Below are 451,816 nucleotides of genomic sequence, written 5' to 3' on the forward strand. Positions count from 1 at the left end.
ATTCCGATTGAACAGGTGATGGCGGGAGATCTCGTATTGGTGAAACCGGGCGAGAAAATTCCGGTGGACGGGAAAGTAGTGGAAGGCACGTCGGCGGTGGATGAATCCATGCTGACCGGTGAAAGTATTCCTGTTGAGAAAAAAGCGGGCGATGCTGTCATCGGTGCCACCATGAACAAGAATGGACGCTTGACACTTGAAGCGACCAAAGTGGGCAAAGAGACAGCTCTCGCCCAAATTATCAAGGTGGTGGAGGAAGCACAGGGCTCCAAAGCCCCGATTCAGCGGGTGGCGGACGTCATCTCGGGGATTTTCGTTCCCATTGTGGTTGGAATTGCGGTGGTTGCCTTCCTCGTGTGGTTCTTCTGGGTAACACCGGGTAACTTCGCCCATGCGTTAGAGATTGCCATCGCCATACTGGTCATTGCTTGTCCATGTGCGCTGGGTTTGGCTACGCCAACCTCGATTATGGCCGGATCAGGCCGCGCGGCAGAGCTGGGCGTGCTGTTTAAAGGCGGGGAGCATCTGGAATCCACGCATAAAATCGACACGATCATTCTGGACAAAACAGGCACGGTCACCAAGGGTAAACCCGAGTTGACGGATGTTGAAGTGAACGACATTGACGAGGAGCTGTTCCTGCGTCTGGTTGGATCTGCGGAGAAGAGCTCCGAGCATCCGCTGGCTGAAGCGATTGTTGCCGGAATTGAGGCAAGAGGGACACAGCTCCCGGCTGTCGAGCATTTTGAAGCCGTTCCGGGCTATGGCATCCGTGCCAACGTGGAAGGACACGAGGTGCTTGTCGGTACACGTAAGCTGATGGCACAGCATAACGTGGCAATCGACTCGGTTCTGGCCCGAATGTCGGAGCTGGAGACCGAGGGCAAGACGGCTATGCTTACCGCGGTAGATGGCCGATATGCCGGTCTGGTGGCCGTGGCGGATACCATTAAAGAGACGTCCCGGGCAGCCGTAGCCAGACTGAAGCAAATGGGCATTGAAGTGATCATGATTACCGGTGACAACGAACGCACGGCTCAAGCCATTGCGAAGCAGGTGGGCATTGACCATGTTCTTGCTGAAGTGCTGCCGGAAGGTAAAGCGGACGAAGTGAAGAAGCTCCAGCAGCAGGGCAAGAAGGTCGCCATGGTTGGCGACGGCATTAATGATGCGCCGGCACTTGCCGTTGCCGATATCGGCATGGCTATCGGGACAGGTACGGATGTGGCGATGGAAGCCGCGGACGTTACGCTGATGAAGGGTGATCTGAACAGCATTCCGGATGCCATCTATATGAGCCGCAAAACGATGAGCAACATTCGTCAGAACCTGTTCTGGGCGCTCGGTTATAACTCGCTTGGCATTCCGATTGCCGCCATCGGTCTTCTGGCACCTTGGGTGGCCGGGGCCGCCATGGCACTCAGCTCCGTATCGGTTGTGCTGAACGCTCTTCGTCTGCAGCGCATGAAGGTGTAACGGCAACGGATGAAGGATATTCGTAGAGCAAGGAAAAGATACTATGGTGACTTGATGGGAGTGTAGACATTGGCATCGCAAAAGTTTGCCGTAACCCCCGGCTTTGAAGTGGGCGGGACGCTGTTCCGCCCGCAGCAGCTGGCGGTACTGGGCTCCATCGTAGGTGAGGATGCCCGCATAGAGATGACAACCTTTAAGCAGCTGTACGTGGAGATGGATGAAGAGCGGGCGGAGGAGGCGAAGGCGAAGCTGGTGGCCGCAGGCCTTCAAGTTCATCCTGCCGGTTTTGTCTCCAAGAGCCTGATTACCTGTAATTTTTGCCGGGGAGCAGAGGATTCGGGCCTGGATGTTGCAGCTATGCTGGATGAAGTTATATCCGATCATCCGGTACCCAATCCCCTGAAAATCGGGTACGCCGGCTGTGCACTGGGAACGAGCGAGCCCCTGCTTAAAGATATTGCCGTCATCAAGATGAGGGATGCCTTTGATCTCTATGTTGGCGGAGAGCCAAGAGGGTTGAAGGCTGCTCTGGCGAAGCCGCTGCACACGGATTTGAAGGCTGAGCAGCTGGCGCCGATCATCTTGAAGCTGATAACCATTTATCAGGAGAACGGGAAGAAGAAAGAGAAGTTCTCGCGGTTTGTGGACCGCATGACACTCGATTACCTGCAGGAAGCAACGCTTCACGAGCGGATGGATACCGCTGCTGGATAATCGACCGGATCAGAGTAGGCATCACCTTAGGGTGGTGCCTTTTTTGGTGCAGGATGAGGTCAACCAGAAACATAATGCTATGCTGAAAGATAGTGCTGATCAGAGACATAACGCCAAGTCGAAACATAACAGAGAGTAGATAGCCTCCGCAAGAGCCGCCTAACACCTTACGGGATACTCCGAAATGGGGATGGATATACTTTACAAAAGCACCGGGAGGTGCTTTTTTTATCTATCAGAACCTGAATCTGAATCGAAATACAGCAATTGAAATCATGGAAATAACAACCAAAACGGGCATTTTATCGCGGTTGACGAGCTATGTGAAAGGGTATACAATTTAATTGTTAAAAGATTTTAACTATTTAAATTTGTAATATATAACGATGACGGACTTCGTCAGCACCGAGGAGATGAATACTGATACTGGATAAGCGGGAACAACTATCGAACATGATGGCTCGTCAGATGATGACACTTGTGGCGAACTATGCCAAGATCTTGGACAACGATTTGACAGCTCCTCAGTACTTCGTGCTCCAGACCTTGGCTTACGAGGGGCAGCAGACCAGCTCGTATTTTGCCAATGCTTTGAATGTTACACTCTCTGCTGTGACCAATTTAAGCAATAAGCTGGTCAGCAAAGGTTACATTGAGCGAGTGGCTTCAAGCACGGACAGGCGTCAGGTCTATCTTAAGATTACGGAGCAGGGCCGTGAAGTGGAGGCCCGAATGATTGCGAAGTACCGTGAATTGAACGAAGGTTTATGGTCGGATTTCTCGGATCAGGAGATGGATGTGCTGATCGCCTCGTACGAGAAGATGATTGAGCATTTGCAGCTTAAGATCAGTCAATCCAAGGCGGAAGACGGGTCCAATGACTAACAATTTCAGGAGGTATTCCTATGGGAAGATTAGATAATAAAGTAGCGGTGATTACGGGTGCAGCAGGCGGTATGGGTAAAGCTGACGCTCTTTTATTTGCGCAAGAGGGAGCCAAGGTGGCCATCACGGATCTTCAGGAAGACAAGATCAAAGACGTGGTTGCCGAGATTGAAGCGCTTGGCGGCGAAGCCATCGGATTGAAGCACAACGTGGCTTCCGAAGAAGACTGGGTTCGCGTCGTGGACGAGACGATGAAGAAGTTTGGCAAGATCGATATCCTGGTCAACAATGCCGGTATCTCCAATGCTACGCCGTTCATGGATTTGACGGTGGAAGGCTGGGAGAAAACAATGACCATTAATGTGACGAGCATTTTCCTTGGCCAAAAATATGTCATCCCGCACATGATCGAAGCCGGCGGCGGTTCCATCGTCAACATCTCCTCCATTGCCGGTCTGACCGGCGGCAGCGGCGCAGGTCCCTACACGGCGAGTAAAGGCGCTGTACGTATGCTGACCAAAGCTACGGCTGTTGACTACGCGAAGCACAACATCCGCTGCAACTCGATTCACCCCGGATTTATTGAGACTCCAATGACCGTTGATATGTTCAAGGATGAACAGATGACGCAGTGGTTCCAATCCCAGACTCCGCTTCCACGCCTGGGCAAAGCGGAAGACATCGCGCGCGGTGTATTGTTCCTGGCTTCAGACGAATCTTCTTACATCACCGGTGTTGAGCTGCCGATTGACGGCGGATATTACGCGAAGTAAATCACTATAGATTTCAACAGGGGAGTGTTGATACATGTCCGATAACCAAACAATTGCTGTCATCACGGGTGCAGCCAGCGGAATCGGTAGAGCCAGCAGCTTGAAATTGGCAGAGAATGGCGCAACGGTTGTGCTGGTCGATTTCAACAAGGAAGCCGGTGAAGAAACGCTGCGCATGATTAAGGAGCGGGGCGGGGACGGCATTTTCGTGCAAGCCGATGTGACCAAGACCGAGGATGTTCAGAACTATGTGAACAAGGCGGTTGAAAGCTACGGCAGAATTGACTTCTTCTTCAACAATGCAGGGATCGTGCAGAAGTTCTCGATGCTGGACGATATTGACGAGAACGAGTTTGACCGTCAAATGTCCGTGAATGTAAAGGGCTGCTTCCTCGGCATGAAGTATGTCCTGAAAGTGATGAAGGAGCAGGGCAGCGGGCATATTGTCAATACCGCTTCGACAGCGGGTATTCGCAGTGAGCATAGTGCTGCCGCTTATTCGGCAAGCAAGCATGCGGTGATCGGCTTGACGAAGGCCGCAGCACTGGAATACGTCAAGATGGGCATTCGCGTGAACGCGATCTGTCCAGGCGGCGTTCAGACGCCGCTTACCGCAGCGGTGGCCAAGTCCTTCACGGAAGGCGGGTACGTGCCGGAAGAGATTGGCAACATGCGGATGGGCCGTCCGGCTGAGGCGGATGAAATTGCCGACGTGGTAGCTTTCCTGGCTTCCCAGGGCTCCAGTTATATGACAGGATCCCTGGTGACCATTGATGGCGGGCTGACGCTATAAAAAAAGAGAAAGACCAGTTAAGCGCCGGGTTCCGGGCTTAACTGGTCTTTTTGGATAAGGGCTGTTATTTGATGCCGACGGCATCCGCCAGCAGCTCATAAGAGTGCAGACGCGCCTTATGATCATAGATCGCGGCGGCAACAATGATCTCGTCCGCGTTTGTTGTTTGCTGGAACTGCTCCAGCTGCGCACGGACGGTGGCCGGGCTGCCGATCGCGGAGAAGCTGAGCTGGCGCTTCACAATGGCCTGCTCCTGCAGGTTCCACAGATCATCCATGCTGTCTACCGGCGGACTCAGCTGGCCGGTGCGGCCCCGGATGATATTCAGGAACTGCTGGTACGGCGATGTGGCAAGGCGCTGCGCTTCCTCATCCGTGTCCGCACAGATCACGTTCACGCCGATCATGGCGTACGGCTTGCTTAGCTCGGAAGAAGGCCGGAAGCTGCTGCGGTACAAATCCAGCGCAGGCATCAGATAATCCGGGGCGAAATGGCTCGCAAATGAGAATGGAAGCCCCAGCTGTCCTGCCAGCTGGGCACTGAATCCGCTGGAGCCGAGCAGCCAGATCGGAACATGCAAGCCTTCACCGGGAATCGCCCGAATGCGCATGGACGAGCCGGAGGTGGGCTGGAAGTAATTTCGGAGCTCGCCGAGACGGTCAGGGAAATCCTGGCCATCACTGCCGGGTCCGCGGCGGAGTGCCCGGGAGGTTAGCTGATCCGATCCCGGCGCACGGCCAAGACCGAGGTCGATCCGGCCCGGGTAGAGCGACTCCAGTGTACCGAATTGCTCGGCAATGACAAGCGGTGCATGGTTGGGCAGCATAATTCCGCCGGATCCCACGCGAATGGTGTTGGTGCCTCCAGCGACATGCCCAATGACCACGGATGTGGCAGAGCTGGCAATCCCGGGCATGTTGTGATGTTCGGCAAGCCAGTAACGGTTGTAACCCCATTTCTCGGCATGCTGGGCAAGATCAAGCGTATTCCGCAGCGAATGTGCAGCGGTGCTGCCCGCTGTAATCGGTGCGAGATCCAGAATGGATAGAGGGATATCGCGGAGCGCTTTGGGCGCTGTATGATCAAGATGTGGTTCTGTCATATTGGTATGACCTCCTTATGCGTACGTAGTGCACGGTGAGTGAAATTATATAGATAACCGATAATGGTACATTAACAGTTGGAGATGGTATCTCTATATAACCCATATTATATACCTACTTAATCGATATGAAAAATAAGTATGTAATTACTCTTATATAATATATGCTTATTCACCTGATCTAAGTATCGTTTAAAAAGGATTCTGTGGATGCATAATAACGAAAACTCCGGCTGGCGTTTCATCTGCACGACCAATAGCCCAAAAAACAACGCGACCCTGCAGCGGCCGCGTTGTTGAATGTTCAGATAGGGTGGAGCTTGTTGTAATCAGTCTGTCTCGCTTGGCGGCGTAATTCGCTCCATTCCGTTCAGGTAGGGTCTCAGCGCTTGCGGGATCAGAATCGAACCGTCCTCCTGCTGGTGATTCTCCAGCAGCGGGATCAGAATCCGGGGCGACGCCACAGCCGTATTGTTCAGTGTATGGCAGTAACGCAGCTTGCCTTCCGCATCCCGGTAGCGGATGTTCGAACGGCGCGCCTGAAAGTCCAGCAGGTCCGACGACGAGTGGGTCTCTCCATAAGCTGCGCGGCTTGGCATCCAGGTCTCGATGTCGTATTGTTTGTACGTCTTCTGCGACATATCGCCGGTACAGACGGCAACGACCCGGTACGGCAGCTCGAGCATCTGAAGCAGTTCCTCGGCATTCGCCGTGATTTCCTGAAGAAGCTGCTCCGAGGTTTCCTCACTCGCTTCGCAGAGAACCACTTGTTCCACCTTGGCGAACTGATGAACACGGTACAGACCATGGACATCCCGGCCACCCGAGCCAACCTCGCTTCGGAAGCATAGCGATGCAGCAGCCAGACGGATCGGCTGCGTGACGTCAACGATTTCCCCGCTGTAAAACGATACTAAGGGGACTTCCGAGGTGCCAACGAGCCACTTGTCTTCCTCAGCTATGTGAAAGGCCTGATCCTGACCCAGCGGGAAGAAGGCCGTATTCTGCATAGCCTCCGTCCGTACGGTCAATGGTACATCCATGAGGGTAAAGCCTCTGGTTGTCAGCATATCAACCGCAAGCTGCTGAACGGCCCGGTGCAGCATCGCCCCGATGCCGGTCAGGTAATAGCTGCGCGTGCCGGCGGTTTTGACGCCGCGGGGAATATCGATCAATCGGTGCAGCTCACCAAGTGTTACGTGATCCCTGTATTCAAACTCAAACTCGGGTGGCTGGCCTACGCGTTTAACTTCGACATTGTCTTGATCCGAAGCGCCTACAGGCGTATCCGGCGAAACGATATTCGGTACAAGTATGAGCAGCTCGTTGTAAGCAGCGTCAACCTCCCGGTGCAGCCCTTCCTGTATATCCAGCTCTGTATTGATAGCCTTGACCTGCTGCTTCAGAAGCTCTGCCTCTTCACGCTGCCCCTGCTTCATGTGGTTGCTAATATCGAGCGACATCGTATTGCGCTTCTGCCGCAATCCCTCCACGGCAAGCAGCAGGGCTCGCCGCTGTTCATCCAGCTCGACCAGTTCGGCAACCGACAGGGCGATGCCCTTCTGGTCAGCTACACGCTGCAATTGCTCCTGATTTTCTGCACTTTCCCGGACCCATTTCATGTCTAACATGATCACCGCGCTCCTTTTCTGTGGAAAAAATAAAAAAGCGTCCTAGTCCATATGGGACGAGGGACGCTTATGCGCTCGCGGTGCCACCCAAATTGATTGAACAGTAACCTGCCGCGAAAGCACGCCGGTCCTGGTTCAATCCACTTTGATTCCGCGGTAACGGGCGGTGCCGGTTAACTTAGGGGGATGGTTGATCAATTAAGGATCAATTCCCCTTGACGAGAACGCCTCAGAGTTGGAAGCTCTTCATTGGCCTGATGTTCATATTGTTGTTCAGTATACCGCATGAGCCGTCTTTTATACAAGGGGCAGCAGGTTTTTTCTGTTGTTGAATGTTAAACTCGGTATTGAATGAAAGCGATTTAACGTTTAGTCTATTAGTGTAGTGCAAACTAGTATGGCAGTTGGATGAGGAGGCTATGGAGTCTATGAATTACAGACAATTAGGCAATACGGAACTTCACATTAGCGAGATCAGCTTCGGCACATGGGCCATCGGCGGCTCATGGGGGCAAACCAATGATGAGGAAGCTTTGAAGGGACTGGATCGCGCCATTGGGGAAGGCGTGAACTTTTTTGATACAGCCGACGTGTACGGCGATGGACATGCAGAGGATTTACTCGCAATCGCAACCAAAGGCAAAGAAGATTCGGTGCATATTGCCACCAAGTTTTGCCGTGCTGGAGATATTCATGATCTTCAGACCTATTCCGAGGCGTCGATTCGCCGCTATTGTGAGAACAGCTTGAAGCGGCTCAAGCGGGAGCGGATTGACCTCTATCAGGTTCACTGTCCTCCCTTCGAGGTGCTGAAGGACGGACGGGTGTTTGAGACGCTGGACAAGCTGCAGGCTGAAGGAAAAATCCGCCATTACGGTGTAAGTGTGGAGACGGTGGAGGAAGGACTCTACTGCCTTGGGGTTCCCGGGGTGAGGTCCTTGCAGGTCATCTTCAATTTGTTCCGCCAAAAACCCCTGGCAGAGCTCCTTCCGAAGGCAAAAGCGTCCGGTGTGGGCATTCTGGTGCGCCTTCCGCTGGCCAGCGGCCTGTTAACCGGGAAGTTCACGGAGACAACCGTCTTCCATGAAGGGGATCACCGGAATTTCAACGCCAACGGCGAGCAGTTCAATGTGGGCGAGACCTTTGCCGGACTTCGTTTTGAAAAAGGGGTTGAGCTCGCCAGAGAGCTCGCCTGGATCGCTGAGGGCAGAGGCGACATGGCTCGTGCATCCATGCGCTGGATTCTGGATTGCCCTGAAGTCACCGCCGTGATTCCTGGTTTCCGAAACGTCCGCCAAATCGAGGACAATCTCGGAACCCTGGATGTGCCTTCGTTTACGATGGAGGAGAAGGAACGACTGTCCCGATTCTATCGGGAGCAGGTGACGGAGCATATCCGCGGCGCTTACTAAGCACGATTTTCTTGAGGTAGAATAATAGAGAAGCCTCCCGATCATTCGGGGGGCTTTTGCTTGGGATGACGGCCTCCGGGAGAGCAAAACAACGGTTACAGCGCTGCTTTAAAGCGTATCCTATGCTTTATCATGGCAATGATACTATAATATAGGCAAGTATTCGGATTCGGAATGAGTTCATCAGGAGGATTGTCGTTTTGAATGATTTGTTGAAGCGGGAGCATGACATCATCAAGGTTTGTCTGTTAGCAGGCAAAATCATGCTGCAGAGCGGGGCCGAGACTTATCGTGTCGAGGACACGATGATGCGGATCGCCGCGGCTTATGGCGTGGAGAACAGCCACAGTTATATGACCCCGACCGGGATTATTTTCTCGGTGGAGGAGCCTCAGCACATTACCCGGCTGATTCGGATCTCGGATCGGACAACCAATCTGTACAAGATCGATCAAGTCAACAGCGTTTCCCGGAGGGTAAGCATCGGAGAGCTGACGATTGAAGAGGCCCGAACGGCTCTGGAGAAAATCGAGCATGAGCCGGCAATCTATCCAACGTGGCTGCTTATCCTTCTCTCAGCGGTGGCCAGCGGCTGCTTCCTCATCATGTTTCGCGGGATCTGGCCGGACTTCATCCCGGCGGCCATCGCGGGCGGACTCGGCTTCTCCTGCTTTGTATTTATGCACCGGGTCATACCGGTGCGATTTTTTGCCGAGTTCTCGGGAGCGCTATTGATAGGGATTGCATCGGTATGGATGGTCAGATACGGATTCGGTCATCAGCTGGATATGATCATTATCAGCTCCGTGATGCCGCTTGTCCCGGGCCTGCTGATCACCAATGCCATTCGCGACCTCATGGCCGGGCACCTGATCTCCGGTCTGTCCAAAGGGGCGGAGGCCTTTGTCACGTCCTTTGCCATCGGCGCGGGGATTGCATTTACTTTGTCATTCTAAAGGGATGGAGTGGAGGAACAGGATTATGGCAGCCTTTTACATACAGCAGCTCATCACGAGTTTTATTGCTTCGGCCGCATTCGGGATGATGTTCAATGCACCCAAAAAAGCACTACTGCAGTGCGGATTTGCCGGAATGGTGGGCTGGCTGCTCTACATCATGCTGCAGGACATGATGGTTCAGCCGGTGACGGCCACCGTTGTGGCGGCTTTTTGCGTCACGATGATCAGTCATTTTTTTGCGAAAAAGTACAAGACCCCCATTATCGTGTTCAGTGTGTCGGGAATCATTCCGCTCGTCCCGGGCGGTGTCGCCTATAATGCGCTTCGCCATGTGGCGCAGAATCAATTCGATCAAGCCGTTCAGCTGGGGGCCCAGGCGTTCATGATCTCAGGCGCCATTGCGCTCGGTCTGCTGCTCTCTGAGGTCATCAACCAGGTCATCCGGAAATGGTCGATATCCCGGTCCATATCCCGGTAGAAGCAGGTGCAGCGCATTTCAATCCGAACGCAAGGCGCAAGCTCTTGGCAGACGCTGCAGCATCAGGAAGAGGCAGCCTTACCTGTCTTGAGATGAAACCATGAACCAGCCGTATTTACGCGTTGCCGCGGGATACGGTTGTTTTGGTGCTTGCGAAGATAAGGATCTTTTTGCATCTTTATTTACATAAGTTTCATGTTATTCCTTTTTATTGTCCTATCGCTCGCGGTGCTATATAATCTTCTTGCATCCAATGAAACCGTATTCAAATCAAACCTTTGTGTAACTATACTGCATTGCATTGATTGTAAGCGGACTGCAGATGAAGGGACCAATAGTCCATCGGGAAGAGGGTTATCTATGCAGGAGCTGACTCTGCATCTGTTCGAACGGATGGGCATGCTGCTCATCCTGACTTTCATACTGACGAGAATTCCGTTATTCCGCCAGCTGCTGGATCGGAAGGAGATGTCCGGCAAGCGGATGTTCACGTATTCATGCTTGTTTGGACTCTTCGGCATCCTTGGAACGTATGCAGGCGTGGTCGTGGAGAATGGCGAGTCCAGCTCCTCCTTCTGGCTGATGCGGCTGACAGAGAATCAGGCCTTGGCCCATTCCGCTTTGGTTGGCGTGGTCATCGGCGGGCTGATCGGCGGACCGCGCGTCGGAATCGGGGGCGGACTTCTGGCGGGAGCCCATCTGCTGTACATTGGCGGATATACCGGGCTGGCCGGTGTCATCGCGGTGCCGCTGACGGGAGCCTTGGCAGGAGGCGTGGCGCGATTTTTCTCGCAGGAACGGGTCGTCTCCCCCGCCAAAGCCTTATTCGTTGGGATGTTTGCACCGATCCTCCTTATGGGGGTTATCCTGATCTCTGCAACGGAGCCGGACCGGGCGATTGAGCTGGTTAATCTGATCGGTCTTCCAATGGTGCTGACAAACAGCATCTCCATTGCCATCTTTACGACCATGCTGCGGGTTGCGCTCGCCGAGGAGGAGCGGGCAGCGGCCTATGAGACGGAGAAGGCATTCCACATCGCCGAAGCCGCGCTTCCGCATCTGAAGCAGGGGCTGACGTACCGGACGGCGCAGGCCGTGGCAGCGCTGCTGCTGCGGGAGCTGAAGACCACAGCGGTAGCCATAACCGACACAGAGCGATACCTGGCCCATGCCGGGGCCGCCAGCCGTACCATCGATCCGGGAGAAGAGATCCGGTCAAGCCTGACGAAGAACGTCATCTTAACCGGCACACTTCAGATCGTGGATAATGCGGAAGATATTCAGCCCCGCCATCCGTCACTTGGCGCCGCCATCCTGGTTCCGATCATCGAGGGGAGCCAAGTCGTGGGCGTCATTCAGTTCTACTTCAAGCGGCCGCAGGATATCCGCCGTGTGGAGCTGGTTATGGCCCAGGGTCTGGGACAGCTGATCTCCTACCAGCTCGGTGCCACATCCCATGAGAAGATGGGCCATTTAATGAAAGAAGCGGAGCTGAAGCTTCTTCAGGCCCAGATCAACCCCCACTTTTTGTTCAATACGTTAAATGCGATCCATTCGCTGATTCGCACCGATCCGCATCTGGCAAGACATGCCACGATGCAGCTCGGAGCATTCATGCGCCTGAACGTAAAGGTTATGGCTTCACGCAGAACGACCATACGTGAGGAGATGGAGCTGTTGAATGCGTATTTGGATATTATTCAGATCCGGTTCGAGGACCAATTTACGTTTGAGTGCCAGTTGGATCCGGCGCTTGAAGAGCTTCTGATTCCGCCTGCCACGCTGCAAATGCTGGTGGAGAACAGCATCAAGCACGGCTTGCGTGACAAGGCAAGCGGCGGCATCATTCAGCTGACGCTGAGGCAGGTCGATGATATGGCGGTCATTCAATTGAAGGACAACGGGGTCGGTATCTCACCCGAGGTTCTGGATCGTCTCGGTGAACAGCCTGTCATCGGCAGCGAGGGTACCGGAATCGGCATCTACAACATTAATCAGCGTTTAATCAGCATGTTCGGCAAGGAAGCCAGACTGAGGGTGGAGAATCTGGCAGAGGGCGGCTGCGGCATAACTTTCAGCTTCCCCTGCATATCGGAAGGGAGTCGGTACCGTGAAGCGAATTAAAACGATCATTGCGGAGGACGAACGATTGGCAAGGGAGGAGCTGGCTTATCTGCTCGAACAAGAGCCTGATATCGAGCTGCTTCCTCATGCCGTGAACGGCAGAGAGCTGCTGGAGCTCGTTCCGTTGTGGCAGCCGAATGTCGTCTTTCTCGACGTTCATATGCCAGAGCTGGAAGGACTGCAGGCGGCACGAATGCTAAAGGCATCGCCTGCTTCACCCTTGATTGTGTTTACGACGGCTTATGATGAATATGCTGTCGAGGCGTTTGGTCTGGATGCGATTGACTATTTATTGAAGCCATACAGCCATATGCGGTTGAAGGAAACGCTGCAGCGAATCCGTAACCGGCTTCTGGAGGGGCACGCTTCCCCCCGCCCGGAGGACAGCGCCTCCACTCCTCAGCGGGCCTCCAATTCCCAGGCAGACGCAACTGCCCGAAGCATGCGCGGCAAGCTGCTGTTCGATGATGGAGACAAGCATGTGCTGGTTGATCCCGAGGGGATCCTGTACGCGGTGCGCGAGGAACGGGTCATTCGCATTTTGACAACGGAAGGCCAGCGGATCACGAGCAAGAGCACGCTTCAGGAGCTGGAGGAGAGGCTTGAGGGTTATTCATTCTTCCGTCCTCATCGCAGCTATTTGGTTAACGTGAACCGGATTGCAGAGTTATCGCCTTGGCAGAATGGGGCTTACAATATTGTGATGAAGGATGAGCAGCGGACGATGATTCCATTGTCGAGGGAGGCAGCCAAGGATTTGTTCCGTTTGCTAAGAGAAGCATAGCCTACGTGCGCAAGAAGGGTATTGTCCCCTGTTCAGGCGGCATATCCGCCTTTTCACGCTTCATATCGGGCGTTTCGCGCAGGAGCCGTAGTCGGCTGCGGACCTCCCGTATATAATCATTCTAAAGCGCTTTCAAGTGTTGGAGCCGCAATAGAATCTGGATCATTAATGGAGGGAAAGGCAATGGAGGAAAAAAGCTATACCGAAGTATGGCATTCTGAAAAATTCAAAACGCTGCTCTCCCGCAAGAAACGGTTCATTATTCCCATGACCGTCTTTTTTCTTCTGTTTTACTTTGCGCTGCCGATCCTCACTTCGTATACTGAAGTGTTGAATCATCCTGCTATAGGACCGATTACGTGGGCATGGGTGTTTGCCTTCGCGCAATTCATTATGACGTGGGTGCTGTGCATATTATATTCCCGCAAGGCAGCCCAATTCGACCGAATGGTAGACGATATCAAAAAGGATATGGGGGCGTAATCGACTATGGCTATCGCGTTATTTTGCGGGATTGTACTTCTCACGCTGATCATTACCTATTACGCCGCCAAGAAAACAACCAACACCAGCGATTTCTATACGGCTGGCGGAGGACTGAAGGGCTGGCAGAACGGGACGGCCATTGCCGGCGATTATATGTCCGCGGCTTCCTTTCTAGGCATCGCCGGTTCGATTGCTTTGGTTGGATTTGATGGTTTCTTCTACAGCATCGGATTTTTGGTTGCTTATCTGGTTGTACTGTATCTCGTAGCAGAACCGCTTCGGAACCTCGGCAAATATACGGTGGCCGATATGATCGCCGCCCGTTTCTCCGACAAGAAAGTGCGCGGCGTGGCAGCGTTGAACACGATCTCCATCTCCATCTTCTATATGATCGCGCAGCTCGTCGGGGCGGGTGCGCTCATCAAGCTGCTGCTGGGCCTGGACTATGTAACGTCCGTACTGATCGTGGGCGTGTTGATGACGATCTATGTTGTGTTTGGCGGCATGCACGCCACAAGCTGGGTCCAAATATCCAAAGCCGTGCTGCTCATGGCAGGCACGTTCATTATTTCGCTCATTGTATTTGCCAAATTCGATTTCAGCCTGACTCAAATGTTCCATCATATGAAGACGGCCACGCCGCTTCAGGAAGCCTTCCTGAACCCTGGCAACAAATACAAAATCCCGCTGGAGACGCTGTCGCTCAACCTTGCCCTCGTGCTCGGAACAGCAGGACTGCCGCATATTCTGACTCGCTTCTTTACCGTGAAGGACGCCAAGACGGCACGCAGCTCGGTTGTATACGCCACATGGATTATCGGCATTTTCTATGTCATGACGATCTTTCTCGGATTCGGTGCAGCGGCCTTCGTAGGCGCAGCGGATATTACAGCGGTTGACAAAGCAGGCAACATGGCTGCACCGCTGCTGGCTAAAGCCATAGGCGGCGACTTCCTGTTTGCGCTGATCTCGGCGGTTGCGTTCGCGACCATTCTTGCTGTGGTGACGGGGCTTGTGTTGTCCGCCGCATCGGCCTTCGCCCATGATTTCTACGGTCAAATCTTGCGCCGCGGCGAATCTTCGGAGAAGGAACAGCTGAAGATGGCGCGTTACGCATCGATTGGCGTATCCATCGTCTCCATTCTGCTTGCCTTGTTCGCTCAGAAGATGAACGTGGCGTTCCTCGTCTCGCTGGCCTTCGCCGTTGCAGCCAGTGCCAATTTACCGGTTATTCTGTTCACGGTATTCTGGAAAAGATTCAATACGACAGGCGCGATCACAGGCATGCTGACCGGATTGATCAGCACTGTGATTCTCGTGGCCCTGAGCCCGAATATATGGGATCCGGGCGGCAAAGCGATTCTGGTTGGCGATCCGATCTTCCCGATGAGCAACCCGGGCATTATCTCCATTCCGCTTGGCTTCCTGGCAGCTTATGTCGGCACGCTCCTGTCCTCCTCCAAGGATGAGGCCAAATATGCCGAGGTGCTGGTCAAGGCAAATACGGGCGCTTGATTCGATTTGAGCGTGCTTAAGACATTTGTTGAAGAAAAAAGGGCGTATCCTGCTGCTCGTCAGAGCAAAGGATTGTCCTTTTTTTGCCATTTTATCGTAGAATGGGAGAATAACAGCACCTCTGGGGCTGAGCGGAAGGAGGTCATCCAAGTGAACATGTCCGGCATCGTTTTTTTTCTGGCGATTGTGGTTGGCACGTTAATGATTACGTATTATGCCGCCAGGCGAACCACCAACACGAACGATTTCTATGCGGCGGGCAACCGGCTTAGCGGCTTGCAGAATGGACTGGCCATCTCCGGTGACTATATGAGCGCGGCGTCCTTCCTTGGCATTGCGGGTTCCATCGCGGTTTACGGCTTCGACGGTTTCTTCTATTCGATCGGCTTCCTCGCCTCCTATGTCATTGTCCAGTACATCATTGCCGAGCCGCTCCATAATCTGGGCAGGTATACGATGGCGGATGCGGTGGCGGTCCGGTTCGGCGAGAAACGGCTGCGCGGGTTTATCGCTGTCAACAATATGATGATTACCGTGTTCTATATGATTGCCCAGCTGGTTGGGGCCGGATGGCTCATCCATTTGCTATTCGGCCTTGAAACGTCGCTTGCCATCGTGCTGGTTGGCAGCTTAATGACTATCTACGTCACGTTTGGCGGGATGCTTGCGACGTCCTGGGTGCAGATCGTCAAGTCCATACTGCTGGTAAGCAGCACCTTTATCGTGAGCCTGATTGTGTTGGCCCGATTCGATTGGGATCTGCTCGGCTTATTCGCTTCCATGAAGCAGGCAACGCCGCTGCAGGAGCGGTTTCTGATGGCGGGCAATATGTTTGATCAGCCGCTCGATATGCTGTCCTTCAATATGGCGCTTGTGTTAGGGACGGCCGGACTGCCGCATATTATTGCGCGCTTCTACACGGTCAGAGACCCGCTAACGGTGCGCGCTTCGGTAAAGACGGCGACGTTTACGATCGGCATCTTCTACGCAATGACAATCTTTCTAGGCTTTGGAGCCGCCGCTTTTGTTGATTGGTCAGTTTTGTCCGAGCGGGTGGATCTGGCGGCGCCGCTGCTCGCAAGCGCGCTGGGCGGCGAATTCCTGATGGCGTTTGTATCGGCCGTCGCGTTTGCGACTATACTGGCCGTGATCTCCGGGCTTGTGCTGACGGCATCCTCAGCGTTTGCTCATGATGTCTACAGCAGCATCTTCCGCAGCGGGCAGGCGACGGAGGCACAGCAGATGCGAGTGGCCAAGCTTTCGGCCATCGTGGTTGGCATGGCCTCAATTGTGCTCGCGCTTGGCGCGCAGAAGCTGAACGTGGCGTTCCTTGTGTCGTTTGCCTTCGCAGTTGCCGCCTCGGCCAATCTGCCGGTGCTGCTGTTCACGCTATTTTGGCGGAAATTTAATACGTACGGCGCCATGTCGAGCATTGCGGCCGGTTTGATATCTTCCCTGCTGCTCATGGCTATCGGGCCTAATGTAATGGACCCGGAAGCAGGCTGGATTCGGGCAGAAGCGATCTTCCCGCTCAAGCATCCGGGCATCGTGTCGATACCGATCGGATTCGCCGGGGGCATCATCGGCACCGTGCTGTCGGGCAAAGCCAGCTCTACGGGCCAATTCAAGAAGATGCAGGCGATCGCCCATGTCGCTCCGGATGAGATCCGTACGCGTGAGCTTGGCTAAGGCTGACTCCATATGTTTTTTTGAAAACGAGGCTCATCCCATGTCCCATACTTTGTGCATATGCACAATAAAAACCGTTATGGCGTCAATAGGCTTGAATGCGGCATTCCGGTTATACTGAATCCTGTAAGCGCAATCATAGTTTCATAAAGGATGAATACATCATTGTTCACAAGCTATATTGCTTAAGGAGGCATACACAACATGGATGGGACTGTTATACATTGGGGCGGAGCCGTTGTCGGTCTGATTATCGCCATTGTCTTGATTTTTAGAAAAGTAAACCCGGTTTACGCCTTGTTTGGAGGCGCTGTCATTGGCGGTCTGCTGGGCGGAGCCACCATTGATCTGACCGTGCAGTATATTATCGAGGGCACCAACAGTGTCATGGGTGCTGTCGTCCGGGTCTTGGCTGCAGGGGTGCTCGCAGGGATATTGATTGAATCGGGAGCTGCGGAGCGCATTGCCGAGACCATTGTTGCCAAGCTGGGCGAGAAGAAAGCGCTTTTATCCATCGCGCTGGCAACCATGATTATCACCGCGGTAGGGGTATTCATTACCGTTGCGATCATTATCGTAGCTCCCATCGCTTTGTCCGTCGGCAAGAAGATCGGAATTTCCAAAACAGCCTTGCTGCTCGCGCTGGTCGGGGGCGGTAAAGCGGGGAACATCATTTCCCCGAACCCGAATACCATTGCTGTCGCCAAGGGTTTTGACGTCGATCTGGCTCAGGTCATGATCCATGGTTTCCTGCCGGCGGTTGCCGGACTGATTGTCACCATCATCGTGGCGAAGATGCTCACAAACAAAGGGGTTATGGTATCGGATAGCGATCAAGTGGCGGAGGAAGCCGGCAAGAAAGACAAGCCAAGCTTCGGACGTGCGATGGTTGCACCCATCGTGGCCATCGTCTTGCTGGCGCTGAATCCACTGGGAAGCATTCTGGGCATTGAAGCTCTTCAAGCCATCAAGATTGATTCCATGATTATTTTGCCGGTTGCCGGTATCATCGGTTTGATCGCCATGCGACAGACAAAGAGCATCATTGCTTATACCACCTCCGGTTTGAACAAAATGACCGGTACCGCAATCATCCTGATTGGTGCCGGCGCCATTGCCGGCATTATCTCCAAATCCAATCTGAGTGCCGTTGTGGTACAGGGTATCGATGTCATGGGCGTGTCCGGCACATTCCTTGCGCCGCTCGCCGGTATTCTGATGGGAGCCGCTACGGCATCCACATCGACGGCATCCATTGTGGCCGCAGGTTCGTTTGGTGAAGCGATTCTGTCCATGGGGACAGCGCCACTTGCCGCAGCCGTCATGGTACACACGGGGGCAACGGTCATTGACCATCTGCCGCACGGGAACTTCTTCCACGTCACCGCAGAATCGGTGAAGATGAGCATTAAGGAACGGATGAAGCTGATTCCTTACGAGAGCATTGTCGGTCTGACCATGGCCATTGTCGCTACGATATTGTACGGATTTGTATTTTAAAGAGACTACAGCATAGATTTGAAATCAATAAGGATAGGCAGGGGATAAACCATGAAGCAGGATTATGTAATTGTACTCGCGCCCGATTCATTTAAAGAGAGCATGACCGCCAAGGAAGTCTGTGAGGCGATGGAACGCGGCATTCTGAAGGCAAACCCGAATGTGACCTGTATCCATGTGCCGATGGCGGACGGCGGTGAAGGCACGATGCAGTCCCTCGTGGATGCAACGGGCGGCACGGTGCACACCGCGATGGTCACGGGTCCGCTGGGCAATCAGGTGGAGGCGTCTTACGGTGTTTCGGGAGACGGCAGCACCGGCGTGCTGGAGATGGCCAGTGCAAGCGGGATCCACTTGGTGCCCCCGGCTGAGCGGAATCCGCTGGTAACCACGACTTACGGGACGGGTGAGCTGATTAAAGCTTGCCTGGATCATGGCGTGAGCAGGCTGCTGATCGGCATCGGCGGCAGTGCGACGAATGACGGCGGAGCGGGAGTTGTTCAGGCGCTCGGCGGCAAGCTGCTGGATGCGGAAGGGAAGGAGCTTGCTTTTGGCGGCGGGGACTTGGGCCGGCTTGCAAGTTTTGACTTGACCGGCCTGGATTCACGACTGCAGCATGTGGAGGTCGAGGTGGCCTGTGATGTAACCAATCCGCTCTGCGGCGAGACGGGAGCCTCTCATGTGTTCGGACCGCAGAAGGGTGCTACGCCGGATATGATCGAGCAGCTGGACAGCAATCTGCGGAACTACGCCGGGATTATGAAGCAGCAGCTGGGCAAAGATATCGTGGACTACCCAGGGGCTGGAGCGGCAGGCGGCCTTGGCGGGGGACTGATGGTCTTCCTGAACGGGACGCTGAAGAAGGGCATCGATATGGTTGTTGACTATACAGGCCTTGAAGAGAAAGTGCGCCAGGCGGATATGGTGTGGACCGGCGAAGGCGGGATGGACTTCCAGACGCAGTACGGCAAAACCCCGCTGGGCGTGGCGATGGTTGCGAAGAAGCATGGCAAGCCTGTTGTTGCCTTGGCCGGACGGATCGGTGACGGGATCGAGGTGCTGTATGATAAAGGAATGGACGCTATTTTTGGCATTATGCCGGGTGCGGCTACGCTATCGGAAGCACTGGTGAACGGACAGCAGAATGTGGAGAGAACATCGGAGAATATTGTCCGTCTCATGAACTCCTTGAACAAGTAATCATTCATTTCATAGCGAGAGAACAAGGGGAGCTGACCTGAACGGGTCGGCTTCTTTTTCTACCGGCAGGATATGGATTGGAAGCGGGATGTGTAAACTATAGAGAGTGACTCTTGTATTGGGATCTTATACAGGACAGTACATGACAGGCAGGTAAGGAGGGACATAATGCATGAAACTATCACGTCCGCTGGCTGAGAATATCGCCAAAGAAATGATGCGTGTCATTCCTTACAATATTAATGTGATGGATGAGAACGGGGTCATTGTGGGCAGCGGGGACCCAGCACGGATCGGCACGCTGCACATCGGTGCTCAGAAAGCCATTCAGACCGGGAGAATCTATGAGGTCTATGAAGAAGGCGGCGGCATGAAGCCGGGGGTGAACGAGCCTATTGTAGTGAAGGATGAGGTGATCGGCGTGGTCGGCATCACGGGGCATCCCGATGAGGTGAGACCGCTCAGCAATTTGCTGCAGGTGACCGTCGTTCTCCTGATCGAGCAGGAGCGTCAGAACAAGGCCATGTTGAACCAACGCCAAAATCGGGAGAAGTTCTACCATGAGTTATCCTATCGCAAGACACCTTACGATGAACCGTTTCTGGAGCGTGCCGAAGGCTATGGACTGGACCTGACGCGAAAATGCCGGGTGCTGCTCGTGCAGGGCTCTGTGGGAGGCAAAGTATTCCGGGGGCTGCAGCAAGCGTACCCTCAAAGCTGGAATTTGGAGAACGACAAAACCGTATTCTTCATGACAGACGCCATGAAATACCGGAGCCTTCTGGACAAGCTGACCGAGCTGGATGAAGTCCACAGCTTGGGGATTGGGGAGCGGGAGGAGCTGGCTGCCACATCGCTGGAGCAGGCGGTATCCGCTCTGGAGCTGGGCATGAACATCGACCCCCGCCGCAAAGTGAATTTCTACGAGGATTTAAGGTTTCTCATCAGCCTGGCTTATAATTCGGATGACACACAGGCTTCGCTGTATTCGCTTCTGGAGCAGGGCGGAGACAAACTGGACCTCATTGAGACGCTTCAGGTATACATTTCCGAGAATGGGGATCACAACAATACGGTCAAAAGGCTAAATATCCACCGCAATACCCTGCATTACCGGTTAAACCGAATTAAGCAGCTGACAGGCAAAAATCCGCGCCATGTGCTGGACCTGTTCGAATTGTTGTGCAGCTTAATGTGGCGAAAATAAGCAGTGAGGCTGAGCGCGGTCTCGATCTGGAAGGGCTGCCGGTTCTCGCTGACTCTTCCTGCAGAAATATTTCACGGCATATCATCGGCAGGGGCGGTGAAGGGCTGAGAAGAGGTAATGAGAAAGGCGCGCGGCTCTTTTTTGTCTTATGGCAAAAGAGTCCAATGAACAACAGGGCAGCTTCAAAGGCCATTATGACCTTGGAGCTGCCCTGTTGTCTGACTTTATTTAATGCCGAGCCGCATGCGGTAGCTGAGCATCACGGGGAGAGTACGCCCTTGAAAATGCTCCTCGACCAGCGTATGAAACTGTGCAATTTTGTCGTTGATTTCGTTTTGCTTCAGCTTGAATACGGTTTGGATGCCGCCTTGACTGACAGCAAGGCCGGTATAGCGTTCCGCGGTGAACGGCTCCATATGGTGGAATACAATTTCCTTGGAGAAGCGGAACACACCGCTCTCGCGGATGTGCTTCAGATGCTCGTTCTTATTCCCTTTATAGGCCTGCTCCTGAGTATCCACATGGCGGTCAATGATGGTTTCAGCCAGTTCAATCAACTCAAGATAGGTTTGTTCAACTTTCCGGGTGAGGCTTGGCGGCCAGTCGCAGTCATATACAGCGAATATACCGTCCTCGCGCAGCACACGGGATACCTCTTTTAACGTACTGGCAGGGTCCATCCAGTGGAAGGACTGGGAGCAGGTAATGATGTCTGCGGATTGATCCGGCAGTGCCAGCTGATTGGAATAACCGGAGACGAACTTGATATCGGCAGCGTTTCCATGGGGACTGCTGCCTTGCTCTTGCTGCAGCGACTGCCATTTGGCGATAGCTTTGCCCCGCATATCGTCATTCGGCTCGACGCCGATGACTTGGTCCGCGGTATCTCTCCATGCAAACGAGGATAACCCCGTCCCGCAGCCCAAATCGACAACAAGCGAGGGCTTGTGTTCCAAATATCCTGTTAGAAGTGTAACAACCTCCTGAGGAGCTTCCGGGCGATGCTGGTCATAGGTATCCTCAAAGCCGGTGAAACGATCCACATTACTGGCCCGATTGCCTTCGGGAACGAAATCCTTGCTCCACACTTCGGTCATATCCTTGGTCATCGTTATTCATCTCCTTATCCGGGTACATAAGCTGGGCATTGCAATTTGAGCTTGCTTGGCTGTGCGCGAGTCTGGATGAGGACTCCATTGCCGTATCCTGCTGCTTTAATGCCATCATATCACAGCAAGGGAGCTTATCAACAGACGGACTTGACCCAAGCGGTGCCTGTACAGGTACAATAGAGGGACAGGGAGAAGGAAGAGGGATGAATATGAAGAGAACAACATCACCGAAGGGAATCTTCTTCGATGTGGATGATACATTGTATGACCATTTGGCGCCTTTTCGCGAGGCTGTTCAAGAGACGGCCCGTCCAGGCGAGGCATTTCCCTATGAAGCGGCATACCATCGGATGCGATATTACAGTGACCGCTTGTCCGTTGAGCTGGGAGGTGCTGGCACGGCAGCTTACGGGGAAGCCGTCGAGGAGATGCGCAGACGCCGATTTCAATTAGCGCTGGCTGAATTCGGCATCCCACTGTCACTGGAGGAGGCCGAAGTGGTACAGCAAACCTATCTGGATCGGCAGTATACCATCAGAATGTTTGCCGGTGCCCGGGAGCTGCTGAAAAAGTTGGCGGACGCCGGGCATGTGGTCGGCTTGATTACCAATGGACCAGCGGATCACCAGATGAACAAAATAGCGGCTATGCAGCTCGGTGATCTAATCCCGCCGGATCGTTTGTTCGTATCCGGCGCCGTTGGCTGGGACAAACCCGATCCGCGGATATTCCGCCATGTGAATCAGCTGACCGGCACTGCGCCGGAGAGCTCTTATTACATCGGGGATTCATGGCGCAATGATGTGATTGGCGCACTCGCCGCGGGCTGGAATATCATCTGGTTCAATCACCGGAGCGTTGCTCCCGAGTCGGAACATGAGCCGCACCATATTGTCACGAGTTATGGCGAGCTGGAGTTGCTGCTTGATGAGCTGATTGGATAAGGATGAAATGCCGCTTTTAGGCTGCACCGGAGAGTGTTTGATGTTTGGTTAACCCCCCAGACGATGCCCAGGTGGTTGTTTATGATGGAGACCACGAACAAAATGGCCCGAAATGAACCGCGTGTGGATGGAACCTGGGAGATCACTGTGCCTCATGAGGAAGACTGGTTGGCAGAGGATATCGAACAAGCACGGACCGAATACCATGACCAAACCGAGCATGGCTGGTGTTATATGTTTGAAGGGTTGAAGCAGCTGCTGGAGACAGGAAAGATGAATGATCTCGATCCAATGAACAAGGGAGCGTGTTTTATAGATGAAGAGTATAACCCCGTTTCTGATGTTTCAGGGCAATGCGGAAGAAGCCATGAACCATTACATTTCCATAATCGAGGATTCCGAGATCACGAGTATCGACTTGTACGGCCCGAATGAGCTGGGAACCGAGGGAAGTGTCAAACATGCGACCTTTACATTAAAGGGACAGACCTTTATGTGTATTGACAGCAATGTGCAGCATGGTTTCACGTTCACGCCTTCATTCTCCATCTATCTGAGCTGCGAGTCGGAAGCGGAGATCGAGAAGCTGTACGGGGCATTAATCGATGGCGGAAGTGCTATGATGCCGCTGGGCAACTATGGCTTCAGTGAACAATTTGGCTGGATCGCAGACAAGTTTGGCGTGTCATGGCAGCTGGATCTGCCAAACAAAGCATAGTGTCAGGCAGCCGATCTAAACAGGACGGGCCCAAGTGGGGCCGTCTTTTTTTTATGTGCTGGTACTGCAAGATGCCGTGCAGCCGCTGCCGGGTGTCCAGAATCAAGAACTATCTCCTTGTTGTCCTCTGACCTAAATGATCACTTCATGTGGTCATGATCATGACTCTCCATATCCCGCTTATTCCGTATACTGCTTACGGAATTGCAGCGGCGATAGGCCGAAACGCGCGGAGAAGCGGCGGGAAAAATAGGGCGGATATTGAAACCCAACATGCTCTGCAATATGCGACATGGACCACCTTGTGGTCAGCAGCAGCCGCTTTGCCTGATCCAGGCGGTATTGAAGCAGATACTCTGTTGGGGTTACGCCATGCGATTCTTTCATGCAGCGCGTCAAATAATTGTAGTGAAAATGCAGGTCTGCCGATAACCGCGCATTGCTGATGGGTTCGCGATAGTGCATTTTGATATAGGATTCCACTTGTTCCGCCACTTTGCGCACCCGCGACTGTTCCTGGTCGGACCTCGACGGATCAAGCAGCTGCAGCAGCTCAATAAACAAGGTTTGTTCCCGCCAAAATGCGGTAGACCTCGGTTCGGTTGCCAATAGGTGCAGAGACTCGAACTGTTGGTAAACTTGCTCCGGATAGGGTATACGACCTTGTTTGGGCAGCTCAATACTGTGTGAGATTGAATCATGTCCGGTTATACCCGGTGTCAGGGTCTGAAAATGCAGCCAGTAGAAGGACGTTTCTTCTCGGCAATCCTGTACCGCGAAGTGGTAAGCATCGGGGAGCAAGACGACCATATCCCCCGCACACAGTTTCCAGTGCTGCTTCTCTTCGCCCAAGAACAGGCAGCCGCTTTGCACCAGGATGAGATCGAAGACGCCAAGGTTTCTTCGGTTCGGATGCGACTCACCCGGCATATAGTGTGTTTTACCTGATTCAAGGAAGAAGGGCAGCGGCAGGGAAGGGAAGGCAAGAACGCTTCGTTCCGTCACGGATTCACCTCCAAGGGATGTGTGAGATTGTATAAGAAATTAGGTCATTTTTGATATCGTTTTCATCCTATCATAGATCGTAGAATGGGAAGTGTCGAGGCTTTATCCTATCGAAACTCAAAGGAGTGTATTGAAGATGATGACTCTTGCTTCGCGTTCTGCTGCCGTACCTCTTAAGCAAGTGAAACTGGCGGACCCGTTCTGGTCCCGTTACATAGAGCTGGTAAGGGATGTGGTGATTCCGTACCAGTATGAAGCCCTGCATGATCGAATCCCGGGTGTCGAGCCAAGTCATGGCGTCTCCAATTTTCGAATCGCTGCCGGCAGGGACAAGGGCGAGTATGGCGGGATGGTATTTCAGGATAGCGATGTTGCCAAATGGCTGGAGGCTGCGGCGTATTCGCTTGCCATTCACCCGGATCCGAAGCTGGAAGAGCAGGTGGATCAGCTGATTGATCTTGTGGCCGCTGCCCAGCAGCCCGATGGATACCTGAATACGTATTTCACGGTGAAGGAGCCGGAGAAGCGCTGGACCAATCTGACGGATTGCCATGAGCTGTACTGTGCCGGACATATGATGGAAGCCGGGGTAGCGCACTATCTGGCAACAGGGAAGCGGAAACTGCTGGATGTGGTGTGCCGCCTGGCGGATTATATCGATTCCGTTTTTGGACCTGAGGATGGAAAAATCCACGGATTTGACGGGCATCAGGAGATCGAATTGGCGCTTGTCAAACTGTATGAGGTGACCCGGGAGCCGAGATATTTGAGCCTGAGCCAGTATTTCATAGATGTGCGCGGCACGGAGCCTCACTTCTTCCTTCAGGAGTGGGAGCAGAGAGGGCGGAAATCATTCTACTCCTCGGTAGCCAACCCGCCGCACTTGCCTTATCATCAGAGTCATCTGCCCGTAAGGGAACAGAGGGAGGCTGTTGGACATTCGGTCCGGGCCGTGTACATGTACACGGCCATGGCGGACTTAGCGGCCAGAACAAAAGACCCCGCTCTTCTGGAGGCTTGCGAGAACCTGTGGTTTAACATGGTCCATAAACAGATGTACATTACCGGAGGCATCGGTTCAACCCATCACGGAGAGGCGTTCACGACGGATTATGATCTGTCGAACGATACGGTGTATGCCGAGACCTGTGCCTCCATTGGTTTGATCTTTTTTGCCAGGCGCATGCTGGAGCTGGCACCCAAATCGGAGTATGCGGATGTGATGGAGCGCGCGCTGTTCAACACGGTCATTGGCAGTATGGCTCAGGACGGGCGGCATTTCTTCTATGTCAATCCGCTTGAGGTATGGCCTGCGGCCTGTCGCCATAATCCGGGCAAGTTCCATGTGAAGCCGGTTCGGCCGGGCTGGTTCGCCTGCGCTTGCTGTCCGCCGAATGTGGCGAGACTGCTGTCTTCGCTGGGTGAATATGTGTATACGATGAACGAGGATACGCTGTACACCCATCTATACATGGGGGGTGAAGCATCGGTTCAGTTCGGGGATGTGCCTGTGAAGGTCATTCAGAACAGTGTGCTGCCTTGGAATGGGGACGTCACGCTTACTATCCAGCCGGAGAAGGCTGTTGAGTGGACGGTGGCTCTCCGCATGCCGGATTGGTCCCGCGGCAAAGCAGATTTGCGCTTGAATGGGGAAGACGTGAGCATAGAGGATGTTATGAAAGACGGCTATGTCTACATCAAGAGAGTATGGGCGCCGGGAGATACCCTGGAGCTGGAGCTCTCCATGGAGATCCATCAAGTAAGGGCTAATCCGAATATACGGGCTAACGCCGGTAAAGCCGCAATCCAGCGTGGACCGTTGGTATACTGCCTGGAAAGCGTAGATCATGGAGCGCCGATGTCGTCCGTATCGCTAGCTCGCGAGCCTAAGCTGAGCTCACGGTTTGATCCCGATTTTCTCGGAGGGGCGGTTGTCATTGAAGGGGAAGGCTGGCGTGAAGAAACCGGTGACTGGGGCGATGATCTGTATCGAACGTCGCCAACGCCGCTGCGTCCCGCAGCGCTCAAAGCCATTCCGTATTATTTATGGGGCAATCGTGGCGAGAATGAGATGACGGTGTGGGTGCATTTGCAGTAAATGAAGCCAAACAGCAGAAAGTGCTTGCTCAAGGTCGGTTGACCTCGCGCAAGCCCTTTTTTTATTCGAATGTATGCAGCTCCAGATTTATTTCAGCAGCTTCTTGATATCTTCTTCCATCTTCTCCGGGGTATCCGTTGGCGCAAAGCGTTTAACCACCTTGCCGCTGCGGTCCACCAGAAACTTGGTGAAGTTCCATTTGATTGCTTTAATGCCGAGCGCGCCGGGGGCTTCGCTGGTCAGGTGTTTGTAGAGGGGATGAGCTTGCGAGCCGTTTACATCAATCTTGGAGAATAAAGGGAAGGTTACGCCATGATTGAGCTTGCAGGCTTCCTCAATCGCGGAATCCTCCTCCAGCTCCTGATTCATGAATTGGCTGCTGGGGAAGCCAAGCACGGCCAATCCCTGATCGCGGAATGTCTGATGCAACTTCTCCAAACCGTCAAATTGAGGGGCAAAGCCGCATTTGGTTGCCGTGTTTACGATGAGCATCACCTCACCCTTGTAGGGCTCGAGTGTTTGGGACTCGCCGCGTATCGTTTTTACTTCATATTCATAAATGGACATCGCCGTAGAACCTCCTCTGATAGGATGTATATAGAAACAGAGTATATCCTTTTACCATGGATTGCAATTTAATAGAACCGTGATATCAGGTTATACATGCTATAAATATGACAGATCAAGGAGCACAATACATGATGTGGAAAATATAAAGTAAAAATTTGTATTTTTATCTGGACGTATTTAGGAAATATGTGATAGTAGTAGAATAAGTAGTTAAGCAGATGAAGCAAGACAAGAGGGGTACTGCTGAGACTTTTGTTTGGGAGGACAATATGAGATTAAGAACACAAATGCTCAAAACGACGGTGACCAGTCTGCTCGCTTTTATGTTCATCGTCCTGATTGTGCTGGTTCCAAGGGATTTGAATCTGTCGCTGGACGGCTATTTAGTGGTGACCAATTATTCCTTTGATCTGGGCCAGTATGTTACGTACATCCGTGACTATTTTGCAAGCGCTGTTCAGAACGGGACGCTCGGGGGAACGCGGTATATCGGCCAGTCCTCGGAAGCGGCTGCTTTTGAAGCTGTTGGCAAAAGCCTGCTGGTTATTGTATCCGCTTTACTGATAGGATTCGTGTTAGGTATTCTGAAGGGAGTTCTGGACTACAAATTGTCCAAGACCAAATTCAGCGTGCTGGGGCACTGGACGACATGGTTGTTCCAGTCCATTCCGGATTTTTTCCTGATGCTGATCGCCCAATGGGTGCTCATTAAGCATGTTCCGGCTATCCGTTATTTTGCGGTTGACGGCTGGGAGGCTTTCGTGCTGCCTTCGCTGCTTGTCTCAATTTACCCGATATTTTTTATTGCCCGGATCACGTCGGCTTCGCTACTCGCACAGGAAGGCAAACTATACATACTGCTGGCTAAAGCCAAAGGGCTGAGTGACCGGAAGGTCGTCTACAAACATATGCTGCGAAACGGCATCGCAACCATCCTGACCCATCTTTCGGGTCTGCTGGTCTTCATCTTGTCGAACCTGCTCGTGGTGGAATATTACCGCAACTATCCGGGAGCGGCTTGGAGATTGTTTCAGGCGCTGGATTTCAATACGTTCAGCGGCACCGGCGGCAACTATGAGCCGGGTGTCATTATTTATATCGCATTTTCCTTCATGGTGCTGTTCATGATCGTTCAATGGATCAGTCATTCGGCACGCAAGTACTTTGATCCGCGATAAGAAACGAGGTGAGTTATCTTGAAGAATTTCCCTTTATGGATTGGCGGCATTCTGCTTGCTTTCTTTGTCTTTGTTATGCTGGCGGGGCCGTACATGCCCTTCATTGATAAGGATTTGAAGAATGAACCCTCCAGATGGGTCATGAAGGACGGCAAGCAGAAGCTGACCCTTCCGCCTTATAAACCTTCTTCGAAGAACTGGCTTGGATCGGATAAGAGGGGGGTCGATAACTTGAGCAAACTGGTTGTGACCGCCAAGGATACGATTCTGCTGGTGCTCGCGATTACGGCTGCCCGATATGCGATCGGGGTGCCCCTGGGACTGATCGCTCGTAAGAAAAAGGGCTTCACCCACCAGTTTATTACCTTCTGGAACCAGATGTGTTCCTATTTGCCGCCGGTCTTCGCATCCGCGCTGCTGCTTGCGCTTCCGTTCTTTCTCTTCTCCCAGCAGCGGATGGGCTGGGCCATACTGATTCTGGCCAGCGTTGAAGCCGGGCGGGTGGCCATCACGATTCAGCAGCAGGCCCACAAGATGGCAAGCGAGCCTTACATGGAAGCCGGAACCGCGTTAGGTCTTCGCACGAGGACGTTGACGAAGAATTACTATATCCCGGTCATGTTCCCCGAAGTTATCGTCAACTTCTGTTTGGATATGGGGAAGGTGATGCTCCTCCTCGGTCAGCTTGCGATTGTGAACATCTTTCTTGGTCACGAGTGGAAGGAAGTCAACTATTATGTCATGGAATTCGTGGAGACCGGGTACAACTGGGCGACGATTCTGTCCAAGAATCGAGCGGACATCTGGTTAGGAAAGTTCCAATTCGTTGTGTATCCGGCATTTGCCATGATGCTGCTGATCATAACGTTCAACCTGTTAGGCGAAGGCTTGCGCCGTCGTTTTCAGGTTAAGGGCTGATTAGAGCCCGGCCGTTAACGTCAAAAAAACCGGAAGAATGAAGGCTATCGCAAGGCGCTTCCCATGTGGAGGCATACCTGGCGGAGAGCCATTCTTCCGGTTTTTATAGTCTCCTGTATAATGTGTCCGCTGTTTAAGCTTCTACGGGAAGCTCCGGGTGAGCCCAGACGGACACACTCCCGCCGTTAACCGGAAACAGAGCGAACCCGTCCTCACCGATCGTGATCCGGTCCTTCCGGGTGCGAGTCAGATCCACCCATATCTCTCCGGCGCGATGCTCACCAACAAACATTCTCTTCTCCCCGGCATCCCCGTTGGCGATCACCACGGCACAGCCGGAATGCTCGATTTCCTCGATCCCCCGGCGGACCCAGCCAATCGTGTTCGGATGGTCAAAATAATCATCCTGCTCGCCATACGCCCGGTTCACCCTGGCATACAGCAGCGGGTCAATGGCCTCTCTCTTCCCGGGAATGGGCTTCTCGCCGCCGATCCCGTAATAATCTCCGTAGAAGACGGAAGGATAACCGTCCTTGCGCAGCAGAATCAGCGCATAAGCGCTCTGTTTAAACCAGTCCTCCACCCACGATTCCAATGATTCCTGCGGCTGTGAATCATGGTTGTCCACAAACGTAACGGCATTCATGGGGTGCGATGCGACGAGTGTATCGTCGAAGATCTTTCGCAGATCGAAGGAACGGCCGGCTTTGGAAGCAGCTTGGAGTTTGTAGTGGAGGGAAACATCAAACAGATCGATTTTGTAATCCACCGTATCCAGGAAATGCCGGCAGTCCTCAAGCTCGGGATTCCAGAACTCGCCCACGATGTAAAAATCCTCTCCACGTTTTTTCTTCATGGCTGCGGCAAATTCTTTAATGAAATCATGGTTGATGTGTTTGATGGCATCAAGCCGGAACCCGCTGCATTGCAATGTATCCACGAGCCACTGGCCCCAGGCGGTCATTTCCTTGCGTACGTCCGGATGACCGTAATCTATGTTGGCAAACATCAAGTAGTCGTAATTCCCGAATTCATTGTCCACCTTGTCGCTCCAAGATTTATTCTCGCCCACAATTCGGAATATGCCGGAGCGCTTGCTCTTATCATCATAGTCGGTTCCATTAAAGTGATTGAAATTCCATTGGAACGAGGAATACTGATCACCGCGGCCAGGGAAGGTGAATTTGGTCCAGCCCTCGATCTCGAACGGCTTGGATATATCCTTCGTCCGATCCATCTCATCAACCTGAATAACCTGAAACCGCTCGGTTTCATCAGCACCCGCCTTATGGTTCATCACCAGATCCACATAGACGGCAATCCCGTGCTTGTGGCAAGCTGCAATGGCATCGGTTAGTTCCTGCTTGGTCCCGTATTTGGTGCGAACCGTTCCCTTCTGGTCAAACTCCCCCAGATCGTACAGGTCATACACCCCATACCCGTTATCCTCGGCGGAGGATGCTTTGGTCACGGGGGGAATCCAAACCGCATCGATTCCTGCCTTACTCAGCTCCGGTGCTGCGCTTTTGAGTCGGTTCCAGTGCGAGCCATCGGCTGCAACATGCCATTCGAAGAATTGCATAATCGTATGATTTCGTTGCATACTTCCATCTCCTCTACAATGATAGCTCTGTATAAATACTGCGTGCTAAATCTCAAATACCCAAGAAAGCAGGGGAGCTAAACCTTTGTGCCCGATGAGTGGGTCCAATTGCTTTAGTTTTACCCTAAAATGGAAGGAAAAAGACGGGGGTTCTTCATCGACAGAAGAGCAAGAAACGGACATGACACCGGAGGCATTTTCTTCAAATATAAGGTTGCAGCTCTCTTATTCCAATAGTTCCCTCAATTCAGCATCCACACACCTCTTCCGCTTGGTTCATCTGTGCAAAAAAAACCATCCCCTGCGCATGAATATGCGTGAGGATGGTTTTTGGTTCGTACACAATGGCTGCCGATCCCGCTCACTCAAGCCATAGCATAGGTAAGCAGGATCAGCAGCGCAGTGGTGATGGACATGGCCAGCAGCGGCCGCCATGCGCTGCGCAGATCCTTCAAGTGGACATTCAGGCCAAGTCCCACCATCGCCATGGCAAGAAGGAAGGAAGCTGCCTGAGAAATCGTATCCTTGATCGGCAGAGGAATGATCGGTTGTCCGGTCCATTCCCAGCTTCCCAGTATACTCGCTGCAATGAAGCCTAGCAGGAACCAGGGGAACTCCATCTTCGTGTGGCTCTCGATGCGCCCGGTACGTTTCATCCAGAGCATGAGCACGACACTGAGCGGTACGAGCAGAAATACCCGTCCCAGCTTGGCAAGCAAGCTAATGGCCAGCGCGTCCTCACCCGCCGGAGCGGCTGCGAGGGCTACATGGGCAATCTCATGCAGACTTACTCCCGACCACACACCATACTGGGTGTCCGTCAGAGGAAGCAGCGGCTGAACGAGGGTGTAGCCAATGGCAACAATGGTTCCAAGAAAGGCGATAAGGCCCGCTCCAAGCGCCGTGTCCTTCTCCTTGGCCTTCACAATGGGGGACACGGCGGCAATGGCAGCCGCGCCGCAGACACCGGTTCCAATGCCGAGCAGAAGGGACAGGGACATGTCGGCTTTAAGCCATTTGGCAATTAGCAGCGTCAGCCCAATGGCTACAACAACGCTGATCACATCCTTCAGCATCAGGCCCAGGCCTTGCTGGAACACGATGCCGATATTCAGCTTCAGGCCATACAGAATGATGGCCAGACGCAGCAGCCGCTTGGCTGTGAATTGAATGCCGATGCGCAGCCGCTCCGGGTAGCCGCGCAGCTGCCGGTATAAGGCGGCGATCAGAATCGCCCAGGCAAGCTGGCCGAGGTAGCCAAGACCCGGGATGCTTGCTAGTGCGTAGCCCATGAGGGCAATGACAAAGGTGAAGGCAATGCCGCCTGCGGCGGCAGGCAGTGTATCATGTGTCCAACGAACCAGGCGATGGACGGTTGCTTGTGATTTGGAATAGGCTGGTTCAGTCATAAGGTCTAACCTCCGATTCGTTCGGTTGGTCTGAACCCATCGTATCCCATTCGGCTGGATAAGAAAAATAAATCATTATAATAGTCATCATAAGTAATCAGTTATGGTAATATCATCTCATATTGATGAGGGACGCTGGAGAAGCGAAGGAGGTCCAAGATGGATCAAGCACTAGAGGTATTTGTAACGGTCGTGGAGAAGGGGAACTTCACCCGTGCAGCCGAAGAACTGCTCATGACACAACCTGCGGTAAGCCAGTATGTCCAGGCATTGGAGCGGTCTGTTGGCACCAAGCTGCTGGACAGAACCAATAAATACGTCCGCCTCAATAAAGCCGGAGAAATTGTATACCATCACGCGAAGGAGATTCTGGGCCTGTACACGCGCATGAATTCACTTGTGGATGATTTGATGCACCGTGCTGGCGGGAACCTCTCCATTGGCTCCAGCTACACCTTCGGGGAGTATATGCTGCCGCATTTGATCGCATATATGAGAGAGCATTATCCGCTAATTCGCCCTACGATCACGATCGGGAATACGACCGAGGTGGCGGAGATGATTCTGCGCCATGAAGCGGATATCGGTATCGTTGAAGGGGATTATCATGATGAGAAGCTGCATATCGAGGCTTTTGCAGAGGATGAAATGGTGGTGATGGTTCCCCGCGACGGGCGGTATGATCATCTGCAGGAGCTGGCGCTTTCCGAGCTTGCCAATGAGACCTGGATTGTAAGAGAGGCCGGATCAGGCACGCGGGAGGCCACGGAGCGGATGTTTACCCGGTATGGTGTTCACCCTGAACATATCGTGGAGTTCGGAAGTACGCAGTTGATCAAGGAATCCGTAGAGGCAGGTCTCGGCGTTACCCTGCTGTCGCGATGGGTAGTGCGCAAAGAGGTTCAGCTCGGAACCCTGCATATGCTGGCACCCAACGGTAAGCCGGTAGCGCGGCAGTTCTCGTGGATTACGCAGAAGACACCCTATCATACAAAGGCGGTTGAGGTATTTCTGGAGCTGCTGCATCAGCGGCGCGGATTTCCGAAGGAAGTGTGAATATGCGTGAAATGATCGAAGAGAATGGACATCACTGACAAGGGATGTTTTTTTGTTAGGACATGATTACAAATGAGATAAATGGTCAAAAATAAATACTAAAATCCATAGATAAGCTATTCATGATGAATTGATATGAAAATCGGGCGTAAGGAGGGTTAAACGATGAAAACATTTAATACCATTGCTTTGCTGTTATTGATCGTTGGGGGCATTAACTGGCTGCTTGTAGGCCTGTTTCAATACGATTTGGTAGCTGCATTGTTCGGTGGGCAGAGTTCTGCAGGCTCCCGTATCATCTATACGATTGTGGGTCTGTGTGCATTATACTCGATCCGCTTTTTCGGTGATGTTACGAATGATGATAGAGATCCAGCTAGATAAGTCATGTTTCATAACATGTACATATCATAAGTCGGGATTTAATTCGATATTCGCATCTGGTAAAAAAGCTGCTCCGTTTCACGGGGCGGCTTTTTTTTCTGCCTTTATTCCGATATTGTCCATGGCTGCACAATCTCATGTCAGGTGCAAAATCAACATATATTCCTGGTTTTTCCCAGTGTTTATCAGTGTCTATATGGCCTATACTCCAAGTTAAAAACGACATATTTACGGAGCAGGGAAGGAACTCATAGAATAAAACCAAGTCATAACGATGCTTGAAGGAATGATAGCTGAATGATAGATAATATAACACATATTCTATCGGGATTTCTTCTTGCGCAAACAGAGAAAGGTCTGCTTCGCACATATAAACATGAACGAAGCAGACCGGAAGAACGATGGGCACCAACCATACATGAGGAAGGGAGCGAGATAGCTGCAAAGCAGGCAAGCCTTGATTTCGTTTAGGAATGAAATGCTCTGTACATGGCATCCAGCAGACTGTGTGTTGTATCGCAGCTATATTCCCAGAACATGATACCCGCCAGCCCCTGATCCTGAATGTATTTGCATTTATGGGTTAACGATTCCGGATCATCGTATGTAATGAAGCTGCTGCCATCGAACAAATAAGGGGCTTTGGCTTCATCATCCCAGAACCGCTTGAACTGAGGGTTATTGAAATAGTCGGCCGTGAGCTGGGTGTAAGTCGGACCATAGCCACCCGAGGATGGAGCGATCTGGAGATAACCGTTGTTTACATCCGGCACGTCCTTCCATCTTCTGGAGTAGAATGCGGCACCGATCACGATTTTCTCTCGCGGCACGCCCGCTAGGGTGAACATGCGTACGGAAGCATCCGCACTAATTCGAAACAGATCGCCAGTAGAGGTATAGAGGTTGGCATGATGGCCCGTTAATGTATGGAACCCGCCGCGCATGTCGTAGGTCATGAGCTGGATGAAGTCAAGATAAGGGTGGATGTCGCTTATTTCGGTACCCTCAATATAATACTGATCGGCTCCGGCAGCGATGGTGAGCAGATAGCGATGATTCCTCCCCTGTCCGTAGTGATCGAGCGCTTCCCGCAGCTCCTTCAGCAGCACGGTAAAGTTCCCCTTGTCGTTAGGCGATGCAGTCGTTCCGGCTATTGAGTAGCAGGGATATTCCCAGTCCAGGTCGATGCCGTCAAAAGGAAACTCCTGCAGCAGAGCTATCGCTGATTCGCACACGCTTTGTCTTCCCGCTGCCGTGGATGCAGCTTCCGAGAATCCGTCTGAGCCCCAGCCGCCAACGGATAACAGGATCGTGAGCTTGGGATTGATGGATTTCAGGCGCTGGATTTCGTGAACGGTATCCGTGTCAGCATACGTAATCTTGTCTTCTTGGATATGAGCGAAAGCAACGTTTAGATGAGTGAGCCGCTGGGCATCCTCGGCAGTGATCTGGGATAAGACCTTGCGCCCTGCATAACCGGCCAGAATCCAGGATGATGTCTGCATACGTGAATACCTCGTTTCGTGAAGAATATGTGGGTTTTGTCTTTACGGTTTATTTTTCCAACTTACGTTCAGATCTGGCATCTGTCAAGCTCATGCACGATGCTGTAATGACAACTTCAGGTGGGAAAAGGGTCAAATTCTACATGTTTTACTTCTCCGAAATGACAATGGCAAGTTGGGGTCAAAAGCCCAAAACCCCGTGATGACAGCACTTTCCGGGTCTTAAGGTGACAATTGAAAACGACATATTTACGGATGAGCCCGCGGTTCATACACTTGGGATGTAAGCGTTAACAATTTTCCAAAGCGAAGCAGAGCCGCACGATATCGAGGTGTGGTCAGTGGCCTCATTCCTTACATGTAAACAGGAGTGTTATTCGCTTTTCCTGCAAAGACGGCCGGATTTTCATTAGAAAAGGAGGGAGCAACCGATGCAGCCAGATGGGAAGTCCGCCTTGTCGCCAGACCTATCGGTGAACACGATTCCGAATCGCAAGAAAAATACGTTATGGAGGAGGATGATTCGAAACTGGGAGTTGTATCTGTTTATCGCGCCAGCATTTTTGTACTTTGTGATTTTCCATTACGGGCCGATGTACGGCATACAAATCGCATTTAAGAACTTTATCCCTACATTAGGGGTTACGGGCAGTCCGTGGGTTGGATTCGATCATTTCGTACGCTTCTTCAATTCATATTATTTCTGGGATCTGCTGTGGAATACCCTCAGCATCAGCTTGTACGAGCTGGCTATAGGCTTTCCGCTGCCCATTATTCTGGCCTTGGCCTTCAATGAGGTAAGGGATTCCTTCTTCAAGCGCACCGTGCAGACCGTAACGTATGCGCCGCATTTTATTTCCGTTGTGGTCATGTCCGGTATGATTATTACCTTCTTGTCTCCATCGTCAGGGATGATTGTCAATCTGGTGGAGGGCCTTGGATTTCAAGCGCCTCAATTTCTAACAGATCCTGCATGGTTCAAGACCGTGTATGTGCTGTCCGGTGTCTGGCAGAGTACAGGGTGGGGCACCATTATATACCTTGCTGCCCTGTCGGGGGTGGACCCGCAGCTGCATGAAGCCGCTGTGGTGGACGGTGCAAGCCGGTTCAAACGGATTCTTCATATTAACATCCCGGCCATTATTCCTACGATCACCATTTTGTTAATTTTGAACATGGGCAGCATTCTCGGCGTCGGCTTCGAGAAAATCCTGCTGCTGCAAAATCCGCTGAACATGGGCTCGTCCGATGTCATCTCGACATTCGTCTACCGTTCCGGTCTGGTTGATGCGCAGTACAGTTTCTCCACAGCTGTCGGATTGTTCAACTCGGTAGTGAATGCGATTCTGCTGATCGCGGTGAACCAAATTGCACGCCGCACCAGTGAAAACAGTCTGTGGTAGAAGGAGGGGAAAACACATGTCATCCGCGGTTAAGGAAAGCAGAAGCGACAAATTGTTCCTGGTATGCAACTACATCTATCTGACGATAGCGCTCGTCATTGTGCTGTACCCGCTGCTATACATCGTCAGCGCCTCAATCAGTGATCCCAAGTATGTCAGCTCCGGCGAAATGTGGCTTATTCCAAAAGGGATTACGTTTGACGGTTATGCCCGGGTGTTTGAGAACGCCAACATCTGGATCGGTTATAAAAATACGATTATTTATACGGTGGTAGGCACCATTGTCAACCTCATTGTCACCCTGCCGGCAGCGTATGCGCTGAGCCGCTCGGACTTCGTAGGACGGGGCTTCTTCATGGCGTTGTTCCTGGTAACGATGTTCTTCGGCGGAGGGCTCGTCCCGAGCTATCTGCTGGTTAAGGATCTTGGCATGGTGAACAGCATGTGGGCACTCATTCTGCCAGGCGCCGCATCTATCTGGAATATTATCGTATCCCGCACGTTCTTCCAGTCCACCATTCCGAAGGAGCTGCAGGAAGCGGCCCATATCGACGGGTGTACTAACTTCCGGCTGTTCATCCGAATTGTGCTTCCGCTCTCCATGCCTATCATTGCTGTCATGGCACTCTTCTACGGAGTCGGACACTGGAACAGTTACTTTAGCGCCATGATCTATCTGAATGATTCAGCGAAGTACCCGCTGCAGCTCTTCCTGCGCCAGATCCTGGTGCTTCAGGAGATGGCAGCGCAGGGCGGCGGAGCCATTGACGCCTCTTCAGCGACGGCGATGAATACCAAAGCGGAAATCGCTGCGCTGGTCAAATATGCCGTCATTATTGTTGCGACCGTTCCGGTCATTGCGATTTATCCGTTCCTTCAGCGTTACTTTGTGCAGGGTGTTATGATTGGTTCCGTCAAGGGCTGATCTTAAACCATAATCCACACTAAAAAGGGGAGTTGTTGTCATGAAAAAGCTTCGCAAGGCTTCATCGATTGTACTCTGCCTCACCTTATCAGCAGCATTGCTTGCAGCCTGTGGTTCACCCAAAGAAGAGGGAGGTTCCTCGACTTCCGGTACGGCCAGTACCGAAGGGGTCAAAAAAGAGGGATTCCCGATCGTTGACAAACCGCTGACGTTAAAGGTTATGTCCCAGGATGCGGGCGTAGCCGACTGGAACACAATGCCGGTCCTTCAAGAGATGGAGAAATTGTCGGGTATCAAGCTGGAATATCAGTTATCGCCAATCGACAGTTTTGAAACGAAGAAGAATCTGGTGTTCGCAAGCGGCGATTTGCCAGATATGTTCTACGCTGCGGATCTCAAGCCGGCTGAGCAGGTGACTTACGGCAGCCAGGGCATTCTGATCCCGCTGGAGAAATACATTGACGAAGGATATGCCCCGAATATCAAAAAGATTCTCGACGAGCATCCGGATGTCCGCAAATCCTTTACGACGCCTGACGGACATATGTATGCGCTGCCGTTCATCGATACGGCCGCCGTGTGGTACAGAGGTCCGATGTGGTATAACGGCGAGTTCCTGAAGGCGCTTAATGTGGAAGAGCCTAAGACTACGGAGGAATTGTATACGTATCTGAAGCGTGTGAAGGAAGAGGATCCTAACGGCAACGGTCAACCAGATGAAATTCCGCTTACTTCCGTAAAACTCGATGATCTTCGAATGTTTTTCTTCGGCTTCTGGGGAATGTACAACGAAGGAATCTATGCCGATAAAGACGGAAAAGTGCATTATCCTTACCAGGAAGAAGGCTACAAAGGCTATCTGACGTTCATGAACCGCTTGTGGAAGGAAGACCTGCTGGATCATGAGACCTTCTCGCAAACCGGCGATCAGAAAAAAGCAAAAGGCGAAAGCAACAAGCTTGCGCTCTTCAATGACTACCATCCGTACTTTACGCTCGGCGGCGAGCCTAGCACGGATCACCCGCTGATGACACCTGTGAAGAGTGAGATCGCAGACTCTCCTGTATACGGCAAGCACCCGGGTATGTCGGCCCGCGGCACCTTTGCGATTACCAGCAGCAACCCGTCCCCGGAGGCGACGATGCGCTGGATCGATTATCTGTACAGCTATGAAGGTGCGACCCTGTTCAATCAAGGTCCTGAAGGCGTGCTGTGGAAATTCAAAGACAAGGAAAACCGGGTGAAAGAGTGGCTTCCTGTCCCTGGTGGTGGAGACCGTGAGGAATACCGCGGCAAAATCACACCGAACTACGGCATTTTGACTCCGGGCATTAACGATCCGGATGTCGCGAAGGGTCTTCGCACCGAATTTGATGAGTGGATTGACCAGCAGAACCAAGAGAAGCTGGTGCCAATCGGAAAGGCTCCATTCCCTAACGTTTATTTGACAAATGAAGAGCAAAGCGAAGCAACCGCTCTATTGTCTGACCTGGATACGTATGTCAAGCAGATGGAAGCGAAATTCGTGACCGGTCAGGAACCGATGGAGAACTGGGATAAATATATAACGCAGATCAAGAAGATGGGCAGTGACCGTATCGTCGAGCTGTATCAAGGGGCATACGACCGCTGGAACACCGGAAAATAAGAAAATAGATCCAAAATAAAAGCCAACTCATCCCGGTCCCTCCAGGCCGGGGGTTGGCTGTTGTTTTTAACGGGCAAGCCCTCATCATCTTGTTAAGGCCATAATCACAAATCAGATATCGGAGGTACACCATGTCGGAGAATAAGCTGGTAGAGGAAGAAGAGCAAGCGGTAGTAGAGCAGGGCGTACACAATTTCAGCAGTGAGGATAAGTGGGTGAAGCCGGAGGATCCGCTGCTTCTGGAACGCCTGGAGTGGTTCAAGGACCAGAAGCTTGGGCTGATGATGCACTGGGGACCGTATTCCCAGCTGGGTCTCGTTGAATCTTGGGCGCTGAGCGACAAGGATGCGGATTGGTCGCGTGACGGCATCGACTGGGATATCGATGCGGAGGAGCTCAAGCGGCAGTATTTTGACCTGAACAAGACCTTCAATCCGCTTCGCTTTCAGCCTGAGCTGTGGGCTGATCTTGCCGCGGATAACGGCTTCAAATATTTGAACTTTACCACCAAGCACCATGATGGATTCTGCATGTGGGATACGCATACGACCGACTATCGTGTCACGGGTCCGGATTGTCCGTTCCATACGCATAAACACGCCGATATCACCAAGGAGCTGTTCGACGCCTTCCGTGCGAAGGGACTCGGCATCTCTGCATATTTCTCCAAGGCCGACTGGCATACGCCATACTACTGGGCGCCGGGGATGGAGGCAGGCAGCTTCACGTCCAGGGGCCCCAGCTATAACCCGCAGGAATACCCGTGGCTGTGGGAGCAGTTTGTCCAGTTTACGCACGAGCAGATTATGGAGCTGATGACCCGTTACGGCCGCATTGATGTGCTGTGGCTGGATGCAGGCTGGGTGAACGACTACCGGGATCAAAATATCCGATTAGGCGAGGCAGTGGACAAGGCGCGCAAAATTCAGCCTTGGCTCCTCTCGGCAGACCGTACGGTTGGCGGACCTTACGAGAATCTGATTACGCCGGAGCAGACGCTGCCTGAACGCGCTCTTCATGTGCCATGGGAGAGCTGCATCACGATGGGAACCTCCTTCTCCTTCCGCTATGAGGATCGTTATAAATCGGTGCGTCAGCTCATCCATCTGCTAGTCGAGATTGTGGCCAAGGGCGGTAATCTGGCGCTCAATGTGGGCCCGCAGCCGGATGGAAGACTGTCCGAAACGGCGATTTCACGCATGAAGGGTATGGGAGCCTGGCTAAAGGTCTATGGGGAGGCGATTTACGGAACGCGTATTTGCGAGCCGTACTCCTCCGGTGCCGTTCAGTTTACCCAAAATGGCGATACCACCTATGCCATCTACCTGTATCGCAGCGAGCAGGAGTCGGTTCCCGAGGAACTGCATATTCCGTTGCAGTCGCCGTTTGGCCGCATTGATCTGGTAGGGGGTCAGGAGGCATTGGATTACCGCCGCACGGAGAATGGCATTGCCGTCCGTCTTCCGGAACAGGAGCGACAGGGTCTGGCGCCGATCGCGCATGTATTGCGGTTTCGTTAAGGAGCGGGAACAGCAGCATTACGGATTTTTCACATACAAGGACTTCGGAGAGGTGTGAACAGATATGCAGAAATGGTTCCAGGACGCCAAGCTGGGGATATTCATTCACTACGGCATCTATGCCGTGGACGGGGTTTCGGAATCGTGGTCCTTCTACAATGGACGGATTTCGTACGAAGAATACATGAAGCAGCTGAACGGCTTTACGGCATCGAGATTCAATGCGGAGAAGTGGGCGGACTTGATTGAGAAATCCGGTGCCCGATATGCCGTGCTGACAACGAAGCACCATGACGGTGTTGCACTGTGGGATACGCAGTACAGTGACCTCAATGTGGTGAAGCGGACTCCGGCCAATCGGGACATCGTGCGGGAGTATGCGGAAGCGATCAGGGAGAAGGGGATTTACCTGGGTATGTATTTCTCCCTGATCGATTGGTCGCATCCGGATTATCCGAATGTGTTCGAAGGAGGCAGGGTGCCGGAGGATCTCAGCGGCGTCAACCCGCATTCAAGTCCCGTGGACGGCGTTCAGGATCAGGAGAAGTGGAAGAAATTTCTGGAGTTCAACAACAACCAGCTGCGGGAGATTCTGACGAATTACGGAAAGGTGGATCTGCTGTGGTTCGACGGCGACTGGGAACGGAGCGCCGAACAGTGGAATCTGCCGGAGTTCAAGCATTACCTGCAATCCTTTAACTCGGACATTATCATCAACTCCCGTCTTCAAGGCTATGGCGATTATAAGACGCCGGAGCAGGGCATACCGATCACGAGACCGGAGGGGCCATGGGAATTCTGCACCACGATCAACACATCCTGGGGCTATGTGCCAACGGATCATAAATATAAATCGTTACACCAGATCATTCGGATGTTCTGTGACTGCATTTCAATGGGCGGCAATATGCTGCTGGATATCGGTCCGCGCGAAGACGGCACCATCGATAAGAGGCAGGAGGATATTCTGCTTGGGCTGGGAGCATGGATTCGGACCCATGAAGAGGCCGTGTTCGGAACGGGAGAAGGCATCATGTCCCGCTATTATCTGGGAGGCAGCACCGTATCCGAGGACAGAAAGACATTGTACCTGTTTGTGTATGACAATCCGAAAGAGAGAGTGTGCATCAAGGGGCTTTGCAACAAGATCAGGAAGATTACCGTGCTGCATTCAGGGAAAGAGCTTGCTCATGAGATTCACGGGGGCGTGCCCTGGTTCAACATTCCGGGAACGACCTGGATCAGGATGACCCCGGAAGACACGCATGAGCAGGTGACGGTGCTGAAGCTGGAATTGGAGGAGGAGCTGGAGATGTACGGCGGCTCAGGAGCCGTTGTGACTCATAACTAATCATACGGGGAGGGCCAAGCGCCGAGGGGTGCAAGGGTCTCCCTTACGAAGCGGAGAGGGCGACATGAACCAAAGTGGAGTGCCGGAGCCGAGGATTGAGTATGCTCCCAAGCATTATATATGCCAGCGTGCGGGGCAGCCGCTGGTGCTGGACGGCCGCGTGGATAAGGCATTCTGGGCTGCGGCCTATTGGACTGAGGACTTCGTTGATATCGAAGGGGATCTTCGTCCTTTGCCTGGGAAGCAGACACGGGTAAAAATGCTGTGGGATGACAACTATTTCTACTTTGCTGCCGAGCTGATCGAAGATCAGATATGGGCTACCTTGACGGAGCGCGATTCCGTTATTTTCTACGATAATGACTTTGAGATTTTCATCGATCCGGACGGGGACACCCACCAATATTATGAATTCGAGATCAATGCGCTGAACACGGTGTGGGACCTGCTGCTGGTGAAGCCGTATCGGGACGGCGGGCCTCCGGTCAACGGCTGGGATATCAGCGGTCTCAAGACGGCGGTGTCTATCGACGGGGAGCTGAACCGTCCTGACGCCGATAACCGGAAATGGAGTCTGGAAGTGGCGATTCCCTGGACCAGTCTTAAGGAGTGTGCCGAAGGCGGGCGCCCGCCTGCTCCGGGAGAGTTCTGGCGCGTCAACTTCTCGCGGGTGGAATGGCAGGCTGAGGTGCAGGACGGTGAGTACCGCAAGGTGCTAAACCCGGAGACGGGGAAGCCTTATCCGGAGGACAACTGGGTCTGGTCGCCTATGGGCATTATCAATATGCATTATCCGGAGCTGTGGGGATATGTCGTATTCGCGGACGGCGAGGGGCCCCGGTCGTTTACGCTTCCGGATGACGAAAGGATCAAGTGGGAGCTTCGCAGGCTCTACTACCGCGAACGTAATTATTATGAAGCCCAGGGTGAATTTACACAGGATGTGAAGCTGCTCATGGGTGAGGATTCATGGAGCATCGAGCCTGTCATTGAAACGACTCGCAGCCTGTTCCAGATTAGTGCGCCTTCCTCTGATGGAACAGCCCTAATCTGTGTACGGGAAGACGGAAAGTTATGGAGGGAGTGAACGGAGGATGACCAGCCAAACCTTGGTGTTCTCAATGGATTCGCAGATGCTCGAGCGGATCGAGCAAAAATTCCGAGAGAAGGTCGTGTTTGCGGAAGGCCGCAAAGATAAGCTGTTCCATATTTTTGGGCAGGAATTAACGGAAGAAGAGACTTGGGCCTTAAAATATTTGTTTGCCTACATGCCGGTGAACGATTTGGCCGACTATGACGGAGAGTTGTTCCTCAGCCATGTGCGCAGAACGCTGGACACCCGCAAGCGCGTCCCTTGGGGAGACCGCGTGCCGGATCACTTGTTCCTGCATTTTGTGCTTCCCTACCGGGTCAATACGGAGAATATTGAGGATTACCGCGGTATTCTCTACAACGAATTGGCAGAACGGACAGCCAAGTTATCCATGGCAGACGCCATTCTCGAAACCAATTACTGGTGCCACGAGAAGGCAACTTACATCGGCAGCGATCTGCGTACGATATCGCCGCTGACCTTGATCCGCAATGCGCGCGGGCGCTGCGGCGAGGAGTCCACACTGGCGGTGGCCGCTCTTCGAAGCATTGGCATACCTGCGCGTCAGGTCTATACGCCGCGCTGGGCCCATTGCGATAGCAACCATGCCTGGGTGGAGGCATGGGCGGACGGCCAGTGGTATTACATCGGGGCATGCGAACCGGAAGCCCGCCTGAATCAAGGCTGGTTCAGTCCGCCAGCCCGCAGAGCGATGCTGATCAATACACGAATTTTTGCCGATTATCCCGGACCGGAGGATATTACCCTCTATGAAAAGGGATTTACAGAGATTAATTTACTGGAGAACTATGCGCCGGCCCGCACCCTTTACGTGAGCGTGAAGGATCGGCAGGGAGCGCCCGTATCCGGCGCAAGTGTCCGCTTTGAGCTGTACAATATGGCGGAATTTTATCCCATTGCCGAAATCAAGACCGATCAGCAAGGGAAGGCTGCCTTCAAGACAGGTTATGGCGATCTCTTGATTCGTGCGGTCAGCGGCGGCCGGTGGAATGAAACCCTCTTCAAGGGTCAGGACGGCGAGTGTGTTGAGCTTGTGCTGGACTCATCAGAGCAGCCGGCAGGGATTGTGGATTTCGATATGGTCCCTCCCCCGGAAGGAGAGGGGGAAGCGGCGATTGCGTTACCGGAGGAGAAGATCCGGGATCACAATCGCCGTCTTGAGGAAGGGGCTAAGACCCGGAGCGAATATGAGCGTACATTCCCGAGTGAGGAAGAGGCTTTCGCACTGGCTCATAAGACTGAACTGTCTCCGGAGCGGGTGTGGGATATTCTGCGGAAGGCACGGGGCAACAGCCGCGAAGTCGCAGCTTTTCTGGAGGGGCGCTCCAGTGAATACGGCGAGTGGCCGCTGCGGCTGCTGGAGTCGCTGAACGAGAAGGATTTGATCGATACCTGTCGGCAGACGCTGGATGATCATCTGATTGGCGCACTCTCGCAGCGCGGACAATGGGCAGAGGAAACGTTCGCGAAGTACATCCTGTGCCCGCGGGTTTCCTATGAAATGGTGGTTCCTTACCGAAGCTTGTTTCAGAATGCCTATTCAGCGGGCGAGGCGGCGGCATTCAGGGAGGAGCCTTCGAAGCTTGCCCGCCTTCTGGAACAGGGCTATACGCATTATGAGGATCTTCCCAACTTGAAGGGCAAAGGAAATCCGGCAGGGACCTACAGTCTGATGAAGGGGGATCTGCAGTCGCTTGATATTCTGTTTGTGGCTGTATGCCGCAGCTTGGGCATTCCGGCCCGATTGCATCCGAGCGAGCAGAAGCCGCAGTACTTGGTCGACGGAGGCTGGGAAGATGCCGTGTTCAGTCTCGGCTCGCCTCGCATTCAGGAGAGCTCCGGTTGGGGAATGCTGCAGCTCCTCAGAGATTCCGAGGCTCCACAGGATGCGCCGGCCGCATCCTATGCCGAGAACTTCTCGTTGGCCCGCCTGGAAGATGGCGTGTATAAAACGCTGGTTTATCCGTATGGCAGCACCGATGTCTACGATGAGTCATACGAGGTTGAACCGGGAGCCTATCGCTTGACTACAGGCATCCGTCTGAAGGATGGAACCGTAAGCGTGCGCTTCCTTTACTTTACCGTGCGTGCCGGGGACACCACGGAGGTTGTGCTGACTTATCGGGAGACGGTGGTCGATATCCCCGTGCTGGGCAAACTGGCAACAGGCAGTGTACTGACCCGTCTGGATGGATCAGAGGTCGTACTGGAGGATCTTCTGGAATCGGCGGGTTCCATTGCTGCCTGGATTGAACCGGAGCGGGAGCCGACCAAACATCTGATTCGCGAGCTGAGCGAGCTGGCTGAATCGTTCGATCAGCTGGGAATGCCGATCGTGCTGGTGATCGGAGATACGGAATGGAACGTTTCCTTCGACCCTGCCGGTTATCCGAGGCTGCCGGTACGCACGGTTTTTGTGCGGGATTCCAGTTATGCCTCCTTGTCCGGTTTCATTCCGAAGCCCGCGGCTCACGAAGCTGGCTATCCTCATCTGTTCGTGCTGGATAGCCGGGATCAAATCCGTTATACGGCTTCCGGGTACAAGATCGGTACCGGGAAGGAAGCTCTGCAGATTGCAGCGGCGATATCTCAATTTTCGAATGGATCGGAGTGAAGAATATGACGAACTATATTGCTGCAGGTTATGCCGTCGATGCTGTTCTTCCCGACATGGCGCATGAGGATCTGTTGAAGTTAACCCACCTGAACGTCGCCTTCGGCCACGTCAAGCATGATGAGATCACGACCGAGCATTTGAAGAACGGCGAGGTTGTCCGGAACATCAAGCGGGATCACCCGCATCTTACGGTGCTGCTGTCCGTTGGAGGCTGGAGCGCTGGCGGTTTCTCCGAAGCCGCCTCCACCGAGACAGGAAGGAACAGCATGGCCGCATCGGCCGTCCGGGTGCTGGAAGAATACCCTTTTGACGGGATCGATCTGGACTGGGAGTATCCTTGTTACGGTGAAGCCGGCATCGCCTCGAGTCCGGATGACAAACGGAATTTCACCTTGCTTCTCAAGGCGATTCGGGAGGCACTGGATGCCAAGGGATCCGGGGATAGCCGCCATTATCTGCTTACAATCGCGGCAGGTGCAGACCAATACTACCTGGACGGTACAGAGATGGACGAGGTGCAGCGCTACCTCGACTTTGTCCAGTTGATGACCTATGATATGCGCGGCGGTTTTCAGGTTCTGACCGGTCATCATACGAATCTGTACACGCCAACCGGCGATCTGTTCCGAATCAGTACAGATGCGTCTGTGAACCTGTTCGCTCGCGCGGGCGTCCCGAAGGAGAAGATGGTGATCGGTGCCGCATTTTACTCGCGGATCTGGACTGAGGTTCCGGATCGAAACCAGGGACTTCACCAAATGGCTGGCAGCACAGGCGGCTACGGTCCGGCCTTTGCCGAGCTGGACGCGAATTACATCAACAAGAACGGCTACGTTCGATATTGGGACGAGGAAGCCTGTGCGCCGTACCTGTTTAACGGGTCCAGCCTAATTTCTTATGATGATGAAGAATCGATCCGGTGCAAATGCGATTATGTGAAGGAGCAAGGCCTGGCCGGGATCATGTTCTGGGAATACGGCTGCGACCCGACTCGCCGCCTGCTGGATGCAATGCATCAAGGACTTCAAGGCATCCCTGCTGCAAAATAGAAGGGGCTTGGCGTACGACGTAGTTTGGCTGGCTCGAAAAGTGACCGTTAAAATATACGAAAACCTCCCCTTAACTGTACGGTTAAGAGGAGGTTTTTGATTTATTCGGCGAATCGCTTACCCGATGGGATCTTCGTCGCCGTCGTTCGAAGCCGTTACCCGATGCGCTCTTCGTTGCTGTCGTTCGAAGCTGTTATCAGATGCACTTTCCATCGCGGTCGGCCGAACCCGTTACCCATCACCCGATACACTCCTCTTCGTCATCATCCGAGGAATCGGCCGAGCCGTTGGGACTGTGCATCTTGCGGTATTGTCCGGGCGTATAACCCGTCTCTTTCTTGAATTTACGGATGAAGTTTGGTGTATCCAGGTAACCGACACGCGTGATGATATCCTTTAACGGATCGGTGGTATGCAGCAGCAGCCGGATGACCTCATCCATCCGTTTCTGCCAGATATATTGAGTGAAATTCATGCCGATTTTCTCTTTAAAGGAGCGGCTGAAATACGATGAAGAGATGGTAAATTTGGATGAGATCGTGCCCAGGCTGAGGTCGTAATCCGTGAAATTGGCATCGATATAAGCAACGATTTCGTCCATCAACGAGCTTTCTTCCGTCTCGCTCTTCGCCTCGACATGGGCGCAGATTTCGGCGGCCAGGCCTGCCAGTTTCTTCTCCAGATCCTCCAGCGAGTCGTAGGAGGTAACCCTTGGAAGCTGATGAACCACATGATGGATGCCAAGCTCCGAGGCCGTTTTTAGCATCGTATTCAGAATATCGAAGCAGATGCAGCGGAGCAGCGGTACGGACGGCATTTCCGCTTTCAGGTTATTCAGCGCGGTGGATACCATCTGAACCGCCACATCGTAACTGCCCTGTTTCAAGCTCTGAACCAGCTTCAGCAGTACATCCTTGGGAACCCAGAAGGAGGAATCCTGTGTGCCGGAACCGGAAAGGGCGTTGAAGAAGGTGCTGCTGCCCTGTCCGTGCAGCATGGACGACTCCAGAGCGGTCGACGCCTCGATGTAGGACTGATTCAGCTGCTCGGGATAACTGTAGCGGTTGCCTATCCCGATTGCGGGTGCAGCGCCGGTATGCTCTGCCGCCATCGATTGCAGTGCTTCGACGATGGGCTCCATACGGGCATTCAGACTGGCTTCATGCCCGGTTTCGGCATCAAACCCGACAATAAGTGCCAGTTGATCTGGCTGTGGCAGCTCCACACCATAGGCATAAGCGGAAAACTCCGGCAGTTCCACATCGTTCATCAGCTGCATGACAGGTCTCCGCTCAGGGTTATCCCCGATGGGGAAGGCATGCGTTTCCCAGCCCATGGTCACCACAAAATAATGGGACCTGCTGAAGCGGATGCCGAGCTTCTCCGTAAACTCTGAGGGGAATTCTCCGGTATGACCATGCTTCAGCAGCATGAGCAGTATATGATTGCGAGCGTAGGGCTCCTGAAGATCCACGCGCTGGCTGTAATCGTGCAGCGTTTTCTTGATCCATTCCAGCTCGTTGCTGGATGTGGATGGTTCCGGGTTGTTCTTCAGTCGGATGAACTCCATCAGGTCTGATATCGGATGGTATTGTCGCCGGGCCAGCATAATGGCCAGAATGGTGCCCATCACCACCACGAAGGAGAACACCAGAATAATAAAGGTGCGAATATGGACGATCCGGCTGAAAAACTGGTTGCTCGGCATCGCGGTTACATAAGTCCAGCCAGCTTCAGATTTGACGGATACCACCGAATGCGGTTCTTGATTTAGTGAGAGGCTGTGCGTGCCGGGCTCAAGCGCAAACAACGCATTGACTTCCTCTTCGGTAATGGTTTCCCCTTTGTAATTGGCGGCCAGCACCTGCCCGTAATTATCGAAGATATAAGTCATCCCATGGTAGTCGCTGAGAATGGAATCAATCAATCCGGTGAGGTTGGATTCGTGAATCAAGTACATGACGGTTCCGTGGGCGGGCGTGTTGTTAGGTGCAATCGGTACAAGGTAGGCCAGCATGGAATTCTGGATTTTGGTGCCTTGCACGACCTGCTCCGCCGGGCGCATGGTGGGGAATTGCACGTTATTCAGATCGCGGACCATGTCCGCTTCGTTCCAGGTATTGAATTTGTAGCGGCCTGTGAATACATCCAGGTTCTCGAAGCCCTGAGAGGAGTAGATGCTATCATCTCCGCGGAAGAACAGGAATAGTTCATCGATAATGGAACTGTTGGCTTTGTATTTGACCAGGGCTCCAATCGATTCCCGGCTGTAGTAGGGATGGTGGGTCCAATACCGCGTTAACTGCTCGTCATAGGCAATGCGAAAGGCGATGTCCTGCAATTCTTTCATGCGGTCATCAATGACGGTTTTTGCCTGGGTCAGCTGATTGACATTGGTTTGTTCGATCTCTGATCGGAGGGTATTGACGGCATTATGATAAATAATGATGGTTAATATAACAAGAGGTATAAGGAAAATGGAGATATAGGACAGCGTATATTTAAGCAGAAGCTTGGACTTGAAGTGATTCCATTTCATATCTGCAACCCCCCGTATTTTAAACAGCAGCAGCGATAGCGCTCTCATAAAGACAGCGAAGCTATTGCCATAGTGCCAAGCCGCTAGATGTTCCTACTAAAAATACTAGGAGAACTTCTCTAATAAATCAATGGATCAATGCTAAATTTCAGAGGAATCATGCCAAAAGTCTCAGACCAGGTACGGATGCACATGAGCATTCGGATGTACCTTACAGAAGCAGCTAGGGGTGGAATCCGAGGACATCTGTCAGACATATCATTGCCAAAAAAACCGGAGCCGTCCATGGCTCCGGTTGGTCTGTATAAGCTTGATATAGACAGCGATTAAGGTTTTGCGAGAAGCGTTGGTGCAACGCGGTGCTTCGTTGCCTGTTCATAGTCGTAGGCCATTCCGAGCAGATCGGCCTCGCTCCACATTTTGCCGACAAAAGCGATGGCAAACGGGGAGCCGCTCTTATAATATCCTGCAGGTACTGTAACCAGAGGAACCCCCGCAATGTTAATCTCGGGAACGGTGGTATCCGCGATTTTGTCTTCGCTGTGAAGAAGCGGCGTTTCTTTGTACATTTGAGGAAATACGAGTGCGTCCAAGCGATGTTGATCCATTACACCGTTAAAAATATGAAGATACTTTGTTCTGGCCTCTGTGAATTTGGATAAATCGGGAATGGCATCTGGATTTTTCAGGGCTTCCTCGTATTTAGCGAGTGCCGAAGGGGTCTCGCCGGTCTTCTTGATCAGTTCGTGAACTGATTTAATTGCTGCATTTGGCCCTAAACGCTTTAGATACTGTTCCATGTCATACACGATCGATTCAATGCCAATGGAGCCGGCCGATTTGGCGAATTCGGCAAATTCCGTATCGGCAAATGGATCGGTAACCACGATGGCCCCCTGGCTCTCCAGCTCCTTCACGGCACGGTCATACAGCTGCTGCGTTTCCGCTGTCAGTTCCTCGCCGAGCCATCCCGGTCCATAGAGACCGATGCGCTTGTTCTTGAGCGCGAGCGAGTTGAGCTTGGATGTGTAGCCTTTGCGGGGGATGTTGCCGATCGAGGCCACGGTCTTGGCATCTTCGGCCGTGTAGCCGGCAATGACGTCCAGCATCACGGCTGCATCATGGACCGTTCGGGCATGCGGACCGACAACGTCCCTGGTGCTTCCGGCGAGAGGAACAACTCCGGCATTTGGCACCAATCCGAAGGTTGGCTTGATGCCAACCAGCGCTTGGGCCGCCGCCGGATTCTGGATCGATCCGCCGGTTTCCTCCGCAATGCCGAGCACGGCAAAATTGCCCGAGATGGACATGGCTGTGCCGGAACTGCTGGCGCCCGGCACCAGCTTCCGGTCTACGGCATTATAGGTGTCGCCAGCCCAGCTGGAGCTGGCGCGCGTGCCGTCGGAGCTGAATGCCGGGATATTGGTCTTGCCCAATATAATCGCACCGGCTGCTTTCAGCCGGGCAACGACAGGGGCATCCTTCTCCGGAATCAGCTCGATCCCTCCGAGCTCTTTGCTGAGCGGAGCCCAGCCGAAGGTGGACGGAAAGCCGGCGACGTCAACGGCTTCCTTAATGACAATCGGAACACCGGCAAGGGGGCCGAGCTTCTCGCCAGCCGTCCGGCGGCGGTCAATCTCGCGAGCTTCCTGGAGCGCATTGACATTCATCATGGTAAACGCATTGTAATTGGATTCATAGATGTTGATGCGGTCAAGGTATGCCTTCACGATCTCTTCGGTCTTGAACGCTCCTGCGGCGTAACCCTGCTCTAGTTCCTTCAATGTAATTTCCTCATAGGTAAACCGCTCGGCCGCCGCCGCGGTAATGCTGTTCATCACCAATCCAAGCAGAAGTGTCATGGACATCGCGCGTTTGAACAGCTTGGTTTGTTTTCTTAACATCAATGGCTTCCCCCATTCGCAGTTTTTTTTGTATCTCCCGTTCGATCGCACACATGTTATAATTCATAACATATGTTAATGATCCAGACTCTCGCCACTCGTTTTCACCTCCTGTATCTAACATAATAATGACAATAAAGTAGATAATTCCTTTATTACTAAGTAAAGCTAATGCAATTTCTTGAAGGTGTCAATCATTTTAGAGCAAATTCAGTATAAATCATGTAAGATAATCTTACATTTGGTTCATAAAAAAGAACCCGTGAATATGACACCCTATTCGCATAGGCGTCTGTTCACGGGTTATAAAAGGTTCCGTCCTATTTCGGGGGAAACGAACGGTTTTAGGATATGCTGCCTTCCGCTTGCGACAGCAGCTGCTGCTTCCGATAGATGAGTTTGGAGATAGAAACGCTAATTTCGTACAGCAGGAACAGCGGAACGATCACAATCAGGTCGGACATGATATCCGGTGGTGTGATGGTGACAGCTACGATACAGAGCAGGAAGTAGGCCGATTTACGTATTTTGGCCAGACGATGCGGATTCACGATGCCAAGCTTTGTCAGAAATACGACGATCGCGGGCATTTCGAACAGGAACCCGAACGGAACGGTCATATGAATCATGAACGTAAAATACTTTTGCGCCGTGTACATGGTCTGGAATTGTCCCTCGGCCATCCGCTGCATGAACTGGAGCACCATGGGAAAGAGCACAAAGTATCCAAAGCATATGCCTGCAATAAATAACAGGCTGATTACGGGAATGAGCTGCATGGCAGAGCGGTGTGTCCCATCAGGCAATGCCGGCTGCACGAACCGCCATATTTGATAAGCGGCAATCGGAAGTGTAACGGTAACGGCAACCACACCGGCAATGATCATATACACCCACATTACCTCGGAGGGACCAAGCAGAACGAGCTGCTCGTCCATGCCTCGTACCAGCCAATGGTAGATCTTCTCAACATAGATGAAGGCGGCCGTCATCGCTACGAGAAACGCAATCAGCGTGCGGATCAGGCGCTTCCGCATTTCTTCCAGATGCTCGACCGCGCTCTGGTCGTTTGGATCAGCTGTGCTGCTTACTGGCTGCTGCAGTAGTTTGCGTAGCATCGTCTTTCTTCTCATTCTCATCGTCTCCGTTCATCAAGTTGCGGGTTGCGCCCTTGAATTCACTTAGAGTTCGCCCGAAAGCGCGACCGAGCTCGGGAAGTTTGGAGGGACCGAATATAATGAGTGCAATAATCAAAATGAGAACCAGGCCACCGATTCCGATATTTCCAAACGGCATGATGTTAACCCCTTTCTATGCTGGATTATGATTCTAATTTGAATCCGCTAATCGCCACGACGGCACAGCGCGCCATGTTCTCGCCGGAGCGGTGAGGCCATGTGCTGCTTGGCTTGCTGAGGTCCTCCGTATTCTCACCTGGGTGTTGAACGGACAGGAAGAGCGTCTGCTCATCGGGTGTGAAGAAGGGACCGGTAAGCTCCGACTCTACCGGACCAGAAGCAAATTGCAGCGCAGCTCCTTGATCCGGTCCGCTTGTTGGAATGACGAACAGTCCGTTATTCATAAAGGGTTTGTGAACACCTTTGTTCTGGCTGCTGCTGGAGATGTCCGTCACGACCCACAGATCGCCGTTCGAGTCGAAGGCCAGGTTGTCTGGTGAACTGAAGCCGGATTGGCGTCCGCCCGCAGCAAAGATTTCAAAGTCGAATTCCATGGCCGCCAAATCGTTGCCCGCTTCAAAAATGCGCGTGATATGGCCGTGGATATTGCCGTGATTGTCGTTGTTTGTATGGCAGATAAACACCGTGTTATCGAACGGAGAAATTTCGATGTCTTCCGGACGGTCTGTCGGCGTTCCACCAACAAAACGCGCAGCTTCCTGACAGTAAGTCACGACGTCGCCTTGGGACTTGAATTTGGCTTGTGCCTCTTTGTCCTCTGCAATGGCTTTTGTTACAGCTTCCAGAGTGACCGGCTGCCATTTGCCCGACTTCAGGTTGGCAACATACAGGGTTCCCTCTTCCAGAAGTGCGGAGTTGGCGCGGCCTTTGCTTTTGTCATATTTGTTCTTGCTGATAAATTTATAGACACAGGCATCCTTCTTGTCGTCGCCCATATAGACAACGATCCGGCCGTCTGCGGCAAGGCCCATGGCCGTATTTTCATGATTGAATCTGCCGAGAGCGGTGTGTTTTTTCAAGAAGGATTTGTCGAACGGATCGACCTCAACGACCCAACCGTAATGGGTATCCGGCAGCTTCGAGACCGCTGCGGTTTCCTCAAAATTCTCTTCACAAGACAAAACCGTGTTCCACAGCGTTACGCCGCCGGAGCAGTTGGCAAATGTGCCTGTTGCGGTTGTGGCGCCTTTCAAGGCTGGAATGCCTTTGGCAGGGCCGGTAATGTCGAATTTAGTGAAGCCGTTGATGCGGCGGGCATGGGTGGAGGTGGTGTCCATTTTCCATACACCCTTCTCGTCGCGGTATACTTCGATCACTGACATGCCTTGGTAATACAGGTTTTTATGGATTTGATCCGCGGACATTTTACCGTCCTTCACCGGTCCGATCGAGAATATGGTCGAGTACTCGTGATTGTTGACCAGCAGGCCGCGGACATTGGAGCCCTTAATCGGGAAGAAGGCGTTGTAGTCACAGCCGGAGCCGAATTTTTCGCCAGCGGGATTAATCACATCGTCGAAAGCTGCAATGACATCGTATTTAAAATTTTTAGGCAGGACGAGCTGATCTGCTTTGGTTGGCTCGATAGGCTCGAAATAGCCGCTGACCCGATTCGTTTTGAATCCGAACAGATGATTTGCGGTTCCGGACATAGCGGAAGCCTTGCCTTCTAATACGCCCAAGCCAGCGGATGCGGCTGCCAATGCGGTTGCGCCGGTACCCAGATAAGACAGAAACGTTTTGCGGTCCATTGTTTTACTCAAGCTTATCCACCCCTAATATAAATTGCCATCAGGACAAGTGTATAGGGGAAGTGTTAAGAGAGTATCATCCATTATTGGTGCAATTGTAAAAATAAAGTAATCTGAGGGGGTGTTATACCTTAAAGGGGCGGTCAGAACAGGTTGTTAGCGGCGCCCCCGTACATTTCTGGATTTACGGGATTTGGGGATAGTGCCAGGGGGAGTCTTGCGGATCCAGCGGATGAAGGATTGCATGGCAGGATTGAGCTGCAGAGCTGATATCGTAGTTAGCTCCAGATCAATGAGCTGTTTGTTTGTAAAAAGATGATGAATGTGTCTGTGACAAGGGATACACAGCAGGGCCGTAGGAAGGTTAACGCCGCCATATTCCTTGGGTGTCAGATGGTGAATCGTTGTTTCTACACCTGACCTGCCGCAGCATTCACACCGATCTTCCGATGGGTCCACCGGATCTTCACCTCACCTTTAGGTTGCGGGAACCTTGATACTAATGGCATACCCCAGATGGGGGTGCCATTATACCTTTCCGCGGCTCCTGTTGATGGGCCATTCAGTGGCTTGCCCCGAACGGTGCTCTCACAGCGGGCGGGGCGGTGTGGGATGGAGGAGATGAACCGCACGCAACGCAGGCGGTTACATGGAGCCAATTGATTAGCGACCACACGCGGCAAGCAGCTACTAATATCGGTAACTACGTGAGCCGGGTCAACAAGCACTATCATCCCCAAGCATTAGCGACTGCGTGCATGTCACCGCATGAATCCGCCAGCCACATGCAGCGGCATTCCCACCCTTATATCTACTTGTTGTTATATCGCTGCCGCATCTGGTCAGCCATCATCCGGATTTCCTCGGTTGTTGGCATAACGAATCTGGAGGCGACTCCTGTTAAATCTTTGTCCGACTGCCCATTGCGGATAACCTCTCTTACCGCTGTTATAAACTGCTGTACCGCTGCTGCGCCGCTCCCGATATTTGTCAGTTCCTCGAGACTGGCCGTGCTGGTAGTTTCTACGATAGGGTACTGCTTCGGATCTGCTGTTTCCGCTGCAATATCATAGAAAGAACGAACGAGGCGGGCGCGTTCGCAGCCTGAGCCTTGGGCGATGATAAAAGCTTGAATGATAAAAGCTTTTCGCTGCCTGCGCTGGGCTATGCCGCAAAATTTAAGACCTCGAATGCTCAAATCGAATGTCCCCGGGCAGAATGCTCCGGCAATCTCGCCGGTATCGACCCTTTGCCCGGTGCTGTGCAGCGCTTCCCGGATCAGCTCCACCATGATTTCAAAGTCCTGATGAAAATCAGGCGCAGGTCCCTTGGATGCAAACGGAAGAATAAGGGACAGGTTTACGACCCCGGAGTCCAAGGGAACCGCAGCCCCGCCTGAATGACGGACGGCGGTATCATAGCCGAGTGAGCGAAGCAGGGCTTCCCCCTGTGCAGCTTGGGGCAGTCTGCTGTCGCGCACACCCATGACAAAAGCGCGCGGATGCCGCCATATATGGCAGATCGCGGGTCCGCCCTCTCCGGTCAGTCTGCATAGGAGCTCGTCCAGCGCAAAATGGCACAGCACGTCCTGCTGTGTTAAATCATCGGTTCGGTCGAGCAGCAGTATGGGTTGATCTTCAGGTAGTAACAGCGGGATATTCACGCTTTTCTTGCGCCTCCTTTATGAGTCCAGATATAAGTTTATAGATTCATGAATGGATTTGAAGGTAGGGGATTTAAGGAGAATGAAACCTTGTTCTTGTAGAAGAAGTACCTTAGCATAGGGTTTGTCTTCTTCATGCAGATCGAAGGGAATTTTCCTTAAAACAGCATACCATAAAGTCATGGTGGAGCGGCGAGCCATGCTCTTGCCGAGCCAAAGATTTTGCAGCGAGCAAAGGACGTAACACCTGGTGCGTTGTCATCCTGACAGAGTTTGGCGGCATGCTGAGCTTCATTGACAATAGGGGAGGAACTTGCATATAATCCGAGTAAGTTTATTGTCTTTGTTAGAGATTTGGTGGGGAGTTCCTTCACTTCATATATAAAGGAGAACGTCATGGAGATTTATAATAGCATTGTTGATATGATCGGTCAGACGCCAATGGTAAAACTTCAGGGGCTGGCGTCTGCAGAGGCCGCCGATGTTTATGTAAAGCTGGAGAGATTCAATCCTTCGGGAAGCGTGAAGGACCGCGCAGCCTACAATCTAATTCATACCGCGGAGGAGCAGGGCCTGCTCCAGCCGGGCGGCACGATCATAGAGCCGACCAGCGGTAACACGGGCATTGGCCTGGCGATGATTGCGGCAGCTAAGGGCTACCGGGCCATATTGATTATGCCGGATAACATGTCCAAGGAGCGGATTAACATATTAAAGGCATACGGGGCGGAGGTCGTGCTGACGCCGAGCAGCGAGCGTATGCCGGGCTCAATTGCCAAAGCGCTTGAGCTTCGAGAGCGGATTCCGGGAAGTTTCATCCCGCAGCAGTTCGAGAATGCCGCTAACCCGGATATTCACCGGGTGACTACAGCACCGGAAATATTGGAGCAGATGGAAGGGCGGCTGGATGCTTTTGTTGCGACTGCTGGAACGGGCGGTACGGTAACCGGAACCGGAGAGGAGCTGCGAAAGTCTCTGCCGAGCCTGCATATCGCGGTGGTCGAGCCGAAGGGCTCGCCTGTGCTTTCCGGCGGACAACCGGGACCGCACAAGCTGGTTGGCACAAGTCCGGGCTTCGTGCCGAAGATCCTGAACACGAGTGTGTATGATGAGATCATACAGATCGCTGACGAGGATGCGCTGCAAACTGTTCGGGATTTGGCACGCAAGGAAGGAATTCTGGTCGGACCGTCCTCCGGCGCTTCGGTATTCGCAGCCCTTCGCGTGGCAGAACGGCTGGGGGAAGGGAAGCGAGTCGTCTGCATTGCGCCGGATACGGGAGAACGGTATTTGAGTATGGATATTTTCTGAATGATGAACAAGCTGCCCAGGAGCTGCAGAGTACGGAGATGCTCAACCGGTTAGCGGCTGAGTTCGGAACTCCTGAATCGGTGAAACGGAGGCTGGATGGTGACACAAGCTAGGAAGCAATTACGCTCCCAGCATACGGAAGCCGGTAAGCCTTTGTTTCGGGCGGGGTGCATGATTTGACTGCCCTGGTTTGAATCTCTAATGGACCCAGCGGACGTTATTTACCGTAAAAACGCACAATCCCAAATGTAACGGACACCACAGTCGTTATAAAGAGTTTTCCCTGTTCAAACACCTGTGATATTACGAATTAAGGTACCTCAGGTCCGTTGCGATTTTAAAAGGAGCTTTTTTCCTCCAATAGCGTCAACTGTGTCTGTTAGCAGTAGAGGACCTCCGTTAGGAGGTCCTCTTGTGTCTGCCCATTAGCAACTCCCACGCTCTCGAGAGCCGAAGTACTGCCCATCATCAACGGCTACGCTCTCGAGAGCCGAAGTACTGCCTATTAGCAACGGTCATGCTCTCGATATGCCTGCTATTCTGCCCTCACCAACGGCCATGCTCTCGAGAGCCGAAGTACTGCCTATTAGCAACGGTCATGCTCTCGATATGCCTGCTATTCTGCCCTCACCAATGACCATGCTTTCGAGGGGGCCAAAGCTACCGCCACTAACGACCACGTTCTTGAAGGGCCGCCTGCCCTGATGCTTCTCTATGTCACGCACAATTCGAAATCGGTACTTTGCGTTCCGATAGTAAGCATGGTTCCGTTAAGCTATGTCTGCTATGCTGCCTATTTCATCCGCATCTTCTAAGTTCCGTTTTCTAACTTGATCTCTGCGACCGGGTTGTTTCCTCCGGTTGGAGGTGGCCACAGCTCCAGCTGCTGCATGAGCTGTTTATGGTTTTTCACAATGAGCACTTTATCGGGATAGCTCCTAAGCGTGTGCTGGATCCGGTGCCTGCCCTCGCGCTGAAAAGACGCGCTCCATTTGAACATGTTCAGGAGCATGATCCAGACGGGTTTATAGTGCGCCTGTTCCAGTCCAAGCCGCTGTTTGATGAATCTGGTGATGATCCGGTAGGTTCTTGTGGAGTAGGGAGGATTCAGGAAAACGATGAGATCCGCCTGCTGGAAGCTGGGGCTGACCCATTCAAGATGGGCGCCTTCAATGATCCAGCGTTCCGTCTTCACGATGTCCAGCAGCAGCGCATCCCGGTCCGCCTCGCTCCTTCGGATATCGTCAGGGTTGGCTCGCTCCCAGACCACATTGTCGAGCTCGTAATAGGGGATGCCATGCCGGGCGGAGAGCGCCCTGGCAAGCGTCGTTTTGCCGCTGCCGACCGAGCCGATGATATGTATTCGATTCGGAATCATACTGTTCATGGAGATCACCGCATTCAAGAGAATTAGTAGCTAATCCTTTCTGCACCGAGACAGCAATCTCCTGTTTCTAACATTCGAGGGAGTTACCGTACCTCGTGAGAATTACCTTAGCGCATCGAAGAACGCCACGATTTGCTGGGCAACCGATGCGGGTTGTTCAGCCGCAATAAAGTGCCCGCCCGAATTCAGATCCTTCCAGCGGATCACATTCGGAAATATTCGCTCCACGTATTCTCTCGGCGGACGCTCGTTTCGCTGTGCATTTAAGGTGACCGCATGCGGTACAGGCGAGGTTTCTCCCGGTCCCGGCCATCTCGTATGCGTGCCTTCATAATAGTAGCGGTTCGAGGCATTGATGGTCTCGGACACCCAATAGATGGAGACGTTGGAGATGAGCAGCTCTTTGCTGAAATGCTGCAATACGTTGTTATCTTCGGGGGATGTCCAATAATGCCATTTTTCAAGAATGAAAGCGGCCAGTGCCACAGGAGAATCATGCAGGCCGTAGGCTGCCGTTTGCGGTTTTGTACCTAGAATATGGGCGTAGCCGCCTTCTTCACGGTACCATTGCTGCTGATATTGGAGGAACGCCCTCTCCTCATCCGAAAGCGGGGAAGTCGAGTCCACGCAGGGGCTCGGGTTGCCGGGGGATGTGGTGTGATAACCGATGAACCGGTCGGGATGGTCAAGACACATGAGCCCAAGAATGCTGGCTCCGATATCATATCCATGGGCACCGAATCGCTCATAACCGAGCCCCGTCATTAATTTCATAAGCAGTTCTCCTGCCTGTCGGTCCTCAAAGCCTGGACGCAAGGGAATACCCGAGAAGCCGTGACCCGGCAGGGAAGGAATGATGAGGTCGAAGGAAATATCCGCACGACCCCCGATTGGCCCAGGATTCGTAAGGCAAGGGATCAGCTCCAGCATTTCATAGAAGGAGCTGGGCCATCCGTGGGCGATGAGGAGCGGGACGCGGTTGTCACCGCTGCCCTTAATATGTATATAGTGAATGTCTACCCCATCGATTTCAGCGACATAACTCGGATAAGCATGAATGGAGCGACGGAAGGCTTCCCAATCGAACTCATGCCTCCAGTAAGCGATTATATCCTTCATGAAATCAAGCGGGATTCCGTAATTCCAGCGGCCACCCGGGATTTCGTCAGGCCACCGGGTCATATCAAGGCGTTGGTACAGGTCATCAATCGCAGCGGGTTCAATTGGATAAGAAAAGGGTCTGATCTTCATTCACTTCACCTCTTAGGAAGATTGGAGTCTGCTATACTGATAACAACATACTTGCAGTGGATAGATATAAACAGGTAACAGGGAGTTCAACAACACGTGATGACTGTTAAAATAAAATTAATGGTTAGCTAACCGATAAATTCATTTTACTGGTTTGTCATGAAAACATCAATAGGAGGTTTGTTTGTTGTGGGAGCAGAATTGGAGCAGCTGGAAATCATAGCAGACTATATTAATACCCATGATAGACGGATGAGATATGAGGGCGATCCGGGCGTGGAGATTCTTGAAGGCGTAAATGACCTACGATCCTGGCTCTTGGAGTATGGCTTTATTCATGATTTGGACAGCGTAACCGAAGTGGATTTGACGTTGGCTCGTGAACTGCGCAGCAGCTTAAGGGCAGCCATTCCATATAACCCGCATGATCCTAAGGACGACGATTTCCAGACGTTGAATCGTATCGCGGGCCAATTCCGTTTCTTCTATCGTTTCGGTGAAATGTCCGATGTGATGGAGTCCGTGGAGGAACAGGGAAAGGGAGGTTTGGCACGGTTGTTGATTCTGGTGTTCCGACTTCGTGAAAACAATCTGTGGAGCAGATTGAGGGTGTGCACGGCGGCGGATTGCCAGTGGGTATTCGTCGACCGTTCCCGGCCGGGGACGGGCAAATGGTGCTCGATGAAAGCCTGCGGCAATCGCGCGAAGAATAAAACGTACCGGGAACGAGCCAAGTCCATGGGATGAATGCATTACAGGAATTCGTGAAGAATCATAGCCTTACAAAGGCCAATCAAGCGATGTACTTGGTTGGTCTTTTTTTCATGGAATCGAATCACGTAAACAGGAATATGTGATCCCATAACGAAATGGTTGTTACTTAATTATTTTTGTTGCTGCTTATTATTTAGGAAGAATGAAGATTTTTATGAAATGCATGTCGATTAGGCAATTCTCCATTCGTTGTATAAGTATAGAACGGGAATGCAAGGTTCCTATAACAGGAGGGAATATACCATGAGATTTATGATGATTGTAAGGGCAACCGAGGATTCGGAGGCAGGTGTGCTGCCAAGTGCAGAGCAATTGGATGCCATGATGAGGTACAACATGGAGCTGGCCAGAGCCGGTGTGCTGCTTGCTGCGGACGGACTGCATCCAAGCTCCGGTGCCATCCGGATTTCCTATCCGGAGCCTGGAGGCAAGGCGAAGATTACCGACGGGCCTTTTACGGAAGCCAAGGAATTGATTGCGGGTTATACCTTGATTGAAGTGAAGACGAGGGAAGAAGCGATTGAATGGGCCAAGCGCATGCCGGACCCTCACGGCTTCGGTGCAGGCCAGATCGAGCTCCGGCAGGTGTTTGAACCCACGGATCTGACGCAGGATCCACAAGCCCAGGCCAAACAATATGAGATGCGCGAACATATCCAAAGGCAGAATCCCTAATGCCGGCTGCAGATACACATCGTGCGATCGAGGCGATATGGAGAATCGAATCCTCCAAGATTATCGCCTATCTCACGCGAATGGTTCGTGATATCGGTCTCGCCGAGGATCTGGCGCAAGATGCGTTGATCACTGCGCTCGAGCGATGGCCAAAGGAAGGAATACCGGATAATCCTGGCGGATGGCTGATGACCGCCGCGAAGCGAAAAGCACTTGATGTGCTGCGCCGAAATAAAGTGCGCGATCAGAAGTACGCATTATTGGGCCGCGAGCTGGATGTCCGGATGGATTCGGACATGGAGGTACCGGAGCCGGGGGAAGTGAATGACGATCTGCTGCGGCTCATCTTTATGACCTGTCATCCGGTTCTTTCCCCCGAAGCCCGTGTGGCGCTAACACTCCGCCTGCTTGGCGGATTAACGACAGTGGAGATCGCCCATGCTTATCTTGTCCCTGAAGCTACGATAGCGCAGCGCATTGTTCGTGCCAAGCGGACGCTGTCGGCAACGAGGGTCGCGTTTGAAATTCCGCAAGGAACGGAGCTCAAACCGAGATTGTCATCGGTGCTTGAGGTCATTTATCTCATGTTTAATGAAGGCTATGCAGCATCGTCCGGCAGTCAGTGGATTCGCCCGCTGTTGTGTCAGGAAGCGCTTCGGATCGGGCGGGTGCTGGCTGAGATTGCCCCACTGGAGCCCGAGGTGCACGGGTTGGTTGCGTTAATGGAATTTCAATCTTCCCGATTCAAATCCCGCGTCAATACGGGCGGTCAGCCTGTTCTGCTCCTGGACCAGAATCGGGCGTTATGGGATTATCTATTGATCCGCCGAGGCTTTGCCGCTCTCGATCGAATCGAGCAACTGGGAGGCATGACGGGACCTTATGCCCTTCAGGCCGCAATCTCCGCATGTCATGCCGGAGCGGCCAGTGCCGCAGAGACGAATTGGATTCGCATCTCCGCGCTATATGAAGCGTTAGCCCAGGTTTCTCCCTCCCCTATTGTGGAATTAAACCGTGCCGTTGCCCTCTCCATGGCTTTCGGTCCGGAGATTGGGCTTGAGATCGTGGATGCTCTGCAATCCGTGCCTGCCTTGAAGGGATATCACCTGCTCCCGAGCGTAAGGGGAGACCTGCTCTTTAAGCTGGGACGGCTCGAAGAAGCCTGTGCCGAGTTCAAACGGGCAGCATCGCTGACGGACAATCAGAGGGAACGGGAGCTGCTGCTCGATCGAGCGGCGGAATGCTTGACTGGTGAACCTTGAAAATGAGCGCAAAAAAAGATCTGAAATTTTTTTGATAAATATTTAAAAATGTGTCGATTACGCCGAATCCTGTTCGTCATCTATATGTAAAACCATTAAACGAATAGAGAGGAAGACGAACATGCAAGCACAGATGGTACCGTTTATTATTTCCGAGGATGCAAGAGGACAGGCGGATTTTTACATACAGGCGTTGGGAGGAGAAATCGGCATACTGACTACTTTCGGGAGCATGCCGGGCATGCCGGAAGCCCATCAGGATAAGGTCATGCACATGTCGTTGACCCTGGCTGGCGGCAATCGACTCATTCTGACGGATGCTTTTCAGGAGACTCCCAAGGGCTCGAATATGGGGCTGGCTTTAACGTTTAGTCATGAGGAGGACGCCCGCGCCGCCTATCGTAATCTCAGCCAAGGGGGTACAGAGAAGTATCCTTTTGAGCTGCAGCCATGGGGGGCTTATTACGGAGAAGTCATTGATCGATACGGCATGACCTGGCAGATGGTTTTTCAGGGCTGATCATCAACAATGAGAATTGAATGAATAATAGGTTGGACACTATGATACGAAAGGGAGTTAAATCAGATGAATCAAGAAGTGACGGACTACATTGCGGCAGTGAATGATTCTTGGAAGGTTGAGGTCAGTGAGCGGCTTCGGGAACTCGTGCACAGCACAATCCCGGGCGTTGCGGAACGGCTTCAATATAAAAAGCCCCATTTTCTGAAAAATGGGAAATATGCGGCGGTGATCAGCATCTCCAAGACGGCCGTGAGCTTTACGATATTTAATGCGACGGGCCTGGATTGGCCGCAGCCGCTATTCGAAGGTCCGCCTGAGCGGAAAACGATCAAAATCACGGCTGGGCAGCAGGTGGATTATGATGCGTTGGCATCTTTACTGAAGCAGGCATCGGAAGGTTTGTAATCCATATGTAATAGGGGAGACGGTGGTCATGAGATCCCGAAGAACCTGATCAAATAACCGCGATCCGTATGGATCGCGGTAAGTTCATTTTATTTCTTGGTGCTGTGTTGTTTGCCCGGGAGCTTGTCGCTAGGCGTACCTTTGCCGTGATTCTCTTTGTTGTGGCGGGCTTTTTCCGCGTTCTCGTTCATTTTTTTCACAAAATCATGCGTGCTTTCCATGGGATGTCAGCTCCTTTGATTCTGAATGTATGGCATTTTGCCTGATCGTGCTTAATATAACCATTTTGTTGTTATTGTATTTTATAATGTGGTTATAGGAGTTTAAGTCTGCCTCTCTTTGCAGAAGGAGGAATACATATGTTGTTCAAGTACGGATTCATCTCGGTGCTGTTGGCAGCCGCCTGTTTGCTCGTGATCGCGGGCTGCAAAGGCTCAATCCAGGATACAGCTGACGACGAAATCAGCCTGGTATCCGTTCCATCGTTAATCGGTCTGAAATCGGCGGAGGTTGATGCCATCCAGGTTTTTTTTGGGGACGGCACGCGTTTGACCCTGGATAAGGAGGAGGAGCTTGATCAGATCATGCAATGGGTGAATTCGCTTCAAGCCTATAAAATAGAAGGAGCTCGGGGCCCGGGGTTCCTGTATGCCATGGACATGGTGCAGGGGAATCAGAAACTTCGACTTGCCAATGAATTCGAGGTGGAGGGTCAGTGGTACGCGCTCTCAGGGCCGGAACAAGAGTTGCTGAGTCGTTATCTGATCGAGCAAGGGCGGGCGCACAATCCGGAGTTGCTGCCGGGGATCACCATGGAAACGCCAGAGGCATCCGGATACAACTACATGGATTACGCGCAGAGCGTTAAGTGAGAATGCCACGCTTCATGAACAGATCATCCTATTTCTCAAGTCGCTCCATTCCACCCCCCATCATAAAAAAAGATTCAGCCCGGCTAAACGCCCCCTGGCTGAATCTTGGATATGAAGCGGTACTTCGAGCCCGGTGCTATAAAGCGCCAGGGCATTGTTCCATTACTTGGTATGGCTGATCAGCAGCTCATATTTGTTCAAGGATGCGCCCAAAATATTCTCGTTGCGGCCCTGACCATGGGATTGCCGGAATGACTCGCTGGATGTCCAGCGTTTGAATGCTTCCTCATCCTCCCACACCGTGGAGACCTTCAATTCCTCAGCCTCTGCGCCTTCCTTTGCCTCATGCCATAATTCCATCCGCACGAAACCTTCAATCTCCTGCACACCCTTCGCTTCGGCGAATCGCTGCGCAATCTCTTTACCGAAGCCCGGTTTGACCTTAATCGAGTTTGTAACAACCAGCATATGCGTGATTCCTCCTTCGGTTGATGACCGGAAAAATTCCAGAAATGTCTAGCACCTTGCATGTATGTCCATTATACATGAAGGAACCGACTGATTTCATCTCGGGCTTGGGAGGAACCGGCTTCTGCATGCAAAAGAAGCATACGGAACGCTTAAGTAGCCGGAGGGCCATCCCCCGGAAACTCTGCTGCAGGTACGGCTGCAACCGGAGCTGCTTCCTTGGGTTTAGCCCTTCCGCTCCAAGACCAGTAGGTGCCCATGCGGAGCAGTCTCTCCACCGGACCGCTGCGGAACCTTTTTAGCCAGAGCAGGCTGCCCGCTGCCAGCACGCTATAGATCAGAACCGCCAGCAGCGTTCCTTGCAGCACGCCCAGCTTGCCGAACCATCCCAGCCCGAATCCGTAAAAGATCAATACGCATACAACACTCTGCGACAGATAATTGGTCAGCGACATGCGTCCCACCGCTTCAAAAGCCCGAATTACAATGGATTGCTGAGACGAGAACGCGTACAGGGAGGCGAAGAGGTACAGATAACCCAGCGCCAGCAGAGGACCGCCAAGCATGGTGAACACGCCGCTCCAGCTATGGGTTGCGCCGAGCATGACCGCTGCAGTTTTTAATCCAAGCCCGACCGGAACGAGCAGAGCCCATCTAAGATACAGCTTGATTTCCATGGAAGGATGGAGAAAGCGTCCGCGTTTCGCGGCCACCATGCCAAACAGGAACATCGGTGCACTCATCAGCGGAGCAATCAAGATGACCAGCAGCATCAACCAGTCGGGCAGATCGATGGGCATCTCCTCCGTTGATCTGAAATTCAGAATTTCGCTGTAAGTGCCGCTGCCGTAGACTTCAATCGACTGCTTCACATAACTCTCCATGCGCTCCGTTTCACCTGCAACCGGCTCGACGGAGCCGTATCCAAAGAGGGATACCAGTGTGAGCAGGAGAACACCCCAGATCATAATGGTTTTGACCTTTCTTTTCACGAACAGCACAAGGAAGAGACCGATCGCACCGTAAAACAGCAGAATGTCGCCTTCCCATATGAATATCGAATGCAGCAGACCCAGAACGATTAACAGAACCGATCTGCGGAAGAAACTTCGACCGTACTTGAGCCCTTTGTTGATCAGGCTTTCCCTCATTTTGATCATGCTGTAGCCGAACAGAAACGTAAAGATCGGCATAAAGCTGCCCTCGACGAATACTTTCAGCATGTCATGGCTGATCTGATCCAGCGTGGAAGGCTGGAAGTAATGCAGCTCGTCTTTGCCGAACATGCCGTACTGAAAAATAAGCATATTGGCCATCAGAATACCGAGCAAGCTTAATCCGCGAATGGCATCGACCGCCGTTGAACGTTTGTTTGGATTCATGTATGTCACCTCTAACCCCAAGTATAAAACTTGAACATAAATAACGCGGAAACGGCTTCCTAACTTTTTCTTAACACTTCCAGCATTTGTTTAACTCCTGTTAAGGTTGCTGTGCTAGCATAAATAGCGGGTGAGGATAAAATGGATACACGAATTTTAATTGTTGATGATGAACCTTCCATTGTAAAAATGCTGCAGATGGTGCTGCGCAAGGAAGGCTTTAACCGCATATATACAGCTTCAAGCTGCAAGGAAGCCCTGAGCGAGATCGCCGCCCACGGAGCGGATATCGTGCTGCTGGATGTCATGCTGCCCGACGGCACGGGGTTTGATCTTTGTCCGCAAATCCGTTCGTATGGCAGTCCGCACATTCTGTTTCTGACGGCCAAAGCGTCCGATCTGGATGTGCTGACAGGCTTTGCAATGGGCGGGGACGATTATGTCACCAAGCCGTTTAATCCGCTGGAGATTGCCGCAAGGATCAAAGCGCGTCTGCGCCGGGGCGGCTTCGGGATGATGCCATCGGCCGGGCAGCCGATTATTCAGCGTGCATGGGATTTCGGCCGGTTCAGGGTCGATGAATCCGCTGGCGAGCTGACGGTGCTGGGAGAGCCTGTGCCTTGTCCGGCACAGGTCTTTCAGCTGCTGCTTTATTTTTGCAAGCACCCGGGGGTGGTGTTCTCGAAGTCCCAGCTGTATGAAGCCGTATGGGGCATCGATGGCATAGGTGAGGACAACACCGTTATGGTGCATATCCGGCGCATTCGGGAACGAATCGAGGAGGACCCCAGCAACCCGCAGTATTTGCTAACGGTTCGCGGACTCGGTTACAAGCTGGTTAAGGAGAAAGGGCGATGAGACTGCGCAGAAGGCTGGCCTTTCATTTTACATACCAACTGATTGCGTTCTCAGCATTTATGTTCTGCTTTCTCATCGTTCTCTTATTCTTCCTGATCAAGCATATCAGTGATGAAGAGATGAGGCGCAACTTCCCGACCGGCGTCTTGAACAGCATTGTAACGGAGACGGTGACGGAGAACGGGAAGGTTCTGCTGGATGACCATTGGAAGCAGCTGCTCCAGGACAAAGAGATGTGGCTGCAGGTGGTGGATATGAAAGGGAATGTGATTCACGCCACCAATACCGCGCCGGATGTTCCCTCGGAATACTCGGTAAGCAACCTGCTTGAGATCAAGGAGAAGCGGCGTCTTGGGGAGTACACAATGGACTGGCAGATGGATCTGACATACAAGGACCCGCTGCTGTATCTAGCAGGGCGAATTGACGAGAGCTCGGATCATCTTCGCGAGTGGTATGCACGGTATCAAGCGGGCGGCAGGGTGGACCCGGCGTATGCAGCTGAATTAAAGCACGACTTGGCAAGTCTGGGCGGATATCTGCATGTCATTGACCGGGATGGCCAGATTGTGCAAGCGATTGGAAAGGAAAGCGAGTATAAGGCAAGCTACCATCCGCTGGAGATCATTACGATGCAGGAGCAGCCCGGTACTTACTCCACGCATATTGCGGTTTATCGCGACCCGGCTACCGGCAGCACCTGGGTGTACCATACACCGCAGGATGAGACGCTGGAGAAGCAGCCTATTATGAATGAGCTGATTCGTGTGGCGCTGTGGACCTTGCTGTGTGTACTGATCTTGTCGCTGGCAGTAGCGATTTGGCATGGATACCGGTACAGTCGGCCATTGCTGCTGTTTACCGGATGGTTTGAGCGCATGGGGAGCGGAGCTTATGAGGAAGTGCTGACGCCCAAGGACCGGAAGCGCGTATTTCGCAAGAACGGGAAGCTGCGCATGCGCTTCAAGCTGTATAAGGAAGTGATTCACTCCTTCTACAGGATGGCCGAGAAGCTTGCCGAAACCGAACGGGAGCGCGAGCGGCTGGACCGGAATCGGGAAGAATGGATGTCGGGAATATCGCATGATTTGCGTACGCCGCTGTCCTCGATCCAGGGATATGGTTATATGCTGGAGAACGCGCCGCAGGACTGGAGTCAGGAGGAGCTGCGTGAGATGGGAACCGTCATTCGGGAAAAGGGCGATTACATGCTGGAGTTGATCGATGACTTCTCGCTTGTCTTTCGTCTTAAGAGCGAGATCCGGCCGCAGGAACTGGCACGGCTTGATCTGAATGAACTGGTGCGGCGCTGCGTGCTTAAATACGTGAATGATGTAACGCTGGATGCGAATTTTTCCTATATCGGAGGCGAAGAGCCGCTGCTCATTGATGGCAATGCCAAATGGCTGAAGCGGTTGATGGATAACCTGCTTACGAATGCCGTGAAGCACAATCCCGAGGGAGTTCATGTTGAAGTACGGGTAGAGAGACGTCCCGGCGGCGCGGCGATCGTGGTCGCGGATCAAGGCGTAGGGATGGACGAAGAGACTCGCCGCAACCTGTTTGAACGCTACTACCGGGGGACAAACACCGAGGAGAGCATGGATGGCTCAGGGCTTGGAATGAGCATTGCCAAAGCGATTGTCGAAGCACATCGAGGCCGGGTGGGCCTGTGGTCGGAAGTCGGCCGCGGAACAACCATCACTGTTCTATTGCCTGAGGTTTCCGTGCAAGATGGTGCGGATTGCACGGGACATGGTAAGGATGATTGACGTCATCACACGATTTTTTCCATTCCCATTGCAATTTGGTTAGTGTTCACTTATGATATGATTATGAAAAAGAAACCGCATTTCGATAGCAAGAAGAAGGAAATATTGCAGGCGGCCATGAAACTCTTTGCCGAGAAGGGCGTTGACGGGGTATCGGTAAAGGAGATCGGCGCGGCAGCCGGTGTGACGGATGCAGCGATCTATAAGCATTTTACGAATAAGGATGCCGTTGCTGCGGAGGCATTCGAGGAATACTGCGGCAGTTACACACGTTTGGTGGATGATTACGCGTCCCAGACCGGACTGTTCGCAGAGAAATTGTCCGCCTTGGTCACCCGTGTATTGGAGTCTTATGACGAGGATAAATACGGCTTGCTGCTGTTGTCCCAGCATCACGAGCTGTTTACGGAGGTGCTCAAGAGCAGGGGGCGTCAGCCGCTCGATGCATTATGCGATCTGCTCGATCAAGCGGTGTTGCAGCGGGATATTCCGCCGCAGAATATACGCTTAACCGCGGTGTTGATCATCGGTGCATTCAATCAGCTGGCCGTTTCAACGATGCAAGGGGAGCTTGAGGAACCGCTCTCGGCGCTGGCGCCTGAGGTGACGGCACATCTATTGGCTTTGACAGGTTTAGGGAAGGGTCCGGCGTGACCTTTTCTTTTTACCTTAAGGTTAGTGTTTGTTAACCAAATTAACAGGGGGAACGTGTATGAAAAAGATTTTGATTATTCAGGGCAATCCGATTGAGAACAGTTATGGAAGTCATTTGGCCAAGGGATATGCGCAAGGGGCAGCCGAATCAGGGGCAGAGGTGCGTGAGCTGGTGCTTGCAGAGATGGATTTTGATCTGAGCCTGTCCGGCGGCTATAAGGGGAATCAAGCTCTGGAGCCCGATCTGCAAGAAGCGCAGAAGCTCATCGCATGGGCGGATCATCTGGTATTTGTGTACCCGAACTGGTGGGGCGGCATGCCGGCACTGCTGAAGGGGTTTATCGACCGAGTCTTTTTGCCGGGCTTTGCGTTTAAGTACCGCCGGAACTCTCCATTGCCGGAGCAACTGCTCAAAGGGAAAACCGCCCGATTGATTGTCACGATGGATTCGCCCTACGTTTACTATCGCTTCTATCTGGGTCAGCCCGGGCATCAAATGATGAAGCATTCCATTCTGAAGTTCTGCGGCGTGAGCTCGGTTCGTGCCACGAACATCACGCAGCTTCGCAAAATGCCTGAGAGCGCAAAAAAGCAATGGCTTGAGCGCGTACAGAACATGGGGAGGAAACTGGCGTAGAGGCCGTTGCCGCCGATGTGCAGTTCTTTCCAAACACTTGACTTCTCGGGCAAGAAGATTATAATTCATACAACAAATGAAACAAAAGAGAATTGAAGGGTAAACAGGATCAAAATCAAATCTTAATGTATATGCCGGGGAATAGGGCCCAGGCGTTTCTACCAGGTTACCGTAAATGACTTGACTACATGAAGGATGAGAGCCAGAGTCCAGCGCCCGGCTTCGAATGGAATGGAGAGGCGGGCGGTAAGATCACCTTGGAATCCGGGTACCGGCAGGTTTTAACGGATGGGGTGTTGTGCAGACTATTAGCAATGCATTGCTGATGCACCGGGCTTCTCTTCCTCTATGGATATAGTTAGTTCAGGCAACCCGGGCAGATACGCTGTCCGGGTTGTTTTACGTGCTTGCGCGTAGAATTGATTTTGTACTTTTACCGTTTCATCATAAGAAAAACGTCTATTGACGTACTTTCACAGATGACAGACCGCAGTTAGAAGAAGTTTTTATTGCGATATCAGGAAGTCGCAAGCTTTGAAGTTTATACTTTCTGATATCTAAAAAAAGGGGAGCGTGCATTCATCATGAGTTCAAGCAAGAGACAGAAACGATACGAGGTCAGCCGGGAGCTGGGGAAAGTGGCGTTAGGACAGGCACCGGCCGACCTGGTTATCAAGAACGGCACGCTGGTCAATGTGTTTACAGGCGAGCTTCAGGAGCAGGTGGACGTGGCGATGGCATTCGGACGCATCGCTTATATCGGCAGCGCCGATCATACGATTGGGGAAGGGACCCGGGTCATCGAGGCGAATGGCCGTTACATCTCGCCGGGTCTGCTTGACGGCCATATGCATGTGGAGAGCACGATGCTGACCGTGACCGAGTTTGCGAAAGCGGCCATCGTTAGCGGAACCACCGGGATCTATATGGACCCTCATGAGATCGCCAATGTATTCGGTATGGAAGGTGTGCGGTGGATGCACGAGGAAGGACAGCAGCTGCCGCTTAAGGTATTCACCACCATCCCTTCCTGCGTGCCGGCGACGTTTGATCTGGAGGATGCCGGAGCACAGCTCGGCGTGGAAGACATCGAAGAAGGGCTGACCTGGCCTGGAGTTGCCGGGCTTGGCGAAGTCATGAACTTCCCGGGCGTGGTATATGGCGATCCGACGATGAGCGGTGAGATCGAAGCCACGCTGCGTGCCGGCAAGACGGTGACGGGACATTTTCCCGCAGAGGACGACCGGATGCTTCAGGCGTATTTGGCAACCGGGGTAAGCTCCGATCATGAAACGGTGACGAGAGAGCAGGCGCTAGAGAAGGTTCGCCTCGGGATGCACCTGATGATCCGTGAAGGATCGGCTTGGCAGGACGTGAAGGAAGTCATCAAGGTGGTGACGGAAGACAAGGTGCGTACGGACAATATCTCCTTGGTGACGGATGACGTGTATCCGCAGACGCTGCTGAGGCTTGGCCATATGAACCATGTGGTGCGCCGCGCGATCGAAGAGGGTGTGGATCCGGTGACGGCCATCCAGATGGGTACGATCAACGTGGCTCGGTACTTCGGGATGGATCTCGAACTCGGGAGCATCTCGCCAGGTAAAACGGCAGACATTCTGCTGCTTGATGATCTGAACAGCATGGTGCCGTCGATTGTGATCACCGATGGTGAGGTGGTTGCGGAGAACGGCCAAGTTGTGAAGCCATTCCCTGTGTACCAATATCCGGAAAAAGCGTTCCATTCGGTTCGCCTGCAGCGTCCGTTGACAGCGGAGGATTTCCTGCTCCGCAGCAAGTGGGATACCGCACGCTCGGAAGTCAACGTGGTGCGGGTCATCGAGAACAGTGCCCGCACAGCCAAAATGACAGCGGTGCTCCCCGTGCAGCAGGGCATCATTCAGCCTGATCTTAACCAGGACGTGGTTCAGCTTGCGTGCATCGAGCGCCATGGCGCAACCGGACAAATCTCGCTTGGCTTTGCGAGCGGCTTCGGATTGAAATCCGGTGCGGTCGCTTCCACGGTGGCGCACGACAGCCATAATCTGCTGGTGATGGGCACGAGCGCCGAGGATATGGCGCTAGCGGCGAATGAGCTGGCAGCTTGCGGCGGCGGGATGATCGTGGTGCGTGACGGTCAGGTGCTCGCGAAGGTGGCCATGCCCATTGCCGGCTTGCTGGCGGATCGTCCAGTGGAGATCGTAGCGGAAGAAGTTGCTGCACTGGAGGAAGCCTGGAAGGAGCTGGGGTGCTTTATTCATGCGCCGTTCATGACCTTCTCCCTGATCGCGCTGCCGGTGATTCCCGAAATCCGCATTACCAATCGCGGCATCGCGGACGTGACGGAGTTCAAGCTCATGGAGACGGAGATTCGCGCGGTTCAATAAGGTGGCGGTATACATTAAAGCAGGTTGGCCTACATGGCGAACCTGCTTTTTTTGGTGCGTAAATACCGGGCTTGACCTGTGAGGGGATGCGGCAAGTCATGCTCCAATGGATAATCCTCACATAATTCCATTCGCACTTAGTGATTTTCGTCACAAATTTATAACTTTTTGCCCCTAATCCTTCCTAATATTGTGATATTGATCACAATCCTTTCTGCCGCAGTCTGCGAAAATACAAAAAGAATCAAATTTAAAGTGATCACGTGAGCTAAAGGAAGGGGTATCTTTATGGATCCGGTTATGCTGGCGCGAATTCAGTTCGCATCGACAACCATTTTTCACTTTATTTTCGTACCGTTGTCTATCGGATTAGCGTTTTTGATTGCCATCATGGAGACGATGTATGTTGTCAAAGGCCAGGAAGTATACAAGAAAATGGCCAAGTTCTGGGGGAAGCTGTTCCTGATTAATTTTGCGGTCGGGGTAGTGACAGGAATTCTGCAGGAGTTCCAGTTCGGCATGAACTGGTCGGATTATTCGCGATTTGTTGGGGATGTGTTTGGCGCGCCGCTTGCCATCGAGGCCTTGTTGGCCTTTTTCCTCGAGTCAACATTTATCGGGTTATGGATATTCGGCTGGGACCGGTTATCGAAGAAGGTCCATCTGCTCAGCATCTGGCTGGTGTCCTTCGGCACCCTGATGTCGGCCTTCTGGATTCTGGCGGCCAATTCGTTCATGCAGCGTCCCGTTGGGTTCGAGATGAATAATGGACGAGCGGAGATGAATGATTTCCTGGCATTGATCACCAATGGGCAGCTGCTGGTAGAATTCCCGCACACGATCTTTGGGGCACTGGCCACCGGGGCGTTCCTGGTAGCAGGCGTGAGTGCCTACAAGCTGATGAAGAAGCAGGATCTGGATTTCTTCAAAAAATCATTCCACATCGCCATCGTGGTGGGGCTCACCACCTCCATTCTGGTTGCGGTCTTCGGTCACCAGCAGGCGCAGTATCTGGTGGATACGCAGCCGATGAAGATGGCTGCTGCCGAGAGCCTGTGGGAGACGAGTGACGATCCTGCGGCTTGGACGGTCATTGCGTCCATCGATCCGGAGAAGCAGGAGAACAAGATGGAGCTTAAAATTCCGTATTTGCTCAGCTTTCTGTCTTATAGCAAATTCTCCGGCGAAGTGATCGGAATGAAGGAGCTGCAAGCCCAGTACGAGCAGCAATACGGTCCCGGCGATTATATACCTCCGGTGCGGACCACCTTCTGGAGCTTCCGGATTATGGTGGCCGCAGGCAGCGTGATGATTCTACTCGGATTGTACGGAGCTTGGCTGATGCTGCGCAAGAAGGTCGAGCACGCTGGCAGATGGTTCCTGAGATTGATGCTGTTTGGCATTTCATTGCCGTTCATCGCCAACACGTCGGGGTGGATCATGACGGAGATCGGGCGGCAGCCTTGGACGGTATTCGGACTGATCACCACGGAGAATAGTATATCTCCGAACGTAAGTGCAGGCTCCATCCTGTTCTCGCTCATTACGTTTACAGCCATCTATGCGGTGCTTGCTGCCGTTATGGCGTACTTGTTTATTAAAGTCATTAAGAAAGGGCCGTATGCGGCGGAGGAAGAAGACCGCCACGCAAGCGATCCGTTTAATAAGGAGGGCTACCATGCTGTCTCTTAATGAACTGTGGTTTGTGCTCGTTGCCGTGTTGTTTATCGGGTTCTTCTTCTTGGAGGGCTTTGATTTCGGAGTCGGGATGTCCACTCAGCTGCTCGCCAAAAGCGACACCCAGCGCCGGGTGCTGATCAACTCGATCGGCCCGTTCTGGGATGCCAATGAGGTCTGGCTGCTGACAGCGGGCGGCGCGATGTTCGCCGCCTTCCCGAACTGGTATGCCACGCTGTTCAGCGGATTCTATATTCCGCTTGTTTTTCTTCTGTTGGCCTTGATTGGACGGGGAGTGGCCTTTGAATTCCGCGGCAAGGTAGGCGACGTTCGCTGGAAAAGGGTGTGGGACGGTGCAATCTTCATCGGCAGCGTGCTTCCTCCGTTCCTCCTGGGTGTTGTTTTTGCCTGCCTCATTCAGGGGCTTCCGATTAATGAAGAGATGCAGATGTATGCCGGATTCTTCGATGTCGTAAATGCCTATACCGTTGTTGGCGGGCTGACGATGGTGATGCTCTGCTTGCTGCATGGGTTAATGTTTACGACGCTGCGCACCATAGGGGATCTTCAGGAGCGTGCGCGCCGCATGGCCCGGAGATTGCTGCTCCCGGTGGCGGCACTGTTCGTGGCATTCGGGGTCATGACCTATTTCATGACGGATATCTTCGAGAAGCGTGGTGCGGTGTTAAGCGTGCTGCTCGTGCTGGCTCTGCTTGCATTCCTGCTGGGCGGGTATTTCATGAACGTCAAGCGGGACGGCTGGGCTTTCGGAATGACCGGGGCCGTCATTGCTCTGCTGGTTACATCCGTGTTCGTGGGATTGTTCCCTCGCGTAATGGTCAGCTCCATCCATTCGGCGTTTGATCTGACTATCTATAATGCGGCCTCCGGACCGTATTCCTTAAAAATCATGACCATTGTGGCTGTATCGCTGCTGCCATTCGTATTGGGATATCAAATTTGGAGTTACTTCGTTTTCCACAAACGGGTACATGAGAAGGAGCATCTGGAGTACTGATGGGAAAAGATCTGCTGGGATACAAGGGCGCCAAGATCGTATTCTTCCTTGTCGCCGTATGTACCCTGGCACAGAGCATGGCCATCCTCCTGCAAGCCAAATGGCTGGCGGAAGCCATATCCGCCCTGTTCGCGGGAACCACGCTGCAGGAGCAGGGGGAGACCATTGCCTTGTTCCTGCTTGCTTTTCTGGCACGCCACGGCATTTTCACCGTGCAGCAAGGAATTGCACAGCGTTTTGCCGAGGAGACGGGCACGAGCCTGAGGAAGCAGCTTCTGGAGGAGCTGTTTCGGAACGGGCCGTCCTTTGTCCGGTCGGAAGGAACAGGCCATGTGGTTACGCTTGTGCTGGAGGGCATCGGCAAGTTCCGCAAATATGCGGAGCTGACCATACCTCGCATGATGGGGGCGGGCATTACCCCTGCGCTGGTATGGCTGTACGTATTCATGACGGACCGGATCTCGGGCATTATTCTGCTGGTGACCATGCCGATCCTGATCGTGTTTCTCATCCTCGTGGGACTTGCCGCGAGAAAGCAGACCGAGCAGCAGCTGGATTCCTACCAGATGCTGTCCAATCATTTTGTGGATTCGCTGCGGGGTTTGACCACTCTGAAGTTTCTGGGACAGAGCCGCAAGCACAGCGGGAGCATAGGGCAGGTCAGCGAGGGATATAGGGCTGCGACCATGCGGACCTTGCGCGTTGCGTTTCTGTCTTCCTTTGCACTGGATTTCTTCACGATGCTGTCGGTAGCGTCCGTAGCGGTAAACCTGGGCTTGCGTCTCATTAACGGCAGCCTGGAGCTGCTGCCTGCACTCCTCATCCTGATCCTGGCACCGGAGTATTTTCTTCCGGTGCGCATGGTCGGGGCTGACTTTCATGCAACGCTGGATGGCAAGCAGGCAGGGGAAGCGATGCAATCCATCATCCGGGAGGCCCGGAAAGAGCGCTTGGAGGCCCAAACCGGTGCAACATTTAAAATTAAAGATAATATTCCGGTACGTACTGGCTCCACGCCGCGGTTCCAATGGGAGAAGAGCAGCGTACTGGAGCTGTCCGGCATCGGACTGCAGCATGCTGGGGCGGGTCCTGCCTCCTTGGAGGACGTCAGCTTCCGAATATCGGGTCAAGGCCGGATCGGCATCGTCGGAGAGAGCGGGGCGGGTAAATCCACGCTGATCGAACTATTAGGCGGGTTTATGACGCCTACATCCGGTGAGATGAAGCTGAGCGGCGTGAAGCTGGGGCATTCCAGCCGGGACGAGTGGCGAAGTGAGGTCACCTATATGCCGCAGCAGCCGTATTTATTCAGCGCCAGCTTGGAGGACAATGTGCGCTTCTATGCGCCGGACGCTTCAAGGGCTCAGGTTGAAGCGGCTGTTGAAGCGGCCGGCCTGGCCGATCTGGTGAACAACCTGCCTGGCGGTCTGGCCGAGATGATCGGCGGGGGCGGGCGGACTTTAAGCGGCGGTCAGGCACAGCGCGTTGCCCTTGCCCGAGCGCTGCTCGGCGGTCGGCAGGTTCTTCTGCTTGATGAGCCGACGGCACATCTGGATATTGAGACCGAATACGAGCTGAAGGAGACGATGGTATCCCTTTTTCAGGATAAATGGGTATTTCTTGCAACGCACAGGCTGCACTGGATGCGGGATATGGATTACATCATCGTTCTGCATCAGGGACGCATAGCCGAAACAGGAACCCATGACGATCTTATGGCAAGACGGGGCGTATACCATGGATTGATTACATCGCAGATGGAGGGAGTACAATGAAGCAGGAATCGTGGTTTCGGCCTTATGTGACGGCAAACTTCTGGCGTTTTCTGCTGATTGTCGTACTGGGTGTGCTCACCATCCTGTTTGCGGGGATGCTGATGTTCACGTCCGGGTATTTGATCTCCAAATCGGCGCTCCGTCCGGAAAACATCCTGATGGTGTATGTGCCGACGGTAGGGGTTCGCACCTTCGGCATCGGACGCGCGGTTGTCCATTACGTGGAGCGGCTGGTGGGCCATGACTCCATTCTTCGCATCCTGTCCCAAATGCGTCTGCGGCTGTATCGCATCCTGGAGCCGCAAGCCCTCCGCTTATCCTCCCGATACCGCACCGGGGATCTGCTGGGCGTGCTCTCTGATGATATCGAGTATTTGCAGGATGTATACATCCGAACGGTCTTCCCATCCATCGTTGCGCTTGTGTTGTATGCTGGAATCATTCTGGCCGTCGGTCAGTTCGACCCGGCATTCGCCCTGCTGCTTGCGCTGTATGTTGCGGTGCTGATTCTGGTGCTGCCGCTGATATCCCTGCTGCTCACCAAACGGAAGAACCGGGAGATGAAGCAGGCACGGAACAACCTGTACCAGAAGCTGACCGATGCGGTGCTGGGCATCCATGAATGGTATGTCAGCGGCAGACAGACAGAATTCCTGGCGGGTTATGAGGCGGATGAAGCCGAGGTAGACCGGACGGACAGATCGCTGAAGCGATGGTCGCGCCTTCGGGGCTGGATCGGCCAATGCATCGTTGCCGTAACGGTGGTGTCGATGGTGTATTGGTCAGGACGGCAGTACGCGGATGGATCCATGGATGTTACGCTGATTGCGGCTTTTGTGCTGGTTGTGTTCCCGTTAATGGACGCATTCCTGCCCGTATCCGAAGCCGTGGAACGGATTCCGCAGTATGGCCAATCGGTGGCGAGGCTTAAGGGCATCGAAAGCGCCGATGAATCCGATGAGAAGCAGGCACCGCTGCAGCTGCTGAATAACGAAGAGACCGAGGCGGTTATACGCGGCGGTGTTCATGTGAAGGCGGATGGCATCATGTTCAGCTATGATAGGGCAGCCGCTGGCTCATTTGCCTTGGAGCCTGTCGGTGCGGGAGAGGCAGGACACACCTTAACCGAGGTATCGCTGGACATTCCCCCTAGGGCCAAAGTGGCCGTTATCGGCCGTTCAGGTGCCGGGAAGTCCACCCTGCTGCAGCTGATTCAGGGGGTGCTGGCGCCATCGTCGGGAAGTCTTACCCTGGGTGGTGTGGAGGCGGCGCGGTTTGGTGACGAGATCTCTTCCGTTATTGCCGTACTGAATCAGAGCCCGCACTTGTTCGATACGACACTTGCGAACAACATTCGGCTTGGCCGGCCGGAAGCCACGGAGGAAGAGATACGCGATGCTGCTGCCATGGCGCGGCTGGAGCCGCTGGTGGCTTCTCTCCCGGGTGGACTCGACACCCGCATGCAGGAAGCAGGTCAGCGATTCTCTGGCGGTGAACGCCAACGCGTGGCTTTAGCCCGAATCCTGCTGCAGGACACGCCCATTGTTATTCTGGACGAACCTACGGTCGGACTGGATCCCATAACCGAGCGGGAGCTCCTGTCCACCATCTTCTCCAGCCTGCAGAACCGGACATTGATCTGGGTGACCCATCATCTGGTGGGCGTGGAGCAGATGGATGAGATCATATTCATGGAACACGGCCGAATCGCCATGCGTGGCACGCATGATGAACTGATGCGGCACTATCCGCGATATCAACAATTGTACCGGCTGGATTCTCCGGAACTATAGAAGGTCCATGGGAAGAACCGCCCCTTTTTTCACAGGGGCGGTTCTTTTTGTTCCCATCTTATTTTTCTTATAAGTCTGATAAAAGATCGGAATCCCCGTTCCTTCTGGAAAGATGTAACATAGTTGTAGCCGATATAAAGGGTTAATTCTCTATTAGGGGTGTGGCGTATGGTGGATTTAGAGCGGTTAACCAGCGTGTTCTGTCATTTTGCTGAACGGGAATGTCAGGGCTCCAGCGATTTATATGAGTATTTGGCGAGGCATATCGCTGATGATGAAGAGGTGCTGCGGGTGGCCTCGTTTGTTCCGTCAGGTCAGCCGGTACCCAATATGCTGTTCGGGGCTGTTCAATATTTGCTGCTCCAAGGCGAGGGGGCCGAGCTGAGGTCGTATTATCCCGGCCTGGTAGAGCAGCCGCAAGCGATGAATTCGTGTTACCCCCATTTTCGCTCGTTTGTGCTGAAGCACGAAGGGGTACTCATCGAGATTCTGGAGAGCAAGCGGGTTCAGACGAATGAAGTCCGCCGCTGTGCTTACTTGTATCCGGCGTTCTGCTCGATCTACGACAAAGTCCGCAAGCCGCTTGCCTTGGTAGAGCTTGGCTGCAGTGCCGGATTGCAGCTGTTATGGGATCAATACAGCTATTCCTATGGTGATGGAGCGAGTTATGGTCATAACGGCTCAAAGGTTCGCATGACTTCAGAGATCAGGGGGGATCGCCTGCCGCTTCTGCTGCCTTCCAGCCCTCCGGTGGTCTACCGGATGGGGATTGATCTGCATGTGAATGATGTACGGAACGCGGAGGATTTCTTGTGGCTGCGCGCCTTAATCTGGCCGGGCTATCATGATCGGGTGACGATGCTGGAGCAGGCTGTGGAGGTGCTCAAACATCAATCGGGGATACAGTTTCGGGAAGGGGACGGGACCGAGCTGCTGCCTGAAATTGTGAGGGTCATCCCGGAGGAGGCCGTTATCTGCGTATTTCACACGCATGTGGCCAATCAGATTCCGGAGACGTCCAAACGCCGCCTGCTGCAGCATCTGAGCGAGATCGGGAAGACGCGTGATATTGTACATGTCTACAACAATATGTGGGATGGCGATCTCCATGCCGATTATATTCTTGGGGGCGTGCTAAGCGAGTATACGATCGCGCGGACGGATGGGCATGCACGCTGGTTCGAGTGGTTGTTATAAAGCGCATGAATCTATATTTTTTCTTGGGCAAGTCTGTGTCATAATAGGAGAGATGGAATATAAAGCGTTTACGTTATTTCATGGAGCGGAAGACAGCGCGGCTTCAACGACAAGCGGCGGAAGCTTGCCCATGAAGTCTGGTTTCCAGGTTATTTTTGACAAGAGCCATCATGTTATCTTAGAGAACTTGGAAATGAGGGCAAGACGGAGTTCGATCTGCCGATTCGAGAGTGAGGACAGGCAATAAGCTCCCGTTCCATGGATAGCCTAAACTAAAGATGCCAAAGGAGGAAGTTGGGATGGATTACCGTATTGAGAAGGATACCTTAGGTGAGGTTAGAGTGCCTGCGGACAAGCTGTGGGCGGCACAGACGCAGCGCAGCTCCGAGAATTTCCGGATTGGAACCGAAACGATGCCGAAGGAGATTATTTCGGCGTTTGCAATATTGAAGAAAAGCGCGGCGATTGTGAATGGCAAGCTGGGCAAGCTGGATGCGGACAAAGTGGATGCCATTACGACCGCAGCCGATGAGATTGTGGCCGGCAAGTGGGATGCGCATTTCCCGTTGGTCGTTTGGCAGACAGGCAGCGGCACGCAGTCCAATATGAATGTGAACGAGGTCATTGCGAATCGGGCCAACCAGCTGCTGGAGCAAAAGGGCAGCGCCCTGCGTGTTCATCCCAACGATGACGTCAATAAATCCCAAAGCTCCAATGATACCTTCCCGACGGCGATGCATATGGCATCCGTTGTCGCTGTAGAAGAGCATGTACTGCCTGCGCTTCGCCGCTTGAAGAAAACACTTGAGAAGAAAAGCGAGGAGTACAAAGACCTGATCAAAATCGGCCGCACGCATCTTCAGGATGCCACCCCGCTGACGCTTGGACAGGAGATCAGCGGATGGCATCGGATGCTGGAGAAATGTGAATTGATGCTGTCCTCATCCGTAGAACCGATGCGCGAGCTAGCGATTGGCGGCACGGCCGTTGGTACCGGGATTAATGCCCATCCGAAATTCGGAGAAATGACGGCAGCCGAAATCAGCATGCAGATCGGAAAAAGCTACACCTCTGCCAGCAACAAGTTCCATTCGCTGACAAGCCATGATGAGATTGTATTTGCACACGGGGCGCTGAAGGCACTGGCTGCCGATTTGATGAAGATTGCCAACGACGTTCGCTGGCTGGCAAGCGGTCCTCGTTCCGGCATCGGCGAGCTGACCATTCCTGCCAATGAGCCTGGCAGCTCCATTATGCCGGGCAAAGTGAATCCGACCCAGAGTGAAGCACTCACGATGGTGGTCTGCCAAGTGATGGGCAATGATGCAACCATCGGCTTTGCGGCAAGCCAGGGTAATTTTGAGCTGAACGTATTCAAGCCGGTTATCATCTATAACTTCCTGCAGTCCGTACGTCTGCTGGCAGATGCCATGGATTCGTTCGACCAGAACTGTGCGATCGGCATTGAAGCCAACCTGGATGTCATCCGGGGGAACATGGAACGGTCGCTGATGCTGGTGACGGCGCTGAATCCGCATATCGGATATGAGAATGCAGCAGCCATTGCAAAACAAGCGCACAAAGAAGGCACAACGCTCCGTGAAGCGGCTCTGGCCAGCGGACTGTTAAGCGCGGAGGATTTCGACCGGATTGTCCGTCCGGAAGAAATGATTCATCCGAAGGAATAGGCGCCGAGCTTTCGCGAGGCATCTGTTTGACTACGAGCCCATTTCACTGCGGTGAAGTGGGCTTATTGTTTATCCATCGGCCGAAGGCGGTTATAATTAGGGTGTCAGATTTTACAATCATACATAAATCATGGGGATAAAGGATGGATGATAACTTGAGGAAACATCAGTGGTTTGCAGCATTGCTCTCCCTGATCTGCACCGGGCTCGGGATGTTTTATATCGGGACACCGGGCATGATCATCGGCGGGGTGCTGCTTATGGCGCTTCAGGGAGCGGCTCTTTATATTTTTTTCATCACATTAGGTTTCTTGGGCTTGATTATTGGCCCGCTGGTCATTGTCCTTCATATTGTAGGACTCATTATACCCATCGTTTACTTCAACTACCGATCGCCGAAGAAACCGATGTTCGACGAGAAGCGGCGGCGCCAGCTCTCCTCACCTTGGAAAATCATCCTGAGGACGTTAATCGGACTGGCCCTGTTCGCCGGGTCCATATATGGCGGGTACACCTGGGGATCTTCCCCTTTCATGAAGACGGCAGCGGAGAAACGGGTGGTTCAGGAAGCGGCTGAGTCTTATCTGGAACAGAAGTACAGCGAGCCCTTCAAGGTAACGGAAGTAAGTTATACCTGGGCTGTCAGTTCGTATAATCTTAGAGCCCATTCTGAGCAGGCGCCTGATCTGGAGTTTACCCTAAACAGTGATGATGGCAGCCCGCCTACCCTATCGAATGATACTTATCTGAACTTGCTCTGGGGGAAGCAGCTTGAAGAGCAATTGAAGCCACTGCTGGACGAGCTGTATCCAAACCAGGCTTTTGCGCAAGCCTACGTATTCTCGGATTCCGAGACGCTTGAGCGCAATTATAACAGTCTTGGCCAGGAGGCGGATGGGGCAGTTCGTCAGAATGTAAGTTTAATCGTATTTGCGGATCTCACCGCAGCTAATCTTCCAGAGGAGCAGGAGCGTGTGCTGGAGCTGATACGAAAGCTGCCTTCCGTGACCGTAAAGGGGGAAACGGACCTTCAGATCAATTACTATCCTTCGGATTTGAATACGCCCGATACTGCGAAGAAGATAGGGCAGGATTTTGATTATATGAGAGGGTTGCCGAGTACCCATTTTTTCAGAGAGTTCGATATTTCGAAAATGGCGTCTGCGGATGATATCGAGATCAGAGAGATGTAATCAAGATGACGGAGTTCAGCTCTTCTTATGATAAGAAGCCTGGCAGAGTCTATGACTCGGCTTGGCTTCTTTTTTTGATTGTGTGAGTCATCATCGTACCGTTAGTTCCTGGACAGATCAATTACGTGTTCTTTCTTTGTTCGTGAAATGGTCAGTTTCAGGTTGAAGGCCTTGGCCATGTCGCGTACAGGGACGTACAGGGTGTTTTTTGTGAAAACAGGTCCTTCGTATTTGCTCTCATCCAGCCTGCAAGAGTCCGATGCTTCCGGGCACAGCAGCTCCGGTTCATAGATGTTGATGTCATTGACACTCATCTCTTGGGTTGCCTTCCGCACGATCGTATACCCCCGGCTTGCGTTGCCCCATACCGATATGTGGGGAGCGCTTGGAGCCTTCAGATCATATTGATGGAAGTGGTCCAGTTCCGCTTGCAGAGAATAGGAAATCTCGTACCCGAGTGCCTCAGCTAACCCTTGGAGAGGAACATAGGCCTTGCCTTGGCGAATATACACGTCATTCATGAGTGTGCCTGCTACGTTTACGGAATAGCTCGGAGCGGCGGCGGCGTCAACGTCCGCTTGCTCGCTGCTCCAGATGAGCGAAGTTGCTAACAGGACGCTTGTGAGGGCAAATAGAGATATTTTTCTGAATGTCACGGCAGTGATAACCTCCTTGAATACGGGATGAATTCAGGCATTCGGTAAGCTGCCAGTATAGGGCAGCCAGCTCCTACTATAATAGACGCTCCTTCTGGCTGATTGGTTAGCTGTCATATCGGAAAAAAAGGTATGTTTGTAAGGTATGCTTGTTTTATTCTGCGAAGGAGAAGATGAGAGAGGATGCTGTGGTTTGCCGTAGTTGCTAGATTCATTTCAATAGGCACAGATTTATATTTTATGTTATGTAATATAACATATTATTTATGATAGGAAATGTTTGTTTATACTATTTAGAGTATAATGTTATTTTAATTAACATATATATCCTTCTTTCATTATACTATACGAATCTATAAAAAGAGGAAATTGTTTAATAAATGAATGAAAATAAGTGATAATTACCGATATGCATATAATAATGCGCTTACATTATCGAATTCAAAGATTGTTAGGTTAATTTACATGATCTATGATAGTCACTAACTACCTAACAACATCGATAGATTGGAGCGTGCGTCAATGCGTAAAATGACCTCATGGAAATTAAAAGGGAGTGCGGCACTGCTTAGTGCCTCATTGCTGGCCGGATCGTTCATCCTTACTGGTACACCTGCGGAAGCTAGTTCCAGCACGAGCACGAACGCTGGACAAGTGAGCAGCATCCAGAAGAGCAGCTTAACGTCACCTATTACGGTTCAGGAATTCTCCAAACTGCTGAACGCGGTTGCGAAGGGGAATGGACTTGAATTCAAAGGCCTGGACGGAACCGGAACCATCAAGCGCAAAGACGCTGCAGCTGCCATCTATGAATGGATTGAATTGCCGGAGAGCACAAGCGAATATACAGATTTGTCAGAGGCTGAATCCGAGATTGCAGGTGCCTTGCTGAAGGCAGGGATTATGAACGGTTATAGCAGTACGGTATTTGCGCCCAATCAGCCGGTGACGATTTCCGATGCTCATGTGCTGATCGATCGGATCGAAGCCTATTTAACTCCTTTTGACATTACCGAGGCAACGATTGCAGAGATGCAAACGGCGATGGAACAGGGGAAGGTGACTTCCGTCACACTGGTTCAGCTCTATCTGGCAAGAATCCATCGCTACGATGATCAGCTCCATGCCATCCTGACCGTGAACGACAAGGCGGTGGAGGCGGCTAGAAAGCTGGATGAGGAACGCAGAGCGACAGGCCCGCGAGGTCCGCTGCATGGCATCCCGATCATTGTGAAGGATAATTATGATACAGCGGACATGCCGACAACGGCAGGCTGCGTGTGTCTGAAGGACTCCATCCCGGATAACGATTCGGAGCAGGTCGCCCGATTGAAGGCTGCCGGAGCGATTATCATTGCCAAGGCGAATCTGGACGAATTCGCTTTTAATATTACCACGTCCAGTTCACTTGGCGGACAGACGCTAAACCCTTATAATCTGGGGCATTATCCTGGCGGCTCCAGCGGTGGAACCGGGGCGGCGATTGCAGCCAACTTTGCAGCGGCCGGCCTTGGCACGGATACAGGCGGCTCCATTCGGATTCCCTCCTCCTTAAACAGCCTGGTAGGCATCCGGCCTACCATTGGACTGTCCAGCCGTGACGGGATTATACCGCTGGCGTTAACACAGGATGTGGGGGGACCGATGGCCCGGACCGTAGCGGACGCGGCAGCCGTTCTTGAAGCTACCGCAGGTTATGATGCAAAGGATCTGGTGACCACGCAGAGCGTAGGTCGTGTTCCAGACAGTTATTTGAGTTATCTGGACAAGGAAGGTCTTCAAGGTGCGCGGATTGGGGTTGTCACGCAGCTTCTGTCAGGCACGAAGGCCGAGCAGAACGAAGTGAATGATATCACTTTGCAAGCCGTGAAGGATATGGAGAAGTTAGGCGCGACTGCCGTTCATATCGAAATTCCGAATTATGAGGCTATCATGAAATTCCCAAGCCTCAGCGGTTGGGAGTTCAAATTCCAGCTGAATGATTACCTGGAGAGTCTGGGTGAGGATGCACCTTACCATTCCCTGGAGGAGATTATTGCTTCCGGTGAATATCTGGAATCGCATAAGAGCTCCATGGAAGCCAGACAAGCTCGCGAGACCCTGGACGACAACGAGTACCGCAAAATTGTGCTGGACCGTACAAAGCTGACGCAGGAATCGCTGCTGAAGGTGATGGCCGAGCACAATCTGGATGCGCTGGTCTATCCAGCCTCGGCCGAACCGGCTGGCAAACTCGGCGAGGGTCAGAACTCGGGTGTGAACAACAGGCTCAGCCCGTTCTCCGGCTTCCCGGCAATTACAGTTCCAGCGGGCTTTACGGATGGCGGGCTTCCCGTTGGCGTGGAGTTCCTCGGGAAGGCATTTGATGAAGGCACATTGATCAAGCTGGCATACAGTTATGAGCAAGGCACCCTGCATCGCAAATCGCCAGCCCTGACTCCGTAAGGCTGATGGGGCAAATATCATGAGGGAAACGGACGGATCAAGAGGATAAACCTTGATCCGTCCGTTTGTTGTTATGGGCTCCTGGAAGAGGAGTCCTCACATTTTACATACTCAATGTATTCTTAGCTTCACGGTACCCGGACAGCTTGTTTACGAAGAACGTAATCAGGAACGAGCAGAGCATGCTGGCTGCCATGGAGACCAGGAAGCCGACGGTGTTATTCGATGTGATCGGACCAATGAAAGAGGGGACGTATGCGGTGCCACGAACCCCGAATATGCCGACAAGCATGCCGCCAAGTCCAGCGGAAGCAATGGCGCCCGCAAATACAAATTTATTCGAGAACATGAATGGATAGGCAGCTTCAACAAAGGTGCCAAAACCCATATTGATGGCAAATCCGGGAGCGGCTACAGCGGCCTCCCCTTTGTCGCGGGGTGCAATGATGTTGGCCAGCGTAATTCCTGCGGATACCATGACCAAGCCGACCATATCCACCGCGCCGAGGAAGCTGTTGCTCGTGGTTTCCATCTCAAGCAGTACGATCGGCAGAATGGCCGCATGATAAACGCCGCCAATGATTGCAGGCCAGATCAGCAGTCCTGCAATCAATCCGGCAATGGCCGGGCTCCAGGAGACCAGCGTTTCGATCAGCATGCGGATGCCCTCGCCAGCACTCAGCGCAATCGGTGCGATGAGAAAGTAGACCAGCAGACCGGCAATCAGCCCTGAGACGCCGCCTGCAACGATGTTGACCGTCGTAGCCGGGAAACGCCACTCCACACATTGACGGAATATGTAATGGACAATGATGCCTGCGCCAATTCCGCCGATGATACCCCCGATAATGCCGCCTTCAACGGACAGGACACCGGCCACGATCCCGGCGACAATGGAGACCTCGTCCAGCTCGGATACCTGCTTGGCTGCAATAACGGCAACGATGACCGGCAGCGCCTTGATCATCAGATCAAACACCTCGGTCAGTGCCGATAAGCCCGGAATTTTGCTGACCGCGAGGATCAGGGCCATACCAATGAAGCCGGGAAGCGAGGCCATCATAATGCCTCGAATATTGATGCGGCGCCATGGAGATGAGCTTCCGGCTGCCGCGTGGATGCTCGCTGCTGCGTTCCCGATGACCGGCCGATACGGAAGCCGCCAATGCTTGCTGAGGGAAGTAGCAAACGTGACCGCTCGGGTGCGGTTGGTGGTGCCGGTTGTGCCGGAAGCGGCAATGACGTATGCGCCTTTGGTCTGAATAATCGCCATGGACGTTCCTCCCGTACCGGTCACCGGCAGACGGAACTTGGCGGCAGCCTCAATGGCGTGTCGGTTGCTGCCCTCCGGGTCGGCACTCATTACAATGAGACCGTCAATCTCGCCGAGTTCAATCTGCTCGGCAATTTCCCGGTCAAGCCGCTCAGCAGCCTGATTCACTTGCTGAAGGGTGCCTTCAGCGATAATGACCGGCTCGCCTTGACTAGAATTCCAGCCGTAAAGTGCAGCGGGCGTTGAGTCCTTAGCTGCATCCATGGAGACCTGGGCTGCGATGAACTGTAGAGCCCCGCATGACAGACCGGCGCTCTCCATCTGCACCAATATCTCATCCAGTAGCTTGAGCGGGTCCCTGCCGCCCAGATTGTACAGATTGCCGCCACTGCTTCCTATAATAGCTATTTGACGATTCATGTCTTGCTGCCCCCAATACGATAACAGATTGTAATTTCTATATTACAGCAGAGTTATAACTTGTTAAAGTGCTAAAATGTCGGCAAAGCATGCAAAAAGCCGCCGTGCATCACCCCGTAAGGGCTGCATGGCGGCTATGGTTCATGGTTCGCTTACTCGTTATGTTCCGTTGTTGCTGCCACGGCAGATGTTTCTTCAGCCGTATTTTCTTCCGTTTCCTTGACGATTTGCAGCTTCGTATAACGGTGGGTTTTCTTCTCGATGACGGTAAACGTCAGATCACGGTAGCTCCATGTATCGCCTTTGGAGAGCTCGGAGTTGTGTCCGTACAGCCAGCCGCCGATGGTATCCAGGTCATCCGTGCTCAGATCGGTATGCAGCAGATCATTGATCCGATTGATGGACACCTTGCCGTCAGCGATGATGCGGTTCGGCTCAGGCTGGGTCAGCTCGCGTTCCTCATCCTCGTCGAATTCATCGCGGATCTCCCCGACGATCTCCTCCAGAATATCCTCAATGGTGATCATGCCGGACGTACCGCCATACTCGTCGATTAGGATAGCCATATGCGTGCCTTCCTGCTGCATTTTGCGAAGTAATTTCTTGATCGGAATCGCTTCGGATACTGTCATGGCCGGATGAATCAGCTTGGACAGATCGATGCTGGCATTGTCATCAAACTCCAGGAAGAACTGCTTGGTGTTAACTATACCGACGATCTGATCCTTGTCGCCGCGTACAACCGGGAAACGGGTGTACTGCTCACGCTTGATAATCTGCAGGTTCGCTGCAAGCGGCTTGTCAACATACAGGCAGATCATATCGGTACGTGGCACCATGATCTCCTTGGCAAGCATATCATCAAAAGCAAAAATTCGGCTTACATAACCATACTCGGCTTGGTTGATCTTCCCGCTCTCATAACTGTCACTCAGGATCATGCGAAGTTCCTCTTCCGAGTGAGCTTCCTCATGTTCACTGGCCGGATGCATGCCGAACAGACGAACGATTTTGTTGGCGGATCCGTTAAGCAGCCAGATGAACGGGTACATAATGCGGTTGAACCATATAATAGGCGTCGCGCATAAGAACGACACAGCTTCAGCTTTATTGATAGCAATCGTTTTCGGTGCAAGTTCACCGATAACAACGTGGATATAAGTCATAATAACAAAAGCAAGCAGGAATGAGATTAGCGAAGCTACAGCTGACGGGATGGAAAAGTTATCAAACACCGGATGAAGAATCTTCTCGATGGTCGGTTCCCCGAGCCAGCCGAGACCGAGTGCCGTGATGGTAATCCCAAGCTGACACGCAGACAGGTACCCATCCAGATTCGAAGTTACCTTTTTAACGGCAAGAGCGCCTTTACGCCCTTCCATAACCAATTGGTCTACTCGACTGGGACGAAGTCTTATGATAGCAAATTCCGTCATAACGAAAAAAGCGGTAGCTGCAATAAGTACAGCGACTAAAAATAAATTTATGCCTATACTGTCATCCAAACAAAACACATCCTTTTTTTATCTGATCTGAATTAGTTTTTAAATAACCATGGTTTACTATGCATGGCTGTCAACATAATTCGACCTGAATTTCAAAGGTTCCAGCAGCATGTGCTTGAGGATCAGAAACATATCGGTTTCAGTACAGCATGTAACGTTATTCAAGGAAAGCAGAGACACATGGCGCTTATCTTCCAGCTTCAACCGAACAGGCTCCGGCGTTTTGGGGACCGGCGTCGACTCAGGCAGATTGCCTTCGGAAGCTTCCATTCCGTGCGTAGCCGCAGCGGAATCGGTTATGTCCACTAGAGGGACGGGCGTAACGGAAGCGATCAGCAGAAGGCCAAGTGTTGAACATATAATTCTGATTATCCTTCGTATGGGGTCCAAGTCGGATCGTCACTCCTACAATTCGTAATCGAGTTGCTCTAAAAAAATATATGGCTAAAATGTCATCCTATGAATGCGTAATTTGAGTTGTTGTACGTAATTTCACCACGAATGCGGTTTTCAAAACAAGGTATATTGTTAAGATTATAAAATTTATAGTTTTCAGCGAAGCTGAACAAATTCGATGATCGCAAGAAAAAATTCCTCTACACGCGGTCTGTCTACTGAAAGTAAGTCGATAGAGTTTTTCTTATTAATCATAAGAAAAAGTAAGCCACTATGTCAAATGCCAGTTGCTTTCCGTTGTGTAATCCCATAGGGAACAAGGATTGCAGGGTGAGCTGTCTATGAAAAAAAGGACAACTCTCTACGAACCTGGAGAGTTGTCCTGTCATGAAACGAATTATTTATGGAGTGGCAGCTGTCTGACATAGCTGTCGGACAGGTGGAGCAGCTGCAGCGCCCGTTCGAACTCCTCCTGGGAAGCTTGCGTCGACTTCTCATCTGAGCTCGGCAGCGGGTGCTTGGTTCCATCCTCAAAGCCGATTCCCGGGATGTACAGGGTGGTATTGTTGATAAATGTCCCGGAAGGAAGGTAATACCGTTCCGGCAGCAAGTTGTTATCGGTGTTGTTCAGCAAATCCTGACCAAAATGAAGCTGTTGGTCCAACGATACGCCGAGCAGGTTAGAAACCGTTGGCAAGAGGTCGATCTGCCCGCCGACTTGCTCTTTCACTTCCGGTTGAAGGCCTTCGCCATGGATTATGAGCGGAATGTTGATCATATCGCCTGAATTATAGTCTCGGCCATAAATTTCGCGCATCAGCTCTTTATCTTTGTTATCCAGTGAGTAGATCGGCAGTCCAAGGTGATCTCCATAGACAACAACCATGCTGTTATCCCATATCCCGTCCTTCTTCAACTGCTCAATGAATTTGCCGAGCGCGTCATCTGCATAGTTCTGGGAGCGGATATAATCGCCGACAAACGTACCATCATACCGCTCTGGGAGCGTCATCCGGTACTTCTCTTCAGGAATGGTATAAGGATGATGTGCAGACATCGATATGACCTGAGCATAAAACGGCTTTCCTGTATCGTGCATCTTTTTCAGCTCGGCGGCTGTCTTGGAATACAGGGCATCATCCGAGGCGCCGAAGAACAGCTTATCATCCTCACCGAAAAAGGCTTTATCATAATAACGGTTAAAACCGAGCGCTTTATACAGCTCTCCGCGGTTCCAGAACTCCACCACATTGGTATGGAAGGTGGCCGTATCGTAGCCTTCAGCTTGCAGCAATTTCGGCAAGCTAGGGAGGACCCTGTCCGCATAATGCTGCGTTGCCGCCCCCCGCGGCGGGATGTAGAAGGAGGTATTTACAACAAACTCGGCATCGGAGGTATTACCCTGCCCGACATTCTGGAAGAAGTTCGGGAAGTACAGGCTTTCACGAGCCAGCTTGTTCATGTGGGGCGTAATTTCCTTGCCGTCAATCTTCAGATTCATCAAGAACTGCTGGTAAGATTCCATCTGGATGATGATCAGGTTCTTGCCCTGGGCTACACCGGAGAGCAGTGCTTCCTGATCCGATGCTCCAAGTCCCTTCAGTTCATTGATTTTATCCTGCGTGATGGTCTTGGCATCTGCAAGCTCGGTGTTTTCCTGTTGGAAAATCGTGTAGGCTTCGTAATTGAGAATTCCCATCTCCTGCGCCTTTACGATTTCGTTCATGCTTGCGCGGTTAGGCATAATCTGGAACAGGCACAGCATCAGGGAGAACACAAACACGATGGGAACGAATTTGCGTTTCTCTTTTTTGGCATGCCGAATCTTCCACTTCTTCACGCGGTCACTGCGCCACAGCAGTACGAACATGACAATGATATCCGTAAAAATCAGCAAATAATAGGGGTCCATTAAGGAGAACACGCTGTTGCTGACTGCGGTTACCTGGTTGACTTGCTCCAGCGCGTGATACGTCACGATAACGCCGTAGTATTTATAATACATAATAGCTGCAAAGAATATGGCGGTCAGCAGCAGGTTAACGCTCATATAGGCAGCAAGTTTCCGCTTGGAGGCAAACCATTCAATCAAGCTGAACACAAGCCAGATAAAAGGAATTTCTGTAATGAGTGGTTTCCAAGGCATCACATCATCAAAAATGACCATCCAGGCTAAGTAGCTTTTGAGCAGCATAATGACAGAGAAAAATATAAAAGGCTTCGTCATCGTTAACCGAAACCGCGAGGTGGAGAGCACCTGTATCGCCTTCCTTTCAATGCCGCCCAATATTAGGTTCAGGAGCTTTCAGCGGCTATTCGTTTTTTTACCATCGACAGACGTTATTCTTACGGTTCGTTTACATTAGACATGACATTAATTTAACAAAACTTATGAACAGAACTTATTATGACCTCTTCCGCGGAGGTTGTCAAAGAGTTAAAGTAAGTTCCGGAAATGCGCATAACAACACAAAAAAGACAACGAAAAAACCGGTCATCGCCGGTTTAGTCAGAGTCATGCCAATATTAGTGCAGAAATGCCATGATTAGTGGTGCGGTCCCGAGGGTGAAGAGGGCAGCAACAATCATCGAAATGCTGGAGATTGTGCCGGAGAGGGAGCTGAATTCGAATGCTTTGGATGTGCCGGTTCCGTGGGCGCTGGTCCCGAACAGAACGCCTCTTGCGATATCGCCCCGAATCCGGAAAATTCGCATGACGGCCGGTCCGATCATGGAGCCCAGAATGCCGGTCATGATGACAAAGACAGCGGTCATGTTGGGCACCCCCCCGATGACCTCAGATACGTTCATGGCAATGGGCGTTGTAATGGAGCGCGGCACAAGGCTGGTGGCCAGAGAGCTGTTCAGGTGCATCCATTTTGCAAGAAACGCAGAGGATACCATCGCCAGCACCGACCCGGTCAGCACGCTGAGCATAATCTCGGCAGCATGCTTCTTCAGGGTTTGAAAGTTCTTGTACAGCGGAACGGCAAAGGCGATCGTTGCCGGTCCCAGTAGCTTGCTTATCCACTGCGCACCTTCATTGTATGTTTCATAGGATACGCCCGTTTGTGTCAATATCACAACAAGGAGCACCGGTGTAATCAGGAGCGGAGACAAATAGACCTTGGGAAAGCGGCGGTACAGCCTTTTAGCGCCCACATAGATACCGATCGTTAACAGCAGTCCAACGAATGCAGACAGCAGGATGTTCATGGCGTTCTCCGCTCCTTTCGAGTGGAGATGAAGCCGGCTGTCAGCCCCGAACTCACCATCACGATAACGGTGCTGAACAGAACGACAACTAGAATCTGGAGCCCTTCGGCTTCCAGCATCGGGAAATATTTCATGATACCGACTGCAGCAGGGATAAAGAACAGCAGCAATTCGGCGAGCAGCCAATTGGCGCCAAGCTCAATCCACTCCAGACGCAGGATCTTGGTTTCGAGCAGAATAAACACCACGGCAATGCCGAGTATGCTTCCGGGTATCCCCAGATGCAGCCATTCGGCCAGTTTATCCATTCCCATGGAAAGAAGCATGAAACCGGCCACTTGCAGAGTTCCTTTCAATATGTTGATCATGACCGGCCTCCTATGTTTTCAGTATTAATGAAATTTTACAACGATAATTTTCATAGGTAAAATGCATATATCGAATGATAACTATTCCATTTATCTATACATAGAAGAATCAGGAGGGTGGATCGGATGGACATACGGCATCTGGAGTATTTTCTTGAGGTCGCCAGGAATCAGAGCTTCACCAAGGCGGCGGAGAAGCTTTATATTACGCAGCCGACAATCAGCAAGACCATTCGCAACATGGAGGATGAATGGGGCGTCACCTTGTTCTACCGGCAGGGCAAGCGAATCGAGCTGACGGATGCGGGCCATATCATGTACCAGCAGGCACAGCAGATGGTGGATTCCTTCCAGCGCGTATCCGCCGAGCTGGAGGATCTGATGAACCTGAAGCGCGGACATCTCCGAATCGGTCTTCCGCCTATGGTGGGCTCAAGCTTTTTTCCAGAGGTGATCGGGCAGTTCCACCAGGAATACCCAAAGATCACCATTCAGCTTATTGAGGATGGCGCCAAGAAGGTGGAGGCCGATGTGGTGAGCGGCCAGACGGACATCGGGGTTGCCGTGCTGCCGGTTAATGAAGACGTGTTTCACTATTATTCCTTTGTGAAAGAGAAGTTGAATCTGCTTGTACATCCGTCCCATCGGCTTGCAGGCAGAGATCATGTGAACCTGAATGAGCTTGCGGAGGAAGCGTTTGTGTTGTTCCGCGAGGATTTCACGCTCCATGACCGGATCATCCGGGAATGCATAAGCGCAGGCTTCGAGCCTAGAGTGGTCTACGAAAGCTCGCAGTGGGACCTCATCAGCGGCATGGTGGCTGCGAATCTGGGGATAGCCCTGCTGCCGGAAACGATCTGCAAAGAAATCGATTCCTCACGCGTTACAATTCTGCCGCTGGATAACCCGGTGATCCCTTGGCAGCTCGGCATGATCTGGAGGAAGGATCGGTATCTGTCTTTTGCTGTCAGGGAATGGATCAGCTTTACACGCGGGCTGCTGGGAGAACGGGGATAAGTTTGTTTTGAATTGAGCTGCATTTCATACATTTTCACTCCTTGGACATAATATCCATAGTAAGAGAACCAATTACAAGCTATCTATCCAAGGAGGAATGACATTCGTGAGTGGCCAAGAATATGAGGGGAATAATGGGATTAACCAGGAGCGCACAGGTTTTGCACAAAACCGGGGTGAGACGGAGCGGGAGGATACACTGACTAATCGTCAGGGGCATCCGATATCAGACAATCAGAATGTGAGAACGGTTGGAAACCGGGGACCGATGACACTGGAGAATTATCATTTTCTCGAGAAGATTACGCATTTTGACCGGGAACGCATTCCGGAACGCGTTGTGCATGCCAGGGGAGCAGGGGCCCACGGCTACTTTGAAACGTATGGAAAAGTGGGCGATGAGCCCGTCTCAAAGTATACGCGCGCGAAGCTGTTTCAGGTTGAAGGCAAGCGAACTCCGGTATTTGTGCGGTTCTCGACCGTAGTCCACGGCTCCGGCTCGCCTGAAACGTTACGTGACCCACGCGGATTTGCCGTCAAGTTCTATACGGAGGAAGGCAACTGGGATTTGGTGGGCAACAACCTGAAAATATTTTTCATCCGTGATCCGCTCAAATTCCCGGATATGGTGCATGCGTTCAAGCCTGATCCGGTATCCAACGTCCCGGGGCCAGTCGGCATGTTCGACTTCGTATCCCGTTCTCCGGAAGCGACGCATATGATCACGTTTCTGTGGTCCCCTTGGGGTATCCCGGCGAATTACCGCCAAATGCAGGGCTCTGGTGTGAATACATACAAATGGGTCAATGCAGATGGAGTCGGTGTGCTGGTGAAGTATCACTGGGAGCCGCTCAAGCAGGGGATCAAAAACCTGACGCAGGAAGAAGCAAACAAGATTCAGGGCATGAATGACAGCCACGCCACCCAGGATCTATATGAGGCGATTGAGCGCGGAGAATATCCGGAGTGGGAACTGTGCGTTCAGATTATGAGCGACGACGATCATCCGGAGCTGGAATTTGATCCGCTTGATCCGACCAAGCTGTGGCCGGAAGATCAGTTCCCGTTCTTAAAGGTTGGTAAAATGGTGCTGAACCGCAATCCGGAGAACTACTATAACGAGGTGGAGCAAGCGGCCTTCGGAACCGGCGTGCTTGTGGACGGACTCGACTTCTCGGACGACAAGCTGCTGCAGGGCCGTACCTTCTCTTACTCGGATACCCAGCGGCATCGCGTAGGCACAAACTATCTGCAGCTGCCAATCAACGCACCGAAGAAGCGGGTAGCGACCAATCAGCGCGGCGGACAAATGTCTTATTTTGTGGATAAGGCGCCAGGGCAGAGCCCACATGTGGATTATGAGCCTTCCATGACGGACGGCTTGGTGGAAGCCTCGCAGACGGCGAAGCCGCATCAGCCTCACTACGATGCGAATCTCGTGCGCCAGAAGCTTGACCGCACGCTGGACTTTAAGCAGGCTGGCGATACGTACCGAGCGTTCGAGGACTGGGAGCGCAATGAACTGATCAACAATCTGGTGGGTGCGCTAAGTCAATGCGATGTTCGCATTCAAGAGAAAATGGTGGAGCATTTCACGTACGCGGATGAGGATTACGGACGCCGCGTTAGGGAAGGCCTGGAACAGGCGAAGAAGGGCTCGGATGGAGATTCACGTGAACAAGCGGTAGAGGATGCCAGCCGCATGGGGCATGAGGCTGATCCTTATTAATTGTATCGCTTGTGCTTGTACACAGCGTCACTTTGATAACGAGAGAATAGAGAAGCCGCCTGCAACAAAGTTAGCCGCAGGCGGCTTTTTTCCGGTTGTAAAATATTTGCGGGATGTTAAGATGTTGCAAGGAATCACAGCGATCCTTATAGAATCAACATAGAACCATGGGAAGAGGAGGCTTGCGTTATGGCAATACAAGCGGGGATCATCGGATACGGCCTGTCCGGATCGGTGTTTCATGCACCGATCCTGAGAAGCGTGCCGGATTATAAGGTACACACGGTTGTGTCATCGGATCCGGACAAGGTTCACAAGGATTTGCCGGATACGGCTGTTGTCGACAGTGTGGATGAACTCTTGTCGGTTTCGGAGATTGACGTTGTCATCATTACGAGTCCTAATACAACACATTATGAATATTCCCGATTGGCCCTTGAGGCTGGCAAGCACGTGGTTGTAGAGAAACCGTTCACCGTAACCGCTGCCGAAGCGGACGAGCTGATTGAGCTTGCCAAGCAGAAGGGCGTCCTGCTTACGGTATACCATAACCGCCGCTGGGACAATGACTTTCTGACCGTCCGCAACCTGCTGGAAACGGGAGCGCTCGGCAAGCTTTCCATTTATCAATCACAGTTCAGCCGCTACCGTCCTGAGGTGCAATCCGAGCGGTGGAGAGAGCAGGCAGCTCCCGGTTCAGGCATATTATACGATCTGGGCTCGCACCTGATTGATCAGGCGCTGTTCCTGTTTGGTCTGCCGGAGACGTTATGGGCAGATTTAAGAATAGAGCGCAAAGGTTCCAAAGCGCATGATTATTTTCATCTGGTGCTGGGTTACGCAACGTTCCGCGTCATTCTGCACTCCGGCTCACTGGTACGGCAAGCCGGCCCGAAATTCGAGCTGCATGGCGATAAGGGAAGTTTCCTGAAATATGGGATGGACCCTCAAGAAGGCCAGTTGAAGCAGGGCATGCGCCCAGGGGATGCAGGCTGGGGGGAAGACTCACCGGATCAATACGGAGAGCTCGCTACCGAGCTGAGCGGGCTGGCAGTCCAAGGTGAGATTGAGACGCTGCCAGGACGTTATCAGGCATTCTACCAGGGACTTGCTGAAGCCATTCTTAAAGGGGGGGCTTTACCCGTCCAAGCGGAGGAAGCCCGCAACGTGATCCGGATGATCGAGTATGCGCTGCAAAGTCATCAGGAGGGACGTACCATCCAAATTACGTAGCAAAGGATCTCTCTTGTGTCAGGTTAACGTTGGTTTACACATAGTTTGCTCCGATTTGTGGGATATTAGGTGATGCAACCCTGGGCACGTCTTTCATAGGGGCGATTGATCCATATCACTACAAAGAAGGAGAGAGGCGGATATGAAGAAACGTGGAGTCCTTCGGTCGGCGCTTGTGCTTCTGATGAGTTTGGCGATAGTGCTGACCATCTCTGGAGCAGTCTTGGCGGCCGGAAGCGGTCCGTTTCACTTTGGATTTAAGAAAAGCGTCAATGGCCAGCTGCCCTCGATCAATGAGGAAGGCTTTAAGGAGCTTCTGCAAAAATACGATGCCATCTTCATGGGCGATGCCGAGCAGAAGGAGCTTTATCTCACGTTTGATAACGGCTATGAGAATGGTTATACCTCCCGTATCCTGGATACGCTCAAAGAGAAAAAGGTGCCCGCCACCTTCTTCGTGACCGGACATTACGTGAAGACACAGGCGGATCTGCTGAAGCGGATGACGGCGGAAGGCCATATTATCGGCAACCATTCCTGGAATCACCCCGATGTTACCACGATTTCGGCAGAGAAGCTGACTGAGGAGCTGGAGCGGGTGAAGAAGGAGGTCATGAGCATAACCGGCCAGCCGGACATGAAGTATTTGCGTACACCGCGCGGCATATTCGACGAGAAGTCCCTGGCAACCAGCAAACAATTGGGATATACCAATGTCTTCTGGTCGCTGGCGTATATGGACTGGGATGTGAAGTCACAGCGCGGCGCACAGTATGCTTACGACAAGGTGACCGCACAGCTGCACCCGGGTGCAGTCATCCTGCTTCATTCGATCTCCAAGGACAATACAGAGGCGCTGGGGCGAATCATTGATGAAGCGAAGAACCGGGGCTACGAGTTTAAGAGTTTGGATCAGATGCAGAAAAAAGCTCCATAAGTGACCGTTTCGCATAGCGTGCAGATGGTATCCGCGAGGATAACCGTCCGCACGCTTTTTTCTGTATCGATCTGCGCGGATGCTTCGCATTCAGGAACGAATGTTTGGTATAATACGCTTCATAAGAACATGAACGATAGGAGACCATCATGCCTCATACTATCCAAATATCCGTAAGGCCGCTGGTGGAATACGTCTTTCGCAGCGGCAGCATTACCTCGGGCTTTCGCACGGCGACCTCCCTCACCGAGGGTACCCGCGCGCATCAGCAAGTACAGCGCGATTATGGCGAGAACGATCAGAAGGAAGTGCAGCTTGAAGTCGAGATTCCGTACGAGGATCTGCTGTTTGTGGTGGAGGGTCGCTGTGACGGCCTGATTCGGGAGGAAGAACGGATCATGATTGATGAGATCAAGTCGACCTCCGGAGATTTGGGCGAGATTACCGAGCACACCTACCCGGTTCACTGGGCGCAAGCCAAAATGTATGCCTATATGTATGCGAAGTTGCATGAGATGCCAAGGATGGCAGTCAGATTGACCTATTTCCAGGTGCCGAGCGGAGAGCGGAAGCAGTTCGTGCAGGAATGGAGTTTGCCTCAGCTGGAATCCTTTGTGCTTGAGGTCGTGGGGGCATATGCTCCTTATGCGAACCTGTTAAGAGAGCATGCCGAGCGGAGAGATCGGAGCATCCGCGAGCTTAAATTCCCGTTTCCTGCCTACCGGGAGGGACAGCGGAAGCTTGCCGGTGCCGTATATAAAAGCATCGGTGAAGGACGGAGATTGTTCGCCAAAGCGCCGACCGGCATAGGCAAAACCATATCCACGCTGTTTCCTTCGGTTAAAGCGATCGGTGAAGGACTGCTATCGCGGATCTTTTACCTGACAGCCAAAACGATTACCCGAACCACTGCAGAGGAAGCCATGGCGCGCATGGAGCGTCAAGGGCTCTGTATGCACGCAGTCACGCTGACGGCGAAGGACAAGATCTGTTTCAGCGAAGCGGAAGGCTGCAATCAGATGGGCTGTGCGTTCTCGGAGGGCTACTATGACCGGATCAATGACGCCATACTGGATCTGCTCTCGAATGAAACGTTGATCACGAGGCCCGTCATTGAGGATTATGCCCGCAAGCATACGGTCTGTCCGTTTGAGTTCTCGCTGGACGCCGCTTATGCGGCTGATGCCGTCATCTGTGATTACAACTATGTGTTTGACCCGCGTGTATCCTTCAAGCGTATGCCGGAGGAAGTGAAGAAGCGCAGCGTGCTGCTCGTTGATGAGGCGCATAATCTGGTGGACCGCGCGAGAGGGATGTTCTCGGCTGAACTGAATAAATCTGCGTTCTTAGAACTGCAGAGGGCTTATAAAGAGAGCAATCCCACGCTGTACAATACGGCTAAACGGGTCAATAACCGCTTTAAGATTCTGCGCAAGGCCGGTGAAGAGGAAGAGCGGATTGTAGGCTCCCAGCAGCCGGAGATGATGGTCGAACTATTGGAGGACTTTGCCCTCCAGGCGGAAGCCGAACTGATGACAGGCAAAAGCGGGGATGAGGCCGATGCGCTTTTGGAGTGCTATTTTGCCGTACAGGGCTATCTGCGTATCTCCAAGCTGTATGACGACCGGTTTGTCACCTATGCAGAGATGAGTCAGAGCGAGGTGTTTCTCAAGCTGTTTTGTCTGGATCCCTCTTATTTGCTTCAGCAAGCGGCCAAGAATTATCGGTCCAGCGTGTTTTTCTCGGCCACCCTGATGCCGCTCGGCTATTATCGCGATATGCTGGGAGCGGAGGAAGAGGACTACAGCCTCTCGATTCCGTCCCCATTCTCGGCCGAGCAGCTGGATGTGCGAGTTCTGCCATTGTCGACGCGGTTCAAGGATCGGGAGCGGAGCCGTGAGGCCATCGTGCGGATGCTGTGTGCTCTGGTTCAGGAGCAGCCGGTGAATACCTTGATTTTTCTGCCGTCCTACCCCTACATGCAGGATATTCATGAAGACTTCGCCCGAATGAATCCCGGGGCACGCACGCTGCTTCAGGGACACGGGATGAGCGAGGAGGAGCGGGAGGCGTTCCTGAACGCATTTCAGGCGGATGCAGCCGATCCACTGATCGGCTTTGCGGTAATGGGCGGCATTTTCTCGGAGGGTATTGATCTGAAGGGAGAACGGCTCTCCAGTGTTGTAGTGATCGGCGTGGGATTGCCGCAGTTGTCTTTCGAGAATGACATCATCAAGGATTATTTCGACCGTACCGGCAAGAGGGGATACGATTACGCTTACGTGTACCCGGGGATGAACAAAGTGCTGCAGGCCGGAGGACGCCTGATTCGATCAGAGCAAGACAGCGGTACGCTCACACTTGTCGATGACCGTTTTCTGAATCGCCAATACGGGATGCTGCTGCCAGAGGAGTGGAGAAATTTTAGGCGAATCTAAATTTTTCATGGGATGTTGACACCTGGAAATTGGAACTCTATAATACGGATATATTAATTAAGCAGAAGGAGGCTGATGTCAAATGGTTATGATGCATAGTGGATGGGTCGCTTTGACGTTGGTCTCTTTGGACGGGAAATTCTAATGGTAACGAAGAGGTGAGGCTAGAGATCGAGCCCTTACTTCCATACCTGGAACCCGCAGGAGACCGTGTTTGGTATCCTGCGGGTTTTTTGTGTCTATACTCGGGGTTTGGTACTGTCTTCACGGGGTAACCGTAGGGACATGATGCCTTCTTCTGGTGTATATTCAGATCAGCCGCAGATACAAATCTGCGGTTTTTTTGTGTTTTGATATAACAACCAAATTGATAATGATAAGGGGATATAACGAATTTGACTAAACAAGAAATGACACCGTTACACACATATGGATGGAATGAACACTGGAGCTTGATGGCTGAGCAGATGCCGAAGCAGGACAAAGAGCTCGTGCCGGCGCGCGTGACAGCCCAGTTCTCAAAGCAATACCGCATTATAACCCAAGAAGGTGAGCAGACGGCTGTTGTCACAGGGAAGTATGAATACGAAGCGGGCAGCAAAAGCGATTTCCCGGCTGTCGGCGATTGGGTGCTGGTCGAGCCGCTCCAGGGCGAATCGCGGGCCGTCATTCATAAGCTGCTGCCCCGCAAGTCCGCTGTCACGCGCAGGGAAGCAGGCAGCGTGCCGGATGAGCAGGTTATCGCCGCGAACATCGATACCGTGTTTATCATTAATGCGCTGAATAAGGATTTTAATGTCCGCAGAATTGAACGCTATTTAATTGCTGTCTGGGAGAGCGGAGCTGCACCGGTCATCCTGCTCACCAAGGCGGATCTATGTGAATCGCCTGAAACATATGTCTCGCTGGTGGAAGAGGTCGCTCTCGGTGTGCCGGTGTTTGTGGTGAGCTCCTTAAAGGACCAAGGGAAGGAGCAGCTTCAAGATTACTTGGTGCAAGGGAAGACAGTGGCAATAACGGGCACTTCCGGGGCGGGCAAATCCACGTTATTGAACTGGCTGTCCGGTCAGGAGATGCAGCGTGTTCAAGGGATTCGGGAAGAGGATGCAAGGGGACGCCATACCACGACACACCGGGAGCTGTTCGTGCTGCCGGGAGGTGCTATCATGGTGGATACCCCGGGCATGAGGGAGCTGCAGCTGTGGGATTCAGAGGAGGGGTTTGAGACTGCCTTTGCGGACATCTCCACGCTCTCGCAGCAGTGTCGATTCCATGATTGCCGACATGAGACCGAAGCAGGCTGCGCGGTCCGGGAAGCATTGCAGGACGGGACGCTGGATGCAAAGCGTTATGCGAATTACAAGAAAACAGAGCGCGAGCTCGCTCATATCGCCCGTAAAGAAAAGGCAAGCACCCGGCGGCAGAACAAGAGCTCTGGCAAGTCGTTACGCAAGAGCGGCAGAGTGCACCAAGGGGCTTATCAGCAGCTTCTATACGACGAGGAATTATAGTGTTACGGGAAGACCGAAGTCGATTTGACTTCGGTCTTCTCCAGGTATATAGTTAGGTAACCAAATAGATTGGCAAACTATCTATTTAAGGAGAAATGGTCTGTACCATGTCAATTCAAGCTTTAGTGCTGTAGAGAAGAGGTGGCCAATGACACAGGATAAACAACCAGATTCACATAATGGAGATACCGTTGACGAGGAAAGACAGTCACGAGAAGAAAGGTGCATGAAGGGGGGCGTGCGGGAAGACAGCGTAGCCAGCAGGCTCCTGTACAGCATCCGTATGTTTCATAAGCAGGAGTGGGATCAGCACATGATTTCCGGCTATACCCCTGGTGAAATTCGAGTTCTAATGGGGCTCAGACATCATATCGAGCCTGACGGACCCGGTATGAAGGTGTCGGAGATCAGCAGCATGATGAACGTTACGTCACCAACGATCACGCAATTTATCAACGGCTTGGAGAGTAAAGGCTTGGTGGAGCGAGTGATGGATGCACAGGACCGACGTGCGGTTCGCGTACAGCTTACGGAGGCAGGGAACCGTATTGTCCAGCAAACCTACCTGAAAGTCAAAAACAACTTTAACGAGCTGGTTGATTTTCTTGGTGAAGAGGACAGCGTCAAGCTGACGGAGCTGCTGACGAAGATTTACCAATTCCAAGAACATAAGCGCAATTCGAATGAAACAACATCAGACAACGAGTAGGGGTGGGGGATTTGTTAAAGCTGTTTCAATACATGAAACCATACCGGACAGCGGTCATTTTTGTTCTGCTGTTCACATTTTTCCAATGTCTGTCTGATCTTTACTTGCCGACCTTGATGGCTGACATTGTGGATATCGGCATCGTGAAGGGGGACGTTCCTTACATTTGGAGTGTGGGAGGTTTTATGCTCCTGGTTACAGCAGGCGGCATGGTCTGCTCCATTGCGGCAAGTTATTTGGCATCCAAATCGGCAACAGGTTTTGGCCGGATTCTGCGTGGGCGCGTATTCTCCCATGTCGAGAATTTTACGCTGCAGGAATTTGACAAGATCGGAACAGCTTCCCTGATAACCCGTACCACCAACGATATCACACAGGTGCAGCAGGTCACGATCATGATTCTTCGCATGATGGCCATCGCGCCGATGATGTGTATCGGGGGCATCGTGATGGCGGTATCGAGAGATCCGGGACTGACAACGGTGCTTCTGATCGTCCTGCCGATTCTCGCGTTGGCTATTTTCATCATTGCCAAAAAAGGGATTCCGCTCTTCAAGGCCATACAGATCAAGATTGATACACTCAGCCGCGTGCTGCGTGAGAATCTGACCGGAATGCGGGTCATCCGTTCGTTTAACCGCATGGACCATGAGACGGTCCGGTTTAATGATGCCAATGAGGATCTGACAGCCACCTCGATCAAGGTTAACAAAATCATGGGTGCCATGATGCCCGTCATGATGCTTGTCATGAACTTCGCCACGCTGGCGATTGTTTGGTTCGGGGGGCTGCGAATCGATACCGGCCACATGAAGGTCGGTGACCTCATGGCCTTCCTCCAATACGCGATGATGATCATGTTCTCACTGATCATGCTGTCCGTCATGTTTGTCATGATTCCGCGCGCGCAGGCATCGGCAGTCCGGATCAATGAGGTATTGAACATGATACCGGAGATCCACGATCCGAAGCAGCCGCGGAATACCGGCATTCAGACGGGTTCCATTGAATTTCAGGACGTCACCTTCTATTATCCGGGCGCAGAGGAGCCGGCCATATCCGATATCTCCTTCCAGGCAGGCCCGGGTGAGATTACCGCGATTATTGGAGGAACAGGTTCAGGCAAATCAACGCTGATCAGCTTGATTCCGCGTTTCTATGATGTGACCTCCGGGCGGATTCTCGTTAACGGGACGGATATTCGGGACTTGATGCAGGAGGATCTGCGGAACCGGATCGGATTTGTGCCGCAGAAGGCGCTGCTGTTCACCGGTACGATTGCAGAGAATATCCGCTACGGCAAGGAAGACGCAACGGACGAGGAGATTCAGCATGCCGCGAAAGTTGCCCAGGCGGCTGATTTCATCTCTTCAATGGAAGGCGGTTATGATGCCGAGATTTCCCAAGGCGGCAGCAATGTATCCGGAGGCCAGAAGCAGCGGCTCTCCATTGCCAGGGCGCTGGTCCGGAGACCTGAAATCTACGTGTTCGATGACAGTTTCTCTGCGCTGGATTTCAAGACCGATGCGAATCTTCGTGCAGCGCTGAGGGAGGAAACGACCGAGGCTACGGTTCTGATTGTGGCCCAGCGTGTCAGCACCGTCATGGACGCTGACCGAATCATCGTGCTGGAACAGGGACGCATTGCCGGAATGGGCACGCATGGGGAACTTATGGCATCAAGCGATGTGTACCGTGAAATTGTCACCTCACAGCTGTCAGAGGAGGAGATCGCATGAGCGAGAAGAAACGGGGAGGACATCCTCGGGGCCAGGGCGGTCCCTTCGGCGGCGGGCCGCATGGTGCCGGGATGGCAGCCGAGAAAGCCAAGGATTTCAAGGGGACTTTGCGCCGGCTTACACGATACCTTAAGCCCCATACGGGGAAACTGCTGATCGTCTTTACCGCAGCCATCTTGAGTACGATATTCAGCATTGTGAGCCCGAAAATTCTCGGTGATGCAACCACGATCTTGTTCAAAGGATTCATGGCCAAAATGCAGGGCGTACCGGGTGCCGGGATTGATTTTGATGCCATTCGGAATATCATGCTCTGGCTGGCAGGCCTGTATCTGTTAAGCTCGCTGTTTGCTTATATCCAGCAATATGTCATGGCTGGCGTGGCACAGCGGACTGTTTACGATCTGCGCAAGGATGTCTATAACAAGCTCGGACGCCTGCCGCTTAAATATTTTGACGCCCGTACGCATGGGGAGACGCTGAGCCGGGTCACGAACGATATGGACAATATCAGCAGTACGCTTCAGCAGAGTCTTACACAGATGATTACCTCTGTGGTAACACTGGTCGGGGTTATCATCATGATGCTTACAATCAGTCCGCTGCTGACTCTGGTGGTTATATTGACCCTGCCGCTCAGCGTGGTGGTCACCATCATGGTTGCCAAGCGCTCTCAGAAGCATTTCGTGGCACAACAGAAGCATCTGGGCCAACTGAACGGACATGTGGAAGAGATGTATACAGGTCATAAAGTGGTGAAGGCGTTTGGCCGGGAACGACAATCGATGGAGCAATTCGATGAAGTCAACGACAAGCTCTATGATGCCGGATGGAAAGCCCAGTTCATCTCGGGAACGATCATGCCGCTGATGAGTTTTGTTGGCAATATCGGGTATGTGATCGTGAGTGTTGTCGGTGGCGTTCTGGTCACCCGCAGAGCAATCGAGATCGGGGATATCCAGGCGTTCATCCAATATTCACGCCAGTTCACACAGCCGATCACGCAGCTTGCCAATATCGCGAATGTCATTCAATCCACGATTGCATCGGCAGAGCGCGTATTTGAAGTGCTGGACGAGGAAGAAGAAGTGTCTGAGCATACGGCTCCGGCAGCCCTCAAGAAGCCGCTCGGCGATGTGTCCTTCCAGAATGTGAGTTTTGGTTATAAAGCGGATCAGCTTCTGATCGAGGATATGAACGTCGATGTGAAGCACGGACAGACGGTGGCTATTGTCGGTCCAACCGGTGCAGGGAAGACCACGCTTATTAATCTGCTGATGCGGTTCTATGAGCTTAACAAGGGCAAAATTATGATAGACGGAACGGATATTACGTCCCTTCGACGGGGTGAGCTTCGCAGCCTGTTCGGAATGGTGCTTCAGGATACCTGGCTCTTTAACGGGACGATCCGGGAAAATATCGGATACGGCCGCGAGGGGACCACGGAGGAAGAGATCATCAGAGCAGCGGAAGCGGCTCATGCCGACCACTTCATCCGGACGCTGCCGGACGGCTATGACACCGTTCTGAACGAGGAGGCCTCCAACATATCGCAAGGGCAGAAGCAGCTGCTCACGATTGCGCGGGCCATTCTGGCGAATCCGTCGATTCTGATTCTTGACGAAGCGACCAGCAGCGTGGATACCCGGACCGAGCTGTACATTCAGAAGGCGATGAATGAGCTGATGAAGGACCGGACCAGCTTTGTCATTGCGCATCGTCTATCCACGATTCGCGATGCGGACCTTATTCTGGTTATGAACAAGGGCAGCATCATTGAACAGGGAACCCATCAGGAGCTGCTGTTGCAAGAAGGCTTCTATGCGGACCTGTACAACAGTCAGTTCAGCGATCAGCATGAGGCTGGATAACAGAATGCAGGCATAATTGAAGTCCCTGAAGACCCCTTCGATTGCAGAAGGGGTCTTCTTATTCCAGCATGGAGGGCTGATTTAAAGCTGCAGCATGATGGGTCGGAGGTGAACGGGGACCTATTCAAGCTGTACTGATTAATAGGTTCACGACAAAGGGTAATAATAGAAGCAAGACATTCCGGTACGGATATGAGGGGGTCATGGAATGATGTATAGTCGGGCATTGCTAGTGTACAACCAGAACGCAGGCCAGCAGGAAACGCTGCAGCAGCTGGCGGCGGTAATTCCAGTATTGGCGAAGAACGTGAAGGAGCTGGTGTTGTATCAGACCTTTAAGCCTGGCGAGGGGGAGGCATTGTGCAGGGATCAAGGCGGGACATACGATCTCATTCTCATTATGGGCGGGGACGGCTCGGTCCATGAGTGTGTTAATGGCATTGCAACGCTGGATCATCCGCCGCTCGTAGGGATTTTGCCTGTAGGCACTTGCAATGATTTTGCCCGCTCCATGAATCTGCCGGTGGAGCTTGCGCTCGCGGCTGACGAATTAATGAAGGGACATGTTCGGGAATTGGATATCGGCATGGCTCAAGGCCGGGTGTTCACGAATTTTTTCGGAGTGGGCCTCATTACGGACACGTCGGAGAATATCAATCCGGATTTGAAAGGGAAACTGGGCAAATTGAGTTATTTTATCAGCATGCTGCAAACCGTACGTGCTGCTGAACCCTTCTCTTACAGTCTGGAATATGACGGACATACCAGCGAAGGTGAGGCCGTCATGATCTACATTTCGAATGGCCGTTACCTCGGGACTCGTCCGCTTCCCTTTACGCTCGATTCGCTGTGTGATGGTTTACTGGATGTGCTGATTATCCGTGAAGCCGGACTTCCGCTGTTAAAAGAACTGTTAAGCCGCAAGGTCGAAGGGGAGTGGAAGCCGGCCAATGAGAGCATAGAGTATGTGAAGGCCGCTTCGGTCAAGCTGACCACGGCAAAGCCCATGAAGGCCGATACGGATGGTGAGGTCTATATGGAGGCCCCGGCTGACGTGTCTGTCAGGCCCCGCGGCTTAAGGTTTTTGGTCGGGGGAGAGTGAGTCGGCAGGCATATTTGATATTGCATTTTCATATGGTTCTTTTATAATGATGTTTATATCTTTAAAGGGAGCCATGATCATCATTGAATAAGTCCGAACTGAACCGAATTACGCAAGAGCTTCTACGTCGGTCGGGCAGCAGTGTCACCGTGGAGATGGATACGTATTTTCCAGGGGGCCGGTTAATCGGCGGGAAATATGTGATGCATTCACATCGTGTGACGATGTATACCGAGGTCATACGCCAGCAGTGTCTTCAGCTGTTTGGATCACTTGAGTCGTTTAATGCTTATTATGCGGTGGTGTTTGCCCATGAGCTGGGCCATTCGATGGACCTGAAACTCACGGAACTGTGTGACCGGATGGATGGAACGATCGATGAATGGGATCAGAAGCAGATTGCGCTGCAAATCGAGGAAAATGCCTGGAATAATGCGATGCCGTGGATCCAGGATATTGATCCGGCTTTCATTCGTGTCATCGTAGACCGGTCGCTCGAGGCCTACCGGGACGAGCTGGCCCCGGAAATCGCTTAGCTTGGGCCAGCCCATATCCACTGCCTTCCGCAATCACATGTCCAGAGGCACCCGCGAGGGTGTCTTTTTTGATTAGACTGCAGGTGTGATCTAATATCGAATGTGATGCAGAATGAAACCAAAGATGGCAGCCATCACAATGAAAGCGCCTGCTGCAGCGAGGGTCATTAAAAAATCACGGATCAGGCCATGCTGCTGGATGCCGCCTAATTTTTCCTTCGCTTTCCGTTCGGAAACCTCTTCTTTAATGCGATCCAAATATTCAGGGCCAAGCACCATGGCGATTCCTCCTATAACGAATTTATTACGATTATACCAGAAATAGGATAATTTTGGTGTTGATTAGGGAATTAAGGCGGTTTAGAAGCCCGCTATTAAACGAATAACCAATTTAGAGTAAAAAAACGAGGCGGGACCCTTGGTTTCCGCCTCGTTTTATATATGGGTTACAGCATCATGATATTTAACTCTCAGCGTCCAACTGCTTCAATGGCTCTATGGCCGGGCCTTCCAGCACCTTGCCATCATAACGGAATCGGGACCCGTGACATGGACAATCCCAGGAGCGCTCGCCCTCGTTCCATTCCACCTCGCAGCCGAGGTGTGTGCAGGTCGTGTCCACGAGATGCAGATTTCCCTGGTCATCCTTGTAAGCTCCTGCCCGTTGGCCGTTATGACGAACGACGGCACCTTCGCCTATCTTCAGTTCGGTAATGTCGGCATGGGACAGGTCCACTTTGCCAGCCACAAAATCTTTGGCAACCGTCGCATTTTGCACAACAAATGTTTTGATGCTCGGGTCTGCCTTGAATCGGGACGGGTTGAACATGTCGGCATAGCGGTTCGTTTTTCCCAAGATTTGATCACTGATGATATTCGCGGCCAGTGTTCCTGTTGTCATGCCCCACTTGCGGAAGCCTGTCGCAACATAAATCCGGTCATGCTTCGAAGTAATTGGTCCGATGTATGGCAGATTGTCCAGTGTAATCAGATCCTGCGTCGACCAGCGGTAGGGAATGGCGGAAGCCCCCATCAGATTACCGGCAAACAGCTCCAGATTCTCATAATGCTGATGGGTGCAGATGCTGCGTCCCGTGGGATGATTCTCCCCGCCGACAATGACCAGATCCTCACCGTTATAGGAAGCTGAACGCAGGGAGCGCTTTGGCTTATCCACACTCAGGTACATCCCGCCTGGATAGGCCGTCTCAGGTTTAACGGCAATCGCATAGGAGCGTTCCACGTGCAGCCGTGTGAAGAACAATCCCTTCCCGTCATAGAACGGAAAATGGGAGGCGGAAACAGCGTGGTTGCAAGTAATGCGGTGGCCGCCCCGCTTGGTCAGCAGTGTAATCGGTCCTTCGGTTTCAGCCTTTTCATCCATGGTGGTGTTTTCATAGATCCGCCCCCCGAGCATGAGAAACTGTTCGGTCAGGTGCTTTAGATACTGCAGCGGGTGGAATTGGTATTGCCCCGGCATCTTGATAGCTCCCCGTATCGGCATGGGCAGGGGAAGGCTGTCCTGCCATTCTCCCGGAATCCCGAGCTGCTCATAGGCTTTGATTTCGTCCTCCAGCTTCGCGAGATACTTGTCGTCCTCCTGGGCGTAGATATAAGCGTCCTCCAGCTTCAGCCCGAACTTCTCTTCATCCCCGCCAACGATATTCCGTATGAATTCGATCGCTTCCCGGTTTCCTTCGTAATAGAGCCGGGCGTTCTCCTCGCCAAAATGACTCGTCAATTCATGGTAGATCAGCCCATGCTGGGCCGTTACCTTGGCTGTTGTGTATCCCGTCGCTCCGTTCAGTATGCGGCCAGCCTCAATCAATACGACATCCTTGCCGGCCTTGGCCAGCAGGTAGGCGGTTGTAATCCCGGTGATGCCGGCTCCGACAATGGCAACGTCTGCTTCTATATCTTCGGCCAGACGGGGAAAAGTAGGCAGCTCGGTTGTCGCTCTCCACAGCGATTCCGGATATCGCGGCAGCTCTTGATATGATGGATTGGATGGGTTCATTCCGATTCCTCCTCGGCTTCTTTAGGCATTATCCTCAAACTTAAGGCTCCTTGTCTCCATTATTACCACAGAGGGATGATTAGAAACGAAGCCCGAGCTGTGAATGGCGACTTAATCTACCCTTCTCCTGAATTTGCATGAATTTCTGAATACTCGTAATAATTTGGAACATTTGTGCAGAACCTAGAGAAACGACATGATCATCGGAATTCTATGAAAAACGAGGGGAATTATCATGAGCAGCGAGACACATAAGACACATCTAAATGCCTCACACGCTAAACAATGGCTGCAGAAGCAGCTCCATAAGGTCGGGGATATCGAGGAGCGGGAGCTTAAGAATCAGGAGGATCACGCGTTATTGCTTTATTTCAAGAGCATGTGCGATCCCGTTGTGGTGAATGAGGACCTGATTAACCGGTTTTATGAATTGAACTCTCTGAAGATTTACGAAGAATTCATTCGATCCTTCCCTTCAACGATTGAGCCAGCAGAGGAATCGGAGCTCATGCGCAATATGCTTCGGGGCTGCGTCGTGGTATTCATTCAGGATCGGGTGCTCCTGTTTGATGCCGTGTTGATCAATGCAGGCGATATTCAGCCTGCCAGCACGGAGAATGTCATTCAAGGGCCGGATGACTCCTTTACCGAGAATATTGAAGTGAATTTGAATTTAATACGCCATCGTTACCAAACGGCCAATCTGAAATCGGAGTTTATGACGGTAGGGAAAATATCCCAGACCCGGATTATCATCCTCTATGATGTGACCAAAGCCGATGAGTCGGTTTTGGAGGAATTAAGGAAGCGTCTTTCCGAACTCAAATCGGATATTGTCCAGTCTGCATCCGAGATTGAGCGGCATACGATGCACCCTCAGCTAAGACTGTTCCCAACGTTAATGTTGACCGAGCGGCCGGACCGGACGGTCATGAATATTTCCCAGGGAAAAGTAGCCGTCCTTGTTGACTCGACGGGGTACGCAATTCTGCTTCCGGCGATCTTCAACGATTTCTTTACAGCCATGGATGACAAAATCCAGCTGCCCCCTATCGGATGGTTCCTCAAGGGAATCCGGTACATCGCATTGTTTGTGACGGTCCTCATGCCGAGCCTGTATGTGGCTTTTACCTCCTACAATCCCGAAATACTCAAAATGCAGATTACACTGCTCATTGCGGGCAGCCGGGCCACCGTCCCGTATCCCTCCTTCTTCGAAGTAATCTTTATGCTTCTGGCGATGGAGTTTCTGACGGAGGCAAGTGTCCGGCTGCCGAAGGCGATAGGCCAGACCGCCTGCGTGGTCGGTGGACTCATACTGGGTACAGCGGCTACAGAAGCGGGGCTCGTCAGCAATATCATGATTATTTTGGTGGCTGCAGTGGCGGTTACGAACTTTGTTATTCCGATCAACATGATGAGTTCCGGCATCCGCGTGACCAAGTACATATTCATTCTCCTGGCTACCTTTTTCGGGCTGGTAGGCATTGTGCTGGGTGTCGTTGCAACGATTATGTACTTAACCAGCCTGCGGTCGTTCGGCAAGCCTTATCTGAAGATGTTTGCGGTGGAGTGGAGCAATAAGGGGGATCAGCAGAGTGGTTAGAAATAAATATTTTTATTACCTCTTCCTGCTCAATGCGACCATCAACCTGATTAACTATGTGCCCAGGATCCTGATTCAGGACCGATTTGACGGTGCCTTGATATCCATTCTGATAGCGATCCCTATCGGATCCTTGCTGCTATATACTTTCACCAAGCTAATCCAGAAATTTCCTGGCGAAGGACTGCCGGAAATTTTCAATTCCGTGATGCCTGCATGGATATCCGGCGTGCTTCTGGTTCTGTACGGATTAGGGTGGTATTTCTCCAGCGTCATTACGCTGGTCAGTTTTGTGGATATTACCAACCGGTATGTCAGCCCGGATGTGTCGCCCATTATCGTGCTGATTGGGTTTCTGGTTGTCGTGGCACTTAGTGCAAGGCTGGATTCGGAGTCGATCCTGTATGCCCTGGAAATGATCCTTTATATGACCGTTCCGATCATTATGTACATGGCTTGGCGTGTTTTTAGTAATCCCTACTACAGCTGGGATGCGGTCAGGCAGATCATTACGCATCTGTGGGACATACCCAATTACCGGACGGTTGCAGCCGCGACCTACATTTATACCGGATATATCAATATGGTGGTTTTCAATCGGATCTTCCACAAGTTCAGGGTAAAGCATATCTGGTCCATCGTCATCGTAAGTATTCTAACGCTGGCGGTATCCATTTTTGCGCCGATCGGACTGCTTGGAGCAGCGGGAGCAGGGGAGCATGTGTATCCTGCCTTCTCCACCGTAGACTCGCTTCGCATCCGCTACTTCATCATTGAACGGATGATTTACGTGTTCTATGTGGTCTATATGTGCCTTTCCCTCGTCAATTCCATTGTCCACTGGCATGTGGGCAAGGAATTGATTCTGGGCGGATTTCGGCTGAAGTCCGATAAACCGGAGTCCATTCGTAAGAAGCGGAAGGTGGAATGGTGGGTGCTTGCTGCTTTTTGCGTGATCATCCTTGCATCCTCAATGGCCATCAATCAATACTCTTTGAATGATATGGCCATTGTCTTCCTCGATGTTCGGTTTGCGGGAGAATTCCTGTTAATTGCCCTGTTATTCTACGCCGTGTGGAGAAGGAGAAGGAGGAGGAAGCGGGCATGAACATGCTGAAACGTCGGCTGGTCTGGGTGTTGTGCTGCTCGATGCTTACACTTACACTCTCGGGATGTGAGTTTCGGGATATCGACCTTCGCCTCTTTGTGGTATCCATCGGTGTTGACGTGTCGGAGAAAAGTCCCGATCTGTATAACTTCAGCTTCAAGATTTCGATCCCTTCGGGTGACCCGAAAACCGGCGAGGAGAAGTCGCTTCTCATTACCGAGGAATCCGACAGCATCGCGGAGGCGATTCGTCAAGTCAAATCCAAAGTGGACAAAGAGCTCGATTTTGGACATTGCAAAGGCGTAATGTACGGTGAAGCCTATGCCCGCCGGGATATTAGCAAAATTGAGGACTGGACGGTCCGCCGGAGGGACATGCAGCTTCTGATGTATCCGGCGGTTGCGATCCCGACGGCGGAGGAGGTGCTCAGGGCAGAGCCGCCAACCGAACGGATTGCCGGTAACGCTATTTTTCTGGCGCTGAGCGAGGATGGCACGGAGTCCCCTTTTATTACGAGGACCTATTCCTTTGATCTTGCCCGCCGAATGACCGAGGTAGGGGAGGATCCTGTCATGCCTGTCGTTGAGGTAGGCGAGAAGAATGTTCTGAATATCAATAAGGTTGCCCTGATGGATAAGTCCAAGGTTAAGGTAATTCTCACGAAGGATGAGACCCGTCTGTTCAACCTGCTCGATCTTCGGAATCTAAGCACCAACTTTGGCACCCGCGTTGACGGGGAATTGATTGAGGTCAACACGGACAGGACGCGGGCAAGCTATAAGATCGTAACCAGCCCGAAGGGGCAAGAAGCGATCCATTTTCGGGTTCGTATTCAAGCCACGCTGGAGGAGAAGGAGGATATCAAGCTATTGACACCGGAAGAAGTAAAAAAAATCGAGGGGATATACAATAAGGAGCTCTCTAAAGCGATAACCGATGTGCTGGAAAAAATCCGAAAAACAGGCCGGGATCCACTTGGCTTCGGTCTTCGGTACGGGGGTACGCATTGGAATAATAAAACCGAAATGGAGGAATGGGCGGCGATCTATCCTCATATCAAGTTTAATGTTTCCGTAAAATTAAGAATCAAATCTACCGGTTATAAGCAGTAGACAGGGTTACTCTATCCATCGTACAGGAAGATGTTACAATAATGGGGAAGCATCTATCTTGTATAAGGAGGTTTCACATATGGAATTTAGAAGATTGGGCGGAAGCGGGCTGAAGGTCAGCGATATCAGTCTCGGGAGCTGGCTGACGTACGGAGGATATGTGGAACGGGAGAATGCAGTCAAGTCGATTCAGACGGCGTATGGGCTCGGCGTCAACTTTTTTGATACGGCAAATGTGTATGCCCAAGGGGCAGCCGAGGTGGTTGTAGGTGAAACCTTGAGGGCATTCCCAAGGGAATCCTATGTGCTGGCAACAAAAGTATTCGGCAAGATGGGGGACGGACCGAATGATCAGGGCCTTTCCCGCAAACATATTAAGGAGCAGTGTGATGCGAGTCTGAAACGGCTCGGTACCGATTATGTCGATATTTATTATTGCCACCGATACCATGAAGAGACACCGCTTGAAGAAACGCTGCGCGCGCTGGATGACCTCGTTCGGCAAGGCAAGGTGCTCTATGTAGGAGTCAGTATGTGGACAGCTGCCCAAATGGAGGCGGCATTGGCTGTTGCGGACCGATATCTGCTGGACCGCATCGTGGTGAATCAGCCGCTGTATAATATGTTTGAGCGTAAGATTGAGGAGGAGGTCATTCCGCTTGGCGAGAAGAAAGGGATTGGCCAGGTGGTCTATTCTCCCCTTGCGCAGGGACTGTTGACGGGCAAGTATGCCTCGAGGGAAGAAGTGCCGGATAACAGCCGTGCATCCAAGATCGGAGCGGATCGAATCAAAATGAGTGAAGACCGCCTCCAGAAGGTGCAGGCGCTCGGGCGCATAGCTGACGAGCTGGGCATCACCGTCGGCCAATTGGCCCTGGCCTGGATTTTGCGTCAGGACAACGTATCCAGTGCGCTTGTCGGCGCAAGCCGCCCGGAGCAGGTCGAAGAGAACGTGAAGGCTTCCGGCATCAAGCTGTCGCCGGATACGCTGTCTGTCATCGAAGAGGTATTGAAGGCGGATCAAGGCTAAGAGAGGACCAGGTCATTGATTTCTACGGCGGAGCATACGCGGTTGCGCCCGCTGTTCTTGGCGCGGTAAAGCTCATGGTCCGCTTGCTGGAGCAGCTCCTTGGCATCCTTCGACCGGACCGTATCCGGATGAACGGCGGCTCCGATCGACACGGTGATCCGCAGCCTGGTCCCGTCTTCAAGGACGAATACATGGCGTTCTACTGCGGCCCGGATCCGTTCGGCAATCGCAGCCGTTTCGTCGATGGTTGCTTCCGGAACGAGCACCGAGAATTCTTCCCCGCCGTTGCGGGACACTTCGTCAAAAGAACGGGAATGCTCCCTCAGCACTTTGCTGAGCTGCTGCAAAACGACATCTCCGGCCGCGTGGCCGTAGGTGTCGTTTATTTTTTTGAAATGGTCGATGTCCACGACCAGAACGCCCAGCCGTTCGCTGAAATGCTGGGCTTCGAGAAAGCGCTCGGACAACAGCTGCTCAAACTGGCGCAAATTGTGCAGGCTGGTCAGATGATCGGTCTCCGCGTTTTTTTTCATTTGCAGAAACAATTTATTGGAGGTATGGATATACTCGGTCAGCATGTAGATGACAACGGTGGCAAGCACCGATATAATCAGATGCTGCGTAAAGACGGCAAACACTTTTTGGTGGTTCTGAATATTCATCCACATAATAAACAGGAGCACCAGCATGCTGGATACACTCATGATCATCATTTTGGTCAACCGGTCCCAACGCGTGCGAGACAGGGTTCCGCAGATCATGCCGATCAGCAGCATGCCGGCACCCGCAATGGCAGAGGAAGCGGACATGCCGAACAGGATCATCCGTCCGAGTGCAATCAGAACGCCTGCTATCAACGACGGAAGCCAGCCCAAGTAGCTGGCAATCACCACGATAGCCAAATGCCGCAAATCGGCAAAAAACCTGGGATCAATCGGAAAAGAATAGTACATCAGAATGATCCCGTAGATGCCAAAGAGCAATCCGGCATTGATCTTCACGGTAGTGGAGGGAGTCACAACGCCGGCCACATATTTTTTGGACAGCAGTCCGGATAAATATAAAAAGGTTACGAATATACAAAAGTTGGTGAACAGGATATTAGTCATGAGAAGGGATTCATTCCTTTCACGTGCTTGCACCAGCAGTGCAAGGCGATGAGGACATTCATCCCTATTTTATCGGAAAATGGAATTGTATGTCGAATATTAATTGTTTTATTTGTTAATTTCAGGAGCCTGTAGCGGCAGTCGGACTTCGAACATTGTAAGTTCCGTGCTGCTGGTTACCTGAATCGTGCCGTGATGGGCGTCGACGATGGTTTTCACGATGGCTAAACCCAGTCCTGAGCCGCCGGTTTGATCCGTGCGCGATTCGTCGGCCCGGTAGAATCGCTCGAACAGGTGGGGGATGGCATGCTGAGGGATCGGAGGGCCATAATTGATCACCTGCACGATAGCAACCTTCGGTTCCCGGGATACTTTCAAATCCACCCTTCCGGCATCCCGCCCATGCCGCACTGCATTGGACAGCAGGTTCTCGAAGGTACGCATCAGTTTATCCCCGTCCGAGGAGATCATGATTTTCTCCGTAGCGGGCGTGAATACCACCTGCACCTTCTCATGCTGTCCCGTTAATGAAAAATCCACGGCCAATTGCCCGAGCAGCTCCACCAAATTAATATCGACCCGATTGATCGGAGAATAGCCCATGCGGGTGTATTCAAACAAATCGCTGACGAGACCGCCCAGACGCAGCGATTTATCGTAGGCGATATCGGTGTAATAACGGAGTTCGACTTCATCCTTGTAACGATCCTCTTTCACCAGTCGCAAGTACCCGATGATGGAAGTGAGCGGGGTGCGCAGATCATGGGAGACGTTGCTGATGAGCTCGTTCTTGGACTGTACCGCCATGCGTTCTTCTGCCAGTGATAGTTTGAGCTGCTTGGCCATTTGATTGATTTGCTTGGCCATTTGGCCCAGCTCGTCATTCGATCTGATGAGAATTTCCTGGTCCAGTTCTCCCTTTGCCAACCGTTTCGTTCCCTCCATTAGCTGGTTAATTTGACGAATGGTCCCTTGACTAAGGAGCAGTACAATGCAGATAAACAGTACAATGCCAACCATCGTTGCAACAATCGGAAACCCGAAGAAATTCTCCAGGAGACGATCCACACTAAAGAGAGCGGCTACCATTGGTTCCCGCCAATAATCCCGCCCGATCAATCGTATGATCTGCTGAGCGATAAACAACATGATCAGGGTGAGGCCTCCGCTGACCAAGAACAGCATGATGATTTTCCACTGCAGCTTACGCATGGATTTTGTACCCGACGCCCCATACGGTTTGGATCAGCTTGTAACCGAGCTCCTTCTCAAGCTTGTCCCGAAGGTTGCTGATGTGAACCATGACCGTGTTGTTGGATACGTAGTATTTCTCCTTCCAGACCTGCTGAAATATATCCTCGGCGCTGAAGATTCTTCCTGGTTGACGGGCCAGCAAGTACAGGATCTCAAATTCCCTTGCCGTCAGGGAAACCGATCTGCCATTGGCGGTGACTTCATGTGTGGTCCGGTTGATATCGAGTCCGTCAATCTGGATGCGGTCGGTGTGTCCCTGCTGAAGCTCGGTATTGTACTGCGTGGAACGCCGCAGCAGTGTTTTGACACGTGTGGTCAGTTCCAGCGGATTGAAGGGTTTAATCATATAGTCATCGGCGCCCGTCATCAGCCCCAGGATCTTATCCATATCCTCGCTCTTGGCGCTCAGCATCAGGATAGGGATGGACGAGGTTTCCCGAATCCTGCGGCAGGTGTCGATTCCGTTCAGCCTGGGCATCATGACATCCAGGATGACGAGGTCCACCGTGCCTTCGTTCGTTGCCATGGCCAGCAGCGCTTCTTCCCCGTCATGGGCCTGAATAACGCGGTATCCTTCATTCTCCAGATAGATGGAGATCAGCCCGGATATTTCTTTATCATCGTCTACAATCAATACACTTCTCATCGGTATCCTCCATTAAATCACCCATTAAAGTCTAAACTTTCCTAATAAACAGTGTACCCTAAAATAAGCCCGCACAGCTTAGATTTCACTCCGATGCGTCTTTAGGTTGGATATGAGTCAAGGGCCATTTAATTAAAAAGGAGGGATAGGAGATTCGAAAACATGCCTTGACGCTCGAAGCCGTAATTCATCAGCTTCCGGGTTTCCGTGAACCGCTGATCCGTGCTCTCGGTTCCCATCACGACAGAGATCAACCGATTCCCTCCCCGCGCTGCGGTACCGGTAAAACAATAGCCGGCTGAGCTCGTATAACCGGTCTTGAAGCCGTCATTGCCCACATAGCCGTGCGCTTCGCCTGGCAGCATAAGATTGGTGGTATGCAGGGTAAGGTCCTTCTGCGGCAGCGGAAAATCCCGTTGGCTGGTGACTTCAAGCAGATCAGGGTGTTTATTCATGATCCAGCGGGCCAGCATGGCCGAGTCTCTGGCGGTCATGATGGTCTCTCCTTCGGTGGCCGCTTCCGCAAACGAAGCCAGATCGGCAGCAGGCAGCCCCGAAGCATTGGCAAATACGGTACGGTCGGAAAGACCGATTTCCTTCGCCCGGGCATTCATTTCCTTCACAAACTGTGTCTCCGACCCTTTTAGATGTTCGGCAATGGCCACCGCGGCATCATTGGCTGAATGAATAATGAGCGCCTGGAACAATTGTGTCAGGGTGTAAGACTCCCCTTCGACCATGCCAATACCCGAACCCGGCACTCCTGCAGCGTAACGACTGATGGATACCTCCTCGTCCCAAGCATGCTGTCCGGAACGGACAGCATCAAGCACCAGCAGCTCGGTCATCATTTTGGAGATGCTTGCAGGGGGAAGTGGAAGATCGGCATGCTGGGCATAGAGCACCCGGCCCGTCTCGGCATGAATCAGGATGGCTGAGCTGGCTTTAATGGAAGGGGGAATAATTACCCTTGTTATGTACACCGCCATAAGAATAACGACAAACAACAGAAGCAGCAGACTGAGACGGGCGCGTCCATTGCGGCGTTTTGCCCGATTGCTCTGCCGTCTGTTTGTTTCCTGCCGGGGTGGTTCGGATGTGGATGAAGGTTTATAGGGATGCTTGGCAACGGATTCCATGGCTGTATATCGACTCCTTTAACTGGCTGTTATTTGCATTAACATCTATGTTTCTAGTCTATCCATACAAGCTAAAGGAATTTTTAACGGAATCTAAAGAAATCTTAAAGATTACCAGCGGCATTTTCAGCGGCGGATATTGACCTTGAGATGAATAAGATTTATACTTGATCTAAAAATAAATTAAAAGGGTGAATACCTTGAGATCTTTAAATCTGACGACACAACGCCAAGCAGTATACGATGTCCTTCGGGAATCGCATGATCATCCGACAGCTGCGGATATCATGAACCGACTGGTGGAGAAAGGATATAATCTTGCATACGGGACCGTTTATAATTCCCTGCGTTATCTGACGGATAAACAGCTGATCCGGGAGTTGAAGCTTGGGGAGAGCGCAAGCCGATACGATGCCCGTACAGACGAACACCAGCACATTATTTGTGAAGTATGCGGAAAAGTCGACGAAGTCATGACGGAGGTGCCGGAGGATTGGGCGGCTACCGTGGCTGGCGAAACCAGCTATGTGATCCATCATGCTCACGTCGTATTCGGGGGGGTGTGTCCAGAATGCCAAATCAAACGGAAGAAATGATGGAGCCGGGAACGGTCTATCCGTTTCCGGAATGGAAATCCGGCAATCTGTTTGTTCGTCCGACGGCCGCTATGGCGATTGGCGATGCTTGTCCTACAACGCTGCGGGCCGCGTTATTGAGCCGTTCTCCAGGGCGGGTTCATGAAATGTTCATTACGCTGACGGACAACTGCTTTGAGGTGATGATGTTCCGAAAATGGGAACCGCGCCTGCAATCGGCTCTGAATACAGGACTGATCATTGCCGATATGACGGGCTGCCGGAATATGGCGGCATTCAACAAGGAGAAGGAGCTTCTGCTTCCCGAACGATCCTCCATTCCGATTCTGTACCTCGTGGGCGAGGAGCTGATGAGCAATGCAGGCTCAAGCCTGCTCGATGAAGAGCTTATGGTATGGCCTGCCCGCTCCAAGGATACGATGATGTATCAGGTACAGCGGACGATTCGATTGTTCTCACCCGCTGCGGGTTTGCCTGGAGAAGAGGAAGCTGTACGCGGTTTGGTGTACAAGGACTTATCGATTGATCGGGATAAAATGACCATTCACCGCGGAAGCACCCCCATTCACTTGACCAAGACAGAGTATCATTTGCTGATGCTGATGCTGGACAGCGAAGGGGCCGTCTGCACGCGTGAAGATCTGATGTGCAAGATTTGGGATACGGACTTTATGGGCGGCAGCAATGTGGTGGATGTCCATATCAAAAGCTTGCGTAAAAAGCTGAGCGACAATGCGGGAGCCCCGCGCTATATTGCAACAGTTAGAGGAGTGGGATACCGCCTGGCGGATTAATCCCCTCTTTTTTTTGCGTGCCTTCACGGTCTTTTCCAGCGTTCATCTGAACTTCATATAAGGATCATATAACACTCATGCGACAATCATGATCTGCTGGATTCTCCGATGATACAATCATCTCATAAATTTAGATTCAGTCTAAAATCAATTATAGAGATGATGGAGGTTCATACATGGACAGATTAACAACCAACCAAGGGGCTCCTGTAGGAGATAACCAAAATTCGAAAACGGCTGGCCGCCGCGGACCGACGCTGCTTGAGGATTATCATCTGATCGAAAAAATCGCCCATTTCGACCGTGAACGGATTCCGGAGCGTGTCGTTCACGCTCGCGGTGCAGGGGCGCACGGCGTGTTTGTGGTCGAGAATGATATGAAGGCTTATACCAGAGCTGCATTCCTGCAGGAAATTGGTCAGGAAACACCTGTCCTTGTGCGTTTCTCAACGGTTATCCATGGAACAGGATCACCGGAGACCGCTCGTGATCCACGCGGTTTTGCCGTGAAGTTCTACACGGAAGAAGGAAACTACGACATTGTGGGCAATCACCTCCCGGTCTTCTTTATCCGGGACGCCATTAAATTCCCGGATATGGTGCATTCCCTGAAACCTTCGCCCGAGAGCAATATTCAAGAGGCCGGCCGCTACTGGGATTTCATGACGCTGTCACCGGAATCCACGCATATGATGACTTGGCTGTTCTCGGATCATGGTACACCGGCAAATTATCGCGAGCTTGACGGCTTTGGTGTGCATTCCTTCAAGTGGGTCAATGGTGAAGGCAAAGTAACGTACATCAAATATAAGTGGGAATCCGTGCAAGGGGTAAGAACGCTGGATGTGGATCAAGCGGGTGAGGTGCAGGGCAAGGACTTCAATCATGCCACCCGTGATCTGCGCGAACATATCGAAAATGGTGATTTTCCGAAGTGGCGCCTGCAGGTGCAGCTGATGTCCCCCGATGAGATGGACGATTTGTCCTTTGATGCGCTGGATCCTACCAAGACCTGGCCGGAGGATCGCTTCCCATTCATCACCGTAGGTACGATGACACTAAACCGCAACCCGCAGAACTACTTTGCCGAGGTAGAGCAGGCCGCTTTCTCTCCAAGCGCTTTGGTGCCGGGTATTGAGCCATCCGAGGATAAATTGCTGCAAGGCCGCTTGTTCTCTTACCCGGATACGCAGCGTCATCGACTGGGACCGAATTATTTGCAGCTTCCGATCAACTGCCCGTACGCACCTGTGCGTAATCATCAGCGCGACGGCTTCATGAACGTGAAGCAGGATCCGTCACCGGTCAATTATGAGCCGAACAGTTATACAACGGGTCCTGTGGAAGACCCGTCGGTCCGCGAGAGCGAAGCTCCATTGACGGGGAGCGTTGTTCGTCAGCGCATCGAGAAAACGGATGATTTCACGCAAGCCGGTGAATTGTACCGTTCGTTTACGCAGCAGCAGAAGGACCATTTACTTCGCAATCTGATTGACGACCTGAGCCAGGTCAAATCCGATATCCAGCTGCGAGCCGTATGCAACTTCTACCGTGCAGACGCCGAATATGGCGCGAAACTCGCGGCAGGACTCGGCGTGGACCTGAGCGGATTTATCCCGGGCAGTCAGCAGAAGTAAGGCAAGAACAACCGATAGGAGCCTCCATCTTGTTCCCGCTGTGCAGGGTGGAGGCCTTTATATAAACGGTGATCCGAGATCACCAGCCAAGAGGGGTACCCGTGTTACAATGGGTACCCCTCTATTTGCATTCGACTCCCAGCGATCCCTGCTATCGCAGCTTCCGCCTTCGGCGGCCGACTTTTTGGGCCTGATCACTTTCGTGCTGATTCAAAAATGCTAGCCCGTCCAGCGAAACGAGCAACACCACCTTCGAAGGATAGCAAATTGGCATTAATTCAAGGGTATGACTCTGATCTTCTATCTCAAACAGAATACGCAAATCAAATGCGTGTAACCAAGTCTCAATTCCAATATTGGTTGAAGCTCTATGAGATACATGGTGAGACTGCCTTTACTAACGGCTATACAAATTATCCGGCAAGCTTTAAACTGGACGTACTCAATCATATGGCTCAATCAGACGCTTCTCTCATGGATACCGCTGCTTTGTTTAAGCTTCCGGACTTCTCCATGTTGTATTCCTGGCAGAGAAAGATGGAGACAGGCGGTTTAGAAGCCCTTGAGCCAAAAAAGAAGGGGCGTCCATCCATGAAGAAAAACCCCAATTCGTCTACCAAACGATCCGTAGTTGAAGGGTCTGTCGAAGCACTTGAAGAACGTATCAAACAGCTTGAAATGGAAAATGAGTATCTAAAAAAGTTGAATGCCTTAGTTCGAAACAAGGAAAAATCACCAAACAAGACAAAGCACAAGCCGTCTGGCAACTAAGGCATAAATATCCGGTGAAGGCACTCGTACAGGTGGCTGGTGTCCCGCGAAGCACCTATTACAACCTTATAAAGTGTATGAACCAACCAGATCCGAATACCGAGTTGAGGGCTGAAATTCAATCCATTTACGTGGAACATGACGGACGGTACGGATATCGCCGTATTCGTGATGAACTGGCAGTCCGTGGGTGGAAAGTTAACCACAAAAAGGTTCAGAGACTCATGAAGAAAATGGGTCTTACATGCCTGGTTCGCGTGAAAAAGTATAAGTCATATAAAGGGAGCGTCGGCAAGATTGCACCGAATCATCTGGACCGCCAGTTCACGGCTGGGGCGCCAAATGAGAAATGGGTGACGGACATTACGGAATTTAAGTTATTTGGAGAAAAGCTGTATCTATCGCCCATTTTGGACTTATTCAACGGGGAAATTATCACCTATACCCTGGATTCACGACCAACCTATTCTCTGGTATCTCAGATGCTGGATGCAGGACTGAAATGTCTGCCGGAAGAACACCATCTTCTCCTTCATTCTGATCAAGGATGGCATTACCAAATGAAGTCGTATCGGCATGCACTTAAGTCGAGAGGCATTCTCCAAAGCATGTCACGAAAAGGGAATTGTTACGACAATGCCGTCATAGAGAATTTCTTCGGCATTCTCAAGTCGGAGTTTCTGTACTACAAAGAGTTTGAATGTGCGGAACATTTTAAGGAAGAACTAAAAAAATATATGGAATACTACAATACCAAACGGTTAAAGGCAAAATTAAAAATGAGTCCGGTACAGTACCGAACTCATTTTGAGAAAGCTGCCTAATGAAATAACCGTGTCTAACTTTTGGGGGTCACTTCAAAAAGGAGGCTTTTTATTGTGGATCATGGCAGGGAGGCGTATCCTGATCTCTGGTAACTTACCCAAGCGGGGAACCTTTCCCGTCTTTTTTAATTTTTTTCATAACCTTTTCTATTTTTTAGGTGTTTATATTATTGGGAGCGCAATTATCACTAAATTTAGGAGGTATTATATGAAAAAAATTTTGCTCTGTGTTCTAACTCTCGTAAGTATTGTTGGGTTTTCGACAAGTGCCTTTGCTGCTGATGCTGGTGATTCACGGGAAGTGGAAGTTACGAAGCCAGCTTCCGTAGAAGAAGCTAAAGAAATTTCCGAAAAAGTCTATGCAGAGACTCCATTTATCAAAAATGCTAGTCCTGGAAAAGGTTCCCCCACAGAAGATGGCGGTATCAGTATCCAAGCAGATGCTCCTCTTCCTTATTATTTTAATGGTACATTTGACTCGACTCTAAGTTCAGCAAGAACTATCAAAAACGGCAATAGTTCCACCGTCCGAATTACTGTGAACTTTAATTGGGTAACCAGAGATATGCCTAGGATAACTCCTTATGAGGATAGATGGTATGACATCACGCTTTATGAAAACGGGGCACCTAAGGGGACTTACAGATTCTGGCCTGACACTGGATGGAATCACGCTGACTGGACCGGTATTACTCCTGGTGCAACATTGAGTTTTAGAATGACAAAGCCACAGTGGACTTGGAGCGATCCAAAGAGAGGTAATGGAGACATTACCGGCAGTGGAACAGTATTAAATCCATAAAGAAAACCATTCCATTTCATTACAAAAATTGAATTTTGTTACTTAAAAAGCATATAATTGATAGCATCAGGAGGTGAACTAACATGAAAAAGAAAACAATCATTGCTTTAGTAGCAGTATTTTCAGTTGTTGCTATGAGCACTGCAGCATTAGCTGCCACATCAGATTCTATTGGTTCTAGAAACAACCCAGATAAACTTGTTGCTCCTACTCGAGAGGAATCCAAACAGATTTATAAAGATGTGTATGAAAATACGCCATTCATAATTGATTCTAGAACCGGTAAGCATGTTGAAAAGCCAGATATAGACTTTTAACGAAAAAAACTAACCCTAAACCAAGGGTTAGTTTTTTTTGTTTATTGAACTTTTATACCACGTACATATGTCTAAAATCATATATTTTGTGCAATAGTACGCAAAATCCATTCCAATTTACGTTCTGAATGAACACGTACAGGATGATGGCCGGCTTCATACACCGGCTGCATTCTATGACATGGGTCTTGGGTTCCTTTCGTTATGGTCGCAGGTTTAGTAAAGGGAGATTTGGAAGAATAAGACCAAAGTGGCTTTATCTATAGGGTCAGGGCCTTTATACTGGAGTCAATACTAGATACTATAAGCTGTACTAAATTAACGGATGCACAGGCAAGAATTTAAGAGAGCGAGGCATATAAGATGGCACAGCATATGAAGGATCGGATCGTAGCCTTGGCCGGCCCGCGTAAAGCGGCAGACATGGCCAAGCTGGTGGAGAAGATGGGAGGAACCGCACTGCTCCGTCCGGCGCAGGGAACTGTGTTTTTGGATGATGAAGTGCTGCGCAGCTCTATCGGGGCTTGGCTCAAGGCGCCTGCGCCGTGGGCGATCTTTACGACAGGAATCGGCCTGGAGGCCATTTATGATATGGCAGAACAGATGGGCCTTATGGATACATTGAATGAAACGATGCAGCACACCTTCATTGCGGCAAGAGGGTACAAAACCGCAAATGCGCTTAAAAAACGCGGTCTCGCGCCCGTTGTCAGAGATGATGACGGCAGTACGGCCGGTCTCATCCGGTCGCTCGAGCCGCATGATTTCACAGGCAAGCGTGTCATTCTGCAGCTTCATGGCGAGTCGGCGCCCAAGCTGGTGGAGTGGCTCGAAGGCCGCGGCGCGGCGGTTGAGCAGATTCTGCCGTATCAGCATATTCCACCGCTTGAGGAAGACATTTCGCAGCTTGTCGATGAAATCATCGGCGGCAAGGTCCATGCCGTTGCTTTTACCAGCGCACCCCAGTTTCGTTTTTTAGCTGATTATGCCCGTGCCCATGGCAAGCTGGAGGCGGTGCTGGAGGCATTCCGGGGACCTGTCCTGGCAGCGGCTGTAGGGAAGGTTACAGCCCAGGGGCTGCGTGAGGAAGGCATTGAACGCATGGTGGTTCCGGAGGAGGAGCGGATGGGCAGCATGATGGTGACGCTTGGCCGCTACTTTGCTCAAAATCAAGAATAATGTCATGATATAGAATGGGAGCTGGCAAGATTAGCTTCCATTCCGGCTTCTGATGCATGTTTTCGGAGGATCATGTGAAATATGGAGTAGTAATAGGAGGATGACCAATGGATAAGAAAAAAGCATTGCTGCTCGGCAGCTATACCCACCCGAAGTTTCATCCGCTGCAAGGCATCGATAAACAAATGACGCATCTGCTGAATGATATGTTCACCGTGCAGTGCACGGAAAATCATAAAATGCTTCATGAGAGCAATCTGTACCCTTATGAGTTATGCATCGCCTACAGCGATTTGTGGGACGAGCGCGTCTCCCCCCGGCAGACCGCCGGCTTGCTGTCCTATGTAAGCGGAGGCGGTGGATTGCTTGTCATTCATAACGGGGTGACGCTGGCTAACCGGTATGAGCTGGCCCAGCTGATCGGCGCCCGGTTTGACGGACACCCGCCAATGGAGAAGCTGTATTTTGTCCCCGGGGAGACCGAACACGATATTACGGAAGGCATGGAGCCTTTTGTGCTGGATGAGGAGCCTTACCGCTTCATATTTGATCCCTTCACCGAGAAAACGGTGCTGCTGCATTATGAATTCGAAGGGAAGCAGTGGCCTGCTGCCTGGTGTCATACGTATGGCATCGGACGCGTGGTATTCCTGATGCCGGGTCACCATGAGCCGTCCTTTCTCCAGCCACAGCTGCGGCTCATGATCACGCAGGCAGCGAAGTGGGCTGCACGTGTTCCAGGTTAAATGATTTCGTGAGGATATCGGTGGGAGGGACGCGCGTGAGCGGGAAGATTTTAATTGTAGAGGATGAAGTGAAAATATCCCGCTTGCTTGAAATCGAGCTGGAGAGTGAAGGTTATCAAGTGACCAAGGCGGATAACGGACTGGATGCGCTGGAGGCTTACCGCAGTCAGGACGTGGATTTGATATTGCTGGACGTCATGCTGCCGGGGATGAGCGGGATCGAGCTGCTTCGCCGGATTCGTGCGCATGATACGTACACGGCCGTGCTGCTGCTGACTGCCAAGAGCTCTGTTGAGGATAAAGTGTCAGGGCTTGATCTTGGAGCCAACGATTATATTACGAAGCCGTTTCAGATCGAAGAGCTGCTGGCGCGGATTCGTGCGGCATTGCGGCTTCAGGGGGCCCAGCATTCGGCAGAGCAGTCAGACGGGGAGTGGCTTACGGCTGCGGACCTGAAATTGAATGAAGGCACGCGTGAAGTCATTCGCGATGAACGAAGAATGGATCTGACGCCGCGCGAATTCGACCTGCTCGTATACTTGCTGAAGAACAAACGGCAGGTGCTGAATCGCGAGCAGATTCTTGCCGCCGTATGGGGATATGATTACTACGGCGATACCAACGTCGTTGATGTATACATACGCTATGTCCGCAAAAAAATCGATCAGGACGGCAAGCCGGAGCTGATTCACACCGTTCGCGGTGTCGGCTATGTGCTGAAAGATACCCCATGAAGCTGAGCAGCAAAATCCACCTCTATTCGTCGGTGCTGATGGCTGTCATCCTGATTGTCATGAATTTATGCATCTATTATGTGTTCAGCAAAATGTCGCTGGACAGCCAGCTGAAACAGGCGGAGGTTGAGGCGTCCAGCATAGCCCGGGGCATGGCACATTCAGCCGCTGCCATTCCCGTCGGTGATTTGCTGCGAAGCTATGTACCAGCTGACGGGAAGATTCAATTCGTCCCGGCGGACAGCAAGGTCAAATCTCCGTTTGTGACCTCCTCCGGCGAGGAGATGGAAGGGCTCAAGCTGCCGTATAACACCAATAAGCAGGTAAAGCAGATTTCGTATGAAGGCATGCGTTACGTGATGGTTTCCATGCCGGTGATTTGGAGTGACGGGGCTGTTTACAACATCCAAATTTCCCGCAGCTTGGCCGCAACGATGGAGACGCTGCAGGCACTCCGAATCGTACTGGTGGCTGTAACCGCCATAGGGCTTGTCCCGATCGTGGTTTCTACGCGGGTGCTGGGGAGATTGATCATGCAGCCGATCACCGGCTTGATCCATACGATGAAGGATATTCGTCAAAGCGGCCGCTTCCGGCGAATCGAGCTGAAGGAGAAATCGAAGGACGAGCTGGTTGAGATGGGCGCTGCGTTTAACGACATGATTACGCTGCTGGAGAGCAATCACGCCAAGCAGGAGCAATTTGTATCCAACGCTTCCCATGAGCTGAAGACACCTCTGACCATTATTGAGAGTTACGCAAGCTTGTTGAAGCGTCGTGGAATGGATCGGCCCGAATTGTTCATGGAGTCGGTCGAAGCGATTCACTCTGAGGCCATTCGAATGAAGGAAATGACGGAGCAGCTGCTGCTGCTTGCCCGCAATCAGGAGCAGTGGCAAGTCGAGATGGAGCAGGTGGATCTTGTTGCATTGTCGGAGTCCTCGGCGCGTGCTTTTCGCGATGCCTACAATCGCACGGTGGAGATTAAAGCCGATGGTGAGGTTCTCGGCTGGACAGACAGCCGCAGGCTGAAGCAGCTCCTATTCATTCTGCTGGATAATGCGCGTAAATATAGTGACGAGCATATGATCATCGAGATTGGGAACCAATCATCCGAAGCCTATATCCGGGTTATCGACCGCGGAATCGGAATAACCAAAGACGAGCTGGAGCATGTGTTTGACCGCTTCTACCGGGTGGACGAGGCCCGCGGCCGCCGCGGCGGAGGGGCGGGGCTCGGCTTGTCCCTAGCGAAGGATATCGCAGCAGCCATCTCTGCCGTTGTGGAGCTGGACAGCCTGCCTGGCGTGGGCACAACAGCCACGATTCGCATGAGGGCCTCCCAATAGAAGAAAAGCACCCTTTTCTCATCAAATTCTAACCAAACTGCGCTATACTGACGGAAAAGACGAATGTGTCCGAGGTGATTAGATGCGTAAAAAAGTCAGTTTGCTGCTGGGTGTCGTTCTCGTTGTGGCTGTTATGATCATTGTGAATGCGGTCTGGAGTCCGTTCAGCCGTTCGACGGAGGCCATGTCACAGGCTGAAGCCGTTCGTGGGGTATTGGAGCAATACCAGGGCGGTGAAATTATAAAAGCATCCCTGGAAGGTGAGATGTACCGGATGGAGCTTCAATCGGACACCGGAAAGTACGAGCTGACAGTGGATGCCCGTAACGGGGACATCGTGTCCATCAAACCACTGGACCAAGCGGAAGTGAAGCCGGAGCCGGAGCCGGTTGACCCCGTTGACCCCGTGCAGTCACCGGATCAGGGTAATCCCCCCAAGCCGGGAGAGAACGGTGGGGAGGGAACAACAAACGGCGAAAGCGGAAACGGTACAGGGATCAACAACCCCGAGCCGCCTAAAACGATGATTACCAAAGAACAGGCGACCAAACTCTCCTTAGGGAAGGTAGCGGGAACGGTTGAAGACGTGGAGTATCGCGAGAGCAAGAGCAGCCGTTACTATCTGGTGGAGATTGAGCGGGAAGATGGACGGGAAGCAACCATTCAAGTCCATGCGATTACAGGCGAAATTATGACGATTACATGGGACGACGATGATGACGATGAATAATGAGAGGGTATTTCACATTTTATCATCGTTTTCTAATCTTTCTCTCGGAGTGCTCTCATTTTGAACGTTTATATTAGGTTTGTAGAGATAACCAAGAGAGTATAGAGGAGGCGTAAGATATGAAAAAAGGAACATTGTGGGCAGGTGCGCTGTCCGTGGCAATCGCGGCAAGTGGAGTATACGGTTATAACGCTGTGCAGGCGGCAGGATCAGAAAAGGCCCCGGCAGCGAAAACCCAGGCGGCAGCGAAGCAGCAGCTGATCGGTATGGAGAAGGCAGAGCAGTTGGCACTGGCCGCTGCCAGCGGTAAAGTGGAGAGCATTGATATCGACCGCAAAAAAGGCAAGCTGGTCTATGATGTGGAGATCCAGCAGAAAAACCGGGATGTGGATGTATGGATTGATGCCTACACAGGCAAATCCCTCGGTGTTCGGGTAGACCAGGACGATGATGATAATGACCGCGACAACATTCCCGCCAATCTGATTGGTGCCGGCAAGGCTTCTGCTATTGCAGTCCAACATGTTAAGGGCGGGACTGCTGTGGAAGTGGATTTGGACCAAGATGACGGCAAATGGGTGTATGACGTTGAAGTCAAGACAGCCAAAGGGTCGTCTGAGGTAGAAGTTCATGCCGTCAGCGGCAAAGTGATCAAGGCAGAGAATGAGAAGCATGACGACCACGATGACGATGACGACCACCATGGCCGGGATCATGATGATGATCGTGACGATAACGATAACGATCGTGATGACGACTAAGCCGTTTTTCATCCTCACGGAATAGATGCATAAACGAACAGGCGGGGGTATGGTTTCCCCCGCCTGTTCGCTTTTTTCATGATGGCACCTGAATGGTCGTTCTGTTCATCTGAAACCAAGATGCCCTCATATTTAGAGTGAAATCAGGGGAAATTGATAAGGAAGCTTCTCTATACTTATGAAGGCAAGTCCAAGGATAGATGTTTTTGCCAGCATTACAGGTTATAATGGAACCAGACAACGACCGGGAGGGATATACCTTGAGTGATCTTTTTAAAAAAGCAATCTCGTTAGGATTGGGCCTTACCGTAGTCAGCAAGGAAAAAGTAGAGAAAGTCGTGGATGATTTGGTTAAACGCGGGGAGCTTGCTCCTGCGGAGTCCAAGGCACTTGTGAACCGTCTCGTGGAACGCGGCGAAGAAGAGCAGTCGCAGATCAAGACGTATATTTATGAACAGGTGCAGCGTGTATTGTCCGAGCTGGACGTACCTAAAGAGAGTGATGTCGCCAGCCTGGAACAGCGCATTGCCGCTCTGGAGAAGAAGGTCGTAGAACTGGAAGGATCGCAGCAGGAATAGATGGCGGTCCGAATCCGACATGCCGGACGTTACCGGGAAATCGCCATGGCGCTCATGCGTCATGGCTTTGGCTATATGGTGGAGGAGATGGGACTGTTTCATGTCCTGTCGCTGCCGGTCCGCTGGAGTTCCAGGGAGCAGCCGGAGACCATCACCTTAGGGGAACGCATCCGGCGGGTGCTTGAGGATCTTGGGCCGGCATTTGTGAAGCTTGGCCAACTGGCGAGTACAAGATCCGACCTGCTGCCAGACCATATTATCCAGGAATTGGTGAAGCTGCAGGAGCGGGTTCCTCCTTTTTCTTCTGCCAGCGCGCGGGAGCTGATTGAGCAAGAATGGGGAATGCCGATTGACGACGTATTGAGTGAGTTTGAAGAGAAGCCGCTGGCTGCTGCCTCGATTGGGCAGGTTCATGCCGGGAGGCTGAAGTCTGGAGAATGGGTAGCGATCAAAGTTCAGCGGCCGGGCGTAGCCCGAATGATCGGCCGTGACTTGGAGATATTACGGGATTTAATCTCGATTGCCGAGCGTCACTGGGAATGGGTCAAGCTGTACCGGGTGGACCGGATTGTTGACGAATTTGCCAGAGCCATGATGGCAGAGCTGGATTACAGCCATGAGGCCCGAAATGCAGAGAAGGTTGCATCGCAGATGACGGAGCATGAATTTATCCGCATTCCGCGGATTTATTGGGAGTACACGTCATCCAAGGTGCTGATGATGGAGTATGCGGAGGGTCTTACGTTAAGCCGGCGGCAGGAGATTGTAGCCAAGGGACATGATCTGAAGGCTATCGCGGAGCATCTGATTGACGGCATGCTGCAGCAGATTTTTCTTGAAGGGTTCTTTCATGCGGACCCTCATCCCGGGAATCTGCTCGTCCGAGAGGACGGGAAGCTGGTTTTTCTGGATTTCGGGCTGGTCGGACAGCTCAGTGAGAGTATGAGGGATCATCTGTCCGGACTCATTATTGCGCTGATGCGGCGGAACTCGGAAGGGATGATCCGGGCAATTTCCAGAATGGGTTTGATCCCGGAGGATTGTGATATGGACTCCCTGCGGTCCGATATGGACCGGCTGCGGGGAGAATATTATGATGTTCCATTCTCCCAAGTGCGTATCGGCAAGGCGCTGACGGATTTGTTTGCCGTAGCTCAGCGCCATCAGATTATGCTGCCTCCGGATCTGACACTTCTGGGCAAATCATTGCTGACGCTTGAAGGGGTCATCGAGATGCTGGATCCGAATCTCAGCATTATCGATATGGCGGAGCCTTTTGGACGAAAGCTATTGAAGAAGCGGTATAATACCCGCCGAATCGGCAGGAAGGTGCTGGATGGGGTAGCGGGTCTTGCGGAGAGTTTGCTTGATCTGCCTGGACAGGCCAGACAGCTGTCGGCTCTGATCAGCAAAGGGAAGCTGCGGGTGGAGATCAGCGTTCCGGAGCTGCAAGCGCTGATGCGCAAGCTGGATCAGATCAGTAACCGGCTGTCTTTCAGCATTGTACTTCTCGCTTTCAGCATTATTATGGTTGGCTTGATTATCGGTTCGTCACTCAGTCGGGAGCCGATGATGCTGTGGAGCTTCCCGGTAATCGAAGTCGGATTCATTGTAGCCCTGCTCATGGTCGCATGGCTGCTGTATGCGATATTCAAATCCGGGAGGTTCTAGCCTAGCCGGCAGATTCGGCTCTGGCTCGCTTGCGCTGCTGCACCCAGGTTTGGACTCCGATCAGGATCCACTCAATCAGGTGGAAGAACAGCGCAATGAACAGCGATTGCAGCCAGCCTCCGATCGGAATGGCCGGTATCAGCAGGGACACGATGTATAGCAGAACCGTATCGAATGCAATCGTAACGGTTTGCTTGATATAGATGGAGGCGTCCTTGCGAAGGAGCAGCCGCAGCAAGGCGATGACCAATGGGTGAATAAGGCTCTCGAAGATCAGGAATCCGATCAGAACGATGAGCGAGAAGCCCAGCAATACGCCATTGCTGTCGAAGGCAAGGGTGTCGCCGGATCCCGCTGGGTCGGTCAATGGGAACCATCCCGCATATAACATAGCGAAGAGCTCAAGCGGTATAATAATGAAGGCTGACAACAGCGGGATAAGCCACAGCTTCTTACGGAAGGGAACATGGGGCTCCCCGTCACGCCGCGATATGTAATTGATCATCAGATTGATAAGGCCGAACAGGATCAGCAAGATGAGTGCTGTCAGGATGAGCTGTACGTTGTTCATTTCGGAGCACCTCCTCGCTTAGTGTAAACTGGATATCTATATGTTGACATTACCAAAGTCAGGGACGTTTGTCAGTTTCTTTACAACTAGAACGATTCCGAAGGACATTTTGTTGGGACTAATGCAGGTTATGCGTGATATCCAGCCAAACCAGTATAGAAGATAAACGCAACAGATGCTAAAAAATTAAATGAGGTGGAACGTTTGCCGAACTTTCAACAACTGGGTATTGACGAACAAAGAGTAAGGAAACTGAAGGAGCAGGGAATTACGGTGCCGACTCCGGTGCAACAAGAGAGCATCCCGCTGCTGATCGATGGAAAAGATGTTATCGCCCGGGCACGCACCGGCACCGGGAAGACGCTGGCTTTCATGCTGCCGATTCTGCAGCAGATCGATCCCAAGCGGGCGTATCCGCAGGCGCTCATTATTGCGCCAACGCGAGAGCTGGCATTGCAAATTACGGAAGAAGCCAAGAAGCTCACAGCCGGAGAGCCGGATGGCATTAAGATTCTGGCGGTATATGGCGGGCAGGACGTGGAGAAGCAGCTGCGCAAGCTTGAGGGCGGGCGCCACCTGATCATTGGCACACCGGGACGTTTGCTGGATCATTTACGCCGCGGCACGCTGGAGCTGGGCGGTGTCAAACAGCTGGTGCTGGATGAAGCCGATCAGATGCTGCATATGGGCTTCCTGGATGATGTGGAGGCGCTGATTCACGCACTTCCATATCGGCGTCAGACGATGCTCTTCTCTGCCACGATGCCTGCCGGGGTGAAGCAGCTGGCTGGAAACTATATGAATCAACCGGTTGATATAGTCATTAAAGGAGCCTCCCCGATTCCGCTGGAGCAGATTCAGCAGGTAGTGGTCGAGTGTACGGACCGCTCGAAGCAGGATGCCTTGCGTACGATGATTGAGCAGTATAACCCGTTCCTGGCGATTATCTTCTGCCGGACGAAGCGCAGAGCGAGTATCTTGAATGATGCGCTGCTGGCCCATGGCTACCAGTCGGACGAGCTGCACGGGGACCTGTCCCAGGCGAAGCGGGAAGCGGTGATGAAGCGATTCCGGGATGCCAAGCTGCAGCTGCTGGTGGCAACGGACGTTGCTGCCAGGGGGCTTGACGTGGAAGGCGTTACGCATGTATTTAACTACGACATGCCTCATGATGTCGAGAGTTACATCCATCGCATCGGACGGACCGGACGGGCCGGGGGTAACGGAATGGCGATCACCTTCGCGGCTGGCAAGGACCTAAATGACCTGCAGCGAATTGAAGAAGGAATTTCCCTGCGTTTAAAGCGTGTGCGTTATGACTCTGGTGCTGGCAGCCTTCGGGAAAGCACTGGCGATTCAGGCAGGGATGCAGGCAGACCGAGAAACGCAAGAAGTGTCTCCTCACTCGAATCCGATAATGAACGTGGACAAGGCAGAGGCCGTGCGGATCGTGGGACGGGCTCCGGACGGAGCCGGGGTAACCATTCTGGAAGCGCGCGCGGCGAGCAGAGCCGGGGAAGAGGCGAGTCGTCACGCCGGGATGAGCGTGGAACTGGCCGGGTCAGCAGCCGCGAGGGTCGCGCAGGCGAAGGCCGAGGACCGTCACTGGCTGGTGAACGTGGCAGCAGCAGCCGCGGGGGTCGCGCAGGCGAAGGCCGAGGACCGTCACAGGCTGGTGGACGTGGCGGCAGCAGCCGTGAAGGTCGCGCAGGCGAAGGCCGTGGGCCGTCACAGGCCGGAGTGCGCGGCAGCAGCAGCGGACGCGGGCAATCCAGGACCGAAAGCCGGGGGAGTCAGAACAGTCGCGGTGGTCAAGGCGGTACTCGTAATTCCGAAGGCCGCGGTGCAAGAGGCCAAGGCGGCGGACGGCGCGGCGGGCGTTAAGTACTGAGGGAATTTTTAGGAGAAACCTGTTTCAATTCGGATGAGCACGGTTAAGTACAGAGCGTTACCTAGTCGAAGACAAGGAGGCGTTATCATGTCTGAACATAATCATGTTGTGAATAAGAATGGTGAGCTGGATGTGAGTAAGGTTGACCATGCGCTGGACCGAATTGACGATGGGGATAAGGAGCGGATTCTGGCTGACTTTGATGCCTTCCAATCCTATTTGAACAAGCGAATTCAGCTTGCTGAGAGCATCGGTTTGAATGAAGAGCAGCTCGCTCAGGCCGCAGAGAAGGTAGCAGGTTACCTGGCGGCAAATGAGGAGCCCCGTAATTCCGAGGAGAAGCTTCTTCAGGAATTATGGAAGGTTGGTACACAAGCGGAGCAGCATCAGCTGGCTCATCTGCTTGTTAAACTGGCTCAGAACCGTACGGCTCAGTAAGGCGAAGAATGAAACGAAAACCTTCCCCGGCCGCTGTCGGGGGAGGTTTTTTGGTTCGGAACAACGGCATGAAACCATAAACATAATTTATGGGAGACAGGGCCTTGTTTCATTTTCGTTACATATTGTTTTCTCCGATAACAACAATAGAATATAAGGAGGGAGTTGCCTGAATGTCTCTGGTGATTCATGAGCAGAGAAAACCCCAAATGCAGCCCTTTTATTGGGTGATTACCTTCGAAATGCACGTGCTGGGGCTGCTCCTTAGCTTGGTGCTAACGATGGGACCCTTGATTCTGCTGTACCTCTGGAACCATGTTTGGTCCTGGATAAGTCTAGCTGCCATACCTGCAGGCATCTTTATGGGAGCTAAGCTGTTTAGAAGCTTGAAGGGACATGTCTGGAACAACACACATCTGGATGAGTACTTGTTATATGAGGATCATGTGGAGTACGAGAGGTGGGACCCAGAGTCAAAAGATTCATTCAAGGGGAACCTATGGCTCGGCGATGTGAAGGAAATATACTATGGAAGGTATATTTTTTCATTTAGTTATGCCTATAAGAAGAGCAAAATGAGCGAAACACTGCCTATGGCAGAACTGATGCCAGTCCTGTATCTCGTGGGTACAGGAGAGCAGGGGGACCGGACGGTGGCCATTCCTTTTACCGATTCGATGGATGCCAACCGCTGGCTGGAGGTCATAGGTCGGCGGGACCTTCCGATATATCTGACCTCGATCATCGTACAGGATCTGGCAGATGAATCGGTTGCCGATGTGCTTCGCGAAGACGAGGATTTGGAACAGACCGCATTCGATGGCAATATAGAGCGGCAATATCGGCCTTATCTGGACCGTCTCTTGCAGGAGAGCGATGAGGAGCGGGAACTGACGGAAGAAGAACTGAATCAGCTGGAATACGAGATGAAGCTGTACCAATACGAAGAGGCGCTTCAAAAGCGGAGATCGGCGTTTCGCGGGACGGGGCTGCTTGCCTGGCTGGTATTCCCTGTTCAGTTCGGCATCGCATTCTGGTTGACCCGTGCGGCAGAGCAAGGTACCGTGGATCCGGAACAAATGCTGTACCCGATTCTGCTTCTTGGACTTTTCTCCATTCTGTTTTTTGTTCTGGTGAAATGGATGCGCTGGCTGCAGATTCTCATCTTCCCGGGGGTCACGTTCATTACGTTTGTTTTTTTGGACTTCTCCGAAGTTGAAACCGACCCTTCTTACCAGATGTCGAGCATGCTGCTTGCCATGACCATGCTGTCTCTGCCGGTGGTTACTCTTATCTATTTGGGTATACGGCATATGCGCAAAGGCCGTGACATCAAGAACCTCCCGCCCATCCCAGAGCCCTGCCAGCCTGTGTCCCAAACGAATGATGCAGGTGTCAGGCCAGAAAATCATCTGTCAACTCGAACTTGATAATATAAACGAAGAACGTAGCCCTCATACCTCGGGCTGCGCTTCATAATGGAATCGATACGTTGTCATGGGGTGGCTTGTGAACGTGGAATCCAGCTTTTTCTTCTCACCCGGTTCCAGTGTCACGCCTTCGTAGGTCTTGATAAATACCTCTTCATCCTCGCTGTCGTAGAGGTAAACCCGGATATGACCACTGAATGTTTGAGTCGCATGATAGTTGCCTGCATAGACCACGATATCGGCGTCATCCTCATTTTTATATGCACCGACATAAGCGATGACGTAATCCTGAGTCCCATGAAGCTGACCGTTTGCTTGTTTGTCCTCATACCGCTGATCCAGGCTTTGTATCATCGTTTCTTCCTTGTACAGGGATTCCTGGGTGATCAGGCCGATCGGGATCGTCAGCATAAAGTAGAAGATGAGCGCTGAGAGCCCTGTGCTTCGCAGCACCGTCTTCTTGTCATATCCACCCATGATCAGTCCGATAAATGCAATCAGGACCATGAGAAGGACGATGAGATGCCATGGAGATAAAAACATTTCGGGGTATAATTTCATTGCTCTTGCCTCGCTTATGTATGAGTATATGATGGATACATAAGATCCAACCCTCTCGGGTCATTACCCTGCTGGTCTGCTGTCTAAACATGCTTGTTTGTCATCAAGTATATGTCCGTTCATTATGGCAAAGCATGCAATATAGGCTGCAGATCATAGTACCATTCAATTCGATACAAAAGGATACACTTTATGCTCTTTATGGCCATATCAGAACCGGGATTTGGTTTGATGGCATTTATTCGGTATGATGGAGGGAGACCACAAGGCTTCAGCGTCACGGCAGGAGTCTAATGTCCATTCAAAACAAAGCCGGGGAGGAGATCCAAAGATGTCAGTTTATGAATATCAAGCAACAAACCCATCAGGCCAGGAAGTTTCACTCGATCAGTATTCAGGCAAGGTTCTGATTATAGCGAATACGGCAAGTCAATGTGGTCTTACGCCACAATATGGCGAGCTTCAGCAGCTGTATGACCAGTACGGCCAGCAAGGGCTGCAGGTTCTTGGCTTCCCGTGCAATCAGTTTGGCGGACAGGAGCCGGGGACAAGTGAAGAGGCAGCATCGTTCTGTCAAATAAACTATGGTGTGAAATTTCCGGTTTTCGAGAAGATTGATGTGAACGGGGAAGGGGCGCATCCGTTGTTTCAATATTTGAAATCGGAGCAGCCAGGACCGAATGAAGGCGGGGAGATCGCCTGGAATTTTACGAAGTTCCTGGTGGATCGTGAGGGTAACGTTGTTCAGCGGTTCGAACCGCGCGACACACCTGAATCGATGAAGAGTGCTATCGAATCACTGCTGGGTTAAAGGCAGAATATATCGCTAATATAACAGGGCTGTTTCCTAACAGGGCGTATTTGTCCGCAGGAGAACAGTCCTGTTTTTTCTTTTGGAACGAATATATTAACTTGAGGCTAACTCCTTCAGGGCATCCTCTATATGACGCTGGCCTTGAATCAGATCAAACGTGGTATTCTCCGTCTCCGGCAGTGAAAGACATAACACCGCGGCATGCGCAACATCATGACGGGATACGGGCCCGGCCTTCGGGAGATTGGAATCCGCTTCAACTGTTCCGGCAGGCTCATGATTCGTTAATTCTCCTGCCCGAATGATGGTGTGAGTTAACGTACTCTCGGCAAGAATGACTTCTGCCTTATGCTTAGCGAGCAGATATGGTTTCAGCTCAGGCAGGTTCCCCGGATTCTTGGTCTCCATACAGCTGATCATAATAAAGCGTGGAATCCCTTCAAGCACGCACTGCTCGATCAGCCGGACGGTGCCGATTTGATCGGTCTCCTGCGGATCCTCGGTGACCCCGGCCCCCACTGCACAAATAACGGCATCGACATCTTTCAGGCCCCCTGAATAAGTCTGAGCCAAATCGCCGACAATTCCTTCTGCACCTTCCTGCTCCATATTTCGCTTATGATCCTCATCCGGAATGAGACCGCGCACTTGATATCCTTTTTGTACAAGAAGCTTCGCAATCAGCCTTCCGGTTGTTCCACCGGCTCCAGCAACAAATACGGTAGTCATCTCCAAACACCTCCTGCACACTCATTACCCGCTGTCGGTTGTTTCAAAAAGGGCATATTCTGTTATTAATAAGAAAACCTGTTTAGGCCTCATGCTTCTAATCTCACTTATCGGAACGACATCTGTTAGCTTGCCCTGATTTGAAGCCGGTATGCTGAGGTTTTTAAGGTCCATTTATACGATGCTCACGTTGTCAATCTCATCGGCAATTGTCATCGCATCAGTCCATATTTTTCATCACTCATACCATGTGAATTTATGAACAATGTGTGAAATTCGAGATTGCCTATTGAACTGTGAAATAAATCACATTATAATGAGACTACAAAGTGAAAATATTCACAATATTTTTTCCAGTCGCTGCATTCAAGTTCATCAAGGGTTACCAAGCATGAATCCAGTCAAAACAGCTCATCTTAAACCAATATAAAGCTTTAAATTTGGAGGAGGAAAAAACCATGAAAGTTGCCGTTATCGGTTGTACCCATGCAGGAACGTCCGCCATTGTAAATACCGCCAAGCTTTACCCCGATGCACAGATTACCGTTTATGAACGCAATGATAATATCTCTTTCCTGTCGTGCGGCATCGCGCTTTATGTCGGGGGCGTTGTAAAAGATCCTGATGGATTGTTCTACTCTTCACCTCAGAAGCTCGACGAGCTGGGTGTTGAGACCAAGATGAAACATGAGATTATTTCGGTGGATACAGATCGCAAAATTTTGAAAGTTCGTAATCTGGTTACATCGGAAACCTTTGAAGATACGTTTGATAAGCTGATCGTAACAACTGGATCGTGGCCTATTGTGCCTAAGCTTGAGGGCATTGATCTGAATAATATTCTGCTCTGCAAAAACTATAACCATTCCAACACCATCATCGAAAAGGCACAAGGTGCGAAGCACATTACGGTGGTTGGCGCAGGTTACATCGGCGTGGAGCTTGTTGAGGCTTTCCAGCAGAACGGCAAGCAGGTCACCCTCATCGACAGCGCCGACCGCATTCTGAACAAATATCTCGACCCAGAATTTAGCGGCAAGGTGGAAGAATCCTTCCGGGAAAAAGGGATCAAGATGGCGATGGGTCAGACGGTAACCTCTTTCCAGGGGGAGGATGGCAACGTGAACAAGGTCATCACCGACAAGGGTGAGATCGACACGGACCTGGTTATCCTCTGTATCGGCTTCCGCCCGAACACGGAGCTGTTGAAGGGGCAAGTGGATATGTTGAAAAATGGCGCCATCGTTGTGGATCAATATATGCAGACCAGCAAGCGGGATGTGTATGCGGCGGGCGACTGCTGCTCGGTCCTCTACAATCCGACGGGGAAAATGATGTATATTCCTCTGGCCACCAACGCAGTACGGATGGGTACGCTTGTTGCCCGCAACCTCGTGCAGCCGACAACGCCTTATATGGGCACCCAGGGGACCTCGGGATTGAAAATATACGAGCACAACATTGCATCGACAGGCTTAACCGAAGGATCTGCCAAAGACGAAGATCTTAAAGTGGAGACAGTATCCATAACGGATCACTACCGTCCGGAGTTTATGCCAACCTTCGAACCGGTCACGCTGAAGGTGGTATATGAACAGGATAGCCGCCGGATATTGGGTGCGCAGATCATTTCCAGAGTGGATATGACACAATCCATCAACACGCTGTCGGTGTGCATACAGAATCGCATGACTATCGACGAGCTGGCATTCATCGACTTTTTCTTTCAGCCGCATTACAACAAGCCGTGGAACTTCCTGAACACGGCTGGCTTGCAGGCATTGCCTGAGATCGAGACGAAAACTCCGATACATTCTTAATGAGACAACAGTTGGAAGACCCCCTGATTCGGGGGTCTTTTTCTTGTTTAAGAATAATCGCGCAAGCAAAACTTCTTCTGAAACGCTTCCGTCTTCCATAAAAGGGAATCGATCGATTTATGTTTTTATGAAGGATTCAGGGTTTTTAAGGCGAAATGGAAATGGTCCGCACATTTAGATATAGTCTTTCAGAGAGGTAGGATAATAGAATGAATAAAAAAGTTATGATGGTCGCTGCTGTGTTGTTTTCCATGCTGCTGACAGCTGCTTGTTCCAATGATCAGGCCGATCCCCCGGCAGAGACTCCACCGGCCGTTGTGGGTAACGAGGGGGCGGATGAGAAGGATCCGTCTGCAGAAGAATCGTCTACAGAACCGATCCAAGAGGATAAGGAATCAACTGCAAATACAGATGTGAAACCGATTGGCGAGCCTGCGGCTGTGGGCGACACGGTGGATTATCACGGCGCGGTCATTACGCTGAACAGCGTACGCGATTCGGAGGGCGATGAATACTTAAAGCCTCAGGCTGGCCATACATTTAAGGTTGTTGAGCTTACTGTGAAGAACAATGGACAGGAGCCGCTTGTCATATCATCAGCGCTGTCTTTTTCCTTGACGGATTCGAGTGATCTTAACTACACGGTCCCTATTACGGATGATGTGAAGATGCTGGATGGTACGGTTGCACCAGGCGGAGAATTAAAAGGTGAAATTCCGTACGAAGTGAAGCAGGGTGTTCAGGGGCTGCAGCTAAGTTACGGCGATCCGATGAAAGAAGGAAGGGCCATTTGGACAGTGGAATAATGGAAGCTTCATTAGAATTGATTGTGAGATGGAAGGGATTTTGCTGGGCAGGGCAGAATCCCTTTTTTTTCTGTGCATCTGTTGCTGACTTTACACGGGGAGATGTTTTCAGTATGATTATGAGTAAACCGCATAGTCGGTTTCTTGTAAGGGGATGGATTCCATGAACCTTGACTTTCATTTTTATTAAGGGAAAGGTCTTGGCTTTGCGGCTAAGATCGTTATTCCAGACAAGGAGTGCTTACATCTATGTCTTCAGAAAAAGCGCAGCGAAAGCGGGATTTGATTCTGGATAAAGCGAAAGAGCTGTTCATTCAGCGCGGGTATGCGGCTACATCGATGGATGAACTGGTCAAATATACAGGTGCCAGCAAGGGCAGCATTTATTATCACTTCGAAAGTAAGGAAGATTTGTTTGTCAAGCTGCTGGCGAAGCAGAATCAGGAATGGATGGAAGGCTGGAACGATAAGAAAGCCCATTACACCAATTTCGAAGAGAAGCTGTATGGAATAGCCGATCATATGGTTGATGATTTTCAGAATCCGCTGACCAAGATTGCGGAGGAGTTCTATATCAATCAGCCGGAGAATAAGACGATTGTGGCCGAGATGCTTGCTATTTTGCAGGGTCCGCGTACGCTGTACCGAGAGATTATGCTGGAGGGTGCGCGCGAGGGACGGATATCGGAAGGGGATATCGATGAGATCTCCATTATTTTTGGATCGCTGCTGGATGGGTTGTCGATTTCTTACTATGAACGATCCCAGGAGAAATCAAGGATTTTATACCGCAAGGGCGTTACGTACTTTTTAAAAGGTGTGTTAACGAATGGAAGGCCGTAGTTTACATCAGGAAATGATCAGAAGCGTGTTATCGTTCTTGGAACGGGCAAAAGGCGTTTCTGTAATTATAATTAAACCGAACAGTCGGTTTTATATTAGGGGGATGGAAACATGAGGCAATTGTTTGGAAACCGTGCGTTTGTACTGCTTATGGTCTCTGATTTTATGCAAAATATAGGGATCTGGATCCGCAACATGGCGCTGTTGTTCTTCATTATGGAAAAGAGCAACCATGACCCGGTCGCCGTATCGCTGCTTACGGTCATTGAATACGTACCGATTTTTGTCATCTCCATGATCGGTGGCGTGCTGGCAGACCGTTGGCGGCCGAAGCGGACGATGATATGGGGCGACGTGTTAAGCTTCTTATCTATCCTGCTTATTCTGTTCGTGGTGTTAGCGGGATACTGGCAGGCGGTGTTTGCCGTTACGCTGGTATCAGCGGTTGTGTCGCAATTCTCACAGCCTTCGTCGATGAAGATCATCAAGCGGTGCCTGCCGGATGAACATGTGCCAGCGGCTACAGCTTTATCCCAGACGTTGATGTCGCTGTTTATTATTTTGGGTCCCATGGTTGGAACGACGATTTATCAAACTTTTGGCCTTCTAGCTTCATTAATAAGCCTGCTGGTTCTGTTCGCTGCTTCAGCGATCGTATTAACCTTCCTCCCTTCGAGTGTAGATCAAGCACCGGATACCACAGAATCTGCCCGTTCTTTACTGAAGGATATGAAGGCCGGATTTTCTTACATCGCTTCCAGTCGATTGCTGAAAGTGCTGCTCGTGGTCTACATGGTATTGGCGCTTGGCAGCGGACTCGTACAGCCTTTGGATATCTTTGTCATAACGGAGCGGCTCCAGCTGGATATGTCCAGCGTCCAGTGGTTTACGGCTCTGGAAGGTCTGGGCATGCTGATTGGCGGACTGATCGCCGCTGTTATTGCAGGTAAGGTAAAAGGCACCTACTTGCTGTTTGCAGGGCTTTCGTTTCTGGGACTCTCAACCTTTGTAGAGGTGCTGTCCCAGTGGCCGATGCTGACCGGCACGATGCGATTTTTGACCGGGGTGCTGATGGCGATGGCTCAAACCGTATTAATGGCGGTAATGATGCAGCAGGTGGATGAGAAATTCATCGGTCGGCTGGGTGGCGTCATGATGCCGGTCTTTACCGGCATGATGCTGATCGGCTCCGGGTTTACGGGATGGTATATGTCGGCAACCTCGATTGTTGTGGTGTATTTCACGGCGGGAGCCCTCTTCCTGTTGTCGTCCTTCATCAGCATGAAGCTTCCGATTTCCAGGGAACCTGTCCAGGAGGAAGCGGAAGCGCCTGTAAGTGTAAACGCCACGGTCAAGGTGTAACCTCTGGGGAGGAGAGTCGCTGGCCTAAGTCGCAGGATGGATGAAGAGCTGCTGATTACTCTGATTCTGTACAGCAACTGCAAGTTAGGTACAGCGCACGATAAGCGGGTTGGATGTTGGCTCAATCTGACATGGGGGTGCACATTCCTCCATCTCTAACGGACCTCAGAAGCGTTATTTGCGCTAACTATACTTTCTGGATTTCTGCTTTATTTAACATTCCGGCACACTCTCATGCACACCAGCTCCATCTCTAACGGACATCAGAAGCGTTACTTACGTTAATTAGCTTGATTTAACATTCCGGCATACTCTCATGCACACCAGCTCCATCTCTAACGGACTCCAGAAGCGTTATTTGTGCTAATTGGCTTCTATTGTAAACGTAACGGACACCAGCGTCGCTATGAGGCCAGATAAAAGGACATTTCCCATCAAATTGACTTAATAACGACTCTCAGGTCCGTTAGAATTCAAAAAAGCTAATTTTTCCGCCCAATAGCGTCTCTCCAGTCCGTTAGACCAGTCCACTGGGCTGGTGTACTCCTGGATGTGAGCTCAATCTGACATTAGGATGCACTTTGTGGATGGTTAGCTCAGCTCCATCCAACATTGGGGTACACTTTCTGGAAGCTAGCTTGATTTAACATTTCCTACACTCTCATGTACACCTGCTCCATCTAACGGACACCAGAAGCGTTATTTACGTTAATTACCTTGATTTGCCATTTCTGCACACTCATGCGCACAAGCTTCATCTCTAACGGACATCAGAAGCGTTATTTGTGCTAATTGGCTTCTATAGTGAACGTAACGGACACCAGCGGCGTTATGCAGCTTGATAGAAGGCCGATCCCCATTAAATGGGCTAAATAAGCCTCTCAGGTCCGTTAGAATTCAAAAAGCTAATTTTTCCGCCCAATAGCGTTTCTCCAGTCCGTTAGACCAGTCCACTGGGCTGGTGTCTTCTGAATGTGAGCTCAATCGGACATTAGGATGCACTTTGGAGCTCCATCCAACATTGGGGTACACTTTCTGGAAGCTAGCTTGATTTGCCATTTCGGCATACTCTCATGCACACCAGCTCCATCTAACGGACATCAGAAGCGTTATTTACGTTAATTAGCTTGATCTAACATTCCAAGCACACTCTCATGCACACCAGCTCCATCTCTAACGGACTCCAGAAGCGCTATTTGCGCTAATTAGCTTCTATTATGAACGTAACGGACACCAGCGTCGTTATGCAGCCCGATAGAAGGCCAATTCCCATCAGATTGGCTAAATAACGCCTATCAGGTCCGTTAGAATTCAAAAAGCTACTTTTTCCATCCAATAGCGTCTCTCCAGTCCGTTAGACAACCAGACAACCAACTGCCCTATAGTTCTAAAACGAGCGTACTTATCAACGGTTATTGGGTATTTCGGGTAAACAACGGTTTTCGGATAAATAACGGTGATCGGGTACAGCAGCATATTCCATAAAAAATAGCGGTGTATGGGTTTAATCCACACACCGCTATTTTGCGTACCCTTGCTCAGATTGAGCAGGCAAACTGCTCTAATCAAAGAATGTTGTCTGAACCAATAAACAGAGGGGCTCTAACGTCCGGCGGTTATTCCTATCATCCCAAGTGGTTTGACATCCTATCCTGTAAGGGTGATCTACTCGTAACCGGATGAGTCTCCTTTTGACAATGCGCTATGCCTGTATCCGTATATAGCGTAGATGACGACACCGAGTCCGATCCATACAATGAACCCGATCCAGGTAATCCACTGCAGCGTGGTCAGCAGATAGAGACAGCTGGCAACAGCAATCAAAGGCAGCCAAGGCACAAACGGCACGCGGAAGGTGCGTTTTAGATCCGGATGTGTTTTGCGCAGCACAATGATGCCGAGCGAGACGGTAATGAAGGCGAAAAGCGTGCCGATGCTGGCCAAATCCGCCAGGTTGCCAAGGGGGACAAAGCCGGACAGCAGGGCGATGCTGATACCGGACACCCAGGTGCTGAATTCCGGCGACTTCGTTTTCGGATTGACCGAGCTCATCCGTTTCGGCAGGAGTCCGTCCCGGCCGAGTGCATACAGCAGTCGGGACTGTCCGAACATGACACCCATCAGCACGGTGGTGAGTCCAGCTATGGCCCCCAGCGAGATGAAATAGGACATCCAGTCCTGCTCGATGTAGAGCAGCGCAAAGGCAACCGGGTCTTTCACATTGAGCAGGTTATATGGTACGAGTCCTGTCAGCACCGCGGTAACCGCAATATATAACACGGACACAATCAGCAGGGAACCCAGAATGCCGATCGGGAGGCTTTTCTGTGGATGCTTGACTTCTTCGGCTGCCGTTGCAATGACATCAAAACCCACGTAGGCGAGGAAGGCAATGGCCGCTCCCGTCATGACACCTTCCATGCCAAATGGCAGGAACGGCGTCCAGTTATCCGGTTCTACATAGAATATCCCCACGCCGATAAACAGCAGAATGACGGCAACTTTCAGATAAACCATGAAGGTGTTAAGCCTTGTCGATTCCTTGGCTCCGCGCGATACAATCCACGTGATCAGAAGCGCGATAAATACAGCGGGCACATCCACATAGGTACCGTTGGCCGGATTAAAGGCATTGGTTATCGCGGTTGGCAGATGTATCCCGAAGCCCGCGAGGATGCTCTGGACGTAACCGGACCAGCTGCTGGATACCAAAGCGCTGGCGAAGCCGTATTCCAGAAGCAGGTCCCAGCCCATCAGCCAGGCAAAACCTTCGCCAAAGGTTGAATAGCTGTACGTATATGCACTGCCCGCCACCGGTACGGTGGAGGCGAATTCTGCGTAGCAGAGTGCACAGAAGGCGCACACCAGCCCCGCCAGCAGGAACGAAACGATTAATCCCGGTCCGGCATGGGTTGCGGCGGTGACGCCGGTTAATACAAAAATTCCTGTTCCCACGATAGAACCCACGCCGAGGATGATAAGGTCCATGGCACTGAGTTGCTTTTTTAATGCGGATCGTACTTCCCCACCTTGCATATTAGGGATCGGCTTCTTGCGAAGCAGATTGTGTTTCAAGCTCATAAATGGAGTCTCCTAGATGTTTATTTAGATAGATTTCCCCGATGTGTGACCCATCCATTCGACATTATAAAGAAAAACGAATTTCTTTGAAAGGGGGAATGTCTCATCTGAAGGCTGTCCTCCCCTGATGGACACAAACGTGACATAATTCACGTTCAAGGTGATGAAGCTGCGTTACAATGAAGGTAAACGATAAATAGGAAACCAAGAGCTGCATCGGACATACGCAATAGAACGAATGCAGGAGAAATGAGGAAGAGACCATGGCCTACTACAAACCTGATCGCATCGCAGAAATTACCGTGGAGACCGGTGTAAAAAAAGCACGCAATTCCACCTTAAATGTTATGATACTCGGCTTTTTGGCAGGGGCATTCATTGCGCTCGGCTTTCTGCTGGATATCCGCGTTATCGCCGGAGCATCTCCGGCCTGGGGAGGGATTGCCGGTTTTATAGGTGCGGCAGTATTCCCGGTCGGGCTTATTCTGGTATTGCTTGCAGGCGGAGAACTGCTGACGGGCAACATGATGGCGGTGTCCTTGGCCAGATTCAAGCAGCGGATTTCCACCAAGGAACTGATCCGGAATTTAGCGCTTGTCACGGTAAGCAACTTGGCGGGGGCATTGTTTGTTGCCTATTTCTTTGGCCATGTGACCGGGCTGACAGGCAGCGGCGTATATTTGGAGAAGCTGGTTGATATGGCAGGTCATAAGCTGGACGACAGCTTCCTGCAGGCGTTCTTGTCCGGCATCGGGTGCAACTGGCTTGTTGCGCTTGCCGTATGGCTCTCCTACGGATCGGATCAGATGAGCGGCAAAATTCTGGGGATCTGGTTTCCGACCATGGCTTTTGTAGCCATCGGCTTTCAGCACGTGGTGGCAAATATGTTCCTGATCCCGGCAGCGATATTCGAAGGTTATTACAGCTGGGGTCAGTATTTTATGAACTTCGTTCCGGTATGGCTTGGCAATTTTGTGGGCGGCTCGCTGTTTGTGGCCGCTGCTTACGGGTCTGTTTACTTGAAGAATAGCAATAGGGCGGAGGAGGTATCCGGCATTCACCATGACGCCGCAGCCGTGACAACGACTCCTGCTGCTGGAAGTCCTCCTGAGGTTCATTCAGCACAGCAGGTATCATAATAAATCCAGTATCGATTGCAGAAAATCGCGGGCACCAAGGGAACGTCTACCATAAAAAGCAAATTCGCCATGCCGGTCTCGGGGGAGGAGACACGGCATGGCGAATTTTTTGGGAGTGGTCCATGATTTGGCAAGGAAGAGAAAGGGTCTGGGTTCCTCTTCTTTGCTCTTGATAGGAATATACCCGGCAGGGAGAAGCGTGAATCACCCTATTTAGAAAAAAATGTATGACTTTACTGGAACCCTGATGTTCTTTTAAGATAAGGGATAGGATGCAGCCGAGCAGAAGGGGGAAATGGACGAAATGACTCAAGACATGATTCAGCAGGAAAATGGCATATTTCCAGGGGTATGTCCGTTGGATTGTCCCGATACATGCGGCCTGCTGCTGCATAAAGAGAACGGGAAAATCGTCAAGGTTACCGGAGATCCCGACCATCCGGTTACGCAAGGAGCCATCTGCAATAAAGTCCGCAATATGGCACACCGGGTATACCATCCGGAGCGTGTGCTCTATCCGATGCGGAGGGTAGGCGCCAAGGGAGAGGGAGCTTTCGAACGAATCAGCTGGGATGAAGCGGTTCAGGAGATTACGGCGCGCTACAAGGGACTGATCGAGGAACACGGCTCCGAGAGCATTCTGCCTTACAGCTTCTACGGCAACATGGGCATATTGAGCGTGGACGGCATGGATCGGAGATTCTTCAACAGGCTGGGTGCCAGTCGGCTGAAGCAGTCCATCTGCAATTCGGCAGGCAGTGAAGGCTGGAAGTCCGTCATGGGCTTTAACGGAGGCACCGTGCCTGAGGTCACGGTGCTGGCTGACGTCATTATCGTCTGGGGCGGCAACATCGTCAGCACCAATATGCACCAGGTGGTGCTCGCAGAGAAAGCGCGCAAGTCCGGTGCAAAGGTCATTGTCATTGATGTTCATAAAAATCAGACCGGGCAATGGGCGGATTGGTTCATTCCGCTGTTTCCGGGCACGGATGCGGCCCTGGCCGTCGGTATCATGCACATTATGTTTCGTGATGGCATGGTGAATGAGGAGTTCCTCCAGCACTATACCCTGGGTTATGAGGAGCTGCGCGAGCATGTGAGAACATACACGCCGGCGTATGTGTCTTCCATTACCGGCGTTTCGGCTGAGGATATCGAGAAGCTGGCTGAGTTGTATGGCCGAGCCCAGGTGTCTTATATCCACATCGGAAACGGACTTCAGCATCACGATAATGGCGGATTGACGGTACGCAGCATAGCGGCGCTTCCTGCCTTGACCGGACAATGGCTCAAGCGGGGCGGAGGTGCCTCCAAGTCGAATGGCGGCTATAACAGTATGGACAGCGATGCACTGGAGCGCCCGGATCTGAGACCGAATCCCGAGGCCCGAACCATCAACATGAACCGGATTGGCGAGGCGCTTGCGATGACCGAGCATCCGATTAAGTCCGTGTTCGTTTATTGCAGCAATCCGCTCGTTGTCGCTCCAGATACGGAGCGGGTGCGCGAAGGTTTTGCACGGGAAGATCTGTTTACCGTTGTACATGACCTGTTTATGACGGACACAGCGAAATATGCAGATATCGTGCTTCCGGCAACCTCTTCATTTGAGAATACGGATCTGTTCAGTTCCTATTGGCATCAGTACATCCAGCTTCAGGAGCCGGTCATTCCGGCGCTTGGGGAGAGCAAGAGCAATGTGGAGCTGTTTTCGTTGCTGGGACGGGCCATGGGTTTCAATGAGCCTGCTTTCTATGAGACAGAAGAAGAGATGATTGCAAGGGCGCTCGACTATCCGGACAACCCTTATCTGAACGGCGTTACCTTGGACAAGCTGAAAGCGCACCGCCACGTGAAGCTCGACATGACCCCGCTGGAGACGTATCTGGACCGTCTGCCGACGCCTTCCGGCCGGATTGAGCTGTATTCGGCACAGCTGGAAGCAGCCGGTCTTCCGCCTCTTCCGACTTACGTGCCATTGAAGGAAGGATATGATGGCGTGAGGCGAGGCCGCGGGCATCAATATCCGCTGATGTTCATCTCCCCGCCGAATCACAATTTCCTGAATTCAACCTTTGCGAATGTGGAGAAACATCAGAAGCTGGAGAAGGAGCCCGCACTGCAGATCCATCCGGAGGATGCAGCGGAGCGCGGGTTACAGGATGGAGATATGGTTACGGTATATAATGACCGCGGAACCTATGAGGTCCGGGCGAAGGTAACGGATAAAATGCTGCCGGGCACCGTGGTCAGTCAAGGCTTGTGGTGGGAAGGCGAAGGCCGGAAGCAGCGTGCTAACGCCCTTACGCCGGACAGGCTGTCCGACATGGGCGAAGGGGCCACCTTTTTCTCGACGGTAGTCGAGGTCAGGGCTAAAGAGAAGGGTATCTAAAAGATGAATACGAGACTGTCTTGAAGGTCTATATGACCTGAAGGCAGTCTTTTTTTATAGATAAGAAAGTGGGGGCTGAAAGTGATAACACATTCCGGTGGAAGTATAAAAAATCGGGGTTTTGTTATATAGCTTGAATAAATTTCCATAGGTAGAATGGTACTAAGTCAATTGCAAGCGGTTTCGGAATGGCAGAAATTCAGAGACCCGGCATGCGTTTAGATCAATTCGTAACGGGAGGATAAATATGCCGCAAGCTACTGCAGAACAGCAATCACCCATTTCCCGGCAGCCCAAAGTTCACAGTAAAAGTTTCCTCAGACGCTTGATGAAGCAATGGGATGTTCAGCTCATGGTGTTACCCGGGGTCATTCTGGTTTTCATTTTTGCCTATATGCCCATGTATGGCGTAATAACCGGTTTTATGGATTATAACCTGTTCACCGGATCAAGGATTTGGGATAACCCGTGGGTCGGTTTTAAGCATTTCGAAGCCTTTTTTGCCGCCCCCGAGTTTGAGAGGATTTTGCGCAACACGATTGTCATCAGCCTGTTGAAGTTCGTTATCGGATTTCCGGCACCGATCATACTGGCGCTTTTACTGAACGAAGTTCGCCATATGTTGTTCAAAAGAGTGATTCAAACGATCACGTATCTGCCCTATTTCTTATCGTGGGTCATCGTTGCGGGGTTTGCCACCGCCTTGCTATCCACGGAAAACGGAAGCATCAATATTTTGCTGGAGCGCATAGGGGCCATTGATGAACCGATCAATTTTCTCTCGTTGAAAGAATATTTCTGGTCGATCCTCATTTCGGCTAACGTATGGAAGGATATCGGATTTAACTCGATTGTATTCCTGGCTGCGATTGCAAGCATTGATCCTGCTCTGTACGAGGCTGCAGATATCGACGGGGCAAGCAAGGCGAAGCAGGTCTACTTGATTACGCTTCCCTCGATTATGCCGGTAGTCATTATCTTTATGATTCTTGCCATCGGCAACTTGCTCAACGCAGGCTTTGAGGACATCTTGCTCCTGGCATCCAATCCTGTGCTAAGGCCGGTATCTGATGTGATTGATACGTATGTCTATCGGGTAGGCTTGGGGTCACATCGCTATTCTTATGCGGTTGCTATCGGATTGTTCAAGGCAATCATCAGTGTAGGACTGCTAACGATCGCGAACTATCTGGCTCGAAGATCTGGTAACAGCTTATGGTAAGAATCAGCAGCCCTCAGGAGGTACGGCATGTTAAAAAGAATTAGCTTTGGTGACAAGGTCATGCTCATTGTGGTATACGCGTTGCTCAGTCTACTCGCCTTCACGGCACTCTATCCGTTCTGGAATGCGGTGGCTGTTTCTTTCAATGTAGGTGTGGATACCGCCAAGGGAGGGGTCACCTTCTGGCCACGAGAATTCACACTCGAAAATTACAAAATCATACTGCAAGATGAAAGACTGCTTAACGGGTTTCTCGTATCCATAGGCCGTACCGTAATCGGAACCGCAACCTCCATCTTCATGACAGCGCTCCTTGCCTTCGGGATGACTCGATCCTATCTGATCGGACGGAGCTATTATATGGTGTTCTTTATATTCACGCTTTACTTTGGCGGAGGATTGATTCCAACCTATCTCTTGATCCGTTCACTGGGTATGATGGACAGCTTTCTGGTGTTTATTATTCCATCGCTTATCAGCGTCTGGAATATGATTATATTCCGAACCTTCTTTAAGGGCCTTCCCGTTGGCTTGGAAGAATCGGCCAATATTGATGGCTGCAGCAATTGGGGTATATTCTTCCGGATTATTCTTCCATTGTCCGGGCCGGTTATCGCCACGCTGTCCTTGTTGACCGCCGTTGGCCATTGGAACGACTGGTTCCTGCCAAGCATCTACATCACTAGCGATACTTTGCTTCCCATTCAGACGATATTGAGACAGACCTTGAATGCCAATATTGTATCCGGTTCAAGCACCGTGCTCGACAGCGCTTCGGTTGCTCTTCTGGATCAAGCAAGGCAAATTACTTCCAAGTCGCTTACGATGGCGATGATGATTGTTGTGACCTTGCCGATCATTTTGGTCTATCCTTTTGTGCAGAAATATTTTGTCAAAGGCGTGCTGGTAGGCTCGTTGAAAGAGTAGGTGGCCGAACGGTTTAAGGCGAACAGCTTTGAACATATATATTCTTGGAAATGAGAGGGGTTAGGTATATGAGAAAGACGAAAAAGCCATTGCTCGTAATGGTATCGCTTCTGTTGGTCATGGTTACTGTTCTTGCCGGATGCGGGAGTAAAAAAGAAGCCGCACCGCCGGCGACACCGCCTGCAACAACCAATGAGGGGAATAAAGAGACTGACCCTCCAGCAGAGGGAGATGGAGGTAAATGGGTGCTTGGCGAGAAGCCGCTGGAATTCTCAGCTTATGCACACTATGGAAACACAGACTTCCCTAAATGGGAAAGCACGCCTATCGGCAAATATTTGAGCGAAGAAAAGCAAGTTAAGCTCAATATGATAGCGGCTGCCGGAGCACATACGCAAAAGCTGAGCGCGATGATGGCATCAGACGATTTGCCTGACATGATCTGGGCAGACCGTGAGGATCAGGATATGGAGAGACTTCGTAAAGAAGGAAAGCTGGTAGCCTATGATGAATATCTGGATAAGTATCCCAACCTGAAAACGTGGATGGGCGATCTGGACCTGCTTCGTGCTGAAGACGGCAAGCTGTACAGGTTTCCTAACTGGTACTCATCCAATCCTTACGGAAACGCAGGTTATGTAATTAACAAGAAAATTTACGAAGAGCTGGGCAAGCCGCCACTCGAAACCACAGATGATTTATATAACTACCTGGTAAAGGTTAAAGAAAAGTATGGCAGCGAGATTGTTCCGTTCGAGCCGCATCGCGCACAGGATCGACAAGGACTGGGTGTGTTATATACGGCTTTCGGAGAGGGAGCAAGCTACACCAACCTTAACGCTAATTTGTTAGCGGTTCCAAAGGATGGCAAGCTGACGTCGCTACTCATGGATCCGGTATTCCGTGAGGCTCAGAAATATATCGCTAAACTTTACAGAGAGAAACTCATTTCACAAGATGCCTTTAACCAAACGGAAGATCAAGTGCTGGAGAAAGTCATGACAGGCCGAGTCGCTGTGTTTGCCGGAGCCAGTCCGACAGATATGGCAGGAGAAGCACAGCCGGAGTTAATTAAGAAGGATCCGGACGGCGGGTATTTCATGATCTGGCCTATTCATAAGCCTGGTCTGGATAAGAACAAGATTTATCCAGGGACCTACACAAGCTTTGGATGGAATGCTGCATATATTACAACGGCTGCCGAAGACCCTGAAGCGATCTTTGCATTCCTTGACTGGTATACAGGTCCGGAAGGAATGAACGTGCAATTCTTCGGTCCTGAGGGTAAGAACTGGAAAGGCTTTGATGAGCAGGGTCAGCCGAATTTCACCGAGACTTATAATCCCGAAGAAGTAGCCAAAATTCAATCCGAAAATTCTCCGGTTATGTTTGTAGGGAATACGAGTTATATTGACCCTTCCAAATATAAATATATGAAGGATCTTCCGTTCGAAGAGCAGGATTGGAGAACACGTTACCAACAAACGATTACTTGGCCAACTCAATTAAACGTTACGGAATTTTCCGGTATTGAACCATCCCCGGATTCCGATGAAGGCATTATAAAAACATCTGTAAATGAATTGTTCCTCGAAATTTATGCCAAATCCGTAATGGCTAAGAGTGACGAAGAGGTTGATAAAATTCTTGACCAAGGGAACAAGGATTTGATGGATCTGGGTTACCAGCAGCTTCTTGATTACCGTACAGCCAATTGGCAGGAGAACTTGGCGAAGAGAAAATAATTAATTACAGCGTTATTACAGGGAAGCCTCCCAAAGAATCCACCAGATTCTTTGGGATATCTCTGTTTTATTATCAAATAGTCTTTTGCGCGTATGTGTAAGTAGAGGTGTATCTACCATTATGGAGGGGTTCCATGTACAAGGTGCTGCTTGTGGATGATGAAGAACTGGATCTTGAAGGAATGAGAAGATTCATTCCTTGGTCTGATTTGGACATGGAGTTAGTGGGGAGCGTTAATAATGCATTGTCGGCATGCGAAATAATAAAGAACCAGGAAGTTGATATATTGGTCAGCGACGTCAATATGCCCTATATGTCCGGGCTCGAGCTTGCTCGGATTGCGATTGAGCATAAACCTAACATTCGGATCATATTCGTCAGCGGATATCAGGAATTTAGCTATGTACAGCAAGCACTCTTATTGAAAGCGTATAGCTATGTTCTGAAGCCCATGAACGATCGGGAACTGGTTGCTTCATTAATCAAGGTAAAACGGGATTTGGATGAGGAGATCAAGCAGCGCGAGGTGGAGATGGCTTATCAGGAGATGATCCCTATTGTCAAAAGTGACTTTCTCATACGCCTGCTTGAACGGGAAGAATCAGAGGAATTATTGACACAGATGAGTATTTCTTATGAGTTCGACCAGTTGAAGTGGCCGATCCGCGTCGCCGTTATGGAACTGGATAATCTGTCTTGGCGCCAAACAGGGAGTCTTTTTTCAAAGAGGGAACTGGCAAGAATATTTCTGCAGCGTATCCAGGAGGCAATTACAGATGGCGGCATGCTTCCATACTGCAAGCTGTCCTCGCAACGGGTAGCGATCCTGCTTGAGGACGTAAGCGCCACCCATACGATACGTACCTTGACGGATAACGTTCAGTTGCATTTGACGACATCCCTGACAACGGGTATTGGGGAACCCGTACACAACTTGAATCAGCTTCAGCTGTCCTACAGGCAAGCGGTGGAAGCTGTGGAGGCCAAGATGTTTCTTGGCAAGGGAAGTATGATCAAGTATGAAGATGTCAGTGCGGAGCCAGGCATGCTCGATGCGCGGATGCTTGATGAGCGCATGAATGTCCTCCTAAAAGCGATGGAGAAATATGAGCTGGTTCAAATTTGTGATGAACTGGAGAAGTTATTTGGTTCTATAAGGAATCTGCGCTCCCGCTTTACCGTGCATAATATGTCGAATTATATTATCTGGAAGCTCGAACAATATTTAAGCAGTCGAAATGAAGATTTGTTTGACCTGTTGGGCATGGAGATCCATCACCTGGATATTTTGATGCAATTCGAAACCGTCAGTGATATTCGTTCCTGGTTTATACAGCACATATTCGGAATTTCCGAAAGATTATATGAGAAATCCAATTCTAAGGATGGTAAATTCATTCGCAGTGTTATCCAATTGATGAGAGAGCGGATGAGTGAGAATATAACGATCAAGGATATTGCGCAGCATTTTTGTTTTTCGCCGAGTCATGTCGGGTTCCTGATTAAAGAGAGGTCAGGAAATACGTTCAATGAACTGCTTGTCCAACTGCGTATGGAAAAAGCATGCGAATTGCTGAAACAGCCGGGTCTCAAGGTCTATGAAGTCGCCGATCAGGTAGGATACCGCTATCTTCCTTATTTCAGCCGGCAGTTCAAAGAGAAATTCGCGATGACACCCATGGAATTTCGAAAGAGAGAATTGGGATGAATACTCGCTGGACCACATCATCCAGAATAAACGGTAAGAAGCTGGGGTATATACCCATCGGTTACAAGCTCATGCTGACCTTTACGATATTTATATTGCTGTTGGTTTTCGTGAACTTTTATATTTCACACTCGATGTACGATGACACCATGCGCAAACAGAGCCGGGTCAACATCCAGGGGACGCTCAATCAGATCCGGGATAATGTGGCCTATAAAGTGGATGATATCGTCCAGACCTCAGCGACATTGTACGATGATCCTGCCTTCATTCAGAGTGTCCTCAGGAATTTATCAGGCGCTGATAATCATATCCGCATGAACAATGTCATTCTCCCGAAGCTGGAGAGCGCTGCGAAGGCGGTTGGCCTTAATTTAAGGCTATCCGTCTATTTTCATAATCAAACGGTGTACGAGAGATATAGAGATTGGGATAATGCCAATAATCAAGATTTCAACGAACAAAGCTGGGATATGTACCATATGACTCGAATTTCGAATGAGTTTTGGTATTTCACGTTGCCGGAAGAGAAGTATAATTCAACGATGACGTGGAGGCAGGTAGAAGAGGATGAGCGGGATGGGCGGATTTCGCTGATTCGGCGCATCGTGGATATGAATAATCCGCTCGATATTCAAGAAGTGGGAATCATGAGGTTCAGTGTTCGCTTGTCGCAGCTGTTCGACAGTGTGGATTACACGAAGCTTGGCGACGGAAGTGTGTTATCGGTGCTGGATCCTTTTGGGAATGTGGTGTTTACTTCCGGATCAATGGTTGAAGACCCTGACCATACCAGCGACAAGGTAAATCCGTATGCCGTTATAGCACCCAACGATAAGAAGAATTATTTGGTGATTGAAGAAGATTTGCCGCAGAAGAACTGGAAGATTGTTGCGCAGGTTCCGCTTAACATCATTGAACAGGAAGCGAAGAGAGTACGAACCGTATTAATAGTAATCTGTATCATCTGCATCGTGTTGTTTACATATACAGGGTATGTGATATCCCGATCTTTCTCTAAGCGAATCCAGAAGCTTGTAGGGGTACTCAATGCATTTCGGGAAGGGGAGCTGCATAAACGGATCGCTTATCGGGGCAAAGGGGAGTTCCCGCAAATTGCGAATGCCTTGAATGCAATGGGCGAGGATATCGAGGCGTTAATCAATAAAGTGTATCTAACCCAGCTTCAAAAGAAGGAAGCAGAGCTTGAAATGCTGCAATCGCAGATTAATCCCCACTTCTTATACAATACGCTATCCTCCATTAATCAACTTGCGAAATTCGGCGAGACGGAGAAACTGCAGAATATGGTTGTGCAGTTGGCACAATTTTATCGGCTTACACTAAATTCGGGAAGAATATTAATACCCATTGCATTAGAGATTGAGCAGGCCAATGCGTATCTGGATATCCAAAAGGTAAAATACGGACAGCGCATGGAAGTCAATTTTGATGTGGATACAAGTATATGGCCTTACGAAACCATTAAACTGATTCTGCAGCCCTTTATCGAGAATGTGCTGAAGCATGCGTGGAGCGGGGATCGCATTCATATTCGGATTGTCGTCAAAAAGGAAGGGGATACGATTCTCTATCGGATCATCGACGATGGTCTCGGCATGAAGCAGGGGAGAATCGAGGAAATATTCGATCCCCGGGATAACAACCATACGGGCTGCGGCATCCGCAATATCGACCAGCGGGTGAAGCTGCATTACGGGAGCGAGTACGGCGTGTCTATCTTCAGCAAAGTGGGAATCGGAACTTCGGTTCAAATACGCATACCGGCAAGAGCCAGAAATGCAAACCCCGATAAGAGAGGAGGGTAGACGGGGCCCAAAACTATAGCTTTGCCTAGGGAAGAGGGATCCGTTCAGTTTAGTTTCACGTTCGCTGTCAAGGTAAAGCGTCAATGAGTGTGCTTGCTAAAAACATAGGCCTCAAGCGATACTAGGATTTGGGCGAAGAAATGACAAGCAATGTAAATTTTACAGGATGATATGATAGGTAAAAGACGTTGTCTTTCTCTTTTCTATTAGAAGAACCATAGAAGCCCGCAAGGGCTTTTCTTTTTGATTATATATGCTTATGCCGATTATACTGCTGCGAGGCTGCTGGGAGATAATAAACATGAAATGGTTGGAGCAGTACCCTAAGGAAGTTAAAGGTTTTCTTGTAGCAAGTCTCGTTGCCTCTGCAGGCGGCTCCTTGATGTGGCCGCTGACAACGATGTATGTATTTGATGAGCTGGGACGCAGCATGCAGGATGCCGGCTTTGTCATTCTGATTCAATCGATGGGGGGAATTGCGGGCCAGCTCCTGGGCGGGGCCATGTATCACCGAATTGGGGTGAAGAAACTCATCGTGGGCTCCCTGCTGCTGAATGCGCTGGGGTTGTTTACTCTTCCGTTCATTAACGGACTATGGGGCCTCTTCATCGCGATGATGGGATTCATCGGGTTCTGCAACGCAGTATCCATGCCGGCCATTCAGGCCTTTATCGGATTCCGGTTTGCCGATCGACGGGGTGAGCTGTTCAATGTCATCTATGTTGCTAACAATATCGGTGTAGCGCTAGGTACGGCCATGAGTGGATTTTTGGCAGAGATATCCTATCATTTAAGTTTTGTCTTAAACGGAGTCACTTCCTTCGGGTTTGCGATTTTCTTCCTGTCCTATCTGACGAAGCTGGACGGACCCGGCGTACCGGAGCAGTCCCATCACCCGCAGCCCAAAACTCCGCTTCCCGCAGGCCCCGGTGCTTGGGCATTGCTGGGAAACACCCGAATTTATCTCTTCATGGGTTTGGGCTCTCTGTTTCTGTGGTTCGGGAATTCGATCTGGAATACGGGCGTCTCTCCCTTCATCATCTCAGAGGGGATGTCCAAGACAGCCTATGGTTATTTATGGACCCTTAATGGCATATTGATCTTTGCCGCACAGCCGCTGACCAATGCAATCAAGCGCTGGTTTGCCCGGACGGAGAGCAGCCAGATGACGGTGAGCGCACTGTTCTACCTGTCTGCTTACCTCGTTATTGTGGCGATGCACAGCTATCCGGGTATGGTGCTTGCGATGGTGCTGGCTACACTCGGCGAAATGCTCATCTCACCTGCTATACCGGCCTTTATCTCGGAGCGGGCAGGTCATGCAGCACCGTTCTATATCGGCGTTACAGGCGGTATGGGAGCTGTCGGACGGGTGATAGGTCCTTATGCTATGGGAACGATGTATGATGGCGGGGGATTGACGCCAGTGGCGTGGCTGGCAGCAGGCGTTGCGGTGTTGTCCTGCTTATCCTTCATGGTGCATGCACGGCTTAGCAAGAACAGCTCGCTGAATCATAACCTCCACGACAAGAATGCAAGACAAGCTGACGCTTCCAGCCCTCACTAAGAAAAAATAACATGGAATGTTATAAAGCAGCAGGCATGCTTCCGGCCGGCTGCTTTTTCTTATGGGGTCGAAGCTCACAGCGCTTGTCAAAAAATAGACTCATAAAAAAATAAAAAGGATATTGAAATCGCTCTCAAGGGAAGCTATAATGAACTTGTCGAAACGTTTCAAAACAGAATGCGTTTTTTGAAGTTATCAAGCAATCAAGCAGATTATTATGAATACACAAAAGCATGTTTATACCTGAAATAAGCATGGGAAGGTGCTTTATAGGGGGAATGAAGAGACATTAGGATTATAGATTTGTACTTTATCCGGCGTCTTTATTTTTTCGAATAAAATCGAAACGTTTCGAAGTAAGTGCTTTCAATTTAAGTTCCGTATTACGTTTTGCATGCTGGTAAACATTAAAAACGGGGTGAATGTAGAATGAGAAAAAAATCATTATTATGGACGTTGGCAGCAATGCTGATGTTCTCGGTTGTTTTAGCGGGATGTTCTGGTGGGTCTGAAGATGCCAAGGAAGGCGGCGAAGGCAAGAAAGAACTGAAAGTTTGGTTGATGGGTGACACAACAGACGAAACCTTAATTAAGGAATATGAAGAGAAAAATCCAGGCGTTAAGGTGAGCGTTCAATTGATCCCTTGGGGCAGTGCACATGACAAGCTGCTTACAGCGGTTGCATCGAAGAGTGGTCCTGATGTCGTGCAAATGGGAACCACCTGGATTCCAGAGTTTGCCCAGGCTGGAGCTTTGCTCGATCTGACGCCGTATCTTGAGCAGTATCCTAGCCTGAAACAAGAGAACTATTTTGACGGTGCTATCCAAACCATGAGTTATGATGACAAGGTTGTCAGTATCCCGTGGTACGTGGAGACACGCGTATTGTTCTATCGCACAGACATTCTGGCCGAAGTTGGCTACCCGGAAGGTCCTAAGACTTGGGATGAAATGAAGGATGCCGGTGAGAAGCTGGCAGCTAGAGGAAACGGCAATTACGCCATTACCATTGATGCCAAAGACATGAACTACCTGTCCATGTTTGCCTGGCAGAATGGAAGCGACATGATTGATGAGAACCGGAAGCCTCATTTTAACGAACCGGAATTTATGGGAGCCATGGAATACCTGAAGAGCTTCTACGATACCGGAATGACGCCGCTTGCGAGCGATTTGGATCTGTTTGCCGCATTTAAAGACGGACAATTCCCGATGTTTATCAGCGGTCCTTGGATGATTCAAGGTGTTAAAGACAAAGCGCCTGAGATTGAAGGTAAATGGGCAACAACAACACTTCCGGCTAAAGAAAACAATGCATCGTTCCTCGGTGGAGCGAACATGTCGGTATTCAACACAACCAAAAATGCAGAGGAAGCCGTTAAATTCATCTCTTTCATGAGTGAAAAAGAATCGCAGCTGACCAACTACGATGTAGCTAAAAACCTGCCTGCTGTTAAGAGTGCATGGGAAGATCAACGCTTTGAAGATCCGATTTTTGCTACCTTTGGAAAGCAGCTCGAAAACGCTAAACCTGTTCCGTTCATTAAGGAGTGGGATGCGATCTCCAAGGAAGCAATTGCAGCTTTTGAGAAAATTACCGTTGGTGGAGCTGACATCAAAACAGAAATGGATCTTCTGAATCAAAAAGCTACCGAAATGCTAAACAAAAAATAAGAGTGCGTCTTAAACGCAGCCCGGCTTGTTTCATCGAAGGATGAAACAAGCCTGACTGCTTCAAACGTACGTTATTCTTATATCGAGAAACCCACACTTGCAGGAGGTGAATGACATTGCAGAACTTTATCAAGCGCTTTAACCATTATAAGTATCCTTATATGTTTATTGCGCCCGCACTGGTGCTGCTTCTGACGTTCTCAATCATTCCGATCATCATTGCGCTAGTCATCAGTTTCACGGATATTGACCTTGCCGGCCTCGCGAATTATTCAAACATTGAAGGCGTTGGCTTTGATAATTTTATCAATGTATTTAAAGATCCGGTCTTTCTGAAATCCATGTTTAACACCATGTTCTATGTTATTATCGGAGTTCCGCTTGTCGTAATGCTTGCCATGGGCGCTGCCCTGCTGCTTAACTATGGCACGGGATTGTTGTTTAAGACATTCCGCGTCGTGTATTATATGCCTTCCATTACGAATATTGTGGCGGTCGCGGTTGTTTGGGGTTACTTGTATAACAGCCATTACGGCCTCTTTAACCATATATTGTCCTGGTTCGGAGTGCCAGCTCAGCAGTGGCTGACAGATCCGGCACTAGCCAAGCTATCGCTGATTCTTCTGGCCGTTTGGAAATCCATCGGACTTAACATGATCATTTTCCTGGCTGCGCTGCAGGGGATTCCGCGCTCCTATTATGAAGCTGCGGAGATTGATGGTGCAAGCAAATGGAAGAAGCTCCTGTACATTACGGTACCACTGCTTAGCTTCGCGACCTTCTTTGTCACCATTACGACATTGATCGGCTGGATTCAATTCTTCGAAGAGCCGCTGGTTATGACCAAGGGTGGCCCGCTCAACTCCACGATGTCGATGGCTCTCTTTATCTATAACAATGGCTTCCAGCTTAGCAATTTTGGCTATGCGGCCGCAGGATCGTTTGTACTCTTCATCATCATTATTGCTGTAACGGTCTTGCAATTCGCAGTCAAGAGAAAAGATGTCGAATATTAAGGCTCAGGTTCAAGCGACCATCCCGTATCGTAACTGAAGGAGGCTTTAGAGTATGGCAGCTAAAAGAATTGAGAAAACAGTCATGACGGTGCTGCTCATTGCAGGAGGACTGCTCATGATGATTCCGTTTATCTGGATGATCACGTCCTCGTTCAAGCCGGAAAATGAATTTACAGCGGTTCCGCCAACGTTATTACCAAAAGAATTTACAATTAAGAATTATGTGGACTTATTTACGAAGCTGGACTTTATTGTATATTTGAAAAATACACTTATCATTGTGTTCTGGTCTTTTGTCGGTCTGTTCCTTAATGCGCTTGCAGGATATGCATTCGCCAAATACGAATTCCCTGGCAATAAAAAGCTGTTCTATCTCGTGCTTGCCACGATGATGATTCCAGGGCAGGTTACCATGATTCCAGTATATCTGCTGATCAATGCAATGGGCTTGACCAACACGATGGCAGGTATTGTGCTGCCGGGCTTGGTTGGCGCTTTCGGTATTTTTCTATTCCGTCAGTTTATGTCCACCATTCCAACGGATTTAATCGAGGCATCAAGGCTTGATGGAGCAGGGGAGCTGCGTATCTTCTTCCAGCTGATCGTTCCGATCACAAAGCCCGTATTCGCGGTACAGGGAATCTTGGCGTTCATTGGAGCCTGGAACAGCTTCCTGTGGCCTCTCATTATGGCAAACGACCAGAAGCTCTACACGCTTTCGGTTGGTTTGCAGCTTCTGAAAGGACAGCATGGATCTGACTTCGGTCTGCAGATGGCAGGCGCGGCATTCATGGTCGTTCCAATTATTATCGTATTTTCTTTCTTCCAAAAACACATTATTGAAGGATATACGATCTCCGGTATGAAATAAGTTAAATAGAGTTTTTTATGTACTAGAAGGGGCGTAAGGAAATGGCAACGATTAAGGATGTGGCAAAGCTCGCCGGGGTTGCGTTGTCAACCGCTTCCTATGCACTAAGCGGCGATAGCAGGGTGAGTTCCAAGACAAGATCCAAAGTGCTCGATGCAGCAAGACAATTGAATTATCGGAAGAACGGATTCGCCATGGATTTGAAGCGGAGTCGTACCAAGACCATCGCGCTTATTCTGACGGATCTGTCCGGCCCTTATTATTCTGAACTGATTCGAAGTGTGCAGGAAGTGGCATTAACCAACGGTTATGATCTGATTGCTTGCAGCTCGATGGGCGGAAGAGATTCGACGGCGGTTAAATTTCTGCGCGAGAAGAGGGCGGACGGAGCCATCATTCTGGCACCCAATATTCGTGATGAAGTTCTGGTTGAGACCTCCGGTCCCCAATTTCCGATCGTTGTGATGGATCGTCAGTTGTCCAGTGATTATTTGCTTAACGTGCTGGTTGACGGAGAGCAGGGAGGATATACGGCTACCCGTTATCTGCTGGAGAATGGACACAAACATGTAGCCTATATCAGTGGTTCTTCTGATTCTTATGATAACCATTTACGTTACAAAGGGTATTTGCGAGCACTTGCGGAGGCTGGGCTGGAGGAACAGTCGAAATGGCGTCTCAGCGGCAATTTTGTGCGCGAGGGCGGTTATAATGCCACCAAAATGTTGATTATGCAGGGATCGCTCCCATCGGCTGTGTTTTACGGCAATGACGAAATGGCCATCGGTGGATTGAAGGCATTTGAGGAATGCGGGATATCGGTACCGAATGACATCTCTGTCATCGGATATGATGACATCCAATTAGCCGAATACGTAAATCCGCCGTTAACGACCATAAGACAGCCCAAGAGTGAAGCGGGGTCGCTTGCAGCCCATTTGCTGTTTCAAGCATTGGCCGGTGAATCGGTGAAGCAGTCTTACATGCTGACTACAGATATGATGGAACGTGCATCGGTAGGAAAGGGTAAAGCAGGGAATTAAGGTGCCGGATCGGAGATGAGGAACTTGGCGTGGATCACATGTGATTTTTATTCGGAAACACTGCAGCTGTCCACCAGCATGGAGGTGTTTCTACCCCAAGGCAGCTTAATGCCACTCCGTTCTTCTTCGAAGCTGCCGGTGCTTTATTTGCTTCACGGACGAGGGGCAGATCATACCGAATGGATGCGCAGGTCATCCATCGAGCGATATGCCGAGAGCAAAGGCCTCGCACTCGTGATGCCGGGATTCGGGCGCAGCTATTACATGGATATGGCGAATGGGCTGCCATACTTCACCTATCTCAGCGAAGAGCTTCCCAAGCTTGTTCGGACGTTCTTTCCGGTGTCTGGCCGAAGAGAAGATACCTTTGTCGCTGGAATCTCCATGGGTGGGTATGGTGCATTTAAGCTTGCGCTTAGCTATCCGGAGCGTTATGCGGCTGGTGCAAGCTTGTCGGGCGGGCTGGATCTTGCCAGCCGCGCAGCAGGAGCGGGCTTTCAGGAGTCGGAGATCCGCACGATCTTCGGCCGTGTGGAGAACGTGCGGGGGAGCCGGGATGATTTGCTCTTCTTAGCTGCAGAGTTTGCCGCATACACCGGAAACAAACCGATGCTGTATCAATGCTGCGGAACCGAAGATTTTTTGTATAAGGACAATCAAACCTTTAGACGATATGCGGACAGCCTGGGAATTCATATCACATACGAAGAAGAGCCGGGTGGACATGAATGGGGATATTGGGACAACAAAATTCAGCGGGTGCTGGATTGGCTGCCCCTGCCCTGAATTTTCTGTTCAAATTCATTGAAACGTTTCGAATATATAGAGATATATGATGTGATTTATTCAATCTAAAGTCTGTTCATAATTAGCATTAAAACCTTATATCATCTATATTTTAATGGCTTAAAACGACTGTGTTTGATAAAATCAAAACGTTTCGAATTTATGTAGAATGGAATGTTGCAAAGACAAAGGAGGATGGGAAATGGCAGATCAACAGCTGATTTCTCTGGTAGATCAGATGACGCTGGAGGAAAAAATCGCGCAGCTTCTACAACTGGCCGTCCCTTTTTTCGAAGGAACTCAGGAATCCGGACAGATTACAGGTCCTATGGAGTCGCTCGGCATAACGGATGCCATTGTAAGTAATGCAGGCTCCGTGTTGGGTTTAGCGGGTGCAGAGGAAGTTATCGCTGTTCAGGAAGCGCATATGCGCAAAAATAGGCTGGGAATCCCGCTGCTGATCATGGCCGATATCGTGCATGGGTTCAAGACCATTTTTCCGGTGCCGCTGGCAATGGGAAGTTCGTGGGATCCGAGTCTTGCCGAGCGGAGTGCGGAGATCGCTGCACGTGAGGCTGCGGTATCCGGTCTTCACGTGACCTTTGCGCCAATGGTGGACCTGGTTCGCGATCCCCGTTGGGGACGCGTGATGGAGTCGACCGGCGAAGATCCCTATTTGAACAGTGAATTTGCGCGAGCTTTTGTCAGGGGGTTTCAGGGTGACGACCTGAGCGGCGACCTGAACCGGCTTGCAGCTTGCGTGAAGCATTTCGCTGCCTACGGAGCAGGCGAAGGTGGCCGTGATTACAACACGGTGGACATGTCCGAGCGTCAGCTGCGGGAATATTACTTGCCTGGATACAAGGCGGCGCTGGATGAAGGCGTCGAGATGGTCATGACCGCCTTCAATACCGTGGATGGAATCCCGGCTACCGGCAATAAAAGGCTGATGCGCGATTTGCTGCGAAGCGAATGGGGCTTCGATGGTGTACTGATTTCCGACTGGGGAGCGGTCAAAGAGATGATTCCCCATGGCATTGCGAAGGATGAAGAAGAAGCGGCACTGAAGGCCATGGAAGCTGGCGTGGACATTGAGATGATGACTTCCAGTTATGTTCATCATTTACCGGCACTGGTCCGAGAGGGACGTGTGGATGAGTCTCTGATTGATGAGGCCGTGCTGCGCATTCTAACTTTGAAAAAGCGCCTCGGACTGTTTGAGCGTCCTACGAGGGGAGCTGATCCGCAGGCTGAGCGGGAAATCGTGTTCTGCGATGAGCATCGTCAGGCGGCACGGGAAGCAGCGGCTAAATCCTGCGTGCTCCTGAAGAATGAAGCTCTGCTGCCGCTGCAAGCGGAGCAGCGTGTTGCATTGATCGGCCCTTTTGCTGCAAGCGGCGATATTCTCGGCCCATGGTCGTGGACGGGCTCCAAGGAAGATGCAGTGACGATGGAGCAGGGCCTTCGCTCCAAGCTGCCATCTGGTCAGCTAACGGTAGCCGAGGGCTGCGGTGTGAGCACAATGACCGGACGGCAATTGGAAGAAGCCATGAAGGCTGCGATGGAAGCCGACGTTATCGTGCTTGCGCTGGGGGAGGATTCCGAGATGAGCGGAGAAGCGGGCAGCCGCGCCCTCATTACATTGCCACAGCCGCAGCTGCAGCTGATTCAGCACCTCAAAACGCTGCAGAAGCCGATGGTTGCCGTCTTGTTCAACGGCCGCCCGCTGGATCTGCACGGTGTGCTGGATGAGGCAGATGCAGTACTGGAAGCCTGGTTCCCGGGAACTGAAGGCGGAGCAGCTGTAGCTGCACTGCTTACAGGCGAAGTGAATCCTTCCGGCCGTCTCAGCATGTCGTTTCCATATTCCGTTGGACAAGTACCGGTATATTATAACCATTTCAACACCGGGCGTCCGAAGGATGCGCCAGACGCGCAGGAGCGCTATGTATCGCAATATTTGGACATTCCGAATGAGCCGCTGCTTCCGTTTGGCTTCGGTCTAAGCTATACCGATTTCAAATATGGGGACATGACGCTGTCAACGGATGAAATATCGCCGGATGAATCTCTGGAGGTCACGGTTTCGGTTACGAATACCGGAGACATGGCCGGCGAAGAGGTAGTACAGCTGTACATTCGTGATCGATCCGGCGAAGTTGTCAGACCGGTCAAGGAACTGAAGGCTTTCCGCAAGCTACAGCTGCAGCCAGGCGAACAACAGGATGTAACCTTTACGCTGACCGAACAACAGCTGCGCTATCATCATTCGGATCTATCCTTCACCAGCGATACGGGGGAATTCGATATTATGGTCGGAAAGAATAGCAGGGATACAGAGACACGGCGGTTTCGACTTCGGAAATAAACACATATTTTTGCAGACAGGAAGTGATACTTGTGACAGCCAGCAATGTAATGAACGATGACAAGATGGTTCTCAAGGCGGGAGAATTAACGTTTACCTTTTTGCCTAGCGGTGATCTGTTTCAGGCGACTTACGGCAGCACCATGATAAACCAGCTCCTCTCCAATTCGATTGATGGTGCCCTTAACAATCTGTTTCTGAGAATTCATACCGAGGCCGGCATCGAGGCGATTCCCCTGCTTGGGGTGCATTCGAACAGCGTGGTTACCTGCTTGGATAATCGGATGATGTGGGAAGGAAACGTTAAGGGAGTTGCCTATAAGGTACTATTCACCCCGACAGAATCAGGAGCCTGGTTCTGGGATATTGAGCTCCAAGGGGAAGGGATCCAAGTTGATGTTGTGTATGGACAGGACGTAGGGATCGCGCATCCGGGCGCCGTTCGAACCAATGAAGCGTATTTGTCCCAGTATATCGACCATGCCGTGTTTGAACAGGAAGTACTGGGTTATGTCGTGTGTTCCCGTCAAAACCAGCCGCAGGGAGGCGTGTTCCCCTATCTTCAGCAAGGCGCGCTGACAACAGCCGTTGGCTATGCCACGGATGGATTTCAGTTTTTTGGTCTTTCTTATAAGGAGACAAACCAAGCGGAGGCCTTGTCCAAGGAGAGCCTGGCTAATGAAGTGTATCAATATGAATTTGCTTACACTGCGCTGCAGTCACCATGCCTCAAGCTTGATGGCAAGGCGAGATTCGTATTTTATGGATTGTTTAAAGAGCATCATCCTGAGGCTGTCACCGAATTGGAGTTCCAGGATGAGCTTCAGTCAACTTGGCAGCAGGTTGAAGCTATCGGCATGACAGGAACGGGTCATAAACTAACGCGCACGGAACGATCGGAGTTCCTTGGGGAACCTCTGCGTACCGTGCCTTTGACTGCAGACGAGTTGAAGGCATTGTATCCTGTACGCCGCCAAGAGGAGCGTGACGGGGAAGAGCTGTTGTCCTTCTTCACGGATACCTACGAGCATATCGTCATGAAGGAGAAAGAGCTTCGAGTGGAGCGTCCGCACGGTCATATCCTGATGAGCGGTCAGAATGTGACGCTTGGCAGTCCTGTCCTAACGACAACCTCGTACATGTATGGGGTGTTCAATTCTCAGGTGGTTACGGGCAATACCAACTTCAACAAAATGATGAGCCACGCCAGAAGCGCGCTTAACGTGCTCAAAACGTCCGGTCAGCGTATCTATGTAGACATTGACGGGAAGTACCGTCTTCTTACCATGCCATCCGTGTTTGAGATCGGCTTTAACTATGTACGGTGGTATTATAAGACTGACAATGACATGCTGATCATTACCAACTTCACCTCGGCCGCATCGCCGGAGCTGACGCTTGAGGTTCGTTCTAAGAGCGGCAGGGCTTACCGTTATCTGGTCACTATGCAAATGACGATGGACGTCAATGAATATGAGGTTCCGTATCACCGTGTTCAGGAAGGCAACGTGATCACATTCCGTGCGGATTCGGCTTCGCTCAGCGCGTCCGTATACAAGGATCTCCATTACCGTCTTCAGGTAAATGGAGCTGATGTGCATGTTACAGACGAAACCGCTCTGGCAAGCAATGTTGTATCGGGAGATGCTTCCCTGACGGTGTTAAGGCTTAGTGAGAGCGCTGAATGGACTATGACCATACAAGGCAATCTCGATGCGGCGAATGCTCCGATTCAGGCTCGGCAGGCCGAAGAGGAGATCGCAAGCTACCGCTCGTTCTATGCTTCGGTCATGAACGGGTTCCACTTAAGTTTCAAGGATGGTCAGGATGACAGCTTGTTCAAGGTGAATGCGCTGGCCTGGTGGTACACGCACAACATGCTGGTTCACTATTCCGTACCGCACGGGCTGGAACAATACGGCGGTGCGGCGTGGGGGACACGCGATGTATGCCAGGGACCTGTCGAGTATTTCATGGCAACTCATCAATACGAGCAGGTTCGGGATATTCTGCTGGAGGTATACTCCCACCAATACGAAGATGACGGGAATTGGCCGCAGTGGTTCATGTTTGATCAGTATGCACATATACAGCAGGAAGAAAGCCATGGCGACATTATCGTTTGGCCGCTTAAGGTGCTTGGCGATTATTTGGCCGTTACTCATGATTACGACATTCTGGAGCTGGCCGTCCCTTATACTAGAAAACACAGCTTCGATTTTACAGAGCAATCGCATACCGTGCTTGAGCATGTGAAGAAACAATTGTCCTACATTCGGAATCATTTCCTTCATGACACCCATCTGTCTTCCTATGGAGACGGGGACTGGGATGATACGCTGCAGCCGGCCAACGCCCAATTGAAACAGTTCATGGTCAGCAGCTGGACGGTAGCCTTGACGTATCAGACCTTGAATCAGTTCTCCCATGTCATGGAGAACGTGGATACAGGAATGTCCGCTGAGATGGGGGAACTCGCTGAAGGAATCCAGCGGGATTTCAATACGTACATCTTGAATTCCGAAGTCATTCCTGGATTTGTATATATGGAGAGCAAAGAGCACAGCAAATTCCTGCTCCATCCAACGGATCAGGAGACAGGAATCCAGTATCGATTGCTGCCAATGACCCGCAGCATGATCAGTGAGCTGTTAACGCCGGAGCAGGCAGCCAGCCATTACGAGATTATCCGTGAACAATTGTTCTGCCCGGACGGGGTGAGGCTGATGAATCGTCCGGCTGTATATGCCGGCGGCGTCAGCACCCACTTTAAGCGGGCGGAGCAGGCAGCCAATTTTGGCCGGGAAGTGGGCCTTCAATATGTGCATGCGCACATTCGTTTTGTGGAGGCCATGGCGAAGCTTGGCAAGAGGAGCGAGGTATGGAGCGGGCTTGAGCGCATCAACCCGATCGGCATTACCGAGGTTGTGCCGAATGCGGAGCTGCGTCAGAGCAATGCGTATTTCAGCAGCTCCGACGGGAAGTTCAACACCCGCTATGATGCACAGGAATCTTTTGATGAGCTGCGCAGCGGACGCGTGCCCGTCAAGGGAGGATGGAGAATTTATTCCAGCGGTCCAGGGATTTATATGAACCAGCTGATCTCCAATGCGCTTGGCATTCGTGAAGCCGGGGGCGATCTCGTGATCGACCCGGTTCTGCCGACGTCACTCGATGGTCTTCAGTTCGAATTCCATTATGCAGGAATCCCGGTTACGTTCAGCTATCACATTGATAGCCGTGAGGAGACCCGTGTCACGATCAACGGACAGGATGTAGCCGCCGGTTCAATCCGGAACCGTTACCGCACAGGCGGCGTGCGCATTTCCAGCGCGGACTTCAAGCGATTAGCCACAGAGAGTCAGGATGGATGTGTTGTGGATATTTACAGTGGAGTTAATGAACAATAATGCTTGACCCCTATAACTTGTCAGCAGGAAACACATCGTTCTGATATAATGAATGGAATGGTTATCGAAGCGAGGGATGGCGATGAAGACCCGTCAAGAGACAGTGACCATCCGGTTCTCCGAGATGAAGGACGCCGTTTCACTCATGGAGCTTGATGAACTGGTATGGGATCGTAATACAGCCCCTGAGCCGCTGAAATGGACCTCAAGGGATCATTACCTTCTGCAATGCCCGCCCGGCACGCAGCTTGTGGCGCTGTATGAGGAGGAGTTATGCGGTTATGTTGGATTCCGTGCGCCAACAGGCCTTCACAGCAATCGTCATGTGCTGGAGTTGAATATAGCGGTTCATCCCTCCCATCAACGGCGGGGCATCGGGAAGCGCCTTATAGAAGCAGTGAAGGAGATGGCACGGGCGGAGGGCATAACGAAGCTGAGGCTGCGCGTGCTGTCCAGTAATCCCGGTGCACTTTCCTTCTATAAGAACTGTGGATTTAAGGAAGAGGGCCGACTGATTCAGGAGTTCTATGTGGACGGGCGTTACGTCGATGATATCTTAATGTGTTATTTCTTATAAACCGCGCATCGCTCAAAAGCACTGTCCATGTGCAAGAAGAGGATGAGTAGTAGGTTGGAACGGCCCGGCAGCTTGCCGGGCTGTTTTTTCTATTTCTGCAGCTTGATCGCTTCTGGACAAGAGCACAGGCGATTGCATATAGTAGATGAAAAAAGAAGAGGGCGGAGGTTACTTCCATGACTTTAGGAATTGTATCACTGAATGTGGGAACGCCTGTAACCGTTGAATACCAGGGAAAAGACCTGTCTACTGGAATCTACAAGCAGCCAGTGGACGGCCCTTTGTTTCTGAGCACGGTGAATTTCGCAGGGGACGGGCAGGCTGACCTCGTCAATCACGGCGGCGTAGATAAAGCGGTGTGCGCTTATCCCTACGAGCATTACGCCTATTGGGAGAACAGTCTGGGGAAACAGATGCCCTATGCCGCATTTGGAGAGAATCTGACACTGCGGGGAATGCTGGAGGATCGGGTCTGCATTGGCGATATGTACCGGGTAGGAGACGCAGTGGTGCAGATCAGCCAGCCCCGATACCCGTGCTTCAAGCTGTCTCAGAAGCTTGGTGTCAAGGACATGCCGGTACGTGTGCTGAACACAGGTTATAGCGGGTTTTACTTCCGAGTGCTGGAGGAAGGGGATGTCCGTGCCGATTCCTCCGTCACCCAGCTGGAGTCTCACGCTGCGGGCGCGACGGTGCTGGAGGTGCTTCGTATGATGAAGGATGGACGGGAGGATGAGCAGGGGTTGAACCGCATGCTTGAACTGGATGTGCTGTCCGTTAGTTTGAAGACGCAGTTCGGAAAATGGCTTGAAGCCCTGCAGAGCAGGACGGATTGATGTTTCTGGAGGGCGATTGGCAAAACCGGCTTGCGTCCTTTCCACAGGATACAAGCCGGTTTTTTTAAGATGATCTGTCTTATAATGACAATACGACGTTTTCTTGCGGCGTGATGAGAGGCCAAAGGCTGTCTTATGATCAAGCGCAGGTGCTGGTTATCTCATCCGCTTCCATTCGCTTTGAATCATGCCGTAAACCGCATGGTTAACATAGCCTTGAGGCAGCTTCTCCGCTTCGCGGATAACGCCTTCCAGCACAAATCCCAGCCGTTCCGGGATGGCCCGGCTGCGATGATTCGCGGTCGCACAGCGGATCTCCACCCGGTTCAGCCCCATGCGCATCAGCGCGTGATCCGTGAACGCCCGGCAAGCGCTTGTCATCAGGCCTTGGCCGGTAAAATGCTGATCCAGCCAATAGCCAATGCTGACGGAACGGTTGGTCCAATCAATCTCATGGAATGAGATGGTCCCAGCCAGCTCCTCGCGCACCCAGATGCCTGCCGAGAAGCCACCGTTGTCGGCCGCTTGCTTCATGGCCCCTTTAATATAATTGACGGAATCGTTTATCTCTGTGACGGCATCCACCCAGGGAAGCCACTTGCGGAGGCGGTCCCGTGACCGGTCTGTCATCTCGAACAGGGCCCGTGCATGCTCTATGGCCAGTGGCCGCAGCTCTACATGGTCGTCTAGTGCGTATCCAAACATATATGTATTCTCCTTTGTTCACCATCGTGAAGGGTATGCAGCCTTAACGAGTTCGCTTCACTTTTTGCTCTAATGCGTAAATATCTTCTTCAAGGGAAATCATACGCTGACTGACCACCGTTCTGCAGTCGCTGAGCGCTTGATTATATAAGTGCGGCCCCAGCGTTTCCATGAAAAAATCGAGAACGCTCTCCGCAGCCAGATGACCCAGGGTCTCGCCGCGCTCGGTTTCAAAATATTCTTGGACCCCTTCGATAAGCTGTTCTCGCTGTTCTTTGGGAAGTTTGCTAGGTTTCATAAGATTGACAGGCCTCCTATAATGGCTGTTTTCTCTTCATGCTACCCTATAAAAAAGCCCCCGTCAAAATGATTGTTGCAGGCATACCACCTTCTGCCGAATGAATTGTTCGCAGGTTGAATGCATCGATTGGATCGCCTGTCGATTTCACATCTGAAATGGGCGGCCTGTGGTGCTGAAACGCCGAATTCCTTGAACAATCCCCGCATTACAGGTATATTTAAGGGAAACACGTTTATACAGGAGATAGACAGAAATTCACAGAATGAAAGGTTGATCAACGTGGAGAACCATCGGGGAACCCCCTCCAATTTCATAAAGAATGTAATTACCGAAGACCTGAAGTCCGGTAAGGTCAAGGAGATCGTTACCCGCTTTCCGCCGGAACCGAACGGTTACTTGCATATCGGACATGCCAAGGCAATCTGGATCAATTTCACACTGGCCGACGAGTTCGGCGGACGGACGCACTTGCGGTTTGATGATACGAACCCGGTGAAGGAAGACATTGAATATGTCAATTCTATTAAGGAAGACGTCAAGTGGCTCGGCTTCGATTGGGAAGAGCTGCGGTATGCTTCTGATTATTTTGAAGAAATGTTCAATCGCGCGGTGCTGCTGATCAAAAAAGGGAAGGCTTACGTGGATGATCAATCCGCTGACCAAATCCGCGCAACCCGCGGAACCCTGACCGAGCCTGGTCAAAACAGTCCTTACCGGGATCGCGGCGTTGAAGAGAATCTGGATCTGTTCGAGCGGATGCGCAAAGGGGAATTCGCCAACGGCGAGCGCGTGCTGCGTGCGAAGATCGATATGGCTTCGCCTAATATTAATCTGCGGGATCCGGTCATTTACCGTATCTCTCATGCACATCATCATAATACGGGCGACAAATGGTGCATCTATCCGATGTATGCTTTTGCGCACCCGCTGGAAGATGCTATTGAAGGCGTCACGCATTCCCTGTGCTCCCTGGAGTTTGAAGATCAGCGCCCATTCTATGACTGGGTGGTAGCGGAATGCGAGATGGACAGCACGCCGCACCAGTACGAATTCGGACGTCTGAACGTAGCGCAGACGGTAACGAGCAAGCGCAGGCTGAAGCAGCTCGTAGACGAGAACGTTGTGGACGGCTGGGATGATCCGCGCATGCCGACGATCTCCGGACTTCGCCGTCTGGGCTATACTCCGGAGGCTATTCGCAGCTTCGTATTTGAGACGGGAATTTCGAAGGCATACGGTACAGTGGATCGTCAGGTGATGGAGCACTTTATCCGGGAAGACCTGAAGCTGAAGGCGCCGCGTACGATGGCTGTGCTGGACCCGCTGAAGGTGGTTATCACGAACTATCCTGAAGGTGAGACGGAGTGGCTGGACGCCGAGAACAATACGGAGAATCCGGAAATGGGGATCCGTCAGATTCCATTCTCCCGCGAGATTTATATTGAGCAAGAGGACTTTATGGAAGATCCTCCGAGCAAATATTTCCGCTTGTTCCCTGGCAATGAGGTTCGTTTAAAACATGCTTATTTCATCAAATGCCATGAGGTCATCAAGGATGAGAGCGGCAAGGTTGTTGAGATTCACTGCACCTATGATCCGGAGACGAAGAGCGGCAGCGGCTTTACCGGACGGAAGGTGAAAGGGACGATCCACTGGGTGGAGGCCACCCAGGCTGTACCAGCCGAATTCCGTCTCTTCGAACCGCTGTTCAAGGGCGAAGAGGAGGAAGCGGAAGGGGTGCAAGAAATTGCGGGCGAAGAGCAGGAAGTCGCAGCGGAAAAGTCCTTCCTGGACGACATCAATCCGAATTCACTGCAAATTGTGCAGGGCTTCGTGGAACCCAATATGAAGGATGCGGCACCACAGGACAAGTTCCAGTTCTTCCGCCACGGATATTTCAATGTGGACTCGAAGTATTCACAGCCGGGGCGTCCGGTATTTAACCGCGTAGTCTCCCTGAAGAGCTCGTTCCAGCTTCCGAAGAAGTGAGAAGGCTCGTAGATTGAACAAAAGGATCATGGACAGATGCTGCTGATGTCTTTCATGCTCCCCATAACATAAACAAGACTCGAAGGCTCCCGTAGGGGAGTCATTCGAGTCTTGTTATATTTACGGTAGGTAGTCTGGCATACATTCAAGTCGACTAATTCGCAGTGTATCCCTCAGCCTCATCATCCGGGTGCAGCGGCTGGTAACCATGCTTGCGCAGGTTGTACCACATCCAGCCAAAACCGATGGCACCCACAATGGCAAGCATCATGCCGGTTCGGTACATGATCTGTGCCCCGAAGTTCTGGAACATCCAGCCGCCGGCCAAACCGCCGATGACGCCGGAGATGCCGCTCCAGCTTAAGGTGTAGATCGCTTGTCCGGATGCCCGGTAAGGCGTCGGAACAAACAGCATCGTGAGCTGTACGCCGACATAGAAATATCCGCCAAAGGTTACGCAGTGCAGAAGCTGGATGAAGGCTACCTCGAGCGGGCCATTGGCTTCCGCCATAAGCAGCCAGCGGAGCGCGAAGAGCAGGCTGACAATGGTCAGACAGCCGACCAGCACATTGATCTTCCGCTTCAGGAAGCGATCAAACAGAATGAAGATCGCCACTTCAAATATCGATGAGAGGAAGATTGCAAGACCGACCATCTGTTTGGTGCCGCCAAGCTCCAGAATGTATAAGGACATAAAGGTATTATTGGCCGTGTTCGGGATGGATACCATGATGCCTAACAGAATGAACCAGACAAAATGGGGATTCAGGAACAGTCGGGTAAGTCCTCTTAGGTTGACGGTTGCCGATGCTGTTGTTTTCTGAATGGAGGGCAGTGTGAACATGAACAAAGCCGCCACGAGCAGCATGATCGAGAACACAATGGAGATGCGTCCGGATCCGAGCTGATCGATTACCGGTCCTGCGACAATTGCTGTCAAGGCCCATCCCAGGGAGCCCCATAGGCGAAAAGAGCCGAATTTCTGCTGCGTTCCATCAATATAGGTTAGAATCAGTGAATTCGTCTGCGAGAACATCGGAGTCTGGAAAAAATAAAAGAAAATCATCGTCATGTATATCATTGCGTAGGTATTCGCTTGAAATACAAACTGAACCAGCAGCAGTGTACCGGTCATCATGATCAGAAGCACGCGTTTGATGTTTGCCGCCCGATCACTCCAGAATCCCCAGAAAGGATTTGCAAAGATGGACACAAATGGCGCGATGGCCATCAGGCTGCCGATCTCAATTTTGCTCATGCCGATATCTTGCAAATACAGCTGAAAGAAACCAGTGAAGATGACCATGGTTCCGTAAATGAAGAAGTTGAACAGCTTGAGCGATGTCAGCGAAGGTTGAGCATTGTCCATATTCTGCAAGTAGGTCATTCCTTTCAAACCGAATACAATCAAAAATAACGGCGTCCAAAAAAGCCGCTTTCCTTTCAATGTATCACGCATTGAAAAGGGATACAAACCATCTTTTAAATAATTTTCCATTTATCTGGTTATTATCCCATAGACTGAATGATGTTTTTACAACCTGTTAAGAAAGTGTGGTGAAACGAATGAGTGGTCAAACCGTCGTTGTCAATCTGCCATCCGATTCGGTGACGGGCATCGTGCTGGCAGGAGGAGCCTCCCGGAGGATGGGGAGGAACAAAGCCCTTCTGCCTATGGGAGAAGCGAGTATGATCGAGCGGGCGGTACAGGCTATAGGCAAAGTGAGCAGCCGGGTGATCATATCGACCAACGATCCGAAATCCTATCATTTTTTGGGAGTGGAATGCGTTCTGGATATCCTCGCGGGGAAGGGACCCATGGCGGGTCTTCATGCAGCACTTGGGGCGTCGAATACTCCATGGAATGTGGTTGCAGCATGCGACATGCCGTTTATTCACGAGCAGTTTCTTCAGGGACTGCTGAATCTGGCGATTACGCAGGACACGGTAGAGGCCGTAATCCCGGTTGTTCAAGGGAGAATGCACCCGCTGCTGGCGGTATATCGCAGGGAAGTTATGACGAGTCTCGAACGAAAGCTTCAGGCGGAACAGTACCGCATGGTCGAATGGGTGGAGGAGCTAAAGGCTGCATACGTGAACGAAGAGCAATTAGAGCACATGACAGGTCTTGATCCGCGAAAGGTCTTATTCAATATGAATACGCCAGATGATTATGAGGCAGCAAGAGGGTTTTCCTCATCCTAAAAAACACCCCCGCCCGTTGGATGCTGGCGGGGGTTTGCTTATTCACTTCTATTATTGAGCCTAAAATACAATCTGTCTTCCGCTCGCTTACAGCTCGCAGAGGGCTAGCCGCCGATCTGCGACATGCGCCGCACAGTGGGGGTGTGGCTCTGCGCTTTCTTCTCAAGTGCCAGTGCCATTTCATGATTGAGCGGCTTTGCACCCAGCGCTTTCCGGAACAGGTTCGCAACCGCCTGGTGATCATCGATGACGCGGCGCACGTTAAACTCGTCGGACCAGTACAGACAAGCCTTGATATGGCCGTCCGCAGTCAGCCTGAGCCGGTTGCAGGAGTCGCAGAAATGGTCGCTGACCGGATGGATCAAGCCAAACGTCCCTGTAGCTCCGACAACCTTCATGTTGCGGGAGGGCCCGTTGCCGGATGGACCCTGCTCTTCCTGGATGCTCCATCCGGCCTCCTGACACACTTCGGATACTCGGCTTAGTGGCAGGTACGAATCGCGCCAGGCATCGGATGCTTGACCAATCGGCATATATTCAATAAAGCGGACATGTAAGGGACGATCGAGTGTCATGGCGATGAAATCGCGGATCTCATCTTCGTTAAAGCCCTTCATCAGCACCATGTTCAGCTTGATGGGATCCAGGCCGGCTTCATAGGCTGCTTCGATGCCTTCCAGCACTTTAGACACATGGCCGCCGCGCGTAATGCGTGCATAACGCTCCTCGTGAAGCGAATCCAGACTGATGTTGATTCGCGTGAGTCCTGCTTCCTTAAGAAGCCGGGCTTTCGATGGCAGCATGATCCCGTTGGTTGTGAGGGATATATCTTGAATTCCTTCTATGGAAGCAATCATACGGACTAAGTTCTCCAGATCCTTGCGCACGAGCGGCTCACCGCCGGTAAGACGTACTTTGGATATGCCCATGGGGGCAAGAACGCGGAGGATCGCGGCGATCTCTTCGTAACTCATAATCTGATCGTGAGGTTGGAATTCCATTCCTTCTTCCGGCATACAATAGACACAACGCAGATTGCATCGGTCCGTCACCGAGATACGAATATAATCATGGACCCGACCGAAAGAGTCTTTAAGCGGTTCAATCATGGAAATCCCCCTTTCGTAGCATACATGGTCACATTGTAGCTATTCCCTGAATCGGAGTCAATGCGACATTTAGGTCCCTCCCGGCGGACAAGCTGCAGGCAGACGGTCATAATTTTGTGACAAGTATCACAGAAAACGCTTTCGAAATCATGTATATTGAACCTGTGGACAAAAGCTTTCTCCCCTTGAAAGCGAGTAGTGACATTCTAGATTTCCGAAAGTTTCCTTATTTTTCCGAAATTTTCGGAAATCATTTCAAGCTGCTTTCATTAGACGTTCATCTAAGATATACTGTCAAGGATATCACATCCAACAAGAGAGGTTACAAAGTAGGAGGTTCGATATGGGGATATCACCTGTTCAAACTTTGGAGGTACCTGACGTCTGTCACAGGTGGCTTGAAAACCGGGGAACGGTTTATGAGCTGCTGATTGATTTTTTGGGCAACTGGCCCAGCTTGTCTATGATTGCAGAATGGAGCCGCGGAAGCGGAATTAGCAAGGCTGCGGAGTGTTCGAAGGCAGGTTCAGACCTGATGAAATATTTGTGCGGACGCTCGCCTGAGGAATTGGTTCGGATTTGCGAGTATGAAGGGGCGGAATACCGCCGACTGCTTGAGCAGACCAAACAGCGTCAGGCCGCTGAGTCCCATTATACCCAGGATGGATGCGCTCAGGATTTGGCCGAGTGTTATGCATCCGCTGGTGTAGCATTCAATAAACTGCATGGAGAAGCGGACGATCATATAGCCCTCGAACTGGAATTTATGACACTGCTTCATGACCGTATGCTGAACAATACGTATTGTGAACACAGCATGCTGCAATTAATGCAGGTTCAGGAGAAGTTTCTGGAAGAGCATCTGTTGTCATGGGTGCCCTCTCTCTGCAAGGATCTGAAAGGTTCTACGGAGAGTCCGCTGTATCAGGCATTATTCAGCCTGCTCGAGGAGTTCCTCGCACAGGATCTGAACATGCTGAAGACGTGGAAGCAATCCAGGGAAGCTGTACTGGTGCATTAGAGCAGCAGATAAGAAAACCATAGCAAGTTATCATGCGAATCGTAGTCATCTACAAAAACAAAGCCCCGGTCTCCTAAATAGGAGGCCGGGGCTTTTGTGTTATATCGGATTAATCTTCGATTCTTTTCTTGCTGAACTTCATCAGGAACTCATACACGATAGGTACAACAACGAGTGTGAGCAGCGTCGAACTGATCAGACCGCCGATAACGGTTATGCCGAGCCCGCGTGAGATGATACCTGCGCTGTTCTCCCAACCGAATACGAGAGGCAGCAGCGCACCGATGGTGGCCAGTGCCGTCATCAGGATTGGACGAAGACGGGTTGCACCGGCTTCGAGCAAGGCTTCGCGAGTGCTCATTCCTTCGCGTTCCATGTGGATAACGCGGTCGATCAATACAATTGCATTCGTGACTACGATACCAATCAACATGAGTACGCCCATGAGAGCAGATACGTTCAGTGTCTCGCCTGTGATGAGCAGGCCGATAATGGCACCGATGACGATGAATGGCAGTGAGAACAGGATGGCAAATGGTGCAAGACCCCCGCCAAACGTGACCACGAGTACAAAGTATACAATAGCAATGGCCGCCAGCATGGCGAGTCCAAGCTGTCCGAAGGTTTCATTGATTTGCTCGGTAACGCCTCCGAACTCTACGGATACCCCGTCTGGAAGCTCAAGTTTGCTGACTTCGGATTCCAGATTGGTGGAAGCCGAGCCTACATCGCTGGACAGGATATCGGCTGTGACACTCACAACCATTTTACCGTCGATGCGTGTAATGGAGTCAGGCGTGGTTCCTTTTTCAACTTTGGCTACATCCTTGATCGGTACTTCCATACCGAGTGGAGACGTTACCGTTTCGTCTTCAATTTCTTTAATGCTCTTATAGGTTTTGCTGTCGGTTTCAATGTAAACATTGTAGGTTTTGTCCTCAATCTTAATTTCCGTCAAGACTGGACGCTCCCGTACGGGTGCCAGCTTCATAGCCAATTGTCCGGCTGTGAGGCCAAGAGAGCTTAACTTCTCTTGATCGGCAACCAGCGTGTACTGCTCAAATGACTCGGATAAACTGGTCTCCGCATTGTCGAAGGTAGCGGTATCCTTGTTCGCAAGCTCGGCAATTTGATCAGCTACAGGCTTGATCTGCTCCAGGGAGTCGCCGAAGACGTTAACCGTCAATTGGCTGCCTCCGAATCCGCCGGCTGCCATGTCCATATTGGACCAGGTGCCATCCGGAACTTCCTTGGCTAGATCCTCGATAAGTGCCGTTTTGACATCTTCGAAGTTTTTCGTGTCCGGATCGTACATAATGTAGAACAATCCGGAATTAGCGGAGCCCATTCCAAGCGGATTGCTTCCGCCGATGGAGTACTGCATTGTCTGTACGCCAGGTTGATCCAGAATCAGCTTCTCGGCTTTTAGTGCACGTTCCTCTACATCCTCCAGCATAACGCCAGGTTCAGGAGAGTAGGTCACCATTGCGTATTTGTCTTCCTGTTCCGGGATGAAGCTAACCCCCAGATACTTGGTCAGGAACAAGCTTCCTACCAACAGCACGATGGCTGCCAGGAATGTAATGGCTTTGTGATTCAGAGTCCATTTCAGGATCGAACGATAGCCGCGGGCCATTGCGCCCGGCTTCTCCTCATGATCATGCTTGTTCTTCAAGCCTTTGCGGAACAGGCTGTGCGCCATAGCAGGTACAAGCGTAACCGCCACGACCAGGGAAGCCAGCAGCGCGAAGACCATCGTCAACGCGAATGGCATGAACAGCTCGCCGACCATACCGCTAACCAGTGTAAGCGGCAGGAATACCGCGATGGTTACGATGGTGGAAGACATGATGGGAACAAACATTTCACGTGTAGCGGCACTAATGAGCTCTCGGCCTGTCAGTTTTTCGGTCGAGAGGGACATGCGCCGGTAGATATTCTCGATAACAACAATCGAATCATCGACAACCCGGCCGATAGCAACGGTCATGGCACCGAGTGACATCATATTCAGGGTAATATCCATTTGCTTCAAGCACAGTACCGCAATCAACAAGGATAACGGGATGGAAATGATCGATATGATGGTCGAACGGATATTGCGCAGGAAGATCATGATGATCAGAACAGCAAATAATGCACCGAACAATGCCTTGGAGAGCATGGTATGAACGGAGTCCTCGATCGGTTTACCTTGATCCAGCATGATGGTCAGATCCATGCCAGGGAATAGGCCTTTCAATTCCTCTGCCTTGTCTTTTACCTGATTAACAACGTCAACCGTGTTGGCATCGTTCGCCTTAACGATTTGGATACCGATGGATTCCTTCCCGTTGGTGCGGGAGATGGATTCCGAGGTTCCGATAACTTCAATCTTGGCAATCTCGCTGAGTTTTACGGTTGGAATGCCGGTGGGAGCGGATGGAGCGCCATTCTGTCCACCAGCACTGGCACCATCACCGGGAGCTCCCTGCTGACCTGCAGCCCCAGCCGCATCGCCAGGAGGTTGCTGCTGTTGAGCTGCACCAGCACCAGGAGCGCCAGCTCCGGCAGATGCATCGGCACCGCCTCCGCCTGGAATAACAGGAATGGCGATATTCTTCAGATCGTCAATGCCGATGATGCCGCCATCAATGGCTACGGCCTTTTGAGATTTTTCCATTTCGAACATACCGAGCGGAACATACAGCGCTGAACCCTGCACGATGCCTTTAACGGTATCTTCGGTCAGGCCAAGCTCGTTCATTTTGTCCTGGTTAAATTTCAGTTGGACTTCATTGACAAATTGTCCGGCTACCTGAATGGAAGCAACTCCATCCAAATCCTCGAGCTCGGGTACAATGTCATTCTCTGTGATACGGGTTAATTCATCCAGTGCCATGTTGTCTTTGTTCGATATACTCAAGGAGACAACCGGCATGGAGCTCATGCTGAATTTGGATATGGTAGGTTTCTGAGCATCCTCAGGCAGCTTGACTTCATTGATTGCTTCCCGAACAGCTGCTGTAGCGTTGTCCAGATCACTACCATAATCAAATTCAACCATCACGTTGGCTGCATTCTCCATGGAAGTGGAGGTTACGGTTTTTACGCCGTCGATATTTCTCAGTCTTGTCTCAAGCGGTTTGGTTACATCCTCTACAACTCCTTCAGGAGCTGCACCCGGATAGATGGCGGTGACGCTTAAGAATGGGACGTTAATATCCGGAATGGTTTCTTGTTTCATTGTCAGTCCGCTGTACAATCCACCAAAGCTGACGATGATGGTCAGCAGCCAGATCGCAAACTTGTTGCGCAGCGAAAAATTGATAATTCCTTTCATTAGGTGATTCTCTCTCCTCTCCATAATAACGCTATGTCTCTAACTTCGACCCGTTTCCCTGCATAATTCCACCAGGGGTAAGATAGCTTTCCAGCACGGTAACAATGGTGCCCTTGAGCTCGGTATACAGTGCCTCCAAGTCCTCGATCCCCTCCAGGTTAGCAAGCATTCCCTTTAGAACGGCCCTGCTGGGCTGGAGGCCAAGCAGCTCTTTCTCCATAATATTGAGCGACTCCATAGCATCTTCCCGGACTTCCGTCTCTACCGTACTCTTCTTCAGTTCATTTTTCATTGCTTTAATGACGATAAGCGGGTGACGGGTTGTACGAATGTCGGTCTGGCATAACTGACTCAATTGCCCAATCGCCTCCATTGGAATCAGAGGTTCGGGACGTCTGCGCAGAATGCTGTTTACAATATCATCGAGCAGCTGGATCTGGTGGTCTGCAGTGATTCCCACATTCAAATGAAACCCTGGCATGAACAGGAAGCGAATATACGAACCCAGCATGCTGGCCATAAACATGCCAATCTCCATCGTATAAGGCTCTACGTCCGGTCCATAAATGCTTTTGAGCTTATTGTTAAACCACTGCAATGCAGCGAGCATTTCCTGCCGCATGTTTTCCTTGTCAATAGGCGGTTTCCCCGGCATCTGATCATGGAACTGCTTCAGGAGATATTCCCGAATCTCCAGAAAATGGACAAGAAGCACTTCCGTCTGCTTGCGCAGCTGCTCCTTAGGCTCAAGCAGCGGATCGTGATCGACACGGAGGATCTCATCTTTAATCCGGTTTGCGATATGCTCGTAAATGCTCTTTTCCAGTTCCTCTTTGGACTTGAAATGAAGATAAAGGCTGCCTTTCGACATCCCGCATACTTCGGCGATTTCCTGCATGGAGGTAACCGAAGAGCCCTTCGCGGAAAACAGCTGCATCGCAGTGATGAGAATTTGCTGTCGTTTCTCTGCCGTTTTATCAGCCAATCAAAAGCTCACCTCACTTGAGAACTTTTCAGTTCTGGGATTGACCATATGGTCAAGAATAAGTATATATGAAAAAGAACGACCGTTTCAACTTTACTACGGTCGTCCCTTTTCTTGGTTCTGAAAATATATGAAATTTTCTAGAAAAATCGCCTAACTTATCAATTTCAGACCGACAGCCGAGCACAGAATCATGGAAATGAACACCACTCGCCGCCAATCCTTCGGCTCTCCGAACAGGAACATCCCAACCATGGCTCCACCGGCTGTTCCAATTCCCGTCCAGATGGCATAAGCGGTCCCCATCGGCAGCACGGTCATGGCATAAGAGAGGAGGGAGAAGCTGATACCAAACGATAAGGCCAGAATCAGTGTATAATGCCATCCCTTGCGCTGCGACACGCCTTTAATACCAATGACACCGCCAATTTCGAATAATCCGGCAAATATAAGCGCAACCCAAGCCATTATTTACTCACCTCCGGTTCTGCATGATCACTCGTAACCAGCTTAAGGCCGACTACACCTGCAAGCAGCACGCAGATCAGAAGAACCTTGATCAATTTGAACGGTTCTCCAAAGAACAGCATTTCTGATGCCACCGTGCCGGCGGTACCGATACCTGTAAAGACGGCATATACCGTTCCGACCGGCAGGCGTTTGGCTGCTTCAATAATAAGATAGAAGCTGGCTGTAATGGCGACTATAGTTCCAAGCCACTCCAACGTGTTGTTGGAATACTTCAGACCCATAACCCATATGACCTCGACCAATCCAGCCAGCAGTACATAAATCCAGTTGCGATTCATTATGATTGTCACTCCTTTTAATGAAAAAGAATTGTTATCTCACCTGCAGACTCTTATTCTCCTTGAAATTTATACTTATCATGCGTAGTTCTGCGATAATTTAACTCTTGCTGTTAGAACTTTGCTTCGTTACCCCTAACCAAAATATCGGCCAAGCGGCGGTCAGACGTTTCAAGGCGCGTTCCTCCCCGCCGTAAACGGCTTCCAGATGAATTCCATCGAGCAGGGTCATAAAGGCGATGGCTGCTTTACGTGGGTATCGAATGATACGCCCATGCACGGGACAGCCTGCCGCAAGCAGTCTGGACAGGTTGTTCTCCTGCTCGTCCAGCAGCGGATACAACATAGCCATCACCTCATCGTAGAAGGTGCTAGGCGGGAAGAAGGCCATCCGCATGAAGAATCGCACTTCATCATCCCCTTGGTAAGCCTGGAGACTGTTCTCAAGAAATCCATGCAGCTGCTGCTCCAGCGGCAAATCCGTGTGGTTAAGGAAATAGCCCACCATTAATTTCTCTTGTCGTTGGAATACGTCCTGAAGCACCTGCAGGAACAAATCCTCCTTGCTTGAAAAATGAGCGTAAATAGACGGTTTCTTGATTCCGCAATCGTCGGCGATATGTTTCAGCGATGCCCCTTCATAACCGTTCTTGGCAAAATGGGCAAGGGCGGACTGTTTAATATTGGCGGCACTCATAATACTCCTCCTAACTAACGGTCGTTAGTTATATTTTTATCAAATGATGCCAGTATTGTCAATGTCAATATTTGGGCTTGGAGCTGTCTGACTATCTGCAAGAGAACAGTCTTTAGTTCCGGGGGGAGATCATGTAGAATATGTGTGATCGACATCGTCCATACAAAAGAGACAGAAACGATGAATAACAAGGGGTAAACTGATATGAGAAAGGGAATAGAGGCTGTACTGATCACCGCGCTTTTGATCGCGTTTTATTATTTTGGCATGCATTATTTCGGAAAGACGACAGGGACGGTCATCGGGATCTTCTCCACCCTCACCGTAGTATCTATCGGATTCATGATTTTTATGGAGAACCGCCATCCTTCCAGCACCATGGCCTGGATTCTGCTGCTTGCGCTCGTTCCCATCGTCGGGCTTGTTTTTTATTTCTTGTTCGGGCAGAACTACTTCAAACGGAGAAAATATGATAAAAAAGCACAGAAGGACGTCCTGGTATACACCAGCGAGGTGCTCCGAAAGAGCACCCCTGACGTTTCCTGCTTTAAGCCTGAAACGCAGCAGCTGCTTCAGCTGTCTTCCCGGCTGGCGCGCACGCCGATTTCCTTCTCCAGCGACTCGCGGGTGCTGACCGATGGGGAAGAGACGTTCGCGGCATTGATAGCGGAGCTGGAACGGGCCGTGCATCATATCCATATGGAGTATTACATTTATCGGCCGGATGCCATCGGCACGCAGATTCAGGAAATTTTGATCCGCAAGGCGAGGGAAGGCATTGCCGTTCGGTTTATGGTAGATGCCGTGGGCAGCCTGCAGCTGCCGCCGGCCTTCCTGCAGGAGATGAGGGATGCCGGCATACAGGTCGCCGTGTTTGGCAGTCCGAAAACGATATTTTTTACCAGCCGTGTAAATTACCGCAATCATCGCAAAATCGTTGTCATTGACGGCAGTGTTGGATTCGTTGGCGGATTGAATGTGGGCGATGAGTACTTGAGCCGCAGCAAGGCCTTCGGTTTCTGGCGAGACACCCATATGCTTATCCGCGGAGAGGCTGTAAGGACGCTTCAGGTTGTGTTTCTGCAGGATTGGCAGTACATGACAGGGGAGCAGCCGAGCGAGCCGATCTATTATTCCCCGGATCTGCTGGAGAACCGCACTGGAGCGGTCCAGATTATTGCGAGCGGACCGGACAACGAGCGGAGGGCGCTCAAAAATATTTTCTTCTCCATGATTGTGTCGGCTCGCAAATCCGTCTGGCTGGCGACACCCTATTTTATACCGGATGAAGATATTCTAACCGCGCTCCGGGTTGCGGCCTTGTCAGGGCTTGACGTACGGATCCTGTTTCCGTCGAAACCGGACAAGTGGCTGCCCTTCCTGGCTTCCCACTCCTATTTTCCTGCTCTGCTGGATGTCGGGGTGCGGGTATATGAATATGAGAAAGGTTTCATGCATTCCAAGCTGCTGATCGTGGACGGGGAGATCGCGACGATTGGCACCGCCAATATGGACATGCGGAGTTTTCATCTTAATTTCGAGGTTAACGCACTCTTGGTACATACGGAAAGCGTGGCCAAGCTTGTGTCGGATTTCGAGCAGGATCTGGAATCGGCCATCGTGTATGACCGCAACCATACCCGCAAGAAGAGGATCATGACCAGGCTGCTGGAATCGGCAGCCCGGCTGATGTCACCTCTGTTGTAAATCGGCAGGGGAACGCGCGTTGAATGCAGCTGCACTCAACGCGCGTTTATGTCGGCCTAATTGTTAGAAGGTTGTGAACCCGAGGAACTTCTGAATCCGGAACAGAACATCTTTGATCCAGGTGGTTTTTCCCTGATAAGCTCCGGCATCAAGACTGAATTCGGCGCCCTCGTTGAACCATATCTGATTAAAATACCGGTCCAGGTCCCGGGTAAGCGGATGATCCTTTGGGGCGGCGATCCACAGGTTGTTCTCCAGATTCAGATCGGCCAGATTTCGCTGGGTGAAATTAGTGGATCCGCCCGTCATTACAGACTTGCCAGTTGGTTTGGCAATGTACATCAGTTTGGTATGATACTGCTCTTTACCGGTGTTGTACCAACGAACGGAGATATTGCCCTTTGATTTCTTGATGAGTTCAGCGGCAGCCGGACGGTTGGGGATCCCGATTTTTTCCCTGCCGAATGCATTCTGGTTCGGATCCAGGATAAGGCGTATGTCGACGCCGCGCTCCGAGGCTTTCAGAAGCTGGTCCATCACTTTGCCATCGGCCAGATAGAACATCCCCATCCAGAGTGTATCTCCGGATTGAGACTGCTCAATGGCCTCCAGAACGTATTTGTATATTTTCCCTTCCGTCAGGTACCGAACATCGACGCTGCCAGCCTGCCCGGAAGGCTGCTTGGGAGCTGCCGCCTTCGGTTCATATGCCGGCAGTTTGATATCGCTTGAAAGATTGACGGCAGCTTGCTCAGTGGCCAGTATATCGCCAATGATGTCGCCGCTTGTTTCAAAAGCGATGTTCGAGTGGAAAGCGCTGGCATCATGAATGTTGGCTGAAGTGACAAGCGCTGTGTTTTCGCTGATGACGACCTTACGATGATTGGCCTTCACGTTCAGCAGCTTCAGATAGGAGCGAACGGTAATATCGGGCGCTTCGTTTGCCATCAGATTGGGGAGCGTTCCTTTGCCGGATTGACCAAACCATTGGAAAAAGGTGCGCCATACAGCGGAATAGATCGGCGTCGAATCCCGCAGCCGGTTGACATCGGTTATAATGACTTGAATACCCGCGGCCTTCATGGCCTCGAACTCCGGAAGCGGATAGGAACCATATCCGGTGTTGACTTCATCGCTAATAAAGAAGATGTCCATGTCGGGATATTTTTGTTTATGCTTCACAAGTCGATCGGTGAGCTCCTCAGTCACCTTCGGAAATGTCTGGCCTTTATGGGCGTAACCGTTGAACAGAAACATATCGATGACCAGGAATTTTCGGGATTCATCAATAATCTGGCCGATGCGCGGTCCGATCTCGCGATCATGGACCGGTTGACCGTCCGGACCGGGATAGGTCAGGTCGACCCACATGGCAACCTCGCTCTGATAGAGCGGGCTTTCGTAAGAAATCCCCTTGGGCAGAGGCTTGTGAGTTTGATAGATCATCACGCCGATCAGCCATAGAATGAGAAGGACAAGGCCGGTAAAAATATATTTTCGTGTTCGGGAACCTTTGGTATGCGCTTTACCTGGCATAAGTGGAGTATCTCCATCAGGGGGATGCGGATGATCTGAAGTGCGGCTGCGAAATAAATGACGGAAATCCAAAATAGCCCATCCTCCTATAACTTTCAGTTGTATAACGTTAATTAACATCAATCACCGGACATGACGCACTCCGTCTGCCATATGTGATAAGGCTCCTTATGCCGGGTTGTTGACCCGTTTCAGGGGTAGAATGATAATATACGGTTTTTTGTTTCATTCCATGCGGCAGAAAACGGACATCTGGCTTATATTTTTGCTTGTTGTTCTTCATATCATACAACCGGCCATATCCGGCACCCTGTGCACGCTAATAAGATGGTTAATTTAAGGATGAATTACTTGAACAAGGAGGTACGGAATGAATTCAGAACATAAAGATACTGCGGGCATGCCCGCTGAAACCATTACTGGCAGTGGAACCGGGAGATCCGAGGGCCGGCTGCTGCCGGAAGTACCAACCGGTGAACGAAAAATAGAGCATGTGCGCCTATGCCTTGACGAGGAGGTAGGCTCCGTCGGTTTAACATCAGGCTTTGAACGTTACCGCTTCCGTCACTCCGCGCTGCCGGAGATCGACTTTGAAGATATTAAACTGGACACCACGTTTCTGGATATTCCGGTACGAACGCCATTGCTGATCAGCTCCATGACGGGAGGAAGCAAGGCGACCGGAGAGATTAATATGAGGCTGGCCGAAGCTGCGGAGCGCCGCGGCTGGGCGCTTGGGGTAGGCTCTGTCCGGGCTGCGGTGGAGAAGGAGGAGCTTGCTCCTACGTTCCGCGTGAGAGAGTGTGCACCGAGTGTGCCGGTTATCGCAAACCTGGGGGCTGTACAGCTGAACTATGGCTTTGGTCTTGACGATTGCCAGCGGGCGGTGGATATCGCGGGTGCCGATATGCTCGTTCTTCATCTGAATGGACTCCAGGAGGTATTTCAGCCGGAGGGGAATACCCGGTTTGGCCGTTTGCTTGGCCGAATTGAGGATCTGTGCCGAACGCTGGAAGTGCCGGTGGGCATTAAAGAGGTCGGCTGGGGAATTGATGGAGAAACCGCGCGAAGACTGCTGGATATCGGGGCAGCGTTCATCGATGTGGCTGGTGCGGGCGGCACCTCCTGGAGCCAGGTGGAGAAATTCCGTAGCAAGGACCCGGTACGCCGCGGCGCTGCGGAAGCTTTTGCCGGATGGGGCAATCCCACCGCAGAATGCATTGTGGAGGTGCGGGAAGCTGCTCCTGCCTGTACCCTGATCGGCAGTGGCGGGCTGCAAAACGGCGTTGATGCGGCGAAAGCGATAGCGCTGGGCGCTGACCTGGCTGGCTTCGGACGCGGATTGCTGGGCTCCGCCGTTGACTCTGTAGAGGCGCTGGACCAGCGGCTGGCGCAGGTGGAATTGGAGCTGCAGACAGCCATGTTTGGAATTGGCGCAGGGAACATCGAAGCTCTGAGGTCCACCGCGCGTCTGATTCGTGCCTGAATTGACCGGCTTGACTGCCGGAATCGGGACGGAGTGATGGCAGTATATTCGTATTGAAGTCTATGGGGTATCTGCTATAATTAATAAGATTGTTTAGCTGGGATTGGCAGCTTAGGTGATATGAACCCAAGCTTTGAATACTTACTAATAAGAGTAACTTATAATAAGGAGTTGTCACATAAATGGCTTTAAAGGCAGGGATCGTCGGTTTGCCTAAGTAACTGTGAGAGATAATAAAATTAAGCCAGCCAAACTAATGACACCTGGCTGCCGTCCTTTATTTCGATTCTCTCAATAAGTTGCCGTATGGACTGTTTAACGGTTATCCGATCTCCTGACAAAATCACTTTTGTGGCGCTCCTTGCCTTTCTTTTTAATTCCTCTTGTTGTTTAGTAACTTGTTCTTCCTCAGAACTTTCAAGAAGCTTTTTTAATGCGTCCCGTTCCTTTGTTACTCTTAAAGTTGCAGCTTTTAAATCTTCTGCAGTAATTAAATCGTCATTATAGGCGTCAATCTGTTTCTGCATTTTTTTATCCAGCTTAGCCAACTTGGATTCAATGCTATCTTTGTCAACTTGTTTTACTTGCGGTTTGGAGATGACTAATTTGAGAGTTCCAGGAGCTGCTTCAGCTACTTCTTTGATCCGCTCAATGACCAACTCTTCAATGGCATCCCGGTGAACATAATGATGAAAGCATTTGCCTTTCTTTAAATAGCCATCGCATAGATACTGATAGTGAATGTTTTCTTTGTTAAGTCTCTTCGAAAAGCTACGGTTCATTTTCCCATTCATCTTAGAGTTACAATGACTACAGTAAACAAGTCCAGACAACAAATAGGTGTCATTGCTCATATGTTTACCGACACTTTTGCGACCTTGGAATAACTCTTGTAATTTTGAAAAGGTGTCTCTGTCAAGAATTGCCTCATGGGTATTTTCTTCTCGAATCCATAGAGATGGATCGTTCTTAATCACCTTATCGCCCTGTCTAGTTGTTTTGTTATAAACAAAATCCCCTATTAGTGTTTCCCTCTGAAACAGTTCCCTAAAAGTTTTATCCTGCCATTCGTTCCCTTCTTTTGTGGTTATGCCTTGAGCATTCCATTCACCAATAACACTTCGGCTTGGAGTACCTGACAGAAGGTTTATGGCAGCCCGTCTAATGCATAAGGCTTCATCAAAATTCACTGCCATTTTCCCATCAACAATATCATAGCCAAAACAAGGACGAGTAATAATTTTTTTGTTCTTATTTCTCGCAATCGAAAGCATATTTTCTCTTACGCGTTCGGAGTTACGCTCTCTTTCAAATTCAGCTACCATTCCAAGCATTTGCAATACAAGCATGCCAGCTGGTGTTGAAGTGTCGAAACCCTCAGTAGCCGAGACATAATGGAACTTATGCTTTACAAAGAAGTTATTCAGGCTCAAGATATCAAATAATTTACGTGATAACCGATCCAGCTTAGTTGTAATGACTCTTCCGCCAGGGTATTCTTTTACTTTTTCCAGCATAATGGTCAATTCTGGGCGATTCGTTGATTTCGCACTATAACCGTCTTCAATAAAGAAAATAGGTTCATCCCATCCCATCGCTTTACAGTATGCTTCAATTCTTTCTTTCTGTTCAGTTAAGGAGTTCCCTTTTTCCGCTTGTTCATCAGTACTAACTCTTATGTATGCAAGTATTACCATATAGAACCTCCGTTGATTGATTATTCTTCTACAGGCTTAAAGTGTCCCATATAAATTCCGCAAATTGAAAATTCATTAGGACGAAGTTCTCTTATTTCATAATTGTCATTCTCTGGAATTAGTTGCATTGTAGCAGATCCCTCTGTCCATCTAATGCGTTTCAGCATCCCCTCTGACGAATCGTCAATAACCGAAGCTACGATTTGACCGTTATAATCAGCCCAGCTAGCTTTCTTCATGTAAACGATATCCCCGTCATCGATCCCTGCATTAATCATGCTGTCACCTTTAACGCGTAAAGCATAATCTGGTTGTTTTTTGCCTGGGAAGGGATAAAAAACATAATCCTCAATATTTTGTTCTGCTAAGATGCCATCTCCGGCACATATAGTCCCTATTAATGGGATTAAATTATTGTCTGAAAAGTTAACCTTAGGTTGAAATGTAGGGTCGATTTCGGATTTACTTACTTTCAAGAAATCTGCTATTTTTTGAATGCTTCCAGGAGTAGCAAGGGTTTTTTCATTGAGATAGTCAGAGATTACACTCGTGGATAGATCAGTACCTTCAGCGAGTTCTTTTTGAGTTAATCCTTTTCTTTTAATGATTGCCCGAAGATTTTTTGCAATACCCTTTATTAGATCTCTTTCCACCTCAGTATACTTCTTTCTTGCCACGGTATAATTCCTCCTATTTAAATTTACTATATATCCGTTATAAACTAATTGGTTACATTTTTCAAGTAAATATTTACGGTAAAAACGTATTGACAATCCGTTAATAACGTACTACCATAAAATCACACCGCGCAGAAAGGAGTTGATCAGATGTACCAAATTACACTTCGTGCGGCTAGAACCAATAGAGGCCTTACCCTTGATGAAGTGGCGCGCTTAGTGGACCGTACACCTAAGACTATAGCGAAATACGAGGGTGATTCAACGTCCATACCTAGGGACTTATTTTTGTCTCTGGTTAAGTTGTACACCGTTCCAGAAGACATGGTTTTTTGTGGTGTGGAATCCGTTTTTACCGGATCGTCTACCAAAGGAAGCACAAAACGCAAAAGAAAAGCTTCATAAGAAAGGAGACATTTAGCCCGTGAAAGCAAAGAGCAAGCTACAGATAGTGTCTGAGCAAGTTGTTGACCGTAACGGTAATGTCATCGGGGACGATCCTACACAGTTCCCGATGCTGGCTAACAAGAGCAAGGAACTGATCACGTATTTACAAACAGGCCAAAACTATAAGGTTGTTTAAGAAAAGGAGGACAAGAAAGTGATCCCAAATGAATTGAAGCAAGACCGTTACTGGAAAGGTACGCTGTATATTTTTCTAAACAATTACAAATTGCAGAATTTCCTTGTTACTCATTTTGATTTTCAAGAGTGCACGATTGACATTGAAGGACTAAAACGCGCTTCCCGGGGCTGGTCTCCATCTGAAAAATTCATGCTGTCGCTCGCCTTCCATCTTTTTAACGAGCGAAATAAAGTCAATCTCTCCGACATGGATTTATTGGATCCTTCCAATACGCAAATCGCATTGAAAGCAATTCAAATGCGGTTCGCAAGTTAGGAGGCAACAGGATGACGCCAGAACGTTTAGAGCAACGATGTGCTGCTACAGCTAGGTTGAATGAGATAAGAAAAGTATTAAGCCGCGGGCATTATCTAGACGCTGCAGGGTTTGACCTTATGAACAATGAGGCAGCTCGGCTGGAATCTGAACTTCGAAGAAAGGAGGGAGAAGCATGAAGGATATTTTTACACAGAGGGACAAGCAGCGCCGTTCAATCAGGAGAGAACTTAATGCACTGTATCGGAAGTTCATGGAGGCAGAATCGTCTCGTGATCTGAATCTAATGATCATCCTGGATCAAAGAATCAGGGCGCTCAAAGGAACTTTGTTGCGCATAGATCCAGCAGAAGAACCAGAGCTGTGCAACAGGCTGCCTAAAAACGAACAAAGATCACGTCTCGGAAACGTGATCTAAGTTGAAACTTTTTATAAAAATTGTTTGTTCGATTATACCAAATTCGGTATGGCTCAACAAGTCACCCTAGATGAATTAAGAGTTATCGGAGTGATGTCACGCTTATGTCACGCGTGACACTGCCGTGACAACAAGAGCATGTCACAGATACATGCAACATAATCCGGGAGGAGGTCACGTTTTGGCGTGGATTGAAAGTCACCAGGCATTGGCCGGACATCCCAAAACAAAGAGGTGTGCACGAAAACTGGGTGTAACTATTCCAACGATGGTCGGACACTTACACATGCTTTGGTGGTGGGCATTGGACTATGCCCCAGATGGTGATCTATCGAAATTTGAACACGAAGATATAGCTGACGCGATGCAGTTTGATGGTGATCCTGATCTGTTGGTTCGTATGCTTATTGATGCAAGATTTGTTGACCAGACAGAGGAAGAGCTGCTGATTCATGATTGGTTTGAATATGGCGGAAGGCTCTTTGATAAAAGGGAGAAGAACAACGAGCGGAAGAAGAAGTCACGCGAAAAATTAAAACAATCAAAGGATAGTCACGTCGATGTCACGCGTGACACACCTGTGACTGATGATGGTGTCACAGGGCTACAAGACAAACACAACAAACACAACACAACACAACATAACCAACATAACCATACAGAACAACAACCAACAGAACCAAACCCGATCGATCCGGTCAGTAGTAGTCGTCTAGAATTTGAAATGAATCCTTATAGGATGTTTGAAAATGAAGGATTCGGAACAATCAGTTCTGTGATTAAAGATCAGCTTGACGACATGATTGATACCTATGGCAGTCGTTGGGTATGTGAAGCTATGAAGAAGGCGGTTTTAGCTGGTAAACGCATGACAAAGTATGTCGAAGGCATTCTAAAGAACTGGAAAGCAGAAGGGATTGACGAACCTTGGACAAAGGAGCAGCCAAAGAAACGGACAGGCTCTCAAAGTAGATCAGGCAAACCGTCAATCCCAATCACTACTAACGAACCGCCGCCAGACAATCAAGTAACTGATGAACAATTGGCTGAGCTGATGGAGTTTGCACGTCAGATGTCGGATAAGCCCGATGCGTAAACTCTGGCTGAACAAGGTCCAAGCAAAAGCGTCCGGCATGCCTTGCCTTATCCCTCGTCAGGTCGAGATCGACGGGGAATGGAGATGGGAAGGAAAATGGGCTGGAGCACCTGAACCGGTTGCAGATATCTTGCTGACATACACACGTTGTGCCCAGCTTGGTTGTCCAGTAGGTGAAAAGGAAAAGCCGGCTGCTTATGTATATTGCTCCAGAGAACTTAGCAGTTACCGCTATGTGCCGATATGGTCCAGGTTCATAGAGCAGATCGACATGAGCAAAGTCGATGAGCAGGAATTACGAATTTTGAAACGCCGGAGAGGCGATGGGGTTAGAGATAAATCGAAAGGGTGAACTGAGATGGAACAGGCAGTGAAGAAGCTGCAAGACGAGATCACAGGCAACCAGAACAATCCATATATCCAAGTGATCGGAAACTTTTTGATTCAGCATGTACAAGCCCATCCAGAATGCGCAGAGAAGATCGTGGTAAAAGGAAAGAGCATTGCCAAGAGCTTGGAAGCTATGAAGAACGAAGCTCGAAAAAAACAATCAAACGGCATGGCCATGCTAACGGATGCTGAAGGCTATGCGATTGTGTTGAAATACTTCGAGATAGACGGGCAACCTGTCCAAGCCGCGCAAATCAATCCACCAGAACCGGAAGTTTCACGATTCGATGTGAAGCTTGACGAATTCATGTGAGGTGATAGCGATGAAATTCGAAGAATTCAAAGCTCACTTTCCGGAGAAAATCAGTGCTCGGTTGGAACGATATGTGACAGACACCGTTTTGAAGGAAAGTCGGTACTTGTTTATTAAAACGGTCGCCAAGGAGCAGTTCGCCTATTGTACCTATTGCAAAAAACAGCACCGCCCAAAAGAGAGATTACGACACAAACAATTAGAGCGTGCTACATGTCCGAACTGTAAGTCAAAGTGTGGTGTTCGGGCGGCGGGGATCAGCAGGAAATCCATGTGTGATAGTGCGGTGCTGGTCTGGTACGAAAAGTCTGCACAGGACAATCAAGCAATTACGGCCAGGGTGATCAGTGTCTATCGCGACTATAGCGGTGACTTCAAAGAAGTGATCACCAAATACAATTCCAGCCATATGTACTTATTCCAGCCGGGAAACAGCACTTATTTTAGCTACTCAATGGAACAGGCTAAAAATCTACGTTCAGCATTTGATGGGGAATACAAGTATGGAAGTTGGAAGAAGCATATGTCCGTGAAAAACATTCGCCAAGCTGTAAAGGGTACGCCGTTTCAATACAGCACTTGGGAGCAGTACACCAAGTACGACAACGGTACATACGTCAGCGATATGACCGAATTTTTCGACTTAGCTGCACGTTATCCTTGCATCGAATACCTGACCAAACTTGGATTTTCCTCCATGGTGTGGGCCAAGCTCTACAGAGATAAAACGTATGGTGCAATCAATTGGAATGGGAAAACGATATTCGATGTACTCAGGCTGAACAAAGCGGAACTGAAAGCAATACGGGGATCAGGGCGAGATGTTTCACCACAGGCACTGAGAACCTACCAAAAAATGCGCAACATCGGCTTACAGGTAGGGATTGCGGAGGCGATACAAGCAGCGGATCTCGAAGCGCCGATCTATCGTGATTATGTACAAGAACTGATGAAACTGACGTCCGAGAAAGAAGTCTATTCCTACGTGTTAAAGCAGATCCGAAACCACGGCGATCACTATGAACGCGCTTCAACGGTTATCGCGGATTGGCGAGATTATCGTTCAGAGTGTCTGGAACTGAAAATTGATATTAGGGAGGAAAGGAACCTATTTCCTAATAATCTTCACGAAGCGCACGCCAAGTTAACAAAGCAAATCAAGATGAAAAAGGATAAAGGATTAAACTCGAAAATTTCTGAACGGCTCCAGATCCTTGAGGCATTCCGATTTGAAAAGGATGGACTGATTCTACGGCCGGCTGCATCAACCATTGAGCTATTCGATGAAGGTAAGAACCTTCAGCATTGTGTTGGTAGATACTCGGAGAGATACGCATTAGGACACTGTGACATTTTCCTTGTCCGCAAGTCAAAAGATCCGGACAAACCATACTTTACCATGGAGATTCAAAAAGGACGGATTGTGCAATGCAGGGGTTACAAGAACAAAGGCATGACAGATGAAGTTTTAGCATTCGTTGAAGCATTCATTACAGAGAAGCTTACCAAAAAGGAAAAGACTCGTCCTAAATTAAATTATCGCCAGGAGGTTGCCGTATGACAACGCAAATTTTATTACGTTCGCCTGAAGTTATCGCTGCTGAGATTAGATCCATTGACCAACAAGCAAGGCAGTATGTGCTTCAATCCGCTATTGATATCGGCAGAAAGTTAAAAGAAGCAAAGGAGCTTGTTGCCCACGGTGAATGGGGCGGCTGGCTCCAGGACAACGTGAACTACAGTCAGTCAACGGCCAACAATTTCATGCGAGTTTCTGAAGAGTACGAGAATTCCCAAACGCTTGCAAATTTAAGTTACACGCAGGCGGTCGCGCTGCTCTCCATTCCAGCCGAGGAACGGGAATCCTTCGCGGAAGAGAACAAAGTAGAGGATCTTTCAACGAGAGAACTACAAACCTTGATAAAAGAGAAAAAGGCGCTGGAGAAGCAACTTAAAAAGGCTAATGAGCAGACCGAATATGAACGAATGGAACGCGAAAAGGTGGAAAGCAGCCTAGCCGAAATGCAGAAACAGAACGGCATGAACTATGAATTGGCCGAGCGTTACAAGTCCGATTTGGAAGCAGCTCATAAAATTGGGGATGTCGATCAAATTAACGAGATTCAGAAGAAGCTCAACCAAAAAGAATCTGAGTTGGTGGATAACCAGAAGAGATTCAAGGAGCTTGAAAAACAGCTCAAGGCCAAGCCGATTGATATCCCTGCTCCTGAAATTATCGAAAAGGTACCGGAAAATGTGGAGAAAGAGTTGGCACAGCTGCGCGAACAAGTGAAGCGAAATGAAAACAAGGCAATGGCCAAGTTCGCCGTAATTTTCGAAACAGTGGTCAAGGACTTTGATAATCTGCTCGGTGCATTATATGAAATCAAAACAACAGCTCCTGATGAACATGCTAGATTTTTGAATGCAGTCACTGGCCTGCTTGGACGAATGTCAGAAAAAGCTAAATGAGTACACTTATCCCTAGAGCAGCTCAAATGGTCGATGATGCACTGAGTCCATTGATTCGTAAAGGTTGCAGGATTGAGAATTTGAAGCTGGTGGTTTGCCCATCAGCTCCGATTTCTCAAAAAAAGACGATAGATACAAGATTCGGAGTACTGCGGGTAGAACCAGGCATGTATGTTCCAAAAGGAGTGGCGTACGTAATTGAAGATCCACTTCGTAAAGGGTTCGGGTTTGCCTGGGTGTCCAAACGTCAAGAAATCAGTTGAACAGGGGGAAGAAAAAATGAAAACTGATATCAAATTCAGAGCGTGGAACGTATTTGAAAAAGAAATGGATTACGAAGTGACCATTGATTCAAACGGCAAGGTAGCGGCATATAGTCCGCTTGACGGTCAGTATGTACGGGGTTTCTCGGATTCCGAAAGGATTCTCATGCAATACACCGGATTCCATGAAGATTATGAGAACCAAGACGAGATATACAACGGTGACATAGTGGAACTTGAATACGAAGGAACGAAGCATTCTTGCGAAGTAAAGTATGTAGGGTGTGCTTATATGTTTGTCGCTGATAGTCTTCCGGATGGATTTGTTTGGGCTTCGGACGTAATAGAATTCGACCGGGATTACTGTTGGGCTGAAGGGACAAAGAAGATCGGCAACATACACGAGAACCCGGAACTATTGGAGAGCAGACGATGAATATAAACGCAATCAAAGTCGGTAAGACCTATGTCCTAAAGAATGGATTGTTGCGCCGGTTAGAAAAGCTGGAAGTTAGGGAAGGAAGATTAGATGCAGGGTATGTACCCATTGACAGAAAGGGGAACGAAGGGGATTTTACATGGTCCACAGCCGTAACATTTGCCATTACAGCATTGGGAGAAGCCAAAGCGTAATTATACAGAAAGGAGCCAACTATGGGGGCTGCGGTGGTGCAGGTGGAATTTTACGAAAGCGTCACAGAAGAGGATCGTATTGCAGCAAAGACGTTGCTCAGACGATACATCAGAATGCGTAAGATTGTCGATGAATTGGGATCTTGTGATGTTCTAAATGAGAAGCAACAAATCATTTATGAAGATTGGAAGTTCAAAACGGAAAATATAGAACGTGCAATTCGAGTAATAGTAGACATGGAACTTAGGGCCATGATGGAATACCGATTTATGAAGGGGAATCCCCGCAAAGCAGCCGTTATCCGGTGGAACAGAATCCACGAACGAACGTTTGATAGACGGATTGTGGACGGGGTAGAATCAGTCGCAAGCACGCTTAAATTATGGGGCGTTGTGTAATTTGAAAATCTGTCTGTATCTTGTCTGTACACTGTCAATTGCTTGTCTGTTCAGTGTCCGCACAGCGTCTGTAGTTCAGTTATAAAGTAGGCACATAGAGAGGAATTCAACCTCTCCGGTGTGCCTACTGCCCGTTATCGCGGTAGGAACTCGGCCGCGCTGTGGGATGGAACGATTCATCCTTAGACGTTCATCGTCAAGGGCTCGGTGTGAGGTGGGGTTTGATGCCCCGAATCCGCTCCATCCGGGCGGGGTATAAATACGGATATTTTCATGGCCTTCAGGATTAGATAGGTTCGAATCCTATCAAGGCCAACCAACAACGGGTTTCATAACCATTCTCCTATATAGCCGCTCCTTCGGGGGCGGTATTTCTTTTTCTCAGGGTTTACATTGAGGTGGTGATATGAAGAAAGTACAGCCGATTCGCGACGAACGAATCATAGACGGAATGAAGGAATACTTCCTGCTGCGAAGTATGCGAAACTATTTGTTCTTTTGTATCGGGATCTACAGCGGACTACGGGTATCTGATTTATGTAAGCTTCGGGTTGACGAGGTTCGCGGCTCCCATGTTAGCTTGATCGAGCAAAAGAACAAACATGCTAAACGGTTCATTATCCATCCAAGTATTCGAAGTGATCTGGATGAGTACATATCCGGTATGAAAGGATCTGATTTCCTGTTTGCCAGCAGGCAGCGGAAGAAGATCAGCCGCATGAAAAACCAACCGATTGACCGGACAACCGCCTATCGTTTTCTGAATGATGCAGCTAGGGAATTCGGTTTAAAAGAAATTGGTTGCCATACATTGAGAAAGACATGGGCCTATCGGTTATATATGCAAAATCCAGAGAATCTAGCGTTACTAATGGATATGTTCGGTCATAGTGATCCGAGGGAAACTTTGGACTATATCGGGCTTACACAGGATATGATGGACCGGGCTATCATGGCTCTTCGCTAAATTCAGTGCAACATAATTCCGTGTTCATTGCAGTCCCTTCATAATGGAGAGATCCATATATGAAGAAATGCAATTTTTTTTGCCTAAAACGAGTGCAACAGTATTACCATTATGTTTCACTCAAAAACCAGTATTTAGAAGAAAACAGACGACAACCTTTAGCCTGCTGAAGTAACGTTTGGAAGCAACTGTCAAAAGTGTACTGTCCAAACTCAAATACCGTTCGGAGGTGGTGGTGATGAGGTGAGTAGAGGACGCAGTGAAAAACGAGACAAGGCATTTAGTTTGTGGGAAAAAAGTAATCGAACGATGCCGCTTGTTGATATTGCCAAGCGCTTGGAGGTATCCGCATCCCTCGTCCGAAAGTGGAAGCATGAAGATGCTTGGGAAGCCAGGCCAAGACGTAAGCGCGGAGGGCAGCCGGGAAATACCAATGCTGTAGGAAATAAAGGCGGTGGCGCTCCACCGGGAAATAAGAATGGCTGGAAGCATGGCATGTACGAATCCATGTGGATGAGCCAGATTGCAGCCGAACATAAACTGAAGCTCATGCAGATGGAAACCGATCCGCGACAGATACTTGTTAATGAAATCGCGCTGCTAGAGTATCGGGAGTTCATGTTGATGAAAAACATGAATGAGATTGAGGCGGGGCATGATCGAATGAGTATTGAACGGAGGTATCATTTCAATGAGGTGGACGATCCAGAAGCAGAAGGGGCTGAGACGCTTCATTTTGTGGATGGTGTTCCGCAGTTCAAGCCGGTTAAGACTTTGCAAAAGCAGATTGTGGAAGAGAAGACGAAAGAGCCGCAAAAGCTTGAGCGAATGCTTCAAATACATAGCGCGCTTACGGCCGTTCAAGGTAGGAAGATGCGTTGTGTGACAATGCTTGATCAGTTTGACCGCAATGAGCTGACCACCGAGGAATTACAGCTGAAGGTCAAGCGGATGCAGCTTGAAGTGAACAAGCTTAAATCGGAGGCGTGGTGATATGGCTAGATATGCGATCCTGAAGAGCTTCTATGCTAGTGAAGCGTGGCAAAAGTTCCGTCTGGTTGTGATCAATGAACGAGCGATTAGAGACAACGGGATGCGCTGTGAACACTGTGGAAAATATGTGATTAAGTCCAGCGAGCTAACCCTTCACCATATTATCGAATTGACTCCTGAGAACGTCCATGACGTAAACATCTCCCTGAATCCTGAGAATATCCTGGTGGTTCACCATGAATGCCACAACGAGATTCACGGCCGGTTCGGCTATCAAAGAGAAAAAGGTGTTTACGTTGTGTATGGTCCGCCGCTGGCAGGACACGAGGATTATGTTCAACAGCACATGACACGAGGGGATTTGATCGTGGATATGGATAGGCTGTATGCTGCGGTGTCCATGCTTCCGAACTATGATAAGCCTGACGGGCTGTTATTTAATGTGAGAGGCATTCATAACATGCTGATCGACAATATCAAGACTCGCTATGGTAAGTGGCGTAGCGCTTGGGTGATCGGAGGGTATGCGGACAAGCGGAAGCGTGAACGTCTGGCCGATGACTTAGGGGCTGAGCTAATCTTTTGTGATGTGAGCCGCGAGGAATGCCTGGCGCGTCTGGAAGTGGACGAGAACCGCAAGTATCGCCGTGATGAATGGCGTGGCTACATCGATAAATGGTTTGAACAATATCAACCTTGAGGGAGCGAAGGAAGATGAATGATACAGCACAATGGGATCAAATGTTAGCCGCGATGCGTGACATGGCAGAGCTGCTGGCAAAGTACCGGGATGCACTGTTGAATCAGGGTTTTGATAGACAGGAAGTTATGAGGCTGGTTATTGAATATCAAAAAACTTCCTTGGGTAAATAATACGCCGCGAGGTGATCTACCGTTGAATGCTAATGGTTTTCAAAGATACATCATTGCCGCTGCCAATCTTGCAGAAGCTGAACAGATTGCCCAGGATAACGGATTGCGTAGAAGGGAATGGACATACGCATATTGCGGATATCCAACAAGGCAATTGAAGGACGGCCTTCGGGTTGACAGTGAGGACAGATTGCTTGGCGATTTCAAGCGAGAAGAAAGATGGCTGCTTACTGCGCACTTGGATAAAGGGAGGGCTCACGATGTTTAAGTGGAAAAGGAAGTCTGCTAATCCAATCCTGTCGGATGAATTACGGGATGGTAAGCCCGAACTGGTTACTCCATTGTTCGATATCAAACCAAGAGCAAACATACATGCAAAGATGGAGTACCTGGATAGACTGATCCGTATGAATGAAAGCAAATACAGTTTGCTTGCTAGCGAGGGAAAGCACCTTGCCGAAAGATTGAATGAAGTGTGTGACAGCATTGAAAAGGATTTAGGAACAGATGATCATTCACCTGATTTCGATTCAGATATTAATGTCACTGTTGATGAGCAAGGGAACCGATGAGGCTGACGAGATTGTTGGCGAAGTACTTGAACGAACGTCTAAAGCATTAAAAATTCATCTCGTAATCTAAGCCCCCCGGTAACAAAAAAAATGAAGGTCCGTCCAGGACCGTATAGGGAACCCTTTTTTCGCACAAGGTCAAAATTTTGAAAATCGGTGAGGTGGTTCGAATTTCTGCCAAAAATGAAATTTACAAACGAGAAGAAGCGAAGCTTCGGGAAATATTCAAAAAAGTTGACCCGGAAAAGGCGGAGCTGGTTGACGGTCTTATTCAAGATGCGGCTTTTCTGAAAGCAGAAAATTCGGAGCTGCGCAGCCGGATGGCAGAGACCGGCATGGTGGAATTCCATCCGACGAATCCCCGGCTTCAGCGGACCGTCGAAGCGGCCAAGCAGTATTTGAAGAACGTCAACTCTTATTCTGTTATTGTAAAAACGCTGAATGGGGTACTGATGAAGGACGTGATCGAAGACGATGACGAATTCGATAAGTTCCTGCGTGAACGTCAGGGCGACTAACTATCTACTGCAATACAAATGCGCCATTGATCGTGGCGAGATTATTGCGGGCCAGGAATTAACGCAACTGCTGAACAACCTGGTCGCCGATTTGGAAAACCCGGATTACATTTACGACACTTCAGATGCACATTTCCGAATCGAGTTCATCGAGACTTTTTGTCGCCACACGAAAAGCCCGTTTTACGGAAAGCCGTTTTTATTGGAGTTGTGGGAGAAAGCGTTCATTGAGGTTTTTTATTCGTTCAAGTGGTCAGACGAAGGATACTATCGATATTATGAAGAATATCCGCCGAAGCCGAAGCTGCGCAGGTTCAAGAAAGCCATTCTTCTGATCGCTCGGAAAAATGGGAAATCAACACTGTGCGCGGCGCTGTGTTTAACGGAACTAATGGTCGGAACCGGCGGTAATGATATCGTGTGCTCCTCGAATGACGACAGCCAAGCGGATTTAATCTTTGGTGAGATCAACAACATGCGGGAGCAGTTCGATCCGAAAGGCAAACGGACGCATAAGAACTTGAAGGGGATTTACAATCAAAAGAACCGCAGCCGGATCTTCAAAATTTCGGACAAGACCCGAAACAAAGAAGGGCGCAACATCGATGGCGCGATCCTGGATGAATCCCATGAGATGAAAACGAACGTCATCGCCAAATCCATTGACCAATCACAGTCCACCAAGGACGAGCCATGGTTTATCAACATCACGACCGAGGGGTTTGTCAATGACGGTTATCTCGATCAGGAATTGAAGTATGCGAGGGGAGTCCTGGAGGGCGAACAGGAGGACGCCACGCTGCTGGCCTGGCTGTACACGCAGGACAGCGAACAGGAAGTATGGCAAGACCCGAAGTCCTGGCAAAAATCGAATCCAAGCTTGGGCAGCATCAAGAAAGTTAAATACATCAAAGACCAAATCCGCAAGGCGCAGAAGGACAAAGCCGAGCGGGTTTTTATGTTGTCTAAAGATTTCAATATCAAATCCAACAATGCGGCGGCGTGGCTGCTGGCTGAAGAAATACGGAACAGCAAAGACGAGCCGTTTGAACTGGAAGAAATGCGCGGGCGTGTCGCGATCGGCGGCGTTGACCTATCCAAGTCAGGCGACTTGGCATGTGCAAGAGCCTTGTTCATTAAGGACGGGAAGAAGTACACCGTTTCTCAATACTTTATACCGCAAACGAAGCTGTTGAACCTGTCCAAAGAGGATGAGGACAAATACAAGGAATGGGTTCGACAAGGCCGAATTACGATCAGCGACGGGAACGAGAATGATTTCAGCCATGTCACAGCGTGGTTCGTTAAGCTCGTCAAAGAGTACGGCATTCGATTCTTAAAAATTGGATATGACAAATGGTCGGCCGTCTATTGGGCGAAGGAAATGGAAGACCTCGGGTTTGATACGGTTCGTGTGGTTCAAGATTGGGGGCCGATGTCGGAACCCATGCGATTGGTCGAAGCGGATCTTCGAAGTGATCTGATTTATTACAACGATGACAGCCTGGATCGATGGTGTCTGGAAAATACGTCCATTGCCGTCAATTCGAAGATGGAACAAATGCCAGTCAAAATTCAAGGCAAGGAAGATAAAAAGATCGACGGCGCGGTGACGCTGATCATCTGTTATCGGGTGTACTTGGATAACCGAAGCGATTTCCTGCGGCTGTCCGCTTAATTCTAAGGAAAGGAGGAATACCATGTCGTTATTGGACGTGCTTCGAGGCTGGGCCAGCCAGCGAAAAGACGCGAAGATCATGCGTATGATGAGCGGTGGGATGCCGATCTTTAGCCAGTTCGGGACAGATATCTATGCTTCTGATATCGTGCAGGACTGTATCAATGCGATTGCAACAGAGATGAGCAAGCTTCAGCCGCGCCATATCCGCCATGGGGATGATGAGCAGCATATCCCGAAGGGCAACATTAACCGGCTGCTAAAGTTTGGCCCGAATCCGCTAATGACAACGAGTGAGTTTATCGAAAAAACGATCTGGCTGCTGTTTATGAATTACAACGCCTTTATCATACCAATCTTCGATTCGGATACCAGCAGCGGCATCGAGAAGCGGACATACCGCGCCTTCTATCCCATCAATCCAAGCCGCGTTGAATTTCTACAGGACCCGCGAGGCGTTATGCTGATTCGATTCTATTTCCCGAACGGAACAAATTTCATGTTCCCATATGCGGATGTAATCCATCTACGCAAGAAATTCTCGGTGAACGAGATGATGGGCGGCGGGATGAACGGCCAGCCGGATAACGCCGCATTGTTGAAGGTCCTCGAAACGAATCATACGCTATCCCAGGGGTTAGCAAGAGCGGCCAAGATTAATGCGGCTGTTCAGGCAGTGCTCAAAGTGTCAACCATGATGGATGATGATGCCAGTCGGGCGGAACGTGCAAGATTTGAACGCCTTATCGCTTCAGGCGAAAGCGGGATATTGCCGGTTGACTTAAAAGGGGAATACATCCCGATTAAGGGAGATGTCAAATTCATAGATAAGGATACCCTAGCTTTCCTTCAGCAAAGTGTGCTGAATTGGTTCGGGGTATCCTTGCCGATCATCACCGGCGAATTCAACGATGACCAGTATCAAGCGTTTTATGAAAAAACGCTCGAGCCACTGGTCATTTATTTTGGCCAAAAGTTTTCGAAGATTCTGTTTACAGAGCGGGAGCTGGATGTAGGCAACGAGATTGTTTTCTACCATCGCGATATGAATTACCTCAGCACCGGGGCTAAGTTGAATTTGATCAAAGTAACCGGCGAACAGGGCCTGCTCAGCGATAACCAAAAGCTGAAGCTGCTCGGGTATCCGCCCGTGAAGGGTGGTGAGCGCCGAACGCAATCACTGAATTACATTGACGTTACACTGATTAACCAATACCAGATGTCAAACATGAACAAAGGAAAGGCGGTGGAAGACAATGAGCAAGACTAATCTTCCGGATCTGATGACCAGGGAAAAGCGTTCCTTCACATTTCCGGATTTAAGGGCCGAACAGGAGAGCGGGGTCATTGAGGGACATGCCGCCGTGTTTGATCAAAAAACCGTCATCGGTGGATGGTACGAAGAAATCATTGAACGAACGGCATTCTCAAAAACGGATTTCAGAGACGTGGTGCTTACGGTGAATCACAATTTACAAAGCATACCACTAGCTAGAAGCCGTAATAACAATGCAAATTCGACCCTGCAGCTGAGTGTGGATGACACGGGACTGCTCGTCCGGGGAAATCTGGACATCGAAAATAATACCGAGGCAAGGGCATTGCATTCGTCCATCGCAAGGCAGGACGTTAACGGCATGTCCTTTATTTTTTTCATCCGGGATCAGAAGTGGGAAGGGCTGGACACGGATATGCCGGTTCGCCGAATCCTGGATATTGCCCGCGTCATTGAAGTATCTGCGGTATCCTTTCCGGCCTATGCCGGAACTGATATAAACGCTCGTGACGAGCAGGCACTGGAAAGTGCCCGCGCCGCACTGGAGAGTGCGCGGTCCGAACTGGCGAGTTCGAACAACGAGCTTGAAATGTTACGCCTACGAAGTCAAATACTCTTGAAAGGTTGATGAACGATGAGAAAATTTTTGGAGAAACTGCTGGGACAGAAAGAAGCGCGCAAGAAAGAGCTGGGGATTCAGGCTGATAAGGCCACAACGATTGAAGAGCTGCGGAGCATTAACACTGAACTGGATGGCATTAACGGGGAGATTAGCGAGATCCGCAGCGAACTGGACAAGCTACCTGAGGAACCAGCAGGAGGAAGCACGCCGCCAGCTGAAGGCAGAAGCCAAGTTCCAGCGCCGGGAGGTTCCGCGCAAGCTCAAGTACTCAGCTCATACGGAATGCAACAGCATCAGCGATCGGAGCAACCTGCGGACCCGTACAGCTCGGTAGAATATCGCAGTGCCTTCATGAAGTTTGCCAAGACTGGAGAAATCACGCCGGAGCTTCGAGCCACGACCACGACGGCCGATGTGTCCGCCGTCATTCCGACGACGATCCTAAGTGAAGTCGTGCGACAACTGAAGGTATATGGGCAAATCTTCAAGCGGGTGCGCCAACTCAATATTAAAGGCGGCGTAGATGTTCCAATCGCCACGCTTAAGCCGGTAGCCCAATGGATCGGGGAAACTACGCCCTCGGACAAACAAAAGGTTACGGCTAATACGAAGGTATCCTTTAATTATCACGGTCTCGAATGCAAAGTGGCCATTTCGCTGCTGGCCGACACCACAACGCTGGAAGGGTTTGAAGCCACGATTACTGAGCTGATTGTGGAAGCCATGATTAAGGCCATTGATTTGGCCGTTGTTCGCGGGGATGGGAACGGAAAGGCAAAAGGCATTCTGAACGATGACCGGGTTCCGGCTGCGCAGATTGTCACGTTGACCGATGCAGAATTCACCTCGTGGGAAGGTTGGAAGAAGAAAGTGTTGGCTAAGCTGCCGTTAGCCTATAAGGCCGGGGCAGCCTTCATTATGGCGTCCTCAACGTATGATGGCTACATTGACGGGATGACCGATGACCAAGGTCAACCCATCGCCCGCACGAACTACGGCATCACAGAGGGGCCACAGGGACGCTTTAGCGGCAAGGAAGTCATTGAGGTAGAGGATGATGTCCTTCCGTTCTACGACGATGCCGCTGCCGGTGAAGCGGTCGCTATTCTGTGCAACCTGAAGAACTACGGTTTCAATTCGAATCTTGAAATGCAGCTCTTCCGTTATTTTGATCACGACACAAACGAGTGGGTGGACAAGGCGATTCTGATCGCTGACGGCAAGCTGATTGATCCAAACGGCGTGGTCATCGTCAAAAAAGGCACAACAACTTAATCCAGAGGGCGCTACGCCCTCTTTACAGAAAGGGATGAGCCATTATGGCACGAGGAAAGAAAATAACTGCTGAAAAGGCAGACGAAGTTAAAGTCGGCGAGGAAGTGCTGGTCATTTGGAAAGCGAATCGCCCACTCAGCATAACCGAGCATGAACAACTGTCCGAGAAGATCCGTTTTGAATCCGAGCATAGCGGCGCTAGAATCGTTCTGGCGCCGTTTTCGGTAGAAGTTGCTGTAGAAGTTCAGGAAACGGTAAAAAACGATCCTGAAGGCACACAGAAGGCCACAGAAGACAAGCCGACATCAGAGGACAGCGTTCCCCCAGCAGGAAGTTCAGAAACTTCCGAAGCGAATCCACCAACAGGAGATGTCACAGGGAACGAATAAACGAAATTCCCAAGCGATTGGGAGTATGAAGGAGATGGACCATGAACCTTCAATACGTTAAGGATTACCTTCGGGTGGATTATGACGAAGATGACCTTCTGATCACCGGTTTTATTGCCGGTGCAAAGGAGTACCTTCGCGGCGCGGGGGTACCGGAACAACAGAGAAACGAGCTTTATAACATCGTGGTTCTGATGCTGGTTGCACTGTTCTATGAAAACCGGGAAGTCACGGACAAGGATATCAAGATACCGACCGTGATCCAGAACTTCATTGTCCAGCTGAGTGTCCAAAGCGGGGTGACGTCATGAACGCTGGGAAGCTGCGGGGGAAAGCTACCGTTTGGCACAAAGAGAAGTTTCAAAACGAGATGAAACAGACGGATTACCGGGATGCCGTTTTTAAAGAGAAGGTGTGGGTTGAAATCATCCCGCAAACGGCGACATTGCAGCGGGCGCAAGCAGAAACGAAGCTGAGTAATACCACACACAAGATCATCGTCCGGTATGGAAGCGGGAAAGACATCAAGCAGGACATGTGGATCACCTACAAGGAACATCGGTTTAATATCAAGTTTATCCTGAATCCGTATTTCCGAAATGCCAAGCTTGAAATCTTTACCGAGGAAGTGATTACATGAGCCGTAACGAATTTGACTTGTCCGAACTGGATGACTTCACCGTTCAGCTGCTTGATTTAGCACAGCGCCAGACACCCAGGGAAACCCGGAAATTCCTTCAATCCGAAGGAACCAAGCTCAGACGATACACGGCATCCATTGCCCGCAAAGAAGTCAAGAAACGGACAGGCAACTACATCAAGGGCATTAAGCGCGGGAAGGTGTACCTGTATCAAGGGGACACCTTATCTATTCGGGTGTATAACTCATCCCCGCACGCGCACTTGATTGAAGACGGCCATCGGCAAGTAACCAAAAGCGGGAAGGTGGTCGGTTTCGTTCGCGGCCATCGAGTGTTCCAGAAAGCCCACAAAGGGTATGAGGACAAGTTCTTCAGCGCGTGTGAGGATTTCGTCGATGAACTGCTGGATAAAGGACTGAAGTAAATGATCACGTTAAAAGAAATTGTCACGGCCATTAATGAACGGTTGTTGACCATCGCACCGGACGTGGAGATTCAGAGCAATGATATTAGTGAGGGGTTTTCACCCTCATCTTTTTTTGTTGAAACGGAGCTGCAAGGTTCACAGCATGGCAGCTACGGCCGGGAACGGACGATCCTTATCCGAATCTATTACTTCCCTTCGGATCGTCATCACAAGCAGCAGGAGCTGCTAGATATGACAGAAATGTTGGAGCTTGGGTTCAAGGGATGTATTGAACTGAAGGAAGGATATCCTGTCTTTCCTTCCGATTTCGATGCCAGAGCTACGGATGGAGTGCTTCAGGCCACGTTCGAGATTTATCTACTCGAATTTGACATGACCGAAACCGGAGAGGACATGAACGACCTATATTTGAACGTAGAAAAGAGGGATTGAGATATGGCGATCGGATTGCCAAGTATCGATATCACATTTAAAAAGCTGGCGGCTACGCTGATACAGCGTTCGGCTAGAGGGATTGTATCCCTGATTCTCAAGGATGACACGGATACCACGTATGCCATCAAGGAATACAAGTCACAGCTTCAGATCGATGCGACCAAGTTTACCGCAGCCAGCGTGCAATATATTAAGGACGTACTGCGGATGGGAGCTGCTAAAGTCATTGTCGCGCCGGTAGCTACAAGCAGCGTCGCGGTGGTCGGAGACGCGTTGCAGCGGATCGGCAGCCGCAAATATAACTGGATCGGCCTGGCTGAAGGGACCGAAGATGAGCAAACGGATCTCGTCGCCTATGTCAAAGAGCAGGAAAAGCTGGGCAAAAGCATCAAGGCGGTTGTCTTTAATGCCGTCGATCCAGATTGCCAGCACATAGTGAACTTCGTGAATACAAGTATCACGACAACAGATGGGACCGTAACCGGGGATAAGTTCATCCCTTGCCTGCTTGGATTGCTGGCTGGCCTGCCGCTTACCCGTTCCAGTACATTCTATTCCTTCGCGGATGTTATCAGCGTGGAAGAACCGGCAGATGTTGAGGCCGCTGTAGAAGCTGGGAAGTTCGTGCTCTTTAACGATGAGGAAGTTGTCCGTGTGGCCAGAGGGGTCAATTCACTTACAACGCTATCCCCTACGGTGTCCGAGGACTTCAAGAAAATCCTGATTGTCGAGTCGATGGATCTGATCCGAGAGGATATCAAAAACACATTCAAAAACGAGTACATGGGTAAGTTCAAGAACAAATATGATTACCAGGTGCTCCTGATCACGTCCATCAATAGTTACTTTGCCGCCCTAGCTGGTGAGGATGTCCTGGATAACACGTTCGACAATAAAGCTTTTGTCGATATTGAGGCGCAGCGGGCAGCGTGGGTAGCCATCGGCAAAACAGAGGCTGAAGATTGGGACGAGCAAAAGGTGTTGAATAACACATTTCGTTCCAATGTCTACCTGGGCGGGAATATCAAGATTACCGATGCTATGGAAGATTTCACGTTCAATGTAGAGCTTCAATAATCATTTAAACGATCGGAGGAAAGAACACGATGAATCCGTACATGGGAAACCAGGTTGTGAGCGGGAATGATTCTGCCGTCTGGGTCAATAATGAAGTTTGGCCAGACCTGAAATCGTTAGAATACAAAATGACAGGCGAATTCGAGGACGTTACCTTTCTCGGTGATCCGCGCACATATAAGAAATATATGGGTTTTGGAGGGGAAGGCACTGCCACATTCAATAAGATCCGAAGCCGGGGCGCTTCTATTATGGGGGAAGCGTTTAAAACAGGTGTCATGCCAGAGATCAAAATTGTAACCAAGATTCAAAACCGCGCTACAGGAAAGGCAGAACGCGTGGCTCTACTTGGCGTTATTTTCACTGAGTTCGGGGCTAGTACCGAGGCAAAAGCGATCAGTGAGGAAGAGCTGCCGTTCACGTTCTCTGATTATGAAATCCTAGGCACGATGTAATTAAAAAAAACACAAACGGGAAGCACTTTGAGTGCTTCCTTTTTAATTTGAGGGAGGATACAAGATTATGGAAAACCAAAAACAAGATGTAAAACTGACACTGGCGGATCTGGTAGCGAAGAAAGCAGAGAAAGAGGCGGCACGCACGCGATCCGAGGATGTGTATGTCGAAAGCCTGGGCGGTTACTTAACCGTACAAAGTCCGCCACGTAACATCTTTTTCAAAAGCGTCGATATGTCGGGCGAAACAACTGAGAGCCAGGTTTACGCAAATATGTTCCTCATCTACAACTGCGTAAGTTTGTTCCGAAGTTCGGATCTGCTGGCGGCATACGATGTCACCGACAATGTGGAGATTGTGGAGAAGCTCTTGGAATTGCACGAGATCAAAGATCTTGCTGAAAAGGCTATGGAGTTGAGCGGCTTCACGAAACCTCAGAAGCTGGATGAAGAAATAAAAAACTAATCAAGCATGATCCTGATATGCAGATGATCGGGTTTTACGTCTTACGCGGTCAGGATCATGATAAATTACTTCAACTCTCAGAAATCGAGAAATCCGTCTATCGGGCTTGGATGGAGCAGTATTACGAGGACAAAGCAACAGAATACAGGCAATTATTCAATTCGGGGGGCAAATAGCCCCTCTATTTTGTTTTAGGGGGTGGCCAGGCATTGGCGACCAAAACGATTAACACCGTCCTAAATCTGAGAGACAAGTTTTCTTCCAAGCTGAAAAAGGCCTCTGATAACACCAAACAGAACAGCCGGCAGATGAAAGTTCTTAACAACCATGTCGATGGCTTCAAGCAGCGGGCGGTAGGTGGTTTTGGAGCAGCAGCGAAAGCGGCCGTCGGGGTTGGTGTCGCGATAGGCGGGATTGCGCTTGCCGCATCCGGCATAACCAGCAGCATTGATTTCGTAAAGGACTATTCATCATCCATGACGAACATGCAGGCGGCTACAGGTGCAACGACAGAAGAAATGAAAGCCATGAAAGGACAAATTACGGATCTTTACAAGTTGAATATGGGTGAAAGCTGGTCCGACTTAGCGAATGCCATGACAACCGCCAAACAGGTAACGGGTCAAGTTGGGGACGAGCTGAAACAAACCACCTCGTTAGCCGTGACGTACCGGGATGTGTTCGGGGAAGATGTCTCGGAGTCGATCAAAGTCGCTGACACGATGATGAAAAACTTTGGAATCTCCAGCACGGAAGCTTATAACCTTTTAGCTCAAGGGGCGCAAAATGGTCTGAATAAAGCCGGGGATCTATTAGACACTGCAAACGAATACAGCGTGTACTTTAATAATCTTGGCTACTCGGCCAATGAAATGTTTGACGTGCTCGGTTCCGGTTTGGCTGAAGGGGCATTCAACGCAGATAAGGTAGCAGATGCCATGAAAGAGTTTGGTATTAAATCCAAAGATGGCTCTAAAACATCCATGGAGGGCTTTCAAGCGCTTGGACTGAGCGGTGAGAAAATGACAGCTGCGTTTGCCGAAGGTGGGCCTGCGGCCAAGAAGGCATTCGGGCAAGTGATGGCAGCTATGGAAAAGATAGAAGACCCGGCCAAGAAAAACGCAGCATCCGTAAATCTCTTCGGTACGCAGGCTGAGGATATGGAGAAGGATGTTATTGCCGCGCTCGGATCAGCTCGGAAGCAGTTCGATATGACCAAGAACACCATGGAAGGGATTAATCAGGTCAAGTACGAGAACCCCCTACAGGCCATGAAAGGCATCGGGAGGATGATCGAAACATCCGTATTGATTCCGATTTCCGATCGATTGATGCCGAAGCTTAGCGAGTTTGGCCAGTGGTTCAAAGATCATTCTCCGGAAATCGAAGCTGCCATCCAGGAGGCGTTTACCAAGGGCGCGAAAGTCATCGACGGATTCAAAGACTCGATTGCTTGGGCCAAGGATAACGCCGATTGGCTTATACCGGTGATTGGTGGCCTTACGGCAGCTATTGCAGCTCAGAAGATTGTGGGAACAATCAGCGGACTTTTCAAGACATGGACAGCAGTCACGAAAGGGATGACAGTTGCGCAAATCGCATTGAATGTTGCGGCAGCAGCGAACCCGTTTGGACTCATCGCTATTGCCATTGGCGCTGTGATCGGGGTAGGGATTGCCCTATGGAAAAACTGGGATACTGTGAAGCTGAAAGCTCAGCAGCTGGGCGGGATGCTGAAAGGCGTAGGGGGGGGCATTAAAACCTTCATCGTGAACACGGTAAGCAGCGTAGGGAACTGGCTGAATTCGTTCCCTCTTGGTCAACAGTTCCTGGAAACGGTTCGCGGCGTCGTGAGCAGCACCAAACAGATTTTTGGCGGTATTACCAAATTCCTGAAGTCCGTTTTTAAAGGCGATTGGGACGGGGCATGGAATGGCATCGTGGAGTCCTTCAGCGGTACGTTTAGCCTGATCAAGACATACGCAAAAGCTCCGATCAATGCCATCATCGAAATGATTAATGGCCTGATCGATAAAGTCAACAGTATCAGCGTGGATATTCCGGAATGGATGGGCGGCGGCACGTTCGGCGTCAGTATCCCCAAAATCCCGAAATTCGCACTCGGAACCAGCTATTTCAAGGGTGGTTTGGCGCAAATCAATGAGCGGGGCGGCGAGATCGTCAATCTTCCAGGCGGAAGCCAGGTGATCCCGGCCGACAAGTCTGAAAAGATGATCAATGCCAGCCGGGGGCCGATCAAGATTGAAATCATTATTCAGGGCAATGTCATCGGTGAGGAAGAGTATGTCAATCAACTGATGAATAAAGCCGTATCCAAGCTAGAAATAGCACTCGGGAATGTGTAAGGAGGCGAGAGAGCATGGATATTGTATTTGCGGCTAACAGCTTTGAAGAAGTCCGAAGGCTGCCGGTTCTGCCGCCTGAAATGAATATCGAGCATCCGTGGAATAACGAAGAATTTCAGACAATGAATCTCGGGACAATCAATTTAATCGGGACGCCGGGACTTCGCTCGTTGGCTATTGAATCGTTCTTCCCGATGCGGATCTATCCTTTTATGAAGGACAAGCGGCTCGGGTGGTCCTATGTGCAGTTCTTCCGGAAGTGGCGAGAACGGCGCGTGCCGCTGCGGGTGATTATTACGGACAACAAGGAACAGGAAGTGTTAAACATGCCGTGCACCATTGATAACTTTGTCTACGGCTGGGACCGCAGCGGGGATATCCAGTATTCCTTGGCCGTCAAAGAATTCAAGTTTGTGAAGGTGACGTAAATGCATCAGATTTTGCTTATGAAAAACGGTAAGAAACAAAACGTTACGCAGTTGGTCGGAAGTTTATCCTGGTCGAGCAATATCGATGCTTTGGGAGAGGAACTCAGCTTCGATTACATCCATAACGATAGCCGGTTCTTTAATCCTTGGGATCTGATCGAAGTTGGGGATCAAGTGGCCTTATTCAATGACGGTAAGTTCTTGAATTACTATGTGGTCGTCACATGCGGCATTAATGGCAGGACATCCAAATCCTTTACATGCTTTGACCGCTCTTGGTATCTGAACAAAAACGAGACCATTATCCAGTTCAAAAAAGCAGCTGCTTCCCAGGCCATTGCCAAGCTGTTGGATAAATTCGGCGTGAAGCATCAAATCGATAACATGCCGACGCTGATCACACAGATTTACAAGGAAGCGCTGGTTAGTGATATCATCATGGATATTTTGGATCAGGTGCATAAGGAAACGAAGCAGAAATATCGGGTAGAGATGACAAAAGGAATATTGACCATCCGAAAGATGTCCGATTTAGTGATCAATCCAATTACTCGGCTCAGCTATAACACATACGCCTATCCGGTCACGGATACCATTGCTAATCCGACACGAGAATTAAGCATCGAAGAGATGAAAAACAATGTGGTTGTCGTGTCTGAGGATGAGAAGTCCACAAAGATTTATGCGCAAGCATCGGACAAGGCGAGCATCACGAAGTTTGGCCAGCTAACAGATGTCGTGACGGTTGATAAAAAGAATGCATCCCAGGCGCGTAACATCGCGGCCAATACCCTGGGCCAGCTGAACCGGATCGGGGAGACCATCTCCTGTGAAATGATGGGCCATGATGAGATTCGCGCGGGACGAATTCTGAACATGAATGAACCGGTCACCGGCATTGTGGGAAAATACCTGATCAAGACGGCCAATCATACCGTGAACAACGGTATTCACAAAGTAGCGGTTGAATTGGAGGCGTTCTGATGGATAAATGGGACGTAAAGCTTGCGATCTTGTTCAAATCGCGGAATAACCCGAACATGCCAGGCATTACACTCGGGAAAGTGATTTCCGGAATGCCCGCCTTGTCGGTCTCCATCGGGGATGAAATTATCCTCGATGCGGAAGATCTGGTTATAGCCAATTGGCTGTACCATATACCGGTTCCGTTAACGCCTGGGGACTATGTGATCCTGATACCCGCGCCTCATGGCCAGACGTATTATGCAATCGACAAGGCAGGTGAATAACATGTTTCCGGAATTGGCATTTGATGAAACGGAAGAGACTTTACCCGCAGCTTCGATGGGTAAAGTCTTTTTATTTGACTTCAACGAGCAAAGATACGTACTGAAGGATGGAAAGCCGGTTGAGGCTACCTATGAAGAAGCCATCAAACAATGGGTGGCCATGGTTTTGATCACGGAGACGGATAAATATCCGGTGTACGGCCCGGAATTCGGGATTGGGCTTGCCAAGTTTATCGGTCGCAAAGACATTCCCCTAGCGACGATCACATCCGAACTCGGGAGACAAATCACGGAAACGATTGTACTCCATCCAGAAGTGACCGGCATTGAGGATTTAACCGTTCAGCGCGGTGACGGAAAGGCTATCCTGTCGTTTAACATCTTGACGAGACGAAAGATCATCGAAGACTTTGAAAGCGAGGTGAGATACAGTGGATGATGAAAAAGTTGCTGCATTACTCGATCAGCTCTTGAGCTATATTGATCCATCGTATGACAAATCAGAAGGGTATTTGATTCATGACATGCTCAAGAGCGTGGCCATTGTGGTATCTGATCTTCAGGGGGATCTTGAAGGGATTCAGCGGTTGCTGGACGTAGACAACCTGACAGGCGCGCTACTGGAAGCTTTCGTCAAGCAACGGAAAGGCATTGTCCGCACTCCGGCCACATATGGTTCGGGAATCCTACAGGTGACCGGAAACGGCGCTGTGAATGTGGGGGACCTATTTGAAACGCCTTCTGGTGTGCAATTCGCAGCAGCTGAGACGAAGATGATCACGGGATCAGGCACATTACAGGTGAAAAGCGTCCTGTCCGGTCCTGTCGGGAATGTTCCAGCCGATCAGATTACACAGATGCCCGTGACGCTCTCAGGGATCACAGCCGTCACCAATCCGCAGCCGACCGATGGGGGATATGCGGCCGAAACCGATGATAGTTTGCGTGAACGATATTATATTGCTGTCCGGACACCACCAACGAGCGCGAACATTTACCACTATCTGCAATGTGCAAAAGAAGTGTCCGGTGTCGGAGGGGCCAAAGTCTTTCCCGTAGAGCGCGGTGATAATACGGTCGAGGTGGTTATTATCGACCAAGTGAAGCAACCAGCGGCCCCGGTGCTGGTCGATCAGGTACAAAAGCATATTGATCCGGGTAGCACTGGCCTAGGGGAAGGCGAAGCGCCTATTGGCGCGAAATGCTATGTTCTCTCTGCCGATCCATTAATTTTGGATATCTCCGTCAGTGTGACAATGGCGGGCGGGTATACACAGGATGAGGTGCAGGAGAACATTCGGGATTCGATATCCGTTTATCTGAAAAGCATCGCCTTTCAGCTAAACTACGTTTCTTTTGCCCATATCGGCCAGGCTATACTCGACAGCGTAGGCGTGGAAGATTACGCCGGATTGCTGGTGAATGGAGCTATCGATAACCCTCAAGTTGGAGCCAAGCAGGTTGCAGTATTGGGGGCGGTAACGCTTGTTTAAAGATAAGCTAAATCGAAATCTCCACAAGATTGTTCGTAAAGATCCGTTGACCAATGAAATTAATGGATCGATCGGCCTTTCTTTAGACAATTTCGAAGTTGAAATGAATTCGCTCTTGGCCCAGCTGAACATTGATACAGCTACTTGGGCGCTCAGCATCTACGAGAAGGAGCTAGGGATTCGGACGGATCTAAATAAGCCGCTCGATGAGCGCCGGAGCGTGATAAAAAGTAAAATCCGCGGAACAGGGAAAATCGGGGCAGCTCAGATCAAAATTGTGGCTGATGCTTATTCGAATGGTGATGTCGAGGTAACGCTGGAACACGGAATCCGGATTGAATTTACCAGCACTTACGGCATACCGCCCAACGTGGATGACCTGAAGCGAATGGTCCGCGAGATTACCCCGGCGCATCTCTCCATTAACTACGTGTTCCGTTTTTATACGTATGGGGAAATGACAGCAACAGGCATGACCTATGGGCAAATCAAGGCTACAGGTTTGACATATAAGGAAATCAAGAACAAGGGGCTGATGTAATGGCAACAACGCCGAATTTAAATTTGCCATTGATTGACGAAAACACGGTGAACGATGTGCCTCGGGATTTTAATGCACTGGCCGAGGCGATTGATACCGCCGTGGGTGGCGTAGAGACTGAAATTGAAGGTTTAAAGCAATCTGGCGTTGACGGTAAAAACCGATTGGAAACCGCCATCATCGCCAAAGAAGGAACGGTTTCCAAACAGGGGCAGGTTGCAACGTTCGCAGAGCTGGATACAGGGATTCGTTCAATACCTGTCGGGATTGACACTAGTGACGCAACAGCAGCGGCCGGGGATATACTCAGTGGCAAAACAGCTTATGTGAAGGGTGCAAAAGTGACGGGTACTATTCCGGATCGAGGCGCAGGAGGCACTGTTACACCGAATACCGCAGATCAGACAAAAGCAGCTGGACGGTACACAAGCGCGATTACAATCAAGGGTGAGCCTAACCTGATTGCAGGCAATCTACCGAAAGATAAGACATTTTTCGGTATAACTGGTCTCTTGGAACGAATGACTACAGCCGAAAAGAAAGCTTTCGCTGATGCAATAACAGGTAAAGGTGTGGCTGCTTCGGTGAATGATACAAATACTGTTCTTGCGCAAAAAATCGGGCAAATTAAAAACACCCTTAGATCAGCATCGGGGTCCCTAACCGGTCAAAATGTAGACAATTACCCGTACCAAGTCACAAATTTGGCCTTCAAACCCGTACTAATCGTGGCGTATGTATATTTAAGAATTGGCTCCACCTATACAGCTACAACAAGAGGTTATATATTTGCTGATGCTCTTGGGTTCATAAGTGACGCTGCAACAATTGATTATTGGAATCCTAATGAACAAGAAAGTAGTGGGTCCAGTTCTGTGGCGATCGCTTCAGCGCAATTCGGAAGCAATTCCGTTACTTTTACACTCACTTCAAGAGTTGTTTATGCTTCTAATATACCTTATGTAGTGTATGGGATTTAAAGGGAGGTGCAAAGATGAACTTAGGTCGAAAAATTTATTGGGATAGTATCACAGGTGGAATAATCATTGATCGGATGGAAATGGAAGGATCAGTGCGTGAATCCACGGTTGAAGAAGACTTTCAAACATATATTAAATTGGCAGAAAGAGCACCAGAAACAGTGCTCGGGATACTACTCGACCACGGTAAATACTCACAAGATTTTGATGAAAGTGTTTCGTTCAAGATTGTTGAATCTGCCGAGCCGGTTGAAGGCATCACTACAATGATCGGAGAAAAGTATCATGATCTTGAATTCCAGTATCGTGATCCGAATGATCCAGAAACCCCACAAGAGCCGAGAAAACCGCTATCGGTAGAGGTCGAGGCATTGAAGCAGGAAAATACTCTGCTGAAAGCGCAGAACAGCGCATTGACGGAACGAACGGAATTTATTGAAGACGTCATCGCAGAGATGGCCACACAGGTTTACCAGTGATACGCCGATTCCTTTACTGGATACTCTGGAAAGGAGGTGGAGGCGATATGATGGCGATGTTTTTTGCTCAACGCGTGATTTTGAACAAAACAAAGTTTACTGAGGTCCCGACAAGTTTGCAGCCAGGTGTGCGCGATATTCTGGTTGATAGCGGACTAGAATTCCTAATCGAAGAATAGTTTCACAGAAGCGCCGTAAGGCGTATTTTTTTATGCCCCTGGGTGGTCCGGGGGCTATATTTATAACCACTAGGGGGAATTCACTTGGATAAATGGAAAGCAATATTCAGCTCAGCCGGGGCCGTCTTGGTCCCGGTTTTTGATTTTATGTATGGCGAAAGTGAAGCCGTAATAGCTATTATGACCGCCTTGCTCTTTTTCGTCATTATGGATTGGTTGTCCGGCGTTCGCGCCGCCAAGCGCGATAATACGTATGGCAGCCGCTACGGCCTGGATGGAATAGCACGGACATTTTTTATTTTGTTGCTCCCAGCTGGTGGGCATCTCCTGGATGTCGTTTTCAACTTGCCAGGAATCATCTTTGGAGCGCTGGCAATCGGGACACTGTATCATGTGGTTCAAAGTATGACGGCTAACTCGATCCGGGCGGGTTGGGGCGACCATCTACCATTGCCGGTTTTGAACGCGATTATCGATTGGGTGAAGTCGGAGCTGGATAAAAAGATTCAACGTGCAGAGTCACGGAAAGGGGGAACCACTAAATGAAAAAAGTCTGGATCGATGGCGGTCACGGCGGTAAAGACCCGGGAGCTGTCGGTAACAGTATTCAAGAAAAGGATATTGTTCTTACTCTTTCGCTCGAAATCAAAAAGCAGCTGGAACGAGATTACGAGGGAGTCCAGGTGCTGCTCTCCCGGTCAACTGATGTATTCCTTGAATTGTCCGATCGGACAAATGCAGCAAATAAAGCAGGCGCTGATATCTTGGTATCGATCCATTGTAATGCAGGCGGTGGAGATGGCGGTTTTGAGTCTTTCCGTTATACCAGCGCTTCAACTGCTTCACGTTCCCTGCAAAACGTTCTTCATACCGAGATTATGGCAGCTTTGAAGCCTTATAACATAATTGATCGTGGACAGAAAGCAGCGAACTTGCACATGTGCCGTGAATCTAAGATGCCAGCAGTCCTTACCGAAAACCTTTTTATAGATGTGGCAACCGATGCAGCCAAGCTTAAACAGCAGGATGTGATTAATGCCATAATTACTGGTCACGTTGTCGGAATCGCTAAATACCTGGGATTGCAGAAGAGGGAAGGAGCAGCAATAGTGAGCGATAAGGTGAACATCATCGTAAACGGGCAGAAGATCCAAGATGGCAAGCTGGAGAACGGAGTTACCTATGTACCTCTCCGGGCCGTTGGCGAGGCTCTTGGAGCTGAAATTGGATGGGATAAGGGGAGCAAGACAGCCACGCTCAACACGAAGGTATAAATCATCGGTGAGCGGCTATACTCATATTGAGTGATGCTTCCCCAATGTGCATTCACTCTCCCTCTATATATGTCACGCTGGATATAAGAGCGAAGACCCTACTGGCTATGTGCTGGTAGGGTCTTTTTTTGCGTATGTTTAGGTATTTTCATCGAATCCCAATAACTTTACACAGTCGTCACAGTACTCTGGGTAATTATCATTTTGAGTTGTGTTATCCATCGTTAATCCGCAATGACCACAGTTCCCATAAGCTCGCGCTACCTCATTATCAAATGAAATGACTACTGAAAGATTATTGATGTCTTTTACAGGAACCCAAACGAGCTCATTATTACTCTTCCTGATCTTAACCAGAGAATCGTCTTTGCTCTTTTCAGGAACTCCTAGAATATATTCACCTTCTTCGAGTTGAATTAAAATATGACGTTTGTTTTGAATCGCTTTCGTCAGATCCTCTCTATACCACTTCTTTATTTTCAAGTTAACCCCCCTTTACTGATATACTCAATAATTCTGCAAGTCCGCAAAAAAACCTTCTTTATGTAGGAACCTTTGTTCGGTATACTTATGGATATAATTTCTCGTTGAAAGTAGGTGGAATATAGTGCTGCCGGATCCTGAACGTAAACTGCTCCGTATCCTTATAAATTACCCGAGTCCAGTACATAAAAGCCGTATGCCTGATTTTAGACGATTAGAGACGATGACCGGACGGAGGCGTCCGGATATACTGAAAGGGCTCCAGTACTTGGAGGACCAAGGTTTTATAGTGTGGCCGGAAAAGTCAACGACAGAGGGAATCCAGATCATCCAGACAGAAGTACTGGAGAAATCGACGTCGAGAAAGAGCAATATTGACTACTGGACGAAGTACTAATAATCCCAAGCGCTTGGAAAATTAAAGACCCTACTGGCTATGTGCTGGTAGGGTCTTTTTTATCTTATTCTAAATTATCTATCGCGTATTGCGCTTCTTCTTCAGTAAACTTTTCACCATATTCCGAAATCAATTGATCGAAAATAGCCTGATCTGACATATTCATACTCTCTGCATATGATTGTGCCGATTTTAATGCATTTTCTTTCCAATCAAATTCAATGTTATCAATAGCGTATTGAGCGGATTCTTTAGGGAAATTCTCTCCATACTCAGAAGTCAACTGATCGTAAATGCCTGCCTTTGACATATGCATCGACTCTGCATATGTTAGTGCCGCTTTCAATGCCGCTTTATGTTCTCTAGGGACATCATCTTCTTTTGGTTCTTTTTTTGGTTCCTCTTTCGGCTCTTCTTTTGGCGCTTCTTCTTTTGGATCTTCTTTAACATCCTCTTTGTCACTAGTTTGTTCAGCGTTTTTTGCTGTGGTATCAGGCTCAGCAACTACTTCCTTGTCCGGCGCTGCTTGTTTTGGTTCTTCTGAATTTCCAAGATTACCTATGACTCCAACCACAATAACAATAAGTAGCCAGAACCACCATTTTTTATAGATCGGTTTCTTCAATTCGTCTTTCCCCCAATTCCCAGATATTATGACATAAAATAGTCTACCAGACCTAGGAAAATATTTCTATATCAATATTCCTCCCTCAAGCGTTCGGGAAGCGTAGTATCCACGAATCTACTTACATCCAGCCCCAAATACTTACGCATTAATACAGATGCCTCAGCCGTTATAAACTCCCATCTCAACTCTATTTGTGATGTATAACCACGGCACATGAATTTTGCTTTCTTCCCGATCTTAGTTGTATTTTCCTCGTATACTTTGATTCCTTTTAACCAAAAGTGCCTCTTCACTTCCATTAGCTCTTTATGCGCTCGATCGATAGCTGCCTTTATTGCATCTATATATGGTTCAGTAGTCTTTAGATTTTGTTCAATGTGTCTGCAATCGCGTTCGAATGCGCTTATGATCATGGGTAACAAAATATATCGTTTTACATTATGACGATCTTCTCTAGTGATTGCTTCCTGGTAGTTCATCTATAGTAACTCCTATACGTTAGGATCATATGTTCTATGATAGCTTTTCGCAATAGTGAAAACAAGTCTTGATAGGAACTCGTGTTCGTAGTAAGATAATTCCAACACTATAACAGAGGTGATACACTTTGGAAACTTATTCAATCATATGTGAAGCGGTTACAAATACTAAAGATGTTAAGAATGTGATTGCAAGACATGAATCAAAAATGAACTCGCCTTGTTATGTTAGCTTGTTAACTGATAATGGTGAGAAGAAATACTATGCAGAGAAAAGTAATTTGTCTTTGGAAGGCGCTGGATGGATTGTTGTGGAGAAATGCGAAAAGCTGGGTAATATATTGTAGGAATAAATTACCATTGGATGATGCTGGGGAGGCAGTTGTATAGTGTATACTATACACTCTTCCAGGGAGAGCCAACCGGCTCAGACATTTACTATTTCGTACAATTCTTCCATATGACACGACAGTACATACGAGATATTCAAGGCGGCATCCCAGGGTATTTTTTCTCTGTTATTAACCCAATTCGATACTTGTTGACGAGAATATTCTGTTCGCCTTGCCAATTCAGCCTGTGACATATTTGCACGTTTTAGTAAATACCGTAGTCGGCATCTCCCGCGGGCGAGTGCCAACTCAGATGCTCCTCTCAGAAGAAGGTAACGATCCAAAGGTAAATTGTACCACGTGGGAATACAGCAGTAAATAACATGAGAAGGCATATCAGAGGGGGGAGTACTATATGTTAGTTAAATGGTTGGAACCTGTTATCGAATCTAAATGTGAAGAGATTAATAATGAATTACTTAATAATGAGAATGGAGAAGTGTACTCTTCTGTTATTTCGATTATAAAAGAAAATGTTTGTTTGGGTGAAAATGAATCATACGAGTTGGAAAATTGTTTTTTGGTTGCCGTAAGAACAGCCGTTGAGATTTCTTACAGAAAAGGATTAGTCGATGGAATCTCAATATATAGGAAATGATCAACAGGCTCAAATTGGCTTGTTGATCATTTCGGCTTGATATATAATTGCATAGATTAAAAATTGAATGTGATAATAAGGAGTTGTGATATATATGCCACTCTCTTGTGGTATCGTCGGTTTGCCAAACGTCGGCAAATCTACATTGTTTAATGCGATAACACAGGCGGGCGCCGAATCGGCTAACTACCCGTTCTGTACAATTGACCCGAACGTCGGTGTCGTGGAAGTGCCGGATGAGCGCCTCGATAAACTGACGGAGCTCGTTCAACCGAACAAGACGGTTCCGACGGCTTTTGAATTTGTGGATATCGCGGGTCTGGTTCGCGGTGCAAGCAAAGGCGAAGGGCTTGGGAACAAGTTTCTTGCCCACATTCGTGAAGTGGATGCCATCGTTCACGTGGTTCGCTGCTTTGAAGATGAGAACATTACCCACGTCGATGGCAAAGTGAACCCGGTGAGCGATATCCAGACCATTAATCTGGAGCTGATCCTGGCTGATCTCGACAGCGTGGAGAAGCGGATTGACCGTGCCAAGAAGAATATGAAGGGCGGCAACAAGCAGTATGCCCAGGAAGTTGAGCTGCTGGAGCGCCTGAAGGAAGCTCTTTACAACGACCAGCCTGCACGCAGTGTGGAACTCAGCGATGATGAGAAGCTGATTGTTCGCGACCTGCACCTTCTGACATTGAAGCCGGTTCTGTATGCGGCTAACCTGAGTGAGGACGGAGTAGCGGAAGCGGACAGCAATCCGTATGTGCAGCAGGTTCGTGATTTCGCGGCGGCAGAGAATGCGATTGTGGTTCCGATCAGCGCGAAGGTGGAAGCCGAAATTGCCGAGCTCGAAGGCGAGGACAAAGCGATGTTCCTTGAGGAGCTGGGACTTGAAGAATCCGGCCTGAACCGTCTGATCAAGGCAGCGTACAGCCTTCTTGGATTGTACACGTACTTTACAGCTGGCGTGCAGGAAGTGCGTGCGTGGACGATTCGCAAAGGAACGAAGGCACCGCAAGCGGCAGCTGTTATCCATACGGACTTCGAACGAGGCTTCATCCGTGCTGAAGTAGTCGCTTACGATGATTTGGTTGCGGCTGGATCGATGAACGGAGCGAAAGAACGTGGACAGCTTCGTCTGGAAGGCAAGGAGTATGTTGTCAGCGACGGCGATGTGATGCATTTCCGTTTCAACGTTTAGAAACGAGAGGTTTCAAAGGCCATGGCTCCATGTCACTTTGTGCATGGGACTGTGGTTTTTTTCTAGGGGATGGACCATCTGTAAGGAAAGAACGGTTTGTCCAGGTCAACTGCCTGCTGGTCAAATGTGTTGTTTCATGGTAAAATAAAAAGTCGTTTGCACTTCATTTTTGTTTGGATATGGAGTGCGAAATGGCATATCTTCAGGAATATATCTTAGAGAGGTGAATTCCTTTGTTGGACCGATTACAATCCCTTGCGGACCGTTACGAGAAATTAAGTGAACTGTTGTGCGATCCTGATGTCGCTAATGACTCCAAGAAGCTCAGGGATTATTCCAAAGAACAATCCGATTTGCAGCCTGCATATGAGGCTTATGTTGAATATAAAAATGTAATTGAAGAACTCGAAGCTGCCAAAACCATGCAGGGCGAGAAGATGGACGACGAAATGCGCGAAATGGTGAAAATGGAGATCGAGGAACTTTCCACGCGCGAGCGAGAGCTGGCGGAGAAAATCCGTATTTTGCTGCTGCCGAAGGACCCGAATGATGATAAGAACGTAATCATCGAAATTCGCGGAGCGGCTGGCGGAGACGAGGCGGCTCTGTTTGCTTCCGACCTGTACCGGATGTATACCCGCTATGCGGATACCCAAGGCTGGAAGGTCGAGCTGATGGACGTTAACACGAATGATCTGGGTGGATTCAAGGAAGTCATCTTCATGATCAACGGCCGCGGTGCCTACAGCAAAATGAAATTCGAGAGCGGCGCGCACCGTGTTCAGCGCATTCCGACAACGGAATCCGGCGGCCGTATTCATACATCCACCTCAACCGTTGCCGTTATGCCGGAGGCGGAAGAAGTGGATATTGAAATCCACGATAAGGATATCCGCGTGGATACGTTCTGCTCCAGCGGTGCAGGCGGCCAGTCCGTTAACACAACCAAGTCGGCGGTGCGTGTGACGCATATACCGACGGGCATCGTGGCTACTTGCCAGGACGGAAAATCGCAGAACTCCAATAAGGATAAGGCGCTGCAGGTGCTTCGTGCCCGTATCTTTGATATGATGCGCCAAGAGGAAGAAGCGAAATATGCCGGGGAGCGGAAGAGCAAGGTAGGTACGGGCGACCGCAGCGAGCGGATTCGGACGTACAATTTCCCGCAGAGCCGCGTAACGGACCATCGGATCGGACTTACCGTTCACAAGCTGGATCAGGTGATGAACGGGGAGATTGAAGAGATCGTTTCAGCACTGACGATTGCAGAGCAAGCTGAACTGATGGAAAAAGGAGTATAACGCTTTGAAGCGGACGATATTTGAATTGACGCCGCAGCGCAGCATAAGAGAAGCCTTTGTGGAGGCTTCTTCTTTTTTAGATGCCATGCGGGTAATGGAGCCCCAGCGGAATGCGCAGCTGCTGCTGGAGCATGTGCTGGGATTGTCGGGATCCTCATATTACATGGCCCTGCCGGAGCCTTTCCCGGCGGAATGCCGCCACGCTTTGGAAGAAGCGATCCGTCGCAAGGCGGAAGGCGTTCCCGCGCAGTATATTATCGGCGAGCAGGAATTTTACGGTCGGCCGTTTGAAGTTACGCCGGCTGTCCTCATTCCGCGTCCGGAAACCGAGCTGCTTGTGGAGGCGGTGCTGAAGTATGGGCAGGAGCTTGCCCCGCGTTCAGAAGGAAGGCTGAAGGCAATGGACATTGGCACCGGCAGCGGGGTTATTGCTGTTACGCTGGCACTGCAGGCCCCTTCCTGGGAACTCCTGGCGAGTGATATTTCGCCTGAAGCGCTCGAAGTTGCCACGCGTAATGCGAAGCAGCTCCATGCGAATGTGGAGTTCCGGCAGGGGGACCTGCTGGAGCCGTTTGCCGGCCTTGCGCCGGACATTCTCGTCTCCAATCCGCCCTATATACCGGCGGAGGACATCGAGGGCCTGCAGCCGGAAGTGCGCGATTACGAGCCGCGCACGGCTCTGGACGGCGGTCGCGACGGATTGAACCCGTACCGGATCATGATGGCACAGCTGCCTCTGCTGTCAGCGCCGCCGCGGCTGATCGCTTTTGAGCTGGGCATGGGCCAGGCCGGGGATGTGGCCGAGCTGCTGCGCCAGACAGGGCATTGGCAGGAAATCGTCACAGTACCGGATTTGGCCGGGATTGACAGGCATGTTCTGGGAATTTGCCGTTAATTGTATTCGGGGTGGATTTCTTTTAGAATAGTTAGTGGACTTGGCGGAGTAATCTTTATTCCGTTCAGATCGTAGATACGGACTGATAACAGCTCAGTGTGTACAGCTCCAGGCACAGGGGGACCAGAGCATGCTCCAGAAACTCAAGAAGATTGATTTTGTCATTGTTTTTGTGCTGTTGATGCTGATGGTTGTCAGCATCACATCGATATATAGTGCCACCTTTGACACGACCGGCTACGAGCGACACTACATCAAGATGGCCGTCATTTATATCCTCGGATTTGCAGTTTTTTTCGGGTTGAGCTTGATTGATTACCGAATCTGGACCAAATACGCAATACACATATACATCGGCGGATTGGTCATGCTGCTGCTGCCTTCCTTCATCGGTCAAACCAAAAACAATGCTACGGGTTGGATCGATCTCGGTATCGTGGATATTCAGCCTGCAGAGCTGTTCAAGCTTGTGCTCATCATATTTATAACGTATGTTCTTCTTCGGAAGAATAAAGCGAAGCTTTCTTTTTGGCGGGATATCATTCCAATCGGATTGTTGACGTTCATCCCGTTTGCCATTGTCATGGTTCAGAATGATTTGGGCAATGGACTAAGTTATATCGTCATCCTGCTTGGGCTGTTATGGATCGGGAATGTGAAGCTCACGCACGCGCTTATCGGGCTGCTGATTGTAGCCGGTGTTGCCTTCGGCGGAGCACAGGCCTATATCCACTATCATGATGAGATTAAAGCATCGAAGATTATGGAGAGCCGCGGACATTGGATGGAACGGATTGACCCGTGGCTGATCCCGGAAAAAGCAACTCCGAAAGCGAGTTACCATACCAACAACGCGAAGCTGGCCATTGCTTCAGGCGGTATGAGTGGTGAAGGGTACTTACAGGGGAGCTCCGTGCAATCGTCACGCGTACCGTACACGTATTCGGATTCGATTTTTGTGCAGATTGCTGAGGAATACGGCTTTATCGGCTCCTCCGTTCTGCTGCTGTTATATTTCATACTCATTCACAGGATGATCCTGATCTCACTGGAAAGCCGGGGGAAAGCCGGGCCGTTTCTTATCATCGGCATCGTTGCCATGCTGCTGTATCAAATCTTTGAGAATATTGGCATGTTTATTGGGTTAATGCCATTGACAGGGATCACGCTGCCTTTTATCAGTTATGGCGGAACATCGCTTATTATTAACATGGCGTGTCTCGGGGTGGCGATGAGTGTGAAGCTGCATGGACAGGAAGTGGAGGAGGATTTGCCTAATCCTAATTCTCCAACGTACGTTGCCGCACCATCCCAACAGGCTTGATTCGGGATGCTTGTGTTTCTACAAGATCATAGCGGGGAATCCAAGGGATGCTATCGAAAGCAGCATCTCTTTTGTGTTTTCTGCCCAGCGATTGCAGGATGGACGTCCTTGAATTGTGTTAAGGAGGAAAATCTTTTAGAATAATTCATTAGGGGCTTATTATGATCATGTATCGACAACAAGCCAAAGCAAACAAGGAAACAAGGCAAACTTTCTGTTCGAAGAATCGTTATATGCCTGTATAGGCAAACCGGGGTTTGACGACTCCGGGCACAGGGGGATCATAAGCATGCTTCAGAAATTCAAGAAGATGGATTACGTTATTGTTTTTGTACTGGTTTTGATGATGGGTATCAGCATTACGTCGATATACAGCACGACCGTTGACACCAAATTTGAAGGCTCTCATATCCGCATGATTGCTTTTTACATTGTCGGCTTCATTGCCTTTTTCGGCATAAGCCTGCTGGATTACCGGTTGTTGATTAAATATGCCAAATATATTTACTTGGGCGGTTTGGCCGTACTGGTCCTCGTTATGTTCATCGGAAAGGATATCAACGGTGCCCAGGGCTGGATTTATATTGGGGGATTAAGCATTCAGCCTGCCGAATTGTTCAAGCTGGTCCTTATTATTTTCCTGTCCTATGTATTGGTGCGCAAAAACAAACCGCTGCTGTCCTTCTGGAAGGATATTATCCCGATTGGGCTCTTGGCGTTCATACCTTTTGTGCTTGTCATGGCTCAGAATGACCTGGGGAATGCACTAAGTTATGTGATCATCCTGCTGGGTTTGCTCTGGATCGGGAATGTGAAGTTCTCCCATGCGCTAATCGGTCTTGCACTTGTGGCGGGATTAGCCTTCGGCGGAGCGCAGGCCTACATTCATTATCATGATGAACTGCTTGAATCAAAAATACTTAAGCCCCACTGGGTGGAGCGGATCGATCCATGGCTATACCCGGAGAAGGCAACTGCAAAGGCAAGTTATCATACCAATAACGCGAAGCTGGCTATTGCCTCAGGCGGCATGAGCGGTGAGGGGTATATGCAGGGGTCGTCGATCCAATCCGGCAGAGTGCCGTATGCGTATTCGGATTCGATTTTTGTACAGATTGCCGAGGAATTCGGTTTTATTGGCTCATCGGTGTTGCTGCTGTTGTATTTCATATTGATCCACCGGCTGATCCTGATTTCGCTTGAATCCCGAGAACGTGCCGGGCCGTTTCTTATCATAGGGATCGTTGCCATGTTCTTGTACCAAATTTTCGAGAATATCGGGATGTTCATCGGTTTAATGCCACTGACCGGGATTACACTTCCTTTCATCAGTTATGGGGGGACCTCGCTCGTCATCAGCATGGCCAGTCTGGGGGTAGCCATGAGTGTGAAACTGCATGGGCAGGAAGTGGAGGAAGATATGCCCGATCCCCACGCTTACCGTCCGGCTTCGCCTAAGCAGGCATAGTCTGTTTGGATGAGGAGTCACATGATCATGGCGTATCGCAAGTTAATCTGAGATAGGCCATGTCCATTAACTTGAAATCCCACTGAACACCCATATCCCTCTAAAACGAAAGATGCTGTTCCCTGTTCCTGGGGAGGGCATCTTTATTTTTTTGCAACCTGATTTGTGCGAATCTATGATTTTTCCAACAAATTGCTAGAGTCCACGTTTATAACTCTCTCAGCCGGACATACTGATAGCATCATAGATTATTCGTTTGAGAGAGGCGGCTGGCATAGATGAAGAATTATAGTGAGACCCTCCGTATTATTGTGAAGAAAATGGTTGTGCTCTTATCCTGTATGTTTATGGTTATCATGACGTGGGAAGGACAGCAGATTGATGCATCCGTTGTTGGCGGTCCAATCCCCCAGGAATCGATTCGACTTCGCATTCTCGCGAATTCAGATAACCCGTCCGATCAGCTCGTGAAACGAGAGATTCGTGACGCGGTCGTTGAGCAAATGCAGCTCTGGGTTCTTCAGCTGGAGAATCCGCAGAGCCTTGAAGATGCCAAAGAAGTAACCCGTCAGCATCTTCCGGAAATCCGTCAGCTGGTAGGGGAAGAATTGAGAAAAAGAGGCATTACCTACAGTTATCAAGTGGAGCTTGGCGTAGTGCCGTTCCCAACCAAGCTGTACGGGGGAACGGTCTATCCGGCCGGCGACTATGATGCGCTGCGGATCACTTTAGGCGAAGGCCAAGGCCAAAACTGGTGGTGTGTTTTGTTCCCGCCGCTCTGCTTCATTGATGGCGGCAGCGGGGATGCTGCGGCACAATCCGTTGACACGGGTGTCCAAACGGCTTCTGCCGACGCTGGCGAAACGCCTCAGGAGGAAACTCCGAAGAATGCAGGCGATAGTAAACCTGAAGTTCGGTTCTTTCTGTGGGATATGTTTCTGGGGATTTGGAATTGGGTGGCGAGCCTGTTTTAAGGATTAGGAGCGGATTGATGTTCAATCCTGACGGTGTATGATAAACTTTAGTATAGAAGAGTGCTTTCTCTTTGGCGCGACTGGTTTCGATTGGAACTGGCACGGGACTGAAGAACCAAAGCACTTTTTATTTTTGAAGTAAGCGCAAAACGGAATTTGATGTTTATATATTTTATATACAGAAAGCTTGGGGTAGGTATGGAACAGAACGGAAATGACGTATTGCAACAAGGACAGCGGAATGGCGGCATCCATAATTCAGAGACAACAACCAAGGTTTGGCATGTACCAACCTCGCTCTTCCAGGAGAGCTTGAAAATGGCGGCGGAGCCGGAGCTTCAGGAAGCCGGGTTGGTGTTGGCCCAGGGCGGCACGGTGGCGTTTCCGACCGAAACGGTGTATGGCCTCGGTGCCGATGCGGGCAATACCGAAGCGGTGGAGCGCATCTTTGCCGCGAAGGGGCGTCCGGCGGACAATCCGTTGATTGTCCATATTTCGGAGCTTGCGCAGCTTGAGGGTTTGGTCCAGCATGTGAACGAAACGGAAAGGGCGCTGATGGACTCCTTTTGGCCCGGACCTTTGTCGCTGGTACTACCCGTGAAGCGGGACGCTGTGTCACCGCGTGTAACCGCTGGTCTGGATACCGTTGCTGTGCGGATGCCTGATCACAGCGTTGCGCTTGCCCTGATCAGCGCTGCAGGGCGTCCGCTTGCTGCACCGAGCGCCAACCGCTCGGGCCGGCCGAGCCCGACGCTGGCCAGCCATGTGCTGGCAGATCTCGCCGGTTACATTGACGGCGTGCTCGACGGCGGCCCTGCCGGGGTGGGCGTCGAGTCGACCGTTGTGCAGGTCGGCGAGGATGGCGCCGTGACGGTGCTCCGCCCCGGCGGCGTCACGGCCGAGCAGCTTGCCGCCGTAGCGGCAAGCGTGCGCCTCGACCCGGCGCTGCAGCGCGCCGCCGGGGAGGCGGAAGGCCCGGCGCCGCGCTCGCCGGGCATGAAGTACACGCACTACGCACCGAAGGGTGCGATGTGCGTGGTGCAGGGCCCGCGTGCCGACGCCGTGTCGGCACGCATTGCGGCCGAGCTTGAGGCGGCCGCCCGGCGCGGGGAAGTGACCGGTGTGCTGTCGTTCGACGAGCACATCGGCCACTACCGCACGGACGTTGCCGTCTCGCTCGGCAGCCTGGCCGCGCCGGAGGAAGCGGCCCGCCGGCTGTACGCCGGCCTTCGTCACTTCGATGACGAAGGCGCGACCTTCATCCTGGCCGAAGCGTGCCCGGATCGGGGCGTTGGCGCAGCCGTCATGAACCGGCTGCTGAAGGCCGCGGGACATCACATCATCAATGTGGATTGAACTCCAAGTCCTGGCACCAGTTTGTGAGTGATTCTCTCAATCCTTTCTCGTAATATGCAAGAGGAAGGGGAGGCTTTGCCGGGATTCCCCAGTCGAATAAACGGTTTTGGAATCATTTAACCCTTGTCCGCATATGGTGTACAAGACCATGGGACTTGGGGGAATGAGCATGTTGGAGGCGTCTGTCCAATCGGGACAGCTTGCGGCGATTCTGCTGATGGCGGTTGCACTCGGGCTAGACGCATTTTCGCTTGGAATCGGAGTCGGGATGAGAAGCGGCATGCGCCTTGGCTATATGCTGGGCATTAGTTTCATGATTGCGCTGTTTCATATGCTAATGCCCCTGCTGGGTTTATTTGCTGGCCATTATGTGGGAATATTATTGGGCCACGTTACAGGGCTTGCAGCCGGTGGGCTGCTGCTCCTGCTGGGTGGACATATGATTTATAATGCCTTGCGTGGCGGAGAAGGCCAGCGAATTCATCCAACCGCCTTTTTGGCCATGCTGCTGTTTTCCCTCAGCGTCAGCATCGATTCGTTCTCGGTGGGGGTTTCGCTTGGCATGTTCGTGGATGATGTTTGGTTGATTGTGGTCTCTTTCGGTATCGTGGGCGGCTTGATGTCGATTCTCGGCTTGCTGCTGGGTCGCCAGGTAAGCGATAAGCTGGGGGAGTATGGCGAGATGCTCGGAGGACTCATTTTGGTCATCTTCGGCATCATGTTTATCATTTAACGCAATATTTGATACAATATCCCCAAAGAACCTACTAACAGGAGGAACGGGACTGTGAAAAATATACTGTTTGTTTGCACGGGAAATACTTGCCGCAGTCCAATGGCTGAAGGGATGCTGCGGAAGCTGTCCAAGCAGCGGGGAACTCCGCTGGAGATTCGTTCGGCAGGTGTATCGGCCGTGGATGGAATGCCGGTGTCCCATCACGCGGAATCGATACTTCGGGATCAGGATATCCAGGACCGCTTGGTGTCCAAACCTCTGACGGCGCAACTGGTAGAGTGGGCAGATCTGATTCTTACGTTGACCCAGTCGCATAAGCAGTATGCCATTCGTCAGTTTCCGCATGCGGCAGACAAGATGCACACGCTGAAGGAATTCGTTGAGGATGACCGCAGGGTGCTCGAAGATCTGCAGGAGCAGGATAGCCTGTATGCAACGCTGGAACTGGCCCGATCTCTCGGAAGGGATGTAAGTGACAGCGATCGGGAACGCCTGATTGAGCTGCGTCAGCGCATTCCGAGCTTTGATATTTCCGATCCGTTCGGCGGTTCGCGGGAAGAATACGAAGCGACAGCGGCCGAGATTCGGACGGCGTTATTCCGATTGTTGGACAAGCTGGAGTCCGAGCGGCATAAATAGGGCGACCCCTTTTGTGTTTAGAAGCGAGCGTATAATTGGGCTAAAAAGCCGCTTGCCTTTCACCCCGTATTGATTTAAGATGAAGGTGAAAAACAAAGGATCCGGTGTAACTGGCGACGAAGTGGATGAAACCACGGTGGAGCATCGGAATATACGGCCGGTCGCCTGGGCAAAGAGCATTTGGAGCACAACACGTGCGCCGACTGCTCTTTTTTCGTCTTTTGCGCGGAATTTGAGTTATAATGGAACAAGCTAAAACGCAAAAGCGAACATACGAGGGGGTTTTTCATAGATGAAAATCGCATTGGGTACGGATCATGCCGGCATTCGTCTGAAAGAGGAGATCGTGGAGGTCATTCGGGGTCTGGGACATGAGGTGGAGGATCTTGGCTGCGGCTGCTCCGATTCTGTGGATTATCCCGATTATGCGCTTCCGGTGTGCGAGAAGGTGGTCTCGGGTGAAGCGGATCGCGGGATTCTGATCTGCGGTACAGGGATTGGCATGAGTATCGCGGCCAACAAGGTGCCCGGTATCCGCTGCGCGCTGACCCATGATGTGTTCTCGGCAAAAGCGACGCGCGAACATAATGACAGCAATGTGATTGCACTGGGTGAACGCGTAGTCGGTCCCGGACTTGCAGCAGAGATCGTAAGCGCATGGCTGACAACGGATTTCAGCCAAGGCGAACGCCATGTCGGCCGAGTGAACAAGATCAAAGCCATCGAGGAGCGTTACCTGAAGAACGGATTGCGATAGTTCGTGTCGATCAGTATGTTATTCATCGCGGCTTATCGTGATGAGGAAATGAAGTGCTTCTGTGAAAAAAACATCGGGAGGACTGTGACATGACGGACATCTCCAAGATTTCCTTGAATGAACAGACAGCGGGCGTTGTCCGCGAACTGGCCGAAGCGGCTGTTTTGGGCCCGGGTAAAGTTCTGGTCATCGGGGCCAGCACCAGCGAAGTGGTCGGCCGCCGGATCGGTACAGGCGGCGCACTTGAGACTGCGCAGCAGCTTCTCCAAGGCATCGCCGAAGTTCAAGCGGAGTTCGGTTTTGCTGTGGCCTATCAATGCTGTGAGCATTTGAACCGTGCACTTGTCATGGAGCGCGATCTGCTTGAGCGGCTGCGCTTGACGGAAGTGGCGGCTGTTCCCATACCGGGAGCAGGCGGATCTATGGCTTCGGCGGCCTACCGCAGCATGAAGGAGCCTTGCCTTGCGGAATCCATTGAAGCTCATGCAGGAGTCGATATTGGCGAGACGCTGATCGGCATGCATTTGCGGCGAGTGGCGGTACCTTTCCGGCCAAGCGTGCGTTATGTTGGTGAGGCTCGCGTTACGGCTGCCTATACCCGGCCGAAGCTGATTGGCGGGGAGCGTGCGGTGTACCGGTTCGTGCAGAAGGATGATGGGGCGCAGTGCGATTGATTCGAATGAAAGCTCGCTTTTTTGTTATTTGTTATATCTGTAGTTTTAATTTGGCAACCAAAATAACGATGGATTATGGGAGGATATGAACATGATGGAACATTTGCGGAAGAATGACCCGGCTGTACTGGAAGCAATGGATTTGGAACTGAAGCGTCAACGCAGCAATATTGAGCTGATCGCCTCGGAGAATATTGTCAGCGAAGCGGTTATGGAAGCAATGGGGACCGTGCTGACGAATAAATATGCGGAAGGCTACCCTGGCAAACGCTACTACGGTGGTTGTGAGCGTGTGGATATCGTGGAGGATATCGCCCGTGACCGTGCCAAGGAATTGTTCGGTGCCGAGCATGTGAACGTGCAGCCGCATTCCGGTGCACAAGCGAACATGGCGGTGTATTTGGCTGCGCTCAAGCCTGGAGATACCGTTCTTGGCATGAACCTCGCTCATGGCGGCCATTTGACTCACGGAAGTCCTGTTAACGCTTCGGGCCTTCTGTACAACTTCGTTGCTTACGGCGTGCAAGAAGATACGTTCCTGATCGATTACGATGAAGTTCGCAAAGCGGCCTTCAAGCATCGTCCTCGCATGATCGTGGCCGGAGCAAGTGCCTACCCACGTATCATTGATTTTGAAAAACTTGCGGCCATCGCGAACGACGTTGGTGCGTTATTCATGGTCGATATGGCTCATATTGCAGGTCTTGTTGCGGCGGGTCTTCATCCGAGTCCGGTTCCACATGCTCATTTTGTTACCACCACAACGCATAAGACGCTTCGCGGGCCTCGCGGCGGTATGATTCTGTGCAAAAAAGCTTGGGCACAAGCGATCGATAAAGCGGTATTCCCGGGTTCCCAGGGCGGACCGCTGATGCATGTCATTGCTTCCAAGGCTGTGGCCCTTGGTGAAGCATTGGATCCGTCCTTCAAGACCTATGCGGAGCATGTGGTGAAGAACGCAAAAGTTCTGGCCGATACCCTGATCGAGGAAGGGCTGAACATCGTTTCCGGCGGAACCGATAACCATCTGATGCTGATTGATACCCGCAATCTGGATATCACAGGCAAGGACGCGGAGAAGGTGCTGGATTCCATCGGCATCACCGTGAACAAGAACGCCATCCCGTTCGATCCGACGAGTCCGTTTGTAACGAGCGGTATTCGCATCGGTACGCCTGCGGTAACTTCCCGCGGCATGGATGAGAAGGCGATGGTTACCATCGCGAAGGTTATTGCCATGACATTGAAGCAGCCTAAAGACGAGGCGACCCTTGAACAAGCAGGCCGTATGGTGGCTGAACTTACAGATCAATACCCTCTCTATGCCGAAATGAAATATTAATCACAGTTTAGTCCGTTCCAGAGGCTTATGATAAGAGGACCCCGCCTGATGCAGGTGGGGTCCTTTTCAGAGCTATAAACATTCTGGCCAGATTGCTTTGCTCATATTTTTCCAGTCAGCGACTGCGGATAGCATCAATATAGGCGAAAATGGAAAACCTAGGTCTAGCCGGTGGCGGTCCCGTCACAAGGTCGAAACAAGCGGGAAATAAACATGACCGGTGCAGGTGTCAATTGACTAGAGGGAATGATATAATAGACAGGATTTATGGAGCTCACAACGATTTATGCCCATATTGAAATAACATTTGCATTCAAACCGGAGGGACCTGACATGGGAAAATTGGTGATTTGTGATCACCCGTTGATTCAACACAAACTTACATTTATCCGCGATATGCGGACTAACACCAAAGATTTTCGCGAATTAGTAGACGAAGTCGCGACTTTGATGGCTTATGAGATTACACGGGAGGTTCCTCTTGAGTCGATATCCGTGCAGACGCCGGTAGCGGAAACGCAGGGGAAAGTCATTTCCGGCAGAATGCTCGGTCTGGTGCCGATCCTGCGTGCTGGCCTGGGTATGCTGGACGGGGTTGTAAAACTGCTCCCCGCAGCAAAGGTAGGCCATGTCGGATTGTTCCGTGACCCGGAAACGCTCCAGCCTGTCGAATATTACACGAAACTTCCAACAGACGTTACGGAGCGCGAATTAATCGTGATTGATCCGATGCTGGCGACTGGCGGCTCTGCGATCGCTGCGATCGACGTGCTGAAGAAGCGCGGCTGCACGCAGATCAAGATGATGAATCTTGTGGCTGCACCGGAAGGCGTGAAGGCCGTCCATGATGCTCATCCGGACGTGGACATCTACGTCGCTGCTCTTGACGAGGGGCTGAATGACCATGGTTATATCGTACCGGGCCTTGGCGATGCAGGGGATCGCTTGTACGGAACGAAATAGGAGACAAGCCTGAGCCATTTGTGCAACTTGAATAATGAGAATAACAAGCATGAAAAAGAGGGGTATTTTCAATCATGTCAAAAGTGAAAGTGATGACTATTTTTGGGGTCCGCCCCGAAGCGATCAAGATGGCGCCGCTTATTCTGGAGCTTCAGCGTCACCCTGAGCATATAGAATCGGTGGTTTGTGTAACTGCACAGCACCGTCAAATGCTCGATCAGGTGCTCGATGTGTTCAAGATTGTCCCGGATTATGATTTGGATGTGATGAAGGACCGCCAGACGTTGAACGAAATCACAGTTCGCGTTCTGGAGGGGCTAGAGCCTGTCCTGCGTGAGGCCAAGCCGGATATCGTGCTGGTGCATGGTGACACGCTGACAACGTTCCTGGCTAGCTATGCCGCTTTCCTGCAGCAGATACAGGTAGGCCACGTAGAGGCAGGTTTACGAACCTGGAACAAGCTGAATCCTTATCCGGAGGAGATGAACCGTCAGTTGACCGGAGTGCTTGCTGATCTTCACTTTGCGCCGACGAACTGGTCCGCCGAGAATCTCCGCAAGGAGAACAAACCGGAATCCCGCATTTATGTTACGGGTAATACGGCTACGGACGTGTTCCAGTACACGGTGCGTGAAGGTTATACTCATCCGGTTCTGGACTGGGCGAAGGGCAAACGCTTGATCCTGATGACGGCGCATCGCCGCGAATCCCAAGGGGAGCCGCATCGCCAGATTTTTGAGGCAGTCAAGCGCATAGCCGACGAATTCGAGGATATCGCTATCGTCTATCCTGTGCATCCGAGCCCTGCCGTGAAGGAACCGGCTCACCGTATTTTGGGGAATCATCCGCGGATTAAGCTGATTGACCCGCTGGATGTCGTGGACATGAACAATATGTATACTCATACGCATCTCATCATTACGGATTCCGGCGGCATGCAGGAGGAAGCTCCGTCATTCGGCGTGCCGACGCTGGTGCTTCGGGATACAACGGAACGCCCGGAAGGCATTGAAGCGGGAACTTTGGAGCTGGTGGGTACCCAAGAAGAGAATGTGTACGATCGGATCAAGGTTCTTCTGACGGATCAGGAACTGTATGAGAAGATGAGCAAAGCCGCTAATCCGTATGGCGATGGACAAGCTTCGCAGCGGATTGTCAATGCGATTTTGCACCATTTCGGTATCCGAAAAGACCGTCCCGAAGAATTTCACAGAATGTTCACAAAGGCATGGTTTAGTGTATTCTGATTGGCAAGGGTACAGCATACAGTTGAACTGTACGGTTACCGCGGCGTTTTGGGTAATTTAGACTGCTCAAAACGCCGTTTCTACACGGTAATTCAATAAAATCGATTCATTGACAAACTCTTGCAATATTCAGTAAAATGAGTTGGGATTAGAGGTTCATATGAAAAATCCGAAAAGTCAAGATAACCCTTGGTTGATAGCGCTATACATTAGCGGGGCGGGCGGTTTGCTTGCCGCTTACATTCTCATCGGTTTTTTTACCGGGCGCTGGCTTATGAATCAGTGGGACGGGCCCAGAGTGTGGCTTGCCATTGGTACGCTTTCGGGGCTCTTTCTAGGGATTTTGAATATCGCTCTACTCATTAAGAAATTTCTGGGGGCGCAAAGTGAATGATTTGACAACATCCATTGTGAACGGTGTAACCAGAGTATCTATACTCTTATTATCTGTTCTATTTATGGGGTGGGCATTTTATCCGGATTATCGACCTGAGGTATCAGGACTGATACTGGGTATGGTTGGTGGCTTGTTCAACGTACGCTTCCTTTCCATTAAAGTGAGGCAGCTTGCCGATTTGGCGGTCAGTCAAGAGAGCAGACGGTTCAGCTTTGGATATGTCACGAGACTTTGCATCGCGTTCTTGATTGTAATGATGGCGGCCAAGCTTGAACAAGTGTCGCTCGGAGCGACCATCGTCGGTCTGTTCATTCCCCAATTGTTGACCATTCCAGTCAGCATTATTGTTAGCTTGAAATCTAAGAATTGATTAGCGCTAATTGGAAAGGGGTGAAAACAATTTCATGCATGATTCACCGATTATTGATTTAGGTGGGTTTCGACTTGACCTATCAGCCGTCATTATGCTGCTTGTCACGGGGATTATCGTCTTTGTACTGGCACGCTTGGCCGTTCGAAATCTATCTGTAGAAAACCCTTCCAAATTGCAAAACTTCATGGAGTGGGTCGTAGAATTTGTGCAAGGTATCGTAGCAAGTGCTATGGATTTGAAGAAAGGAAAGCCTTATATCTCATTAGGTTTGACTTTGATAACATTCATCTTTGTAGCTAACGTGCTCGGATTGCCGTTTGCTATCATCACAGATTTGCCTGCTGACTTTACAGTGTTCGGGCAAACGATTGAAGCAACGAGAGGTCTTCATGATGGCCATATGGCTCATGTTCTCTGGTGGAAATCACCGACGGCGGACATATCCGTTACAGCAGGTTTGGCGATCGTTGTATTCTTCCTTATGAATTATCTCGGTCTGAAGCTGAACCGCAAGCATTACCTAAAACACTATATTGAGCCGTTCCCGGTGTTTTTACCACTGAACATCATTGAGAACTTGGCGAAGCCAGTCGCACTGGCGATTCGTTTGTTTGCCAACATCTTTGCAGGTGAGGTACTGATTACGGTAATCCTGAAAATGGGTTACTTCGGTATTCCATTCCTGGCTGTATGGCAAGGATTCAGTATTTTTATTGGTGCATTGCAGGCGTTCATCTTTACCATATTGACTATGGTTTACATCGCACAAACAACGATTCACGAAGAAGACGCGCATTAATAAACTCGGCCGAAACGTGCCGACATTTCGGCAATTTCGAAAGAGATATATTATATTAACCAAAAATTGAACCAATCTTAAGGAGGATATTTATCAATGGAATTTTTAGCAGCAGCTATTGCAGTAGGTTTGGGTGCACTTGGCGCAGGTTTGGGTAACGGTATGATCGTAAGTAGAACAGTAGAATCTATCGCTCGTCAACCGGAAGCTCGCGGTCCGCTCCAAACGACGATGTTTATCGGTGTTGGTATCGTCGAGGTAGTTCCACTCGCTGCTACCGTTATTGCTTTCTTGATCATGTTTTCTTAATAAGAATACTACGGTTTGGCGGGGAGGGCCGATGCCATCCGCGCCTTCGTTTTGTTAAGAACTGCACTTCGCATTAACGGAAAGGAGTGACTTCATTCAATGGTTGTACTTTGGGAGAATATTGTAATTTCAATTCTTGCATTTGGCGTTCTGTATGTGTTGCTTCATAAATTTGCTTTCGGCAAATTGTTTGCAATCATGGAGCAGCGTCGAGAATTGGTTATTAATCAAATAGACGAGGCTTCTAAGACTCGTGAACAGGCACATGTCTATGTTGAGGAGCAAAAACAGGCGCTGAATCAGGCACGACAAGAGGCACATGATATCATCGAGCGTTCAAGACAGACCAGCAACAAGCAAGCTGAGCAAATTGTTGAGCTCGCCAAGGAGGAAGCGGATCGCATCAAAGTTGATGCTCTGCGCGACATCGAAAGCGAGAAGAACAAAGCCGTTGCCGAGCTTCGCAGCGAATTGGGAAGCGTATCTGTAAGGATTGCATCCAAGCTGATTGAGCGGGAAGTAAAGAATGACAAAGCCCAAGAAGAACTGGTGGATCAATACCTTAAAGAGGTAGGAGGCAGACCATGAGCCAAAATACAGTAGCAGCCAAGCGATATGCGCGGGCGCTGTTCGAAGTGGCGGCTCAGCAGCAGAAGGGTCTGGAAGTGGAAGAGGAGTTGCGGGCTGTCGTATCTGCCATTGAAGGCGATTCCGACATTCAGAAATTCATCTCCACACCGAATATTCCCCAGTCCGTGAAGATGAACGTAATCAGCCAGGCGCTGGCAGGGAAAGTATCGCAGCCTGTATTGAACACGATTGAATTGCTTCTTGACAGAGGGCGTACAGAAATGTTCGCCGAACTGCTGAACAGTTATGTGAAGATACAAGGTGCGAGCTTAGGAATGGCGGACGCCACAGTATTCTCTACCTACCCGCTTAGCGATCAGGAAAAAGAACAGGTGGCTTCGGAATTCGGACAGTTAGCGAATCAGAATATCCGGGTTACCAATGTGGTGGACGAGAGCTTGCTCGGAGGCCTGAAAGTAGTCATTGGCGACAAGCTGTATGACGGAACTCTTGCCGGGAAGCTGGAACGTCTTGAAAAGTCTTTTAATAGACGAGCATAGTAGATAGGGGTGAAAACGTTGAGTATCAGACCTGAAGAAATTAGTACTTTAATCAAAAGTCAAATTGAAGAATATAAATCCGATATCACTGTCTCTGAAGTAGGTACGGTTATTCAAGTAAGTGATGGTATTGCTCGCGTGTACGGCTTGGAGAACGCGATGTCCGGGGAACTTCTGGAGTTCCAGAACGGCGTGTTTGGTCTGGCGCTGAACCTTGAAGAGAGCAATGTCGGTGTCGTTATCCTGGGACCTTACTCCGAAATCAAGGAAGGCGATCAGGTAAAACGTACAGGACGGATCATGGAGGTTCCTGTTGGTGAAGCTCTGCTTGGACGTGTTGTTAATCCATTGGGTCAACCGCTTGATGGTAAAGGGCCAATCGAGGCAGCGGCATTCCGTCCGGTTGAGAGCAGCGCACCAGGCGTTATCGACCGTAAATCTGTTCATGAACCGATGCAAACCGGTATTAAAGCAATCGACGCGATGGTACCTATCGGCCGCGGACAGCGCGAGCTGATTATCGGTGACCGCCAAACAGGTAAAACCACCGTTGCGATCGATACGATCCTGAATCAAAAAGGCAGCGGCGTTAAATGTATTTATGTAGCTATCGGACAAAAGCAATCCACTGTAGCACAGGTTGTTGAAACTCTTCGCCGTCATGGTGCGCTGGAGTACACCATTGTTGTTACGGCTTCGGCTTCTGAGCCGGCTCCACTGCAGTACATCGCTCCATACGCAGGCTGCGCAATGGGTGAGTACTTCATGTACAAGGGCGAACATGCACTTATCATTTATGATGACTTGTCCAAACAAGCGGCAGCTTACCGTGAGTTGTCCTTGCTCCTCCGTCGTCCTCCGGGCCGGGAAGCTTATCCGGGTGACGTATTCTACCTGCATTCCCGCTTGCTGGAACGTGCAGCGAAGCTCAGCGATGAGCTTGGCGGTGGTTCATTAACCGCACTGCCATTTATTGAAACACAGGCTTCTGACGTATCTGCTTACATTCCAACCAACGTAATCTCGATTACGGATGGACAGATCTTCCTGGAGTCCGAGTTGTTCTACTCCGGTCAGCGTCCAGCGATTAACGTCGGTATTTCGGTATCTCGTGTCGGTGGTTCCGCGCAGATCAAAGCGATGAAAAAGGTTGCAGGCGGCATGAAGCTGGATCTTGCGCAATATCGTGAGCTCCAGGCTTTCTCCCAGTTTGGATCCGATTTGGATAAATCAACCTTGGCTCGCTTGAATCGTGGTGCAAGATTGATGGAAATCCTGAAGCAGGGTGTGAACCAGCCGTTGTCCGTTGAACAACAGGTGGTTAGCTTGTACGCAGCTGTTAAAGGATATATTGATGATATCGAGGTTGCAGACGTGCGTCGTTTCGAGAGCGAATTCCTCGCGTTTATTGGTAGCAATAAGCCGGAAATTCTTCAATCTATTACGGATACGAAGGATCTGACGTCCGATAACGAGAATGCATTGAAAGCAGCTATTGATCAATTTAAGAAGGGCTTTGCCACTTCGGTTTAAGTTCCTTAAGGCAAGTTAATAGGAGGGGAGCCGGGTTATGCCCGGCATCCTCTTTCATCATATGGAATGTAGCTTTGGCTGTGACCAAAGTGATTTTTACAAAAGGTGTGGCTTTGGTCCTAGCCAAAGCTTGGTCTACGCGTACGGAGTAACTTTGGCTGTACCCGAAGTTATGTGTTGCTTACGAAGTCAGCTTTGGCTTCGCCAAAGCTAGGCTTATGCTTACGAAGTAACTTTGGCTTTGCCAAAGTTTAAGGTGGTGAAAACATGGCAAGAGGATTACGTGATATTAAGCGGCAGATCAAGAGTGTTCAGAACACCAGGCAGATCACCAAGGCGATGGAAATGGTTGCGGCTGCCAAGCTGAGAAGAGCTCAAGAGAAGGCAACCTCTGCGCTTCCATATTCTGAGAAGCTGAAAGAGGTGGTCGGCAGCATCGCTGCTGGAACCAATGGAATCAGCCATCCTATGCTGGAGAAGCGTGAAGTGAAGAAAACCGGCTATCTGGTTATCACTTCGGACCGTGGTCTTGCGGGTGCATCAAACTCCAACATTTTGCGTAAAGTATCGAATTTTATCGCAGAACGCCATCAGTCCAAGGACGAGTATTGCCTGTTTGTAATCGGACGCAAAGGGCGGGATTATTTCCGCCGTCGTGGACTTCCGGTTGTTGAGGAGCTCACCGATCTATCCGACAGTCCGACCTATGCAGATATTAAGACCATCGCTAACGCGGCGGTTCATCAATATGAGCTGGGTCAGATTGATGAGTTATACGTGTGTTATAACCAATTCGTGAATGCCTTGACTCAGATCCAAGAGGTTTCCAAGCTGCTGCCGATGGAGAACATTGGTGGTGGGAACGTGACGCAATATGAGTATGAGCCGTCTGCTGAGGGCGTGCTTGAGGTTCTTCTTCCGAAATATGCAGAAACGTTGATTTTCAGTGCGATGCTGAATGCCAAGGCCAGTGAGCTTGGTGCGAAAATGACGGCTATGGGAGCAGCAACGAAGAATGCGAGCAAGATGATCAATGAGCTCAACCTCACATACAACCGTGCTCGTCAGGCTGCCATAACGCAGGAAATTTCCGAGATTGTGGGCGGAGCTAACGCTCAGCAATAATGCACGATGGAATTCTTAACTTAGTATTTAACGGATATGCGGCAATGTCATGAGCCGCTTTTACGATCATCGTTCACCGCTAGAGGTGAGCGGGTAGGAGGGAAAACGAATCAATGAAAAAAGGACGCGTTGTCAGCATTACAGGTGCTGTAGTTGACATTGAATTTGAACGCGGTCATCTTCCCGAGATTTTTAATGCTGTCAAGATTGAAGCAACGCTGGAAGGCGGCCGCTCGGTTGATTTGACTTTGGAAGTATCCAATCATTTGGGTGATAATCTGGTTCGTTGTATCGCGATGTCATCCACTGACGGTCTCATTCGCGGTATCGAAGCTGTGGATTTGGGTAGACCGATCACGGTTCCTGTAGGTTCCGCTACACTTGGCCGCGTATTTAATGTATTGGGTGAGCCGATCGATAATGCAGGTGACGTTGTATCCGAAATTAATAACCCGATCCACCGTGAAGCTCCTCCATACGATGAGCTTTCCACGCAAGCAGAAATGCTTGAAACGGGTATCAAAGTAATCGACTTGCTTGCTCCATACCAAAAAGGCGGAAAAATCGGTCTCTTTGGTGGTGCGGGCGTAGGTAAAACCGTTGCGATCCAGGAATTGATCAACAATATCGCACAAGAGCACGGCGGTATCTCCGTATTCGCAGGCGTAGGTGAGCGTACTCGTGAGGGTAATGACCTTTACCACGAGATGAGCGATTCCGGCGTTATTAATAAAACCGCGATGGTATTCGGTCAAATGAACGAGCCTCCGGGTGCCCGTCTTCGCGTAGCGTTGACCGGTTTGACAATGGCGGAATATTTCCGTGATCAAGAAGGTAAAGACGTGCTTCTCTTTATCGACAACATCTTCCGCTTTACTCAAGCGGGTTCCGAAGTATCTGCCCTTCTGGGCCGCATGCCTTCCGCGGTAGGTTACCAGCCAACACTGGCATCCGAAATGGGACGTCTGCAAGAGCGGATTACCTCTACGAAAAAAGGTTCTGTAACATCCATCCAGGCTATCTATGTACCGGCGGATGACTATACGGATCCAGCTCCGGCTACAACGTTTGCTCACTTGGATGCAACGACCAATCTGGAGCGTAAAATTTCCGAGATGGGTATCTATCCTGCGGTAGATCCACTTGCATCAAGCTCCCGGATTTTGGCTCCTGAAATTGTGGGTGAAGAGCATTACAATGTTGCTCAAGGCGTTAAGAAAATTCTTGCTCGTTACAACGAGCTTCAAGATATCATCGCAATCCTTGGTATGGACGAGTTGAGTGAGGAAGATAAAGCGATTGTTGGACGTGCTCGTCGTGTTCAACGTTTCTTGTCCCAAGCTTTCCACGTTGCCGAGCAGTTCAACGGCATTCCCGGTAAATACGTACCGGTTAAAGAAACCGTACGCAGCTTTAAAGAGATCCTGGAAGGCAAGCACGACCACCTTCCGGAAGCGGCTTTCCTGTTCGTAGGTACGATTGAAGAGGCAGTTGAAAAAGCAAAAACATTGTAAGCTGACGCTCCGTGATCAGCAGACCAAAACCGTACTCACAATGAGCCTGTGAGGTCTGCTGCGCGAGTTTTCTGCGGAAAACGGTGAGGAGGGATGGAAGTGAGCACCATTTTGTTGGAAATCGTAACGCCGGATCGCCTGGTCTACTCCGAGCAGGTGAACAGTGTTACGGTGCGTGGGGTCGAGGGAGAACTGGGCATCTTGCCTGGTCATATTTCCTTCGTTACACCGCTTCAGATAGCGCCAGTTTATGTGAAGATCGGCAACGAGAGAACCCCGTTTGCGGTACAAGGCGGTTTCGTCGAAGTCCGTAAAGATAAGATTGTCATCCTGGCGGAAAGCGCAGAGAGAGCGGGAGAAATCGATCTGGAGCGTGCGGAAGCCGCGAAGGAAAGAGCGGAAACTCGCCTGAATGCGAAGGGAAGGCAGGACGAAGTTGATCATCGTCGCGCGGAATTGGCCCTGCAAAGAGCCATGAACCGGATCAAGATCTCCAATTAATCATAAGGCAGCTCGATGCTATAATAGCAGCGGGCTGTTTTTTTATTCCTGAGAGAACCCAATGAAATGAAGAATAACCGGGAATGGGGAGGCAAATCTATGAAACAGGCGTTTATCATACGCTGTTAACTATCGCTTTTAATAGATTCGTTACATATGATGTAGTATTAAAGAGAGAAGGGAGGTCATCCCTATGGCTATACTGCTTCCGGAACAAATCTTCTCCTTGGCTCCCAGTGTCGGAAAATCTTTCTATGAACATCAAGCTGGTGTCGATGCTTCTGTTACGATTAGCAATTTTTCGGACGAACCTATATCTTTGGTCATCACCCGGGTCGGAGCTCCTGCATTAACCTATGTAATAGAAGCCCATGACCGACGAGTGTTTAGCATCGAGTTATTGCAGATGGCCGCACTGTTAACCGGCTCGTCAGCTGCTTACGGAACGATTGTTGTGGCAACGACGGAATAGTGTAAGGGGAGTTGAAGTAGGAGTGAGATAGGTTTATTATGCCTGGACTATATTTTGGAGTCCGGGTATTTTTTTGATATTGGAGTGGTATAAATAGAAGTCTAAGGAAGATTTTATGGGATTGGAGTAAGGAATTGTAATAATTTGGAGAGAAAATGTTGGAAATATTGGCTTCATATAATAGTGTGTAAACGCTCTAATATAGAAGATGTGGACAAGACTTTATTATTTCCGAGGAAATGTGGCTAGAAAGTGCTGGATTCTTAGCCTCCAGCCAAGTATTATAGAAGAGTCGGTCCTGAATAGGGCATGATAAATATATGTAGGGGGAGGGAATATGAACCAGGATTTATCTAATTCCATCAGTGCAGTCGGTGTCAATGGATTACTCTCCATTGTTATTTCACTGATCTGTATCGCACTGGCTTGGTGGGCACTGCAGCAAGTAAAGCTGGATTTGGTTGTCCGCCATCCCAAAGGACCACAGGGTAAGTTGTTGCATTTACTGCTGGCTGTGGTGCTTGGACGATTCGTTGCTGAATTCCTAATTGACTATATTACATGGAGTCAAATGATCCGATATATGTTTTAGCACGGGTATGGCTGTAAGTTCGTACATTACACAAAGGGGTATGCAGCAAGGCGTCTTTTAAAGAAAGCTGTTGCATGATCTGTATGTTTGGCGATATTTTACTCGTCTGTTTTAATTATTGTATGATTGGTTATATCACTGTTAGGTTGCTTGAAATAAGATGTCGAATAAACGCATTTTATTATGTTAACACTGAGATTAAGGACTTGATCGGGCGGACGGTGACTTCCGGACTATAATGTTCACCCGGTAATTGTTATGCATTGACAAGAGCTGGTCGGTCATGGTACCTTTCGTAGGTCCATACTGCGGATAACAGATGTTTCACATAAGGTGGCATTATGGATGTCCGGTTCCTGGTGTAGACACCATATCAGATGTCATAAATAGTTCAAAAATCGCTTGTTTGGCGGAAATCACCAATGTTAAGATGAAAGTTAGGGAATTAGCAACAACTAAAACGAACACAAGCATATCAGGAAAATTATGGACGCGGAGGGAAACCATGATGAGCAAATTTATCGTCCGCGGTGGCAAAAGACTGACCGGAAGCGTCAAAGTCAGCGGAGCAAAAAATTCAGTTCTTCCGATCATCGCTGCCTCTCTACTAGGGGAAGTTGGGGAAAGTGTTATCATTGACGCACCTCCTCTTGACGATGTAATTACAATCAGTAAAGTATTGGAGTCGCTTGGTGCGGGCATTACATATCAAGATGAAGTGATACGTGTGAATGCAGAGCACATAACGACATGTGAAGCGCCTTATGAATGGGTGCGGAAGATGCGAGCGTCTTTTCTGGTCATGGGACCTTTATTGGCACGTTGTGGACGAACCCGGATTTCACTTCCAGGGGGATGTGCTATCGGCACGAGACCTATTGATCAACACCTAAAAGGATTTGAAGCTCTCGGGGCGGAGATTAGCCTCGGACAAGGATATATTGAAGCGAAGAGCAACGGCAGATTGCGTGGAGCGAAGGTCTACTTGGACGTCGCAAGCGTTGGTGCTACCGAAAATATTATGATGGCTGCTACATTGGCTGAAGGGGTTACGGTAATCGAAAATGCGGCAAAAGAGCCGGAAATTGTCGATTTAGCGAATTACCTGAATGCCATGGGTGCCAAAGTTCGCGGTGCGGGCACAGGTGTAATCCGCATTGAGGGCGTTGAGAAGATGCATGGCGTTGAGCATAACGTGATTCCAGACCGGATTGAAGCAGGTACCTTTATGGCGGCTGCAGCGATCACAGGCGGGGATGTTTATGTAGAAGGTGCCATTGCCGATCATCTCGGACCTGTCATTTCCAAGATGGAAGAGATGGGGATTACCATTGAACCGGATGAGAATGGGATTCGCGTTATCGCTGACAAACCTTTGAAGTCGGTTGATGTTAAAACATTGCCATACCCTGGATTCCCAACTGACATGCAATCGCAGATGATGGCGCTCTTGCTGGTGTCGGAAGGTACAAGTGTGGTTACAGAAACGGTATTCGAGAACCGCTTCATGCATGTGGATGAATTCCAGCTGATGAATGCGGAGATTAAAGTCGAAGGACGTTCTGCCATCGTAACTGGTGGCGCCGAGCTTAAGGGAGCCAAGGTAACTGCAACCGATCTGCGTGCAGGAGCTGCTTTAATATTGGCAGGGCTTGTATCTGAGGGTACGACTGAAGTTGGTGGTGTGCAGCATATTGATCGCGGGTATGTTCATTTAGCGGAAAAGCTGTCTGGACTGGGTGCGGATATCTGGCGCATTTCGACGGAAGATCAGAGTACGGAGAAGGTTTCGAAGAAAGTGGCAAGCGAAACCGAAGACGCGAAACTGTTTAAAGTCCAACCCACTTGGGTATAATACGTACGATTGTTATCCATCTTTACAGGATGGACAGGATAGAATGAATAAGAAGTGGCTTCGCTGTTAACGGCGAAGCCACTTCTTTTGGTATGGGCACACGGTTGACGTGAATTCTCTTATATAAAGATTACAGAACCATGAGAGGGCAGAATCTATTTGCTAACTGGCTTGCAGCCTTCGATGTCTTTTCCTCCTTTCTCTTAGAAGGGTTCTATCAAATGGCGGTATCTCATAAGTATAAGTAGAGCATGACGGAAATGAGAGTAATCCGGCACATACCAGGGGAGAAGGCACAGGAGGGAAAAACAAATGAAAGATTCTAAGGTTCGGGTGAAGGTGGGCATTGCAGGGAAAGAACGAGCAATGGATCCGAAGACCATCCCGGAGGAAGGGGCAACTGGGCAACCCTATCAAGTTCCAGCGGAAGGGTCGGCGGCTCCCGTGTTGAAATGGGAATTTCCCGGAGAACTTGAGAAGACATCCAAATTCGACAAAGCACATACCCATGATTCGATATCGGACAAAAAAGAATCGGAGCCCAGGCCGCGCGGGCTCCGCGGCCCGGCGAGAGGGCCGGACGCCTTCGGCCAGTCCGGCCATGGCCCGCGGGCGGCGCATACGCCGCCGCCCGACCGCCCCGCTGGCGCCCCTGCGCATGGCGCCGCGCCAGCCCCCGGCGGGCCAGCGGCCATGCCGCAGGGCCCGCACCCCGCGCCCGAGCCGCAGCGCTATGCGCAGGCGGCTGCGGGCCGCGCACCGCGCGGAGGCCGCACGTTCCGTGTGCGGCCCGCGCGCTGGGGACGCCGCGGCTTTGCCGCGCGGCGTCCGGCCGCCGGGGGGCGGCGGGTGCGGGTGCACCCCGCCATCTGGGCGGTGGCCGTGCTGCTGGCCTTGGCACTGGCGCTGCCGCTGCTGGTTGTTGCCCCGGGCAACAACGCACCGGAGCCGCTGCCGCCGGGGCCCGCCCCGCTGCCTTCCGCCGAGCCGGGGGCGGCGGAAGAGCCCACGGTGTCCGTCTATTTAACCAAGACGGACACCGTGGAGGAACTGCCGCTGGAACAATACCTCGTCGGCGTTCTGGCCGCCGAGATGCCGGCCGAGTTTCAGCTGGAGGCACTCAAGGCCCAGGCCATTGCGGCACGGACCTATATCGTGCAGCGGCTGGCGTCCGGCGACCGCAGCGGCGTGCCGGACGGCAAGGCCCTGGTGACCGACACGGTCAGTCACCAGGCATATATCGCTCATGACGAGCTGACCGAGGAATGGCGGCGGCTGGGGAAGGAAGCCGAGCTGGGGAAGCTCCAGCAGGCGGTAAAGGAAACGGCGGGATTGGTAATGACATACAAGGGCAAGCCGATCACGGCTTCTTTTTTCTCTACCAGCAACGGCTATACTGAAAATTCAGAGGATTATTGGAAGAATGAAATTCCTTATCTGCGCAGTGTGGAAAGTCCATGGGATAAACAAATCTCGCCCAAGTATAAAACGACGGTCACGATGCCGCGCTCGGAATTCGTAGGGAAGCTCGGTCTGGCGGACGGTGCGGTACCGGTATCGGCGGGCGGGGACGGGAACGCCTCTTCTTTTTTGAAAGTACTCTCCTATACGCAGGGGCATCGGATTGAGAGTGTGCGGGTGGGAGGCAAGACATTTACCGGTCGCGAGGTAAGAGAGAAGCTGGGCCTCCGATCAAGTCAGTTCAGCCTGGTGATGAAAAATGGCGAGATAGAGATTACCACCTATGGCAACGGCCATGGCGTTGGCATGAGCCAGTACGGAGCAGAGGGCATGGCCCGCGAGGGATATGAGGCGAAAGAGATTCTGAAGCACTACTATACGAATATTTCTTTTGACAAAACTTCAAATCTTCTCTCTTCAAAAAAATAATAGTGAGATTACGTATAAAAGAGTTGACCCCGGTAACAATGGTTACTGAGGTGATTGCAAATGAATGAACAAAACAAAAATAGTAAACCCCACGAAGAAGCTCCTAAAACTGTGCAAGGAGATTCGACGGTACCGTCATCTTCGTGGAAGAAAGCTTTATCCAAACGGTGGGTGTTCCCGGCAGCATACTTAGCAGCAGCGGCAATTATACTAACCCTCGTGTGGGTCTACCAGGACGCCAGCCAAAAAACGCTGAAGCCACAAGGGGAAGCCAATGTTTCGGAGTCTGTACAGAGTTCGGAGAAACCTGCAACAGAAGGTAAAGACGGAGAAGCAGTAGAAGTAACCGCCAATGCACAATCGATGATCTGGCCGGTAGCCGACGACGTAGCTGTGAGCATTGTCAAACCTTATTTTGACGAAACGAACCCGGAAACGCATCAGGAGGCGATGGTTCAATATAATGACACCTTCACGCCGAACCTGGGAATCGACCTGGCCACTGCAGATGACACGATGTTTGAAGTCAGAGCCGCGCTTACAGGAAAAGTGACTCGCGTTGAGAATCATCCGCTTAACGGAAACGTAGTGGAGATTACCTCCGGTGATACGAAGACGGTTTACCAAAGCTTGAACGAAGTGAAAGTTAAGGAAGGCGCTGAAGTGAAGCAGGGCGATTCCATCGCAACTGCCGGACGCAGTGAGTTTGAGAAGGATCTCGGCAACCACGTGCACTTCGAAGTGTATGAGGGCGGGAAACTGGTCAACCCTGTGAGTGTGCTTCCGCAAAAATAATTTCATTTCTTCGTACAATGCGCCCACCGCGCACTTGAAGAGGGCAGGATCTTGAGATCCTGTCTTTTTTTTGTTTAGGGTTTCGAAGGCAAGTCCAACCCTTGCCGCGCCTTGTATTATGGACATTTCATACTTGTCCATGACCAGCATGTCCAGAAAATAAATGAGTCCAAGTAAGCTTGTCAGCCCGTGAAACCGCGAATATCCCGTCATGCCCCTCATATAATGTACCAAACTATCCACACAGTAGGGAGGCGGGAGCGTGCACGATTACATCAAGGAGCGGACCATTAAGATCGGACGCTGTATCGTGGAAACGAGGCATACGGTTCGAACCATAGCCAAAGAATTTGGCGTGTCGAAAAGCACGGTGCATAAGGACTTAACCGAACGTCTGCCGGAGATCAACCCGGACCTGGCGGATCAGGTGAAGCACATTCTCGAATATCACAAATCCATCCGCCATTTGAGAGGCGGGGAAGCTACCAAGATCAAGTACAAAAAAACCGGCAGCAATCGTGAACCGGTGGCCACGGCCAAATCCTGATATTTAGGGCTTAGGTCACTAGATTGGCGTTGAATCCCTCCCCTAAAGTATGATATGTTAAAAGCTGGTATAGGATCGAAATATGGGACCTGTTTTGCCGAAGATCATCATGAATTGCTGGATTTTGTCGATTGATGCATTGGCGCAGCGAACAGTGACCCTTACCATAAAATAACACTTTGGGGGCTTTTCATGATGTTGAGCAAGGATATTGGAATCGATCTCGGAACGGCGAACGTGCTCATTCACGTTAAGGGGAAGGGGGTAGTGTTAGACGAACCTTCCGTTGTCACTATTGAGACCGACACCAAGCGAGTCCTTGCCGTCGGTGAGGAAGCACGGCGCATGGTCGGGCGCACTCCCGGCAACATTACGGCGATCCGCCCGCTGAGGGACGGGGTCATCGCCGACTTCGAAATTACAGAAGCGATGCTGAAGTACTTTATTGATCGCGTGGGCGCGCGCAGTTGGCACAGCCGGCCCCGAATCCTCATCTGTGCTCCCACCAACATTACTTCGGTGGAGCAGAAGGCGATCCGGGAAGCGGCTGAGCGCAGCGGCGCAAGAGATGTGTTCCTGGAAGAAGAACCGAAGGCAGCGGCAATTGGCGCAGGGATGGATATTTTCCAGCCAAGCGGTAACATGGTTGTGGACATCGGGGGCGGCACCACGGATGTGGCCGTCCTGTCCATGGGCGATGTGGTCACCGCTTCTTCGATTAAGATGGCAGGGGACAAGTTCGACGAAGCGATTACGAAGTACGTGAAGCATAAATATAAATTGCTGATCGGTGAACGGACGGCAGAGGATCTGAAGGTGGCGATCGGCACGGTTCGTCCTGGGGGTAGACAAGCTGAGATGGATATTCGCGGACGCGACATGGTATCCGGTCTGCCGTTTACCGTAACGGTTTCTTCGGCCGAAGTACAAGAAGCCTTGTGGGACCCGGTTTCATCGATTGTACTCGCGGCGAAATCCGTGTTGGAACGGACACCGCCAGAGCTGTCGGCGGACATCATCGATCGCGGCGTTATTTTAACGGGCGGCGGTGCACTTCTTCATGGATTGGACGAGTTGTTGACGGACGAGCTTCGGGTTCCGGTACTCGTTGCAGAGGATCCGATGCACTGTGTGGTAAAAGGAACGGGAATTATGCTCGATAATTTGGACAAGGTCGTTAAGAAAAAGTTCTAACCTTCCGATATAGATGATAGGAACAACATGAGCATGGAATGATTCGGTATAATCACCACGATGAGATTAGCGATCTGCTTCGAAATACGCCCGCGTTGACAACAGCGGAGAGGGCGGAATTGTAATGGAGAAGCGAAGCGGTCGCCTTTGTTTTTGGATTTCAACCCTATCCAACATAGTTACAAGAAATCCAAAAACAACAGCGATTGGAAGTACAATCTGTCATCGTAGCGATCGTTATATCGACTAAGGTTGTTATGATTCGTTAATGGAAGGGAAGTGCCTTCATTGTTAAGAGGTCTATATACAGCAGCTTCGGGGATGATGACCCAGGAGCAGCGACATAATACGGTGACGCAGAACATCGCCAACGTCAACACAGCAGGCTACAAGGCAACAAACAGCGTGCAGCGTTCGTTTCCTGAAGTGCTTGTCTCCATGATTGGGGGCAACGATTCGTCGAACGCAGGCCGGAAGCTGGGTAAGTTTAATACCGGCGTGTATGCGGAGGAGAGCATCTCGCTTTATACCGAAGGCGCGCTTCGGGAAACCGGCAAGAACACAGACTTCGCGCTGGTATCCTCCTTTACCGTTCAGAATCCGGCAACGGGTCAGGATTATCCGTTCGATGCTTCCGGCAGATATGTCGATGAGAACGGCGAGGTTATCTATAGACCCGAAGGTTTTTTCACGGTTCAGGACGAGAATGGGGATACCCGGTATACCCGTAACGGGAGCTTTCGGGTGAGCCCGGAAGGTAACCTGCTCAGCGAGAGTGGCTATCAGGTTCTGGATAACAATAACAGACCGATTATATTGACAGGCTCGGCGTCTGACTTTACAGTGAATGAGCAAGGAGAAATCATGGACGCCGCTGGCAACGGGACAGGCATCATCCTGGGAGTCAGTATTGTAAGCCAGCCTCATGGGCTGATTCGCGAAGGGAATGGCGTGTTCCGCATGTCCGATCCGGACGGGGAAGTGCGGTTCATGACACCGGCCGATAACGGAGTGGTTCGTCAGGGATTTATTGAAGGGTCCAACGTGGATCCGACGCAATCGATGGTGGAATTGACCGCTGCGCTGCGCGCGTATGAAACGAATCAGAAAATCGTTCAATATTATGACAGGACGCTGGAGAAGGCGGTCAATGAGATTGGCCGAGTATAAGCAGTGTCTACAGGTTGGCAGGCAGCAGCGTGCTGCCGTATGAATATGTGAGCCCACGGGAGGTAAGTGATGAACAACTCGATGATTAGCGCTATGGTGTCGATGAATGCTCTCCAGCAGAGACTGGATGTCATTGCGGACAATATGGCAAACGTCAACACGGCTGGTTACAAAAAAAAGGAAGCCTCCTTTGATGATGTGCTGACTCAGGTTCAGGGTCATCATAAGGATTTTGACCGGACGGCCCGTTCGACACCGCTAGGCTATACTCTCGGGTATGGCATGAGACTATCTTCCGTTGTGCAGAACATGGAGCAGGGAGCTATGAAGGAAACGGGGAATCCCTTCGATCTGATGATTGATGGACAAGCCATGTTTGCGGTTCAGGGAGATGGCGCAATTGGATACACCCGCGAAGGCGGATTTCATGTAACCCCGGATGCCCGTAACCCTAACAACTTGCTGCTGGCCAATTCGCAGGGCTACCCTGTGCTCGACGTGAACAATAATCCCATTTCGTTCCCGTCCAAAGGGAAAGTTGCCGTGAATGAGAAAGGTCAGATTATATTGGAGACCTTCGCAGGCGTCCGCTCGATTGTGGCTACCTTGAAGGTGGTTGAGCTCGAGCGTCCGGAAGGCTTGGTTGCTGTGGGCGATAATTTGTTTGTCGTTGGGGAAGGCTTGACGGAAGGAGATGTGTTTGATTTAACACCTCCTGCTCCGGGCGAGCCTCCGAAATCTTCGGTGCTTTCCGGTTTTGTTGAGCAATCCAACGTCAATCTGACCGATGAAATGACCAAGATGATGGAAGTTCAGCGAGCCTACCAGCTCATGGCACGTGCGCTAAGTTCCAGCGATACCATGATGAACCTTGCCAACACAATGCGAGGGTAGGTGGGCATCATGAGTGAATCAAAAGCCAAGAAGCGCTCCAAAACTTCCGGATGGAAACTAGCCGTCCGCATCATGATTCCTGTATTGCTTATATTGGCATTATTCGGAGGAATGGTCTTCGGTTATGTTGTGCTTGGGCATCAGGAGTTCAGTGAAGTGTTTGAATGGAGCACGTGGAAGCATGTTTTTGATTTGATATTTGCGCCATGACGGAATGTCAGGGCGAGTTAACAATTGAATTGTACCGCGATGCCGAACTCCCTCTAGGGGAGTTTTCTTTTTTTGGGGTTAAACGGTATAATGGGATGGGACTTGCGTATTAACTTTGTCATTTCATGACGATGGACGGATGTATATCAAAAGGGCCCTCTCCTTGAACACAAATGTCCGAAAGGAGAAAGCCCCTTATCTGAAACCTTCACTTCTGCAGTGGTGAAGGATATCCATCATTTTTACCGCAGATCCTTCTTTTTATGCATATGATTTGAAATTCATGTAGCTAACCTCAAAGATGAAGCATGATAGAACATCAACAACACTGCCCGCAGCTATACGTATATGGCATAACGGAAGCATATGGAACAGACTGCCCTTTTCAAACACTATGCTTGGCGGGTACGTACATAAGGAGGATTTTAATACTATGTTGAACATCAAACAGATTCAAGAGATTATTCCGCATCGTCCCCCATTTTTGCTGGTCGATAAGATCGTGGAGATTGAGGATGGCAAACGTGCGGTCGGCATCAAGAACGTCACGATCAACGAGCCTTTTTTTGTCGGACATTTCCCTGAATATGCGGTTATGCCAGGCGTGCTGATTGTAGAGGCTTTGGCGCAAGTGGGCGCTGTAGCGATTCTCAACGTGGAGAGCAATCGGGGCAAGCTTGGCTTTTTGGCGGGTATTGACGGGTTCCGCTTTCGCGGACAAGTGGTGCCGGGCGATACGCTGCGACTGGAAGTCGAGATTACCCGCCTGAAGGGCATGATCGGTAAGGGGAAAGCGACCGCAACGGTTGATGGGCGTGTAGTTGCCGGGGGAGAGATTATGTTTGCTCTCGCGGATAAGGAGTAATCTTCAGACTATTCTTGTTTGGATGAGGAAGGGAGACTTTTTTTCATGTCAGAGATGAGTCAGAGAACAATCGATACGGTACAGCGTTGGTTGAATGATCCTTATGTTGATGAGGAGACCAAGCAGGAGCTTCGTTCACTTGAGCACGATGCGAAGGAGCTGGAGGAACGGTTTTATCGTGATCTGGAATTTGGAACGGGCGGTTTGCGCGGTGTCATCGGCGCAGGCAGCAACCGGATTAATAAATATACGGTAGGTCGGGCTACACAAGGCTTTGCACGCTATATTCTGGAGGCGCACGGGGCTGCAGATGGGAAGCCGTCTGTTGTTATCGCCCATGATTCCCGCCATTTTTCGCCTGAGTTTGCATTGGAGGCGGCTTTGGTACTGGCCGGCAACGGAATTGTAGCGAAGCTGTATCCTTCCTTGCGCTCTACACCGCAATTATCCTTCAGTGTGCGCCATCTGGGTGCTACCGGAGGAATTGTCATTACGGCCAGCCATAATCCGCCGGAGTATAACGGTTATAAGGTATACAACCGCGAGGGCGGTCAGTTGGTACCAAGCGAAGCTGAGAACGTGATTGCCCGAATTCAGGAAGTGGATTCTTTTTCCGCCGTGAAGAGGCTGTCACAGGCTGATGCCGAGGCTCAGGGTCTGCTGGTATGGCTTGGCGAAGCGGAGGATCAGGCTTTTGCCGATACGGTGACAAATGTCAGTGTGAACCGGGAGCTTATCGCGTCCAAGCTTGGCGAGGATTTCAAGATTGTTTTTACCCCACTGCATGGAACGGGGCAAGCCCCCGTCGAACGCGTGCTTCGAAACATCGGCTTCAAGCATATCTATGTCGTTCCGGAGCAAGCTAAGCCGGATGCCAATTTCTCCACCGTAAAGTCACCGAACCCGGAAGAGCGGGAGGCGTTCACACTCGCAATGAAGCTTGGCGAGGAAGTGGGGGCTGACATTCTGATCGGGACAGACCCGGATGCAGATCGCATGGGGGCTGTTGTGAAGAACAGCCAGGGCGAATACGTTGTGCTGACTGGTAATCAATCCGGTGCCATTATGATTCATTATTTGCTGGGTCAATTGAAGGAAGCAGGGAAGCTGCCAAGCAATGGAGCTGTTATCAAGACCATTGTTACCAGTGAGATGGGAGCGGCAATTGCCGAGCATTATGGTGCAGCCGTGCTGAATACATTGACGGGCTTTAAATACATTGGGGAGAAAATGACCCAATTCGAAGAGTCCGGGAGTCATACGTATTTGTTTGGTTATGAGGAGAGCTACGGATATCTGGCAGGCAATTATGCACGCGATAAGGATGCTGTACTCGCTTCGATGCTGATATGCGAAGCTGCGGCATACTACAAAGGTCAAGGCAAAACCTTATACGATGTGCTGCAGGAGCTGTATGAGCAGTTCGGTTATTTCCTCGAATCACTGGAGTCCCGTACGCTGAAAGGCAAAGACGGCGTTGCGCAGATTCAAGCGAAGATGTCCGATTGGCGCAATCATGCACCGGAGGAAGTCGGGTGCGTACTGGTCAAGCAAGTGCTTGATTATGCGGAGGGCCTGGACGGGCTGCCGAAGGAAAACGTGTTAAAATATTTGCTTGAGGACGGTTCTTGGTTCTGCTTGAGACCTTCAGGCACCGAGCCCAAGATCAAAGTGTATTTTGCCGTGCGAGGTGAATCCCTCGCCGATGCCAAGGCCAAAATTCAATCGCTCTCGGATCATGTCATGGCCCGGGTAGACGCTTAACCATAGATACATTTTAATGAGAGAAGAGAACGAAGGGGATTTACGATGGTTGCTGCAAGGCCTAAGGGCTGTTGCCCTCCATCGTAAATTCCTATAGGTTCGATGAGGAGGTACTTTCGTGGTTCAGAAATGGAAACGCTGGAACACGGCAGCCCGCAAGTGGCTGTGGATTCTGGTTGTTCTTGGCGTTGCAGCGGCCCTGCCTGTAGGTTATGACCGACTGCAAACAGAGTCGACATCAAACAACGTTGAGTTGGTGTTCGATTATCGGGATTTGTTGGATGTCGCGGCGTATCAGTCTAAGCCGCAGGATTTTGTCTCCGAGCAGCTGGATCGCCTGAAAGACGCCGGCGTGATCAGTATGGCACTGTATGAAAGCACGCTGGACGAGCTGGCAAAATCGCGGCGGATTTCGGTTTATGACGGGCAGCAGGTTGCTGATCTGACAGGCACGACGATTTCTCCGAACGAGAATTTTACGTATGTTGCTTTTCTGAACGAGGAGAGCGCAGCTTTAATTAAACCGATTATTGAGGAAACCTTTACGAGACTCGATATTCCGGTAAGACCATGGCAGTTCGACCGTGCAGTGGATGGTCTAGTTCTGGAAACCCCACGCTCCAATGCGGTCATTAAGCCGTTGTCTCCAGATCCGATTACCATTGGCATGCTTCGGGACAAGGGCTTTAACATTGTGCCGCGTCTGTCTGACAGTCTTCCATATGATGAGGCCTATATGGAGAACCTGATGGCTTATTTCGCGGAAAACGGTGTGAAACGGATTCTGTTTGAAGGCGAATCTGCCAAAGGTTTCAATGATAATGCGGAAGAGAAGAGCCTGGATTCCTTTGCACAGCTATTGAACCAATATGATATCGGCCTGGTGGCCATTGAGAACATTAAACGTCCGCAAAAAGGGTTCACGAAACTGGCTTATTTAACGGATTACAATGTAACCCGTATTTATTCCCTTAGTGAGCGGGATGCTAATCTCGAACCGGAGGTTATTGGGGACCGCTTTGCTTTAGCGTCCAAAGACCGTAACATCCGGATGTTTTATTTGAATGCCGAGCCGAGCCGGGATATGACCAAAGCATCCGTCACCCATCCGCTCGATAATCTGATTGACAGTTTGACCGGATCGGGTCAAGCCATCAAACAGATGGAGGACAATGGGTTCACGATGGGTCCTGCAGAGCCGTTCCAAGTGACCGACTCGTTCTTGCAGCGATACTTTAAGCTTGGAGCTGTTGTCGGAGCCGTGGCTTTGATCTCACTGATGGTGTCCCACTTCATTCCGTTCCTTACCATCGCAGCCTTCCTGATCGGCCTGGTGGGCAGTGCAGGATTGTATGTTCTTAATGCATCATTGCTAGAGCAGGCGCTTGCTTTATTTGCCGCCATCAGTGCTCCGACGGTAGCTGTCATTCTAGCTATTCGAAAAGTCAATGAAACGCAGCAAACCATACCGGACATGACTCCTGGCAGAAGAGTGACACATTCCATCGTATTGCTGCTGAAGACCTCTATTCTGTCGCTTGCAGCCGTACCGATCGTTGTAGCTCTATTAAACAATGTAACGTATATGCTTGTTCTGGAGCAGTTCCGTGGTGTCAATTTGCTTGCCGCGGCACCGATTGCGCTCATTGCCGTTTACGTGATTCTGTACCGCGGCGGATCTACGTACCACTCGATCTTGAAGCTGCTAAAGTCTCCGATTACGCTGACTTGGGTCATTGCAGCCGGCATTGTGGCGATCGTCGGTTGGTATTATCTCACCCGTACAGGTAATTCAGGCTCCGTTTCATCCATCGAGATGGCATTCCGATCTTTCTTGGAGAATATATTCGGCGTACGCCCTCGTAACAAGGAGTTCTTGCTGGCCCATCCAATGATGGTGCTTGGCGTATTCCTGTCATTTAAGTATCGCCATGCTGTCTATCTGCTCATTATCGGTGTGATGGGGCAGCTGTCGATGGTCGGAACATTCACGCATATTCACACGCCACTCTATATTTCAGCTATTCGGGTCCTGCTGGGTCTTGGACTTGGTCTGATTATCGGATTGATCGCAATATTGGTATGGCAAGTGGCAGAAAGGATCTGGAAACGATGGTCTCCACTTCTAAGACGATAGTCATTTCCGGATATTACGGATTTAAAAATAGCGGTGATGAAGCGGTGCTGAAATCGATTCTGACCGCTTTGGAACAGGAAGGACAGGCAGCGGGAGTTGAGATCAACCCGGTTGTACTCTCCATCGACCCGGAATGGACATCCGATGCCTACGGCGTAAAGTCCGTGCATCGGATGAAACTTGGAGAGGTTCGTCAAGCGATCAAGGCCAGTGACGGCTTGATCAGCGGTGGAGGAAGTCTGCTGCAAGATGCAACCAGTCCAAAGACGATTCCTTATTATCTGGGCGTTCTTAAGATTGCTCAATGGCTCGGCAAACCTACATTTATTTATGCTCAGGGCGTAGGCCCGGTGAATCGTAAACTCTTTTATCCCATGATCCGTTCCGTTTTCCGCAAATGCACTTACATCTCCGTGCGTGACATCCAGTCGGGCGAGCTGCTTCAGTCCATGGGAATATCAGCTGAAGCGATTCACGTCGTACCGGATCCGGTTATGGGTTTGCCGCTGCCAGAAGACGAAAATGCTTGCATCGACAATAATGCAGTACATCACAGGTCGTTGCGTGAGATGGATGCAGGCAAGCAAGAACTGCATACAGATGAGGCTTTTGCTGAAGATCATCATGATAAGACAGAACTTGGAGTCCATGTTGACACTAATGATGGGAACAGACTGGGTATTGTTTCCTCAACTGAAGAGACTGCGAATACACCATTGTCGTCGGAAAGAGCTGATGTTGCTTCTGTTTCTTCTATTGAAATACACAAGGATTCTGGTGAAGGGGTATCAACGCAAGAAATACACCAGAATACCGGTGAAGGAGTACGATCGCAACAAGTGCACGAGTACTCCGGTGAAGAAATGCCATCACAGTCATCATCAACAAGTCATGAAACGGGAGATGCTCTGCCGGTCATCGGCATTTCGGTTAGATACTGGAATCCGGAGCGAAAAGAACTGAAGGCTATTGGGGAAGGTTTAAAGGCATTAGCCGAACAGCGCCCCGTACACCTTCGTTTTCTTCCTTTTCATCAGCCGGATGACCTAGAGGCTTCGCAGTTTATTGTTAGCCAGATTGGTGATATCTCCCGGAATGGCTCTATGATCAGTTTCTACCATGATGAGAAGCAGCCGCAGGACATGCTGCGTGAGGTCAGTCATTGTGATTTGATATTGGGCATGCGACTGCACAGCCTGATCTATGCAGCGAATCAGAGTGTGCCGCTGCTCGGCATTTCCTACGATCCGAAGATTAATCACTTTTTGAAGCGGCTTGGCAGCGAGCCTGTCGGAACCAGTGAGTCGCTTGATGGAGATGTGTTGAAGGACCAGATGCTGCAGTTGTTGGACGGTGCACTGGCATGGAGAGCGGAGCACGGTGAGCAGATTGCTGTTTTGAAACGGGAGGCGGCTAAACCTGCGCGTCACATTGCCCAATATTTACGCCATAGAGGATGATAAACATGAAACAGACCTATCCATTTCCTACCGTATCGGTGTTCGAAGTACCTTTTTCTAAACTGAATATGAAGGATACGGTAAAATACTTGACCGAGGCTGTGCAATCGAGGCAGCCCCACCATGTCATTACGGCAAATCCGATTATGGTGATGACGGCCGTAAATAATCCGGATTACAAACAGATGATGCGCACCGCGGAAATGATCGTTCCGGACGGAACGGGCATCGTCTGGGCTGCTGGTGTGGGTGGCGAGCCGATTGAGGGACGCGTAACCGGCTTCGAACTTTTACATGAATTATTGAAGGTCGGGGAAACCTATAGATGGAAGTTCTATCTGCTGGGTACAACCGCCGAAGTGATTCAGGAAGCTGCCGAGCGGTTACAAATGCAATATCCGGCTGCGATTATATGCGGCCACCGGGACGGTTTTTTTGGACCTGATGAGGATTCTGCCGTGATCGAGGAGATCCGTGCAGCTTCTCCGGATGTTTTGTTTGTGGCTCGCGGTGCGGACAACCAGGAACCTTGGATTGCCCAGCATAAACAAGCGCTTCATGTCCCTGTGATTATGGGAGTCGGGGGATCCTTTGATATTATCTCCGGTAAACTGAAACGGGCACCAAAAGTGTTCCAAAAGCTGCGTCTCGAATGGTTTTATCGCCTTCTGAAGGAGCCTACCCGCTATAAAAGAATGCTTGCGCTGCCGAAATTCGTAGTGAAAGTGCTGCGCGAGAAAGAAAATGTAACGAAAACGGGCTAAATGGCTCATTTCTGTGGGGAAAATCCGGGATATCACCGGAAATTGGCATTGGTTTTCGGACCCGAAGGGAGTATAATTCAACCGGTAGACAATATTGGGGGTCGAATGATTACATGTTAATGATATACATCATCGGGTTTATCGTATCGCTCGCGCTCGCCCTGCTCTTAACGCCGCTTGTGAAGAAGTTTGCTGTTAAGGTTGGTGCAGTTGACGTTCCTAATGCCCGCAAGGTTCATACGCGGATCATGCCCCGACTCGGGGGACTCGGCATTTATCTGGCTTTTATTCTTGGACTGATTGCAGTTCTTCCTTTTTTGCCAGACAGCTTGTCGGCTCGTGATGCCAACTTTATGAAGGCATTTCTGATCGGCGGTTCCATGATCGTGTTGATCGGAGCCTTGGATGATCGATTTGAACTCTCTGCCAAGGTTAAACTTTTGGCTCAGATTGCAGCTGCTTGTGTAGTTGTATTCGGATTTAACATTACTGTGGACTTTGTAAATATACCATTTCAGGATCGGTACTCCATGCTGGAGAGCTGGGTGTCGATTCCATTGACCATCTTCTGGATTGTCGGTGTAACCAATGCGATTAATCTGATTGACGGTCTCGACGGTTTAGCTGCCGGCGTATCAGGTATTGCGATCAGCACAATCCTGGTCATGGCTATTCTGATGGGCAATACAACCGTAGCATTGCTCTGCTTGCTGCTGCTTGGCAGCATTATCGGGTTCCTGTTCTTTAACTTCCATCCTGCCAAGATTTTTATGGGGGATACGGGCTCGCTGTTCCTCGGATTCAGTTTGGCCATGCTTTCTTTGCTCGGCTTTAAGCAGATTGCGATTGTGTCCTTCATTACACCGTTGATAATCATCGGCGTACCGTTGTCTGATACATTTTTTGCTATCATTCGCCGCAAGATTCAGAAGAAGCCGATCTTTGCGCCAGATAAGGGACATCTCCATCACTGCCTGCGTGAGCTTGGATTCAGTCACCGCCAGACGGTGCTGATTATTTATGTGATTGCTGCATTTTTCGGTGTGCTGGCTGTCATTCAATCCTCTGCCGCTATGTATGAAGCGAACTGGGTGACCTTTGTTGTCATCTGCGTCATGATGTGTTTCATGCAGATCGGTGCTGAGGTTATCGGCTTGGTCGGCAAAACCAAGCGGCCGATTCTTGGCCTGATTAATCGAATGCGGATGAAGGCTAATACCGAGAGCCGCACCAAGTAGAACTTATTCTTTTTCATATTGCGTCCGAATAAGACAAGTCTGCCTCACCTAAAAAGGTGAGGCTTTTTTGTATGTTTTGCTAAATAATAGGACCTTCGCTTCCGATATATGAACTATGCGCTAGAACCAATCTGTCAGTGAAAGTGAGGGGACCCAGTGAACGACGCAACAACCAAAACGGACTCCAACGTCCGAATGATCAAGGAGGCACGACCGTTGAAGAAAAATTTCCGTACTATAGCAAGCCTGTTACTGGCTGTAGCTATGTTCTTTTCCCTAATTCCAGCTTTACCGGCTTCGGCTGCTAATGGAGCTTTGTATTTTCACTTTTCTAATTTAAGCACAGATCCGAATTCACCAACGCCGGAGAACCGGAGCTCTATTTCGGTTTCAGGTACCTACAACGGCATTAATCCGAATACCATTCAGTATGAGATCAAACGTTTTGATGACACAACTACGGGCGGTACCGGCGTAAAGCCGATCCTGAACGAAGCAGCGAATACGTTCGAGTTTCTGAATGTGCAGTTGAATCAAGGCGTGAACAAAATCATCGTGTCCGGTATGAGCACGCAAGGCCAGCAGATGAGTGCCACGGCTTATGTGAAGTTCTCCGATGTACCTGCTGTGTATGAAGTAGCGCTCAGCGATGGACGCGTGTTGGAAGAGAACGCCTCCAAACCGGTTGTGGTGACCACGCAGACTGTTAGTATCTCGGTCAAAGCAACCAACGGTTCGAAGGGCGTGACCGTTAACGGTATGGCTATGTATGCCGGCGGCGGGGACACGTTTTACTCCGCAGGGCTCCCATTGAAGAAGGGTGTTAACGATTTGGTAATTGTTGTGAACTCCGAATCGAAATCCCAAACCATCAACAGACAGGTCGTATATCATCCGACAGGCTCTTTGACGGTCAATCAACTGAAGATCGGCAGCACCAATATCGATGGGCAAGCCGTGGTAACCGGTAATGTCAACGGCGTTATCTCCGGTTATATTATCGTGGATGCCCCTCCTGCTGGTACGCCTGCAGTAGCTCCAACTCTAGATGTCTCCGTATTTCCACTAGGATCCACGGTGCCAATCATGAACTCGCCGGCATCTGTAGGTGCAGCAAGCGTGCTGGGCAGTACCTTGATGTACCCTTTTACAACCACTGGCTCGGTGAACATCACACAGAGCGGGGAGTACGTTGTTTATATTAAGGACAATAATTCAGGGTTTGACGTGCAGAACACCTTTACTTATCGGGATGTTAACGCACCTACAATCAAGCAGGTGTACCAGCTATATGGCGTAACGGAGAGTGGCGGTGCGGTATCAGCTACTTCCCAATCCATTTTCCCGAGTGGTAACGATACAGTCTTAAACGAACTGCCTATTTATTTAATGGTGGACCAAGTGAACGCAGGTAACGTTGAGATTGAATCCAGCAAGGGCGGCGGGACGATTGCCCAGAAATTCACCTACAACGGTAACACGGTCTTCAAGATCACAAACCTGCCTACAGGTCAGCAAAATCTGATCATCAAGGCCAGCAATGGATCGGGCGTCTCCGATACCAAGGTGATTCCGGTAACGTTCCTGTCCTCCACATATATCGATATTTTTAACTTGTATAACAATCAGGTGTTTAAGAACAGTTCAGATTTTAATCAAGTCACAGGACGTATTGTCAACTACACGGGTACAGCAGGACTTACCATTTCCTTGAATGGTAACACGCGCGATTTGCCGGTGAGCGGAAATGGTGAGTTCAGTTTCACGGATACGACATTCCTGCAGCTGATTCCAGGTCCGAATACGTTGGTTGTCGCTGACAAGAGCGGGAAAATTTCGACGAAGCTGACTCTGCTTTATTTTAGCGATACCCGTTCGGTAATCAAAAACATGATTCCATTCCCGGTTGGCTCCGCAACGGAATCCGATCCAGATGGATTGTTCAGAGAAACGGCTGAAAATGCTTATAACACATATGAGAAGGCCCTGGGTCTTCGCTTTGAAGTTGAATACACCGACGAAATTACGGTCAACCTCAGTCATCCAACACCAACCATTTTTGCAGTATTCACGAAAAATAATGTTGGCACATGGACTCTTTCAGGTGGGGCACTGAAGACTCAATTGGACGCTATCAACCAAGCGGATCACAGTCTGTACTATTCGATTGTCAACGGAGCTAACTCCAGCTCTGCCCGCGTTGTATTTAAAGAGCTTGCTCTTCCAGAGGTTGGATTGCAGGCGATCAGCATCGGTTCGCGTTATCAATCCGTTACGACTACGGATACCATCGAAATCACACGTGAGCGTGCTCCTTACCAAGTGCTGTCTCCTAAGCTTCCTAACGAAGGCGTGTTGAAACAGAACTTTGTAGAAGTGAGCATCAAGGCAGAGGGAGCCGACTCGATTCTGATTGGCAAGACGCCAATGGTGAAATCCGAGACCAGCGACATCTTCCGTCTTGAGGTCAAGAACCTGAAAAACGGCAAAAACACGATTAAATTCACGATTGAACAAGGCACCAAAAAGACCAATGGACAGTTTGTTGTAACTTACACAGATGATGCAACAGAAGGTTCGCAGTTTAAAACGAATATTTCAAAATCGGGCAAAGTATCGGTATTTAAAGGCGGCGTATCGCTCTCCTTACCTAAAGGCACCGTGCTTCAACAGGCAAAATCAAGCCCGAATGCAGAAGTACCGACCATCAACCTTCTTGGCGAACACGACATCCTGTTCGGTATCGCGAATCAGATTGATGGACGGACCATTAAGGCCTATAACCGAATCGGAGAAATCGAGAACGGTGTTGAAATGGACGGACGCCTGGCATTGATTCCAGGGGATAACAACAATGCGTTCCGTTTTACGCCAGCTGCGCATTACGGATATTCTTCTCCGCTTTACTGGCTGGATGCAGGTTCGCTCAATGCATACAGCAGTAATGTAGAAGACTTTAATGTAAAGGCAGCAATGCATCCATACGCAAAAGGGAACGAATTCCATCAACGTCTGATTCCGCAAAACTGGATGGAGCTCTCTCAAAAAGGTACGATTACTTTGAAATACGATTCTGCTTTGGTGAACTCGGCCTCCAGCAACTTGGGAATCTGGTGGTATAACCCTTCCCAAGGCACATGGAATAACATTGGCGGAAAAGTAGATGCCAAGAAAAAAACAATCACGGCACCTTTCAAAGGCTTTGGATATTATGCAGTCAAATCCTTGCGTTACAGCTATTCTGATGCGATATCGCATAAAACAGCTCGCAACGATATCGAACTGATGTTGGCCAGAGGATACATGAAGGCGTCTAAGCCAGATGCATTCGGTGTCTATGATCCAATGACCCGCGGTGAATTTGCTACCATTATAGTGAAGCTGTTGGATATCTCATTGGATTATGACACAGATAAGAACAAATTAACCTTCGATGACATTTATCAGGAAAGTGTAGTTAACAGCATGCAGTGGGATTACCGTTATATCGAGACAGCAGCCAGAAAAGGAATCATTCGCGGCATAGCGCCTCGAAGCTTTGCTCCGAATATGGAACTGACTCGAGAAGAGGCGGCGAACATGATCGCACGTGCATTAAACCTGAAGATGGGTGAAATCGAGAAAGATAAAGCGGCACTTCAGAAGGAGTTCGAAGATGTCGGCATAATCAAGTCGAATTACTCCTATCCTGCCATTCTTGCTGTGAACAAGGCCGGTATTCTGACGGGCATTGCCAACAGTTTGAAAGAGGGCGAGAAAAAGCCCACGTACAACTTTAACCCGGATGCTGTGCTGAATCGTGCAGATACGGCAACCGTCGTGAAACGCATGATGAGCAAGCTCAAAATGCTGTAAGTCATATTAATAAGTAGAACTGCATGACAAAAGGAACGAGAGCACTGCCCAATTTCTGATGGCAGTGCTCTCGTTTATATTTGTGTAGCATCCATGAGAAAAGGGTGTTTATAACATAAATAACAAGATCTTATGGGTGCTGTTAGGGTACACGAAACCGTTTACCAATATCTATTGTTTTGTAATTTCATGTAGAATACGCTACAATAGCGGGAGCACATACTATTTTTAGAGGGTGAAGATGAATTTATGAAGCCGATATTATCAAAAGCGCAGCTCGACTACATGAAGGCGAAGACCAAGTTCGAGGAAAAAGCCAAAGTGATGGAGAAGAAAATTGAGCTGGCTCGTGCCGCTCATGATGAGGTAACTCAGGAAGTCATGGAGGGACTCGTTGTTGAGACAGGTTTTCATGATTCATTTAACGAAATGACAGCGGCTGAGAATGCGTTGATACAATGGTCCCACACGACAATTAAACATGACAAGACATATCGTACGAATAAAGCAGAGATTGATTTGATGTACAACACACTGCACAGTAATCCAGAGATGCGTGCACGTATTATCCAACTTGCTATGAAGATTCGATAGTATCCTACAGAAGGCGCCTACAGGGCGTCTTTTTTTGTTGTCGGAATATGTAAATCGATAATTGTTATATGTAGTGATGAAGTTCAAGAAAATTTTTTTAAAAAAACTTTGCAATTGCCGCAACTTTTTGCGAAATCAAACGTTTATAATGTAGAACGCAATGAGGAACCCAAGATTATCCGAAACAAGAAACTTGTCTATTAATTAGAAAAATGTTCTTTACGGAGTATGGGACTCGTTGTATAATACCTAGGTAGGATTAGGAATCTATTCTAGTTTGTAGTGTTCTCTTGTTAACAAGATTCTGTGATATCGTCACAGACATCATTTATGATTTATGCTCAACTCGGGAAAGGAGGTGCACGACAATGAGTGATAAGAGCTACCAAATTAAAGAAAACAATCAAGTGATGATTCAAGGAGGAGAAAAAAAGGTTATGAAGAAAATTTTATCCGTAGCACTGTCTACAGCAATGGCATTCTCCATGTTTGCTTCTGTTGCATTCGGTGACGATGCGCTTAACACACAACAGAAATTTGATGTACTGAAAGAAAAAGGGATCTTCACTGGTTATCCAGATGGTACTGCTGGCCTCGACAAAGACATGACTCGCGCTGAGTTTGCTAAAGTCTTGGTTGGTATCATGGGTCTTGAGCCAATCGAAGGTAAAGCATCTTTCAAAGACAAAAACTACAAAGCTGACAAATGGCCAGCTCCTCATGTAGAAGCAGTTTATGCTGCTGGTCTGATGGAAGGTAAAAACCTGACGAAAATGATCTTCGACTTCAACGGTAAAATCACCGTACAAGAAATGGCGAAAGTTCTCGTTATTGCTCAAAAACTTGAAATCCCAACAGAAACTAACAACAACGCTTCTGACTGGGCTAAAGGTTATGTTCAAGCAGCAATCAACTCTGGTTTGGTAGATGCTAAAGCTAACCCTAAAGCTAACGCTTCCCGTTCCCAATTGGTTGAAGTTGCTTACACAATCTACCTGACTCAACAAAAACCAAAAGTGGTTTCTTACGATGTAACTGAGAGTGGTAAAGTTGTAACTTTCAAACTTGCTAACAACGAAAGCGTGAAAGTTGAACTGGAAACACCTCTGAAAGCTAACACTGCAACTGAAGTGAAATTTACACATAACAACTACGAGTACACTGAAAGTGTAACTTGGGCTGTGACTTCTGCTACTAAAGTTGAATCCGCAAGCTCAAGCAACCTGAAAGAGGTTGATGTAGTATTTGACGGTAAGGTAGACAAAGCGTCTGCTACTGACAAAAACAACTACAGTGTTGATGCTAATTCCAAGGGAATCAAATCGATTACTTTGTTGGAAGATGGTAAGACAGCTCGTATCTTGCTAAACGAATCCAGCAAATTCACACAAGGAACAACTTACAAAGTAGTTGCTAAAAACGTGAAAAATGATAGTGGTTCTGTATTGCCGCAAGGTGAAGTTTCCTTCACATCTGCTGACAACACATTGCCTACAGTGACTGAAGTGAAAGCTTTGGGAACTAAAGTTATCAAGGTTACTTTCTCTGAGCCAGTTATTGCTCCAACTAGCAATAACTTCAAACTGGACGACAAAGCGTTTGTTGGTTCCGTAACTCAAGGTGCAAACCAAAGAGAAGTTATTTTGAGAGACTACACAGGTACAATCGCGGTTGGTGCTCATAAATTGACTACATCCCTGGTTGAAGACTATGCTGGTCTGAAATCTTTGGCTGACACGAAAGACTTCACAGTTGCTGTAGATAGCGAAGGACCAAAGGTTACTGAAATTTCCGCAACACTGGAAAAAGTAACTGTAACATTCGATGAAGAAATCGATCCGGCTTCTGTAACTAACGAAAGCTTCTACTGGAAGTCTGGCGACAGTAAGAAAACAGGTAAAGCAACTCAAATCGCTGCAAACGTATATGAAGTGGACTTCACTGCTAATCGTTTGCCAGGATATGAAACTACCCTGTTTGTAGAAGTTAAAGACTACTCCGGTAACGCTAATGCTGTAAAAGAACATAAAGTTACAGCAAGTGTTGATTTGGTTCAACCGCGCGTTGTAGAAGTTTCTTATGGAACTACTTACTCCAACCAACTGACAGTTCGTTTTGACAAAGCAGTTGATGCAGCTGACAGAAAATACTTCACCATTAAAAAAGGCGATGATGTAATTCCTGTTCGTGAAGTAACTCCTGCTGCAGGTGGAGACAACAAAGTATTCAATGTTTCCTTCTACAATACACTGGCTAATGGAACTTATAACATCAAAATCGCTGGTGTTCAAGACAAAACAGCTCTGAAAAATACTCTGGTAGAATACAACAGTACTTTTGTTGCTAGTGATACTAATGCACCAACTCTTAATGGCGTAGTTGATGCAAACAACACTACACGTAAAGTGACTCTGAATTTTGACAGAGAATTGGATCTTGCTACTTTGGGTAATGCTGCTCATTACTACATTGACTTTAAGAAAAACAATGGATCTTCTGTAGAAAGACGCAGTCTTCCTTCGGATATTCAACCACGTGCAATTAACGGTGGCAAGGGTGTAGTGTTGCAATTCCCAGAATATATTGATGGTACTGCAGTAAACTTTGATGGATCTGTGGAAGCAGTATACGTTAGTGGTCTGAAATCAAACACAGGCCAAGGTGTAGCGTTCAATAGATACGCCACTAAAGTTACTGCTCTGGAAATCCTGAGTGCGAAACAAAATGATTCCAAAACATTTGAATTGGAATTCAACACAGCAATCGCGTCTGCTTCAACTAGCGACTTCCGTGTTGGCGGTGTTTATCCTACTTCGGTATCCATTGATGGTACTAAAGTTACCTTGAAAACGGAAACTGCATTTAATTCAGGTTCGACTGTAGCAGTTGGAACTGTTTCTGGTAACCGTGTGGAAACATATTCTGGTAACAGAATTGATGCTGTAAGCAAAGATACAACGAATGCTGTAGCTCCTACAGTAACAAATGATTCTAGCCAGTTGTTGGTACAAACAGATCGCACAGTTGAACTCAACTTCTCGCAAGCGTTGACTGCTGTATCTCCTGCTACTGCTGCAGACTTTGCTAGTGACTTGGAAATCCGTAAATTGGGAGAAACCAATACACCAGCATTGAGTCCTAAAACAGGATATACAACTGAACTTATCAATGCAGGTAAAACAATTAAAATCACTTTCAATACTGCGACTTACAATGATGAGTACACTGTTAAAGTGAAAAAAGGTGCTCAATACATTCGCTCTGCAGCTAATGGTAACCCAGCGGCAGCAGAATCCGATACGTATACAACTACTGCTAATGGATTCTCCGACAATACTGGTGTAATTGCTCCAACAGATGCAGATTTTGTTGCTGACGCAGGAAAAGAAGGAAGAGCTGCTACTGTAACAGCTAATGGCCTCACTTTCACTGCTCTGAATAAAGGTACTGCAGCTAATGGTACTGACGTTAAATTGCAAACAGTAGCTAATGATGCACAAGGTGCTAACGTTGTTGTTAAAAATGGTTTCATCAATATCAAAGCGGCAGCAACAACTGCTGAAGTAGTTACAGCTGTCTATGATGCTAAAGAAGATCTTAAGTTTGTAGCAACATTGGATGGTGCTCCTAGAACTGCTGTAGCAGGAACTCATAAACTTGCTGACGGTGAAGTAGCTGTTGGTAAAGTTAAAGTGGTTCTTAACAAAAAAGCTACAAACGTAGCAAACGTTAAAGTTAACGGCAAAGAATACAAGGGTACTGATGTTGTTCTCGCTACCGATGGATTGAGCTTTGAAGTTAACGTTGGCTCTGATGAAGTAATTGGTAAAGAAGTTACTGCTGATGTGACTAGTGAAGTAGGTCGCGTGACACCAATCAAGCAAGCAATTAAGTAATTGTCAATATGTAATATTGACTGCTTGGAACACACCAGAGAGCATAAAGTTCTCTGGTGTGTTTTTTTATACTCTAAACACACGGCTGTTTTTACTTCTATTTTGTATAATTACAATCTATTAGTAAAGGTAAAAAAGTGATGATCTAATCCAGGAGGAAGAACAGGAATGAAAACTTATTGGAAAGTTTCTCTCGCCGCCTTGGCTGTAGGCTCTGGTATATGGATCGGTGCAATATACAGTAATACAGCTTCCGGCGCAGGCACAACCCCTGGCACCACTGACGACCCGGTCGTCACCAAAAGCTACGTAGACCAACAAATCCAACAAGCGCTGAATGGCGGTAGTGGAGGGAATACCAATCCCACAAATCCAACTCAGCCATCGCAAGGTGCTGATGAAGTCAAGAATGTTGCTCTGAAGCCTGGCAAGATATTAATTGCCGATGCTGGAACAGAATTTATTGTGCGTTCAGGTAATGCTGTGATTTACACTGAAGTCTCTAGTGGCGTTGCAGACCTTACAGATGGTAAGGATTTATTGAATGGACAAGCTGCGCCTAAGAATCATCTGCGTGAAGGCCGAGGCATTCAGGTGAAAGAAGGACAGACCAGCAATCTGATTGTCATGGTACGCGGCGGTTACACCATTAAATAGCGAACGACTAGTGTGCGTTAGGTACCTGCTGATATTGCTTCATCCTTCAAGAGACATGTCAGAGAATTTGGATTTTAATTCAGTATAGTCCTACACATAATTATTGCCATTAGTGACAACGTTTTATACGTGTGAAGGCTGTAATCTCGACAAATAATAACTTCTGTAAATACCATTACAGGAGGTGTTTGAACATGGCACGAAGCAGTCGAAATCGTCAAGTGGTACCCGAATGCCGTGAAATGCTGAAACAGATGAAATATGAGATCGCAGCTGAGTTTGGATTGCATGTTGGTTACGGCGGTGGCTCAAATGGAGCGGATACGGAATTTGGTTCAGAGCTTGGAGCCATCGGAGGGGGATCCTCTAGTCGCCGTGCTGGATGGGGCCATTTGACATCCCGTGAGAACGGATCTGTTGGTGGGGAAATTACCAAGCGTTTGGTTCAGAACGCCGAGCAAATCATTCTGGGAAGACTGTAGGTTTTTCATAATTTCGGTAAGAACTTATTCTTGAATAACTTCGATATGAAAAACCAAGAAAATCCTTGAGAATCAGCTCACTAACTGGATTGACACCTGGTAACAAATAAGTTAATATGCATGTTGAGGATTGTACATTTCAAACCTTTTCCTATCGGAAAAGGTTCATTTTTTGTGTAGGACCTCTTGATATATCATATACTATTCATATGGGAGGTTGATCTCATGTCTTTAACAGGGCGACGTTTATTTACATCTGAGTCCGTAACTGAAGGACATCCGGATAAAATCTGTGACCAGATTTCCGATGCGGTACTCGATGCTTTTTTGGCTAACGATCCTAACGCACGCGTAGCTTGTGAAGTCTCCGTGGCAACGGGTCTTGTTTTGGTCATTGGAGAAATTAGCACCAAATCAGAATACGTGGATATTCCATCCATCGTACGCAATACCGTGAAGGAAATCGGGTATACCCGTGCAAAATACGGTTTTGATTCCAATACATGCGCGGTGCTGACATCGCTGAATGAGCAATCTGCTGATATTGCACAGGGGGTAAACGCTGCACTGGAGAATCGTGATCCTTCCCAAGTGGACAAGGAAACCGAGAACATCGGTGCTGGTGACCAAGGCTTGATGTTTGGTTTTGCAACCAACGAAACGCCAGAACTGATGCCTCTTCCAATCGCATTGTCCCACCGTATCGCTCGTCGTTTGTCTGAGGTTCGTAAAGATGGTACGCTGGAATACCTGCGTCCTGATGGTAAAACCCAGGTGACGGTTGAGTATGATGGCAATAAACCAGTGCGTGTAGATACGATCGTTGTATCGACTCAGCATGCTGAAGAAGCAACTCTGGAGCAAATCCAGAAGGACATCAAAGAACAAGTCATTCTTCCTGTGGTACCAGCTGAGCTGCTGGACGCAGAAACGAAATATTTTATTAATCCTACAGGTCGTTTTGTTATCGGTGGTCCTCAAGGGGATGCCGGTCTGACAGGGCGTAAAATCATCGTCGACACCTACGGCGGCTACGCTCGTCATGGCGGCGGTGCATTCTCCGGTAAGGATCCTACAAAAGTAGACCGCTCCGCTGCTTACGCGGCTCGCTACGTTGCTAAGAACTTGGTTGCAGCGGGTCTGGCGGACAAGTGTGAAATTCAATTGGCTTACGCCATCGGTGTAGCAAATCCAGTTTCGATTAGTGTTGATACTTACGGTACGGGTAAAGTAAGTGAAGAGAAATTGGTGGAGCTTGTGCGGGGCAACTTCGATCTGCGTCCGGCTGGCATTATCCGTATGCTCGATCTTCGCCGTCCAATCTACAAGCAAACAGCTGCTTACGGCCATTTTGGACGAACCGATCTGGATCTTCCTTGGGAGCGCGTAGATAAAGTGGAAGCTTTGAAGGAACAAGCTGCAGCGAACTAAGTTTCGTATCTGAAAAAGTTTTAAACTGCTGAGTTACGAACCTTGGCATCTTTTCGAAGAGTAAATCATGGTCAGCGACTGTTTATATATCTGCTAATTCGTTCATTAATAGAGCATTACTCTATTAACCGACGCAGACTTATTACAAAAATGAAATAATTATAAAGCTGATGCCTATTATGGGTATCAGCTTTTTTTAATAATTTATTGGAAAAAGAGGAATATAATTTATGACAAACTAGTTACTTTTAGATGAAATTATAGTAACATAGGGTTGAATTACATACACTCTCAAAAAATGCTACTACATTTTTGCTAGAACTTGATGTAAGATACGCGAAAGTGTTTTTTTTATAACAAAATCGTAACTTTTTCTTAAAAATGAAGTCTATTAATTAGAGACTTTAAATGTTCGGCATCCGTGTTGAACGAGAGATGGGAGAGTTACGAATACATGGTTAGTCAGGGGAAAACACTGAAGACTGAGAAATCAGGCGTAGGCAAAAAATGGTTGATTATTACACTGGCAGGGGTTATCTGGGTAGGCCCTGCGCTTAGCAACGGAATACCGGTTATAGAGAATCTATCGTCTTCATCTGTAGCTCATGCGGCATCCGCGTCAGCTAAGAAACTAGGTGAAGAAATCATTACTTCCGGTGCGATTCTGATGAAATATCAGTACATTAACAGCACTGGGGGAAAATCGCTAGCCAATGTCATCCGCGTGGATCTCAATAACAAATACGTGAAGCTGGATGTCATGACAGGGCAAGGAAATCAATTTACAACGAGACAAAGCACGGGCGGAATGGCGAAGGAGAACGGCGCGGTTGCTGCGATTAACGGTGATTTTTTTAATACCGGCAGCGAAGGGGCTCCGATGGGTGCTCAAATATCGAGTGGTTTGTTGATGTCAACGCCATCTGATCTGAAAGGTATGTACGCTTTTGGCGTAACGAACGATGGAACGCCGATTCTGGACGAGTTTGCATTTTCGGGGAGTGTTACGGCTGAGAATGGAGCTTCATTCCCGCTTGCGGGCATGAACAAAGTCTCCTATGCGCCTGAAGGCACCGGATCAACGTATAGCCATGCGAATACAGCTTATATCTACACTAGTGCATGGAAGGCGGTTGAGCGTCCTAAGAACAGCTCGACGACGCCCACGGAGGTTATGGTAACGGACGGCGTCATTACGGATATTTCAGTGATGGCGGGATTGCCCACAGCGATACCGGAAGGTAGCTTTATTTTGCGAACCCATGGAGCTGCGGCAGAGTTCGTGAAAAAAAATCTGGCTGTCGGCCAAAAGCTGGACGCGAATTATGCGCTGGTGTCCAAAAAATCAGGTAAGGAACTGGACCCAACTACACTTCAAATGATGATTGGCGGCCATACCATTCTGGTTGATAACGGCAAGGCGACGTCATTCTCAAGAAACGTGAATTCGATTGGAGGAAGCCGGGCACGTACAGCTGTAGGTTACTCCAAAGACGGACGTTACGCCTATCTGATTGCTACGGAGAGCAATGACAATAGCAAGGGGATGACCCTTCAGCAGCTGCAGGATTTCATGACCAAGATTGGCGTATGGAAGGGAATGAACCTTGACGGGGGCGGCTCGACGACGATGGTCAACCGTCCACTGGCCGAGACCAATACCGAGCTTACCTTCAACACAGAATATGGCACGACGCAGCGCAGCATTGTAAACTCGCTTGGGGTGTTCTCAACGGCACCCAAGGGCAGCTTGAAAGGTCTGACGGTAAGCGGAAGCAACACCCTGCTCATCGGGCAGATGGGTACGTATGAACTGAAAGGCTATGATACCTATTATAATCCTATAGAAGCCGGCTCCATTAAGCCGACCTGGAAAGCCAGCAACGGCAATCTGGCCGTCAACGGACAAAGCATCAAGGCAACCAAGCCGGGTACAACAACTCTGACGGCAGTAAGCGGCAGCACAAAAGCTACCATGCAAGTTAAGGTGTTAGGTGCGGACGATATCGCCGCATTGACCACAGGCGTGTCGAGTGCTCCGCTGCAGGCAGGAACGAGCGTTTCCGTGCCGGTCACGGCCGTAACGAACAATGGTCAGAGCCTGGAAGTGCCGAGCAGCGCACTGAAATGGGAGTTCATCGGATTTAAAGGAAGTGTAAAAGACGGACGTCTGACGGTATCCTCCGTCAACAGCAATACGAAGGTCGGTTATGCTATCGCACGATATGACGGCTTTAGCACAGTTGTTATTTTATCCGCTGCAGGAGAGAGCACATGGGAGAACTTCGAGAACGTGAGTTACCCTGTGAAGTTCACCACGAATGTGCCAGCAGTTACCGGTACTGCAGCAATTAAAAATGGCAGCGGAACAAAAGCAAACTCGAAGGTCTTGAATTTGTCCTATGATATGACAGGCGGATTAGGACAGAAAATGTACGCATACGCGGAATTGAACGGCACAGCCGGGAAATCCATTCCTGCACAAGCAACGTCCATGACGATTGATGTGGAAGGAGATAATAGTCTGAACTGGCTGCGCGCTGAACTGAAGGACAATAACGGAAAAACCGTATATGTGGATCTGGCGAAAGCGATCGATTGGAGCGGCTGGAAGACTCTGAGCATGGATCTGAGTGGATATAACATTGCATTCCCGGCGCAGATGAAGCGACTGTATGTGGTCAACGTGGAAGAAGGTCAGGATGAGCGCGCTTTGACGGGTTCAGTATCTTTTGACGATATAAGGTTCATGATGCCTTCCCAATCAGGGAATGAAGGACTTCCAACTGGAAAAGCAGTCATGACTATTGGGCAAAAATCACTCGTGCTGAATGGTTCCAAAGTGGCAATTGATTCGGCGCCAATCTTGAAAAATGGAACCACCTACGTTCCGATTAAGCATGTTCTAGATGCCTTCGGCGGGCAAGCAACATGGAACCAATCCGCTCAGCGGGTAGGTGTGTTGAGAGGCGGTATGCTCATGGAACTGACGGTAGGCAAGAAGGAATTCATCCTGAACGGTAAGCGCAGTTCGGCGGCTGTCGCACCGATGGTTCAAGGTGGTAGGACTTTGGTCCCTCTTCGTCTCGTTTCCGAGCAATTAGGCCTTAAAGTAAAATGGGACAAGAACACGAAGACCGTTACGATCGAATCATGATATGGTATGATATGTATATGAAACGTTAGAAATGGAGTAGAGTGCGTGGATTATCAAGCCGATGCCATCGACCGTGTCATAAAAAACGCCATCAAAGTGATGGAGGACAGCAAATACCAGATGTTCGAAATATTGGAGGCGTCGCGGCAGGAGCTCGCGTCTCTCAATCATGAACTGCAGCGGACATTAAAAGAAACGACGGAAACTTTAGAGAAGGTAGATCAGCTAGAGCTGAACTATCGCCGTTCCCGGATCCGGCTGACCGAGGTTAGCCGGGATTTTGTCCGGTACAAGGAAGAGGATATCAAGCAGGCGTATGAGAAAGCAACGCAGCTTCAGCTTGACCTCATGATTTACCGGGAGAAGGAAATGTATCTGAAGGCAAGACGAGACGAGCTGCAAAAGCGGGTTCGTAATGTAGAGAACTCGGTGGAGCGTGCAGAATCGATTGGATCTCAGATGGGCGTGGTGCTCGAATACTTGTCCGGAGAACTGGGCCAGGTTTCCCGAATCATCGAATCTGCGAAAAACAGACAGGTGATTGGCCTGAAGATTATTCTGGCACAAGAGGAAGAACGGAAACGCATATCCCGAGAGATTCATGATGGTCCTGCCCAACTGCTGGCTAATCTGGTTCTTAGGACGGAAATTGTAGAAAGAATGCTCGCGAAGCAGGAATTTAAGATGGTGCAGGACGAAATAGTAGATTTGAAGGGCCAGGTTCGCTCGAGCCTGGAGGAAATGCGAAAAGTCATTTTCAATCTGCGTCCAATGGCACTCGATGATCTAGGATTAATCCCCACACTGCGTAAATATGTGCATGATTATGAAGAGAAATCGAAAATCCGCACGATCTTCGAGACACGGGGGAAAGAGCATCGTCTCTCTTCTGCGATGGAGGCGGCCATCTACCGGTTGGTGCAGGAAGCACTTTCGAATGCTGCAAAACATGCTTACCCGACTTATGTGCTTGTTGAGATTACTTACCAGGCGCAATTGGTCAAAATCGTTGTACAGGACAATGGCCTGGGATTCAATGTCGAATTGCTGGAACAGAAAAGCAGGGACCACTTTGGGTTAATTGGCATGCGGGAGAGGGTTGAACTGCTCGAAGGGAGAATGGAGATCGATTCAGCCGAGAACCAGGGAACCAAGATCGTGATTCATATCCCGACGAACGTAGAAAAGAGAAAGGAGTAATCGGATGGAACATATGGAGAAAGAGAACGCGATTATTAAAGTATTATTAGCCGATGACCACCAGCTGTTTAGGGAGGGTCTGAAGCGGATACTGAATATGGAGGACGACATTGACGTCATCGGTGAATGCGGTGATGGAATTCAAGTACTTGAATTCTGTAACGAAGTGAAACCGGACATCGTGCTGATGGATATCAACATGCCAACAGAGAACGGTGTTCAAGCGACCGAGAAACTACGTGAAATGTTTCCTGAGATCAAGGTTATCATACTGTCGATTCATGATGACGAAAGTTATGTGTTTGAAACGCTCCGCAAAGGAGCTAACGGTTACCTCCTGAAGGATATGGAAGCCGAGTCACTGATTAACGCGATCCGTTCGGTACATGAGGGATATGCATTTATCCATCCAAAAGTAACAGGCAAGCTGATTCAACAGCTTCGTCGGATGACTTATGTAAACGAAGCAGGCGCTATGGCGGAAAGCGGTACGCGCGAAGCGGGAGTCAAGTTTGTGGCAGGCGAGAATAACCCATTGACAAGGCGCGAAGCGGAAGTGCTCAGACTAATGGCCGAAGGCAAGAGCAACAAGATGATTGGAGAATACCTGTTCATTAGTGAAAAAACTGTAAAAAACCACGTCAGCAGCATTTTGCAGAAGATGGAAGTGGACGACCGTACGCAAGCGGTTATCAACTCGATCAAATATGGCTGGGTGACGTTGTAATCGCCGATCCGAATGCACGGACGCGTCTTACATAGGGAGGGAACTGCCAAGGGCGGTTCCTTTTTGTTATATTATAGAGCATATAAGTTTTCAGCGAGCTCAATAATTGCAACAAAAACAACATTCTAACTGTGTATTGTGTTAGAGCCGTTCCCGTCAAGTTTAGTGTGGGCTCTGGTTACATAACTGTCACCGTCCCCTCCTGATCAGCATATATTGTTGATAAGAGAAGGAGGTGAGTCTCATGGTTGCCCAATTGCTGTGGATACTCGCGGTGTACGGGATCGCTGTTGCTCTGGTTCATATCGTGCATGCCCGTCATCTTAGAAGAGCCGGTGAAGGCACGGGGCGGCGCAGGCATTATGTGCTGATCACGTCCAACCATGAGCGGCAGGTGGAATGGTATTTAAGAGCCCTTTCATGGTATGCCCTGCTGAGCGGGACGCGTGTGCGTGTCACCGTCCTTGATGACAAATCTTATGATGATACGCTGAAGATTGTCCAAAGACTGACTCATTTGTCCGGAATCGAACTGGTGTACGGGACATGGAGATCCGATGGTCAGGCATCACGGGAACCCGAGGCAGATTCGAATGAAGATGAAGTGATACGGATCGATCTGAGGCATCCGATGGAGGCAGTTCAGATTCCTTATGTACAGGGTTAGACATCAAAAAGTTGTTGTTTCAGCTCCCAGGATCATATTCATATTGTTGAAGGCGTGAAGCACACTCCGACCCCGTAGGTGAGAGGTGTGCTTTTTGCGTTTTTTCAAAAAAGTTGTTAGAGGATAGGATTGTGCGTTGGTGTTTATAAAAAAACATGTTGTGACAGGATTCGACAAAGGACATCGAAAAGGGGAGCTATTGATGATGTGACGATCCTGGCACGGAGGCGCAGCTTTAGATATGAAACGGCCGAGTGGTTCGAGTGAATATCGGCTGTCCATCTTCATGATCATGTTTCTCTCTAATAGGTTAGATATGTTGTCTAACTTAGTTCTCTACTGATAGCAATTGAAAGCAAATTGAAAGCAATGAAAAAAATGAATAGGTACATGGGCTTTCTTAAACTTACTAGTACAGTATCAGTCACATGACCTTTACCCGCTTTATATCTCTTGATATTGGAGTTGATGTCCGTGCAGATTGCTATATATGCCATTCGCACATCCGAGAAATGGGAATGTCGTCTCTCCTTAGATCTGCGAGTGGATTTTCAGTGGTGGTATGGAAAGAAGCGATGGTTGGATGAGAGTGCAAATAATCCGATATTTGTATTGTTGTCCTCCCAGATGCCGCTAGGCTGGGCTGTTGAAATTCGCGAGGAATTTCGATCCATCAATGAAATGAATGAGTGGAGTGTACGAGAGTGGCAGAACTATGTACTCCTTGGATTAAGGGGGTCTTTACTTCAAGAGCCTGAAGTCAGCAGGCCTCAGTGGGGCGCTTTGTTCAAAGAGATACAGTTGTTGAATGGAGCTCGAATAAGGTCTCTGATGGAGATGGGAAGCACTGTTGAACATGGAGCTATGTTGATGCAGCAGGCAGAGCTGCTGATTCAGTGTATGGAAGGACGAGCCTTGCTTGCAGGCGAGGTCGAGGCTCTGTTGGCGGAGGTCGCCGGGGAGGACACCGGCGACTGGCGCTCCGCGGCCCAGCTCGGCGTCCTGCTGGGCCGCCTGCGCTTGGAAGCGGGACTGGCACAGCCCGCCCCGCGCCATTCGCCCGGCTGGCTCCGCCGCCGGGCCGTGGCCCCCCGCTGCCGGCGATGCGGCAGCGAGGCCCGTAGCCGCACGGCATGCGCCGCGTGCGGCTCGGCGGCTTGCGCCTATTGCGAGGCCTGCCTCGCCATGGGGCGCAGCCGCGCTTGTGCCCTGCTGCTGCATGGCGCAGCAGGGTCGGCCGTGCGGGGCACGGCCGGAGGTGCCCCCACCGCGGCCTTGGGCCGGTGGGGGCTTAGCGCAGCGCAGAGCGCCGCCGCTGGCGCTGCGCTGCAGTTTTTGGCGGAGCCGCCCGCAGGGGGCTCCGCGGGGCTCGCCCGGTTTCTCATCTGGGCGGTGACCGGGGCCGGAAAGACCGAAATGATCTTTCCGCTTTTGCAGTCTATTCTGGATGCAGGTGGCCGCGTGTTGGTCGCTGCCCCAAGAAGGGATGTGGTGCTGGAACTTGCGCCCCGTTTATCCAAGGCTTTTCCGGAGGAGACGGTAGTTACGCTATATGGAGGAAGTCCGGATCGGTGGAAGCGGGGGAGCATCACGCTGGCAACGACGCATCAGCTTCTGCGTTTTAGGGGAGCTTTTGACCTGGTGGTTATCGATGAAATCGATGCATTCCCTTATCATAATGATCCGATGCTGGATTATGCGGCCAAGGGGGCTTGTAAAGCAGGAGGGAAATATATCTACCTGTCAGCCACCCCGCCAGCGCCGTTGCAGCGGGAGGCGGCAGCAGGCCGTTTGCCTCATGCTAAAGTACCCGCGCGTTTTCATGGTCATCCGCTGCCTGTTCCACATAAGCTTAAAATTCCCACAGTGAACCGATGCTTGCAAGAAAAGAAGCTTCCCCCGGGTTTGGTTCGTAATTTAAGTGCATCTCTTTCTCGCGGCGCTCAGGTGTTCCTATTTGTTTCCCGCATTAAGCATATCGAGCCTTTTCTGGAGCTGCTCCGCAAGGCGATTCCCAATGCACCGATTGAAGGGACATCATCCATCGATCCGAATCGGGCAAGCAAAGTGATGTCCTTCCGCAACCGCGAGATTCGTTTGCTGGTGACAACGACGATACTCGAGCGCGGAGTAACGGTTCCCAAGAGTGATGTGTTTATTTTGGATGCAGACAGCGAGCTTTTTGATGAGGCCGCTTTGATTCAAATGGCTGGTCGCGCGGGTCGATCCAAGGATGATCCGGCAGGGCGGGTGGTATTTGCAGCACCCCAGTGGACTCGATGCCAAAGCTCGGCCGTTCGGCAAATCAAGGCAATGAACCGAATCGCCGGTAAAGGCGGGTATTTACGATCATTCGAGCAATTGTCGAGTGAGTAAGGGAGTAAGAACAGGGGGGATTTTACCCATGGAGTTTTAGGAACTCTAAGCGTATAGGCTGGCGCTGTTTTTGTCGGAATATGGTGACGATGACTGTTGGATGTCTTAAACTGTGAGGGCTGTAGTTGGAATACACTTCATGATGTTCAGTTCAGGATTGCTATAGTGATTGTAGAAAGATTGTACTCTCTGAAGTAACCATCGGATGTTATGCAGTACGGTTGACTAATCTATTGAAAATTCTTGTATCTGTAAATAAATCCAACCTACCATCCCAAAAAGGAGAGGGGCTGTCGTATTTGATGTCAGACGTCTTCGCCAAACTGCTTGGTCATATGCATCGTTTGCTCAAGCCGATGAACGAAACCTGTCTCGCTTGTGGTAAAAGCGCTTCTCTTGCTCGAGAGCTTCCAGGGATATGCTATGGCTGTTCCAGGCAAATCCCTTGGATCGTTAACCCCCGATGCCTGCAATGCGGACGGGGGATTGGTTGTCCAGACTGCAATAGGTTTGGAATGAGCATGAGCAAAAGAAGTTTTATTTTGAACCGAAGTGCGGTGACCTACGATGCGCAGATGAGGGAGTGGTTAGCACAATATAAATATCGTGGGAACGAGCGTTACGCTCCGCTTCTAGCAGAAATGCTGCTGCGCGCATATGCCTTGCTTCATAGGGAAACGAATATTCATTTACATAAAAGGGGGTTAAAGAACCCTCGAGCCGAACCATGGAATGTGCATGCCGTCACCTCGGTTCCGGTAAGTGATGAAAGGCTTCGAGAGAGGGGATTCAACCAAGCCGAAGTACTTGCCCATGGGCTTGCGTTTCGAATAAAGCTTCCTTATTTCCGGCTGCTGGAGCGGAAGCGCCACACGGATAAGCAGAGTTTTAAGAGCCGGATGGATCGGCTCAAGGATATGGAAGGGGTGTTCGGTGCAGTGCAGCACGTACCCGATGTGCTAGGGGTCATAAACAGGCAGGCCGCCAATCGCATCCCTTCTCCAGCTGGAACCTCGCATTCCCGTATGAAAGGTCCCTTTCGTATACTTTTGGTAGACGATATCTACACAACAGGAAGTACGATTAATGCTTGCGCAGAGGTTTTACGGAGTTATGAAGCAAACCTGGAGATGCCGATAGAGATCTACAGTTTAACCTGGGCCCGCTCGTAAATACCGGAAATCAGAAAAATGTGTGGATTCTCTTTTTGAACGATAGACGTAAGGCCTAAGATAAGGTAATCTAGGGGTATCAAAGGTTCTATGTGGCATGGAGGTTGTTGAGCATGAATCTGGGGAATTGCCCTCGGTGCGGCAAGTTATATACCGTTAATATTCGGGAAATGTGTCAGGATTGCATGAAGGTTATTGAAAAAGAATACGAGAAATGCGCAACCTTCCTTCGTGAGCAAAGAGGTGCTACCATTCACGAGGTCTCTGAGGCTACGGAAGTATCCATGAGGCAGATTACGAAGTTTATCAAGGAAGGCCGGATCTCGATTGCGAACGCGCCCAACATGGCTTACCCTTGCGAAGTATGCGGGACGTTGATTCGCGAGAGCAACATGTGCGAGTCCTGCCGGACGCGATTAACGAGAGAACTTAGGCAGGCGGCTGCAGGAGACCAGGAACATCAGCCTGGGTCCGGAAAAGATAGAGAGACTTACCGCGCAGTAGATAAACTGCGCAAATACTAACTTTTGAACTATTAACAATGTTTCATATCCGACCGATAAACTTAGTAAAGCTTATCGGTCTTTTATTTTAAGTGAGGTGATTTGACGTGAAGATTAACGAATCGGGACGTGTGAACGGCATCAATTCGTATCAACGGAATATTGAATCTCGGGAGATGCAGCATATCGATAAGAAGAAGCGCCGCAAGGATGAAGTATCTATCTCACCGGAGGCGATGGAACTGAGTGCACAGAGTAAAGTACAGGATCCGGAGCGCGCGGAGAAAATTCAGCGTTTGAAGGAATCCGTAGCTAATGGTACTTATGAGGTGCCCGTCGACCGTTTGGCGGACAAATTGCTCCCGTATTTTCAATCCTACAATAAATCAGGTGAGTCCAAGTGAGTGCTAGAACCATTATCGAATATATGAAGCGTCAGGATGAGCTGCATGAGCAGCTCATAGAGGCAGGGAAAGATAAAAGGCAAGCCATTTTGGATAATGATGTGGAACGTCTTACAGCGGTCATGACCAAGGAGAACCGCCTGCTGAAGCAGGTGGCGGAAACGGAAGCACTGCGTCAAGGCGCCGCAGATGATTTTTTGCGTGAGAAGGGCATCCGCTCCCAGCTTCAGCTGACGGTTACCGAAATGACTCGTCTTGTATTTAATCCGGATGAAAAAACAGAGCTGCAGGATGTGCAGGAGCAATTAATGGACAGGCTCATAGAACTCAAGGAACTGAATGCCATCAACCGCGAGTTGATCGAACAGTCCCTGGCGTTCATTGACTACAGTTTGAACTTGTTAGTCAGCCGTCCAGAGGATGATTTGCTATATCAACATCCGAAGCATCAAAATCCGGCCGGCAAAGGCCGAAGCATGTTTGATACCAGGGCATAAGCAGAAAGGAAAATGTACGATGAGATCTACATTTCATTTGCTCGAAATCGGAAAGAGGGGCTTGATTGCCCAGCAAGCTGCGATTAACACAGCTGGTCATAACGTTACGAATGCTAATACGCCGGGTTACTCTCGTCAGACCACACGCTTGGTTGCGGCCAATCCTATCGCTTTTCCAGGAATGCAGCGTTCCCAAGCGGCCGGTCAGCTCGGGATGGGTGTCGAGGCAGATAGTATCAGACGGGTGCGGGATTTCCTGCTGGATATTGAGTACCGCAACCAGAATACCAATCTGTCGACGTGGAGCGTACAGCAAGAGACGCTTTCGAATATTGAGGGGATTTTTAATGAGCCTTCCGACAGCAGCTTGAGCGCAAGCATTGCGGAGTTCTGGACCGCCTGGCAGACATTGAGCAAAAACCCGAGTGATACCGATTTGTCGGCCCGTATGGCAGTTCAGCAGAAAGCTATCGCATTGACCGAGACGTTTAACCATATATATTCACAACTGGACACGCTCAGCAATAATCTGACTTCTCGTATTGACACTAAGGTTGCTGAAGCCAACAATTATATCGACCAAGTTGCAGAATTAACCCAGAGTATTAAACGGATTGAGGGTCTTGGCGATAACGCGAACGATATGCGCGATAAGCGGGACCTGCTGATTGATCAGCTCTCCTTGCTTGGAAACGTGAATGTAACCGAGACCGGGGATGTCTATCAAGTGACGTTTGGTAATCAGGTAGTGGTGGACGATATGACCTCCACGCCGATTACGAATGCCATAGCGGGGACATTAACCGGTGGAGAAATTGCTGGATATGTAACCTCCCGAGATGTGCACGTTCAAGGGTATATCACCCAGTTGAATATTATGGCCAACACATTGGCTACCGGAAAAGTAGAAGTTACCCTGCCGGCTGGAACGATTCTCCCTCCAGGCGTGAACATTCCGAATGCGGTAATGGATGCGAATAATCCTCGTAAACTTGCGGAGGATACCAAGCATACTGTAGACGGACTTAACGGATTACATAAACTCGGTTACACCTTGAACGAACCTGCTACTACAGGAAGTGACTTCTTTGTATCTGCCAATGGAGGTCCAATTACAGCAGGGAATATGAGGCTCAGTCAGAATATCCAATCCGATTTGAAAAACATCGGTGCGTCCTTACGGACCGAAATGAAAACAAATCCGGATGGAACAACATCCGAGGTGGTCCTGAAAGGTAACGGCGGCATGGCGCTTCTGATTGCCGGCTTGTCTGAACGTACATTTAGTTTTAATCCAAACAACAGCAACGGTGCAGTAACGGATATTACGAATTTTGAAGGATATCTCCAGTCTGTTATCTCCAAATTAGGTACGGATAGCAGCAACGCCATTAAGATGGTGGAGAACGGTACACTGCTGGTGGAACATGCAGATACACTCCGTCTATCCATTAGCAGTGTGTCACTAGATGAGGAAATGTCCGATCTCATCCGCTTCCAGCATGCATACAGCGCATCTTCACGTGTAGTTACTACCATCGACGAGATGCTGGACAAATTAATTAACGGCACCGGCATCGTCGGCAGATAGGAGGAGTAAATTGTGCGCATAACCCAATCTATGATGACCAGCTCCATGATGAGTGGTCTCCAAGGCAACTATCGCAGACTGGATAAATACCAGGAACAAATGATGACCCAGCGCCGTATTAATCGTCCTTCCGACGATCCGGTGGGTGTAGCCAGTGCTCTCCAGTACCGCGGCCAGATCACGGCAACAACGCAGTTTGAGCAAAATGCGGATGATGCGGATGCATGGCTTAAGTATGGAGATACGGTCATGACAGAAGTCACGCAGATTGTCCAAAAGCTGTCCGAGCTGGCAGTACAGGGCGGAACTGACACCGTACCTAAGGACGCTAGAGAAAATATCGCAGCTGAAGTAGATCAGCTGTTCCAGCAGCTCGTTTCTCTTGGAAATTCACAATTCAAGGGGAAGTATATTTTTAATGGTGAGAGAACCGATGAGAAACCATTCCCTGATGATCCAACGCAAACATCATATGCATTGGATGATGGTGAAGTAAGATATCAAGTTGGTGCTGGAATTACGGTATCCGTGAATACCCTGGGAGAGCAAGTATTTGGATCGTTTGGAGATACTTCAGGGATATTTTCTGTGGTAGACAATCTTAAGAAGGCGCTGTTAGCAGATGATACAGCAGGTATCCAAAGTGCCATCCCTTCACTGCAGAAGAACCTGGAAACCACAATTACCGCCCAAGCGGAGATGGGTGGTAAACAAAATCGTCTGGAATTCACCCTTAGTAGACTGGGCGATTTAAATTTAAACTACATGGATTTACAATCTAAAGTAGAAGATGCGGATATTTCGAAAGTCATTATTGATCTCAAGACTTCTGAGAGTGTTTATCAGGCTTCCTTAGATACTATGGCTAGAATTATTCGTCCGAGTCTGTTGGATTTCCTAAGATAAAGGAGGATACGAATGAATATCCCCCGAATACAAATTCAGCAAGGGTACTCACAGATTGGTCTTCAAACAACGAAAGGGCAACAAAGAATAGAGCAGCCTAGACCGACCTTAAATATGACTCAGAAACAAGCCTCCATTGAGGTGGAACAAGCAAAGGGAACATTGGAGATTGATTCACGCAAGGCATGGTCAGCATTAGGCAAAGCTCGTTTTGAAGAGGCTACGGATAGAATAGCGCAGTCTTCTCTCCAGATTTCAATGCAGAATATTGGAGAGATAGCCCAAAATGGGGACCGTATGATGGCTACTCACGAGGGCGGTAATGTTTTTGCGGAAATTGCGAGAAATAACGTGTTCAAAGACCGCCCAAGGGTCGAAATAACGGGTGATCCAGGGTATGATAATGTGGATATTACATATACTCCTGGTCAAGTGAAAACTAACTATATTCTAGGTGGAGTTAGCTTTAATCCGGAGACGCATAAACCGATAATTGATTACTATCCAGGTAAGATAAATCCATATTTGATCAATCAAAATTTTATATTTATGTCGGCAACGGGGAAACAGCTTGATGCAGTTGTCTAGTTGAAGCTAAACAATAGCTATAATGAAACTAGTTTCATTATAGCTATTGTTTTTTATGAAGGAGGAATAACCTATGATTTTCAACACTAAGAGATTCGGTCAAATCGAAATAGAAAACAATCAGATGATCGTATTTGAGAGTCCTATATTAGGGTTCGGAAATTTAAAAAAATATATCTTACTGCAATCAGAAGATAAGAAGAGTCCTTTTGAGTTTTTGCAGTCTGCTGAAAATGAGGATTTGAGTTTTATTGTTGCGGATCCCTTTGTGTTTTTTCCTGAATATGAATTTCACCTTGAACCGCATTGGATTGAAACATTAGCCGTTACTGATGAATCCGATATCATGGTGATGGTCATTGTTACGGTCCGATCTGCAGATGATATATCCTGCAACTTAAAGGCACCTGTTGTCATCAATAAATCTAACAATATTGCAGCGCAGATTGTACTAGATCATAGGGGATATTCGACACAGGAGCTGTTGTTAAGAGAGAAGAAGGGAGCTGAAATTGATGCTGATTCTGTCAAGAAATAAAGGGCAGAAGATCATGATTAATGATAACATTGTTCTTTCCGTTATTGAAGTGAATGGTGATCAGGTCAGAATTGGTATTGAGGCCCCGGCAAATGTAACCATATATCGCGAAGAAATTTACGAAGCTATCAAGCAACAGAATCAAGATGCGGTTGAATTCAATGAGGATATACAGAATATTTTGCAGATCGTCATTCAAAGAGAAAAGAATTAAGAATTAATTTTTTATTAGAAATTAATATTCTGCTATAAACAATAGAGTAAAGATTCCGATAAATATAATATGGGTCGAAAGGCATGGCAGTAACGGCCGAACGCCATGTCCCGATCACAATAGGGTGAAGCAAGGATGCTAATCACCAACACATTCCAAGGAGGAATTTTATCATGCGTATTAACCACAATATCAGTTCTTACAACACACAGCGTCAATTGTCTTTCAACAACACTCAACAAGGTAAATCCCTTGAAAAGCTGTCTTCTGGATACCGCATCAACCGTGCAGCTGATGATGCTGCTGGTCTTGCAATCTCCGAGAAAATGCGTAACCAAATCCGTGGTTTGGAACAAGCTTCTAGTAATGCGTTGGATGGTATCTCATTGATTCAAACCGCTGAGGGCGCACTGAATGAAACTCACGCTATGTTGCAACGTATGGCTGAATTGTACGTAAAAGGTGCGAACGAAGTGCTGACTACTACTGATGCTGCTAAAATTGACTCGGAAGCTAAGCAACTTTCCGCGCAAATCGGATCCATTGCAACACAAACTCAGTTCAACACAAAAAAATTGCTTGATGGTACAACATCTGATGTTGTGTTCCAAGTAGGAGCAAACGGGGGGGAAACAATCTCTCTGACTCTTGAAAGTGCAACTAATACAGATTTGAGTGTACAATTTGATGGTACGGGATTGACATTGCTTTCGGGTGCTACTACGAATGCTGCAACATCATTGAATTCTCTTGCATCTGCTAACTTGAGTCTAGTTCAAGCTGCAATCAATACCGTATCTCAAATGCGTTCTGATCTTGGTGCTGTTCAAAACCGTTTGGAGCACACGATCAATAACTTGGGTACTACATCTGAGAATCTTCAAGCGGCTGAATCTCGTATCCGTGATGTTGATATGGCAAAAGAAATGTCTGAATTCACGAAGAATAACATTCTCCAACAAGCTGCAACTGCAATGCTTGCTCAAGCTAATCAACAGCCTCAAGGTGTTCTGCAATTGCTTCGTTAATAGTGAATCTAGCCGGCCGGGAAACCGGCCGGCTTTTTCATTTTAGTCTAATCAGGCGTTTAGGAGGATAGCGATGAGGATAGATCCGAACTCAAATCCTACTCAGAAATCCTTGCTGCCATGGTTCTATAAGATTGCAAACGAAGTCTCAGAGGACGTACATACACGAGCTGTTAGACCTAGACAAGAGCAAGATACGATTCCTGAACTTGTGAACCAGGTTAATAAGAAACTTGAAGAGTTAGGAACTCATATTGAAGTAAGAGTACACGACAAAACAAATACTATTATGGTCATGGTATTACAAGATGAGACTAACGAAATAATTCGTGAAATACCTAGTGAAAAGATGCTGGATTTGCTTTATAACATAAGCCAGAGGGTAGGAGTATTCCTGGATGAGAGAATTTAGTAGAGAAAGAGGTGGTTAAGTCGTGGCAATTAATGGGCCAACCCGATTGACTGGTTTTAGTGGAACATTAGACACCGACTCGCTCATAGCAAAATTAATGCAGGCTGAGCGATTGCCATTAAGCAAAATTCAGAAGCAAAAGCAATTAGCCGTTTGGCAAAGAGAAGATTATCAAGCAATGAACACTGCTTTGTTATCTATAAGAAATTCTGCTAACAATCTTAGATATGAGAGTGATTTCGAGAAAACTACTGCTATTTCCTCCAACACTTCAGTACTAGAAGTTACATCGAGTGGAACTACCGCAGGTAGCGGTACAGTTGAGATATCCAAGCTTGCCGCATCAGCTACCTTGATCAGCGGTAAAATTGCGTCAGATTCTGCTGCAGTTGGTCAGTCAGGTGCGGTGAAAATTAACGGCATCGAGATTAGTTTCACTGATCAATCTACTGTAAATACAATCATCAAGGATATTAATTCCAAGGCATCACAGACAGGGGTAAGGGCAAATTATGATAAGGCTAGTGGAGCCGTTTACCTTAGTTCTACTGCTTCTGGGGCAAACTCCAAAATTGAGATTACAAATAGTGATGGAGCACCAGCCAATAGCTTGGAAAATTTCAAGAATATTATGAGTCTATCTTCTGTAACTGCGAATGGTCAAAATGCAGAATACAAGGTTAATGGAGTGGCTTTAACCTCAACATCCAACAATGTAAGCATTAATGGTGTACAGGTGATATTGAAAAGTCAAGGTACTGCCTCAATTGGAACGTCAACCGATCGAAGCGGTATCGTTGATGATATCAAAAAATTTGTAGAGCAGTATAATTCATTGATAGATTTATTTAGCACTGCTTCTACAACGAGGCGTAGTCGTGATTATGAGCCGTTGACTCCAGAAGAAAAAGAAGCGATGAACGAAACTCAGATCACACAATGGGAGAAGCGAGCAAGACAAGGAACTCTTTATAATGATAGTATCTTGACTGGAACTCTCACATCACTTCGATCTGCTTTGAATGTTCCATTGGATGTCCCTAAAGGACAAATCCAAATGCTTGAAAACATTGGAATAAAAGTGAAAAGTGATTATAAGGAAAATGGGAAATTAGAAATTGATGAGAAAAGGTTACTTGAGGCGGTCAATACCAATTTCGATGAAGTTAAGAATCTCTTCACCATGTCTTCTTCCACTACTCCTAAACCAGGGAAAACTAATATTGGTATAGCCGATAGAATATATAATATTGTCAATTCTCAAATGGATGCCATCAAGAAGAAGATTGGATCAGGAACTTCAATGGAGATGATGGATGAGAGTGTCATTGGGAAACAACTGAGGACATTAAACAGTCAAGAGTCAGATTGGAAGTCCAAGTTGATCGATATCGAAAATCGTTATTACAAGAAATTTGCGGCTATGGAACAAGCGCTTCAGAAAATGAACAGTCAGAGTTCTTGGCTTGCATCACAGTTAGGTTAAATTATTTGTTTTAATAAAATGACTGATGGAGAGCGAATAACCATGCATTATGCACAACAACAGCAATATTTGAAAGTACAGGTGGGCACTGCAAGTCCTGGAGAGTTAACGTTATTACTTTATCAGGAGATGGTCAAATCATTGCTCTTAGCTAAAAAGTTATATTCTCAAAATCAGTTCGAAGCCATGAACGAGCCTTTGTATAAGGTTAGAACAATTCTAAATGAATTAATTGTGACTTTGAACATGGACTATGATATTTCAAAAAATCTGCGGGAACTATATGAATTCTATTACAACTACATTACCGAGTTTATAATCAAAAAAGACGAGACAATGTTGGACGATACAGTAGAATTTGCCCGGGATATGGTTAAAACATGGGCACAAGCAATACAGTCACTTAAACCAGGTGGAGACCAAACCTATGTATAATCCCAAAGAATTTCCGGGAGAGCCTGTGGAAGCACTTTTTGAGTTGTATCAGAAAATAATGGAGGATCCGAACTATGATAACTACAGTAAGTATGAAGAAGAGATAGATGAGTTATATGGTTATCTGCGTCTAGTGTCTTTGACCAAAGATGATCTTCGCTTACTTTCAGACGTACAGACTCTTCATGAGAAACTTGTCCATGTCATTATAAAAGAAACAAATATACTTAATAAGGATATTAAGCTTTTTGAAAAGAAAAAAAGAATTTCAGAGCATTATGGAAGGCAATCGAACAATAACAATATCGGTGCCTTTTTTGTAGATTTTAAAAAATAATCCTAAGGGAGGATTGTTATGAAGTTTAATTCAAAAAAGTTCATCTGGGTATTGACTTTTTTAATGTTCATACAGACCGTTAATTTCCCATCGGTAAATGCTATATCAGGCAACAATGATAATGTGCAAGTTACAAAGATCTTGAATCCATCCGATATTCTTGTGGGCGGGGAATCGGAAGTTACTCTAAATGTACAGGGTTCACCGGATAGTACTTTTATAAAACCTAATGATATTATTCTAGTGATTGACCGTTCGGGAAGCATGGGACCTAACTATGGTCCTAATAATGGAGAAGACAAGATGCAAAATGCTAAGGAAGCAGCTAAGGGATTTATTGATTTGGTTGACTTCAATAAGCATCGGGTTGGAATCGTCGATTTTGCAAGTAATGTGAGTTTTAAAGATTTGTCTACAAATCCCAATGAATTAAAATCATATATAAATGGGATCCAGGCTAATGGAGGCACGGCTACTAAATCTGCGATTGATAAAGCACAATACATGCTTCGAAATCACAGGTCAGATGCTCAACCGGTTATCATATTGATGACTGATGGGCAGGCTACAGAACCTAGTCCTGAAGCATATGCTCGTCAAGTTGCTTTGGAACAAGCAAACTCCGCAAAAATGGAAGGAGTAGTGTTTTACACTATTGCACTGTTGCTGCCTAGTGAGAATCCGAGTACTAGCGCTCCGAATTTATTGATGAAAGAAATGGCCACAACGGCACATCATCATCATTTCGTTTTGGGTTCGGTAGGGCTTGCGGAAATTTATGCTGCAATTGTTGATGAAATTGGGGTTGCAAGCGCATATGATGTAACCGTAGCTGACTTCATATCACCAGAGTTTGAAATTGTACCTGGCTCGTATAGCGATAATATTCCTCAACCAACTGTAAATGGAAACTCTATATCGTGGAGTTTTCTCGAGCTGAAGAATGAGTTGTTGACCTTTAAATATAAAATTCGTCACAAGGCAGGGGTTCCAGCTGGTAAATATCCTGCAGGAAATCAGGAAATTTCGGTAAGCTATAAAGATTATTTGGGCCAACAACATAATTACACAATACCACAGCCTACATTAAACGTTACATATTATGCACCAAAGATTACATCGCTTGATCAGGATAACGGTAAAGTAGATGGTGGAGAAGTGGTCATAATTAACGGCGAACATTTCCAACAGAATGCTACGGTTCACTTTGGAAACACAAAACTTGATGATGTTGAGTTTATTAATTCAAATCAATTAAAAGTGATTACACCTTCAGGAGTACAAGGAACGGTTCCGGTGAAGGTAACCAATGACGACGGTCAAATCGCATTATCGGAGTATCGCTATTACGCTAATCCTCAAATTCTTGAGGTTGTGCCGAATAAAGGTCCACAAGAAGGCGGCACTAAGGTATTGATAAAAGGTGATTACTTTATGCCGGGTGCATCAGTATTTTTTGATGGAAACGCAGCTGCTGTGTCTAAGAACAGTGCTACAGCGTTGGAAGTTATAAGCCCAGCAGGAGCATTGCCAACCTCGGTTGACATCGTTGTTACTAATCCGGACGGCTCAACTATAAGCAGAGACGATGCCTTTACCTATATTGAAGGTCCTGAAATAGTTTCCATTGAGCCTAAAGTGGGAGCTAGAACAGGTGGAGAAACGGTTACATTAAACGGGGAACGTTTTAAAGAAGGCATGAAAGTTTTTTTTAATGCAACGTTGGTACCAGCGACATTTGTTTCGAACAATCAAATCACACTAGTTACACCAAAATGGGTAAAGGCAGATGTTGTAGACATAACTGTAGAAAATCCGAACGGGCAGAAGGATGTCATGGCGAAAGGTTTTACTTACGAAGACCCAAATCCTGAAATAACCTCTGTTTCACCGTCTTCTGGACCTTTATCCGGAGGTACAATGGTCTACATTAAGGGTAGTAATCTTAAGTCTGGGGCTAAGTTGGTTTGGGGGGGAGTAGAACAAAATAGCTATACCTATATCAACTCTGGAGAAATTCGAGTTAAGTCCCCTGCTTGGCAAACCGCAGGCTTCGTGTCCCTTAAAATTATAAATCCTGACGGTAAAGAAGTAGTAATTAGTAATGCATTTGAATATCTGGCACCCCCTGATCCAACACTAATTTCTGTTAGTCCCAACAGTGGCTTGGTAAGTGGTGGTACGACAGTTACCATTAGTGGTACAAATATACCAAATGGTACAAAAGTTTTCTTTAATGAAATCGAAGTTCCTATTCAATCGGTGAACGCGACACAAGTTGTTGTTGTTACTCCTGAATGGGCAGTACCCGAAAAAGTAAACGTAGGTATTCAAACCACTAGTGGTTTTTCGGCTGTCTTACAAGGGGCTTTTGAATACCTTCCCCTTCCGAAACCGCCAGCACCGTCAATAAATAGTATATCACCTGCATCAGGGCTAGTTACAGGCGGTGGTATTATTTCTATTAACGGATCTAATTTTGTAAATGGTCTTACATTTAATTTTGGTCAGGAAAAGCTATCATATACTTATGCAAATAGTTCACTAATACGTGTTAAAGCTCCTGCGTGGGCCCTACCTGGAAAAGTAACTATAAAGATTACGAATCCAGATGGTCAATCTGCTGAACATATTGACGCATATGAATATTTGCCATTGCCGGGGCCAAGCTTGAGTTCGGTATCACCTAATCTTGGTCCAATCTCTGGCGGAACAACAGTTAGAATAATAGGAACTAATTTCAAAAGTGATTCCAAAGTATATTTAGCTAACCAAGAGATGCCCGCCACATATATCTCAGCTAATGAGCTTCGAATAATGTCTCCAGAGTGGCCATCAGCTGAAAGTGTGGATGTAAAAGTGTTGAATTCTGATGGACAATCTGCCTTATTGTCGGGTGGATTTACTTTTGAAGTTCCTCCGCGACCACCAGCTCCTACCATTATTTCAGTAGCTCCCAATAGTGGTCCACAGGCAGGAGGGGCAACAGTATCTATTAAAGGCACTAACTTTACTGCTGACTCTGTCATAGATTTTGGAGGGGTTACAGTCTCCGGAACATTATTGTCTTCATCAGAACTTCGAATCAGAACACCAAAATGGGACACAGCAGCAACGGTGGATATATCTATATCTAACTCAGATGGCCAGTCTGCATTATTAGCGAATGCATATACGTATATAGCGCCACCTGAGAAACCTAATCCAGTAGTAACTTCTGTTTCCCCGAATAGTGCAGATCTTCCAGGTGGTGGTCTAACTGCTATTGTCAATGGTCAGAATTTTGAAAGTGGAGCCAAAGTTCATTTTAATGATGTAGAGATATCTGCAACCTTCCTTAGCTCTAATCAACTTAGATTTAAGACCCCGGCTTGGAGCACGGTAGAGTCTGTAACTGTAAAAGTTGTTAATCCAGGAGGGAAAGAAGGTTCTTTACAGAATGGATTTTCATATGTAACACCTCCACCACCCCCGGGTCCCATTCTAAGTTCTGTAACACCTAACACAGCACTTGCTTCAACGAGTTCCTTGATTACTATAAATGGAGACTTTTTTGTGAATGGGGCGAAAGTTGCGTTTAATGGAGTTGAAGTAGCAACGACTTACGTTAATAAAGGTCAGTTACGTGTCCCTACCCCAATTTGGAGCAATCCGGAAACTGTTACGTTAAAGGTTATAAATCCGGATGGTCAAACGGCAGAATTAGTAAATAGCTTTTCCTTTATTGCTGATTTGCCGCCATCAATTTCTAGTGTATCACCAAATACTAGTTTAATATCTGGCGGTGGATTAGTTAATGTAAATGGAGCGAATTTCAAAAATGGAACAAAGGTTTATTTCAATGAAGAAGAGATAACTACAACTTATGTAAATACATCGCAGCTTAGAATTCGAATTCCTGCATGGCCAATGGCATCTGTTGTGGATATCAAAGTTGTTAATCCTGATGGACAAATGTCACTCCTGCAAGGAGGATTTACATTTACAGCTCCAGCACCGAAGCCGGCACCTACTGTTACTAGCGCCTCCCCAAATACAGGTTCAAAGTCCGGGGGGAATCTAATCACAATTAGTGGAACGAATATTCAAAGTGGTGCTAAGGTGGAGATTAATGGTGTTAGCATCTCTGCTACCTTTTTAAGTTCCACACAAGTTAGAATACGAGTACCATCTTCAAGCGTCGTAGGTCCTGTATCTATTATTATTGTAAATCCAGATGGTCAATCAGGAACTTTAGTTGAAGGATACACGTATTACTAGCTTTTCCTGTACAGGTGCCTAGTCGTTGTTCTAGGTACCTGTTTCTATTTATTAAGTAAGGGGTGCAATAAATGAAACTTCCCATTTCTATTTGTATAGTTGCAAAAAACGAAGAGCAAAATATTAAGGAGTGCATTGTATCAGCTAAAGAATATGTGGAGGAAGTGATTGTGTTAGATACAGGATCTACAGATAGAACAAGATTAATTGCTGAGAAAGAAGGAGGCAATATTAAAGAATTCAAGTGGGATAATGATTTTTCAAATGCTAGAAATAGAGTAGTTCATTATGCGAGCCAACCTTATATATTGATGATGGATGCTGATGAAAGGTTAACAGATGTTGATTTAATGAGACTTCAGAAAGATCTGAAGTATCTCAATCAAAATACGGATATGGTTGGAAGAGTAGAGATCCACCATATTATGGATGAGGGGATAATGAAGTCTAATATAGTAAGGTTGTTTCCTAACCATACAGATTTCAAGTATATGGGTAAGGTGCATGAGCAACTTTTTTATAGAGACAACAGACCAAACACCTTTAATACGTGCCTAGTAATATCTCATCTTGGGTATGATCAGTATCATATAGAAAATAAAAATAAAGTAAATAGAAATTTGGTGTTGCTTCATATGCAATTAGAAGAAGATCCCGAGGACTCATATATTCTGTTTCAGTTAGGTCGAACCTACTCCGTTAATAATCAATCGGACTTAGCCCTGTATTATTTAGAGAAGGCATTAATTCATTGTGATCTTTGTTTTGGTTATCATCCAAGTATTATTCAAAGTCTAGCAAAAGTATATCTGAAAGAGAAGAGGTGGGAGAGTTTAGTCAATCTATTAGATTCATCTCTAACAACTTATCCGCTTTATACCGATTTATATTATATATATGGTTGTGCCTTAATTGAGATGAAGAATGTTAATTCTTTTCATCTGATACCTGAAGCTTTTGAGAAGTGTATTGAAATAGGCGAAGCTGACATTTCAATTTATGAATCAGAATCAGGAGTAGGCACTTACTTAGCTCACTACAATTTGGGATTGTTTTACGAGTTAACGTTGAAATTAGACAAAGCTCGTTACCATTATGAAGTAAGTAGTGACTATGGTTTTGAATTATCGAACAACCGATTAGCTCTACTGCCATAGGAGGCCCTCAATGAATAAATCAACTATATCTTTGTGTATGATTGTAAAAGATGAAGAACGATGTATAGAGCGATGTTTGGAAAGCATCAGTGCAATTGTTGACGAAATTATATTTGTAGATACTGGTTCAACTGATCGCACGCTGGAATTAATCAAGAGATTTAACGCGAAGGTGTTTCATTACAAATGGGACAATCATTTCGCTAATGCAAGAAACTATGCGATTGATCAAGCGACAGGTGATTATATATTGCATTTAGACGCTGATGAATGGCTTGAGGACCCGATGCATGATTTAAGGAATGTTTTAGATAAAGATATCTACTATCTCCCGATTCGAAACAATCTTGGTGGAGGTCTCGCTGAATTACATAAGTTCCCACGTCTTTTCCGTAATTTATCTGAGTTGAGATATGAGGGAGCGCTTCATGAGCAAATTAATCTTACAAGAAACTGGCATAGAAGCTCGGAAATTTTTGACAATATCAGAATCCACCATGACGGTTATCTGAAAACAATTGTAAATTCAAAAAATAAAAAGAAAAGAAATTTAAGCATTTTACTAGAAGAAATTAAAGAAAATCCATCAGCCTTCAATTACTATAATTTGGGGCAACAGTATTATTCGGATGGAGAATTTCAAAAAGCGTTGGAATCATATCAAAAATCCTATCAATATGGTGGTGAATTCACGTTTACCAAAAGATTGCTTTTAGGTTTAGTTCAAAGCTTGGTAATGCTAAAGAAGTATGAAGATGCATTGTCCATTGCAAGAGACTCATTTTCAATCTATCCAGATTATGTTGAGTTCAAGTATTATGAAGGTTTAATATTTCAAGAATTGGGATATTGGCACGATGCAGCAAATTGTTTTGAGATTTGTATTCAGACAGGGGATAGTAATCCTGCCATACATTTTAATACCTATGAGGGAACTGGAAGCTACTTAGCGTATGCTAAATTATCGGAAATCGCTGTTGAATGTTTTGATCGGAATAAGGCTAATGAATATATAGTAAGGGCAATCGATCAAGCCCCTAATGTAATGGGCTTACTTAAAAATTTTATGGATATTAATTATTCTGCTGATAGTTCGACTCTCTTTGAGAAAATCTCAACATTTTGGCCAATGCAAGAATCTGTTGTCCAACAGCTTATCAATGTAATATATCAATTGAGGCACCCTGTTCTTGGCGAATTCATAAAAAAATTTGATGTTCAGACCGACAAAGGTGTCGATGCGTTTGTTAATATACTTAAAGGTGAATATTCAGGAGTGCTAGACTATTACCTTGAATTCGATAGCAGTAGCAAGGAGCAATTAAATGAAGTTTTATTGATTAGTTTCCTTCTGTCTGATTCTGATATGCTCCAAAGGTATCTTAATAAAGCTTCTTTAAGATCTGAAGAACAGAGAGTGCTTCAGGCCTTAGTGTCCAGAAATGATATATATTGCAAGATGTATACCGAGGAACTTGAAAATATTGTATATGACCTGGTCCTTAGTCTTCTTAAACTTAAGGAATATAACTATATGGATTATTTTACCGAGCAGCTTAAAACTCCACAAATGCGCTATGTCTTGGCAAAAGCATTTAATAAAGTCGGTTTTTATGAAATTGCATTATCTGTACTTCTGGAAGGTTCTACAAAAGAAGAACGCTATAAAATAGATCTGTTGGCAGCACAGTCACTGCGTAATATGAACTCACTAGAGGACAGCATATTTTATTATCGTCAAGCATATTTAAATGATGAAAAACCGGAAATCCTATTTCAGATGTATAATCTCGCTAGTCTCACGAACGATTCTGAAAGCATGGAAGAGGCTCTCGAAAAAATCTCAGGATTAGTTCCACAGTCATTATGGGCAATAAAATCACGACAGGAGTTACACTTATGATGTCATTAACAGGGGAAATATCTAATTATATCAAAGAAGGCCTAATTGAAAAAGGCTATGAAATATGCTTTAAAAAGTTAATGGACGACTCAGAGAGCAGCGAGGCTCTTTCTGGTCTGGCTATGCTGTCTATGGTTTGTGGAAATCATACAGAAGCTCAATGGTACTTAGAGAAGACCTCCATGGATATGAATTTTTATATGGATTCAGAGCTATTATTAAGAATCAACAACATAGAGATAAAGAAAAAATGGGACAATTACCGTAGATTAAGAAACCAGCATGAGCTAAAGAGAATGGCAGAAACGGCTTCCTTATGCTGTGGAGATGTATTAGAAATCGGTTGTGCAAATGGAGATCTATCAGTATTTATAGCATGTCATGGTTCAAAGCTATATGGAATCGATATAGATCCGGTTGCTATAGATATAGCACGACATAAGGTTGCGAATCTGGGTATAGAGACATGTTATTTCCAGATTGGTAACGGATATAAATTGCAATTTAATGATAATATGTTTGATACTGTAGTGGTTGCCGAAGTATTGGAACATGTCAATGACCCTAAGAGAATCGTTGAAGAGGCCTTTAGAGTATGCAAACCTGGTGGCACGATTATTATTAGCGTTCCAAGTGGGTACTCAATCCCGGATTTAGATCATCATAATATCTTTAATCGAAAATTAATTGAAGGTCTTATCTATTCCACCACAGGATGTTCCATTAAATGGAATTCAAAAGTTCCTTCCGAGTGGATAATGGGGACAATTGTAAAACCATCAGTGGATAATTATAAGGATCAAAAATATGATATTCAATCGTTCTTTTTACCGCAACCATACATCATTCCAACAAGTAACTCACTCGTATCTGTTATTATAACCACATTTAATAGAAAAGATTATATAGCGGAGACTATTCAATCAATTTTTGATCAGACATATAAAAATATTGAAGTAATTGTGGTAGATGACGGATCTATTATTTCACCAGAAGATGAATTATTACCATATAGCAATGATATTAAATATATTTACAAGGAGAATGGGGGGAAATCCTCGGCCTTAAATGAAGGTATAAAGTATGCACATGGAGAGTATATCTGGGTTTTCGATGATGATGATGTAGCTCTACCATTGAAACTTGAAGTACAACTCAAAAGATTTCAATTGAACCCCAAATTGGGTATGGTTCATACTAGATCGATTGACTTTAATGATCTAACCGGTGAGGTAATTAGAATTCATGATCTGTCTCCAGTAAAAAGCAGCTTAAATATGAAAATGCTCATGAGAGGATGCTTTGTCCATGGACCTACTGTTCTCTTTAAAAAGAGTTGTCTTGTAGAATTAGAGGGATGGGACACTCAATTAATTCGTGCACAGGATTATGATTTTTGGCTGAGATTAGCAAGGCATTACGATATGGAGTATCTTCCAGCACCTACCGTCAGATATCGTGTACACACGGGGGATAGAGGTTCTTTGGACGCACCGGTGTCGTATAACGAAATCGTAACTAAAACAGCTAAATATGAACAGATTATTTTTAGCAATCTTTATAGTACCGTGCCTATTAATATGATTTACAAGGATGAATTCGATTCAGATAATATAACGTTAATGATTGAAGCGTTCATAGAACGTGCAACAGTTTATGCAGCAAGAGGTTTATTGCATGAGGCAAAACTTGATATGAAAATAGCGAGAGATAATTCGATTGGATATGGCTATCCTTGTTTCAGTGCAGAAGCTATTCAAAACATTCATAAATTAGCTGGAGCAGCAGTGAATAACAATTGGGAAGATCACGAGTTAGTATCTAGCATATATGAACTGGTTAATATGATTACCGGTAGAAAATAGATACAGTAGTCTTAAAGTAATATATAAAGGGGATTAAGTATACTTTCTAAATTGGATAAATTGTTCCCTGTTTCACCCCCACCCTCCCCGGGTAAATAACCCTAACCTAATTTTGTCCGCCTTTTTTACGCCTGCCAACTCAGTCGTGGAGCCAAGTCGACATTTTTCTGTTTTTTCTGCAGCAGAAAACCTTTTTCTTGGTAATTGACACTGGATTGGACGGGTGCTATAGTCGGAAATGTGGACAATTAGTGTCACACTTTATTTGACAATGAAGGGAATGTTAGTGCATGCAAGGTAAAGTTAAATGGTTCAACGCAGAGAAAGGTTATGGCTTCATCGAGACTGAGGACGGCGGCGACGTATTTGTACACTTCTCCGCGATTCAATCCGAAGGCTTCAAGACTCTTGAAGAAGGACAATCCGTAGAATTCGAGATTGTTGAAGGCGCTCGTGGCCCGCAAGCTGCTAACGTAATCAAAATCTAATCATCCCGGCATAGCCGACCTACATAAACGGTATTGATGGTTAACAATTGGAGATTCGCTAGCCCAAGACTCCGGAACTTCCGGGGTCTTTTTTTTGTATCCGACCTCCGAAAAATATTGTGCTAAAATTCACAATTCTGTCTTTTTACATGGGCTTAACAAAATGCTATAATGAAGGTGCAAAGGAGGAGTGCCCAATGCAATTCACTATCCGAGGTCAACAAATTGATGTGACCGATGCTTTGAAAGACTATGTTGACAAGAAACTCAGCAGGCTAGATAAGTATTTTGATGCACCCCCCACCTCCGAAGGATACGTTACACTCAGTGTCATTCGAGGATTGCACACGGTGGAAGTGACCATTCCGCTCACAGGCGTGGTACTGCGTGCGGAAGACCGAAGCGACGATATGTACGCTTCCATTGATGCCGTTGTGGACAAGTTGGAACGTCAGATTCGCAAGCACAAAACCAAGCTGAACCGCAAGATCAAGCAAGAAGGCGGACTGAAGACGCTCATTGCGGAGAACGGGGCAGCGGCAACCAGTCAAATGGATGCAGAGCAAGTGGAGTACGACGAGGACAACTACGAAGTAGTCCGTACGAAACGTTTTACCATGAAGCCCATGGACGTGGAAGAAGCGATCCTGCAGATGAACATGGTAGGCCATAATTTTTTCGTATTTTCCAACATTGACACACAAGAAGTAAATGTCGTCTACAAGCGTGATGACGGCAAGTACGGATTGATCGAGCGGGACTAAGTCTCAAGCGGCATTCCTCAAGGAATGCAGAGGCACCAGGTTCGGTTCGAATTTTAAAATGAAATCGAAATTGTAAGATGAGCCTTCATCCGTGTTAGCGGGTGGGGCTCTTTATTTGGATATATGGACGTCTATTCTGCGCCTCTTTAGATGTAGAGTTTTGCTACTAAAATGAATATAATCCCATTGTCAACGACTGGGTAAATGCTCCACGCAACTTTTCAGGGCGTCTTCGCGTCTCATAGAGTAGGGCTTCACGTAACAGACATCTCTTGTGAAAGCACATATTGTTGCGGCATCCCTTACAAACTGTTACAATTTATGCAAACCCTCATTTTACGGGACAGGCTTTTTAGCCTGCATGAAATGGGACCATCATAAGGAATCAATGAATCGATTTCATCATTTAACCCTTTGGCATTTAATGAAGTTGATTCTATCACTTGTTTTGCACGAAAGGGGTTAACCATGCTAGGACTTGTCAAAAAGATTTTCGGCGACACCAACGAGCGTGATGTCAAACGTCTCATGAAGACGGTCGATGTAATCAACAAAATGGAACCGGATTTTGAGAAGCTCTCCGATGAGCAGCTGCAAGCGAAAACCGAGGAGTTCCGTGCGCGGATCGAGAAAGGTGAGACGCTGGAGGAACTGCTTCCCGAAGCGTTTGCGACAGTCCGTGAGGCTTCCAGACGAACACTCGGCAAGCGTCACTACGACGTACAGCTGGTCGGAGGAATGGCCCTCCACGAAGGCAGAATTGCAGAGATGAAGACCGGTGAAGGTAAGACCCTTGTGGGTACGCTGCCGGTTTACTTAAATGCCCTGCTTGGCAAAGGGGTTCACGTTGTAACCGTCAATGATTATTTGGCACAGCGTGACAGCCAGGAAATGGCGCAAATATATAACTTCCTGGGTCTAACCGTTGGGGTTAACCTGAGCGGTATGGAACACCCGGATAAACAGCATGCTTATGCATGCGATATTACGTACGGAACGAATAACGAGTTCGGCTTTGACTATCTGCGTGACAACATGGTCCTCTACAAAGAGCAGATGGTTCAGCGTCCACTCTATTTCTGTATCATTGATGAAGTGGACTCCATCCTGGTTGACGAAGCGCGTACGCCGCTTATCATCTCGGGACAAGCTCAGAAATCGACCGAGCTGTATTTTGCAGCGGATCGCTTCGTGAAGCGCCTGACGGCAGAAGAGGATTATACCGTAGATATTAAGGTCAAATCCGTAGCTCTGACAGAAAAGGGTGTTGCCCAGGCGGAGCGTTCCTTCGGTATCGAAAACCTGTATGACCAGAACCATGTAACACTGAACCACCACATTGTACAAGCGCTGAAAGCGAACGTGATTATGCGCCGCGACGTGGATTACGTTGTCACCGACGACGAAGTGGTTATCGTGGACGAATTCACGGGCCGCTTGATGGCAGGACGCCGCTATAGCGACGGTCTTCACCAGGCGATTGAAGCGAAGGAAGGCATCGAGGTTCAGAACGAGAGCATGACACTGGCGACGATTACTTTCCAGAACTACTTCCGTATGTATCGCAAGCTGGCAGGTATGACCGGTACAGCGAAGACAGAGGAAGAAGAGTTCAAGAAGATTTATGGTCTTGAAGTGCTCCAGATTCCTACAAACAAACCGAATCAGCGTAACGACATGCCGGATGTTGTCTATAAGAGCGAAGAAGGCAAGTTCAAGGCAGTTGTTACGGAGATCGTGGAACGTCATAAAAAGAATCAACCGATCCTGGTGGGTACGGTTTCGATTGAGAACTCCGAGCGTTTATCGGAAATGCTGAAACGCAAAGGCATTCAGCATAAAGTTCTGAATGCGAAGTACCATGCAGAGGAAGCGGAAATCATCTCACGCGCCGGTCAGCCGGGATCTGTAACGATCGCGACGAATATGGCGGGACGCGGTACGGATATTTTGCTGGGTGAAGGCGTGCAGAATATTGGCGGACTTCACATTATCGGTACGGAGCGTCACGAATCGCGCCGGATCGATAACCAGCTGCGTGGTCGTGCCGGTCGTCAAGGTGACCCAGGATCCACTCAGTTCTATTTGTCCCTGGGCGATGAACTGATGAAACGTTTTGGTACAGACAACGTTCTGAACATGATGGAGCGTCTTGGCTTTGAAGAAGATCAGCCGATCGAGAGCAAGATGATTACCCGTGCGGTTGAATCCGCGCAGAAGCGGGTTGAGGGCAATAACTTCGACATGCGTAAAGTCGTTCTTCAATATGATGACGTGATGAACCAGCAGCGTGAGATCATTTACAAACAACGCCGCGAGATTCTGGAGTCCCAAGACATTAAGCAAATCGTTGTTGAGATGATGAAGCCGGTCATTGAACGGGTTGTTCAGGCTCACTGCAGCGATGATATTCCGGAGAACTGGGAACTGCAAGAAGTGGCAGACTTCGTTAACAGCAAGCTGCTGGACGAGGGTGCAATTACCCGCGAAGATCTGTGGGGCAAAGAATCGGAAGAAATCACGGAATTTATCTTTGAGCGCGTGATGAAGAAGTATGCAGAACGTGAAGAGGCGATTGGTGAAGAGATGGTACGCGAGTTCGAGAAAGTTATCGTGCTGCGTGCGGTAGACAGCAAGTGGATGGATCACATCGATGCGATGGATCAACTGCGTCAAGGTATCCATCTCCGTGCATACGGCGGTACCGATCCGCTTCGCGAATACCAGTTCGAAGGCTTTGAGATGTTTAATGCCATGATCGCTACGATTCAAGAGGAAGTGGCAACGTACATCATGAAGGCGCAGATCGCAACGAACCAGGAGCGTCAGGCTGTCGTGGAGGAGAACAAGGTATCCACGAACAGCAGCAGCGAGCCAGCCGAGAAGCGTCCAGTGCAAGTAGCTGAACAGATCGGCCGGAACGATGCATGTCCTTGCGGCAGCGGCAAGAAGTATAAGCACTGCCACGGACAGAACGCTTAAGCTACATTTTCATAAAACGGCCTTGTGTATAGGCGCTGATTTTTCAACTCCCTTAAGAGCAGCAGATGAACCGGTCATTGTGGTCTTATCCACAGCGATCCGAAACCTCTGCTGCGCTTAAGGGAGTTTATCTGAATAAATAACGAATGATCTAGTAAAGTCGCATAAATTTCTCTTGAATATGGAACGTTTTCCATGCAGGAGAGGGTATACTGAAGTTATTACGATTACGTATAGATAAGAAAGGACGAGGGACTCATGATCGAACCAAGTGTGAAGCAGGACCTGCGTGAAATCAGCAAGAAACTAACCAATCTTAGGGGGTCTCTTTGACTTAGATCTCAAACAGGAAATGATTGAGAATTTTGAGGAGAAGATGGCTGCCCCGGATTTTTGGGACGATAATGAAAAAGCCCAAGCGCTCATTGCTGAGATGAATGCTGTGAAATCATCCGTGGATCAGTATCAAAAACTTCAGCAGGATTACGATGATGCTGTTGTTATGACTGAACTGGCGGATGAAGAAGGCGACGACTCCCTTGCAGGAGAAATTGGCGAGACAATTAAGGACTTGGTTAAGCGCGTGGAGGAATTTGAGCTTCAGCTGCTGTTGAACCAGCCTTACGATAAAATGAATGCCATCCTTGAGCTGCATCCCGGAGCGGGCGGAACCGAGTCGCAAGACTGGGGCCAAATGCTGCACCGAATGTATACCCGCTGGGCGGAGAAGCGCGGCTTCAAGGTGGAAACACTGGATTACTTACCAGGCGACGAAGCGGGAATCAAGAGTGTAACGCTGCTGATCAAGGGCTACAATGCTTACGGATATTTGAAAGCGGAAAAAGGAGTTCATCGTCTGGTTCGCATATCACCATTCGACTCTTCCGGTCGCCGTCATACCTCCTTTGTATCCTGCGATGTGGTACCGGAAATCAATGATGAAATCGAGCTGGATATCCGCACCGAGGATCTGAAGATTGATACCTACCGTGCCAGTGGTGCAGGGGGTCAGCATATCAATACGACGGACTCGGCCGTACGGATCACTCACTTGCCAACCGGCGTGGTGGTGACGTGTCAGAATGAACGCTCTCAGATCAAGAACCGTGAGCGTGCCATGACGATGCTTCGTTCCAAGCTCTACGAGCGCAAAATCGAGGAGCAGAAGAAGGAATTGGCGGAAATTCGCGGCGAGCAGTCGGAAATCGCTTGGGGCAGCCAGATCCGTTCGTATGTATTTCACCCGTACAGTATGGCTAAGGACCACCGTACACAGGTGGAGACCGGTAATATTGGAGCCGTCATGGACGGAGATCTGGATGCTTTTATCGATGGCTATTTGCGCAGCCAGATCAAGCAGGAAGTCGAGTAGGACGTTGAGGAGAGAATTGAAGAACTATGGCGCAATCCACTGGCAATCCATCGATTAACAAAAGAAAAAGAGAACCCCTGATTCCGATCAACGGTCCCCTTCGGCAGACGGTGGACGCAATTTTTATTATCATCGGCTCGTTTATCATGGCCCTGTCATTCAATTTATTTTTCCTCCCGAATCACATTGCCTCCGGCGGCGTGTCGGGTTTGTCCGTTCTTGCGCAATCATGGCTCGGCATTGAACCGGCTTTTACGCAGTGGGCACTGAACATCCCATTGTTTGTACTCGGCTTCTGGCTGCTTGGACGCGATTACGGCATTCGTTCCCTGCTGGGCAGCGTGATTCTGCCGTTGTTTGTTTTCCTGACCAAGGACTGGCCAATCCCAACCTCCAATCCACTTCTGGCCTCCATTTATGGAGGAATCGGGGTCGGTATCGGGATGGGGCTGGTCTATCGCGGCCGGGGGTCGACGGGCGGGCTGACCATCGTGGCACAGCTCTTGCAAAAATACAGCGGTCTGACGTTCTCCCTCTGTGTCGTACTGCTGGATGCGATTGTGATCTCATCGGCAGCACTGGTGCTGTCACTGGAGCAGGCGTTATACGCACTGATTGGACTGTATGTTACAGGCAAAGTGATTGATGCCATTGAGCTTGGCTTCAGCTTTACCAAGGTGGCCTACATTATATCCGATCATAACGAGCCGATAACGAAGGCTATTCTGGAGGATTTGGACCGGGGATTAACCAAGCTAACCGCTGAGGGAGGCTATACGGGTGAACATCGAACCGTCCTGATGGTGGTAGTCGGGCAGAGCGAGATTCCCCGTCTAAAGACAGTGGTCCAGTCGGTAGATCCGAATGCTTTTGTAATTATCAGCAATGCGCATGAGGTATTGGGTGAAGGATTCCGCAATATTAAGGCGTAAGCCAATAGAATACAGCGGCCGAGACATTCTCGGCGATAGGAAGGGACGGTGTATATCACCGTCTCTTTTTCTATTTTCAGACGAATCCGATTTCAGTGAAGCTGGAAGTTCGATCATCGCAAAAAATCTTCCCTAACGCAGTCTGCCCTCTGTGAAGATACAATGACAGATAGTTTTCTTATGGGGCCAACATCCACCCCCAGTAGCGGCAGCCTTGAATTCTCCTTTATTTTTCTAGTAAAGAGCATATAATGGAAACTAAACTTGTAGGGGGTAGAGGATGATGGAGATTGAACAGATCTATGGTAATTTGCCAGTGCTGGAGACAGAACGTCTGCGTCTTCGCAGAGTATCGATGCAGGATGCAAACGAGATGTATGTCTATGCCTCCGATGATGAGGTTACAAAACACGTAACTTGGGAAACCCACCGCTCCGTTAATGACAGTAAGCGATTCATTCAATTTATACTGGCCCAATATGCGAAGCATGATATCGCCCCGTGGGGGATTGAGCTGAAGGAAAGCGGACGTATGGTGGGGACGGTGGATTTTGTATGGTGGAAGCCCGGGCATCAGAGTGCCGAGATCGGTTATGTACTGGCACGCGATTGTTGGGGACAAGGACTTATGACAGAGGCGGCCACTGCATTGCTGAAGCTGGGCTTTGGCCAGATGGAGCTTGTACGCATCCAGGCCCGCTGCATTACAGAGAACATCGGCTCCCAGCGTGTGATGGAGAAGATCGGCATGTCCTATGAGGGCACGTTAAGAAAAGGGATCAAGATCAAGGGGCAGCATTGGGACCTTAAATTATTCTCCATACTAAAAGAAGATTATGAATCGGCTAATTAAAGGTTGAAGGATCATGGGCATGCATGAAAATTGGACCAAATTTGAATAATCCATTGTATTTATATGAATACGGTCGTATAATAATACATATTTATGAGACGGATAGGTCAATGGGAAACTTGTTAGTAAGAGAGCCACAATTCAATGCGGGACACGGAAACATTCCGAACAAGGTAAAGGGCTGCCTGACAGCAGCAGCTTCATGAAGAAGAAGCATTTCAGGAGCATTCGCAGCGGCTCGACTTGTTTCTATACACCTAAGATATACAGATTTCGGGGAACAACGGGAATCGACCGGAAGCATGAACCGTATCCGTAAGATGTAGAGATGAAGGAACTGGCTGAATGGGACCTTGCCTAAGGTCCTATAGCTGTTCCTGGGGGAGAGGGATGAGGATATGACGGACACAAACACATTAAGAGTTGCCATTGTTGGATCTACCGGTTACGGGGGAGTGGAACTGATCCGCTTGCTGCAATCACACCCGCGAGTTGAGATTACGTCGGTGATTTCTTCATCGAGTGCGGGGGCACCCATATCGGATGGTTTTCCGCATTTGACGAATATCGTCACCCGGAATTTGGATGTTGTAAATCCAGCGGAAATCGCAGAGGTGGCTGACCTGGTGTTTGCCGCGACACCTTCTGGCGTTAGCGCCAAGCTGGTGCCGGAGCTGCTGGAAGTTGGCCTTAAGGTTATTGACCTTTCAGGCGATTTTCGCTTGAAAGACGGAGGGATATATGAGCAGTGGTATAAGCACCCGGCACCGAGCGCGGAGCTTTTGGAAAAAGCGGTATACGGCCTATGCGAAGTGTTTGGCGAGGAGGTCCGCGATGTGGATTTCATCTCCAATCCGGGCTGTTATCCGACAGCGACCCTGCTCGGACTGATCCCGGCCATCAGCGCGGGATGGATCGATGCCTCTTCGCTGATTATCGACGCTAAATCCGGCGTGTCCGGCTCCGGAAGGGGAACGAGTTTGACGTCCCATTATGCCGAGATCAACGAGAACTTCAAAGCTTACAAGGTGAATAAGCACCAGCATATTCCTGAGGTTGAGCAGGTGTTGACTCAGGTGGCGGGTGAACCGATCACGGTTACCTTTACGACCCATCTCGTACCGATGACACGTGGCATTATGAGTACTATGTATGCAACGCTGAACGGTCCTTATACGGAAGAGGATTTCATTGAGCTGTACCGCCAGTATTTCAAAGATCGCCGGTTCGTGAGAATCCGTGAGCAAGGGGTATGGCCTGCAACAAAAGAAGTGAGCGGCTCGAACTATTGCGACATCGGATTTGCGGTGGATGCACGAACAAACAGAGTGACCATAATATCGGTCATTGATAATGTGGTGAAGGGTGCGGCCGGTCAGGCGATCCAGAACCTGAACTTGATGATGGGATGGGAGGAGAGCCTCGGACTTACGTTTACGCCGATTTATCCGTAAGCGGCTGGGGATACAGACATGGGAGAGAATACGTTTGCGATAATTGAAGGGGGTAGCATTGTAACGCCGCAAGGCTTCAAGGCGGCCGGCCTCCACTGTGGACTTAAGAAAACAGACCGTAACGATCTGGGTGTCATCGTATGTGATGTGCCTGCCGTGGCGGCTGCGGTATATACAACGAATCTTTTTCAGGCGGCACCGCTGAAGGTAACGCGTGAGAGTCTGCAGGATGGCAAGCTTCGCGCTATTGTTGTCAACAGCGGGAACGCCAATGCCTGCACGGGTAAGCAGGGTGAAGAGGATGCATATACGATGCGTTCCAACACGGCTTCGCAATTCAATCTGGATGCAGACGATGTGGCCGTAGCCTCGACAGGAGTCATCGGCGAACTGCTGAAGATGGATCGTGTATCTTCAGGCATTGCCAGCTTGCCGGCACATCTCAGTGGCGAGAGTGAAGGAGCGGAAAGCTTCAGCCAGGCGATTTTGACAACGGATCTCGTGAAAAAAGAAGCCTGCGTCACCGTCCAAGTCAACGGTACAAAGGTTACCATCGCGGGAACAGCGAAGGGATCGGGGATGATTCACCCGAACATGGCAACCATGCTCGGGTTTATGACGACAGATGCGGTCATTGATCAGGAAGCGCTGCAGCTGCTGCTGCGCCAAACGACCAACCTGACCTTTAATATGATAACCGTGGATGGGGATACGAGCACGAACGATATGCTGATTGCGATGGCCAGCGGCCTGGCGGAGCACGAGGCATTGACACCGGAGCATCCCGATTGGGATGCGTTCGCAGCGGGCTTCCACCATGTGTGCCAGCAGCTGGCGAAGGCCATCGCGCGTGATGGAGAGGGAGCGTCCCGCTTGATCGAGGTTCGCGTGAACGGTGCCGAGTGTGACGATGATGCCCAAGCGATTGCCAAGACGATCATTGGCTCCAGCCTGGTGAAATCCGCGGTGTTCGGGGCAGATGCCAACTGGGGGCGCATTATTGCGGCTGTAGGTCGTGCGGGTCGTCCGGTCAACCCGGAGACGGTTGATATTGCCATAGGTCCAATTTCGGTGCTGGAGCAGTCCAGACCGGTTGCTTTTGACGAGGATGCCGCACTGGTTTACCTTCAGGGCGATTCCGTGGACATTGATGTGAAGCTGCATATCGGGAATGGATCAGCCACGGCGTGGGGCTGTGACTTGACCTATGACTATGTCCGCATTAATGCGGCTTACCGTACGTAGATAAATCACCTATAGATCGGGAGGAGACGGATATGAAGAGCACGATCGATCAAGAGGATACGTTGCCGGTCCAAACATCGGGGGCAGATACCTTTGTCATGAAATGCGGCGGCAGCACGCTCGCTGCACTTCCGGACAGCTTCTTCGAGGATTTGAAGGAGCTGCAGCAGAAGGGAGTCCATCCTGTAATTGTTCATGGAGGCGGTCCTGCCATCTCCGGCAATCTGGAGAAACTCGGTATCGAGACCGAGTTCGTGAATGGACTGCGCAAGACGACGGAGGATGTGCTGGACGTTGTGGAGATGGTGCTCGCAGGCACTATCAATAAAGGGATTGTAAGACGGATACAAAGCGTGGGCGGCTCTGCTATCGGCTTGTCCGGCTCGGACGGAGGACTGATCGAGGCCAAACCGGTTACGAACCATGCGGAGGTTGGCTGGGTTGGCGATGTAACGAAGGTGAAGTCATCCATACTGAGCGGTGTACTGAAGATGGGATACATGCCTGTGGTTGCGCCGATTGGTGTGGATTCATCCGGTCAGCGCTACAATATCAATGCAGATACGGCTGCTGGCGCCGTTGCCTCCCATCTGGGGGTCAAGCGGATGATTGTTGTCACCGACGTGCCCGGGATCATGAAGGGGACGGGCGGCGAGAAGCGGGTGCTTCCGACCGTGACGGTGCAAGAGATTGAAGACATGATCGGCACGGGCGAGATCTACGGGGGGATGATTCCCAAGGTCAGAGCGGCCATCAGCTGCATCCATGGCAAAGTGAGCGAGGTTGTCATCGTGAACGGAAGCGAACCGAACGTGCTGAGCCGTGTCCTTGGTGGAGAAGTGCTGGGAACGCGTATTGTGCGGATGTCATAATAAATGAACAGATTGAGTTTTTACGAATAGAACGACCTCAACGGAGGAGGCGGAATTGTTCTGGAGAAGCAACGCGGTCGCCTTGCCCCCGGATTTTAACAGTTGTATCCATTTTATTAGAAAATCTGGGGGCAACAGCGATCGAAAGAACAATCCGCATGCGTAGTGATGAAAGAGCAGTCAGAGTTCATGATGATGAACCTGTTTTGTCCAAATGCAAAGGAGTGTGTGAAGGTCATGGGAAAAGAAACAGCGGTTAGCGGTATCGTAGCAGCGAATGAAAGCTCATTGTTCCAGACGTACGCCAGATATCCAATCGCCCTGGTAAAAGGAGAAGGCAGCTGGCTATGGGATGATCAAGGCAACAAATATCTTGATTTCATGGCAGGGCTGGCAGTAACGAATCTCGGTCATGCTCCCGTGAAAGTGAAAGAGAAGCTGAAGGCCCAACTGGATGAATTGTGGCATGTCTCGAACCTGTTTCACATTCCCGGCCAGGAAAAAGCGGCAGCGCTGCTGACAGCAAACACATGTGCTGATGCCGTTTTCTTCTGCAACAGCGGAGCGGAAGCTAACGAAGCAGCCATCAAGCTCGCGCGCCGCTACCATCAGAAGGTGAAGGGTACGGGGCGCTACGAGGTGATTACGTTTACCCAGTCCTTCCATGGACGGACGCTGGCTACATTGACAGCTACCGGCCAGGATAAGGTGAAGGAAGGCTTCCTTCCGCTGCCGGGTGGTTTCAAGAGCGTCCCGCTGCATGACCTTCCGGCACTTGAAGCTGCCATTAACAACAATACCGCAGCCATCATGATCGAGATGGTGCAGGCGGAAGGCGGCGTGCATCCGGTGGAGCCGGAATTCCTGCAAGCCGTGACCGAGCTGTGCAAGAAGCACGGTCTGCTGCTGATTGTTGACGAGGTTCAGACGGGCATGGGCCGTACCGGCAAGCTGTTTGCGCATGAGCATTACGGCATTGAGCCGGATATTTTTACCGTAGCCAAAGGGCTTGGCTCCGGCTTCCCGGTCGGCGCGATGCTGGGCAAAGGCTATCTGCGCGAAGCCTTCACGGCAGGCAGCCATGCCACGACGTTTGGCGGCACACCCATTGCGAGCTCCGTCATCCAGGCTACCATCGAGACGATGATTGAGGATCATGTGCCGCAGCGCGCGGCGGACGCCGGAGAATATTTGATGGCGAAGCTGAACGAGAGCCTGGGCGGTCATCCCTTTGTGAAGGCCATTCGGGGCAAAGGCCTGCTGATCGGGATCGAATGCGCGGAGCCGGTTGGCGAGCTGGTACTGAAAGGACAGAGCCGCGGACTGCTGTTCGTGACAGCGGGACCGGAAGTGATTCGACTGCTGCCGAATCTGTACGTGACAAGACAAGAAATCGATCAGGCGGTATCCATTATTACAGAACTGATTCATGAGCATTCAGCGGTTCAGCAAGCATAACGAGAGCCGTTATCCTATATGTAGCTTTGACAATAACAGTATACGGCAAGGAGGATTTAAGTTTATGACCGCAAGCGGACAAGTGAAGGAATTAAGCCTGAAAGGGCGGGATATGATAGAGCTGGATGAATACTCCACGGAAGAAATTCAGTTCTTGCTGGATTCGGCTATCGAGATTAAGCGCAAGCAGAAGAACGGTGAAGTCTATCAGCCGCTGAAAGGCAAGACGATCGGCTTGATATTCGAGAAGTCGTCCACGCGGACACGGATTTCGTTCGAGACGGGAATGTTCCAACTGGGCGGACATGCACTCTTTTTAAGCAAAAATGATATTCAGCTTGGACGCGGGGAGCCGATCAGCGATATGGCCCAGGTAATGTCCCGCTATCTGGACGGCCTGATGATCCGTACCTTCGGACACGACAATGTGGTGAACCTGGCGAGATATGCCTCCATTCCGGTCATTAATGGTCTGAGTGATATGGCACATCCATGTCAGGTGCTGGCGGACCTGCAGACGGTGCTGGAGCACAAGGGCAAGCTGAAAGGCCTCAAAATGGCCTTCATCGGCGATGGCAACAACATGGCGCATTCCCTTCTGATTGGCGGAGCCAAGATGGGCATGCATGTGGCCTTGGCCAGTCCGAAGGGCTACGAGGCGGATGCCGGCATTGTGAAGCTGAGCGAGGATATCGCAGCACAAACCGGCGGCAGCATTACGATTACGCAGGATCCAATCGAAGCCGCGAAGGATGCGGATGTGATCTATACGGATGTATGGGCCAGCATGGGCTTTGAAGAGGAGCAGGCACAGCGGGAAGTTGCGTTTGCAGACTATCAGGTGAACGAGGAACTTGTAAAGGTGGCGAAGCCGGATTATTTGTTCCTGCATTGTCTTCCGGCCCATCGTGGCGAAGAGGTCAGCGAAGGGGTGATCGACGGCGTCAACTCCGTCATATTCGATCAGGCCGAGAATCGTCTCCATGCCCAGAAGGCTTTGATGGTTGCTTTGATGGCATAACGCCGTTTATAGCGGAGGGTGCATTCTCTATGAAAATGTCTCTGCGGACGTTTTCTTTAGTATAATGAAGAACAGAGTTGTTAGTAACAAAGAGAGGGAGTTTAACCATGGCAAAACAAAAAATCGTACTGGCGTATTCCGGTGGCCTGGATACGTCCGTAATTCTGAAGTGGCTGAAAGAAACTTACGATGCGGAGATCATTGCTTTCACGGCTGACATCGGCCAGAAGGAAGAGCTGGACGGACTTGAGGAAAAAGCGCTGGCAACCGGCGCATCCAAAGTATACATCGACGATCTGCGCGATGAATTCGCGAATGATTTCATCTACCCGATGTTCCAAGCCGGTGCTATGTATGAAGGGCAGTACCTGCTCGGTACCAGCATCGCACGCCCACTGATTGCGAAGCGCATGGTGGATATCGCACGCGCCGAAGGGGCAACAGCGATAGCGCACGGAGCTACCGGCAAAGGGAACGACCAGGTCCGTTTCGAGCTGGGCGTAGCTGGCTTGGCACCGGACATTGAAGTGATCGCGCCTTGGCGTATCGAGGAGTTCCGTAGCTCCTTCCCGGGACGCGCGGAGATGATTGCTTACGCGGAAGCGCATGGCATTCCGGTAACGGCATCGGCAGCCAAATCCTACTCCATGGACCGCAACCTGCTCCACATCAGTTATGAGAGCGGCGTGCTGGAGGACCCTTGGTTCGATGCAAGTGCAGAGGACAGCAAGGATATGTACCTGCTCAGCGTATCTCCCGAAGATGCACCGGATGAGGCAGAGTATCTGGAGCTTACTTTTGAACAAGGGAATGTCGTTGCCCTAAACGGAGAGTCTCTGAGTCCGCTGCAGGTGATGGAGAAGCTGAATGAGCTGGGCGGCAAGCACGGCATCGGTCGCGTGGATATGGTGGAGAACCGTTTCGTGGGTATGAAGAGCCGCGGTGTCTACGAGACTCCGGGGGGAACCATCCTGTTTACCGCTCATCGCAAAATGGAATCCATCACGATGGACCGTGAAGTGATGAACCTGCGTGACAGCCTCATTACCCGTTACAGCACTTTGGTCTACAACGGTTTCTGGTTTGCGCCTGAGCGTCTCGCACTGCAAGCGCTGGTAACCGAAAGCCAGAAGAACGTATCCGGTACGGTGCGCGTGAAGCTGTACAAAGGCAACATCATCGGAGCAGGCGTGAAGAGTCCGGTCAGCTTGTACAATCCGGATATCGCAACGATGGAAGCTGATCCAACGCAAGCGTATGATCAAGGCGATGCTACCGGCTTTATTCGCTTGAACGCACTGCGTTTGAAAGTGGCAACCGGTGTGAACCAGAATCAATAAGACTCGCAAGCAAGGGCCCGTGTAGACAGAATGCTTGCACTAAGCACGCGGGCTGGGATATGCGACTTGAAGCATACAGCATGGTTTGTTCATGGATTTGGCAATAGACCAAGTACAGATGTATGGATCGAGAAGTAATGAACAGGCTGAAGGCCGTTTTCATGCTTGGGAGCTCCGATGTTTCTCGTGACTACCGGGAAACAGGGAGCTTTCTAGCGGGAAGCGGCCCTCTGCCTTAAACAGAGAGGGGCAAGTGTTGTGAGCAAGTTATGGGGCGGACGCTTTACGAAGCAGACCAACGCATTGGTGGAGGAGTATACGGCATCCATCGGTTTTGACAAACAGCTGGCTGAGGAGGACATTCAGGGAAGCCTTGCGCATGTGTCCATGCTGGGCAAATGCGGCATCGTGCCGGCAGAGGATGTGGAGACGATCAAGGCAGGCTTGAACAAGGTGCTAGAGCGCATTCGTGAAGGCAGCATTGCGTTCTCTGTATCGGATGAGGATATTCATATGAATATCGAGAAAAATCTGATCGACGAAGTCGGACCTGTCGGCGGCAAACTGCACACAGGCCGCAGCCGCAACGATCAGGTGGCTACAGACATGCATCTGTACCTGCGTAACCGTGTTGTGGCGTTGACTGGTATGCTGCATGAGCTGCAGACCGCCTTGATCGGACAAGCGAAGGATAACCTGGATACGATCATTCCAGGGTATACGCATCTGCAGCGTGCACAGCCGATTTTGTTCGCTCATCATTTGATGGCTTACGTGTCCATGTTCCAGCGGGATATCGACCGTTTGATCGACAGCTACAAGCGCATTAACGTGCTTCCGCTTGGAGCGGGTGCGCTTGCCGGCACAACGTTCCCGATTGACCGTCATTTCGTGGCGGAGCAGCTTGGATTTGACGGCGTTTACGAGAACAGTCTGGATGCGGTCAGCGACCGTGATTTTATTCTGGAATTCCTCTCGGATGCATCCATCATCATGATGCACTTGTCTCGCTTAAGCGAGGAGCTGGTGCTCTGGAGCAGCACGGAGTTCAATTTCATCGAGCTTGACGATGCGTTCTGCACAGGCAGCAGCATTATGCCGCAGAAGAAGAATCCGGATGTACCTGAGCTTGTCCGCGGTAAAACCGGTCGGGTATACGGCAACCTGATGGGCCTGCTTACCGTCCTCAAGTCGCTTCCGCTTGCTTACAATAAGGATATGCAGGAAGACAAAGAGGGCATGTTTGACACAGTGGCCACGCTGGAAGGTGCACTGCAGCTGTTTGCTCCGATGATCGCAACGATGAAGGTCAACAAGGGCCGCATGCGGGAGGCGGTGAATACCGACTTCTCCAACGCAACGGATATTGCGGACTTCCTGGTCGGCAAGGGACTTCCATTCCGTCAGGCGCATGAAGTGATCGGCAAGACGGTATTGTACTGTATTCAGAACAGCAAGTACTTGCTGGACCTGACGCTGGAAGAATTCAAGCAGTTCTCGGAGCTGTTCGATGACTCCATCTACGATGTGCTTCAGCCCGAGACGGTGGTTAATGCGCGTAATGTGTACGGTGGTACGGCAACCAGTCAGGTGAAGGCTGCGATCGAGCGTTCCGTGCAGACACAACAAGCGACGGAAGAGTGGCTGAACGTTCGTCAAGGAAACGTAGAGTAAGTAGAGTAACGTACACAGAGGGCATGGTTAAAATAAAAAAGATGGATCAGCACAAACCATGTGCCGATCCATCTTTTTTTGTATCATAAGCATGAGAAGCAGGCAGCAGGTACAGGCTTTCGAATCCCGATTCGAAGCAGGCATAGCCCCATGGATACTTCGCTCAACCAATCAGCGCCTCCGGTATTCTCATGTCATAGTTTCTGTTTCTCAGGCCTTCAGTGGAAGCCACTTCAGCACGTCCTGAATGTGGGTATCCCAATAGCCCCAATCATGGCCGCCCGGTCCCTCCTGATATGTGAAATCAAGGGACGTTCCTTCACAAGCCTTGCGGAAGGCCTGATTGTCCTGATACAGGAAGTCTTCCGTTCCGCAGCATTGATACAGGAGGGGTTTTGGCCCTTCCATGCGGTCCACTTCCTGAAGCAGCCACAGCAGGTCGTTGTCGGTGCCGGTGATGTCCCGTTCTCCGTAGACTAATTGGTGCTCAAACAAGGCTTCATTTCTTTCGATATGACCTGCCATGTCGAGTGCTCCAGACAAACTGGCCGCCGCAGCAAAAGATTCCGGACAGCGCAGCGCCAGCTTGAATGCACCGTACCCGCCCATGGATAAGCCTGCAACGAAGTTATCTTCTCTGGCATGCGACAGCGGGAAGAAAGAACGGGCTATGGCCGGAAGTTCTTTGCTGATGAAGGTCCAGTACTTACCTCCGTATTCCATGTCCGTATAGAAGCTGCGGTGTACTTGCGGCATAACAACAGCAATGCCCATCTCGGCGACATAGCGTTCGATGGAGGTTCTGCGCAGCCAAATGGAATCATCGTCAGATAAACCATGCAGCAGGAACAGCGTTGGATGAAGCCCGCTTTTGGCATGGTTGGTCATCCCGATCTGTGATGTGGTTTGCTGAGGCAGAATGACGGTCATGGATGTGCTGAGACCGAGAACCTCCGAAAAAAAGCGACAAGTCATAAGAGCCATGATATGTATCCCCTTTCATTTTTACATATGAGAGATCAACGACGTGCATATCAGAATCATATCATAATTATTTGCCCATTCTCCAAGAAATTCGTATGAAAATGCCTCGGTCTCAAGACCGAGACTAAGTTCCGTCATCGGGCTGTTTTATGAATAGCAACACTATGGTATCTTAGAGGGAGATTATGACTTTAAACGGTGCAAAGTAATGAAAAATACTTGAGAAATAAATAACGTTGCAGGCAGTAGCTGATATATATACGGTCATTACTTTTAAATCCAGAGGAGGATTAACATGATACCACATAACGAAAACTTGTCTGACCTGAAAATATCGGGAACGGGAACTTCAAGCGGCGGTCAGTATAACAAGGTGAGAATTGATGGTGCAGGGCAGGTGAACGGAAATCTGGATTGCGAGGAATTAATAGGTAACGGAACGATGAGTGTGAATGGAGCTGTAGCCGCACGTACAATTCGCGTTAACGGTTCGGGAAGCATCAAGGGAGCTGTAGACGCCGAAGAACTGAATGTTGCCGGCAGCTTGAGTCTGAAGGAAGGGTTGCGCTGCCGTTCTATTGTTATTGGCGGACATTGCAGCATTCACGGAGATTCGGAATCCGAGAGGCTTGAAGTGAACGGAAATTTGCGAAGCCGTGGGGATGTTCGGAGTGAGTCGGCCACGCTTAAGGGAGGCTTTAAGATTGATGGCCGTCTGCATGTAGGAACAGCGGATATTCGAGTGTTTGGTCGCTGTTCCGCTCAAGAAATCGTGGGAGACCGGATTACCACCCGCAAGAAGGGGAAGCGCCTCTGGGAAATGCTGTCCCTGCCATTAAAGGGAGCGCGGGTAGAGGCACGGATTATTGAAGGGGATATCTTGGATTTAGAATATATCGAGGCCGATATTGTCCGCGGTAACCGGGTGATTCTCGGCAAAGGATGCGAGGTAAGGCAAGTGGAATACAGAGACGAATTGACGCAGCATCCGGAGGCAGAAGTCAAAGCATCCCGGCGGTTTTAAGTTAGTTTAACCATGCCATAAGCATTCAGGTTAAGGCCGATTAGGTGGGAATCAAGGAGGCGGCGAAGAGTGGTTAATGATACGGCTGTGGAAAGACCCGGTATTTCTATTATGGGTGACGGAACCGTTGGCGGCGGTGTCGTGGGAAGGCTGCGAATTAACGGCGAAGGTGTCATTAACGGAGATACTGATTGCCATCTGCTGCGCTGTAATGGAAGTGCCATTGTCAATGGAAGCCTGCTCGGAAGGCTGGCACGGGTTAACGGTCATCTAAAGGTCTCTGACCATGTAGAAATGGAGCGTATCCGCATTAACGGGAGTCTTGATGCTGGGAGAAACGCAAGGATCAGCCACATTGGTATGAATGGAGATCTGAGTACAGGGATGGATCTGTTCTTCGTCAAGGGGGTCGTGAATGGCACGGTTACCGTTCAAGGCAATGTGGAAGCAGAGCAGATGACGGTTCGGGGAACGCTAAGCGTGAATGGGCACGTACAGGCCAGGGAATTGAACTTAACGTTAATCAAGCAAATTTCAAGTGTCCCTGAAATTCGAAGCCGCATGATCACGGTAGCGCCGACGAAGCTGGCGAAGTTGTTTCATTCATCCCGCAGGGGGCATCTGAATGCCGAGCGGATCGTAGGCGAGGAGATTCGCTTGGAGAATACGAGAGCGTCTGTTGTCAGGGGCAGCCGAGTGCATATTGGTAAAGGCTGCACCATAGACCGGGTGGAATATACCGAGACTTTCAGTGCAGATGCCAAGGCCGTTGTCAAAGATTTTTATAAAATAGATTCCATATGATTTTTAAGGCTAAAAGCCCGTATTCGGTGAGTTCGCGTATACGGGCTTTTTTCAGTTATGTCAATGTTTAAGGTGTACTGATTCCGTCCTCAACCACTTCCTCTTTTGGCGATTCTTTTGCTTCCGGCATTTGGACTTCGTTTGTTGGATTGATCGCAACGATGCTGTTTTGCGCGCGGTAAGTGTCTTTGGATATCTTCACGTTCTCCACGACCTTGCCGTTCACTTTCTTGGTTCGGTAGGTTTCGACCACATAGCCAGGTTTCCCGTTCTGGACTACCTGCTTGAGTCCTGGCGGCAGCGTGGTATTATGGATGACCTTCTCTGGGGAAGGCAGGGTTTCGATGGTGGTGGATACCAGTTCATACTCCGTATTCTCCGGGAAGGTACCGAACATCTTCAGGGTTAATTTTCCGTCTGACACGCTGGAAAGGATCAGCAGATGTTTGCCTGTGTTGTTCCGGAACCTGAAGTTGATGGCGCCCTCCGCAAAGGTGGCGTCCTGCCCCTTGGGCAGGTAGCTGACCGGAAGGGAATGATTGCGTCGTTCGGTTATATCCAGTCCCAGGAGCAGAGCAGCATGATAGACCGTGCTGGATACCTGGCAGATCCCGCCGCCTATGCCCGGGACAAGCTTGCCGTTAACGATAACGGGAGCTTCTTCAAATCCGTACTCCTTCTTCGCGGTATCTATAACATGAGCATAATTGAATTCATCGCCCGGCTTCAAAATCATCCCGTCCACGGCTTTGGCAGCCGCGGTTACGTTATGAACCCGTCCGGGTCCGCTGGAGCCAAGATCAGTGGAGAATTCGATGATTTTACGCTCCACCCCTTCATCCTGCAGCGATTTTACTGTAACCGGGGGCTTCTGACGGATCAAGGGCAGCTGTACCGTGATTTCTTCATCGCCTCTGGGCTCTGTAAACTGGCGTTCATCCGGAAGCGCAGCGCTGAACCCTTCATAGAAAGCCGCCCACTCGATGCGGTAGGCCGTCTTCTCCGGGGTATAGCGGACAACGTCATCACCGGAAATGCTTCGGACCGCATTGACCGGTTCGCCAAAGCGCTCCTTTTGCCAGTCTTCATTCAGCCGCTTCTTCAACGTATCGCGGTTCCAGTCGGTTGATATATGCCACTCCAATTGAAAATGGCGTCTGTACAGTACCTGATCCCACAGTGATCCTTCAGACATCTTGGCTATGGCATCCTGAAAATCGGCTGCGCTGAACTGAACACCGGCATCTTGCAGACTAAAACTTTCCGTGTGACCCTTCAAGGCCTCCGCCGCCAGCTTCACCTTCATCGTACTCATCGCTTGCAGCCGTTGATCCAGCTCGGCGAGCACCTCATTGGCGGGTTTGCCGCCTACCTGCCAGCCGGAGAGAACGACCCCCTTCGGGAGTTCCTTCTGATTCACATACATCGTCAACAGACCGAATCCGACGGAGAGGAGAAGAGCAAAACTGATGACAATGATGAGACCGAGATGAATTTTTTTCATTGGAAACCACCTTCTTAACTTCGTATTGGCCGCAGTTCGTGCACTTGTTCATGTATATGTCACGGTGGGCTTAAACTTTCGGGTACTCAAAAGGTAACAAATTTGTTACAATAGACGATGTCGTGAGGATTTTTCATGGATTTTAAAGGAATTCGATGGATACTGTCGAAAGTATAATGGCTAATTATGGATTGGGAAGTGATGAAGTGATTGAAATGCAGGACGTATGGAAGACCTATCCAAGCGGCGCCCATGCGCTTCAAGGAGTTTCCGTTAAGATCAATCGTAATGAATTCGTCTATGTTGTCGGACCTTCGGGTGCAGGCAAATCGACATTTATGAAACTTATCTATAGAGAAGAAGTGCCCACCAAGGGGCAAATTTCGGTTAACGGATTTAATATCGGGAAGCTGAAGCAGCGCAAAATCCCCTATGTTCGCCGAAATATCGGGGTTATTTTTCAGGATTATCGCCTGCTGCCCAAGCTGACTGCTTACGAAAATGTAGCTTTTGCCATGGAAGTTATCGAGGCTCCGCAGCGTCTCATCAAGAGACGGGTGATGGAGGTGCTGGAGCTTGTGGGCTTGAAAGCCAAGGCTGGCCGCGAGCCTTCCCAGCTCTCGGGCGGTGAGCAGCAGCGGATCGCGATTGCAAGAGCCATCGTGAATAACCCGTCCGTCATTATTGCGGACGAGCCTACCGGCAACCTGGACCCGGAAACCTCCTGGGGGATCATGCAGCTGCTGGATGAGATTAATTTCAGGGGAACCACCATTGTGATGGCAACCCACAACAGGGATATCGTCAACACCATGCGCAAACGCGTCCTTGCGATTGAGCATGGACAGATCGTCCGTGACCAGCAGAGAGGAGATTACGGGTATGAATTTTAGAACCTTCTTGCGGCACTTGCGGGAAGGGGCGAAGAGCGTTTTCCGGAACGGATGGATGTCGGTCGCATCGATTACTTCCATCGTGGTGTCTTTGTTTATACTGGGTGTTTTCATGCTGCTGGTCATGAATGTTAACGCATTAGCCGATAAAGCAGATAGCAATGTGCAGATCAATACTTACTTAAATCTCAACGTGGATGAAAAGCTGCGTGAAACCATCAAGGGTGAAATCGAGGCTATGCCGGAGGTTAGTGCCGTAAAGTTTGTGTCCAAGGAAGATGGAATGAAGGAGCTTGAGGAAAGCCTGGGCTCGGAATGGGTGGAAGGCTTCAGCGAGAAGGACCAGAATCCGCTGCCGGATGCATTTGAGGTTTCCGTCATTCAGCCAACAACGGTCGGCTTTGTAGCCGACAAGATTACCGCGCTGAACCAGAAGTATACGGAGGAGCCGATCCTGCGCGTCAAGTACGGCGAAGGAACGGTAGAGACCCTGTTTAAGATTACGAAGACGGTTCGGAATATCGGGTTTATTTTCGTAGCAGGACTCGGTCTGATGTCCATGTTCCTGATCTCGAACACTATTCGCGTTACGATTCTAGCACGCCGCCGGGAGATTGGGATTATGAAGCTTGTTGGCGCCACGAACAACTTTATCCGCTGGCCATTTTTCGTAGAAGGTGCCATGATCGGCCTGCTTGGGTCGATTGTAACGGTTGTTCTGCTGTTTGTAGGTTACGATCGTTTGTACGCTGCATCGCAAACCGATATCACGCTGGCACAGAGCCTAATCCCGCTGGGGGATTTGTGGCCGCTGATTGGCTCCATCATTGTTGGGCTGGGTATCGTGATTGGCGTCTGGGGAAGTACCATGTCGATTCGTAAATTTTTGAAAGTATAAAACAAGGTAAAGGATGGGGAGCGAAACTTGAAGAAAATCGCCGCAGGAGTAGCAGCCTTATTACTGGCCACTGTTATGATCCAACCGAATGTCGGACAAGCTGAGAAGAAGACCACTGCCGACGTAGATAAAGAGTTGAGAATGCTTCAGGAGCAGGTCAAGCAAGCACGGCAACAGAAGAACAAGGCTGCGGATGATAAACAAGAAGCCCAGCATTATAAGAATAAAACGAACCAGAACCTGAAATACGTCATGGAGCAAATCAGTATCGTCAGTAATGAATTAACCAAAATTTCCGTGAAGATCGACCAAACGGAAGATTCCTTGAAAAAAACAACAAAGGAGCTTGAAGCGGCGGAGGAGCGCATCGCATCCCGTGAAAAGCTGTTGGAATCCCGGATTCGTCTCATTTATATGGATGGTCAGGTATCCTATCTGGATGTGCTGCTCTCCTCGACCAGCTTCAGTGATTTCATTGAGCGCGCGGATTCGTTGAAATCCATCGTGGATCAGGACCAGGATCTGCTCGTACAGCATAAGCAGGACAAGCTGCTGGTCATTGATAAGAAGAAGGAACTTGAAGGCCAATATGCTACAGCCAAAGATCTGTATGGTCAGATGGAAGACCGCAAGAGCATTCTGAACGAGAAGGAACAGGAGAAGCGCGTTCTTCTGGCCCAGTACGATCAGGATATCGAGGATGCTGACATCTTGACTGAGGAGCAGGATAAAATGCTGGTTGCCCTGGCGAGCAAGCGTTCCGACCTGCAGAAGGAAAAGAACAAGCTGGCTGCTGAGGAAGCAGCCCGTAAAGCGGCGGCTGCCAAAGCGGCAGCAGCGAAGAGAGCGAAAGCGACAACCCTCGGCGGAAGCAAGGGCGGCGGTGGATACACAGGAAACGGTGGCCCATTCGCGATTCCGGTCTCCGGTGCCAGACTTTCTTCGGGTTATGGACCGCGCGTGCACCCGGTAACGGGTGAAGTCGGCAAGATGCATACAGGTCAGGATTTTGCTGTTCCGCAAGGGACCGAGATCCGTGCAGCCGAGAGCGGCACGGTGATCTTGGCCGAGTGGTGGAGCGGTTACGGAAACTGTGTTATTGTTGATCATGGGGGCGGTGTGTGGACTTTATATGGACATATCCGCAATGGCGGCATTAAGGTCAGCGAAGGCGACAAGGTGTCCAGAGGGCAGAAGATTGCCGAGGTGGGTTCCACTGGCCAGAGCACAGGACCGCATCTTCACTTTGAAGTTCGGGTCAACGGATCACCGGTTAATCCTTCGCCGTATCTGTAACTGATTCTTATAACCGATACTATATAACCTTCAGACCGCTGTATAAATATTCCCGGCAAGCCAATCATATACTAGGTGGACGGGATTCCCCGTGTGTTTAGCAGTTGAAACGTACAAAGGCGGTGAAGTACTTGCTGAAAAAACGAACGGCTGTCTTTCTGGTCATAGCTGCCCTGTTGTGCGGCGGACTGTTAACGATGGCTTTGACTCAGCTACCTGCTCCCAGTCAGACCGGAGACGGCGAGGGGTTGCTGGCCAGTATAGCGAACAAGAATGGACTGGAGCAGTCTGAAGCGAAGAAATTGGGGACAGCGATTGACCTCATCGAAAGCAATTATTACAAGGATATCGACAGGTCGAAGCTGATTGACGGCGCCATCAACGGTATGATGGAAGCCCTGGAGGATCCGTATTCCAACTATATGGGAAAAGAGACGGCAGCCCAGTTTGAAGAGAGCATTGAAGGCTCCTTCACGGGAATCGGTGCCGAGGTTTCCTCTGTAGACGGCAATGTGATCGTCGTATCACCGATCAAGGGATCTCCTGCCGATAAAGCAGGGATTCGGGCGAAAGATGCCATTCTTTCCGTTAATGGCGAGTCCTTGCAGGGGCTTGAGCTGAATGCGGCCGTAAACAAGATTCGCGGACCTAAGGGCTCCAAGGCCGTTCTTCAGATTAAGCGTGCAGGATCCGAACAGCCGATCGAGTATGTGATCGTTCGCGATGATGTCGATCTGGAAACCGTATCTGCCCGGATGGAGAAGGGCGGTATCGGCGTCATTGAGATTTCCCAATTCTCTCTGAATACAGGCAAACGCTTTGAAGAAGAACTCAAGAAGCTGGAAGGTCAGGGCATGAAGGGACTGCTGATTGATGTTCGGAACAATCCGGGCGGCGTATTGTCCGTGGTCATCGACATTGCAGAGCAGTTCGTGCCTAAAGGCGAACTGATTGTTCAGGTAGAGGATAAGGATAAGAAGCGGGAGAAGCATCCTTCGAACGGTGAAGCCAAATCCTATCCGATCACGGTGCTGATGAACAAGGGAAGCGCGAGCGCTTCCGAAATCCTGGCAGGCGCGCTGCAGCAATCTGCAGGAGCTACCCTGATGGGCGAGCATTCCTTCGGTAAAGGGACCGTTCAAACCAGCTTTGACAAGCAGCTTGGCGATGGAAGTTTACTGAAAGTGACAATTGCCAAGTGGTTGACGCCTAACGGAACCTGGATCCATGAGAAGGGGATTGAACCGGATATTAAGGTGTCGCAGCCGGATTACTTCACGGTTGCACCAATCGATAAGAAGAAAACCTATGCGTACGATGCAAACAGCACCGATGTCAAGAACGCACAGATCATGCTGGAAGCGGTTGGTTATAAGACAGGGCGTTCGGACGGTTACTTCGATCGGAATACGGAGAAGGCGGTCAAGAGCTTCCAGAGCAAGAATAAGCTGAAAGCGGATGGTATTATTAATACCGCGACAGCCGAGGCATTGGAGGCCGCGTTGATCGAGAAGATTCAGGATCCGAAAGAGGATAATCAAATGAATCGCGGAATTGCCGAGGTTCGGAAGGAAATCGCCACAAAGGCGTCGAACAAGTAAGAAGGCTGAATTTTAGCCTTCTTTTTTCTTTTAAGGTGCATGTTCAGTTGAAGTGTTTCTTGAATTTTGAACTACGTTTTAGAGCTGAAAGGAGCGTGGCAAGCTGTTGGAGACATTGAAACAACTGCTTATGTATGGGATAGACGCAGGCATACAACTGCTGACGCAGCCCTTTTATTATATTTCGATTTTGTTTGTGATGCTGTTTTACCGAAGGCAGGTGCTGGTGGAGCGTAAGCTGTTCCATGTGAAGCTGCATTCTTGGGGAATTCAGACCTGGCGGACGTTTCTCGGTGGGGTGCTGGCAGGCATCGCCGTTTCCATCGTTGTGGCCTTCCTGGGTATATCGTTAAGTTTGGAAGCCATCCTATGCATTTGGGTGACTTCGCTGATTCTGATGCTGTTTCATATTCGGTATTTATGCTTTGCTTATTCCATCGGGCTGCTTGGCATCCTCCAGTTCGTCCTAGGCTGGTTTCCGAACTGGCAGCCAGACGGCTGGATCAGCCATGTAACGACGACAATCCTTAGTCTGGATATCCCGGCATTGCTGGCTCTATCCGCCGTATTGCACTTTGCAGAAGCCATGCTGGTCAGGCTCCAAGGCTCGGGCTTTGCAACCCCTCTGTTCCTGGAAGGAAAGCGCGGCAGACTTGTGGGCGGCTATCATATGCAGAGCTTCTGGCCGCTGCCCCTGTTCTTGCTTGTCCCGGCGGTTGGCGGAGGCAGTGTGCTGCCGTGGACCCCATTCTTCGGGGGCGATGCCTGGAGCGGCGGCTTTACGATGATGGCGCTCCCGGTCGTGATTGGCTTCGGGGAAATGACGCAGAGCATGCTGCCGCAGGAGAAGGCGGGAATTACGGCGAAACGGCTTGTATTCTATGCAGCGACCGTGCTGGCATTGAGCCTGCTGGCCGAGTGGTGGACGCCGCTTATGATCGTGGCTGCATTAGCAGCGCTGCTGCTCCATGAAGGTTTGGTGTGGTACAGCCGTTATGAAGAGCAGCAGCGAAGCCCGATCTTTGTGCATCCGATTCGTGGACTGCGAGTACTCGCAGTCCTTCCGGATAGCCCGGCAAGCGAGCTTGGCATTCTTGCGGGAGAGACGATTCTGAAGGTGAATGGCAAACTGATTCACAGCAAGGAGCAGCTGCATGGAGCGCTGCGGCAGAATTCGGCCTTCTGTAAGCTGGAGGTTCAGAACCATCAAGGCGAGAGCAAGTTCCTGCAGCGTGCGATTTACGCGGGCGATCATCATCAGCTGGGAGCCATCGTTGCTCCGGATCCGAGGGATGGCATAGCGGTAGGTTTGAAGCCGGTAAGCTTGCTGACCCTGCTAGCGAATAAACTTCATCTTCGCAGCAAGCGAGGATCATCTGAGGGCAAGACGCCCGGTGGCTCCGAAGATGCAGGATTCCATTCGTGAATGAACAATTAACAGGCCCTTGTCCTATGGACAAGGGCCTGTTTTATTTGACTTTATAAGCTAACGCAGAATGCGAAAAGGTCTAAGCCTGCACTTTTTTTAGATAAAAAATAGCGATTTGCGTCCGGTCCCGAAGATTCAGCTTGCCTAATATTTCGGTTACGTAGTTCTTGATGGTACCTTCGCTTAAGTAGAGCTGGCCGGCAATTTCCTTGTTGGACAGGCCTTCTGCAATAAGGCCGACAATATTCTTCTCGGCCGGGGTAAGACCTAATGATCCAAGAACATCAGACTGGGAGACCGATTGGGGTGCAGGGCGGAGCATGCCGGTCAGCTTGCGGGCAATATCCGGATGGATTAGCATGTTACCGTCGTACACCGTTTTGATACCCTGGATGATCCGGTCCGGCGGAATGTTTTTGAGCAGATATCCGCTGGCCCCGTTCCGCAGCGCTTCCACAATGTAATCATCATCATCGAATGTCGTCAGCATGAGTACCCGAATGCCCGGGTGCTGTTCGCGAATTCGCCGCGTGCCTTCAACGCCGTCGCATACCGGCATGCGGATGTCCATGAGGATCACGTCTGCCGTAAGCCCACCCTCCAATAAAGCCAGAGCCTCTTCGCCGTGTGCCGCGACACCGGAGATTTCAATATCCGGGTCCATCCCTACCAGCAACTTCAGACTTTCTCGAATAAACGGGTCATCATCTACAATCAGAACTGATATCATGGATGTCCACGACCTTTACTAAAATATAGATATCGAATTACACAATCTCACTCTTTCGATAGACAGGCAGCCGGGTGATGACGGTAAAAGGTGCCGTTCGCCGTATCTCTAACGTCCCACCAACAACTTGAGTTCGTTCAAGCATGCCGCTTAGACCGATGCCTTGACGTTCAGGGACAGCCGCATGGGCGACCGTCTCTTTGACCTCCCCGTTATTGGAAACCTCCATTCGAATTTCCTGTTCCCCGTAGTGAAGCAAGATTTCAACCCGTCCGGCTTCGCCATGGCGGATGGCGTTGGTTATGGCTTCTCGGGCATTTTTATACAGAACCACCTGCTGACTAGGATAGAGCGGATAGGGCATGCCGTGCAGGATAAGTTCGGTTTCGATTCCGGTCTCCCTCCCCGTTTCCTCAAGCAGCCGACTCAAGGAATAATCGTCAGCAATACGTCTGCCGGGGCTCATTTGTTTTACAGCCGTGCGCATTTGCTCCATGCTCTGTCCTAACTGGTCACGGATCTGATGCAGCATATCCATACCTCGGGCCGGATCATGAGGTACGACTTGGAGGGCGGCTTCCATCATCATTTTGACGCGAATCAGCCGGTGGCCGATGTCGTCATGGAGTTGGCGCGAGATGCGGTGGCGTTCCTCCACCTGTGCCGCGTTCTCTACCTGATGCGCGAATTGCAGCAATTGTCTACCTGCCTCATCCTGCTGGAAATGAAGTCTCTTGAGCTCGTCGTATAACTGAATATGGTCAACTTGTTTCTGATTCATCCGATGGATATGACTGAACATTACGGCCAGAAACAGAAAGAGGAGATTGGCCGTTGTAATCAGCAGTGGATCATAATCGGTAATGGCGATGTTCAGCAGCGCGAGATGGGCGGTTGCCATCCAGAATTTGCTTGACCGCTCCTGAAACAAGGGCAGATAGACACATAATGCAGACACGGACAGGAAGACCATCATGAAGCCGTATTGATGGCATAACCACAGGGACAGCGCCATCTCCAGCAGCACCGCTGCTCTTAGATAGGCTGGGGATCGTACAAAGCGGCTTAACACTGTAAGGGCCAGAAAGAGCAGAAAGTACACCATGTATTCTCCATAATAGTCGAGCTGCTGCAGAAAGATATCAGCCGCAGCGGGAAGGAGAATCAGGCCGTAGCGCAGATAGGTGAGTGGGGAGGTCACAATGCGATCAGCACCCTTTTCCATAATAAAATCAAACCGTACACACGATTGGCTTCATTATATCACAAGGATGTTTTACATAAGGAGATGACTTTCGTCACCCGTATAAGGTGACTTCCTCTACCTTCAAGAGCTGAGGGTCTTAGATAAAATGAACTTAACGGATAGATACGAAAGAAATGGAGTTGGTGATGATGGCGGTCTTTCTGCAGATGAAAGATGTCGTGAAACGATACGGTAGCAAGCTGTCGGTGGACCATATGAACCTGGAAGTGAATGAAGGCGAGATCTTCGGGCTTCTCGGACCGAACGGGGCCGGCAAGAGCACATCCATCAACATGATCTGCGGGCTTCTCTCGAAGGACCAGGGCAGCATTAAAGTTGACGGTATCTCGATTGAAGAGCAGCCGCTGGAAGTGAAGCGGAGAATCGGATTGGTGCCGCAGGATCTGGCCCTATATGAAGAGATGTCCGCTTGGGACAATGTCACTTTTTTTGCGAAATTATATGGACTGCGCGGCAATCTGCTGAAGGAACGGGTGGAGGAGGCACTGGAGTTTGTCGGGCTGCAGGACCGGGCTAAAGAACGGCCGTCAACCTTCTCCGGCGGGATGAAGAGAAGACTGAACATTGCCTGCTCGATCACGCACCGTCCGAAACTTATTATCATGGATGAGCCAACGGTGGGAATTGATCCGCAGTCGCGCAATCATATCTTGGAATCAGTGAAGACACTGAACCGTATGGGCTCTACCGTTATCTATACAAGTCATTACATGGAGGAAGTTGCCGCGATCAGTGACCGGGTGGCGATTATGGATCAAGGTCATGTCATCGCTTGCGGAACGCAGCAGGAGCTTCGGGCGCGTGTCGCCCATGAGGAGAAAATCATCCTTACCGCAGATGGGATAACGCAGGACTTGATCGAGCAACTGACGATTCATCCGCGTGTAAGGCGCGTTACGCAGAATGACAGCGAGATTCAGGTCTATGTGCCTTCGGCCCAGAATGAGCTGCAGGATATCCTGTTCATCTGCAGTAAACATGATACCATTCTCCGAACCTTGCAGTGTGAGGAGCCGGACCTCGAAACGTTGTTTCTCAGTTTGACCGGGCGGACGCTCCGCGATTAATCACATGCGCACGTCTGGGAATCTATGAAGGAGGAATACCGGAGATGAATATGATGATTATCGCCTGGTTTGAGCTGAGGCGGATGGTTACCAGCCGCTCGGTGCTAATTAACCAATTTTTGCTGCCGCTGATCCTTATTTTTATATTAGGCAACGCACTTTCGGGCTGGTTCGGTAATGATCAGGAATTTAAACAACAACCGGTCAGGGTAGGAGTTGTTTTGAGTCCTACGGATGGGGGCCAGCTGCCAAAAAGCATTCAGGCTCTGATGAATACACCGGCACTACAAGACATTCTGGTACAAGAGATCGTTGCGAGCCGTGAAGAGGCGGAAGGAAAGCTGCGCAGGGGCGAGGTGGATTATGCGGTAGTGACCCCAGCTTCTTTTGATGAACGAATGGGCCAGGGAGACGAAGTAAAACTTGAATTGCTGCCGGGAAGGGACCGTAATCTCAATCTGGTGGCTGACACCATCTTTAAAACCTTTATTGCAGATGCCAATCACAAACAGGCGGAGGCCGTCGTTCTGGGCCGAGATAAGGTTCTTGCGGCACAAGCCGCAGCGCCTGTTGAGGCCACACCCGGACCGAACATTACGATCGGGCAGCTGAGTGAGAAAGAATCCACGTATTCGGCGGCGCAATACTACGCAGCTGCCATGCTGATTATGTTTCTGCTATATTCGGGCCTGATGGCAAGCAGCAGTTTGCTGGGAGAGCGGGAAAGCAAGACCCTTTATCGTCTGCAAAGCGCACCGGTGACCCCCGGAACCATATTTGCAGGGAAAATTATCGGCTGCACTTTAATTACACTTGCACAGGCAGCGGCCATCGTGCTAGGGTCCATGTGGCTGTATGGTGTGAAATGGGGCCCTCACCCCTTTCTGCTCACGATGGTCTGTGTATTAATTGCATTATCGTCCATGACCATTGCCACGTTCATAACGCTAATTTCTTCGACAGCTGCAGGGGCCAGAGGGTTGATGCAGGCTATCATTATCGCCATGACGTTTGTCAGCGGAGGCTTCATGCCGCTGCCCATGGAGTTCTTCCAGAAGATCGGCGCCTTCACCGTTAATCATTGGGCTATGCAGAGCATGCTCCGGATGATGCTGGATAGCGAAGTGCATTTGATTATTACCTGTGTCGGCATGCTGGCGGCTATTACCGCAGCTTTGTCCGCTGCAGCCATGTTTATGTATAGGAAGGTGGGATACCATGCATAGCTTGACCATTGCCTGGCATATGGTAAGGCGGACGCTTGGGCGAAAAAGGGGCTGGATCGTTTATCTGCTGGTCCCTTGCGTGGTCGTTACTTTGACGGTGTTTCTCATGGGGCAGACGACAGCCGCAAGCATTCTGGTCTCCTACGTGAATGAGGACGAGGGGCCCGCGGGTCAATACCTGATAAGCGAACTGGAGCGTAGTGGACAATATGTACTGAAGCAATCTGTGACCGAAAGTACGCTCAAGGAAGAGCTGATAGAGAATAAAAGCACGGTAGGTGTTTATATACCGGAGGGCTTCAGCGATGCATTGTTGGAAGGACAATGGTCAACGGTGAAGGTGTACGAAATATCAACCTCGGAAGCTTCGGTTATGATTCGAATGACGGCGGATTCAGCAGCAACGCGCCTGAGCGGCACTGCGGCCTTGATCCGGGAGACCTCAGGTCCAAGTGTGAATCCCATGATGGCATTGGAAGAGGTGATCGGGCAGTCTGCACAGAACCGGGTGGATACGCAGGTTACCGATTTAAATTTATATGCCAGACCGGGGCTCTCCAACGTTACGGGATTTACCCTGATGTTTATGATGACCCTGATCTCCAGCGTGGTATCCATGATTATGGATGACCGCAGGCAGAGAACATTATCGCGCATGTATACGGCACCTGTACGAGCTTATCAAATTGCTCTGGGCAATTTCCTGGGCAGCTTGGTAGTCGGCTCGCTGCAGGTGGTGATTGTGCTTGTTCTCAGCCGGTATGTACTCCGTTATGATTACGGTATCCCGTTATTGCTGCACTTCCTCATTCTGATGGCTTTCATGCTGGTCTCATTAGGGGTTGCCAGCACGGTAGCCGGGTTAATCCGGAACGGGCAAAATGCGGCGATGATCAATTCCATGATCGTCACACCGACCTGTATGCTGGGCGGATGCTTCTGGCCGCTTGCCATCATGCCGGACTTCATGCAGAAAATCGCCAATTTCATTCCTCAAAAATGGGCGATCGAGGCGGTGGAGACGGCAGCTACGGGGGGGACGCTGTCTGATATCGGTTTGCCGCTTGCGGTTCTTGGGCTGATGGCTGTCATTCTGCTGGCTGTAGGGTCTGTTGTCTTGCGGCCAAGCGAGAGCGGGGCAGGGCATGGCGCCTAGGCGCAAGGCTTTAAATCCTTGTTAACTGCAGAGATATCGTCGTTGCCGGCATAATTATTGGGTTTCGTGATTTTCATATAAAAAAGAGCGCCTGGCCAGATCTGAATGTACATGGATTCAGTCTGCCGGGCGCTTGTTACATGGAATATAAAGTGTGCTGCGACAACACGGTACCCAAGTCATCTTGAGTGTGTTGGACCTGTTTGAATATGTGAAGAATCAGCTGAATCCACCCTTCACTATGTAGAACGAGACTACTGCTTCAGCTGTCTCAACACCGTGATTTCAACCCGGCGGTTTTTCTGTTTGCCTTCGGGTGTGGCGTTGTCCGCTGCCGGACGGGTATCGGCATAACCAGCGTACTGGAATCCTGCCGGGTCCAGCTTGCTGTCCTCCAGGAAGAATCTCAGCACCGACATGGCACGGGCGCCGGATAGCTCCCAGTTATCCTTGTAGCTGGAGTGGCGACCAATCGGCACGTTGTCCGTATGCCCTTCGATGCTTACCGTTGTATTCAAATCGCCGAACAGGCTTGCCAGCTTGCCGAGCACCGGGGCAGCCCCGGATTTAAGCTCGGCCTTCCCGACATCGAACAGGAAGCGGTCGCTTAACGTAATGGCAATCCCCTGGGGCTCGTCCGAAATGAAGATGTCCTCCTCCAGCTGGTTGTCTTTCACGTACTGCTGAATGAGTCCCATAAAGTTCGCAAGTTCCTCTTCCTGGGCTCGGAAGGCCAGCTCACGCTCGGTTAAAGGTGCTTCCCCGTTATCTTCCTCCTTATCCTCAGTGACGGCTGTTTGTGGCGGCGGATTCTTATGGTTCTCCGTATCGGCTGTGCCCGTAATGCCCGAACCCATCTCCAGGATGCTGTCACCGCTCTGGAAGGTGGCCTGCAGGGACTGGGTGACCAGTTTGTATTTTTCCGTATCCAGCCGACTCATGGCATACATTACAACAAAAAAGATCAGGAGCAGCGTAATCAGATCCGCATAGGTGATCATCCAGCGGTCGCGCTGATCGCTTCCTTCCTGCTTACGGTTGCGCCGCCGTCTATTCGGCTGTCTCATGCGCGATCCCCCTTGAGGACGGAGTATCCGTGGTGCCGGCGGAAGCGAAGGAGGCTAGCTTTTTGCGGACCAACAGCGGGTGCTCGCCGTTCTGAACAGCCATAATTCCTTCGAGCAGCAGCTCCATGTTTGCAATTTCTTCTTCGGAGCGTGCTTTAATCTTCGATGCAATGGGCAAAAAGATAATATTGGCACTCGCAACACCGTATAAAGTTGCGGTGAATGCAACAGCGATGGAAGGGCCGAGATCGGTTGGGTCTTGCAGACTGCCCAATACATGGATCAATCCCATGACGGTACCGATGATGCCCATGGTAGGGGCATATCCCCCGGCGGATTCGAAAATTTTGGCATAGCCTTCATGCTTCTGCTCGGCGGCATTGATATCGAGCTCCAGGATTTGCCGCACCATTTCAGGGTCGTTGCCGTCCACAACCATCTGCATGCCTTCCCGAAGGAACGGATCCTCGTGGTCGGCCGAGATGCGCTCCAGCGCCAGCACGCCGTCTCTTCTGGCTGTTACCGACATATCGACGATGTCGTCAATCAGCTTCTCTGACGAACGCTCGCTGCGGCCGAAGGCCAGCTTGAGCGCAGCAGGGATGGTGCGGAGCCGGGTGGCAGGGAAACTGACGATGACGGCGGCTATGGTGCCGCCGAATACGATAAGGGCTGCCGCACCTTGCAGCAGACCGCTCAGATGACCGCCTTCCCATAAGAATCCCCCGATCAACGCGGCGAGACCGGCGAGAATGCCAAAAATAATCGTAATATCCATAACGCTGTACCATCTCCTTTAAGGAAGTTAAATTCATGAAGTCATAAGTTTGATATAAAGCTTGTTCAATGCGGGTCATGAGGTCTGCCAGACTCTATAAGTTGAAATCCCGACAACGGGAACTGGAACTTATTGAAATTTTCATTAAACTGTTTGCATCAAAAAAAGGGAAGGGGTATAATGAGACGGGAACAAATATTCTTATTCCCTAAGTAGACACCACTAATTTCCCATAATATATCATCGGGAAGTTTCGACATATCTTTTAGCATGAATTTAATTTTAGAGTATGAGGGTGATGAAGGGCAATGAGCGATTTAGTTGTCAGTACCAAATCCTTTGAGATCGAGTCTGAATTCCAGCCGCAGGGCGACCAGCCCACGGCTATTGATGCGTTGGTCGAAGGATTGCACCAAGGGAAGAAGCATCAGACACTGCTGGGTGCAACAGGAACGGGTAAGACGTTTACGATCGCGCAAACAATCGCCAAGGTAAACCGTCCGACACTCGTCATTGCACATAACAAGACGCTGGCTGCTCAACTGGCCAGTGAGTTCAAGGAATTCTTCCCGAACAACTCGGTGGATTATTTCGTGAGTTATTACGATTACTATCAGCCGGAAGCCTATATCCCTTCCTCTGATACGTATATCGAGAAGGACTCCAGTATTAATGAAGAGATTGATAAGCTACGCCACTCTGCAACAAGCTCGCTGTTCGAACGACGCGATGTCATCATTGTGGCGAGTGTATCTTGCATATACGGTTTGGGTTCGCCGCATGAGTACGGTGAACTGCTGCTTTCGCTGCGGGTGGGTATGGAGAAACCTCGCAATCAGATTTTGTCCCGACTTGTTGACATCCAATATCAGCGGAACGATATCAACTTCGTTCGCGGCACATTCCGCGTTCGGGGGGACGTCATCGAGATTTTCCCTGCTTCGAAGGGGGAGCATGCCGTTCGCGTTGAGTTGTTCGGCGACGAGATTGAACGGATCACAGAGATTGACGTGTTGACGGGCGAGCTGGTTGGAGAACGCGACCATGTCGCCATATTCCCGGCATCTCACTTCGTTACCCGTGAAGAAACGATGCGGGTAGCGCTTGTCAATATTGAACGGGAGCTGGAAGAGCGTCTCGAACTTCTTCGTTCGGAAGGCAAGCTGCTGGAAGCGCAGCGACTGGAGCAGCGCACCCGTTATGATATTGAGATGATGAAGGAAGTCGGCTTCTGCTCCGGCATCGAGAACTATTCCGGTCCGCTGACCTTCAGAGAGGCGGGGGCAACCCCCTATACACTCCTGGATTACTTCCCGGACGATATGCTGTTTGTCATTGATGAATCGCATGTGACTCTGCCGCAGATCCGCGCGATGTACAACGGTGACCGTGCGCGCAAAACCGTGCTGGTCGACCATGGTTTCCGATTGCCGTCCGCGCTGGATAACCGTCCGCTGAAGTTCGAGGAATTCGAGGAGAAGGTGAACCAGATCATCTACGTATCGGCTACGCCGGGTCCGTATGAGATGGAGCACTGCGAGACGATGGTTGAGCAGATCATCCGTCCGACAGGACTGCTTGATCCGATCATCGATGTGCGTCCTACAGAAGGCCAGATCGATGACCTGATCAGCGAGATCCATGACCGGGTGGAGCGCGATGAGCGTGTGCTCGTGACCACCCTGACAAAGAAAATGTCGGAGGATCTGACCGATTATTTGAAGGAGATCGGGATCAAGGTTCGTTATATGCACTCCGACATCAAAACGCTGGAACGGATGCAGATCCTTCGCGATCTGCGGCTTGGTACATTCCACGTGCTGGTGGGTATTAACCTTCTACGGGAAGGTCTTGACCTGCCAGAGGTTTCCCTGGTTGCGATTCTGGATGCGGACAAGGAAGGCTTCCTCCGTTCTGACCGTTCCCTTATCCAGACGATTGGCCGGGCTGCGCGGAACTCGGAAGGTAAAGTTATCATGTACGGCAACAAGATCACCGATTCCATGGATCGGGCGATCAAGGAAACCGAACGTCGCCGCAGCATTCAGGTCGCTTATAATGAGGAGCACGGCATTACGCCGCAGACGATCCGCAAGAAGATCCGCGATGTCATCGAAGCAACGAAGGTTGCAGAGGGCAAGACCGATTATCTGGTGGGCGAAGGACAGAAGATGTCGAAGAAAGAACGTCAGAATCTGATTCAGCGTCTGCAGTCCGAGATGAAGGAAGCCGCAAAGAATTTGCAATTCGAGCGTGCGGCAGAGCTTCGTGATGCCCTTCTGGAGCTGCAGGCTGAATAATATGGGTTGAAGAATGTCAAGGGGGACGGCCAAGCGGTCGTTCTCTTTGTGAAATAAATACAGCTATACATGCATGCCATATGGAGTAGGAGATGATATCGTTTGGCAAGTGAAAATATTGTGATCAAAGGCGCCCGCGCACACAATCTGAAAAATATCGACGTCACGATACCTCGTGACAAGTTCGTTGTTCTTACAGGTCTTAGCGGCTCGGGCAAATCCTCGCTCGCATTTGATACCATTTATGCCGAGGGTCAGCGTCGTTACGTGGAATCCTTGTCCGCTTATGCCCGCCAGTTCCTCGGACAAATGGAAAAACCGGATGTCGATTCCATCGACGGCTTATCGCCTGCGATATCGATTGACCAGAAAACGACGAGCCGCAACCCGCGTTCCACGGTGGGTACCGTAACGGAAATCTACGATTATCTGCGACTCCTGTTCGCTCGTATTGGACATCCTCATTGCCCGGAGCATGGCGTGGAGATCACTTCCCAGACGGTCGAACAGATGGTAGACCGTATCATGCAGTATCCGGAGAAGACGAGACTGCAGATTCTGGCACCGGTCATTTCTGGACGCAAAGGCGAGCATAAGAATCTGTTTGCCGATATTGCGAAGCAGGGCTTTGTCCGGGTTCGTGTCAACGGGGAGCTGCGTGATCTGTCGGACAGCATCGAGCTTGAGAAGAATAAGAAGCATACGATCGAGGTTGTGGTTGATCGAATCGTGGTCAAGGAAGATATTGAGGCACGTCTTGCCGATTCGATCGAGACGGCATTGAATCTGTCGGGCGGCCAGCTTCTGGTTGATATTATGGGACAAGAGGAGCTGCGCTTCAGCTCCAACTTTGCTTGCCCGATCTGCGGTTTCAGCATGGAAGAGTTGACGCCGAGAATGTTCTCTTTTAATACCCCGTTCGGAGCTTGTCCGGAATGCGACGGCTTGGGTGTGGAGATGATTGTGGATTCGGAGCTGCTGGTGCCGGATATGAGCAAAAGTATAGAAGAAGGCGCCTTTGCCGCATGGAGTGGAGGCACCTCCACCTATTATCCGCAATTTCTGAAATCGGTCTGCGTGCATTTCGGCATTCCGCAGGACAAGCCGGTCAGCACCCTGACCCAGGAACAGATGAATAAGCTGTTATATGGCACGGGCAAAGAGAAGGTTCATTTCCGTTATGAGAATGATTTCGGTCAGCGCAAGGAAGCGCACGTGACCTTTGAGGGAATTATTCCGAATCTGGAACGCCGCTACCGGGATACGAATTCCGAAGGTATTCGCGAGTACATCGAAGGCTACATGAGCAGCAAGCCATGCGACGTATGTAAAGGGCATCGTCTTCGGAAGGAGAGCCTGGCCGTTACGATCAATGAGCGCAATATGGCCTACGTTTCCAGTCTGTCGATCGGGGATTCCCTGAAATTCTTCGATCATCTGGAACTCAGCGAGAAAGAAACCCAGATTGCCAACCTCATCCTGAAAGAGATTCACAGCCGGTTGGGATTCCTGGTCAATGTGGGATTGGATTACCTCACCCTCAGCCGTTCAGCGGGAACGCTGTCTGGCGGGGAAGCACAACGAATCCGGCTAGCCACGCAGATCGGATCGAGCCTGATGGGCGTGTTGTACATTTTGGACGAGCCTAGTATTGGACTTCACCAGCGGGATAACGACCGACTGATCTCCACCCTTGAGCATATGCGGAATTTGGGCAATACGCTGATTGTGGTAGAGCACGACGAAGATACGATGATGGCTGCGGACTATATCATCGATATCGGTCCAGGCGCTGGCATCCATGGCGGCCAGGTCATTGCGGAGGGAACACCGAAGGAGATTATGAAGGACCCTAATTCTCTGACGGGGCAATATCTGAGCGGCCGCAAATTCATTCCGGTTAACAGCGAGCGGCGCAAGACTGATGGACGCTGGCTTGAGATCAAGGGCGCGAAAGAAAACAATCTCAAGAATATCAACGTGAAAATTCCGATTGGCGTGTTTACTGCGGTAACCGGCGTGTCCGGATCCGGTAAATCAACGCTGGTGAATGAGATTCTGTATAAAACGCTGGCCCGGGATTTGAACAAGGCGAAGGTGCGTCCAGGGAAATACCGTGAAATGAAAGGTCTCGAGCATATCGAGAAGGTCATTGACATTGACCAGTCTCCGATCGGCCGTACGCCTCGCTCGAACCCTGCTACCTATACAGGCGTCTTCGACGATATCAGGGACATCTTCTCCCAGACGAATGAAGCGAAGATTCGCGGATACAAGAAAGGCCGCTTCAGCTTCAACGTGAAGGGCGGACGCTGCGAGGCCTGCCGCGGGGACGGAATCATCAAGATTGAAATGCACTTCCTGCCGGATATTTACGTTCCTTGCGAAGTATGTAAGGGCAAGCGCTATAACCGTGAAACGCTGGAAGTCAAATATAAAGGCAAGAACATCTCCGAAGTGCTGGAGATGACGGTTGAGAATGCAACGGATTTCTTCCAGAACATTCCGAAGATTCACCGCAAAATGCAAACCTTGATGGATGTTGGCTTGGGCTACATTACGCTGGGCCAGCCTGCCACAACGCTGTCCGGCGGTGAAGCCCAGCGCGTGAAGCTGGCATCTGAGCTGTACCGCCGCAGCACAGGGAAAACGATGTATATCCTGGATGAACCGACAACCGGCCTGCATGTGGACGATATCGACCGTCTGTTAGTTGTGCTCCACCGCCTGGTAGAATCCGGCGAGTCCGTCCTGGTCATCGAGCACAATCTGGATGTCATTAAGACGGCGGATTATCTGATCGATCTTGGTCCAGAGGGCGGCAGCGGTGGCGGTACGATCATTGCCACAGGTACGCCTGAGGAATTGGTGAAGGTGCCGGAGTCTTATACAGGCAAGTACCTGAAGCCGGTCTTGGAACGTGATACGAAGCGAACCAAGGAACTGAACAAGGTTGAGGCTGCGCGTTCATAGTAGTTCGGCTTTCTTCCCATGCTGAAGGGGATTGCGCTGGCATTGTAATCAACAAATAACTTCAGCCAATGAACAAGAGGTTGTCTGACAAAAGAGCACCCGATGGAATAATCGGGGGCTCTTTTTTTCTTATCCAAGAGCAGCTTAGAGAATGGAGTAGTCGGTGAAGGAATATACTGTGTATTTTCATATATTCCTCCAATACCATCCCGTTCCAGGATATGGTATGATCTTGGTGATTTTGATTAATGGGGGGATTGTATGAAGAGGTACACCTATTCCATGCTGATTGCTCTGGCAGCAAGTGCTTTATACATAAACTCATCCACTAGTGCTCAAGCAGGCGTTATTTTTTCAGATATCGATCCATCCTATGCAAAGGATGCCATTCTCCGGTTAGCAGACAGCGGGCTGCTCCAAGGTGACGGGTACGAGGAGTTCAATCCGAAAGAAAGCGTGAGCCGGCAGGATTTTGTTATCATGATCGTAAATGCGTTAAATCTGAGTACAGGCAATCCTCCCGAGAGGGCTACATTTAAGGATGTGTCTAACGATCATTATGCCTTCTCCGCTATAGAAGCTGCGGTGAATAAGGGACTCGTCATGGGAGTCGGAAACGGAAGGTTTGGACTGGGACAACCGCTGACACAGCAGGATATGGCCGTGTTATGCCAGAGAGCCCTGCAAGAGATTACCGGCAAGGAAATTTTGCATGAGGGAACCTTGCAGGAGAAGACTAATGATCCTTCGATTAGCGAATATGCAAAGGATGCTACAGCACTTGCGCTGGAACTAGGTCTCTTCCCGGAAACCGCAAATGGTTTTAGCCCCAAGGGGACAGTTACAAGGGAAGCCGCCGCCGCGGCAACCTTCAAATGGCTGCAAGCGGCAGAGCAGATCAAGCTGGATGCCCCCGAGAGCGAGTTAGATACTCCCGAGGAAGAGCTGGATTCTCAGCCAGAGAAAGAGCAGGAGACTCAATCAGAGGATACGCTACCGATCATCTATGGAGTTGCGACGCCTTCCCGAGAAGCAGCAGAAGTACCTTCAGGAGGTGCGCAGCCACATTCACCGCAATCGGGAACGGAATCGCAGGGGCCGTTACAATCACAGCTGCCGACAACACCACCTTCAGCTCCTAATAATGTGAAATTTCATGATGTGAATGGTCAGGTTCAATTGACCTGGACTCAGCGACAGGGCGAGACCTACAACGTCTATTCCAGTGCACAGCCGGGGGCAGGCTATACGTTATTGGCAGACGGAGCGAATGTGGAGGCGGGTTCTTATGTGATATTGAACGCAACTCATCAGGAGCCGACCTTCTATGTCATAGAAGCTGTCAATAGGATCGGCAAGAGCGGTTATTCCAGCGAAGTTTCGAGCCGGCCGAATAAAGTATCGGGTCTTCAGGCTATTCTAAATGAGGAAGAGGAATCCATTAGTCTAACCTGGTCAGATGCACAGGAAGGCGTTAAATATAATGTTTACTACATAGGAACCGACGGATCGAGATCACGCTTAAATGATGATCTGTTAGATAACCGTGCGTATCTCATCTCAAATCTCAATATGTTAGCTGGCCCGTCTGGCAGGTATACCATTTATGTGGTCGCTGTTAACGGACTGAACGTAAGCAGTGAACCGTCCAATGAGGTTGCCCTCGATGTCAAAAAGGATCCGGAGGATCGGATCACGATCACGGACCCGTCCGTAGCCTTGCCTAATGATGACTTGGAAGAGGAAATGACAGCCGAACCGGAGTCGGTCACGGAGGACGATGGAGGACATCATCTTGATCCTGCAGATGTGCCGCTTGAGAGCTCCAAGCAGCCCCAACCCGATTACATTCCCTAAAATAACGGGCCACACCCATGATGAAAGTCATACTGAAGTCTGACAATTTGGTTAAAAATGAGAAAATTTTATGACTTTTTTTCATTTTTGGGGACAGAGGGCTTGCATCTGGACGGGCACATGGATAACATATAAGAAGATATGTAAATTTGCCCGAGAACAAACCCACGAGGAGGTACGTTTCATGATCCTTGCAGCAGCATCGGATGCGAGCGCAACATTCAAGACATTTGATATCTTTATGATTTTGTTTACGATTTTGATCTTGGTTGGTGTGGTTCGCTTGCTGATGGCCCGCCAAAAAAATAAATTCGCAATCGCTTTCGGCCTCGTCAGCTTATTTGTGTTCCTGTATTCTGACTATGCCATGATTACGGGATGGTTTAACAATTAGGCTGCATTTCGTACGTTATTAAAGCGGCTTCATTTGACGAAGGAAATACATACAAACAAGACGCCCTTCTGCTCTTGCAGGATGAAGGCGTCTTTTTGTTGCTTCGAGGGAAAGTTACACAATCCGCAAGAAAATAAAAAAGAAATAGGTCTAGAAGCAATGGCTGTATATGGAAAAACATGATAAATTGAGGAGTACAAGTTGGATAGAGGATGGAACCGGGGGAGGAACCGAACAATTGAAGAATATACATTGGCAGCAGCGATCAGCTGCTGTTCTGCTGGGGACCGTGATTCTGGCGGGAAGCTGCGGTGTCGTTATGGACACCGATATTGCGGCAGCTGCAGCATCAAACAACAAAAGTACATATGAACAAAACGCGGTGCCACAGGTCATCAGCCTGATGTCGCCGTCGGTCGTTGGCATTATCGGGAAGGCTGCATCAGGAGGCGGGGAAGTGGACGATCGATATAACCTCGCTCATGGCACGGGGGTCATCTGGAAGTCAGACGGCTGGATTGTGACGAATGCCCATGTAGTGGATGGTCTAACCGGCATCACGATTGTGACCTCCGATGGCAAATCCTATAAAGCCAAGGGCGTATACAGTGATCCGATGAGCGATATCGCCTTGGTTAAAATCAATGCCAAATCCTTGAAGCCGGCCAAGTTTGCCGCTACCGCGCAAAATGCGCTGGTGGGGGAAACCGTGGTTGCCATCGGCACCCCGATCTCATTCTCGCTGCGGAATTCAGCCTCGGTCGGTGTGGTTAGCGGTCTAAACCGCAGCGTGGACGGTTCTTACCGTCTGATTCAGACCGATACAGCGATCAACCCTGGAAACAGCGGCGGCCCGCTGGTTAATCTGAAGGGCGAGGTTATCGGGATCAACAGCAAGAAATTCGCCGCGGTCGGCATTGAAAATATGGGCTTCTCCATTCCGGCGGAAACCGTTCGTTATGTGACGGATCACTTATTGAAATATGGTGAAGTGAGAAGAGCGGCACTCGGGTTGGAGCTGGAAGAGAGCTGGTCGGCCATTGTGGGGCTTCCTTCAGATGACCCACTGACGGTTACCAAGGTGCTGTCTGCAGAGGCACGCAAAATCGGGATTCAAGAAGACGATGTGTTATACGCAATTAACGGAAAGCGCGTATATTCCGTTGTGGATATAAACGAACGGTTAAAGTCCTTCATGCCGGGCCAGCATGTTCAATTGCTGATGCAGCGTGACGGGGATATCGTAAATCTTAAACTGACGCTCAGCCAGGATGGAAGCCAAGCTGTTTCGTCAAGCGTTGGGGAGGCTGAGTAATGGTTAAGAGAGCAAGCACGGAGTCAAGCCGGCGTCTGCAGCGGTTTACAGCGGGTACGGTAGCGGCTTTCATGTTATTTACGTCGCTGTCACTTCCGGTATGGGGGGATGACGTGGTTCCCGAGAAGCGGGTATTGACGGTGCAGAGCGGCAGCAGTACAGCTTCGGTGAATGGCACAGCCTACACGATTGCCAAACCCCAATTGAAACAGGGGGTGCTCATGGTGCCGCTTGGCGTGTTCAAGAAAGCTTTTGGCAGCGAGATCAGGCTCGAAGGGGAGAATCGGGTTCGATTGCTGCAAGGCTCGCATACCGTTGTGCTCGTGATCGACAACAAGACGGCTTGGATCGATGGGAAAAAGGTGCAGCTTCCGGCAGAACCAACGATGGTAGCCGGCACGCTGATGGTGCCTCTGCGCCCGGTTGCGGTAGGGATTGGCGCCAAGGTAAGCTCTTCCCAAGGCAAGCTGTCCATTAGCCTCATGGTTATGGATAAGGAAGAGAAGCAGGGCGAAGGCGAAATCAACAATACCACGGGAAAGACCCGGATCGGGAATAGTTATTATGAATGGAGTATGAATTATCCCTCCTGGATGATGGTTGGAAGAGGGACGGACGACGAGAGCGGAGCCGCGTTCAATGACGCGACGGGCCGTTACTACTTGGAAATCCATGCTTCCTCCCAGAAGGTGAAGCAAAGTCCCGATGACCTGCTGGAACGTCTTCTGAAGGAAGTAAACGACTCCGGGGATGTTGTGCTTCACCAGGAGACGGTCTCCGGCGGAACCGTACGATACGCCAGAGTCATCTCCCGCGATGTGGACGGCGTCTTATGGGAAGGGCGGCAGTATTATGCCAACGACCGCGTGTATGAGCTGTATTTTGCCGATGCAGAAGCGGTTCACTACAAGGATATGGACAAACATGCGGGCTTGCTGGGCTCATTCAGAACGACCTATAGTGCGGGGGACAAATCAGCAAAAGATGTATCGACCATTGTCAATGGTCTCCGGGAAGCAGGAAGTGAGGAATACGGAATATGGTTCGGCGTTCCTGCAGGCTGGGAGATCAACAACAAGGAAATGCTGTATGGCGGGGAAGGAGAGGGCTACCTGTCCGTTTCGGTGACATCCGCTCCGACGGGGGCCGACTCTACATTGTCGGCTTGGGCGCAGCGGCTTAAAGACTGGCTGCCGGAATCCTTTGTCAAGGATGCATACGAATATGTCGGACTTACGCCTGTTGAAATATCGGGTGTAAAAGGACAGATTCAGGAGGTACGGTACAACTTCGGCGATAAATGGGTAACCGAGTATGAAGTGATGATTCAGAAGAACGGCTATCGTTATTATCTGGAGTACGCGGTACCGGATGGCCAGGAGCGGGCGGCCTCCAACTGGAAGAAGGTTCTGGAATCGATTGAAATCGATTATGAGGTCGTGCCGGAGAACTTCGGCCGTATTGGCGAGGAAGGCTATCTGACGGATAAATCCAAAATGAGAACCAAAAACTCTCAAGCTTATCGCTATCATATCGATATCCCAAGGTATTGGGAGCCGCTGAACGATCAGTTCGAGCAGGGAAGCGTGGAGTATGGTTTTGCCGGGGGCGGATTTGAGATTATTGCACAAAGGGACGTCGCTGCAGAATACATCGTCAGCAATCTGAAGCGATATTATAACGAAGCGAGCTCAGCCTCGGGAACCAAGGTGAAGCTGCTTGGGGTTGAAAATATCACTTACGCCGGTGTCCCAGCCGTGTCGATCAAGGTACATCAGGTCAAGAACGGTGTAGGTTTCACCACACAGGAAATCGTCTTTGAGAGCGGGAACATTGCCTACACGATTACGACGACGCTGAACGATGCCAATGCAACGGACGCGCAGAAAGCCGCGATTGAGCGTGCGCTGTCATCATTTGAACTGGTGAAATGATAGAAGACATGAAGGAACTCATCTGATCTTTTTATTGCAATAGGGTTCATTATCGGCATCATTTATAGCTGTCCAGCTGCATCCATGGGGTGCAGAGGGGCAGCTGTTTTGATATAGACAGCGGGGATATCGCCAAATTATTTGGTGACATATAGAACGTATGTGCCGTTTTTGCGGTTCGATATGTTAAAATTAAAATAGTGAGTGTATTTATAATCAATGAAATCGGCTTGTAGAAGAGGGAAACAGCGGATGAAAAAAACAATAGGCATGTTCGCTCATGTGGATGCGGGGAAAACCACGCTGGCAGAGCAGCTGTTATATATGACCGATACCATCCAGGAGCGCGGCCGCGTGGATCATCAGAGCGCTTTTCTGGATAGTCATGATATTGAAAAAGAACGCGGGATCACCGTATTCGCCGATCAGGCGACCATGCAGTTCAACGGCTCTACCTATTATTTGATCGATACACCGGGTCATGTCGATTTCTCCCCGGAAATGGAGCGGGCCATTGGGGTAATGGACGCCGCGATTGTTGTCATCAGTGCCGTGGAGGGTGTCGAGGGTCATACCGAGACGGTATGGCATTTGCTGCGCAAGCATGGGGTGCCTACGTTCTTTTTTATTAATAAAATCGATCGGGTGGGCGCGGATGTGCCGCGTGTGCTTGAAGAGATTCGACATGAGCTTACCGAGGACGCCTGCATGATCACAGAGGAGGATGTGCTGCACGAAGGCGTGATGCAGTCCTCTCTTATAGAGGCGATTGCAGAGCGGGACGAGAAGCTGCTGGAGCTCTATATGGAGCAGGGATATGAGGTTTCGCAGTGGTTGGATACGATGACAGCGATGATACGGGAAGGACAACTCTTCCCCTGCTTCAGCGGCTCTGCTCTGCAGAATATGGGGGTGACTCATTTTCTGCATCAGCTGGATCTGCTGACTGTTACGGATTATGATCCCGGGGCGGATTTTGCCGGGAGGGTATATAAGATTCGCCATGATGAGCAGGGAACGAGGCTGACCTATATCAAAGCCATGGGCGGAACGCTGCAGGTGCGGGATGAAATCGTTTATGTGTCCGGAGCCGAGATGATCCGGGAGAAGGTGACGTTTATCCGCCTGATCAACGGGGGGCGTGTCACGAATACCGACCGGGTGCATGCGGGTGATCTGTTTGTGGTGACGGGTATTTCTGCAGCTGCGGCAGGAGACGGACTCGGGGCTTTAAGCGGACGGACGGCATACGAGCTTGTACCGACATTGAAGTCGAAGGTGCTGTTTGAATCCTCCATTCATCCCAAGGATATGCTGCGCGGATTTCGTCTGCTGGATGCGGAGGACCCCTCGTTGTCCGTGCAGTGGGACGAGCCGGCCCAGGCGATTCATATTCACGTGATGGGGATCATTCAGCTTGAAGTACTGGAGCGCATCGTGTTCGAGCGGTTCGGATACCGGATTTCATTCGGTGAACCGGAGATTCTATACAAAGAAACCATCACAGAGGATGTTGTGGGTTGCGGCCATTTCGAACCGCTGAAGCATTATGCGGAGGTGCATCTCCGGCTGGAGCCCGGAGAGCGCAACAGCGGCATCGTATTTGCCAATGCTTGTCATCCCGATGTTCTGCCGGTCAACTATCAGCATCTGGTTGCCCAGCATGTCGGTGAGAGGGATCATCACGGGCTGCTTACAGGCTCTCCGGTCACTGATATCAAGATAACCCTGCTTAAGGGGCGGGCGCACAACAAGCATACACACGGCGGGGATTTCAGGGAAGCTACCTACCGAGCCCTTCGCCAGGGCCTGGAGAAAGCAAGCAATAGGCTGCTGGAGCCTTACTATCACTTCAAGGTGAAGGTGGATGTGGAGCATATTGGACGGTTGATGTCGGATCTGACCCAGGCGAAAGCCAACTTTGAGCCGCCGGAAACATCAGGGGACAAGGTAACGGTCACGGGGTCAGCTCCTGTATCGACCATGATGAATTACAGTATGGAATTAGCCGCCTATACCAAAGGAAGAGGTGCGATATCCCTTGTTTACGGCGGTTATGACCGTTGTCATAACGAGGCAGATGTCATTGATCGTAAAGGATACGATAAGAATGCCGATCCTGAATACAGCTCCTCCTCCATCTTTTGTGCGAAGGGCAGCGGTTATGCTGTGCCTTGGGATGAAGCCGACCGGCATATGCATGTGTAGCTCAGCGGAAGCGAATAGGCGTACAGCTAGGAAATCGAGTGATAATGCGTCCAGCAGTGCAGACAAGTAATATGGGCAAATAAGGGATACCAAGGCTTTATTTAGGTCCGGAAGGTGCTGCGCATGCATCATATCGATCTTAACGCGTGCGCAGTCCAAGTGGATTATGAAGAGAGGGATCCTTTTTCTACTGGCTGCTGGCGCGAAGGGCGCATCGTCCAATAGGTGATGACGGTTGTAATCAGCATTAAGACGCCGGTCATCAGGAACACCGAGTGAATGTTAAAAACGCCGCTGACCAAACCGCCAACGAGCGGTCCGGCCATGCCGCCAATCTGGTTGGCCGTCTGGTTGAGGCTGAACGCCCGTCCGCGGAATTCGCTTGGCGTATGTTTGACAACAAGGCCGTTGAGTGCGGGGAATACGGCACAGAAGAACGCACCGTAGGCAAAGCGGATGGCTGAGAACGCCCAAATATTGCTGAACAGGATTTGAGCGAGCGATCCGATTCCGCCGGCCAGCAGGCCGATCAGGAGCACCTTCTGGAATCCGATTTTATCGGCCAAGCGCCCCCACCTAGCTGCAAACAGGATGCTCGCGATCCCGACGATGGAGAAGACGAAGCCGGCAATCATCGAAGTATGGGATGAAGAGCCGCCAATCTGAGCGATATAGAGTGGCAGTACGGGCTCGATTGTCATGACGGAGAACTGCGTCAGAACGGTGAGCATGAGCACGGTCATGAGCGCTTTGTTGTGTCCGGCGACTTTGAACGTGTTCATGACGGAGACGCGCTCCTTGCTGGGTACGAATTTCTCTTCTTTGACCCAGAATATGACGAGCAGCGTAGCTGCGAAGCAGAGCAACCCTGCCAATCCGAATGCCATTCGGTTGCTGAACAGGGAGGCCAGCGTGCCGCCGATCATGGGACCCATGATGCCGCCGGTGGCGGTTGCCGTGGACATCATCGAGAGGGCATAACCGACCTTTTTCTCAGGGGTATTGGTACCCACGATTGCGATAGCGCCCGGGATAAAGCCGGAGAGAAGGCCTTGCAGCAGGCGAAGAATCAATACCTGGTACTCATTCGTTACAAACGCCATCAGAACATAGATGACAAAGAGCACGAGCCCTGCACGGATAATCATCGGCTTGCGCCCGTATTTGTCCCCTACAGCTCCCCAGAAGGGAGAGGACAAGGCGCCCGCAAAAAAAGCGGAACTGAACAGCAGTCCCGACCACATTTCCGTATTCTTGGTAACGCCGAGTTCAATCAGAAAAAGCGGGAGAAATGGTATGACCATTGAGAAGCTTGATGAAACAATAAAGGAGCCGAACCATAGTATCCATAAATTCTTTTTCCAACTTTCCATGTCTTCTTCATCTCCTGATGTGCGATTTGTTGTAATCCTTCGGGCTTCCCCTCCAATCTTTAAATAGATAATGGTGTATGTATTAGTTGTTCACGGTCTCTTGGGTTATTTATAAATATCAAAATCTTAACTTCGGTCATTCCCATAAAAGGGATATCACAATTCGGGTAAAGCAAAACGCCCCCCAAATTTGGTAAACTGGAATCACCCAGACTACCGCACTAAAGCGAAAGGCGTGCAACTTCATCCTACACCACATGATATGGAATGGGAAGAGGCTGGGTACGGGTGTATGGAGGCTAAAGGCTCATTTCAGGATGGCTTGGAATCCCCTGGTCATCGCATAAATAAAGGGTTTTCAGGAATCGATAAGACGTTGACATAATATCGTAAAATTATTTTTTTGGGGAGAACTGACATGAGAGAAACGCTGAAGGATCTATATTCGAATACATTGTTCCAACAAGTGACCGACCGGTTAAAGGAAGCCTATCCGGCATTCGATGTGAACCGGTTCATGGGGCTTGTTCATGATGAAGCTTGGGAGCGGGAGGAGTTCAAGCAGCGCATTCGTCATATTACGATGGCCTTAACGGACACGCTGCCCGCTTCCTACCCCGATGCTGTGCAGATCCTTAAACAGGTGGCACCGCATTTTAGAGGCGTGGAATATGTGTTTTTTCCGGATTATGTTGAGGTTAATGGCATGGAAGACCTGGAGACCTCGATGGAGGCTTTGGCGGTATTCACGCATTCTTCTACGGCGGAGTTTGCCGTGCGCTCCTTTATTATGCAGGATCAGGAACGGATGCTGACCCAGATGATGACATGGGCTCGGTCTGAGGATGAGCATCTGCGCAGATTGGCGAGCGAGGGCTGCAGACCGCGCCTGCCCTGGGCCCCGCAGCTGCCGGCGCTGATTAAGGATCCGCGTCCGGCTCTGCCGATCCTGGAGCAGCTGAAAGAGGACTCTTCCCTCTATGTAAGAAAAAGCGTGGCAAATCACCTGAACGATATCTCAAAGGACCACCCGGAGCTTGTGCTTGAGATTGCCGCGAAGTGGTATGGGCAGCATCCTCTCACGGATTGGATCGTGCGTCATGCGCTGCGTTCTCTGCTGCGAAAAGGGGACATCCGGGCATTGGCTATTTTCGGATATGTGGAGCTGGAAGAGCTTGAGGGACTTGAAGTCCGCGAGCTTCGGATCAAGCGATCTGTGATCGCGATGGGCGACGACCTGGAGTTTGTTTTTCAGGTGGTCAATGAAACCGGTAATCCGATGGCACTGCGCATCGATTATGAGATTGATTATATGAAGGCAAACGGCAAGCTTGCGCCGAAACGCTATAAATGCTCGGACAAGATCTATTCACCGGGAAGCTGGAAGGTCGAGAAAAAGCAATCCTTTAAGCCGATCTCGACGCGCCGCTTCTACTCCGGTGATCACCGCCTTCACATTGTGGTGAACGGCAAGCGATTGGCCAGCATGGACTTTGTGCTGGAGGGCGCGGAGTAAGCATAGGGGACTTGTGCAGGACGTATACCGGCAAACCCTGGGTGCAGGACGTTGCACTGGAAACCTCTGGCAAAGGAATCCTGGATCGGGTTGACGGTACGGGAGAGTTCCGTTCCAAAGTTTTGTACATCGTGTGCGACTGCTCCCTGGCGCACGGCACGGTGCGTGGTCCGGGGCAGGCTTGGATGGCTGTCGACCGCCGAGATGTTAAGAAGGCTCTGACTAAAGGATACGGAGATCAACATGCAGTATTCCAGATCCCTGGTTGAGGAAAGAGGAAGTAATCCCCGTATGCAAAAGAAAGAGATGATAATACTAGCCCCGCACGGTGATCATGCCAGGCAGCGGTCGTAGCAGGTCATGTGAGGCAAGCCTTCCAAGGGGAGGGCTTGTTTTTGTTTTGTGCAAAACTGAGCGCCATGCGGATTATGGCAGCACTATCAAATGTGTGGAAATCAAGCTAGCAGGTAGAAGAGAAGCCGGACTTTTGGTACACTAGATAAGTTGAAGAGCTATTCAAGTGTTAACAACCAATTGATATAGATGTGAGACGTCCTGTTCTATGAAAATAGAGTATGGCTTGTTGGTTTCAATGAAAGAATAGTAGTACACAGTACACCGGCATGAACCGGTCTGGGAGGATATAGATGGACACGAAAGCAATACAAAGAGAAGACGTGGAATTGCTGGCTCCGGCAGGGGATTGGGATTGTATGCGGGCTGCCGTGGCGAATGGGGCGGACGCGATCTTTTTTGGAGTCGAAAAGTTTAATGCCCGTGCACGGGCGAACAATTTCCGGATGGATGAGCTGTCCGAAATTATGGCCTTCCTGCACAGTTATGGGGTTAAGGGATTTCTGACCTTTAATATTCTGGTGTTTGAGAACGAGCTGGAGGATGCCAAGGAACTGATTGATGCTTGCGTGGATGCCGGGGTGGACGCGGTGATTGTGCAGGATCTGGGTCTGGTGAAAATGATTCGCGAAATCTCGCCGGACTTCCCGATCCATGGCTCTACGCAGATGACAATCACTTCGCCGGAGGCTGTCGAGTTCACAAAGCCGTTTAATATGGAGCGCGTCGTACTTGGACGCGAGAACAATCTGAAGCAAATCCAGAAGATCGGGGAGCAGGCAAAACTGCCGATGGAAGTATTCGTGCATGGTGCGCTATGCGTATCGTACTCGGGTCAGTGCCTGACTTCCGAAATGTGGGGCGGTCGTTCCGCGAACCGCGGCGAGTGCGCGCAGGCTTGCCGTCTGCCGTATGATCTGATCGTGGATGGCGAGCAGAAGCCGATGGGCGACGTCGCCTACTTGCTCTCGCCAAAGGATCTGGCCGCCATTGATCTGATGCCGGAGCTGATTGAAGCGGGCGTGACTTCGTTTAAGATTGAGGGCCGTTTAAAGAGCCCCGAGTATGTGGCCAACGTTGTGAGCAAGTACCGGAAGGCCATCGACCGGTATTTCGACGGGGAAGATGCGAGACCGAGCAAGGAAGAGGTGCGTGAGCTGCAGCAGAGCTTCTCGCGCGGCTTCACGCATGGCTTCTTGGATGGAACGAACAATAAAAAGCTGGTTGAGGGTACGTTTCCAAAAAGCCGCGGCGTGTATCTCGGCCGGGTAGAGCAGATTCTGCGCGACGGTGTTGTCTGCAAGCTGGATGCGCCGCTCAAACGCGGGGACGGCATCGTGTTCGATGCTGGAGATCCTACGAAAAAAGAAGAAGGCGGACGCGTCTACGACGTACGGCGCAAGGGCGTGAAGCTGGAGGGCGAAGCGGAGGAAGGCTGGATCATTGATATTGTTCCCGGCCGGAGCGACGTGGACCTGCGCAAGCTGCATGTCGGCGACCGGATCTGGAAGACCAATGATCCGGCACTGGACAAGCGCCTCCGTCAGACGTACGAGACGGAGAAGCCGTACCGGGTATTCCCGGTACATGTGCGTGTCAGCGGCCGTCCCGGACAGCTGCTGTCAACCTGGTGGACCGATGTGCAGAAGGGCACGACGGTCCAGGTGGATTCGGAGCTGGAACTGGAGATTGCCCAGAAGCGCCCGCTCAGCCAGGAAATTCTGGAGGAGCAGCTTGGCCGCCTGGGCGGAACGGTGTTCCAGCTTGAGGCACTGGACGTCGACCTGTACGGCGACGTCATCGTGCCGATTCGCGAGCTCAACAGCATCCGCCGCCGTGCGGTGGAGCTGCTCGCCGGCGAGCGGCCTAAACCGCCCGTGTACGTGAAACGGGCGGTGGCGGTGTATGGCGATGCGGCTGTGCCCGCAGCGCCCGTGGGCCGCGGTGAGGCGAAGCTCACCGCGCTGTGCCGCAGCCTGCCGCAGGTGCAGGCTGCACTCGAGGCCGGCGTTGAGATGATCTACGCCGACTTCGAGTTCATCAAGCAGTTCCCGGCAGCGGTGGAAGCCGTGCGTGCAGCCGGCAAACAGATTGCGCTGGCAACGCCGCGCATTCACATGCCGGGCGAGAACGGCTACCACAACAACATCCTGCGCCTCCAGCCGGACGCCGTGCTGGTGCGCAACACCGGTGCGCTGTATTTCTACCTGCGCCACCGGATGGAGAACCCGGGGGCGAAGCATCCCCGGCTGATCGGCGACTTCTCCTTGAACATCGCCAACCATAAGGCGGTTGACCTGTTCGTCGAAGCCGGATGCGATGCCGTCACGCCTTCCTATGACCTGAACATCCAGCAGATGGTGGATCTTCTCGGTAAGGCCGACACGTCCAAAATGGAGATTGTCATCCATCAGCATCTTCCGATGTTCCATACGGAGCACTGCGTGTACTGCACGTTCCTCAGCGAAGGAACGGACTTTACGAACTGCGGTCGTCCGTGCGAAGAGAGCCGCGTGTCCCTGCAGGACCGGATCGGCATGTCCCACCCGGTTCGGGTAGACGAAGGCTGCCGTAACACGGTATACAATGCCATCGAGCAGTCCGGCGCCGAGTATCTCGCGAACTTCATGGAGCTGGGCGTATCCAGCTACCGCGTGGAGTTTCTCGAAGAGACGCCGGAGCAAGTCCACGAAGTCATCGATCTCTACAACCGCGCTCTGCGCGGCGAGATCAACGGTACCCAGGTATGGAAGAAGCTGAAGGCAACCAACCAGCTTGGGGTAACGCGGGGGCAGTTGGTGAAGTAAGGAATAGATATTTTTATGAAATATAAGCACATGCCAGCGATTGGGCTGGCATGTGCTTTTTTTGTCTGGAGAATATGAATATAACTTCTATCCTATCTCAACTCTTTAATGTTTTTCCGTTCTTCCACATATGCAATGCTCCGCTCCACAAATTCCAGCACCTCTTCCGAGACAGGATACAGCCCGGATTCTTCTGCCGGACGCTTTCGCACTTCCCAGAACTTGTCCATTAAGTCTTCATCTCCGCCAAAAGTTTCATTGGACAGCGCCATTAATTCGCTGGCTATATTATAGCCCTCATCGGATTCCGGCAGGATAGCCTGCTGTACGCACCACTCTATTCTTCGGAGCAGTGAGACGTACTGCTGCGTCATCCGGTCATTGTGGCTGAGATTCGGGAGTGCCTGCTGTAGAAAGGCACGCTCTTCTTCCTCGAAATAATCCGTCCATTTTTTCGCGCTCGCTTGTGCGTTCTGTACAAGGTGGGATACTCGCTCCCAGGAGAGCGAACCCTCCAGATCGATCATATGGATCAGGGAGGTGGTGTTGGAAATATGGGTCTGTAACAAAGACAGCTGTTCCTGCAGATGATTGTGATGCGCAGTCAAAATATCGCGGTAGGATAACTTATCCAGCACATTTTGGATCTCCTCCAGCGGCAGCGCCAACGATTTAAGAAGCGTGATTTTTTCCAGCGTAAACAGGTCGTCTTCCGAATAGTAACGGCGTCCGTTATCCTCTTTCTCGCTTGGCTTTAAGAGACCGATCTGATCATAGTAGCGCAGCGTTCGGACCGAGATGTTCCACTGTTTGGCTACTTGCCCGGTTGTCCATCGATTCATGCCGTTCCTCCTGAACATAAAACTTGCAGGTGACGTCACGTCACTCTCTATAGTGGAATTATATCACAGAGAATCTGGAGGAATGGATGATGAGCAGAACGGAGACTTGGAAGCAGAAGGACCCTTGGACATGGCGGGAGCTGGTGTTGTTGCTGGTCCTTGAATTTGTGTTAGTGATGGTGGTAGTCAAGTATGGGATGCAATCCATATATGAAACCGTCTTTGAAAATACACTTTACTCCGGTACACTCACTGGTCTCACGATCGCAGGTGTACTTTTAACAGGATTATATTTAGCTGCACTGCGCCCAAATTTGAGGCCACCGATCTCTATAACTGCGCTTTGCGCGGCGAGATGTCCACCAACAGGATCAGTGTGAATTTCGAGATTATTGATGTAGACGTTTCTTTCTATCATCAGCAATCAGCTTTTTTGGCTTTTTGTCGAATGAAGTTTTGTACAAGTGATGGGCTGCCCGTTCCATGGGTAAATGCTCGAATTCTCTATCTCAAGATATCGGCCTTGGCTTTCCAAAGTCGCACCAAGAACCGATAAAGGTCCAAGGGAGTCATTCTTGGCTACTTCATATACGATTTGAGATGGGAGAGAGACTTTAGCATGATCACGAACACAAGAAGAAGGTGCATTGCTTTTCTGCTGCTATGTGCCCTGCTGATCGTTTTGCCAGAGAAGGGGATTACGTCGGCAGCTGCTGTCGATGGGAAGGAAAAGGTAAGGCACCGGGCAACCTACATTTTTGATGGAACCCAGAATCAAGTCACGGTCCGTACAACCCGGATCAGCTTTGATACCGGGATGAAAAAGGTGAGTGAATATGATTTTACCGATAAGACATTGTTGCCGTCGCACTACCGGTTTTGGTCCACGAACGGTTTCAATATGCAGGATGGGGTTGTCGCGGACACGCCTCAAGGACTCAAAGCCTATACGGTAGCGGTACAGAGCCCTGTCCAAGGAAAAGGTGAAGTTACTATTATTTATGAATTTGATTACACCACCTTGTCGCTGCGAAAAGTGAAGGAGATCCAGCCGGGGCCAAGAGTCGGGCTTGAAGCCCAGCTCGGCCTGTACTCCTTATATTCGGAAAAAACCGGAATCCAGTATTACTCACTGGTGGACAACAAGCGAAAGCTGTCCGGGGGGCGGTTAATCACTTCGGAGGATGTGACGGAAACCGATTACAGCCTCTCGCCGGCTCCGGCTTCACAGAATTTTGGTGTATATTGCCCCAATAGCCAACTGACCGGCTGTTATAACGTTACATTCGGCGGAGGGAAGGGCAGCGCGGTCAAAGTCACGGAGAACCGGGTGGCATATGATTCCAAGCAATCCACGTCCACGAAGAGTTTTATGGCAGGAGGGACCAGGATTAAATGGAAGAACAGTTACCAAAACGGTACCTACCAATGGACCGTGGAGGGAAGTCGCAGCGGCGGTAAAACCGTCTCTCTCTATAAGGGGCTGGTCAAGGAAGTAAAAACCTTTGTTTCCCCCGGCGGCAAGTACTTGGTGATCATTGCGGATCCTTCAGGAGGCGTCAACAAGACGCAGAACGGCAAAGTGTACATGTATGATCTTAAAACCTTGAAGCTGGTACAGCAATACGACGCCTTATATAAAGCGTATGTTACCGGGATTCGGTGGGCATCGGATGAGCTCTACGTCATCGAATACTATTTTTCTAATCCGGGCGCCTATCCGCCGTCCTTCTATTACGTCCCGGAAGGGAAACATTTCAAAATCGAGTACGACCAGTACCGGGATTGGGTCAACTACTGGGACTCCTTCTCGTATGAGGGCCTATTCTATTTGACGCTTCCGGTCGCGGTGACATCCGGTAACGGTGTGCTTTCTTATGAAGGGCAGCCCGCGTTCCACATGAACGGCCTGTATTACGTTCCACTGAAGGAGTTCGCCGATACATTCCATATCCAATATGAGGTGAAGGGTAAGGAACTGTTGTTCCAGCGGGAAAGTCGAACGAGCAAACTTGCAGCCAGCCAGAACAAGCAAGTGGTCGTCGACGGAAAGGTGTTCCTGCCGCTCGGACAGTGGAATAAGGAACTGGGATTAAAGGTTGCCTTGGCCAATAGACACGTCATGAACACTACACTGCAAATCAGCGATGAGCTGCGTAAGACGGAGGCGGCTATGAAGACGAAGCCTCAAGCCTTTCAGGCTATCGTGGAGCGGCTTCAGCGGGCGGGTGATGGATCCGGTGGTTTTGTGGGTGATCTTGCTTGGGAGATGACCGAGGCGGATCGCGCCGTATTAGGGAATGTGCAAGTTGTGCTTAATCATGACCGGAGCTTGAGCATCCGCATGCAGACTAACCGTGAATACGGAGAGATAATTCCTGTCATCATCACTAGCAGGGATTATGGCAAGGTGCTCATGGAGCTTCCGGTCGATATGAAAGATAAGTACCAGGCGACGACCACAGCCTTGCCGAGCCATGTTTTTGATGGCGGGGTGGTGACCGTCGTCCTCCCCGACTCCAAGGAGTCGTTCTCGGCCTTTACGCTGAAGCTGCCTGACTTTGACAAAAATCGGTTTTAATGTCGAATGACCGTTCAGAACATGTTAAAATAGCATCATTCGGGAAAATGAAGGAAATGGAGACGATAGTTAGAAATGAATATTCGTAAAGCGATCATACCGGCAGCGGGACTCGGCACGCGCTTCCTACCGGCCACGAAAGCGATGCCGAAAGAGATGCTCCCCATAGTGGACAAGCCGACCATTCAGTACATCATCGAGGAAGCTGTGGCTTCCGGTATTGAGGACATTATCATCGTGACGGGTAAAGGGAAACGGGCGATCGAGGACCATTTTGATTCCTCATTTGAACTTGAACATAATTTGGCTGAGAAAGGGAAATGGGGCCTTCTTGAGGAAGTCCGAAAACCCTCAGAGATGGCAGACATTCATTATATTAGGCAAAAGGAGCCCAAGGGTCTTGGGCATGCGATTTGGTGTGCGCGCAAATTCATTGGAGACGAGCCGTTTGCGGTATTGCTCGGTGACGATATCGTGGAGTCGGAGGTGCCTTGCCTGAAGCAGATGATGAAGGTGTACGACACCTACCAATCCGCCATTGTAGGCGTTCAGCCTGTCGAGTGGGACGAAGTCGATCGGTACGGGATTGTGGATGGATTTCAGAAATCCGACCAAATCTATGAAACGTCAAGGCTGGTAGAGAAGCCGTCCCGTGCAGAGGCACCATCCAACCTGGCCATCATGGGCCGTTATATTTTGCCACCGGAGATCTTTGACTTGCTGGAGAATCAGGAGGTTGGGAAGAACGGGGAGATCCAACTGACTGATGCTCTGTCTGTGCTAGCCCGTCGGAGTCCAATTATAGCCTACAATTTTGATGGCATACGCCACGATGTCGGCGAGAAGCTGGGTTTTATTGAAACCAGTATTCATTATGCATTGCAGCGGGAAGAGTTGAGAGATGATTTGATTGCTTATATGAGTGGGGCTTTGGCGAAGGTGCGGTAGGGAACAATTTCATAGTCCATAAGAAAAAAAGGGACAGTTGGGTAGACTATTCTACCACGAACTGTCCCTTAATTATTTAGAACTGAAGACCTGCAAGCTGTTGCACATTTTGCTTCGCATTCGGATCAACTTGAGTTAGTTTCTCCATAAGTGCATCATCGCTCAAGCCTTGTTTCTGTAAAGATGCCAGATACCATAAGACGATATCCTGGTGAGTCGTTTGCGAGAGATCATCTAGTATGCCAAGCTTAAGAGCTTTTGATGCCTGTTCGGGTTGATTCATAAAGAAGTACATCTTACCAGCTTGTAAGATCATGTCTGGTGTGTTTTTAAATGCACGTCCTTGTAATTGCCCGTCCGGCAATGTAGTAAGATACTGGATGCCTGATTGTACCTCAGTGAACGCTGTCGTTGCTTGTTTGAAGTACTTGTTTTTTGCAGCGGTATCGCCAGTTCCCAGAGCATTCATACCGAGGTCGTAGCCTTTATTGATAAGTTGTTCATACCACTCAATATCCCATTTGTATTTATGAGCGTTTTTAATGAGTACCTCGTAGGCCTCCTCTGGTTGTTGCTTCAACTCATATCCGGCAATCAACCGTTTCAGGATGGACTTATTATTGGGTTCGTACTTTAATGCCTTGTTTAGCAACTGTAAAGATAATTGATAGAAGGCTTCATCTTGATTCTGCATGTAGACGTTGTGATACAGTGAACTCATGAGCAGAACGGAATCCGGGTGACTTGGCCGGATGCTTAAGTCCTTGTCGAGCGGAGCCTTGATCTCTTCATACGATGAACTGACCTGAGCGGTTATTCTTGCATCCATGGCTGCTTCAGCAGCCTGAACATAACGAATGGAGGTAATCAGTACGATAATCGCGCAAAGACTGACAAAGGCAGTGTACACACCGCTAGCAGTTGAATTTTTCAGGTTCCATCGTTTAACCGGTTTACTGTCCATTGCAGCAGCCATCCCACCCAGCCCGAGGAATACGAGTATCCCTAAAAAGACGTAACTCATGTTAAAGTCCAGAATACTGTGCATAAAGATGGACAAGACAATAATGAGATATAAGAAGTGCGAATTACGGTTTTCTTCATTGTCTTTGATATAGCGAAGAATATACTTATAGAAAATGAACAAAATGAACGACATGAAAATAAGGAATCCGACAATACCAACCTCGACCAAATACTGCAGAAAGAAGTTATGGGCCTGGCGGCTCGTGTACGGATTATTTTGATATTGTTCATACAATGCAGACCACGCTCCCCCGCCTGCGCCGATGATCGGATAGTCTGCAAGTAGTTTTACAGCATCTCTATAGAATGTAAAGCGTTCGAGAACACTATGCTGATTGAAGTTAATATTCTCGAGCCGGACGCTGATGTTCTGCGGGAGTATATTTTTTAGGCCGGTTCTGATGAACAGAAAGATCAGCAGCCCTCCAACCATTAAGGAACCGAGCGGAATCCACAGGGCTGAGCCTTTTTTTGCGGACCATTTTTCTAGTGCTAATTCCAGTTTCGGAGCAATGAAACGTTGGATTATCCAACCGAGTATTCCTACGACTAAGGAAACACCGAGCAAAATTCCCCAGCCTTTAAGAGCTTCACTACCACTAAAATTTTTATTCAACTGTAATCCAAGGTCTGTAACCGATTTAGATATGAGTAAGGAAGCAACAACTGCAATTGCACAATAAAGAATCCACAACAATTGCTTCGTAGGTTTCAGAAACAGTAATAGTAGTATGAAAACAATTGGCAGCATCACGAGGCCGCCTCGGGATAATGTTAATAGCAATGATACAATGATGGGTACCAGCATGAAGCTATGGAACGCTTGGCCGTACCATTTACGTGATGTTGTAATAAAGAAGATGGCTGCAAACAAGAATGCCATTAAAAAGGCAGCATATGTATTCGCATATTGGAACACCGAAGTCAGACGCAGACCGTTGGAATCTGTCATGACCGCATGTCTATAAATGCCGTTAAAGACCGTATTAGAGAACCATTTTGCTATAGCACCTGCTATTTTGCCCTGACCGAACCAGTGTAATAAACCGAACCCGACGATCAAATAAGCAACTGTCATGATGGTGGTCTGTATGATTCGATTTCCCAGTTTGTCACGAAGTACATACAATCCAATGATAAACATAATGGCATAGATACAATTAATGATGACCATGTTCATAGCTAGATAATGAGAGGCTGCACTGATGAGTGATAGTATGTAAGTTAGAGGAAGTAAAAGTACTCCGACAGCAAGCCAGTCTCTCTGATCCTTGAGTTGAATGCTTTTATAATATTGCGCAATCCAGAGAAATAATAATAGACACGCAAATATAGCAGCCCAAAAAATAGGTTTCTCAAATTCAAGCATTTGTCCGTTAAACAATGCCGTCTGGAACGGTGTCCAGGCTAAAAATAGAATAATTCCTGTGATTAACACCCAAAATAAAGTTGATCTCGTCTCAGCTTTCCTCGACGAGGCGAATTTTTTACCGTATACTGGATTCGACAACATAATTAGCTCCTTTTCGTGTAGATACGACAATATTTTAACATAGTTTTTGGAACTCAAACCAATTCTAGCACTTAAGCTACTAATTTTAAGATAAATATGAGGTAAAAATTTGATGAAAAATCATCTTTATAATTTTATGAAATATAGACACTTTCTTATAGAATTAATAAAAAAAGATTTTAAGTTTAAATATCGAAGATCGAAATTGGGGATATTATGGAGTTTACTTAATCCATTATTGATGATATCTGTGCTATCTATTGTTTTTTCGACACTGTTTGCTAGACATATACCAAATTATACGCTGTTTCTTTTAACTGGAAAACTGATGTTTGATTTTTTTTCAGAATCAACAAACACGTCAATGCGATCTATTAATGGGAATGCCTCACTAATTAGAAAAATATATGTCCCTAGATATTTATTTCCGTTATCGAAAACTATTTTTTCATTGATAAATTTATTTTTTACCATGATTATATTGTTCATAATTATGTTGTTTTCTAGTATTACTTTGTCGTGGAGCATAGTGCTTTTTCCATTACCAATTTTATATTTATTTGTTTTTGCTGCTGGAGTAGGCCTACTCCTTTCTTCATATTCTGTATATTTTAGAGATTTGAATCACTTGTATAGTGTTGTTATTACAGCATGGATGTATTTGACTCCAATTATTTACCCTATTGAAATCATACCTGATAAATATAGGTGGATAGTTGAGGCAAACCCTCTATTTTATTATATTAGTTTATTTAGAGATATAACTTTGAACGGAAGTACAGGCAGGGTAGGTACTCATTTGATATGTATTGGTATTTCATTAGTTACTTTGATAATAGGACTATTTGTATTTCGAAAGAAACAAAATAACTTTATACTACATCTTTAAGAACAAGAGGAGACTATGCATAGTAAAAAAATTGTTATTGATGTTTCGAATGTCTCTATGACCTATCGTTTGTATCAAGAGAAAGTGGATTCAATTAAGGAGTATTTTGTTAAACTGGTTAAGCAAGAATTGCAGTTTAAAGAGCATAACGCATTAAATAATATTTCTTTTCAAGTAGCGCAAGGGGAGATTATGGGAGTTGTTGGGCTGAATGGCGCAGGCAAGAGCACACTTTTAAAAATAGTTGCTGGAATTCTAAAACCTTCATCAGGAAGCATAAACGTTAATGGGAATATGGCCCCTCTGATTGAACTTGGTGCTGGGTTTGATGAGCACTTGACTGGACGTGAGAATATTTATTTGAACGGTTCACTACTTGGACATTCTAATAAATTTATGCGCGCTATGGAACCTGATATTATTGGGTTTGCTGAACTTGGGCACTTTATCGATGTACCAATTAAAAATTACTCCTCAGGAATGAAGGCTCGGCTCGGCTTTTCTATTGCAACTTGTACGAAGCCAAATGTTTTAATCGTGGATGAGGTTCTCTCTGTTGGTGATTTTAAGTTTCAACAAAAGTGCCAGGCACGTATGAAGGAACTACTAGAAGGAGGAACAACGGTACTTTTTGTTTCTCATTCTCTTGGAGAGATAGAAAAAATATGTGATCGGACTATATGGATAGACAAAGGTCAATTAAAAATGATAGGTGAAACAGCTCATGTGTTAAATAAATTTAAAGATCAGGAATGAGTATGAAGTGGGAGGAATTATGAACAGATATTGGGAGTGCCTTATACAACCTGTACTTTGGTTAAACGAGTCCAAAAACATTGTGGAGATCGGTAGTTTTAGTGGCTTAAATACTAATAAACTTATTGAGTTTACTAAAACTAGTGGAGGTATATTGTACTCCATTGACCCTGATCCAAAATATGATACTGCGCTGATGAAACAGGAAAATAATGATCATTTTTTTTGTATAAAGGAATTAAGTCTCTCTGCACTACCATTAATTGAAGATTACGATGCAGTCTTAATTGACGGTGATCATAATTGGTACACTGTTTATCATGAACTGAAAATTATAGAACATACTTTTAAGAAAAATTCTAAAAGATTTCCGGTTCTGTTTGTACACGATATTGATTGGCCATATGGTAGAAGGGACATGTACTATAATCCGGAAAATATTCCATCTGAATTCAGACAACCGTACAAACAATCAGGGCTAGTGCCGGGTAAGTCTTCTTTGGATCCTACGGGCATAAATTCACACATGTTAAATTCTGTATATGAAAACAATCCCCGAAATGGTGTGCTTACTGCGATTGAGGACTTTCTTAATGAAACTTCCTTTGAGTTAGAGTTTTTTAAGTTACGTGGTTTTTATGGTATAGGAGTAATCATTCCAAGTACTTTAAAAGAAGTTATTAATTTTATGCGTAGTAGTACTTTGTTTGATTGTATTGCTACAAGACTTGAAACAGATAGAATTAATCAATTGAGGAATATCAATGAAATAAAAGATAAAACTGAGGAGAAAGATAAGCAGCATAAAAAAGAAATTGGTGAGTTATCGCATGAACTTGATAATCTTCAGCAAAATAAACTTGAACTCATGGGAACTAATGAAGAGTTGAATGAAAAACTAGTGTCATTAACTACTGAGAAAAATCAAATGGAAATAAAATTACAAGAGGTTGAAAATGATTTTGCTTTATTGAAAAAGAACCAAGTGGAACTGGAAAATGTCTATCAATCTACTTGTGAACTTTTAGAAAAAACGAAGAAAGAAAGAAATAGATTGGAGGAAGGAGAAAAGCATTATAGACATGCTGCAGCAACTCACATCTCTTCAATAAGATATCAATTAGGTGATGCATTAATCAGCTCAGTTGAGCATCCAAAGAATCTAATTAAACTACCAATAAAACTAACAAAAATCATTGGTAGGGCAATACAAAAAAAAACAAAACCAACACACCCAACTCCTAATATTTCTGTGCAATCATTTACAGAGCATGGAAGTATAAATGAGCACACCTATGAATCTGTGATATCTTTTAAAGACAAATATTCTCGTGAAAATCTAGAAGGATACTTCAGTAATAATAAAATTTCAATTATTATTCCAGTGTTTAATGCTTTTGAAGACTTTAAGCTTTGTATAGAGAGTGTATTAAAACATACAAAGATCGCATATGAGTTGATAATTGTAAATGATTGCAGTACAGACCCAAGAGTTAATGAATACTTGAGCACTTTTTCGAATGATACAAGGTTTATCATTATTGAGAATGAATCCAATAAAGGTTATGTTGAAAGTGTGAATGTAGGCATTAATACTTCACAAAATGATGTTGTATTATTAAATAGCGATACTATTGTAACGAGTAGATGGCTATTAAAATTAAGAACAGCCGCGTACTCAAACTCTAAAATCGGAACAGTAACTCCATTTTCTAATGCAGCTGGGGCATTTTCTGTTCCAGTTATTGGAGTGATTAACGAAATACCTACTCACTTGACAGTAGATAGTATGGCTAAACTGGTAGAGTGTTGTTCAAAGTTGGAATATCCAGAAGTTCCTACTGGAAATGGTTTTTGTATGTATATTAAACGTAAGTTGATTCAAGATATTGGTGGAATGGATTCTATTCAGTTTCATAGGGGGTATGGTGAAGAAAATGACTTTTGTATGCGTGCTCTGAAAGCCGGATGGATTAATATTATCGACGATAGTACCTATATATACCACAAAAGAAGTGCTTCATTTTCTGATGAAAAGAATGAACTTATGAAAAATAATAGAGCGATACTCGATAAGTTGCATCCAGATTACACCGATCTTGTTAATGAATTTATTAATTCGAGCTTATTGAGAAAAATAAGAGAGAATATTACTAAGGCTGTAGAATCTCCATCAATTAATATACTTGGTAATCAAAAGCGTATTCTATATGTACTTCACCAAGGATCAGGCGGAACACCTAACACAAATAAAGATCTAATGAATTACATTGAAAAAGGTTTTGAGTGCTTTGTATTAACATCAAACACAAAAGTTTTGCGATTATTTTGTTATAAAGATAAAGAATTTTCTACGATAAAGGAATGGAAACTCCCTGAACCATGGAAAATAACGAATTTCACACGATATGATTATGAGGAAATTTATTTTAATATACTTTCAAGGTTAAATATAGATTTAGTACATATTAGACATTTATTAGCCCATACATTTGACATTGCATATTTATCAAACAAACTAGGCCTCGAAGTTGTACTCTCATTTCATGATTTCTATTTTGTTTGTCCATCTATCCATCTTTTAGATAATGAAAATAAGTATTGTGCAGGACGATGTAGTAGTGGTACTGGAGTTTGTCAAATACCATCAAATTGGGTGCGAGAAGGATTACCAGATTTAAAGAATCAGTGGATTAATGTTTGGAGAGAAAAGGTACAAGGGTTAATCGAGAAATGCTCTGCTTTTGTAACTACTTCCAAAACTTCAAAAGAGGTATATACAACTATCTACCCAATCTTAAACAGTAAACATTTTGCAGTGATAGAGCACGGCCGTGAAGAGGAAATAAGTTCCTTAGAAAAACCGGATTATTATGAAACTCCTAAAAAAGGTGAATTGATAAAAATACTTCTTCCAGGAAATATTGATAATCATAAAGGGCTAGAATTTATTAAAAAGCTAAAGATGCAAGATAGATCTAATTGCATAGAGTTTCATTTTATGGGGAAGGTTGATGAAAGTTTAATTCCTTACGGTATTAATCATGGCGCATACAAGAGGGAGGAGTTTTATTCCATAGTTGGACAAATAAAACCGTCTTTCGTAGGGATATTTTCGATATGGCCAGAAACTTATTGTCATACATTAAGTGAAGCATGGATATGTGGGATCCCGGTCTTAGCGACTCGTATCGGTACAATAGAAGAGAGAATCTTGAATACTGGCGGGGGTTGGTTTTTAGATTTTAATGATGCCAAAAAATCGTATGATATGATCATAAAACTTTCAGAGGACATTAGTGGTTATAAAAAGATGGTAGATGTAGTAAAGGAAATTCAAATTCGTAATGCTGAGGAAATGTCTAGAGATTATAGTTTCCTATATAGTCAATTGCTTTATGGAATGAATTTAAAACGAGTCGCTTTATTTACAAAAAAAGGTATGCGAGGGCTCCATAATCCGTCGGGATACATTCGATTGATTCTTCCGTTAACACATCCGATAACTAAGGAGTATTTGCACCTGGAAGTGCTAGATACGAATGTTATAGAATTTCCAGAAAAATTGGGGAGTTATGATGCTGTTATAGTACAACGTGATTGTTTTGATTATAACGCAGCTAAAAAGTTGTCTGAAATATGTAGTGAAGAGGGTAATCGCTTAATATTTGAAATTGATGATGATTTTTTATCGATTGACCAATCTCACCCTGAATATGATCTCTACAAAGAAAAAAACGATACTATTCGCTTTCTTTTAGGGGTGGCAGATGATGTTACTGTATCTTCACCAATACTAAAAGATAGGTTCTCTGAATATAGTTCAAATATTACTGTAATACCAAATGTATTGGATGAACGAATATGGTACCCTTATATGATTAACAATCATGAAAATAATTTTAAAAAATCTGTAGATATAGTGTACATTGGATCAAACACTCACTCTGGTGATCTGGAACTAATCCGACCGGCAGTTGAACGAATAAAGAAATGGGGAAGAGAGAATGGGTATAAAATTGAATTTTATATAGTAGGTGGAAGTAAGGAGGACGCAGAATGGTATAAGAAGATTATCGTACCAAAAGGGTTAGAGAACTATATAGATTTCATTAAATGGATTAAGGAAGTTAATACTTTTACATTTGCTGTTGCCCCGCTAGTAGATAGCAAAATAAATAATGCAAAGAGCTATTTGAAATATCTAGATTATAGTGCATTAGGGTTACCGGGTATATATTCAGATAGAGTCCCTTATAAGAGCATTATCACTAATAGAGCTAATGGATTATTATGTGATAGTGATGACGAATGGTTTCAGGCAATGAAAGAATTTATAGAAGATCCATCATTTAGAAACCAAATTAAAATTAATATTGAAAATGATATGAAAAATAACTACTTGTTGAAAGAAAAATATCAGCAGTGGGCAAATGTCCTTTGTGGAGATTAATATTATGAATAATTTGAATTTTTGTATAAAAATAGGAGTTCCAAACCGTTCCCAATTAAAAAGTTGGGGAGATTATTATTTGGCTAAGAGTTTAGCGGATGAACTAGTAGAACAAGGGCATAATTGCAAAGTTCAAATATTACCAGAATGGGATTTACAAGACGATAATGAAGACGATGTAGTGATTCATTTCCGTGGACTTTCCTCCTATAGTGTTAAGAAAAATCATTTTAATATTATGTGGAACATTTCCCATCCGGAAAATATAACCAGAGGGGAATATGAGCGATATGACTTGATTTTGGTTTCCTCAGAAATGTATGCAGAAAAATTAAGGGAATTGCTTGATGTTCCAGTAGAAGTATTTTTGCAATTTACTGATACCAAGGTGTTTTTCTATAAATTTAATAATAAATTGCAGAACCAGTTACTGTTTGTGGGGAATTCCCGCGGTGTGTTTCGTGACATAGTTAGGGATGCGATGGAAAGTAATATCAATCTGGGAATAATTGGAGATGGATGGAAGAAATTTGTGCCGAGTCGTCATATACTTTCAAAATGGTGGCCAAATGAAAATTTAAACGAGCTGTATTCCTCAGCAAATATTTTGTTGAATGATCATTGGGAAGATATGCGTAGATATGGATTTATTAATAATCGCTTTTATGATGCAGCTGTATGCAAAGCGATCACCATAAATGATAATCATCCGGAAATAATAAAGTTATTTCCGGATGCTCTGGTTTATGAGAATAAAGCTCAACTAAAAGAATTAATAATGGATATAGGGGTGAACGCGAATAAGTATAGATTAAATTCTGAATTATTGTATGAAGAAGTGTTAAAAAAACATACTGTTGTTCATAGAGTTCAAGAATTATTGTATCTGTTAAATAAATACAAAATTGAGAACAATAAAAATCGATTCATCTTAAACAATAAAATACCCAACACAGACCGCGCTAGCATTAAAGATCAAGTTAAAAGATTTATTCTAAGACGCACTGGTTATGGGGGGATTTACAGAACTGTGCGTTCTGTTTATTTACAGGGGAAGAACGCAAAAAAAAGAGTGATTAGTATCAAAAAAAGAATTCAGAATAAATTAGTGAACCCTAATATAAATTTGTTATTGAATGTCTCGCAAGAGTCTGAAATAAAAGCGTATGCTCAAAATATTGCAAACCCATTAGTGATAGATACAATTAGTCCATTGGTTAGCATAATTATACCTACTAAAAATGGAAAAGAGTATTTAGAAGACTTACTACCTAGTCTTAAGAAAAATACTTTATATTCTAATATTGAGGTTATTATTGTCGATAATAGAAGTAAAGATTTCACGAAAAGATACGTGGATGAATGGGGTAATAAATTAAATATAAAATATTTCAATACAAGTCAAGATTTAAACTTCTCTCAGAGTGTCAATTATGGGGCTTCTAAGGCACTAGGACAGTACTTGTTATTATTAAATAACGATACTGTCCCTTTATATGGTTGGTTAGATGAAATGCTAGGTTTGATATTAAATGAGAAGAATGTTGGTGTTGTTGGAGCAAGATTAATTTACAATCAATTATATTCGTCAAGAGTGAACATTAAAGAAGTTATATATCCAGGATGCTCAATTCAACATGATGGAATCAAGTTCAATTGGACAAAAGCAGGAATTATACCCTTCAATATTGGAAAGTATCAAAGTCCTCTTTTCGGAGATTCAAAAAAAGAAATAATAAGCGTACCAGCTGTAACTGCTGCATGTTTACTTACTGACAAGAAATTGTTCGATAGTCTTGGAGGGTTTGATGAAAATTATAAATTTGGAAGAGAAGATGTGGATTACTGCCTAAAGGTTAAAAAACAGGGGAAGGATATTTTAGTATCTAGAAAATCTCTTTTATTTCATAGAGAGTTTTCATCTCAAATTAAACAAAAAAAGACAGTCATAAAAAAATCAAGAATATATAACCATGAGTACTTTAATGACAATTGGAATGAATGGCTTTCTTCGGTTATTTGGGAAGAAAAGCTCAACTCGGTAGATAGGTATTGGTCCGAAGAACCGTTACATATCACATTCTTAGTAACTGAAAACGATATGTCAACAACAGCAGGCGATTACTTTTCCGCTCGAGGTTTAGGGGAAGCCTTAAATCAATTATTTGATTATAAAATTAGCTACCTCGCTAGAAGACCGAGTAATGAATGGGAGGATATCCCTCGCTCTACTGATATTCTAATAACTATGCTACATGATTGCGATATTCGAACACTGAATATTTCGGATGGCACAATTATAATAGCATGGATCCGGGGGTTTCTTGAAGAATGGAGAAGAGCAGAGTGGCTTAGAGACTTTGATGGAATTATTACCTCTTCGAAATACGCTAATAATTTTATAGCAATTGATGTTGGAGAATCACAATTATGGGGTATTGTTCCTCTAGCTGCAAACACCAATCTATTTAAAGTAGAACATAAGGATATAGTTAGAGATATAGATGTTTGTTTTGTTGGAAATATATTTCATGTTGAAAGAGAAATAGTTAAAAATCTTATTGTGGATAAGAGATCGAAATTTCATTTTTATGGAAAATTGGAGACCGGGCAAAAAGTACATCCTTGGTCAGACTTTCATCGAGGAACAGTACCATATTCAAGCCTGCCTAGAATATACCAGCGCAGCAAAATAGTTATTGAAGATATTGCTCCGTTCAACATAGGAACGATAAATCTCAGAATATATGAAGCGATGGCAAGTGGGGCTTTAGTTATTGCAAACAATGTCCCAGAAATTCTAGGCATTTTTAAAGAAAATGTAGTCATTTATCACAGTAAGGATGAGCTTAATACATTGATAGAATATTATTTGGCTCACGATTCTGAGAGAGAGGAAATTGCACTTAAAGGGAAGCAACTTGTTCATACTGAACATTCCTTTTTTAAACGCGCAAAAATATTCAAGGAAATTCTTTTGCAATATTTGGTGAGTCCAAAGTAATTAGTACCGGAGGTAATAAATATATGAACATAACTATGATAGGTACTGGCTATGTTGGTTTAGCATCTGGAGTATGTTACTCAGAAATAGGACACAAAGTAATTTGTGCAGATATTGATGAGAATAAGATTAATCAATTAAAACAAAATCGTTGTCCGATATATGAGCCTGGCCTCGAAGAACTAATCATTAAAAATAGTTTAAATGGTAATTTATATTTTACTACTGACCTTAGTCATGCTATAAATTCATCAGATATTATAATGATAGCAGTAGGTACTCCATCATTATCTGATGGCAGCGTAGACATGTCTTATGTGGAAGATGTAGCACGTATCATTGGTAATTCAATCTCTAGTTATAAGGTGATTGTTAATAAGAGTACAGTGCCGGTAGGATCAGCATTTAGAGTTCGTGATATTATAAAGAGTCACACAGATACAAATTTCGATGTTGCTTCTGTACCTGAATTTTTACGGGAAGGCTCCGCAGTAAATGATATATTAAATGGCGAGAGAATTGTCATTGGCGTGGATTCAATAAAAGCAAGAAAACAATTGCTAGAATTGCATGAGCCATTTCAAATCCACATACAATTAACGGACATTCATAGTGCTGAATTAATTAAATATGCTGCTAATTCATTTCTTGCTATGAAGATATCGTTTATAAATGAAATTGCCAATCTTGCTGAGAAAGTAGGGGCTGACGTAACCGAGGTTGCAAAGGGTATAGGGAGTGACAGTCGTATAGGGAGTAAATTCCTCAGTGCTGGGATTGGTTTTGGAGGTGCGTGCTTTCCTAAGGATACACTTGGCTTAATTAACATTGCTCAAAAAGTAGGACATAATTTTTCTCTAATGGAAGAGGTCGTAGAGGTAAACCGAAAACAATACCAAAGAGTTATAGGGAAATTACTCTCCGTTTATCCTGATCTGAGAGGAAGAGTCGTTTCTATACTAGGTTTAACATTTAAGCCGAATACTAATGATCTTAGAGAGGCTCCTTCTTTAAAAATCATAAATGATTTACTTGATCTCACGGATGGTAATATAGGAATTAAAGTATATGACCCGGTTGGGATGACTGAAGCAAAGACAATCCTTCCCAATACAGTAACATTCTGTAACAGTGTTGAGGAAGCAATTATAGACTCAGAAGCAGCGCTTCTTGTTACTGAATGGAAAGAAATCGTAGAAAAGGATTGGAGAAAAACCTCCCAGAATATGAGGTCACGTGTAATTATCGATGGTAGAAACTGTATTAAACCTATCCAAGATGATGAAGTTATTTTCATGAGCATTGGGAGAAATGTATCAGGTAATTATGAGTCATCTAAGCAGACTGCTACTAACTTAACTTAACGCGAAAAAAGGAGATAAAATGAAAGGCATAATCCTAGCTGGTGGAACCGGTTCACGTTTGTATCCTTTGACAAAAGTCACTAATAAACACCTACTTCCTGTAGGTAAGTACCCGATGATATTTCATTCAGTTTACAAGTTAAAACAAGCCGATATACACGATATTCTAATTGTCACTGGCAAGGATCATATGGGAGATGTCGTCAACCTTTTGGGTAGCGGCCGCGAGATGGGGGTCACCTTTACATATAAGGTGCAGGATGAAGCAGGTGGAATCGCTCAAGCGTTAGATCTTGCTGAGAGCTTTGTTGGAATTGATCAGATGGTTGTTATTTTAGGTGACAATGTTTTCGAAGACGATCTATCGCTGTTCGTTCAGAATTTTAGAAAGCAGCAAAATGGAGCGAAAATTCTTATTCAACAAGTAAAAGATCCTAAACGCTTTGGTGTGCCCGAGCTTCAAGGAGATCAAATTGTTTCTATTGAAGAAAAACCATCTAACCCCAAATCTAATTATGCTGTAACAGGAATTTACATGTTTGATCATCATGTCTTTGATATTGTTAAGACACTTAAGCCGTCTGCACGTGGGGAACTTGAGATCACAGATGTTAACAATGCATATATTGCAAGACGTGAGCTCACTTACGATGTCCTAAACGGATGGTGGACTGATGCGGGAACACATGCTTCGTTGGCAAAAGCTAATGAGTTGGCGCATAATGTAATATTTACTGAAGAGTTTGGCAAACTCAAAGTTTAGGAGGTTATTGAAATGATTGTTACTCTGTTGTCATTAAACGGGGCTTCTATTATTGAACCAACGGTCCACGGTGACAGCCGTGGCTTCTTTATGGAGAGTTACAACGATTCGCTATTTAAGCAACATGGCATTGCCTATAATTTCATCCAAGACAACCAATCTTTATCCGCTGAAGCTGGTGTCCTGCGTGGTCTTCATTATCAGCTCAACCCTAAGGCTCAAACCAAACTCATACGTGTCTTAACAGGTGCTATCTACGATGTGATCTTAGACATCAGAAAAAGCTCTCCTACCTTTGGTCAGTGGGTTGGTGTCATTTTAAGCGAACACAACCATCGTCAGCTGCTTGTTCCTAAGGGCTTTGCCCATGGTTTTTGTACGCTTGTGCCCAATACCCAGGTTCTCTATAAAGTGGACGAATATTATTCCCCCGAAAATGACCGCGGCATATTATGGAGTGATCCGGCTTTGGGGATCGATTGGCCAACGTCGAATCCGATTCTATCGGATAAAGACCAGCAGCACCCGCTGCTGAAAGACGCAGAGATGAATTTTGACTAGGGGGCAGTTTGGATGAAACTTCTTGTTACCGGCGGGGCCGGTTTTATAGGCAGTAACTTTATTTTATATATGATTCAGCAGTATCCGAATTACCAGATCATTAACATGGATGCTCTTACGTATGCGGGCAACCTTGAAAATTTAAAATCCGTTCAACACCATCCTAACTACTCGTTCGTCCAAGCAGACATCGCTGACAAACCAGCAGTAGACGCCATTTTTCAACAAGGCATCGACGTCGTAGTTAATTTCGCAGCAGAATCCCACGTGGATCGCAGCATCCTGGAACCGGAAATCTTTGTAAACACCAATGTCATGGGCACACAGGTTCTTCTGGATGCAGCCAAAAAATATGGCGTGACCAAGTTTGTTCAAGTATCCACTGACGAAGTATACGGTTCTCTCGGGGATACGGGATTATTCTCTGAAACCACACCACTTGCTCCTAACAGCCCTTACTCAGCCAGCAAAGCAGGCGGGGATCTGCTTGTAAGAGCTTATCATGAGACCTTTGGTCTCCCGATTAACATCACCCGTTGCTCGAATAATTATGGACCATACCAATTCCCAGAGAAACTGATCCCTCTGATTATTTCTCGTGCCCTAAATGATGAATCTTTGCCAGTCTATGGCGATGGCCTCAACATCCGCGATTGGCTGTATGTCGAGGATCATTGCAGTGCGATCGACCTGGTTATTCATCAGGGGAAAATAGGTGAGGTTTATAATATCGGGGGAAACAACGAGCGGACCAATCTGCATATTGTCAAAACGATTCTGGAAGAGCTCGGCAAGCCGGAATCCTTGATCACTTATGTTGCAGATCGCCCAGGCCATGACCGTCGTTATGGCATTGATCCCACAAAAATCATGAATGAGCTGGGATGGAAGCCCAAGCATAACTTCGAGACAGGCATTAAGGAAACGATTCAGTGGTATTTGAACCATAAGGATTGGTGGACACGTATCCAGTCCGGAGCTTACCGGGATTATATGACCCAGCAGTACGGGAAGCGGTTGGGTGAAGCTGAATGAAGGTACTCGTAACCGGAGCCAACGGTCAGTTGGGCCAGGATGTAACGCATGTTCTTGCTGAAGCTGGGCATCAGGTTATCGGCTGTGGAAGAGCAGAACTGGATATTACGAATATGGAGCTATGCGAACAGGTTATTTCATCTCATAATCCGAATTTCATCATCCATTGTGCGGCTTATACGGCTGTAGACGCAGCCGAAACCGATACAGACGGTGCTTATCTCGTGAATACGATAGGTACGCGAAATATCGCAGTATCCGCCGAAAAGATAGGTGCCGCCGTAGTCTATATCAGCACGGATTATGTTTTTAATGGTACTAGTGAGACGGCTTATGTTGAGTACGACGACACCGACCCGCAAACGATTTATGGTCGATCCAAGCTGGCAGGCGAGCAAATGCTCCGGGACTTCTGCTCCAAGTGGTTTATCGTAAGGACATCTTGGGTATTTGGGTTACACGGGAATAACTTTGTGAAAACGATGCTCCGGCTAGGTCAGGAAAAACCTCAGCTGAAGGTGGTTAATGACCAAAAGGGTTCTCCCACCTACACGGTAGATCTGGCACAATTTTTGTTAAACCTCATCTCCACCGAAAAATACGGCTTATATCATGCCTCCAACAGAGGCTCTTGTACATGGTATGAATTCACTCAGGCTATTTTTGAAGAAGCACGAGAACAATTGGGACTAGAGATCATGGCTGAACTGCAGCCCTGCACGACAGCAGAGTTTCCACGGCCCGCTCCGCGTCCGGCTAATTCAACAATGGATCACCTGGCTATCCGCCTAAACCAATTAGAGGATCTACCGCATTGGCGCGAAGGACTGAAGCAGTTTATGGTGGATATGAAGCAGCACCCTGAACTATACTTAAAGTAAATACAGCGATGTAAAAGACCTGATCTGTATGGATCAGGTCTTTTATTGGTCTATCTTTTAATTCACTCATAGATCTAATGTATGACGATAGTATGAAGCCAATGTTTTCCGGAGGTTCTTTCATGATGAATAAAGTGCAAGTATTGTTATCCGCCTACAATGGCGAACAGTATATTTCCGAACAAATCCAGAGCATTCTCAATCAGACACACCCCTCCATTTCGATTTTGATACGAGACGATGGATCCACGGATCTAACAGTAGACGTTCTCGAACAATTGATGAGGATACATCCGGATAACATAAAACTCATCAAAGGAACGAATGTCGGCGTTGTCTCCAGTTTCTTTGAACTGCTGCGTGCTGCAGACGCTGAAGCTGATTACTACTGTTTTTGCGACCAGGATGACGTGTGGCTTGATCATAAGGTGGAGGGAGCTATAACTCGCTTAAATTCCTCCGTACATACAGAAATACCCGCGATGGTATTTACATCGACCTACCTAACGGATAACGAATTAAATCAAAAAGGTACATGGCCCAAGCCTCCGGCACGGGAGCCATCCTTCTTTAATGCGTTATATGAGAACATCGCTATTGGCGCGACGTTAACCATGAATCGGTCAGCAAGGAACCTTTTTATGAATAGTAAATCTGTGGACAGTAAAAAAGTTCTTATGCACGACTGGTGGTTTTACTTGCTTGTATCCGCATTTGGAACCGTAATTTACGACAACACGCCATCGATGTTATACCGTCAGCACAGTAACAATGTGGTGGGAGGTAGCAACTCAATCGCGGATAAGCTAAAGAGCAAATGGGCGAGCTTTAAGAGACATACAGGCAAAGATTTGCTGCATAAACAAGCGAGTGAGTTTGATAGAATCTATGGATCACGTTTAACTGGCCTAAAAAAAGAGCAGTTGGAGTTATTCCTTGCATCTCGTACAAGTTTTATAGACAGGTTGCATTATGCACGTAAGAGCAAGTTGTACAGACAATCCAAAGCAGAGAGCCTGTTATTTAAGTTCTTTATATTGATCGGTTTTATATGAGATAGATAGGATGAGACACTATATTATTGATATTCCTTCTTTCCCCACGAACTATGCTATAATGTCGATAGATTACAAGTACAAACAAAAACGCCAGTATCATAACGATAACGGGCGTTTTTGGGTTTTGTTTTATTCGAAAAATCACAAAAAAAATCACGTTTCTTGCAAAATCGGAATTCCCAGTATGTCCGAATAATGAGTATTGATTTTCTTATTGGCATTTTCGTTCATCTTTTCAGTCACGTGCGTATAAATTCTTAGAGTGGTTTTCGCATCAGTATGTCCGACTCGTTGCATTATAGTTCTTAAGTCAACTTCTGCCTCGGCCAGTAAACTTATATGCGTATGGCGGAAGATATGAGGTGATGCTTCTTTGGTTATTTTGGTCTTCTTAAGAATTTGCTTCATGTAACGGTAGACATCAATGGGAAGAAAGGGGTACCCATTATCCCTGCTGAACACAAATTTTTCATCGTGGAAGTCTTTATTAAAATTACGATAGGTCATATTGAATTTTTGTTGCTTCCTCTGATGAAGTTTTAATAAATTCATAACGGAGGGGTCAATATCAACAGTTCTAATCGATCCCTCGTTTTTTGGTGGTGTCAGCTCGTAATTTGCAATGTTATTATTCTCACAGTAGATGGTTTTTGTAATTCTGATATTTTTCTCATCAAAATTGATGTTTGGCCATTTTAACGAGCATAATTCACCTGATCTCATTCCAGAAAAGGTAAGCAAATAAAAAATGGCTGTCTTTTGAATATTTTTTAACCGGACTGTAGCTGTAAGATATTCACTAAGTTCTTGCCTCTTGAAGTATTTCTCTTCGATAGGATCGTTTTCGATCTCTTCTACCGTGAGTGCCTTTGTTGGGATCTCTGCTCCATAACACGGATTGTCCCGCCTCAATTTCTCTTTGACTGCATATTTGTATACCATGTTAGCGACACTGTTTACGCTAAGCAACCGGCTTCTTGAGTATCCCTGATCATCGAGGTCATTTAATATGTCCTGATGATCTCTATGATTAATCTTGTCGATTTGTTTACTCGCAATATAGCGATAAAGAACCTGAAGTGTTTCCTCACGAAGCTTGATAGTCTTTTTTTTCACTCTTCGTTTTGAATATGTCTTCAACCAATCTTTAGAAACTATCTCGAAGGTCTGCTTTTTTACTTTCCTATGATCGATTCCATGTTTATTTAAAGCATCAACCACTGCTTTTGCTCGATCGTATGCTTCTTTTTTTGTATCGCCTCGGCGCGGGATTTGTCTTCGTTTTCCCGTCAGTGGATCAGGTGGCCCTTCTAGTGTGCAGATCCATTTATAACCTTGTTTATTTTTTGCTGGGATTTTAGTATAACTCGCCACGCTTCATCACCCTCCTTAAAAATCTGCGCCATAACAATCTAATACTTGCTCAATATCCTTTCTTTGCACGATGAACTTAAAGGCGGAGTTGTAATACCTGCTTGCGAGATGGCTTAGTTTCAAACTAATTCTCCCATCCCTTGTGTAATCCAAATCATTAAACTTTATGGGCTTACTATCTACGAACGCTTCTAACTGGCTCTCCTCAAGCCGTTCAAAAGGGCCCTCTGGTGAGAAGAGTATCTCCTGTTCAGATATCAATGTTTGCGGATCGACCTGGATTATAATTTGGGAAGGCTCGATATAATCCCCTGTTGAATCAAAATAAGCATAGAGTCTCGTCTCTCCGTGATTATGATGTGATACATTAATCGTATTTCTTTTGGTTTCTGTTTGTTTGACTGAGTCAGCTAGCATTCTGCCTTGTAAATCTCTTCGTTGGATTTGTTCAAGTCGTTTCCCTGCAAGCTTTAAAGGCACCTTGAAAGTGGATGCTAAAAACCGAATCGCATCCTCCTGGCGATTTGGTATTTCTAGTTGAGATATCATATAGAAAGGCATAAATGCATATAAAACGAAGTTATCAGCCTCAGTCTCTTGACCTTCTTTGAACAGAAAATGCATTTTGCGTTGATCACCAACATGCCGTAGCACATGACATAATTCATGGAAGAAAATTTTCCGCTGTTGTACGACAATCAATCGATTATCAATAATTATGATTTTTTCTTGGTTATCAGATACTGACTTGCATTTATCGAATCTCAGATATACATCAAAAGATTCGGCAATACGTTCAATATCCAACAGATCTTCAGGTGCTAGAAATTGATGTAATCGGTAATGTGTAGTTATTGAATGTTCGAGTGCCGTCTCGTGATAGTATGTAAATAACATGTGCTGCACCTCTTTTAAGAATGTATGTTCGATCTGAGTATGAAAATAAAAGCCGTTTTCGGCTAAGAGTGATGGACTATTTACTTTTATAGTTGTCGTCGGTTTTGTCACGAAAGACGGTGGGATGGTTAATATGTTGTGGACTTGGATCCTCGACAGTTGTTTTTATGATAACCGGCTCGTAGAGCATGCTTTTTGATTTTTTACTAACTCCAATTCTGATAAAAGGAAAACATCTCCTTGAGAGGAATGTATGTTCGCTTAATATTTAAAAAGAAAAGCCCAGTACATAGGGCTCTTTTGGAAATGAGAAATTTAAATGAATCGCTCTGCAGTTAATATCAATTTTTCTTTATGAGATATCAGATCTGCAACATCATTGAGGGTGATTGTAGTTTTATCTTCATCGTTAAACTGGATCATCTTGTTGACACTATTAAAGTGCAACCTACACACCCATTTACGGATGTTATTATCTATTAGAATGTTGAAATAACTCAGATTGTCACGGTGGTTTACCCTCTCAGGTGCAATAATTTCTTTCAAAAGGATTCGAATTGTAATATAACCTTCAAGTTCTTCTTGAGTTGTAACGATTTCGGGTCCTTCATCAACAACCTTCTCAATGGTAGAAGCAATTTCTTTATGAGAAACTTGCTCCGAGTTTGTATTGGCCAGAGCTGTCTGAAGCTTGTCATTTAGGATGTCATTAACAAACTCTTTAAGCGACCGTTTCACTATACCATTAAATTTTTCAATTACTTGTCTGGTTTTTTTTCCAGGGTAAACATCGGATAGAATAACCGAAACAAAATCGTCGCTAGGAGTATCCCATTGAGTTTTAAGGTAATTTTTAACCTCACTCGTATACTTTAGTTCAGCTGCAGTTGTATTGATACTTTCAACATCGAATATGTCTTTTTTGAATTTACTTAATTCAGTAATCTGGTGATCACGTATATCAAATAGATTAAATTCGAAAAATGGTGTGGTATCCATTTTATTCTGTTCTTCTAAATCTGTGTAAAACCTATAAACGATTCCATTGGTTAGAATTGCAAACTTAGCAGAAGTGGTCCCAAAATATCTGAATAGTTGGGAGTCATGTTTAGTGAGTTGTTCTTGGATAGACTTAGCTTCAATCAGAATTATTGGTTTACGATCCTGCAATATCGCATAATCAACTTTTTCACCCTTTTTGATCCCTACATCGGCAACAAATTCAGGGAGAAATTCTTCAGGATTAAAGACATCGTAATTAAGCGCTTGAAAGAAAGGCATAATTACAGAGGTTTTAGTAGCTTCCTCTGTCAAGATGCTATCCTTCATTTTTTGAACCCTTTTAGCTAATGATTTAATTTGATCTGCAAATTCCATAACAATTTCACCTAAATAATCTTCCCCATCGGTTGGGGTATTTGCTAATTCTTCGAGTCTTTCTCTACTTGCTCAGCAGCTCTGCGCTTCATTGCTCTATAACGCTCCAAGGCTGCCTCCATCTCTTCAATTTCATCCTCGGTATAATTCTCAGGGCCACCATAAAAGGACATGTTTGTCGCATACCCTTTTGGGTTATCGCTTCTTCCAAGGAGATAGTCTGTTGTTACATCAAAATAATCCGCAAAATAATTCAGCTCACTTTCTTCGACCGACCTTTTCCCTGCCTCGATCCGCGAAAGTACACTGTTATTAATACCCATCTTATTAGCAAGATCAAGTTGAGTGAGACCTTCACGTTCTCTAAGTTTTTTAATTCGGTCTCCTGCAACAGACAAAATATTCACCCTCCTTGTTTTCTAATATGGCAACATAAGTTTAACATTTTTCTAAAACAGAAAAAATAATTTTGCTAAAATAACAAATTAACATTTGACTTTGCTAAAATAGCAATATATATTGGTATCAGATAGTTTGCTGAAACAGCAAGAGTAGGAGGTGTGTAGTGAGTATCAAAACCGGGAAACTAAGTAACGAAGTTAATCTAGGATTTGTAAAACAGCGAAGACTTGAATTGGGATTATCTTTGCAAGACATGGCCGGAGTTTTAGGTTTTAAAAATGCATCAACCTATATGAAGTATGAGGAGGGTAGTTACGCTTTTAAAGCGAACCACTTACCTGTGCTTGCGAATAAATTAGAGTGTAGGATTGAAAATTTTTTTGAAAAAAGATTTGCTAAAATAGCAAAAATAAATAAGGAGGTGGGGTGAGATGAACAAAAAGCGGAATGAGGCTATGAACGCGGCTATTGAAGCGTTGATTAAAGAATTGGGGCGAGAGCCAATTGCATCGGATCGCGTGGTGGCAATCTCCAAGGCAATTGAAACTCTCAATGGAATTAATTCTTTCTCACAGATTGGAAATACGAAGTCGATAAGTTCTGAACTACCTAGCGGTTGGTAAAGAGGTAGGTGCAACACCAAGGGGAGGGGAGCACATTGGAACAAAATCTAGAAGACATTAAAGAGATCCGGGAAACACGTGATCCTGAAGAAGTAAGACAGTTGTTGAATGAAGGCTGGGTTATGAACTACATCAGCCATGAACCAAGTCGGAGCCGTTTTGTACTTGTGAAATTCGAATAGAAAGGCGGGACTCAAATGGAAGCAGGGATTTTTAAAGTACAGGTTGATTTCGGCCAGCTGCAAGACGCCATTAACGATGCCGTGGATCAGGCAATAGAAAGACACGCATTAAAGTCTTCTTTGCCACCTATCCTCAATAAGCAACGGCTTATGGAATTGTTGGATATTGGTGCGACGAAAGCAGGAGAGCTTTTGAATCGCGAAGACTTCCCTGTCATTCGAGAATTTGGACATCCAAAGGTACCGACTAATTCTCTCATGATTTGGATCGACGAACATACCGAATGGATCCGGGACAACGCTGGTGAAAAATCGAAGGTGAATAGGAAGGGGCGGGTTGCGTAAGATGCGATTTCGGTGGATTCGTAATTCATCCAGAACAGGCTGCATCTCAGCAATAGTAACGAGAAGCCTACTGAAAAATATGGATTTAGAGATCGCGCTGGACATGTCACTTCCAAATTACGCAATGAACCCGGAAAGCTTATCGAAGCTTGAAAGGAAAAGTGTTCTAAAAGAAGCGTCGGATAGTTTGAGAAGGATAGAAGAAACCCGCCGGAGCGGATCCAGCGCCAGCGGGTGAGGGGATAACAAGGGGACGGGAACAACTTACACCTTAATTTTATTCCGAATGGATGTCACAAAACAATATATCTACTGAGCCAAATTGTCCATTTTGAAAGCTTTAATGAGCTGTTTTGTCCAGTTCCCCAGATGCTATTGGACAGGGGGAGGTGAGAAAATTGTCTATAGGAGATGTGATACAGACATTTAGAAAAGAGCAGGGTCTGACACAAGAGGAATTTGCAGAACAGATTCTAATTGATCGCTCTTCGGTAGCTAAGGTTGAGAACGGTAAGCGACAGGCACAAAAGCATTTTATGAAACAGGTTGCTGACACATTCGATGAACCTCGGTTATATCTAGCGATCCAAGAAGAAGTCACAGGCGGTGCCAGTGTTCCATATCTGGACAACGCCGACTTACATAGAGCAGCGACACATTTTAAATCAATAGAAGAAGCGGAAGAAGCGCTGATGGTCATGCGATCAGCGCCTATATCGAAGAAAAGAGAACAACTTACAGTTGCTGATCAGGAGCTAATGAAAGCAATGATAATTGAATGCGTTGAAGCCATTACGGCACTAACGCATCACGTGATGGTCCTTTGTAAGGAATATGCAATCAGCTACCTAGGGATCTGGAAGCAACATAGAGCAGAGCTGAAAGCTAAAAAATATATGAAATGAGGTATCGGTATGTTGAGAGAAGAGTTAGCCGCCGAGGCGAGGGAAGCAGGTAAAAATGCTTCACATAACTTGGAATGGATCCGCAAGAATCCAGAGGTAATGTTGCCTGGCAAGATAGATTCTGCTGAATCTTATTTGAATAAAATGATTGGATTTGCAGAAGCAGAAATAGAAAATGCCCGCCTGGCAGGGCGGACACTTGGTTTGAGAACACGTCTTAAGAGTCTCTTGGTGTCTATTTTAAACGGTGAACGTCAGAAGCGCAAGGGGATTGAGTTATGAATGCTCCAGTCGCCCTATCACCTGCAGATGTATATATCACTACCACACAAGCACTAAGAGCAAGTACGGAATCTATTTCACAATTCATTCAGGAGGATCCTGAAAATGCGCAACGTTTGAATGAGCTCAACAGCCAACGAGAAGAAGCTTACCGGAATTGGACCAATGCAGCCTATCTACTAAAGACATTGCCCGCATCGGAAATGTCGGTGGCGTTGAGTCGGATCGAGCAAGAACTGAATATTTGAGACAGAGCCTTGGCTTTGTCTCTCGGCGTCGGACAGTATCCTGACCTATTCTCCTGTTCGGCGTCGAGAGATGCGGCTGACGCATCAATTACATATGAAGGGAGGACAAGACCATGCAAGTGATTCAAGTTCTGACCGTTGTCAGTAACCCGACAAGAATTTTTGAAGTTGGTACTGAGGTCAACGGGCGCGAAGTAATTGAAATTAAGCAAGTGGGTGAAGACACAATATCCGAATTTTGGGTGATCGACGAAAACGAACAGATTATTGTCAGTGTCGAAAACTGTCCGGTCATCGTGGAATGGCAGAACATTGCCGAACATGATCAAACAGAAAATGACCCGCGGGAACGGGTCATATCTGGTGCAAAAATTTAATTTTGTTGCCCCCATATTAGCAGATGGGGGCGAATCACACAAGAGGGAGTGATTGAATTGTCAACTGCTTTTTCGGCTGACGTATCTGGTCGAACAATCGATGTGGAGATTCAGCCAGCTACACAATATTCTCCACCCGTCCTGACCATACGGCAACAAGCTGGCTCATTCCAACTGCATGCAGATCCGGAGCAGCTAGCAGAATTGGAATACAAACTCCGGACATTTCTAGATGGTATTCGCTATCCGGAGACGCCAGATCAACAAGTTATTTTAGACAAAGAAATCAATCAATCTATTGAGGAGGGAATCGCTTGAAGAAAATCGTACTGGAGCGCCTGACGCTCCGCAATTTTAAAGGGTTCAAGGATTTCACCATTTCAACGAACGGCGGCCATGTTGACGCATACGGAGATAACGGCACCGGGAAGACGACTCTGTTCGATGGCTTCACCTGGCTACTGTTCGGGAAGGACAGCGCCAACCGATCGGAACAAAAGTTTGAAATCAAAGAACTGGACTCCACGGGTAAGGTTCTCCGGCACAAGCTGGAGCATGAAGTGGAAGCGGACCTTCTGATAAACGGCCGCAGGAGAACTTTCCGCCGGGTTTATTCTGAGAAATGGACCAAGAAGCGTGGATCCGTTACGGATTCTTTCGAGGGCCACACCACGGATTACTATATTGACGGGGTGCCAGTAAAGCTTTCGGAGTACCAAGCCGAAGTTGATTCACTTATTAAAGAGGATCTATTCCGCTTACTGACAAGTCCTTCATTCTTCAACGAGCAGCTTAAAAAGGAAGAACGCCGGAAGGTACTGCTGGAAATCTGCGGTGATATCACAGATGCAGAGGTTATTCATTCAAATCTAGCTCTCAGTCGGCTGCCTGCTATTCTGGGTGACCGGGCAGTGGAAAGTCATCGGAAGATGGTAGCTGCTCGGTGCAAGGCAATCAACAAAGAAATCGAAGAGCTTCCGGTCCGGATCAGCGAGGCTCAACGTAGTCAGCCAGAAATTTCTGATCTAGATGAGGAGTTGCTTCAAGAGGATATCGATACGCTTCGATCCCGATTGAAAGCCAAAGAGGAAGAGAAGCTTCGTATCCAAAACGGCGGGGAAACAGCAGTCAAAGAAAAGCGAATCCGCGAAATTGAAGGCGAGCTTCTTAATATACAAAATCGATTGCAGTCAGATGCGCTGGATCAAGTGGCCATCAAGCGCAATGAAACTGGCCGGTTACAAGGAGAGTATGACGCTTTACGTCGGCAGATCGATGATAAGCGTCATCGGATCCAACAGAGTGAAAGAACTATTGAGGCTAGAAAACAAGAAGTCACACGCTTAGGGGCTGAATGGGCAGAGGTTAACGAAAAAGCGTTTGAAGGCCATCAACACGATGAAAACTGTCCGAGTTGCGGACAAGCCCTTCCTGCTGAGCATATTCAAGAGGCTCATACCAAGGCAGAGGCAGCGTTTAACCGCTCCAAAGCTGAGAGACTGGAGCAGATTAGCAACAAAGGAAAAGCTGCTAAAGAAGAGGTTCGTCGTTTGGAGCAAGACAATTCCCGACTACTGGATGAGATTAATCAGTTAAGCGACAAATCAGTTATTATGCAAGCTGATCTGAAGGCAGCTGAGACAGAACTTGAAAGGTTACGTTCGGGCATTCAGGATCCTAAGGCAGATCCAGAATATCAGCAACTACTTACAGAGAAGGAAATTATTAAACAGGAGATCAGTCGTCTTCATGATTCTGCTAATGAAGAATGCTCGCGGGTTCAGCAAGATATAAACGGTATACAGGCTGAACTTCGCAAGCTGGAAGAGGATAAGGCAAATTTTGCTCAGGTACGGAAGACGGAGCAAAGGATCGCAGAGCTCGAGAAGCAGGAGAGAGTCCTAGCTGCCGAATATGAGCAGTTACAAGAGGAACTGTTTCTCACAGAAGAGTTCACCCGTTCTAAGGTTGCTCTACTGGATTCGAAGATCAATTCCAAATTCAAATATGCACGTTTCCGACTGTTTGAGGAGCAGATCAATGGGGGGTTGAAAGAAGTTTGCGACACTCTCTACAATGGCGTTCCTTATGACGGCGGGCTCAACAATGCGGCTCGTATTAACGTCGGCCTGGACATAATCAACACACTCTCTGAGCATTATGGATTTTCGGCGCCGATCTTTATCGACAACGCTGAGGCTGTAACGCAATTGATTGATACGGATGCCCAAGTGATCCGGTTGATCGTTTCCGAAACTGACAAGAAGCTCCGGATCGAAGCAAAGAACAAAAGCATGCAGGAGGCGATCTAATTGACTACAGAAAAACAGCAAGCTATTGCAAAAAAAGAACCGACACAATCTGAGCGTTTCATGACCAAGGTGATTGCAGAGTTTGGATCCAGCGTAGGGGAAGTTGCTCTAACGAACTTCCAAAAGCGGTTGGCACAAAACTACTTCATTGCGCTGGATAGCGTATTGAAGACAACAGAGGAAAAGCGGCTCAAGAAATCTGAGAAGTACCGTGATCAGTTGCCAGTAACTTGGGCTAACGTGAACATGGACAAGCTGTCCAGAGACGTTGTGGCCTACGCGAGAATTGGATTTGATCCGGCACAGCCTAATCATATCAACCTAGTCCCTTTTAAAAACAACAATACTGGCAAGTACGACATTGTATTTATCGAAGGGTACCGGGGTCTTGAACTTAAGTCCGTCAAATACGGTTTAGATGTTCCTGATCACGTAACGATTGAATTAGTTTACTCCAACGATTATTTTGCGCCTATCAAAAAGGATGCGAATCATCCACATGATAGCTACGAATTCGAAATTAAGAACCCTTTTGATCGGGGAACGATCCTTGGAGGATTTTATTATCACTCCTACACGAAGGTCCCAGAAAAGAACAAGCTGGTCATGATGACACTCAAAGAGATTGAGAAGCGGAAGCCTGATCACGCAAGCCCTGAATTTTGGGGCGGCGAGAAAGACAAATGGGAATGGGATCCCAAGGCTAACAAAAATGTAAAGAAAGGCACTGAAAAAGTCGAGGGTTGGTACGACAAGATGTGCTGGAAGACGGTATACCGCGCAGCGCATAGCGACATCACCATCGACAGCCAGAAGATTGACGATGATTATCTTCGTCTTAAACAGATGGAGAGCGACTTCGCTGAGGCTGAAGTTGAACAGGAAATTGGTGCCAATGCCAATAAAAACGTCATCGATATCACGCCTCCTGGTGAACCCGAAGAATCTGCTTCGGATGTTACCCAGCAGAATCCTGATACTGGGGAACAGCCAGAAATGGATTTTGAGGATTTTAGCAGTGATGTACCACCTATGGAGTCGGCTGGTAACAGCCCTGAGTCCTGGTGATAGACATCCAATGTTTCGGCTCCAGCAGTGCGGGCAATGCCTACCGGATAACGGATGGGCACACGGCTCTCCTGCTGGAAGCCGGTTTCCCTTATAAGGCCCTGCAGAGGGCTCTGAATTTTAGAATGACAGAGATTTCCGGTTGCTTGATCACACACGAACATCTGGATCACAGTAAGGCCGCTGCTGACGTCATGAAGGCCGGAGTGGACGTTTATACCAGTCAAGGCACAGCGGACGCCAGAGGGTTATCAGGGCATCGACTGAAGGTGATCAAGGCCATGGAACCATTCTCTATTGGTACATGGAATATCCTACCGTTTGATATACAACACGATGTAGAGGAGCCACTAGGTTTCCTTCTGGCTAATACAGATGGAGATAAGCTTGTATTTCTCACAGACACCTATTATTGCAGACATCGTTTTCGAGACCTGACCCACATTATGGTGGAATGCAATTATTCATTAGATATTGTCAGAGAACGCGTAGAATCGGGGCGATTACACCCGGCTCAAAAGAAAAGATTACTTCGATCACACTTTGGCCTGGAACATGTTAAAGGTTTCTTGAAAGCCAACGATATCCGATCAGTTCAAGAGATCTGGCTGCTCCATTTATCAGACGGAAACAGCGACGAGGAACGATTCAAACGTGAAATACAAGAGACAACGGGCAAATTGGTGCGGGTGGCCAGCCGATGATTGATAACAAACCTTTGATGCGCAGCATGATGGGTGAGCAGATTTGGAAGCTCATGCGGACCGATCCAGAAGCATTCAAACGTGAGACCCGGGATTACTTTGCTCGGGGATACCCTGGATGGACAGTGACAAAGGTTAAATACCCGATTGTGTTCCTACGGGATGATAGGGGGCGTCAAACGTGAATAGGCCTGTGCAACTTGATCTCTTTGAGAATCAACTTGATCAATCTATTTTAAATGGCATGTACTATGAACGGTCTTCAGGTAAGTTTGTCTCCTACGTCCTCGGCCGGCGCCACTTTGAGGTATCGCTGGGCCAATGCCTTGGGGATAAGGAATGGAAAGAACGAATTATGAGGGAGCGTGCGATATGAGAGTAATGACACAGGAAGAATTAAACCAACGTACGAAGGAAATTGTTGATTTTCTTTCCGAAAAAAACGAGGAAGCGAAGATGGCGGGGATTGATCAGCACGGCCACTTCTATACTTCTGTTGCCTTTACATTAGGATCATTGATCGGATTCGATTTCAAGCCTGAAGGATATGGTCCAATGATCTCTACAATGATCGAATCCCTTACGGACGGGCTGCAGACAGGCGCCCAGGGCAAGGGAGTAAATGGAACCTTTATTAAAATCGTGCGGGATTGATAGCAATTTAAGGGGATGATCAGATGCCCGAGGGAAGTTACCCTTTTCCGATTTACTCTGGATTACTGGAGCCAGAACACTACAAGAAAATAGGCAGCGCGATATGGCTTTTCCTCTGGTGCGTAAGCTCCACAACGGCGGAGAAAGACGAAGAAGGAACGCTCTGGGGCATCGTCCTTGGGAACAAGCCTATGAAGCTGTCAGAGATATCCGAAAGGTTCGGAGTCAATGACAAAACTGTGAGCCGCTGGTTAGACACCTTAGAGATCCATCAATACATACGAGTGACCAGAGCTCCAAGAGGCTTGATACTTTGGGTCAGAAATTCCAAAAAGAGAACGGACAAAAATGTCCGATCACCCGAAAGTGAACAGACAAAAATGTCCGATCACATCGACGGTGATAAGACAAATATGTCTGATCACAAACAAACTGATCAGACAAAAATGTCCGATCAGACGTCATTTTCGGATAGTGATCGGACAAATATGTCTGATCTAAAAGATATTAAAGATCTTATTACTACTACTCCTACTACTGATGATTGGCTTGAGGACGAAGTTAACGATCCTCAGTTAGACGGGATGATCGAGTTGTTGAATGCTTACTGTAAGTTGCACAGCAAGCTTGATATACATGTCACCCCTTACGAACGTGAAGCCATGGGTAAGATGGTCGCCGGAGGTACGCCTAACCCTTTTACCATTCGAACTATGGCAAGCCTGCTCGAGGCTAAGCGAAAGCGTGAGGGTGCGCGTTTTAAAATGCCCAAGAGCTTTCTGTACTACGTTGAAGGCATTGAAGAGGCTTGGCAGAACTCCCAAACTATCAGTCCGCCGATGGATGGAGTCGCCCAGGGAGAGCCAGAGAAACCGAAACGAATGAGCAAGCAGCAGCGAGAGCTTGAAGATTTGCGGAGGCGAGCGAAGGAGGAACGACAACGTGAACAGAGCAGAAGTGTTTGATCTGTTGATCGCTATCAAAGAGAATTACCCCCATTTTGATGCGAGTGACGAAAACGTGAATCGTCATCTGAAATATTTGCATGACTTCCCATATACAACTGCAATGGCCAACTTGGACGAACATATTCGGACAGGGAAATGGCCGCCAAACATTGCAGAGATTCGCGGAAATTTGGGAGATCAGGAAGCCAGATTGCAGGAATTATCGGATACGCAGGCATACCTGCAGGAACGAGAAGTAAGCCGGAAGCAGGCAACGTTACCTCCGCCAGGGTGGAAGGATGGTTTGATTGCAAAACTCATTGGTTCCAGGCATTGAATTGCCTTATAGCACGGAGGTTGAACAGGCTGCTTTGGGAGCGTTGCTGCTCTCACCGTCAGAAGTTCTCGAGCAAGCAGGTAGGCTTACAACAGACGTTTTCTACGATCGCGCTCACCGTCTGATTTACGAGGCAATTGCAGAATTGGCCGAATCACAGGAACCAATCGATCTGGTGACTGTAGCCGCTGTGCTGAACGACAAAGGTGAATTGACGGACATCGGCGGCGTAGCATACCTATCATCACTTGCCGGAGGTGTCCCGACCACTGCAAATGCCGGTTATTACTTCAAGCAGTTGGAGGATATGGCGATCCGTCGGCAATTCATCGAGACCAGCCTGCTCCAGATACAGCAGGCTGCTGCCGGCAAGGAAGTTTCTCAGTTACTGGCAAGTGCCCAGAAATCGCAGACCAAGCTTGCGGATCGGGTAGCCCCTGAGCAGGATTTTAAGCCGATCAAAGACGTGTTAATGCGATTTGTCGAAGACACCGAAACCAAAGCCTACAACGTCAAACATGGGATCATCAACGGCCTGCAGACAGGTTTCACTGATCTCGATGGCATCACAGGCGGATTGCAGCGGAGTGACCTGGTTATCGTAGCGGCGCGACCATCCGTGGGTAAGACGGCCTTCGCCTTGAACGTTACCCAGAATGTTGCCAAATCTACAGACGAAGCAGTAGCGTTGTTCAGCCTTGAGATGTCGGATGGTCAGTTTGCACAAAGGTTGGTGAGTTCTGAAGGACAGATTAACGCCAGCACAATCAAGAACGGTGATATACATGATTCTGATTGGATCAGGATGGCTGATGCAGTAGGAATTCTGGGTGAAACCAATATCTTCTTAGATGACTCTTCAGGAATTACCATTCAGGATATCTGCGCCAAATGTCGCAGGCTCAAAAAGCAAACAGGAGGGCTTGCGCTGGTCATGATCGATTATCTGCAGCTGATTGAGGTCGCAGGTCGTGGCAAGTCTGGAGAGAACCGGCAGCAGGAAGTGTCTTACATTTCACGGACACTGAAGCAACTTGCAAAAGAGCTGGACGTTCCCATTGTGGCCTTGTCCCAGCTCAGCCGGGGTGTGGAGCAACGTCAGGACAAACGACCGATGATGAGTGACCTGCGGGAGTCTGGTTCGATTGAGCAAGATGCCGATATCGTGGCCTTCTTATACCGGGATGACTACTACGATAAGGAATCTGAGAAGAAGAATATCATCGAAATCATCATTGCCAAACAGCGGAACGGTCCTGTGGGAACTGTGGAGCTGGTGTTCTTGAAGCAGTTCAATAAATTCGTCAATTATGACCGGATTCATACGGACCCTGGTCCAAAACCACCATATCCGCCGAAGCAGAACAAGGTGGTCAACATGGAAAAACGCCAATGGGCGTGAATGGAGGAAGGATGATGGGGAGTCCATGGAGTAGATGGAGCGTCTACGAATACATGAAGCACCGTTTTGTCCGGACTGGCCAGGTGCCTGATCAGGACGAGCTGCAGGCTGAATTCGCGGGGATTGATCAAACTGAGCTCCAAGAGGGGATTGCTGAGTTTGAAACAATCGCTACGGTATGGCCAGGAATGGAGATGCAGCATGCAACGAAAATTGATTGACCCATATTTTCAAGAGTCCCCGTGGGAAATCATCTATGACGACGATGGACGGCAGATAGGGGAGGTTTTCATGCTCTTCGGGGAATCGAGAAAGGAGGCGACGCCATATGATCCAATTCACCGTGTACGGCGAACCCGTCGCGCAGGGAAGGCCAAAGTTCAGCACCGCCGGCGGCTTCGTAAAGGCTTATGACCCGGCGAAGTCACGAGATTATAAGGATTATGTTCGGCTCGCTGCTGCTGAGCATGCACCAAAAAGTCTATTGGAAGGGCCGGTCGGAATGATGCTCACCGTTTATCGATCGATTCCTAAAAGCTTCAGCAAGAAGAAGGCAGCAGCAGCTGAGGCTGGGGAAATACGTCCGACCACCAAACCGGACGTGGACAATTATCTAAAGGGCGTAAAGGATGCTTTGAAAGGTGTCATTTGGAAAGACGACAGCCAAGTCGTTGAAGTGTTTACTCAAAAGAAATACAGCGGCAGACCGCGTATTGAGGTCAAGATCAAGGAATTATCTTAAATATCTTACGAGGGGAAAGTGATAGGGATGGTTAAAAGTTATGCAAAATTCACAGCTGAAATACAAAAAGGGATCAACATCAAAGGTTCAGATGTAGAAATGAAAATATTAATTCCGTTGAAGGCTGCTCAACCATATCTGAATTTTCTAAGCAATAGCCAAGGTAACGAAGTAAATATCTTTGTAGGAGATCCGCAGATGGCTTTCGATTTCGAAGAGGATGAAGACGATGCCTACAAGCTCTACCAAGGCGGGCGCCGAGTAACTGCAGATGCTTCTGGTGTGGTGACATCCATTGAGCAGCCGGACGAGCTGAAGGATGAAAATCAGGCTGAGTTGGATTTAGAGGGGGCAGCTTCTGAAGCAGAATCGGAAGGGAATGAAGAACATTCTGGTGATCCAGCGGGAGATCCAACACCGGCAGATGATGGTGACGAGCTGAACGATTACGAAATGGAAATCATGGGCGAGGGCTCAACGCAAGAAGGCTCTGATCTTCCCGAATGGATGCAGGAACAGCAGCAAGTGGAGAAACCGGATGGACAAGAAATGAGCTTCGAGGATTCTGGTCAGGATACTGCAACTAATGGTGTTTCTGAGGTTGAGGAGCCTCAGGCATCCAGCGATGAAGAGATTAGCAAGGAAGCATTGGAACAGTTCATTCTAAAAGAACGTCCTTTATTTGAAGATATTCCATTGGATTTTCCTGAATTGTTAGAACGGAAACGTACGGGGGAAGTGACCTGGCGTGAGCTAGCGAATAGCGTCGGCATGACATCCGGCCAGCTGAACGGAAAGTATGCAAAGTATAAAGAAGCGGTGAAACAGCAAATGAAAAGCAACGGCGTCGCTTAAATATATATGAATTAACACCCCCGGTCGAAGCAGACCGGGGTACCTAATTACACGTTTTTAACAGAACGTCAGTTCTTGTGGGAGGGGAAGCAACATGAAAACATCGGTACCGAATCGTGAAAATGAATTGAAGGGGTCACCCCCGAGCGAGGTCAAGGAATACAATCTCAGCCCTGAAGAACTTGCTCAGATTGTTGGAAAACCCATTCCGGCATCGCATACAAAGCCGTTCAAGTTTCGGTCTAAGTCGAAGGAGTGAATCGGATGCAGGAAATCATCGTTGATAACTTCGCTGGAGGCGGGGGGGCCTCTACTGGCATTGAACTTGCAACCGGCAGAAGTGTAGATATCGCGATTAACCATGATCCGGCAGCGATCGCCATGCACCGAGCAAACCATCCTGAGACAGAACATTATTGTGAGTCGGTATGGGATGTCGATCCCCGGGCGGCAACTGCCGGGCGACCCGTTGGATTGGCTTGGTTCTCACCGGACTGCAAGCACTTTTCCAAGGCCAAGGGCGGAAAACCTGTTGAAAAGAAAATTCGGGGTCTTGCTTGGATCGTCCTTAAGTGGGCAGGAAAGGTACGACCCAGGGTCATAATATTGGAAAATGTTGAGGAATTCAAAACTTGGGGCCCCGTCAGAAACGGCCGCCCGGTAAAAAGCAAGAAGGGCCAGACATACGAGCTTTGGAAGGCGCAACTTGAGAGTCTTGGATACAAGGTGGAGAGTCGAGAACTGAGAGCTTGTGATTACGGAGCGCCGACGATTCGGAAGCGGTTTTTCTTGGTAGCCCGGCGGGATGGCCGCCCGATCGTTTGGCCGGAGCCAACGCACGGAGCGCCAGACAGTCCAGAGGTAATAAGCGGGAAGCTTAAACCATGGCGAACGGCCGCTGAAATTATTGACTGGTCAATTCCATGCCCGAGCATATTCGAGCGAAAGAAACCGCTCGCTGAGAACACAGAACGACGGATAGCACGAGGCCTTCAACGCTTCATCTTGGAAAACCCCAATCCGTTTATTGCTCCTTTCGTGATCAAGGTCAATCATCACGGCACGGACTTCCGCGGGCAGCCAATCGATGAACCACTCCAGACCGTCACGGCAAAGAACGGCTGGGGAATCGTAACTCCATACATCGCCCGGATCGGCCAGACCGGATTCGGAGAGGACCGACTCCAATACAAGGCTGAAGATCCGCTAACAACCGTAACGACTAAGGCGGAACACTTGCTAGTGAGCCCGACGCTAATCGAAATCGGATACGGTGAGGGGCCGGGTCAAGCACCTAGGGTGCCGGGACTCCATAAACCACTTGGAACGGTCGTCTCCGGTGGGAGAAAGCATGCCTTGGTCGCGGCGTTCTTGGCGAAGCACTACGGCGGCAATTATACCCGGCCAGGAACCGGTCTGGATGAGCCGCTTTCCACAGTGACTACGGTTGATCATAACGCGCTGGTAACGGCGCACGTCGTCAGGCACTTCGGGGAGTCGGTAGGTAGCCCGGCAGACGCACCTCTTGGCACAGTGACAGCTGGAGGCGGTGGAAAGTCCGGCCTAGTAACGTCACATTTGGTCAAGCTGCGGGGAACCTGCCAAGACGGGCAGCCACTTACGGAACCGATGCCGACGATTACAGCCGGCGGGCTGCATGTTTGTGAGGTCCGGGCCTTCCTGCTCAAATACTATGGCAGCGCCGACAATGGTCAGCACCTGGAGGAGCCGCTTCACACGGTCACCACAAAGGATCGGTTCGGATTGGTCACGATCCACGGTGTGGACTATCAAATCATTGATATCGGCATGAGAATGCTGGAGCCACATGAACTGTTTGCAGCTCAAGGTTTCCCGATCAATTACATCATCGCTGTGGACGCTGACGGGAAGAAATACTCCAAAAGCGCACAGGTAGCCCGCTGCGGCAACGCCGTACCGCCACCGTTCGCAGAATCGCTGGTCCGGGCCAACCTGCCGGAGTTGTGTACGGGGGCCGGGAAAGCATTGACCCTTGAAAGGTACAAGGAGGCAGTCGGTTCTGGGCAAATGGAGTTCAGTCTTTGAAGAATTCAATGAGTCGAGCAATAAAGAATAAGCACCTAAGAGAAAAAAAGATAGATTCCCGTTTATCATTTAGCCATTTCAATAATACTTTTACTTTTTTCATTTTCAACAACTCCCATTGGTGGTTTGCCAGTGAAGTTTAATGTTCGTCTGGCACAGTAACCATCGGGCTATCCCGTTAAATAGTTGCTGAGAAATTTTAAGGAGGCTGACTATGAAAACCATAACCATAATTCAACCCTGGGCGACGCTAATCGCCCTCGGTGAAAAGCAGTTCGAAACTCGCAGCTGGTCAACAAAGCACCGCGGCGAGCTGGCAATCCATGCCGGCAAGAAGATCGATCGGGAAGCATGCGAGATTGAGCCGATCCGGTCCACGCTGGCAAAGCACGGGTATACTGCTGACAACCTGCCTACAGGAGCGATTGTGGCTCTATGTAATTTAGAAGAGTGCTACATGGTGGATAACCGTCATGACTATGGAACAATCGGTTTGAAAGCAAAGAATGGCAAATTCATAATGTGGGGCGGTAGTCGAGGCAATGAGTATTATTTCGGGGATTATTCGGATGGCCGATGTGCCTGGCAAACGTCAAACGTTCGACATCTGCGGGAACCGATCCCGGCCAAGGGCATGCAGGGGCTTTGGAATTGGGAAGGGATGATGGCATGAGTGAGATGTATAGTTTGACAGCTCGGCAAGCAGAGGTTTTAAATTTTATCAAATTTTACGTGAATAAGCATGGTTATCCACCAACCGTGCGAGAGATTGCGAAAGGGATTAACTGCAGATCAACCTCAACAGCGCACAATATGCTGGAAAGATTGGTTTTGAGGGGAGCTATTGAGAAGGGCGAAAGCCCACGGGCAATCAAAGTGGTGGATGTTGAAGGCGTGGAGACCAAACCAGGGCTTTATGATAAGTACACAGTGATCGACAATGATACCGGTCGTGCGGTTGATGGATCATGTTTTGTTTTAAGGCCGGGCAAGGACGCAGCAGCGGTGGGAGCGTTACTCCAATACGTTGAATTGACACCAAACACTGAGCTGGCAATGGACATAACCCGATGGTTGTCGAGACTGGGGGTAGCCCATGAATAACCAAGTGAATCTAATAGATGCTGACATGCTACTGGAATGTCTGAAAAAGGAAGCGGAGTTTTGCATCAAGGAAAAGTTTAACGAAAATAATACCCGATTTTATTTAGGACGTGAGACGGTTTTGACGGACATTATTAAGCAAATCGAGTCAGGCAGATTCGCTCTAGACATCATTAAGCCGGGATGCCGTGAAGAGGAATTGAAAGAAGCGATTGATTTCGTAATGAAGAACGAGATGCTCTATCACGCTGTTGACGCTCATGATCATTTTCAAGAAATTTTGGATTCCCTATACCCAAAGGAGAAAGAACGTGGATCAGACAAAACCAACGTGTGACTTGTGCCAAGAAAAAGAAGCAGTGTGTGATGAAGAACCAAGTGAATGGAAACAAAATGAAGGTTTGCTCAGGATGTTATAAAGATTTCTGGGGAAAGTGACACTGAAAGACCAGAAAATAAATAAGACCCCCTAATCCTTGGCCGGTCCGGGGGTCAATCGGTAATATATTCCTCTTAAAGATTATATCACAAAGGGGATTGAGGGGAATGGCGATGTCATGGGGGCAAGGGGAACTCTTTCCAACAGCGAATGAAGCGGAGAACCAGCGCACAAAATTCCTGCTCGGAAAATATAAAGAGATGACAATGCTCATGCACGATTTTGAAAAATTCGAAGAAGAATTAAGGCAAGTGGCTATTGATGGTGAAGCAGCTCGCCGCATCGATCAGGAGGATCTGCATGCTGATAAGACGGCCAATGCTACGATTCTGATCGAAAAGCAGCGCTGGGTATATCAGAGGTACCAGTTTTATACTCATCAGCTTCGCAGGGCATTCAGTTTGATCCAGGACGATGAGGCAAGGAGAGCTATCGATTACAGGTACATGCAAGGCTACTCCTACAAGGAGACGCTGCTGTTCTTCCGGCATGGTCTAAGTGACAGCACTATTCGCCGGAAGATATCAGAAGGCACTGAGAGCATGGCAAACAGTTTGAAGCTCATGGGGTTCTTTGAGCAAGATGACGCGGAGTTTTAACGTAGTAGACGTATATTGTAAAGGAAGGACGCAAACCATGAATAAACAACGTTACATGATTTTGAAGGGCGGAAGCCCAGCCATTCACAAACTGGGAGATATCGGCCGAGAAGAAGATGATCTTATCTTTGTAAAGTCGGAAACAGAGGATCACTTCATTGGAAATTTTGTTGAAGGATTCGGATTTGCGGATGTTGAGTTTAGGAAAAGTGATTGTCGACCGCTGACCCTGGATGAAATTGAAAAATTGAACAGTAGCGAGATTCGACTCGGAGGAATCAGATACAAAATGCGGGTTGATTCGGAAGGGTATCCAAATAATGATTAATGACAATACGAACGTAGAGCGAATTTTTGACCCTAAAGTGAACACAACCTGAACGGAGTTTGACCCTATGTTGAGCACCACATGACGGTTTTCCCATGATAGGATGTAAGCATAGAAAAAGGCGAGAATGACACGCACGGCTGCATGAATGCGGCAAATGACCGGGGCGTAACTCTTCTCGCTTTTTCTTATTATGAGATAGCTTTAACGAATGCGGCAAGCAAGCCAAGCGCTAGAACGACCATAAGTACACGCTTAACAATGATGTCATTCCATAGAATTTCGAATACTCTCAAACTCTCTCCTCCTTTTTGGTTTCTTCCAGAATAAACCTTTCGAAGAAGAATATCAAAAGAGTGAGTAATTTGAAGATTGAGTTGCCTAAAGCGACGCTATTTCAGTTTTACGGTAGTTTGAATTTTTGACTTCATTTTCAGCAACTCGTTAAAATGGTCTTGTCATTCGTATCTAGATACAAAGTACAGATGCTTTTAAAGCAAAGAGCGCAGCGTTTTTGCTGCGGCCGGTACGGTCGCAATGCTCTGACGGATCTCTCTGCAGGTAAGAACTGAATATATAATCCGAAGTCGTTCCTTTCTGGAGCGGCTTTTTTATTTCCTCGAAGGAGCTGATGTTAATTGAAATGGATTGAATGGTTGGTTCGAGTGACTGCAGGCAGCTCGCCACGAAATAGAAAGGAACGACGACATGGCCGGAAAACGTAATAAGCTTAAACGACCACGGTATAAGCCCAAGCAGCCGGACAAGTGTAAGAGGTGTGTTTGGGGTGAATGGACTGGTATGAAGCAGTTCTGTAGTAGACCAACTTGCGTGAAGAAGGGAAATACTTCCTGATGTCGAATTGTGATGTCGAGGGAGGGGTATTATGAAGAGAAATATGGACATAGTTCGCGACTTGCTTTTGCTCACTGAATCTCTTGGTCCGGAAGGGGAGCATCCTCAAAAAGTTCCTTATAAATCTTCATGGATTGATGGGGTTGACGACATAGAATTCTATTATCATGTTAGAATCTTAGAAGAGGCAGGTTTTATCTCTACTTATCACCTAAACCGCGAGTTTGATTTTGATACTAACACAGCTGGGCCAGAAAAATACTATCCTGTAACATTAACTTGGCAAGGACACGAATTTTTAGACTCTATCAGAGATAATAACTCTTGGGAAAAAGTAAAAAATTCATTAGGAAAGAATTTGTCGACCGTCCCTGTAGCAGTGTTGGCGACAGTTACGACGGAAATGGCAAAGGAATGGGCACTCAAAAAGTTAGGGTTAAAATGATCAATTTCTTTTCAAGTTGTTGAAAGAGTACCTAATGTGTTTTTGAAGTACTGATAGTGGGAGGGTTCAAATGACAATCGGAATTTCTAAAGCAAGAGTAGAAGCATCTCTTAGGGCAGCTGGGGTGAAAGATGAAAATATCATATCTGTGGTTGCTAACCTGATCGAAAAGAACAATGTTTTAATTAAAGCTCATGTTGAGGAGATGGTTCAAAGTGCGATAGCTCGTCTAAAATAGGCACCTTTTGGTGCTTTTTCTTTTGCTCTCAAATGACGAAATCTAAGCCGTTTTAAGGCGTTATCAGTCGAATGCGGACGAATAGTGGAACGGGTCAGGAAAATAGCAGAAAAGGGGCATAGCGTTGGCGTATGCTCCTATTTGTCGTTCATCCATATTAGAAACCAACTCAACTCAATTTAGTCGCTTTTAAAATATCATTGTCGTAATTTGGAAAATGAAGTATGATACTTCGAGGGAATGGAGGTTGTTTATGAAAAATAAAGAAGAAAACCTGAATAAAACCCCGAAAGGATATATAAATAAACTACACTTTATATACATCATTATTTGTCTTGTAATAGTAATTCTTGCAATATTGGCTTACACAATATGGGACAACGAAGCTGCGGGCGTTGGATTAAATAATGCTGCTACTGCTTCTTCGATCGTATTAGCAGTCGTTGCTATTGTCATGACAATAGTTGACATTGCAGGTCAGCGTAAAACGGTCTCTGATTTGAAGGATACTGCGGAGACTTTGGAAGAAAACCTCATTCAAACCAACAAGAGCCTTGAAACGGTAGCTACACTGGAAAACCAGTTGACTGAAACAATGGAAAGTATTCTTAAAAGCCAGCAGGAACTTCAACATGGAATCTCAAAAATACAGCACTCTTTTGGATCAGGGGAAGCAATAGATAAAGAAAAGCTGGTTGATCAACTGGAATTATTAAAGAATAAAACAGTGGTTATGCCATCACATGTTCGTGTTGTAAATCGCCAGAATGATATAAATGAATATAAGAATCGTTTTGAAATAAGGGATAGGATTCTATTAGTGCTTAAAACAAGGAAAGAATTCTCAATTACTGAAATATTGGAAAGTCCTGCAGTATCTTCTTTAGGCATTAAACGATCAGCTTTGAAATATGAACTAACTCGCTTAGTAGAGCAAGGGATAGTACAAAACAACAATGGAAGGTATGGTTTAAAAAGGAGAACATAGAAGCTTTAAGCACCTACTACGGGTGCTTTTTTTGATGCGATTAAAATCATTGGAGGTAGTGAAGATGAACATCAGAGTCGTCCCGATCGATCAAATCAACGCAGCAGCTTACAACCCAAGAGTGGATTTACAGCCGGGAGATCCGGAATACGAAAAGCTGAAGCGCAGCATTGAGGAATTCGGCTATGTGGAACCAATCGTTTGGAATGAGCGTACCGGCAATATGGTTGGCGGTCACCAGCGGTATAAGATCATGGTTCATGAGCAAGGGCATACAGAGTTGGCCGTCAGTGTCGTTGATTTGGACGATCAGCAGGAACGGCTGCTTAATCTCGCACTTAATAAGGTTTCCGGATACTGGGATGATGAAGCGTTGGCCAGGCTGCTTGACGACTTGCAGGGAAATGGCGCGGATTTCTCACTGTCTGGATTTGATGGTGAAGAGATTAGTAAGCTGCTGGCAGATTTTACGGAGCCGCCAGAAGATCAACTCGGTGATTTCAGCAACAAGGAGCTGGATTTATCCGAGTTTGACGAATCGAACTTCGATTGTAAGTGTCCGCGGTGCGGTTTCGTCTTTGATCAGGATGGAGCGTCATGAGTCGTCCTGCATGGGACTGGAAGTTGTCTGACTTGGTAAACGTCCAGCAACACGGTCACACAGTGTTCAGCTGCTTTGCATGTGGCGGGGGGTCAACGATGGGTTATAAGCGAGCTGGGTACCGGATGCTGGGTAATGTAGAGATTGATGCGCAGATGATGCGCATTTACCGCCGCAACCATAATCCACCACACCCGTTCTTGATTCCGATACAGGAATTCAAAGGAATGCCGAATAGTGAACTGCCGGCGGAATTGTTTGATCTGGATATATTAGACGGATCGCCACCTTGTAGTGTATTTTCCACGGCAGGCGCTCGGGAAGATAAATGGGGTGGCGAATATGCCTTTAGGGAAGGGCAGGCAGTGCAGCAGCTGGATGATCTGTTTTTTGATTTCCTCGATGTGGCCGATAAGCTCCGACCCCGTGTGATCATGGCAGAGAACGTTAAAGGCATGCTGATCGGCAAGGCTCGGGGATTTGTTAGCCTGGTCTTATCGCGTATGAGACGCATGGGGTACAGACCCCAGCTTTTCTTGCTCAATTCAGCAACGATGGGAGTACCCCAGAAGCGTGAGAGAGTCTTCTTTATCGCGTCTCGACAGGATATGTCCTTCCCTGAACTGAGGTTGGAGTTTAACGAACCTCCTATACTGTATAGAGACGTTCGGAGTGGGATCGGATCACCTATTACATCTGGAAGCAAGACTCTCCAACGTTGGTACAAGAAGCGCCCGCCTGATTTAAACATGGGGGATGTTACAGGACGAGAAGAGGGTAAAATCAGCAACTTCAATACTATACTGATTAAGGATCAGAAGGTTGCGAACACCCTTGCTAGCTCATCAGTGTTCCTACGGGATGATGTACCACAACACATCTCTGATACGGATATCATTCGGATGCAGACTTTTCCGAGCGACTATGATTTCATGGATGCTGACGTTCAATATGTATGCGGCATGAGTGTTCCCCCTGTGATGATGCAACGGATTGCTGAGCAGATCTATCTTCAATGGTTTAAGGCAAAATAAAAGGAGGACGCGCTAACGTCCTCCCCTTGGACCAGGGTATCCCCCGGCTGAGATAGCGGCGCGCCACGCGTGGCATTTTGCAGACATCCGCTATCTCGCATTCCATCATAACGGAAAGCCGAGGGGAACGACAATGGGAACACCTGAGAATAAAGAACTGCTTCTGCAGCATGAGCTCGCAGTCATGGAAGGTATCCTCGAGAGCAAGGAGCAATACCGGAAGATCGTCAAGGCAGGCATTGCCAAGTGGGTGAAGGACTTTCAAGAGGGCCGGATTGAGATCAAGACGGTGGATGACCTGAAGAAACTGATCGAGATTGACATCGAGCTGCAGAAGGATGACTTTTAAAAACCAAAATGTGATTTAAAACACAGGATGAACAGTTACCGGCATATTGTTTACATCTCCACATTTTTGACATCGAGAAGTTCCCGTCCATTCCCCAGGATGAGGGCCCTGATGAGCTATATTCTCGGGCGAATGGAGAGTGTCTTCACTACAAGTTCCACAGAAGATAATAACATTTAAGGGTTTCACATTTTCACCTCCTTGAATATCTGGATATATATAATATCCGTTTCCTATGGGGTTACCTTATATTTGTTTTTAAATTATTTACTTCCGAAGTCCATTTTTTTGTTGGGGGTGGTGATGGTGTAGCATGGCTAGAGCACGCGATCCTAACCGTGATCATGCTTATGAGTTATGGCAAGAGCACGGAGGAAATATAACGAATCGTCAGATTGCCGAACAGCTTGGTGTGGACGAAAAGAAGATAGCTGTATGGAAACAAAGGGATAAATGGAATGTTGTACAACAAACTGATTCGAATGTTGTACAACAAAAAAAACGTGGCGCTCCCAGAGGGAACAAGAACGCTGTCGGTAATCGCAGCGGAGCACCTGCAGGTAATAAACGAGCAGTAGGCAATAAGGGCGGGTCTGGAGGACCGCCAAGAAACAAGAAGGCCGTTACCACGGGGGAGTATGAAACGATTTGGCTTGATGCCTTGGAAGATGATGAGCTGGATCTCATCGATCTGATTGATACGGACCCGATCCTGCAGGCGGATGAAGCTATTATGAAATTCGAGATCCGCGAACGTAGGATGTTGCTACGGATCAAACGACTGACCAACGGTCTGACCGAAAAGGAACGACGGATTCTGTATGAGCTCAAGTCGGTAAAGGAAGCCGTGACGGTGCACGATGAGAAATCCGGTCTGACTAAGACGATTCCCGTCACGCGCACGGAGCTGGTAGAATCCGAGATTGAGGAAAAGACATTCCGTCAAATTGACGACATCATCGCTCTGGAAGAAGCGTTGACTCGAGTCCAGGACAAAAAACTGAAGGCCATTGAACTGAAGAACAAGCTACTGGATGAAGAACGGCAGGTCCGCATTGAAAAGCTGAAATTCGAGCTTCAAATGTTACGTGGCGGAGAAGCGGATGATGTGAAGGATGATGGATTCATCCAAGCATTAAGAGGAAAAGCAGTGGAGGTGTGGGCGGATGGCAAGACTGAAACTTAAACCGCCACCTTTCAAATGGAGACCCTTTTCAGAGAAGCAGATCCAAGTCTTAACTTGGTGGATGCAAGAAAGCCCACATCATGACAAAGACGGCCTGATATGCGATGGATCGGTCCGGGCTGGCAAGACGGTCGCCATGTCGCTTAGCTATGTGTTCTGGGCAATGGAGACATTTAACGGCGAGCAGTTTGGCATGTCCGGCAAGACCATAGGCGCGCTGCGTCGGAACGTTATTGGTCCGCTCAAGCGAATGCTAACGAGTCGGGGATACAGCGTTCATGACAACCTGACAGATAACGTCCTGACGATCAGCCGCGGGCTGATAGCGAACTACTTCTTCCTGTTTGGTGGGAAGGACGAGCGAAGCCAGGACTTAATTCAAGGGATCACGCTGGCCGGCATGTTCTTCGATGAGGTTGCCCTGATGCCGCAGTCGTTCGTTAACCAGGCGGTGGCGCGCTGCTCTGTTGAAGGTCGGAAATATTGGTTCAACTGCAACCCAGCTGGGCCTTATCACTGGTTCAAGGTTGAATGGCTGGATCAGGCTGTTGAGAAACGTGTGCTTCATTTGCACTTTACGATGGATGATAACCTGTCGTTATCTGAAAAGATCAAAGATGGTTACCGCCGGCTGTTCAGTGGCGTATTCTATAAGCGGTACATTCTTGGCTTATGGGTGTTGGCCGAAGGCGTTATTTACGACATGTTTGACAAGGACAAGCACGTTGTGCCGACTGAGGAACGGCCGTACACGCAGTATTATGTCAGTTGCGACTACGGTACTCAGAATCCGACCACATTCGGGCTGTGGGGCCAAAGTCAAGGTATCTGGTACAAGGTCAAAGAGTATCACTACGATGGCCGGGCGCGTAGTAGGCAGAAAACGGACGAGGAATACTGCGATGATCTCATAGAGTTTGTAGGCAAGCTGCCGATTAAGGGAATCATTATCGACCCTTCGGCAGCTTCTTTTATTGTGGCCATTAAGAAGCGTGGCATCCTGCGTGTTATCAAGGCGGCAAATGAGGTTGTAAATGGGATCCGTGACGTGGCTTCAGCATTAGTTGAAGGACTAATCAAGTACAATGACTGCTGTAAAGAGACATTCCGGGAGTTCAGCTCCTATGTTTGGGATGAGAAAACAGCTGCACGCGGCGAAGATAAGCCGCTCAAAGAGAACGATCACCAAATGGACGGTGATCGTTATTTTGTTCATACCATCGTGAAGCGTCGGGGCGGAGTGTTCTTCCCGGGGCAAGCGTGAAAGGAGGAATATCGTGTCATTATTGTGGCCGACAGATGAATATCAAAAGGAAATTGAAGACATTATCATTCGCGGTGCCCAGACGGCAGCTACATTAGAGCAAATCATTCAGCTTGAGATTGGCGGATGGAGGACCTCCCCTAAGCGGAAATGGATGGAAATTGGAGAACTCTATTACCGTAATAAAACGGACATATTGGAGCGGCAGCGAACAGCGATTGGAGCTAGTGGCGCAAAAGAACCTGTCGGTAACTTAGCCAATAACAAGCTGGCTAATGCGTTTGTGCGTAAATTGGTTGACCAGAAGGTTGGTTATCTACTCGGGAAGCCGCTCAGCATTCAAACAGACAACCCAAAGTATGCCGATGCATGGGATGAGGTTTTTGACAGCGCAATGTACCGCCGAATGCAGTCCACTGGGAAAGAAGCTGTTAATAAAGGAATTGCTTGGTGGTTTGTCTTTTATAACGAAGAGGGTGATCTTTCCTTTCGAAAGATGCATTCAAAGGAAATCATTCCTCTTTGGGCTGACGAGGCGCATACGATTCTGGATGCGGTCATCAGGGACTATGAAGTGATCGTTTACGAGGGTTTACAGCGTAAGACTGTCCGGAAAATTGAATGGTGGGATACAAAGGGTGTTCGCCGTTATGTAGTGGATGGAACTGGCTTTGTACCAGATGTGGAAGCTGGGCCGGTCGGATCCCATTTCTCGGTGATTACTGGTGGTCAGGAACAATCGATGAATTGGGAACGCGTCCCCTTCATAGCATGGAAATACAACGAGGAAGAGCAACCCCTTGTCGAGATCATTAAATCTCTGGTCGATGACTACGACCGCAACAAATCCGACAATAGCAATAACCTGGAGGATTTGCCGGAATCGATCTACAAGGTCAAAAATTACAGCGGGACAGATCCAGCGGAGTTCCGAAAAAATCTTGCGCTATTCCGAACCGCCTTTGTAGATGGAGATGGTGATCTTGATACGTTGTCACTGGCGCTCAGTGTTGAAACCTACAAGACCCATATGGAACAGGCCCGCAAGGACATTTATGAGTTCGGCCGAGGCGTTGACACGCAAGGCGTGGATATTGGCAGCGCGCCCTCTGGAATCGCCTTAAAGTTTCTATATTCGGATCTTGATCTCGATGCCAGTCTCATGGAGACCGAGTTTCAGGCGTCGCTTGAGCAGCTTCGGTGGTTCGTCGATACGCATCTATATAACACAACAGAGGTTGATTACAGTGAAGAGGATGTTGAGTTTGTCTTCAACCGAGATATGCCGATTGATGAGGAAAGCATCATTCGTGGGATAAAAGACAGTATTGGTATTCTGTCAGACGAAACGCTTGTTGCACAACATCCTTGGGTTCGAGCTGTTCAGGCTGAGCTGGAGCGAATTCAGAAGCAAAAAGAGGAGTCTCTTGAGCGCATGGTCGCTTATGGCGGGCTTCCACCGAATACAACGCCTGATGCTACCAGTGAGGATGGCGATGATGAATGAAATCGGAAGATTACTGGGCGCGCCGGATGGAGGATTTGAACGAGGCTGAACTTCGAAAGGGAGAAGCCTACATCAAAACTCAGAATGCTGAGTTTGATAAAGCTATGACCAGTATCAGAAAGGAAACGGAAGACTGGTATGCTCGATTGGCAAAGAACAATGAAATTTCCATGGCAGAAGCCCGTAAGCTTTTGACGGATAATGAGCTCAAGGAATTTTACTGGACGGTGGATGATTACATTAAGGCTGGCCAGGAAAATGCTATCGATCAGCGATGGATGAAACAGCTTGAGAACGCCAGTGCCAAGGTCCATATCACCCGGTTAGAGGAGCTGCAAACAAAGCTGCAGCAGGAAGTCGAATTGCTGTCTGCCCGGCGAGTTAAAGGTTCAACCGAAGTACTAGGCGAAATCTACAAGGACGGATATTACAAAGGTATCTTCGAGGTACAGCGAGGTGTCGGAGAGGGCGTGCCATTTGCGCAACTCGATGCCCGTCAGATTGACAAGGTACTAGCAAAGCCTTGGGCCCCCGATGGCCGGAATTTCTCAGCTCGAATCTGGGGGGAACGAGACAAGCTATTGTCAGAGCTGCAGACGGTCCTTGAGCAGGATTTAATAGGCGGCGAGCCATCGGGTAAGGTGATCGCCAACTTTGCCAAACGCATGGGGGTTAGCAAGACTGTGGCCGAACGCTTAATCCTAACGGAATCTGCGTACTTTAGCGGCCAGTCCCGGATTGACGGGTATAAGCAGCAATGGGTTAAGGCCTACAAATTCGTAGCGACTTTGGACAAGCGGACGTCTGCTCAGTGCCGACGAATGGACGGTGAAGTAATCCTCTTGTCAGAGGCAAAGCCTGGAGTCAACTATCCCCCACTTCACGCCTATTGCCGATCGACCACCATTCCTTCCTTTGATGATGAAGTCGAGACAGGGCCTGGGGAGCGAGCTGCACGAGGGAACAGTGGGAAGACCTACAGTGTCTCTTCCAACATGACTTACAAGGATTGGACGGCCAAGCATGCACCCAAAGACGCCGAGAAGCCGCCTAGGGCGGCAGAACCGGAGCCGGTGACTCCGTCGGCGGTCAAAACAACAGCACCGGAGGACCCCGCAACGCTGCTGAGAACGAATGATAAACAGCCGATGCCGCTAACTCGTGGTGAAGAAGCTGCGGTAAGTCGGTATATTGGCGGGGAATCTTATGTTCTAAACGAAAAGCTTCGCCGCGGGCAGCCTCTTGAAAGCAGGGAGATGGAGTGGATTGAGGAGTTGGATAAAGTTCTCAATAAATTACCGCCATACGAAGGGGATGTTTCGAGGTCTCTGCATTTCTCTTCGGAGGAATCCCTCGAAGAGTTCATGGCAGACGTCAGGCCTGGAGCCGTGGTACAATATCCTCAATACATCTCGACAACAGCTGGGGCCATATACAATCCTGACGGACAGGTTCAAATGATTATTTTAGGGGCTCGACAAGGCCGCGACATCACATTGTACAATCCGGGGGAACAAGAAGTTTTGTATTGGAGAAATTTCGGATTCGAGGTCGTCAAGATGGAACAATTGAATGGTGTTTATTACATCTTCATGAGGGAGATGGAACAATGAGTGAAAAGAAAAAAATGTTCTCTGATTCACGCTGGAATGATACATCGAAGCCGAAAATAATTGGCTATCGGGATATCACGGAGGAGGAAGAGGAGAAATATAGCAAGATGGCCCAGGAGTTTCTGCGGAAAAAGGGAGTTATAAAGAAAGACAAATAAAGACATTCACGCTTAGGCGAGGGTGTCTTTTTATTATGTCTTGGGAGGTGCCACATGCCGAAACGTTATAAAAAAAGTGTCTATATAGAGGTCCTGGAATTCATTAATACACCTGATAATCACCAGGAAATTATTGATTTTACAGGGCTACCGATATCTGTGGAATACACCAGCGATGGTGTGCAGCAACTCCGGGTGATTCGTGGTGCCTACAGCGTCTTAGTAGCCAAACTAGGCGAGTGCATAGTCAAAGAGGCAGATGGATTTCTTCGGGTCTACACCAAAGAAGCGCTGGAGTTAGAATATGAACTCATGGTAACTGAAAGTTGACGGGCTCCGGATGAGACTGCTGGGGCCTATGTATTACCCTACTCGCGGTCGGAGTATATCGACCGGCTCCCCTTAGCTGGAGAGCAGCTATAAAAATCTATGGAGGCTGATGATAAATGGATTGGTTAAAAGAGTTGTTGAAGAACGCTGGGTTTGATGAGTCGAAGATTGACGCCCTGATCGGTGACGTGAATAAGGAGCTGCCGAAACATTTCGTACCGAAGTCGCAATATAATGATGTCGTCGATGCCCGCAAGAAAGCAGAGAAGGAAGTGACGGATCGAGATAAGCAACTGGAGGACCTAACGAAATCCAGCGGCGATGCAGATGCACTTAAGCAGCAGATCCAAAAGCTCCAAGAAGACAACAAGACGGCCAAGGAAAAGTATGAGGCCGAAGCCAAAGCGTTGAAGCTCAGCACGGCAGTCAAGCTGGCTCTTGCTGGCAAAGTACATGATCCTGATATTGTAACGGGACTGCTTAACACGGATCTGATCCAGTTGGACGACAATGGGAATGTTACAGCTGGATTGGACGACCAGATCAAAGCCCTGCAGACGAGCAAGGCTTTTTTGTTTGTCCCTGAAGACAAAGGCAATGGTCAGTTCCAATTCCGCGGGGCAAATCCATCTGAAGGAGGCGGGGGAGGAAACGGTGGGGGATCCGGCGACAACAAGGCGGCTGACTTCGGAAAACGCATCGCGGACTTTGCGAAATCTAATGCGGCAACGAGTGATGCACAAAAATCTTATTTTGGAGAGTGATAAGGAATGAAATTTGTACAGACCGATTATGGCAACCGGAAAGAAATCCTCAAATTCCCGGATCATTACGTGAACATGCCAATGACCGTGGATAACACCGGCATAACTGCCAATGCTGACGGGAAAAAGATTGTACCTGCCGGCACTATTATGGGTGGTGGCGTACTAACAGATAGCTCGAAGTTGGCTACCAAAGCGAATGGTAGTACTGCAGAAGGTGTGTTGTTTTATGACGTGGACGTGACCTACGGACCGGCACCGGGGGCGTTGACGATTCATGGTTTCGTTGACCTGCAGAAGTTGCCGGAAGCGCCGACCGAAGAAGCAATAGGGGCCCTCAAACAAATTACATTCATCGCCTAATTGGCGGAAAGGAGCAATTTACATGCCTAGCATTTTTGATTATGTGACAGCGTCAGCCATTGCCTCGTATGTCACCAACAATCCAAGCAATAACATTCCTTACCTCGGAGCAACCCTGTTCCCTGCGCGGAAGAAACTCGGACTTGATCTGTCGTGGATCAAGGGAGCCCGTGGCGTCCCGGTGTCTCTGCAACCGTCCGCATTCGATGCCAAAGCTACGCTCCGTGACCGGATCGGCTTCAAGAAAGTTGAAACGGAGATGCCGTTTTTCCGTGAAGCGATGAGGCTTGGAGAAAAAGATCGTCAGGAATTGCTTCGTCTTCAGGATAATACCAATGACCAATATATCATGCCGTTATTGACTCAGATATTTGATGATCGAGCACAGCTTGTAGCCGGTGCTCAGGTTATTCCAGAAAGGATGATCATGCAACTCCTATCGAGTGGGCTAATCCGTATCACATCGGATGAAACGCGCCAGGACTACGATTACAATTATGGATTTGCGGGAAGTCACAAAGAAATCCTAGCCGGTTCTGCCGTTTGGTCCGATCCAAACAGCGTACCAATTGAAGACATTCAGCGTTGGAAACGGATCATCAATCAGGACACTGGCGCCACGATAACCCGAGCGATTTGTACGGAGAAAACATGGGGTTATTTGATGCAGCACCCGGCTATTCGGCTGGACATGAACCCAGTCGGCGGCCAAAACATTATTATGACGGATGAACTGCTGCGAGCATATCTGCTCAACAAATTGAAAATTAGGGTTTCTGTGTATAACAAAATTTACGCACTACAGGATGGCACCACACATCAATTCTTCCCGGACGACTTCTTTACACTGATTCCGGACGGAAACCTCGGAACCACTTGGTATGGCACAACGCCGGAAGAGGCAGATTTGATGGCCGGTGCAACGTCCGCTGAGGTATCCATTGTCAACACAGGTGTAGCGATTACCACGATTAAGGAGCCACACCCGGTTAACGTAGAATCGATCGTTTCCGAGATCGTACTTCCATCGTTCGAGACCATGGATACAGTGTTTATTGCGAGAGTGGCAGTATAGGGAGGGGCATCAGCCTCTCCTATTTCTTTTGACTAGAAAGGAGAATGAATGTGGCAAAGAAAAACGAAAATACAGTAGCTGATCAAGTGCAAACCGAACTGACGGTCGAGGAGGGCAACCGAGGACCTGCCCCGACTCCGGAAACACAGCCGGCACAAAATCCGTCAGTTGCATCCGGAGATGGATCCCCCCCAACAGCGAAACAAAAGAAAACGATCCGAGCAGTGTTTCTGACAAACTGCACCCATAATCGTGATCGATATCAGGCAGAACAAAAGGTAAATCTGCCGGAGGATGTTTTCAATGAATTGCTACAAGCCAAAGCAATTCGACCGCTAGGGGAGTAGTGCGGATGATTACCGCTCCTGACGTATGGCCTCTTGTCAAATTACGATTGGGGCTGGAGAACGATACCCACAAGTCGCTTGCAGAATTATACATTGAGGAGCTTGGTCAGCGGATCCGGCACGATATCAATCAACAGCGGATTCCCGATGGCTTGTTACACACTTGGGCTGCGATGGCGTCAGCTGCACTGTCTGCGGAACAAGGACAGATATTGTTCCCGCTGCCTGAGCAGGTTAAGGCGCAGGAGGTATCAATTGGAGATACATCGGTCAAGACGTCTTTGGTGACACCAGTTGCCCCTCCAAGGCCGACCGTGGCCGTTATGGATCAAGTAGTCTTTGATTACCGGATTGACCTTAACCACTATCGAAAGCTGAGGTGGTGACCTTTGATCGACCATAATGAGTACCGCCAGGCCATTGAACAGATGTATGAGTACCGCGCCACGATCAGCCGGCATGTCTACGTGAAGGACCCGAAAACCAAAGAAGAAAAGCAGGTGCTTGAAGAGGTATACCTGAATCAGCCCTGCAAGCTGTCACAAACCGGACTAGCAAAAAACGGCCAGGGTGAGGATGCTAACATTCTGCAATATGATGCCAAACTGTTTATAGCTCCGGAACTAGAAATAAAGCAGGGGGATTTAATCAGCGTGACGCGAGTGGCAACGGGCCGGGCAACGGTGTATAGCGCCGGAGAACCGTTCCCGCCTTATCAATCACACCAGGAGATAAACCTGACGGCAAAGGACTGGGCGTAATGGGGAAGCTCGGGAGCTTTGATTTTTCCGAGTTTGTTAAATTTTCGGGCAATCTCAAAGCCATGAAAAAAGCTTGGCCGGGGTTTGTGAGGGAGTGTGTGGCCGAGCTGGCGAACCGGTTGTTGGCCGAGGTTGTCCCCCGCACGCCAGTCCGAGACGCGGCAGACGGCGGGGATCTTCGACGCAGTTGGACAATCGGGCAGGTGATAATGACGGCAGACGGGGGAGCTGAGATCGAGGTGTTCAACCCTGTTTATTATTCGGCCTACGTTGAATATGGCCATCGGACCCCGAATCACGAAGGATGGGTGGAGGGACGGTTCATGATGACCCTTTCCGCTCAAAAGCTGGAGCGCGAAATACCCTGGATCCTGGAGCGCAAGCTTGATAAATTTCTCAAAAAATATATCAGGAGGTAGTGCCGTGCAGATAACCTATAATGTTGTGCGGTATGCGGTGCACGCTGCCCTGGACATAGCCTTCCCAGACATTCCCCTATCCGGCGAAGAGATCAAGCAGAATCTTGATCCACCTCGCTTTTTTGTGCGCTTGTTAGAACCGGCCCATACGCAAGAGCTTGGTTGCCGATACCGCCGGGATCATCCCTTCGTGATTCGATACTTTGCCCAGACGCGGACCAACGAGGAAATGTACACGATGGCTGAGCAGCTGACATCGGCCCTTAAATGGATCAATGTTGGCAGCCGGGGATGGACAGGCCAAGGCATGAATTTTCATATCATTGATGATGTGCTGCATTTCTTTGTGACGTATAGTCTGCTTGTCTGGGAGCAGCCACCAGACGATCCAAAGATGCAGACACTCGTACAGGAGGGAAATGTAAATGAGTAAGCGAGAGGAAAAGGAAGTGGTTGTGCCCGCTTCTGCACCATTAGCTGAATCGGCGTACGAAAAGGCGCAATTTTTGGTGTCAAGCCGATATACTCCAGCGCAGCGTGACATCTTAGCTGCCGTACTGGAGGATGGAAAGAGTTATACAGACAACCAGGCTAAACAAGCACTGGAGACGTATCTGAGAAAGGAGTTGAAGTAAGATGGCAGGAGGAACATGGGTAACACAAAACAAAGTCAGACCGGGTACCTATATCAATTTTAAGGCGCGCCCGCAGCCGCTCGGCTCCCTGGGCGACCGGGGAATCGCGGCATATCCGGCGGCACTGCCTTGGGGGGATCCTGCAGGCGTGATTGTCCTGGAAGCTTCGGAATTTATGGATAAATCTCTTGAGCTCGTCGGTTTCCGTGCAACAGATCCGCGTATCCGTCATATTACCTCAGCTGTGAATAATGCTAGTACCGTTTTGCTGTACCGTCTCGGCGGATCTGGCGCAGTCAAAGCCAAAATAACGGAAGGGACCTTGACGGCAACTGCCAAGTGGGGCGGCAGCCGAGGGAACGACCTGCAGGTTGTGATACAGAGCAATATCGATGATCCGGCGGCGTTTGATGTCATCACACTCCTGGATGGCGAAGAGGTCGATTTACAGACGGTTACCGTAATCGAAGAGTTGCAAGCGAGCGTCTTTATCGATTGGTCCGGTTCAGGCGCGTTGACAACAACAGCTGGTGTGAAGCTTGCCGGGGGGACGGACGGGACCGCCAGCGGAGCAGATTTCTCGGCAGCCCTTAGCGCCTTCGAAGCGTATCAATTCAATGTCTTGGGTGTTCCTTTGGATGATTCGACGAGCAAGCAGCTGACCGCGGCTTACGTACGTCGGCAGCGGGAAGAGGAAGGAAAGAAAATCCAAGCGGTACTGGTAGATTATGCAACGGCAGACTACGAGGGTATTATCAGCTTGCGGAACGGTGTTATCACTTCTGACGGGCTGCAGGTGTCACCTGAAATGCTGCTGTGGGAAATCGCAGCGATGCAGGCAGCGGCCAACGTGAACGAGTCGCTCACCTATGCGGCCATTCCTAACGCCGTTGATGCTTTTCCTCGCCTGACCAACAGTGAGACGATCACAGCTCTCAAAAACGGTGAATTGGTCATCACGGCCACAAACGGAGCTGCAGTGATCGAACAGGATATCAACACGTTGACGAGCTTCACGCCAGATCGCAGCAGGGCCTTTTCGAAGAATCGGGTCATTCGGGTCCTGGATAGTTTGGGTAACGATATCAAGCGGATTTTTGATCAGTTCTACATTGGAAAGGTATCCAACAACGATGATGGCCGCGCATTGCTGAAAGCAGAGATCGTATCCTACCTGAATACCCTGCAAGGGCTTGGCGCGATCCAGAACTTTGACAGTCAAACCGATATTGCTGTTGCACCAGGTGCTGATGTGGACGCTGTACTGGTTGAGCTGAGTATCCAGCCGGTAGACAGCATCGAGAAAATCTACATGACTGTGGAGGTGGTATAAGATGGCTTTTTTCCGCGAACAAGACGCAATTAGTGGTAAGTATGCGAAAGCTTATGCGACTATCGATGGTCGCGTTTTGGAATTATTTTATGCAAAATCGCTTGAATCGACTATTGAAAAAAATAAAGTGGACGTCCCAGTCCTTGGCAAGACCAATACACCGCAGCGATCCGCAGGATGGGTTGGAACAGGGACGATGACGGTTTACTATGTGAGTTCTGTATTTCGTCAACTTATGCGCAAATACATTCAGACCGGCGAGGACTTTTGGTTTGACTTGATGGTCACCAATGAGCAGCCAGGCAGCTCGACAGGAAAGCAAACGGCTATGCTGATTGGCTGTAACGTGGACAGCGTAGTCGCTGCACAATTTGATGCCACCAGCGATGACATGTTAGAAGAAGAAATCCCGTTCACGTTCCATGATTACGATATTCAGGATCAATTTAGCGAAATTACAGGTAGATGACAAAAAGGCGCAGCCGATAAGGTTGCGCCACTCTTATTCTAAAATATGGAGGATGATGATATATGAACCTGCAAGACTTTCTGAATGCTAACCCGGTGGACAACTTAACTGAAGATGTGTCTATCTCTCCGCGATTTAAGGACGAGAAAGGGAATCCCTTAAAATTCACGATTAAAGCCATGACCCCGGGTGAATTTGAGGACATCCGAAAAAAAGCGACTCAAATCAAAAAGGGCAAGAAGGTTGAATTTGATAATCAATTATTTAATCTCAGCATTGCGATCAATCATACAGTCAGTCCCGATTTTCGGAATGCCGAATCTATTAAAAAGCTCGGTGTGGCAACTCCGGAAGATTATGTTCAAAAGGTGCTGCTGGCTGGCGAACTCTCCACGTTGGTCCAAAAAATCAACGAATTGAGCGGTTTTGATGTAGCGATGAATGACCTGGTGGAAGAGGTAAAAAACTAATCAATGAGGGCGATGCTGACGCGAATTATGCGTACTACGCCCTCCATGAGCTGCATATTCTTCCACACCAACTCATGGCGATGACGGTCCGGGAACGGGCTGTGGTTTATGCTATGATTTCGGTTCGAATTGATAAGGAGAAAAAAGAAGCGAGAAAGAGAAGAAAAAAATAGAATTATTAACCATTATGATGTACGATATGGGTAAATATTCCCATGTATATAGGAGCGTGATAATGGTGTGGTTATTGCTTTTCATAGTTGCGATTTTTATCGGAGCTATAGTCGTTCTTGTGAATCAGGCAAGGAAAAACAAGAAGATCAAGCAAGAAGCTATAGGCCGTGGAGCTTACGATGGTGTTGTTTGTAAACATATCGAAGGTCTAGGGATTGGTGATAAAGCATGTAATGTACTTGCATTTGATAATGAAATTCAAGTTGAGGCGGCTAATAAATCTACCTTCAGAATTCCAATTGAACGTGTAAGAGCTTTTGTTACAAAAAGCCAACAGGAATTTGAGGATGTAGATCGGAGCGTTGTAGGAAGAGCTGTTGTGGGTACCTTATTGGTTCCTGGTTTGGGGACTATTGTTGGTGGGATGTCTGGATTGAAAAATAAAAAGAAAAAGAAAGGTGGAAAAAGCTTTTATTTAATCATTAACTACGTTGATGCCAGTGGGGAATTAAAAGGGGTAACATTTCAGGATGATTTAAACATTACGCGTCTTACCTCTTTCACGAAGGCAGTGAATGATAAATTATCCTCGAAATCGTACGGTCAAGTAATTGATTTATAAATCGTTAAAGACGCCTGCTAAGGCGTCTTTTTTGTTGGTAAAGGAGGTTATCCAGTGCCGACTATTGCAACCCATCTGAATATGATGACTAACTTTAGTGGCCCCCTCAAGGCAGCAATTCGTCAGACTAATACAGCTATCTCCGCTATGGAAAATTTGAGACGAGTAGTAGAGCGACCAACGCATGCTGATATTGATGTCACTTTGGACTCCTCCCAGGCAATGCAAGAAGCACGACAGGTAAACCAGGAGGTATCAAGGCGTTTAGGCACCATTACTGGTGAAGTTGAAATAGATGTAACGACGCAAGTTACCAACGCCATAGGGCGGCTTGATGGTCCAATCAATCGCGTACGCTCAGAAATTGACCGATTGGCTGATGTTATACAATCACAGAACCAGCAATCTTCAGGGAACGGGGGTTCAGACGGAGGAGGAGTTATCCTTGGCTCCGGTGGATTTATTGCAGCGCTAGCAGGTGTTCTAGGCGCTGGTGCCCTTGTTAATAGCTCTGTAGGGGGCGCAATGGAGCAACAACAGTTACAAGGCACCCTTCAAGCTCAAGTTGGCATTGATGATACGCAAGCGGCTATGATGGCCCAACAGGTTCAAGGAGTTTGGGCAGCTGGGTGGGGCGAGTCCCTTGCAATGGTCAATAACGATATGGCAACTGTACGTCAAAACCTAAGCGGATTGTCTCAAGAAGCTTCCAAGGCGTATACCGAATCTGCGTATGCTGTTCAGCAAGTAGCCAAGGGACAGACCGACATCCAAGAGTTATCCAAAGTAACGCGGACGCTTATGGCTAACTTTGAAGGCTTGGGCGAGACTCAAGCCCTTGACCTCATTACTACAGGATTCCAGCGAGGCGGGGATTACGCCAACGATATGTTGGACACCATCAACGAATATGCTGTTCACTTCGCAGGTCTCGGCATGTCACCGGAACAAATGTTCTCAACTCTCATTTCGGCGAGCCAAGAGGGGGCCTGGAATTTAGACAAGGTAGGGGATGCTGCGAAGGAAAGCTTTATTCGTCTTCAGGACCTCTCTGATTCCAGTAGAGAAGGTCTTCAAGCCCTCGGGCTGGATGCGAACCAGGTGGCAGCAGATATTGCAGCTGGAGGTGACTCGGCAAATCGAGCTTATCAAGCTACATTGCTAGCTCTCGGGAATATGGATAATGCGCTAGACAGAAATACAGTTGGCGTCAAATTATTCGGCACCCAATGGGAGGATATGGAAGACTCAGTAATTCTGGCCATGGCAGCAGGGCAAAAAGGTCTTGGAGAGTTTGAAGGAGCGACCGCCAAAGCTATGGAAGCTTTACAAAACAATGGAGCATTCCAAATGGAACAATTGAAACGCAATTTCGCCTTGGGCTTTGCTGAGGCTGGGCGTGGGTCTGTCGAGGCACTTTCTCCGTTATTAACAATGCTTAATGATGCGTTTCAAGCAGGGAAATTTCAGCCGTTCTTTGATGGGTTGTCTAATGTTTTGACATTTACACTAGAGTTGATTGGTTTACTTGTTGAGAATGCCCTTTGGCTTTCGAATACAATCGTCGAGAATTGGTCAGGGATCAGTCCGATTGTATGGGGGATTGTTGCCGCATTAGGCGCTTACTGGTTGATGACTCAAGGTATAACGTTGGCTCTACAAGTCGCTAAGCTAGCGCAAATTGCTTTTAACGCAGCCATGAGCGCAAATCCTTATGTTCTTGTAGCGATGCTTCTTATTGGAATCGTCACCGCTTTGATTACACTTTGGAACACTAATGACGAGTTTGCAGCTGGGTTTTTGAGAGCCTGGAACGGGATCCTAAACTTCTTCGATCAGATACCGATCTTCTTCACATGGGTCGGTAATGGAATCGCCTCGGCTTTTGATTGGGCGAAAGTAGAAACCCTTAAAATCGTGGACTCAATGGCCAATGGGGTCATAGATCGGATTAACTGGCTGATTGAGAAGCTTAAAAATATTGTTCCAGGTCTAGCCATTGACACACTTGGACATTTAGAACTATCCGGAAACGCTGCAGTTGAGGCAGAAGCAGCGAGACAGTCAAGAGCTGCAAACTTGGAGTCAATGCAGCAAGACGCAGCAGGCAAAGCAGCTGAACGCGAAGCGAACGTCCAGAAGTTTTTGGGTGATCGTGAATCCAAGCGTGCTAAGGAAGCCGCTGAAAAGGCTGCACAGGAGGCGGCGCAAAAAGCTGCAGAAGAAGCGGCTAAACAAGCAGCGGAGGCCGCGAAAAATCAGCAGTTAGGCAGCGTTCCAGGGTCAGGTTCAAGCTTACCAAGCAGGGTAACAACTCCGCAGCTGCCTACTATTGGCGTGGGAGACAAGGACATTGGCAAAGTGGGCAAGGTGGGCCAGGTCGATAAAATCAAGGATAAAGTGGATATTTCCAGCGAGGATCTCAAGATGCTGCGGGAGCTTGCGGAGATGAAGAACATCCAGAACAACGTTACTCTACAGCCATCGATCAGCTTTGGTGACACACACGTCCGAAACGAAAGCGATATTAATACCATTGTTGCCCACATTACGGAGAAGTTGGAGCAAGATATTGCTTCCTCGGTTGATGCCGCGTATACGTAAGGAGGATGGTAATGCGAGTATATGGAGTTGAACTGAGTTACAACAACAAGGAAGAGGTGCTGCAGCTACCGATTAACCCCTCCGAAATGGAAGTCGGCGAAACCGGGAAAGGCAGTACTTACGATGTGGTGGGCCTAGGGGAGATTAACGTGATCAAAGATCGACAGCTGACAACCTATGGCTTTAGTGGCCTATTCCCGGCCCAATGGTACCCCTTTGTAACTACAGATGATCTGCTGCATCCGGTAGAGTATATCAAGATGATTGAAAAGTGGATGACGACCAAACGGCCCATTCGCTTTATTTTTACCTCGGACACCTATGACATCAACACACCAGCCAGCATTGAGTCTTTTACCTGGCGTGAAGTTGCTGGCAGCGGCGGGGATATCGAGTATACGCTGCAGCTAAAAAAATACGTATTTTACGCGGCCCGGAAAATTGTTAAGGAATCGACAAATGGAGGCGGCCGCGTCCAGAAGAAGAAAGCGGCGGCTCGGCCGAATGACAAACAGCAGCCGAAGACGTACACCATGGTTGCTGGTGACAGCCTATGGAAAGTCGCACAGATGAAGCTTGGGAATGGGGCGCGCTGGAAGGAAATCCAGCAGCTTAACGGAATCAAGGACGCCGAACTTAAGCGGCTTCCGATTGGGAAGGTGTTGAAGTTGCCATGACGCTGGATGTGAAAATCTTGAATCGGCAGGGCACCGGTAATGAGTGGGATGTAAGCGAAATCGTTGAGGGCTTAAGCTGGAAGACATCCCGGATCGGCAAGGCTGGCAGTGTCTCCTTCACGATGGTTAAAGGCTCCCCGTTTGAATCATCCGATTTTACGTACAACAACGGCGATATCGTGCGGATCCGAGTCGATAAAACAAACATTTTCCACGGTTACATTTTCAGCATTGACGAGGGCCGAGACGAGGCGGTCACCATCACGGCGTATGATCAGATCCGCTATCTCATGAATACGGACACTTACGTTTTTAAAGGGGTGACGGCCACGGAGATCCTACAGCGGATCGCGAAAGATTTCAACTTGAAACTGGGGAGCGTAGTCGATACAGGATACAAAATTCTGACGATGTCCGAGGATGGCCAGAAGATGCTCGACATCGTTTGCAAGGGAATAACCATTACCTATGCAAACACCGGTCGAGACTACTGCTTGTATGATGATTTTGGGTCGTTGTGCCTGCGCGGTATCAATGATGTGGAGTTGGATTTGATTGTCGGTGACGGCAGCCTGATGTATGACTATGAGATCAAACGGTCTATCGATAGCGATTCCTATAATCAGATTAAGCTGTACAAAGATAATAAGAAGACCGGCAAGCGCGAGATTTATATGGCCAAGGACAGCGCCAATATTAAGCGCTGGGGTGTGTTGCAGCTCTATGAGTCTGTAGACGAAGACATGAACAAGGCACAGATTAATGCACTACTAAGTAAACTGGCGACGTTGAAAAACCGGGAAACGAAATCACTGAAGGTGAACGCCTTGGGTGACATTCGTGTGCGTGCGGGTATGCGCGTCCGAATCGTCATATCTGAATACGGCGTCGATCAGGCCCTATTGGTTGATGAATGTTCGCACGATTTTGATGGAGCTGCCCATACCATGTCATTAGATCTAAGGGTGGTGTAAGATGGCAGATCTACTCAATACATTAAAAAAAGCTGCTGTAAGTGCAGTGGCTGCGGGGAATCCAACCGTGGTCATGTTCGGTACGGTGAGCAGTGCAGATCCGCTGGAGGTAAACGTTGATCAACGGTTTACGCTTCCTGCGGATTTTTTGATTGTTCCGGAATCCTTAATTCATTTCGAAATAGATTTTCACCATGACCATGAGTATACAGATGACACCGGCACCGGATCCAGCACGAAAAAAACCGAGTCCGCCCTGCCGGTTAAACCTATCGTCATCCGCCGAGGGCTGAAGGTAGGCGATAAGCTGCTGATGATGAGGGTCCAGGGTGGACAGAAATTCATTATTTTGGACAGGGTGGTGGATGCATGATCCCAGAAACAGACGAAAATCTGCTAGATGAGTCCTTGGAGGATCGGCCACAGCCCTCCCTTACCTGGCACATTGATTTTGATAAAGGGCGGATCATCGGCAAAACCGACGGGCTTGTCGCCATCCAGCAGGCGGTCTTTAAGGTCTTCCAGACGTATCGCTTTTGGTACGACATTTATAGTTTTGACTATGGGCATGAGCTGACGTTATTGCTGGGTAGCAGCCCCGAATTCGTTCAGTCTGAGGCGACTCGGATGGTCCAGGAGGCGCTTTTGCCTGATGACCGAATCGAGGCTGTGGACAACGTAGAAGCCGTGATCAACGGCGATCAGATTATCATCCGATTTACAGTAGTGACAGTGTACGGCAGTTTTGAGCAGGAGGTGAGCCGAATTGTATGAGCACATGACCTATGACTTTATTTTGCAGCGAATGCTCTCCCGGGTCCCAGATACGCTTGATAAGAGGGAAGGTAGTGTCATTTATGATGCCTGTGCGCCAGCAGCGGCCGAGCTGACGCAAATGTATATCGAGCTGGATGTCAACTACAATCTATCATTCGTGGATACGGCTAGCGGAGAGTACCTGAGCCGGAATACAGCGGAATTCGGCGTTAACCGAGCTGGGGCGTCACCGGTTGAGCGCAAGGGAATGTTTTATAACTCGGCCAATGCACTTATGGACGTGCCTCTTGGCGGCCGTTACGCCATAGGCGATCTAACCTTTTTTGTTAAGGAAAAGATCAGCATCGGAACGTTTAAAATGGCCTGCGAGACACCGGGCACGGTCGGCAATGAACAGTTTGGGACACTCTTGCCGATTGACTACGTGGCTAATCTGGCCAGGGCGGAGCTGGTTGAAGTGCTAGTCCCAGGTGAGGACGAGGAGCCGGACGATCTCTTGCGCGAACGCTTTTATGCAGCGGTCAATGAACCGGCTTTTGGCGGTAACGTTGCCGATTACAAACAGCGTGTCAATAGCATTCCCGGCGTAGGGGCGACCAAGGTCTATCCGGTCTGGCAGGGCGGGAGCACCGTCAAGTGCACCATCATTGCCGCTGACTGGGAGCCGCCTTCTCCTACCTTGGTTAACGAGGTACAAACGATTATAGACCCTACCGTCAACCAAGGAATGGGTGTCGGCCAGGCGCCAATTGATCATATAGTGACGATCACGGGGGTGGCCGGGATTACGATCAATGTCGAGACGACTCTGACCCTAGCGAATGGAGTAACACCAGGCCAGATCCAGGCAGACGTTGAGGCTGTCATCGCATCCTATCTGCTTGAGCTCCGCAAGGACTGGTCCAATCAAGCGCAGCTGGTTGTAAGGAGCGCACAGATCGATGCACGCATCTTGGCAGTCACCGGCGTTGAGGACGTCACCGGCACGTTAATTAATGGATCGGCAGCCAATCTGACGCTGGGCAACGATGAGGTGCCGGAGATGGGGACGGTGTTGATCCATGGCTGATAGTCGTATCCTTATACACTTACCTGACTTTTTTGGAGAGATCGAGGATTTCGTGGAGCTCGACGAAACGGAGACAATTGAACTGGATCTACTCCAGGGCGCGGTAGACCAACTCTTTAATGACCAATTTGTTGATACGTCCGGACTACAGGCTATCAAACGGAGGGAGCAAATGCTGGGCATCCAGGCGGACCCGGCGACGGAAACGCTGGATTTCCGCCGTCGCCGCATCCTGAACCGCTATCAGACGAAGCCGCCGTTTACCATCCGATACCTGCAGCAGCAGCTTGATATGCTGGTCGGACCTGGAATGACTATCGTCTCCCGTGATCCTGAAAAACGTTTGCTTACGGTGACGGCCAACATTGATAACGCCAGCGTTTTCCGCGAGGTTCTCCACACGATCGAGACGATCAAGCCGGCGAACATGGTCTACCAGCAAAACACAGCGCTTGAAGGCGGGATTGAACTGAAAAGTCATTTGAAGATGAAGGAAATGATTTGGAACTATAAGCTCGACGGAACGTGGAAACTTGGGGAAAAGCCGTTTCTTTCTTATGGACCGGAGGTGTCGATTAAATGATAACAGCTGGCCTTTTACATGGTGTTGCGGAATACGTCAATAGCTGTGTCGCAAAGGTGGTCATCAACGGAACTTACACTATCACGGATTTTGAGGTCAAGGCGGTTACGGATAACGTGCTTGCGCTCAATTACATCGTGCCAGTGGCGGAAGTCTCGCTGATCACGTTGGTCGAGCTGAAAGACGCGGCGGATAATGTGTTGACATCCGATCTGGTAAATGTCCCAATAGTGGCAGATCATTTGATGCTACAGACGATTGAAGTGAAGGAGGCAAAGTAACATGGCAAGAACAGACTGGGGGCCTGACGACGAGGTAAAGCCTACAGACATGAATGGAATAGGACAGGAAATTATTGATTTGCAGAATGCTATAGAGGCTGGTGGAGAGGCACTTAAGGAAGTCTCTGATCGAGCAGTACCGGCCATGAACAGACTCGAAAATAACTATAAAGGCCCCGAAGCTCCCATTAGTGATTATCCTGAAGGAGTTACGGTTTTTTATGTTGGTGCCGGAACAGGAGGGCAAGGGGCAGCATGGAGGACTGCGACAGGATCAACCGAGGGATTTGGTTTTGTAAAGACTATCCGAGTTGGAACAGGCGGTTATCAGATATATACGGAAATGTATACCGGTACAGACTCAACCAATACAACAAACAATAAGCAGTACAAACGTGTGAAACGAGATTCAAACGCGTTTTGGCAGCCATTTGAACGTATTCTGGATCTGAGTGATTACAATGCTCTTTCTGCGCCAGACTACATTAAACAGCCTGCCTATATTGAGGTTAGGGGGACATCCAGTGGCTATATCACTATCACCCCTCCTGACCCTATGTTGAAATTCATCGATGGTGAAGGGATAGTATTAAGAATTCTAGAAGAGGGTTCGCAACCTCCTGGCATCATTCTCCCCGTATCCCCGACGGTTACCCAGAATTTCCCGCTGCTCAATACCGATGGTAGTGAGATGCTGATGGACCAGCTTAAAAAAGGGGGGACATATGTCTTCAGATACACGGTTGGTTATGGCTTTAGGTTGGAAGGTAACCCTTATGGAGGCTTATCCGCCAAGAATACGGTACAAATTCAGCCCTCCATTGATATGACAGAAGTGCTGGCTCTGCCTTTTACCCATACTCTTGTCCGGCCCTACGGAAAAATGTTTCGGATCGGGATTCACTATGAGATCATATCGAATGGGCAAAGACAGAGTGGTTTTCAGATTCAAATTCGTTACCCGACATACACCGGCAGCGGAACCTTGAATGTAGTAGACGGAAATGTAGTCTACCCTCCGAACCATTATTCTTTACCAACTTTTACGGTAGTAGCCACTACATCAGGTCCGGTACCGGAGAATGACAGCATACGTATTGTTGCGTTTAGTAATTCACAAATTACGGCAAGAGTTTACGCAATCATTGAGGAGGTCTAAGTTGCTATGGCTGAATTTGTACTACCACCCATGTTACCTACTCTAAGGGATCTGACCACTACTACTTTGTTTTCAAGAGCAAGCTGGCAAGCAACTCTAACGCGCTATGAATTGGATTATTACGATCCAATAAAATTGTATGAAGGTACATGCATTGTAATTCGCCCTTTGGTCTCGAATTCTAAGGCGGATCCCAAGCTATATCACTTTAGTTTTGGTGAGATTCCTCTACAGACTTCTGCACTTACAGGTTTTTCTGTTAACAGTCTCAAGATGGGGGGCGTATACACCTTCAGGTATGCAGGAGGAATTTTCATTTCGCAAGGGGTGTAAGGAAGAAGAATATAACAATCTGTGAAGTGCCCCTGGGTGGTCCAGGAGCCTTTTAATTGACAGAGACAGGGGGAAGAAGGGTGGACAGAGTACAAACAGAAATGCTTCAGCGGATCACCAGAGTGGAAACCAAGGTGGATAACATGGATGAGAAGTTGGACAGGGCGATTAATGCTAACGAGACAGCAATCAAAGCATTACACGAAGCAGAAACGGCACATGACAGGCTAGATAAAATTGAAGACGGTCAAAAATGGCTCTGGCGTACATTTGCCGGGGCTTTTGTTTTGGCAATAGCAGCTTTTATTATTGCTGGTGGACTTAAATAAAATTGAGAGGATGAATGTATATGGAATGGAACATGATTTTTGAATTGATAGATCCGCGGTTGCTTATCGTAGTGGCTACATGTTGGGTTATTGGTGGCATATTGAAGAAAACTCCAAAGGTTCCGGATTGGAGCATCGTCTACATTGTTCTGATCGTTGCTGTCTGGTTGACGATCGGTTTGCTTGGATGGTCGGTTGAAGCTTTAATTCAAGGCATCCTGGCCGGAGCCTTTGCTGTGTTGGGTCATCAGGCGGTTAAGCAAACGAAGGAAGGGATCAAGTCATGAAGAAGGTATGGATAGACGCAGGTCATGGCGGCAAGGATCCGGGAGCAGTCGGGAATGGTTTGCGGGAAAAGGATATTGTTCTAACCGTATCCCTCGGAGTCAAGGAGAGGCTTGAACGTGATTACGAGGGTGTGAAGGTGTTTCTTTCCCGGTCAACGGATGTATTCCTAGAGCTCAAAGAGCGGACCGATGCAGCTAATAAAGCCGGGGCTGACATCTTGGTGTCCATCCATTGCAACGCTGGGGGCGGCGCTGGCGGGTTCGAGTCTTTCAGGTACACCAATGCTTTAGCAGCTTCTCGGTCATTGCAGAACGTGCTGCATACCGAGATTATGGGAGCATTGAAACCGTTTGGTGTAATCGATCGTGGCCAGAAAGCGGCGAACCTGCACATGTGCCGTGAATCTAAGATGCCGGCAGTCCTATCTGAAAACTTGTTTATTGATGTGACAACTGATGTGGCCAAGCTTAAGCGGCAGGAAGTTATTGACGCATTGATCGTCGGGCATGTCTCAGGGATTGCGAAGTATTTGGGCCTTAAAAAGAAGAAAGATGCAGTTGTCGCGAATGATAAGGTGAATGTTACAGTGAACGGGAAACGGATCAAGGACGGAAAGCTAGTGAACGGTGTAACCTATGTACCTCTCCGGGCTGTTGGTGATGCGCTTGGTGCAAAAATTGGTTTCGACAACAAAACCAAGACAGCCACACTCGACAAAAAATAGTCTTCGTAGATATTTTGAATTTAACAAAAAAACACCCCTGCTTGAAATGCTCCAGCAGGGGTGATATTGGAGTGGATGAAGATGAATTACGATGAAAGATTAAACAAGATGGAAAGTCAAATTATCGAGTTAAAATTCCAATTGAAAATAATGCAATCCATCGTTATGTGTAAGCCGCCGGAATGGGCAGAAGCTGCTTTAAAAACAGCTCGAGAAAATGGCATGCATGAATCCCCATACGGTGGAGGCTTGGATTATTATAGATTAATTTCGTATCTCAATGCAAAGGGAATCTTGTGACATCATCCCAACAAATCTTTTAGATTGGATGCTATCGTCTCAATTTCATCCATGGACTTAAAATCCTCCTGTTGATATTTTGATTTTATATATCATTCTATAGTAATGATAGGCAAATGGCGATATGACATAATCATAATACAAACAGATCGAGGATATAAATGTGGTCCGTCCCTGGGTAGTAATACCGCCAGGATCGTGGAATTGGAGAAGCAGCTGCAGGTAATTGAGTCTGAGGATTAGTATTTATAGTATAATTCGAATCAGTTATACTGATTCAGCCCATTACCGACCACGTTATGGAGCAATCTGCGCAAAAAGAGCTCAGTTGGCACCTTAGCCGCTGAGCTCTTTTTATCGTTAAGGGAATAAACTTGCTCGTAAGTGTTAGAATCACCTGAAGATGGGCTTAAAGGATAACACAAATGAATAATTTTGAATATGTTAATGTTAGAACGATGCAATATGAGTTGGGGACAAATTTGGTCCCTTTTTTTAAAACCCCGCTGGCTTAGGCTGGTGGGGTTCTTTTTTACGTTCTGGGCTTATTAACAATTGCACAAAAAAATTACCAGTTTGTGTTGCTTTAAATACTGTTTTCCATGAAATATAATGTCAATAACAATGTTCTATCAAAGTAGCGTTCTGAAAAAAAGACGGGGGTAAAGTTATGAATAAGACATTTCTATTTATTTTAGGGATAATGCTTCTTTTAATATTAATCTATTTATTTGCGAAATAATTTCCAATTACATTTAATAACAAATATGCTAATATTTTAATATAACCATTACATAGGTGAGAAATTATTTCAACTCGGAGGTTATATTATGAAAAGAATGTTAGCATTATTTTTAGGAGTTATGCTTGCACTAGGCTCAGTCTTTGTTGCTCAAGAAACAGTAAGTGCAGATCAAAATACCAAAATTACTCCGGAAAGTTATATCAGCTATCTTTCTGATAAAATCAATGCTGGGGAAGAAGATGTTCAGACAACATTACAGCAATTCAAGGCTTTGACTACAGAGGAACAAAATGCTTTTTTGGAATTCCTTCAGTCAGATGATTATTCTCAAATTTTATTGAATGAAACAGAATCTACTGAAATTAATTGGGATGAGACCAATCTCGAGGTTCCAGTAAAATTATCTCTTGAAGAGAAAACCACTTCATCCCCTGGAAATTCCACATTTGCAGCAACATCTGCTATGGTTACAAAATCGAGAGGCATCTCTGTATTCGGAATCGAAACCACAACGTTAACTGTGGAGCTCTATTATACTCATAATGGAACTAAAGCAACATCTGCAAACGATGTAGTTATGGGCCATAAAAATAATAATCCTGCTTTTTGGGTCACTCCGCAATCTTCCGAGAAATACCTTGATGGAACTGGCTATGCCATTGGCAGAGCTACCTGGACTGTTGCTTCGACGGGCACAGTAGGGGGCTTATCAAGCACATATCATATATGGGTTAAGGATAGTAATGGCAAACATGGTTATTGGAAATATAGTTGGAATCATCATAATGGCGGTTCAAATAACTGGACCAAAATATAGCCTACAGAATTAAAAACTTTAAATAATGGTTATAGCAATAAGATCAGTCTTACTAGTTTCTCTCACTGGCTAGTAAGACTGATTGTTTTCATTTGGTAATGGGTAGTTAATATGGAAGAGGCCAATTTGCACCACAAATTTACTTTAAGAGTAAAAGACCCTACCAGTTAAGTACTGGTTGGGTATTTTTTATCTTTATTACGCCCCTTTAGCCAATCGTATAGCGCTCGTGATTGTTGTGGAGTGTAGAAATTCTTGAAGAACTCCATACTGATTGCCATGTCGGACATATCCAAATATTCTTGTAGTAAATCCTCTGCAACATAAAAATAAAATTCTCCATGTGCGTTAAACGTAGTGAACCGAATCTGTTCCATCTTCTTGATCCTTCCTAGGCATGTTTACACGTATTTTACCTCATAGTTTCTTATACCCAAAACTCAAGAAAATTCCGCATAAGTTGACCAAAACAACTATGTAACAACGTGACAACGTAACTACCTCATTATAAAAATCCCAAAAATGTATTCTGCACGATTGTTCAGGAGGGCCCTGGTAATTTTAGTGGTGACTTTTCCCTTAAATGATAATAATCCCCGCAAGAGGAAGGTATTTAGACCTATTTGTCGAATTATAATACTAAAATATACGACAAAGGGAGTAAACAATGAATTTAAATTACTTTATCGAGTCGATGCCCAATATTGATTCTAATCAAAGTTTACGAGAACCACAGGTTGATGCTTATCGTGCAGTGTATAAACATTTTGTAAACGATAAAAAGAAAGAGCACTCAATTATTGTTCTTCCAACAGGAGTTGGAAAAACAGGATTAATGGGGATTCTTCCATTTGGTATTTCATTTGGGCGCGTTTTAATTGTGACCCCTCAACTTGTTATAAAAGATGCAGTTTTAGATTCCCTCGACCCTGAACATCCTAGGAATTTTTGGCTTGCAAGAAATATCTTTGAGAAGTATGAAGATTTGCCTTCTGTAATTGAATATGATCGTAAGACAAGCGATTGGGAGTTACAAGAAGCCAACATAGTTATACTTAATATTCAAAAGTTACAAGAGAGATTGGATAGCTCACTTATAAATAGAGTTCCTTCTAATTTTTTTGATGTAATAATTATTGACGAAGCTCATCACTCCACTGCTCCAACGTGGGAAACTTCAATGGAATTCTTTTCAGATGCTAAAGTCATTAAGTTAACAGGTACCCCATTTAGGACAGATGGTGAAAAAATAGAGGGTGAATTTGTTTACAAATATCCACTAAGTAAAGCAATGGCAAAAGGGTTTGTGAAGAGTTTAGAGAGAATTCACTATATACCCGATCAAATTTTCCTAACACTCAATAAAAAGGATGATACTGTTTATTCCCTTGAACAAATTCGAGATATGAATTTAAAGGATGAGGATTGGGTGACAAAATCTATCGCCTATTCAAAGGAGTGTAGTATCAAGGTTGTAGAGGAGAGTATTAAGATTCTCGAAGAAAAAAGAAAAACTGGTATACCGCATAAGATAATTGCCGTTGCTTGCAGTATTTGGCATGCCGAGCAAATACAAGAGCTATATGAGCAGCAGGGTTTAGACGTTTCCCTAGTACATAGTAAGTTAAAAAAAGATGAATTAGCAGTAAGATTAAAATCAATCGAAAATCATAAGGTTCAGGTTGTAATTCATGTAGCAAAACTCGGAGAAGGTTATGACCATAAATACTTATCGATAGCGGCTATATTTAGACCATTTAGATCACAACTTCCATACGAACAATTTGTTGGAAGGGTGCTAAGATCAATTGATGCTGAAGAAGTTGTTTCTCCCGAGGATAATATTGCTTGTGTGGTACATCATAAAGAATTGGGATTAGATAAGTTGTGGGAGTTCTACAAAAATGAAAAAAAGAAAAGTGACGTCATTAAGTACCTAGATCGCAGTGAAGAATCTTTTGAACGTTTAACCAAAGCTAGGGTTGAAAAGCAAACTGGAGACGTGATTGAAGATGGAATAGGAATTACTGAGAAGGATATTTTTATTGGAACAGAACTACTAGAAGAACGAGAGAGACGTATTAATGAAGAACATCAAAAGTTAAATCAATTAAAAGAGTTACTACCTAACTTACCGGATGAAACTCTAAGACAAATGATCCGCCGAGAAGAAGAAGGAGAACCAAGTGCTAAGATTCTTCGACCAGATAAATTCTTGTACCGGAAGAAAAGAGATTTGGATGACAGGATAAAAAAAGAAATGGTCCCTGAAATAATTTTGCAATATAATATCTCTAATGAAGGAAATGAACTGAGCAACTCGAAGTTATTCACAGGGAAATATAGTTGGCTCCTCAAAAGAGTGCAAAGTAATACTGGTTTAATAGCTGCATACATTGAGAAGAGAGTAAATGATCTTGTAGGAAATCATGACCGAAATACGTGGAAACCAGAGGAGTACGACGCTGCAAAACAACATGCAGAAGATGTGTTTATTCTTATACAGAAGATACTGGATTCCGAATTGAAAAAGGAGTAGTGAATATGAAGAGTGGAATACACTCACTGTACAATTTAGAAGAGGGGCATATAATAATGCCCTCTGAATTGATCGCTAATGCTAAACTTCCTAACTATGAGTATGTTAAGTTTCACAAGGGACTGGAAGGTCTAACTGTTGAGTGTTGCTGCTTACTAGATGATGACACCAAGGTATTGTTTAACTATTATTTCGATGAAAATGATAGGTTGCTACGTTTAATAGCTGATGATCATGAATACCAAGAAGTATTATTTGATCGATACAGTGAAGCTAAAAAGCTTAGAAGTAAGTTGTATGCTGATAATGGTATCTTGACGAGTAAATAAGCATCATGTACAAAATATATTCAACGGAAACACCGTGTTGTAATCCGATGGCATCGGTAGAAATAACCCTGCAGCTTAATTGCATGCAGGGTTATTTTTTTTATTTCATATCATCCTATGAGCTCAGTTAATACCGGCGTCCGCAACATTCCCGATTTGAACCAGTTTCTAAATTTAACTCGCCCTCGGGTAGTCGGATTCAAATAAACGAATTTTTTATCCTCACCTGTTACAAGGAATTGACTCTTCGAATAAAACTCTTTCCTTGTTGCCTGTGTTGCATACTCTATAATTCCAGCGGGACGGAGCCGACCAGACTCATCAAGGACAGCGGCAAGTAATCCGAACTCGTCCTTGCGATAACCGGTTATAATCACGTCTGTATATGACCAATTGATAACCTTCTGCCAGGCTGGTGATCGGCTACTTACATAAAGACTATTCTTTCGTTTGCCGACCATCCCTTCAAGTTTTCGATTCACCATCTGATTAAACAACGCTTCGCCCGCGTCTTCCACGAAGGGTATGACGCCGAATTGCTGATTTTGCATATTTATACCGGCAAGAATCTCTTTTCGCTGCATCAGCGGCATCTTCCGCAGGTCCTCACCTTTATACTGTAGGATATCGAACACCACATATGTTACGGGTGACGTCCGGGTCAGTTCCTTGATGCGGTGATCCTTCTTAGCCTTGAAACGAGTCATGACTTCCTCAAAGTCTACACCCTCTGGCCCTGTGCATGCTACCTCACCATCCAGGAGAATGTCATCATCAAACGGAACCAATAATTCGGGGTATTGTTGGTTACATTCCGTCTCATGACGTGTATAAAGCCGGATCCGGCCTGACTGTTGGGAGAACAGGAGTCTGTGCCCGTCAATCTTTGGTTCGAATAAATAGTGCGAATCTGAGAACGGAGCTGGCGCTGTTGCGAGTAACATCGGATCAATAAACATAAAAACACCTCTATTTCGATTATATTATCTTTGTACAGTTAAATGAGGTGGTAAATTATGTGCAAAAAAATTCGCCCGCTTTTTAATTCAAATTGAAGGTAGAACAGAATTAAAAATCTGTCAGCTGAAAATGTAGAACTTTGTATTTTAATATCCAAATAAAAATAAAAATGAGATTATATTGATATTTTTGATATATTTTCAAACATATGTTTAGACATAAGTGATAACTTCATATATTTTGAACTGTATAAAGTGATTTGAGAGGGGTTTATCAATGTTAAAAAAGGTAACGGGTATTATTCTTTCTATCTTTCTTCTAAGTACTGTATTATTTCCTGCGATGACAGAAGCAGCCACAGTAGGCAAAACAATTGACGGTATGCTTGGATTTTCCCCACCTGATGGTACAAAGGCATCTGCGAATGCAAATTATGGGCAAGCGTACTCTGCGGATAAAGCTATTGATAAAGCTCTAGGGACATATTGGAACTCTGGAAGTACGAAAGGACATTTAGAGCTCACCTTCCCCCAGCCTGTAGAATTGAATTTTATTCAAGTTGCTACTAATGTCAGACCTGCATCTGGTCAAACATATACTGTCTATGGATTAGTGAATGGAAAATGGATAGCTATAAGCCCTCCAACAGTTGCGAGTGCTTCATTCGAAAGTCCAAATATCTTAAACCCTATACTGGTTGACCAGGGAGTTTATGATGGCATAAAACTTGAAATTACGGCAGCTAATTCTTGGGTAGCAGTAAATGAGGTAACTATTGGAGTAAACGAAAAAATTACTCTTGTTGCTAAAGGTATGGATTCGTCCGTTAGATTAGACTGGAACTCCGTAACGAATGCAGACGAATACAAGATTGAGTATGGAACAGAATCAGGAAAGTACACAAGTAATTTAACAGTGACCAAAGATGTTTACTCTAATTATGTGATTCCAAATTTAATAAACGGAACAACGTACTATTTTCAGGTAAAATCTATTGTTAATGGTGTTGAGACCATCATATCAAATGAAGCTGTTGCAACTCCCAAAAAACCTGAAGAACCAGGTACAGAAAATCCAGGAACCGAGGAACCCACCACACCTGAGGAACCTTCAGGTGAAAGAGCTCTCTTAGTTGTAACCATGGTAAATGGATTGGAAAAGGAATATGATCTATCTATGTCAGAGGTAAAAACCTTCATTGACTGGTATGATAAAAAGGATGCTGGCAACGGTCCATCCAAATATGCAATCAATAAACACAAAAATAATATCGGACCATTCAAGAACCGTATCGATTACGTCATTTTCAATAATATCTTGTTTTTTGAAATTAATGCATATAATTAATTGGATTGAAACAGCTTCTGCTTCGGCAGGAGCTGTTATTTTATTTGGTGTAAATTCACATTGATGAAAGAACGAATGTTCGCATATAATACAAACAAACGTTCCTGTTATTCGAGGTGAGAGCTATTGGGTGTTGGATTGAAGCCAGATGAATCAAAACTAGTGAAGGATTATATCTTGTTACCTCTCTTGCTCGATGTGTTAGAAAAAGATCGAGGTATCCTGTCCGCGGCAGCCTTAAAGATGCCGGTGATAACAAACACTATAATTGAACGGTTGCAGAAAGCGGTACTAGCTGACTTGTCACAGGTACGTCGAGACATGCGTCAGCGAGGATTGAAAGTGTACGAGGAACGAAAGACCCGTCTTGGCGTGGAAGTTGAATTTTTATGTAGAGGCTATCACCACAAATTGTCCATGCTTTGGGGGCTGGTTGAATCCGAGATTGAACAGAGGTCTTACACTTATTTGGCATTGGATATTGTGGACAAGGGGAGGGAGTTTTAATTGACAACACGTAAAAAGCTTGAAGGTAACGAGTTATGGGAATCAAGTCGGATGATGCTGCCGGAGCATAAAGAAATAATCATACGCCGACAGCTGGAGGAGGGTAGAAAGGATCGGCCAACGCTGGATCCGCAGGAGATGGAGTTAATCGAACAAGCGCTGGCCGGGTCTTTTCATGAGCACCGTACCGTTAACGTGAGACTGTTTGATGAGTATGAAGACACGGAGTTAACAGGGATTGTCGTACTGATCCACACCTTCAGACGAGAGATTAAATTGTCTATGCCTGAAGGTGAGTGGCAATGGATTAAGATCGATGAAATTGTATCTGCTAGACATGTAAGCTGAAAAAGGAGCCGCTGATCTCAACGGCTCCTTTTATTTTTTCGAAAGTGTGCTAGGATTAATCTAGGTATTTAATGAAGGAAAAAAATCACACGAAAAATCACAATCTCTGCGATGGTAGACGACGATAGGCGATTGATATAACATAAATCGGATGAGAAAAGCACCGAAATACATATAGAAACGATGTTATACGATTATCTACGGTTACACATGTGTTATAATGTCGATAGATTACTATATTTGTCAGGAGACGTTATGCAATGGATTTAAGCATTTTAATCGTGAACTACAACACCTGTCAGCTGACGGTGGATTGTTTGCGATCGGTATACGCATCGGAGACCGAATTTACATACGAAATCATCCTCATAGATAACAACTCGAAGGACGAGTCCGTTCAGACCATCCGAGAGTTATTCCCGCAGGTCAAGCTGATCGAGAACACGGAGAATACCGGCTTTGCCAAAGCCAACAATCAGGGGATGGAAGTGGCGGAAGGTCGCTATATGCTGCTGCTTAATTCCGACACGATTATCCAGCAGGATACGATCCAGACGATGGTAGCTTTTATGGACTATAATCCGATCATCGGTGCTTCCGGCTGCAAAATCGTCCTCCCGGACGGTTCGCTGGATAAGGCCTGTAAAAGAGGGTTCCCAACGCCTTCGGCGTCCTTTTATTATGCTTTTGGGCTCAGCAAGCTGTTCCCGAACAAACCGGAGTTTAACCAGTATCAGCTGGGATATTTGAACCCGGACGTAGAGTACCCGGTGGATTGCTTGGTGGGGGCATTCATGCTGGTGCGCCGCGAGACGATCGAGCAGGTGGGCGGACTGGACGAAACGTTTTTCATGTACGGGGAAGACATTGACTGGTGCTATCGAATCAAACAGGCAGGCTGGGGAATTCACTATTATCCCCGGACGACGATTATCCATCATAAAGGCGGTAGCGCCCGGCGCAGGCCGTTTAAGATCATTTATGAGTTCCATCGTGCGATGATTCTTTTTCATAGGAAGCATTACCGGCAGAAATACAACATATTCGTTAATGGAGCCGTGTATGCGGGCGTTGGTTTAAAATTGCTCCTGTCCCTGCTTACGAACCGGCTCAAGCCTGTTCGTCCAGCGACCATAACGCAAGCTTCAGGTGGAGTAGAGGTGAAATCATGATCCGTAAAAATCAGGGTTTCCTGACTAAATTATATATGATCACTGATTTTGCTTTTATCCAACTAGCATTCTTACTTGCATGGTGGATTAAATTCGAGAGTGGATGGCTTTTATTTCATAACCCGCTCCCAATTGAAATATACGCCATATGGAGTATTATTTATGGCTTGATAGCAGTCGCAGTCGGTGTCATGCTCTCAATGTACTCACCAAAACGGAAAAAGCGTTTTGCCGATGAGTTTATGAAGATATTCCAGACACATTTTATTGGGATGTTTATTTTGTTGAGCTTCATGTTCTATGTGAAAGAGATTAATATTTCACGGGGATATCTCGCCATTTACATGATCTTTAACGTCGCTTTTATCATCTTGTACCGTTATTTCCTAAAGAAATCCCTCAAGCATTTTCGGGAAAAAGGCTACAATCGCCAATTTGTGCTCATCGTGGGTGCAGGTACGCTGGGCAAACGCTTCTTCAAAAATCTAAAGCAATACCCGGAGCTTGGTTATGAAGTCATCGGTTTCCTGGATGATTACCAGCAGTGGGATGAGATCGAAGCCAGACGCCTCAAACCCATTCTGGGTTCAGTCAGCGATCTACATAAGGTGTTAAACGAGAAACTTGTGGACGAAGTCGTGCTGGCCCTTCCGCTAAATGCACACCACTTGTATCCTGAAATCATTGCTGCTTGTGAAAAAGCCGGTGTGCGTACGCTCATCATTCCCGACTTTTTTGATTACCTCCCGGCAAGGCCGTTATTTGATAACTTTGCGGGTATGCCGATGATCAACGTACGCGATATTCCGCTGGATCTTGCGGCAAACAGACTGTTTAAGCGTGCGTTTGATATCGTATTCTCCTTAGTGGCGATTATCCTGACCCTGCCGGTAATGATCGGGATTTACCTCGGAATCCGGTTGACCTCCCAGGGACCGGTCATTTTCAAGCAGGAGCGGGTCGGGCTAAACCGCAGGAACTTCTATATGTATAAATTCCGCTCCATGAAGCCGCTGCCGGAAGGGGCAACGGATACGGGCTGGACTGTGGAGAATGACCCCCGCCGAACCAAGTTCGGCTCGTTTCTCCGGAAGACCAGTCTGGATGAACTGCCGCAGTTCTTCAATGTCCTGTTCGGACATATGAGCGTGGTGGGTCCTAGGCCGGAGCGTCCTTATTATGTGGAGCAGTTCAAAGAGGAGATTCCGAAGTACATGGTGAAACACCACGTACGCCCTGGCATCACAGGGTGGGCACAGAGCAACGGTTTGCGCGGTGACACCTCGATTGAGGAGCGGATCAAACACGATATTTTCTATATCGAGAATTGGTCAATCCTGTTTGATATCAAAATCATTCTGCGCACGATCCGCAACGGGTTCAAGAACGCATACTGATTGTAATCAATGAAGACGTCATTTGGCATGGGCCAAATGGCGTTTTTTTACTTGTGTCCCACGAAGCGGATACAGGAAAAGATATCGAATACTGTCGCTTCATGTGAAAATATGACATACCAGAGGACGATGGGTTCATTTTTTAAAAGCTGGAAATGCAACACACCCATCAGATAATAGTTACTCGGATATATTTACAATATATAACTTTAATACTATTATAATGAAATGTTGGCTTGCTGCGGTACCGCACTGAGAATATGTTTCTTCGTAGGGGGCCCGTGCAGCCTATGACCCAACGTCTTCCAAGCGCTGACTCCGCACCTCATGCAGCAGCCATTATTATACCGCGTGCCTGAAGAGGATTTTCTTGAGTTCGCTAAATTTTTTCGATTTGTCGTGTTTTCAATCCAGTCATTGTATTAGCAAGTGGAAGCTAAAGATCCAATACTAGGAGGGAATCCCAATGGAAAATGCGAAGGTTCAGGATTTCATCGAAAGCAACCAGCAGCAATGGGACGAGGAGTACCGATCCCGCATGTGGGATTATTTATCGGACATCACGGAATATGCCAGATACTCGGTCGTGTATGGTTATATAAGAAAGTATATTGCGGAAGAGGGAATCCTGGATATGGGATGCGGGGCCGGAATATTGTACGATATGCTCCTGGAGGGCGAAAAGTCTAATTACACCGGCGTGGATTTATCCGAAGAGGCTGTCAAAATCGCATCCAGCAAAACTTCGAGGCACATTTTCCATTGTGCAGACATTAATCATTATGTTCCACACAAACGCTATGATGTCATTGTATTTAACGAATCGTTGCAATACGTGCCCAACACACCAAGCAAGCTGCTTGAATATGCCCGTTATCTAACCCCGGACGGGGTCATCATATCTTCGCTTTATTCTCATAAGAACACCCAGGATCCGGATTATACGATGGTAGAACATAAAATCGAAGAGATCGAAAGCTGCGGATGGTTTGACGTCTTGGATAAAGTGAGTGTGTTTAATCACAATGCAGGATTGAAATGGTATATTCATCTTTTGAAGGCTAAGGGCTAGCGTACTATAACTACCGCATCCATAAAGAACATTCCGTCATTTGGCAGCCGCCGAATGGCGCTTTTTTTGTTTTGCCAACCATTCAAAAGGGTAGTTAACTAGCAACAACTATGCAAAAGGTGGGCATACCATGAAACGGATCATTGCTGTCCTTATTTTAATTTCCGCCATCAGTATTCTGTTACTCACTTATCATGAGAACGAAGAAGAACCGCAGGGATTCACGGCCTATCGCTTGATTGCGCATGCCATGGGAAGTATCGGCGAGCAGCCGTATACCAATGCTTATGAAGCGATGCTTGCCAATTACGAGAAGGGCACTCGTGTCTTCGAGATTGACTTGATGCTGACTGAGGATCGTAAAGTTGTTGCGCGTCATGAGTGGACGGAGAGCATGACCCAACAGCTCGGTCAGCAGGATAAACTTCCGGATCATAAGCAAGCTGCCCGCCTAACCCATGAGGAATTTATCAATACGCCGATACTGGAGCAATATCAACCGATGGATATAGAGGCCATTATGGACATGATGCAGCACTATTCGGATATGTACATTGTGACGGATACGAAGGAGCAGGAGGATAAGGATATTGAGCACCTGCTGACAGAGATCGTGAATGCTGCCGAGCAGCGAGACCCGGAACTATTGGATCGAGTCGTTATCCAAATTTATAATGAACCGATGCTTGATATGGTCCACGAGATCTATCCTTTTGAATCCATTATCTATACGCTTTATGCCACGCAGGATTCGCCTGCCGAGATCACGGCCTTTGTTCAGGAGAACAAGATCGACGCCGTAACCATGCCAGAGTATAAAGTCAGCCCGAATTTTGTGGCAAAGCTGAAGGCAGCCGGGGCCGTAACTTATGTGCATACGATCAACGACACCAATACCGTTAACAATTATGAAAAATGGGGTGTTTATGGTGTATACTCAGATTTGCTGACCGAGCCGGAAATAGAGCAGAACAGCTTGAGATACTTGTATTAGCCAATAACCATATATCAGAATTTGAAAAAATATGTCTATAAAAGGACATATTTTTTTATTTATACCAGTAATTGGCTTGTGTTATTTACTGGAAGTGGTAATGTTATTAGAACTTAAAGACTATTATGATTTAGGTCTAATGATATAAAATGATAGATTTTTAGTCAAATAGTCTTATAGTATGAATAAATTATTAGGTGAGAGAGAGGAATTCAACTTGGGTAACAGACTAGGATTTTACAAAAAGGCTTTAAGTGCTGTATTAGGGATAACCCTCATACTGTCTCCGTTAGGTGGAGCCTACGCTGCAACAGCAAAGAGTGAAACAAAAACCACTTCCAGTGCTAGTGATATTGAAGGACACTGGGCGAGCAAGACACTTCAGAAATGGAATGAACAAGGTTATCTTAATGGGGATCAAACCGGAAAGATTAATCCGGATGCTCCAATAACTAGAGCTCAACTGGCAGCGGTCGTTAATCGATCGTTTCAGTTCGAGACCAAGGCTGGCATTTCATACAGCGATGTCAAAAGTACATCATGGTACTATAATGACTTGTCCGTGGCAGCTTCGCAGGGGTATATGAAGGGTTACAGCAATGGAACCTTCAAACCAGACAACAAGGTAACACGTCAGGAACTGGCTGTCATCTTGAGTTCACTAATGGAGCTCAAGCCAAGTGATGCAGCTAATAAATTTACAGACACGGATCGTAGTCCGGCATGGAGCAAAGGAGCGATCGGAGCCGTTGCTTCTAGCGGTATCATGAATGGGAGCAATGGCAAGTTCAGACCGACAGCAAGCGCATCCCGTGCTGAAGTCGTTACTGTACTCGATCGTGCTCTTGAAGAGATTAAATCTCAGGAAGTTACGAGTTACGATACGGCAGGTACATACGGTCCTGTTACAGGAACCAAGAACGTTCCGGGATCCGTACATATTAATGCCTTGGATATCACGCTTCAAAATATGACCATAGAAGGTAATCTTGTCATTGGCGAAGGCGTTGGTGAAGGGGACGTCACGCTTAAAGGGGTAACGGTTAAGGGAAGTACAACCATAAAAGGCGGAGGCAAAAACAGTATTCATGTGGTTGACTCCGTGCTTATTACCGTTATTGTGAACAAAAAGGATGGCAGTGTCCGTATCGTTACCGAAGGTGGCAGCTCTGTGTCACAGGTTACACTGCAATCCGGTGCGATTCTGGAAGAAACAGGTTTGACAGGTGAAGGGTTTAAAGATCTGTTATTGTCCAATCTTATTCCATCTGGCTCCAACGTGACTTTGGCAGGGCAGTTTGAAACAGTGGATGTTACAGCAGCTTCGCTGAATGTAAATCTTACTTCAGGCTCTGTAGCTCAGCTAAATGTTGCGGCGAATGCTTCCGGCACGAATCTGAATGTTGGATCTTCCGCATCTGTTCTATCCCTGATTCTTAATGCAGCAGCGTCTGTGAGTGGTCAGGGAAGCATTGGCAGTGCTCAAGTTAATGCTGCTGGCGTATCCTTCACTCAGCGCCCGGGCAGTCTGGTGTTAGCGGATAACGTTACCGTAAGCGTTGGTAGCGGAGGTTCTACTTCTGGATCTAACGCTGGAACCGGAGAGAGCGGGAATACAACGAATCCTAATCCTACCCAGCCGCCGGTTACGGACCGTATTCAATTGAGTAACGGACAGGCAGTACTGCAGTTTGTGAATGCAGTTCCGTCTCTGGAACTAATTGATTTTAACATCAGCGCAACGGTTGCAGGTGCTGTTTATCAGTTGGAGGACATTGCGTTTAATAACGCGACTAAGATACTGACATTTACACCGATTTCGCTGGATGAACACTATGGTGATACATTGGTTCTTAATGTTACTCCTGCAGCAGGCAGCTCCAAATTCACAACAAGTTTAACTGGCAGCATTAAACTCGAAGGCTTTGAAGGGACAATAACCGATGTTAACGAACTCCCTGTGGAAGGTATGAGAATTGATTTCCGCAGAGGATTAGGCAATACAACGGGCAGCATTGCGACGTCGACGCTTACGAATGCAGATGGACGATATACCGCTAATTTGCCAGCCGGGGTATATACTGGACAACTCACAAAAGCCGGCTTTATTACGACTTATGTAGTAGGCGTCTCACTAAGTGACAGCTTTAACCGGAATGAAAATGCGACTGCAATCAAAATCCCGGCAAACGATGAGATTCGCATCGTGTTGACATGGGGAGAGAAGCCGCGGGATGAAGACTCCCATCTACTTGGACCAACACCTGATGGAAGATCATTCCACACTTATTTTGGTGACCGGGAATATTATTATCAAGGAGAAAAGTACGCGGATCTGGACCATGATGATACAGACTCCTATGGCCCAGAGACAACGACAATCCGCAAGCGCGTAGACGGCAAGTATCAGTTCTATATTCACAACTACTCCAGAAACGGATATGACGGATCGGAAACGCTGCGTAATTCATCTGCTAAGGTTGAGATATACAGCGGGAATAGCGGTCAGCCTGTGAAAACATATCATATCCCGAGTGGAAGCGGAGACGAGTTATACTGGTATGTATTCGATATGGAAGTTAACGGTGCGGAACTGAATTTCACGGATCATAACAAACTTGTTGTGGATGAGCCTCAATCCGATCTTCAGCCAGCCATCGATTATAATTTTTACTCATCCATTGAAGGAAATCAGTTAGTAGATAACGCTTTACAGCTTACATTGGGTACAGGGTATTATCCAACGCAAGATAAGGTCTTCCTTCGTTTTTCTGTTGAGGGTCCGCTGAACCCAGCTCTTATTGAACTCAAGTCAAGTGAAGGAGCTTTGTTACCGTTCCAGACCAATTCATTGAATAATTCGATTGAGGCTTACCACGGTTCAAATGATAACGGATATGATGTGTCCAATCTTGAACTCCAGTATGAGCTGAAATTCAAGCAAGCGGGAAGATATACACTTAAAACTGAGTTTATTGATGTAAGCAGTAATCAAGTTTTGGATACGACTTACGATACGCTGGACATTAAAGACGAAGAGCTTGAACTTCTCAACGAAGAGAAGGCCAAACTATCGTTAGAGTCGAGAGTTTCCTATCTTACAACGGTTGGGGAGGCTGTTTATCTTACAGATCGAAATAATCCTCTATTGGATGATACTTTAGTGATCATTGAGGATCTGGAAATGACAACTCCAGCAACCGTGATTGGCAGCGTATATCTCAAGCAAGATCAAGGTGCTATCCTTCTTGAGAATTACAATGACGGAAATCAATACGTTACTTATCAAGCAAAGGTTAAGCTGGTCCGTGGGTCGCAGCAGACAATCGCACAAACCATCTCCATTATTGTCCCAACGCTGGATATCTTGATTGAAGAGGCTGTTGAAGATGCCGATGAGCTAATTCATGATGATCCTGGCTTGACGGAGCTGATTTCTGCTCGTGATGCTGCGATGCAAGCAAGAGTTGGCAGCCAAAACGATGTTAAAATAGCGTCTCTTAAACAGCTGGCGGGACTACTAATTAGCCTGCTCTAAACATGAGGCCAATATAATCTCCTCCGCCCGTCGGATTCACTCTAGTGAATTCGGACGGGCTTTTTCATTCCCTTCACAGCAGTAAGTACCGCGGCCATTAGGTCACACATCACAATTACCAAAAAAATGTTCGCATTTTATACGAACATAAATTGACTTGATTACCGTGCTAGCATAGACTTATTTTAGTATAATAGTAACCCGTGAACGTGGAGGAATGACGCTTGAAAGAGATGATACAATCCTGGAAGCATGTGTTTAAGCTGGATCCCGACAAGGAGATCAGTGACGACAGCCTTGATGTGGTATGCATGTCAGGAACCGATGCCATTATGGTTGGGGGTTCAACCGGAGTCACTTATGAAAATACCGTGGATCTTCTGTCCCGTGTAAGGCGCTATGAGCTGCCGTGCGTACAGGAAGTATCCGATCTGGAAGCCGTTGTACCCGGATTTGATCTGTACATGATCCCGATGATTTTGAACACACAGGATCCGACCTGGATCATGGGGCGGCATCGTGAAGGAATCGAACGCTATGGTTATATGATTCCGTGGGACTTGGTTGTGACCGAAGGGTATATCGTATTAAACGAGAATGCGGCGGTGGCGAAGCTGACCGGAGCAGAGACTTCGATTGAAGCAGGCACGGCCGCCGCCTATGCGCAGATCGCGGACAAGCTGATGAATTTACCGATTGTTTACCTGGAATACAGCGGAGCCTTTGGAGATATGGAGACCGTTCGTACGGTCCGAAGATCGCTGGATAATGCCCGTTTGTTCTACGGTGGCGGAATAACCAACGCCCAGCAAGCGCTGGAAGCTGCCTCTATTTCAGATACGATCATTGTAGGCAACGTAGTGTACGATGATCTCGAGCAGGCGCTTGAGACGGTTAAGGCTGTGAAGGGCTGACCGGATCGGCTATCTTTTCTGTTTGCAATCATTTCTCTTTTATTAAATCTACAAATCTAGGAGGCAAAATAATATGCAGCCCATTGACATACACGAGGCGGTCAAGCGTCTCAACCCCGAGCAGCGGAAGGCCGTTGAAGCTACGGACGGACCTCTGCTCATTATGGCAGGAGCCGGCTCAGGCAAGACGAGGGTGCTGACGCACCGGATTGGTTACCTGATCGCCACCCGTAAAGCCGCACCATGGAGCATTCTTGCGATTACCTTTACGAATAAAGCAGCCCGCGAGATGCAGGAGCGGGTATCCAAGCTGGTGGGACGCGAGGGCCAGGACATCTGGGTATCGACGTTTCACTCGATGTGTGTGCGCATTCTGCGCAAAGACATTGAGCGGATTGGTTTTACCTCGAATTTCAGCATTCTGGATTCAACGGACCAATTGTCGGTCATTCGGAATGTGATGAAGCATCATAACATCGATCCGAAGAAATTCGAGCCGAAGGCGGTTCAAGCGGCCATGAGTGCGGCCAAGAATGAGCTGATCTCCCCGCAGCAGTATGAACAGAAAGCCGGGGACTATTTTGAATCCCTTGTTGCCAAAGTGTACACCGAATACCAGAAGCGCTTGAAGAGCAACAACTCGCTTGATTTCGACGATCTGATCATGACCACGATCCAGCTGTTTAAGGAAGTGCCAGAGGTCCTCGACTTCTACCAGCGCAAGTTCCAGTACATTCATGTAGATGAATACCAGGATACCAACCGGGCGCAGTACATGCTCTGCCGTATGCTGGCGGATAGCCATCACCGCATATGCGTGGTTGGGGACAGCGATCAGTCCATCTACCGCTGGCGCGGCGCGGACATCACGAATATCCTGAATTTTGAGCAGGATTATCCCGAGGCGCGGACGATTCTGCTGGAGCAGAATTACCGTTCGACAGCCAACATTTTGAACGCTGCCAACAATGTGATTGGCCTGAACACGGGCCGCAAGCCGAAGAATCTGTGGACCGAGCAAGGGGAAGGACCGAAGATCAAGGTGTTCCGGGGGGATACGGAGCATGATGAGGGATATTTTGTTACCTCGGAAATCAGCAAGAACATCAATGCAGGCAAGAACTATCAGGATCATGCGATCCTGTACCGGACCAATGCGCAGTCCCGGGTCATCGAGGAAATTCTGATCAAGTCGGACATTCCGTACCAGATTGTCGGGGGCATCAAGTTCTATGATCGCAAAGAGATTAAGGACATGCTCGCCTACCTGCGCCTGATTTCGAATCCGGATGACGATATCAGTTTGACGCGGATCATCAACGTGCCCAAACGAAGCATCGGTGACACGACCGTTGCGAAGCTGGCTGCAGCCGCCGGAGAGCGGGGCATCTCGATCTTCCGCGTGCTGGAAATCGTGGACGACCTCGGTTTTGCCGGACGGACGCGCAATGCGCTGGTGGGCTTTTACGACATGATTGCCGCCCTCAGTCGAATGGTCGAGTTTCTCTCGGTCACCGAGCTTACGGAAAAAATACTGGAGATGTCCGAATACCGGCTCGAACTGCAAAATGAGAATACGATCGAATCCAGATCCCGCCTTGAGAACATTGACGAGTTCCTGTCGGTTACGCAAGAGTTTGAGAAGAATAATGAGGATAAGTCCCTCATCTCCTTCCTTACGGATCTTGCGCTGATCGCGGACATCGATTCGATGAACGATGACGAAGAAGACCGTGACGACGCTGTCGTGCTCATGACCATGCATAGCGCCAAAGGTCTGGAGTTCCCGGTGGTGTTCATTATCGGCATGGAAGAAGGGGTATTCCCGCACAGCCGTGCCTTCATGGATAACGAAGAGCTGGAAGAGGAGCGCCGCCTTGCTTATGTCGGCATTACGCGTGCCGAGAAGCAGCTGTTCCTGTCCTGTGCGCGTATGCGTACACTCTTTGGCCGCACGACGGCGAACCCGCCTTCACGCTTCCTGGAGGAAATCCCGGAGGAGCTGAAGGAGGACACGCAGATGGCGCATGACCGCTACCGCCGCGGTGGAAGCGGAAGTGTAGGCGGATCTTATGCAGGACGTGGCTTCGGCGGAGGCGGAGGCAGCAACTTTGGCGGTGGACGCAGCGTGGACCTCTCCCTAAGTGGATCGACGGCTTCCGCTCAAGCGGCACCGAAGAGCCGGGTGACCATGACTACCGGTGCCGCATCCCGACCAGCGTCTGCTTCGGGCAGCGGGGAATTTAAAGCTGGCGACAAAGTAGCCCATGGCAAATGGGGTACCGGCACCATTGTGGCGGTGAAGGGAAGCGGCAATGACATGGAGCTGCAGATTGCTTTTCCGGCACCGGTTGGCGTAAAACGTCTTCTTGCTGGTTTCGCGCCGATTACGAAGGTGGAATAAGGGAAGAACTAGGAGCATCAGCATGAACGAAACGCAGCCTGTTATGCCCTTATATTATTGAAGGAGGATTGCCCCTGTATGGATTTCAAGGAGAAGATGGGGAAGCTCATCACGGAGCTGAACAATTATAATTACCACTACTATACGCTGGATCAGCCGCTGGTGAGCGACAAGGAGTATGATGCCCTGTACGATCAGTTGGTAGCGTTGGAGGCAGAGACCGGAGTGAAGCTTCCGGATTCTCCGACCCAGCGGGTGGGAGGGGAGATTCTGAAGGGTTTTGCCCCGCACCGTCATTTGGCTCCGTTATGGAGTCTCGATAAGGCTCAGAACATCGAGCAGCTCCGTACCTGGCATGATCGGGTGGTCAGGCTGGTCAATGACTACAATACGAAGAATCCCGGCAATCCTCTGCCGAATCCTTGTTACGCGCTGGAGCTGAAGTTTGACGGGTTAACGCTGAACCTGACCTATCAGGACGGCAAACTGGTTCAAGCTTCGACACGGGGCAACGGTGCAGTAGGCGAAGGCATACTGCCCCAGGTGAAGACCATCAAATCGGTCCCGCTGACGATTCCTTATGATGAGGGCACGATTGAAGTGCAGGGCGAAGGTATCATGAACCTGTCGGTGCTGGAAAAATACAATCAAACCGCAGCCGAGCCGCTCAAGAATGCGCGCAATGCGGCGGCAGGGGCTCTTCGCAATCTCAGTCCGAAGGTGACGGCCGAGCGCAAGCTGAACGCTTACTTCTATAATGTAGGCTACTCGGATGGAATCACTTTTGCCGACCATAAGGAAATGATGGATTTCCTGCGTGAGAACCGCCTTAAGGTCAATCCTTACATTTTCTACTTTGAGCAGTTTGATGATGTGATGGAGCAGCTGGCCGATATCGAGAAACGCCGTTCCGAGCTGGACTATCTCATCGATGGAGCGGTTGTGAAGGTGACCGATTTCCGCATCCGCGAGGCGCTGGGATACACCGACAAGTTCCCTCGCTGGGCGGTCGCTTACAAGTTCGAAGCGGAAGAAACTACGACCGTACTGCAGTCGGTCACCTGGAACGTGGGACGAACGGGTAAAATCACGCCGCTCGCGCGCGTGGAGCCTGTTGAGCTTGCCGGTGTTACCGTGCAAAATTGCACGCTGAACAATATCGGGGATATTGAGCGCAAGAACCTCAAGTTCGCGCTGGGTTCACGTGTCTTCATCCGCCGTTCGAATGACGTCATTCCCGAAATTCTTGGAAAAGTAACGGAAGAGAACGACGGCGAAGAGATTTTGTTCCCGGTGGAGTGTCCGTCATGCGGATTTCCGTTGGAGCAGCGCGGGGCGCATCTGTTCTGCAACAACAAGACCGGCTGCAAACCGCAGATCGTGGCGAGAATTACGCACTTTGCTTCCAGGGACGCCATGGACATAGAAACGTTCAGCGACAAAACCGCCATTCAGTTGTATGAGGAGCTCGGCGTTCGGGAGCCTGCGGATCTGTATACCCTCTCTTTTGACAGCTTGGTGAAGCTGGAGCGCTTCGGCGAGAAAAAAGCACAGAACCTGCTGGACGCCATCGAGAAGAGTAAGGAGCGGGATCTTGCATCGTTCCTCTTCGCCCTGGGTATTCCGAATACCGGCAAATCCACGACCAAGATGCTGGCCGATCACTACCGTGATCTGTATCGCGTGATGGCAGCGACCGCAGAAGAGCTCGTTGAGCTTCCGGACGTAGGAGGCATCGTGGCCGATAGTATCGCCGGATACTTTGCCGACCCTTTTGCGCAGGCGAGTATCGAGAAGATGCTTTCATTGGGCGTTCAAGCACAAGCGCCGGAAGCACCGAAGCCGGTCAGCAGCGATTCCTATTTCAGCGGCAAAACCGTTGTGCTGACAGGCACGCTTCATCTGCTGACCCGTGAAGAGGCGACGGAACGCTTGGAAGCACTCGGTGCCAAAGTCACCGGCAGCGTGTCCAAGAAAACCGATCTCCTCATCGCAGGCGAAAAAGCCGGCAGCAAGCTGGCCAAAGCCCAGCAGCTCGGCATCGACATCCTGGAGGATGAAGAAGAGTTCGTGCGCTTGCTGAACGAATAACATCTTAATCTGGATATATCTTGCAGAAGCAGATAAAACCCTATATAAACCGAGGCTATCAATAGCCTCGGTTTTCTTTTTTTCACTCGCTCGATTCAACCTCTCTTACTTCCCTTGTAAGCTTGATTTTTCTTGAATCTATTGCGGTTTCTCTCATTCGTCAAAACCTCCTATGAAATCGACTTTTTTTAACAAAAACATACAGAAAAGGATGGAGGAATCTAATTTTGTGGTCTAGAAGTTATTTACCATGGGTCAGTCATCCAATAGAAAGAGGTGGTAGTGAAGTCGTTTACTGCTAGTTTTAAGACCCTGTTGTTATAACAGAAAATTGAGTTGTAGGGAGGAGCAAAGTCTTGAGTAAACGAGTGTTGTCCATATTATTAAGTTTGATATTAATGCTTTCATTGGTTATTCCGGCAGCTGCTGCTCCATCGGAGTCCAAGCAACTGCTGAACAACCCATTAAGTGCGGAAGATGCTTTGCAATTAAAGCAGATTCTGCAGGATCGGGCTGAGCTTGCCAAGACGCCTGTGCTTGATGAACAATTGGAAAGTTTGGGGACGGGTCAAGTTGATGTCATCGTTGAATTGTCTGCTGAGCCGGTTGCACTGGCGAAGGGGATTTCCTCGATAGCGGGCAAATCATTTAGTTCTTCCATGAAGGCAAGGGTTGAGCAGAAGGTAGAACTGCAGCAGCAGACCTTCATTGACAATCTGAGCACCAACCATATCAATCATGAGGTTTCAAACCAATATAGCTATGCTTTTAACGGGGTAGCATTGGAGATGGACAGCAATAAACTTGAAGACATTCTCAAGATCCCGGGTGTGCTCGGGGTATATCCCGATCTGGAAGTAACGGCAGGACCAAAAGGTGAAGTTAGCCCGCATATGAAGGATACAGGCCCGTTCATTGGCGCTCCGGAGGTATGGGATCTGGGATATACGGGTAAAGGGGTTAAAGTTGGTGTAATCGACACGGGAATCGATTACGTTCACCCTATACTGAAGGATGCTTATAAGGGTGGGTATGACTTCGTGGATAACGATAATGATCCTTATGAAACGACACCGCTTGATTGGGAGAACGATCCTACCAATCCGCCAGAGGTGGATGATAGAGGAAGCACGTACTGGACCGAACACGGAACGCATGTGGCGGGCACCATCGCAGCCCGGGATGCGGGTGAATTCGGCGTTGTGGGTATTGCTCCAGAAGCGGATATATACGCCTATCGTGTTCTTGGACCTTATGGAAGTGGTAAGTCCAGCTGGGTACTGGGAGGTATCGACCGTTCAGTTCAGGATGGACTGGATGTCATTAACCTCTCGCTTGGCAATGCCCGCAATGATCCGGACTACGTCACGTCCGTAGCTATTAATAATGCTGCGCTGGCTGGTGTTACGCCAGTCGTTTCCAGCGGCAACTCGGGGCCGAACCGGTGGACCGTAGGATCCCCGGGGGCATCAGCATTTGCCATTACCGTAGGTAACTCTACAGGGCCAAGTGATGAAATTTCGGCAACCACGCATTTTTACACGGATGCTGTACCGCCTGCGGCGCCAATCAGCGTGGATGAGAGCGCAGTAGATACTGGGGCTCAGCCTGAACAACCGACTGTTCCTGAAGAACCGCCTGGTGTACAAGCAGATGATATAGCCCAACTGGCAGTGACGGATGAGAACCCGTCGAATGCAGCAGGCGAAGAAGCTCCGGCAGCGGATGCGGTCCCTGTTGAATCTGCCGAAGAAGAAGCAGTTCCTGCAGCAGACACAAATGCACCTTTGAGCGTAGTAGACGCTACGTATAAACTTGAACTGATGGCTTGGAATCTCGCCGAGGATCCGGAAGTAGTCCTTAACGGAGAGTTTGGCCTCGTTTATGCGGACCTGGGTAAACCTGAGGACTTTGCAGGCAAAGACGTGGCGGGCAAAATCGCGTTGATTAAACGCGGAGAACTCGCATTCGTAGATAAAATTGCCAATGCCAAGGCAGCAGGTGCCATCGGAGCGATCGTATTTAATCAAAATCCGGGACCGATCGGCGTCCTGCTTGGTGACAGCTTTAACTTTATTCCGACGCTTAGTATGAGTAAAGAAGATGGGGATGCCATCAAATCTCTGCTCGACGCCAACCCCGATCTCAAAGTAAGTTTTTCCGATTTTATGAGAAACAAGTCGGCCGGAGACGAGATCAATGACTCAAGTTCCCGCGGTCCGGCTAAAAAGACGCTGGATATTAAACCTGACGTTGTAGCACCGGGAACAAGCATTCTATCATCCGTTCCGGCTTACGGGAAGAACGATCCAGACGCGGATTACAGTCAATCCTATGACCGTTTAACGGGTACAAGCATGGCTGCTCCACACGTAGCGGGGCTTGCCGCACTCGTCTTGGAGAAACACAGTGACTGGACTCCGTTTGATGTGAAAGTCGCACTGATGAACAATGCCAAAGTGCTGGATACGGATTCCTATGATGTCACGGATCAAGGAGCCGGACGTATTCAGGCAGTTGATACCATTCAGGCCGAAGCTCTGGTCAAGGTTCTGGATAAGACCTCTTATCTGGAAAACGGAACAAGTAAAGAGCAGGACAACATTACCGGAAGCATTAACTTCGGTAATTTTACGGGAGCAACGGCTCAAACCGTTCAGAAGAAAATAAAGGTTGAACAGATTGGTGGTATTGGCGGAGCGTTTGAGGTTGAGGTTCATACAACACAATCGACCCCGGGAGTAGCGGTTATGGTGGATCAATCCTCCTTTGACTTAAGCGGGGAGAAAGAATTGATCGTAACGCTAGAAGTACCAGCCGGTATTACCGGAGTTTCGGAACAGCAGGGCTATATTAACTTTGTAAACGGTACCCGCACTTATTCTGTACCTTTTGTAGCATACTTTAATCTTGAAATGACGGGTGTCAAATATACGAAGGTCTATAACGACACGGAAACCTACCTGCCGCATTTTCCTTTGAATGAACAGGGGGAGCTTGGTGAAGTGTCTGTAGGTTTCGAATTTTATAATCCTATGCAAGTTGTCATCATTGATTTGTACGATAGCCTGAATCCTGAATCAGGACCAGATGGTGACGGGTTGATTGGGCAGATTTTTGGTGCAGATGAGTTTCTTTTCGAAGCCAATACGGAATATACCCTCGGATTTGATGGGGAGTACTTCAATTACACAACCGAAGAAATTGAATTGATTAAAGACGGTCTGTACTCGGTAGATCTTAAGTCCCTCGGTACTAATAGGGTCGTTTACGGCGATTACGCAACCATTCCGTTCTTTGTCAAAACCAAAGCACCTATCATTAACACCAAATCTGATGTGCAGGCTTCCAGTGGTTCCCCTCTCGCATTAACTGGAACCATCAACGATCTTTATGTTACGGCTGTTCCGGCTTTAATGGACGAATGGACGATTGATTTTGATGTCAGCGAATGGCTGGATGCCACTTATGTTGTCAAAAAAGCCGACAAGACCGTTGCCAAGCAAGGCAGCTTCGACGTCGAACAGGATGGCGCATTTAACATTGCGTTAGATGGACTGTCCTCAGGTAAATACAACGTTGAGCTTTCGGTTAAGGACCATCAAGGATTGGAAGGAAAAGCTGCGGTATCTGTTAATGTACCAAGCACTCCAGATCCAGGTAATTCTGGCGGCGGCTCATCATCCGGTGGCGGATCCACAGGCACACCATCCACTCCAGCTCCTGAAGTTTCGGGTGATGCCAAAGTAACCACGAAGAAAAATGCGGACGGCACCGAGTCTGCAACAGCAGCCCTGTCCGAAGCAGCGGTTACAGCTGGAATTGCTGGTGACAGCAAGGAAGTGAAGCTGGACGTATCCAAGCTTGAATTCAGTAAATATAGCGATGTAGCTCTTACACTGGGCAAGGCAACCGTTGATAAACTGAAAGCATCGGGCAAGCCTCTTGTTATAACTGGTAACGGCTTTACCCTGACAGTTCCTGCCGATGCCTTGGATGATTTCACAACGACCAGCGGATTCAGCTTAACGGTCTCGGCAGCTGCGAGCAAAGCAGGGTCCGGAAACAGCTTAAGCGCTGTATCTTCCATTATTACGGTTAAACACGCCGCCAAGTTCAAACATCCGCTTCTGTTGACCTTGAACTATGACCCCGCCAAAGTGAAAGATACTCGTAAGGTTGGAGCCTACGTTCAGTCGGAAAAAGGAGACCTGCAATCCGCAGGATTGCTGCAATCGGCGTCACGCGGATCGATCACGTTCCGTATCAACGGACCGGGATCTTATGCAGCCGCTGAGAATAACGCAACCTTCAGCGACATCGTAGGCCACTGGGCTAAAGATGAGATCGAAGTTGCGGCTTCACAGCATATTACGAACGGTACCGGTGCAGGCCGGTTCTCTCCGAACAATGCAGTGACCCGCGCCGAATTTGCGACGCTGCTTGATCGTATTTTTGAGACAGGCATTGATTGGGAGACACGCAGCACGGAAGCGGGTGCGAAGAATCCGCTAACCCGTGAGGATATGGTAGTCATGATTGCTGAAGCGTTGAAGATTGATTCCGAAGCAGGCTCCTTGTCATTTAACGATGCGAATCTGATTTCGGAGGATGCACGTGCGGCTGTAGCCTTTGCTGTGAAGGAGGGTCTGG

At 48.9% G+C, this 451,816-nt stretch carries 419 protein-coding genes and 2 riboswitches (2 of these 421 only partly in view); of the genes, 352 read left to right on the forward strand and 67 right to left on the reverse strand.

The window, feature by feature from the left end:
* From WDY75_RS01060 to WDY75_RS01080, 5 genes are all read left to right on the forward strand, one after another.
* Positions 1 to 1,476, forward strand: the 3' portion of a protein-coding gene (locus WDY75_RS01060; RefSeq protein ID WP_036640225.1) for a heavy metal translocating P-type ATPase. The gene continues 957 nt to the left of window position 1, outside the view; 1,476 of the gene's 2,433 nt are visible here — the last part of the coding sequence; the start codon falls outside the window, past its left edge; it ends in the stop codon at positions 1,474 to 1,476.
* Between the two features lie 69 nt (positions 1,477 to 1,545).
* Entirely contained in the window at positions 1,546 to 2,190 is a 645-nt protein-coding gene (locus tag WDY75_RS01065; RefSeq protein WP_006207107.1) for a nitrite reductase, read from the forward strand.
* Between the two features lie 453 nt (positions 2,191 to 2,643).
* Positions 2,644 to 3,075, forward strand: a complete 432-nt coding sequence (locus WDY75_RS01070; RefSeq protein WP_036640223.1) for a MarR family winged helix-turn-helix transcriptional regulator — start codon at positions 2,644 to 2,646, stop codon at positions 3,073 to 3,075.
* A gap of 20 nt (positions 3,076 to 3,095) precedes the next feature.
* Entirely contained in the window at positions 3,096 to 3,848 is a 753-nt protein-coding gene (locus WDY75_RS01075; RefSeq protein ID WP_063478097.1) for an SDR family NAD(P)-dependent oxidoreductase, read from the forward strand.
* 34 nt (positions 3,849 to 3,882) lie between these two features.
* Positions 3,883 to 4,641 (forward strand): SDR family NAD(P)-dependent oxidoreductase, encoded by a 759-nt coding sequence (locus WDY75_RS01080; RefSeq protein ID WP_063478096.1) that lies wholly within the window; start codon positions 3,883 to 3,885, stop codon positions 4,639 to 4,641.
* Between the two features lie 64 nt (positions 4,642 to 4,705).
* Here WDY75_RS01080 and WDY75_RS01085 read toward each other — a convergent pair whose 3' ends face one another.
* Both WDY75_RS01085 and serS read right to left on the reverse strand, forming a co-directional pair.
* The gene (locus WDY75_RS01085) at positions 4,706 to 5,743 is read right to left on the reverse strand and encodes an LLM class flavin-dependent oxidoreductase (RefSeq protein WP_036640216.1); all 1,038 of its coding nucleotides are present in this window, start codon (positions 5,741 to 5,743) and stop codon (positions 4,706 to 4,708) included.
* Positions 5,744 to 6,072: 329 nt separating this feature from the next.
* The gene (serS, locus tag WDY75_RS01090; RefSeq protein ID WP_063478095.1) at positions 6,073 to 7,374 is read right to left on the reverse strand and encodes a serine--tRNA ligase; all 1,302 of its coding nucleotides are present in this window, start codon (positions 7,372 to 7,374) and stop codon (positions 6,073 to 6,075) included.
* Between the two features lie 428 nt (positions 7,375 to 7,802).
* On the opposite strand from serS, the gene WDY75_RS01095 reads away from it, so the two are divergent.
* The 11 genes from WDY75_RS01095 to WDY75_RS01145 all read left to right on the forward strand — a co-directional run bounded on the left by WDY75_RS01095 (position 7,803) and on the right by WDY75_RS01145 (position 20,728).
* Positions 7,803 to 8,786 (forward strand): aldo/keto reductase, encoded by a 984-nt coding sequence (locus tag WDY75_RS01095; protein ID WP_006207101.1) that lies wholly within the window; start codon positions 7,803 to 7,805, stop codon positions 8,784 to 8,786.
* Between the two features lie 200 nt (positions 8,787 to 8,986).
* Complete coding sequence (locus tag WDY75_RS01100; RefSeq protein WP_036640211.1) at positions 8,987 to 9,742, forward strand: threonine/serine exporter family protein; 756 nt, start codon at positions 8,987 to 8,989, stop codon at positions 9,740 to 9,742.
* Positions 9,743 to 9,767: 25 nt separating this feature from the next.
* On the forward strand, positions 9,768 to 10,223 hold the full coding sequence (locus tag WDY75_RS01105; RefSeq protein WP_006207100.1) for a threonine/serine exporter family protein: 456 nt from the start codon (positions 9,768 to 9,770) through the stop codon (positions 10,221 to 10,223).
* 360 nt (positions 10,224 to 10,583) lie between these two features.
* Complete coding sequence (locus WDY75_RS01110) at positions 10,584 to 12,347, forward strand: LytS/YhcK type 5TM receptor domain-containing protein (RefSeq protein WP_063478094.1); 1,764 nt, start codon at positions 10,584 to 10,586, stop codon at positions 12,345 to 12,347.
* Entirely contained in the window at positions 12,334 to 13,131 is a 798-nt protein-coding gene (locus tag WDY75_RS01115) for a LytR/AlgR family response regulator transcription factor (protein ID WP_063478093.1), read from the forward strand. Before WDY75_RS01110 ends, WDY75_RS01115 begins: the two co-directional genes overlap by 14 nt.
* A 183-nt stretch (positions 13,132 to 13,314) precedes the next feature.
* Positions 13,315 to 13,614: a DUF485 domain-containing protein gene (locus WDY75_RS01120; protein WP_006207097.1), complete on the forward strand. Its 300-nt coding sequence runs from the start codon at positions 13,315 to 13,317 to the stop codon at positions 13,612 to 13,614.
* A 6-nt stretch (positions 13,615 to 13,620) separates the two neighbouring features.
* A complete protein-coding gene (locus WDY75_RS01125; RefSeq protein ID WP_063478092.1) occupies positions 13,621 to 15,132 on the forward strand; it encodes a cation acetate symporter in 1,512 nt (503 codons plus the stop codon).
* Positions 15,133 to 15,288: 156 nt separating this feature from the next.
* On the forward strand, positions 15,289 to 16,821 hold the full coding sequence (locus WDY75_RS01130; protein WP_063479717.1) for a cation acetate symporter: 1,533 nt from the start codon (positions 15,289 to 15,291) through the stop codon (positions 16,819 to 16,821).
* A gap of 204 nt (positions 16,822 to 17,025) precedes the next feature.
* Positions 17,026 to 18,321 (forward strand): GntP family permease, encoded by a 1,296-nt coding sequence (locus tag WDY75_RS01135; RefSeq protein WP_006207092.1) that lies wholly within the window; start codon positions 17,026 to 17,028, stop codon positions 18,319 to 18,321.
* A gap of 51 nt (positions 18,322 to 18,372) precedes the next feature.
* Positions 18,373 to 19,521: a glycerate kinase gene (locus WDY75_RS01140; RefSeq protein WP_063478091.1), complete on the forward strand. Its 1,149-nt coding sequence runs from the start codon at positions 18,373 to 18,375 to the stop codon at positions 19,519 to 19,521.
* 172 nt (positions 19,522 to 19,693) lie between these two features.
* A complete protein-coding gene (locus tag WDY75_RS01145; protein ID WP_036640200.1) occupies positions 19,694 to 20,728 on the forward strand; it encodes a CdaR family transcriptional regulator in 1,035 nt (344 codons plus the stop codon).
* Positions 20,729 to 20,952: 224 nt separating this feature from the next.
* On the opposite strand, the gene WDY75_RS01150 is transcribed toward WDY75_RS01145, so the two are convergent.
* Positions 20,953 to 21,837 (reverse strand): class I SAM-dependent methyltransferase, encoded by an 885-nt coding sequence (locus WDY75_RS01150; RefSeq protein ID WP_063478090.1) that lies wholly within the window; start codon positions 21,835 to 21,837, stop codon positions 20,953 to 20,955.
* A 206-nt stretch (positions 21,838 to 22,043) separates the two neighbouring features.
* Between WDY75_RS01150 and WDY75_RS01155 the strand changes: the two genes are divergently transcribed.
* Both WDY75_RS01155 and WDY75_RS01160 read left to right on the forward strand, forming a co-directional pair.
* Entirely contained in the window at positions 22,044 to 22,784 is a 741-nt protein-coding gene (locus WDY75_RS01155; RefSeq protein ID WP_063478089.1) for an HAD family hydrolase, read from the forward strand.
* A 316-nt stretch (positions 22,785 to 23,100) separates the two neighbouring features.
* Positions 23,101 to 23,502 carry a VOC family protein gene (locus WDY75_RS01160; RefSeq protein ID WP_063478088.1) on the forward strand — a complete coding sequence of 134 codons (402 nt, stop codon included), beginning with the start codon at positions 23,101 to 23,103 and terminating at the stop codon, positions 23,500 to 23,502.
* A 180-nt stretch (positions 23,503 to 23,682) separates the two neighbouring features.
* Here WDY75_RS01160 and WDY75_RS01165 read toward each other — a convergent pair whose 3' ends face one another.
* Positions 23,683 to 24,507, reverse strand: a complete 825-nt coding sequence (locus WDY75_RS01165; protein ID WP_063478087.1) for a helix-turn-helix domain-containing protein — start codon at positions 24,505 to 24,507, stop codon at positions 23,683 to 23,685.
* A gap of 136 nt (positions 24,508 to 24,643) precedes the next feature.
* Here WDY75_RS01165 and WDY75_RS01170 point away from each other — a divergent pair, with 136 nt between their 5' ends.
* Positions 24,644 to 26,605 carry a glycoside hydrolase family 127 protein gene (locus WDY75_RS01170; RefSeq protein WP_063478086.1) on the forward strand — a complete coding sequence of 654 codons (1,962 nt, stop codon included), beginning with the start codon at positions 24,644 to 24,646 and terminating at the stop codon, positions 26,603 to 26,605.
* Between the two features lie 87 nt (positions 26,606 to 26,692).
* On the opposite strand, the gene WDY75_RS01175 is transcribed toward WDY75_RS01170, so the two are convergent.
* Positions 26,693 to 27,172: a glutathione peroxidase gene (locus WDY75_RS01175; RefSeq protein ID WP_006207083.1), complete on the reverse strand. Its 480-nt coding sequence runs from the start codon at positions 27,170 to 27,172 to the stop codon at positions 26,693 to 26,695.
* A gap of 272 nt (positions 27,173 to 27,444) precedes the next feature.
* On the opposite strand from WDY75_RS01175, the gene WDY75_RS01180 reads away from it, so the two are divergent.
* Together WDY75_RS01180 and WDY75_RS01185 are read left to right on the forward strand one after the other, a co-directional pair.
* Complete coding sequence (locus WDY75_RS01180) at positions 27,445 to 28,353, forward strand: ABC transporter permease subunit (protein ID WP_063478085.1); 909 nt, start codon at positions 27,445 to 27,447, stop codon at positions 28,351 to 28,353.
* 18 nt (positions 28,354 to 28,371) lie between these two features.
* Positions 28,372 to 29,271 (forward strand): ABC transporter permease subunit, encoded by a 900-nt coding sequence (locus WDY75_RS01185; protein ID WP_006207081.1) that lies wholly within the window; start codon positions 28,372 to 28,374, stop codon positions 29,269 to 29,271.
* Positions 29,272 to 29,404: 133 nt separating this feature from the next.
* Here WDY75_RS01185 and WDY75_RS01190 read toward each other — a convergent pair whose 3' ends face one another.
* Together WDY75_RS01190 and WDY75_RS01195 are read right to left on the reverse strand one after the other, a co-directional pair.
* Positions 29,405 to 30,874, reverse strand: a complete 1,470-nt coding sequence (locus WDY75_RS01190) for an alpha-amylase (RefSeq protein WP_063478084.1) — start codon at positions 30,872 to 30,874, stop codon at positions 29,405 to 29,407.
* Positions 30,875 to 31,239: 365 nt separating this feature from the next.
* The gene (locus WDY75_RS01195) at positions 31,240 to 32,283 is read right to left on the reverse strand and encodes a YeiH family protein (RefSeq protein WP_063478083.1); all 1,044 of its coding nucleotides are present in this window, start codon (positions 32,281 to 32,283) and stop codon (positions 31,240 to 31,242) included.
* Between the two features lie 159 nt (positions 32,284 to 32,442).
* Between WDY75_RS01195 and WDY75_RS01200 the strand changes: the two genes are divergently transcribed.
* Together WDY75_RS01200 and WDY75_RS01205 are read left to right on the forward strand one after the other, a co-directional pair.
* Positions 32,443 to 33,339: a LysR family transcriptional regulator gene (locus WDY75_RS01200; protein WP_063478082.1), complete on the forward strand. Its 897-nt coding sequence runs from the start codon at positions 32,443 to 32,445 to the stop codon at positions 33,337 to 33,339.
* 165 nt (positions 33,340 to 33,504) lie between these two features.
* On the forward strand, positions 33,505 to 33,723 hold the full coding sequence (locus WDY75_RS01205; RefSeq protein ID WP_036640179.1) for a DUF378 domain-containing protein: 219 nt from the start codon (positions 33,505 to 33,507) through the stop codon (positions 33,721 to 33,723).
* 467 nt (positions 33,724 to 34,190) lie between these two features.
* Here the strand turns inward: WDY75_RS01205 and WDY75_RS01210 are convergent, their stop codons facing one another.
* Entirely contained in the window at positions 34,191 to 35,228 is a 1,038-nt protein-coding gene (locus tag WDY75_RS01210) for a glycoside hydrolase family 18 protein (RefSeq protein WP_006207078.1), read from the reverse strand.
* Between the two features lie 431 nt (positions 35,229 to 35,659).
* On the opposite strand from WDY75_RS01210, the gene WDY75_RS01215 reads away from it, so the two are divergent.
* The 8 genes from WDY75_RS01215 (at position 35,660) to WDY75_RS01250 (ending at position 46,855) form a co-directional block, all read left to right on the forward strand.
* Positions 35,660 to 36,631 carry an ABC transporter permease gene (locus WDY75_RS01215; protein WP_006207076.1) on the forward strand — a complete coding sequence of 324 codons (972 nt, stop codon included), beginning with the start codon at positions 35,660 to 35,662 and terminating at the stop codon, positions 36,629 to 36,631.
* Positions 36,632 to 36,647: 16 nt separating this feature from the next.
* On the forward strand, positions 36,648 to 37,556 hold the full coding sequence (locus WDY75_RS01220; RefSeq protein WP_006207075.1) for a carbohydrate ABC transporter permease: 909 nt from the start codon (positions 36,648 to 36,650) through the stop codon (positions 37,554 to 37,556).
* 40 nt (positions 37,557 to 37,596) lie between these two features.
* Positions 37,597 to 39,204, forward strand: a complete 1,608-nt coding sequence (locus WDY75_RS01225) for an extracellular solute-binding protein (RefSeq protein WP_006207074.1) — start codon at positions 37,597 to 37,599, stop codon at positions 39,202 to 39,204.
* Positions 39,205 to 39,335: 131 nt separating this feature from the next.
* Entirely contained in the window at positions 39,336 to 40,724 is a 1,389-nt protein-coding gene (locus WDY75_RS01230; RefSeq protein ID WP_063478080.1) for an alpha-L-fucosidase, read from the forward strand.
* 64 nt (positions 40,725 to 40,788) lie between these two features.
* The gene (locus WDY75_RS01235; RefSeq protein ID WP_063478079.1) at positions 40,789 to 42,075 is read left to right on the forward strand and encodes an alpha-L-fucosidase; all 1,287 of its coding nucleotides are present in this window, start codon (positions 40,789 to 40,791) and stop codon (positions 42,073 to 42,075) included.
* A 64-nt stretch (positions 42,076 to 42,139) separates the two neighbouring features.
* Complete coding sequence (locus WDY75_RS01240; RefSeq protein ID WP_063478078.1) at positions 42,140 to 43,162, forward strand: carbohydrate-binding family 9-like protein; 1,023 nt, start codon at positions 42,140 to 42,142, stop codon at positions 43,160 to 43,162.
* A 7-nt stretch (positions 43,163 to 43,169) separates the two neighbouring features.
* Positions 43,170 to 45,803, forward strand: coding sequence for a transglutaminase domain-containing protein (locus tag WDY75_RS01245; RefSeq protein WP_063478077.1), 2,634 nt, complete (start codon positions 43,170 to 43,172; stop codon positions 45,801 to 45,803).
* Positions 45,804 to 45,808: 5 nt separating this feature from the next.
* Entirely contained in the window at positions 45,809 to 46,855 is a 1,047-nt protein-coding gene (locus WDY75_RS01250) for a glycoside hydrolase family 18 protein (protein WP_063478076.1), read from the forward strand.
* 238 nt (positions 46,856 to 47,093) lie between these two features.
* On the opposite strand, the gene WDY75_RS01255 is transcribed toward WDY75_RS01250, so the two are convergent.
* From WDY75_RS01255 to WDY75_RS01285, 7 genes are all read right to left on the reverse strand, one after another.
* Positions 47,094 to 49,394 (reverse strand): helix-turn-helix domain-containing protein, encoded by a 2,301-nt coding sequence (locus WDY75_RS01255; protein ID WP_036640164.1) that lies wholly within the window; start codon positions 49,392 to 49,394, stop codon positions 47,094 to 47,096.
* Positions 49,395 to 49,720: 326 nt separating this feature from the next.
* A complete protein-coding gene (locus WDY75_RS01260) occupies positions 49,721 to 51,298 on the reverse strand; it encodes an amidase (RefSeq protein ID WP_063478075.1) in 1,578 nt (525 codons plus the stop codon).
* A gap of 344 nt (positions 51,299 to 51,642) precedes the next feature.
* Entirely contained in the window at positions 51,643 to 52,416 is a 774-nt protein-coding gene (tatC, locus tag WDY75_RS01265; RefSeq protein ID WP_082834270.1) for a twin-arginine translocase subunit TatC, read from the reverse strand.
* The gene (locus WDY75_RS01270; protein ID WP_006207066.1) at positions 52,373 to 52,594 is read right to left on the reverse strand and encodes a twin-arginine translocase TatA/TatE family subunit; all 222 of its coding nucleotides are present in this window, start codon (positions 52,592 to 52,594) and stop codon (positions 52,373 to 52,375) included. Before WDY75_RS01270 ends, tatC begins: the two co-directional genes overlap by 44 nt.
* 25 nt (positions 52,595 to 52,619) lie before the next feature.
* Positions 52,620 to 54,248 carry a PhoX family protein gene (locus tag WDY75_RS01275; RefSeq protein ID WP_006207065.1) on the reverse strand — a complete coding sequence of 543 codons (1,629 nt, stop codon included), beginning with the start codon at positions 54,246 to 54,248 and terminating at the stop codon, positions 52,620 to 52,622.
* A 156-nt stretch (positions 54,249 to 54,404) separates the two neighbouring features.
* Positions 54,405 to 54,707 carry an HNH endonuclease gene (locus WDY75_RS01280; protein WP_081742768.1) on the reverse strand — a complete coding sequence of 101 codons (303 nt, stop codon included), beginning with the start codon at positions 54,705 to 54,707 and terminating at the stop codon, positions 54,405 to 54,407.
* A gap of 352 nt (positions 54,708 to 55,059) precedes the next feature.
* Positions 55,060 to 55,911: a lipoyl protein ligase domain-containing protein gene (locus tag WDY75_RS01285; RefSeq protein ID WP_063478074.1), complete on the reverse strand. Its 852-nt coding sequence runs from the start codon at positions 55,909 to 55,911 to the stop codon at positions 55,060 to 55,062.
* 396 nt (positions 55,912 to 56,307) lie between these two features.
* Between WDY75_RS01285 and cysK the strand changes: the two genes are divergently transcribed.
* Positions 56,308 to 57,222, forward strand: a complete 915-nt coding sequence (cysK, locus tag WDY75_RS01290; RefSeq protein WP_063478073.1) for a cysteine synthase A — start codon at positions 56,308 to 56,310, stop codon at positions 57,220 to 57,222.
* Between the two features lie 811 nt (positions 57,223 to 58,033).
* Here cysK and WDY75_RS01295 read toward each other — a convergent pair.
* Positions 58,034 to 58,609 (reverse strand): AAA family ATPase, encoded by a 576-nt coding sequence (locus WDY75_RS01295; protein WP_063479716.1) that lies wholly within the window; start codon positions 58,607 to 58,609, stop codon positions 58,034 to 58,036.
* A 102-nt stretch (positions 58,610 to 58,711) separates the two neighbouring features.
* Entirely contained in the window at positions 58,712 to 59,860 is a 1,149-nt protein-coding gene (locus WDY75_RS01300; protein ID WP_006207060.1) for an epoxide hydrolase family protein, read from the reverse strand.
* A 189-nt stretch (positions 59,861 to 60,049) separates the two neighbouring features.
* On the opposite strand from WDY75_RS01300, the gene WDY75_RS01305 reads away from it, so the two are divergent.
* The 5 genes from WDY75_RS01305 to WDY75_RS01325 all read left to right on the forward strand — a co-directional run bounded on the left by WDY75_RS01305 (position 60,050) and on the right by WDY75_RS01325 (position 63,499).
* Positions 60,050 to 60,607 carry a CGNR zinc finger domain-containing protein gene (locus tag WDY75_RS01305; RefSeq protein ID WP_006207059.1) on the forward strand — a complete coding sequence of 186 codons (558 nt, stop codon included), beginning with the start codon at positions 60,050 to 60,052 and terminating at the stop codon, positions 60,605 to 60,607.
* A 270-nt stretch (positions 60,608 to 60,877) separates the two neighbouring features.
* Positions 60,878 to 61,309: a YciI family protein gene (locus WDY75_RS01310; RefSeq protein ID WP_006207058.1), complete on the forward strand. Its 432-nt coding sequence runs from the start codon at positions 60,878 to 60,880 to the stop codon at positions 61,307 to 61,309.
* Positions 61,309 to 62,571 (forward strand): RNA polymerase sigma factor, encoded by a 1,263-nt coding sequence (locus WDY75_RS01315; protein WP_006207057.1) that lies wholly within the window; start codon positions 61,309 to 61,311, stop codon positions 62,569 to 62,571. The genes WDY75_RS01310 and WDY75_RS01315 overlap by 1 nt, the downstream gene beginning before the upstream one ends.
* A 121-nt stretch (positions 62,572 to 62,692) precedes the next feature.
* Positions 62,693 to 63,091, forward strand: coding sequence for a VOC family protein (locus tag WDY75_RS01320; protein ID WP_006207056.1), 399 nt, complete (start codon positions 62,693 to 62,695; stop codon positions 63,089 to 63,091).
* 66 nt (positions 63,092 to 63,157) lie between these two features.
* Positions 63,158 to 63,499 carry a DUF1801 domain-containing protein gene (locus WDY75_RS01325; RefSeq protein ID WP_006207055.1) on the forward strand — a complete coding sequence of 114 codons (342 nt, stop codon included), beginning with the start codon at positions 63,158 to 63,160 and terminating at the stop codon, positions 63,497 to 63,499.
* Between the two features lie 89 nt (positions 63,500 to 63,588).
* On the opposite strand, the gene WDY75_RS01330 is transcribed toward WDY75_RS01325, so the two are convergent.
* A complete protein-coding gene (locus WDY75_RS01330) occupies positions 63,589 to 63,720 on the reverse strand; it encodes a DUF4023 domain-containing protein (protein WP_006207054.1) in 132 nt (43 codons plus the stop codon).
* A gap of 138 nt (positions 63,721 to 63,858) precedes the next feature.
* Here WDY75_RS01330 and WDY75_RS01335 point away from each other — a divergent pair, with 138 nt between their 5' ends.
* Positions 63,859 to 64,371 (forward strand): hypothetical protein, encoded by a 513-nt coding sequence (locus WDY75_RS01335; RefSeq protein WP_006207053.1) that lies wholly within the window; start codon positions 63,859 to 63,861, stop codon positions 64,369 to 64,371.
* Between the two features lie 162 nt (positions 64,372 to 64,533).
* On the opposite strand, the gene WDY75_RS01340 is transcribed toward WDY75_RS01335, so the two are convergent.
* Positions 64,534 to 64,839 (reverse strand): antibiotic biosynthesis monooxygenase, encoded by a 306-nt coding sequence (locus WDY75_RS01340; RefSeq protein WP_006207052.1) that lies wholly within the window; start codon positions 64,837 to 64,839, stop codon positions 64,534 to 64,536.
* Between the two features lie 152 nt (positions 64,840 to 64,991).
* Positions 64,992 to 66,221, reverse strand: coding sequence for a DUF418 domain-containing protein (locus tag WDY75_RS01345; protein WP_063478072.1), 1,230 nt, complete (start codon positions 66,219 to 66,221; stop codon positions 64,992 to 64,994).
* 141 nt (positions 66,222 to 66,362) lie between these two features.
* Between WDY75_RS01345 and WDY75_RS01350 the strand changes: the two genes are divergently transcribed.
* The 12 genes from WDY75_RS01350 (at position 66,363) to WDY75_RS01405 (ending at position 82,870) form a co-directional block, all read left to right on the forward strand.
* Positions 66,363 to 67,079, forward strand: coding sequence for a response regulator transcription factor (locus WDY75_RS01350; protein WP_063478071.1), 717 nt, complete (start codon positions 66,363 to 66,365; stop codon positions 67,077 to 67,079).
* On the forward strand, positions 67,076 to 68,851 hold the full coding sequence (locus WDY75_RS01355; protein WP_063478070.1) for a sensor histidine kinase: 1,776 nt from the start codon (positions 67,076 to 67,078) through the stop codon (positions 68,849 to 68,851). Before WDY75_RS01350 ends, WDY75_RS01355 begins: the two co-directional genes overlap by 4 nt.
* Positions 68,852 to 68,914: 63 nt before the next feature.
* Positions 68,915 to 69,505 (forward strand): TetR/AcrR family transcriptional regulator, encoded by a 591-nt coding sequence (locus tag WDY75_RS01360; protein WP_197477072.1) that lies wholly within the window; start codon positions 68,915 to 68,917, stop codon positions 69,503 to 69,505.
* Between the two features lie 58 nt (positions 69,506 to 69,563).
* On the forward strand, positions 69,564 to 70,142 hold the full coding sequence (locus tag WDY75_RS01365; RefSeq protein ID WP_063478068.1) for an NAD(P)H-dependent oxidoreductase: 579 nt from the start codon (positions 69,564 to 69,566) through the stop codon (positions 70,140 to 70,142).
* 105 nt (positions 70,143 to 70,247) lie between these two features.
* Positions 70,248 to 70,349, forward strand: a riboswitch (purine riboswitch).
* A 377-nt stretch (positions 70,350 to 70,726) separates the two neighbouring features.
* Positions 70,727 to 72,529: an adenine deaminase gene (gene ade, locus WDY75_RS01370; protein ID WP_063478067.1), complete on the forward strand. Its 1,803-nt coding sequence runs from the start codon at positions 70,727 to 70,729 to the stop codon at positions 72,527 to 72,529.
* A gap of 288 nt (positions 72,530 to 72,817) precedes the next feature.
* Positions 72,818 to 74,221 carry a cytochrome ubiquinol oxidase subunit I gene (locus WDY75_RS01375; RefSeq protein ID WP_006207046.1) on the forward strand — a complete coding sequence of 468 codons (1,404 nt, stop codon included), beginning with the start codon at positions 72,818 to 72,820 and terminating at the stop codon, positions 74,219 to 74,221.
* A complete protein-coding gene (cydB, locus tag WDY75_RS01380) occupies positions 74,208 to 75,224 on the forward strand; it encodes a cytochrome d ubiquinol oxidase subunit II (protein WP_063478066.1) in 1,017 nt (338 codons plus the stop codon). Before WDY75_RS01375 ends, cydB begins: the two co-directional genes overlap by 14 nt.
* Positions 75,224 to 76,999: a thiol reductant ABC exporter subunit CydD gene (gene cydD / locus WDY75_RS01385; RefSeq protein WP_063478065.1), complete on the forward strand. Its 1,776-nt coding sequence runs from the start codon at positions 75,224 to 75,226 to the stop codon at positions 76,997 to 76,999. The genes cydB and cydD overlap by 1 nt, the downstream gene beginning before the upstream one ends.
* The gene (cydC, locus tag WDY75_RS01390) at positions 76,996 to 78,792 is read left to right on the forward strand and encodes a thiol reductant ABC exporter subunit CydC (RefSeq protein ID WP_063478064.1); all 1,797 of its coding nucleotides are present in this window, start codon (positions 76,996 to 76,998) and stop codon (positions 78,790 to 78,792) included. The genes cydD and cydC overlap by 4 nt, the downstream gene beginning before the upstream one ends.
* A 168-nt stretch (positions 78,793 to 78,960) precedes the next feature.
* Positions 78,961 to 79,989 (forward strand): DUF2332 domain-containing protein, encoded by a 1,029-nt coding sequence (locus WDY75_RS01395; protein WP_063478063.1) that lies wholly within the window; start codon positions 78,961 to 78,963, stop codon positions 79,987 to 79,989.
* 299 nt (positions 79,990 to 80,288) lie between these two features.
* Entirely contained in the window at positions 80,289 to 81,677 is a 1,389-nt protein-coding gene (fumC, locus tag WDY75_RS01400) for a class II fumarate hydratase (protein ID WP_006207041.1), read from the forward strand.
* 155 nt (positions 81,678 to 81,832) lie between these two features.
* On the forward strand, positions 81,833 to 82,870 hold the full coding sequence (locus WDY75_RS01405) for a hypothetical protein (protein WP_063479715.1): 1,038 nt from the start codon (positions 81,833 to 81,835) through the stop codon (positions 82,868 to 82,870).
* Positions 82,871 to 82,971: 101 nt separating this feature from the next.
* Here WDY75_RS01405 and WDY75_RS01410 read toward each other — a convergent pair whose 3' ends face one another.
* Entirely contained in the window at positions 82,972 to 83,526 is a 555-nt protein-coding gene (locus WDY75_RS01410) for a hypothetical protein (RefSeq protein ID WP_231887956.1), read from the reverse strand.
* Positions 83,527 to 84,048: 522 nt separating this feature from the next.
* Between WDY75_RS01410 and WDY75_RS01415 the strand changes: the two genes are divergently transcribed.
* Positions 84,049 to 85,971, forward strand: a complete 1,923-nt coding sequence (locus WDY75_RS01415) for an amidase family protein (RefSeq protein WP_063478060.1) — start codon at positions 84,049 to 84,051, stop codon at positions 85,969 to 85,971.
* A 103-nt stretch (positions 85,972 to 86,074) separates the two neighbouring features.
* On the opposite strand, the gene WDY75_RS01420 is transcribed toward WDY75_RS01415, so the two are convergent.
* The 6 genes from WDY75_RS01420 to WDY75_RS01445 form a co-directional block, all read right to left on the reverse strand.
* On the reverse strand, positions 86,075 to 87,664 hold the full coding sequence (locus WDY75_RS01420) for a hypothetical protein (protein ID WP_063478059.1): 1,590 nt from the start codon (positions 87,662 to 87,664) through the stop codon (positions 86,075 to 86,077).
* 152 nt (positions 87,665 to 87,816) lie between these two features.
* Entirely contained in the window at positions 87,817 to 89,169 is a 1,353-nt protein-coding gene (locus tag WDY75_RS01425; protein ID WP_063478058.1) for a hemolysin family protein, read from the reverse strand.
* Positions 89,170 to 89,226: 57 nt separating this feature from the next.
* Positions 89,227 to 89,559: a hypothetical protein gene (locus WDY75_RS01430; RefSeq protein ID WP_006207035.1), complete on the reverse strand. Its 333-nt coding sequence runs from the start codon at positions 89,557 to 89,559 to the stop codon at positions 89,227 to 89,229.
* 403 nt (positions 89,560 to 89,962) lie between these two features.
* A complete protein-coding gene (locus WDY75_RS01435; RefSeq protein ID WP_006207033.1) occupies positions 89,963 to 91,822 on the reverse strand; it encodes an LTA synthase family protein in 1,860 nt (619 codons plus the stop codon).
* 269 nt (positions 91,823 to 92,091) lie between these two features.
* Positions 92,092 to 92,781, reverse strand: coding sequence for a CidB/LrgB family autolysis modulator (locus WDY75_RS01440; RefSeq protein WP_063478057.1), 690 nt, complete (start codon positions 92,779 to 92,781; stop codon positions 92,092 to 92,094).
* Entirely contained in the window at positions 92,778 to 93,149 is a 372-nt protein-coding gene (locus WDY75_RS01445; RefSeq protein ID WP_006207031.1) for a CidA/LrgA family protein, read from the reverse strand. Before WDY75_RS01445 ends, WDY75_RS01440 begins: the two co-directional genes overlap by 4 nt.
* Positions 93,150 to 93,275: 126 nt before the next feature.
* On the opposite strand from WDY75_RS01445, the gene cidR reads away from it, so the two are divergent.
* The 11 genes from cidR to WDY75_RS01500 all read left to right on the forward strand — a co-directional run bounded on the left by cidR (position 93,276) and on the right by WDY75_RS01500 (position 107,971).
* Entirely contained in the window at positions 93,276 to 94,166 is an 891-nt protein-coding gene (gene cidR, locus WDY75_RS01450; protein WP_063478056.1) for a cidABC operon transcriptional activator CidR, read from the forward strand.
* A 106-nt stretch (positions 94,167 to 94,272) separates the two neighbouring features.
* Complete coding sequence (locus WDY75_RS01455) at positions 94,273 to 95,895, forward strand: catalase (RefSeq protein WP_063478055.1); 1,623 nt, start codon at positions 94,273 to 94,275, stop codon at positions 95,893 to 95,895.
* A 189-nt stretch (positions 95,896 to 96,084) separates the two neighbouring features.
* The gene (locus WDY75_RS01460) at positions 96,085 to 97,128 is read left to right on the forward strand and encodes an oxidoreductase (RefSeq protein WP_063478054.1); all 1,044 of its coding nucleotides are present in this window, start codon (positions 96,085 to 96,087) and stop codon (positions 97,126 to 97,128) included.
* Between the two features lie 142 nt (positions 97,129 to 97,270).
* The gene (gene pdaA, locus WDY75_RS01465) at positions 97,271 to 98,065 is read left to right on the forward strand and encodes a delta-lactam-biosynthetic de-N-acetylase (protein ID WP_006207026.1); all 795 of its coding nucleotides are present in this window, start codon (positions 97,271 to 97,273) and stop codon (positions 98,063 to 98,065) included.
* Between the two features lie 149 nt (positions 98,066 to 98,214).
* On the forward strand, positions 98,215 to 100,503 hold the full coding sequence (locus WDY75_RS01470) for an ATP-dependent DNA helicase (protein ID WP_063478053.1): 2,289 nt from the start codon (positions 98,215 to 98,217) through the stop codon (positions 100,501 to 100,503).
* Positions 100,504 to 100,898: 395 nt separating this feature from the next.
* On the forward strand, positions 100,899 to 102,014 hold the full coding sequence (rsgA, locus tag WDY75_RS01475; protein WP_040680019.1) for a ribosome small subunit-dependent GTPase A: 1,116 nt from the start codon (positions 100,899 to 100,901) through the stop codon (positions 102,012 to 102,014).
* A gap of 148 nt (positions 102,015 to 102,162) precedes the next feature.
* Positions 102,163 to 102,723, forward strand: coding sequence for a MarR family winged helix-turn-helix transcriptional regulator (locus WDY75_RS01480; RefSeq protein WP_063478052.1), 561 nt, complete (start codon positions 102,163 to 102,165; stop codon positions 102,721 to 102,723).
* Between the two features lie 11 nt (positions 102,724 to 102,734).
* The gene (locus WDY75_RS01485; protein WP_063478051.1) at positions 102,735 to 104,462 is read left to right on the forward strand and encodes an ABC transporter ATP-binding protein; all 1,728 of its coding nucleotides are present in this window, start codon (positions 102,735 to 102,737) and stop codon (positions 104,460 to 104,462) included.
* Entirely contained in the window at positions 104,459 to 106,333 is a 1,875-nt protein-coding gene (locus WDY75_RS01490) for an ABC transporter ATP-binding protein (protein WP_063478050.1), read from the forward strand. Before WDY75_RS01485 ends, WDY75_RS01490 begins: the two co-directional genes overlap by 4 nt.
* 208 nt (positions 106,334 to 106,541) lie before the next feature.
* Positions 106,542 to 107,435, forward strand: a complete 894-nt coding sequence (locus WDY75_RS01495; protein ID WP_173937129.1) for a diacylglycerol kinase family protein — start codon at positions 106,542 to 106,544, stop codon at positions 107,433 to 107,435.
* 83 nt (positions 107,436 to 107,518) lie between these two features.
* Entirely contained in the window at positions 107,519 to 107,971 is a 453-nt protein-coding gene (locus WDY75_RS01500) for a hypothetical protein (protein ID WP_006207019.1), read from the forward strand.
* A 90-nt stretch (positions 107,972 to 108,061) separates the two neighbouring features.
* Here WDY75_RS01500 and WDY75_RS01505 read toward each other — a convergent pair whose 3' ends face one another.
* Together WDY75_RS01505 and WDY75_RS01510 are read right to left on the reverse strand one after the other, a co-directional pair.
* On the reverse strand, positions 108,062 to 108,250 hold the full coding sequence (locus WDY75_RS01505) for a hypothetical protein (RefSeq protein WP_063478049.1): 189 nt from the start codon (positions 108,248 to 108,250) through the stop codon (positions 108,062 to 108,064).
* A 184-nt stretch (positions 108,251 to 108,434) separates the two neighbouring features.
* Entirely contained in the window at positions 108,435 to 109,988 is a 1,554-nt protein-coding gene (locus tag WDY75_RS01510; protein ID WP_036640098.1) for an FAD-dependent oxidoreductase, read from the reverse strand.
* A 235-nt stretch (positions 109,989 to 110,223) separates the two neighbouring features.
* Here WDY75_RS01510 and WDY75_RS01515 point away from each other — a divergent pair, with 235 nt between their 5' ends.
* From WDY75_RS01515 to WDY75_RS01530, 4 genes are all read left to right on the forward strand, one after another.
* Entirely contained in the window at positions 110,224 to 111,594 is a 1,371-nt protein-coding gene (locus WDY75_RS01515; protein ID WP_006207016.1) for a spore germination protein, read from the forward strand.
* Positions 111,587 to 112,702 (forward strand): GerAB/ArcD/ProY family transporter, encoded by a 1,116-nt coding sequence (locus tag WDY75_RS01520; protein WP_006207015.1) that lies wholly within the window; start codon positions 111,587 to 111,589, stop codon positions 112,700 to 112,702. The genes WDY75_RS01515 and WDY75_RS01520 overlap by 8 nt, the downstream gene beginning before the upstream one ends.
* On the forward strand, positions 112,699 to 113,814 hold the full coding sequence (locus WDY75_RS01525; RefSeq protein WP_063478048.1) for a Ger(x)C family spore germination protein: 1,116 nt from the start codon (positions 112,699 to 112,701) through the stop codon (positions 113,812 to 113,814). The genes WDY75_RS01520 and WDY75_RS01525 overlap by 4 nt, the downstream gene beginning before the upstream one ends.
* 79 nt (positions 113,815 to 113,893) lie before the next feature.
* Positions 113,894 to 114,844 carry an aldo/keto reductase family protein gene (locus WDY75_RS01530; RefSeq protein WP_006207013.1) on the forward strand — a complete coding sequence of 317 codons (951 nt, stop codon included), beginning with the start codon at positions 113,894 to 113,896 and terminating at the stop codon, positions 114,842 to 114,844.
* Here WDY75_RS01530 and WDY75_RS01535 read toward each other — a convergent pair.
* The 4 genes from WDY75_RS01535 to WDY75_RS01550 form a co-directional block, all read right to left on the reverse strand.
* Positions 114,841 to 115,953, reverse strand: a complete 1,113-nt coding sequence (locus WDY75_RS01535; protein ID WP_006207012.1) for a GGDEF domain-containing protein — start codon at positions 115,951 to 115,953, stop codon at positions 114,841 to 114,843. The two genes, WDY75_RS01530 and WDY75_RS01535, sit on opposite strands and share 4 nt — an antisense overlap.
* Positions 115,954 to 116,061: 108 nt before the next feature.
* Positions 116,062 to 117,165 carry a sensor histidine kinase gene (locus tag WDY75_RS01540; protein ID WP_063478047.1) on the reverse strand — a complete coding sequence of 368 codons (1,104 nt, stop codon included), beginning with the start codon at positions 117,163 to 117,165 and terminating at the stop codon, positions 116,062 to 116,064.
* A complete protein-coding gene (locus tag WDY75_RS01545) occupies positions 117,158 to 117,853 on the reverse strand; it encodes a response regulator transcription factor (protein ID WP_006207010.1) in 696 nt (231 codons plus the stop codon). The genes WDY75_RS01540 and WDY75_RS01545 overlap by 8 nt, the downstream gene beginning before the upstream one ends.
* Before the next feature lie 128 nt (positions 117,854 to 117,981).
* Entirely contained in the window at positions 117,982 to 118,992 is a 1,011-nt protein-coding gene (locus WDY75_RS01550; RefSeq protein ID WP_063478046.1) for a D-alanyl-D-alanine carboxypeptidase family protein, read from the reverse strand.
* Positions 118,993 to 119,192: 200 nt separating this feature from the next.
* Here WDY75_RS01550 and WDY75_RS01555 point away from each other — a divergent pair, with 200 nt between their 5' ends.
* The 14 genes from WDY75_RS01555 (at position 119,193) to WDY75_RS01620 (ending at position 132,481) form a co-directional block, all read left to right on the forward strand.
* The gene (locus WDY75_RS01555; RefSeq protein ID WP_036640081.1) at positions 119,193 to 119,588 is read left to right on the forward strand and encodes a Fur family transcriptional regulator; all 396 of its coding nucleotides are present in this window, start codon (positions 119,193 to 119,195) and stop codon (positions 119,586 to 119,588) included.
* Positions 119,564 to 120,382 (forward strand): winged helix-turn-helix domain-containing protein, encoded by an 819-nt coding sequence (locus WDY75_RS01560; protein WP_006207006.1) that lies wholly within the window; start codon positions 119,564 to 119,566, stop codon positions 120,380 to 120,382. Before WDY75_RS01555 ends, WDY75_RS01560 begins: the two co-directional genes overlap by 25 nt.
* A 176-nt stretch (positions 120,383 to 120,558) precedes the next feature.
* Complete coding sequence (locus tag WDY75_RS01565; RefSeq protein WP_006207005.1) at positions 120,559 to 122,019, forward strand: catalase; 1,461 nt, start codon at positions 120,559 to 120,561, stop codon at positions 122,017 to 122,019.
* Between the two features lie 216 nt (positions 122,020 to 122,235).
* Positions 122,236 to 123,614, forward strand: a protein-coding gene (locus tag WDY75_RS01570) for an IS3 family transposase (protein WP_156515032.1) whose coding sequence is annotated in 2 segments (ribosomal slippage) — positions 122,236 to 122,713 and positions 122,713 to 123,614 — 1,380 coding nt in all. Because the reading frame shifts where the segments join, the coding sequence is not laid out codon by codon here.
* A 208-nt stretch (positions 123,615 to 123,822) separates the two neighbouring features.
* The gene (locus WDY75_RS01575) at positions 123,823 to 124,416 is read left to right on the forward strand and encodes a hypothetical protein (RefSeq protein ID WP_152827687.1); all 594 of its coding nucleotides are present in this window, start codon (positions 123,823 to 123,825) and stop codon (positions 124,414 to 124,416) included.
* Positions 124,417 to 124,499: 83 nt separating this feature from the next.
* Positions 124,500 to 124,733: a hypothetical protein gene (locus WDY75_RS01580; protein ID WP_063478042.1), complete on the forward strand. Its 234-nt coding sequence runs from the start codon at positions 124,500 to 124,502 to the stop codon at positions 124,731 to 124,733.
* Positions 124,734 to 125,096: 363 nt separating this feature from the next.
* On the forward strand, positions 125,097 to 125,912 hold the full coding sequence (locus WDY75_RS01585) for a uroporphyrinogen-III synthase (protein ID WP_063478041.1): 816 nt from the start codon (positions 125,097 to 125,099) through the stop codon (positions 125,910 to 125,912).
* Positions 125,913 to 126,019: 107 nt separating this feature from the next.
* The gene (locus WDY75_RS01590; protein WP_006207003.1) at positions 126,020 to 126,658 is read left to right on the forward strand and encodes a ThuA domain-containing protein; all 639 of its coding nucleotides are present in this window, start codon (positions 126,020 to 126,022) and stop codon (positions 126,656 to 126,658) included.
* 35 nt (positions 126,659 to 126,693) lie between these two features.
* Positions 126,694 to 127,392 (forward strand): response regulator transcription factor, encoded by a 699-nt coding sequence (locus WDY75_RS01595; protein WP_063478040.1) that lies wholly within the window; start codon positions 126,694 to 126,696, stop codon positions 127,390 to 127,392.
* The gene (locus tag WDY75_RS01600; RefSeq protein ID WP_063478039.1) at positions 127,389 to 128,741 is read left to right on the forward strand and encodes a sensor histidine kinase; all 1,353 of its coding nucleotides are present in this window, start codon (positions 127,389 to 127,391) and stop codon (positions 128,739 to 128,741) included. The genes WDY75_RS01595 and WDY75_RS01600 overlap by 4 nt, the downstream gene beginning before the upstream one ends.
* A gap of 82 nt (positions 128,742 to 128,823) precedes the next feature.
* Entirely contained in the window at positions 128,824 to 129,471 is a 648-nt protein-coding gene (locus WDY75_RS01605) for a PepSY domain-containing protein (RefSeq protein ID WP_063478038.1), read from the forward strand.
* Between the two features lie 119 nt (positions 129,472 to 129,590).
* Positions 129,591 to 130,232, forward strand: coding sequence for a PepSY domain-containing protein (locus tag WDY75_RS01610; RefSeq protein ID WP_063478037.1), 642 nt, complete (start codon positions 129,591 to 129,593; stop codon positions 130,230 to 130,232).
* Between the two features lie 260 nt (positions 130,233 to 130,492).
* The gene (locus WDY75_RS01615; protein WP_006207000.1) at positions 130,493 to 130,810 is read left to right on the forward strand and encodes a phasin family protein; all 318 of its coding nucleotides are present in this window, start codon (positions 130,493 to 130,495) and stop codon (positions 130,808 to 130,810) included.
* A complete protein-coding gene (locus tag WDY75_RS01620; protein WP_006206999.1) occupies positions 130,811 to 132,481 on the forward strand; it encodes an ABC1 kinase family protein in 1,671 nt (556 codons plus the stop codon).
* 1 nt (position 132,482) lies between these two features.
* Here WDY75_RS01620 and WDY75_RS01625 read toward each other — a convergent pair whose 3' ends face one another.
* A complete protein-coding gene (locus WDY75_RS01625; protein ID WP_063478036.1) occupies positions 132,483 to 133,052 on the reverse strand; it encodes a hypothetical protein in 570 nt (189 codons plus the stop codon).
* 204 nt (positions 133,053 to 133,256) lie between these two features.
* On the opposite strand from WDY75_RS01625, the gene WDY75_RS01630 reads away from it, so the two are divergent.
* The 3 genes from WDY75_RS01630 (at position 133,257) to WDY75_RS01640 (ending at position 136,811) form a co-directional block, all read left to right on the forward strand.
* On the forward strand, positions 133,257 to 134,936 hold the full coding sequence (locus tag WDY75_RS01630; RefSeq protein WP_063478035.1) for a DEAD/DEAH box helicase: 1,680 nt from the start codon (positions 133,257 to 133,259) through the stop codon (positions 134,934 to 134,936).
* A gap of 94 nt (positions 134,937 to 135,030) precedes the next feature.
* A complete protein-coding gene (locus WDY75_RS01635; protein WP_006206996.1) occupies positions 135,031 to 135,381 on the forward strand; it encodes a DUF3243 domain-containing protein in 351 nt (116 codons plus the stop codon).
* Between the two features lie 173 nt (positions 135,382 to 135,554).
* Positions 135,555 to 136,811, forward strand: coding sequence for a hypothetical protein (locus WDY75_RS01640; protein WP_063478034.1), 1,257 nt, complete (start codon positions 135,555 to 135,557; stop codon positions 136,809 to 136,811).
* Between the two features lie 24 nt (positions 136,812 to 136,835).
* Here the strand turns inward: WDY75_RS01640 and WDY75_RS01645 are convergent, their stop codons facing one another.
* Entirely contained in the window at positions 136,836 to 137,372 is a 537-nt protein-coding gene (locus WDY75_RS01645; RefSeq protein WP_082834267.1) for a hypothetical protein, read from the reverse strand.
* 331 nt (positions 137,373 to 137,703) lie between these two features.
* On the opposite strand from WDY75_RS01645, the gene WDY75_RS01650 reads away from it, so the two are divergent.
* Entirely contained in the window at positions 137,704 to 138,183 is a 480-nt protein-coding gene (locus WDY75_RS01650) for a glutathione peroxidase (protein ID WP_006206993.1), read from the forward strand.
* Positions 138,184 to 138,279: 96 nt separating this feature from the next.
* Here WDY75_RS01650 and WDY75_RS01655 read toward each other — a convergent pair whose 3' ends face one another.
* The gene (locus WDY75_RS01655; RefSeq protein WP_036640059.1) at positions 138,280 to 138,915 is read right to left on the reverse strand and encodes an SDR family oxidoreductase; all 636 of its coding nucleotides are present in this window, start codon (positions 138,913 to 138,915) and stop codon (positions 138,280 to 138,282) included.
* A 458-nt stretch (positions 138,916 to 139,373) separates the two neighbouring features.
* Between WDY75_RS01655 and WDY75_RS01660 the strand changes: the two genes are divergently transcribed.
* From WDY75_RS01660 to WDY75_RS01675, 4 genes are all read left to right on the forward strand, one after another.
* Positions 139,374 to 140,735 (forward strand): FAD-dependent oxidoreductase, encoded by a 1,362-nt coding sequence (locus WDY75_RS01660; protein WP_063478033.1) that lies wholly within the window; start codon positions 139,374 to 139,376, stop codon positions 140,733 to 140,735.
* 209 nt (positions 140,736 to 140,944) lie between these two features.
* On the forward strand, positions 140,945 to 141,541 hold the full coding sequence (locus WDY75_RS01665) for a DUF4352 domain-containing protein (RefSeq protein ID WP_063478032.1): 597 nt from the start codon (positions 140,945 to 140,947) through the stop codon (positions 141,539 to 141,541).
* 249 nt (positions 141,542 to 141,790) lie between these two features.
* Positions 141,791 to 142,384 carry a TetR/AcrR family transcriptional regulator gene (locus WDY75_RS01670; RefSeq protein WP_006206989.1) on the forward strand — a complete coding sequence of 198 codons (594 nt, stop codon included), beginning with the start codon at positions 141,791 to 141,793 and terminating at the stop codon, positions 142,382 to 142,384.
* A gap of 111 nt (positions 142,385 to 142,495) precedes the next feature.
* Positions 142,496 to 143,746 (forward strand): MFS transporter, encoded by a 1,251-nt coding sequence (locus WDY75_RS01675; protein WP_063478031.1) that lies wholly within the window; start codon positions 142,496 to 142,498, stop codon positions 143,744 to 143,746.
* Between the two features lie 1,665 nt (positions 143,747 to 145,411).
* On the opposite strand, the gene WDY75_RS01680 is transcribed toward WDY75_RS01675, so the two are convergent.
* Positions 145,412 to 146,827 carry an amino acid permease gene (locus WDY75_RS01680; RefSeq protein ID WP_063478030.1) on the reverse strand — a complete coding sequence of 472 codons (1,416 nt, stop codon included), beginning with the start codon at positions 146,825 to 146,827 and terminating at the stop codon, positions 145,412 to 145,414.
* Positions 146,828 to 147,090: 263 nt separating this feature from the next.
* Between WDY75_RS01680 and WDY75_RS01685 the strand changes: the two genes are divergently transcribed.
* The 17 genes from WDY75_RS01685 to WDY75_RS01765 all read left to right on the forward strand — a co-directional run bounded on the left by WDY75_RS01685 (position 147,091) and on the right by WDY75_RS01765 (position 171,938).
* Complete coding sequence (locus WDY75_RS01685) at positions 147,091 to 147,966, forward strand: formate/nitrite transporter family protein (protein WP_063478029.1); 876 nt, start codon at positions 147,091 to 147,093, stop codon at positions 147,964 to 147,966.
* Positions 147,967 to 148,270: 304 nt separating this feature from the next.
* On the forward strand, positions 148,271 to 150,358 hold the full coding sequence (locus WDY75_RS01690) for a molybdopterin-dependent oxidoreductase (RefSeq protein WP_063478028.1): 2,088 nt from the start codon (positions 148,271 to 148,273) through the stop codon (positions 150,356 to 150,358).
* A 247-nt stretch (positions 150,359 to 150,605) separates the two neighbouring features.
* Complete coding sequence (locus tag WDY75_RS01695) at positions 150,606 to 151,580, forward strand: ABC transporter permease (protein ID WP_006213144.1); 975 nt, start codon at positions 150,606 to 150,608, stop codon at positions 151,578 to 151,580.
* 27 nt (positions 151,581 to 151,607) lie between these two features.
* Positions 151,608 to 152,507: a carbohydrate ABC transporter permease gene (locus WDY75_RS01700; RefSeq protein WP_036640043.1), complete on the forward strand. Its 900-nt coding sequence runs from the start codon at positions 151,608 to 151,610 to the stop codon at positions 152,505 to 152,507.
* A 68-nt stretch (positions 152,508 to 152,575) separates the two neighbouring features.
* Positions 152,576 to 154,252: an extracellular solute-binding protein gene (locus tag WDY75_RS01705; protein WP_063478027.1), complete on the forward strand. Its 1,677-nt coding sequence runs from the start codon at positions 152,576 to 152,578 to the stop codon at positions 154,250 to 154,252.
* A 134-nt stretch (positions 154,253 to 154,386) separates the two neighbouring features.
* A complete protein-coding gene (locus WDY75_RS01710) occupies positions 154,387 to 155,961 on the forward strand; it encodes a response regulator (protein WP_006213142.1) in 1,575 nt (524 codons plus the stop codon).
* Positions 155,958 to 157,790, forward strand: coding sequence for a sensor histidine kinase (locus WDY75_RS01715; protein WP_063478026.1), 1,833 nt, complete (start codon positions 155,958 to 155,960; stop codon positions 157,788 to 157,790). Before WDY75_RS01710 ends, WDY75_RS01715 begins: the two co-directional genes overlap by 4 nt.
* 301 nt (positions 157,791 to 158,091) lie before the next feature.
* Entirely contained in the window at positions 158,092 to 159,357 is a 1,266-nt protein-coding gene (locus WDY75_RS01720) for an MFS transporter (RefSeq protein WP_063478025.1), read from the forward strand.
* A 429-nt stretch (positions 159,358 to 159,786) separates the two neighbouring features.
* Entirely contained in the window at positions 159,787 to 161,031 is a 1,245-nt protein-coding gene (locus tag WDY75_RS01725) for a sugar ABC transporter substrate-binding protein (protein ID WP_006213139.1), read from the forward strand.
* 110 nt (positions 161,032 to 161,141) lie between these two features.
* A complete protein-coding gene (locus WDY75_RS01730) occupies positions 161,142 to 162,047 on the forward strand; it encodes a carbohydrate ABC transporter permease (RefSeq protein WP_063478024.1) in 906 nt (301 codons plus the stop codon).
* Between the two features lie 52 nt (positions 162,048 to 162,099).
* Complete coding sequence (locus WDY75_RS01735; RefSeq protein ID WP_006213137.1) at positions 162,100 to 162,918, forward strand: carbohydrate ABC transporter permease; 819 nt, start codon at positions 162,100 to 162,102, stop codon at positions 162,916 to 162,918.
* Positions 162,919 to 162,959: 41 nt separating this feature from the next.
* Complete coding sequence (locus WDY75_RS01740) at positions 162,960 to 163,961, forward strand: LacI family DNA-binding transcriptional regulator (RefSeq protein ID WP_006213136.1); 1,002 nt, start codon at positions 162,960 to 162,962, stop codon at positions 163,959 to 163,961.
* Between the two features lie 24 nt (positions 163,962 to 163,985).
* Positions 163,986 to 164,747 (forward strand): alpha/beta hydrolase, encoded by a 762-nt coding sequence (locus WDY75_RS01745; protein WP_006213135.1) that lies wholly within the window; start codon positions 163,986 to 163,988, stop codon positions 164,745 to 164,747.
* 202 nt (positions 164,748 to 164,949) lie between these two features.
* Entirely contained in the window at positions 164,950 to 167,115 is a 2,166-nt protein-coding gene (gene bglX, locus WDY75_RS01750; RefSeq protein WP_063478023.1) for a beta-glucosidase BglX, read from the forward strand.
* Between the two features lie 32 nt (positions 167,116 to 167,147).
* Complete coding sequence (locus tag WDY75_RS01755; RefSeq protein ID WP_063478022.1) at positions 167,148 to 170,525, forward strand: GH36-type glycosyl hydrolase domain-containing protein; 3,378 nt, start codon at positions 167,148 to 167,150, stop codon at positions 170,523 to 170,525.
* A gap of 82 nt (positions 170,526 to 170,607) precedes the next feature.
* Positions 170,608 to 171,102 (forward strand): GNAT family N-acetyltransferase, encoded by a 495-nt coding sequence (locus tag WDY75_RS01760; RefSeq protein ID WP_006213133.1) that lies wholly within the window; start codon positions 170,608 to 170,610, stop codon positions 171,100 to 171,102.
* 176 nt (positions 171,103 to 171,278) lie between these two features.
* Positions 171,279 to 171,938, forward strand: coding sequence for an MOSC domain-containing protein (locus WDY75_RS01765; protein WP_063478021.1), 660 nt, complete (start codon positions 171,279 to 171,281; stop codon positions 171,936 to 171,938).
* Positions 171,939 to 172,094: 156 nt separating this feature from the next.
* Here WDY75_RS01765 and WDY75_RS01770 read toward each other — a convergent pair whose 3' ends face one another.
* Positions 172,095 to 172,643, reverse strand: coding sequence for a GNAT family N-acetyltransferase (locus WDY75_RS01770; RefSeq protein ID WP_006213131.1), 549 nt, complete (start codon positions 172,641 to 172,643; stop codon positions 172,095 to 172,097).
* Positions 172,644 to 172,686: 43 nt separating this feature from the next.
* Complete coding sequence (locus tag WDY75_RS01775; RefSeq protein WP_006213129.1) at positions 172,687 to 172,941, reverse strand: DUF2164 domain-containing protein; 255 nt, start codon at positions 172,939 to 172,941, stop codon at positions 172,687 to 172,689.
* 273 nt (positions 172,942 to 173,214) lie between these two features.
* Here WDY75_RS01775 and WDY75_RS01780 point away from each other — a divergent pair, with 273 nt between their 5' ends.
* On the forward strand, positions 173,215 to 174,933 hold the full coding sequence (locus tag WDY75_RS01780) for a glutamine--tRNA ligase/YqeY domain fusion protein (protein WP_063479713.1): 1,719 nt from the start codon (positions 173,215 to 173,217) through the stop codon (positions 174,931 to 174,933).
* 154 nt (positions 174,934 to 175,087) lie between these two features.
* Here WDY75_RS01780 and WDY75_RS01785 read toward each other — a convergent pair whose 3' ends face one another.
* Positions 175,088 to 176,311 (reverse strand): MFS transporter, encoded by a 1,224-nt coding sequence (locus WDY75_RS01785; RefSeq protein ID WP_063479712.1) that lies wholly within the window; start codon positions 176,309 to 176,311, stop codon positions 175,088 to 175,090.
* Between the two features lie 188 nt (positions 176,312 to 176,499).
* Between WDY75_RS01785 and WDY75_RS01790 the strand changes: the two genes are divergently transcribed.
* Positions 176,500 to 177,138, forward strand: coding sequence for a molybdenum cofactor guanylyltransferase (locus tag WDY75_RS01790; RefSeq protein ID WP_063478020.1), 639 nt, complete (start codon positions 176,500 to 176,502; stop codon positions 177,136 to 177,138).
* A 104-nt stretch (positions 177,139 to 177,242) separates the two neighbouring features.
* Here WDY75_RS01790 and moaA read toward each other — a convergent pair whose 3' ends face one another.
* Complete coding sequence (gene moaA, locus WDY75_RS01795) at positions 177,243 to 178,247, reverse strand: GTP 3',8-cyclase MoaA (RefSeq protein WP_063478019.1); 1,005 nt, start codon at positions 178,245 to 178,247, stop codon at positions 177,243 to 177,245.
* A 343-nt stretch (positions 178,248 to 178,590) separates the two neighbouring features.
* Between moaA and WDY75_RS01800 the strand changes: the two genes are divergently transcribed.
* Positions 178,591 to 179,268, forward strand: a complete 678-nt coding sequence (locus WDY75_RS01800; protein WP_006213123.1) for a molecular chaperone — start codon at positions 178,591 to 178,593, stop codon at positions 179,266 to 179,268.
* A gap of 109 nt (positions 179,269 to 179,377) precedes the next feature.
* Here the strand turns inward: WDY75_RS01800 and WDY75_RS01805 are convergent, their stop codons facing one another.
* The 5 genes from WDY75_RS01805 to WDY75_RS01825 all read right to left on the reverse strand — a co-directional run bounded on the left by WDY75_RS01805 (position 179,378) and on the right by WDY75_RS01825 (position 185,081).
* Entirely contained in the window at positions 179,378 to 182,590 is a 3,213-nt protein-coding gene (locus WDY75_RS01805) for an efflux RND transporter permease subunit (RefSeq protein WP_063478018.1), read from the reverse strand.
* Positions 182,591 to 182,621: 31 nt separating this feature from the next.
* On the reverse strand, positions 182,622 to 183,575 hold the full coding sequence (locus WDY75_RS01810; RefSeq protein WP_036640021.1) for a TetR/AcrR family transcriptional regulator: 954 nt from the start codon (positions 183,573 to 183,575) through the stop codon (positions 182,622 to 182,624).
* Positions 183,576 to 183,728: 153 nt separating this feature from the next.
* Positions 183,729 to 184,043: a DMT family transporter gene (locus WDY75_RS01815; RefSeq protein ID WP_006213120.1), complete on the reverse strand. Its 315-nt coding sequence runs from the start codon at positions 184,041 to 184,043 to the stop codon at positions 183,729 to 183,731.
* Positions 184,043 to 184,384 carry a DMT family transporter gene (locus tag WDY75_RS01820; protein ID WP_063478017.1) on the reverse strand — a complete coding sequence of 114 codons (342 nt, stop codon included), beginning with the start codon at positions 184,382 to 184,384 and terminating at the stop codon, positions 184,043 to 184,045. The genes WDY75_RS01815 and WDY75_RS01820 overlap by 1 nt, the downstream gene beginning before the upstream one ends.
* 100 nt (positions 184,385 to 184,484) lie before the next feature.
* Positions 184,485 to 185,081 carry a TetR/AcrR family transcriptional regulator gene (locus WDY75_RS01825; RefSeq protein ID WP_006213118.1) on the reverse strand — a complete coding sequence of 199 codons (597 nt, stop codon included), beginning with the start codon at positions 185,079 to 185,081 and terminating at the stop codon, positions 184,485 to 184,487.
* Positions 185,082 to 185,285: 204 nt separating this feature from the next.
* Here WDY75_RS01825 and cls point away from each other — a divergent pair, with 204 nt between their 5' ends.
* Positions 185,286 to 186,788: a cardiolipin synthase gene (gene cls, locus WDY75_RS01830; protein ID WP_063478016.1), complete on the forward strand. Its 1,503-nt coding sequence runs from the start codon at positions 185,286 to 185,288 to the stop codon at positions 186,786 to 186,788.
* Positions 186,789 to 186,851: 63 nt separating this feature from the next.
* Here cls and WDY75_RS01835 read toward each other — a convergent pair whose 3' ends face one another.
* Positions 186,852 to 188,324: a phospholipase D family protein gene (locus WDY75_RS01835; RefSeq protein WP_063479711.1), complete on the reverse strand. Its 1,473-nt coding sequence runs from the start codon at positions 188,322 to 188,324 to the stop codon at positions 186,852 to 186,854.
* 370 nt (positions 188,325 to 188,694) lie between these two features.
* On the opposite strand from WDY75_RS01835, the gene fni reads away from it, so the two are divergent.
* Positions 188,695 to 189,810, forward strand: coding sequence for a type 2 isopentenyl-diphosphate Delta-isomerase (gene fni / locus WDY75_RS01840; RefSeq protein WP_063478015.1), 1,116 nt, complete (start codon positions 188,695 to 188,697; stop codon positions 189,808 to 189,810).
* A 239-nt stretch (positions 189,811 to 190,049) separates the two neighbouring features.
* Here the strand turns inward: fni and WDY75_RS01845 are convergent, their stop codons facing one another.
* Together WDY75_RS01845 and WDY75_RS01850 are read right to left on the reverse strand one after the other, a co-directional pair.
* Positions 190,050 to 191,507, reverse strand: coding sequence for a recombinase family protein (locus WDY75_RS01845; RefSeq protein ID WP_338841810.1), 1,458 nt, complete (start codon positions 191,505 to 191,507; stop codon positions 190,050 to 190,052).
* Between the two features lie 20 nt (positions 191,508 to 191,527).
* The gene (locus WDY75_RS01850; RefSeq protein WP_338841811.1) at positions 191,528 to 192,184 is read right to left on the reverse strand and encodes a LexA family protein; all 657 of its coding nucleotides are present in this window, start codon (positions 192,182 to 192,184) and stop codon (positions 191,528 to 191,530) included.
* A gap of 150 nt (positions 192,185 to 192,334) precedes the next feature.
* Between WDY75_RS01850 and WDY75_RS30695 the strand changes: the two genes are divergently transcribed.
* From WDY75_RS30695 to WDY75_RS02060, 43 genes are all read left to right on the forward strand, one after another.
* Complete coding sequence (locus WDY75_RS30695; protein WP_409348315.1) at positions 192,335 to 192,589, forward strand: helix-turn-helix transcriptional regulator; 255 nt, start codon at positions 192,335 to 192,337, stop codon at positions 192,587 to 192,589.
* Positions 192,590 to 192,608: 19 nt separating this feature from the next.
* Complete coding sequence (locus tag WDY75_RS01855) at positions 192,609 to 192,767, forward strand: hypothetical protein (protein WP_338841812.1); 159 nt, start codon at positions 192,609 to 192,611, stop codon at positions 192,765 to 192,767.
* 18 nt (positions 192,768 to 192,785) lie between these two features.
* A complete protein-coding gene (locus WDY75_RS01860; protein WP_338841813.1) occupies positions 192,786 to 193,085 on the forward strand; it encodes a DUF6075 family protein in 300 nt (99 codons plus the stop codon).
* Positions 193,086 to 193,260: 175 nt separating this feature from the next.
* A complete protein-coding gene (locus WDY75_RS01865; RefSeq protein WP_338841814.1) occupies positions 193,261 to 193,503 on the forward strand; it encodes a hypothetical protein in 243 nt (80 codons plus the stop codon).
* Between the two features lie 181 nt (positions 193,504 to 193,684).
* A complete protein-coding gene (locus WDY75_RS01870) occupies positions 193,685 to 194,599 on the forward strand; it encodes a DnaD domain protein (protein ID WP_338841816.1) in 915 nt (304 codons plus the stop codon).
* Entirely contained in the window at positions 194,592 to 194,951 is a 360-nt protein-coding gene (locus WDY75_RS01875) for a hypothetical protein (protein ID WP_338841817.1), read from the forward strand. Before WDY75_RS01870 ends, WDY75_RS01875 begins: the two co-directional genes overlap by 8 nt.
* 6 nt (positions 194,952 to 194,957) lie before the next feature.
* On the forward strand, positions 194,958 to 195,302 hold the full coding sequence (locus WDY75_RS01880) for a hypothetical protein (protein WP_338841818.1): 345 nt from the start codon (positions 194,958 to 194,960) through the stop codon (positions 195,300 to 195,302).
* A 10-nt stretch (positions 195,303 to 195,312) separates the two neighbouring features.
* Positions 195,313 to 196,863, forward strand: a complete 1,551-nt coding sequence (locus WDY75_RS01885; RefSeq protein WP_338841819.1) for a PcfJ domain-containing protein — start codon at positions 195,313 to 195,315, stop codon at positions 196,861 to 196,863.
* Entirely contained in the window at positions 196,860 to 197,774 is a 915-nt protein-coding gene (locus WDY75_RS01890) for a DUF3102 domain-containing protein (RefSeq protein WP_338841821.1), read from the forward strand. Before WDY75_RS01885 ends, WDY75_RS01890 begins: the two co-directional genes overlap by 4 nt.
* Positions 197,775 to 198,053: 279 nt before the next feature.
* Positions 198,054 to 198,473 carry a YopX family protein gene (locus tag WDY75_RS01895; protein ID WP_338841822.1) on the forward strand — a complete coding sequence of 140 codons (420 nt, stop codon included), beginning with the start codon at positions 198,054 to 198,056 and terminating at the stop codon, positions 198,471 to 198,473.
* Positions 198,470 to 198,670: a hypothetical protein gene (locus WDY75_RS01900; RefSeq protein ID WP_338841824.1), complete on the forward strand. Its 201-nt coding sequence runs from the start codon at positions 198,470 to 198,472 to the stop codon at positions 198,668 to 198,670. The genes WDY75_RS01895 and WDY75_RS01900 overlap by 4 nt, the downstream gene beginning before the upstream one ends.
* A gap of 21 nt (positions 198,671 to 198,691) precedes the next feature.
* Positions 198,692 to 199,069, forward strand: a complete 378-nt coding sequence (locus WDY75_RS01905) for a hypothetical protein (protein ID WP_338841826.1) — start codon at positions 198,692 to 198,694, stop codon at positions 199,067 to 199,069.
* Between the two features lie 406 nt (positions 199,070 to 199,475).
* Positions 199,476 to 200,036: a tyrosine-type recombinase/integrase gene (locus tag WDY75_RS01910; protein WP_054401680.1), complete on the forward strand. Its 561-nt coding sequence runs from the start codon at positions 199,476 to 199,478 to the stop codon at positions 200,034 to 200,036.
* Positions 200,037 to 200,279: 243 nt separating this feature from the next.
* Positions 200,280 to 201,029 carry a phage terminase small subunit gene (gene terS / locus WDY75_RS01915; protein WP_338841829.1) on the forward strand — a complete coding sequence of 250 codons (750 nt, stop codon included), beginning with the start codon at positions 200,280 to 200,282 and terminating at the stop codon, positions 201,027 to 201,029.
* A 1-nt stretch (position 201,030) separates the two neighbouring features.
* A complete protein-coding gene (locus WDY75_RS01920; protein ID WP_338841830.1) occupies positions 201,031 to 201,729 on the forward strand; it encodes an HNH endonuclease in 699 nt (232 codons plus the stop codon).
* A gap of 14 nt (positions 201,730 to 201,743) precedes the next feature.
* Positions 201,744 to 201,902: a hypothetical protein gene (locus WDY75_RS01925; RefSeq protein WP_338841832.1), complete on the forward strand. Its 159-nt coding sequence runs from the start codon at positions 201,744 to 201,746 to the stop codon at positions 201,900 to 201,902.
* A 22-nt stretch (positions 201,903 to 201,924) separates the two neighbouring features.
* Entirely contained in the window at positions 201,925 to 202,170 is a 246-nt protein-coding gene (locus tag WDY75_RS01930) for a hypothetical protein (protein ID WP_338841833.1), read from the forward strand.
* Entirely contained in the window at positions 202,163 to 202,474 is a 312-nt protein-coding gene (locus WDY75_RS01935) for a hypothetical protein (protein WP_338841834.1), read from the forward strand. Before WDY75_RS01930 ends, WDY75_RS01935 begins: the two co-directional genes overlap by 8 nt.
* A gap of 146 nt (positions 202,475 to 202,620) precedes the next feature.
* Entirely contained in the window at positions 202,621 to 202,992 is a 372-nt protein-coding gene (locus tag WDY75_RS01940; RefSeq protein WP_338841835.1) for a hypothetical protein, read from the forward strand.
* Positions 202,949 to 204,670: a terminase large subunit gene (locus tag WDY75_RS01945; protein WP_220685858.1), complete on the forward strand. Its 1,722-nt coding sequence runs from the start codon at positions 202,949 to 202,951 to the stop codon at positions 204,668 to 204,670. The genes WDY75_RS01940 and WDY75_RS01945 overlap by 44 nt, the downstream gene beginning before the upstream one ends.
* Before the next feature lie 22 nt (positions 204,671 to 204,692).
* Positions 204,693 to 205,940 (forward strand): phage portal protein, encoded by a 1,248-nt coding sequence (locus WDY75_RS01950; RefSeq protein WP_220685857.1) that lies wholly within the window; start codon positions 204,693 to 204,695, stop codon positions 205,938 to 205,940.
* Positions 205,927 to 206,574 carry an HK97 family phage prohead protease gene (locus tag WDY75_RS01955; protein ID WP_119846116.1) on the forward strand — a complete coding sequence of 216 codons (648 nt, stop codon included), beginning with the start codon at positions 205,927 to 205,929 and terminating at the stop codon, positions 206,572 to 206,574. The genes WDY75_RS01950 and WDY75_RS01955 overlap by 14 nt, the downstream gene beginning before the upstream one ends.
* A 6-nt stretch (positions 206,575 to 206,580) precedes the next feature.
* Entirely contained in the window at positions 206,581 to 207,843 is a 1,263-nt protein-coding gene (locus tag WDY75_RS01960) for a phage major capsid protein (protein ID WP_338841839.1), read from the forward strand.
* A 44-nt stretch (positions 207,844 to 207,887) separates the two neighbouring features.
* On the forward strand, positions 207,888 to 208,232 hold the full coding sequence (locus WDY75_RS01965; protein ID WP_338841840.1) for a hypothetical protein: 345 nt from the start codon (positions 207,888 to 207,890) through the stop codon (positions 208,230 to 208,232).
* 41 nt (positions 208,233 to 208,273) lie between these two features.
* The gene (locus WDY75_RS01970) at positions 208,274 to 208,543 is read left to right on the forward strand and encodes a head-tail connector protein (RefSeq protein ID WP_338841842.1); all 270 of its coding nucleotides are present in this window, start codon (positions 208,274 to 208,276) and stop codon (positions 208,541 to 208,543) included.
* Positions 208,540 to 208,872, forward strand: a complete 333-nt coding sequence (locus WDY75_RS01975) for a phage head closure protein (RefSeq protein WP_338841844.1) — start codon at positions 208,540 to 208,542, stop codon at positions 208,870 to 208,872. Before WDY75_RS01970 ends, WDY75_RS01975 begins: the two co-directional genes overlap by 4 nt.
* Positions 208,869 to 209,297 carry an HK97 gp10 family phage protein gene (locus WDY75_RS01980; protein WP_338841846.1) on the forward strand — a complete coding sequence of 143 codons (429 nt, stop codon included), beginning with the start codon at positions 208,869 to 208,871 and terminating at the stop codon, positions 209,295 to 209,297. Before WDY75_RS01975 ends, WDY75_RS01980 begins: the two co-directional genes overlap by 4 nt.
* Entirely contained in the window at positions 209,298 to 209,732 is a 435-nt protein-coding gene (locus WDY75_RS01985) for a DUF6838 family protein (RefSeq protein WP_338841848.1), read from the forward strand. It abuts the gene before it with no gap.
* A 3-nt stretch (positions 209,733 to 209,735) separates the two neighbouring features.
* Positions 209,736 to 210,812 (forward strand): phage tail sheath C-terminal domain-containing protein, encoded by a 1,077-nt coding sequence (locus WDY75_RS01990; protein WP_338841850.1) that lies wholly within the window; start codon positions 209,736 to 209,738, stop codon positions 210,810 to 210,812.
* Between the two features lie 29 nt (positions 210,813 to 210,841).
* Positions 210,842 to 211,267, forward strand: coding sequence for a phage tail tube protein (locus tag WDY75_RS01995; protein WP_338841851.1), 426 nt, complete (start codon positions 210,842 to 210,844; stop codon positions 211,265 to 211,267).
* A 67-nt stretch (positions 211,268 to 211,334) separates the two neighbouring features.
* A complete protein-coding gene (locus WDY75_RS02000) occupies positions 211,335 to 211,733 on the forward strand; it encodes a phage tail assembly chaperone (RefSeq protein ID WP_338841853.1) in 399 nt (132 codons plus the stop codon).
* 209 nt (positions 211,734 to 211,942) lie between these two features.
* On the forward strand, positions 211,943 to 214,099 hold the full coding sequence (locus WDY75_RS02005) for a phage tail tape measure protein (RefSeq protein ID WP_338841854.1): 2,157 nt from the start codon (positions 211,943 to 211,945) through the stop codon (positions 214,097 to 214,099).
* A 14-nt stretch (positions 214,100 to 214,113) separates the two neighbouring features.
* Positions 214,114 to 214,527, forward strand: a complete 414-nt coding sequence (locus WDY75_RS02010) for a hypothetical protein (RefSeq protein WP_338841855.1) — start codon at positions 214,114 to 214,116, stop codon at positions 214,525 to 214,527.
* Positions 214,528 to 215,511 carry a hypothetical protein gene (locus WDY75_RS02015; protein ID WP_338841856.1) on the forward strand — a complete coding sequence of 328 codons (984 nt, stop codon included), beginning with the start codon at positions 214,528 to 214,530 and terminating at the stop codon, positions 215,509 to 215,511. It begins immediately after the preceding gene.
* A complete protein-coding gene (locus WDY75_RS02020; RefSeq protein WP_338841858.1) occupies positions 215,511 to 215,777 on the forward strand; it encodes a DUF2577 family protein in 267 nt (88 codons plus the stop codon). The genes WDY75_RS02015 and WDY75_RS02020 overlap by 1 nt, the downstream gene beginning before the upstream one ends.
* Position 215,778: 1 nt before the next feature.
* The gene (locus WDY75_RS02025) at positions 215,779 to 216,216 is read left to right on the forward strand and encodes a DUF2634 domain-containing protein (RefSeq protein WP_338841859.1); all 438 of its coding nucleotides are present in this window, start codon (positions 215,779 to 215,781) and stop codon (positions 216,214 to 216,216) included.
* Positions 216,209 to 217,270: a baseplate J/gp47 family protein gene (locus tag WDY75_RS02030; protein WP_338841860.1), complete on the forward strand. Its 1,062-nt coding sequence runs from the start codon at positions 216,209 to 216,211 to the stop codon at positions 217,268 to 217,270. The genes WDY75_RS02025 and WDY75_RS02030 overlap by 8 nt, the downstream gene beginning before the upstream one ends.
* Entirely contained in the window at positions 217,263 to 217,811 is a 549-nt protein-coding gene (locus WDY75_RS02035) for a putative phage tail protein (protein WP_338841861.1), read from the forward strand. Before WDY75_RS02030 ends, WDY75_RS02035 begins: the two co-directional genes overlap by 8 nt.
* Positions 217,811 to 218,791: a hypothetical protein gene (locus WDY75_RS02040; RefSeq protein ID WP_338841863.1), complete on the forward strand. Its 981-nt coding sequence runs from the start codon at positions 217,811 to 217,813 to the stop codon at positions 218,789 to 218,791. Before WDY75_RS02035 ends, WDY75_RS02040 begins: the two co-directional genes overlap by 1 nt.
* A 14-nt stretch (positions 218,792 to 218,805) precedes the next feature.
* Positions 218,806 to 219,270: a hypothetical protein gene (locus WDY75_RS02045; protein ID WP_338841865.1), complete on the forward strand. Its 465-nt coding sequence runs from the start codon at positions 218,806 to 218,808 to the stop codon at positions 219,268 to 219,270.
* 47 nt (positions 219,271 to 219,317) lie between these two features.
* Positions 219,318 to 219,449, forward strand: coding sequence for a hypothetical protein (locus WDY75_RS02050; RefSeq protein WP_338841866.1), 132 nt, complete (start codon positions 219,318 to 219,320; stop codon positions 219,447 to 219,449).
* An 84-nt stretch (positions 219,450 to 219,533) separates the two neighbouring features.
* On the forward strand, positions 219,534 to 219,995 hold the full coding sequence (locus WDY75_RS02055) for a phage holin family protein (protein WP_338841868.1): 462 nt from the start codon (positions 219,534 to 219,536) through the stop codon (positions 219,993 to 219,995).
* Positions 219,992 to 220,723 (forward strand): N-acetylmuramoyl-L-alanine amidase, encoded by a 732-nt coding sequence (locus tag WDY75_RS02060; RefSeq protein ID WP_338841870.1) that lies wholly within the window; start codon positions 219,992 to 219,994, stop codon positions 220,721 to 220,723. Before WDY75_RS02055 ends, WDY75_RS02060 begins: the two co-directional genes overlap by 4 nt.
* A gap of 138 nt (positions 220,724 to 220,861) precedes the next feature.
* Here WDY75_RS02060 and WDY75_RS02065 read toward each other — a convergent pair whose 3' ends face one another.
* On the reverse strand, positions 220,862 to 221,206 hold the full coding sequence (locus WDY75_RS02065) for a hypothetical protein (RefSeq protein ID WP_338841872.1): 345 nt from the start codon (positions 221,204 to 221,206) through the stop codon (positions 220,862 to 220,864).
* Between the two features lie 124 nt (positions 221,207 to 221,330).
* Here WDY75_RS02065 and WDY75_RS02070 point away from each other — a divergent pair, with 124 nt between their 5' ends.
* Positions 221,331 to 221,603, forward strand: coding sequence for a hypothetical protein (locus WDY75_RS02070; RefSeq protein WP_338841873.1), 273 nt, complete (start codon positions 221,331 to 221,333; stop codon positions 221,601 to 221,603).
* A 64-nt stretch (positions 221,604 to 221,667) separates the two neighbouring features.
* Here the strand turns inward: WDY75_RS02070 and WDY75_RS02075 are convergent, their stop codons facing one another.
* Both WDY75_RS02075 and WDY75_RS02080 read right to left on the reverse strand, forming a co-directional pair.
* On the reverse strand, positions 221,668 to 222,228 hold the full coding sequence (locus WDY75_RS02075) for an Ltp family lipoprotein (RefSeq protein ID WP_338841874.1): 561 nt from the start codon (positions 222,226 to 222,228) through the stop codon (positions 221,668 to 221,670).
* A 71-nt stretch (positions 222,229 to 222,299) separates the two neighbouring features.
* Positions 222,300 to 222,710, reverse strand: coding sequence for a hypothetical protein (locus tag WDY75_RS02080; protein ID WP_338841875.1), 411 nt, complete (start codon positions 222,708 to 222,710; stop codon positions 222,300 to 222,302).
* A 128-nt stretch (positions 222,711 to 222,838) separates the two neighbouring features.
* Here WDY75_RS02080 and WDY75_RS02085 point away from each other — a divergent pair, with 128 nt between their 5' ends.
* Positions 222,839 to 223,057 carry a hypothetical protein gene (locus tag WDY75_RS02085; protein ID WP_338841876.1) on the forward strand — a complete coding sequence of 73 codons (219 nt, stop codon included), beginning with the start codon at positions 222,839 to 222,841 and terminating at the stop codon, positions 223,055 to 223,057.
* 80 nt (positions 223,058 to 223,137) lie between these two features.
* On the opposite strand, the gene WDY75_RS02090 is transcribed toward WDY75_RS02085, so the two are convergent.
* Positions 223,138 to 223,437 (reverse strand): helix-turn-helix transcriptional regulator, encoded by a 300-nt coding sequence (locus tag WDY75_RS02090; RefSeq protein ID WP_338841878.1) that lies wholly within the window; start codon positions 223,435 to 223,437, stop codon positions 223,138 to 223,140.
* A gap of 20 nt (positions 223,438 to 223,457) precedes the next feature.
* On the opposite strand from WDY75_RS02090, the gene WDY75_RS02095 reads away from it, so the two are divergent.
* From WDY75_RS02095 to argH, 83 genes are all read left to right on the forward strand, one after another.
* Positions 223,458 to 223,700: a hypothetical protein gene (locus WDY75_RS02095; RefSeq protein WP_338841879.1), complete on the forward strand. Its 243-nt coding sequence runs from the start codon at positions 223,458 to 223,460 to the stop codon at positions 223,698 to 223,700.
* A gap of 94 nt (positions 223,701 to 223,794) precedes the next feature.
* Positions 223,795 to 224,895 carry a redox-regulated ATPase YchF gene (gene ychF / locus WDY75_RS02100; RefSeq protein WP_338841880.1) on the forward strand — a complete coding sequence of 367 codons (1,101 nt, stop codon included), beginning with the start codon at positions 223,795 to 223,797 and terminating at the stop codon, positions 224,893 to 224,895.
* 233 nt (positions 224,896 to 225,128) lie between these two features.
* Positions 225,129 to 226,196, forward strand: a complete 1,068-nt coding sequence (prfA, locus tag WDY75_RS02105) for a peptide chain release factor 1 (protein ID WP_006213115.1) — start codon at positions 225,129 to 225,131, stop codon at positions 226,194 to 226,196.
* Between the two features lie 4 nt (positions 226,197 to 226,200).
* Positions 226,201 to 227,091 carry a peptide chain release factor N(5)-glutamine methyltransferase gene (gene prmC / locus WDY75_RS02110; protein WP_063478014.1) on the forward strand — a complete coding sequence of 297 codons (891 nt, stop codon included), beginning with the start codon at positions 226,201 to 226,203 and terminating at the stop codon, positions 227,089 to 227,091.
* A 130-nt stretch (positions 227,092 to 227,221) separates the two neighbouring features.
* Positions 227,222 to 228,415 (forward strand): FtsW/RodA/SpoVE family cell cycle protein, encoded by a 1,194-nt coding sequence (locus WDY75_RS02115; RefSeq protein ID WP_063478013.1) that lies wholly within the window; start codon positions 227,222 to 227,224, stop codon positions 228,413 to 228,415.
* 289 nt (positions 228,416 to 228,704) lie between these two features.
* Positions 228,705 to 229,883 (forward strand): FtsW/RodA/SpoVE family cell cycle protein, encoded by a 1,179-nt coding sequence (locus WDY75_RS02120; RefSeq protein WP_006213112.1) that lies wholly within the window; start codon positions 228,705 to 228,707, stop codon positions 229,881 to 229,883.
* Between the two features lie 278 nt (positions 229,884 to 230,161).
* Positions 230,162 to 230,857 (forward strand): stage II sporulation protein R, encoded by a 696-nt coding sequence (gene spoIIR / locus WDY75_RS02125; protein ID WP_063478012.1) that lies wholly within the window; start codon positions 230,162 to 230,164, stop codon positions 230,855 to 230,857.
* Positions 230,858 to 231,055: 198 nt separating this feature from the next.
* Complete coding sequence (locus WDY75_RS02130; protein WP_063478011.1) at positions 231,056 to 232,213, forward strand: L-threonylcarbamoyladenylate synthase; 1,158 nt, start codon at positions 231,056 to 231,058, stop codon at positions 232,211 to 232,213.
* 169 nt (positions 232,214 to 232,382) lie between these two features.
* Positions 232,383 to 232,946 (forward strand): manganese efflux pump MntP family protein, encoded by a 564-nt coding sequence (locus WDY75_RS02135; RefSeq protein WP_036640001.1) that lies wholly within the window; start codon positions 232,383 to 232,385, stop codon positions 232,944 to 232,946.
* A gap of 54 nt (positions 232,947 to 233,000) precedes the next feature.
* Entirely contained in the window at positions 233,001 to 233,588 is a 588-nt protein-coding gene (locus WDY75_RS02140; RefSeq protein ID WP_063478010.1) for a low molecular weight protein arginine phosphatase, read from the forward strand.
* A gap of 96 nt (positions 233,589 to 233,684) precedes the next feature.
* Positions 233,685 to 233,766, forward strand: a riboswitch (ZMP/ZTP riboswitch).
* 114 nt (positions 233,767 to 233,880) lie between these two features.
* The gene (gene rpiB / locus WDY75_RS02145; protein ID WP_006213106.1) at positions 233,881 to 234,345 is read left to right on the forward strand and encodes a ribose 5-phosphate isomerase B; all 465 of its coding nucleotides are present in this window, start codon (positions 233,881 to 233,883) and stop codon (positions 234,343 to 234,345) included.
* 89 nt (positions 234,346 to 234,434) lie between these two features.
* Complete coding sequence (locus WDY75_RS02150) at positions 234,435 to 235,019, forward strand: TIGR01440 family protein (protein ID WP_063478009.1); 585 nt, start codon at positions 234,435 to 234,437, stop codon at positions 235,017 to 235,019.
* Positions 235,020 to 235,110: 91 nt separating this feature from the next.
* On the forward strand, positions 235,111 to 236,361 hold the full coding sequence (gene glyA, locus WDY75_RS02155) for a serine hydroxymethyltransferase (protein ID WP_006213104.1): 1,251 nt from the start codon (positions 235,111 to 235,113) through the stop codon (positions 236,359 to 236,361).
* 333 nt (positions 236,362 to 236,694) lie between these two features.
* Positions 236,695 to 237,324: a uracil phosphoribosyltransferase gene (gene upp, locus WDY75_RS02160; RefSeq protein ID WP_006213103.1), complete on the forward strand. Its 630-nt coding sequence runs from the start codon at positions 236,695 to 236,697 to the stop codon at positions 237,322 to 237,324.
* A gap of 74 nt (positions 237,325 to 237,398) precedes the next feature.
* Positions 237,399 to 238,571, forward strand: a complete 1,173-nt coding sequence (wecB, locus tag WDY75_RS02165; RefSeq protein ID WP_063478008.1) for a non-hydrolyzing UDP-N-acetylglucosamine 2-epimerase — start codon at positions 237,399 to 237,401, stop codon at positions 238,569 to 238,571.
* Positions 238,572 to 238,731: 160 nt separating this feature from the next.
* On the forward strand, positions 238,732 to 238,965 hold the full coding sequence (locus tag WDY75_RS02170; RefSeq protein ID WP_006213101.1) for an AtpZ/AtpI family protein: 234 nt from the start codon (positions 238,732 to 238,734) through the stop codon (positions 238,963 to 238,965).
* Positions 238,958 to 239,338: an ATP synthase subunit I gene (locus tag WDY75_RS02175; RefSeq protein ID WP_006213100.1), complete on the forward strand. Its 381-nt coding sequence runs from the start codon at positions 238,958 to 238,960 to the stop codon at positions 239,336 to 239,338. Before WDY75_RS02170 ends, WDY75_RS02175 begins: the two co-directional genes overlap by 8 nt.
* A 34-nt stretch (positions 239,339 to 239,372) precedes the next feature.
* Positions 239,373 to 240,140, forward strand: a complete 768-nt coding sequence (gene atpB, locus WDY75_RS02180) for a F0F1 ATP synthase subunit A (protein ID WP_063478007.1) — start codon at positions 239,373 to 239,375, stop codon at positions 240,138 to 240,140.
* Positions 240,141 to 240,236: 96 nt separating this feature from the next.
* Positions 240,237 to 240,449 carry a F0F1 ATP synthase subunit C gene (atpE, locus tag WDY75_RS02185; RefSeq protein WP_006213098.1) on the forward strand — a complete coding sequence of 71 codons (213 nt, stop codon included), beginning with the start codon at positions 240,237 to 240,239 and terminating at the stop codon, positions 240,447 to 240,449.
* Positions 240,450 to 240,548: 99 nt separating this feature from the next.
* Entirely contained in the window at positions 240,549 to 241,037 is a 489-nt protein-coding gene (atpF, locus tag WDY75_RS02190; RefSeq protein ID WP_006213097.1) for a F0F1 ATP synthase subunit B, read from the forward strand.
* Complete coding sequence (locus WDY75_RS02195) at positions 241,034 to 241,579, forward strand: F0F1 ATP synthase subunit delta (RefSeq protein ID WP_063478006.1); 546 nt, start codon at positions 241,034 to 241,036, stop codon at positions 241,577 to 241,579. Before atpF ends, WDY75_RS02195 begins: the two co-directional genes overlap by 4 nt.
* Positions 241,580 to 241,597: 18 nt before the next feature.
* A complete protein-coding gene (gene atpA / locus WDY75_RS02200; protein WP_006213095.1) occupies positions 241,598 to 243,112 on the forward strand; it encodes a F0F1 ATP synthase subunit alpha in 1,515 nt (504 codons plus the stop codon).
* 267 nt (positions 243,113 to 243,379) lie between these two features.
* Positions 243,380 to 244,237 (forward strand): ATP synthase F1 subunit gamma, encoded by an 858-nt coding sequence (gene atpG / locus WDY75_RS02205; RefSeq protein ID WP_063478005.1) that lies wholly within the window; start codon positions 243,380 to 243,382, stop codon positions 244,235 to 244,237.
* 113 nt (positions 244,238 to 244,350) lie between these two features.
* The gene (atpD, locus tag WDY75_RS02210) at positions 244,351 to 245,751 is read left to right on the forward strand and encodes a F0F1 ATP synthase subunit beta (RefSeq protein WP_006213092.1); all 1,401 of its coding nucleotides are present in this window, start codon (positions 244,351 to 244,353) and stop codon (positions 245,749 to 245,751) included.
* Between the two features lie 99 nt (positions 245,752 to 245,850).
* Positions 245,851 to 246,252 carry a F0F1 ATP synthase subunit epsilon gene (locus WDY75_RS02215; protein ID WP_036639978.1) on the forward strand — a complete coding sequence of 134 codons (402 nt, stop codon included), beginning with the start codon at positions 245,851 to 245,853 and terminating at the stop codon, positions 246,250 to 246,252.
* Between the two features lie 193 nt (positions 246,253 to 246,445).
* Positions 246,446 to 246,724: a hypothetical protein gene (locus tag WDY75_RS02220; RefSeq protein WP_006213090.1), complete on the forward strand. Its 279-nt coding sequence runs from the start codon at positions 246,446 to 246,448 to the stop codon at positions 246,722 to 246,724.
* A gap of 337 nt (positions 246,725 to 247,061) precedes the next feature.
* Positions 247,062 to 247,316, forward strand: a complete 255-nt coding sequence (locus tag WDY75_RS02225; RefSeq protein ID WP_006213089.1) for a DUF1146 family protein — start codon at positions 247,062 to 247,064, stop codon at positions 247,314 to 247,316.
* A 508-nt stretch (positions 247,317 to 247,824) separates the two neighbouring features.
* The gene (gene murA, locus WDY75_RS02230; RefSeq protein ID WP_006213088.1) at positions 247,825 to 249,171 is read left to right on the forward strand and encodes a UDP-N-acetylglucosamine 1-carboxyvinyltransferase; all 1,347 of its coding nucleotides are present in this window, start codon (positions 247,825 to 247,827) and stop codon (positions 249,169 to 249,171) included.
* A gap of 312 nt (positions 249,172 to 249,483) precedes the next feature.
* On the forward strand, positions 249,484 to 251,061 hold the full coding sequence (gene spoIID, locus WDY75_RS02235; protein ID WP_338841893.1) for a stage II sporulation protein D: 1,578 nt from the start codon (positions 249,484 to 249,486) through the stop codon (positions 251,059 to 251,061).
* A 60-nt stretch (positions 251,062 to 251,121) separates the two neighbouring features.
* Positions 251,122 to 251,856 (forward strand): M23 family metallopeptidase, encoded by a 735-nt coding sequence (locus tag WDY75_RS02240; RefSeq protein WP_040681076.1) that lies wholly within the window; start codon positions 251,122 to 251,124, stop codon positions 251,854 to 251,856.
* 262 nt (positions 251,857 to 252,118) lie between these two features.
* Entirely contained in the window at positions 252,119 to 252,403 is a 285-nt protein-coding gene (gene spoIIID / locus WDY75_RS02245) for a sporulation transcriptional regulator SpoIIID (protein ID WP_009594246.1), read from the forward strand.
* Between the two features lie 195 nt (positions 252,404 to 252,598).
* Positions 252,599 to 253,597 (forward strand): rod shape-determining protein, encoded by a 999-nt coding sequence (locus WDY75_RS02250; protein WP_063479709.1) that lies wholly within the window; start codon positions 252,599 to 252,601, stop codon positions 253,595 to 253,597.
* 288 nt (positions 253,598 to 253,885) lie between these two features.
* Positions 253,886 to 254,767, forward strand: a complete 882-nt coding sequence (locus WDY75_RS02255) for a flagellar hook-basal body protein (RefSeq protein WP_036639966.1) — start codon at positions 253,886 to 253,888, stop codon at positions 254,765 to 254,767.
* Positions 254,768 to 254,836: 69 nt separating this feature from the next.
* A complete protein-coding gene (locus WDY75_RS02260) occupies positions 254,837 to 255,661 on the forward strand; it encodes a flagellar hook-basal body protein (RefSeq protein WP_063478004.1) in 825 nt (274 codons plus the stop codon).
* A 9-nt stretch (positions 255,662 to 255,670) separates the two neighbouring features.
* The gene (locus WDY75_RS02265) at positions 255,671 to 255,871 is read left to right on the forward strand and encodes a DNA-directed RNA polymerase subunit beta (protein ID WP_036639963.1); all 201 of its coding nucleotides are present in this window, start codon (positions 255,671 to 255,673) and stop codon (positions 255,869 to 255,871) included.
* Positions 255,872 to 256,304: 433 nt separating this feature from the next.
* Positions 256,305 to 256,736 (forward strand): 3-hydroxyacyl-ACP dehydratase FabZ, encoded by a 432-nt coding sequence (gene fabZ / locus WDY75_RS02270; protein WP_006213078.1) that lies wholly within the window; start codon positions 256,305 to 256,307, stop codon positions 256,734 to 256,736.
* A gap of 45 nt (positions 256,737 to 256,781) precedes the next feature.
* A complete protein-coding gene (locus WDY75_RS02275; protein WP_063478003.1) occupies positions 256,782 to 258,500 on the forward strand; it encodes a phospho-sugar mutase in 1,719 nt (572 codons plus the stop codon).
* A 118-nt stretch (positions 258,501 to 258,618) separates the two neighbouring features.
* Entirely contained in the window at positions 258,619 to 260,637 is a 2,019-nt protein-coding gene (locus WDY75_RS02280; RefSeq protein WP_063478002.1) for a DUF5693 family protein, read from the forward strand.
* The gene (locus WDY75_RS02285; RefSeq protein ID WP_063478001.1) at positions 260,613 to 262,097 is read left to right on the forward strand and encodes a polysaccharide pyruvyl transferase family protein; all 1,485 of its coding nucleotides are present in this window, start codon (positions 260,613 to 260,615) and stop codon (positions 262,095 to 262,097) included. Before WDY75_RS02280 ends, WDY75_RS02285 begins: the two co-directional genes overlap by 25 nt.
* Before the next feature lie 5 nt (positions 262,098 to 262,102).
* Positions 262,103 to 262,861, forward strand: a complete 759-nt coding sequence (locus WDY75_RS02290) for a WecB/TagA/CpsF family glycosyltransferase (protein WP_063478000.1) — start codon at positions 262,103 to 262,105, stop codon at positions 262,859 to 262,861.
* Between the two features lie 113 nt (positions 262,862 to 262,974).
* Positions 262,975 to 264,099: a glycosyltransferase family 4 protein gene (locus tag WDY75_RS02295; protein WP_006213073.1), complete on the forward strand. Its 1,125-nt coding sequence runs from the start codon at positions 262,975 to 262,977 to the stop codon at positions 264,097 to 264,099.
* Positions 264,100 to 264,315: 216 nt separating this feature from the next.
* Positions 264,316 to 267,954, forward strand: a complete 3,639-nt coding sequence (locus tag WDY75_RS02300; protein ID WP_063477999.1) for an S-layer homology domain-containing protein — start codon at positions 264,316 to 264,318, stop codon at positions 267,952 to 267,954.
* A gap of 249 nt (positions 267,955 to 268,203) precedes the next feature.
* Positions 268,204 to 268,548: a hypothetical protein gene (locus WDY75_RS02305; protein ID WP_063477998.1), complete on the forward strand. Its 345-nt coding sequence runs from the start codon at positions 268,204 to 268,206 to the stop codon at positions 268,546 to 268,548.
* Between the two features lie 368 nt (positions 268,549 to 268,916).
* Positions 268,917 to 272,444 carry an S-layer homology domain-containing protein gene (locus tag WDY75_RS02310; RefSeq protein ID WP_063477997.1) on the forward strand — a complete coding sequence of 1,176 codons (3,528 nt, stop codon included), beginning with the start codon at positions 268,917 to 268,919 and terminating at the stop codon, positions 272,442 to 272,444.
* A gap of 168 nt (positions 272,445 to 272,612) precedes the next feature.
* On the forward strand, positions 272,613 to 273,101 hold the full coding sequence (locus WDY75_RS02315; RefSeq protein ID WP_338841909.1) for a hypothetical protein: 489 nt from the start codon (positions 272,613 to 272,615) through the stop codon (positions 273,099 to 273,101).
* Between the two features lie 194 nt (positions 273,102 to 273,295).
* Positions 273,296 to 273,583 carry an alpha/beta-type small acid-soluble spore protein gene (locus WDY75_RS02320; RefSeq protein ID WP_063477995.1) on the forward strand — a complete coding sequence of 96 codons (288 nt, stop codon included), beginning with the start codon at positions 273,296 to 273,298 and terminating at the stop codon, positions 273,581 to 273,583.
* Positions 273,584 to 273,808: 225 nt separating this feature from the next.
* A complete protein-coding gene (gene metK / locus WDY75_RS02325) occupies positions 273,809 to 275,014 on the forward strand; it encodes a methionine adenosyltransferase (RefSeq protein WP_006213067.1) in 1,206 nt (401 codons plus the stop codon).
* A 454-nt stretch (positions 275,015 to 275,468) separates the two neighbouring features.
* Positions 275,469 to 278,171 (forward strand): stalk domain-containing protein, encoded by a 2,703-nt coding sequence (locus WDY75_RS02330; protein ID WP_063477994.1) that lies wholly within the window; start codon positions 275,469 to 275,471, stop codon positions 278,169 to 278,171.
* Between the two features lie 45 nt (positions 278,172 to 278,216).
* Positions 278,217 to 279,371: a sensor histidine kinase gene (locus WDY75_RS02335; RefSeq protein ID WP_006213064.1), complete on the forward strand. Its 1,155-nt coding sequence runs from the start codon at positions 278,217 to 278,219 to the stop codon at positions 279,369 to 279,371.
* Positions 279,372 to 279,375: 4 nt separating this feature from the next.
* Complete coding sequence (locus WDY75_RS02340) at positions 279,376 to 280,098, forward strand: response regulator (RefSeq protein WP_006213063.1); 723 nt, start codon at positions 279,376 to 279,378, stop codon at positions 280,096 to 280,098.
* A gap of 244 nt (positions 280,099 to 280,342) precedes the next feature.
* Positions 280,343 to 280,765: a hypothetical protein gene (locus tag WDY75_RS02345; RefSeq protein ID WP_006213062.1), complete on the forward strand. Its 423-nt coding sequence runs from the start codon at positions 280,343 to 280,345 to the stop codon at positions 280,763 to 280,765.
* Between the two features lie 474 nt (positions 280,766 to 281,239).
* Complete coding sequence (locus WDY75_RS02350; RefSeq protein WP_063477993.1) at positions 281,240 to 283,141, forward strand: helicase-related protein; 1,902 nt, start codon at positions 281,240 to 281,242, stop codon at positions 283,139 to 283,141.
* A gap of 521 nt (positions 283,142 to 283,662) precedes the next feature.
* Positions 283,663 to 284,313: a ComF family protein gene (locus WDY75_RS02355; RefSeq protein WP_231887952.1), complete on the forward strand. Its 651-nt coding sequence runs from the start codon at positions 283,663 to 283,665 to the stop codon at positions 284,311 to 284,313.
* 113 nt (positions 284,314 to 284,426) lie between these two features.
* Positions 284,427 to 284,837, forward strand: coding sequence for a TIGR03826 family flagellar region protein (locus tag WDY75_RS02360; protein WP_006213059.1), 411 nt, complete (start codon positions 284,427 to 284,429; stop codon positions 284,835 to 284,837).
* 86 nt (positions 284,838 to 284,923) lie between these two features.
* A complete protein-coding gene (flgM, locus tag WDY75_RS02365; RefSeq protein WP_006213058.1) occupies positions 284,924 to 285,220 on the forward strand; it encodes a flagellar biosynthesis anti-sigma factor FlgM in 297 nt (98 codons plus the stop codon).
* Positions 285,217 to 285,717, forward strand: coding sequence for a flagellar protein FlgN (locus WDY75_RS02370; RefSeq protein ID WP_063477992.1), 501 nt, complete (start codon positions 285,217 to 285,219; stop codon positions 285,715 to 285,717). The genes flgM and WDY75_RS02370 overlap by 4 nt, the downstream gene beginning before the upstream one ends.
* Positions 285,718 to 285,736: 19 nt before the next feature.
* Entirely contained in the window at positions 285,737 to 287,308 is a 1,572-nt protein-coding gene (flgK, locus tag WDY75_RS02375) for a flagellar hook-associated protein FlgK (protein ID WP_063477991.1), read from the forward strand.
* A gap of 12 nt (positions 287,309 to 287,320) precedes the next feature.
* Positions 287,321 to 288,214: a flagellar hook-associated protein FlgL gene (gene flgL, locus WDY75_RS02380; RefSeq protein ID WP_063477990.1), complete on the forward strand. Its 894-nt coding sequence runs from the start codon at positions 287,321 to 287,323 to the stop codon at positions 288,212 to 288,214.
* Positions 288,215 to 288,226: 12 nt separating this feature from the next.
* Positions 288,227 to 288,802, forward strand: a complete 576-nt coding sequence (locus WDY75_RS02385; RefSeq protein WP_063477989.1) for a DUF6470 family protein — start codon at positions 288,227 to 288,229, stop codon at positions 288,800 to 288,802.
* Between the two features lie 73 nt (positions 288,803 to 288,875).
* Positions 288,876 to 289,340: a flagellar assembly protein FliW gene (gene fliW / locus WDY75_RS02390; RefSeq protein WP_063477988.1), complete on the forward strand. Its 465-nt coding sequence runs from the start codon at positions 288,876 to 288,878 to the stop codon at positions 289,338 to 289,340.
* Positions 289,318 to 289,554 (forward strand): carbon storage regulator CsrA, encoded by a 237-nt coding sequence (csrA, locus tag WDY75_RS02395; RefSeq protein WP_063477987.1) that lies wholly within the window; start codon positions 289,318 to 289,320, stop codon positions 289,552 to 289,554. Before fliW ends, csrA begins: the two co-directional genes overlap by 23 nt.
* 173 nt (positions 289,555 to 289,727) lie before the next feature.
* Positions 289,728 to 290,582, forward strand: a complete 855-nt coding sequence (locus WDY75_RS02400; RefSeq protein ID WP_063477986.1) for a flagellin — start codon at positions 289,728 to 289,730, stop codon at positions 290,580 to 290,582.
* 73 nt (positions 290,583 to 290,655) lie between these two features.
* Complete coding sequence (locus WDY75_RS02405; protein WP_063477985.1) at positions 290,656 to 290,994, forward strand: flagellar protein FlaG; 339 nt, start codon at positions 290,656 to 290,658, stop codon at positions 290,992 to 290,994.
* Positions 290,995 to 291,016: 22 nt separating this feature from the next.
* The gene (gene fliD / locus WDY75_RS02410; RefSeq protein ID WP_063477984.1) at positions 291,017 to 292,480 is read left to right on the forward strand and encodes a flagellar filament capping protein FliD; all 1,464 of its coding nucleotides are present in this window, start codon (positions 291,017 to 291,019) and stop codon (positions 292,478 to 292,480) included.
* Positions 292,481 to 292,522: 42 nt separating this feature from the next.
* Complete coding sequence (gene fliS, locus WDY75_RS02415) at positions 292,523 to 292,915, forward strand: flagellar export chaperone FliS (RefSeq protein WP_063477983.1); 393 nt, start codon at positions 292,523 to 292,525, stop codon at positions 292,913 to 292,915.
* Positions 292,908 to 293,252: a hypothetical protein gene (locus WDY75_RS02420; RefSeq protein WP_063477982.1), complete on the forward strand. Its 345-nt coding sequence runs from the start codon at positions 292,908 to 292,910 to the stop codon at positions 293,250 to 293,252. Before fliS ends, WDY75_RS02420 begins: the two co-directional genes overlap by 8 nt.
* Before the next feature lie 18 nt (positions 293,253 to 293,270).
* Complete coding sequence (locus tag WDY75_RS02425) at positions 293,271 to 297,512, forward strand: IPT/TIG domain-containing protein (RefSeq protein ID WP_063477981.1); 4,242 nt, start codon at positions 293,271 to 293,273, stop codon at positions 297,510 to 297,512.
* Between the two features lie 71 nt (positions 297,513 to 297,583).
* Positions 297,584 to 298,669: a glycosyltransferase gene (locus WDY75_RS02430; RefSeq protein ID WP_063477980.1), complete on the forward strand. Its 1,086-nt coding sequence runs from the start codon at positions 297,584 to 297,586 to the stop codon at positions 298,667 to 298,669.
* Between the two features lie 10 nt (positions 298,670 to 298,679).
* Complete coding sequence (locus tag WDY75_RS02435; protein WP_063477979.1) at positions 298,680 to 300,572, forward strand: glycosyltransferase; 1,893 nt, start codon at positions 298,680 to 298,682, stop codon at positions 300,570 to 300,572.
* On the forward strand, positions 300,569 to 302,437 hold the full coding sequence (locus WDY75_RS02440; protein WP_063477978.1) for a glycosyltransferase: 1,869 nt from the start codon (positions 300,569 to 300,571) through the stop codon (positions 302,435 to 302,437). The genes WDY75_RS02435 and WDY75_RS02440 overlap by 4 nt, the downstream gene beginning before the upstream one ends.
* Before the next feature lie 290 nt (positions 302,438 to 302,727).
* Positions 302,728 to 302,925, forward strand: coding sequence for a cold shock domain-containing protein (locus WDY75_RS02445; protein ID WP_006213042.1), 198 nt, complete (start codon positions 302,728 to 302,730; stop codon positions 302,923 to 302,925).
* Positions 302,926 to 303,122: 197 nt separating this feature from the next.
* Entirely contained in the window at positions 303,123 to 303,689 is a 567-nt protein-coding gene (gene hpf / locus WDY75_RS02450; protein WP_006213041.1) for a ribosome hibernation-promoting factor, HPF/YfiA family, read from the forward strand.
* Between the two features lie 468 nt (positions 303,690 to 304,157).
* On the forward strand, positions 304,158 to 306,671 hold the full coding sequence (gene secA / locus WDY75_RS02455; protein ID WP_006213040.1) for a preprotein translocase subunit SecA: 2,514 nt from the start codon (positions 304,158 to 304,160) through the stop codon (positions 306,669 to 306,671).
* A gap of 258 nt (positions 306,672 to 306,929) precedes the next feature.
* A protein-coding gene (gene prfB / locus WDY75_RS02460) for a peptide chain release factor 2 (protein ID WP_100086551.1) occupies positions 306,930 to 308,043 on the forward strand; the annotation gives its coding sequence in 2 pieces (ribosomal slippage) (positions 306,930 to 307,001 and positions 307,003 to 308,043; 1,113 coding nt in all).
* Between the two features lie 26 nt (positions 308,044 to 308,069).
* Positions 308,070 to 308,975 (forward strand): YitT family protein, encoded by a 906-nt coding sequence (locus WDY75_RS02465; protein ID WP_063477977.1) that lies wholly within the window; start codon positions 308,070 to 308,072, stop codon positions 308,973 to 308,975.
* 283 nt (positions 308,976 to 309,258) lie between these two features.
* Positions 309,259 to 309,828, forward strand: a complete 570-nt coding sequence (locus tag WDY75_RS02470; protein WP_006213037.1) for a GNAT family N-acetyltransferase — start codon at positions 309,259 to 309,261, stop codon at positions 309,826 to 309,828.
* 398 nt (positions 309,829 to 310,226) lie between these two features.
* Positions 310,227 to 311,282, forward strand: coding sequence for an N-acetyl-gamma-glutamyl-phosphate reductase (gene argC / locus WDY75_RS02475; protein ID WP_063477976.1), 1,056 nt, complete (start codon positions 310,227 to 310,229; stop codon positions 311,280 to 311,282).
* A gap of 18 nt (positions 311,283 to 311,300) precedes the next feature.
* Positions 311,301 to 312,527, forward strand: a complete 1,227-nt coding sequence (gene argJ, locus WDY75_RS02480) for a bifunctional glutamate N-acetyltransferase/amino-acid acetyltransferase ArgJ (protein ID WP_006213035.1) — start codon at positions 311,301 to 311,303, stop codon at positions 312,525 to 312,527.
* Positions 312,528 to 312,559: 32 nt separating this feature from the next.
* Positions 312,560 to 313,399, forward strand: a complete 840-nt coding sequence (gene argB / locus WDY75_RS02485) for an acetylglutamate kinase (protein WP_006213034.1) — start codon at positions 312,560 to 312,562, stop codon at positions 313,397 to 313,399.
* 237 nt (positions 313,400 to 313,636) lie between these two features.
* The gene (locus WDY75_RS02490) at positions 313,637 to 314,857 is read left to right on the forward strand and encodes an acetylornithine transaminase (protein WP_006213033.1); all 1,221 of its coding nucleotides are present in this window, start codon (positions 313,637 to 313,639) and stop codon (positions 314,855 to 314,857) included.
* Between the two features lie 64 nt (positions 314,858 to 314,921).
* A complete protein-coding gene (gene argF, locus WDY75_RS02495) occupies positions 314,922 to 315,878 on the forward strand; it encodes an ornithine carbamoyltransferase (RefSeq protein ID WP_063477975.1) in 957 nt (318 codons plus the stop codon).
* A gap of 107 nt (positions 315,879 to 315,985) precedes the next feature.
* Positions 315,986 to 317,218 (forward strand): argininosuccinate synthase, encoded by a 1,233-nt coding sequence (locus WDY75_RS02500; RefSeq protein WP_006213031.1) that lies wholly within the window; start codon positions 315,986 to 315,988, stop codon positions 317,216 to 317,218.
* A 258-nt stretch (positions 317,219 to 317,476) separates the two neighbouring features.
* Positions 317,477 to 318,892, forward strand: a complete 1,416-nt coding sequence (gene argH / locus WDY75_RS02505; protein ID WP_006213030.1) for an argininosuccinate lyase — start codon at positions 317,477 to 317,479, stop codon at positions 318,890 to 318,892.
* Positions 318,893 to 319,102: 210 nt separating this feature from the next.
* Here argH and WDY75_RS02510 read toward each other — a convergent pair whose 3' ends face one another.
* Entirely contained in the window at positions 319,103 to 319,876 is a 774-nt protein-coding gene (locus WDY75_RS02510) for an alpha/beta hydrolase (RefSeq protein ID WP_006213029.1), read from the reverse strand.
* 295 nt (positions 319,877 to 320,171) lie between these two features.
* Between WDY75_RS02510 and WDY75_RS02515 the strand changes: the two genes are divergently transcribed.
* Both WDY75_RS02515 and WDY75_RS02520 read left to right on the forward strand, forming a co-directional pair.
* A complete protein-coding gene (locus WDY75_RS02515) occupies positions 320,172 to 320,900 on the forward strand; it encodes a polymer-forming cytoskeletal protein (protein WP_063477974.1) in 729 nt (242 codons plus the stop codon).
* A gap of 69 nt (positions 320,901 to 320,969) precedes the next feature.
* Positions 320,970 to 321,704, forward strand: a complete 735-nt coding sequence (locus WDY75_RS02520; RefSeq protein WP_006213027.1) for a hypothetical protein — start codon at positions 320,970 to 320,972, stop codon at positions 321,702 to 321,704.
* A gap of 67 nt (positions 321,705 to 321,771) precedes the next feature.
* Here WDY75_RS02520 and WDY75_RS02525 read toward each other — a convergent pair whose 3' ends face one another.
* Positions 321,772 to 323,208, reverse strand: a complete 1,437-nt coding sequence (locus WDY75_RS02525) for a VanW family protein (RefSeq protein WP_063477973.1) — start codon at positions 323,206 to 323,208, stop codon at positions 321,772 to 321,774.
* A 206-nt stretch (positions 323,209 to 323,414) separates the two neighbouring features.
* On the opposite strand from WDY75_RS02525, the gene ftsE reads away from it, so the two are divergent.
* The 5 genes from ftsE to WDY75_RS02550 all read left to right on the forward strand — a co-directional run bounded on the left by ftsE (position 323,415) and on the right by WDY75_RS02550 (position 329,322).
* A complete protein-coding gene (gene ftsE / locus WDY75_RS02530; RefSeq protein ID WP_006213025.1) occupies positions 323,415 to 324,101 on the forward strand; it encodes a cell division ATP-binding protein FtsE in 687 nt (228 codons plus the stop codon).
* Positions 324,091 to 324,999 (forward strand): permease-like cell division protein FtsX, encoded by a 909-nt coding sequence (gene ftsX, locus WDY75_RS02535; RefSeq protein ID WP_006213024.1) that lies wholly within the window; start codon positions 324,091 to 324,093, stop codon positions 324,997 to 324,999. The genes ftsE and ftsX overlap by 11 nt, the downstream gene beginning before the upstream one ends.
* A 27-nt stretch (positions 325,000 to 325,026) precedes the next feature.
* Positions 325,027 to 326,295 carry a murein hydrolase activator EnvC family protein gene (locus WDY75_RS02540; protein WP_006213022.1) on the forward strand — a complete coding sequence of 423 codons (1,269 nt, stop codon included), beginning with the start codon at positions 325,027 to 325,029 and terminating at the stop codon, positions 326,293 to 326,295.
* Positions 326,296 to 326,426: 131 nt separating this feature from the next.
* Positions 326,427 to 327,896, forward strand: coding sequence for a S41 family peptidase (locus WDY75_RS02545; protein WP_063477972.1), 1,470 nt, complete (start codon positions 326,427 to 326,429; stop codon positions 327,894 to 327,896).
* Positions 327,897 to 328,002: 106 nt separating this feature from the next.
* The gene (locus WDY75_RS02550; protein WP_036639887.1) at positions 328,003 to 329,322 is read left to right on the forward strand and encodes a PDZ domain-containing protein; all 1,320 of its coding nucleotides are present in this window, start codon (positions 328,003 to 328,005) and stop codon (positions 329,320 to 329,322) included.
* An 82-nt stretch (positions 329,323 to 329,404) separates the two neighbouring features.
* Here the strand turns inward: WDY75_RS02550 and WDY75_RS02555 are convergent, their stop codons facing one another.
* Both WDY75_RS02555 and WDY75_RS02560 read right to left on the reverse strand, forming a co-directional pair.
* A complete protein-coding gene (locus tag WDY75_RS02555) occupies positions 329,405 to 330,055 on the reverse strand; it encodes a response regulator transcription factor (RefSeq protein WP_063477971.1) in 651 nt (216 codons plus the stop codon).
* Positions 330,056 to 330,092: 37 nt separating this feature from the next.
* The gene (locus WDY75_RS02560) at positions 330,093 to 331,256 is read right to left on the reverse strand and encodes a histidine kinase (RefSeq protein ID WP_338841924.1); all 1,164 of its coding nucleotides are present in this window, start codon (positions 331,254 to 331,256) and stop codon (positions 330,093 to 330,095) included.
* A gap of 194 nt (positions 331,257 to 331,450) precedes the next feature.
* On the opposite strand from WDY75_RS02560, the gene WDY75_RS02565 reads away from it, so the two are divergent.
* Genes WDY75_RS02565 through WDY75_RS02575 form a run of 3 tightly spaced genes read left to right on the forward strand, consistent with a single transcriptional unit; the run spans position 331,451 to position 334,771 of the window.
* Entirely contained in the window at positions 331,451 to 332,389 is a 939-nt protein-coding gene (locus WDY75_RS02565) for an ABC transporter ATP-binding protein (protein WP_036639884.1), read from the forward strand.
* A 44-nt stretch (positions 332,390 to 332,433) separates the two neighbouring features.
* The gene (locus tag WDY75_RS02570; RefSeq protein WP_063477970.1) at positions 332,434 to 333,615 is read left to right on the forward strand and encodes an ABC transporter permease; all 1,182 of its coding nucleotides are present in this window, start codon (positions 332,434 to 332,436) and stop codon (positions 333,613 to 333,615) included.
* Positions 333,608 to 334,771 carry an ABC transporter permease gene (locus WDY75_RS02575; RefSeq protein WP_063477969.1) on the forward strand — a complete coding sequence of 388 codons (1,164 nt, stop codon included), beginning with the start codon at positions 333,608 to 333,610 and terminating at the stop codon, positions 334,769 to 334,771. Before WDY75_RS02570 ends, WDY75_RS02575 begins: the two co-directional genes overlap by 8 nt.
* A gap of 254 nt (positions 334,772 to 335,025) precedes the next feature.
* On the opposite strand, the gene WDY75_RS02580 is transcribed toward WDY75_RS02575, so the two are convergent.
* Positions 335,026 to 335,838, reverse strand: coding sequence for a flagellar motor protein MotB (locus WDY75_RS02580; protein WP_063477968.1), 813 nt, complete (start codon positions 335,836 to 335,838; stop codon positions 335,026 to 335,028).
* Positions 335,822 to 336,616: a flagellar motor protein gene (locus WDY75_RS02585; protein ID WP_063477967.1), complete on the reverse strand. Its 795-nt coding sequence runs from the start codon at positions 336,614 to 336,616 to the stop codon at positions 335,822 to 335,824. The genes WDY75_RS02580 and WDY75_RS02585 overlap by 17 nt, the downstream gene beginning before the upstream one ends.
* A 308-nt stretch (positions 336,617 to 336,924) precedes the next feature.
* On the opposite strand from WDY75_RS02585, the gene uvrB reads away from it, so the two are divergent.
* The 7 genes from uvrB to WDY75_RS02620 all read left to right on the forward strand — a co-directional run bounded on the left by uvrB (position 336,925) and on the right by WDY75_RS02620 (position 349,597).
* Positions 336,925 to 338,916: an excinuclease ABC subunit UvrB gene (gene uvrB, locus WDY75_RS02590; protein WP_006213012.1), complete on the forward strand. Its 1,992-nt coding sequence runs from the start codon at positions 336,925 to 336,927 to the stop codon at positions 338,914 to 338,916.
* Positions 338,917 to 339,018: 102 nt separating this feature from the next.
* Positions 339,019 to 341,889, forward strand: coding sequence for an excinuclease ABC subunit UvrA (uvrA, locus tag WDY75_RS02595; RefSeq protein ID WP_006213011.1), 2,871 nt, complete (start codon positions 339,019 to 339,021; stop codon positions 341,887 to 341,889).
* 261 nt (positions 341,890 to 342,150) lie between these two features.
* Positions 342,151 to 343,746: an S-layer homology domain-containing protein gene (locus WDY75_RS02600; RefSeq protein WP_228030139.1), complete on the forward strand. Its 1,596-nt coding sequence runs from the start codon at positions 342,151 to 342,153 to the stop codon at positions 343,744 to 343,746.
* A 184-nt stretch (positions 343,747 to 343,930) separates the two neighbouring features.
* Positions 343,931 to 344,140 carry a hypothetical protein gene (locus WDY75_RS02605; RefSeq protein WP_006213009.1) on the forward strand — a complete coding sequence of 70 codons (210 nt, stop codon included), beginning with the start codon at positions 343,931 to 343,933 and terminating at the stop codon, positions 344,138 to 344,140.
* 238 nt (positions 344,141 to 344,378) lie between these two features.
* Positions 344,379 to 345,455 carry a S1C family serine protease gene (locus tag WDY75_RS02610; protein ID WP_063477966.1) on the forward strand — a complete coding sequence of 359 codons (1,077 nt, stop codon included), beginning with the start codon at positions 344,379 to 344,381 and terminating at the stop codon, positions 345,453 to 345,455.
* The gene (locus WDY75_RS02615) at positions 345,455 to 347,389 is read left to right on the forward strand and encodes a copper amine oxidase N-terminal domain-containing protein (protein WP_063477965.1); all 1,935 of its coding nucleotides are present in this window, start codon (positions 345,455 to 345,457) and stop codon (positions 347,387 to 347,389) included. The genes WDY75_RS02610 and WDY75_RS02615 overlap by 1 nt, the downstream gene beginning before the upstream one ends.
* A gap of 252 nt (positions 347,390 to 347,641) precedes the next feature.
* Entirely contained in the window at positions 347,642 to 349,597 is a 1,956-nt protein-coding gene (locus WDY75_RS02620; RefSeq protein ID WP_063477964.1) for a GTP-binding protein, read from the forward strand.
* Between the two features lie 164 nt (positions 349,598 to 349,761).
* Here the strand turns inward: WDY75_RS02620 and WDY75_RS02625 are convergent, their stop codons facing one another.
* Complete coding sequence (locus WDY75_RS02625) at positions 349,762 to 350,970, reverse strand: MFS transporter (RefSeq protein WP_063477963.1); 1,209 nt, start codon at positions 350,968 to 350,970, stop codon at positions 349,762 to 349,764.
* Positions 350,971 to 351,388: 418 nt separating this feature from the next.
* Between WDY75_RS02625 and WDY75_RS02630 the strand changes: the two genes are divergently transcribed.
* From WDY75_RS02630 to WDY75_RS02640, 3 genes are all read left to right on the forward strand, one after another.
* Positions 351,389 to 352,486, forward strand: coding sequence for a DNA alkylation repair protein (locus WDY75_RS02630; protein ID WP_063477962.1), 1,098 nt, complete (start codon positions 351,389 to 351,391; stop codon positions 352,484 to 352,486).
* An 11-nt stretch (positions 352,487 to 352,497) separates the two neighbouring features.
* Positions 352,498 to 352,755, forward strand: coding sequence for a hypothetical protein (locus WDY75_RS02635; RefSeq protein WP_063477961.1), 258 nt, complete (start codon positions 352,498 to 352,500; stop codon positions 352,753 to 352,755).
* Positions 352,756 to 353,133: 378 nt separating this feature from the next.
* Positions 353,134 to 355,647 (forward strand): U32 family peptidase, encoded by a 2,514-nt coding sequence (locus WDY75_RS02640; protein WP_063477960.1) that lies wholly within the window; start codon positions 353,134 to 353,136, stop codon positions 355,645 to 355,647.
* A 92-nt stretch (positions 355,648 to 355,739) separates the two neighbouring features.
* On the opposite strand, the gene WDY75_RS02645 is transcribed toward WDY75_RS02640, so the two are convergent.
* A complete protein-coding gene (locus WDY75_RS02645) occupies positions 355,740 to 356,489 on the reverse strand; it encodes a MerR family transcriptional regulator (protein ID WP_063477959.1) in 750 nt (249 codons plus the stop codon).
* Positions 356,490 to 357,108: 619 nt separating this feature from the next.
* Here WDY75_RS02645 and WDY75_RS02650 point away from each other — a divergent pair.
* Together WDY75_RS02650 and galU are read left to right on the forward strand one after the other, a co-directional pair.
* Positions 357,109 to 359,070, forward strand: a complete 1,962-nt coding sequence (locus WDY75_RS02650) for a hypothetical protein (RefSeq protein ID WP_063477957.1) — start codon at positions 357,109 to 357,111, stop codon at positions 359,068 to 359,070.
* Positions 359,071 to 359,145: 75 nt separating this feature from the next.
* Positions 359,146 to 360,018, forward strand: a complete 873-nt coding sequence (gene galU, locus WDY75_RS02655; RefSeq protein WP_063477956.1) for a UTP--glucose-1-phosphate uridylyltransferase GalU — start codon at positions 359,146 to 359,148, stop codon at positions 360,016 to 360,018.
* 76 nt (positions 360,019 to 360,094) lie between these two features.
* Here the strand turns inward: galU and WDY75_RS02660 are convergent, their stop codons facing one another.
* Positions 360,095 to 362,554 (reverse strand): O-antigen ligase family protein, encoded by a 2,460-nt coding sequence (locus tag WDY75_RS02660; RefSeq protein ID WP_063479707.1) that lies wholly within the window; start codon positions 362,552 to 362,554, stop codon positions 360,095 to 360,097.
* A gap of 139 nt (positions 362,555 to 362,693) precedes the next feature.
* Here WDY75_RS02660 and WDY75_RS30700 point away from each other — a divergent pair, with 139 nt between their 5' ends.
* The 10 genes from WDY75_RS30700 to WDY75_RS02705 all read left to right on the forward strand — a co-directional run bounded on the left by WDY75_RS30700 (position 362,694) and on the right by WDY75_RS02705 (position 377,318).
* Positions 362,694 to 363,446 carry an ABC transporter permease gene (locus WDY75_RS30700; RefSeq protein ID WP_409348326.1) on the forward strand — a complete coding sequence of 251 codons (753 nt, stop codon included), beginning with the start codon at positions 362,694 to 362,696 and terminating at the stop codon, positions 363,444 to 363,446.
* A gap of 15 nt (positions 363,447 to 363,461) precedes the next feature.
* Positions 363,462 to 364,202, forward strand: coding sequence for an ABC transporter ATP-binding protein (locus WDY75_RS02665; RefSeq protein WP_063477954.1), 741 nt, complete (start codon positions 363,462 to 363,464; stop codon positions 364,200 to 364,202).
* 19 nt (positions 364,203 to 364,221) lie between these two features.
* Positions 364,222 to 368,655: a glycosyltransferase gene (locus WDY75_RS02670; protein WP_063477953.1), complete on the forward strand. Its 4,434-nt coding sequence runs from the start codon at positions 364,222 to 364,224 to the stop codon at positions 368,653 to 368,655.
* 4 nt (positions 368,656 to 368,659) lie between these two features.
* Positions 368,660 to 371,659: a glycosyltransferase gene (locus WDY75_RS02675; RefSeq protein WP_063477952.1), complete on the forward strand. Its 3,000-nt coding sequence runs from the start codon at positions 368,660 to 368,662 to the stop codon at positions 371,657 to 371,659.
* Positions 371,660 to 371,682: 23 nt separating this feature from the next.
* Positions 371,683 to 373,023 (forward strand): UDP-glucose dehydrogenase family protein, encoded by a 1,341-nt coding sequence (locus WDY75_RS02680; RefSeq protein ID WP_063477951.1) that lies wholly within the window; start codon positions 371,683 to 371,685, stop codon positions 373,021 to 373,023.
* A gap of 19 nt (positions 373,024 to 373,042) precedes the next feature.
* On the forward strand, positions 373,043 to 373,786 hold the full coding sequence (locus WDY75_RS02685) for a sugar phosphate nucleotidyltransferase (protein WP_063477950.1): 744 nt from the start codon (positions 373,043 to 373,045) through the stop codon (positions 373,784 to 373,786).
* 12 nt (positions 373,787 to 373,798) lie between these two features.
* Positions 373,799 to 374,347, forward strand: coding sequence for a dTDP-4-dehydrorhamnose 3,5-epimerase (rfbC, locus tag WDY75_RS02690; protein ID WP_063477949.1), 549 nt, complete (start codon positions 373,799 to 373,801; stop codon positions 374,345 to 374,347).
* A gap of 12 nt (positions 374,348 to 374,359) precedes the next feature.
* The gene (gene rfbB / locus WDY75_RS02695; RefSeq protein WP_063477948.1) at positions 374,360 to 375,382 is read left to right on the forward strand and encodes a dTDP-glucose 4,6-dehydratase; all 1,023 of its coding nucleotides are present in this window, start codon (positions 374,360 to 374,362) and stop codon (positions 375,380 to 375,382) included.
* Positions 375,379 to 376,263, forward strand: coding sequence for a dTDP-4-dehydrorhamnose reductase (gene rfbD / locus WDY75_RS02700; RefSeq protein WP_063477947.1), 885 nt, complete (start codon positions 375,379 to 375,381; stop codon positions 376,261 to 376,263). The genes rfbB and rfbD overlap by 4 nt, the downstream gene beginning before the upstream one ends.
* A 122-nt stretch (positions 376,264 to 376,385) precedes the next feature.
* Entirely contained in the window at positions 376,386 to 377,318 is a 933-nt protein-coding gene (locus WDY75_RS02705; RefSeq protein WP_231887950.1) for a glycosyltransferase family 2 protein, read from the forward strand.
* A 156-nt stretch (positions 377,319 to 377,474) separates the two neighbouring features.
* Here the strand turns inward: WDY75_RS02705 and WDY75_RS02710 are convergent, their stop codons facing one another.
* From WDY75_RS02710 to WDY75_RS02725, 4 genes are all read right to left on the reverse strand, one after another.
* A complete protein-coding gene (locus WDY75_RS02710; RefSeq protein ID WP_063477946.1) occupies positions 377,475 to 378,695 on the reverse strand; it encodes a tyrosine-type recombinase/integrase in 1,221 nt (406 codons plus the stop codon).
* A 15-nt stretch (positions 378,696 to 378,710) separates the two neighbouring features.
* Positions 378,711 to 379,592: an ImmA/IrrE family metallo-endopeptidase gene (locus WDY75_RS02715; protein ID WP_063477945.1), complete on the reverse strand. Its 882-nt coding sequence runs from the start codon at positions 379,590 to 379,592 to the stop codon at positions 378,711 to 378,713.
* A 315-nt stretch (positions 379,593 to 379,907) separates the two neighbouring features.
* A complete protein-coding gene (locus tag WDY75_RS02720; protein WP_063477944.1) occupies positions 379,908 to 380,969 on the reverse strand; it encodes a type I restriction endonuclease in 1,062 nt (353 codons plus the stop codon).
* Positions 380,970 to 381,013: 44 nt separating this feature from the next.
* Positions 381,014 to 381,367 carry a helix-turn-helix domain-containing protein gene (locus tag WDY75_RS02725; protein ID WP_063477943.1) on the reverse strand — a complete coding sequence of 118 codons (354 nt, stop codon included), beginning with the start codon at positions 381,365 to 381,367 and terminating at the stop codon, positions 381,014 to 381,016.
* A 167-nt stretch (positions 381,368 to 381,534) separates the two neighbouring features.
* Between WDY75_RS02725 and WDY75_RS02730 the strand changes: the two genes are divergently transcribed.
* The 70 genes from WDY75_RS02730 (at position 381,535) to WDY75_RS03075 (ending at position 430,419) form a co-directional block, all read left to right on the forward strand.
* Positions 381,535 to 381,801, forward strand: a complete 267-nt coding sequence (locus WDY75_RS02730; RefSeq protein ID WP_231887949.1) for a helix-turn-helix domain-containing protein — start codon at positions 381,535 to 381,537, stop codon at positions 381,799 to 381,801.
* A gap of 1 nt (position 381,802) precedes the next feature.
* Positions 381,803 to 381,994 carry a hypothetical protein gene (locus WDY75_RS02735; RefSeq protein WP_063477942.1) on the forward strand — a complete coding sequence of 64 codons (192 nt, stop codon included), beginning with the start codon at positions 381,803 to 381,805 and terminating at the stop codon, positions 381,992 to 381,994.
* Positions 381,995 to 382,029: 35 nt separating this feature from the next.
* Positions 382,030 to 382,176, forward strand: coding sequence for a hypothetical protein (locus WDY75_RS02740; RefSeq protein ID WP_156515030.1), 147 nt, complete (start codon positions 382,030 to 382,032; stop codon positions 382,174 to 382,176).
* A 15-nt stretch (positions 382,177 to 382,191) separates the two neighbouring features.
* Positions 382,192 to 382,521, forward strand: a complete 330-nt coding sequence (locus WDY75_RS02745) for a hypothetical protein (RefSeq protein WP_063477941.1) — start codon at positions 382,192 to 382,194, stop codon at positions 382,519 to 382,521.
* Positions 382,522 to 382,919: 398 nt separating this feature from the next.
* On the forward strand, positions 382,920 to 383,426 hold the full coding sequence (locus WDY75_RS02750) for a helix-turn-helix domain-containing protein (RefSeq protein WP_063477940.1): 507 nt from the start codon (positions 382,920 to 382,922) through the stop codon (positions 383,424 to 383,426).
* Positions 383,427 to 383,435: 9 nt separating this feature from the next.
* Positions 383,436 to 383,708 carry a hypothetical protein gene (locus tag WDY75_RS02755; RefSeq protein ID WP_063477939.1) on the forward strand — a complete coding sequence of 91 codons (273 nt, stop codon included), beginning with the start codon at positions 383,436 to 383,438 and terminating at the stop codon, positions 383,706 to 383,708.
* Positions 383,705 to 383,956 carry a hypothetical protein gene (locus tag WDY75_RS02760; RefSeq protein WP_063477938.1) on the forward strand — a complete coding sequence of 84 codons (252 nt, stop codon included), beginning with the start codon at positions 383,705 to 383,707 and terminating at the stop codon, positions 383,954 to 383,956. The genes WDY75_RS02755 and WDY75_RS02760 overlap by 4 nt, the downstream gene beginning before the upstream one ends.
* 113 nt (positions 383,957 to 384,069) lie before the next feature.
* A complete protein-coding gene (locus tag WDY75_RS02765) occupies positions 384,070 to 384,333 on the forward strand; it encodes a hypothetical protein (protein WP_063477937.1) in 264 nt (87 codons plus the stop codon).
* Between the two features lie 48 nt (positions 384,334 to 384,381).
* Positions 384,382 to 384,651, forward strand: coding sequence for a hypothetical protein (locus WDY75_RS02770; protein WP_231887948.1), 270 nt, complete (start codon positions 384,382 to 384,384; stop codon positions 384,649 to 384,651).
* The gene (locus WDY75_RS02775) at positions 384,648 to 386,645 is read left to right on the forward strand and encodes an AAA family ATPase (protein WP_063477935.1); all 1,998 of its coding nucleotides are present in this window, start codon (positions 384,648 to 384,650) and stop codon (positions 386,643 to 386,645) included. Before WDY75_RS02770 ends, WDY75_RS02775 begins: the two co-directional genes overlap by 4 nt.
* Positions 386,646 to 387,713, forward strand: coding sequence for a recombinase RecT (locus WDY75_RS02780; protein ID WP_063477934.1), 1,068 nt, complete (start codon positions 386,646 to 386,648; stop codon positions 387,711 to 387,713).
* Positions 387,710 to 388,417 (forward strand): MBL fold metallo-hydrolase, encoded by a 708-nt coding sequence (locus tag WDY75_RS02785; RefSeq protein WP_063477933.1) that lies wholly within the window; start codon positions 387,710 to 387,712, stop codon positions 388,415 to 388,417. The genes WDY75_RS02780 and WDY75_RS02785 overlap by 4 nt, the downstream gene beginning before the upstream one ends.
* The gene (locus WDY75_RS02790; RefSeq protein WP_063477932.1) at positions 388,414 to 388,602 is read left to right on the forward strand and encodes a hypothetical protein; all 189 of its coding nucleotides are present in this window, start codon (positions 388,414 to 388,416) and stop codon (positions 388,600 to 388,602) included. Before WDY75_RS02785 ends, WDY75_RS02790 begins: the two co-directional genes overlap by 4 nt.
* Positions 388,599 to 388,793 (forward strand): hypothetical protein, encoded by a 195-nt coding sequence (locus tag WDY75_RS02795; RefSeq protein WP_063477931.1) that lies wholly within the window; start codon positions 388,599 to 388,601, stop codon positions 388,791 to 388,793. The genes WDY75_RS02790 and WDY75_RS02795 overlap by 4 nt, the downstream gene beginning before the upstream one ends.
* A complete protein-coding gene (locus tag WDY75_RS02800; protein WP_063477930.1) occupies positions 388,790 to 389,071 on the forward strand; it encodes a hypothetical protein in 282 nt (93 codons plus the stop codon). The genes WDY75_RS02795 and WDY75_RS02800 overlap by 4 nt, the downstream gene beginning before the upstream one ends.
* A gap of 23 nt (positions 389,072 to 389,094) precedes the next feature.
* On the forward strand, positions 389,095 to 390,036 hold the full coding sequence (locus WDY75_RS02805; protein ID WP_063477929.1) for a hypothetical protein: 942 nt from the start codon (positions 389,095 to 389,097) through the stop codon (positions 390,034 to 390,036).
* Positions 390,014 to 390,355, forward strand: a complete 342-nt coding sequence (locus WDY75_RS02810; protein ID WP_063477928.1) for a replicative helicase loader/inhibitor — start codon at positions 390,014 to 390,016, stop codon at positions 390,353 to 390,355. Before WDY75_RS02805 ends, WDY75_RS02810 begins: the two co-directional genes overlap by 23 nt.
* Positions 390,327 to 391,757: a replicative DNA helicase gene (gene dnaB / locus WDY75_RS02815; protein WP_063477927.1), complete on the forward strand. Its 1,431-nt coding sequence runs from the start codon at positions 390,327 to 390,329 to the stop codon at positions 391,755 to 391,757. The genes WDY75_RS02810 and dnaB overlap by 29 nt, the downstream gene beginning before the upstream one ends.
* A gap of 11 nt (positions 391,758 to 391,768) precedes the next feature.
* On the forward strand, positions 391,769 to 391,978 hold the full coding sequence (locus WDY75_RS02820; RefSeq protein ID WP_063479704.1) for a hypothetical protein: 210 nt from the start codon (positions 391,769 to 391,771) through the stop codon (positions 391,976 to 391,978).
* A gap of 107 nt (positions 391,979 to 392,085) precedes the next feature.
* Entirely contained in the window at positions 392,086 to 392,499 is a 414-nt protein-coding gene (locus WDY75_RS02825; protein ID WP_063477926.1) for a RusA family crossover junction endodeoxyribonuclease, read from the forward strand.
* A 27-nt stretch (positions 392,500 to 392,526) separates the two neighbouring features.
* On the forward strand, positions 392,527 to 393,354 hold the full coding sequence (locus WDY75_RS02830) for a hypothetical protein (RefSeq protein WP_063477925.1): 828 nt from the start codon (positions 392,527 to 392,529) through the stop codon (positions 393,352 to 393,354).
* Between the two features lie 94 nt (positions 393,355 to 393,448).
* On the forward strand, positions 393,449 to 393,613 hold the full coding sequence (locus WDY75_RS02835; protein WP_156515029.1) for a hypothetical protein: 165 nt from the start codon (positions 393,449 to 393,451) through the stop codon (positions 393,611 to 393,613).
* Between the two features lie 5 nt (positions 393,614 to 393,618).
* Entirely contained in the window at positions 393,619 to 395,421 is a 1,803-nt protein-coding gene (locus WDY75_RS02840) for a DNA cytosine methyltransferase (RefSeq protein WP_063477924.1), read from the forward strand.
* 214 nt (positions 395,422 to 395,635) lie between these two features.
* Positions 395,636 to 396,094 carry an ASCH domain-containing protein gene (locus tag WDY75_RS02845; protein ID WP_063477923.1) on the forward strand — a complete coding sequence of 153 codons (459 nt, stop codon included), beginning with the start codon at positions 395,636 to 395,638 and terminating at the stop codon, positions 396,092 to 396,094.
* Positions 396,091 to 396,525 (forward strand): hypothetical protein, encoded by a 435-nt coding sequence (locus WDY75_RS02850; protein WP_063477922.1) that lies wholly within the window; start codon positions 396,091 to 396,093, stop codon positions 396,523 to 396,525. Before WDY75_RS02845 ends, WDY75_RS02850 begins: the two co-directional genes overlap by 4 nt.
* The gene (locus WDY75_RS02855) at positions 396,518 to 396,862 is read left to right on the forward strand and encodes a hypothetical protein (protein ID WP_063477921.1); all 345 of its coding nucleotides are present in this window, start codon (positions 396,518 to 396,520) and stop codon (positions 396,860 to 396,862) included. The genes WDY75_RS02850 and WDY75_RS02855 overlap by 8 nt, the downstream gene beginning before the upstream one ends.
* A gap of 209 nt (positions 396,863 to 397,071) precedes the next feature.
* Complete coding sequence (locus WDY75_RS02860) at positions 397,072 to 397,563, forward strand: hypothetical protein (RefSeq protein ID WP_063477920.1); 492 nt, start codon at positions 397,072 to 397,074, stop codon at positions 397,561 to 397,563.
* A gap of 37 nt (positions 397,564 to 397,600) precedes the next feature.
* Positions 397,601 to 397,891 (forward strand): hypothetical protein, encoded by a 291-nt coding sequence (locus WDY75_RS02865; RefSeq protein ID WP_063477919.1) that lies wholly within the window; start codon positions 397,601 to 397,603, stop codon positions 397,889 to 397,891.
* Positions 397,892 to 398,777: 886 nt separating this feature from the next.
* Positions 398,778 to 399,191 (forward strand): DUF2513 domain-containing protein, encoded by a 414-nt coding sequence (locus tag WDY75_RS02870; RefSeq protein WP_063477918.1) that lies wholly within the window; start codon positions 398,778 to 398,780, stop codon positions 399,189 to 399,191.
* A gap of 70 nt (positions 399,192 to 399,261) precedes the next feature.
* Positions 399,262 to 399,429: a hypothetical protein gene (locus WDY75_RS02875; RefSeq protein ID WP_156515028.1), complete on the forward strand. Its 168-nt coding sequence runs from the start codon at positions 399,262 to 399,264 to the stop codon at positions 399,427 to 399,429.
* Between the two features lie 253 nt (positions 399,430 to 399,682).
* Positions 399,683 to 400,417, forward strand: coding sequence for a hypothetical protein (locus tag WDY75_RS02880; protein ID WP_063477917.1), 735 nt, complete (start codon positions 399,683 to 399,685; stop codon positions 400,415 to 400,417).
* Positions 400,418 to 400,481: 64 nt separating this feature from the next.
* Positions 400,482 to 401,018 (forward strand): ParB N-terminal domain-containing protein, encoded by a 537-nt coding sequence (locus WDY75_RS02885; protein ID WP_063477916.1) that lies wholly within the window; start codon positions 400,482 to 400,484, stop codon positions 401,016 to 401,018.
* A gap of 98 nt (positions 401,019 to 401,116) precedes the next feature.
* A complete protein-coding gene (locus tag WDY75_RS02890) occupies positions 401,117 to 402,052 on the forward strand; it encodes a DNA cytosine methyltransferase (protein WP_231887946.1) in 936 nt (311 codons plus the stop codon).
* A 133-nt stretch (positions 402,053 to 402,185) separates the two neighbouring features.
* Positions 402,186 to 402,401 carry a hypothetical protein gene (locus WDY75_RS02895; RefSeq protein WP_063477914.1) on the forward strand — a complete coding sequence of 72 codons (216 nt, stop codon included), beginning with the start codon at positions 402,186 to 402,188 and terminating at the stop codon, positions 402,399 to 402,401.
* Positions 402,402 to 402,714: 313 nt separating this feature from the next.
* A complete protein-coding gene (locus tag WDY75_RS02900; protein WP_063477913.1) occupies positions 402,715 to 403,587 on the forward strand; it encodes a phage terminase small subunit-related protein in 873 nt (290 codons plus the stop codon).
* Positions 403,568 to 404,851: a PBSX family phage terminase large subunit gene (locus WDY75_RS02905; protein WP_063477912.1), complete on the forward strand. Its 1,284-nt coding sequence runs from the start codon at positions 403,568 to 403,570 to the stop codon at positions 404,849 to 404,851. Before WDY75_RS02900 ends, WDY75_RS02905 begins: the two co-directional genes overlap by 20 nt.
* A 13-nt stretch (positions 404,852 to 404,864) precedes the next feature.
* A complete protein-coding gene (locus WDY75_RS02910; protein WP_156515027.1) occupies positions 404,865 to 406,358 on the forward strand; it encodes a phage portal protein in 1,494 nt (497 codons plus the stop codon).
* On the forward strand, positions 406,355 to 407,971 hold the full coding sequence (locus WDY75_RS02915; protein WP_063477911.1) for a minor capsid protein: 1,617 nt from the start codon (positions 406,355 to 406,357) through the stop codon (positions 407,969 to 407,971). The genes WDY75_RS02910 and WDY75_RS02915 overlap by 4 nt, the downstream gene beginning before the upstream one ends.
* Positions 407,968 to 408,129, forward strand: a complete 162-nt coding sequence (locus WDY75_RS02920) for a hypothetical protein (RefSeq protein WP_156515026.1) — start codon at positions 407,968 to 407,970, stop codon at positions 408,127 to 408,129. Before WDY75_RS02915 ends, WDY75_RS02920 begins: the two co-directional genes overlap by 4 nt.
* A 54-nt stretch (positions 408,130 to 408,183) precedes the next feature.
* Positions 408,184 to 408,459: a hypothetical protein gene (locus WDY75_RS02925; protein ID WP_063477910.1), complete on the forward strand. Its 276-nt coding sequence runs from the start codon at positions 408,184 to 408,186 to the stop codon at positions 408,457 to 408,459.
* A 116-nt stretch (positions 408,460 to 408,575) separates the two neighbouring features.
* Positions 408,576 to 409,223, forward strand: coding sequence for a phage scaffolding protein (locus WDY75_RS02930; protein WP_063477909.1), 648 nt, complete (start codon positions 408,576 to 408,578; stop codon positions 409,221 to 409,223).
* 6 nt (positions 409,224 to 409,229) lie between these two features.
* Entirely contained in the window at positions 409,230 to 409,586 is a 357-nt protein-coding gene (locus WDY75_RS02935; RefSeq protein WP_063477908.1) for a hypothetical protein, read from the forward strand.
* A 22-nt stretch (positions 409,587 to 409,608) separates the two neighbouring features.
* Positions 409,609 to 410,661, forward strand: a complete 1,053-nt coding sequence (locus WDY75_RS02940) for a major capsid protein (RefSeq protein ID WP_063477907.1) — start codon at positions 409,609 to 409,611, stop codon at positions 410,659 to 410,661.
* A 50-nt stretch (positions 410,662 to 410,711) separates the two neighbouring features.
* A complete protein-coding gene (locus WDY75_RS02945; protein WP_063477906.1) occupies positions 410,712 to 411,008 on the forward strand; it encodes a hypothetical protein in 297 nt (98 codons plus the stop codon).
* A 5-nt stretch (positions 411,009 to 411,013) separates the two neighbouring features.
* On the forward strand, positions 411,014 to 411,394 hold the full coding sequence (locus WDY75_RS02950; protein ID WP_063477905.1) for a hypothetical protein: 381 nt from the start codon (positions 411,014 to 411,016) through the stop codon (positions 411,392 to 411,394).
* A gap of 3 nt (positions 411,395 to 411,397) precedes the next feature.
* Complete coding sequence (locus WDY75_RS02955; RefSeq protein WP_082834258.1) at positions 411,398 to 411,769, forward strand: ABC transporter ATP-binding protein; 372 nt, start codon at positions 411,398 to 411,400, stop codon at positions 411,767 to 411,769.
* Complete coding sequence (locus WDY75_RS02960; protein ID WP_063477904.1) at positions 411,769 to 412,188, forward strand: HK97 gp10 family phage protein; 420 nt, start codon at positions 411,769 to 411,771, stop codon at positions 412,186 to 412,188. Before WDY75_RS02955 ends, WDY75_RS02960 begins: the two co-directional genes overlap by 1 nt.
* Before the next feature lie 4 nt (positions 412,189 to 412,192).
* Positions 412,193 to 412,621, forward strand: a complete 429-nt coding sequence (locus WDY75_RS02965) for a DUF6838 family protein (protein ID WP_063477903.1) — start codon at positions 412,193 to 412,195, stop codon at positions 412,619 to 412,621.
* Positions 412,614 to 412,823 (forward strand): hypothetical protein, encoded by a 210-nt coding sequence (locus WDY75_RS02970; RefSeq protein ID WP_063477902.1) that lies wholly within the window; start codon positions 412,614 to 412,616, stop codon positions 412,821 to 412,823. Before WDY75_RS02965 ends, WDY75_RS02970 begins: the two co-directional genes overlap by 8 nt.
* A 1-nt stretch (position 412,824) precedes the next feature.
* Positions 412,825 to 414,156 (forward strand): phage tail sheath family protein, encoded by a 1,332-nt coding sequence (locus WDY75_RS02975; RefSeq protein WP_063477901.1) that lies wholly within the window; start codon positions 412,825 to 412,827, stop codon positions 414,154 to 414,156.
* A gap of 1 nt (position 414,157) precedes the next feature.
* Positions 414,158 to 414,625, forward strand: coding sequence for a phage tail tube protein (locus tag WDY75_RS02980; RefSeq protein WP_063477900.1), 468 nt, complete (start codon positions 414,158 to 414,160; stop codon positions 414,623 to 414,625).
* Between the two features lie 62 nt (positions 414,626 to 414,687).
* Complete coding sequence (locus tag WDY75_RS02985) at positions 414,688 to 415,095, forward strand: phage tail assembly chaperone (protein ID WP_063477899.1); 408 nt, start codon at positions 414,688 to 414,690, stop codon at positions 415,093 to 415,095.
* 235 nt (positions 415,096 to 415,330) lie between these two features.
* A complete protein-coding gene (locus WDY75_RS02990) occupies positions 415,331 to 415,891 on the forward strand; it encodes a hypothetical protein (RefSeq protein WP_063477898.1) in 561 nt (186 codons plus the stop codon).
* A gap of 54 nt (positions 415,892 to 415,945) precedes the next feature.
* Positions 415,946 to 418,495 carry a phage tail tape measure protein gene (locus tag WDY75_RS02995; protein WP_063477897.1) on the forward strand — a complete coding sequence of 850 codons (2,550 nt, stop codon included), beginning with the start codon at positions 415,946 to 415,948 and terminating at the stop codon, positions 418,493 to 418,495.
* A gap of 11 nt (positions 418,496 to 418,506) precedes the next feature.
* Positions 418,507 to 419,172: a LysM peptidoglycan-binding domain-containing protein gene (locus tag WDY75_RS03000; protein ID WP_063477896.1), complete on the forward strand. Its 666-nt coding sequence runs from the start codon at positions 418,507 to 418,509 to the stop codon at positions 419,170 to 419,172.
* Positions 419,169 to 420,146, forward strand: coding sequence for a hypothetical protein (locus tag WDY75_RS03005; protein ID WP_063477895.1), 978 nt, complete (start codon positions 419,169 to 419,171; stop codon positions 420,144 to 420,146). The genes WDY75_RS03000 and WDY75_RS03005 overlap by 4 nt, the downstream gene beginning before the upstream one ends.
* Before the next feature lies 1 nt (position 420,147).
* Positions 420,148 to 420,519: a DUF2577 domain-containing protein gene (locus tag WDY75_RS03010; RefSeq protein ID WP_063477894.1), complete on the forward strand. Its 372-nt coding sequence runs from the start codon at positions 420,148 to 420,150 to the stop codon at positions 420,517 to 420,519.
* On the forward strand, positions 420,516 to 420,920 hold the full coding sequence (locus tag WDY75_RS03015) for a DUF2634 domain-containing protein (RefSeq protein ID WP_063477893.1): 405 nt from the start codon (positions 420,516 to 420,518) through the stop codon (positions 420,918 to 420,920). Before WDY75_RS03010 ends, WDY75_RS03015 begins: the two co-directional genes overlap by 4 nt.
* Positions 420,913 to 421,992 (forward strand): baseplate J/gp47 family protein, encoded by a 1,080-nt coding sequence (locus tag WDY75_RS03020; protein ID WP_063477892.1) that lies wholly within the window; start codon positions 420,913 to 420,915, stop codon positions 421,990 to 421,992. The genes WDY75_RS03015 and WDY75_RS03020 overlap by 8 nt, the downstream gene beginning before the upstream one ends.
* Positions 421,985 to 422,575 carry a putative phage tail protein gene (locus WDY75_RS03025; protein ID WP_063477891.1) on the forward strand — a complete coding sequence of 197 codons (591 nt, stop codon included), beginning with the start codon at positions 421,985 to 421,987 and terminating at the stop codon, positions 422,573 to 422,575. Before WDY75_RS03020 ends, WDY75_RS03025 begins: the two co-directional genes overlap by 8 nt.
* On the forward strand, positions 422,572 to 422,856 hold the full coding sequence (locus WDY75_RS03030) for a hypothetical protein (protein ID WP_063477890.1): 285 nt from the start codon (positions 422,572 to 422,574) through the stop codon (positions 422,854 to 422,856). Before WDY75_RS03025 ends, WDY75_RS03030 begins: the two co-directional genes overlap by 4 nt.
* Position 422,857: 1 nt before the next feature.
* Positions 422,858 to 424,015, forward strand: coding sequence for a hypothetical protein (locus WDY75_RS03035; RefSeq protein ID WP_063477889.1), 1,158 nt, complete (start codon positions 422,858 to 422,860; stop codon positions 424,013 to 424,015).
* Positions 424,016 to 424,021: 6 nt separating this feature from the next.
* Complete coding sequence (locus WDY75_RS03040) at positions 424,022 to 424,348, forward strand: hypothetical protein (protein ID WP_063477888.1); 327 nt, start codon at positions 424,022 to 424,024, stop codon at positions 424,346 to 424,348.
* Between the two features lie 80 nt (positions 424,349 to 424,428).
* Positions 424,429 to 424,677 carry a hemolysin XhlA family protein gene (locus tag WDY75_RS03045; RefSeq protein WP_063477887.1) on the forward strand — a complete coding sequence of 83 codons (249 nt, stop codon included), beginning with the start codon at positions 424,429 to 424,431 and terminating at the stop codon, positions 424,675 to 424,677.
* A gap of 20 nt (positions 424,678 to 424,697) precedes the next feature.
* On the forward strand, positions 424,698 to 424,964 hold the full coding sequence (locus WDY75_RS03050) for a phage holin family protein (protein WP_063477886.1): 267 nt from the start codon (positions 424,698 to 424,700) through the stop codon (positions 424,962 to 424,964).
* On the forward strand, positions 424,961 to 425,689 hold the full coding sequence (locus WDY75_RS03055) for an N-acetylmuramoyl-L-alanine amidase (protein ID WP_063477885.1): 729 nt from the start codon (positions 424,961 to 424,963) through the stop codon (positions 425,687 to 425,689). Before WDY75_RS03050 ends, WDY75_RS03055 begins: the two co-directional genes overlap by 4 nt.
* Positions 425,690 to 425,770: 81 nt before the next feature.
* Positions 425,771 to 425,989, forward strand: coding sequence for a hypothetical protein (locus WDY75_RS03060; RefSeq protein WP_063477884.1), 219 nt, complete (start codon positions 425,771 to 425,773; stop codon positions 425,987 to 425,989).
* Between the two features lie 830 nt (positions 425,990 to 426,819).
* Entirely contained in the window at positions 426,820 to 427,551 is a 732-nt protein-coding gene (locus tag WDY75_RS03065) for a hypothetical protein (RefSeq protein ID WP_063477883.1), read from the forward strand.
* A 667-nt stretch (positions 427,552 to 428,218) separates the two neighbouring features.
* On the forward strand, positions 428,219 to 430,090 hold the full coding sequence (locus WDY75_RS03070) for a DEAD/DEAH box helicase (RefSeq protein ID WP_063477881.1): 1,872 nt from the start codon (positions 428,219 to 428,221) through the stop codon (positions 430,088 to 430,090).
* A gap of 5 nt (positions 430,091 to 430,095) precedes the next feature.
* Positions 430,096 to 430,419 carry a hypothetical protein gene (locus tag WDY75_RS03075; RefSeq protein WP_063477880.1) on the forward strand — a complete coding sequence of 108 codons (324 nt, stop codon included), beginning with the start codon at positions 430,096 to 430,098 and terminating at the stop codon, positions 430,417 to 430,419.
* Between the two features lie 110 nt (positions 430,420 to 430,529).
* On the opposite strand, the gene WDY75_RS03080 is transcribed toward WDY75_RS03075, so the two are convergent.
* The gene (locus WDY75_RS03080) at positions 430,530 to 431,378 is read right to left on the reverse strand and encodes an ATP-dependent DNA ligase (protein WP_063477879.1); all 849 of its coding nucleotides are present in this window, start codon (positions 431,376 to 431,378) and stop codon (positions 430,530 to 430,532) included.
* A gap of 277 nt (positions 431,379 to 431,655) precedes the next feature.
* Here WDY75_RS03080 and WDY75_RS03085 point away from each other — a divergent pair, with 277 nt between their 5' ends.
* From WDY75_RS03085 to WDY75_RS03140, 12 genes are all read left to right on the forward strand, one after another.
* On the forward strand, positions 431,656 to 432,726 hold the full coding sequence (locus WDY75_RS03085) for a fibronectin type III domain-containing protein (protein ID WP_063477878.1): 1,071 nt from the start codon (positions 431,656 to 431,658) through the stop codon (positions 432,724 to 432,726).
* A 126-nt stretch (positions 432,727 to 432,852) separates the two neighbouring features.
* Positions 432,853 to 433,233: a hypothetical protein gene (locus WDY75_RS03090; RefSeq protein ID WP_063477877.1), complete on the forward strand. Its 381-nt coding sequence runs from the start codon at positions 432,853 to 432,855 to the stop codon at positions 433,231 to 433,233.
* A complete protein-coding gene (locus WDY75_RS03095; protein ID WP_082834257.1) occupies positions 433,234 to 433,581 on the forward strand; it encodes a YolD-like family protein in 348 nt (115 codons plus the stop codon).
* Between the two features lie 260 nt (positions 433,582 to 433,841).
* Positions 433,842 to 434,753 carry a glycosyltransferase family 2 protein gene (locus WDY75_RS03100; protein ID WP_063477876.1) on the forward strand — a complete coding sequence of 304 codons (912 nt, stop codon included), beginning with the start codon at positions 433,842 to 433,844 and terminating at the stop codon, positions 434,751 to 434,753.
* Positions 434,750 to 436,150, forward strand: coding sequence for an undecaprenyl-phosphate glucose phosphotransferase (locus WDY75_RS03105; protein ID WP_063477875.1), 1,401 nt, complete (start codon positions 434,750 to 434,752; stop codon positions 436,148 to 436,150). Before WDY75_RS03100 ends, WDY75_RS03105 begins: the two co-directional genes overlap by 4 nt.
* Before the next feature lie 466 nt (positions 436,151 to 436,616).
* Positions 436,617 to 437,222, forward strand: a complete 606-nt coding sequence (locus tag WDY75_RS03110) for a trans-aconitate 2-methyltransferase (RefSeq protein WP_063477874.1) — start codon at positions 436,617 to 436,619, stop codon at positions 437,220 to 437,222.
* A 130-nt stretch (positions 437,223 to 437,352) separates the two neighbouring features.
* Positions 437,353 to 438,216, forward strand: a complete 864-nt coding sequence (locus WDY75_RS03115) for a phosphatidylinositol-specific phospholipase C/glycerophosphodiester phosphodiesterase family protein (RefSeq protein WP_006212979.1) — start codon at positions 437,353 to 437,355, stop codon at positions 438,214 to 438,216.
* Between the two features lie 217 nt (positions 438,217 to 438,433).
* On the forward strand, positions 438,434 to 441,754 hold the full coding sequence (locus WDY75_RS03120; RefSeq protein ID WP_063477873.1) for an S-layer homology domain-containing protein: 3,321 nt from the start codon (positions 438,434 to 438,436) through the stop codon (positions 441,752 to 441,754).
* A 224-nt stretch (positions 441,755 to 441,978) separates the two neighbouring features.
* The gene (locus tag WDY75_RS03125; RefSeq protein ID WP_063477872.1) at positions 441,979 to 442,668 is read left to right on the forward strand and encodes a heptaprenylglyceryl phosphate synthase; all 690 of its coding nucleotides are present in this window, start codon (positions 441,979 to 441,981) and stop codon (positions 442,666 to 442,668) included.
* A 73-nt stretch (positions 442,669 to 442,741) separates the two neighbouring features.
* A complete protein-coding gene (pcrA, locus tag WDY75_RS03130; RefSeq protein WP_006212976.1) occupies positions 442,742 to 445,072 on the forward strand; it encodes a DNA helicase PcrA in 2,331 nt (776 codons plus the stop codon).
* Between the two features lie 78 nt (positions 445,073 to 445,150).
* Positions 445,151 to 447,163: an NAD-dependent DNA ligase LigA gene (gene ligA / locus WDY75_RS03135; RefSeq protein WP_063477871.1), complete on the forward strand. Its 2,013-nt coding sequence runs from the start codon at positions 445,151 to 445,153 to the stop codon at positions 447,161 to 447,163.
* A gap of 356 nt (positions 447,164 to 447,519) precedes the next feature.
* Positions 447,520 to 451,816 carry the 5' portion of a S8 family serine peptidase gene (locus tag WDY75_RS03140; RefSeq protein ID WP_063477870.1) on the forward strand. Its footprint extends 104 nt past the window's final position, so the window shows 4,297 of its 4,401 coding nt (coding positions 1-4,297); it begins with the start codon at positions 447,520 to 447,522; its stop codon lies beyond the right edge, outside the window.

This window comes from Paenibacillus glucanolyticus (assembly GCF_037333485.1).
Classification (GTDB): Bacteria; Bacillota; Bacilli; order Paenibacillales; family Paenibacillaceae; genus Paenibacillus_AQ; species Paenibacillus_AQ glucanolyticus.

What these genes read in the sequence shown, in the direction of transcription:
- WDY75_RS02310 (WP_063477997.1), top strand. Translation starts at nt 268,917, where the DNA reads ATGAGTGATAAGAGCTACCAAATTAAAGAAAACAATCAAGTGATGATT.
- WDY75_RS30695 (WP_409348315.1), top strand. Translation starts at nt 192,335, where the DNA reads ATGTACCAAATTACACTTCGTGCGGCTAGAACCAATAGAGGCCTTACC.
- WDY75_RS01735 (WP_006213137.1), top strand. Translation starts at nt 162,100, where the DNA reads ATGGCAGCTAAAAGAATTGAGAAAACAGTCATGACGGTGCTGCTCATT.
- cydB (WP_063478066.1), top strand. Translation starts at nt 74,208, where the DNA reads ATGCTGTCTCTTAATGAACTGTGGTTTGTGCTCGTTGCCGTGTTGTTT.
- WDY75_RS02575 (WP_063477969.1), top strand. Translation starts at nt 333,608, where the DNA reads ATGCATAGCTTGACCATTGCCTGGCATATGGTAAGGCGGACGCTTGGG.
- WDY75_RS02895 (WP_063477914.1), top strand. Translation starts at nt 402,186, where the DNA reads ATGGGAACACCTGAGAATAAAGAACTGCTTCTGCAGCATGAGCTCGCA.
- WDY75_RS02605 (WP_006213009.1), top strand. Translation starts at nt 343,931, where the DNA reads ATGATCCTTGCAGCAGCATCGGATGCGAGCGCAACATTCAAGACATTT.
- WDY75_RS02445 (WP_006213042.1), top strand. Translation starts at nt 302,728, where the DNA reads ATGCAAGGTAAAGTTAAATGGTTCAACGCAGAGAAAGGTTATGGCTTC.
- ligA (WP_063477871.1), top strand. Translation starts at nt 445,151, where the DNA reads ATGGATTTCAAGGAGAAGATGGGGAAGCTCATCACGGAGCTGAACAAT.
- WDY75_RS02705 (WP_231887950.1), top strand. Translation starts at nt 376,386, where the DNA reads ATGATGAATAAAGTGCAAGTATTGTTATCCGCCTACAATGGCGAACAG.
- WDY75_RS01610 (WP_063478037.1), top strand. Translation starts at nt 129,591, where the DNA reads ATGAAAAAAGGAACATTGTGGGCAGGTGCGCTGTCCGTGGCAATCGCG.
- WDY75_RS02990 (WP_063477898.1), top strand. Translation starts at nt 415,331, where the DNA reads ATGGTGTGGTTATTGCTTTTCATAGTTGCGATTTTTATCGGAGCTATA.
- argJ (WP_006213035.1), top strand. Translation starts at nt 311,301, where the DNA reads ATGGGAGAGAATACGTTTGCGATAATTGAAGGGGGTAGCATTGTAACG.
- csrA (WP_063477987.1), top strand. Translation starts at nt 289,318, where the DNA reads ATGCTGATTCTGTCAAGAAATAAAGGGCAGAAGATCATGATTAATGAT.
- WDY75_RS02080 (WP_338841875.1), bottom strand. Translation starts at nt 222,710, where the DNA reads ATGAACTACCAGGAAGCAATCACTAGAGAAGATCGTCATAATGTAAAA.
- WDY75_RS01990 (WP_338841850.1), top strand. Translation starts at nt 209,736, where the DNA reads ATGGCGATCGGATTGCCAAGTATCGATATCACATTTAAAAAGCTGGCG.
- WDY75_RS01255 (WP_036640164.1), bottom strand. Translation starts at nt 49,394, where the DNA reads ATGAAATGGAATCACTTCAAGTCCAAGCTTCTGCTTAAATATACGCTG.
- WDY75_RS01360 (WP_197477072.1), top strand. Translation starts at nt 68,915, where the DNA reads ATGAAAAAGAAACCGCATTTCGATAGCAAGAAGAAGGAAATATTGCAG.
- WDY75_RS02980 (WP_063477900.1), top strand. Translation starts at nt 414,158, where the DNA reads ATGGCTTTTTTCCGCGAACAAGACGCAATTAGTGGTAAGTATGCGAAA.
- WDY75_RS02880 (WP_063477917.1), top strand. Translation starts at nt 399,683, where the DNA reads ATGAAAAATAAAGAAGAAAACCTGAATAAAACCCCGAAAGGATATATA.
- WDY75_RS01260 (WP_063478075.1), bottom strand. Translation starts at nt 51,298, where the DNA reads ATGTTAAGAAAACAAACCAAGCTGTTCAAACGCGCGATGTCCATGACA.
- WDY75_RS01245 (WP_063478077.1), top strand. Translation starts at nt 43,170, where the DNA reads ATGACCAGCCAAACCTTGGTGTTCTCAATGGATTCGCAGATGCTCGAG.
- WDY75_RS02835 (WP_156515029.1), top strand. Translation starts at nt 393,449, where the DNA reads ATGAAAACATCGGTACCGAATCGTGAAAATGAATTGAAGGGGTCACCC.
- WDY75_RS01160 (WP_063478088.1), top strand. Translation starts at nt 23,101, where the DNA reads ATGAAGAGTATAACCCCGTTTCTGATGTTTCAGGGCAATGCGGAAGAA.
- WDY75_RS02095 (WP_338841879.1), top strand. Translation starts at nt 223,458, where the DNA reads ATGTTAGTTAAATGGTTGGAACCTGTTATCGAATCTAAATGTGAAGAG.
- WDY75_RS02285 (WP_063478001.1), top strand. Translation starts at nt 260,613, where the DNA reads ATGGTCTCCACTTCTAAGACGATAGTCATTTCCGGATATTACGGATTT.
- WDY75_RS03025 (WP_063477891.1), top strand. Translation starts at nt 421,985, where the DNA reads ATGGCTGATAGTCGTATCCTTATACACTTACCTGACTTTTTTGGAGAG.
- ade (WP_063478067.1), top strand. Translation starts at nt 70,727, where the DNA reads ATGAGTTCAAGCAAGAGACAGAAACGATACGAGGTCAGCCGGGAGCTG.
- WDY75_RS02620 (WP_063477964.1), top strand. Translation starts at nt 347,642, where the DNA reads ATGAAAAAAACAATAGGCATGTTCGCTCATGTGGATGCGGGGAAAACC.
- WDY75_RS02600 (WP_228030139.1), top strand. Translation starts at nt 342,151, where the DNA reads ATGAAGAGGTACACCTATTCCATGCTGATTGCTCTGGCAGCAAGTGCT.
- WDY75_RS01355 (WP_063478070.1), top strand. Translation starts at nt 67,076, where the DNA reads ATGAGACTGCGCAGAAGGCTGGCCTTTCATTTTACATACCAACTGATT.
- WDY75_RS02360 (WP_006213059.1), top strand. Translation starts at nt 284,427, where the DNA reads ATGAATCTGGGGAATTGCCCTCGGTGCGGCAAGTTATATACCGTTAAT.
- WDY75_RS01085 (WP_036640216.1), bottom strand. Translation starts at nt 5,743, where the DNA reads ATGACAGAACCACATCTTGATCATACAGCGCCCAAAGCGCTCCGCGAT.
- WDY75_RS02115 (WP_063478013.1), top strand. Translation starts at nt 227,222, where the DNA reads ATGCTCCAGAAACTCAAGAAGATTGATTTTGTCATTGTTTTTGTGCTG.
- WDY75_RS02975 (WP_063477901.1), top strand. Translation starts at nt 412,825, where the DNA reads ATGGCAGGAGGAACATGGGTAACACAAAACAAAGTCAGACCGGGTACC.
- WDY75_RS02870 (WP_063477918.1), top strand. Translation starts at nt 398,778, where the DNA reads ATGAAGAGAAATATGGACATAGTTCGCGACTTGCTTTTGCTCACTGAA.
- WDY75_RS01275 (WP_006207065.1), bottom strand. Translation starts at nt 54,248, where the DNA reads ATGGACCGCAAAACGTTTCTGTCTTATCTGGGTACCGGCGCAACCGCA.
- WDY75_RS02640 (WP_063477960.1), top strand. Translation starts at nt 353,134, where the DNA reads ATGGACACGAAAGCAATACAAAGAGAAGACGTGGAATTGCTGGCTCCG.
- WDY75_RS03060 (WP_063477884.1), top strand. Translation starts at nt 425,771, where the DNA reads ATGAATTACGATGAAAGATTAAACAAGATGGAAAGTCAAATTATCGAG.
- WDY75_RS03080 (WP_063477879.1), bottom strand. Translation starts at nt 431,378, where the DNA reads ATGTTTATTGATCCGATGTTACTCGCAACAGCGCCAGCTCCGTTCTCA.
- WDY75_RS01170 (WP_063478086.1), top strand. Translation starts at nt 24,644, where the DNA reads ATGATGACTCTTGCTTCGCGTTCTGCTGCCGTACCTCTTAAGCAAGTG.
- WDY75_RS01250 (WP_063478076.1), top strand. Translation starts at nt 45,809, where the DNA reads ATGACGAACTATATTGCTGCAGGTTATGCCGTCGATGCTGTTCTTCCC.
- WDY75_RS01725 (WP_006213139.1), top strand. Translation starts at nt 159,787, where the DNA reads ATGAGAAAAAAATCATTATTATGGACGTTGGCAGCAATGCTGATGTTC.
- WDY75_RS02355 (WP_231887952.1), top strand. Translation starts at nt 283,663, where the DNA reads ATGAGCAAAAGAAGTTTTATTTTGAACCGAAGTGCGGTGACCTACGAT.
- WDY75_RS02760 (WP_063477938.1), top strand. Translation starts at nt 383,705, where the DNA reads ATGAATGCTCCAGTCGCCCTATCACCTGCAGATGTATATATCACTACC.
- WDY75_RS01480 (WP_063478052.1), top strand. Translation starts at nt 102,163, where the DNA reads ATGACACAGGATAAACAACCAGATTCACATAATGGAGATACCGTTGAC.
- WDY75_RS02920 (WP_156515026.1), top strand. Translation starts at nt 407,968, where the DNA reads ATGAGTGAAAAGAAAAAAATGTTCTCTGATTCACGCTGGAATGATACA.
- WDY75_RS03010 (WP_063477894.1), top strand. Translation starts at nt 420,148, where the DNA reads ATGGCAGATCTACTCAATACATTAAAAAAAGCTGCTGTAAGTGCAGTG.
- WDY75_RS01335 (WP_006207053.1), top strand. Translation starts at nt 63,859, where the DNA reads ATGTTGTTCAAGTACGGATTCATCTCGGTGCTGTTGGCAGCCGCCTGT.
- galU (WP_063477956.1), top strand. Translation starts at nt 359,146, where the DNA reads ATGAATATTCGTAAAGCGATCATACCGGCAGCGGGACTCGGCACGCGC.
- WDY75_RS03030 (WP_063477890.1), top strand. Translation starts at nt 422,572, where the DNA reads ATGATAACAGCTGGCCTTTTACATGGTGTTGCGGAATACGTCAATAGC.
- WDY75_RS02440 (WP_063477978.1), top strand. Translation starts at nt 300,569, where the DNA reads ATGATGTCATTAACAGGGGAAATATCTAATTATATCAAAGAAGGCCTA.
- WDY75_RS02665 (WP_063477954.1), top strand. Translation starts at nt 363,462, where the DNA reads ATGCATAGTAAAAAAATTGTTATTGATGTTTCGAATGTCTCTATGACC.
- WDY75_RS01585 (WP_063478041.1), top strand. Translation starts at nt 125,097, where the DNA reads ATGGCACAGCATATGAAGGATCGGATCGTAGCCTTGGCCGGCCCGCGT.
- WDY75_RS03085 (WP_063477878.1), top strand. Translation starts at nt 431,656, where the DNA reads ATGTTAAAAAAGGTAACGGGTATTATTCTTTCTATCTTTCTTCTAAGT.
- WDY75_RS02905 (WP_063477912.1), top strand. Translation starts at nt 403,568, where the DNA reads ATGGCAAGACTGAAACTTAAACCGCCACCTTTCAAATGGAGACCCTTT.
- WDY75_RS02570 (WP_063477970.1), top strand. Translation starts at nt 332,434, where the DNA reads ATGAATATGATGATTATCGCCTGGTTTGAGCTGAGGCGGATGGTTACC.
- WDY75_RS02825 (WP_063477926.1), top strand. Translation starts at nt 392,086, where the DNA reads ATGATCCAATTCACCGTGTACGGCGAACCCGTCGCGCAGGGAAGGCCA.
- WDY75_RS02345 (WP_006213062.1), top strand. Translation starts at nt 280,343, where the DNA reads ATGGTTGCCCAATTGCTGTGGATACTCGCGGTGTACGGGATCGCTGTT.
- WDY75_RS01340 (WP_006207052.1), bottom strand. Translation starts at nt 64,839, where the DNA reads ATGCTGGTTGTTACAAACTCGATTAAGGTCAAACCGGGCTTCGGTAAA.
- WDY75_RS03100 (WP_063477876.1), top strand. Translation starts at nt 433,842, where the DNA reads ATGGATTTAAGCATTTTAATCGTGAACTACAACACCTGTCAGCTGACG.
- WDY75_RS01550 (WP_063478046.1), bottom strand. Translation starts at nt 118,992, where the DNA reads ATGGAATCCGTTGCCAAGCATCCCTATAAACCTTCATCCACATCCGAA.
- argC (WP_063477976.1), top strand. Translation starts at nt 310,227, where the DNA reads ATGACGGACACAAACACATTAAGAGTTGCCATTGTTGGATCTACCGGT.
- WDY75_RS02400 (WP_063477986.1), top strand. Translation starts at nt 289,728, where the DNA reads ATGCGTATTAACCACAATATCAGTTCTTACAACACACAGCGTCAATTG.
- WDY75_RS02855 (WP_063477921.1), top strand. Translation starts at nt 396,518, where the DNA reads ATGAATAACCAAGTGAATCTAATAGATGCTGACATGCTACTGGAATGT.
- WDY75_RS01995 (WP_338841851.1), top strand. Translation starts at nt 210,842, where the DNA reads ATGAATCCGTACATGGGAAACCAGGTTGTGAGCGGGAATGATTCTGCC.
- WDY75_RS01215 (WP_006207076.1), top strand. Translation starts at nt 35,660, where the DNA reads ATGCAGCCAGATGGGAAGTCCGCCTTGTCGCCAGACCTATCGGTGAAC.
- WDY75_RS01740 (WP_006213136.1), top strand. Translation starts at nt 162,960, where the DNA reads ATGGCAACGATTAAGGATGTGGCAAAGCTCGCCGGGGTTGCGTTGTCA.
- WDY75_RS02040 (WP_338841863.1), top strand. Translation starts at nt 217,811, where the DNA reads ATGGCAACAACGCCGAATTTAAATTTGCCATTGATTGACGAAAACACG.
- WDY75_RS02430 (WP_063477980.1), top strand. Translation starts at nt 297,584, where the DNA reads ATGAAACTTCCCATTTCTATTTGTATAGTTGCAAAAAACGAAGAGCAA.
- WDY75_RS01375 (WP_006207046.1), top strand. Translation starts at nt 72,818, where the DNA reads ATGGATCCGGTTATGCTGGCGCGAATTCAGTTCGCATCGACAACCATT.
- moaA (WP_063478019.1), bottom strand. Translation starts at nt 178,247, where the DNA reads ATGATTGAACCGCTTAAAGACTCTTTCGGTCGGGTCCATGATTATATT.
- WDY75_RS02580 (WP_063477968.1), bottom strand. Translation starts at nt 335,838, where the DNA reads ATGAGACAGCCGAATAGACGGCGGCGCAACCGTAAGCAGGAAGGAAGC.
- WDY75_RS02060 (WP_338841870.1), top strand. Translation starts at nt 219,992, where the DNA reads ATGAAAAAAGTCTGGATCGATGGCGGTCACGGCGGTAAAGACCCGGGA.
- WDY75_RS01775 (WP_006213129.1), bottom strand. Translation starts at nt 172,941, where the DNA reads ATGAAACCTAGCAAACTTCCCAAAGAACAGCGAGAACAGCTTATCGAA.
- WDY75_RS01135 (WP_006207092.1), top strand. Translation starts at nt 17,026, where the DNA reads ATGGATGGGACTGTTATACATTGGGGCGGAGCCGTTGTCGGTCTGATT.
- WDY75_RS01625 (WP_063478036.1), bottom strand. Translation starts at nt 133,052, where the DNA reads ATGAACAACGTACAGCTCATCCTGACAGCACTCATCTTGCTGATCCTG.
- WDY75_RS02015 (WP_338841856.1), top strand. Translation starts at nt 214,528, where the DNA reads ATGCATCAGATTTTGCTTATGAAAAACGGTAAGAAACAAAACGTTACG.
- WDY75_RS01950 (WP_220685857.1), top strand. Translation starts at nt 204,693, where the DNA reads ATGTCGTTATTGGACGTGCTTCGAGGCTGGGCCAGCCAGCGAAAAGAC.
- cidR (WP_063478056.1), top strand. Translation starts at nt 93,276, where the DNA reads ATGGACATACGGCATCTGGAGTATTTTCTTGAGGTCGCCAGGAATCAG.
- WDY75_RS01770 (WP_006213131.1), bottom strand. Translation starts at nt 172,643, where the DNA reads ATGTTTGGATACGCACTAGACGACCATGTAGAGCTGCGGCCACTGGCC.
- WDY75_RS02510 (WP_006213029.1), bottom strand. Translation starts at nt 319,876, where the DNA reads ATGGCTCTTATGACTTGTCGCTTTTTTTCGGAGGTTCTCGGTCTCAGC.
- WDY75_RS01420 (WP_063478059.1), bottom strand. Translation starts at nt 87,664, where the DNA reads ATGAATCGTCAAATAGCTATTATAGGAAGCAGTGGCGGCAATCTGTAC.
- WDY75_RS01690 (WP_063478028.1), top strand. Translation starts at nt 148,271, where the DNA reads ATGACTCAAGACATGATTCAGCAGGAAAATGGCATATTTCCAGGGGTA.
- WDY75_RS01875 (WP_338841817.1), top strand. Translation starts at nt 194,592, where the DNA reads ATGCGTAAACTCTGGCTGAACAAGGTCCAAGCAAAAGCGTCCGGCATG.
- upp (WP_006213103.1), top strand. Translation starts at nt 236,695, where the DNA reads ATGGGAAAATTGGTGATTTGTGATCACCCGTTGATTCAACACAAACTT.
- WDY75_RS03000 (WP_063477896.1), top strand. Translation starts at nt 418,507, where the DNA reads ATGCGAGTATATGGAGTTGAACTGAGTTACAACAACAAGGAAGAGGTG.
- WDY75_RS01820 (WP_063478017.1), bottom strand. Translation starts at nt 184,384, where the DNA reads ATGAATCGCAACTGGATTTATGTACTGCTGGCTGGATTGGTCGAGGTC.
- WDY75_RS01825 (WP_006213118.1), bottom strand. Translation starts at nt 185,081, where the DNA reads ATGAGTGCCGCCAATATTAAACAGTCCGCCCTTGCCCATTTTGCCAAG.
- WDY75_RS02000 (WP_338841853.1), top strand. Translation starts at nt 211,335, where the DNA reads ATGGAAAACCAAAAACAAGATGTAAAACTGACACTGGCGGATCTGGTA.
- WDY75_RS01120 (WP_006207097.1), top strand. Translation starts at nt 13,315, where the DNA reads ATGGAGGAAAAAAGCTATACCGAAGTATGGCATTCTGAAAAATTCAAA.
- WDY75_RS01295 (WP_063479716.1), bottom strand. Translation starts at nt 58,609, where the DNA reads ATGAACAGTATGATTCCGAATCGAATACATATCATCGGCTCGGTCGGC.
- WDY75_RS02500 (WP_006213031.1), top strand. Translation starts at nt 315,986, where the DNA reads ATGGCAAAACAAAAAATCGTACTGGCGTATTCCGGTGGCCTGGATACG.
- WDY75_RS03055 (WP_063477885.1), top strand. Translation starts at nt 424,961, where the DNA reads ATGAAGAAGGTATGGATAGACGCAGGTCATGGCGGCAAGGATCCGGGA.
- WDY75_RS01975 (WP_338841844.1), top strand. Translation starts at nt 208,540, where the DNA reads ATGAACGCTGGGAAGCTGCGGGGGAAAGCTACCGTTTGGCACAAAGAG.
- WDY75_RS02985 (WP_063477899.1), top strand. Translation starts at nt 414,688, where the DNA reads ATGAACCTGCAAGACTTTCTGAATGCTAACCCGGTGGACAACTTAACT.
- cydD (WP_063478065.1), top strand. Translation starts at nt 75,224, where the DNA reads ATGGGAAAAGATCTGCTGGGATACAAGGGCGCCAAGATCGTATTCTTC.
- WDY75_RS02050 (WP_338841866.1), top strand. Translation starts at nt 219,318, where the DNA reads ATGATGGCGATGTTTTTTGCTCAACGCGTGATTTTGAACAAAACAAAG.
- WDY75_RS02650 (WP_063477957.1), top strand. Translation starts at nt 357,109, where the DNA reads ATGATCACGAACACAAGAAGAAGGTGCATTGCTTTTCTGCTGCTATGT.
- WDY75_RS02860 (WP_063477920.1), top strand. Translation starts at nt 397,072, where the DNA reads ATGGCGATGTCATGGGGGCAAGGGGAACTCTTTCCAACAGCGAATGAA.
- WDY75_RS01225 (WP_006207074.1), top strand. Translation starts at nt 37,597, where the DNA reads ATGAAAAAGCTTCGCAAGGCTTCATCGATTGTACTCTGCCTCACCTTA.
- WDY75_RS01230 (WP_063478080.1), top strand. Translation starts at nt 39,336, where the DNA reads ATGTCGGAGAATAAGCTGGTAGAGGAAGAAGAGCAAGCGGTAGTAGAG.
- WDY75_RS02305 (WP_063477998.1), top strand. Translation starts at nt 268,204, where the DNA reads ATGAAGCCGATATTATCAAAAGCGCAGCTCGACTACATGAAGGCGAAG.
- WDY75_RS02950 (WP_063477905.1), top strand. Translation starts at nt 411,014, where the DNA reads ATGATTACCGCTCCTGACGTATGGCCTCTTGTCAAATTACGATTGGGG.
- WDY75_RS01210 (WP_006207078.1), bottom strand. Translation starts at nt 35,228, where the DNA reads ATGCAGACATCATCCTGGATTCTGGCCGGTTATGCAGGGCGCAAGGTC.
- WDY75_RS02800 (WP_063477930.1), top strand. Translation starts at nt 388,790, where the DNA reads ATGAGAGTAATGACACAGGAAGAATTAAACCAACGTACGAAGGAAATT.
- WDY75_RS01525 (WP_063478048.1), top strand. Translation starts at nt 112,699, where the DNA reads ATGAACATGCTGAAACGTCGGCTGGTCTGGGTGTTGTGCTGCTCGATG.
- WDY75_RS03070 (WP_063477881.1), top strand. Translation starts at nt 428,219, where the DNA reads ATGAATTTAAATTACTTTATCGAGTCGATGCCCAATATTGATTCTAAT.
- WDY75_RS01765 (WP_063478021.1), top strand. Translation starts at nt 171,279, where the DNA reads ATGACTTTAGGAATTGTATCACTGAATGTGGGAACGCCTGTAACCGTT.
- flgK (WP_063477991.1), top strand. Translation starts at nt 285,737, where the DNA reads ATGAGATCTACATTTCATTTGCTCGAAATCGGAAAGAGGGGCTTGATT.
- WDY75_RS03040 (WP_063477888.1), top strand. Translation starts at nt 424,022, where the DNA reads ATGGCTGAATTTGTACTACCACCCATGTTACCTACTCTAAGGGATCTG.
- WDY75_RS01955 (WP_119846116.1), top strand. Translation starts at nt 205,927, where the DNA reads ATGAGCAAGACTAATCTTCCGGATCTGATGACCAGGGAAAAGCGTTCC.
- WDY75_RS01845 (WP_338841810.1), bottom strand. Translation starts at nt 191,507, where the DNA reads ATGGTAATACTTGCATACATAAGAGTTAGTACTGATGAACAAGCGGAA.
- WDY75_RS01675 (WP_063478031.1), top strand. Translation starts at nt 142,496, where the DNA reads ATGAGGCAATTGTTTGGAAACCGTGCGTTTGTACTGCTTATGGTCTCT.
- WDY75_RS02875 (WP_156515028.1), top strand. Translation starts at nt 399,262, where the DNA reads ATGACAATCGGAATTTCTAAAGCAAGAGTAGAAGCATCTCTTAGGGCA.
- WDY75_RS02675 (WP_063477952.1), top strand. Translation starts at nt 368,660, where the DNA reads ATGAATAATTTGAATTTTTGTATAAAAATAGGAGTTCCAAACCGTTCC.
- WDY75_RS02260 (WP_063478004.1), top strand. Translation starts at nt 254,837, where the DNA reads ATGAACAACTCGATGATTAGCGCTATGGTGTCGATGAATGCTCTCCAG.
- WDY75_RS03105 (WP_063477875.1), top strand. Translation starts at nt 434,750, where the DNA reads ATGATCCGTAAAAATCAGGGTTTCCTGACTAAATTATATATGATCACT.
- WDY75_RS02220 (WP_006213090.1), top strand. Translation starts at nt 246,446, where the DNA reads ATGGCTATACTGCTTCCGGAACAAATCTTCTCCTTGGCTCCCAGTGTC.
- WDY75_RS01490 (WP_063478050.1), top strand. Translation starts at nt 104,459, where the DNA reads ATGAGCGAGAAGAAACGGGGAGGACATCCTCGGGGCCAGGGCGGTCCC.
- metK (WP_006213067.1), top strand. Translation starts at nt 273,809, where the DNA reads ATGTCTTTAACAGGGCGACGTTTATTTACATCTGAGTCCGTAACTGAA.
- WDY75_RS01495 (WP_173937129.1), top strand. Translation starts at nt 106,542, where the DNA reads ATGATGTATAGTCGGGCATTGCTAGTGTACAACCAGAACGCAGGCCAG.
- pcrA (WP_006212976.1), top strand. Translation starts at nt 442,742, where the DNA reads ATGCAGCCCATTGACATACACGAGGCGGTCAAGCGTCTCAACCCCGAG.
- WDY75_RS02320 (WP_063477995.1), top strand. Translation starts at nt 273,296, where the DNA reads ATGGCACGAAGCAGTCGAAATCGTCAAGTGGTACCCGAATGCCGTGAA.
- WDY75_RS01655 (WP_036640059.1), bottom strand. Translation starts at nt 138,915, where the DNA reads ATGACTACCGTATTTGTTGCTGGAGCCGGTGGAACAACCGGAAGGCTG.
- WDY75_RS03065 (WP_063477883.1), top strand. Translation starts at nt 426,820, where the DNA reads ATGAAAAGAATGTTAGCATTATTTTTAGGAGTTATGCTTGCACTAGGC.
- spoIIR (WP_063478012.1), top strand. Translation starts at nt 230,162, where the DNA reads ATGAAGAATTATAGTGAGACCCTCCGTATTATTGTGAAGAAAATGGTT.
- WDY75_RS02435 (WP_063477979.1), top strand. Translation starts at nt 298,680, where the DNA reads ATGAATAAATCAACTATATCTTTGTGTATGATTGTAAAAGATGAAGAA.
- WDY75_RS02630 (WP_063477962.1), top strand. Translation starts at nt 351,389, where the DNA reads ATGAGAGAAACGCTGAAGGATCTATATTCGAATACATTGTTCCAACAA.
- WDY75_RS01960 (WP_338841839.1), top strand. Translation starts at nt 206,581, where the DNA reads ATGAGAAAATTTTTGGAGAAACTGCTGGGACAGAAAGAAGCGCGCAAG.
- WDY75_RS01800 (WP_006213123.1), top strand. Translation starts at nt 178,591, where the DNA reads ATGGGGATATCACCTGTTCAAACTTTGGAGGTACCTGACGTCTGTCAC.
- WDY75_RS02925 (WP_063477910.1), top strand. Translation starts at nt 408,184, where the DNA reads ATGCCGAAACGTTATAAAAAAAGTGTCTATATAGAGGTCCTGGAATTC.
- WDY75_RS01470 (WP_063478053.1), top strand. Translation starts at nt 98,215, where the DNA reads ATGCCTCATACTATCCAAATATCCGTAAGGCCGCTGGTGGAATACGTC.
- WDY75_RS02490 (WP_006213033.1), top strand. Translation starts at nt 313,637, where the DNA reads ATGGGAAAAGAAACAGCGGTTAGCGGTATCGTAGCAGCGAATGAAAGC.
- WDY75_RS01510 (WP_036640098.1), bottom strand. Translation starts at nt 109,988, where the DNA reads ATGAACCCATCCAATCCATCATATCAAGAGCTGCCGCGATATCCGGAA.
- WDY75_RS02265 (WP_036639963.1), top strand. Translation starts at nt 255,671, where the DNA reads ATGAGTGAATCAAAAGCCAAGAAGCGCTCCAAAACTTCCGGATGGAAA.
- WDY75_RS01180 (WP_063478085.1), top strand. Translation starts at nt 27,445, where the DNA reads ATGAGATTAAGAACACAAATGCTCAAAACGACGGTGACCAGTCTGCTC.
- WDY75_RS01670 (WP_006206989.1), top strand. Translation starts at nt 141,791, where the DNA reads ATGTCTTCAGAAAAAGCGCAGCGAAAGCGGGATTTGATTCTGGATAAA.
- WDY75_RS02850 (WP_063477922.1), top strand. Translation starts at nt 396,091, where the DNA reads ATGAGTGAGATGTATAGTTTGACAGCTCGGCAAGCAGAGGTTTTAAAT.
- WDY75_RS01700 (WP_036640043.1), top strand. Translation starts at nt 151,608, where the DNA reads ATGTTAAAAAGAATTAGCTTTGGTGACAAGGTCATGCTCATTGTGGTA.
- WDY75_RS02170 (WP_006213101.1), top strand. Translation starts at nt 238,732, where the DNA reads ATGAAAAATCCGAAAAGTCAAGATAACCCTTGGTTGATAGCGCTATAC.
- WDY75_RS02250 (WP_063479709.1), top strand. Translation starts at nt 252,599, where the DNA reads ATGTTGAGCAAGGATATTGGAATCGATCTCGGAACGGCGAACGTGCTC.
- WDY75_RS01535 (WP_006207012.1), bottom strand. Translation starts at nt 115,953, where the DNA reads ATGACTAATATCCTGTTCACCAACTTTTGTATATTCGTAACCTTTTTA.
- WDY75_RS01155 (WP_063478089.1), top strand. Translation starts at nt 22,044, where the DNA reads ATGAATATGAAGAGAACAACATCACCGAAGGGAATCTTCTTCGATGTG.
- WDY75_RS01835 (WP_063479711.1), bottom strand. Translation starts at nt 188,324, where the DNA reads ATGCCAGGTAAAGCGCATACCAAAGGTTCCCGAACACGAAAATATATT.
- WDY75_RS01325 (WP_006207055.1), top strand. Translation starts at nt 63,158, where the DNA reads ATGAATCAAGAAGTGACGGACTACATTGCGGCAGTGAATGATTCTTGG.
- WDY75_RS01315 (WP_006207057.1), top strand. Translation starts at nt 61,309, where the DNA reads ATGCCGGCTGCAGATACACATCGTGCGATCGAGGCGATATGGAGAATC.
- WDY75_RS03005 (WP_063477895.1), top strand. Translation starts at nt 419,169, where the DNA reads ATGACGCTGGATGTGAAAATCTTGAATCGGCAGGGCACCGGTAATGAG.
- WDY75_RS01150 (WP_063478090.1), bottom strand. Translation starts at nt 21,837, where the DNA reads ATGACCAAGGATATGACCGAAGTGTGGAGCAAGGATTTCGTTCCCGAA.
- WDY75_RS01985 (WP_338841848.1), top strand. Translation starts at nt 209,298, where the DNA reads ATGATCACGTTAAAAGAAATTGTCACGGCCATTAATGAACGGTTGTTG.
- WDY75_RS01805 (WP_063478018.1), bottom strand. Translation starts at nt 182,590, where the DNA reads ATGAAAGGAATTATCAATTTTTCGCTGCGCAACAAGTTTGCGATCTGG.
- WDY75_RS02330 (WP_063477994.1), top strand. Translation starts at nt 275,469, where the DNA reads ATGGTTAGTCAGGGGAAAACACTGAAGACTGAGAAATCAGGCGTAGGC.
- WDY75_RS02195 (WP_063478006.1), top strand. Translation starts at nt 241,034, where the DNA reads ATGAGCCAAAATACAGTAGCAGCCAAGCGATATGCGCGGGCGCTGTTC.
- WDY75_RS01910 (WP_054401680.1), top strand. Translation starts at nt 199,476, where the DNA reads ATGAAGAAAGTACAGCCGATTCGCGACGAACGAATCATAGACGGAATG.
- WDY75_RS01600 (WP_063478039.1), top strand. Translation starts at nt 127,389, where the DNA reads ATGAAGCTGAGCAGCAAAATCCACCTCTATTCGTCGGTGCTGATGGCT.
- ftsX (WP_006213024.1), top strand. Translation starts at nt 324,091, where the DNA reads ATGAATTTTAGAACCTTCTTGCGGCACTTGCGGGAAGGGGCGAAGAGC.
- WDY75_RS02645 (WP_063477959.1), bottom strand. Translation starts at nt 356,489, where the DNA reads ATGAATCGATGGACAACCGGGCAAGTAGCCAAACAGTGGAACATCTCG.
- WDY75_RS01310 (WP_006207058.1), top strand. Translation starts at nt 60,878, where the DNA reads ATGAGATTTATGATGATTGTAAGGGCAACCGAGGATTCGGAGGCAGGT.
- cls (WP_063478016.1), top strand. Translation starts at nt 185,286, where the DNA reads ATGAGAAAGGGAATAGAGGCTGTACTGATCACCGCGCTTTTGATCGCG.
- WDY75_RS01345 (WP_063478072.1), bottom strand. Translation starts at nt 66,221, where the DNA reads ATGAATCCAAACAAACGTTCAACGGCGGTCGATGCCATTCGCGGATTA.
- WDY75_RS01895 (WP_338841822.1), top strand. Translation starts at nt 198,054, where the DNA reads ATGAAAACTGATATCAAATTCAGAGCGTGGAACGTATTTGAAAAAGAA.
- WDY75_RS02940 (WP_063477907.1), top strand. Translation starts at nt 409,609, where the DNA reads ATGCCTAGCATTTTTGATTATGTGACAGCGTCAGCCATTGCCTCGTAT.
- fliW (WP_063477988.1), top strand. Translation starts at nt 288,876, where the DNA reads ATGATTTTCAACACTAAGAGATTCGGTCAAATCGAAATAGAAAACAAT.
- uvrB (WP_006213012.1), top strand. Translation starts at nt 336,925, where the DNA reads ATGAGCGATTTAGTTGTCAGTACCAAATCCTTTGAGATCGAGTCTGAA.
- WDY75_RS03035 (WP_063477889.1), top strand. Translation starts at nt 422,858, where the DNA reads ATGGCAAGAACAGACTGGGGGCCTGACGACGAGGTAAAGCCTACAGAC.
- WDY75_RS02935 (WP_063477908.1), top strand. Translation starts at nt 409,230, where the DNA reads ATGAAATTTGTACAGACCGATTATGGCAACCGGAAAGAAATCCTCAAA.
- WDY75_RS02315 (WP_338841909.1), top strand. Translation starts at nt 272,613, where the DNA reads ATGAAAACTTATTGGAAAGTTTCTCTCGCCGCCTTGGCTGTAGGCTCT.
- WDY75_RS01890 (WP_338841821.1), top strand. Translation starts at nt 196,860, where the DNA reads ATGACAACGCAAATTTTATTACGTTCGCCTGAAGTTATCGCTGCTGAG.
- WDY75_RS02295 (WP_006213073.1), top strand. Translation starts at nt 262,975, where the DNA reads ATGTTAATGATATACATCATCGGGTTTATCGTATCGCTCGCGCTCGCC.
- WDY75_RS02790 (WP_063477932.1), top strand. Translation starts at nt 388,414, where the DNA reads ATGATTGATAACAAACCTTTGATGCGCAGCATGATGGGTGAGCAGATT.
- pdaA (WP_006207026.1), top strand. Translation starts at nt 97,271, where the DNA reads ATGAAGAAACGTGGAGTCCTTCGGTCGGCGCTTGTGCTTCTGATGAGT.
- ychF (WP_338841880.1), top strand. Translation starts at nt 223,795, where the DNA reads ATGCCACTCTCTTGTGGTATCGTCGGTTTGCCAAACGTCGGCAAATCT.
- WDY75_RS01660 (WP_063478033.1), top strand. Translation starts at nt 139,374, where the DNA reads ATGAAAGTTGCCGTTATCGGTTGTACCCATGCAGGAACGTCCGCCATT.
- hpf (WP_006213041.1), top strand. Translation starts at nt 303,123, where the DNA reads ATGCAATTCACTATCCGAGGTCAACAAATTGATGTGACCGATGCTTTG.
- WDY75_RS02470 (WP_006213037.1), top strand. Translation starts at nt 309,259, where the DNA reads ATGGAGATTGAACAGATCTATGGTAATTTGCCAGTGCTGGAGACAGAA.
- rfbD (WP_063477947.1), top strand. Translation starts at nt 375,379, where the DNA reads ATGAAGGTACTCGTAACCGGAGCCAACGGTCAGTTGGGCCAGGATGTA.
- tatC (WP_082834270.1), bottom strand. Translation starts at nt 52,416, where the DNA reads ATGCTACGCAAACTACTGCAGCAGCCAGTAAGCAGCACAGCTGATCCA.
- WDY75_RS02735 (WP_063477942.1), top strand. Translation starts at nt 381,803, where the DNA reads ATGAACAAAAAGCGGAATGAGGCTATGAACGCGGCTATTGAAGCGTTG.
- WDY75_RS01685 (WP_063478029.1), top strand. Translation starts at nt 147,091, where the DNA reads ATGGCCTACTACAAACCTGATCGCATCGCAGAAATTACCGTGGAGACC.
- WDY75_RS02865 (WP_063477919.1), top strand. Translation starts at nt 397,601, where the DNA reads ATGAATAAACAACGTTACATGATTTTGAAGGGCGGAAGCCCAGCCATT.
- WDY75_RS03110 (WP_063477874.1), top strand. Translation starts at nt 436,617, where the DNA reads ATGGAAAATGCGAAGGTTCAGGATTTCATCGAAAGCAACCAGCAGCAA.
- WDY75_RS02130 (WP_063478011.1), top strand. Translation starts at nt 231,056, where the DNA reads ATGGAACAGAACGGAAATGACGTATTGCAACAAGGACAGCGGAATGGC.
- WDY75_RS02685 (WP_063477950.1), top strand. Translation starts at nt 373,043, where the DNA reads ATGAAAGGCATAATCCTAGCTGGTGGAACCGGTTCACGTTTGTATCCT.
- WDY75_RS02010 (WP_338841855.1), top strand. Translation starts at nt 214,114, where the DNA reads ATGGATATTGTATTTGCGGCTAACAGCTTTGAAGAAGTCCGAAGGCTG.
- WDY75_RS01605 (WP_063478038.1), top strand. Translation starts at nt 128,824, where the DNA reads ATGCGTAAAAAAGTCAGTTTGCTGCTGGGTGTCGTTCTCGTTGTGGCT.
- WDY75_RS02090 (WP_338841878.1), bottom strand. Translation starts at nt 223,437, where the DNA reads ATGCCTTCTCATGTTATTTACTGCTGTATTCCCACGTGGTACAATTTA.
- WDY75_RS01880 (WP_338841818.1), top strand. Translation starts at nt 194,958, where the DNA reads ATGGAACAGGCAGTGAAGAAGCTGCAAGACGAGATCACAGGCAACCAG.
- WDY75_RS01105 (WP_006207100.1), top strand. Translation starts at nt 9,768, where the DNA reads ATGGCAGCCTTTTACATACAGCAGCTCATCACGAGTTTTATTGCTTCG.
- WDY75_RS01900 (WP_338841824.1), top strand. Translation starts at nt 198,470, where the DNA reads ATGAATATAAACGCAATCAAAGTCGGTAAGACCTATGTCCTAAAGAAT.
- WDY75_RS01980 (WP_338841846.1), top strand. Translation starts at nt 208,869, where the DNA reads ATGAGCCGTAACGAATTTGACTTGTCCGAACTGGATGACTTCACCGTT.
- WDY75_RS01080 (WP_063478096.1), top strand. Translation starts at nt 3,883, where the DNA reads ATGTCCGATAACCAAACAATTGCTGTCATCACGGGTGCAGCCAGCGGA.
- WDY75_RS01110 (WP_063478094.1), top strand. Translation starts at nt 10,584, where the DNA reads ATGCAGGAGCTGACTCTGCATCTGTTCGAACGGATGGGCATGCTGCTC.
- argB (WP_006213034.1), top strand. Translation starts at nt 312,560, where the DNA reads ATGAAGAGCACGATCGATCAAGAGGATACGTTGCCGGTCCAAACATCG.
- WDY75_RS01075 (WP_063478097.1), top strand. Translation starts at nt 3,096, where the DNA reads ATGGGAAGATTAGATAATAAAGTAGCGGTGATTACGGGTGCAGCAGGC.
- WDY75_RS01720 (WP_063478025.1), top strand. Translation starts at nt 158,092, where the DNA reads ATGAAATGGTTGGAGCAGTACCCTAAGGAAGTTAAAGGTTTTCTTGTA.
- WDY75_RS01330 (WP_006207054.1), bottom strand. Translation starts at nt 63,720, where the DNA reads ATGGAAAGCACGCATGATTTTGTGAAAAAAATGAACGAGAACGCGGAA.
- WDY75_RS01580 (WP_063478042.1), top strand. Translation starts at nt 124,500, where the DNA reads ATGAAAAAGAAAACAATCATTGCTTTAGTAGCAGTATTTTCAGTTGTT.
- WDY75_RS02025 (WP_338841859.1), top strand. Translation starts at nt 215,779, where the DNA reads ATGTTTCCGGAATTGGCATTTGATGAAACGGAAGAGACTTTACCCGCA.
- WDY75_RS02720 (WP_063477944.1), bottom strand. Translation starts at nt 380,969, where the DNA reads ATGGAATTTGCAGATCAAATTAAATCATTAGCTAAAAGGGTTCAAAAA.
- spoIID (WP_338841893.1), top strand. Translation starts at nt 249,484, where the DNA reads ATGAAAGATTCTAAGGTTCGGGTGAAGGTGGGCATTGCAGGGAAAGAA.
- fliS (WP_063477983.1), top strand. Translation starts at nt 292,523, where the DNA reads ATGCATTATGCACAACAACAGCAATATTTGAAAGTACAGGTGGGCACT.
- atpD (WP_006213092.1), top strand. Translation starts at nt 244,351, where the DNA reads ATGAAAAAAGGACGCGTTGTCAGCATTACAGGTGCTGTAGTTGACATT.
- WDY75_RS02525 (WP_063477973.1), bottom strand. Translation starts at nt 323,208, where the DNA reads ATGAAAAAAATTCATCTCGGTCTCATCATTGTCATCAGTTTTGCTCTT.
- WDY75_RS02745 (WP_063477941.1), top strand. Translation starts at nt 382,192, where the DNA reads ATGGAAGCAGGGATTTTTAAAGTACAGGTTGATTTCGGCCAGCTGCAA.
- WDY75_RS02135 (WP_036640001.1), top strand. Translation starts at nt 232,383, where the DNA reads ATGTTGGAGGCGTCTGTCCAATCGGGACAGCTTGCGGCGATTCTGCTG.
- fni (WP_063478015.1), top strand. Translation starts at nt 188,695, where the DNA reads ATGAATTCAGAACATAAAGATACTGCGGGCATGCCCGCTGAAACCATT.
- argF (WP_063477975.1), top strand. Translation starts at nt 314,922, where the DNA reads ATGACCGCAAGCGGACAAGTGAAGGAATTAAGCCTGAAAGGGCGGGAT.
- atpG (WP_063478005.1), top strand. Translation starts at nt 243,380, where the DNA reads ATGGCAAGAGGATTACGTGATATTAAGCGGCAGATCAAGAGTGTTCAG.
- WDY75_RS03015 (WP_063477893.1), top strand. Translation starts at nt 420,516, where the DNA reads ATGATCCCAGAAACAGACGAAAATCTGCTAGATGAGTCCTTGGAGGAT.
- WDY75_RS02820 (WP_063479704.1), top strand. Translation starts at nt 391,769, where the DNA reads ATGATGGGGAGTCCATGGAGTAGATGGAGCGTCTACGAATACATGAAG.
- WDY75_RS02915 (WP_063477911.1), top strand. Translation starts at nt 406,355, where the DNA reads ATGAAATCGGAAGATTACTGGGCGCGCCGGATGGAGGATTTGAACGAG.
- WDY75_RS02885 (WP_063477916.1), top strand. Translation starts at nt 400,482, where the DNA reads ATGAACATCAGAGTCGTCCCGATCGATCAAATCAACGCAGCAGCTTAC.
- WDY75_RS02625 (WP_063477963.1), bottom strand. Translation starts at nt 350,970, where the DNA reads ATGGAAAGTTGGAAAAAGAATTTATGGATACTATGGTTCGGCTCCTTT.
- WDY75_RS01460 (WP_063478054.1), top strand. Translation starts at nt 96,085, where the DNA reads ATGGCAATACAAGCGGGGATCATCGGATACGGCCTGTCCGGATCGGTG.
- WDY75_RS01440 (WP_063478057.1), bottom strand. Translation starts at nt 92,781, where the DNA reads ATGAACATCCTGCTGTCTGCATTCGTTGGACTGCTGTTAACGATCGGT.
- WDY75_RS01885 (WP_338841819.1), top strand. Translation starts at nt 195,313, where the DNA reads ATGAAATTCGAAGAATTCAAAGCTCACTTTCCGGAGAAAATCAGTGCT.
- WDY75_RS01190 (WP_063478084.1), bottom strand. Translation starts at nt 30,874, where the DNA reads ATGCAACGAAATCATACGATTATGCAATTCTTCGAATGGCATGTTGCA.
- WDY75_RS01175 (WP_006207083.1), bottom strand. Translation starts at nt 27,172, where the DNA reads ATGTCCATTTATGAATATGAAGTAAAAACGATACGCGGCGAGTCCCAA.
- WDY75_RS01125 (WP_063478092.1), top strand. Translation starts at nt 13,621, where the DNA reads ATGGCTATCGCGTTATTTTGCGGGATTGTACTTCTCACGCTGATCATT.
- WDY75_RS01195 (WP_063478083.1), bottom strand. Translation starts at nt 32,283, where the DNA reads ATGACTGAACCAGCCTATTCCAAATCACAAGCAACCGTCCATCGCCTG.
- WDY75_RS02465 (WP_063477977.1), top strand. Translation starts at nt 308,070, where the DNA reads ATGGCGCAATCCACTGGCAATCCATCGATTAACAAAAGAAAAAGAGAA.
- WDY75_RS01965 (WP_338841840.1), top strand. Translation starts at nt 207,888, where the DNA reads ATGGCACGAGGAAAGAAAATAACTGCTGAAAAGGCAGACGAAGTTAAA.
- WDY75_RS01200 (WP_063478082.1), top strand. Translation starts at nt 32,443, where the DNA reads ATGGATCAAGCACTAGAGGTATTTGTAACGGTCGTGGAGAAGGGGAAC.
- WDY75_RS01970 (WP_338841842.1), top strand. Translation starts at nt 208,274, where the DNA reads ATGAACCTTCAATACGTTAAGGATTACCTTCGGGTGGATTATGACGAA.
- WDY75_RS01920 (WP_338841830.1), top strand. Translation starts at nt 201,031, where the DNA reads ATGGCTAGATATGCGATCCTGAAGAGCTTCTATGCTAGTGAAGCGTGG.
- secA (WP_006213040.1), top strand. Translation starts at nt 304,158, where the DNA reads ATGCTAGGACTTGTCAAAAAGATTTTCGGCGACACCAACGAGCGTGAT.
- WDY75_RS01560 (WP_006207006.1), top strand. Translation starts at nt 119,564, where the DNA reads ATGCCAAATCAAACGGAAGAAATGATGGAGCCGGGAACGGTCTATCCG.
- WDY75_RS02930 (WP_063477909.1), top strand. Translation starts at nt 408,576, where the DNA reads ATGGATTGGTTAAAAGAGTTGTTGAAGAACGCTGGGTTTGATGAGTCG.
- WDY75_RS01730 (WP_063478024.1), top strand. Translation starts at nt 161,142, where the DNA reads ATGACATTGCAGAACTTTATCAAGCGCTTTAACCATTATAAGTATCCT.
- WDY75_RS01445 (WP_006207031.1), bottom strand. Translation starts at nt 93,149, where the DNA reads ATGATCAACATATTGAAAGGAACTCTGCAAGTGGCCGGTTTCATGCTT.
- WDY75_RS02290 (WP_063478000.1), top strand. Translation starts at nt 262,103, where the DNA reads ATGAAACAGACCTATCCATTTCCTACCGTATCGGTGTTCGAAGTACCT.
- WDY75_RS03050 (WP_063477886.1), top strand. Translation starts at nt 424,698, where the DNA reads ATGGAATGGAACATGATTTTTGAATTGATAGATCCGCGGTTGCTTATC.
- WDY75_RS02120 (WP_006213112.1), top strand. Translation starts at nt 228,705, where the DNA reads ATGCTTCAGAAATTCAAGAAGATGGATTACGTTATTGTTTTTGTACTG.
- WDY75_RS01640 (WP_063478034.1), top strand. Translation starts at nt 135,555, where the DNA reads ATGTCTCTGGTGATTCATGAGCAGAGAAAACCCCAAATGCAGCCCTTT.
- WDY75_RS01505 (WP_063478049.1), bottom strand. Translation starts at nt 108,250, where the DNA reads ATGGTGCTTGGCCCTGAATATTTGGATCGCATTAAAGAAGAGGTTTCC.
- WDY75_RS03115 (WP_006212979.1), top strand. Translation starts at nt 437,353, where the DNA reads ATGAAACGGATCATTGCTGTCCTTATTTTAATTTCCGCCATCAGTATT.
- WDY75_RS01645 (WP_082834267.1), bottom strand. Translation starts at nt 137,372, where the DNA reads ATGAAATTATACCCCGAAATGTTTTTATCTCCATGGCATCTCATCGTC.
- WDY75_RS02340 (WP_006213063.1), top strand. Translation starts at nt 279,376, where the DNA reads ATGGAACATATGGAGAAAGAGAACGCGATTATTAAAGTATTATTAGCC.
- WDY75_RS01350 (WP_063478071.1), top strand. Translation starts at nt 66,363, where the DNA reads ATGGATACACGAATTTTAATTGTTGATGATGAACCTTCCATTGTAAAA.
- WDY75_RS01790 (WP_063478020.1), top strand. Translation starts at nt 176,500, where the DNA reads ATGAGTGGTCAAACCGTCGTTGTCAATCTGCCATCCGATTCGGTGACG.
- cysK (WP_063478073.1), top strand. Translation starts at nt 56,308, where the DNA reads ATGGAGATTTATAATAGCATTGTTGATATGATCGGTCAGACGCCAATG.
- WDY75_RS01095 (WP_006207101.1), top strand. Translation starts at nt 7,803, where the DNA reads ATGAATTACAGACAATTAGGCAATACGGAACTTCACATTAGCGAGATC.
- WDY75_RS01905 (WP_338841826.1), top strand. Translation starts at nt 198,692, where the DNA reads ATGGGGGCTGCGGTGGTGCAGGTGGAATTTTACGAAAGCGTCACAGAA.
- WDY75_RS01395 (WP_063478063.1), top strand. Translation starts at nt 78,961, where the DNA reads ATGGTGGATTTAGAGCGGTTAACCAGCGTGTTCTGTCATTTTGCTGAA.
- WDY75_RS01145 (WP_036640200.1), top strand. Translation starts at nt 19,694, where the DNA reads ATGAAACTATCACGTCCGCTGGCTGAGAATATCGCCAAAGAAATGATG.
- WDY75_RS02900 (WP_063477913.1), top strand. Translation starts at nt 402,715, where the DNA reads ATGGCTAGAGCACGCGATCCTAACCGTGATCATGCTTATGAGTTATGG.
- WDY75_RS01300 (WP_006207060.1), bottom strand. Translation starts at nt 59,860, where the DNA reads ATGAAGATCAGACCCTTTTCTTATCCAATTGAACCCGCTGCGATTGAT.
- WDY75_RS01665 (WP_063478032.1), top strand. Translation starts at nt 140,945, where the DNA reads ATGAATAAAAAAGTTATGATGGTCGCTGCTGTGTTGTTTTCCATGCTG.
- WDY75_RS01815 (WP_006213120.1), bottom strand. Translation starts at nt 184,043, where the DNA reads ATGGCTTGGGTTGCGCTTATATTTGCCGGATTATTCGAAATTGGCGGT.
- WDY75_RS02680 (WP_063477951.1), top strand. Translation starts at nt 371,683, where the DNA reads ATGAACATAACTATGATAGGTACTGGCTATGTTGGTTTAGCATCTGGA.
- WDY75_RS03075 (WP_063477880.1), top strand. Translation starts at nt 430,096, where the DNA reads ATGAAGAGTGGAATACACTCACTGTACAATTTAGAAGAGGGGCATATA.
- WDY75_RS01760 (WP_006213133.1), top strand. Translation starts at nt 170,608, where the DNA reads ATGAAGACCCGTCAAGAGACAGTGACCATCCGGTTCTCCGAGATGAAG.
- WDY75_RS01545 (WP_006207010.1), bottom strand. Translation starts at nt 117,853, where the DNA reads ATGAGAAGTGTATTGATTGTAGACGATGATAAAGAAATATCCGGGCTG.
- WDY75_RS01575 (WP_152827687.1), top strand. Translation starts at nt 123,823, where the DNA reads ATGAAAAAAATTTTGCTCTGTGTTCTAACTCTCGTAAGTATTGTTGGG.
- WDY75_RS01540 (WP_063478047.1), bottom strand. Translation starts at nt 117,165, where the DNA reads ATGCGTAAGCTGCAGTGGAAAATCATCATGCTGTTCTTGGTCAGCGGA.
- WDY75_RS01945 (WP_220685858.1), top strand. Translation starts at nt 202,949, where the DNA reads ATGACGAATTCGATAAGTTCCTGCGTGAACGTCAGGGCGACTAACTAT.
- cydC (WP_063478064.1), top strand. Translation starts at nt 76,996, where the DNA reads ATGAAGCAGGAATCGTGGTTTCGGCCTTATGTGACGGCAAACTTCTGG.
- WDY75_RS01130 (WP_063479717.1), top strand. Translation starts at nt 15,289, where the DNA reads ATGTCCGGCATCGTTTTTTTTCTGGCGATTGTGGTTGGCACGTTAATG.
- atpE (WP_006213098.1), top strand. Translation starts at nt 240,237, where the DNA reads ATGGAATTTTTAGCAGCAGCTATTGCAGTAGGTTTGGGTGCACTTGGC.
- WDY75_RS01205 (WP_036640179.1), top strand. Translation starts at nt 33,505, where the DNA reads ATGAAAACATTTAATACCATTGCTTTGCTGTTATTGATCGTTGGGGGC.
- WDY75_RS02765 (WP_063477937.1), top strand. Translation starts at nt 384,070, where the DNA reads ATGCAAGTGATTCAAGTTCTGACCGTTGTCAGTAACCCGACAAGAATT.
- WDY75_RS02240 (WP_040681076.1), top strand. Translation starts at nt 251,122, where the DNA reads ATGAATGAACAAAACAAAAATAGTAAACCCCACGAAGAAGCTCCTAAA.
- WDY75_RS01865 (WP_338841814.1), top strand. Translation starts at nt 193,261, where the DNA reads ATGAAGGATATTTTTACACAGAGGGACAAGCAGCGCCGTTCAATCAGG.
- WDY75_RS02275 (WP_063478003.1), top strand. Translation starts at nt 256,782, where the DNA reads ATGTCAGAGATGAGTCAGAGAACAATCGATACGGTACAGCGTTGGTTG.
- rpiB (WP_006213106.1), top strand. Translation starts at nt 233,881, where the DNA reads ATGAAAATCGCATTGGGTACGGATCATGCCGGCATTCGTCTGAAAGAG.
- WDY75_RS02755 (WP_063477939.1), top strand. Translation starts at nt 383,436, where the DNA reads ATGTTGAGAGAAGAGTTAGCCGCCGAGGCGAGGGAAGCAGGTAAAAAT.
- WDY75_RS02970 (WP_063477902.1), top strand. Translation starts at nt 412,614, where the DNA reads ATGAGTAAGCGAGAGGAAAAGGAAGTGGTTGTGCCCGCTTCTGCACCA.
- fumC (WP_006207041.1), top strand. Translation starts at nt 80,289, where the DNA reads ATGGATTACCGTATTGAGAAGGATACCTTAGGTGAGGTTAGAGTGCCT.
- WDY75_RS01270 (WP_006207066.1), bottom strand. Translation starts at nt 52,594, where the DNA reads ATGCCGTTTGGAAATATCGGAATCGGTGGCCTGGTTCTCATTTTGATT.
- WDY75_RS02420 (WP_063477982.1), top strand. Translation starts at nt 292,908, where the DNA reads ATGTATAATCCCAAAGAATTTCCGGGAGAGCCTGTGGAAGCACTTTTT.
- WDY75_RS01565 (WP_006207005.1), top strand. Translation starts at nt 120,559, where the DNA reads ATGGACAGATTAACAACCAACCAAGGGGCTCCTGTAGGAGATAACCAA.
- WDY75_RS01705 (WP_063478027.1), top strand. Translation starts at nt 152,576, where the DNA reads ATGAGAAAGACGAAAAAGCCATTGCTCGTAATGGTATCGCTTCTGTTG.
- atpB (WP_063478007.1), top strand. Translation starts at nt 239,373, where the DNA reads ATGCATGATTCACCGATTATTGATTTAGGTGGGTTTCGACTTGACCTA.
- WDY75_RS01650 (WP_006206993.1), top strand. Translation starts at nt 137,704, where the DNA reads ATGTCAGTTTATGAATATCAAGCAACAAACCCATCAGGCCAGGAAGTT.
- WDY75_RS02615 (WP_063477965.1), top strand. Translation starts at nt 345,455, where the DNA reads ATGGTTAAGAGAGCAAGCACGGAGTCAAGCCGGCGTCTGCAGCGGTTT.
- WDY75_RS01240 (WP_063478078.1), top strand. Translation starts at nt 42,140, where the DNA reads ATGAACCAAAGTGGAGTGCCGGAGCCGAGGATTGAGTATGCTCCCAAG.
- WDY75_RS01220 (WP_006207075.1), top strand. Translation starts at nt 36,648, where the DNA reads ATGTCATCCGCGGTTAAGGAAAGCAGAAGCGACAAATTGTTCCTGGTA.
- WDY75_RS02805 (WP_063477929.1), top strand. Translation starts at nt 389,095, where the DNA reads ATGCCCGAGGGAAGTTACCCTTTTCCGATTTACTCTGGATTACTGGAG.
- WDY75_RS01710 (WP_006213142.1), top strand. Translation starts at nt 154,387, where the DNA reads ATGTACAAGGTGCTGCTTGTGGATGATGAAGAACTGGATCTTGAAGGA.
- serS (WP_063478095.1), bottom strand. Translation starts at nt 7,374, where the DNA reads ATGTTAGACATGAAATGGGTCCGGGAAAGTGCAGAAAATCAGGAGCAA.
- WDY75_RS01515 (WP_006207016.1), top strand. Translation starts at nt 110,224, where the DNA reads ATGAGCAGCGAGACACATAAGACACATCTAAATGCCTCACACGCTAAA.
- WDY75_RS01365 (WP_063478068.1), top strand. Translation starts at nt 69,564, where the DNA reads ATGAAAAAGATTTTGATTATTCAGGGCAATCCGATTGAGAACAGTTAT.
- WDY75_RS01320 (WP_006207056.1), top strand. Translation starts at nt 62,693, where the DNA reads ATGCAAGCACAGATGGTACCGTTTATTATTTCCGAGGATGCAAGAGGA.
- WDY75_RS01715 (WP_063478026.1), top strand. Translation starts at nt 155,958, where the DNA reads ATGAATACTCGCTGGACCACATCATCCAGAATAAACGGTAAGAAGCTG.
- rfbB (WP_063477948.1), top strand. Translation starts at nt 374,360, where the DNA reads ATGAAACTTCTTGTTACCGGCGGGGCCGGTTTTATAGGCAGTAACTTT.
- WDY75_RS01070 (WP_036640223.1), top strand. Translation starts at nt 2,644, where the DNA reads ATGATGGCTCGTCAGATGATGACACTTGTGGCGAACTATGCCAAGATC.
- WDY75_RS01635 (WP_006206996.1), top strand. Translation starts at nt 135,031, where the DNA reads ATGTCTGAACATAATCATGTTGTGAATAAGAATGGTGAGCTGGATGTG.
- murA (WP_006213088.1), top strand. Translation starts at nt 247,825, where the DNA reads ATGAGCAAATTTATCGTCCGCGGTGGCAAAAGACTGACCGGAAGCGTC.
- WDY75_RS02385 (WP_063477989.1), top strand. Translation starts at nt 288,227, where the DNA reads ATGAATATCCCCCGAATACAAATTCAGCAAGGGTACTCACAGATTGGT.
- WDY75_RS02890 (WP_231887946.1), top strand. Translation starts at nt 401,117, where the DNA reads ATGGGTTATAAGCGAGCTGGGTACCGGATGCTGGGTAATGTAGAGATT.
- WDY75_RS02565 (WP_036639884.1), top strand. Translation starts at nt 331,451, where the DNA reads ATGGCGGTCTTTCTGCAGATGAAAGATGTCGTGAAACGATACGGTAGC.
- WDY75_RS02045 (WP_338841865.1), top strand. Translation starts at nt 218,806, where the DNA reads ATGAACTTAGGTCGAAAAATTTATTGGGATAGTATCACAGGTGGAATA.
- WDY75_RS02515 (WP_063477974.1), top strand. Translation starts at nt 320,172, where the DNA reads ATGATACCACATAACGAAAACTTGTCTGACCTGAAAATATCGGGAACG.
- WDY75_RS30700 (WP_409348326.1), top strand. Translation starts at nt 362,694, where the DNA reads ATGAAATATAGACACTTTCTTATAGAATTAATAAAAAAAGATTTTAAG.
- rfbC (WP_063477949.1), top strand. Translation starts at nt 373,799, where the DNA reads ATGATTGTTACTCTGTTGTCATTAAACGGGGCTTCTATTATTGAACCA.
- WDY75_RS01620 (WP_006206999.1), top strand. Translation starts at nt 130,811, where the DNA reads ATGGCGGTCCGAATCCGACATGCCGGACGTTACCGGGAAATCGCCATG.
- WDY75_RS02670 (WP_063477953.1), top strand. Translation starts at nt 364,222, where the DNA reads ATGAACAGATATTGGGAGTGCCTTATACAACCTGTACTTTGGTTAAAC.
- WDY75_RS02020 (WP_338841858.1), top strand. Translation starts at nt 215,511, where the DNA reads ATGGATAAATGGGACGTAAAGCTTGCGATCTTGTTCAAATCGCGGAAT.
- WDY75_RS01680 (WP_063478030.1), bottom strand. Translation starts at nt 146,827, where the DNA reads ATGAGCTTGAAACACAATCTGCTTCGCAAGAAGCCGATCCCTAATATG.
- WDY75_RS01140 (WP_063478091.1), top strand. Translation starts at nt 18,373, where the DNA reads ATGAAGCAGGATTATGTAATTGTACTCGCGCCCGATTCATTTAAAGAG.
- WDY75_RS02585 (WP_063477967.1), bottom strand. Translation starts at nt 336,616, where the DNA reads ATGGATATTACGATTATTTTTGGCATTCTCGCCGGTCTCGCCGCGTTG.
- WDY75_RS02715 (WP_063477945.1), bottom strand. Translation starts at nt 379,592, where the DNA reads ATGTTATTTACATACTATCACGAGACGGCACTCGAACATTCAATAACT.
- WDY75_RS01925 (WP_338841832.1), top strand. Translation starts at nt 201,744, where the DNA reads ATGAATGATACAGCACAATGGGATCAAATGTTAGCCGCGATGCGTGAC.
- WDY75_RS01235 (WP_063478079.1), top strand. Translation starts at nt 40,789, where the DNA reads ATGCAGAAATGGTTCCAGGACGCCAAGCTGGGGATATTCATTCACTAC.
- WDY75_RS01935 (WP_338841834.1), top strand. Translation starts at nt 202,163, where the DNA reads ATGTTTAAGTGGAAAAGGAAGTCTGCTAATCCAATCCTGTCGGATGAA.
- WDY75_RS02405 (WP_063477985.1), top strand. Translation starts at nt 290,656, where the DNA reads ATGAGGATAGATCCGAACTCAAATCCTACTCAGAAATCCTTGCTGCCA.
- WDY75_RS01590 (WP_006207003.1), top strand. Translation starts at nt 126,020, where the DNA reads ATGGATAAGAAAAAAGCATTGCTGCTCGGCAGCTATACCCACCCGAAG.
- fabZ (WP_006213078.1), top strand. Translation starts at nt 256,305, where the DNA reads ATGTTGAACATCAAACAGATTCAAGAGATTATTCCGCATCGTCCCCCA.
- WDY75_RS01695 (WP_006213144.1), top strand. Translation starts at nt 150,606, where the DNA reads ATGCCGCAAGCTACTGCAGAACAGCAATCACCCATTTCCCGGCAGCCC.
- WDY75_RS02840 (WP_063477924.1), top strand. Translation starts at nt 393,619, where the DNA reads ATGCAGGAAATCATCGTTGATAACTTCGCTGGAGGCGGGGGGGCCTCT.
- WDY75_RS02830 (WP_063477925.1), top strand. Translation starts at nt 392,527, where the DNA reads ATGGTTAAAAGTTATGCAAAATTCACAGCTGAAATACAAAAAGGGATC.
- bglX (WP_063478023.1), top strand. Translation starts at nt 164,950, where the DNA reads ATGGCAGATCAACAGCTGATTTCTCTGGTAGATCAGATGACGCTGGAG.
- atpF (WP_006213097.1), top strand. Translation starts at nt 240,549, where the DNA reads ATGGTTGTACTTTGGGAGAATATTGTAATTTCAATTCTTGCATTTGGC.
- WDY75_RS01530 (WP_006207013.1), top strand. Translation starts at nt 113,894, where the DNA reads ATGGAATTTAGAAGATTGGGCGGAAGCGGGCTGAAGGTCAGCGATATC.
- WDY75_RS02225 (WP_006213089.1), top strand. Translation starts at nt 247,062, where the DNA reads ATGAACCAGGATTTATCTAATTCCATCAGTGCAGTCGGTGTCAATGGA.
- WDY75_RS02150 (WP_063478009.1), top strand. Translation starts at nt 234,435, where the DNA reads ATGACGGACATCTCCAAGATTTCCTTGAATGAACAGACAGCGGGCGTT.
- WDY75_RS02845 (WP_063477923.1), top strand. Translation starts at nt 395,636, where the DNA reads ATGAAAACCATAACCATAATTCAACCCTGGGCGACGCTAATCGCCCTC.
- WDY75_RS02425 (WP_063477981.1), top strand. Translation starts at nt 293,271, where the DNA reads ATGAAGTTTAATTCAAAAAAGTTCATCTGGGTATTGACTTTTTTAATG.
- glyA (WP_006213104.1), top strand. Translation starts at nt 235,111, where the DNA reads ATGATGGAACATTTGCGGAAGAATGACCCGGCTGTACTGGAAGCAATG.
- WDY75_RS02555 (WP_063477971.1), bottom strand. Translation starts at nt 330,055, where the DNA reads ATGATATCAGTTCTGATTGTAGATGATGACCCGTTTATTCGAGAAAGT.
- WDY75_RS01415 (WP_063478060.1), top strand. Translation starts at nt 84,049, where the DNA reads ATGCGTAAAATGACCTCATGGAAATTAAAAGGGAGTGCGGCACTGCTT.
- wecB (WP_063478008.1), top strand. Translation starts at nt 237,399, where the DNA reads ATGTCAAAAGTGAAAGTGATGACTATTTTTGGGGTCCGCCCCGAAGCG.
- WDY75_RS02960 (WP_063477904.1), top strand. Translation starts at nt 411,769, where the DNA reads ATGGGGAAGCTCGGGAGCTTTGATTTTTCCGAGTTTGTTAAATTTTCG.